The sequence below is a fragment of the Christensenellaceae bacterium genome, assembly GCA_031260975.1.
Taxonomy (GTDB): domain Bacteria; phylum Bacillota; class Clostridia; order Christensenellales; family UBA1242; genus JAISKJ01.
Window position 1 is genome coordinate 403701 of sequence record JAISKJ010000003.1, and the last position, 424324, is coordinate 828024.

The window sequence follows — 424324 nt, forward strand, 5'->3', positions numbered from 1 at the left end:
AATGCGCTCAGACATTTTGCGTGGGCAGCTGCGGGCGATGTGAGACAGGCGCTTAATGCGCTGGAGCTGGCGGTTAATACAACCAACATAAATAAACAAAAAAATATTGTAATAACCCGCGAAATTGCCGAGCAAAGCATACAAAAAAAGGCATTATCTCTGGATGAAACAGGATATTTTGATATTTTGAGCGCTTTTTGCAAAAGTATCAGAGGCAGTGACACTGAAGCAGCTCTATATTATAGTCAGCGGCTAATTAAAGCCGGCTGTGACGAACGTATAATTGCAAGGCGGTTGATTGCTCATTGCAGCGAGGATATAGGAATGGCTGACAGTAACGCGCTGCTTTTAGCGTGTGCAGCTCTTCAATCTTGTGAAAAATTGGGGCAGCCGGAGTGCTTGCTAAATCTTAGTCATGCAATAATTTATGCGTGCGAGGCCGAAAAATCCAATTCGGTTTATCTTGCTATGCACGCAGCGGCTGATGACGCTGTAAATGTCAAAGATGACAGCGTTTTAAATAACCTCAAAAATCATCCTTCAACCAACGATGACGGCACTGATTTTGTAAAATGGCCACCGAGCGACAAGACGAGCGCTGACAGAGGTAAGAGTTATAAATATCCGCACGACTTTGGCGGATATGTCAAACAGCAATATATGCCCAACAGCTTGAAAGACAGAGTATATTATAAGCCCAGCAACAACGGTAAAGAAAAGGGACTTGTCAGAAAGAAAGAAAGGAATAAATAATATTTTTTATCTTTTAACAAAAACACTATTCAAACGATAGTGTTTTTTATTTAATTTTTAAATAGTGTAAGTTTTCCAAACCCTTTTTAATAGATTTTTAAATAGTCTATTGACAAAGCGGCAGGAGTTATATAAAATGGGCTGTGAGGTGGCTATGAATAAACTTATATTGGTGCGGCACGGACAGACTGCATGGAATGTGCTCGGTAAAAAGCAGGGGCAATCGGATATAGAATTGAATGCAGTAGGTGAAGAACAGGCAAAGGAACTTGGTATAAAGCTTCAAAACGCAAAATTTGATTTAGTTTATACAAGTCCTCTTAAGCGTACCAAGCGAACTGCGGAAATAATTTTGCAGTATAACGGTTTTGGAGGATGCGTGACGGAAGATGTACGTATTATTGAGCGGGACTTTGGTGAATTTGAGGGGCTTACGGATGGAGAATTTGACTTTGGTGCCTTTTATGATATAAACGCACTGCAAAAATTTGAGCGAGCGGAAAGTGCTTTTGAGGTTGAGGACAGAGTTTTTGAATTTTTGGATGAACTGAAGCTAAATCAACACAATAAAATCATCTTAATTGTAGGGCATGGTGCTGCAAACTGTGCTGTATGTGCTTACTTTTGGGGCAGACCCAAAAGCGGCAAATATATTGATTATATGCAGGATAACGCCGGCATACTTGAATTTGAATTGTGAAAAACGATAAAAATTAACAGTCCTTCACAGAGTGTGTGAGGGATTTTTTATTGTTAAACATTTTGAAAAAACACATGAATATGTTATTATATCGATAAGACAACGGGGGCATCCCGTTGCGCCGTTAAAATGGCTTTGCAAAAAGGAGAAACTAAAATGGCAAAGGAATTAAAAGGAACACAGACAGAAAAGAATTTGATGACTGCTTTTGCAGGTGAAAGTGAGGCCCGCAATAAGTATACTTATTTTGCAAGCGTGGCAAAAAAGCAGGGGTATGAGCAGATTGCGGGATATTTTCAGGAGACTGCCGACAACGAAAAAGAGCACGCTGAGCTTTGGTTTAAGCTTTTGGGCGGCATTGGCGACACTGCGACAAACCTAAGAGCTGCAGCCGATGGCGAAAACTATGAATGGACAGATATGTATGCAAAGTTTGCAAAAATTGCGCGTGAAGAGGGTTTTGAAGATATTGCCAAAACCTTTGAAGGAGTGGGAACAATTGAAAAACGTCATCAGGAGCGTTTTGAAGCATTGCTCAAAAATCTTAAGGACGGAACGGTATTTAAACGTCCTCAAGAAACTTTGTGGCAGTGCCGCAACTGCGGACACGTTCTTGAGGGAACTGAAGCTCCGGATGTTTGTCCGGTTTGCGCTCATGCAAAGAGTTATTTTCAGCTTTATGTCAAAAATTATTAATTAGGTTTGTAACATAGAAATATAATGAACAGGATATCTTAAATATAGGAGGAATTTATGACAAAAGCGGCGGTTTTTAAAAGCGGCGTAGTTATGATTTTACTTGTAATGTTTGCAGGAGTCCTGCTGTCGGGTTGTATTTTCGACGCCCCTAAAAAGGTTGTGGAGGTAGATTTTGGTTCGGTCACAAAAATTACTATAAAAACAGGAGCCGAAGCTAGTGAGACCACCGAATATACATTAACTAACGAGCAAAAAGCGGATTTTTTAGATAACTATGGAATCCTCGGAATGGAGCAGGAAACAGGAGTGAACAATTTGTTTGGGAATTGGGTCACAGCATATACTTTTACGGTGTATTATAATGATAAAATTCTTTGGTTATTTAATCGCGGCGAAAGCTTTACTATAACTGTGGGCGGATATCCCACTAACAGCGGAAATACTGTTTGGTGGCTTAAACGCCAAAATGGGTTTAAGACAAGCAGAGTTCAAATTGAGGCCGCGGATAAAGCTAAATTCACTGCTTGGTTTGACGGGCATTTTGCCGAAGGTGAGCCGTCAGGAGGAATTGAAGGATAAAAATTAAAAACAACCCGAACATAATCGGGTTGTTTTTTAATAAATTTTAATCTGAATTAGATGTGTGGGTTGAAGCCTTCAAATATAATGTTATCACAAAACTTCACTTTTTTCATATATTCCTGCTGATTTTTTATGCCTAATGCCAATGTCGGAAGAACCCGATTTTTTCTTACAGCTCTGTTTGGCAGATGCTGCGCCTCATATATAATAAAGTTGGGCTCGGATATTTTATTAAATTTCAGTTTCTTTAACATTCTTCGCTTGCGCCTTTTCATGGTCTGCAGCAGCTCATCTTGCTTTAGCTTTCCTCCTATTTGACCCCTTAAAATTTCTGGAACATGGTTTTTGAACCATTCAAGAGAGTAGGGATTAAGCGAGCTTATGGCAAGGTCGCCTTTATATTCCTTTATGATTTTAAGCAATTCCTCTTCAAAACTGCCTATCTTATTAAAATGCTTTATATTTAAAATTACCGGAACTTTTCCATTGGCGGCCTTCAAGACTTGCTCGAGGGGCGTTATTGTTTCGTCACTGCCTTGCAGTTTATATTGTTTCAGCGCGTCTTTGCTTTCAATATTGTTGACGTAGCCATCCTTGCCTGTGGCATGTTTTAAGGTTTCATTTTCAAACACAATAATAGTGCCGTCTGCAATTTGATGCAGAGGTAGAAATATCCCGAATTCTTCCTTTACGGCATTTTTTATGGCACCAAGCGAACAACCGACGCTTTCTTTGCTGGTTTTTCCCTGATTGGCTATATATTTATTTATTAAAAATTCCATGATCCTATCCAACTTTTTGATAGTTTATTTGTTTTTATTTTCGAAAAACTTTGTTACCTAGTAGGATATTATAGCATAAATTGTTAAGTTTTTCCAGCAATTTTGTGGGATTTTTAGTTTTTTTAAATTTGCTGTATTGTTTTGAGGAGGTTTCTGTGTGAATTTAATTAAATCGGCAATTTTCGCTTTGAAAACTGAGGGGTTTTAGTGTAATATATTGATATGACAGAACTAAATAAGATACGAAATTTTTGTATAATAGCGCATATCGACCACGGCAAAAGTACGCTTGCTGACAGGCTTATTGAAAAAACCGGTACGCTGAGTAGCCGGGACTTAACCGAGCAGGTTCTTGACAGCATGGATTTGGAGCGTGAGCGGGGAATTACCATAAAGCTTACTCCCACGCGCATGGTTCACAATGAAAACGGAGAGGAATATATACTTAATCTGATAGACACCCCCGGACATGTGGATTTTACTTATGAGGTCAGCCGTTCGCTTGCTGCCTGTGAGGGTGCTATTTTGGTGGTGGATGCTACTCAAGGCGTTGAAGCCCAGACTGTGGCCAATGTTTATCTTGCACTTGAAAACGACCTTGAGATAATTCCTGTAATTAATAAAGTGGATTTGCCCAGTGCCAACATAGAAGAAACTAGGCGCCAGATAGAGGAGATAATCGGTATCTCCGCTTTTGATGCGCCTCTCATCAGTGCCAAAGAAGGCTTAAATATTGACAAGGTTTTGAGTGCCGTAATAAAGAAGATTCCTCCGCCAAAGGGGAAGTGTGATGCTCCCCTTAAAGCACTTATATTTGATAGCTATTATGACAACTTTAAGGGTGCTATAAGCATGGTGCGCATTTTTGAAGGAAGCGTGAAGACCGGCACAAAAATAAAGATGATGAAAACCGGCAAGATTTTTGATGTGACTGAAGTGGGCTATTTTTGCCCCGCCCCAAAGGTTGTGAGCAAGCTCGAAGCGGGCTCGGTGGGATATATTGCTGCCAGCATCAAAAATGTGGGCGACACAAAAGTGGGAGATACTATAACTGATGCCGAAAACGGTGCAAAAGAGGCGTTGCCTGGTTATAAAGACGTGAAATCAGTGGTTTTTTGCGGGATTTTTCCTGTTGACGGCTCAAAATATAATGATTTGAAGGATGCCTTAGAAAAACTTAAACTGAATGATGCTGCTATTCAATATGCGCCCGAAGTGAGCCAAGCTCTGGGTTTTGGATTTAGGTGTGGCTTTTTAGGGCTTTTGCATATGGAGATTATCACCGAGCGCATTGAGCGCGAATTTAATATAGATATCATAACAACGGCACCTGGCGTAAGCTATAAAGTAATGAAGCTTAGCGGCGACGAAATTGAAGTGAGCAATCCCGCTAATCTTCCGTTGCCTGCAGAAATTAAGGAATTTAAGGAGCCGATTGCGTCCGTGAGTGTATATACTCCCCCCAACTATGTAGGTGCTATTATGGAATTGTGTCAGAACAAGCGCGGAGTATATATTGACCTTCAATATCTTGACAAAAACAGGGTTGTGCTCAAGTATGATATTCCTCTAAATGAAATTATCTATGACTTTTTTGACGGATTAAAGTCGCGCACTAAAGGATATGCCAGCCTTGATTATGAGCTTAAGGGGTATGAAATTAGCAATCTTGTAAAGATGGATATCTTGCTTAACGGCGAAAAGTGTGACGCGCTCAGTCTTATTGTTCACGCCGAAAAAGCTTATGCCCGCGGCAAGATTATTGCCGAAAAGCTCAAAGAAATAATTCCCAGACAGATGTTTGAAATTCCCATTCAGGCCAGTATTGGTGGCAAGATTATTGCTCGCGAAACCGTTAAGGCTATGAGAAAGGATGTGCTTGCAAAATGTTACGGCGGTGACATAAGCCGAAAACGTAAGCTTTTGGAGAAGCAAAAAGAAGGCAAAAAACGTATGAGGCAGGTGGGCTCGGTGGAGCTTCCGAGCGAAGCGTTTATGAGTATTTTGAAAATTGATTGAAGGAAGCAACAACGAAGTTTTAAAATTGTTTGTTTGAAAAATTTGCCAGCGTCTTGTAAGCTTACATAAGTGTAGAATGTAAATCAAAGTGGTACTTGTCCAATAGTTCTTCAGTTATTTGTTATAATCTAACTAATGTCAAAATTTTCTGCATTCACAATTTTATAACTTCATTGTTGCTGTGGAGATGGAGTTCTTTGGTATTTTAATTGGGTACTAAAAATGAAAAAATTATCGTTGTATATTCATATTCCGTTTTGTTGCAGTAAATGTAAGTATTGCGATTTTGTGTCGTTTGTATGTCCCGAAAAAATGGAGGGGTTTGTAGACGCTCTTATAAAGGAAATAGAAATTTATAGTGAGCGCGCAAAAGGATATAAAATAAAAACCATATATATAGGCGGCGGCACGCCGTCTGTTTTGCCGTGCGGTTTTATAAGTAAAGTAATGGACGCCGTCAGAACCAATTTTGCGCTTGATGAGGATTGTGAAATAAGCATTGAAATAAATCCTAATTCTATAGCTGAAGATAAACTAATGGAGTATAGGATGTGCGGCATCAACAGGATAAGCATTGGGGCTCAGAGTATGAATGACAAACTGCTGAAGCTTGTGGGCAGGGCGCACACAACCCAACAGTTTAAACAGGCGCTTGAACTTACTCAGAAGTATTTTGATAACATAAATGTCGATATGATGATAGGGCTTCCCGGTCAAACTAAGAAAGACATAGGTGATATGCTGGATTATTTATTTTCAAAAAATATGGGTCATATTTCTATGTATAGTTTGATTTTGGAAGAAGGTACGTCGTTGTTTGAAATGGTTAAAGCGGGCAGTGTGAAACTGCCGTCCGAAAATTTTGTGGTGTCGCAGTATGATTTTGGTGTGTCGCGGATAGTCAAAAACGGGTTTTTGCGATATGAAGTGTCAAACTTTTCAAAACCGGGGTTGGAATGCAGGCACAATCTCAGGTATTGGAATATGGGTGAATACCTAGGGTTTGGGCCTTCAGCACATTCATTTTTTGAAGGCGTGAGGTTTTATAATACTTCAAACTTAGATGAATATTTAGAAAGCCTCACTGAAATTTCAAAGCGCGCCCTTTGTCATTCTAAAGTAAAATATAACGAAATGATAAAATCTTTTCTTCATAAACTGCCTATCATTTCAAGTGAAAAGCTAACAGCCCGGCAACGCAAGGAAGAAACTCTGATGCTAGGCCTTCGAACAAGTAGGGGGATTGATATATCAAAATTCAATAAAGAATTTGCTTGTGATTTATTGAAAGAAAAAGAGGAGATAACCAACCGGCTTTTAAAACAAAATCTTGTTGAAATTAAAGACGGCAGGCTTGCCCTTAGTGACAATGCTTTATATATTATGGATAGCATCGTTTTAAAGCTTATTTAAAATTGTTTTTGTGTTATTTTTTATTAACGCTCGGCTAAAGTTGTGTTTTGCTTCTGTTCTGAACAAATAATCATGCTTGCATGAAATATTTGTGAGCGAAGTTAAGTTTCAACACAAAGTGTTGTGATATATCAACACTTTGTGTTATAATTGCCTTATGGAAAAGAGATTTTTTGCAGATAACATTGATGGCGATATTATAGTGCTTAAAGGTGAGGAATTTGAACATCTGTCGCGTGTGCTGAGACTTAAGGCTGGTGATACGGCGGAGTGTTTTTGTGACGACAGTGATATATATGCTTGTAAAATCGGTGAAGTCACCAAAAACGCAGTTTTTTTGCATATTGAAAATAAATATCCTTGTGACTGTAACCCCAAAACGAGGGTGGCGGTTTTTCAGGCATTGCCCAAAGGAGATAAGCTGGAACTCATCACTCAAAAGCTAAGTGAGCTTGGGGTGAGCGAGCTTGTTTTGTTCCGGTCGCGTTTTACAAATCTTAAGCCTAATATAGTGAGGACTGACAGGCTTCATAAAATAGCCGTGGGTGCTGCCAAACAATGCGGCCGAACCTCTATTATGAAAATCAGCGGTCCGCTTAAGTTTGAGCAGGTGATATCGCAGCTTAAAAATTACGATACCGTCATTTTTGCCAACGAAACTGAAAAAAACACGCAAAAAATGCAGTTAAAAGGCAATATTGCCATTGTTATTGGCAGCGAAGGCGGTTTTGAGGCAAGTGAAATTAAAGGTATTGTTGAAGCAGGCGGGGTGTCAACCAGTTTGGGTAAACGGATTTTGAGAACGGAAACCGCAGCTATTGCGCTCACTGCCATTGTGATGCACGAGGTGGACGAGCTATGAAAATTTGTGTGCTTAACCTTGGCTGCAAGGTAAATCAATATGAAATCGATGCCATTTCAGCAGCTCTAGACGGGGAACATGAAGTTGTGGGTGAACTGACGAGTGCTGATATTTATATCCTTAACACCTGCGCTGTTACCGCTGAGGCTGAAAAAAAGAGCAGGCAGCATATTGCCAAAATAAATAAAATGAATCCAAATGCAAAAATTGTTGTGTGCGGTTGTGCTAGTGAACATAACCCAGAGCAATTTATTGATAAGCCTAATGTTGCAACGGTCATCGGCACTGCCGGCAAGGGTGGGATTAAAGAGATTATAAGGCACATATCTTTTCAAACCAATTGTCATTTGGGAGAGAGCTCCCTTTCTGTCATTCCTGAGAGAGCGCAGCGGCTTGACGCGGTTACTTGTTGGGTGACAGAATCTCCGCAATCTGTCTTGAAAGAAATTCCGTGTATATATGAGGATGATTTGTTTAGTAAACAGACACGCACAAGAGGGTATCTTAAAGTTCAGGACGGCTGTGACAGCTTTTGCAGCTATTGTCTTATACCTTATATACGTGGCCGCAGCCGTAGCCGGCCGCTTGAAAGCATCAAAAAAGAGGCGGAGTTTTTAAGTAAATCCTGCCTTGAAATTGTCATCACCGGAATTAACCTTAGTGATTATAAAGTAGACCAAAAACCGGCACTTGCCGAGCTTATGATGTCGTTGGGGGGTCTAAATTGCCGTTTGCGCCTCAGTTCTCTTGAAAACGGGATTATTACAGATAAGTTTTTGAGCGTATTGCAGGCTTTAAAAAATTTTTGCCCGCACTTTCATTTATCTCTTCAAAGCGGCAGCAATAATGTGCTTAAAGGTATGAATCGAAAATATACCCGCGAGCAGTTTCTTGACAAGGTCCGTCTTATATATAAATATTTCCCTGATGCGGCAGTCACCACCGATATTATCGTGGGATATCCTACCGAAACCGAGGAGGACTTTAATCAATCGCTTGATTTGGTGCGTGAAGCCGGATTCAGCGCCGTTCACTTCTTTGCTTATTCAAACCGCGAGGGAACCGCTGCAGCAGGGCTCCCTCAAATTAATGGCACTATTATAAAGCAGCGCGAAAATGTTTTGCGCGAGGTTGTCAGAGAATTTGAACAGAAATATAACGCCGGATTTATCGGTAAGCCCCTTGGAGTTTTAATTGAAGAAAAGGTTGGTGGCTATTTTGTGGGTTATTCACAAAACTACATCAGGTGTTTTATAAAAGTTGACGATGCTATTATGTCATTGCAAGAAGCACAGCAACGAAGCAATCCCATGGATATTTTGAATACAATAGTGAAAGCAGCAGGGGTGGAATTGTTTAAAGATGGATTACTGTGCAAGGTTTAAAATTGTTACTTAAAGCCTATAAAATCAGCGTGTAAATGTATTTATAGAGTGGTAACCAAAAATTTACAAACTTCCTGTTGACAAATGCTGTCTTTTTATTATATAATAAGCGCACGCACTTGAAATGAGCATTTTTTTGTTTTTTCAAAGTTAAGAGAATTTTTACTTTTGTCAAAAAATGTTCTTAGTCAAAAACGGCAGTGAAGGGAGGTGAAACTATGAGTACCGTTAAGGTTGGTGACAACGAAAGTCTTGAAAGCGCAATGAAGAGATTTAAACGCAAATGTCAAAAAGACGGCATTATAGGCGACCTCCGCAAACGTGAAGCATATGAAAAACCCAGCGTAAAGCGTAAGAAGAAGGCAGAAGCTGCGCGTAAAAGACGTAATAAGTAAAAAACTATATTACACCACCACAGAGAAAGGTAAATATGTTTTAAGAAACGGCATAAACATGCCGTTTTTTGTTGCAATTTTGCTTAATTTTATGATAAAATTAGTATACTAAAGTTATTATGTTCTGACATTTGTTTTGGCTTAGACAAAGGAGGGTGTTATATGAAAGTTTTGAGGAGCAGTTTAGGGCTTTTTATTGGCATTCTGGCGGCTGTGACCATGCTTGTTGTGGGCGCCGGCTTTTTGTGGCAAAATACCGCTGCAAAAACTGTTGCCGCAGACCCTGGCCAAGAGGAAATGAATATCAACGAAGAAATTGTGATAGACCTTGGTGAAGATATTTCCGGTGAGGATAATGTGTTTATGGCTATAAGCGGAACGGGTTATTCGGGAAGTGTCAGTGCATCTGCTAACTTTCCTGGTGGTAGCGAAGTTCCTTTTACTGTAACTTGGAGTGTTACGGTAACATACACTGCCGGTTATTCCGGTACTATAACGGTAAGTGTTTCGGGAGAGGCTTATTATGGCAGTACTGGATGGCCGTGGGAGCAAAGATCGAAGACAGTAACTTCTTCTGTTTCGTTTACAGGTTCTGCAACAAAAACTACATCAGCAAGTAGTTCATTGGGTAGTAGTTCATTATATGGAACCAGCCCCTCATCTGGCGTAAGAAATGTTACGGGCAACAGCAGCGGTACGCTTACTATTGCAACTTACACCATTACATGGAGCTATAAAAACTCTTCAGGTGGAAATGCTTCTACCACTACAACCGTATCCCATGGCACAACTCCATCGGCACCTACGGTGTCGCCCAGTTCATATTCCACTTCTTCTACTACTTACTATAATGCCACTAGCAATAAAACAACAACAACTACTTATACCGCATCAGGATGGTCTCCCGCAATAACCGCAGCGACAGGTCCTACAACATATACCAGAACGTACACAAACAGTTCATCAACAACATATCCAACCAAATATTATAGCATAGCGCTTTATGCGAATACGGCTACTGCGTCTAATGGAGGAACAGTCACTCGAACGATATCCTCATTACAATACAATGCTTCTCTAACAACTGACATATCGTCAAATCCCAGCACCACACTTAGCGGGTGGAATTTTGATGGATACTTTACATCATATAACGGAACGGGAACGCAATATGTGGGTTCAAATAAGCAATGGCTTGTTTCAGTTGTTTCGGGCCTGGGGTGGACCTCAACTCAGCTTAACAGTGAAACTGCATCCACCTATGCCTTATACGCTTCATATAAAGTTAATATAACATTGAATGTTAATGGCGGCACGGGCGGATCCGGCAGTGTAGATTTTTATCGCAAAAAAACATCGGCTAATCAAACTCAGATTACCTCTCTGCCCACACGGTTTGGATATGATTTTGATGGATATTTTAGTGCAACTTCGGGCGGTATCAAATATTATAATTCAGATGGAACTCTTGCTGTTATCAATAATACATCACATTATTACAAAACAACTACAGCCATCTCAACAGATGCCCCGGCAACCACGCTTTATGCTCAGTGGACACCAAAGGCTAATCTAAATCTCACGTTTGACCCGCTGGGCGGGGAGTTTAACCCATCAACTTTCAGCACCAAAACCATAACATATTATAACTCAACAATAGGCACGTTGCCCGCAGAAACGGGTGCAGCGCCTACGGTTAGCAAAAGTGCATTCTTGCTTTTGGGATGGTTTAGCAAAAACGGAACCGGCACAAATGATTGGGGCACTCAGATAACAAGCGCTACGCTTTATAACGAAACCAATCTTGTTCTTGACAGCAATGTAAACGGCACGATATATGCAAAGTGGGAAAGCATCATAAAAACGCTTTATCTAAACCTTAACTTTGGGGCGTCGCCGGCTAATCTTGGAACTACATATCAGGCTATGAGCGGGTATACATATGCTTCTCAAAACGACAACTTGTCGGCTTTTGTTACACCTGAAACCGGCTTGCCTGCCGGTACTTTTGCTCGTTCGGGTTATAAATTTATTGGTTGGTTTATGGATACTGCCGGAACAGGCAGCGAAATTACTCCGGAAAGTTCGCACCCTTTAGGGAACCAAGACCGCACACTCTATGCTAAATGGCAGGAAAAACTCACCGACACCATTGGTGTAACAATGGGGAATTATGAATATCTTGGAGCGGTGCCCTCGCCGCAGTTTACGGCTTTGCTGAGGCCAACGAATTCAATTACATATAGTTTTGCCAGCAGCGGCATTGACAGCCTGGGGCAGAACTATAGCAGCGGAAATATTTCGCAAAACGGAAATACACCGCAAAATGCAGGAAATTATATTATAACAGCCTACTTTCCCGAAACCATTGATTACAAGGCTCAAACTACAACGGGCACATTTACGGTAAGTCCGACTACACCTTCGGTGTTAGTGAGCATCTCAAACTATATATATGGAGGAACAGCCGGCCCTAAACTTACTAAGACTTCAGGTTGGTCTCAGCAGAGATTTGATGGGTTGACTTCAGAGCTAAACAGCCGCGCCAGCGGTGCTTATGTCGGCTCAAGCTTTAACGGCGGCGCCGGATTTAGTATCGAAAGTGTTGTATATTATTACTCGGGCACTGCAAACAATGGCACAGTAATCACAAACAGCACAAGTGCTCCGCTTTTGGCCGGAAACTACACTGTTTATGCAGTGTTGCCGCAGACTCCTAACTTTAATTTATATAGCACTTCTTCGGCTCCTACTTCATTTACGGTCACGAGGCAGGACCTTGGAAACACCGGTCAGCTTAGCGTAACTACGCCGCAGAGTGATGCTTTGGTGATAATTTATGGAAACACTGTGGGCACGCTTGACATAAACTCCATAATGGATGTAGCCGGCACCTTATATGAATGGGATGAGCCAACGGTTATTCCGGATGTTTTAAAAAGCGTAGGAGTTGTCGTAAGACAGTCGTTTAGAGTTAAGTTAACTGATGCAAACACTGTTCAGTATAAGTATGCAAGTGTTTTGGTCAACCCCGCTCAAGCAGTTTGGGTAGGGTATTCCGGTAACTTTATTCCGGTAAATTGGGGATATGCATATTTTGACAAACATAATTTCAGCACATATAACGGTGTATATGATATGCCTCTTAGCAGCCTCAATCTTAACACCGCCATCACCATAATAAGCGGCAACCCCGGCACTGTTGTAGGCGGAATAACTGTCAGCACCAACCGCGGAGCCATTAACGCCACAAAATGGTGGGGCTGGACTGATGTTACTATAAACGATGTAGGAACGGTTTCGATAAACGCTGAATATAATCCCGACAAGTATTATAACAACGGCTGGAACTATTTGCCGGCCTCAGGCACAATAACTATTGCGGTAGACCAGGCTTATAGATTTGAATTGCCTTCAACCATAACGGGTACATATATTGACGGCATGACGCTTGCTGATTTGAGTGTGCCCAGCGCAAAATATACATGGGGTGCTAATTCGGTTGAAGCTATTGACTATTCAACCGTCAATGCTTATATATTCTATGACCATGACGAGTTTGGTGATGACTTCTATTATCAAACCGAGGGTCAGGTGAGTGTTTCAGTGGCAAAAGCAACGCTTGCTTCCTTTCCGCCGCATCCTGCAATAACCAATATTGTATACGGAACACTACTTAGTTCTGTGCCACTTACTTCAGGATATCAGTGGGTGACCCCGACCGATGCCGCAGGAAATGTGGGCATCAATATGCATTGGGCAAGTTACACCAAAGACAGCAACTATAACTCCATAAACGGCGAAATTTCAGTATCGGTTATTCCGGCAAACACGGGTGCGTTTGTGCCCTATGGCGATGAGTTTAGTGCGCCTTATAACAGTACGCTCAGCAGCATCATATCAGCCATAAACGCACAGGGATATTATTTGGTTAACTCCGGCGATTTGACTATAGTGTTTAACAACGCTCTCGGAACGCTGGTAGATATTGATGTGGTATATTATACCAACAATGACACCCTAAATTACAATCCTTCTGCCGCCGGCACCGTTGGTGTCAGAGTAGTTATAGCAGACGGTATCTGGGTTTCTCCCGGAGCGCTTACTGCTACATACGGTGACACTCTTGCTAGTGTTTTGGCAGGCGGGGCGTCACTTCCTGTTACGTACACCTGGGTGACAAGCTTGGTGGATGACACTCCGGTGTTGTTAAGCACTTTGGTAGGAAACGCCGGAACACAAACGAAATTTCTTAAATATAGCATATACGGTTACACCGACGTTACCAGTCAGGTGAGTGTAGCTGTAGCCAAAAAGCAATCGGTTTGGGCGGCTCCCAACAGCGGCAATCCATATGGCATAGAAAGCGGCGCAAAACTCAGCACCGTCAGTCTTGACACGGGTTATAGCTGGATGGCTCCCAACACCGACGGACCTATTGGGGCAATCGGCACAACTCAGAGCTATGCTGCGACATATTATGAGGGAGGCGACACATCGAATTATCTTGCCGCAAATGGTAATATTACCGTTGAAATAACTTCTTATCCTAACACTGCAGCTTTTGCTGAAGTGGGCCCCTATAACACTCCGTATGACTTGACCAATGCAGTTACACTTGCTAACCTTGTCAGCGGCGGACTTGCAGGCTGGAACACAAGCTTATATGAATTTGTTACTCCGTCAACTTTGGTTAATGACTTGTGCGGAACAATGGGCTCTGTCAGAGTGGGAACTTTTGATGTTCCGGCTCAATATAGAGAAACGATATATCACAATTGGAAGCAGGGTACGGTCAGCATAACCGTTACACCTCTTACGGGCAGCTGGACAAGTCCCGGAACGCTTACTGCTGTTTATTTAGACACACTTGCTGAGGTTTTGGCAAATGGGTCAGCGCTTTCGTCAGCATACACATGGGTAACCGACATCACAGGTGCCGCTGAGCTTTCTTTGAGCACATTGGTTGGCGGTGCCGGAACGCAAAACTTCTATCTTAAATATAGTGTACCCAACTATACTGACTTTGTGCAGCAGGTTGGTATAACTGTTGACAAAAAGATGAGTGAATGGCCCGGATATTCCGAAATATACTTGCCTGATGTTTATACTCTTGACTCAATCACCCTAAATTTTGAAAACCAACTCAGTGCATGGACATGGGTTTGGTCGGGTGACGACGGAGTAGGAGATGGCACACCGGCGCTTGTCGGAAACCCGTCGGTGCTTTATGGTGCCGAGGGTATATATATCGCCGTTGTTTCATACCTTGAAAACAATGACGGTAGCAACTATTATGTAAACTATGGAAATATTACTGTTTATGTGGTGCAATTGCCGGAAGCAACGCCCACATGGCCTGACGGTGACAATTCAAGTGTTACTTATACTATTGCCTACAGCGCAACTGCGACCTTGGCGGATGTGTTTACTAATGGTGAAATACAAAACAGTCAGTCAGACCCGGGACTGTGGTATTGGGTTGACCCTTCGACCAGACTTATTTCAAGCTTTGGAAATGTGGGTACGCACTCTGTTCAGATTTGGTATGCCCCCGACGGTTTTGGTCCATTCACTACTGGTGATGAACTTCCCGTAAAAATTACGGTGAGCCTTGTTGTAACCAAGGGTTCGAGCACATTTGTGGGACAGACAACATTTAACGCAACCTATCTTGACACGCTGCTGGATGTTCTGTCAGCTTATGGAATGTCAACCTATAACTATACGTGGTATGACACCGATACACTGCAGGATGTTTCAGGCCCGTCACTTGTTGAGCTTAACTTTACGGGCAGCACAAACCGATATAGCCTAAAATATAGAATTAGCTCAAACTATAACTATTCAGCGATTGAACCGACTTCAATAACCATTGCAAACGGAACACTGAATGACACCGACCCGATTGTGACTGCTGAAATAAGCGCACTTGACCCTATGAGCGTAGATTATATGACCAAAGTTAGGGATATTCCGTTTGAGGTTGGCGGTGTTGCCGCAACTGAATGGGCATGGCACGCAAGCATAGGCTCACAGCAATTGGTAGGTGACGTAGGAAACCGTCAGTTTAAGGCAGTGCTGACACTGCCCAATTATGACCCTGTTGATGTTCTTCTTACTGTGACGGTAAACCAAATCAATGCGCCGACAAACAATCTTACTTATGACAAAAACGAAGAGGACGAAGATAGAATTATATATTCGTCAACTCTTACGCTTGCTGACCTGAATGATATTCTGGGTACAAATTACGCATGGGCAGTCATCGATACAACTCCTGTTGGGAATGTGGTGTTTGACATTTTGGGAGAAGTGGACTACAAAACCTTTGCCGGAACTTATAACCCCGAGGGCATCGGTTCGGGCAACTTTATAGCGTCAAATGTAACAATTAAGTTTAAGGTTTATAAGGCGGCAGGTGTTTGGTCTGCTCCAAGTCTCATACCTGACAATCAGCTTACATATGACCCCAATGCCAAGGTTGAGGATATCGAAAACAGGCTGCCTCAATATTACTCCTTTGTTTATCCCGAGGATTATATCGGGGGCTCCACTTTGTCACTTTTGCTTGAAGTGCTTTATGACCCCGACACCAACCACTATCCAATCAGCAATATGGTTGAATTTGTAGTTAACAAAGCCGATGTTGCGTGGATACCTTATGTCGGTCAGTTTGTGGCCTATTATGGTGCACTGCTCAAAGACATAAATCTTGTGGGCAACTATTATTGGGACTTCTGGGGCTATGCTGATGCTTTGGGCCCAACTGTGACTTATGAACAGGCCAGACTTGTTACAACCGTGGGCGGCGTAGGCGAAAATTGGCTTTATGCGGTATATAACCCAGACCCAGCCAACTACAACAACAGTTTGGCCGGTCAAATTAAAATAACAGTAAGCAAAGCGAGCTATAACGAATTGGATGCTAGCAAGGATGTTCCTAATGGTCTTGAATTTACTATAGATTACGGCAAACAGCTGTCAACATTGTATGTGGGTGCGGAGTTTGCAGTTCTCCCCGGAGGTGCTGCTGAATATAGATTTGAATCCAACTACACTGCAGGTGTGACAGGAGTTGACTCAGGTAGCGGCGGAATCGGAACATACTCTTATATATTATATAGAAACAACCCAATCGACGATGTAAATCCGCAAGAACCTGCAGGAAGTGTTTATAATTCGTCATGGGCATTTGTGACTGTTTATGTTGTTCCGGCAACGGCCGTCTTTGTTACGCCCAGCGGAAACTTCAGCGTGCCATATGGTTCAACCTTAGGGGACATCAGAATTTCACCCAATGCAAAAAGATATTGGTGGGCATATATAGAAGATAACGGCACAGTTATTCAAAACGGTGCACTTCAGTCAGTAGGACCTGTTACCAGCGGCGCTGTGGGGCCAAAGACCTTTGTAATACTTTATAACCCGGGCGGCTTTGATGAATATGGTGTGGGAAGCGCCAACTATAATTCAACTCAAGGCACCGTTATGGTAGAAGTAGTAAAGGCTAATCCTGCGTTTGTGGGGCTTGGAACTTTTGGTGCACAGTATGGACAAAAGCTTGAGCAGGTTGAGTTGCCGGCAAACTATTATTGGGTCAATGAAGATGATGTTGTAGGAAGTGTTGGCACAAACCGCAAGATAGTAAGATATAGTCCCGATCCCACAAGCTATAATTGGGTTTACGGAGAGGTTGAGATAGTGGTGTCAAAAGTTGATATCAGTTTCTCAAATCCTTTGTGGGAATTTGTAACGACTTATGAATACGGAAAAACAATAGGAGATGTAGGATTTATACTTCCTTACGGCTATAGCTGGGCATTCGGTGCGCTTGATGAGTTTTTGGGTGACGTAGCATATCAGTTGGATGGACTTGAGACCGTATACGACTCAAACGGCAACATAATGGTGGTTGCAAAGCGTTTTGATAATGCATTGATTTATAACCCCAACTCCGAAAACTACAACGACATATTAGGCCCGATTTATATCATGATATTGCAGCAGACTGCTCCGTTTGAAGCATATATCGGTTCGCTGCAGGCAGGTTATGGTCAGATTTTGGCTGACATTGAGCTTATGCCAACGCTTGATGGTCGATATAGATGGGTGGATTCAGGGGCTTCAGCTGGTTTTGTAGGAACCCATCAGGTTGAAGTATGGTATATTCCGTCTTCATACAACTTTCTTCCCAGCCGCGGCACAGTTACTGTGATAGTAAACCAATCTGAAGCAAGTGTTCCGGGCAGTGTGCCAAGCTACACCAGAGTTTATGGCACTTTAGTTAAGAATATAGTACTTCCGCTAAACTTCATATGGGATTGGGAGTATTATGCAAGCGAAAGAGGCCTGACGGTGGAGCAGGTAAAGGAAGTGCTGACAGTAGGTAATGTGTTTGACAACGGCACAATTCTTAATAAAATCAGAGCACTGTATAACCCTGACCCCTATAACCAGCTTGACACAGTGGCACTTATTGACATAACCGTGACCAAGGCAATAGTTCAGTGGATTTCCCCCAGCAAACTGCTTGAAGCAATATACGGTCAGACACTTGCCATGATAGAAAGCCTTCCCGGCGCATACCGATGGATTGACGGCACACAAAGTGTAGGAAGTGCCGGATTAAGATCTTTCCAAGCAAGATATAACCCTTATCTTGGCACAGCTCTTGAGGGCAACTATGATGATGCATTATATATTATCCCTGTGTATGTAAACAAAGCAATGGGAAGTGCCGCTGTTGACATAAACAGATGGGTTAGCGGAAATAGACAGCAAAACCCTGAAATTGAAACCTTTACCCACAGAAACAGTGAAGTAACATACCGATATGTGGGAATAAAGGGCACAGATTATGACAGTAACTTTATTCCGACAATGGCAGGTGATTATACGGTATATATTACGATTGCCGAAAACGAAAACTACAACACGCTCACTCTCAACTATGACTTCACTTTGCTTGATGCACCTGTGAGGGGCGGCAGTGCTTGGATGTGGATAGTATTCCCTCTCATAATACTTGTAATTATTGCTTTGATTGTTCTGGGTGAATATTACCGCAGAAAGGCAAGACAAAAGCAAGCAGGATATGTTGCTGACAAATAATTTTATATAACATTGATATTGAATTAGTATAAAAAAGACACGCATAAGTCGTGTCTTTTTTGCGCAGGCTTTTTTATAATGTTTTTAAGAAGGCGGGTCACTTTTATAAACATTGTTTAAACAATTGACATGGGGGGGGGGGGTATATGCTATATTATATGTAAGGAGGGTTTAAAAAAATGAAAAAATCATTATCATTAACACTTAGAACATTTTTGATTGTAGCTCTTATGATAGTTCCTTGTGTGTTTATGCTTGCTGCTTGTGGGGCGCCGCCAACCACGGCAAACAATGGTACATATAAACTTCAGAGCTTTACAATCGACGGAAAAACGATAGTTATAACTGACGAAATGAAAGCAATAACTGCCATTTCCAACACACCTGCTTCCGGGACTATGCCGGCGATTACAGTTACAAAGCCTACCACTACGGTGAAGATGCCTACGTTATTAAAGCCTGCAGGATATCCATCACTTACTGAACCTGCAGCGGGAGCATCGGCAGAGGCTATAGCAGATTATGCTGCACAGCAGTCATGGATTGCTTATGAAGAAAATGTGGATGATTGGGCAAATTACAACGCTGAAGTATATGCTCAAGACGAGTGGAAAGCAGAACAAAAGGCATATGAAAACTATGTAATGCTTATGAACACACTGATTGATGCAGGTTTCACTCCTGATATTGCACCAGTTGTGCTTGATGTGATGTCGATTCTTCAGATAGTCAATTCTATTCAAATTATGATTGACGAAAACAAGGCAACAATATTGATGCCGCCGGTGAAACTTATTACAGTGGAATATTTCCTTGTAGGTGAAAATGTTATGCTTGACTTAGTTCCTGCAATACAGGACCTGTTGGGAGAACAGCTTGGTGGTGAGTTTTTGATGGACATGATGGGCGGAATGTTGGGTTCTATGCCTATTGAAATCAAATATATCAGCGGAAAATTGGTGATTGGTACCGTTAAAGGGTTACTGCCCATTACCATGTCATTTACGTTTGCAAAATAATATAAAAAGTTTTAATAAAAAAGCCTGCAAATCTGCAGGTTTTTTTGTGGCGGTGCAACTGAAACTAGGAATGTTTTTGTGATTAATTGGTATGTAATATTAAAAAATATATCATTAAAAATTGAAACCCAACAATATGCAGCCGGCAATGATTAGCAAAGAAAGGCACTAACTCTTCTTTTTAATTATTTTGAGTTCCGCCTTGCTCCATTCCGAATTCTGTGTCAATGGGTGCGGCATCATATCAGCCCCTTCTGATGCACTCGTGTGCACATTATTGATTATTATTATATGATAATGTTTCTTCGCCAAAAATGGAAATAAGCCATTCCTTTTTGGCTTGTTCCAGGTTTGGTTCGGCAATCTCAACCAGCATATCCGGTCTATAAAGTTTTATGGGAAGGGCATACTCCTGAACAAAATGACCATCGTCCGGATGCCCGAAGCAATAGGCACCCACGCCTTCGTGTGCTTTTAGCAGTGCATTATCGATGAGGAATTTCCCTATAAATAATTCTTCATTAATGTTATCTTGCTTCTGCGCCAGATATTTTTCAGCATGCAGTCGTTCAGCAAAAAAGTGAATATAAATTTCACCTTCATTATATTGAAAGTCGTTAAGTTTTTTTGGATCCTCATTTTTTCTTTTGCGGTACTTCGAAAATTTAACTAAAGAATTGCAGATTGTCTCTGCATTTGCATAACTTTCTAAGTCGCTTTGTGTGGCAACGCGATATACCATACTTTTGTTTAATTCCATATTTTAATAATATCATATAGCTTATATAATTTCAATATTTAATTTTAAAATTAAAATGGCAATAGGCACCTGAGGGTGTGTTTTTTTGTTTAAAAAAAATTAAAAGAATCTGTCATATTTAGTTGACAGCGGGATATAATATGAATATAATATGGTTAGCACTTGTGACATGAGAGCGCTAACAATCATATAATAAAAGTGCCAGACAAGGTTAGAATAATGACAAAAGGGGGCGGATATTATCGAGAACGAAATAGTAATCTTGGGTGAGCGCAAAAAGCAGATATTGTTTGGCGCAATAGACAATTATATAAAGCAGGCGAGCCCCATAACGAGCTTGCTTGTTCACAGAACCGATATGATTGACTTGAGCACTGCTACACTCAGAAACGAGCTGAGTGCGCTTGAAGCGATGGGGTATCTAAAACAACTGCATACCTCAAGCGGCCGGGTGCCTACAACCAAAGGATACAGATTTTTTGTAAACGAAATAGTGCACAACTTGGATTATTCAATGAGAGACCTCAAAAAGGTTAAGGAAGAATTATTTTTAAAAACAGGAAACCTTATGGAGATTGTGCAATCCATAACCGAAGCTGTGAGCAAGAGCACAAAATATCCTGCCGTTGTAGTGTTGGATGGGTTCAAAAATTTAAAGGTTCAGAGCATAAAGGTTATGTATCTGCTGAGCCATCAAGTGCTGGTGCTTATTGAAACCAACGCAGGAGTGATTACAAACACGCTTTCAGCAAGCGATAAGGTTACTATGCACGACTGTGAAAACGCTTCGGCGATATTTACTGACATATTTGAGGGCAAAAAACTCGGGTATCTTATGCAGCATGTATCTTCTTTCAATGAGCAGATTAAAAAAGCTATGAAAGAATATGAGGAAATATTCAAGCTTGTGCTATGCGTTCTTGAAAATTATAACAGCAAAGACAAGGTATCAAGCGGAGGAATGCTTAAGCTTCTTGATAGTCCTGAATATAGTGACAGCAAAAAGGCCAGAGAGATATTGAATATTCTTGATGACAAACAGCAGCTTAAAGACATTTTTGATACTACTGACAGCGAAGGGATAAGTATCAAAATAGGCAGCGAAAATCAGAATAGTGCACTTGACGAGTGCGCCGTAATTAAAGCTCCTATTGTCATAGACGGAAATAAGATAGCCTCGGTGGGCATAATAGGCCCGCAGAGAATAGACTATGCAAGCGTGGCATCAGTGTTGAAGTTTATTGCAGATCAGATAAAAGACGGACGAACAGGAAAAAAGGATTAGGAGGAAAAAAGTGAGCGAAAAAAATAGAGAAAAAGAAGAAATAAAGCAGGGAATAAAACAAGAAGCTGAAACTGCCAAAAGAGCCAAAAAAAGAGAAGAACCTGAGGAGTTAGTAACTCTTGAGCAGTATAACAGACTGAAAGAACAAACAGCTATGTGTATAAACCTGACACGCGAGCTTCAGGCGGACTTTGAAAATTATAAGCGTCGCACAAAGGACACCTGGCAGGAAGGCATAGATGAGGGCATAAAACAGACATGCAGTGTATTGCTTCCGGCATTGGATGCTTTTAAAAAAGCCAAGAAACTGACTTTGGATAATTCAACGCTTAACGGCATACTTATGATAGAAACAAACCTGATTAATTCACTTGAAAAGCTGGGGGTGACAAAAATTTCAACTTCCGGAATGTTTAACCCTGAATTACACAATGCGGTTATGGTTACAGTTGACCCCAACCGTGAGAGCGGTGAAATTATAGATGAGCTTCAGGCTGGCTTCAAATTTAAAGACATTATACTCAGAATTCCGGATGTTGTGGTAGCTAAGTAAAATGTAACTGCATAAGGACCTATCATTATGGTTTCGACTGCTTGCATGTGAGTTTTGAAATTGTTAGTTGCAGCCTGTGTAATGCCTGTAGAAACATTCAAATATATCCTTATGCAGTAGATGAAAAGAGGGCGATTAATATAAAAAAGTAAAATAAAAATATCCCGCGGGAAAACCCGCAAAAAATAAAAAGGAGAAAATTTTTAAAATGGGTAAAGTAATAGGAATAGACTTGGGAACAACAAATTCATGTGTGGCAGTTATGGAAGGTAAGGAGCCTGTGGTTATTGCCAACAAAGAGGGTAAACGCACAACCCCTTCGGTTGTTGCATTTGCAAAAGACGGAGAAAGGCTTGTGGGGGACGTGGCCAAGAGACAGGCAATCGTAAACCCTGAACGCACAGTTCTTTCAATCAAAAGAGAGATGGGTAGTGATTTTAAGGTTAAGGTTGACGACAAAACATATTCGCCGCAGGAGATTTCGGCAATGATTTTAGGAAAGCTTAAGGCAGACGCTGAAAGTTATTTGGGCCAGAAGGTTACGCAGGCCGTTATAACTGTGCCGGCATATTTCACTGACAGCCAGAGACAGGCCACAAAAGATGCAGGAAAGATTGCAGGACTTGAGGTTTTGCGAATTATCAACGAACCGACAGCGGCGTCTCTTGCTTACGGACTTGACAAAAGTGAGCAAAAAACACACAAAATTTTGGTATACGACCTAGGCGGCGGAACGTTTGACGTTTCAATACTCGAAATCGGTGACGGCGTATTTGAGGTTATTGCCACTGCCGGAAACAACCGTCTTGGCGGAGATGACTTTGACCAGCGCATAATTGACTTGCTTGTTTCAGACTTTAAGCAAAAAGAAAACATTGATATTTCAAAAGACAAGCTTGCTATGCAGAGGCTTAAAGAAGCTGCCGAAAAGGCTAAGATTGACCTGTCGGCAGTAACAAAAACTACAATCAACCTTCCATTTATAACAGCGGATGCAACCGGCCCCAAACATCTGGAGATTGAACTAACACGAGCAAAGTTTAACAGTATAATTGATGATTATATCAATCAGACCATAGACCTTGTAAACAAAGCCATAAAAGACGCCAAACTAAAGTTTGACGACATAAGCCGTGTTGTGCTGGTTGGAGGCTCCACCAGAATTCCGGCTGTTGTGGATGCAGTTAAGTCGCTCACCGGCAAAGACCCCTTTAAGGGTATCAACCCTGATGAATGTGTGGCATTAGGTGCTGCAATTCAGGGCGGAGTTTTGGCCGGAGACGTAAAAGACGTGCTTTTGTTGGACGTAACTCCGCTGTCGCTTGGAATTGAAACCTTAGGTGGGATATTTACCAAGCTTATTGAGCGAAACTCCACCATACCTATCAAAAAATCACAGATATTTTCAACCGCTGCTGACAATCAGCCGGGTGTTGACATTCATGTGCTGCAGGGTGAACGTGAGTTTGCTGCTTCAAACAAAACTCTTGGTAGATTTAGTTTGGTAGACATTCCGCCGGCCCCTCGTGGAATTCCGCAGATTGAAGTTACCTTTGACATAGATGCCAACGGCATTGTGCATGTTTTGGCAAAGGATTTAGGTACCAACAAGGAGCAGAACATTACAATAACCGCTTCAACCAACCTTAGTGAAAAGGATATAAACTCGGCCATCAAGGATGCCGAAAAGTACGCTGAGGAGGACAAAAAGAGAAAAGAGCTGATTGAAGCTAAAAATAATGCTGAAAATATGATACATTCGCTTGAAAAGACGCTAAAAGAAAACGGTGACAAAATAGGCGAGGATGACAAGAAAAATCTTGAAACAGCGCTTGAAAAAGCAAAGAGAGATATTGAAGCTGAAGACATTGACAAAATTAATAAGGCACTTGAAGAGCTTTCTAAGTCCAGCAGCTCGGTTATTACCAAGCTTTATGCCGAGGCTCAGAAAAACACATCAGGCACAGACACCAAAAAAGACGGCGACGACGAAGTAGTAGTAGAAGACAAAGACAACAAAGATAAATAAAAGGAATAAGGAAACCAGACTATTCTAAAATGAACCAATGTCATTGCGAGAAACCGCCCTGAGATTCCACGCCCTTTGGGCTCTGAATGACAGCGGGGGCGGTTAAGAAGCAATCTCATATTTTGGGATAGTTTGGTGTTTCTTTAAGGGAAGACATGGCAAACAAAGATTATTACGAAATTTTAGGAGTGTCCAAGGATGCCAGCGCTGACGAAATAAAGTCAAGTTATCGCAAAAAAGCCAAACAGTATCATCCCGATATAAACAAAAACCCCGAGGCGGTGCAGAAGTTTAAGGATATTAATGAGGCCTATGAGGTGCTGGGAGATGAGACAAAACGCAGCAACTATGATCAGTTTGGCCGAGCAGAAGGTAATCCTAATGACTTTTTTGGCGGAGGCGGCGGAGGCTTTGGCGGGGCGAATTTTGGAAACGGTACCTTCAGCGGCTTTGAAGATATCTTTAATATATTTTCTTCGTTTGGCAGAAGCGGGCGTGAGCAAGTTATTCCGGGTGAGGATATTGTTTCGCATATTACACTTTCGTTTAGCGAGGCGGTTTTTGGCTGCGAAAAAATTATAAAGATAAACCGCACCGGCATGTGTGAAAGTTGCCACGGAGTTGGAGCCAAAAACGGTACTGCATATGACACCTGCGGTGAGTGTAACGGCACAGGTAAGGTGAGGTATATGCAGGATACGTTATTTGGCAGGGCCGTCAATATCGGACCTTGCAAAAGGTGTAACGGCAAAGGCAGGATTATAAAAGAAAAATGCGGCAGTTGCGGAGGCACAGGATATATTAACAGAACTGAGGAGATAAAAATAAAAGTGCCTGCGGGCATTGATGACAATCAGGTTATAACTATGCGCGGCAAAGGTAACGCCTCACGAACAGGAGGGCCCAGCGGTGACCTGCTGATTGAAGTAACAGTACATCCGCATGAGGTTTTGCAGCGCAATAAATTTGATTTATTTATGGATTTGCCTATTCCGTTTACCGTGGCATATCTCGGGGGCAAAGTAAGTGTGCCTACAACAAAGGGAAGCTACGAGCTTGCAATTCCGCCGCTTACACAGCCAAACACAGTGTTTAAGCTTAAAGGAAAGGGTGTAAAATATCTCAATCGTGAAGCCTATGGCGATATTCTTGTCACTATAAGGGTAGAGATGCCCAAGCAAGCCGGCAAACAAGAAAAAGAACTTATGGAAAAACTTCAGAGTATGGGCAGTGACAACAACTATCAAAAAACCAGAGTTTATAAAGATAAATTAAGTAAAATTAAAAATTAAGAGGCAGCGGCCTCTTTTTTGTTGTATAAATTTTTCCCTGCGGTTATTAATTGTTATTTAGAGCCGACTTAGGTCAGCGTGAAATCTGCCCTCAAAGCTTTAAAATTGGGTATTGACATGGGGGGGGGGGTGCTGTGTTATAATTCTAGCAGAAGTAAATTGTTAAATATAGATTTACTGCATATGGGGGTAAAAAGAAAATGATATCACAAGAAGAACTAAAAAGATTAGAAGAAGGACTTGATAATTTGAGGTATAGAGCAAATATTGCCGGTGCTGATTTAAGTATGTTAAATATGTATGAAAATTACATAAAAGAAGTATTTCAAAGTAAAATGGACCAAAGGCTTGCGGAAGAGGTTTTGGCTGCATGTCAAAAAGAGCGCGAACGTGTTTTATTGCAAATTGAAGAAGTAAAAGAAGCAAAAGCACCGCAAGAAAAAGCAATAGAAGAAAGCGTAACAAAAGCTAAAGATAAAGTTAATAAAATAAATAACTTTACTCCCCAAAAATCGGCAATAGCAGGGGCTTTTATTGGAGCGCTTGGCAGCATTGGCAGTTTTGCAAATTTAATGGTAAGAGACGCCAGAATAAGCAAAAATACCACTAGTGAATATATTGAGACATGGCATGATGTACTCAGTGAATATTTTGATGAGCGCACTGCGGCAAATAACTTGGTATATAGCGGACAGGATACATATGAAGACAAAATGGAGGTTGCATATCATTTCGCCGAGTGGGGCAATCCTGAATATATAAATATAGATGACCGTTTGTTTAAGGAAGAATGGCTTATACGCGGAGATACTCCATATACCAACCTGGCATATGAAGTAATTATGGCGGATACACGTGTTGCCGAGAACATGGACGGGTATGTGAATGGCGTAGTGAATGCATCTCATGAATTCAGTGCCGACAATTGGGAGTTGTTTGCGCTGCCCATCGGAACAGTTGCGGCAATTTCTGCGCTTGGCATGAAGTATTGTTTGGGTAAGCGTCAGGCTAAAAAGATTGGTAAATATATCTCTAACCAAGAAGATAAGCTGAAACAACTAATAGACGATCCGGAGCTTTATGATGCAAAAATGCGTACCGACAAAGATGTTGTTATCGCTGAACAACACTTAAAGCAAAGCCAAATTCATGTTGCAGATGCTTTTCAATATTACAATACATACGGAAAATCAATTTTAAATGATATAGAAAACAGTGTTAATCCTCAAAATAAAAATATGAGACATAGACATTTAGCTAAAGAGAATGCAGAAAATAGGGGAGCAGGGCATAACGATTTGATTGATAGATATGCGGATGCTGCTCAAAGATACTACAAAAACGCTATAGAAATTCCAGGAGCGGTAGCTGAAATTGGGGCAAGAACTTTTGGCAGTTAAGCTTATTGAATCAACAAAATCCGCTATGGCGAATTTTTGTTTATTATTTGGTGGATGTATATTTTTGCAGGGCTTATTTTGGATATAATTGTCGTAGTCTTTTAAATTTGATATAAATAGTGACAAATACAAGTTTTTCGACGTTTTTTCTGCCATTTTAGAGTTTGAGATTTAATGACTTTCTTTGTATAATAACTACCATCAAAAGGAGAGAGTTATGGAAACGAAGAATAGTTTTGTTGAAAAGAAACAAAGCCAAATGACCCATAGAGACATGGGCCTAATTAAGCAGATTGCAAAGGAAGCAAAAGCCAGACTAAAGAATAATAATTATGAAGAATGTAAGTGTCCGTTGGGCCCAAAATCCCAAAGTTTGTCATTTATGGTAAATCAAACAATGCCAAAACATAAGGCTGTTGTCAACTGTTATGACGAGGTTTTGTATAAGCGTGTGTGTGAAATTTTGGACAGCAATTGTTCGATTAATCCCGTGGGTGAGTTGATTGACCGCAGGATTTTTAACGGGCTTGACAGTGAGAGCAAACAAAAGTATATTAATAATCTGAATAATAAATTCAGAGAGCTCAAGGCCCGCTATTTTAAAGAGCATATTTACGAAATAAGCGCCTTCTGATTTAAAAAGTAATATGCTGTCCGTATACACCGACTATAATTTTTTTTTCGTGCTGAAATAAAATTATCGGTTTAAAAAAACACTCTGTTGAGTGCTTTTTTAACTAACTTAAATGTCATAATCGTCTATTGCGTCAAATGTCGTGTCGTTGTTAGTTGGGTTTGATTGTATGTTGTTTATGCTGGCTTTGTCGGATGACGGTTTTTCAGCAGTAATTGTGCTGCCTATTGTTTCGTTGACAACTATTGCGCCGTCATTGATAGTATAGGGAATTGTTTCGTCATTGCTTATATCGGTCTGCGCGGTTAATGTCGGTTTTGTAATTGGCTCAGACGCAATTTGTTCCGGTATCTGTTCGACTGTTTGCTCACCGGCAACTGTTCCGATTTGTTTTTTCCCCTTCTGTTTCTTTTGATCTTTTTCTTGTTCTTTGGGCTGCAGATATTTGTAATATATCTCATTTGTAATTCGTTTTACAAATTCAGCCACTTGCTTGTCGTCAAAACCTTGTTCAAGCAGTTGATTTACAAAAATGGGTTCTCCGATAATCATGGTATTTACTTTTTTGCTATAACATATCGGATATACGGGCAAATCCTTTTGTGTTTTGGAAAAATACAACTTGCTAAGCGAAGCAAAACCTGCGTTATACTTGATTAGGGGGGTGTGATATCCCGTTGATGAATCTTCGGGAAAAATCAATATGCTTTTTCCTTCATTAAGCTTGTTTATGCTTATTTCCATTGTGCGTTTAAGTCTGATATCCGAATAGGTTGGAATAACTTCGGTCGCTCTGTATAGCATTTTTGATATCGGCGAAAACACAGTGGCAATCAGCCATGACCTAAACTTGCTGTAGTGAAGAGATTTTCTGTAGAATTTATGATACAAATAGTTCCACCTGTTTCTGATGCCTTCACACATTTCATGTGTGCCCCAAAAGCAAAAAAAGCGGTCGAGAAACATTTCAAAAGTAAATGGACCTGCCGCTCCGCTGTGATTGCTGACCATAATATATGGGTGTATCATGGGTTCTTTATATAATTCTATTATTTTAGGTCTGCGCTTAAAAGGTCTTATAAGCATTTTCAAGCACTTGAATTTCTTTGACCTTTGCCAGCCCTGTGTTGGGTGGTATTTTGCCATAAATTTATATTAGCATATTATAACAAATTTTTCAACCGTTTTGGCTGGTATACAAAATATATTACTACGCACTCTATATTTATGTGGGAATATTGGGTGAGTGCCGATGAAAGTAAATATGAAAATCTTAGAAGTGTGCAGAAAAATATTGCCGCTGAAATTAAAAAAGCAGGCGGCAAAATTGCGCTTGTTTCGGGCGGAGGAATTGCCAGATTATGGCTGAGAACCCCTGATACACACAAAAAAGAAATAAAGAAAAAAATTACAGGGCTCATTGCTGATATGATTTTGCAGGTCTATAAGTCGGAGTATCTGACAAGCAACTTTAAGTTTAGAACGACTAATGATATTAATATGCAGGCGTTTGTCAAGGCGCTTGTGGTTTTTGATTGGGATATTGACAAGCAGATAATTGTGAGAATGCTTATGGATATGGACAGTGTGGTTTTAGACGCTTTTGTCAGCTTCAGGCTGGGAGTGCTCAAAACCAAATGGAATGACTTGGTGAGCCTAGCTAATGATAATATAGCCTATCTTATGAGCACTGACACCTTTATTGAACTGCTGAAGTATCTGATAAGCAATCTTGATTTCAGAACAAACGAAGTAAATGTTTTTTGTTTTAACCGCACTTATATTCTTAAAGACAGCAAAGGGGCACCAATAAAAGAAGGGCACGGTGACATAAAGGACTGCAATGATGCTTTTTTGATAACCTCGCTGATTGCGTTAAGTCCTCAAAAAATAAGGTTGCACATAGACAATTTTGACGGAAATGTTATAAATTTGCTGTTTAATTTATTCAATGACAGGATTGTAATCTGTTGACGCGCCAATGCCGGCGCAGGCGGTAGGGAATTTTTCTGTTTACAATTAGTTTATAAGTTTAAAATACAAAAGTTTTTGTAGTATATAATCTGTTGACAATCTTAAGTTTTCGTGATATATTACTTATAATTTAATATCGCAGAATGAAAAAAGACAAGTAGGCGGCAACAAAGTTTTTTAGAGAGTGTTTCCATAGGCTGAAAGAAACATAAACCAAATTGCAAACCCGAAACCACTTTTGACTGTGAAAACCGTTTAATGAAGGGGTAAATTTTTACCCGAATTAAGGTGGAACCACGAACACAATTCGTCCTTAAACTTAAGGCGGATTTTTTTATTTAAGGGAGTAAAAGAAATGGAAAAAGAAGAAAAGCAAGACATTATGCGTCACAGCATGAGCCACGTTTTGGCAAAGGCGGTAGGTTTGCTATTTAAGGATGTCAAATATTCAATTGGGCCTGCTATCTCTGACGGGTTTTATTATGACTTTGATATTTCCGTCAGCATCACGCCCGAGGACTTTGACAAAATTGACCAAAAGATGCGTGAAATCATAAACGCAAATCAGGATTTTGTCCGCAAAGAAATTTCAAGAGCAGAAGCAATAAAGCTGTTCAACGACCAGCCCTATAAGCTTGAGCTTATCAAAGAGCTGCCCGAGGATGAAGTCATCACCATTTATTATCTTGGCGATGATTGGTTTGACCTATGCCGCGGACCTCACATTGAAAACACAAAAATGTTGAGGGGTTTTGCATTTAAGCTAAACAGAGTGAGCGGAGCATACTTTAAGGGTGACGAAAAAAACAAGATGCTTCAGCGCGTTTATGTATACGGCTTTGACGACAAACAAAAACTGAAAGGCCATCTTTTTATGATTGAAGAAGCAAAAAAGAGGGATCATAGAAAAATAGGGCCCGAACTTGACTTGTTTATGTTGCATGAAACCGCTCCCGGTATGCCGTATTGGCTACCTAACGGACTTAAAGTATTTAATATTCTTGTTGATTTTTGGCGGCAGGAACACAAAAAGAGGGGATATGAGGAGTTTTCGGCGCCTCAATTGAATTCAAGCGAGCTTTGGAAAACTTCGGGGCACTGGGAACATTACAAAGAAGATATGTTTATTGTTAAAGAGCTTGACGGCACTGAATATGCATTAAAGCCAATGAGTTGTCCGAGTGCAATTAATATCTACCAAAGAAAGTTGCGCAGTTATAAGGAATTGCCCTTAAGATTTAGTGATATTGATGTGCTTCATCGCAACGAAAAGTCAGGGCAGCTGAATGGCTTATTCCGTGTAAGGATGTTCAGGCAGGATGACTCTCATAATTTTATTGCAGAAAATCAAATCAAAAGCGAAATAAAGGACATTTTGGAAATTACTGAACGCTTTTATAGTATTTTTGGTTTGGAGTATACACTTACTCTTTCAACAAGACCTGAAAGTTTTCTGGGAGAAATTGAAGTTTGGAACAAGGCAGAAGATGAACTTAAACATGTGCTCGATGAAGTTTGCGGTAAGGGTAAATATAATATAAACGAGGGTGATGGTGCTTTTTATGGACCCAAAATTGACATTCATATGAAAGACTGTTTGGGGCGTCGGTGGCAGATGGGAACAATTCAGTTGGACTTCCAGTTGCCGCTTAGGTTTGATTTAACTTATACCGATAATGAAAGTAATAAAAAAGTTCCTATTATTGTTCATAGGGTTGTTTATGGCTCTCTTGAACGATTTATCGGAATATTGATTGAACACTTTGCGGGAGAATTTCCATTCTGGCTTTCTCCCGTTCAGGTTGGTATAGTTCCCGTTATGGAAAATCACAATAAGTACGCTAAAAAGGTTTGTGACGAGCTTGAAAAGAGCGGCATAAGATGTGAGATTAATACAAAAGACACAGGTATGGGCAAAAAGGTAAACGAGTTTCGTACGCAGAAGATGCCGTATACGTTGATATTGGGAGATAAAGAGGCGGCGGAAAAATCTGTCAGCATCAAAATCAGAGGCGGCAAGCAGATAAACGACATAAAACTGAAGGACTTCATCAAAGCCTGCAAACAAATGAATGACAAAAAATCACTGCAGCTTTGCGAACAATTTTAGTTAGTCTGTCGTTTGCAAGTTGTTTTTCGAATCACTCTGTGCGAAGCAATCTCAATGTTAAAATACGGAAGATTGCCATGTTGCTTAGACTAACAAAGTAATCTCTAATTTGGAATATACAAATAGTATCATCCTAAAAAACAGTTGACAAGCATATTAATATATGATATATTGATGTCATCAAAGAAGAAATATCCGTTTCTCACCCTGCGGGATTCCCAGCAGTGGTTAACAAATTGAATATAGACGTATTTTTACGTTTGTGTTTTTTGCGGATGTTTCTTTAAGAAACTTCCGCATTTTTTTGCGGTCAAACAAAAATGGAGGTATAAAACCATAAAAGACCAGTTAATCAATGAGGATATCAGGTTTCCGCAGGTTCGTCTTGTGGGCGAAAACGGAGAACAGCTGGGGATTGTATCAAGTAACGAGGCCAATCGTATTGCCGAGGAGCGAAGCTTGGATTTGGTGCTAATTTCACCTAATGCCGAGCCGCCTGTGTGCAAGGTTATGGATTACGGCAAATTCAAGTTTGAGCAGAACAAAAGGATTAGGGAGCAGCGCAAGGCTCAAAAGGTTGTTGAAGTAAAGGAAGTTCAGCTTTCGATGACCATTGAGATGCACGACATGCAGACCAAGGCCCGCCATGCAAACAAGTTTTTGCAGGAGGGTGACAAGGTTAAGGTTACCATCCGCATGCGAGGACGTCAGCAAGCAAGACCGGAGATGGGTATCGGTGTTATGCGGCAGTTTTTTGAGCTCATCAATGCAAACGGCACCATTGACAAAGAACCTGAAATTTTGGGCAGAACCATCACTATGATAGTTGTCCCGAGCATCAAGAAATAAGCTTAATTGCTTTGTGACATGTGTCGAGAACTAACCAAAAATTGCCGGCGGTGTTATCACCGCAAAAACAGCCCGCGGGGGCATACCCGTAAATAAATTAAGGAGAAAATAAAATGCCAAAACAAAAAACTAATCATTCAGTAAAAAAGCGTTTTAAAGCCACCGCTTCGGGGAAAATTAAACGCAGCCAGCAGGGCAGACGCCACATCTTGGGCAAAAAGTCGACTTCAGTTAAGAGAGACTTGCGTAAAGGCGAATATGTAGACAAGACGCAGGAAAAAACCATTAGGACCTTAATCGGCGCATAAGGAGAGAGATATGAGAATAAAAAGAGCAGTTAATAAAAACAAAAATAAAACAAAGGTTCTGAAAGCCGCCAAGGGTTTTTGGGGAGCCAGAAGCAAACAATACAGATATGCCATCGAAGCTGTTATGAAGGCTCAGAAATACGCCTATATCGGAAGAAAACTTCGCAAAAGAGACATGCGTACTTTGTGGATAACCAGAATTTCGGCAGAAGCGAAAAACAATGGACTTTCATACAATCAGTTTATACATGGTCTTAAGGTAGCCGAGATTAATCTTAACCGCAAAATTTTGGCTGAAATGGCCGTAAATAACAAGTCAGAATTTGCGTCTCTTGCAGCAACAGCAAAAAAGCAGCTTGTAAAGGCGTAACAACTTATGTTGGTAATTACCTCAACGAGTAATCAAATAATAAAAGATACAGCCGCTCATAAGAGCGGCAAGTCTTGTTTTGCGCTACTTGAAGGTGAAAACCTTGTTAATGAAGCCATAAAACGTAAAATTAATATTGACAAGCTTTTTGTTTTAAAGGACTGTGCTGATGAGTATGGTGTTATTTTGGAGCGAGTACAGAGAGACAAAATCTCCGTTTATTTTGTCAGCGAAAATGTTTTTAAGGCTCTCAGTGACACCAAAACTCCGCAGGGCATTTTGGCGCTTGTTGAGCTTCCGCAAAAGCCCATAAGTGGCCCTAAAGGCAACTTTTTGGTGCTTGACAATATTCAAGACCCGGGCAACATGGGGGCAATCCTCAGAAGTGCTTTAGGTGCAGGTTTTTTTGATGTGTATTTATTAAACTGTGTCAGTCTTACAAATCCTAAGGTAGTTAGGGCCAGCATGGGCACTGTGCTTGCGCTGGATTTATATCAAACGGCAGCAGAACAGCTTAGGAATATGCTCAACCAAACCAAACTGCCGCTTTTTGTAAGCGATATGAAAGGTAAGGATATATTTAGCTTTAGGCCGCCGCCACAGTTTGGGCTCGTTGTGGGCAATGAAGGCAGCGGCGTATCAGATGAGATAAAAAAGCTTTGCCATGAGGCTTTGACAATCCCTATGAGGGGGGGACTTGAATCTCTCAATGCTGCTGTTGCGGCAGGGATTATTATGTTTACGCTTAATTCAAAAAAATAAAAAATAGCCGGCGGGGCACCCCCGCAAGGAGGACAAAATGTCAGGACACAGCAAGTGGGCCACAATTAAGCGGGCCAAAGGAAAAACAGATGCCGAGCGCGGCAAAGTGTTTACAAAACTTGGCAAAGAAATCGCCGTAGCAGTAAAAATGGGCGGTGCCGATCCAAACGCCAACCCAAGGCTGAGGGACGCAGTAACGAAAGCAAAACAGAATAATATGCCAAACGACAACATAACCCGAAGCATCAAAAAGGCCAGCGGGGAGCTCAGCACCATTAATTATGAAGATATGACCTATGAGGGCTATGGAATTGGTGGCAGTGCTGTGATTGTTGAGTGTTTGACCGATAATAAAAATCGTACTGTAGGAGACATTAGGCACTATTTTGACAAATACGGCGGCAGTCTGGGCTCCACCGGCTGTGTGTCATATATGTTCAATAAAAAAGGCGTTCTTACTCTTGAAAAAACCGATAAAACCGATGAGGATACTGTCACTATGCTGGCGCTTGAAGCAAACGCTGAGGATGTGGTGGATGACGATGAGGCCTATCAGATTATAACAGAGCCTTCTAAATTTGGTGAAATAAAAGAAATACTCGAAAGTAAAGGACTTGTATTTGTTGATGCCGCTGTTCAATATGTTCCGCAGAACTATGTGGACTTAAACCCTGAGCAGCTGACGACTTTTGTCAGGATGCTGGATATGCTTGAGGACCTTGATGACGTTCAGGAAGTGTGGCACAACGTGAATCTGCCTCTGACGGAGGAAGAATAGCCTGATTTTTGAGGGTTTAAAAACGTTTCTGGAAATATTATAAAAATCAATAAATTCCTGCAAAATATTTGTGATTTTGGTCAAAGTTTGTTATAATGCTATATATGATAGTTTTAGGGATAGACCCGGGTTTGGCGACAGTGGGCTATGGGGTTGTTGACAAACGGCCCGACGGCAGTATTATGGCCGTAGATTATGGGGTTATTGAGACTCCGCCAAACGAAACCATTGCCACACGACTTGCTATGATTTATGAAGGAGTAAAGCAGCTTATGCTTCACTTTAAGCCCGAAGAAATCGCACTTGAACAAATTTTTTATTTCAAAAACCAAAAGACAATAATCCCTGTAGCCGAAGCCCGTGGAGTTGCGATATTGGCACTTGTGCAGACTACCGGCAAGCTGTTTGAATACACTCCACTTCAGGTCAAGTCTGTAATGACAGGAAACGGCAGGGCGGACAAAAAACAGGTGCAGAATATGGTTAAACTTTTGCTTAATCTTGACAACATTCCAAAGCCTGATGATGCGGCAGATGCATTGGCGGTGGCAATTACACACTGCAAAACAAACAATATCAGCAAAAATCAAATATAAGTCAGAAAAGGAGAGAAGAGATGTATTCATTCATAAGAGGAGTTGTGGCAGATAAAAGTGAAAACAGCTTTGTGTTGGATAACGGAGGTATAGGCTATGAAATTCATGCCTCAAAAGCAGGTATAGACCGCGTAGATGTAGGGGATGAAATTACTGTTCATATCCACGAGCAGGTGACCGAATCAGGGATAAATCTGGTTGGGTTTATTGATATGAAAGAAAAAGAACTCTTTAATAAGCTGATTGGCATAAACGGTGTGGGCGTTAAGGCCATACTTACTATGTTTTCAAATGTTGATATTGACACAATAAACAGTATTATTGCAAAGGGTGACGCAAAGGAACTCAGCAAAATTAAGGGTGTGGGCCCCAAGACTGCCGAACGTATTGTTTTGGAGCTTAAGGGCAAGGTTACAGCTTCTGCTACTCCTGAACAAAAAACAGCTGTCAAAAAAGACAACATTATCGGCGGCGACGGCCGAGAGATTGGCACGGACGTAATTGATGAAGTTGTGTCACTTCTAGAAGGCTTAGGAGTTGCCAAGGGTGAGGCACTCAGGCTTGCTAAACAGCAATATGAATTTGGGCTGACCGCCACTGATGTATTAGTCAGATGTCTAAGACACGTATAAAGGAAACTTATGGAAGCACCTAACAAGTTTTTTGCAAGCACAAAAGACGGACATGAAACAAGGCATACCGCCACTACAAACACAAAAACAGCGACGGACAAGGAAATAGAAAATAAGCTCAGGCCTCAGTTTCTTGTTGATTATGTGGGGCAGACCAAAATAAAGAGCAATATAGAAATATATATAACCGCTGCTAAAAAGCGGGGCGAGCCTCTTGATCATGTGTTGCTTTATGGGCCGGCGGGGCTTGGAAAAACAACTCTTTCAAATATAATAGCAAACGAAATGGGGTCCAAGATAAAAATAACGGCGGGCCCTGTTTTAAGCCGTGCTGCCGACCTTGCGGGTATACTGACTAATCTCAGTGCCGGCGATGTTTTGTTTATAGATGAAATTCATAGGCTCCCAGCCACTGTCGAAGAGGTTCTGTATGGCGCTATGGAGGACTTCACTATAGACTTTGTGGCAGGCAAGGGGGCAGGAGCAAACAACATAAGGCTTCCGCTGAAGCCTTTTACATTGATTGGTGCCACAACCAAAGCGGGCAGCGTGTCATCACCACTAAGAGACAGATTTGGAGTGCTGTCAAGGCTGGAGCTTTATAGCATAGAAGAGCTTTCGCAAATAATCACCAGAAGTGCTAAAATTCTGGGAGCTGAAATAACCAAAGAGGCTGTTTTTGAAACTGCAAAATGCAGCAGGGGCACGCCAAGAATAGCCAACAGACTTCTTAAAAGGGTACGTGATTATGCCGAAGTTGAAAATGCAAAAGCAATAGACTTACAAATTGCCGTGAAGGCAATGAAGCAAATGGATATAGACGTATTAGGTCTTGACCCTATGGATAGGCGTATTTTGGGCTGTATGATAGAGCATTTTGGCGGCGGTCCTGTGGGGCTTGAAAATATTGCAAGCGTTGTGGGCGAAGATAGCGGCACCATAGAAGAGGTCTATGAGCCTTATTTGATTAGGCTCGGTTTTATTACAAGGACGCCTAAAGGTCGGGTTGCGCTTAGCGGAGCTTATAAGCATTTGGGCATAAAGCTTGACAAAACCAAGCAAGAACTGTTAAATGAATATGAAACAAAATAAAAAAAGCATTGTAGGTTTGCATAATACTATGCAACTTTTTGTCGAATTTTTGATAACTTATAAAAAATGATTGTAAAATAAATTAAAATGGTGTATCATAATATCATTAGTGTATAACACAAACAAGGAGCGTTGATATGACAAATTTGTTGTTAGCAGATTTTAGTTGGGCCACTGCATGGCCGGTAATGTTGTTGGGAGTATTGCTTGTAGGCATGATTGTTTTTCAGTTTGTAAGCCGCAAAAAATACTCAAAGCAGGAAGCTCAGATGCGCGAGCAGCTTAAAGTAGGTGACAAAATTGTGACCAACGCCGGAGTATACGGTGAAATTATAGAGTTTTCAGACACCAATTTTGGCAAGGTGGCTCTTATCAAAACCGGTGAGGGTGACAAAGTGAGTTACCTCAGTATTAATGCCAGCGTTATTTTAGGTATTGACGTAAAAGAGCCTGTTGTTTTGGATGCCGAAGGCAATCCTATTTTGCCTGCCGCTGAAAAAGTAGTAGCTGAGCCCAGCAGCAACCCAAGTACTGATGAAACACCCAAAAAATCTAAGAAAAAGAAAGAAGAATAAATAAACAAAAACAACTCATTGCGGGTTGTTTTTTTCTGAGTTACCTCCGTGCGGTTATTGGGAACATAAAAATCGAAATATCGTTTGAGAAATTATAGGTCGTGCAGTCCTGTTTTAAACTTCTCATAAAATATGACAATGCCTCATAGGTTATAGCAAGAGGTATTTTATGGAAAAGATAATGAACAAAGATTTTGCGCTGTCAGTGCTCAAAGGTGTGCTTGTCAGTTTGTGCATTACGCTGGTGCTTATATTGCTTTTTGCGGTAATTTTGAGGTTTGTTGATATGAATGATACCCTTGTCAGCACCGTAAATCAAATTATAAAGGTCGTAAGTGTATTTCTGGGTGTGATGGCGTCGCTTAAAAAGAATTCTGTAAAAGGGCTTTATAAAGGAATGATGATAGGAATTCTTTACACATTTTTGGCCTTTTTGGTATTTTCGCTGCTTGATGGAAGCTTTGCGTTTGGAGTAACTCTCATATTTGACTTGCTGTTTGCCTTGATTATCGGTGCGGTATGCGGACTTATCTGCGTCAACTTTAAGAAGAAAGAGAGAATATAATTAGAGGTTGTTATTTTATATTTATCATTTAAAAGCCCCTTATAATGGGTCTTTTTTAAATTCAAGAATAAATTGTGAGATAAGTGAGCAATTTTCTTATGGTACAAATGCGTTTGTGAGGGGCTTTTTATTATGCCTTTTGAATCTTAAAAACTGCTTTTGGGGTATTTACAAGTGTGCTCTATAATGTTATAATAAATAAGATAACTAATGCCCAAGAAGGGGGCTACCGCGCCGAAATGTTTTTTGTAAACGGATTGGGCGGATTTACTTATGTTGTAAATAATGAGCAGTACCGTTCTTTTAAATGTCTGCCTTTTGAGGACCTGCGCGATCACCTGACAAATAATAATACTATTAAAGATGGCGAAGTAATTTATAAGCTGATGAAATACTTCAGAGCAGACCCTGAAAATGAGCTTATTGTGGGCTTTGACAACGTAAACGAATGTGACTGAAGCGTCAGGATATTTGTTCAGCTTTCCCGCCTCGGCCAGAATGATTATGCGTTTGGAGCAAAACCTGCACAAAAAGTTTTTTATTGTGACGACAGCTTCAAAAAGCTGGGGGAAAATTACAGTCAAATAGAAACAAATATTTTTAACAGTATATATGACTGCTTTAAGATGCAAGAACAGCAGATAGGAGGGCAATGATATGTATGATAGTGATGAAAGCGTCCCCGAAAATAGAATATCAAAGAAAAAAGAAGTGCAGGCAGACGCTTCAAAGAGACGCATGGGAAGACCATCCAATGCTTACAAAATTATGCAGGAACTCAAAGCACAAGGCGTGGATGTTGATGTTATATTTGGAATTTATCTTATTAACCCTAGGTCTAACTACATACCTAAAAGGCTGAGAGAGGAACTGTCGCCGGAAGCATTGGTGCAATCGGTTGAAATTATTGCTTCTGAAGAAGCTGATAAACCTACAGTCATTAAACATGGCCTCAAATGGCCTGCTAAGATTGACAAAGAAATTGATGCAAAAAAAGAGATATCTATTAAAGAAGACCTAGCATCCATAGCTGTCAGGATTGACCCTTATAAGTTTGGCTGGCCTAAGAGGGGTAGCGGCAGGTTGCTTTATGCCGAAAAGGAACGCAGGATTGCGCAGTTCTTTACAAGTCCCGATGGAGAAGCTTTGCTTAAAGAGCGGGGAATTGAGGGGGAGTTTGTAACGTTTAGTGTTGTGCCCTATGATGTTAATGTCAAAAAAGAAAGATTGTCAGCACCCAAAGGCGGACCGCTTGGTAGCCCCAATAAAGTAATGAGCGCAAAAAGGCTTGAAAAAATAAAAGAAAAAGAGGAAATATTTATGAAGCTTCCGCCTACGCTGCATGTTAAACAGAAAGATGAAATCGCTATACAAGTTAAACCTTTTGAAGAGACAGAAGGAGCACCGGAAGTGCCTGAAAATTTTGCCAACTGTATGAAAAACCTAAACGGTAAGCGTTGTTCTGTTGGCAGAGCTGTTGCAGACTCGCTGCATGCAGTTACGAACACACAGTGGTTTAGGTCGCAGTGTGTTGACACTATATCACTTAGAATAACCAGAAATAAAATAGGCATGTTTATGGCTGAGGTAGTGTTTAGGGATTATAATCAAAGGATGGTAAAGCAGCAGGAAATATTGCCTATAGGAGAAAGCCTAACAGCACTGACACCTGACACTAAGCATCACCCCATGCTTGAAGCTTTAAGCAGGCAGGTGACACCTGACAGAATACTTAATCTTAATTTTGAAAACTTGCACATAAACTATGAAACTACGCTTAACATAAGGCTTATTGGCATACAGCCAAGCAAAACAACGGAGCTTTGCAGAATAGAACGTTCACTTGAGATGTCGGCGAGAAAGATTGCCGACCAGGATGAGGTTTTAGCTGAAGCCCACGAAGAAAGTGCACTTGACGAACCTATATTCAAGGCACTTAATGCTTTTGAGAAAAGTGCAAAAGAGAAATTTGGACGAAAGTATGCCATTTCAAGATATGACGAGATTTTAAGAGGCGGTATGCAATAATAAGAACAAAGCTGCACATCCGTGCAGTTTTTGTTTGACTTGATGGCTTTTTGTCAAAAATCTTTTATTGATTTTAGGCCTGCTTAAAAGAGTTTAGAAGGTTAAACAGACTTGTATAATGATGCAGGGCCAATCAACACATTTTTTGTTAAAAATCTTGTTGACTTATCAGGCCGAATTTTGTATAATCAGATATTACGGATTTTTAGGAGACAGTTTTTTAATGACCAAAAAGAGGAGCATAATAAGATTTACAATCCTAACCCTGGCCGCCGTGCTTGGGATTTTATTGTGTTTTGTAAGTTTTAAAATCCCGTTTACCGACAAGCAGTTTAACGGCTTTGCAAACTCAATTTCTATGGGGCTTGATGTTAAGGGCGGTGTGCTTGCAGTATATGAAGCATCGGTTGAAGGGGAATATGAAAATGAATTTGAAACCCGCTTTAACGCGACCATACGAAGATTAAGCGACCTGCTTACGGGCAAAGGATATACCGAAGCTACGGTAACCGCGCAAGGGACAAATAAAATAAGGGTAGAAGTGCCGGATGTTGATAATCCCGACACACTTTTTGATCTTATTGGCAGCCCTGCAGAGCTTGAAATAAGAGAAACCTCAGACGGTGCCGCGGTGCTTACGGGAAAGAATATTAAAAATGCATATGCTGCTTATCAGAACAACGAATACGGTGTTGTTGTTCAGTTTGACGATGAAGGGTCTCGGATTTTTGCTGACCTGACCTCCCGCCTCGTTGGTTCACCGATTTATATTGTTATTGACGGCAGTGTTTTTTCAAATCCTACTATAAATGAAACAATCAGCGGCGGAAGCACCTTTATCAATGGTATGGGCAGTCAGACCGGTGCCGAAAACTATGCCATGAAAATACTTAGCGGAACGTTTTCAGTTAAGCTGGAGTTGCAGTCAAACTCGGTGGTTAGCGCTACGCTTGGTGCGGATGCATTGAGATATGGGCTTATTGCCGGAGCTATCGGTATTGCGCTTATTATAATATTTTTGATTTGTTATTATGGAATATTCGGGTTGCTTGCAAGCTTCGCTCTTACTTTATATGGCATATTGTTTGTGTTTTTTCTTCAGGCAATCCCCGGCATACAGTTGACGCTTCCGGGTATTGCAGGTATATTCCTGAGCTTGGGTATGGCCGTGGACGGAAATATAATTATCTTTGAGCGTATAAAAGAAGAATATCGGTCAGGCAAGAAAATTCCCGCATCCATCAAGTCGGGCTTTAAGAATGCCTTGTCTGCTATATTAGACAGTAACATCACCACAATTATTGCGGCCTTTGTGCTGTTCCTTTTGGGCAGCGGCTCAATAAAGGGTTTTGCTATAGTGCTTTTGATAGGAAACGTAATATCAGTGTTCACCTCTGTTATTGTTACACGTGCACTTATCAAGATGTATTTGCCGTTTAACAGCACCAGGCCTAAGCCTCTGCGACTTAAAAGGGAGGTGACTTTGCATGCAAAATAAGAAAAATACTCCTGACAAGTCATTTAACTATGAAATGAGGTTGCTAAATTCTAAATATGACTTTGTAAAGCAAAGCAAATGGTTTTGGATAGCACCTTGCGCACTTATATTTGTGTCACTAATAATAATTGCAATTTTCGGACTTAATCTTGGTCTTGACTTCACGGGAGGAACAGTTATTTCAGTAAAGACCGGAAATGCAGACTATAATCAGTCGCTGACCAAAATTACTGAGGTTTTAAACGATAACAATCTAAGAGTGGCCTCAGCACAGCTTGAAGGCAGCGGAGCCGATGCCAAAATTGCGATTAAATATCAGGACATTGACGGCACCGATATGGATAATCTTACTCAAAAAGTAAGGCGTGAGATTAATGAGAAATTTGCAACAGGCTCAACCGTGCTGGGAGACAGCAAAGACATAACAACGGCAACTGAACGAATTTCGGCAACAGCCCGCGGAGACCTAATATTCAATGCCTTTGTAACAGTTATATTTGCGATAGCGCTTATGCTTTTGTATATTGTAATAAGATTTGAGGCCATGAGCGGACTTGCCACAATTCTTGGACTTGTACACGACGTTATTTTGACGATAGCATTCCTTTCTATATTCCGCATCCCTGTCAACAGCACTGTGGTTGCGGCGGTAATTACTATTATCGGATATTCTATCAACAACAGTATCATAGTATTTGACCGTATCAGAGAAAATCTCAAAAAGCCGGCACTGACATACAATACCAACCATGAAATAGCAAACCTTTCTATAAAACAAACATTGGTGCGAAGTGTCAACACCACAGTTACTACCATTGTAGCGGTGCTTATGCTTGCAATTATAGGTGTTCCTTCTGTGCGTGAGTTTGTGCTTATTATAGTTGTGGGACTTGTTGCGGGTGTATATTCGTCAATCTTCCTCGTTCCGGAGTTCTGGGCGCTGGTTAACCATAAGCGAAAGCTTGTCAAGCCCGAAATCGCCAAAGAAGTGGCCGAGCTTGAAGCAGCCAACAACAGAGACAGCGGTGCTCCTGTAGTTGAAGTAAGTGATTAAACTAAAAAGACAACCTTTTGGTTGTCTTTTTTTTTGCCGGCCAAACACTTGTTTTTTAAGTATTTTGTTAGTATAAGTTTATGGATATAACGATTAAGCAGAAATTATTTTTGTAATGTGTAAATTAAAAACGTGCCGGCGGTTTTCTTTTTTGTTTGTTTAACTTGTTTATATTTGGCTTAGATGCTATAATTAAACTAGAAGAGTGTGATTAAATGAAAGATTTAACCCAAGAAATATCCAAAACTTATAACCTAAACGACATAGTGACACAACTGCTTGTTTTGAGGGGTGTTGACACCAAAGAGAAGGTAGAAAAGTTCCTCAACCCGAGCTTTGATGATTTTCACGACCCGTTTAGACTTAGGGGTATGAAAGAAGCCGTATCGCGCGTAGAAGACGCTATAAAGAGGAACCAAAAAGTGCTTATTTTTGGTGACTATGATGTTGATGGTGTTTCGGCCACGGCGATTTTAATGCGCTATTTTAAGGATATAAATTTTGCTGTTGACTTTTATTTGCCTAATAGATATATAGATGGCTATGGGCTGACCTGTGCAGTTTTGGATAAAATTAAACAGCACTTTTGTCCCGACCTTATTATTACTGTGGATTGCGGAATATCGTGCCACAAAGAAGTGGAGCATGCAAAAACGCTTGGGATTGAAATAATTATCACTGACCATCATGAAATCCCCGAAACAATCCCTAAAACAATTGTTATAGACCCAAAACTCCCGGGGCAGGAATATCCCTTTGACGGACTTTGCGGTGCAGGAGTAGCACTTAAGTTTGTGCAGGCTTTAAGCCGTCTTGAGCAGTCCAAGAAATATTTGGCTATTTGTGCTGTTGCAACGATTGCTGATATTGTGCCGCTTTTGGGTGAAAACAGAGCTATTACCGCTATTGGGCTTAAGATGCTTAAAACCTTGCCGACCGGAGTAAAAATGCTAATGCAGCGCAGTAAAATGGATATGAATGCCGGGGCTTCAGATGTTGCTTTTAAGCTGGCGCCAAAGATAAATGCTGCGGGGCGTATGGGGGATGCGTCGGTTGCGCTTAATTTATATCTAAATGAAGATAAAAAGAAGCTTGAGCAGCTGGTTCAGAAATTAATCAATCTTAATACTGAGCGGCAGGGGCTGTGCAACGCGGTTTATGAAGAGGCTCAGAAGCGGCTGAATGATGTTAATCTGACAAAAATGCGCTCTATTGTGTTATATTCAAAAGATTGGGACAGCGGCATTGTGGGGATTGTTGCGGCACGCCTTGCTGAGGAGTATAACAAGCCCACAGTTTTGATGGGGGAAGCCCATGGATTTTTAAAGGGCAGTGCCCGAAGTATAAATGATATTGACATTTGTTCAATTATTTCTAATATAAAAGAAACCGTAGAAACTTTTGGCGGGCATAAAATGGCGGCAGGGCTCACTGTAAAAAAAGAAAATATTGACAAATTTATCAAAAGCCTTAACAGTGCTCTTGAAAAGGAATATACTGCAGAGGACTATTTGCCAAAGCCAGATTATGATATGACACTAAATTTGGGGGATATTAATGAAAAATTGATATCTGACTTAAATGTTCTGGAGCCTTGCGGCTGCGGAAATCCTAAGCCTGCATTTTCGGTTGTGCTTAGCAAGTTTACTGTCGGCCCTATGCCTAATAATCCCAGCCATATTACCATGATGGCAATGGGCTTTAACGTAGTAGCTTTTGGCGCAAGTGATTATGTTCCTGTTCTTAAAAACACCAATCATGCTGATTTGAGCCTTGAGCTTCAAAGCCATGTTTACAACGGACGCACATATATTAAGGGCGTAGCGAATAGTATTCGTATAGGCCGGCTAACTCCGCTTAAAAGCGAAGATTTTGCTCACGGAGTATATTTGAAGCAATTTGTGAACCAAAATGCGCCCCATTCAGACTGTGAGGAGTATGACAAAGCAGAGCTTGATGAAATCATTAAGCAAGCCGAGAAAAACAAGTTCGGAACACTTTTTGTCGTGTCGAGAAATCAGACTTATAATGATTTTGCAGGTTTTGAGGGGCTTAGGACTTATATGCTTGAAGTTGTCGACAAAAGCGGGCTGAATGCAGTGGTTCTGTCATGGACCGGCACTAAAAACCTCAACTGTTTTGACACGGTTGTGTGTCTGGACCCTGTGCTAAGTCAAAATTATATAAACACATTGGGCAAATATGGCGCAAGGATTTATATCCCTAAAACCAAGTTTGATTTTGATAAGGAAGTATTCACAGGGCTTGAGTTTGGCCGTGAAATATTTTTGGATTATTTTAAAATGCTTAAAAGCTTTGCGGCGCAACGGGTGCCGGTTTTAAGTGAGGTATATTTATACAAGAGACTAAAAGCACTTAATCCGCACAAAAAGCTGAGCTTTAAGCAGTTTATATATTGTCTCTATTCATTTTTGGAGCTGGAAATATTTGAGCCCCAGGCTTGTGATGGCGGATTTTTATTAAAAGAAAAGAAGAGCAGTACCGCGCTTGAAAAGTCAGAGTTTTATAATACAATCAAATTGATTATAATGTCAATTTAACTTGCTTCATTGTAACGAGGCAAATAAGTTTAGGATAATTTTTCTAAGGCGGATTCTATCGCTTTGTTCCAGAATGACAAATTATATTATACAAAGAAGTTTAACTGTCATTCTGGAAGGAGCATAGAGAATGATAGAATCTCTGCCACATTAAATAATTATCTAAATTATATTATTTATATTGACTGAGGCGTCCGCCGTTGCAACAAAACACTTGCCAAAAATGTTTTTTTGTGATAGAATACATCCATACCTAAGTCAAGGGGGTACGACACTCCGACGGCCTGCTTTGATTTTGGTGAATATAGGGAAAACCCTAAAAAGGAGAAAATATGGAAAAAGAAAAGAAGCAGGCTGTTATGAACAAGTTTGCAAGGGACGCTAAGGATACCGGTTCGACTGAAGTGCAGATTGCACTCTTAACCGAACGTATCAACCATCTTACCGAACACCTTAAAGTAAACAACAATGACAACCATTCACGCCGAGGTTTGCTTATGATGGTAGGAAAGCGTAAAGCGCTTTTGGACTATTTGGCAGGTCAGGACATTGAGAAGTTCAGAGAAATCAAAAAAGAATTAAAAATCAGATAAAAAACAGGCGGGGGAACGATATGCGGTCGCATTTTGCCCCTGCTTTTTTGAGTTAAGGAGAGAAAAATAATGAAACATATGAATGCAGACAAAAAGGGTACATCCTTTGAAACTTCTATCGGCGGCAAAAAGGTAACAGTTCTCACCGGAAAGTATGCCGAGCAGTCAAACGGTTCGTGCATGATCAGCTGCGGTGAAACTGTTTTGCTGGCCAACGTTTGTATGGCGAACAAACCGCGCGACGGCATAGACTTTTTCCCGCTGAGCGTGGACTATGAAGAAAAAATGTATGCCGTTGGCAAAATCCCCGGAGGGTTTAAAAAGCGTGAAGGGCGGGCCAGCGACAAGGCAATATTGACCTCAAGGCTTTGTGACAGGCCGCTGAGACCTTTATTTCCAAAGGGGTTTTATAATGATGTTACAATTGTGATAACTGCGCTTTCTGTAGACCCCGCTTATGCCCCCGAGCCGCTTGCTATGCTGGCCTCATCCGTTGCTCTTACCATCTCGGATATCCCGTTTATGGGGCCTACAGGTGCTGTTTCGGTAGGGCTTATTGACGGTAAGTATATTGCCAACCCGACTTCTGAGCAGCGTGAAAAAAGTGTTATGCATGTATATGTCAGCGGAACCAAGGAAGCCATTTTGATGGTGGAGGCGGCTGCTAATGAAGTCAGCGAAAAAGAAATGCTGGGCGCAATTATGTTTGCTCACGAAGAAATTAAGAATCTGGTTGACTTTCAGCAAAAAATTCAAAAGAAGGTCGGAGTTAAGAAAGCAACCGATTATCCGATAATTTTGCCGGCAAGTGAAGTTTTTGATGCGGTGAGAGATTATGCCGACAAAAGGCTTGATAAAGCTCTTGACAATTTTGAACGTGAAGAAAGACAGAAAAAGCAGAGTGAAGTTGAAGAGGACGTTAAAGAGCACTTTAAAGATAAGTTTGACGAGCGTTCACTTGATGAAGTGCTTTATAAAATAGTCAAAAGCAAGGTGCGTGAAAAAATATTGTCAAAGGGCGTTCGTCCGGATGGGCGTAAGTCCACTGAAATCAGACCCATTTGGTGTGACGTTGGGATGCTTCCAAGAGTTCACGGAAGTGCTGTGTTCACCCGAGGTCAGACTCAGGTTTTAACCGCGCTTACTCTTGGCATGATGAACGAAGTTCAGCGGCTTGAAGGGCTTGACGATGAAGAAGAAAAAAGATATGTTCACCATTATAACATGCCTGCTTATGCCACGGGAGAGGCAAGATCGCTTAAGCTTCCGGGAAGGCGTGAGATTGGTCATGGGGCTTTGGCTGAGCGTGCACTTGAACCGGTAATACCCAGCGAAGAAGAATTCCCATACGCATTGCGTTTGGTGAGTGAAGTTCTCAGCTCAAACGGCTCATCATCAATGGCCAGCACCTGCGGATCTACGCTTGCGCTTCTGGATGCAGGCGTGCCTATCAAATCGCCTGTAGCGGGCATTGCGATGGGGCTGATAAAAGATCCTAAAACAAATAAAGTGGCGATTTTGAGCGATATACAGGGCTTAGAGGACTTTTTGGGCGACATGGACTTCAAAGTTACGGGCACAACAAAGGGTATTACGGCTATTCAGATGGATATCAAAATTGCCGGAATTGACGAAAAGATTTTGCAGACTGCGCTTGAACAGGCAAGAGTAGGCAGAATTGAAATTCTGGGTGAGATGCTCAAGGTCATAAAAGTGCCAAACAAGAACCTGAACAAATATGCACCCAAGATTATTACTTTCAACATTGACCCTGATAAAATCAGAGATGTTATCGGCAGCGGCGGAAAGGTTATTAACAAGATTATTGAAGAGACGGGCGTTAAGATAAACATTGAAGACGACGGAAAGGTGGATATCGCCAGCAGCGATGAAGTGCAGCTTAAGCGGGCTAAGGAGATAGTCATGGGCATCGTTGAGGATTTGGAAGTCGGCAAGGAATATGATGGCAAGGTTATGCGTATTATGCAGTTTGGTGCATTCGTTGAAGTTTTACCTACCAAAGAAGGAATGATACATATTTCCAAGCTCAGCGAAGAACATGTTGCCAAAGTAACAGATGTTGTAAACATTGGTGACAAGGTGAGAGTAAAGGCTATTAAGGTTGACGAAAAAGGCAGAGTAGATTTTAGGCTCGTAAAAAAACTTTAAATTAATGTCAAGTGAGTATATGTATCTCTAGGCTTCGGCATCTTTGATGCCTGCAGAAGCGTTCAGAGATATATATACTCACTTTTCAATAATATAGTTTTTTGTTCATCCTGCAGTAAACTGCTGTTTGGGAAGAAAGAAGGCAAAAAAGAAGAGCAATGTACCCCCTCTTTATCAAGCATTTCTTTTTGCGGCCTTGCATATAAATTATCATGAAGATTTTAGGTTTTTGGTCGGGTAACGAGAAAGGTTTTGTACATGTTATATCCAATTTTGTGATACTTGGCGTTATTTTGGGTGTTGGGTTCATCAGTCTTTTTGTGCCGATTGTTTCCGCGTCAAATTTTGAGGAAGGCTTTCCGATTTATTCGGGCAATCCAAACCGTAAGAATATTACGCTTATGATAAATGTTTATTGGGGCACTGAGTTCATTGAACCAATGCTGGATATTTTTGACGCGCAAAATGTTAAAACCACCTTTTTTGTGGGAGGTATGTGGGTAACTCAGGAAGAGGAACTGCTCAAGGAAATAAGCGGCAGAGGCCATGAAATAGCTAATCACGGTTATAGTCACAAGGACCATAAAAAGCTGAACTTAACTCAAAATCAGGATGAGATATACAACACTCATCAGAAGGTTGTGGAGGTATTGGGTTTGGGCATGAAACTTTTTGCGCCTCCCAGTGGCAGTTTTGGCGATATCACGCTTCAGGTGGCAAAAAACTTGGGCTATAAGACCATTATGTGGAGCAAAGACACCGTGGATTGGCGCGATCAAAACAAGCAGCTGATTTTTAGCAGGGCTACAACCAACCTTAAAAACGGTGATCTGATTTTGATGCATCCCACCTCAAAAACGCTGGAGGCTCTAAATGATATAATCATCAGTATCAAAACACAGGGCTTCAGTTTGGTTACGGTCAGTGAAAATATTGCGTAAAAAGTTGTGGACGATGTAGTAAAGAGCCCCTCGCTAGGGCTTTGGCATCTGCGATGCTTGCATAAACGTTTAGGATTATTGCCTAGAGCGAAAAAGGATGGATTATGTAATGAAATTGTGGTATAATAATAAAGTCACAGGAGAAAATAATGAAAACAAAAACAAAGGTATATAACAGTGGCCTTAGGCTTATTGTGAGTACTACCGACACCAAAGCGGTAAGCATGTTTATCGGTGTTGACACGGGTAGCGTAAATGAAGATAAAACCAACAACGGAATTTCACACTTTATTGAGCATATGGTATTTAAGGGCACAAAGAACAGAACCTCAGAACAAATAAACCGAGACTTTGAAAGTCTGGGCGCCGTTACAAATGCATTTACTTCGCCTTATGTTACGGCTTTTCACAGTCAGTGTATTGACGAAAATGCTGATAAGTGCTTTGAAATTTTGAGCGACCTTATTTTAAATCCTACCTTTGACGAGACCGAATTTAAGAAAGAGCGCAAGGTTATTTTTGAAGAAATTGACATGTATGAGGATGACCCGGGCTCAGTAGCCTACGACAACTTTATCTGTAAGTTTTTTGAAGGCACAAAAATGGGCAAACTGCTTATCGGCACAAAAAAGATACTTAACAAACTCACACCGCAGCATCTGAGAGACTATATGGCAAAGTTTTATGTTCCGCCTAATATTGTGGTGTCGGTTGCTGGGGGTGTAGACTTTGAAACGGCTGAAAAGTTTGTGAATAAACATTTTGCCTGCCGTTTTAAAACTAAAGGGCATCCGCATGTTTATAATCAGGACAAAAAGGTGTTTATGGCACCGAAATCAATATTTTTGGGGCTGAAAAAAGATATTAATCAAACAAATATTATATTTGGGCTGCCCATTTGCGGAGTATTTAGCGATGACCGTCTGGCTTATGGTGTGGCGAGCTTTATTTTTGGCGGCAGTATGAGCTCACGTTTAAGTGAGCGCATCAGAAATAAGCTGGCATTTGTTTATTCTATTCACGCACTACCGGATTTTTATGATATAGGCGGTGTTTTGAATGTCAGTTTTGCCACCAACAAAGAGCATCAGGAAGAGGCTATTTTAGCTATCAAACAGGAAATGGACGATCTTATGAACAATGGTGTGAGTGACGAAGAATTTAACCGCGCCAAAACATTTTATAAAAGCACGATAATTTTGTCGGAAGAAAATTCAATAAATATCGCAAGGCATAATCTTACAAATGTTTTGACATTTAATGAATATAAGAGCATAGAAGACAGAATTGCCGGTATCAACAGAGTGACAAAAGAACAAGTTAACCGAATTTTTAAATGTATGTTTCAAACCAAAAACGTTTGCGGCGTTGTTGTAAGCAGTGAGCCGAATACCAAAATTTTTGCCCCGCTTGTTGACTAAGCTGCGGTTTTATGATATAATAAATTATATTCGCAAAAACTTTAACAGGCAGTCGTTTTTGTGCAAATTTAACACAGCAGGAGGTATTTGTGGCAGAAGAAACAACTCAAATTGAACCATTTAGTGAGGGTGCCTCAAGTGTGGTTTTGTATGGAGAGGCGCCGCCAAGTTTATTGGATGAAACAGGTCATATTCCGTCAAAAATGGAGGACGAAAGCAGTTTTGATGGGACGAGCAGTTATGAAATAGATATTTTGTTTGGCACTGATTTAGGCGGCCTTAAGCACGACATGGATATCAGGGGCAGGGCGGGTGAAATTAATGAAGATATAAGTGATATAAGAGATTTATATTAAAATTCCCTTTGCGGGGATTTTTTTTATGTCGCTCTTTATTGTCTTTTAAGACTAAAAAAATATTGGGCACTTTGACAATTTTTTGATTGTATTTAATAGGCTAAATATGCTATAATTAAAGGGTAGTGAGAAATATTTAAAGGGGTGCTTTAACTTGGCTATTTATACAACTTCTTCAAAAAAACCTAATACCAATAAACACCGAATTGTGGGGATATCGCTGATATCTCTTTCGTTGTTGCTTCTTGTTTTTACAACAACAAATTGGCTTTGGTTTATAAAAAGTTTCTTTCTCGGGGTTTTTGGTGTGGCGTTTTATCCCATACTGCTGCTGATGATATTAATAGGAATCGGCGTGCTCACGCAGCGCCGTTTTGTGCATCAAAAAAAGTACCCAATTTATTTGGGCCTTGCGTTTTTTTGCATAATTGCCATGATACATGTGGCTGTGACAGGTGCTCTTAACAACGGGAATTTCTTTTCTTATCTTAGTGACTGTTATGGTGCCAAATATACCGCAGGTGGGTTGCTTGTAGGTATCTTTACCTTTCCGTTTATGAGTTTTCTAAACCCGGTTGCAGCGTATGTGTTCTTTTCAATCGTGCTGGTTGTATTGATATCCCTGATAATAGAATACCTTTATGCCGTACGTCAGTTTGCGGTTTTAAGCCATAACAACACAAGGGTGGAAAAGGAAGAGCCTAATATAGATGTTATTGTGCCATATTTTGAGGGCACTCAAACAAAAAGTGCTCCGCCGCCTGAAGAGGAAGAGCCTGCGCCCGCCGAAACATTTAAGCAAGGGTCAAGAGCTAGGGATATTCTGGGGCTTAATAAGACCGAGCAGGCAGAGTCTGCGGCGCAGCCCCGTCAGCGGCTTTATGATAGTGAGCCCAAACCTAATCCTGTGGCTTCCATTCCTCAGCCGAGTGAACAGTGGATGAACCGTAGCATGGGCAAGAATCCAACCGAAACTGCGGATATTCGTCCTCCCAAGTATGTGCATGACCCCAACAATGTAATAGGCAGACCTGAGAGTATTATGGATATAAGAAACCGTGAATATCTTCAGAGTATTCACAAGGTTGTGCCTGAAAATGTTGTTCCCATCATCAATGCCGAGACAGTTGGCAGCAGAATTGAACCGCTTCAAAATAGAAACATAAATGTCGTGCCGCAGCCGATTACACCGATACCGCCGATATCTCAGTCAATACAGCAGTCTTCCACGGTGCCTATAGAGCCGCAGCCGATTATACCTAATCCGATAATCAGCAATGTAGACAATCTGGCTCCTAAATTGTCGCCGCTTAATCCAAATAACTTTAAAACCGGTGACGACAAGAGTAGTTTTGACGAGGGTAAATCAATAATAAGCTCGGTTGAAGATTTCAGTCAGCCAAAAGAAAATGTTGCTGAAAAGTTTAATATTCCTCAGGGTATGAAGCGTCAGCAGGAAATGAGTGTACAGATAAGTATTCCGGGCACTGAACGCGAAAAGACCGCCAAAGCGCAGCCTGCGCCAAAATATAAGAGAGTTTCAAGATATAACAGGCCCCCTGTGGAGATGCTTAATGTTATTACGCATGATATATCAGGATATGAACACCAGCAGCAACAAAATATTGAAAAGCTTGAGGAAGTGCTTAACAAGTTTGGTATTGCCGCCAAGGTTATTGCAGTGCGAAGAGGCCCTGCAGTTACGCGTTATGAGGTGTCTATACCCATGGGCGTGGGTGTAAAGAAGCTGATAAATCACAATTTGGATATATCAATGGCTCTTGCTGCCCGCGGTGAAATAAGAATAGAAGCACCTATACCCGGCAAGAGTGCTGTGGGAATTGAGGTGCCCAACAACGGCATTGATGCAGTAGGTTTGCGTGACATTGTCGACACTGAAAAATTCAGGTCGGCACATTCGCCGCTCAGCTTTGCAGTGGGCAAAGACATTGACGGCACCGTTTATGTGGGTGATATCGCAAAGATGCCGCACTTGCTTGTTGCAGGTGCTACCGGCTCAGGAAAGAGCGTTGCACTAAACAGTATGCTTATAAGCTTACTATACAAAGCCTCACCTGAGGATTTGAAGCTGATTATTGTTGACCCCAAAAGGGTGGAGTTTACGTTATTCAACGGCTTACCTCACATGCTTATACCAAACTCCATAACTGACACCAACAAGGCTATCAATGCCCTGAATTGGCTTATTAATGAGATGGAACGCAGATATGAGCTTTTTCAAAATTGTTATGTTAAAAACATTCACGAATATAACAGTCAGTCTCAGGTAGTGAGCGGACAGAGCGATAAGCTGCCGTTTATTGTGCTTATAGTTGACGAGTTTGGTGACCTTATGGCTGGGCCACATCGAAGAGACTTTGAGGACCAAATAATCAAGCTTACCCAAAAAGCAAGGGCGGCGGGTATTCATATAATTCTGGCTACTCAGCGTCCGTCGGTGGATGTTATTACCGGAACCATCAAGATTAACCTGCCTTCGCGTATGGCATTTGCCGTCAACACCTTTGAAGACTCCCGAACTATTCTGGGCTGCGGCGGTGCTGACAAGTTGCTGGGCCGGGGAGACATGCTCTATATGGCTTCCAGCAGTCCGGCTCCCATAAGGCTTCAAGGTGCGTTTGTAGATACTCCCGAAATTGCGGCAATTATAAAATATGTCAAAGAACATAATGAAACACATTTTGATGAGGAGCTTGAAGTTCAGATTACCAGCAATCCTGATACGGGCGACAAAGGTGAGGCTTCTGCTGGCGGCGGCAATACGGGCGGCGTGGACGCTCTTATGCAAGACGCTCTGAAGCTTGTAATTGACAGTGGAAATGCTTCGGTGTCAATGCTTCAGCGAAGGTTTTCAATAGGCTTCAACCGTGCAGCACGTATCGTTGACCAGATGGAAGAGGCGGGCTTTGTTGGCCCTCAGGACGGCAGTAAATCGCGAAAGGTGTATATTACCATGGAGCATTTTAATGAGCTGTTCGGCTCAAAAGAATAAGTCTTAATGGTCATTGTGAGCTTTGCTCCGGCGGCTTATTTATGAAGCAATCCATTAATATATTATTTAATTATGGGAATGCTTAGTCAGCAGCTGAAGTGAAGTTCATAGTGACGTAAAGAAAATATAACGGAGAGAGATTTTGACTGAAGAAAAACTAAACAAAACAGTTGGATTTGTGTCGCTTGGGTGTGACAAAAACAGGGTGGATACCGAAAGCATAATAACCACTCTTTATGCTAATGGTTTTAAAACAACAGGAAACATAAATGATGCTCAGATAATAATAATAAACACCTGTGCTTTTTTAAAGTCTGCTCGTGATGAGGCTCTTGCCACTATGCTTGAAATGCTGGATTATAAAAAGACAAGTGCCGAAAAAATAATCGTGGCAGGCTGTCTTTGTCAAATGGATGATAAGCTCAAAGAAAAGTATCCTGAGATTGACGCTTTTATTACGCCCAAGGATTATGGCGATATTGCAAAGATAATATACGGCCTTTATGGAAAGCCTTATAAAAACTCCAACGGTGTTCCGGATTATCGCAAAATTACAACGCCCGGGCATTTTGCATATCTTAAGATTGCCGAAGGCTGTGACAATTCCTGTAGCTATTGCACAATTCCAAAAATTAAAGGACCCTATGTCAGCGAACCTATTGAAAGTCTTGTAAAAACGGCGACGATACTTGCTGAGCAGGGAGTGAAGGAGCTCATTTTGGTGGCGCAGGATACCACAAGGTATGGGCTTGACTTATATAAAAAACAGACTATTGCTGAGCTTTTAAAAAAGCTTAGTGAAATTAATGGTATTGAATGGATACGCTTGCATTATTGTTATCCTGAGATGCTGACGCCGGCAATAATAAACGAAATTGCGACTAACCCCAAGGTTGTAAAGTATCTGGATATTCCGTTTCAGCATGTAAGCACAAAGGTACTTAAGTCCATGAACAGAGCAGGCAACGAGCAATCTGTAAAATTGATTGTTGAAATGCTGCGCTCTAAAATTCCGGAGATAGTGCTCAGGTCCACTTTTATTGTAGGCTTTCCGGGGGAAACTAATGAGGACTTTAAACTTCTTTTGAAGTTTTTGAAGGAATATAAATTGGATGCCGTCGGCTTCTTTGCATATTCAAATGAAGAGGGAACTCCATCTTTTGAATTTGATGGGCAACTTAGTCAAAAAGAAAAGCAAAAGAGGCTGGAGGCCGCTCAGAAGATTCAAAGCAAAATTGCCTTTGAGCTAAATCAAAAGTTTATAGGCGCCACCCAAAAGGTGTTGTGCGACGGATTTGATCAGGCGAATGGCCTATATTATGGGCGTAACTATGGTAGCTCACCGGACGTTGATTTTGTTGTGTATATAAATGGGAAATGCAGTATAGGTGATTTTGTATCAGTAAAAATTACTGATGCAACAGACGAGTATTTGATAGGGGAAATTGCATAGTATTATGCAATAGTTTGCATAATACTATGCAAACTTTAGTCACACAAAGGAGAGATATAATGAATATAAGTATACTTACAGTCAGCAACAGCGAAGTTATATCAACGGCACCAAACAGCGCCCTTTGTTTGGTTGCTTCTACGCTTCACAAAAGCGGTTTTAACATAGCTGAAAACAATCATTTGTCGGTGGATGCCGCTGTAACTCTTAGTAATCTTACGCAGGCTTATGAACACAGTGACTGTGTAATTTTGGCTGTTCAAGATCAGATAGATTATGCTTATGTTTTGAAAAAGACTGTTGCCAAATATTTTGAGGACGAGGTTGTGCCAAATATCTACGCCAAAAACGCGCTTTCAAATTATTATAAGGCGCAAAATGTGCCGCTTCCTAAGGATGCGCTGTCACACGCGCAGATGCCAAAGAGCGCACGGGCAATTTTAAACGATCTTGGCCCCATGCAGGGATTTTTGATGGAAAAGCAAGGCAAGCTGCTGTTTTTTATGCCATATACCGAAATTGAACTGAAGGATATGTTCATAAAATCCGTTTTGCCATATCTTATCGAAAACACCAAGGAGCGCAGCAAGACCATAATTTTTAAGCTTTTTGGGCTGACGCAAAATGAGATTTTATCAATTTTGAAGGACCTTCGGAAAAACAAGCAGAAGATAAACATTATTTGCAGCGAAACGCTTTTGGATTGTGAACTTATTATCGACTTTTCTGAAAAGACCGAGCAGATTGTGATTGACGGGCTTGTTTCCACAATATATAAGAGGCTTGGAAATTACATTTATGCTGACAGCGACATAAGCCTGCCTGAGTGCTTGCTGGGTTTGCTGAATGTCAAAAATAATTCACTTGTTTGTGCCGAGGACGCTACTTGTGGTGCTGTGAGTGCGGGGCTTCTGGCAGCCGGACCCAAGGCCGCCGAGAGACTTGTTGAAAGCTTTATAGTTCCTAATAAAAACAGCAAAATCAAGAATTTGGGCGTTGATGCCGATTTGTTCAGAGGCGCAAATGTTGATGCAAACGAAGTGGTTTATCAGATGGCGGTGGGAGCACTTGAAAATTCATCCGCAAATTTTGTTGTAGCAACCTTTTCAAAAGGTGACACGCTATATCTTGGCATAGGAACTACTGACGGCATACATGTTTACACTCAAAACTTTAAAGGCTTGCTAAAGGAGCGCATTTCAAAGTTCAGTTCGGCCGCCTATTTTAATTTAATTAAGAAAATTAAGAAAAACGATTTTAATTTGCCGCAAAATGTAGTACAATGAAATCACAAAGGTTAAGGAGAGAGAATTATGGAAACCAAAAAACAGGAGCTGCTGGATCAGGCGATTTTGCAGATAGAAAAACAGTTTGGCAAAGGTGCTATTATGAAGCTGGGAGAAGCTCCCCTTCAAAACATTGAAGTTATTTCAACGGGATGTTTGACGCTTGACAACGCCCTTGGCATCGGAGGTGTTCCAAGAGGAAGGATTGTGGAAATTTATGGACCTGAGTCTTCGGGCAAAACCACGGTTGCGCTTCATATTGTGGCTGAGGCCCAAAAAAGTGGCGGAACGGCAGCGTTTATTGACGCTGAGCACGCTCTTGACCCAATTTATGCCGGAAAGCTTGGCGTAAATATTGAGGATTTATATGTTTCGCAGCCTGACACGGGCGAGCAGGCGCTGGATATCTGTGACACATTGGTTCGAAGCGGCGTATTTGATATTGTGGTTATAGATTCAGTGGCGGCTCTTACTCCAAAGGCTGAAATTGAAGGCGAGATGGGTGACAGTTTTATGGGGCTTCAGGCAAGACTGATGAGTCAGGCACTGAGAAAGTTGACCGGAATTACCAACAAAAGCAAGACCTGTATTGTGTTTATCAACCAGCTGAGAGACAAAATCGGTGTTATGTTCGGTTCGCCTGAAACTACCACCGGCGGAAAAGCTCTCAAATTTTATGCAAGCATCAGGATGGATGTGCGCAAAATTGACCAGGTTAAAGACGGAAATGAGCTTTCGGGAAATCGCGTGAGAGTAAAGGTTGTAAAAAACAAGCTTGCGCCGCCTTTCAGGCAGGCCGAGTTTGACATTATTTTTGGCAAGGGTATTTCAAATGAGGGCTGTATTGTTGATTTGGCCACCGAGTTTGAAATTTTGCAAAAGAGCGGCTCGTGGTATTCATATAAGGATGAAAAGATAGCGCAAGGTAAAGAAAATATAAAAACATATCTGGAAAAGAATCCTGAGATATCAAAAGAAATAGTAGAGCAGATAAAAGCAAAGATTGCCGAGAAAAACCAGCAAAAGGACTGATTGACAGCATTTTGCTTAGAAAATTGTAGTTTTAATGTTATTATTAATCAATAAAAACCTGCGACCGGACGGTCTGACGCTCCGACTGCGGGTTTTTTAATTTTTGGATGGGGCGGCAAATATACTTTTACTATGTTGCTCAGCTCCGTTTTGTCTAAAAGCGTTGCTTTACAGTAATATTCATATAAATTGCCGCGCTCAATTGTGTTTTGTTTAGTATAAAATCCGCTGCTGCCTATGACAGTTTCAATCAAGATTTCGCTGTCTTCTTGTTTTTTGAATAACTCATATTTGATATACGGTTTTGTGTGGGTGCTGAGTGTGACAGTGTTGTCTTTGACCGATGCTGTCAGTGTGACTTGTTCAAGTGTTTCAAATTTTGAACTTTGTTTAGGCATATAACGTTTGCTTAAGTAGACAGATTTTTTATACCGTTCACTCATTTCAGGGGGGCTCAGTCTCACTGTATGGTCATCCAAATCAAGGGTGCTGATTTCTATTTTTTCAACGCTATTTGGAATAGGAAAATTTTCCCCGTCAGGCAGTGCGGTATAGATATTTTTCATAACACGTATGGGTGTTCCTGAGCCGGTTTGAGTGGACTTAAGGTTTTCGTCGGGTTCACCGGTATTTCCAAACCACACATACACCGTGTTTTTGGTGGTGTAAGATATTGCACCTATATCGGTATTGGTTTTATCGGCTGCCCCCGCAGTGCCGGTTTTGGCGGCTATGTCAAACCCAAGCCCGCCAAGCCCTTTGGCTGTGCCTGTTTTTGCTGTTTCTTTCAGCATATCCGTAATTAGATATGCCGTGTCATCCCCCATAACTTGAGTGCCTCTCTCATCTTTTTGATAGATTGTTCGTCCGTATTTGTTGACAATCTTTTTGACTGTGCCGATTTTTACAAAATTTCCGCTTCTTGAAAAAGGCAGATAGCTGTTTGCTATTTGAATATGACTAAGCCCTTGTGTTAGGCCCCCGAGTGCCATTGAAAGCCCGGTGTCGTCCTTGTCAAACGTAAGGCCTAAACGTGTGGCAAATGCCTTGGCTTTTTCCACACTCACAAAACTTAAAATTTTTACTGCAGGCACATTCAGTGACTTTGAAAGTGCGGTTTTGGTGTCAGTCCAGCCCGAAAATTTACCGTTATAATTTGAAGGCGAATAATTGCCAAAGTCAGCGGGCTCGTCAAGAATAGGTGTTACAGGCGTAATTTTTCCTGTTTCAAGTGCGGGGGCGTATACTAAAACGGGTTTGATAAGGGAAGCAGGGTTACGCTTTATTTCAAAGAGGCTATATTTGGATGTACCCAGATATCCGCTTATCCCACCGGTTTTGTTGTTTATAACCATAGCAAGACTATCGGTCTGAGGCAAATATTTATCCTTCAAACTTTTTTTGATTGTTTTTTGAATAGACACATCCAGATAAGTATAAATCTTATATTGCTCGCGGACCAGGTCTCTTTCTGTAATATTTAGAATTTTACATGCTTCAGATATGGCAAATGCTTCATAACTGTTTGCAAGATAGGAATTTTTGTTGATGTCAAGATTTAGAGCTTCTTTTTTGGCTGTGTCATATTGCAGTTTTGTTATTTTTCCGTCGTTTAGCATTTCAGAAAGCACCAGATTGCGCCGCTCAAGCGATGCCTTGGGTTCCAGAATGGGAGAGTATAGCTTTGGAGATTTTATAACCCCGGCCAGCAGTGCGCTTTCGGCAAGATTAAGCTGGGAGGCGGGCTTGTTGAAATATCGGTGACTTGCTTCGTTTATTCCAAAGGTGTTGCTGCCAAAATATATTACGTTGAGATAAGCTTCAAGAATTTGGTTTTTATTAAAGTTTTTTTCAAGTCGCTGGGTCAGCAGAATTTCATTAAACTTACGCCCCAAAGTTTTTTCGGAGCTGAGATGAGTGTTTTTTATAAGCTGCTGACTGATAGTGGAGGCTCCTTCGCTAAAACCCAGCTGCTTTATATTTACAAGCGCGGCTTTTGCAATCCGCCCCCAGTTAATGCCGTGATGCTTATAAAAGTCTTTATCCTCTATGCTGATAAAGGCATCAATGGTGTGCCGGTTGAGATTTTTTAGTGCTATAGTTTTGGTGGGTGTGCTTACTTGGTGATTGTCACCGTCAAAAATAGTGGGATGAGAATTTATATATTGCAGGGCATTTTCGTCGAATCTAACCGAAGCAAGCGGATAAAGTGCGCCAAAATAGAGCAGCGTGAAAAAAAGTATGCTAAGAGAAGCTGCAACTGACAGTGAAATCAGAGTAAATTTAAGAACTTTTTTCATAGGATTAGGTTATGTAAAAGATTTATTTTGTTGCAAAATACTTCAAAAAAAGGTATAATTTGTATACTATGGAAAAATGTTACCACATACACACCTACGGCTGCCAGATGAATGTTCACGAATCCGAGAAGCTGGCGGGCGTACTTAATAAATTGGGATATACTGAGACGCCTGATGAGAAACAGGCGTCTGTTATAGTTTTTAACACTTGCTGCATTAGAGAGAGTGCCGAGCAGCACGTATACGGCAATATTGGAGCGTTGAAGCAGCATAAAAAACAAAACCCAGAGCTTATTATTGCGGTTTGTGGCTGTATGAGTCAACAAAAAGCAACTGCCGATAACATAAAGGCAAAGTATCCTTTTGTAAACATAGTTTTTGGAACGCATAACATTCATATGTTTGAAGAATATCTCAAAGAGGCTGAGAAAGAAAAGCATGTGTTTGCTTTGTGGGAAAAAGAACAAGAGATTGTTGAAAACACATCGGTATACAGAACCAGCGACAACAATGCGTGGGTTAACATAACTTATGGTTGCAACAACTTTTGCACTTATTGCATTGTTCCGTTTGTGCGAGGGAGAGAACGTAGCCGTAAAGCGGCCGATATCATAAACGAAGTCAAGGGATTGATAGGAAAGTATAAAACCATAACGCTTCTTGGGCAAAACGTAAATTCATATGGAAAAGACTTTGGTGATGGCACAGATTTTGCGGGGCTGCTTGAGGATTTAGCTAAGCTCGAGGGAGATTTCAGAATAAAGTTTTTGACTTCGCACCCAAAAGATTTGAGCCAAAAAGTTATTAATGTGATTGCAAAAAACAATAAAATGAGTAAAACAATTCATTTGCCTGTGCAGTCTGGCAGCAACAAGATTTTGAAGCTTATGAACCGAAGTTACACCAGAGAGCACTATATTTCATTGATTGACAGCATAAAAAAGGCTATGCCTGATGCTGTGATTACGACTGATATTATAGTTGGATTTCCAGGGGAAACCGATAGCGATTTTGAAGAAACTATGGATTTGTTAAGGTATTGTAACTTTGCCGGAATTTTTGCTTTTATGTATTCAAAAAGACGTGGTACACCTGCTGAAATAATGGATGGACAGGTTTCGATTGAAACAAAGCGAAAGCGTGTGAATGCCGCTCTTGACCTTCAGCGCAAAATTAGCGCTGAGGTTATGCAGAGCTTTTTGGGTAAAACCTTAGAGGTTTTGACAGAAATGTTTAACGGTAAGGTTGTGGGACGAACGGAATTCGGAAAGCTTGTTGACCTTGATAAAGAGGCCGAACAAGGCAGTTTTTATGAGGTAGAAATTACTAAGATACTCAGCAAGAAGTTTGCAGGCAAGATTTTGAACAAAAGGGTATTGTAAGAAACCAAACGGGGCATTTTGTCACAAAAAGCAGCAGGCTTTTTGTGACGGCACAAACACAGTTTGTGCCGTGGGCGCCCAAATATGGGCGCGCAAAATGCCCATACCTAAAAGGAGAAATGATATGGCACTTTCACCAATGATGCAACAGTATATGGAGATAAAACAAAACTATAAGGATTGCTTGGTATTTTGTAGGCTCGGAGATTTTTATGAGCTGTTTTTTGACGATGCTTTGATAGCCTCAAAAGAGTTGGAGCTGACTCTCACGGGGCGAAACTGCGGCCTTGAAGAAAAGGCTCCCATGTGCGGTGTTCCTTATCACGCTGCCGAAGGGTATATAGCCAAACTTATTGAAAAGGGCCATAAAGTAGCAATTCTTGAGCAGCTCAGCGAGCCCGCTCCAGGCAGGCTTGTTGACAGACAGGTGGTAAGGGTGATTACTGCAGGCACGGTGACCGATGCCGGCATGCTTGATGACAAAAAGAATAATTATATTGCGAGTATATATTTAGGTGACAAGGGCGCGGGAATTGCTTATGCCGATGTTGCAACGGGTGAATTTTGCGTAAATTCCTATCAGGAAGAATTTTTGACAAACCTCAATGACACTCTTACGCGCATAAGACCTGCTGAAATAATATGCTCAAAACGGGTGCTTGAACAAATTGCCGAGATTCCTTGCGTGAAGGCTAACATAATGCCTCGGTTTGAAGAATATCCCGAAGTTTTTTTTGACTACAAAAACGCAACCGAAATAATAAAGCGCCAGCTTAAGATTGCTACGCTCACAGGTTTTGATTTTGCCAAGCTTGAATATGCAATTTGCGCCAGCGGAGCGCTTATAAATTATATATTAGAAACTCAAAAACGAGACCTTAATCACATAAACCGCATTATATGCGAAAAGAATGATTCTTATCTATATCTCGATCCGGCTACAACTCGCAATCTTGAACTTGTTGAAACAATCAGGGAGCAAAAGAAAAAGGGCTCATTGCTGGGGCTTTTGGATAATACCAAAACCAATATGGGAGCAAGGCTTCTGCGCACATGGATACTTCAGCCTTTGCGTGACCCAGAGCAAATCAATCGCAGACTTGAGGCTGAGGAAGAACTTATTGGCGAGCATATTTTGTTTAATGACATAACGGCGAGTCTTTCAAAAGTTTCGGATATCAGCAGGATTGCTGGCAAAATATCCTTTAATACCGTTATGCCGCGCGATTTGATTTTGCTCAAAAATTCGATTAAAGAAGCAATGGAGCTTAGTGTACTTGTAAAAAATCTTAAGAGTGAGACTTTAAATGGGCTTATTTCGGATTTTTATAAACTTAAAGAAGTTTTTGAAGAGATTGAAAAGGCTATTGATGAGGAACCACCTTTGGTGCTTACCAACGGAGGTTATATAAAGAAGGGATTTAGCGGTGACCTTGACAATCTTCGTGCCACAACAACTGACGCTCAGCAATGGCTTGCGGCACTTGAGGCAACCGAGCGTGAGCAAACGGGTATCAAAAACATTAAGGTTGGATATACGCGTGTGTTTGGATATTACTTAGAGGTTCCCAAGTCTCAGCAGGATCAGGTGCCGTATAGATATCAACGCAAGCAAACGGTGGTAGGAGCTGAGCGATATGTCACCGAAGAACTCAAACAGATTGAAGAAAAAATAATGAACAGCGAAGAGCTTTCACTCAAGCTTGAACAGCAGTTATACAGCGAGCTTAAAGAGTTTTTAAAAACCGCTGTAACAGCTCTTCAAAAAACGGCAGGAGACATTGCTATGCTTGACTGTATATGTGCACTTGCTGAAACTGCAAAGACACGCGGCTTTATAAAGCCCGTTATAAACGGCGGCATAAAGGCAATCAATATAACAGATGGCAGGCATCCCGTGGTTGAAGCGTTGCTTAAAGATGAGCAGTTTGTTCCTAATGACTGCTATCTTGACTGTGATAAAAACAGAACTATGATAATTACCGGTCCTAATATGGCCGGCAAAAGTACCTATATGAGGCAGGTGGCACTCATTGTTCTGCTTGCTCACATGGGCAGTTTTGTTCCGGCAAAATCTGCTGAGATTAGCCTTACTGACCGAATTTTTACTAGGATTGGCGCCAGCGATGATCTGGCATATGGGCAGAGTACGTTTATGGTGGAGATGGTTGAGGTTTCAAACATTTTAAACAATGCAACCAAAAACAGTCTGCTTGTTTTGGATGAGGTTGGCCGAGGTACTTCCACTTTTGACGGGCTCAGTATTGCGTGGGCGGTAATTGAACATGTAACCAAAAACATAAAAGCCAAAACACTTTTTGCCACGCACTATCACGAGCTTACTGAACTTGAAGGGCAGCTGGAGGGAACGAATAATTACCGCGTGGCTATTCAGGAGTTTAACAACAGCATAATTTTCCTTCACAAAATTGTAAGAGGAGGCACCAGCCGAAGCTTTGGAATTGAAGTGGCGTCCCTTGCCGGCATAGGTTCAAATATAATAGGGCGGGCTAAGCAGATTTTGCATACCCTTGAGCAAAATGACCTTGAGGGTAGCAGTAAGCTTGTAACACTTGAAAAATCCAAAGAACCAAAGGGGGAACTAACAGGCAAGCTGAAAAACCTTGATATGAATACTGTTACTCCTTTGGTGGCGTTTGACATTTTAAAGGAACTAAGCGATAAAGCTAAAAGGAGTGACTAATGAAAATAAACATATTAGACAGTAGCATATACAATCGAATTGCAGCGGGTGAAGTTGTTGAACGTCCTCATTCGATTGTCAAGGAGCTTGTTGAAAATAGCGTTGATTCGGGGGCTGACAGTATAATAATAGAAGTTGTGGGCGGCGGTATGCGCTCTGTGAAAGTGACTGACAACGGCAGTGGAATTGACTTTGATGACCTGACGGCCGCATTTTTGCCGCATGCAACCAGCAAAATCAAAACAACCGACGACCTGAATTCAATCGCTACGCTGGGTTTTAGAGGTGAAGCACTTGCCAGCATCGGCTCGGTAAGTGAAATTATGTTGAGCTCCAAAACTAAAGGAGCCACTACCGGCGGTGAGGTTGAAGTAAGAGGCGGAACCATTTCTAAACCCCATCCTAAGGGGTGCCCCGAAGGGACGCATGTTGTGGTGAATAACTTATTTTTTAATACTCCGGCCCGAGCCAAGTTTTTAAAGTCAGCCAAAACTGAAGAAAGTTATATCACCAATCTGGTTGAGCGCACAATCTTAGCCCATCCGAATATCAGTTTTAAGTATATTGTCGACGGCAAAATTGTATATCAGACAACGGGCAAAGGCCTTGAAGAGGCGATTTATGTGATTTATGGCAAGGAAACAACGGGAAACTTAATCAGTGTAGAATATAAAAATTCTAGCCTAACCATATCCGGTTTTGTGGGCCGACCGACTTATACTAAGCCTAATCGTACTTATCAGACGCTGGTCATAAACGGCAGGTATGTTGTTGACAGTCTTGTTTCAACGTCGGTTTTCAATGCTTTTTCGAACTATATGATGAAGGGCAGGTTCCCGTTTTTTGTTCTTTTTATAAATATGCCCTATGAGGATGTTGATGTAAATGTTCATCCAAACAAGCTGGCTGTAAGATTTGTAAACTCCAATGGTGTGTATGTTGCGGTAAGCAATGCTGTCAGCGGCGCGTTGCTTAACGCCAACAATATTGTTGACGCTGTGACAACTGCTGAAAACGAGCCGATTGTGCCGATGCCAAAGGTGACGGGCAGGAGTTTTGGGGAGAGTTTGCATAATACTATGCAAACCTTGGATGAAAAATTGCATAATACTATGCAAACAATTGACACAAAGCCCGCAGTTTCAAGTCCGATACTGCCAAATATTCCTATTACGCCTGTGGCAACGCTAAAGGATGATGGTGGAATATATTATCAGACACTTCAGAATTATGTCAAGGCAGCTGCTCAGCCTGAAGTTTCACTTGCCGAAGGAGTTGAGGATTTTAAGATAATCGGCACAGTATTTACCACCTACATAATTGTGGAGCACAAAGGTGAAGCATATTTTATTGACCAGCACGCAGCGCACGAGCGGCTTTTGTTTGACAAATTTTCGGCCGAATTTGAAAAGAAACAGGTTAATATCCAACAGCTGTTTGTGCCGTATGTGTTGCGGATTAATAGTGTTGAGGATGTATTTTTAAAGGAACACCTTAATGATTTTGGTGAGCTGGGCTTTGAGGTTTCGGAGTTTGGCAATCTTTCATACAAGGTTTCAAGTGTGCCGCTTAGCCTCAGTCAAATAGACCTGAGTGCATATTTTGATGACAGTCTTAAAAACCTTAACAAGCTTGGCAGCAGCGTTGAAGTCAGGCACTTTTTGGCCACAAAGGCATGCAAGGCAGCGGTCAAAGCCGGGCATGATTTAAATGGCACTGAAATTGCAACGCTGCTTAAAGAAATCAGCAAATCGGGAACAACCTTGCTTTGTCCGCACGGTAGGCCTGTTTGCGTAAGGCTTAAAAAAACCGACGTTGACAAATGGTTTAAGAGGATTGTATGAAAAAGCCTAAAATTTTAGTGATAACCGGGCCTACGGGCAGCGGAAAGACGGATATAGCCATTGAGTGCGCTAAGCAATTTAACGGCGAAATTGTCTCTGCCGATTCGATGCAGATTTATAAGGATATGGATATCGGAACGGGTAAAGTAGCCGAAAAACAAGGTGTGCCGCATTATATGCTTGACATAATAAACCCTGACCAAGGCTTTAGTGTCAAGCAATATAAGTATATGGCCCAAAGCTTTATAGACGATATTTTGGCAAGGAATAAGGTTCCTATAATTGTGGGCGGCACCGGTTTTTATATTTCGGCGTTGATTTTTAATATGAGTTTTGGTAACACAGGAGGCCCGACTGAAGTTCGTGGAAAATATAGAAAACTTTATGAGGAACACGGCAGCGAGTATTTATATGATATGTTGAAGCGTGTTGACAGTAAGTCGGCCGAAGCAATTGATAAGAACAATATCAAAAAAATAATCCGCGCACTTGAAATTTTTGAGGTGACGGGAAAGCCCAAGAGTGAAATCAACGACCCCGAGCCTCAGTATGATTTTGCGCTGGCGGTGCTAAATCCGCCCAGAGAAAAGTTGTATCAAAATATCAACCGCAGATTTGATGATATGATAAGGCTTGGCCTTTTTGAAGAAATAAAGCGGGTAGTCAAACAGTATAATCTGACCCAGGATTGTCAAAGTATGCAGGCTATAGGCTACAGGGAATTTTTGCCTTATCTAAACGACCAAGATGCGCTGGAACAACAAGTCAGTTTGGCTGCCCAACACAGCAGAAATTTTGCAAAACGGCAAATAACCTATTTTAAAGGCTTTAAAACGGCTGTATGGATTGACCCAATACTTGAAAAAAACAAAATATTTGACTATTTCAAAGACTTTTTATCTAAAAAATAAGGAGAAAGATAATGAATATAAAACCGATTATTACAAAAGCTGAACAGAAAATACAGCCTAGGTTTAAGGCTTTAGAGGATACAGCACTTTTTAATCAACACAAGGTTTTGAGTGCGCTTAAAAACAACAGGGTAGCTCTGAGGCATTTTGCGGGCACTACCGGTTATGGTTATGATGATGCGGGCAGAGATAATTTGTTTAAGGTGTATTCCGAGGTGTTCGGGGCCGAGGCTGCAATTGTGTCATATAATATCACTTGCGGCTCACATGCACTGAAAGTTGCTCTCTATGGAATTCTGCGCCCGGGCGACACTATGTTGGCTATAACCGGCAAGCCTTATGACACCATGGACATAACAATATTCGGTGATGGTGACAAAGATAATGGCAGTTTGAAGGATTTTGGTGTTATGTATAAACAGATTGACCTTAAAGACGGTAAGTTTGATGAAAAGGCAATTTTAGAAGAAGTAGCAAAAAATCCCAAAATAATATTTTTGCAGCGTTCAAAGGGATATAGTTTGAGGGATGCTTTGAGTATAGAGCAAATTGAGGACATAATAAAAAAGATACGTACTGTTAATAAAACCGGATTTATTTTTGTGGACAACTGTTATTGTGAATTTGTAGATATGCGTGAACCATGTGAGGTCGGTGCCGACATTGCGGTTGGGTCGCTTATAAAAAATCCCGGCGGAGGAATTGTTCCCACCGGCGGATATATTGTCGGCACTCAGCGGGCGATTGCTCTTATTGCCACCTCACACACGTCTCCGTCACTAGGTCTTGAAGTGGGTTCTAATGAGCAAGGCTACAGGCTTCTTTATCAGGGGCTTTTTATGGCACCTCATATTGTTTTACAATCGCTCAAAGGTGGACTTTTAATTGCTCAGACCATGGAGGATTTGGGCTTTGAGGTTTTTCCTAAAGCCCAAGAGCCTATGTATGATATTGTCAGGGATATAAAATTTAAGACTAAACAAGAGCTTGTCAATTTTTGTGTGGGTATTCAGCATGCATCTCCTGTGGATAGTTTTGTTGACCCTGAACCTTGGGATATGCCGGGGTATATTGATCAGGTTATTATGGCGGCAGGTACATTTGTTCAGGGAGCGTCAATTGAGTTGTCGTGCGACGCGCCTATTAGGGAACCATATATTTTATATTTACAGGGCGGGCTTACGTATGAGCATGTTAAGCTTGCACTGAATGAGGCTATAGGGAATTTAAGGAAATAGATACGGGCTTTTGTTACAAAAATCGTATAATACCCACAACCCGTCCCAAAATTTTGACATCAAAAAAATATTGCGGAGCATATTTGTTGTTGTAGGCTTTTAACATTATATTTCCGTCCTGCCTGAAAAACCGTCTAAAAATCGGTTCATTGTTTATTACACATAAAATAATATCGCCGTTGTCGGCGTAAGTTTGTTTTTTTATTATAGCCAAGTCCCCCTTAATAATTCCGATACCTGTCATGCTGTCGCTGTCAACGCTGATTGCAAACAAATCTCCGTTAAAAAGATTGGCCGATACCTTAAAGCTTTGATTATAATAATCAAGAGACAGAGGCTTTTTAATGGTTATTTTATGGATAGTGCAAAATTGTTCGTTCAGGCTTTGTGAATAGTCCGGTATAATTTCTATGGCACGGTTTTTATTGGTGCCTTTTCTGATTTTACCTCTTTCTTCAAGTTTTGTCAGGTAATAGAATATAGTGGAAGTTGATTTAACATTCATTTCTTGCATAAGCTCGCGCACGGTAGGAGGATATCCATGCTCGCTAAGATGAATTTTAAGAATACGAAGGAGTTTATTTAGGGTTTCTTCTATTTTTAGCATAGATTTTCTCCTAATTATCCCGCAGTTTCACCTTATTTGCAGCGGATTTTCGGATATCCTCACTTATGGCGGCGTAATGTTTTCGTGTGGTGTTTACGTCTTTATGCCCCAAAACATCGGCCACCATATAAATATCGCCTGTTTCACGATATAAATTTGTGCCGTATGTACTTCTTAGCTTGTGGGGTGTAATTTTTTTGAGAGGAGTGGATACCGAACTATATTTTTTTACTAATTTTTCAACAGCTCTAACGCCGATTCTTTCGTTTCGAAGCGATAGAAATAGTGCATTGTCGTCGGTTTTTTTGTTAAGCTTGCGTTTTTCAAAATATTCTCTTAAGGCATCAGCCACTTCATCCGAAAAGTATAATATTGCCTGATTTCCGCCTTTTCGCATAATTCTGAAACTATTTGCATTAAAGTCGATATCATCCAAATTTAAACCCACAAGCTCGCTTATACGAATACCTGTTCCTAAAAAAAGCGTTAAAATTGCTAAATCTCGTGTTCTGGTATGCTTATTAAATTCAAGTTGCATATGGCTGAATTTGATAGGGGCTTCGGTTTGGTCCAAAAGCTTTACCACCTCGTCAACCTCAAGGCGGATAATTTCTTTAGTGTGAATTTTTGGCATTTCTATTTTTGTTGCAACATTGGCGTCCAGCTTATCTTTGTTAAAAAAATATTTAAAAAGACTGCGCACTGCTGCCAACTTGCGTGCCTTTGCCTTGTCGTTATTCTGAATTTTTTTGCCGTTATGCTCATAAAAACTCAGATATGATAAAAACTTTTCAATATTTGAAGAGGTGACTGCATTTAGGTGCTTAAGTTCGAGCTCGGTAATCCGAAAGTTGTCGAATTTGGGAAGTTTTTTTACTAAAAAGTCAAAAAAAATGCCCAGATCCCTCGCATAGTTTATTCGAGTAAGAGGGGTGGTCCGGCTTTCAATACCTATGAAAAAGTCTTCGCAAAATTCGGGAAGCTCACCCATGATGTTGTCTAGAGCTTGCGTATTTTTTTCGTTGCGTTCGACAAAATAATTACTCACAAATACATTTTATCAAATTTCGCACAGGTTGTAAAGGAATTAGTACCTGCATATAAGTTTCTTGGATTTTAGCCGTAATGCATATGCGTCAAAGTAGATATGTATTTATTTTGCCTTATGTCAAAAAGTTTAAGCGAATATATTTAGTTACTTGGAGTTAAGAGAAAAAGGCGGGCATTCATTTGACATTTTTGGCAGGGAATATTATAATATAAATTGCATAATGCTGTGCAAACTTTTGGAGGAAAAATGATAGACATAGAGCTTATAAGAAACAATCCTGAAATGGTCAAAAAAAATATAAAAAAGAAGTTTCAGGACAAAAAACTGCCGCTTGTTGATGAGGTGAAAACTCTCGACATAAGAAGCCGCAGTCTTAAGCAGGAAATTGACAGTCTCAGAAGCAGCCGCAACAAGTTGAGCCAAGAAATTGGCGAGTTTATGAAGCAAAAGAAAAGCAGTCAGGCTGAAACGCTGAAAAAACAGGTTGTGGATATAAACACTAAGGTTGCTGAGCTTGAGACGGAATATAATGAGGTAGGCACAAAAATCAACCAAATTATGATGACAATTCCAAATATCATAGCTGATGATGTGCCGGTTGGCCGCAGCGACGCCGAAAATGTTGAGCGTGAAGTGTTTGGCAAGCCAAAGAAGCCGGATTTTGAAATTCCATATCATGCCGATATTATGGAGAATTTGTGTGGGCTTGACAAAGATAGTGCCGGAAAAACCTCAGGTAATGGATTTTATTTTTTGATGGGTGATGTGGCAAGGCTTCATTCAGCCATTTTGTCGTATGCCCGTGATTTTATGATAGACAAGGGTTTTAATTATTGTATTCCTCCGTTTTTGATACACGCAGACGTGGTCAGAGGCGTTATGAGCTTTGCTGAAATGGACGCTATGATGTATAAAATTGAAGGCGAGGACCTTTATATGATAGGCACCAGCGAGCACTCAATGATAGGAAAATATAAAGATGCCGTTTTAAAGGAAGAAGATCTTCCGATTTGTCTTACGTCATATTCGCCGTGCTTCCGTAAAGAAGTTGGTGCACACGGCATTGAGGAACGCGGCATATACAGAGTTCATCAGTTTGAAAAGCAGGAAATGATAGTAATTTGCAAAAAAGAAGAAGCTAGAATGTGGTATGATAAAATGTCGCATTTTGCGGTTGATTTTTTTAAAAGTCTTGAACTGCCGGTGCGTATTTTAGAATCATGTAGCGGGGATTTGGCCGATTTAAAGGTTAAGGGTTGCGATATTGAGGGATTTAGTCTGAGGCAGCAAAAGTATTTGGAGCTTGGAAGCTGTTCGGATATGGGAGACGCTCAGGCACGAAGGCTGGGTATGCGATATAAGACGGCAAGTGGTACAGTTTTTGCGAACACTTTAAACAACACCGTTGTGGCTACACCCAGGGTGTTGACTGTGTTTTTTGAAAATCATCTGCAAAAAGATGGTTCGGTAAATATACCAAAAGCTCTTCAGCCTTATATGGGAGGCAAAACTAAGCTGGAACCAAAAAAGAAATGAAAGAGGTCGGGCTTTGGCGCAAACAGGAGTTTGCGCGGCGCAACTACTTGTTGCGCCGGCGTGAGCCTTCTGGCTCACGCCGCAAAGCCCGCTTCATAAAATTACTCGTGGGACGCCCCCGAAAAGGAGCCGAAATTGAAAAAACAAAGAATTGAACAATTTGCAACAGAAGTTAATGGCGATACTGCCAAAGAAAATTATAAAATTGCACTTAATGTAATCATAGAGGCGCTTGAGGGGCTAACCGGTAAGGTGTCTACACTGACGCCCGAGGAAGTGCGTGTTTTTCCGATGGGTGAGCTCACCAACGGCACCTTTGTTGACACAAACGATGAAATTGAAATAGCTCTTGTCACCAGCAATCCTCAAATGGCGTTTACAAATTCCGCCTACATAAGACTTATGTCTGAGATTAAAAAACAGAAAGACCGCGACGCAGTCAGTTCAGACAACACTACACATCAAATCATACAGCTTTTGTTTGATGAATTTATTAAATTGTTTTCGGCTGACACTACAATCATTATAACTCAACAAGGAATAAAAATATTATCTAACAAGGAGCTTGGCTTTAAAATTATGTTACGCCTCGGCACGTATAATGCCTATGACACAAATTTTGTGCTGTCACTGTGGAATCCTGTGCGAAAAACAACTGAAAATCTTGATATTTTCGGCTATGCTGAAGCTATGAAAAAGAAAGACGATGATACAGACGGCAACTTTAACAAAATTGTAAGAATTTTTAAAAACTTCCGTAAAGCTGTTGTGGCCAATAAATGGTTCGGCAGTTCATTTGCAAACAAATATCTGGTTGAGATGGTAGTATACAACATACCAAACTCATTGCTTAAAGGCAGTGATGTATATAAGGTTTATGTCAAAAGTATAAATTATTTACTGAATTGTCCGCTGAGTAGTTTTAAATCTTTTAACGGCGGGCAGCTTAGTAGTTTTCCGATAGCAGGCGCAGATCAATATCACATAAAAACTTTCCTGAGCAGCTGCAGCAGATTGCTGGCGCTCAAGGATGTATAAAGCGAGCCCTTAACAATACAAAAAAATAAAAGCAAAGTTTTTGAAGTTCTTTAATAACATATTAGGCAGAATAAAAATAAAAAAACAAATATAAACACACAAATTCGTTTTTTGCATAGCACCACTGTTTTCAGGCAAAAATACCCATATCTATTCGCAAAAGCTGTCTTTTGCGAATAGATTATGTAGGCCCCATTTTGGCCCTTCTTTTAACCTCTTTTCTAAAAAAACAACCTTTTTTAACAAAAATATTCGACAAAAAAGCGGTGTCTTTCACCGCCCTTTTGTCGAATATTTAACGTAACATTCTTTTTGGCAGGCAAAGTTCAGCCCCGTTTCAATCGTGTGGACACTACGGGCTTTTAAGAAAATGAAATCTCAGTCACCTATAAATCCCAAGCAGAAAGTTGTTGCGTTTGAGTGTGAGACGTGCCTGCTTCCAGCCTGGCATGAGGCGCTCAAGCACTGCATAAAACTTTTGCGAATGGTTCATCTCATATGTGTGGCTAAGCTCATGCAGAATTACATAATCAATGACATTGTGCGGCAGCATTACAAGCCGCCAATTTAATTTGATATTCTTATTTGTATCACAACTACCCCATTTTGCTTTAAAGTCGCCGATTTTCAGGCTTTTATAACCTATCCCGTGCGTCTTCCCAAGCGTCTCAAGCCGTTTGGTAAGTATTTCCGCCCCTAGTGCCCTTTGCCATTTCAATAAGTGTTTTATGTATGAGCCTTCTATATAATATTTATTTGGCACGATTACCTGATTTTTTTCAATTGTTATTGTCTTTGTGTCGCCGGCGGTGATGTCATAAAGCGTTCCGCACACTGAAATTTGTTTAAAGTTGATTATGGTTTGATGGTCAATATTCACCTGTGCTATCTGCTGCATCTTTTTTTCAATCCATTTGGCTTTTTGATTTATGATTTCACCAAGCCGTTGAGTATTCATTTTTATGGGTGCAAAAACCACCAGCTTTCCGTGGGTGTCTATGGTTATCTTAACGCTTCTGCGACGCTCACGCAGAATGTCGGCGATATCTATTAAGTTTTGCATAGTATTATTCAAACTTTGCATAGTATTATTCAAAAGCCTCTACTTAGTCCATTATAGCATAAATTCAGACAAAAAGCATATTTTGCATAGTATTTTATTGACTTTTTTGCCTTTTTTTTGTATAATTTTTTAAGAGGGATTATTATGGCAGAAGAAACAAAGGCAAACCGCGGCACCATTATACAAATAGTGCTGAACAGCCTACTTGACGGTGATAAATATGGATATGAAATCTGCAAAGATATTGAGCAGAAAAGCGGCGGTAAGCTTGTGCTGAAGCAGCCCAGCCTTTATAGTAGCCTCAGGCGTATGAGCGAAAAAGGCGTGATATCTTCTTATTGGGATGAGAGCGATCAGGGCGGCAGAAGGCATTATTACAGCATTACTGAGGGCGGACGCGAGCAATATGAACGCAATAAAAGCAATTGGGCGAATTATAACGCTCTTGTTTCGTCGCTTAACACCGAAGAACTTAAGGCGTTGAGCGCTGAGCCGCAAAAAACTCAGGAAGAACAAAAAAGCGACAGTATAAAAGTGGTTAAGCAGGAAAATCTGTTTGCCTTCACAAAGCCAATTCCAAAAGTAGATGCAGAAGAATCTGCACCGGCTTCTTTTGTGCAATATGATTTATTTAATGTTGCTTCTAAGTTTGTAGCCAGCGATGCGGCTGAGATAAAGACTGAAACAAATTTATATCAAAACAAGTTCAGCGACAGTGCTGACCCCAAAAGCACCATCCAGCCGCTCTCTCCTATTTTTAAGTCTTATGAAAGTGTAAATACACGCGACCTTGAAAACCTGCAGAAGAATTATAATTCATATGCCAACAGTGAAGACACAGAGGATGTTGATATTTCAGGTTTGTCTTTGAGTGATTTTGGTCTGGATGATACACCGGCAAATGATGAGCCTGAACAGGACGCAGAACTAAAAGAAATCACTCATCACGAGGTTAAGGAAATTGAGTTTCATGAGCATATGGAGCCTGAAGCTCAGGAAAAAGACCCCTATGCTCCGGGAGATCTCAGCAAGTTTAGTGAGGTTTTAAGCGACGAACAAAGAGTTGAAACCGGTTTTAGCGAACAATATTCTTCAAGATATGAATATAATCCGGCTACATATACGGTTAAGCCCAAAGAGCGCGTTAGAAGCGAAGAGCCTGATATAGATTACAAAAATATATTAGGCGGGCTTTATGCCGGTGGGGGCCGCGGTGATCCCTATGAAAAAAAACGCTTTGATGAGCAGCAATATCTCAAACAGTATGAGGGTGAAAGCGAGAACGCAGTGCAGCCTATACCTGAAGAGGCTCCCCTTCCTGCATCCGAAACTCCGCAGCTTGTCAATATCAGCCCGCAGTATGACGATTATAATGTCAGCGCAAACAGTTTTGAAATGTTTAAGAGCGACCTTGCTATGGATGGCATAAGGGTCAAAAAGTATGTTAAGCACAAAAATATAATCCGTACGGGCGACAATTTTATCAAATACAGCAAGCTCAAGTTGGTTCAGGGCTGGCTGTTGTGGCTCATTATGGCGGCGGAGATTGTGGCTGCTTACTTTATTATGAAATCGGTAAACCTGCTGCCGGCAGCTCAAGAAAACCTTTACTTTATAGCCATTGGCGTGATATTTGCCTACCCACTCTTTTATAGTCTGGCTTATATGATAAATCCCGATAGAAAAATCGCTTCAACATTTAGGGTGAACATAAGCTTGTTTAACAGGCTGCTTGCTGTGATGATTACCGTAGTGTTTGTATTTTCAATAAGTTTATTTATGGGTATGACTGCCCTCAACCAGCTGGATTTTCTTAATTATTGGCTGCTTCCCATAATTCTTAGCACAAACTATATTGTGGCAGGGCTTCTGTATTACATTTTACTTCGAAGCAAAAGATATAATGTATGACATTTTCTTGTCATATCGGTATTTACATAATAAAACGCGTGTGATATAATATCATAAAATGGGGTGCCTATGAAAGTTAATTTAGAGGTAAAGAACCTTACCAAAACATTTGGATCCAGGACTGCCGTGAATAATGTCTCCTTTGAGGTTTTTGAAGGAGAGATTTTCGGTTTTCTTGGCCCGAATGGCGCCGGAAAAACTACCGTTCTTCGCATGGTTTGCGGCCTTGCCGCTCCCACCTCGGGCGATGCTATAATTTGCGGACACTCCATCAAAAAAGAATTTGAAAAAGCCATCATAAATGTTGGCGGAATTATTGAAAACCCTGAAATGTATAAAAATTTTTCAGGACTTGAAAATTTAAAGTATTATGCCAGCCTATATAAAGACATTGACAAAGACCGTATAAATCAGGTTGTTGAGCTTGTGGGTCTTAAAGACAGAATGAAAGATAAAATAAAGACCTACTCTCTCGGAATGAAGCAGCGCATAGGCATTGCTCAGGCGCTTTTGCACAGGCCTAAACTGTTGATACTTGACGAGCCCACCAATGGTCTTGACCCCAGCGGTGTTATTGATATGCGAAAATTCCTCACCAAGCTTGCCAAAGCCGAAGGCATATCAATCCTTATCTCAAGCCACGGTCTTGCTGAAATGGAGCTTATTTGCGACACAATCGGCATCATCGACCGGGGCGTGTTGGTTAGCATCCGCAGCGTTGCCGACATGACCAAAGGGGGTGCTCCGAGAATTCAGATAACGGTTAACTTCCCCAACTACGCAGGAAAGCTGCTGTTTGAAAAATATGAAACGCTTGACAGCATAACTCTTGAAGATAATACCCTGACAGTTGGGCTTCCTATTGAAGAAGTGCCCGAGATAACAAACTATCTGGTAAAAAAAGGACTGCGGATTTATTCAATTACTTCAACGGTAAAGACCTTGGAAGAGGCTTTTTTAGAAACCATTGAAAATGAGCGGCTTTCTTTTGGAAATCAGGACAGACTTACCTATCAGACAACCACAACTACAACGACCACAACGGGAACGACAAGATAGAAAACAAAAAACTGAACAATTCTGCAGTAAATACTTAATGGGACATTACTGCCACAATAAATAAGGAGAAAAGTATGTTTAAATTATTTAGAGGAGAGCTTCGAAAAATAATATTGCGGCCCGGCATATATATTATGACAGCTCTTTTGGTGCTGGTGCTGATACTTGCTCCTATGATTTTTAAGCCCTCTGCGCGAACAGATGCGCTTCCTGTAATTGACGGCACAACAGTGTCGGCTCACAACAGTTATTTTAGCGTAAACATAAAACCAGAGCGCGACCAAAGTCTGACGGACAGGGTTATTATTGCCGAAGATATTTTGAGCAACCCCGCCCGAAATGTGGTCTATGACAACATTCTGTCATATTTTGTACGCCCTGTTGTTGACACTATAAACCCTGTTACGCTAAAAGATTTTTACGGCAAGTTTGAAGGAATTATGGGCACCTTGCCTTTGGATATCACTTCGGTGAGAACTGAGCTTGAAAGTGCGGTTTTGGGCATGAAAAACAGTGCTAACACGCTTTCAAACAAATATTCCGAAACTGTCACCAGCATAACTCCCCTCGTTTTGGTGTCAAAGGAAACCAACGAGCAAATAAGAAGTGTGCTTGAAGGGCTTATTCAAAGACTTAATGTTTTTAGTGCTGGTGTGCAGGACCGTATAGACTATATCAACCTGCGGGCAAACCTTATTGACTTTGGGTATATCCGTGACCTTGACACACACTTTGTAAACGTAAAAAATATAGAATACGATAACCAGATGCTGCAGCAGATTTATGAGGACTATTATGTCGGCGTGCCTGCTCATTTGACTGATTTAAACAATGAAATATTGGCACTTGCTCTAGGTGTTCCTAGTGACCCAGCGGCTCAGGCTCAGGGTAAAATAGATATAGACGAAAAAATTTGGGCTTATGCTGCCCTTTCAAAAAACACAACCAGAATTTTGGATAATGCTATTATGCTGAGTGCCGCCGCAGGCAAAAGTGACGCTGAAATGAGCGGATATATCGGCTTTGAAAACTTTAATAATTATCAACGAACAGAAGAACTGACCAAATACAAATTTCTTTTTGACAACGATAAGGCCGAATATGACTATGCAAATGTGTTTGCGTTTGGCAGGAACAGTGATTTTTATACCAACGCATATGACTTTATATATTTTGTGCTTGAAATTTTTGCTTTTGTAATAATTGCTTATGGTGTGGTGCTTGGTGCCGGAATGATTGCAGGTGAGCAAAGCAGCGGTACAATCAAACTGCTTGCCATAAGGCCATATAATCGCGGCAAAATAATGTGCTCCAAAATGATGGCTGCTTTCTTCTTTGTGACATTGTTTACTGTGCTGTCAACCATCATAGCTATTATAGCCTCACTGTTTATATACGGAACAGGCGCGCTGGCTTCACTTCCGGTGCTTGTAATATTCAATGCAACTCTGCCCTTTACGCTAAACGCCTGGGTGCTGCTGCTTATATATCTTGCTGCTTTGATTATAAAGGCGTGGATATTTGTGCTGCTGGCTTTTGCGATTTCTACGTTGTTTAAGTCTCATGTGGGTGCCGTAATTATCTCAGTTCTTCTATATTTGATAAGTATGGTAATAACCTTTGTGGCGGCGGGTGCAAATTGGCTTAAGTATGTGATATTCAGCAACCTTGACTTCTTTAAGTATTTCGGAGGCTCGTTTATAAATCAGTATCGGTCGGGCGAAACCTTTACTAACCTGTTTATAAATCCCGTGTTTGCCGACACTACCATAATCTATACTTCAGTTGTTGTCGTAGGCTTGCTGCTGCTTCTAAATATTATAACCTTTGCAACATTTAAGCACAGGGATATAACATAATGATTGACAAAAACAAAACCTTTGAGGTATAATAAAATCATGAAAATAGAATTCTATACACTACTATCATAAATGGGCATGTCACAAGGCATGCGCTTTTTGGTGGTGCTATAGGTTAACCGACAGCACATACTGTCGGATTTTTTTATAAATACTAGTTTTTATAAAAATATCACAAGCAGATTAAGGCTAACGTCCGCGGGTGTACACACAAGGAGAGAAAATATGAGAGAATATAAATATCGTGAAATTGAACAAAAATGGCAAAAGATTTGGGAGAAAGACAACGCCTTTAAGGCCGTTGATGAGGATTGCCGTTCCAAACAATATTTGCTGTTTGAATTTCCTTACCCTAGCGGTGCCGGTATGCACGTAGGTCACGTGCGGGCTTATTCTGCCGTTGAAGCACTTGCCCGCAAGCGCAGACTTCAGGGCTACAATGTTTTGTGCCCCGTTGGCTATGACGCGTTTGGTTTACCTGCCGAAAATTACGCCATAAAAACCGGTAAGCACCCGGGCGAACTGACTAAGGCCACTATCGCCAATTTTTCCGCTCAAATTAAGCGTTTGGGTTTTGGTGTGGATTGGTCACGCCAAATTGCCACATGTGAGCCAGAATTTTATAAATGGACACAGTGGATATTTTTGCAGATGTTTAAACGCGGACTTGCCTATAGGGCTGTCAGCAAAGTAAACTTTTGTGAGAAATGCAAATGTGTGCTTGCCAATGAGGATTGTGAAGGCGGCAAATGTGACCGCTGCCATACCAAGGTTGTTCAAAAAGAGCGTATGGTGTGGTTTTTGAAGATACGCGACTATGCCGAAAGGCTGCTGGAAGGCTTAGACCGAACAGAATTTTTGGAATCTGTCAAGCAGGGTCAGCGTCATTGGATTGGCAAAAGCGAGGGCCTTGAGATTGACTTTTTAACCACAAACGGAGAAAAAATTACAGTATACACCACTCGTGCCGACACGGTTTTTGGTATAACTTTTTTGGTTATTGCCCCTGAACACAAGCTTTTGAAGAGTAAAGACATTAGAAATGCGACGCAAGTTTCAAAATATGTTGAACAAAGCAAGTTTAAAAAGGAATTTGACCGCAAGCTTAACAAACAAAAAACAGGCGTAAAGCTTGACGGAATAAATGCGGTTAATCCTTTTACCGGCAAAGAGATTCCCATTTTTGTAGCGGATTATGTTTTGGGCGGTCACGGAACGGGTGCCATTATTGCCGTTCCTGCTCATGATCAGCGCGACTATGAGTTTGCAAAAAAGTATAAACTTAACATCTTGCAGATTATTGAGGGAGATATCACTCAAAAGGCTTATGAGGGTGATGGTAAGCATATAAATTCAGATTTTATCAACGGCATGAATATAGCCGACGCCACTAAGTCCGTGAGTGATTATTGTATTAAAAACAAAATAGGCCGCACGCATGTGGACTATGCCATCACTGATTGGGCCTTTAACCGACAGCGTTATTGGGGCGAGCCTATACCCATTGTTTATTGCAAAAAATGCGGAACTGTGCCCGTGCCCGAAAGTGAGCTGCCATTAACACTTCCTTTTGTAGACGATTATAAGCCTGATGAAGAAGGCAACAGTCCGCTGTCACGAGCACAAGACTTTGTAAATTGTAAGTGTCCCAAATGTAATGGACCTGCTCAGCGTGAAACTGACACTATGCCGCAGTGGGCGGGGTCAAGTGCTTATTGGCTGAGATTTATGGACCCGCACAACAATAAAGAGTTTGTAAGTAAAGACAAAATGAAGTATTGGAATCAGGTTGACCTGTATTCCGGTGGTCAGGAGCATGTAACAAGACATTTGATTTACGCCAGATTTTGGCACAAGTTTTTGTTTGACCTCGGCGTTGTTGATTTTGATGAGCCTTTTAAGAGACGTGTGCAGCAGGGGCTGATATTATCTTCCAATGGCTCAAAAATGAGCAAGTCTGCAGGTAATGTCGTGGGGCCCATTGAGTATACCGACAGACACGGTGCCGATGTGTTTAGAGTGCACCTTTACTTTTTGGGAGACTTCTCTGCCGCGGCTCCATGGAATGATGACGCATTGTTTGGCTGTGAAAGATTTATTAGAAGAGTTTGGAACCTGCCCGATATTGTAAAAGGTGACGAAATAAGTGAAAAGCATATATACAAAATAAATCAGCTTATAAAAAAAGTTGATGATGACAGCGAAAATCTTAAGTTTAACGGAGCTATTGCATCACTTATGGAATTTTTGAATGTGGTGACAAACGACGGATATATCACCAAAGATGAATTGTATATCTTTTTGCAGCTGCTCTACCCGTTCGCTCCGCACACAACTGAGGAACTGAGTGAAATTATAGGCAAGCCGCCGATATATAAGTCCGTTTGGCCAAAGGCAGATGAAAAATATTTGCTTGACAAAACCTTTAATATGCCTGTGCAAATAAACGGCAAGCTTAAGGGTGTGGTTGTGGTAAATCAGGACGACAGCCAAGAGCAAGTCTTGGAAAAAATCAAAGCTACCACTAATATTGATGTTAGTGCAGCCAAAAAGATTGTGTTTGTAAAGAATAAAATAATAAGCATCATAAAATAAAAAAGAGATTAAATCTCTTTTTTGTTTTTATGTCAGTTTTGTCAAATCGCTTTTAAATTTCTCACTTTCTTTTACGGCGATTTTATCGCACTTGTTGTTATACTCATTGTCAGCGTGGCCCTTAACTTTCACAAATCTTACAGTGTGTTTCCTTGTTAAATTTAAAAGTTCTTCCCACAAATCCTGATTGAGCACGGGCTTTTTGTTTGCGCTTCTCCATCCGTTTAAAACCCAGCCGGATATCCAATCTTGCAAAAACGCATTGCACACATAAGCTGAGTCTGTATATAATTTTACCGCACAAGGTTCTTTCAGCGCGCTCAACCCTTCAATGGCTCCCTTTAGCTCCATGCGGTTGTTGGTGGTGGCACGCTCCCCTCCTGACAAAACCTTTTCTTTTTTTCCATATAACAAAATTGCACACCAGCCACCGGGGCCGGGGTTTCCGCTACACGCTCCGTCTGTATAAATTTCTACTTGCTTCATGTTCTAATTATAATCCAATAAGACAAGCATTGTCAATCAAACTTGTTTGTAAAGTCATGCATTTTGAAAGTTGGGCAGAATCAGGAAAAATATAATTATAATCATGAAGCTTATTTTTTGTCATTTGAGCTGTCAACACAATCAACTTGCAAATTTCATAAACTACTTTAATTAAAATGAGGAGAAAAAATTATGAAATTTTGTGACAGTCACAGTGATTGCCTGACTTTTTATAGCATTGAAAATGCCGCTCAATATCTTAAAAGTTATAAAACAAAAAACATAAAAACACTTTGCTGTGCCGTGTTTACAAGTGAGCTGAAAGAAGACCCGCTTTTATATATTGAAGCCGCGGCAGCCCAAATAAAGGCGTTAAATTCAGGACATAAATTTATTATTTACGGTGAAGACTGCAGTTTTTTGACAAAAAGCAACCTAAAAACTTTGATAGATTTGCGTCCTGTTTCATGCGGGCTCACATGGCATTTTGACAATAGTCTTGCCGGAGGCGACGAGGGACACGGAGATATCACTCCGTTTGGAACTGAAGTCATAAAAACTCTGGAGCAAAATAACATTTTTATAGATACTGCTCATCTCAACCGTAAATCTTTTTATCAGGTTTGCGGGCTTTCAAAAAAACCTATTTACAACTCTCACTGCGGCGTATATAAGTTTTGCCGCAACAAACGGAACTTGACCGACCAACAGATTAAATATATTTTTGATACAAACGGTTTTATGGGTATTTATCTTGTTTCATATTTGTTGAGCAAAAAGCATTGTTCCGTTAGGACTGTTGCTGAGCATTTTGATTATGTAATAAGAAAATTCGGATATAAAAATGTAGGCTTAGGCACGGATTTTTTTGGCACAAAAAACCTGCCCGCACGTGCGACGGGCTATGATGATTTGCATTTGATTTTAAAAGAACTGAAAGACATGGGACATTCGCGCAAAATAATAAAACATATTGCTCATAAAAACTATACTGATTTTTTAAAACGCAGCGGATTATTGTGAGCTATCTTTATATTTATATAGGATGGCGGGTCTGAACCCTCCGGTTTTATATATGCCCAATGACTGAGCCTTGTTTTTTATCTTTCGCTGAAAATTGGCCTTACTGAGTTTTTTGTCTAGTATAGCTTCATACACTTGTTTTAGTTCAGCCATAGTAAATTGTTTTTCCAGCATACTGAAAGCAATATCAGTATATTCCAGCTTATTTCTTATTCTGTTGAGGCCATAGAAGATTACTTTGGCGTGGTCAAATGCAAGATTCTTGGCTTCTGTCATAATTATGCTGCCGTTGTCTGTTTTTATTTTTGCTTTGATAACTACTCCGTTTTCACCCTCAAGCGTCATTTCACACACGCCGTCAGAAGCTGTCGGTGAGGTTTTTAATGTAAACCATGAAGTTTTATTGCTGTCATCATTGAGACTTGTTCTTTTTTTGTTTATCAGCCCCACATAAGAAATTGACAATACTCTGGTTCGGGGGTCTCTGTCAACATCTCCAAAGGTGTAAAGTTGCTCAAGATACATATCCTTTATTTTAGTTTTGTTTTTCAGGCATCTGATTGAAGCGTCTTCAAGTGCTTCATTCAGCCTGACAAATGTGCCGGGTAAACTCCATAGGTCAATATATGGGTGCTCATCTCTTTTGACAAGCAAAACCTGAAGTTTTTTTTCACCGAGTTTTCGGATATTATTATTTTCCGTTTCATCAATAGCAAACAATAAATTGTCAACCGCCACCGACGGTCTTTCAAAATCGGTTATTTTATATTGTTTTAAAAACTCTGCTTCGGTTAATCCGTTTTTATCTTTTTTCATATAATTTAATTATAATATCCCTAGTCTTAAAAGTCAAATAAAACCGCTGCTAGGTTTTCGGCGGTTTTATTTTGTTAAAATTGCATTGTCTGGTCTGAGCCATCAAATATCGGAACAGATGCAAGCTTGTGTGTTGACATGGCAATTCGGTTTTTTATTATTTGGTCAGCTTCAGTGCTTCCTGAGGTGCCGTATAGAATGAAATTATCTATTTCTTCATAGGTTGCTCCTAGCTCCCCCTCATCGGTCTGACCCTCATAAAGTCCTGCCGAAGGCGGCTTGTTTATTATTGACTGCGGCACCTCAAGGTGACGTGCCAAGACTCTGACCTCGCCTTTGGTCAACATTCCCAAAGGATTTAAATCATGAGCTCCGTCGCCCCATTTGGTGAAGTATCCCAGCAGCCGCTCATCAAGATTTCCCGTTCCTATCACAAATGCGCTGTTGTTTTGTGCAAGCGCATAAAGAACAGACATTCGAACTCTGGGCGGAATATTCATTCTGCTCAAGGTTCTAAGCGGCTCATCAATTGCGTTTTCAAATTGGTTACAAATATCTTTAATATCTATTATTCTATAATTAAAGCCGAATTCGTTTACCATTTCCATAGCATCTTCAATGTTTTTGATATTCGTTACAGTGTTTTCATCGTCCGGAAGCATTACCAATTCTACATTTATGCCTGCTTTTTGGCATAGCCTTGCCACAACGGCACTGTCTATGCCGCCGCTCATGCCAAGCACCACACCGCTTCGTCCTGCGCGCTCAACGCTTTTTCTTATAAAATCTGCAATGCAACTGATATATTGCTCAGCATTTTTTTCAGTTATTACAAAATTCTTGTTTATCATTAAAATCTCCTTTCATCATATTGATTGTTTTGTGGGTTTATGTTCTGCCATCCATACACTCTGGTTGATTCACTCGCTACCCGTGCTCTTATATCTTCAAAGTTGTTAGGCTTTACCAGCTCACCGTTTACATAAAAATTTTCAAGCAGGTTAATGTCGGCGAGCGCTGCTTCCTGTTCGGGAGTAAGTCCGTCTATCAAAGCCAAATCACCGTCTCTTTCCACTGCCGCAACCATGCCTTTGCCTGATTTTTTAAAGCTGTCCTTATCAGTTGCCGGCCTTTTTTGAATCATCTTAAACTCACCGTCCTGAATTTCGGCCGTAGACTTCAGGGCAAACCCAAAGGTGTCACGTGTGTTATATTGATAAGTATAAGACCCGATACCCAAATTTACGTTAGTTGTGGCAAAGCCTTTGTCCATTAACCGCTCACATATTTTTTGTGTGCGCTCGGGCGTTATGGCGTCGGCATACACCGCGCCTATTTTAGGACTTAGCTCGATATAACCCTTTTCATTGATAGTGCCGCCAAATATCTCATATAATCTTTCAATAAGACCTTTCCTTACGGTTTCGTCTTCGCTCAGCGGGTCGCCGCATATAATGTCAACGGGGTCTCCGCTGTCGGGTCTGACAACCACCTTGCCATCCCTGCGCAGCATTTCTTCTCTAAACAGCGGCAACACATTGTCAATCACGTTCCAAAAGTCATAGGTGTCAGAAACTATTGATATTGTACCGCTGCGATGAACGTTTTGTGTTAAAAACTTATATGCATTATATTCGTCCTCACCGTGACAGCACATAACCGAGTGCTCAGTAGACAGTGTTCCGTTCAGCGTATCCGGTTTGGCATCATAATATCTCATAAGATAATCCTTTGCCTGAACTGTGGATGAAGCGCCGAAAGACAATAAGTGTCCTCCGGAGGTTCGCATAGCTGCCTCCGGAGAAGCCATACCTCTTAGCGAAAAGTCGCTTGCCTGAGTCATCAGCTTGGTTCTGTCGCCCGTAAGGTCTGCGTAACTTAGCAGCGTTTGCTTAACCTTGTCAGCTATTGTGGCCGCTGTCATCGGAGCCCATATATAAGAGGACAGCTGACTTTCAAGAAAGCTTGGCAGCCAGAAAAATTCGGGCAAAGTATTTTCGACAGTAAACATTGGCACACCTATCGGTGTGAAAGTACCTTCTTTAAGTGCCTTTATTTTAAGGGGTAAATATCCCAGATTGTGCAGGTTTCTTATATGTGCTGTGTCAATATTATTTGCAAATTCGGGATTTGTTCTGCCAAACACGTCTGCTGCAGTCTCTTTATATTCTGCTATAATCTCTTCTATGTCCCGGCCGAAAAAGTATTGCTCAAAATTTTCGGTTATTTCTTGTATTGCGCCTTGCAATCCATAAAATACAACGTGATTGATGCCTTCCATTCTGGATTTTCTAGGTGTCCAAGTCAAATATAATTTCTCAATTCCCGGAGGATATTGTTTTATGTGCCCCATCTTGTTTGCGTCAATGCATTTTATAGGGTTTAATACTCGTTCTCTGGATACTTTAGGGTTGCATATCGTTCGTTTCTGTTCCATATTGTTCTGCCTCCAATGACAATTTTTTAATTTTTGGGTGCTCTTTTTTCAGCATCGAATCGCTGGTATAAATTATATCTATCGGTGAATCATCCTGCAGCAGCCTTCCTTCAAAAATTGTATTTTCACAATGAGCTACTAGCAGGCTTACCTTTTTAGCGCCAAGCGCCTTTAAAGTATTTCCCACACTTAAAAATGTTCCGCCTTTTGAACATAAATCATCAATAATAATGCAATGGCTGTTTAAATTAACTGTGCCTTCTTCAAGCTCTATGTCCTCAATGTTTCCTGTTATGGGGTTTCTTTTTTTGTTAAAAATAAGAGGGTTTAAAATGTCCATATCGCAATATCGCTGCGCAGCTCCCATATCGGGAAACACAATGTGGTCTTGTGTGCCAAAACTTGTTTTTTCCATAATCTGATAAAGCCATTCTTTTGTGGGATAAACAGTTTTTATATTGATGCCGTTTTCACTAAACAAAGCTTCTGTTTGATATGAATGGGGTTCCATCACAGTAATTTCATTAAAATTTAACCCGCTTAAAAAACCACATGCATATTTCAGAGTAAATAAATCGCCCGGAATTTCCCTGTCCATCCTGCTATAAGGCATATACCATATAAATAAATCGGTTTTCTTACCCATTTCGTCAAGCCGTTTTTTTGCAAACATCAAGCTTATAAGGTCACGGTCCGATTCATATTTTAATTCCAATAAACACTCATCCGTGTCCAATGCTTCCATAAAGTCCTTCACTTTGGTTTCGTTGTTGGGATACTTTTCAGTGTTTATTTTTTTGCCATTAATCAGAAGCATAGTACTTCCTCCGTTTTTAGTGTTTCAACTACTTCTACGCCCGCCTGTGTCATTTCGGCAAAAGCCTTTTCGTTCCATTCATTTCGCTTGTGTGTGCCGGTAATATTAAAAGTGTCAACTGCGTCTTTTGGAACAATTACTTTTACGTCTTTGTTTTTTTGATTTAAATAATTTTTCAGATTAAAAAAAATAAGTTTTTTGTCTCTCTAAGTCTGTCAGTTTTGTTACTATTAATAAAAAAGACACTTAAAAGTGTCTTTATGGTGATGCCCTTGCATACTTCTTTTCATGGGTTATGTTTTGGTTTCTTCTTTAAATAAATGTTGATTTACCACCAGATAATTTATGCCTGAATATATCGTAAGCAGCACAGCTATGCCCAAGAGTACGTGACAGAATATTTCATAGGCAAACAAAAAGGTAGTGCCGCCAAGCCATCCGGCCATGTTAATTCCGGCCAGAAGCATATATGCACCCACCGAAATGTCTTGGAAGACTGCTTTAATTTTACCCCATTTATCAGCGCTGAGACTAATACCTTGAAGCGCAGCCACCTGACGCAAGGCAGTTATAACAATTTCACGCCCGATAATAATGACTGCTGCAATGACACCGTATGGCGCCGGGATTGTTCCGTCGACAACAACAAGCAAAAGCGCGGCTGTAATCAAAAGCTTATCGGCAAGTGTATCCAACAGAGAACCAAGCTTTGTTACAAGCCCCAATTTTCGTGCAAAATGCCCATCTAACAGGTCGGTAATTCCTGCAATTATATAAAGCCCGAGCGCAATAAATATCCCATACGGAACAAATGTGGCCAGATACATGAATACAATAATCGGTATAAACAGTATCCGGCTCAGTGATAATTTATTTGGTAAATTCATGGAGATTCCCCCTGATTAATCTTTTCTTAATGGCACGGACTGTATGGCTTAGAACCTACACATATCCATGTCTTTCTTAGTCTAGCACATACAATTTTAAAAGGCAAGAAAAACACATAATAATTATGTGTTTAAGATAGAAAAGTAGATTAATATGCTATAACAAGGCCCTTATCGCATGCGTAAAAACTTGCAAGTCCTCGCATTAAATATGTTTTAATATTTGTTAAACCGAATTTAGATTCTAAAAGTTTTTTTAGAAGAGAGGCATCTTCTTCGTTATGACAATGTGATATTACAAGGGGAATGTCTTTTCCTTGTTCCTTTATTTTTTCTGCAGGATAATCGCTTAAAGTCATAAGAGCTTTTTTTGTGCCCAATATTTTTGCATACATTTTTATTTCGCCCTCGCCGTTGTCTCCGCATATTGGTTTAATTGCAAATATCGAAGCAATTAATCCTGCTAATTTCCCAATTCGTCCGGTTTTTATAAGATTGGTATAATCATGAATTAAAAATCTTGTTTTCATTGATTTTCTAAAAGATAAAATATGTTTTATAATTTCATCAAAAGTATATTTGCCGGTTTCAATAAGTTCTTTTAACTTATTTAATATAAGTGCCATTCCGGCAGTAGCGGTTAAACTGTCAAGCACAAAAATTTTTTTATGCGGACTTTCTTCAAGAACTGTTTCGGCGGCAAGCCGAGCACTGTTATAAGTTCCGCTAAGTTTAGAACTTAATGTAACACAAACAATATTGTCTCCCTTTCTCATAACTTCGGCAAAAGCTTCGGGCGGAGGACAAGCGGTTTTAGGTGCATCTTTATTGGCTTTCATATTTAAAACTAATTCTTTTGTATCTAAATTTTCTTCATCGAGATAGTGATTATCCCCTATTGTGATTGTGAGCGGAACTGCTGAAAAATCAATTTTATCCGAAACGAAGTTAGTTGATTTCAAGTCACATCCACTGTCTGCTATTATTGTAAATTTCATTTTACTTCTCCTTTTTACATATAATATTATAATGATTAAGTTCTAAAAACAATTCTATTTCTTATTTAAAAGACTGAATTGTTTGAATTATAGAAATAGAGAGACGAAAATCAACTCTACCAACAGTGGAATGGGTTTTTATTAACAAAAATATATAAAAATTGCAAATTAAATGTGGCAGGGAGTGTAGGACTTGAACCCACCTCATAGGTTTTGGAGACCTAGGCACAACCTCTATACCAACTCCCTTCGTTTCGTCGTAGCTCATCAACACTGTTCATTTTGCTTACGCAAATAACCGAGCATATTTGTATTATATAACAAACAGTTCAAACTGTCAACAAAAAAGCAACCGGCATGGCTGCTTTTATTTGGTTTATACATTCTTATTTTGCGGTTTCAATACTTCGGGTTTCTCTGATTACATTTACTCTGATTTGACCGGGATATTCCATTTCTTCCTCAATTTTCTTGGCAATATCCTTAGCCAAGAATACTGCTCCGGCGTCGTCAATTTCTTCGGGTTTAACCATTATCCTAATCTCTCTGCCCGCCTGAATAGCAAATGATTTTTCAACACCCTTAAAGCTGTTGGCTATACCTTCAAGCTTTTCAAGTCTCTTAATATAAGTATCCAACGACTCTCTTCGCGCTCCGGGTCTGCTGCTTGAAATAGCATCCGCCACCTGCACCAAAATTGCTTCAATTGTCTTAAATTCCACATCGCCATGGTGCGCTTCAATACAATGGATTACAGCCGGACTTTCTTTATATTTTTTGGCAATGTCGACACCCAGCTGAACATGAGTGCCCTCCATTTCAAAGTCAAGAGCTTTGCCCAGATCATGAAGCAGACCGCCGCGCTTGGCAATTTGAATGTCTGCACCCACTTCAGCGGCAAGAAGCCCCGCCAGATGACATACTTCAAGGCTGTGAACCAGACAGTTCTGGCAATAACTTGTTCGGTATTTAAGCTTTCCGAGCACTCGTGCAATTTCAGGGTGAACTCCAAGTAGCCCTGATTCATATACTGCGTTATCCCCTGCTTCTTTAATGGAGTTCTCAACATCTTTCTGCGCTTTTTCAACAATCTCTTCAATTCGCGCCGGATGAATTCTGCCATCCATGATAAGTTTTTCAAGCGACATTCGGGCAATCTCACGCCTTATGGGGTCAAAGCCTGACAGCACCACTGCTTCGGGAGTGTCATCTATAATAAGGTCTATACCTGTTGCGTTTTCAATGGCTCTGATGTTTCGGCCTTCTCGCCCAATTATTCTGCCCTTCATTTCGTCGTTTGGCAGAGGCACCACCGTTACAGTGATTTCGGAGGTGTGATCGGTTGCACATTTCTGAATGGCAAGGCTCACAATCTCCTTAGCTTTTTTGCTTGCTTCATCCTTGGCGGTCTGTTCAATGTTTCGTACAATTGTTGCCGCCTCTTTTTTGGCCTCATCGGTATATTTTTCTATAAGTGTCTTTTTGGCCTGATCCTTTGTCATGCCTGCCACTTTCTGAAGCTGCTCATCAACCTTGCTTGTAGCTTCTTCGGCTTCTTTTTTGATTTGTTCCAACTGTTGCTCTTTTGTGTTTAGCTTTTTTGTTGTTTCTTCAACATGTTGGAGTTTGCTGTCATATTCGGTTTCTTTTAGTTTCAATGTTTCTTCTTTTTGCAAAAGCTTATTTTCGTTTCTCATAAGCTCGCCCCGTTTTTCACTAACTTCTTCGTCAAACTTTTCTTTCAGGGTTTGTATTTCTTCTTTTGCTTCTAATATTGCTTCTTTCTTTGCGGTTTTTGCTTCCGCGTATGCGTTTTCAAGTACTTTTGCTGCGGTGTTTTTAGACTTCTTTGAACCGGAAATAAAGATAAGCAATGTTACCCCAAAACCAATTCCAAGACCCAAAACCGCCAAAAGCACGCCTAACCATATTGGCATTTTTGTTCCCTTCCTTTATTATTTAATTTGCATATATCTTTAGCGCTTCAGCGCTGTTAATTATATATACTATCTATATTCTATCGTATATGGCTATACTTGTCAAATCTTTTGGGCAAGTGTATGAATCAACGTTTTTAGTTACATCCATTTTGAATAAAAAAACAGGCTTCAGCCCGCTTTTAAATACTGAAATTAAAGCCCTATTCCGCCTTCAAATTTTTCTTTATATAATTTGATTGCAGTTTCAATAACCTTGATAGCAGCCTCTCTTCCTTCGATTTTATCAACTTGCACAGGCTTGTTTTCCAGCTGCTTATACACTGTGAAGAAATGCTGCAGCTCAGCTGCTATATGTTTAGGAAGCTCTGAAACATCGCTGTAATCATTATAAGTAGAATCTTTAAGAGCTACTGCAACAATCTTTTCGTCAAGCTCACCCTGATCATGCATCCTGAGCACGCCTATAGGCTTGCAACGCACCAGACTTGCCTTTTCAATCGCTTGGCTGCAAAGCACGCATACGTCAAGTGGGTCTTTATCCTCACAAAATGTTCGGGGGATAAATCCGTAATTCATCGGATAGTGTGTTGAGGTAGAAAGCACGCGGTCAAGTATAATAAGACCGGTCTCCTTGTCAAGCTCATATTTGTTTTTACAGCCCTTTTCGATTTCAATAAAGGCAATAAAATCATTGGCTTTTATTCTTTCTGGATTAATATCTTTCCATACATTATACATAAATTTAGTTTTCTCCTTAAATTTGCTTTAGAGCCGATAAAATCGGCGAAAATTTCGTCTCTTTTTTTGAGCGATAGGTATATCATACAATAAATTTAGTTTTAAAGTCAATTAAAATTCGACAAAAATTGCATAATCTTTGCATAGTATTATGCAAAAGTTTGCACAGTACTATGCAATCTAATGCCCATCTTCGATTATCATGCTCTCAGCTCCAGCTATAGCTTCGTCTATGAGTGCTTCTATATCCAAAAATTTTTCGTTCAATTCTATGCGTGTTGTCTTTGGTTTAGTTACCGGTGACTTTGGCAAAAATACGCTGCAGCAGTCCTCATAAGGCAAAATTGAGGTTTCATAGGTTCCGATATTTTTTGAAATTGCGATGATATCCGTTTTGTCAAAGCCTATTAGCGGGCGCAGAACGGGCAATGTTTCAACAACCCCATTGCTGGCTGTCAAACCCTCAATCGTCTGACTTGCCACTTGACCCAGGCTTTCACCTGTGATGATTGCACTGCAATGATTTTGTTTGCCCAGCCGTTCGGCAATTCTAAACATAAAGCGCCGCGTAAAGGTCACCATATATTCACTGTCGCAGTTTTTATGGATTTCCTCCTGAATTTTAGTAAACGGCACTATAATTAGCTTAATAGAACCGGTATACGGTGTCATAAGTTTTGACAGCGTTATTACCTTTTGTTTAGCCTGTTCGCTTGTGTAGGGGTAACTGTGAAAATGTATAGCCATAATATTAAGGCCGCGTTTTGCCATCATAAAACCTGCCACAGGACTGTCTATTCCGCCGCTCAGCATAAGCATACCTTGTCCCGCCGTGCCCACAGGCATACCGCCATAGCATGGGAGCTTTTGGTGATAAACAAAGGTTGTGCCGTTCTCTCTTATGTCTATATGCACAGTGCTCTTTGGGTTGTGAACATCCACCTTGGCATGGGGGTTATTTTCAAGAATTATGTCCCCCATTTTGGCCGAAAATTCATATGATTTTATAGGGAAGTTTTTGTCGGCCCGCCGTGTTTCGACCTTAAAGGTTTGAGTAGTAATCTTTATTGTTTTTATTATATCAATTATTGCCGACTCTGCTGTCTTTATACTAAGAGCAACGCTAAGGCTTACAATTCCGAATATCTTTTTAATACGCTCTATCAAATGCTCACGAAGTGAGGGGTCAAATCTTTCAACAATAATTCTGGCTCCTCCGCGGCTTACGGCGGCCCCATATGGTTTTACTGCCCGCTTTATGTTGTTTAGAAGAGTGCGTTCAAAAAAATTGAAGTTTTTACCCTTCAAAAAAATCTCCCCATATCGCAGTAGTAATACCTCTTGCATAGTGTTCTCCTTAAATATTCAAAAGCTTGTTTATGCCGCTCACCAGAATCCGGCTGGCTTGGCTTATTTCGTCAAGTGTGTTAAGGTGACTGAAACTTATTCTGACGCTTCCAACAATATCGGTTTTGCTGCGCCCCATCGAAGCAAGCGCCCGATTTTCGATGTGCTTTGCGTTACACGCCGATCCCGTTGTAATCAATATGTCGTGCTCTTTTAAAACATTTACCAAAGTCTGTCCCATAATCCCCTTAATTGAGAGGCTAAGCACATGCGGAAGCCCATTTCCGTTAATTATTATCTTGTCTTTAACGGGTCCAAGACCTTTTATAAACTCTTCTTTCAAGTGGGTTATGTGCTTGTTAAACTCGTCAAAGTTTTCAAACATATAGTCAACTGCTCTGCCAAATCCCATAATTCCCGAGGTATTTTGTGTTCCGGGTCTGAGACTTCCTTCGTGCTCACCACCCATACTTATGGCTTTTAGCATAAGCTTTGGCGCAACATAAAGTGCCCCGATTCCTTTGGGTCCATGAATTTTGTGAGCGCAGATTGTGCAAAGGCTTATACCCAGCTTTTTGCATGAAAATTTCATCTTACAAAACCCTTGAACGGCATCTACATGCAGGCGGGCCTTTGGGCATTTTGTTTTTATAAGTCTGCTTACTTCGGCAATGTTATTGACTGCACCCGTTTCGTTGCTGGCGAGCATCACCGACACAAAACCAACGCTCTCATCAAGTGCCTCTTCAAGCTTTGTGAGGTTTATGGTGCCATCATCGCTAAGAGGCACCAACCTTGTTTCAATACCCTGCTGTTTTAGATGCATGGCCACGCTGTGCACCGAAGCGTGTTCGCCTTCGGCAAATACAAAAGCTTTCTTTTTGTCTATTAGGCTGCCCAAAATAGCCAGGTTGTTTGATTCAGTAGCGCCCGACGTAAATATAATTCTGCCACTCGAGTCTCCGTCAAGCTTTTTTATGAAGTTTTGTTTAACATTGTCAATCTCTACGTTCAGGTCGTTTGTATAAGGAGAAGCTGAATTAAAATAGATTTCTTCGTTATACTTTTTTATAATTTCTCCGACGTAAGGCACAACCTTGGTGGTTGCTGCATTATCAAGATATATCATACTCTCAATTCCGCCTTATTGTCCCGCTGCTCGGCCTCTATAATCTTGTTCATAACGGCATTAATCTCACTATCAGTTAGAGTATTTTCATTTTGTTTAATAAAGAATTTTATAGCTATGCTCTTTTTGTTTGCCGGCACCTGTGAACCCTCATAAACGTCAAAGACAAACACATCGGAAATCTCATTTCTGGCACATTTTTTGGCACTTGACAAAATGTTGCCGGCAGGAATGTCTTTGCCCACAACAAACGCCAAATCGCGTTCAATCAGCGGTAGCTTATCGGGAGCCTTTCCTGTTTTTGCGTCAGTGTTTTTGACAAGAACCTGACTGAGGTCAATTTCTGCTACATATACCTTTTTGCTTATTTCAAAGTTCTCTGAAACTTTGGGGTGCAATTCACCTATTAAACCTATCTTTTTGTTGTAAAGATAAACCTCGGCGGCAATTCCGGGATGTAAAAAATCAATTTGAGCCTGTTTATATTCAAATGTAAGCCCAAGACTCTGTCCTATTTTATCTACGCTTTGTTTAAGACTGAAAAAGTCTTCACCGTCGGCATTCAAAACAAGTGCCAGATTATCGTGCTCATTGGGCAGTTCTGTCATCGGCAGCTGTTTTGGTTCATAAATTCTTCCAAGCTCAAACAAATATAAATTCTTGTTGCCTTGATTAATGTTAAAAGACAAAGTATTAATAAGCCCGTTCAAAAGGCTTTTTCGCATTATGCTATATTCCTGGCCTATAGGGTTAGCAAGCTTTATATGCGTGTTTTCATCCTGCCCAAAATTCCCAATCCATTTGGGCGAAACAAACTGATAGTTTACTGCCTCCACAAATCCTTCGGCCGCAGCGGTGAGCCTTAAGGTGTTAATATTTTGCTGTTGCAGAGTAATATTTCCGTAAAAAATAGTTTTTGTGGGTGTAATTCCTTCGGTCAAATTGTCATAGCCCACACTTCGCCCGATTTCTTCAATAATGTCACACTCCAGGCTGATATCAGTGCGATATTCGGGGATTTGTGTGCTGAGTGTTTTTCCGCTAATGGTTGTTATTAGTCCTAAATTGTTTAAATATTGTGCCATTTGCTCACCGTTCAAGCCGAGACCCAGAGTTTGGTTAATGTTTGTAATATTGCTTTTGACCGCTATAGGTTTGGTCTTGCCGAAATTCTCATCCTCTATCACGCTGCTGATAATTCCTACTCCCAAGCTGTCAACAAGGTTAAGCGCACGCCGCATTCCAAGTTCGGCACATTCGTTATATACGCCTTTAGAGTATCTGACACCCGCATCGCTCACAATGCCCAGAGCATTTTTTGTGTGTCTGATGTTGGCGCCGTCAAAAATTGCGCTTTCTAAAAATACGTCTTTGGTTGTAGTATATGTTCCGCTGTCAACCCCTCCCAAAACTCCTGCCACAACCAAAGCCTTTTCGGCGTCGGCAATCACAAGGTTGTTTGGATTAAGCGTATAGGTATTTCCGTCAAGCGTTTGCAACTTTTCACCCTTTTTTGCGTCGCGCACAATGATTTTACCTTTGATTTTGCTCAGGTCAAAAGCATGCATGGGCTGCCCTATTTCGGTCAGCACATAGTTTGTGATATCCACAAACAGGCTGTGCGGCGTGTGTTCGGTCAATATCAGTCTTTTTCTGATAAACTCAGGTGAAGGGCCATTTTTGATATTTTCAACCACAACACCCATATAACGGGTACAGTGTTTTTTGTTCTGCACTTCTACCTTTATGTTTTTTGTGCTGTTATGAGTTTTAAAAGTCAACTTTGGCATGGTGAATTTTAATCCGAATGCTGCCGCAACTTCACGGGCTATGCCTATCACACTGTTGCAGTCGGGGCGGTTTGGCAAAATCTTTACGTCAAGCACAACCTCATCAAGCCCCAAAACCTTTGCCATGGGCTCTCCAATTTTTGTGTCGGGCCCAAGTATAAGCAATCCATCGTTTTCAGCGTTTGGGTATATGTTGTTGTTAATATTTAGCTCGTCGCCTCCGCAAAACATACCCTGAGACTTTTCGCCTCTTATCTCACCGGTTCTGATTTTTTTTCCGCACGGAAGATTAGCTCCGTCCTGTGCCAGTGCCACGATGTCGCCCTCTTTCATATTTTTGGCGCCCGTAACAATTTGAACGGTGTCGCTTCCGATATCGGCCTTACACACAACCAACTTGTCGGCATTGGGATGCTGAGTTATTTTGGTGATTTTTGCGCTTATCACCTTTTCAAGCCCTTTAGATTTGTTGATTATCTCATCTATCTCAAAACCAACCCCCGTGAGTTTTTTCACAAGAGTTTCAAGTGGGATATTATCTATTTTCACAAAATCGTTTAACCACGATAATAGTATTTTCATATTTTTCTTCCCTTTTCCCAATTTTATCTGAATTGCTTTAAAAACCTTATGTCGTTTTCATACATAAGCCGGCTGTAGGGTATTTTATAATGATTTTTAACCACTCTGTCAAAACCAAATCCAAATGCAAAGCCGCTGTATTTTTTGCTGTCAATGCCGTTCATTTCCAAAACTTTTGGATGAATCATGCCGGCACCAAACAACTCAAAGCCTCCGGTATTTTTGCAGGCAGAACACCCTTTTCCCATGCAAACGGAACATACAATATCGCCCTCAACGCTGGGTTCGGTAAAAGGAAAGTATGAACCGCGGAGTTTTATTTTCACATCTTCACCCATTATTTGACGTGCTACTGCGTCAAGTGTGGCTTTAAGGTCGACCATACTGACTTTTTCGTCAATATATATGCCCTCAAATTGAAAAAAGCTGGGTGTATGTGTGGCGTCGTATTCATCTCTTCTGAAGCATCTGCCCGGACAAAAAGCCTTGAATGGCAGTTTTATATTCTGCATTGCTCTGGGCTGCGCGTTTGAAGTCTGAGTGCGAAGAAGTATATTTTCAGTTATATAAAAGGTGTCCTGCATATCCCTTGCCGGATGATCTTTTGGCAGGTTCACCAGCTCAAAGTTAAATTTGTCAAGGTCAATTTCCGGCCCGTCAATCTGACTGAATCCAAGCCCTTTCATAACATTGCATAGTTTAATAAGGTCAAGTGACAGCGGATGCAAGTTCCCCCGTTCGCGGCCTCTTTTGCTTAGTGTTACGTCCACCTTTTCGCTCATAAGCTTAACTTGAGTTTCTTGTTTTTTAAGTGAAGTTTCTTTTTCGGTTATCCACTCTTCAGCCTGAGTTTTTGCGGTGTTTATAAGAGAGCCCAAAACGGGTCTCTCGGCAGAAGGTACGTCTTTCAGGTTCTTTAAAATTTCGGTAAGACTGCCGGATTTGCCTAGCACCTTAACTTTTAGATTTTGACATTCTGCGCTTGTAGCAACTTTTGATAAGCTTGCTTTAAGCTCATTTAAAATGTGCTCTAAATTCTGCTTCATGATTTTCTCCTAATGCTGAAATTGTGTATCTTAAAACATATCATAAATTGGCCTAAAAGTCAAATGAAAAGAGAGAAAGAGCCCGTTTTGCAAGCGCCCTAAAAAAGGGCGCTTTGGCAAGCCCTTTGGGGCTTGCTGCCAAAAAACTTTGTTTTTTGGCGCAAAACGGGCGTGTTTTTTGTAGGAAACAATACTTACTCTGCAAAGCTCTAGGTTTTAATATTATTTTATGGAATAAGCGGGAGCATATTTTCAAGCGAGGAATTAAGATATACATCAGGCACCTTGCCTACGATAATGCTCTCAGCTATAAGTATCTGAGTTTTGGTGCTGATTTGTTTGTTGTCAATAGGCAAAACTACGTTGATTGTGGAGGAAATATTTACATATATTTTATGATTTGTCTGATTGACGCCGGCTCCGATAAACTGCGAAGAAAAGGAGCATGTTATAGAACCTATGGGATAAAGCTTAAAGCGGATATCAGGTCCTTGCCCCATAAAAATGGGTATGCCCGTAAGTGAACCTAACGGCACGCCCACGCCTTGTTCTCCGATAAGGTCAAGTCTGGTTTGGCTTACTGATGCAATTTCTTTTGCAAGCCTATTTATTTCCATGGCATTGGCTTCTATCAAAGCTACATCGCCGTTATTGTCAAAAATAATGCTGATAAGAGAGCCGTAACTATATCCGCTTGTGATAACTTCATTTACAGCGGCATTAATTGACCTTGTTGCAAGCGATTTTATTTTGGCTTCTCCCACAGATAGTATTATAGGATTTACTACCTTTATTATATATAAAAGAATAAAAAAAACAATTAACGCCAAAGAACTCAGACTTATGAGTAGCCGTTTTTTGTGCCGAAACTTAGATTTTCTTTGATAAATTTGACTTTTCACATAGCATATATATGAAAAACTCTCCTTCGATTATGCAATAAAGTATAAAAAACATCTAAGGTGTGGTTCCTTATTTTATGACCTCTTACTTTTTGCCCTAAACAATATTCCAAACAAATATGCAAAGCCTACAGCCGCGGCAAGTCCGGTAGCTGTAGCTGTGAGGCCTCCCAGAAAGATTCCGAGTATGCCGTCTTTTGCCACGGCCTCAATCGCACCTTTGGCAAGAGCCGCTCCAAAGCCTATAATAGGCACTGATATTCCTGACTTGGCAAATTCAGCAATAGGTTCATATACACCAACCGCCTGCAAAAGCACGCCTATCAACAAAAACAACACCAGGATACGTGCGCTGGTCATTTGCGTTCGTATAATTAATATTTGTCCAATAAGACATATGCCGCCGCCTATCAAAAAAACATACAGATATGACAGTGCCATTACTTACCCCCTTCATCAGCTTCGACTATCACCGCATGAGCAATTGCCGGTATTGTTTCGCCCTGCTGAACAGAAGTCGGGCTCATAAGCGCACCGGTTGACATAAGTATAACTTTTTTATAGCTTCTGTCAGTGAGCTTGTTATAAACATACGAGTTATATACCGACGCACTGCAGCCGCAGCCACTGCCACCCATAAACACCCTTTGAGTATTTGAAAAAATTGCCTGACCGCAGTCGGCGTAGTTTGCTCCTATTTTATACCCTTTGATTTCTAAAAGGTCTATCAAGAGCTCGCTGCCCAGCTTTCCCAAATCACCCGAAATTATCAAATCATAATCCTGCGGAGTTGTTTTGGTGTCCTCAAATACTTTTTGCAGGGTGTCGGCCGCCGCCGGCGCCATTGCCGCTCCCATGTTGTTTATATCATTTACGCCAAAGTCAATCACCTTTCCAATAGTTGCATGTGTAATTTTATGCCCTGTTCCGCCTTTTTTAATTATGCTGCATCCCGCCGCCGTAACTGTCCACTGCGAAGTTGGAGGTCTGGGGCTGCCCAACTCCAGCGGAAACCTGAACTGCCGCTCAGCTGATGAAAAGTGACTGCTGGTGGCGCATGCAGCTGTGTTTATAAAACCTCCGTCAACAAGAGCCGCTCCTACAATCAGGCTTTCGGTCATATTGGAGCATGCTCCAAACAAACCCAAAAAGCCCGATTGCAGCTGTCTGGCACTGAAGCTTGAGGTTATAATTTGATTAAGCAGGTCGCCGCTTATCAAAAGGTCTATGTCTGTTGACAGTAGTCCGGCTTTGGTTGCAGCTCCCGTTATGGCGTGTTCCAGCATTTTTCTTTCGGCCTTTTCATAAGTCTTTTCGCTGAAGCTGTCGCTTTTGAGTATATAATCGAAATATTTTGACATGGGCCCTCCGCTTTCTTTGGGTCCCACAATGCTATACCCCGCCGCCCATCTGGGAGGATTATCAAACTTTATTGTTTGTTTGCTCAGTTGTTTATTTAGTTGCTTGCTCATACAACCCCCATTATATAATAGACAATTCCTACAAGTATGCTTGCGGCAACTCCGTTTACGATAACCGGCCCCGCAACAGTAAACATTTTGACCGACAGTCCGAAGATAATGCCTTCATTCTTAAATTCCATCGCCGGACTTGCAATAGAATTTGAAAAGCCCGTGATAGGAATAATACTTCCCGCTCCGGCAAAGGTTCCTATCTGGTCATAAACTCCGAGCCCCGTAAGCAAAGAGGCCAAGAATATAAGTATTATCAGAGAATATCTCTGAGCGGTTTCTTTGTCAAAATCAAACAGCGCTGTGCCTGCATCAAATATCCCCTGACCTATCACACATATTATTCCGCCAACCAAAAACGCCCATAACAAAGACGGAAACCATTTGGTTTTTGGCAGTCTCTTATTTACATAATCAAGATACTTTTTATTCCTTAGCTGATTATCCATACTTCCTCCGCTAATTGATATTTTTGTGCTTATTTGATTATATCCATAAAAAAACCGCTAATACCATCAACTTAAGCCACAAAATTTTGTGTATAAATCAATACGTGCTTACGCACACTAACACCACGAAATTAATTTTCATTAGGAGGAAAATATGAAAAAAATATTATGTTCAATGTCACTGATGCTACTTGCTATTGTATTGGTGGGCTGTTCGGGCAGCACACAGGCGCAGGCAGGCGCACGCCTAAATATGACGCTTGACAACCTGACTAAAGCAACTACTCGGGTTGTAACTATTAGCAATGCCGACCTTCAGATTAATGAACTCAACCGCAACATGGGTATGAACGGCGACATTAACAGTGCTTCAAGAAGTAATGTAAACAATGCTTCAAATGGCACAGGGACCTCTTTTGGGCTCAATTCTGACTATCAAAACAGCGGAACGCAATATAATCAGCGTGTAATCAACAACCAGTCTCATAATAACGCAGACACCCAAAACTATGGCGCAACAGGCATTAGCACCCAAAATTACAACCATACGGGTGCGGGTAGCTACAGTACAAACGCTTATAACCACAACAACACTTCGGATAACACCGGAGCATACAATGGCGTTCGTTCAAGCGACAATAGCGGAGCGTATAACAACTCAGTATATAACAGCACACGCAATGTTTCAGGTCAAAGTGGCAGGATTGACGCTTTTGACAGCCAGCGAAACATTAACAGGTCTATGACTACAGGCGGCGGGCAGGGAGTTTACGGCAGCGGAACTCAAACCTCAGGCACAAATAATAATTCGGCATTTATAACCGACACCGGAAGTCCTACCGAACGTACTTCAACGGCTAGATATACCCCGAGGTATGTAAGAGGAGCTACAGTTCAGACTTCAGACGGACTTAATAACTATATTGAGCGTATAGAGGACCTCTATATGATATCTCTTGACAGCGTTGCGGCCAATGACCAGCTTAATGAGGTTAAAAGTGAGCTTGTTAACTGCTGCAACAACTGTAAGAAGCTTGTTGACCAAATCAGAACGGGTCAGGTTACGCTGACACCCAGCCAAGTAAGCACACTTAACCAATATAACTCTACTTTAATAAACAGTCTTAACAATATTAACCGAACCAACCTTGCTTCAAGGGATGTTCAGACTATAATTGACTTGAAAGGAAACTTCTCTCAAAATATCGACTCACTTACTGCAAAATATCTTAGGGTGCTCAACAATATGGACATTTGCATCAGCAGTTGCAGTGCGGCTAAAGCTACGGTAATTGAGCTTAACAATTTTGTCAATTCAATTATAAACAATAATGCTTCAAACAACACTGACAACGGAAATAATGCAGTAAATAACAACACAAATAACAATAATAATTCAACCAACCGCAACATGGGCACTAACAATAATTATAATACCAACCATGGTAAACAAAATTCAGGCGTGGTTAATAACAACTTTAACGCCAACAATGGAGTTAATCAAAACAGCGGCGTAAACAGTCATTTAAATCCTAATTTCGGCATTAATCACGCCACCAACAGGCCCAACAACCTTCAAAACCGGAATACCGGTTTTAACACTCCTGTTCAAAGTGGCATCACTTCAAACACCGGTAGTATGACACAGAACAATGCTGTATCAAACCAGAACAACATGACAAACAATACGGCAGTCAATAAACACGGTTCATTAAATCAGAACGGAATGACAAGCAACACTACTGTTTCAAACATGGGCAACCAAAACAACAGTACAGTTCCGAATATCACTATGCCGAATGTAGGAGTTAATCAAAATATTCCGTCACCAAGCACACGACCGGCTCAGAATATTGCACGCAATATCTCAAACGGCGTGAGCAGCGGCGTTGACAACATTTCAAACACTTTGTCTAATGCTACCAACAATGCTGTGGACGGACTTGCAAATACCACTCAAAACAAAGTAGACAACATAGCTAACGGTGCCAACAACCTGATAAACCGAGGTAGCGTAAATGCTCAGAATACTACCGCCACCCAAAACAACACAACTAACGGCACTGCATTAAATCAAACGGGAACGGGTGTAAATAATGTAACTGCCAATCAAAGCGGAACAACTGCAAATCAGAACATTAGCCGAACAGGCGTGAGCGGTAGCGGTGTTAATACAGCAACAAATCAGAATAATGTAAACACAATACACAGGGGCACAACTGCACAGAATACAGCCGGTCAAACAAACATGAATAACACTTCAACTATACAAAATAACGTAAACACTTCAGCCGGTGCACAAAATGCAGGAACTCAAAATAATAATCAGAATTATATGGGTATAACTACCCTGCCCGCCAGATTTGACGGAACCCTTACAACCACTGCTTCTGCAGTTCCGGGTCCGATTTCGAAAAAGGTAAGAGCGTAAAAAAAACTAAAGAAATGAAGGCTATGCCCTCATTTTTTCTTCTTAAGGTGACGTATAATTATCACTGAACAATTCTGCAGACGCCAACGGCGTCGAAGCCTTAGTGAGTGGCTATCATTTTATTATCACAATTTATTTTAGTTTCATTTTCATTTTTTCAAGTATTTTATTTTCAAGGCGACTCACCTGAACCTGCGACACATTCAAAATCTTTGCCACTTCGCTCTGGGTTTTGTCTCTGAAATATCTCAGTATGATAATTTTTCGGTCTTTTGGTCCGAGACTTTCAATGATATCTTTTAGAATCAAACGATTGAGGACCTGTTCACTATTTTCGTCCTGCACAATTTTATCCATCACCGTCTGCCCGCTAGCTCCATCTTTGCCGTTCAGTTCACCATATAAGGATATCGGCATACGGGCCGCCTCCAGCGTAAAAATCACATCCTGCTCGTCCATCTTAAAGTGCTCGCCAAGCTGTTGAATGCTTGGAGGCTCACCTCCTGCGAGTTTGACGCTGTCAATATATTTTTGCATTTGATAATATTGCCCTTTGATGGCTCTGGACACTTTTATACTGCCATCGTCTCTCAAAAAGCGTTTTATTTCACCTGCTATCATAGGCACGGCATAAGTGGAAAATTTGACATTAAAACTCTCATCAAAGTTGTTTATCGCCTTTAAAAAGCCCATGCAGCCAAGTTGATATAAATCGTCATAATCTACACCCTTATAGAGATAGTGTTTCAGGACGCTTTTAATAAGCGGCGAATTTTCGGTTATCAGCGTTGTTTTGGCCGTCTCGTTTCCTTGTTTTGCCTGCCTGATGAATTCAAGAGTTTGAGTATGCTCAAGCAAAATAATGCCTCCTTTTTTGTAAGATTGTAGTATTATGAGGAGTGTGCGGGCTTTTTGAGCAAACTTATGTTTGCGCTGTGCGCTGTAAAACAGCGCACATGCAGCAAAAATTTTATATTTTTGCCGCAAAAGTCCGCCTCTATTTTTTAGACTGATGCAACCTGTGTTTTTGGCGCAGCCTCCCCAATATTTTTTATCATAATCACACTGACACCCGCCCCCTTGTTTCTTATCAGACTTACTTCGTCCATAAAGCTTTCCATGACTGTAAATCCCATACCGCTTCGTTCTCCCGTGGTTACCGTAGTAAAAAACGGCTCTCTTGCTTTGTCTAGGTCAGCAATACCGACGCCGCTGTCGCTCACTGTTATTATTGCCTTTTTATCACTGAGAACAATTTTGAGTGAAATTTCACCCACATCGTTTGGGTAAGCATGCACAACACAATTTGTAACCGCCTCCGACACAGCCGTTTTAATGTCTGTTATTTCGTCAATAGTTGGGTTGAGCTGCAAACAAAACGCCGCGGCGCAGGTTCTGGCGAACCCTTCATTTTGCGAATATGCCCCAAACTTCAATTCCATTTGATTTATAGCTTCTTTCATATAAATTCCCCTTTTATGATATTTTGGGCATGATTTCATATAGCCCCGTGAGTTTAAATATTTTTTCAGCATGATGAGACGGGTTTGTTATAAACGTTCCCGCGCCCCGCTGCTTCAGTTTTTTATATCTCCCTATCAGCACCCCCACTCCTGTGCTGTCCATAAACGATAGCGCCGACAAGTCTATTATCACCTGCTTAAACTCTAGCGTTTCAAAAAGTGAGTCCAGCGCTGTGGCAGTATATTTTGCGGTGTGTTCATCAAGCTCTCCGTTTAAGCTAACATATAAAATTCCGTTGTAAACTCTTTGTTTAATTTGCATATCTCCCTCCTGTCTGACCAAATAATATCATAGTAAAGAGAGCGAAAAACAAAAAAGAAGGGCTAACTTTCCCTTCTTTTGTCAATTAATACCTTAATTATAAGTGGCAAGACCAATAAGTCTTGCAAATATAATCTCTATTCTTTATAGTCTATTTTATCAATTTTTGGCTTTGCAGCATCATAAATTTTATATTCTGCCCTAAAGCAAGGAAATAACTCCTCCTGCTCGCCCACAATCAACTTCTTTTGAGACAAACTGTTTTTGTTGATTTGTGTTATAAGTATTTTTTTATTATCCTCATCAATCAAAATAGTTCCGCTCAAAACCTTTTCAAGGTTCTTGTCGTCTTGTCTTATGTATATTGCGTGTTCGTTTTCACTTCCTTCAAAAACCTTAATCCTAACATCCAGCCCTGCAATATCATATGTTTTAAGAGTTTCTTTAAGTATTGTGTTTTTGTCTCTGTTGTGTCTATAGTTTTGGTTTATCTCGTTGCTTTTTTGAGCTAGTTTATTGCCCACTTTCTTAAAAAACTCCTCCACCTCTTCGGCTGCCTCATTAAGCTCATCTAAAATGCCGGATTTCTTTTCTTTATCGTTTATTTCTATTGTGTCATTGTCATCATTATTTTTCATTTTCTATCCCTCCGATAATATTATTCTATCACCTAAACATTTATAATCAAAACAAAATACAAGACTTTTGCATTTTTTCTTATTATCATTTTCAAATAATCAACTGTTTTGGGCATGTTAAATCTGCACCATATTTAAATTGTAACATAAATCTTCTCTTTAAAACAATAAAAAAGCCCACAAAGGAGGGCTTTCATTTTTATTGGAGCTGGCGAAAGGAATCGAACCTTCAACCTGCTGATTACAAGTCAGCTGCTCTACCGTTGAGCCACGCCAGCATAAAGAAAATGGTGCCTTGGGGCGGAATCGAACCACCGACACATGGATTTTCAGTCCATTGCTCTACCGACTGAGCTACCAAGGCGCGTCACACCTGCGCTTTTGGCAATTTGACTGCGCAAATTTGCCCTTTACGTTTGGTGTTTCCTCTTTCACAAAAAGTTTCTATAGTTACTTTTTGGGAGCCCTAATTTTTTGTGTTTTTTAATTAGGGCTTTGTGTTTGCATAAGTAAGCATGGCGACCCGGAAGGGACTCGAACCCTCGACCTCCGCCGTGACAGGGCGGCACTCTAACCAGCTGAGCTACCGGGCCAAAAATAAATGATTTATTTGAATAAGTTTTATTGTGTTTTAAAACACATGGTGGGCCTTCAGGGACTTGAACCCCGGACCATCCGGTTATGAGCCGGGTGCTCTAACCAACTGAGCTAAAGGCCCTCATAATGAGATTTTGATTATAGTTTTGGTCGGAGTGGGGAGATTTGAACTCCCGGCCCCATGATCCCAAATCATGTACGCTACCCCTGCGCCACACCCCGGTGAAACTTAGACAGCTGTTGTCACTTTTCACATTTTGTCATTGCCCCACATGTTGTTAAAATTCCAAATACGATGGCATAGTGATAGGATAATGATACAATAACTTTGCATTATTGTCAACAGGTTTTTGTTAAATTCTTTGCAATTTCAATTCTCACCTGTTTTGTGTTGCTTTCAATATTTTATGATTTAAAAAATAAAAAAGCCTTAGCTAAAAACCAAGACTTAATTTTGGTGGGAGGAGATGGATTCGAACCATCGAAGGCGGAGCCGACGATTTTACAGACCGTTGCATTTGGCCACTCTGCAATCCTCCCGTGTGGATAGGTCTAATGTATCATAAAATTATCGATTAGTCAATAAGAAAAGCGTAATTTTTTTGTATCACAAACAATTTTTATCGGTGCTTTTCTTGAAATCGTCGTCATTATCTTTCACAAATCCGCAAGCGGTTTGAGGCGATAATTCCTAGATTATAAAAAATCCCATTTTATTGCAGCTGCTGGCGGATTGTTTTTTTATGCTAAAAACTTTATGTGGTATATCCGCAGCAGTGCTCTCATACCTTATAACATGAGAAAAATGACTAAATTTACAAAAAAATGGGTTATCGGGGCTGTAGTTTTGGCAGTGATAGTTTGTGCGGTGACACTCCCCTTTTTGCATCTTGGTCAGCAGCAAGGAGACAGCAACAGCGGCGAGGTCAGGCAGGATGGCGTGATTTATAGACCGAGATACGGCGGTATGTTTGTGGCCGGTGCTACAAAGGAGACTGTTATGGTGCAGTCCGTCATAAATAATACGCCTGTTTGTGGGGTTTTGACACAGGCTCTAAAGAATAATACTATTACCCACACCGTGCAGTTTTTGGGTGAATATGAACAGTTTCTTTTTGGTGTCGGGGCATTTGAGAATTCACAGGTTACAAAACTGCTTAATATACCGGCAGTATCACTGTTTGATACGGGGGCACTTAGGCTTATGCCCAGGCTTGACGAGCTTTCGGCGCAGCAAAGCGATAATGTTTTTGTTTTAAACGGCATTTTATATCAAAAAAACAGCACTGTTACTACGCTAGTAAAGGTGCCTGTTAATATGACAGTGTTGCCGGCAAACTACGCCAAAAATGTTTCGGTGGTTGCAAGCGGAGCTTTTGATTATTCAAAAGTTTCAGTGGTTGACCTGCCAAGCACAATGATGCGCCTTGAAAGCGAAGTATTTACAAACAGTAATGTTGTCAGAATAATTTTGCGGCACAAATCAACAATAATGCCTGTGGATGTAATAGCGCCTATCACCAAAGAGCTGGAGGTATTGGTTGACGCCAAAGACCAGATTGGTTTCAGAGATTATTACAATGGCGGTGCAGCATTTTTGCGGCAATATGGGCTTTATATGCATCCGCTTTCCGAAGGTTATAACACCGGCAGTCGGGTACACTGCGTTGGCAGTCACATAAGTATTGCCGGTTATACCTACACCATCAACCGCGACGGCAAAACAATAACAGTTGACCTTGGAGGGGGAACGAAGTTAACCAACGTAGACGCATGGTACATCTTGTAAACCCCTCTTTGAGCGATAAAACGGCTGCGTGCATGAAGTTTGTTCGGTTGTGTATTTTCTCTATACAAGCCCTCACAAACATTCATGCCTGTTGCCGTTTTCTCATATCAAATATGGGTTTACAAGACTATAATATAAAATCCATCTTTTTGAAAGAAGTAAAAGTTTTGTTTTTTAAAACATGCCTCCGTCAATTGCAACTATTTCCCCGTTAATATACTCTGCCTCATTGCTTATCAAAAAGGCCACTAAACCTGCTACGTCCTCGGGCTTACCTATTCTGCTTTTTGATATGCGTTTTTTTTCCATCTCCCAAAATTCAGGAGGAAATCCGCTGTTCATATCGGTATCTATCCAGCCGGGAGCAATTGCGTTAACGTTGACAAAAGGAGCAAACTCTCTTGCCATGTTTTTGGTCAGAATATTTAGCCCTGCCTTGCTGCAGTCATAATCTACGCTGACAGGGTCATTAAACCCACATGCATTATTTGAAGAAATATTAATTATTTTTCCGTACTTATTTTTTAACATATACGGCGCTGCATATTTTGTGACTAAAAACGCCCCCACCAGATTAGTCTGGAGTGTTTTGTTAAAATCCTCTGCAGTATGCTCTAAAAATGGCTTATCGATAGCGATTGCGGCATTATTGACCAGCACGTCAATTTTACCGAATTCCAAAATTGCTTCCCCTATCATAGTTTTAATTTGCGCCTCATCCTTAATGTCTGCACACAAAATTTGAGCCTTTACCTTAAAGTTGCTCTCAATATACTTCTGAAGGTCCTCAGCAGGCTTTTTGCTGGTGTAAAAGTTTATAATTACATCATAACCCAGGCTTGCAAGCTTAAGTGTTATGGCCTTGCCTATACCCTTTGCTCCGCCTGTAATAAGTGCTACTTTGTTGGTTTGTGTCATAAAATTCTCCTCTCAAAAGCTTTCCTCATCGTCATATCTGGGCTGCGTTTGTCAAGTCGGCTCAGTCGTGTAGGTCTATATACACTCTTTTCGCCGACATTGTCACCTGCTGCCTATCTTTGACGCGATGAAACCTTTTTATTATTAATATAGTTTACCACAAATGCAAAAAAACAAAAAACATTTTGAAGTAAATACCCCAAAATGTTTAGCTTCTAACCTTATAGTTTTGATTTGTTTTAATTTTGTTCAAGTTGAGCATAGAAATCTTTTGCGAAATCATGAGCATCATTAATGGTCTCTGTTAAATCGGAATAATGCTCTATAGGCTGACCTAAATGCTCCAAAACATTCACCGCTACCTCGGCAAATATGCTTGCTCTGCTTCGCGTTTCACCTTCTTCATCAAGTGTGTCTACTTTTGTGGCTCCCAGACTTTCTGCGAGTATTTTATAGGTGCGCTCAACAAATAATTGATAGTTTTTGTTGGCTTCGTGAACGTCTACCTTTTCACCGCGCTCTTTTACACGCTTCATCGCGTCATCGTGCGGACGGTATAAAAATATAGTTTTATTTGGCTCGGGTATTGAAAGCTTGTTATATTCAAGGTCTGCAATCCATGAAGCATGCTTTTTCATAATGTCATCAGCCCATTCAAGGTCTTCGGTTGTGCTGAGTTGAGTTCCGCGTGTTTGTGCTTTAAGATAATGTTTTGCCGATTGATATGCCATGTTGCTGAAAGTGTATCTGTCACAAATGATTACCTGTGCCGGGCAGTCTAAAATCTTTCCGATATTGGCCGCACGTTCATCCGCATAAATTTTTGCGGCAGTTTTCCAATATTCTTCCAAGAAGCTTTCGGGCAGTCTTGGATATTCTTGACCCCATTCATTTAAGTTTTGAGCGTTTTTTATTTTATTCTCAGCATAAGCATCAATATCGGTTTTGCCAAGCAAAACCGCAATTTCGTGCCCTTCAGGTGTGTCATACATCGGAAATGAAAACCGCTTGGCACTTATGCCGATGTGATTAAGATAAGCCTCAAGCCCTCTTGACACCGTCTCTTTGCCGGCACCGTCAGAACCGTCTATAACAATAATCTGTTTACTTTTAAGAAACATATAAACCTCCAAAATCGTCTCTTAATGATATCATACCTTAATATGCTTGTCAATATGCAATAACATTCTCTGTCATTGTGAGCCCACAACTCCGGTAGCAGTATTGCAAAATAATTATTTTTGTCATTGCGAGGAACGACGTGACGCGGCAATCCCATAGTTTAAGAAATACAACAAAAAAACAGGCTTGCGCCTGAGGTTTTTGCAGCATTAAAAATTATGCCCTTACAATGTCTTTGTTTTTCAGGCATTTTGTGCAAATATGCTTTTTTATGGGGGCGCCGTTTTCAACAACACTCACCTTTTGCACATTGGATTTTTGAAAAGTCAGCGTTCTCTTTGTTAGCTGCGAGCTTCTGTAACTAAGCTGACTTGCTCTGTGGTGATTTTTGCCACAAACTTCACATTTAGCCATTGGTATTTCTCCTTAAATTTCTACAGTTAAAGTACACTAATTATACACAAAAAAGCCCGTTTGTCAAGCAAATTTTTGGTGTTTGTGTTTTGACATAGGTTTATCATATTGCTCAATGGATTGCTTAGTTATTGCAACAATATAGAAAATCGTCTTACGAGGAGTATATTAGAACAACGCAACAGTCCCATGATAGGCTTATTTCCCTTTTGTGTCAATAGGCTTTATCGTTTTTTTCCAAACTTCACGAGTAAGGCCAAAGCTTTCAAAACTCGGGCTATGATATATAAACCATATATCTTCCAGGCTTGTAATTCCCTCTTTCAAATATTTCTGTATAGTTTTGTCAGCAAGCATTTCGGCGCTGCCGTGACTTAAATTTACCTGCCCTGCGTCTGCATATTTTTTAAATTCCAAAACATTTTCAAATTTGTCACATGCCTTGGCAAATTTGGCTTCTAGTGTGTTTCCGCAGTTAAAATCATCAATCATTTTTTGATAATACTCTTTGTTTGTGAGCTTGCTTAAGAGATTTGATACAAACTCAGCGCCCCTCTGTGTCTTTTGTTCTTTTGTTATATTTTTCCCTGTAAAGTATGTCAAGTCCCCGATTTTCAACTCTTCAAGCTCATGTATAGTCAGCATTTCTAAAACATAACCCAAATCAATGTTAATATTAAGATTGTTTTTTAGTGCAATTGCTAGAATTTGTGTGCCAAAAATATGGTCCGCCACATCTTCAAGACGCTTGCGCTTAACCTTCCACTGCACAGCTCCCTGCCTTAGCAGTTCCTTAAGCCCTGTTGCGGCATAATAAAATTCAATAGCATTTTTGATATCTTTCATGGTTTTGTTTCCCAACCTTTAAAGTTTTTAATCCTTTTGTCTTTTATGATATTTATCATTTTATACTCTTTTTATATTCTATCAGTTTGAATATGTCGTAGAGTGCAGTTGTGTTCCGCACATACAACAGCAGCGGATATAGCCTTGCAACAGGTGATGCGTTTGCAAGGGTTTGCTTTATACTGTCTGCAATCTTTAGGTTCTGAACTCCGCCTCGGGTTTTTTTGTTAAAATAAAATGTTATTTTAAAGTATCCGCCCTCCCAAATCGACAGCCAGAATATGGTTTTGTTTTTATAAAGCCCTTTTGACAACCAATATTTGCCGTCGTTATAATACCTCCATTCGGGTTCAATATTAAGCTGCGGCAATCTGTCGGTGAATTCGATATAAGCATCAAAACTTGTGCCGAGTGTCTGTGCCAGAACCTCATTTGTCGGGTAAATATCAGGATTATTCAATATTGGTTTTTCGTCTTTCATATCCGCCTCCCGTCATTATAAAGTTTTTAGGTTATATTTTGTTGTTCCAAGTCTTATGCTCTCAGCATAGTTTAGTGTTTTCCGCCTCGCTTCAAACATTTTTTTGTTTTCTTTATCAAATAAGTCAAGTATCGCTGTATCTATTGCAACGGGGTCGGTTGAAACCAAAACTCCTATGTCTTTTGTTATCTTTAAATATTTTTGTTGTTCGGTTGCTGTTTTTGATCCATTTCTCTTGTGAGAATGTCTATAAACTGCGGAATAAGTTTGTGCTCCTCAGCCAGCACCCGCTGCTGCAAGGTTTCCGGAGTATCTGTTGACAGTACCGGCACCTTGGGCGTTTGCATCAAAATTTTTCCGTCGTCATATATTTCGTTTACGCTGTGAATGGTAGCACCCGTAAATTTTTCACCTGCAGCAATAACAGCCGTGTGCACGTTTAGCCCATACATTCCTTTTCCGCCGAAGCGCTTAAGGTCAATTGCTGGATGAATGTTGTAAACCGGCACAGCATCCAAAATTGCCGGACTTATCTTTTTTAAATATCCGGCCAAAAAAACAAACTGTGCATCGGTTTGCTTCAGAATTTTTAAAATTTCGGCGTCGGTGTTTTCTTGCGAAATTGTATGGTCAACATAAAAGGCAGAAATATCTGCCTTTCGAGCTCGCTCAAGCACTCCTGCGTCAGCTTTGTTTGAAATAAGAGCCGCAATCTGGCCGTGAGATATAATTCCTGCAGCTTTTGCATCAATAATACTCTGAAAGTCTGTTCCCCCGCCAGAAGCGAATACTGCAAATTTTATCATGTATTTCTCCTTTGCGGGGATGCCCCCGCTGGCTAGTTTTATAAGTCAAAGCTCCCATCATGTATATAAAATCTCAACATAAAGCTTTTTACTTTCTTTTTTTATATTAATATTCGTTACGGCTTTGCCTTGGTTTTCAAGAGCTACCTGAATGTGTCGCATAACAATTCCCATGTCGATTTTGCCCATTCTTTTTTTGATGATAGCTTTCATAATTCCTCTGCCAAAATATTCAACCGTGATTTTTCCGCTTTCAAAATTTAGCTTATATGGCTGAGTGTTCATGGCAGAAGGCGCAAGTCTGGCTGCTTCAGCAACCGCGTTGTTTTCGTTGCTAATTTCACTTACCTTAAGCCGTTTAAAATCCCCTGCACCCTTTCGCGGAGGTACATTTGTTTTTCCAAAAGCCAGCATAATGCAATAATCCTCACGCTTACCCGTATCTTTGGGCTTTGCCATACCAAGCCACACGCTGCCAAGACCCTTGGATTGCAAATATAAATCAACATTTTGCAGCGTGTATCCCACATTTATATACTCCGCCGCTTCGTTTTTGCAATAAGCCAAAATATAATGCGGAGCTTTCCCGTTCCCTACAGTGCCGCTTTCAACAAACTCAAAGCACGCCTCACAGCCGCCGATTTGTTTGGTGTTGTTAAGAAAGTTTTTTATATCAGCCAAGGTTTTTTCGTCCAATGCCGTTTGATTATATTTGCGCACTGACCGCCTTATAAAAATCGCTTCGTATAGGTCCTGCGTCTCTGAAAGTCCGTCAGTCTTGTTACTACGTAATAAGTCCCTCGTCCCTGTGTGTTTGTCAGTTTCGTTATTTTGTAATAAATTCATATTTACCTCCACCTTTCTTCTTCTTTTATTCGTTCGCTGATTTTATCGGTCACTTTATATGTATCTTCCACAAAGGTTTGCTTATATAAGCTGGTTTTTGTGCGGATAATTATATTTCCTGATGCATTTGTTCTGCCCAATGTTCTGTGCGATGTAACCTCCAGAATTTCTCTGAACGGAAGTTCTTTTTTGTTTAGATACAGGTTATGGCTGTCCATTTTAATTAAATCGTTTGGCAAACACAACACTCGCAGTCCCAGAAAAATACCTATCAAACCTGCAATAATTAAAGGCATTCCTCCTCCTAAAGGTGCAATCCATATCATGTCTTCTTGAAACAAAAAATCACTCCCCAATATAAACAAAAGGATTAAAAATGGCAGTATTCCAAAAAATATTAAAATTATACCGCCTCCCAAAAACCAACCTATCAATTTTTTGCTTTTCTTTCCGATGACCTCCGACATTTCTAATTCTCCTTTTTTTTGTACTTATTATACCACAAAAAACCAAAACTGTCTAAAAAAGAGAACAAAAAAACAGCGTCTGAGCGGTCGGGCGTCACGACCCTGTGTTCAGTCTGTTTTTCTGGCTATAAACATATCAAAAATTTTTACGGCACCGTCAAAGTCATCAAAAAATATTCTGTTTCCGGGCTTGCCTTTTTTAGGAAAGAATATACAACAGTCATTGTTGTTATATTTGCCCAGCGCAAAGCAATCAAGGTCATTATAAGATATATAAGAAGTTTTTGGTTTTATAAACAACACTTTGGGGTTTCTCATCCATACGCCCTTTTCGGTCAAAACATACTTATATGAATATTTTAGATATGGCTTGTAATATAAATTGGACGCAACCATTATGCCTTCCTTCAGAATCTTTTCGCCTGCCGCTTCGGGAATAACCATATCAATCAGGTTTTCTTTTGCCATACTTTACTCCTCCTATACTTTCCACTCTGTTGTCAATGATATCTCTTTTTCGTATCATTTTAATTTACAGCAACATAAGGCCGTGCCTGCAAAATGTAAAGCTTTTCATTCTCATATGCCCATTCTATGTCAGCAGAGTTATAACCGATTTTCTTTTCTATATTAAGGCAAGCATTTACAAGCCACATTAGTTCATCGTTAGACAGTTTTTGAGCGTTTGCTAAAAAAGCTGGGACACGCTCTGTACCCTTTGATGTAATCATTGTTTTTTGATAGCCGATTATTTTATTTTTTAATTCAAGAGTACTGCGTTTTACAATAAACGTATCCGGCGTTATGACGCCGCTCACAAGACTCTCACCCAACCCCCAGCATGCTTCAACAATCAAGTCTTCGTTTGTATCCTTCGTAAAACAAACACCCGAAACGCGGCTTTGCACCATTTTTTGAATAACGACGCGCATTTTTATTGATGTATAATCTATATTATTTAATTTACAATACTCTTTTACTCGCGCGCTGTTCACTGATTGAAAGATTTTTTCAGTTGCACTCAAAAGACTTTCTCGGTTGATATTTAATTCCGTTTCAAACATTCCGGCAAAGCTTGCGATATTACTATCCTCAACTGTTGCCGAACTGCGGACTGAAACCAACTCGCAGTTCAAAGCGTCAAATTTTGCAAGTATTTGCTCTTTAGTTTCAGTGCCGTCTATTACAAAAAATGGAGGCACATCACATATTTTTGAAAGCATTGATAATTGATAACCCTTTCCGCCTAACTGTTCAACATTCATTTTATTACCTCTATTGTTCCGTCTGTAAAGTTAATTTTAATTTTTTGTCCGGTTTGTAAAACATTTGATGCATAATTTGTGCCGATTACACATGGCTTCTTTAATTCCCTTGAAATAATTGCGGCATGACTTGTTTGTCCGCCCCAATCTACGATAATTGCGGTTGCCTTGTTCATTGCATTGAGGTAGTCCGGCGTAGTATGTGCTGCTACTAAAATTTCTCCCGCACTCAGTGTTTCTTTTTTGGGATTTTTAATTACACATGCAATACCGATAATTTCATTCTCTTTTTTATATGCGACAATACCTTGCAGCTTATTATCTGTCTCATTGTCGTCCAAAAATATATTTAGTTTGGCATTTAATTGCTGCAGTGCTTTTTCAGCAACTTCACCCTCTGCCATAAAAGCTTCTTCCATTGGCATAATTTTGTCTGTTCTTTCTATAATCTCATCAAGAATAGGAAACTTAGATTGAAAAGTAAGAAACATTTTTCGCCTTTCAGAAAAACGCTCCTTATATGTATTTAAGTGCTCCGTAAAATATCTTAATTCTTGTGCTGTAAGTAGTCGAATATCAGCCATTGGCGTATTTGTATGTTCTGCAACAATTCCGAGTAGCTTGTCAAAAGCAGCACAGCAATATTGCATAACTGTCTTTCGCTCGTCAATAAGCTTTACTCCGATTTCTGTTGCAATTTTTACAATGTTTTGATAGTAATTTGACAAAGTAGGTAAAATTTCGTCTTTTTGTTTTAAGAGCTTTTGCTTTTGGTCTGTTGATGTTTTAATTAAATTATCATAATAACTTAAAGTATGTTTTTTAATTTCATTTTCTATGTCACCTGCTGTTAGGCATTTCGTTTCAAGATAATTATTTTCACACCAAAAATATTTTTTTGCGTGCTGCTCCGGTGTGATTTTTCCCGCTTTGCAATCACGCAGGCTTTTTAAAATGTCTATGATATATGCGTTTTGTTCAGGGGGGGGGGTAAGTAAAGCGGCAAGCTTATTTGGGTCTTTAACATAGTTTGTTAAAAGATGCTCAGCTTGCATACCAACCGCTTCTGAAAAGCATCCGAATTTAAAATATGATACATAAACCTCTGAAAACTTTTCAAAAGTTTGAATTGCATCTTCAAATGAGTATTTATTTTCTAATATTTCGCTTGCCATATTCATTGCTTTTTTTTGGTTTTTTCCCATGTCAGTGTTATATGCAAGTGCATATTGCGGGCACATTAGCATATCAATCATTCTTTGGCCAATGGCACGCATTTCATCTTGTCTTACCATAAAATTTGCAGTTGTATTTTCAACCACAAAAAGCATTACCGAGTATGATTCACCAAGATATTCCTGCAAAGGAATAAACGATGAATTATTTGCTAAGGTTGCGAGCATGGGGCAAGCAAGGTATTCCTGCGAAATCCATACTGAATTATTGATTTTATTATTCATGACTTAAGTATATTCTAAAAGCATTTAAAAAGTCAAGTTTATTTCTCTTTTAAGTTTTTTAGGCACACACAAAACAATCTGCAACGTATGTTGCATATTTGGTCTGTTTTTTGTTTCCATTTAGACTTGCGTATCTAAAGGTTTTTTGAATATAAATTTTGATTTTGCGTATTGTATTAGATTGATATCTGACTTACAACAAGAATTAAACTTGAAGAATGTCAAAATGTTTACCTAAAAAAGATTTAAGAGTTTAAGTTATTTGGAGCTGCTGGGCGGAATCGAACCGCCGACCTACTGATTACGAATCAGTTGCTCTACCGACTGAGCCACAGCAGCATATTGGGTTTTATCCCAATAATGACAAATAAATTAATCAGCACTGCCATCAGTAAGCGGAGTAATTTTTTCAGCTGAGCCGGGGCCTGAATTATCGTCTGTATCAATATCGTTATTGATTTTTGTGTTGGTCTCAACACCTGCACCTGCGTTTTGAAACTTGAGCACTTCGGGTTCTTCCTGAAGAGCTTTGAGGCTGAGGCCAATCTTAAAAGTTTCGGGTTCAATCGAAATAATTTTTAGCGTCAGGGTTTGACCTACCTTTGCTACCTCATAAACATTTTTTACATAATAGTGCGAGGCTTCTTTGACATGTAGCAGGCCTTCGAGGCCTTCACCAAAGCTGATGACTGCGCCAAACGGCAAAATGCGTTCAACCTTGCCTTCTACAACATCCCCTACCTTAACTTTCTTTATTTTGGCTTCCATAGGATTGGGCTCAAGAGCTTTGATGCTTAGTGAAACCTTTTTTCCGACTCTGTCAACTTTAATTACTCTAAATTGATATTCCTTACTCAGCTCCAGCACATCACTTGCCTTCTTGCTGTGGTCATAAGACGCTTCGCTGTTGTGAACCAGACAGTCTACGCCGTCAACGTCAATAAAGGCACCGAATTCAGCAAATCTCACAACCTTGCCTGAAACTACCTTATTTTCAAAGATAGCGTTCCAGAAGGCTGTTTCCTTGGTCTGAAGCTCTTTTTCTTCTATTGCTTTTATTGAAGCAATAATACTGTTATTTGCCATATCAATTTCAAGGATTGCGGCATCCACTTGTTTGTTGATATAATTTTTGAGGCTGTCAATGCGTCTGTTGCTTATCTGGCTGTATGGTATGAACACCCTAAAACTTCCCAGAGCACTAATAAGCCCATTTTTAGTTTCATCGGTTATAATAAATTTTGTTGTGTCCCCCACCTTAAGTTCACCCAAAAGAGCGTTGCCTGTAACAATAGCGTCAGCCTTGGCTTTTGACACAATAATCATTCCGCTTTCGTCTTTGGTTGAAATTATTACAACCTGAAAGCTGTCCCCCGCCTTTGTTTTTTCAAGAGCTTTGTTTTCAAGCTCTGAGTTTTTAATAAACCCGTCTTTTTTTCCGCCGATATTAACAACCGCTCCGTCGCCCAAGAACGAAACCAGCGTGGCATCAATCATCTGCCCGCTTTTATAACTCATAAAAGTCTGATTTATACTTTCTACATCAAATTTATCTAGACTCACCATTATTTAACAACTCCTTTATTCTTTCCTTGCACTCATAAAGCGTATCTCTGTGCTCCTTAAAATTCAGGTCTTTGGTTGAGCGGATACAATAGGCCATGTTCTCGCGTTTATATACACTTATGACAAGATTTTCAACATAATATTCACCTTTACGGTATACCTCATTATTTGACATAGCAGCCTCCTTTAGTAATGATTATTGTGAAATTATATCACAAAAAGAAAAAAAGAAAAAACAATTTTTCGTGAATACCTTAAAATTGTTTTTTTCCTCTTATTAAGATTTGTTATTTATATTACTTTTTGTTTTTCTTTTCATAAATAAGGGCTTTATATTCTTCTCTCACCTGAGTTATGCTCCTGCCTATCTGCTCTCCTGCTTTGTCTAATATTTCGGCACTGAGTTTTTGGTCATAAAACTCACTGAGCTCATAAGGATTTCCTACAATAAACTTTGTGGGTCTGAAAGGCTTTAGGCGGTTTAAAAAGCAACAAGGAACCATAGGCGTCTTTGTTTTTATGGCAAACATTCCTGCTCCGTTTTTGATTTCAAGCTGATCTTCAACATTCATGCGGTTTCGCGTGCCTTCAGGGAATATCACAAGCGACTCACCGCGCTTTAGGGCTTCCAAAACTTTTTTGGTAGCAGAAATGTCGGCCTGACCGCGGTTTATGCTGATGATACCTAAGCCGTTCATGAGAGCGGCTCCAAATTTAGTTTTAAATAATTCTTTTTTTGCAAGCGGACGTGCCCGAATACCAAACAGGATGACCATCATAAAAGGGTCCATCGCATGCAGATGATTTGAAATATAAATTTTCCTGCCTTTAAACTTGCCTTTTTTTCGCCCTACAATTTTTACCGGAAAAATTATGCGAAGCGGAAGATAAAGAATAATAAACATAAACCAATAAAAAAGTTTCTTCATGAATTTTTCCTTATAAAATCTACAATTTCGTTTGCTACTTCTATCTGTGTTTTTAAAGTGGTGTCAATTACCTTGGCGTCTTTGTTTATTTCAACGCCGGAGGCCTCGCCGTTAAACATATACTTGTCGCTGTTGATAATCTCATCCAGCATCTGGTCATAGGATATATTATAAATTCCGCGGCCATGAAGCTCATCAAGCTTACGGCGCGCTCTGGTGGTTGAGTCGCTTGTCAGAAAAAACTTGAAATTAGCGTTTGTAAACAGTTTTGTTGCGTTCATGCTTGCTATAATAATTGTTTTCATACGGCTTAGCTCTGTTTCGGTTGCTAGTATATATTCTTCAACGCATTTGAGCTTTGAGATATTATATTGGTTTGCCGCTACCAGCTTGTTTTTGAGCTGTTCAGGCTGAATGGTCTCACCGTTAAGCGACACCGATATACTGTTTTGATGATTTAACAGCAACTCAAACTTATTGCGCTTTATCATATCTTTTATGCCCTTCTCGTCGGTTGGATTAACGCCCTTTTTGAGGCTGCATACAGCAATGGCGGTTTTGAGTATATCAGAGTCAAAAAATAACACTCCTAAAATCTCGGACACCTTTCTGGCTATTGTAGTCTTTCCGCTGCCGCTGGGTCCGTCTATAACAATTTGATACATATTTTTCCCCTCCAATTAACCGTCAGGCAAAAATCAAATAAATTCAAAAAACCGCTATTCTGTCGGCTAACTTAGTTACATTATACAACAAATAGAGCTTTTATTACAAATAAAAAAGAGGAGTTTTCTTTATTTTATCAATAAAATATCCGCCCCTTCTTTTTTTTCCATAATGTTGCTTAACGCTTCTGCAGATTACATAATTTATCTTTTTTCTTACGGTAGCACTAAAATATCACTGAACGATTCTGCAGGCGACAAAGTCGCCGAAACTCTGGTAAAGTGATATGTTGCAGTGTTGTTAATAATCATTAGTGAAGCAGCATCTCCACTTCCCATGGTTTAAGGGCCCTATATTCACCGCGGCTGATGCCGCCGAGCTTTAGCTTTCCTATTTGCACGCGGTTGAGCAGCACTACTGTCTTTCCGATAGCTTCCATCATACGCCTGATTTCACGGTTTTTACCTTCATGCAAAACCATTTCGAGCTTGGTGAGATTATTTTTAACTTTCGTCACCTTTGCCCGGCACCTTGAAAATTTCTCTCCGTCAATTACAACACCTGCTCTCAAGACTGCCATTTCACTTTCTGAAATCGTGCCCTCAATCTTGACCATATATTTCTTTTCAACCTCGTTGCTGGGGTGTGTGAGCTTATATGTCAGTTCTCCGTCATTGGTGAGAATCAGCATGCCTTCGCTGTCATAGTCCAGCCTGCCCACAGGGAATACACGCGTCTTTATTTTTATAAGGTCCATAACAGTCTTTCTGCCGTGCTCATCGGCTACAGTGCAGACATAGCCCTTGGGCTTGTTGAGCATATAATATTCAAACTGCTCAGGCAACTTCAAAATCTCGCCGTTCAAACTGACCGTGTCTTTTGTTTCGTCAACAATAGTGGCAAGGTCTGTTATAACCTTGCCGTTAAGAGTTACTTTGCCAAGTTTTATAAATTCTTCGGCTTTTCGTCTGGAGGACACTCCGCACGAAGCCAGAAATTTGTTAATTCTCATTTGTTCAGTTCCATTTTTCTATTATATTTTTTAGTTTGTCGGTAATATCGAGATTATCTACCTCCTCCATAATATACAACTTTGAGCAAAATTGCAAGTCTTTGTTCACAAAAACTTTATATTCTCCAACAATCTGATCTTTTTTTATGGGTGCCTCAAGAGTTTTTTCAAAATCATACTCTACGTTAATGTTTTCGGCATCCTCTTTTTTTAAAACTGCTCCGAAGCCTTCTTTGTTATAAACCTTGGCGGCGGATTTTTCTCCGTTTTCAACCATAACCTCACCCACAATGGTGTGATCATCCAAAATGTTTACGTAAGTATATTCTTCAAAGCTCTGACCCAGCAGCGTAGCACTTTCTTCAAACATAGGTCCGCAGTTAAGAACCACGCACACCACCGTCATATCACCTCGCTTGCAAGCCGAAACAAGACATCTGCCCGCCTTTGAAGTAAACCCCGTTTTAACACCTACGCAGCCTTCAAGGCTGTTTAATAGCTTATTTTTGTTGCCAAGATAGCGTTCGTTGTTGTGTTCGGTCTTTTCTATCTTATATTTTTTTGTTGAAACGATTTCGGCAAAATCCTTGTTCTTCAAAGCCTGAGCCGTGATTTTTCCCAGGTCCAGCGCTGTTGTATAATGGTCTTTGTGGTCCAGCCCGTGAGGGTTGACAAAATGTGTATTTTCGGCCCCTGCCCGCTTTGCCATATCATTCATAAGAGAAGCAAAGCCTTCAACGCTACCGCCTACAGATATAGCAAGTGCAACAGCAGCATCGTTGCCCGACTGCAGCATAAGTCCATAAAGCAGCTGCCTTATGCTAAGCTTTTCGGTTTCTTTAAGATATATTGAAGTGCCTTCGGTTAGCGTAGCTTCTTTGGGCGTATCCACGAGCTTGTCAAGGTTGTCACAGTTTTCAATGACCGTAATGCAGGTGGCAATTTTTGTAGTGCTTGCCATGGCCAGTTTTTCATTTTCGTTTTTGCTATAAAGCATTTTTCCGTCGTCCGCGCTCAAAACCACCATAGATTTGGCGCTTGACCATGCGGTCGGAGTCTCCGACCACCCAGCCGCAGTGTTATTAAAACCTAAATTTAGGCCCAAAACACCTAAAAACAGTGCCAAAGTTAAAATGCTGAACAGTATAAGCTTTTTTGTCATGTTACACCCCTCACTTTTTTAGATTGCTGAGGAATTTGGCGGCTACATCCAAAAATTTATTAATAGTATTGTCGGCGTTGGTATTTATAAAGGTGACACCTGTTTTTGACACCACCAAAAAGCCTACAGGGTCAACCGTGCAGCCCGCGCCTGTTCCTCCCGCAAACGGATAGCCTGTGTTTCGCTTGTTGCGCAGGCTCTTTTTTACACCGTATTCACCTCCGCCGTGCACAAAGGCCACCGTCATTTTACAGATGGGCACAATGGTGTCGCCGTATTCATTTTTTATGGCGCTTCCTACGGTATAGTTTACGTCTACCATACTCTGAAGTCTGCTGAGTGTAGTCTGAAGTACCTCGTCTAAATTTTGTTCTCGCTCCATTTTGTTCTCCTTTTAAAAGTTTTGAGTAATGCTACAGCTGCGCCTAGCAGTATATCAAACAGAGTTATGTGCAGCTTAAAGTGCAAAGCGAATTTTAAGGTGTTGGCACAGAAATCGGGGTAAACTACACTTAAAATGCGTGCTGATGGTTTATAGTTTATAATCTGGCTGGTTATGATGCCCATCGGGATATTCAAACAGCTGCAAAGCATAACAGTTTTTGCGGCGTCCTTTAGGCCGACATTGGCATAAAAATCCAGCCTGTGAAGTTTGAGCACCCTCAGTATTTTTATTATGAAAATATCCACAAACCCGTTTGCACCAAAGTTCTTAAATTTTTGTGACAGTTTCTTTTTGTGGGTTTTAATGTTAATACCGCTAAGGGTTAGCCCGAGCTCAGCGCTGAAGATTTTTAGGCCCCAGATATAGAGCATGATATATCCGCAGTTGCCCAAAATATCATAACCCGAAATGGCTTTTATTCTAAACGGTAAAAACAAAATTGTAACAACAACGGCCACTATGATGAGGGTTATAATTATGCTTTGGTTGGCATGAAGAAAATGTCTGAAATTTTCCATACCCTTAGTTTTTGCAAGTGCATAAAAAAAATACCACAAACATTGCTGCGGTATTTTGGCAGCCGGCAGTTCCTGCCGGCAGTGATTGGATAGATGTCATAAAAATTTATATCAATGTATCAAAATATGCAAGGTTTTTTATTTCAATATCATTAGGCATTGGAGATTTTTCCAAAAACCAATTGTCTGCGTCAAGTGCATCCTGACTTATTTTGTCAGCATTCATTTTTATATAAGTTGCGGTGCCTGCGGCCAGAATGTTACCTTCAATGTCCTCAATAAAGCCCGCCCCTTCAAAGGTACGGCTGCTGTCTTTGGTGATTTTACCTACGATTTTAAGGGGTTCACTTAGTGGCACGGGCTTTTTAAATCTTATATTAAGCTCACCCGTAACTCCCCACAGGTCAGGAGCACCTATCTGAACTGCCCTGCCGATGGTTTCATCTAAAAGTGCCGATATTATTCCGCCATGCATCCTGCCCGGGTAGCTTTGATGCTCATTGAGCCCTTGAGTGACCCCTACCAGAACTTTATTATCAATTTCATAAAACTTTGTTCTTAGTGAAAATTGATTTTTTAGACCGCACACAAGACAGTGTGCCGAATTATTTTGTTTGTTTTTGATTTTATATTTCATAACTTCCTCCTTAAAATAATCCTTTTATGTTAGCATTTTCGTCGATTGTCATGTTTATTGCAGCCGGTGTTTTTGACAGCCCGGGCATAAGCATAATACTTCCCGCAATCGCCACCAGAAAGCCCGCTCCTGCTCTGATTTCGATATCTCTTATAGTAATTTCAAAATTTTTTGGAGCCCCCAGCAACTTTGGATTGTCGCTTAGGCTATACTGCGTTTTTGCAATAATCACAGGCAGCTTATCAAAACCGAGCTTGTTTATAGTTTTTACGGCTTCTTTTGCTTTTTGTTCAAATATCACGCCTTTGGCACCATATACTTTTTGGGCGATACTTTCAATTTTTTGTTCTATGGTTTGATTAAGGTCATAGGCAAATTCAAAGCTGCCACCCTTTTCACAAAGACTTAATACTTCTTTTGCAAGCAGTTTTCCGCCCCTGCCACCAAGCTTAAATACATCGTTTACAGCGCACGGCACGCCAAGCTTGGTCACAGCACGCTTAATGGTGTTTACTTCACTGTTTGTGTCGGTTTCGTATTTATTTATTGTCACAACAAGCGGCAGCTTAAATACTTCTTTGATTGTTTTTATATGAGCCGTCAAATTGCTTAGCCCCAACTTTACTGCCCGCACATTTTCTTTTGTTAGCTCGCTCTCAACAACTCCGCCATGAAGTTTTAGGGCTCTTACTGTGCAAACCAGCACCACCGCATCTGGTCTAAGCTTTCCCACGCGGCATTTCAGGTCAAAAAATTTCTCCGCCCCCAAATCTGCCCCAAAGCCTGCTTCGGTTATGACAAAGTCACCAAGACTCAGCCCCAGCTTTGTGGCGGTTATGCTGTTACAACCGTGAGCGATGTTGGCAAACGGGCCGCAATGCACCAGCGCAGGAGTTCCCTCAAGAGTTTGAACAAGGTTTGGATAAATCGCGTCCTTCAAAAGTATTGCCATAGCATTTTCGGAATTTAAGTCTCTTGCGAAAACGGGCTTGCCGTCACGGGTTAGCGCTACAATAATACTGCTAAGCCTTTCTTTAAGTTCAGTGAGATTTTCGCTGAGGCACATTATGGCCATAATTTCGCTGGCAGCAGTAATACTAAAACTGTCAGGCCGTGCATTTTCGTCGCCGTTTGAACAAATTATTCGTCGCAGCGCTCTGTCGTTTAAGTCAAGGCAGCGGTGAAACAATATTTTGTTTGGGTCAATATTGAGCTGATTTCCCTGAAAGATATGATTGTCAATAAGACTGCAAAGCAAGTTATTTGCACAAGTAAAAGCATGAAAGTCGCCGTTAAAGTGCAGGTTTATATCTTCCATAGGAACAATTTGAGCGTATCCTCCGCCCGTAGCGCCGCCCTTAATGCCAAATACCGGGCCCAACGAAGGCTCCCTCAGCGCAAGAACGGTTTTATGTTTCATGCGGTTTAGAGCGTCCGCAAGGCCTATTGACACCGTTGTTTTTCCAATGCCGGCGCTGGTGGGGTTTATGGCAGTGACCAAAACCAGCTTTCCGCGTAGCGCCCCGGGTTTAGTTATTACTTTGGCTTTATATTCACCATATTTTATGAGCTCCCCCTGAGCGATTCCAAGCTTTTTTGCGATTTTTTCTATTCTTATTTTTTCAATACTATTTGCAATTTCAATATCGGTTTTATCCATTTTCTCTCCTTAGGCTTTTTAATATAAGTTCTTTTAGTCTAACTTTTTTTTATTATAAAGTCAAGTCAAGACAGTAACTTAGTTATTTTGTCAGTTTTTAAAAGTATTGAAAACCCTCAAAAAAATGTTGACTTATCTGCGGATTTTTGATATATTAATATCATCCCTATGGGAGCATAGCTCAGTTGGGAGAGCATCTGCCTTACAAGCAGAGGGTCATAGGTTCGAGCCCTATTGTTCCCACCATTTGGAAATGCTTAAGCGTTTTCAAACTTACAGAAGAAAAGTTAAAATTCCCTCCCTAACTTTTCTTAAACGCAAAAGATTGGGGGTGCCCCCCACCCCCAAATATGCGGAAGTGGCTCAGTGGTAGAGCATCGCCTTGCCAAGGCGAGGGTCGCGAGTTCGAGTCTCGTCTTCCGCTCCATCAGAAAAAAACACCGATTGCCGGTGTTTTTTTTTGCTTTAGGTTAGTTAGTTTTTGATAAGTAGTTTTGTATAAGCCTTCCCATTTAGATTTCATCTTCTGTCAGCATGTCCAAAACATCTCGGAATGTTCTCAATTGCTCGAATGTAAATTTACTTCGCCATCTTTCAAATTCGGCACGATATTTATCTAGCCTTTCCGAAAAAATTTTATTGCCTTTGGGCGTTAGGTTAATTTTGTAGTTTCGTTCGTTACTATCAGACTTTTTGTCACGTTCAACTATTTCCTTTGTTTCCAAATCTGAAATTGCCCTCGAAACGAGTGCTTTATCTACACCTGCAATTTCGGTGAGTTCAGACATTGAGTACCCTTTACCATTTTTGATTATCGGAAATATTATGCGCGCTTGGGCTGATGTTATTTGGCAGTCATCCATGTCTGCCTGTTTTTGTTCGATTTTTCTAATCAGTTTTTTTAGTTTGATTACAATTTCTTCGTATGATTCGTCTTTGTTCATAGTTTTACTCCTATAATGGTAAATCCTTTTTAAGGAACTTCAAAATGCCCACGGCATAAAGTGCGACCCCTATCACGAAGAGTGCAACAAATTGTATAATAAACCCAGAACCGGAAATTACTGCCGATGTATCAAACAGTGTGTTTATTGAAATGTATTTAAGGAATTCCAAATTTGGTATTTCTTTAAACATATTGCAAAGCCAAAATGCAACGGGCAATCCTGCTCCAACCATTAGTGAGTGGCTACTTTTATTGAACCAACAGCTTGCTGCAAAACAAATCCCGCTTATTGCAAAGGTGAGCAAGAATAAACCAAGCGCCAAAGTCCAAAGTTTTCCGTAGTCCATATCAGCTCCCACAACCGAACAAATTATAGTTCCAAAAACTCCCATAAGTACTATTATTGCTAGTATTGACACTATGTAGAATAATGCCTTTGAAAAAATCAGCTGTTTGCGTGTTGGTGGGGTGTTTAGTATAAAACTCATTGTGCCTCTGTCAATTTCACTTGCCACCAATTTATTTCCTATGATTACCGAATAAAGAAGCATTATCAAAACGCCCTGCATGCCAAACAGCATCATACCATACACTGAAAGTATTGACCCCATCGGGTTGTTTGGGTTGATTGGTGCGTTTCCGGCGGATGACTGCACCGCTATTGTTAGAACGGTTATGAAAAAGCATAGTACGGCTGCAATGACAAGCCACAGCTTCCAATTATTCCTTACACTTTGTTTTAAAATATTTTTAGACAGCAGTTTCATTTTTATTGTCCTCCCCTTGGTAGTATTTCATGAAATATTTTTCAAGCGTAAATTTGATTTCACTCAGATATTCAAGCTTGTATTTATTGGCCTCTGTTAGAAATTCGTTAATCTGCTCATCATTCACAACAACTTTTACTCGGTTCTTTGACATGTTCTTTTCCGTAAATTTATAATCTAGCTTTGAAAAAGCTTCAGCATCTTTTTTATCTTTAAATCGTACTTCATATTCTTTGTCTTTTTTATGTTCTATATCTTTCATTTTCACTTCTGCGATTATTTTTCCTTGCTTAATAATTGCCACTCGGTCGCAGGTTTTTTCAACTTCCTCAAACATATGACTGCTCATCAAAATAGTTTTACCTCTTGCCTTCTCTTTAGAAATAAGGTTACAAAACCGAGATTGCATAAGCGGGTCAAGTCCGCTTGTCGGTTCATCAAGGATTATTATCTCGGCATCATGCATGAAGGCAATGACAAGTGCTATTTTTTGTTTCATGCCCTTACTCATACGTTTTAGTTCGCCGTGTGGTTTTAACTGAAAATAATCACAAAGTTCCTCTGCCTTTTTTAGGTCTACTTTTCGCATCTCTGCAATTTGTTTAATGAACTTCCATCCGGTTAGGTTTTCGGGATAAGCAATTTCACCGGCCAAATAGCCAAGCTTTTCTTGCACTAGGCTTGGTTGTTTCCAGCAATCCAATCCTGCAATTTCGGTACTGCCGCTTTGTGGTTTTGAAAACCCAAGCAAATGACGAATGGTCGTTGTTTTACCTGCACCGTTCGGACCCAGAAATCCAAAAACTTCACCTTTAAAAACTTCAAACGAAATGTCAAAAACACCTCGTCCTTGACCGTAATCTTTTGTTAAATTCTTTACTTTGATTACACTTTCCATCTTATTGCTCCTTTTTATCATTAAGCTGACAATGTCAGCTTGTTCACAATTATATTAAATTAAGTTGACATTGTCAACTTAATTTTAAATGATTTTTATTAAATAAAAAGCCTTCTTCAAAAAGAAGACTTTATGTTTAATATTGCAAAGTAAATGGTGCTGGTGGCCGGAGTCGAACCGGCACGGGCGTTTAACTTCCCGAGGGATTTTAAGTCCCTTGTGTCTACCATTTCACCACACCAGCATAAAATTATTATTTTTTTCGCTTTTGTACCTTATTCCTCCTTAACGAATGATATTTTTGCTAATGCTCAAATGATATTGAAACATTGTTTCAATGATATTAAGTAAAAGACTTTTTACTTAATTCACATGGTGGAGATAATCGGGCTCGAACCGACGACCTTTTGAATGCCATTCAAACGCGCTACCAACTGCGCCATATCCCCAAAACATGAAATGAGCTTCCTTTTTGTTTTTTGGCTTCTCACTTGTTTGATTATTTTAGCATAAAAATTCAAAAGATTCAATCCTTTTTTGAGTTTTTTCTTAGGTTTTACCGCAAACCCTGCGTTCGGGGCATCAGACTGTTGGGTCGCGGCTCTTTTTACTATTTTTTGCTGACCAAAATGGTGAAAATTTGTAATTTTAAATCAAGATTCATCTTAATTTTAACCTTAGAAAGTATTGTCACATATAATGTCTAAAAAGGGTATTTACTGCCGATTTTATATACTGTCTACATAGCTTCTTCCGGTTCATTCGGGTTTTCCTGTTTATGCTTGGATGGTTATGTAAAGGAGTTATAAAATGTATAATGAACATGAAAGAGACAGACACGGCGGTGGCAATGGCGGCAGCGGTGGGCCCAACCATAACAGAGACAGAATATTTAACAGGGCTTTTATAGACTTTAATATGTGCGGAAGAATGAGGGTTTTTGAAAGCAACATCGTTGAAACCACCAGAATTGACATTGCTGTTGAAAAATCGCAGTCTAACCCACTTATATTTGACGGTGATGAGCATGAATATACTGTTAAAGTTATAAACAAGAGTATGCTGGATATTGACAATGTTCACTTTAAGGACTTTCTTGATGACGGTCTTGAGTATGTAGCAGGCAGTTTTAAGGTTGATGGACAGAGTGAGGATCCCAAAATGGTCGGCCATGAACTTTCGTATGATATCAAAAAGCTGCACGCAAGAAAAGAAGCAATTCTAGCCTTCAGAGTAAAAATGCACCACTAAAAATAAAGTCCGCCTGAAAAGCGGATTTTTTTATTTGTGCTTATGAAGATTTGGAGGCGCCACCCGGATTTGAACCGGGGAATGAAGCTTTTGCAGAGCTTTGCCTTACCACTTGGCTATGGCGCCGTAATATAATATATGCAACATTTAAGTGTATTTCTATTATACCTTTTATTCCTTTTTTGTCAAGAAAAAAGCCCGAAATAGATTGAAGATTTTGGCATAGTGCAAAATATTATGTCGCGAGGGCGTTCCCCACACCGGCAACGGCGCCACTGCCATACAAAAAATGAGCCATAAAGCTCATTTTTTGTATGAGGGTTAACGACCTCCCTTTGAAGAAGTGTGCTTAGTGCCCTTTTTGTCACATGCTTTGGTGCTACTCATCGTTTTGCCTGAATAAGCTTTTGTGCTTGAGCTTGACGAAGCTTTAGTCATAAAATCGTTCCTCCTTTTGTTTTCGTAATCAAAAGAATTTATTATTGATATTCTTTCGACTTACACGATTAGCAGGGTTTCCTGCTGATATTAGTTTTTGCCGATAAGCCCCTGTTATACCCCCAAAACCATGGTATTTTTTGCCAACTATATAGAGTCCTTTAAGGCAATTGTTTTGTAATATAAAGGCTTAAGCACCCTTAGAAAAACAAAAGACTGCATTTATGCAGTCTTTCCTATTTTCTTTTCCTTTGCCCAACAATTTATTCAACAGATATTATATAATAGTATACAGGTTGTCCGCCCATCAACACCGACACTTCGCATTGAGGATACTTTGCTGCCAGCGTTTCTTTCAGCGCTTCGGCGTCCTCTTCTTTTATGTCGTTTCCGTAGAACAATGAGATATTCACGGTGTTTTTGTCAACAAGCTTACCTACAAGCGCTTCGGTTGTGGGTGTAACCTGCGCGCCTTTTGTGACAATCGAGCTCTTGTCGAGCCCAATAATTTCGCCTGTTGACAGGTCAAAGCCATCAACATGAGTGTCTCTTACGGCATAGGTTACCGAACCGGTCTTGACATGTGATATTGATTGCATCATTGCATCGGTGTTGTCTTCAATATTACTTTCTTCATTAAAGGCAAGGCAGGCTGATATGCCTTCAGGTACGCTCTTTGTAGGAATTACGATTACATTTTTATTGGTTAGAGCCTTACATTGTTCAGCAGCCAGAATGATATTCTTATTGTTGGGAAAGATAAATACATTTTGGGCGTTTACACGATCTATTGCATCTGCAATGTCGTTGGCACTTGGATTCATGGTTTGTCCGCCTTCAATGATATGGTCGACCATAAGGTCCTTAAACAGTGCTGCCAACCCTTCACCCGCGGCAACTGATACCATTCCGTACTGTTTCATAGGCTCACTTGCCTGACTTGCATTTTTAAGTGCCCTTACCTGCTCCAGCATGTTTTCGATTTTCATGTTGGTAAGCTCACCAAGCTCCAGCGCAAAACCCAGTGCGCGGTTAGGTTCGTTGGTATGCACATGAATTTTTATAAGCTTGAGATCACCCATACAAATAACCTCGTCCCCGATGCTCATCAAACGTTCTTTCAGCTTGTCGATATCACTTTCAGTGGTGCGTTTGTGCAGATTTACAATCATAAACTCGGTGCAGTAAGCAAATTCAATCGAGCTAAGGTCGGCCAGATTGGCGTGGAACTTTTTGATACGCTCAAAAGCGTCAACCGGATCGTTAAAATCCAGCTTAACCGAGTCGTCATTGATAATAACTTTATAAAATCCGGTAAGAAGTATTAAAAGTCCGCGTCCGCCCGCATCAACAACGCCCGCTTTTTTCAAAACCGGCAGCATATCGGGGGTCTGAGCCAAAATCTCCTCACCCTTTTCAAGAATAACCTTGAAGAATTCTTCAAAGTCGCCTATTTTTTTACAGGCCTCAAGCGAAAACTCCGCAACCACACGGATAACCGTTAGCATTGTGCCTTCTTTGGGCACAGTAACGGCTTTATAGGCGATATCTGAGCCCTCTTTAAGCGCTTTTGCAAAGGTTTTTGTGTTGAGCGTGTCGTGCTGCATCATAACAGAGGCGATACCCTTTAGTATCTGCGACAAAATAACACCTGAGTTGCCTCGCGCACCGCGCAACGCCCCCTTTTGAAGGGCTTCACCCAGAGCGTCTAGGTTGTTGTTAGTACATTCATTTATATATTTCATGGCTGACTTAAACGTCAAATTCATGTTGGTTCCTGTGTCACCGTCCGGCACCGGATATACGTTTAGAGCGTCCACATAATCTTTATTATTTTCAAGCAGATTTCCTGCTGCCAATATCATTTTTCGAAAAATAGCACCATTTATTGTTTTTTGCACTTTTATCTCTCCTAATAACCGAAAATCAAACCCTAACGCCAACTACTTTGACATTTACGGTCTCTACTATCATTCCTGTAAACTTTTCTACGTTATACTTTACAGTGTTACGGATACTTTCAGCAGTAGCGTTTATCGCTACGCCGTATTTGAGTATAACATAAAGTTCGATGGTGATTCGGTTTCCATTTGTTACAATTTTTACCCCTCTGTTGAGAGGAACTTTTTTAAATACTTCGGGAAAAGTGTCGCTTGCCTTGCTATTTACCAAGTCTACAACGCCGTAACATTCAAGCACGGTAAAACCAGCCACAACAGAAATGGCTTCGTCGCTGATTGTAATGTCGCCGTATGCATTGGAAGTTTTTAAAGACATAAGGACACCCTTTTTTTGGTTTTTTTAAGTAAATGTGTTACACGAAGGTAACACATTATATATTACTATATTTAAAAAATTAGCGCAACAAAAATAAGGGGGAAAATGCCATTTTCTTTTTTTTTCAGGCGGTATATAAGTATTATTGAGTATTTTTGTGGCCTCATCTGACTGTGTAGTGTGTGAGGAGGCCGCGAAGCGGCCGAAGCCTTAGTGATAATTATTCACATCACTGCCCTATAAAAAGCGATACTTAATGCACCGCCGGTGCCCTTTATTCGGAGGTTTTTATGTAAGACCTTCGGAATATGATTTTGAGCAGGAACGATAAGCATTTGGGGGACTTGAAACAGTATATTCTCATATTGTTCTCCTTTTGTGTGTCTTTAATCTGTTACTATCATATGAAGGATTTTTTATGGAAGTGCGGTTTTGCCTGCCGCGCCGGCGCGGCAGTGCGCAAGCCAAAGCTTGCGCTGCAGAAACCTGTAGGGTTTCTGTGCAAAACCGCACAAAAAAGGAACCTGATGTTCCCTTTTTTCATTTATAATTTATCATGCAAAGTTCTCTTGTCATTGCAGGAGTGCGCCCGACGCAGAAATTTTATGATTATGCTTCAATGAGATTGCTTCGTCACTTCGTTTCTCGCAATGACAAAGTCCTCACTTCTTAAGCTTTTTAATCGCCTCACCCCTATCAACTGCTGAATATAGGTAATTACCTACCACCACAATATCAGCGCCTGTTTTCTTTATATCAGCTATATTTTTGTTATTTACTCCGCCGTCAACCTCAACAAGAACATCGTCAAGGCCAAGTTCACCAAGCTTCTTTTTAATTTGTGCTATCCTGTCAAGTGTCCCCGCAATAAACTCCTGTCCGCTTTTTCCTGGCTCCACGCTCATAACAAGCACCATACCGACATAGCCTAAAATCGGCCAGAGTTTTTCAAGCGGAGTATTCGGCTTTATTGAAGCCGACGGAATTGCCCCGAGTTTAGCAATTTTCAGAAGCGTTTTAATTACCTGTTTTATATCCTCAAAAGCTTCCAGATGGATTGTTACAATGCTTGCCCCTGCCCTAATATATTGTTTTACGTCCTTAGGCTTTTTGACCATAAGGTGCACATTCAGCGGAATTTTAGTTACTTCGGCAATTTTCTTTGTTATGTCTGCCCCAAATGTAGTGGCAGTAACAAACTTGCCGTCCATGATGTCACAATGGATATAATCCACATCCAAAGCATTTAGCTCCTTTATATATTCAAGCATATCCTCAGGCTTTGGAGGGTTTGTAGAAGGTGCAATCTTTATATTCATATCTTTCCCCCTTTTGTATTATCATTTAGAGCGCGAAGTTCGCGGAAGTCCCCTCTTTTTCAGTTCTTGAAAGATTTTTATGTATCTTTCATACCTATCCTTATTTATTTTCCCTGTTTTCACTGCCTGTTTTACGGCACAAATGCCCTCATCCTCATTTATATGCATGCATCCTCTATACTTGCAGTTAAAAGCTTCAAATTCGCTATAATAATACCGTAGCTCGGTTTCATCCACTTTCAGGTCTATTAGGCTGAATCCCGGAGTGTCGGCAATTCTTATGTTGCCGTGCAAAAATATCTCTGTATGCCTTGTGGTATGCTTTCCGCGGTCTACCTTAGCACTCAGCCCGTCGGTTTTTATGTTTGTGCCGAGTAAGGCGTTAAGAAGCGTACTTTTTCCCACTGCTGATTGGCCCGCAAGCGCTGTAATTTGATTTTTAATAATAGAGGTAAGCTGCTCCAGATTTTTGCGGTTTTGTGATGATAAACAAACAATGTCATCTACCACATTCTTATATCCGCTTATAATTTGCTCTATTTCCTGTTCAGTCATCGTGTCAGTCTTACTTATGCACAAAATAGGTTTTATATTATGTATCATACAGTTTATAATCAGCTTATCAACCAGCACAAAGTCAGGGGACGGGCTTTTTGTGACCATAATGACAAGGCAGTCTATATTACTTATAGGCGGGCGGATAAGCACATTTTTACGAGGATAAACCTTTGTAATATTGGCGTTGCAGACAGTAATGGCTTCGCCGCCGTCAGCAAGTTTGTCAAACTCTACATGGTCCCCAACCAAAACCTTGCCGCAATAGCCGGAGATATTTTCGCGGGGGCCTTGTTTGTCGCTTTGCTTAAGCTTGCCTTGAGCCGATGCCAAAAAACTCACACCCTCACCGCCTGCGTCCTCGCAAAATACCGTATATAAATTTGCAATATTTTTTATAACTAACCCTTTTATACTGTTTCCCTCCAATGTTTTTCACTTACTATTTTTATGTATTCTTTTTTGCTTTTATTTTCTAATCCTTTTTATTTTTCATATCTTTTTTGGCAGCCTTTCTTTTTTTGAATAAAGAAACTAACCAACTCACAAAGCCGGCAACAAGCATTATTCCAACGATTACCACTATTATAAACCAATCGTTTCCGTTACCGGGAATAGAAACCCATAATCCTAATGTTCTAATTATTAATGTCCTCCTTAATATAATAAACCAAACCTTGTTCGCAGTTTCATTTATAAGTTATTTGTCGCGTATGCCGATTTTGGTTGTTTTAACCATTGTATATTGTAGTTATTTGTCTTTTTTATCCCTGACATATCGTAGTCGCAGTTGTTTCCGTATGTTAAACTGATACCCATTTTGCAAAAACAGTAACTGTATACAAGCCCAAGGTGTTTGTATCAAGTGGTTGTGTAAACGATGTGTCATAGAACCACCCTGCAAAGGTGTATCCTAAACGTGTTGGTGTTGGTGCAACAAAGGTTTGACCAACCGGTCCTGTCACACTTTGTGAACCAAAGCTTGCATCGCCGCACATTGTGTTGAATACAAAGCCTTGATAACCGCTCCAACCCGCCGTTAAATAAGCTCCGCTGGCAGTTAATACAAGCGGATGAGTGTCATCCACAAGTTGCCCGTTATAAAACCATCCAATAAAGTTCATGTTGTTCATTGTAGGAATTGGCAGGGTCTCTCTTGTGATTGTTGTTCCAACCGGCAATGTGGTTGAAGTAATGTTAGAACCGCCGTTTGTGCCAAATTGGATTGTTGCAATCTGGTTTGTGAAGATTGCATAAAGAGTTAAATCGGCTTGTAAAGAGTATATTGTTGTTGATAAATAAGCTATGCCATTGCCATCTGCTTGTGTATTCCAACCAACAAAGTATAGACTTCCGTTTGTAGCAGTTGGAAGTGTATACAACGGAGAGCCATAAATAACTGATAATGTTGTTTTCGAAACGGTTCCTCCATTAGCGTTAAAAGTTATTGTTTGAATTGTTGCTTGCCAATCTGCATAAAGCGTAATATCACTTGAACCGAATGTGGTGGCTGTAAATTGCTGCAGATTTCCATTACTTAAATGTTGATACCAACCAGTTAAGATATAACCCGTACGTGTTGGCGTCGGAAGCACAAGGGCATCGCCAACCGCACCGGAAATTGGAGCTGGTGTTGCACTTGCATTGGTGTCAGTTGTATTTAAATCGAAAGTGATTGTTGCATTCTGTTGCCAAACCGCTTTTAAATTTGCACCATTTGCAGGCATAGTTGTGTAATTAACAATATTGTTTGAAGTGCCATCTGTTGACCACCCCAAGAATGAATAACCTACCATTGTGGTTGTTGGAAGTGTGACGCTGGCACCATAAGGTGCTGTCACATTGCTTACTGCAACTCCTCCATTAGAATTAAGGGCAATTATATAAGTGTTTGCAGACCAACCGGCATAGAGAGTTATATCTGCCAAAAATGTTGTGCCTGTGAAAGCTTGCGAACACATGCTATCTGCATACCAACCAATAAATGTATAGTAGTTGCGATTAGTTGGTGTTGGCAATGCTCCGATTGCTGTGCCGGCCTTTCCGTTCAAATTTGTAGGAGATACAGTTATAGATTCTCCGTGTGCATTTACATTAAATATTATAATTGGGTTTTTTATCCAGCTTGCAAAAAGAGTAATGTCTTCATCTAACATATATATTGTGCTTGCAGAATATTCACTGATGCCACCATATATCCAAGCATCAAAAGTGTAGCCATTTCTTGTTGGAATTTCTAATGTGCCAATTACTGTTCCGAAGGTTACATTAATTGTATTCTGAACTAATGCATCTCCGCCATTTACATTCAGTATAATAACATGTGTATTTGGAGTCCACTTTGCATAAACAGTTTCATCTGCAACAAAATTACTTGGGATATATTCATTTCCATCTGTACATGCCGCATTTTGATACCAACCGCCAAAAACATAGCCCATGCGTGTTGGGTTAGAAGGTAGAATTATTGGTGTACCCGTCTCACCTGTTACATAGTTTTGAGCTATTGTTGCTGAATTGTCTGTTACATTTAAATTAAGTTCAACAATGGGATTTTCTTCGAAATAAGCATATAGCTCTATATCAACACTCCATGTGTAGGTTGTTGTAACAGAAACTGCGATGCCATCAGAGGTAAACCATCCAACAAATTTGTTCCCGGCTTTTTGTGCATCAGGTAAAGCACCGATTGCAGTGTTAAATGTTATGCTGTCTATTTCTGTTATACCGCCATCTATGGAATCTCCGCCATTTATATAAAGCGTAATTTGATATGTTTTAGCCCCCCACTTTGCATATAAGTTATATCCTGAAAGAGCGGTATAATTTGTGGCATCCATAGGAATTAAGCAATCCTTATCTAAATACCAACCTAAAAATCCATAACCGGTTCTCGTTACGTTTGCTGCATTTGGAAGAATAATTGTCCAAGAATCAGCACCCTCTAATATAGATGCACCAACAACAACTTCTCCGGTTAATGAATGGATATCGGTTAATAAAGCACTTGTGTCATCCGTGTTAACATTCAATGTAATTTGTTGCCAAGGTGTCCATGATGCAACAAGTGAAATGTTTTCTGCCGGCATTGTAGTTATATTAAAAGCCTGACCATTTGAATAAGTCCATCCGGCAAAGTTAAAGTAAAAATCTCCGAATGGCAGTTGATCAGCAGTTGGAACTTCTGGAGTTGGCAATTCTCCAATTGTCTCACCAAACGGAATGGTTAAAGTTGCTATTGTTGAAACAGTACTTCCATCCAATTTCCAATTGTAAGAGCCCAAGTTGAAGGTAATGTTATAAGTTTTGGCTTTCCAAATTACTTTAAAGTTCATACCATTTAAGGGGGCGGTTGGATTTGGTGTTGTTGTGTAATATTGATTTCCCGTTGCTAAATCCAAAAAGTAATCGAATACATACCCTGTTGGTGCTGTTAATAAAGATGCAACCGTGGTTAAAGCAACCGTGGAACCATAAGTAGAGGTCAGAGATGATATAACACAGTCTCCACCATTAAAATCAAAATCAATCTCGCATTGAATTTTAGACCAGCTGCCGTAGAAAGTCATATCTGTTGTCCATTCATAAAGTCTGCTTGCAGAAACTGAATGAACTGATGTTTTTCCATCAAACCACTGGTTAAAATGCCAACCAATAACTGTTCCGTCATTTAAATCTGGCAAAACTCCAACAGGTTGACCATACTTCACTGTTATTGGCAGTGGCACGGTGTTATATCCGGCTCTGTCAGGATCAAATGTTACATTATATGTATTTGCTTCCCATTGTGCATATAGTGTTATGTTTTCAAGCCCAAAAGTTGTTGGTGCAAACTGTGTGCCTTCTGTATCCATTGTCCAACCTATAAAAGTATAACCCATACAAGATGGATTTTGTAAATTTCCAATTAATGTTTCAACCGCACCGGAAATTGGTGAAGGCATAGTTGTAACAATCATAGGTAAGGTTGTGTCTATACTTGTTGTGTTCGCATCAAATGAAATCTCTTGCCATGGTAGCCAAACAGGTGTTAGGATTAAATCTTGTGCAGGAACAACAAATTGATATGTGCTGCTTTGAGCATCAAAATATACAATATCTGCCACAGACGAGCCCCAACCCACAAGGTTAAATCCGTCTTGTGAAATATTTGGAAGCACAAAAACACTCCTAAAATCTTCTTGTGTTTGGATGCCGTCTACATCCACTTCATATTGGTTTGTTATCCAGCTTGCATATAAAATTATGTCTGTGGCGCCAAATGTTGTGTCAGAAAATATATTAGCGTCATCATAGCTTATTGAACCATCAATGTTGTAAGTAACAGCGGTATACCACTTGTCAAAAGTGTAACCTAGGCAATCCGGAATAGGAAATGCAGTTGGGAATGGAGCATTTTCGACACCTTCAAAATTTATATAATCATTTGGATTTTGAATTGAAGCCCCTTCTTTTACCAAATTGAATGATATTTGTTGAAGGGTTGACCATTCCGCAGTTAATGTTATATCACAATCCGGCATTAAACCCTGTGTTTTAAGTTCCGGTTTCCATAAATTGTTTATATCAGCCCAATCTCTGAATTTGTTATTTATTTTTGTTGGAATCGGCAGGCCTATAATTGTGCCCGCTTGTGCAACAAGAGGAGTCAATGTGTTTCCTCCATTAGTATTGAACATTATTTTGCTAAGGTGCTCTTTCCATCCTGCATAAAGTTTTATTGTGCCTTCACTGATGAAAGTTGTTTGCACAAATTGAATTGTGCAGTCAGCATCTAAAAACCAGCCTTCAAAATCGTAGCCTAACCGTGTTACTATCGGAATTAAATTTTGGTCAATTGCAGTACTTAATTCTCCGGTAATTGAAGAAACACCCACAAGAACAGCATTATCGGCATTTAAATCGAAAGTATATGTTTGATATTTTGGATCATCAACCCATTTTGCTTTTAATGAAATATTATGTGCCGGCATTGTAAAATAAGTAACCTCTGCTCCGGTTTCTAAATCAATCCAACCTCCAAAATAGGAATTTGGATCTTGATGGCTTGTGGCAGGATAATCTATGTGCTCGCCATATGAGTATATTACACTTGCAACAGCATCACCGCCATCAGTGTCAAAAGATATGGTAAAGCTTTCTAAATTCCAATTAGCGTATAATTTCGTATCTTTGTTAATGTTGAACGGAAACGTAACTGCATTAGATAAAGCATCGTCATAAAACCAAGTGTCAAAAGTATAACCTTCTTTTGTTGTGATTTCATTTATCCCATCAATTTTGGAACCTTTTTTAAGTTCCTTTGTTTCAATTGTTGTTCCTCCGTTTGTTTCAAACGAAAGTTTTACAGTGCTTGCACAAGAATGAAGCAAAATGGGAATTAGAATAGCTATAATAATTAAAACAGCAATTGCAGAAATTAAAATAATTCTCCTATTTTTTTTGTCATTTGTGTCAGTATTATAATGTACATTTTGTGTTTTTGTCATATAAACCTACCTTTTTGACTTAAATTTGTCAAATTTATGCTTTAGTGAAATTAACTTTAACTCACAGTGCTCACAGCGGGCTCATTTTTTCACACCTTCGGTAAGCATAACACTTTAAACAAAAAAAACAAAATAAAAACATATATTTTTACATAATTAACACAAAAACTTTGCATGTAATTGTTTTCATAGGTAGTCTTTGGATATGCACGATTGTGTTGTTTTTCCGTGGTGGAAACACAATAAATTAACTTATGTTATTTTTTATGTTAATTTTCCTTTTTATCACTATATGGAGATATTATTCATTTTATAATCTCCACCAACTTATCATGGATTTTTCCGTTTGTGCAAAGCATAGTGTCGGTTCTTTGACGAGGTTCTCCCTTAATATTGGTGACCTTGCCGCCTGCCTCGGTAATAAACAATTTGCCCGCTGCACTGGACAGCCCCATGCTCGGTCTGATGTTTATCACGGCATCAAGTTTTCCAATGGCAAGACTCCTCACCCAAAAAATTATGTTCTGGATAGAACTTTTTTAGCCCGCCAACAATCTGCTCTTCCATAAACTTATCCACGGCAGAAACAATGTCGTTTCCCTCTTTCATCTCCACTGCAATGCTTTGTTTGAGAGTAAGCGACTTCTCATAAGCCGCTTTCACAATTTCCACCACACGGGTGCGCATTTGTTCTAAATTTTCTTCCATTTTTACTCCTTTCTATCTCCGACATATCGCAGTCGCAGTTGCCCGCATGCGCCGCTGATGTCGTCGCCCATGGTCCGCCTCATTGTGGCGCTGCTTCCATTTTCCACGAGCCTTTTCACAAACGCTACTCCATTTCTGCTCTTTTCAAACGGCTTTTCTGCTACTGCGTTATAATTTATCACATTAATGTGACAAGGCAGGCCCTTTGTCAGCCGGCTGAGTTCATCGGCATCCTTAAGGCTGTCGTTTATGTCTTTTAACAATATATATTCAATTATAATTCGACGTTTGGTCTTTTCAAAATAGTACCGCAGACTTTTCATAAGCTTGTCAAGGTCATGGGCGCGGCTTATCGGCATTATTTCATTCCGTATTTTGTCATTTGGTGCATGCAGACTGAGGCTAAGATTTAGACCAAAACCTTCGGCGGCAAGGCTCTTTATTTTGTCACTCAAGCCGCAGGTACTGAGCGAAATATTACGTGTGCTGATATTTATGCCGTCTTTGTAGTTGACGAGCCTAATAAATTTAACCACATTATCATAATTGTCCAACGGCTCGCCGCTGCCCATAAGCACAATATTGGTAATTTTACGTTCTTTCGGATTGCCGCCAAGATGTGCATTTACCATGATTACCTGCGACAAAATTTCGCCGGCACTGAGGTTTCTTATAAGTCCGTCAAGTCCCGAAGCGCAAAAAGCGCAGCCCATGCGGCACCCAACTTGAGTGGAAACGCACAGAGTGCTGCCGTGCTTATATTGCATGAGCACGCCCTCAATAATATTGCTGTCAAAAAGTTTATAGATATATTTCACCGTGCCGTCAGGGGAACAGTGCTCTTTGATTATCTCAACCCGCATGTCAGAAAAAGTATTGTTTAAATATTCCTTTAAGTCCTTTGAGATATTGCTGATTTCATTTATCTTTTTGCCGCTGTGAAGAGCGCCAAAAATCTGACCTGCCCTATATTTGGGCTGGTTTATTGTTAAAAGTATTTCTTCTAGCTCCTGCGGACTTAAACTTAATATATCCATAAAACCCCTTAATAATCATAGAGAAAAATGCATGTGAGATTGCTTCGTAAGCACATCGCCGGTATTGACATGCAATGACGCTTTGCCAGATATTTTTATAATACATTAGGTGCGCAAGATTGGCCTATTAAATACTACATATAGTGTAATTTTGCATAATACTATGCCAAAATATTGTGTATTATTCAAACTTGACTGAACTTAGCCTGTTGCCTCTCAAATAGTCTTTTGCGTTCATTTTTTTGCTGTTTGGTGCTTGAATGATATCAAGGCTTACTGCTCCGCCGGAGCATTTAACTACCAAACCATTTTTGTCGTCAGCGCTGATTATTGTGCCGTTTGGTTGTTTATCATTGCACTTTGCCGCTGCACCATTATATATTTTTATTCGTGTTTCACCATCCAAAACAAAGGCTGCAGGCCACGGATTGAGGCCGCGTATAAGATTTATAATTTCATCCGCAGTCTTATTAAAGTCAATCTTTCCCATGTCTTTGTTCAGCATCGGAAAGTAAGTCATCTGTGAGTGGTCTTGCGGAACATATTTTGCTGTTCCCTTTTCTATGTTATCCAAAGTTTCTATCAAGGCATCTGCCCCGATATGACTGAGACGCTCTAAAAGCTCATCTGCATTTTCATCAGGTAGGATATCAGTCTGCTTGGTCAAAATCATATCGCCCGTGTCAATTCCCGCCTCTGTTTTCATTATGGTAACACCTGTTTTAGTTTCGCCGTGTAAAATCGACCACGGAACAGGACAGCTGCCGCGGTATTTGGGCAAAAGCGATGCGTGCACATTGATTACGCCATATGGGCACATCTCAAGCACATTTGACCTCAAAATCTGGCCAAATGCTGCAGTTATAACGATATCTGCGTTATATTCCTTGAGGATATCCCCTTCTTTTGTGATGCTCTTAAATTGATGAATTGGGATATTATTTGACAACGCCAGCGGTTTTATTGGAGGCATTTCAACTTTGTGCCCGCGCCCGCACGGTTTGTCAGGCTGTGTTACCACTGCCAGAACCTTATGTTGGGTTTTAATGAGTTTTGCTAAAATATTTACCGCAAACTGCGGAGTTCCTAAAAAGATTATTTTCATGCTCCCCCCTGATTTTGCTGTTCTTTAGGTAGAGTTTCGGGCCGGTCAGTTAGCAATATTCCGTCAAGATGGTCAAGCTCATGCTGAAAAAGATGGGCCATCCATTCGCGGCTTTCAATGCTGAACTTGTTGCCCTCCCTGTCAAAATATTGCACTGTAACCTTACGCGGACGTGCAATCCTTCGCCTCACCCCGGGCACACTTGCACACGATTCACGGCAAGGATACATTTTGTCGCTCTTTGCGATAATTTCGGGGTTGACAAGCTCAATATAAAAATTGTTTACGTTTATAACAATAACGCGTTTAAGCACCCCAACTTGAGGTGCCGCAAGTCCGCCCAGGATATCATCATTAAGCATAGTGTCATGCATATCATCCAGCAGCTTGTGCAGTTTTGTGTCAAACTTTTCAACAGGCTTGCACACTTTACGCAAAATTCCGTCAACATCGTCATTAACTTTTATTACATTAAGTATTGCCATAGTTTCCTCCTTTAGATTTTATTTTAAATTGAATACCTATTCAATTATAGAATAATATTGATTTTGTTACAAGCATTTTTGATTAGATATGCGGTTTTGCCTGCAGGCCTTGGCCCGCAGCGCATGCCAGCACAAATGCTGGCATGCTGCAAAAACCCTTTGGGTTTTTGCGCAAAACCGCTCCATGAAATTTTTATTAGCTCAAATTCTGCGGATTAAGCTCCACAAATAAGCTCACATCACGAAACTTAGTGTCGTCCACAATTTTATGAATATCAGTGACAATCTCCTTTTCGCTCTTTAAAAAAAATCTCATCAAAATCTGATATCTAAACTTGTTTTTTATGCGTCCTCTGGGGCTTTTCATTGCCTGAAAGTATATAAAATCACTGTTATACTTACTCTTAAGCGCACTGATTTTTATGTTTATTTCTCGCGTAACATCAATTGCTTTTTGTTCATTTTCAGAAGATATTAAAATTCTAAGTATTTTTGCAAACGGCGGAAATTTTGTTACTTCACGCAGATTTATATCTTTTTTATAAAACGCCATATAGTCATAGTTGTGGGCAAACCTATAAACAAAATGCTTAGGGAAGTATGTCTGTAAAATGACCTTTCCCGAATGCCGGCTGCGCCCAGCTCTGCCTGAAACCTGAGTAATAAGCTGAAAAGTGCGCTCTGTGGCACGGAAATCACTAAAATGCAGACTTAAATCGGCATCTATAATTCCTACCAGCGTTACATTATTAAAGTCATGCCCCTTTGCTATCATTTGCGTACCCACCAAAATTGCGGGGCTTAGGCTGTTAAACTGTTCTAAAATCTTGCCATAACTATCCTTGCCCGTTACAGTATCGTTATCTAAACGCAGAATTGGCACATCCTTAAAGATTTTGCCAAGCTCTTCAGTTACACGCTGTGTTCCTACTGCCCCCTGTCTTATATATTCGCTTTTGCAAGCAGGACACCCTGTCAGCGCCCTGAAGCGTTTTCCGCAATAGTGGCACTTAAGCATATCCTCTTCCTTGTGATAAACCAGCGATACATCGCAGTCTGTGCATTTTGCAACATATCCGCATTCTTTACACATCATAAACGAAGCATATCCCCTGCGATTAATAAAAATCATGGCTTGTTTCTCATTTTTGATACAATTCTCAAGCTCTTTTAGGAAAACAGTCGAAAATATTCCCGTGTTGCCGTTTCTGATTTCGCTGAGCATGTCTGTAATTATAATTTGCGGCAGCTCCGCTCCGCCGGCGCGATTCGGAAGCGTTAAAAGCTTGTAGATATGCTGTTGCGCCTTAAAAAAGCTTTCTACGTTGGGCGTAGCGCTTCCTAAAACCAAATTACAGCCGTGTATATGAGCCAGCATCCGCGCCACTTCATGAGTATAATATCTAGGGTTATTTTCACTGAAATAACTGCTGTCGTGCTCCTCATCAATTACAATAAGCCCTACGTCATCAAGGGGCGCAAAAATACAGCTGCGAGCCCCGATTGCAATTTTCGCTTGTCCGGTTTTGAGGCGATAAAATTCGTCATAACGCTCTCCGGCGCTGAGGCTGCTGTGAAGCAGTGCCACTGTGTCGCCGAAAGCATTTGTAAACCTTGACAGCATCTGAGGTGTAAGAGAAATTTCAGGCACCAAAAATATGGCGGATTTACCCTTTGCAAGTACGTTTTTAATTGCGCTTATATACACCTCGGTTTTGCCGCTGCCTGTCACTCCGTGCAGCAAAAACGCAGTGTTCTTTGCCTTGTTTATTAAGTCCACGCACTCTTGCTGCTGCGGGGTTAAAGTAATGTCTTTATGCTCAACCGTCAGTGTTTTTATAGGGCGTCTCAACACATTTTGCGGAGTGATTTTTACAAAACCCAGCTCACTGAGCTTTTTTAGGGCAGCTGAGCTGAATTTATTATTTATATTGGCTGTGCTATCGCTGCCTGCTTCTTTTAGGTGAAGAATTATTCCGAGCTGCGCTTTGGCGTTTGATTTGATTTTGGATATATCACATTTATCAGTGAGTGTCACTATGTTTACAGTTTTATGCCCAAGATCACTTCTTATTTGCGGCGGCAAAAACAATCGTATAGTGTCGGCAAGACGCAAAAAAAACCTGTCTTTCATAAAAAAACACAGCTCTATCATTTTTGGGGTCAAAACCGGAGTCTCATCCAGAGGCTTTATAATATCTTTCAGCTTATCTTTTTCAAGTGTGCTTGATGCTTTAAGTTTTATAATATATCCTTGGGTATTGCGGCCTCCAAACGGCACCAGCACCCTATGCCCAACTTCTAGGACCTCGCGGCAATTATAATCGAATATCTTGTCAACATTACTGTTTAAAATATCTACAATAACTTCTGCTATCATCTTTATTCATCATCATTTGCGCCGGAGCTTGCCACAATTTTGCCGCTTTCAATTTCACGGGCAGCAAGAGATATGGCCTTTTCGGGCGAGTGTTCTATAATATCCGGAATATTCTTTTCAAGCTGCTTAGCTCTTTTGCCTACAATGCTCGCAAGAGCATAAGGATTTCCTACTTTCTGGGCTAATTTTTCTACTTCAGGATATAACATCATATTTTTTCACCACCATCTTTTTTATTTGATAAGTATATCATAAATTCTAAAAAAACTCAAGTGTTTTGAGTGTCGTTTTATATAGATGCGGTTTTGCCTGCCGTGCATGCACGGCAGCGCATGAAGCCAAAGGCTTCATGCTGCAAAAAACCTTCGGTTTTTTGCGCAAAACCGCTACCTAATCATCTTCAAAAACTCTTCTTCATAAATAACAGCAACGCCGAGTTCCTTCGCCTTTTCAAGCTTACTTCCGGGGCTGTATCCTGCCAATACAAAATCAGTATTCTTCGACACACTTCCCGAAACCATTCCGCCGTTCATCTCAATCAACTTTTCCGCCTGCTTTCGGTCATACGTACTCAGTGTTCCCGTCAGCACAAACCTTTTACCTTTAAGCTTGTCACCACCCTCTGCTGCTGCTTCAAGTTCAATGTATTGCAGCAACTTTTGAACAAGTTGCATGTTGGTTTTATCCTTAAAGAAAGCTAGTATATTATTTGCTACTATTTCTCCAATATCAGGAATAATAATCAAGTCCTCAAATTTTGCTTGCATCAGATTGTCAAAAGTCTTAAAGTTCCGGGCCAAATCCTTGGCAGTTTTTTCGCCCACACCGTTTATACCAAGGGCATCCAGAAATCTGTTCAGTGTTACCTTCCTGCTTTTTTCAATAGAAAAAAGGATATTTTCTATTCTTTTATCGCCAAAGCCTTCAAGACCTTTCAGGTCGTCAGCTTTCAAGGTATATAAATCTGCAGGGCTTCGCATGCGGCATTTTTCATATAACACTTCACAAATTTTGTCGCTTATGCCTTCAATGTTCATACAGTTGCGGCGGCACCAGTGCGTCAGCTTTCCAATTATTTGTTCTTTACATTCCGGATTTTTGCAAAAAAGGTTTGGTCCTACTTGAACAAGCTGTGAGCCACAACACGGGCAGCGTTCTATTTTTTCAATCGGCTTTGAACTTTCATAATCCTGCGCCAGCCCCAGCACTTCAGGTATTACCTCATTACTCCTTCTTACGAAAACCGAACTGCCCAGCTTCACCTTTTTGCGGAGTATTTCCTGATAATTATTAAGCGTCGCCCGAGTAACGGTGGCTCCGGCAAGCTCTACAGGGCTAAGTTTTCCGATAGGCGTAATTTTGCCTGTCCTTCCTACCTGCCAGATTACGTCCTCCAAAACACTCGTTATTTCAACCGCTTCAAATTTATAAGCAATCGCCCACTTAGGAAAGCGCGAAGTGTACCCTACCTCTTCCCTTATCCTCAAATCATCAAGTTTTATGACCATGCCGTCAATCATTATGTCAAACTTATCTTTTGTTTTATCGGTTTTCTCTATCTTATTTATTATTTCTTCCGAAGAATTTGACACAAAAAACATTTCACCGGTGAGAAATTTTTGCTTTTTTAAAAATTCATGCATCTGCTTCTGTGTGCCAAAACTTATACCCTCAGCTTTAAGAATATCATAGCAAAACACATCCAGATTTCGCTGCTTAGTGACCATAGGGTCAAGATTACGAATAGCACCTGCTGCAGCATTGCGCGGGTTTTTTAGAGGCTCCTCAGCCGTTTCATTATACTTTTCAAAGTTTTTTAAGGTTATCATACCCTCACCGCAAACAGTCAACTCGCCCTTAAAATCAATTTCGTTCGGCACCGATTTTATGGTTTTTACTTGCAGTGTAACATCCTCGCCGATAGTTCCGTTGCCTCGTGTAGCAGCAGTTGTCAGCTTTCCGTTTTTATATTTGAGTATCAATCTAAGCCCGTCAAATTTATACTCCAGACTAAACTTGGCACCATCCCATTCTTTTTGAATATCCTCCATGAATGTTTTAAGCTCTTCATACGAATTACATTTGTCAAGGCTATAAAGCCTGAATTCATGCGTAACTTTTTTAAATTCTGCCGACACCGTTCCGGCAGGCCTTGTCGTGGGCGAGTTTTTCAAAATTATCCCCGTTTCTTTTTCAAGGGCGACCAGCTCGTCATAAAGCTTGTCATATTCAGCGTCAGAAATTGTGGGATTGTCAAGCACATAATAGTTATAAATCGCTTCGTTAACAAGCGTTATCAATTCTTTCATACGCGGTTCATAACTCATATCCTTTTTCTCTCCTCCTTTCCTACTATAAAATTAAACTATTGTGGTGCTGCCAATATCTTCACAACAGCTTAATCGGTGCATAATCTATCGATAGTGACTTCATCCCGATACCTTTAAAATCTACGGTAATGCATCTGTCGTTGCTTAATGTATCCGTCGTCACAATAATGCCTATACCATATTTTGTGTGAAGCACCTGTTTACCGGGTGTAAATCCATTAGCATCCACCTTTTTGGGTGTATTTATGGCGGAGACGGAAAAACTCATCTTGTTTGCAGTAAAGTTTGTAAGGTTATATGCATCCATCGCTTGAACTGTCTTTTTATCAACACCGCTCAGTTCATCCAAAAACTGTGATTTATTGGTATATCTTCGTTCATTATAAAGTGCACGGCTCATAGCATGTGTCAAATACAGCCGTTCTTTGGCACGGGTTATCGCTACATACATCAGCCTGCGCTCTTCTTCAAGGTCACCTCCGCTCTGCCGTATAATCGGAAATACCCCCTGTTCAAGTCCCACAACAAACACTACCTTAAATTCAAGACCCTTAACAGCGTGTACGGTAGCTAAAGCCACTGCATTATTTTTGTCGTCATAGGTGTCAATGTCGCTGATGAGAGATATACTTTGCAGATAGTCCCCCATTGTGTTGCCGGGGTTAGTTTCAAAATAGCTATAGGTGTGTGTCAAAAACTCATCTATATTGGCTATCCTGCTTATATCCTCTTCGCTTTTGGTGTTATACATGTTTTTTATGCCCGTTTTTTTAACAATGTGCTCAATGGCATCATAAGGCTGAGAATCTTTATAAGCACTTTCAATATCTTTATAAAGGCTTTTAAATACGTTTAGCTTCATAGTTATGGTGTCGCTTAACATATATTCATCGCTGTTTATAATGATTTCAAGAGGGCTGACATTTTGAGCTTCGGCGGCCGTTTTTAGCGCTTCAACCGTTGTGTCACCGATATTTCGTTTGGGATAGTTAATAATTCGCATCAGTGCAGCACTGTCTTGAGGGTTAACCAAAATACGCAGATAAGCTATCAAATTTTTTATCTCCAGCCTGTCAAAAAACTTTTGACCTCCAAGCACAATATGAGGAATGTTATAATTCAAAAACTTTTCTTCAAAGCTATGTGTCAGAGCATTGAGGCGCATTAAAACTGCTATGTCACCATACTTATATTTCCCCGAATTTACCAGATTATAAACATTGGCCGCAACAAATTCAGCTTCTTTATATTCATCCGCTGCGGCATACTGCTCTATCTGTGCCCCGTCATCGTTCTCTGTCCACAAAACCTTTTCAATACGGCTCTGGTTATTTTTAATTAGGTTGTTGGCCACCTTCAAAATCTGTTTGCTGCTACGGTAGTTGCGCTCAAGCTTAAAGACCTTACAGCCGTCAAAGTCCCGCATAAAACTGCCGATATTACTGATATTAGCACCTCTCCAACCATAAATACATTGGTCCTCGTCTCCCACCACAAAAACGTTTCTGTGCTTAGCTCCCAGAAGCTTTACTATCTGATATTGCACAGTGTTGGTATCCTGAAATTCATCCACATGGATATAAAGAAACCGGTTTTGATAGTGGTTCAAAATATCCGGACATGAAACAAATAACTCATAAGTTTTGGTAAGTAAATCATCAAAATCAAGTGCATTGTTATTTTTAAGCTGCACCTGATAAGCGGTATATATCTTGGTATAAATTTCAATGTCAGCCGCTTCCTGATTGTTCTTAAGATACTCCCACGGCGTCTGGTTGTTGTTTTTAGCATTACTTATGTGCCACGAGGCCAGCCTTATTTGTTTATCCTCATTAAAGTTAAACTTAGCGCATACTTCTTTGAGAACCTTATTACTGTCAGTGTCAGTATAAATTGAAAAGTTATTATCAAACCCCTTTTCGTTGTTGTCCTTGCTTTTTAGATTTATGATGTGACTTCGCAGAATTTTGGAGCACATTGCATGAAAAGTTGATATCCATATTCCATGTGTGCCATCAAGCATTTTATTAAGACGCTCACTCATTTCATTTGCGGCTTTGTTAGTAAAGGTTATTGCCAAAATATTTCGGGGTTCAACGTTCATATGCTCTATAAGATAAGCTATGCGATAAATCAAAAGACGGGTCTTTCCGCTGCCGGCACCCGCCGTCACCAAAACAGGGCCCAACGTTTCAAAAAGCGCGGCCTGCTGCTCACTGTTAAGTTCGTTTACATCTACTTTACTCATTGGCATAGTATATCAAATTCGGCATCCTCAGGCAACTAAAAACTAATATCTGCCCATACTCCGATTGTTTCCCGCAAAGATTGGTGATGGGCGGCAAGTTATATAGCTGGCGGGGGCACCCCGCAAAAAGGCAGTCCTTTAAGAGGACTGCCCTGTTGTTTAAATATTTTTATGCATAATAAAATCTTTCAAAAAATTCAGCCAAAGTTATTCCGTAAACATTCATAAGAATAAACATACCTATTATCGCAATAACCGCAAACACCATACCCACAACGGATATAATAATTCCGGCAAGAGCCAATCCTCCGCCCTGATAGCCTTTTTCCTTACATTCTTTCTTTCCTAATATCGACAAAATCAGCGAGATAATTCCGCACATAGTAAGAGATAAAACAAAACCCACTATAGACAAAACCGACCATTTAGCATTTGTTCCGCTCATAGCCTGACTGCCGCCGACAGCCTGCTGATTAACTCTGTCCCAATTCATCTCACAGCCGCAATGCTTGCAATATTTGGCTCCATAACGCACCTCAGCACTGCATTTCGGACAATTAAACATTTCAAATTTCCCCCCTTGTGTTGTTGATTTGATAATATCATATTTATGCTAAAATTGCAATAAATTTGACATTTTTTGTCATGTTTTTATTTAGTGTGAGTTCTCCTCCGGCTGACATTGGTATGTTACATCAAAAGAGGCAATTACGCTGCAGTTTTATATGCGACCAGAAAGTCGAACATTCCGACCGGGTATTTTGGCACAGAAACACATAAAAACAGCCCTAAAACATTTCATTAATCATTAGGATTTATATCTTTAAAGGACGCACTGCTTTTATATAAAATGACTTTTTCGGTTTAATTGGTATAAGCTCGGCCAAAAACCCGGCTTCTTTGGCAGCACTCAATAACTCTTCTTCACTATATTTTGCAAAGCCGTATTGAGTGAAGCTTGTTTTTTCAAGCCACTGTTTGGTATAACATATGTTCAAAAATTCTCCGCCGGGTTCCAGCTTGCTATATACTTCCTGAAACCCCGCTTTTAGGTCCTCCCAAAAATAAACGGTATTAATGGTATATATCTGACCAAAGCTTTGTTTAAACGGGATAGCCTCAACACTTGCCTCAGCCAAATGCAGCCGTCCCCTTTCTATGGATTTTTTATTTTTCCTGCACGCAAGCTTTTGCATATCAGCCGAAATATCAATGCCATAAAAAACTGAATTGCTGAGTTTCAGCAATTGTTTTAGTGCGTATCCGTTTCCAAACCCTATGTCCAAAATAGTACTGTTTTGCTTTACCGAGCGCTCTATAACCTTATACATGGGTCCATTGATTACGTTCATCAAAAAGGTTGAGATTTTGCCGCCAAAACCTGTCGGCTTTCTAAATTGTTGCGCCCAAAACTTTTTCATATTTTTTACCTTTTAATAAAACAGCAGAACTAAGCACTTCCGCATCAATCTGCGGTAATTGTTTCTAATTCTTCTTCACCCAAAAGATGCTCAGGTAGCTCCTCCTCGTCGGGGATGTCAAATTCATTATAAAGCGCGTCTGTTTTGTCGGCATGAATAAGTCTTATGCGCTCAAGCAGGTCCTCATAATCCGGAAGGTCAGCCACAGACTGCAACTGAAAGCGTTTTAAGAATTCGTCAGTAGTGCCAAACAACAAGGGCTTGCCTACCGCATCCTTGCGACCTATTACTTCAATCAGCTTAAAGTCAAGCAAAATCTGCACAGCATAGTCACAGTTAACTCCTCTCACCTGCTCAATCTCCGTTCGGGTTATGGGCTGTTTATAGGCTATGACTGCCATAGTTTCAAGGGCAGCTTTAGTGAGCTGCTTTTCTTTGATAGGATTAAGCACCGCCGCAATATCGTCGGAATATTTGGGGTTTGAGCACATTTGCGCCTTGCCCTTATATGTAATTATATTTATACCATTCTGAGCGTGCTTTGTTTTAAGATTTTCAATGGCTGTCTCAACCGTTTTTTCTTTAATTTCAAGCTTTTCGGCTATTTCCTCAACTTCCACTCCTTGGCCTGCAATATATAAAATCGCCTCAATAACCTGTTCTAGTTCTTTATTGTTACTCTGCATTCTCGTTCTCCCTAATAATAATCTCTATGTCCCCGCCAAAGTCTACCTGCTTAGCCGTTATCCTTTGCATCTTCAAAAGCTCTAACAGAGCTAAAAATACATTAATAACCTCGCTTCTGCTATATCCTGTGTCAAATAGCTGACTAAAGCGTATAACCTTGTTTTCTTCTAGTGCAAATTCTATCTCGGCAATCTTTTCAGCAACCGTCCACCTGTCCCGCTCAATCTTTCGCACCACTTCCTGCCGCTCTTCAACCCTTATTCTCACCAGCATATTCGAAAGTGCGTTCAAAAGTCCGTCAAGCTGCATGTCTTTTAGCACAAACCGATAATCATTAACCTTCTCGTCGGGTTCTTTATAAAATCTGTCTATATTTTCATGCGGCCTCATCCGCTCGCTCGCTTTTTTAAAGAGCTCCAATTCCTTAAGTTGACGTATCAATTCAATTTCACTGTCAAAGGCTTCGCCTGTATCCTCTTCGGGTCTGGGCAGCAGATATTTTGACTTAATTTCAATAAGGGTTGCTGCCATATCAATAAAGTCGCTGGCCTTGTCCATGTCAAGTTCTTCAAGACTGCTGAGGTAGCCCAAATATTGTTCGGTAATATCAGCGAGTTTGATTTCGCTTATTTCCATTTTGCTTTCTTTAACCAAATGATAAAGCAGGTCCAGAGGACCTTCAAAGTTGTTTAATTTAAATTTGTATCCCGCATCAAAAGCCCCCAACTGTTGCAAGACTTCTGTGCTGCTCTTTTTGTCCACTGCATTCTCCTTTCTTTACAAGGTGATGTATACGTTTCTGCAGACCACATAGTGGCTGAAGCCTTAGAAGCGATACTATACACCTAACTTCATTTAAAAGAATAATAACCAGAATTGTTGGAAGGGCCAGATAATTTGATTAGCCAGCCACAGAATAACTGAAACTCCGGTAACTGAACGTATAATTTCGGTTAAAATCAAGAATGCTATCAAAATCATCGGCCCGTATTTGCGCATAAAAAGCACAAACTTGTTTTCATATCGCAGATAGGCCGCAATTGCATTAAAGCCGTCAAGCGGATAGATTGGCAAAAGGTTGAAAACCGCGAATATCGCATTGATAAATGCCGAGTATAAAAACAGATTATATAAAAACATAAACCCGAGATTAGAAAGGTCGCCAAAGTTTGCCACAAGCAAAAAGAAAGGGATAGAAACAAAGACCAGAATGATATTGCTGATTACGCCCGCCACACTCACCCAAAAGGTATCACGCTTAAAGTTTTTAAAGTTCATAGGGTTGATGGGCACCAGCTTTGCCCAGCCAAAACCAAAAAGCATCATGCACAAAAATCCATAAACATCCAAATGCTTTATGGGGTTTATCGTAAGTCTGCCCCGCTCCTTGGCTGTGTTGTCGCCGCATTTGTATGCAGCATATGCATGCGAAAATTCATGCACACAAAGTGCAACTATTATCGCAATCAGAATTGCCAAAAAAATCAACAGTTTTTCTGCAAATGTTAAATCCTGACAAAGTAACGAAATAATCATGCACTAAGTATACTAGATTTGAAGCTTTCGTGCAACACTTTTTTAATCCTATTTAAATAATACATGTTAGGAAGCATAGCCCGCAAAAAGGCTGATAGTGACGCGGCAAATCCCATAGCGCATGTATTAACTTACCTAAAATACATGTTGCTAAAATGCATTTTAAGCCCTATTTTTCATCATTTTTGTGCCACGACTGCACAGTCGGGCCAAAAGAACGTGTGGTCGCAGCAAAAAAGCCTGTCCAAATTATAATTTGGACGGGCTTTTTTATATTATGATGCAATTTGCCATTTTTCTATAATTTTCATAATGTTGTCGCTTATCTTAGTGTGCTTAACGGTATCCTTGGCTAATATGTCACTCTCACCTACAACAATACCACCTTTTATCATGTATACTACCCCAACCTTGTCGCCTTTGATTACAGGTGCTTTGAGGCTGCCGGTTATGTCGATTTTGGTTGAAATACTTTCGTCATCTCCTTTTTGCCCTAAAACCGTTATATCATCTTTGCTGATGGCCTCAAGCGGCGTTTTTCCGCCTTTTATTTCAAGGGTCTGCAAAATTTCTCCGCTTTCAATCAGCTTTTTGTTTTCAAAGTTAGAAAAGCCAAAGTTAAGAAGTCCGCTTGCCGCAACAAATCTGGTTGTGCTGTTTTTTGCACCCAAAACCACTCCTATAAGCCTCATATCTCCCCGCTTTGCAGTGGCAGCCAGACAATATCCGGCCTCATTAGTAGAGCCCGTTTTGCCTCCGTCGCAGCCCTCAAAATATCGGATAAGTTTATTGGTGTTTACAAGCTCGGTATCCCGTCCGCCCTTGTGAGTGAGCTTATCCATCCATATTGTACTGTATTTGTGATACAGCTCATGCCCTGTCACAGCTTTGAGCAGCTTTGCAATATCCCTTGCGCACGAATGCTGACTTGCAGGAAGTCCGGTGCTATTAGCAAAAACTGTTCCGTTAAGATTAAGCTCACCTGCTCGCTTATTCATCATTTCAACAAACTTACTTTCGCTTCCGGCAATAGTTTCAGCCAAAACCACACTTGCGTCGTTTGCTGAGGACACAATAACACTTTTTAACATTTCATCAACAGTATAACTTCCGCCTGCTTCAATAAACACCTGACTTCCGCCCATTCCGGCTGCGTTGTGCGAGGCCACCACCTGATCATTCAGGCCAAGCTTACCATCCTCAATCTGCTCTATGGTTATCAAAATCGTCATAAGTTTCACTATGCTGGCAACAGGCACAGATGCATCGGCATTTTTTTCAAGCAAAACCTGATCTGAATTATATTCCATCAAACATATAGCCTTGGCATCAAATTCGGGATTATCCTGGGCAAAAACCGCCTTTGTTGGAGCATTCAGTGACACAAAACAAGCTAGTGCCCCGCAAAACAAAACAAAAAACGCTAAAACTATTTTCTTCATTTCAGTCTCCTTTCTGATAGTTTTAGCATTTATATTTAGTTTATGCAAAAGTCTTTAAGTCCTCGCACGGTGATTGAAGATGTCAAAGCATTGGTGAAACAATATCTGATACCGCCTTTATATTCTTTCAATAAGCTTTATGAACAATTGTGAATTATATTCCTCTGCAGTTTCACGATTGTGGTCAATAGTATTTCGTCCAATTTTCGCTTGAGTAAAGGCACTTGCATAGTTTGTTATAAGCGTACCCACAAAAACATCCATTCCTGCGTATCTTGCCGCAATTACTTCCTTCACAACATGAAACCCCAGCACGCTGCCCCCAAGATGTTTTGACATTTTTACTTCAGCCGCCGTCTCACTTGTGGGGCCTGGGAATTCCACCAAAACGCCGCTTTTTACTTTTATGCCAAGTTCTTTTCCGCATTGCTTAGCCAGAGTTATGAGCCTTGGACTATAGGCATTATTGAGGTCAACAAAACGCTCTCCGTATGGACTGAACTGCGTGCCATAAAGCGGATTTTTGCCTGACAAATTTATGTGGTCAGCGGCTACGACAATATCTCCAACCTTTATGCTGTGTTTAATTGCTCCGCCGGCACAACTGAGTATCAGTGTTTTACAGCCAAGCTTTTCAAATGCATAAACCGGCAATACCGGATATTGCACTTCATAACCGTTATAAGAATGAAGCCTTCCGTATGCAATAATAATATTTTTGCCGCCAAGACGACCTGCAAAAAATGAGCCATTGTCTTCCCCTAAAAGCTTCAGACCGGCTTCGTCAAAGCTTATGGCTACCCTGTCCTCCAGCTTATCAATCAATCCGCCAAGACCTCCCCCTGCGATTACAGCGATATCCGGCTTTTGATGGATATGCGTTTTCAAGGTTTCAACGATCTTTTTAAGTTCTGTTTCCATAGGCTTATTTTATCATAAAAGTTAAAAAAATCAAAGAATAATAACGAGGTCGTAGGATGCCTTTTTGCGCCAAAAAAAAGTTTTTTTTGGCAAAGCCCCCGTTGGGGGCTTTAAAAGTGCCTTGGGGCACTTTTGCAAAACGGCCCTCAAAATAAAATGCCGATTAATATCCCCTGAATAATCGCTATCCCAAAAAGCACACCAAGGAATATAAGGAATATTTTTAAAAAGCTGTCGCAACAATATTTTCCGAAGCGCGCTATGTCGTGTGCCTGTCTCAATATTAAAGACGAAAGTATCACAAACAGAAATAAGTAGGCAATTTGGCATATAAAGATTGCAAAAATTATGCCGAGGGTACCACTTATGCCAAAGATTAGACTGATCATCGTTAGGTCAAACCCAAAACAAAAGGCAATAACGCACAGAATAGGATAAATCAAAAAGCCCAGAATTCTGTGCCTCAAAATGCAAATCAGAAACAGAAGACCTCCGAACATAAGTGCCCTACAAAGAAAGAACCCTAAAAAGCTGAATTCGTTTTTGCACAGCCGCAGCAGCGCAAAGTCTATAATATTTTGTGAGGGCTCTTGTTTAAGAGCACTGAACACCCCTGTCAAACACGCCGCTAACACCAAAATACCCGAGCACAGAATATAAACCTTGTGCACGGTCCAGAACATTCTGATAGTTGAAGATATCCCGTATCCCCTTTTTATCATGCCGACTTTCATGATATATTCTATGGCACAATTTGTTGCTTTATGTTAAAGATTGAAGTTTGTAGCTACAAGTCCGACGAAAATACCTTTCGCAAAAAAAAAACACCTCACGATGTTTTTTAAAAAGAATTAGTTAGGATTAAATTTTATTTCAACTGAAGACATCTGTGCACATTCTTCATACTCTGCTATATTATGAACATAACGGTGCTTGTGCAAAAAGTCCAATGTTTCATTATACTCTTCAGGGTAATTTTCAAGCAGGTGCCCCAACAGCACGCCGATTGCCTCTTTTGACACCATCAGAAATCCGTAATTTCTTGAGCTATGTGAATTGTCATAGCTGTTATATGTAGGTTCTCTGTCCACTTCAAACAACTCGCATACCAAATTACTAACAGCCACTTCGGGTGGCATTAACGCATCCGGATTATCATTCGTACAACTATGAGCAGCTTTTATATAATTTTTCATTATCTCAACCTGCGTATCTCTTGACAAATATTGCAAAAGATCACAACGCTCATAAACAATATCAGGGTCGGAAGTTGTTTTAAATATCTCCCCCAACGATACTTTAAGTTCACTCAGTTCAAAAGGAATATTAAAAATTAGTTTACATTGCTCTATAGCCTCTGCGTCAGCCTCCAAAACTTGTTCAAATCGGTCGTCCCAGAACGGGTCCTCAAAAATACTTATGGGTTCATTTGGGTTTCTGTTGTTTTTATTTATAGCCGGTCTATAAACCCGATAAAATAAATTTCTTCGCAAATACGGGAAGTCTCCCTGTATAACATTTTCGAGCACAACGTAATTGCTGTATTTTTCCTGATTAAGATATTTTTCAAAAAATTCATCAAAAAGCTTAAAATCTGCGCTGTCTTTATTACATTCAGGGTACGGCAGCTTATCAAAAGTGTTTTTCAATTTTTCAAGTCTGTTTATATTACTCATTTTTGCCTCTCATTCTATAAATTCAAACGCTTCAAGCGGTTTAACATTCGGCGGAGGAACCATCTTTACAAAATCCTCTATGTGCCCCTCACCGTTATAATACCAATGGTTAAGCATACCAACAACTTCTCTATACATACCAAATTCTTTTCCGTGAATAAAATCATTTCGTTTCAGATGCCCCAGAAGCGCTCCGATGGCTATGTCGGATGCAATCGGAGTATATTTGCCTTCTTCATTTTTATCAAACAAATTTAATATAAAGTCTTTAATAAAGTGCTCAGGGCTTGGCATTTTATAATCACATAAGTCTTTATACAGCTCGCATGCGCCGCTCACATAATTTTGCATTATGTCAATCTGTGTCTGCTCGGGCAGATACCTTAAAAGGTCTTTGTGAGTCTCTATAACCTGAGGATTGTCAGAGGTTTTTAGCATATTTCCAACAGCCCTGCCAAAATTATTCAGCTCTAAGACAACATTAAGGTCTATGCTTTGGGCATTCGCTATGTCACCCTGCAAAACATGCTCAAACCGTTCATCCAGACCGTCATCCTGAAAGGCTTTAAACTTTATTTCAAAAAGCTCAGCCAAATCATAATAAATTTCACGCTGAAAATATCTTTCGGCAGCAAAACTGCAAACACTGTCAAGCAGCTTTTTTCGCAGACACGGGTAACCTCCGTTTATAATTTCTTCTGTAATAAAGCATCCGTTTTTCATTTCATTCAAAAGGTGCCCACCATGATAAAAATGGTTAAAGAGATTAAAATCAGGATTATCCTTATCTTCATATTCAGGATACGGCATATTTTCAAGTTCTTCTTGTAGTTTTCCGAGTTTTCTTTTAAATCTCTCCGCAACTTGTGCCATAAACATACCTCACTTCTGACATATGATACCATATTTCGACACAAAAAACAAGGGCCTTTTCTGCCCTCTATTTCCCTTTGTTACCAAGAACCATATTTTGGTGTTTAAAAACTAAGTCAATCCCTTTTGTCATTGCAGCCCGTGCCTCAACAGCAAACTTACAAAACAATCCCCCATAAATAATAAAATTATGAGATTGCCGCGTCTATTGAACGCTTATTAAATGACAATAAAGTTTAGTCAGCTGTTTTTATATCTATGTGTTCCTTAACCTTAGCGGAATACTTATACAAAATAATCTTACGTCCGACAACACCTGCCACATCCGCTTTAAGCTTTTTTGCAATTTCATCAGCCAACTCCTGAGGCTCGGTGCTCAAATTTTGATTTATTGAAACCTTTATTACCTCGCGGGCACTAAGAGCCGCCAAAATACTTTCAAGCACCGCATCGGTAAGGCCTTCTTTGCCTATGGTGCAAACGGTCTCCTGAGTGTTTGCATAGCTTCTTATTTTGGCCCTTTGTTTTGAATTTAACATATCTTTCTCCTTCTCTAATCCAGCATTTCAAATTCTATATCTGAAATACGTATTGTGTCTCCATTTGTTGCTCCCTTAACTTTCAGCATTTCAAGGATGCCGTCATCCTTAAGACGCCGCTGAAAGTATGCATTTGAGGCATAATCGCTGAGAACTATGCTTCTGATGAGGTTGTCAACATAGCCGCCCGAAACCTCAAAATAACCTTCTTTCTTTTTGAGTATATTTATGGAGGTTGTGTCGCGCTTGTCAATTTCCATAACCTCTGTCGGCATTGCTTCCGGCTGCGGAATATCTTTCAGCATCTTATAAATCTCGGTCACCATCTCCTCTATGTTGGTTCGTATAAGAGCTGAGACCTCAATAACCTTATATTTCTTACCTACTTTCTTTTTAAATTCGGTAATTTGCTCAGGTGTGGCAATATCCACTTTGTTCAAAACCACCAGCTGCGGGAGTTTGGTGAGTTTTTTATTGAATGTTTTAAGCTCGTCGTTTATCACTAAAAAGTCGTTATATGGGTCACGTCCGTCGACTGAAGAAATATCTATAACATGCACAAGCATACGGGTGCGCTCAATGTGCCGCAAAAAGTCATGCCCCAGCCCGAGACCGCCCGAGGCGCCTTCAATAAGACCTGGGATATCCGCCACTACAAAGCTGTGCTCAAAATATTGAACAACACCAAGGTTGGGGAAAAGCGTAGTGAAATGATAATTAGCTATTTTGGGCTTGGCGTTGCTGATTGTTGAAAGCAGAGTGCTTTTTCCTACATTCGGAAAACCTATTATGCCGACATCGGCAATGGTTTTCAGCTCCAAAACCAAATTGAATTCTTTGGTCTGTTCACCCTCTTCACTAAAGTGTGGGGCTTGTCTGGTGGGAGTTGCAAAAAAGGCGTTCCCCCTTCCTCCTCTGCCGCCTTTCAAAATTATGTAATCCTTATCTTCCTCAAAAATGTCGGCAATAATGCGGCCCGTTTCAAATTCTCTGACAACTGTTCCACGCGGCACCGGAATAATCAGGTTTCTACCCTGTTTACCGTTGCAATTTTTACGCCCACCCCCTTCGCCGTTTTCAGCTTTAAAGTGCTTTTCATATCTAAAATTAATGAGCGTATTAAGGTCGCGGCTGACCTTAAAGATTATGTCGCCGCCGCGCCCACCGTTTCCTCCGTCAGGGCCGCCGTTGGCTACATATTTTTCTTTTCTGAAACTCACCGCACCCTTACCGCCGTTGCCGGCCTTAACAAATATGGTAACTTTATCTAAAAACATTTATTTCTCCTTTTTACATTCTTTATATCATCATCAATCGGTGCAGTTTTGCGCAAAGATCCCTGCGGATTTTTGCACAAAACTGCACATTCAATCAATATTACTTCTTCACGGTTTTCATACATATATCACAAAAACTGCACCCCTCGCAATCGGGTTTTATAGCGCGACATTTATATCTGCCAAAAAGTAGCATTCGTATATGCATCTGCGACCAAAGCTCTTCAGGAAAGAGCTTCATAAGGTCCTGTTCACACTGCTCTGGAGTTTTAGCACTGCTGAGCCCCAGTCTACGGCTCACCCTAAAAACATGCGTATCTACGGCAATAGCATTTTTATTAAATCCCTCTGCCATAATCACATTGGCAACCTTTCTGCCAACTCCTGGCAATGTCATAAGCCGTTCACGCGTGCTAGGCACAATTCCGTCAAACTCTTCTTCAATAATTTTGGCGCAAGCTATTAGATTTTTTGCTTTGTTGCGATAAAACCCGCATGAATGAATAAGCCCTTCCAACGTCTGTTGACTAAGACTTACAAAATCGGCAGGAGTTTTATACTTCTTAAACAACTCCTCAGTTACCATATTCACTCGCTTGTCAGTGCACTGCGCCGACAAAATAACAGCCACCAAAAGCTGAAAAATGTTGTCATATTTCAGCTCGGTTTTGGCATAAGCAAATTCACTGCCCAAAGTCTCCATTATTCTCTTTATATCAGCCATGCCCCATTATATCACAACTATAAGGTTTTTCATAATATTTTTGTTCGGTATTAATTTATACAACCCTTCGCACAGTCATACTTGTGCCAAATCCCGACACCATAAAAAACCCGGCAAATGTATCAAACTTCCGCCTATTCAACACTTCTTTTGCTTGTACTAAATAAGTGTAATCAAACCTAACTGATATTCCGCATGATACCATAACCGCCCCTGGAGTATTTATCAGGACGGTCTTTACTCCGTATGAAGACAAAATATTTGCAAATAAAAGAGTTTGATTTCTCGACCTGAATGCTGCTATTATATACATAATTTTCTCCGTCTTTTGTACAAACGCAAGGGCCTTGCATATAATACAATATTACTACATTATAGTAGCTTAACGCTAAAAAGGTGCAAATTTTAAATATCCAAAATTTCATAAAAGAGTATTCTCTATTTTGACAAAAGCTTGATGAGTATATAACATATTGGCATAAGATTGGCCTGTATAATACCACAATATCTTGGCATAGTATTATGCAAAAACACACTATATGTAGTATTTAATATATGTTAAATAAGCCAATCTTGCATAACCGTGTATTATGCAAAAATATAGTATATGTTGTAGTGCCATTTAGGCAAGGAGTTGATATGATATATTTTGACAACGCCGCAACAAGCGGCAAAAAACCGTTTGGGGTAATTATAAAAACTACCCTTTCAATGCTTCGGTGCGCAAATCCCGGCCGCAGCGGACACACCCGCAGTCTGAAGGCGGCCAATCAGGTGTTTGAAGTGCGCGCAAAACTCAAGTCTTTTTTCAACGTTCCTTCTGAGGAGAATGTTATATTCACCCAAAACTGCACTCATGCTCTCAACCTTGGCATTGCAGGGTGTCAAAAAAGAGGCGGGCATATAATCTGCAGCTGCTTTGAACATAATTCAGTGCTACGGTGCCTAAACAAGCTCATGTGCGACGGCAAAATAACTTACAGCGTAGCTACTCCACAAGATAAAGAAATTGTCACTCCCGGCGACATTGAGTCTCTTATCAAGCCTGACACCTATATGGTGTGTCTAATTCATACGACTAACACAACCGGAGTGACACATGATATAGAGGCAGTGGGAAAGCTATGTAAAGAGCGCGGTCTCATCTTTTTGGTAGATGCCGCCCAAAGCGCCGGACACATAAAAATTGATATGCAAAAAGCCAATATAAACCTCCTTGCTTTTGCAGGTCACAAGGGGCTGCTTGCCCCTCAAAGCATAGGCGGACTTTGTATAAATAACATAAATCCAAATCCTATAATCTTTGGCGGCACAGGAACCAATTCAATAGACTTAAATCAGCCGAACGAACCCCCTGAAAAATATGAGAGCGGCACAGTTTCAACCCCTCTTATTTTAGGGCTTGGCAAGGGCATCCATTATGTCAGCAAAAATTTTGATAAACACCGCATAAAGGTTGAAGCATTGACAAAATATCTTTTGCAAAAGCTTGTGCAAGTCAAAGGCATGGTGTTATACTCCCCCGCATCCGTCAACTCGGGGGTTGTGCTTTTTAATATAAAAAATTATACCTCAAGTGAGGTTGGAGATTTTTTAAATGACTGCGGTATTGCTGTTCGAAGCGGCTTACATTGTGCACCTCTCACCCACAAGTTTTTGGGCACCGTCAAAACGGGAGCTGTGCGCGTTAGCCTCAATCACTTCAATAAAAAGCGGGAAATTGACAAACTTATCGCAGCCCTTAATAAGCTAAAATAAATAAATAAATAATAAACTTTGCATAGTACTACATATTGGCATAGTATTATGCAAAATTATACTATATATAGTATTGACTATATTAAACAGAGCACTTTTATCTATCTGAAAATAATAGGTAAAAAATCGTCACGGCGGCACTACTGTGACACATCATCTAAAAAGTAAATCCGCATCAAACAGTCCGAAACCCTCGTGGTTTCGGTTTTGTGTAATCCCACGGCAACTGCGCACCAATCTTATCTTTAGCTGATCAGGCGTAATATCGGGGTTTTTATCCATAATAAGGCAGGCAATTCCCGCAATCATGGGCGTTGCCACTGAAGTACCGCTCATCTTCTGATAACTTCCGCTCTTTGACACACCCGTTATATTGGTGGCAGGGGCTACAAGGTCCGGCTTAAAATAATACCCTGCCGGCCCTCTGGAAGAAAATTCTGCCACTTCAAAATTATTCGGGCTAACTTCGTCTCTCTCATTCCTGTTGTCGTTAAGCCCGCCCACTGTTATTATTTTGTTGGCTGTCCCCGGAGATTTTATGCTGCCCTCATCCGGTCCGCTGTTTCCGGCTGCGGCCACCACCACAATACCTGCGTTCCACAAGGCTTCCGCTCCCAAAAGAAGCGGATCCTGTTCGCCAAGGGAATTACTTCCAAAACTCATACAAACTACACGAATATTATATTTTCGCCTGTTGTCGTATACCCACTGCATTGCTTCCAATATTTTAAAGGCTCCGGCCTCTCCGTTTTTTTCAAGAGCTTTTATCGAAATAATATTAGCTTGCGTGGCAATGCCTGCAAACTTTCCACCGCTGCTTATTCCGTTTCCACAGGCAATACTCGCCACAAACGAACCGTGTCCGTTGTCGTCATAAGGCTCTGCCCTATTGTTTATCAAATCGACAAACTTGACAATACGCTGTCTAGGCACGCAAAAATCTAAATGAGGGCAGATACCCGTATCAATTATAGCAATAGTTGAGTTGTTTCCGAAAATACCGACATCATAAAAATGGTGTATGTGCATAATCTTTTTGGCAACTCCGATTTGTGCAAATACCCTACTTCCGCTTGAAATATATTTAACATTATTATTTTTGGCAATCATCAAAATTTGGCTGTCACTCAAACACATACCCATAGCTTTAATAAACGGATATTCAAAAAACTCACCCACTCCCGACTTTTTAATGGTTTGTCTGAAGGATACAAAGCTTGTTACATAAACTACACAGCTGTGTTTTTCGTTACAACAAAGCCTGACCTTTCTCAAAAGTTCATTATCTATCTTATTTAAAATTTTATCAAAACTCATATTTTTCTACCTTTTTCCTACTTATTTCATTACAGCAAAATATGTGTCATTAAAATAATTTTACAGACCCCATAATCTGCCTCTTTCATCATTCCTCTAATTTATTTACGGTATCCATCAAAAATTTTCTTTGATTATCATTTAAAAAAGGGCCTAGCTTATCTATAATCTGGCTTATTTTATTTTTATCAAGATTCCCTTGTTGCTGCTGCTTTTTTAATTCCTCAAACAGGTCCTGTTCACTAAAATTTTTATATTTCTGATGCAGCTGTTGTATATTTTCCTTAGTTTTTTCATCGAGTTTTTCAGTTTTTTCAGCTATTTTTTCTTCTATATCTTTGTCCCCGAAATCAAACAAATTCCTGCCCATATTTCACCCCTTTCACTTATTATTATATGCGCTCATATAATATTGGTGTAAAGAGTTGGACAAATATAAAAGGAAGGATTTAGTTTCATGGACATATCAAGGTTTTATCCCGGTGCGCTTTTGGATGAACCGCAAAAGCCTGCCGAGAAGCCTCCTGCCGAACCTCAAATGCAAACGCAAGGTTCTAACGGACTTAATCAGAATATGCTCACGTCCATTCTTCCTATGCTTATGGGAGGAGGGGGTGATATTTCAAGCATTTTAGGAAGTTTAGGAGGTGTCGGGGGCGCAAACAACGATAACCCTATGATAAGCGCACTTACTACTATGTTAAAAAACAAGCCTCAGACAGAGCGTTGTGAAATAAAACAAAAACCGCCTCAGCAATATCAAGAGGCGGATGATTACATATTTGATTAAAATTTTTGTCCTTATTCTAACACAAATGAAAGAGTGATATTTTTAAACTTCTCACCGTCCAGCTTTCGATATTTCACGCCGCACTCATCAAACATTTTTCTGGCGGCAATGTCACCCTCGGTGTCCTTATATTTATCGCTTAGAAAAACTACTTCCTTGATGCCCGATTGAATAATAATTTTGGCACATTCGTTGCATGGAAAGAGTGCTACATAGAGCTTTGCCTTTTCAAATTCCCTGTGATTTCCTCTGTAATTTAAAACAGCATTCATTTCAGCATGGCATACATAAGGATATTTTGTATTAAGTCTGCTACCTTCCCTGCTCCAAGGGAAGTTTTCGTCCTTAAACCCGTTTGGTGCACCGTTATAACCTACGGCCAAAATTCTGTTGTCATCACTTACAATACATGCCCCTACCTGCGTGCTGGGGTCCTTACTTCTCATACCGCTAAGCTGAGCCAGCGCCATAAAATATTCATCCCAGCTTATATAATCTTTTCTGTGTTCCATATTGTTTCTCCTAAAGCTACTCTAATATACTCTATCTCTTATAACCAGCAAATTTTTTATGGCCATGGCATGGTCAAAGTTGCGCACATCCAGCCCAATCAACGTCTTTATCTTTTGAATTCTATAAAGCATGGTGTTGCGGTGAATATACGCCTGATTGCTGACTGTACTTATTTTGTTAAATCCACGCTCAAACAGAATTTTGATTGTCTGCATCAAATCTTCGTCATGAAGCAGTGTTTTAACCCTCGGGTCGTCAAAAATCTTCTGATACTCGTCAACATGCTCATCACTAAAACAATTCAGCAGATTTTCGGTGCTGAACATAGACAGGATTTTTTCATCCAGAGTTTTGTTATCATCAAACCTTATCTGACACATTTCAAACTTCTTTCTTCCCACTTAAGCACCCTCTTTTAGCTTACGCAAAGCGAAGCTTTATTCAAGACTTCCGTTGTTTAACTTTATTATCCTGCCGCCAAACATTTTGGCCACAACTTCATCAGATGTGGCAAAAACAATCGTTTTATTTGTTTTAATAAACTGCTCTTTCAAAAGTGATATAATGGTCTTTTTATCATTTTCATCCAAATCCTTAAAAATATCGTCAATCAAAACCATGTCAAGCTCCCTTATGCTAAGACGGGCAACCGACACCAAATACTTTTGATATAAACCAAGCTCAACAGCTTTGGTATTCAAAATCGCCTCGAGTTTAAAATCTATAACAATTTTGTTGATTATACTTTCCTGCTCTGCCTTATTTTTGGTCCTTAGTTTCACCACATACTTAAGGTTTTCATATACTGTCTTTTTCTCAAAAAAAGCACCCTTATAAGGGATATAGCCCACATTTATGTCGTTTATGAAGTCTACCTTTTTTATTGGAATGTTTTTTATATACACCTCGCCCTTGGTGGGCTTTTCAAGGCCGCATAAAACGCGCAAAACACACGATTTGCCGCTACCGCTTGGGCCCAATAGGCAAACCATCTCCCCTTTTTTTATCATAAAGTTGATATCATACAGCGCAAAAAACTCTTTCGTATACTTTAGAAAAACACCCGAAAATTCTATCATACGGTCATTATACAACATTTTTGACAAATATCAAAACCTTTTTTTTACTTTTGATGCTCTTAAATAATGTAATGTCTTTATGTGATTTAAGGAGCGGACGCAACAATCTTCATTAGTGTATAAGGCGAATTTTGCTTTATAAAGTTAATAAAAAAGGCTGAAAAGATTGACAAGCAAACATAATGGTGCTATACTTTTTATGAAAAATATGGCTCTTATAAAAGCCGTATCTAGGAGAAGATTATGGATTTATTTCAAAAATGTAAGGATTACACCGTTGCACGCGAAGCGATGGCAGCGGGTTTTTATCCTTATTTTCATGCACTCAACACCAAACAAGACACCGAAGTGGTTATGGACGGCGTAAAAGTTATTATGCTGGGTTCAAACAATTATCTGGGGCTGACTGTTCACCCTGACGTAATAAAAGCGGGAGTGGATGCTCTTAACACCTTTGGTTCAGGCTGCTCGGGGTCAAGGTTTTTAAACGGTACTCTAAAACAGCACATAAACATTGAAAAAGATTTTGCCGAGTTCCTAAATAAAGAAGCGGCACTCACCTTCTCAACCGGTTTCACGGCAAACCTTGCTATAATCAGTTGTATTGCCGGCAGAAATGACTATATAGTCATAGACAAAGAAAGCCACGCCAGCATTTATGACGGGGCCAAGCTTAGTTTTGCAAAAATGCTCAGATATGAACACAACAACATGAAAGACCTTGAAGAGCAGCTTAAAAGCGTTCCTGAAGGCAAAGGTATCTTTATAGTTACCGACGGTGTGTTTAGCATGGAGGGAGATCTTTGCAGACTTCCAGAAATTGTAGCACTTAAAAAGAAGTATAATGCTCGCCTTATGGTGGATGATGCTCACGGCTTTGGAATTCTGGGCAACCACGGCAGAGGCACAGCTGACCATTTCGGACTAACCGATGAAGTTGATATAATTATGGGTACCTTTTCAAAAAGTTTGGCCTCTCTCGGCGGATTTATGGCAGCAAGTGCCGAAGTGTGCCACTATGTTCAGCACAATTCCCGTCCGTTTATATTCTGCGCTTCTCTGCCCCCTTCAAACGTGGCGTGTGCTCAGGCAGCTCTTGATATAATCAAAAAAGATGACAGCCGTACCAAACGCATATTGGAGCTGGCTGATTATACCCGCAAAAAATTTAAGGAAAATCATATCCCTTATGTTAACAGTGACGCTCCTATAATACCCATTGTAATCGGCGGCGACATTGAAACCTTTCATGTGTGCATGGAGTTGTTTGAAGAGGGTGTATATGTAAACCCTGTTATTGCTCCCGCTGCTCCTGCCGGAGGCGCCATGATAAGAACAAGTCTTATGGCAACCCTTACAAACGAGCAGATTGACCGTGCAGTTATAATTATAGCCAAAGTAATTGGCAAGCATGGCCTGCTCACCAATCAAAAGGAGCCGCAGAAATAAAGCTCGCGCCTTTGTAAATTTATTTAAACTTAACTTTTCGTAATAATTTAATAAAAAAACACCGCAAAGGTGTTTTTTATTATATTTTTTTATCGTACATTCAGTGTATCGCTTCAATAAGTCCAAAGTTACCGTCAAGTCTGCGATAAAGCACATTCACATTTTTTGTTTCTTTGTTTAGGAACACATAAAAGGTGTTGCCAAGATTGTCAAGTGTCTGCATTGCTTCATCAACGCTGATTGGCGTCAACTCATAGGTTTTGTGCTTTACGATACGCTCATCCTCAAAGGTAGGAATTTCTTTAAAAAACAGTAAGTCCTGCGGAGCAAGTGTAAGCCGTTTAATTTTGCTCTCACTCTTGTCAGAATACTTTATAACCTGCCGCTCAATTCTTGTCAGTGCCTCATCTAAATTAGATGACATGTCATCACTCACAGCTTCTGCCCTAAAAAATACACCTGTGCCCTTTATTGTAACTTCAAATTTGCTGAGCTTGCCTTCTTGCTTGCAGTGTATAGTAGCATTTGCTGTGTCGTCAAAATATTTTGAAAGCTTTTGTACCTTTTTTTCAATTAGCTCCTTCAAATCTTTGTGTAAATTATATCCCTTAGTCAAAATTTCTAATTTCATATTAAACCTCCTATGGCTTCTCATTTAAAACATTAACTTATTACAGTTTACTAAAAATCCTATTTTTTAGCAAATGTTTTATTGGTCTTACAAAATCATTTTTAACTCTTCCTGCAATTCAGAGTGGGCAAAGCCCGTATGGAATCGCCGCTTATTATGCCGTTGCACTGCTAAACGACAGCTTTCCGTCCGTAGCATCCACATAAATCATAGTGTTGCTAAGCGTGCCGCTCAGCAATCCGTCAGCGATTTTGTCCTCTATCTCCTGCTGAATAAGGCGTTTAAGCGGTCTTGCGCCATACTCATAGCTGGTGCCCTTTTCAACCAGATACTTAAGAGCATTCTCAGTAAGTCTCAGTATTATGCCGCTGCTCTCCAGCCGTTTGTTAAGATTGTTTATCATAATTGTAGCAATATGTGCAAGCTGCTCCCCATTAAGTGGTTGAAATACTGTTATTACATCAATTCTGTTTAAAAACTCGGGCTTGAATTTACGCTTAACAGCGCTCATAATAACTTCTCTGGCTTTTTCATAGTCATATGACGGAATTTCAACCTCGCTGCCAAATCCAAGCGTATTGCTTATAGTATTGAGTTCGGATATTCCGCAGTTTGAAGTGAGAATTATAACAGTATTTTTAAAGTTGACCGTTCGGCCCTGACTGTCTGTGAGCCGCCCGTCATCCAAAACTTGAAGTAATATATTAAATACCTCGAGGTGAGCTTTTTCTATCTCGTCAAACAGCACTACCGAATAGGGTTTGCGCCTCACCTGCTCAGTGAGCTGCCCGCCCTCGTCAAAGCCAACATATCCGGGTGGTGCTCCGATAAGCTTTGCCACCGAGTGGCTTTCCATATATTCACTCATATCAAGCCTGATTATATTATTTTCGTTGTCAAACATAGCCTCGGCCAAAGCCTTGCAAAGTTCAGTCTTACCCACACCGGTTTGCCCCAAAAATAGGAATGACCCAATAGGCCGCTTGCTCTCGCCAAGACCCACTCTGCTTCGTCTGATGGCCTTAGAAACAGCTGTAACAGCTTCATCCTGACCGATAACACGCTTATGCAAAATCTCTTCAAGCTTCATAAGGCGCTCTTTCTCACTTTCTGTAATTTTGCTCACCGGCACGCCCGTCCACTTGGCCACCACCTCGGCAATTTCATTTTCACCAATAGCAGGTTCTGCCTTAGGCTGCTCAAGATTATAGCGTTTCTTTTCTTCTTCAATTTCCTTAACCAGCACCATCATTTCACGGTTCAGCCGTTCAGTTATTTCATAGTTGTGCTGAATTGATGCCTCCTGATATTTTTTGTGCATATCATTAAACTTATTGAGCTTATTATTTATGCTGTCGGGCATAATAGTTCCGCTCACCCGAGCACGGCTGCTGGCCTCATCAATGAGGTCAATCGCTTTGTCAGGCAGGTTTCTGTCCATAATATACCTGTCACTCAGCTTAGCGGCAGCTATAATAGCTTCATCTGTTATCTTAACTTTGTGAAAGGCCTCGTAGCTATCCTTAAGCCCCCGCAAAATTAGTATGGTTTCATCAACCGAAGGAGGATTTACCATAATTGGCTGAAACCTTCGCTCAAGAGCCTTGTCTTTTTCAATAAACTTTCTATATTCATCAGTTGTGGTAGCTCCGATTGTCTGAAGCTCACCTCTCGCGAGATACGGCTTTAGCATATCCGCCGGATTAATGTCTCCCTTTTCAGAGCCCGCTTGCGCCAGCGTATGAATTTCATCAATAAAAACTATAATGTTTTTGTTTTCGATAATAGTTTCAATAGCATCTTTAAGGCGTTTTTCCATTTCACCTCTATATTTTGTGCCGGCCATAAGTCCGCCGATATCAAGTGAATAGATTATCTTATCCCTCAAAACCTGCGGCACACGCCCCTTTGCTACAGCAAGAGCCAACCCATCAACCACTGCAGATTTACCTACACCCGCTTCACCGATAAGAATTGGATTATTCTTGGTCTTGCGGCACAGAATTTCTATAATCCTCTCGGTTTCTTTATCACGCCCGATTATCGGGTCTATCTTGCCGGCCCTTGCCTTTTGAGTAATATCATAGCCCATTTCAAGCAGATTTTCAGGCAGAGTTTTTTCGGATGCTGCAGTCTCAGGCCTTCCGTAACTGTTGCTAAACTCCTCAATATTCGCCCCCTGCAGCTCTTCTTGCAAATTGCGGCGCATGCTATCTATATCCACATTAAAATAATCACTTAGAAGTATTACAGCATAAGTGTCAACGTTATAAAGAATTGAAAGTAAAAGATGCTCGGCGCACACAAACGGATGGCCGACATTGCCGGCAATATTGGAGGCTACCAACAAAATATTTTTGCTCACAGGGCTAAGCTCGGGCCCAAATCCCATTCTGGCTTGCCCTACGCCGCCGTTAGCACTAAACCACGCCAAAAGCTTTTCTTTTGTAACGCCGTCCTCTTTAAGCATACGGCAGGCAAGAGATTGCACAGCTGTTATGCCATACAAAATATGTTCACTGCCAACCTGCCCTTTTCCTGTTTTTGAGGCTATCTCACATGCCGCCTTAAATGTCTTTGCGGCACTTTCAGTAAATTTAACTTCCATATATATCTCCTTTATTTATAAAACTTAAGTCACTCTATCATTGTAAATATAACTTTTTGACACATCAATCCTGCGATACGTCATTGCAAGCCCAAAAGGCACGGCAATCTCTTGGCATCAGATTAAGCATTGAGATTGCTTCGTCATTTCATTCCTCGCAATGACATGGTCTAACTGTCATTAGTAACCAAATCGCCGCTGTTTCGTAATTTATTTACCAATATGTTTTTGAGTATCTGCGCCCTAAGCTTGTTTTCCATATCAATGTGAAGCCCCAGCGCTTTGGGTGCAATAGCGGCATCTATCACCTCGGCCTGCGGCAGTGTCAACACTCCGTGAACAAGCAACTCTTGCAACATATATCCGGCGTCCTTATAACTTATTTCTCCTTCAAGCAATTGTATAAGTCTGTTAATAAACTCATCCTTGGTGTTTTGTATCTTTATAAGCCTTATATATCCCCCGCCCCCGCGCTGGCTCTCAGTCACAAATCCGCGGTTAAAGTTGAACCTTGTTGTTAAAACATAATTTATCTGGCTGGGCGCGCAGTTAAAATATTGCGCCAAATAATTGCGCGACAAACTGAGTTCATTGTCCTGACCCAGCGTAGATATAATAAACTGCTCTATTATGTCGGAAATATTTGCCATATTTCTCCTTTCTTTCAGGAGTTACTCACTCCGCTGCCCCACATTCATCCAAAAGCTAGTCAAGAAAAATATATGTAAAATTCCACTCACTTTGACTTTCTTTGACTTTCATATTATATCACCCTGTAATTTTGTTGTCAAATATTTTTTATATATTTTTTTAAAAAATCGCCAACAAAAAAATCCAAAACAAATGTTTTGGATTTCTCAAGTTTTTATCTATGTTTTGCTCTAAAAACCAGTCCTACCGTTCCCGGGCCGCAGTGGGTGCCGATTATGGCACCAATCGGAATTATCCATACATTGGCGTCACGCCCTACAATTTTATATACCTCTTCCTGCAAAGTTTTGGCATCGGTTTCGTTGCTTGCATGTGCTACAATTATTGGAAAGTCAGCTACACCGTCACCGGTTTCCTGCATGAGACTGACAAGCTTGGATATAATCCCCCTCCAACCTTTTGTGGTTGAATACTTAACAATCTTACCCTCAGCGTCACACTTACAAATAGGTTTTATTCCAAGCATAGTGCCGCCGATGGCAGCCATTGCCGAGATTCTGCCGCCGCGTTTGAGATAGAACAAATCGTCCATTCCAAAATAACACGCAATGTGTTGTTTCAGGTCCTCTAAAAATAAAACAATCTCTTCAAAAGACTTACCTGATTTATACATTTTTGCGGCAGTATACACCATAACTCCGGACTGCATCGTAACACCCAAGGTGTCTACAAAAAGCAATTTACGTTCAGGGTATTTTGCAAGCAACTTATCCCTAACATTCGGTAAAACCTTATAAGAACCGGTAAGTGAGCCCGAGAAGTGTATGAACAAAACATCCTCTCCCTTAGCAAGATATTTTTCAAAGGTTTCTTCAAAAGTAAATTCATTTATAAGAGCAGTCTTTGACACTATTCCCTTTTTTAGAGATGCATAAAATTCGTCTAATTTATTAAGCGGCAAAGATGTCTCAAGATCAACCCCGTCAAGAGCAATAGGAATATGTATAACCTCAAGGTTAAATTCCTTAACATGATTTTCCCACATATCACAAGCGGTATCGCAAATAATCACACCCATATAAGTCTCCTTCTTTGGTAGATTTATAACCTTTAAAAAAGTATATCAAATTGTTCTGTTTTTTCAAAACAAAAAACACCTGTTTAGGGCAAAACCTTTCAAAATTTTACCTAAGATTATATTGGCACAAAAAACAAACAAATCACGGCTAAAACTTGTTCTTATAAACCTCTTCGCCTGCCTTAATTTTTTCAATGTAGCGTCTGGTTTCTTCATAGGGTATATGCTTTAGGGTTATTCCGTCGTCACTTAGGCTCAAATCTTTGAGCCATTTTCTTACAGTCCCCTCACCCGCGTTATATGCGGCAAGCGCAGTATACGGGTCAGAAAACCTATCAAACAAATATCTCATATAGCAGCACCCAAACTCAATATTTGTACCTGCTTCCCAGAGCATATCCTGACTGAACTGCTCATTTTTGACAGCTGCTATATATTCGCCCGTTGAGGGTAAAATCTGCATAAGCCCGATGGCGCCGGCACGCGAATATGCATCCTTGTTATATCCGCTTTCAGCATTGATGACCGAGGCCACAATTTCGGGTCTGATGTGATATTGAGCGGCGCTGGCTAAAATATCTTCCTTATAATTAAATGGATAGACTCTGGAATAATAAACCACGAGCACCAGCACCAGAACAAGTACTGCACTCATGGTTATTGAACCTATTATAAAGATTAATCTTTTTGTATCCTTCACAATTTTATATTATGCAGCAGAAGAATATTTTATTGATTTTCTTGGCAATTTTTTAAATTAAAGTATTGCATTAACAAAATCTTCAGCGCTAAATTCATCTAAATCGTCTATTTTTTCACCAACACCTATAAAGCTTACGGGCACATCAAGCTCTTTTATAATGCTGAACACCACTCCGCCTTTGCTGGTGCCGTCAAGCTTGGTGAGGATTATCCCGTCAATTCCGATAGCATCCTTAAAGGCATTGACTTGTGCAATCGAATTCTGCCCGATTGTAGCGTCAAGAACTATCAAATTTTTTATGTTAGCATCAGGACTTTCCCGCTTTGTTACTCTGCCGATTTTCTTAAGTTCCTCCATGAGATTAACCTTTGTGTGAAGCCGCCCTGCTGTATCTATTATCAAAACATCGGTATTCTTTGCTTTTGCGCTTGCAATACCGTCAAAAACCACCGCCGCGGCATCAGCACCCTCGGCGTGCTTAATTATTTTTACGTTACTCCTGTTTGCCCACTCGTTCAATTGCTCGCTGGCAGCAGCCCTAAAGGTGTCACCGGCAACCAATGTTACTGACTTTTTTTTGTCGCTGAAGTATCTAGCCAGCTTGCCTATAGTAGTGGTCTTACCAACTCCGTTTACACCCACAATCATAAGTACACAAGGATAAGATAAATCCAGCTTTTGAGGTTTTTCCAAAATATTTGTCAAAACCTTTCGCAAAGCTTCCTTAGCATCCTCGGCTTTTTTAATTTTGCCTTTTTTTACTTCTGTTTTCAGATTGTTTAAAATCTCTTCAGCAGCAGCAGTGCCAACATCTGAGCTTATTAAAACAAGCTCCAGCTCTTCATAAAATTCGTCGTTTATTTCGCCCTTAAAAAGTGCCGTCCACTTCGCCGCCAAATTATCTTTTGTCTTTTTAAGTCCTCCCAAAAGTCTTTTAAAAAATCCCATTTCCTCTCTCCCTTCCTTATCCTATCGGGTGTTTATAATGCGATGAAATAAACAAATCAAAGCGATGTTACAATCATTCACAATAAATGTTTATGTATACCTCTAAACAAATTAATACTTAATTGCCCCGTGTCAGCAATATCTAATCGGACTTTTTGTTGTGAGGCAAAATATTTTTGGCTGCTTCGGCGCTTTTGCCAAACAGCAAAAATCCGAGGAGATATTGCTGGTATAGACGACTTGAACAATTTTAAAATTTATATACAAGCAATATTATTTTACTTTGCGTTTGCAACAGCATCGGAAAGATTTACTGCCACCACCTTAGAAACACCCTTCTCCTCCATTGTCACACCATAAAGCCTGTCGCCAAGCTCCATAGTTGGCTTACGGTGAGTAATTACAATAAATTGAGTATCTTCAGCAAAACGTTTTAGATATTTTGCAAACCGCTCAACGTTAGAATCATCAAGTGCCGCCTCAATTTCATCAAGCAAACAGAACGGCATAGGACGCAGTCTTAAAATTGCAAACAATATCGCAATTGCCGTAAGAGCTTTTTCGCCTCCGCTGAGAAGCGTTATGCTCTGAAGCTTTTTGCCCGGAGGCTCAGCTATAATATCAACACCGGCGTCAAGCGGGTCGCCCGATTCACTTTCAACCAACTGAAGCCTTGCGTTTCCTCCGCCAAACAGCTCCCTGAATATCTTGCTGAAGTTGACCTGAATTTTGCTGAACTCACTGTCAAATCTGGCAGTCATCTCCTGCGAAAGTTCGGTGATAATTGTTATAAGGTCCTGCTTGGCCTTAATCAAATCGTCGGCCTGATTAGACATCTCGAAGAACCTTTCGCCCACAAGCTTACATTCTTCAATGGCGTTTACGTTTACATAGCCAAGCTTGGCTATCTCTTTTTTAAGTATGCTTGTCTGAACCAGCCCGTTGTGCAGGTCATAACCATCTTCCTTATATTCAAGGCAGGTTGAATAAGTAAGCTCATACTCTTCAAATATGCGCTCCTGCATAGCCTCGATATCTGTGTCTACCTTTGCAAGTGCCATATCTTCTTGATACCTCTTTCCGGTTGCTCTGTTCATGTCTGCTGTAAGGTTATTTCGGTCCTCGTCTATAATCTTAAGTTCCACCTGAAGCTTCTGCTTGTGCTCATCAAGGCTTCCAAGCTCCGCTTTAACCCTGTCAAGTTTGTCCATGTTTTCTTTATATGATTTTTCATCCTGACTAAGCGAAACTGCCCCATTATTTGAGCTAAGGTTATCTTCTGTTTTTGCTATTTGGTCACTCAGACGCAAAATCTCGCCCTCAGCGGCGGCTTCAATGTTCTTAAGCCTCTGAATTTCGGTGTCTAAAACTCCGATTTCGCTCTCAAGCGCTGCCACCTTAATTCGCAGTTCCGTCATGCGTTCATGGGTCTTGTCACGCCTGATTTTGATTGCATCCAGCATCTTCTGTTTTGCATCAATACCAGTGTTGGCAACAACACCTCCTTTGCCGTCGTCAATCTTTGAAATCGCGCTGTCAATGGCCATGATGTTATTTTGTATACCCATTCTTTCAGTATCAAGCAAAATTCTCTCTTTGTCGTGTTCTTCAAGATATATCCTGCACTGTTCAAGGGTTTGATTTTCAGCAGCCAAAGAAAGCTGAGCCTTTACAACATCATCACTCAGTTTATCTGTTTCATCTGTCAGTTTTTCAATCGTTTTTTGAAGCGATATTTTTGCGCTCATAAGCTCTTTTGCATTCGCCTCAAGCTTGGCTATTTGTCCTTTAAGGTCATCTATCTCAACCTCACGCGACAGCAGGTTTGCAGTGATAGCCTTTGCGCTTCCCCCCGACATAGACCCCTGAGGATAAATTGTATCTCCGTCAAGGGTAACTATTTTAAATGCAAAATTAGATTTTTTTGCAAGCTCTACCGCATCATCAATGGTGCCCACAACAACTGTTCTGCCCAGCAAACTTTCAAACACAGGAGTGAGTTTCTGGTCAAACTTTATGATTCTGCTGGCAACACCATAACAGTTTTTGACCTTCAAAAATTCTTCTTCGTCACGGCCGAGCGTTTTGGGTTTCATTGTTGCAATCGGTAAAAAAGTCGCCCTGCCCAGGTCGTTCCGTTTAAGATAATTTATAAGGTCCTTGCTGTCTTTTTCGTTTCTGGTAATAATATTTTGAACAGCACTGCCCAAAGCCACCTCTATAGCTGTTTCAAATCCCTGAGGTATTGTAATTGACCCCGACACCAAACCTACAATCTTTTGTTTCAGGTCGGCATTGTTTTTACTGTCTTGCATCAGGCGCTTTATGCTATAAGCATACCCTTCATACGCCAACTGCATATCCTCCAAAACCTTCTTGCGGTTTTGCATGATTGCCACATTCGAAACACTTTTCATAACAGCCTCATTGTTTTCAGCGAGCTGCTTCTGCAACCCTTCAAGCTGTTCTGTTTTTTGTTCAAGGCTTGTTTTTAGGCCGGTATATTTCTCTTCCGCCTTTTGAGACTTGTCCTGACTGTTAGTCAGTTGCTTCTGACGCTCGCCAATCTTTTGACTAAGCCCCGCGATTTTCTTTTCAAGGTCTTTAATGTTGCTGCTATAAGCCTCTTTTTGAGCTTTTAAGGCACTAAGATTTGATTTTATATCACTGAACTTAGAAAGTGCCTCAATCACACCCCTCTGTTCCTCTTCGCTTTTGTGAGCCTCATCAACAATGGAAAGATATTCTTTTTGTGTTTGTTCACTCTGTTGTTTGAGGGTATCTAATTCCTTTTGTTTTTCACTTCTTTTGTTTAGCGTCTTTTCTATGTGAGTTCTGGCGAGTTTAGCAGTCTCTTTCTGCTCAGTTAACTCTTCTTCAAGCTTTTTCTTTTCTTCGCTGAGAAACTTTATCCTCTCTTTTATAACATTGGCTTCCCCTGTACGCTTTTCTATACCGACAGTCAGCTCCAGAATTTTGTTGTGCAGGCCTTCCATAGTTTTGTCAATGCCGCTAATCTCATCCATATTTTTGTTATACTTTTCATTGGCGCTGTCAAGCATCTGTTGTTTAAGTGCAATTTCTTCACTTAACGCGTCTATCTTTTCCTGAATTTTGGCCTTGTTGTCGCTGGCGCTTTCAAATTGATAAACATAGGTATTTATTTCAAAATGTTTTAGCTGGTCCCTAAACTCCAAATACTTCCTTGCATTTTCAGCCTGCTTTTTAAGCGGCCCCAGCTGCCTGTCAACCTCACTTAAAATATCCTGAACACGTGTCAGGTTTTCGTCAGTCCTCAAAAGCTTTCTTTCAGCCTCAATCTTGCGCTGCTTAAACTTGGATATGCCCGCAGCCTCTTCAAAAATAGCTCTTCGGTTTTCGGGCTTGGCGTTTATAATTTCATCTACCTTCCCTTGACCTATAATAGAATAGCCGTCCCTGCCTATTCCGCTGTCGTGCAAAGCGTCAACAATATCCTTTAACCTGCAGGGTGTGCGGTTAATAAGGTATTCACTTTCGCCCGAGCGGTAAAGCTTTCGGGTTATGACCATCTCGTCAAAATTTAGATTAAAAATTCGGGCGGTGTTGTCAAAAACAAGTGAAACCTCACAAAAACTGAGGCTTTTTCTTCTTTCGGTTCCGTTAAAAATAACGTCCTGCATGCTGGTTCCGCGCAAAAGCTTTGAACTCTGCTCACCCAAAACCCATCTCACAGCATCGGCAACATTACTCTTGCCACAACCATTGGGTCCCACAATACAAGTAACACCGTTTTCAAATTTAATTTCCAGCCGGTCAGCAAAGGATTTAAATCCCGCCAACTCAATTTGTTTAAAATTTACCATTGGTCTACCCTTTTAAGTTCATAATTTTGTATTATAATTCAGCACTTTTCCTTATCATTTTATTATTTCCATTATTGTTTCTTAATTAAATTGTCTCGTCACTTCCTTGTCTTGTTGACAGCTCGGCCTGCTTCTGATATGACAGAAAAAGTCTCAGTCCTTTGTTATTTTGTTAAGTGCCTGCTCGGCTGCACTCATCTGGGAATGTTTCTTGCTGTTACCGCTGCCAACACCGCATAGCTGTCCGCCAATAAATACCTTAGAATAATATTTACCATCTTCCTGCGGTTTTTCAGGCGTATCATACTTTGGAAGCTCGCCGCCATCCTTCTGTGTAATCTGCTGAAGACGGGTTTTGAAGTCATTGTCTTGAGCTATAAGCTTTTCAAAGTCAAAGTGAGTTTTTAAAAATTTCAGGCAGTCACCCAAATCCCTGCTGTCCTGCCAAATAGCACCTATAATAGCTTCAACCAAATCAGCCTTTGCTTTTATGTCCTCAATGTCACCCTTACCGTCAAAGCTCCTGCCAAGCCGAATGTTTTCAAAAAACTTTTCTCCAACCTTTGACAGAACTTCGTTTTTGTTAATCCTTGAGCGATTTTGCGTAAGCTCCCCTGCTGTTGCAATCTTATGGTTATTAAATAAATAATCACTGATAAGCATATTAAGCACACTGTCACCAAGATATTCAAGACGTTCGTTGCTGAGCTCATTATATTCATTGGCATAAGAAGCATGCGTAAATGCCTGTTTCAAAAGCCCGGGGTCTTTAAATTCATAACCAATACTTACTTTTTTCATCATTCCCCCGAATATTGAAGCGCAGAAAGTTTATCTATCAAACCGGCTTTGTGCATCTTGACAATCTGCTCAATTGAAGCCAAAAAGGTTCGGTCAAGGCTTGAGCCGTGGGTTTTTACTACCAGCTTCTTAACCCCAAGCAATGGTGAGCCGGGATAGTTGGTATAATCCAGCTTCTTTTTTAGCTGCTTAAATGTAGGCTTCAAAAGAAGTCCGCCCATTTTGCCAAGAGCTGTGGATTTAATCTGCTTTTTTATCAAATTAAGACTGAACGCCATTGTTCCTTCAGTAGATTTAATAAGCACATTGCCGGCAAAACCATCAGCTACAACAACGTCATAGTTTCCGCTCAAAAAGTCTCTGGCTTCCATGCTGCCTGCATAGTTAATGTCTTTTAGTTTTTTAAGCTCTTCATGAGCCTGCTTGACAAGCTCGTTTCCCTTGTGTTCTTCCGTTCCGACATTAAGAAGGCCCACTCTGGGGTTTTCAATGCCAAAAATATTTTTCATATATATGCTGCCCATCATGGCAAAGTGCACCAGATTTATGGGCTTGCAATCCATATTTGCGCCAACATCAATCGGCATAACCCACTCGCCTTTGATTGTAGGAAAAAGCGGCGCCAAACTTGGACGTGATATTCCGGCAATTCTTCCTATCTTCAAAAATCCTCCGGTAAGTATGGCTCCCGTGCTGCCGGCCGACACCAAACCTACAACATCATCCTGCTTGAGAATGTCAAACGCCCGCACCAATGAAGAGTCGGTTTTTGCTTTAATTGCTTCAACAGGTGGCTCATTGTTTCCTATCACCTGAGTGGTATGCACAATCGATATTTTGTCACCGGTATAGTTTATATCCTTCAAAACTTGTTTGAGCTGAGTTTCGTCTCCTGTAATTATAATTTCAAGTTCGGGGTTGTTTGTGACTGCCGTCACTGCCCCTTTAACTGCCTCCAGCGGAGCGTTATCTCCGCCAAAACCATCAAGTACTATTTTCATTTATTCTCTCCTTGGGGCGCTCCCCACTGCGGGTGTCTTCACCCGCCGGCCCGCACAAAAGCACGGGCCACCCCGCCCTTGCGGGCGGGGCGTGGGGAGCGCCATTATTCATACTTTTATTTTACTATAAAACACGCCATTTTACAAGCATTTTATAGACAAAAAATTAAACCTCTTTCCCCCGAACGACTCTGCAGGCGATGAAGTCACCGAAGCCTTAGTGAAGTGATAGGTGGCCACATCTTCCCCAACAAAAAACTACCACAATTGTGATAGTCTTTTAATTCTTACTTCTTTGCTTCTTCTTTTTGCTTTACCACTTCTTTGCCGTTATAATATCCGCATTTTGAGCAAACAACATGCGGTAAAATCTGCTCTTTACAATGCGGACAAACCACCAAAGTAACCTGAGCGGCCTTGGAGTTTGCCGAATTACGTCTTCTGGTTCTTGCCTTGGAAGTCTTCTTCTTAGGAACTGCCATTAAAATTTCCTCCTAGTTTTAAGTTCATTTAGTCTAGTGATTATACCTGCTTTTGCTTGGTTTGTCAACTCTTTTTTATGGGAAAATACAATTGTTTAATAGCAGTTTTCACTATACATCATTACAAGTAAGTTTTACTGACTAAGCAATCTTAAAGTTAAAGTACTTATACCATGAGATTGCCGCGTTCACTATGCTTCTGCAATAACAGTAAATCCCTCAATTTAAAAAAATTCTGCATTTTTATTTGGCTTAAAACCTCGGTTGTTGTATAATTACATTATAAACGAGAAAAAACCTATGAAACAGACAAAAATTTGTGCCATTATATGTGAATATAACCCTCTTCACAACGGGCACGCCCTACAACTTAATAAGGCAAGGGAGCTCAGCGGCTGCGACCATGTTTTGTGTATAATGAGCGGAAATTTTACGCAGCGGGGTGACGCTGCGGTGTTATCCAAGCACAAACGCGCCTATATCGCCCTGCACGCCGAAGCTGACGCCGTAGTGCATTTACCTACCGCTTTTTCATGTTGCAGCGCAGAAGTTTTTGCTTTGGCTGCATGTGTTATAGCAAACAGCTTTAAAAATGTAACTCACCTATGCTTTGGCAGCGAATGCGGCGACATCTGGCCGCTTCTTGACGCAGCCGAATTTTTCCGTGATGAGCCAAAAGCCTATTCACAAAAATTGAAGGCATTTCTGCTTGAAGGTCAAAGCTATAACTCTGCTAGGCTAAAAGCTCTTGAGTCCACCGAAAACACCAATATTATGCAAACGGTATCAAGTCCAAATAATATTCTTGGAGTAGAATATATCAAAGCCCTCAAAATATTGAAGTCAGCCATTACGCCAATAACAGTCAGACGTCAAACAGAAACCGTCAGCGAAAACAAGGTGACCACCTTTGCTTCCTCCACAACCATACGAAATGAGCTATATAAATCAAACAACCCCAAAAGCACTGCCGCAGCCATGCCCAAACCGATATTCAAACTGTTTAAGCAGGAAATTGAAAAACAAGGTATTCTCAACATTAAGCTATTTGACCAGCTCAAGCTAAATAGCTTACGCCTAATCAAACCCGAACAGCTCCAGCAAGTTTTTGATGTAAATGAAGGCTTAGAAAACAGACTTATAACTCTTAGCAGAACCAGCCCCGACTTCATGTCGTTTATGAAAAGCACTTTGACAAAGCGTTATTCCGAGCGCAAAATAAACCGCATTGCAATCGGCAGCATGACAGGTATAAATAAGGATATAATAAAAGAGTTATACCGAACACTGAAACTCCCTTATATCAAACTGCTTGCTGCTAAAAAAAGCGTACTGCCATACCTTGAGTGCTCTGTGCCGTTCATAACCCGCTCCAGCGAAACCAAAGACCTAAGCTGCGCCATATCCGAAATTGAAGAGCGGGCTGATGCACTTTATACGCAGCTAAATAATCTCAAAACCGTAAATGTACCCTATTTAATGCAGCAGCCGGTTATAATTTAAGAACTCAATTATCTTTTTATAAAAAAGCCGGCGGAAAGACCGTCGCCAAAAGGTTTTTATTGTGTTATACACAAACCGAGCTGAATAACACATGCAACCCGCATATGACGATGAGAAAAATCTTTTGAAAGGAGGAATTTATGAAAAAAGTCATGTCTAAAGCCGATCAGGACAAGTGGAACAAGCGTTATATGGAGCTTGCAGAATTTATAAGTAATTGGAGCACCTGCATCAGAGACAAGCGTCAGGTGGGGGCTGTTATTGTCAAAAATAACCGCCTTATGACATTGGGATATAACGGAGCTCCCTCAAATATTCAAAACTGCCGTGAGCGCGGGTATTGCATAAGAGAGCGCGACAATATCGCAAGCGGCACCTGCATGGAACACTGCTACTCCATCTGCGCCGAGCAAAACGCTATAATTCAGGCAGCAAAGCTGGGGCTTAGTGTTGAAGGTGCTGTTATGTATAGCACACTTAGCCCCTGTCCCAACTGCGCACGGGCAATAATTACCAGCGGAATTGAAAAAGTATATTATAAACATGACTATACTAATGACTTCTCACGCTCATTATTCAAAGAAGCCGGTGTAGAGCTTATACAAATAAAAACCTAGCTATCACCTAGAAAATACCGCACAGTGCGGTATTTTTTATTCTTCTTCTAAACCCTCTGCAAAATATAGCGCGTCACATTCACTTATGTTAATCGGAGTTTCCTTAATCTCAGCCTTCTTTGGTTTTTTGCCGGTGGTAACCAGCTTTTTTATATCATCCATAACAGCAGCCGCGGCAGCTCTCCCATACTCAAGCGATTTTTGCATCTCACTCTTTCTAAAAAATGCCGGCGACACATCGGGCTGATAGACAGATATAAACACATCGCCCCGGTCCTTTTGAATGTCCACCTGATTTTTAAGCATAAGGTGCACCGAACTCATTGAAACCTCAAATACGTTTTTAAGCCGCCCAAAAGGCTTATATGTTCCGCATAAGTCCACAGCAATAACAACGTCAGCTCCAAGCGCGCGTAAAACATCCACAGGCAGGTTGTTGACTACCCCGCCGTCAATCAATATCATATTCTCTTTTTTCACCGGAGAAAATGCCAGCGGAACAGATATGCTGGCACGTACTGCTTCCGCCAAATCTCCGCTGTCAAATATAACCTCCCTTCCGGTTTTCAAGTCACAGGCAACGCATCTAAACGGTATCTTAAGGTCGTCAAAAGTTTTTCCGCCAACCATATCATTAAGATATTTTTCTACATGCCTCCCACGCATAACTCCGTCAGGATACAGCGGATTGAGATTTAAGTCCACAATTTTATGGCGCTTGAAACTATCTACCAAATCAAGCATCTTGTCAATCTCAACACCCGAAGCAAAGGCCCCGCCCACAAGCGAACCGATTGAAGTGCCCGTAATCATATCTATTTTTATGTTGTTTTTGACAAGCTCCTCTAAAACTCCCACATGAGCAATGCCAAGAGCCGCTCCGCCTCCCAAACATAAACCCACTTTTAAGTCTTTCATATATCCTCCTCGGCATATACATAAAATGTATACATGCTATTTGTCTAGTATAACAGATTTTTAAGCTGAGACCAAAACAATTTGAGGAGGTTTTATGAAAGCACTTACAAAGAAGATAGACAGCGACGCTGTCTTGATTATCCTGCTCCTTTTTTTGATTGCAATAATAGCAATAAATCCTCACAAATATGCAGCCTCCAGCTTAAGCGGGCTCACAGTTTGGGCCACAGCCGTACTTCCGGGGCTTCTGCCCTTTTGTTTCATAACCAAAATACTCTCATCTATTCCCAAAATTCAAAATCTCACAAAACCTCTTGGTGCCGTCACCAAAAAGCTTTATAATACCGGCGGAATTTCGGGCTACATATTTTTTATGAGCATTATGTCAGGCTATCCGTTGGGAAGCAAACTCACGGCGGAGCTTTTTAAAAATAATATGCTCACCCGCGGAGAGGCACACCGCATAACAGCGTTTTCGTCCACCTCAGGGCCGGCCTTTGTGCTGGGCACCGTATCGGTTTTGATAGGAAGCGGTATCGGTGTGATTATATTTATCTCCCACATAATCGGCGCTGTTTTAAACGGACTGCTTTACCGAAAAGTTCAGTTTGACAAAACTGAGGAGCGCACCTATACTTCACAAAAGCCACTGAACCTGCTCAACGACAGCATGTATAATACTGTTATATCCTGCCTTGTAGTAGGCGGATTTATAACCGTCTCATTTGTGTTTATTGATATTCTGCTTGCTACAAATATTTTGTCTCCTGTCATAACTGTTGTCAATATGATAATACCAGGCCTTGGTCTGCCCGTAGGCTGCGGGCTTGTGGAACTTACCCGCGGCGTTATTGAGGCCTCAAGACTTTCAATACCCTCCATCACACTCACTGCATTGTGTTCGGGGCTTATATCCTTTGGAGGATTGTCAATCCACCTTCAAAGCATGGTGTTTTTAAAGGAATGTAACATCTCCTACCGCTATTTTGCACTCACAAAATTCACCCATGCAATCCTTTCGGTGGGAGTATGTCTGCTTATAAATTTGATAATTTAAAAAGTGCATAAAAAAGTAAAAATTTCATTATTTTTGCTCACTCTGGCTATTGACATTAAGTTGTTTGTATGCTATGATGCAAATATAACAAGGGGGATAAAAATATGCTTTATGGCAATATGGACAAAAATGACAAAACAATTAACAGCACCGAAATTTTAGAGGGTCTAAAAAACGAACAAATAATGAAATTCGCCAAAAAAGCATTCCCATGGCTAAGCAAAGAAGAGGATTTAGGAGTAAACAGGATTGGAGGAGAAATACTTATTTCTTGGAGAACAAACGGTGAAGCTGCTTATGGCTATGCAACACCAGCCTATTATTGGATTACCCTGCATGATTATTATTATCTTATTTCTCCTCAGCACAGCGAAAACCGTTTTGACATATTCGGTGAAGAAAATCTTTATTATATCGAAACTCTTATGAGCTGCCTTAATGAAGACACACTTATTAAATATAAACAGCGTACCCAAGAAATGCTTAAAACTCTGGCAAACAAAGAAAGAACCTCGCTGGAAGAAAATGTGGATAGAGCCGAAGAGATACATGACGCCGCTTGGCAGGGAGTTATTGATGCAAGAACCGCTTTGAGCGAGTTTGAAGAAGGTTCTTTTATGAAAAATTGCTTTGGCGGACTGTTTGAAAAATTGATTGACCAAAATCAAAATATAAGCAGACAATAAGAGCACCGCATTTCTTAGACCCATCAGTCTTACTGTCTTAAAACAACAAAAAAACAGCCCTTAAACGGCTGTTTTTTATCACTCTACTCCTGCATGCTGTGCAGTATAAATTCGTAGTAACATTCACAAATTTTATTGATGCCATATTTGAGATATTTCTCTTTTGCAGCAATTTCGTTAAGCGCACTTACAAGGGCGCTGAGGATAGTTATATCCTCAAAATCACATGTGCGCATTATAGCATTTACTATCAGCTTTATGTTTTCTCTCCTGCTCTCTTTTTTGACAAGAACAAGCTTGTCGGCGATATAGTTTGTGTGCGTCTTAACTTCTTCAAAAAAAGCTTTAAAGGTACTATCCTCAGCAGCCTTTTTTTCAGGTCCCTCAACTGTAAAGGGCTTTAGGTCCGCAATAGTATCGGTAGGTTCTTCTTTTTCATAAAGCTTGGGCTTTTTCGAGGCTGTTGCTTCTTCGGGCGAAGGGTCATTCATGTCCATACTAAAAAGCTCTATAATGGCGTCTCTAAAAGGCACAACTACCGTGTGGCCAAAAGCCATATATTGTTCATTTTGATTATTAAAGTTAAAGTGCCGGTTCAGAAAATCTTTAAATTCAATCTTTTTGCTGTCTAAGCTCACCAGCAAATTAAAAACAAGCGGAATAAGCTTATAATATTCCACCGGAAGTATGAATGAGCCTGCACCATTTGTTCCCTTAAAAAAACTGCGGTTCAGCTCCTCTTCAAAGTTAAAGTTTATCATACACTCAGCAAGAAGGTTGTAAATCTGCTCGCTGTCGGCAATAGTCTTTAGCATCTTTGAAATTTTAATGTCCGACAAAATAAACTTACTGCCCAAAAAATCGTTGCAAGCAGCCACAAAATTTTTTATCTTTGTTTTCTGTTGATTGTCAAGTTCCATAAGCCACCTTTTAAAAAGGCTTTAAATGCCTAACTTATTTTAAATAATATCATAAATGCCAAATATTGTAAAGCAAAACTAAAAAATCCTCTTTCCTTCTTTCCTTAATAATTGCTAAAATTAATTGTATAACTAACCAACTGTTTTCAGAGCAGAACTTTAATTTGAGAACACACCAAAATTTGTACGTTAAAGCGCAACAGTTCAGCAAAATTTTGGAAGCGAATAAATTAAATGTTCTGCTCTGAAACTTTACACCGACAAATAATTTTAGCAACTTCCGCACATTTTTATTGAAAAACTTGTCAAATTATGATATACTAAATTTGTAAAGGTGTCGTCTTTAAATTTTTGGTGAGGTAGCATATGGATTTTGTGCCTGATTCTACAGTGAACAAACTGATATTGTTGTTCGTTTTAGATAAAATGGAAATTCCTCTTACGGAAAACTCCATTATTGATATTTGCACCAGCAGAAACGGCTGGCTTAATTATATGGACTGCAAAGAGCTACTCTGGCAGCTTATGGACGCAAAATTTATTTATAAACTTGACAATGAAGGCGGCGAATCAAGATATAACATAACCTACGAAGGCCGTAACTGTCTATCACACTTCTTCAGCCGCGTACCTCAAAGCATGCGCGAAGAAATTTCCGAATTTTCAAAACAAAACCGTATGATATTCAAGCGCAGTCAGGAATACGTAGGTGACTACTTCAAAAACCCCGACGGCTCACACACCGTGGTGCTCCGCATCAAAGAGCCGCTAATCAACCAACCCATGTTTGAGATTCGCATAAAAACCGCCTCAAGAGCTGCAGCAATCAATGCCTGCAAAAAATGGAAAGAAAAAGCTCCGACAATATACGAAAACATCTATGAAACCATTATAAATGATTAAAAAACGTTTCAAACAAAAAAAGGGCATGTTACGCGCTCTTTTTTGTTTAACTTTTCTGCTTTATAACATAAAATAATCGCCAGCGGCCTCATAGCCGTTTTTTTTATGTGCGAATAAGCGGTCGTATACTCCGACCTTATATTTCGAAAGCGTAGGTGCCCCCGCTGACGAATCGTTCTGTGAGGCAGAAATCAAATTATCATTCAGAATCCGACTTTGGCATAAAAATACGGGTTTTAATACCTAAATCAAAGACTATTCAGCGTTTCTTCCAACACTTTTCTATGCGTTTTATTTTTTTCAAGCTTTTCTTTTTCGGCTTTTATCAGAACTTCAGGAGCTTTGGCCACAAAGCCTTGATTGCCGAGCATTTTTTCACTTCGTTCAATTTCAAAAATTATATCTTCAATTTCTTTTTTAAGCTTAGCTTCCTGCTCGGTTTTGTCAGTGAAACCGCTCAGCGGCAAAAATATCTTCACTCTTTCAAAAACAAGAGTTATGCAGTCAGCAGGCGGCTCTTTTACAAATTCAAGCTCATTTAAAAGTGCCAGCTTTGTGATATACTTTGCCCCTTCTTCAAACACTTCCTTGTCTTTAATAGGCAAAATTGCCGCCTTTATTTTTTTGTTGTCGGGTATCTGCTTTTCGGCCCTAACATTTCTTATGGCCTTGATTATCTCAATAATCTCATCCATGTCTCTTGCTTTTTTAAAGATATCCTTGGTCAGCGAATTTTTATCAGACTTATCTAAATCTGCAACCGGCCACTCACTTGTCACGATACTCTGATTTTTTTCATAGTCTTTGTCACCCATCTTTGCAAGTGTCGGGTCTTTATCACCAAACTTCAGCAGATTTTGATAAATCTCTTCGGTTATAAACGGCACGTATGGGTGAAGCAGCGAAAGAAGCTGCCTAAAGGTTTTATACAGCACAAAATTAAACTGCTTGTTTTCGCACTTGTTAAACTCAATATAATAATCGCAAAAGATATTTCTAAAAAAGTCATAAAGCTCAACCGAAGCAAGGCCTATGTCAAACTTCTCAAATTTTTGGTCAACCAACCCAATAAGCTCATTTAGCTTTACCGTAATCCACTTGTCGGCAAAATCCTGTCCGTCATAAATATCTGCAATTCCATCCAGAATTGGAGCCTTTTCCAGCTTGCTTAAAACAAATTGACCTGCGTTCCATATCTTGTTCATAAAGTTGCGGGTTATCTCTACCCTCTTGTTTGAAAATCTGAAATTTGAGCCCACCGACATTCCGCTGAACATCGAAAATCTGAGCGTATCCGCCCCAAACTCATCTATGACATCAATTGGGTCTACACCGTTTCCGAGGGTCTTGCTCATCTTAATACCGTTCTCGTCAAGGCCTAGGCCATTGATTAAAACATTTCTGAACGGCACCTGCCCCCTAAACTGAAGTCCATCAAAAATCATACGCGCAACCCACAAATTGATTATTTCTTTTCCGGTAACCATTACGTCGGTCGGATAAAAATACTTTAAATCCTCTGTTTCATCCGGAAAACCCAACGTTGAGAGCGGCCACAAGGCTGAACTGAACCATGTATCAAGCGTATCCTCATCCTGAGTCAGTTTAACGCTGCCGCATTTAGGGCAGGCTTTGGGGTCAGCATATTCAACTATAATCTCACCGCATTTGCTGCATCTGAAAATCGGTATGCGATGGCCATTCCAAATCTGTCTTGAAATACACCAATCCTGAAGGTTTTCCATCCAATTTAGATAAGTCTTTTTATGCTGTTCTTCGCTGAACCTAACCTCACCATCTTTTACAACATCAATGGCGGGCTTGGCGAGATCCTTCATCTTTACAAACCATTGGTCTGAAGCCAGCGGTTCTATGGGGACCTTACATCGTTCACAATGCCCTACGCTGTGAATGTGCTCCTCGATTTTAACAAGTGTACCTTCATTTTTTAAGTCTTTAACAATTTGCGCTCTGGCTTCTTCACGGCTAAGCCCCTTATATTTTCCGCCGTTTTCGTTTATCCTGCCGTCAGCAGTCAAAATATTGATAATTTCAAGGTTGTGCCTCTTGCCCGCTTCAAAGTCGTTGGGGTCATGAGCAGGCGTAATTTTTACCACACCTGTCCCAAATTCCTTGTCAACAAAGCTGTCTGAAATTATAGGAATTACTCGGCCCACCAGCGGCAGAACAACAGATTTTCCAACCAAGTTTTTATAACGTTTGTCAGTGGGATTCACTGCCACGGCAGTGTCACCAAGCATAGTTTCAGGGCGGGTTGTGGCCACAACCACAAAATCGTCGCTGCCTTTTAGTTTATATTTGAGATGATAAAAGTGCCCTTTTATTTCCTTAAAATCCACCTCAGCGTCAGAAATAGAGCTTTTGCAGCCCACGCACCAATTGATGATGCGCTGCCCACGATATATCCAACCCTTTCTATAAAGGTCTACAAAAACCTTTCTCACTGCCCTGTTGTTACGCTCATCCATGGTGAAAGTAAACCTGTCGAAGTCGCAGCTAAAGCCCATTTTTTTGAATTGGTTTGTTATAAGCCCCATATACTTTTTATACCAATCTTCAGTAATTTGCTTAAACTTTTCGCGCCCTAAACCCTCTTTGGTCTGACCATTTTCTTTCAGCATCTTTACTATCATGCTCTCGGTCGAAAGTGCCGCGTGGTCAGCTCCGGGCACCCACAATGCGCTGTAGCCCTGTTTGCGTTTACGTCTGATTAAAATATCCTGTATAGTTTCCTGAAAGGCATGCCCTATATGAAGCTTGTTTGTAACGTTGGGCGGCGGCATTATTATACAAAACGGCTTTTTTGTTTTATCCGGTTTTGCGCCGAAATAACCTTTTTTAAGCCATTCGTTATATAAATTTTGTTCAAATTCCTTTGGGTTATATGTTTTATTCATAGTTTTCTCCTAACAAATTATACTTTAACAATATTACAAAAAAAAGTCAAATCTTTAGGCCTCATCCATACTTTCGTGCTTGTCAAGGCAGTATATGAAAAGGTTTAAAAGCTATTTTTTTCATGCAATTTTCCTATTCCTTTTAAAAAGGCAAAGCTTACACATACTGCAGGCAACAGTGCCGGCAAATGCAAAGGAGTGTATATACAAGCAATACTGTGCAAACGCAGCCGAAAGCATGCCGCATACGGACACAAAAAAAATGCGGCCGTCAAAATAAAATGACAACCACATTCTTAAGGTGTTTAGGTTTTTAGATAACTTCCAGACACGATAGAATTATAAGAGTACATCCTGCAATTATACATAAAAATCCCAAAACTCTGTGAATAATCAACGCTCTGCTGTCGTTGGGAACATCCTTATAATCAGCGTATGACGAATTTGCTGCAAGGCGTCTGGATAACACTACCCAAGCCACTCCGACTGTGGTAATGATAAGTCCGACCCATATAGGCATTCTTGACAAAAATGTAGGCAAATCAACTAATAAAAGATTTAACATAGTCTCAATCTCCTTTATAACTTCTTATTGACAACCCTATTATAACAGATATCTTAAACAATTTCAATACCTTTTTCAAAAATTTTTTTTGTATTCCAAAACTCCTCTTCTTTTATCATAAAATGCCGGCTCAGCTTCTTGGGTGTAACACCTGTTTTCTCACATACTCCATAAGCCAACACCGCAGCCATTGCATATTTGTTTGGTCTGATTTTTTGTGCCAAATATCTTTCTACATCAGCTTTCTCAATCTTAAGCGAAACATCTCCGCCCATCTCCTGCTGAACTATATACATTTGAGCCAAAATCACAGCTTCCTTAAATTCTTCATCCAAGAGCTTTTGATACTCACGCACAACCTTTAAGTCAAAACAATTATATATGCTGTTTATGGTTATGCCAAATTTATGCGGCCGCAGCAGATTCATACGTGAACGTAGCAGCATATATTTGGTGCTTGCAGGAATTTCAAGGTCCAGCAAAATTCCGTCCAAAAATATATCCATTTCTCTGGTATTAATATCGGTGCATGCCTTTAGCAAAAACGCTCCTCTGCCCCGTATGTCATCATGTCTCACAACATAATCCAGAAATTCCATGTTGACTTGCTTTTTCATCTCAGCGGCCGATTTTGTCATAAGGTCAGATATGCATTTGGTTATTTTACTCCGCTCTTCAGCCTGCACATCAATCACATATTCAAGGTCATGTTTCATTCCGAAGTGTGCCACATTCAAATAGTAATTATACACATACGAATTGGCCATATCCAGCGTTTGAGCTTTTAGCAGCATTTCCTTTGCTCTTTCTTTTTCGCAGCAATTAAGGCAAGCTATGGCGTAAAACAGCAATATCTCAGGGTCACAATCAACATATTTCAGATATGTACCCAAATACTTCATAACAAGGTCGTTGCGTTTAATCTGAGCAAAGGTAATTCCAAGCTTCAGATATTCCTCACACGTCATGTTATGTTTGAGTGCCAGCTCATCAATAACCCGTTGCTGGCTCTTAAAGTCAAGAAGAGAATCATAAAAAATAATCAGATTACATTGGTCAAAAACACTAAGCTTTCTGGCACTGTTGGTGACATCAATAGCCTTTTTTACATCCCCCATAAAAAAGTGACAAAGCGCCAGGCTGGAGCTGGCTCCGAAAGTATTTTTATCATTGAGCTCGGTCAGCTTCTGAAGAGCTTCTTCGTTTTGACCCGCAGCAAGCAGCAGATTGGCTTTTCTTAGGTCATCATCCTGCACTTCTTCCTTAAATTCTGTGCCTCCGACCACCTTATATCTGTGCCCGCAAGCAATATCAATCCGCTCCATACACTCCATTGCACTGTCAGTTATTTCACGGTTAGGCGAACTGTTAAGGCAGTTATTAAGATAATACCTCGCCGCTGTCATATCTCCAAATCCCAAAAAACTTGCCCCCAAAACGAAATGGGCAAACGGAACGGCTTCTTCGGTGCAGTTCTTCAAAAGTCTCAAGCCGCAGTTGACCGACATTTCAAACATATGCAAATCCGCATAAAGCCTTGACATAACATAATAGCAGTTATTGCGCTCTTCGCATGTTTTTACCATGGCAAGCAGTCTTTTTATAAACCCCAATGCCCCCAGCAAATCACCGCTGTCCATGCTTCTGCGGGTCAATATTATCAGCGTGCTGACATCGTTTATGCTAGATACTTTTTTAAATTTGGTTTTTATATTATTAAAAAGACCGAAAAATTCATCCATAAAATATATTATTCCTCTAAATGACATTCTAGCATATTTTCAAAAATAACAAAACATTTTTGACAAAAGTCGCCGAAATACGACGAATATTTACACAACTAATACACAATCTAGATATATGAAAAACACGAGTATAATAATAATGCTGATAGTATTTGGCCTAAGCACTCTGGGTGCATGTCTGCTTCCCACTGTTTTTGGAGCTACAAATTTTGCAAGCGCGGGACAAAATGGAAATTCTCCTTCAATCTCGCAACAGGAACCGGAACCGGCACCTGAGCCCGAACCGCAACAGCCCTCACCAACGCCTGCTCCAACCCCAGAACCCCAAAAACCTAAGGTTGAGCTTTATCTGGATAATTGGTTTGACTTTGTAAACGAGTATTGGACAAAATATAATCAAAACGCTCTGGTCATTGATGTAGCCACTCTCAAAACCTACACTGTTTTGCGTGTGGGCGGATATAATCACGCCGATGTAGAACCCATCAACAAAACCGAAACCGCCACTATACTAAGCCTTTATAACGGCACCTGGCAGTGGACAAGGCGCCCTGTGTGGGTAAAAATAAAAGACCGATATATCGCAGCTTCAATAAACGGCATGCCGCACTCATATGATTATGTGGCAAATAATAATATGACGGGCCACACCTGCATTCACTTTTATATGAGCCGAACTCATGGCACCAACAATTGGGATCCCGCTCACCGCGCAGCCGTTGACACAGCCTTTAACAGTAAAGAAAAATTCGAATATTATATAAAAAATTATACGTAATTTTTTGAAATCATCGTCATTATCACCCACAAATCCGCAAGCGGTTTGCGGGCGATAATTTCCTATATTATAAAAAATTATACGTAATTTACCTATTTAGTGTCCAAAGGGGCAAAGCCCCTTGCAAGGAGATTTAAAAAGGGGGCATGCGCTCCCCTTTATACTTATTTATTTTAGAAAAACCAGCTTGCCGCACTGCTCACACTCAAGATATCCTGATGCCTTAAGTTTGTTTACAAATGCAGATGACACATCAGTGCGGCAGCCTCCGCACTTATCATTTAAAAGAGGTACAAACACAGGGAAAATATTATCCTCCCTAAGCTTCTTATACTTGCCGAGCAGCCCCTTGTCAATTGTTTTTTCAAGGTCAGAAAGCTGAGTTTCAATTACCTTCTTTTTGGGCTCTATAGTGGCATTAAGCGCATTTAACTGCTCCTTTGCCTTGCTACCTACAACCTTAGCATCGTTTATTTTCTTTTTTATTTCATCAAACTCACGCGAAATATTGTCAGCATCCTTGTTGTTTACGCTAAGGGCGCGCATAAAACCTTCAATTATGCTCCCCAGCTCATTTACCTTTTCCACAAGCTTGTTAAGAGCAGCATCATCCAGCTTTTTTGTGTCGCTTTTCAAAAGCTCAGCAACCTCTTTTGAATATTTATCATACTTTTTAAGATTGCTTTCATAATCCTTCTGCACAAACTCAGACTTTGCTATAATCTGCCGAAGCTTGCCCTGCTCGTCTTTGACTATTGCCGAGGCCCTGCTCACCTGTTTTTTTGCATTGCAGTTATTTATTTCGTTATCAAGCTCCATCAACTGCCTCTCAAGCTCTTGATATTTCAAAATATTATCAAACATCTTTTTCTCCCTTTTCTTTCCAACAGTCACAGTAAAGTTTTAAATCTGTGAGTGCATGAAAATTTGACACTATAAAAGCTTACACAACGCTGTCAAATTTTTAAAACGAATAATTTAAAACTTTACTGTGACCATCCTTTAATCAGCTCTTCTAACATTGTAACATATTTAAGAACTTTTGTGTCGCTAATTTTTGTGTTTTTAACAATTTTTTCAAATTTTTCATATTCTCTCAGCACAAATTTTTCAAAATCAGGATTATCTCTTTTTAGGTTATCCCGCCCAAAAATAAGCTCTTTATCAGACAGCTTATCCTGCCCAAACTCCGCAAATATTATGCTGTAAAAGATTCCGCGCTCCAACACCATGATGTCAGTCACTATTCTGTAGGCGCCTTCAACCAAAAATTCGCGCAGCTCTATCACATTGTGATGCGGACACAAAACCAACTGCTTTGGGTGACTTGAAGACAAAATTTTAATTATTTCCTCGCCTCCCATGCCGGCAATCACCACCAAAGCATCAGTAAAGTCTATGCCCTCAAGCCCGTCGGTGCACATAAATGTGCCGTCTAACTTAAGGCTTTCAAACAGTCTTTCGGCTTTACCCAAGCTTTTGATGCTGATATCTGTGAGAATTGTCTTGATGCCTTTTCCTGCGCATTTTGCCCCCAGCTTGCCATGGTCACACCCTATGTCAACCACCATTTTGGGGTCAACACTCAAAACCACCTCATAGACACGGTTCAAGCGTTTATCAAGCCTAATCACAAAAACCCTTTAGCTTCTTGCAGCGGTTGGGGTGCCTCAGCTTTCTTAAAGCTTTTGCCTCAATCTGTCTGATACGTTCCCTTGTTACATTAAACTCCTTTCCCACCTCTTCAAGGGTACGCGGATGTGAATCATCAAGGCCGTATCTAAGTCTTATTACCTTTTGCTCACGCGGAGTAAGTGTGTCTATGGCTGCCAGCAGCTGTTCCTTTAATATCAACTGAGCGGCTGATTCAACAGGAGACTTTACGCTTTCGTCCTCAACAAAGTCACCTATCTTGCTGTCCTCTTCTTCACCAACAGGGTTTTCAAGAGAAACAGGGTCCTGAGCAATTTTTTGAATTTCACACACGCGGTCCTCGGTTATACCCATCTTTTCGGCAATTTCACCGGCGGTTGGATCTCTTCCCAAAACCTGCAAAAGCTGACGGCTCACCCTTATCAGTTTATTTATTGTTTCCACCATATGCACAGGTATTCTTATTGTTCGCGCCTGATCGGCAATAGCACGGGTTATTGACTGCCTTATCCACCATGTGGCGTAGGTGCTGAACCTAAACCCTTTGGTATAGTCAAATTTTTCAACAGCTTTCAAAAGACCCATATTCCCTTCCTGAATAAGGTCCAAAAACTGCATGCTTGTCCTGCCTACATAACGTTTAGCTATGCTCACAACCAGACGAAGGTTGGCTTCCGAAAGCTTGGCCTTGGCATAATCATCCCCCTTGGCCATACGCTTAGCCAGTTCAACTTCTTCTTCGCCCGACAAAAGCGGCACCTTGCCTATATCCTTTAAATACATTTTGACGGGGTCATCAACGCTGGCAGTGCTTATAATACTGCTAAGATCCTCCATCGAATGAGTATCTTCCTGCTGATAGTTTATCTTAAACCCCTGAGTCTGCAAAAACTCCAGCACCTTTTTAGTCTCATCCGCCGTGGCGTCATATTTGAGGAGCTTTAAAATTACATCCTCTTCATTAATGCACTCTTTTCCTTTATTGTTTTCAATCAGTTTGCTGACTTCATTTGCAAATTTTTCGTTATACATAAATTTCTCCATTAAACAATTTTTATGTTTTTAAGTTCTTTTGTAATTAAACTCAGTTCCGCCGCAATCTTTCGGCGCTCTTCAATATCTTTTTCCTGCTTAAATTTGATTGTAAGACTGTCAATATGTTCTTGAAGCGAGTTCCTGTACATTTTGTTCAAACTTTGCTTAAAATATAATTCCGGGTTTGCTACTTCTTCAAAATTATAATCAATAAGCGATTTTATATCATCGTTTTCATCCACATCAAAAAGGTCGAAGATACTGCTTATAGTATAAGATTTATTATCCTTAATGCAATCTAAAATATAATCATAAAGCTTTTGAAAAACAGGATTGCTGAAATTTATTTTATATTCACGGTCAAGGTTGGCATAATCTTTTTTGTGAAGAAAGCTTGCAAGAACATACTTGACAGCCTTTTGATCGCCCTGCTCTCTAAAACTTTCAGCTGCTTCTGAAGTCTCAGGCTTAACTTCTACGCCAACCCTGTCAAAATCACGCCTCAGTACGTCTGTTGCAATGCCGGTAAGAGAACTTAAAAGTTTTATATAAATCTCTTTGGCTCCAGCTCCTTCAATGCCGTCTATTATAGGCTTTGCTTCTTTTAAAAACTTTGTCTTGCCAAGATTGTCGCTTATATTATTTAAAACGGCAATTCGTCTTATCTTATACTCAATCCCGTCACAAGCCTTGTTAATCAATTTTGCCATTTCTTCACAGCCATATTTTTTTATAAATTCATCAGGGTCAAGGTTTTCGGGTAGCATAACCGCCTTTACTTCAAGGCCTTCTTCCATAAAAATATCTATTGCCCTAAAGGTTGCCTTCTGCCCTGCCTCATCACCGTCCAAACACAAAATTACCCGCGGCACAAACCTTTTTATTTCTTTTGCGTGATATTGCGTGGTCGCAGTACCCAAACAAGCTACGGTATTTTCAAAGCCATTTTTCACCATAGCAATGACGTCAGTAGTACCCTCACAAATCATAACCTCATCAATATTGCGCTCTTTTTTGATTTTCTTTATGTTATAAATATTATAAATTGCCCGGCTCTTGTCAAAGATGAGCGTTTGTGCGCTGTTTCGATATTTGGCGTATTGACTGTCCTTTTCAAGCACACGCGCCGTAAAGCCGATACAGTCGCCATAAGCATTGATTATAGGAAACATTAACCTGTTTGCCATAACATCATAAGCCTTGCTGCCTTCCTTAATTTCAATCAGCCCTGCGTTTTTCATGGTGTCCATATCTATGCCTTTTTGCTTCATAAAATCAATGATGCTTGTCCATCCATTACTGAAACCTAAACTAAATTTCTCGCACGTATCCGGTGAAATACCCCTGTTTTTTATGTATTCTTGAGCCAAATGTGCAGTTGGCAGCTTGAGATTGTTTTTATAATGCTCCATGGCGAGGTTGCAGGCGTGATATAGCTTTTCTTTGTCTTTAGCAAGCTTTATCTGACTGTTGTCGCCCTTAAAACTCGGAACCTCAAGCCCCACATTGTGCGCCAGCTTTTCAACTGCTTCAACAAACGAAAGAGAGTCCATCTTCTGAACAAACTTTATTACGTCCCCGCTTTCTCCGCAACCAAAACAATGATAATACTGTTCGGTTTCATTAACGGCAAAAGAGGGCGCCTTCTCATAATGAAACGGACAGCATGCCCAATAGGTTTTGCCTTTTTTGTCAAGGCTTACATATTTAGATATAACAGAAACAACATCATTCTTACTCTTCAGCTGCTCCATAAAAGCAGCCGGATATCCTTTGTCCAAAAACCCTTAAAACTCCCTAAAAAAGATGATTATGCTAGAATATACGCGGGTAAACGCGCTTTTCCTTTTTTCTTTTTATAATTTTACTCTTTCCACCCATTAAAGGCTATGCATATTTGTCACCTTACTAAAACTTCTACCACTTTATGGTCTTCAAAATAGTTTAGTGACACATATGCATAGCCGACAAAAAAAACCATCATAATTGATGGTTTTTTTTATCCTCCCCACATAGCATCTTTTTCACTTCGGTCACCAGGGTCATAATATAGCCCTGAACCACCCGACACCGAACTCGTTGAGACGGGAATTTTTTCTTTTTCCTGCTTTTGTAACTGTATTAGTTTTTCTTGGAGCAACTGTTGTTCTTCTGTTTCTATAAAATTAAACAACTCCTCTCCAAAGTTAAGGTCCTCTTTCTTTCCAACTTCATCAGCTCCTACACCGCCCTGTCTTTCTTTATACATAAACCAATTATCCAATTTTAACTGTGTTCCCATATATAAAACCCCCTTATATATTTTTCGACATTTAATATTCTATTATACCATTCATAACAATTTGTGTCAAACTTCAAATTCTAACAAGTTTTTAAATATTATTTATTTTAATATACCACATGTAGCATTTTGTGTCAACCCTGCTACTGACAGCAAAGAGCTTGCTTACCGTCGATTTACTTCAAGTACATAATCCTTTTTTCTCACTACATATCATACTGCATAGGAAATTTCCCCGTCATTGTTATTTCAACCTCAGGTAATATCTGTAACTTTTGTGTCAATACATCTCCTTCGGCATCCCCTTCGGCAAAAGCATTATTTAACATATCATTTGAGAACATACATATATCTTCCTCCATCGGAGCATCATTTTTCATATCTATTACAGCCGACACATCAATCCTATTCTCTTGCAGTGATGCCCAAAAATCATCAATAGTCAGAGGTTTATCATCTGACGATATACTTACCCTAATTTCCTCAGGTTCAAACGGCGACCATTTTACTTCTGATGCTTCCTTCTCATTATATTTAAATTGTTTATTATCCGGTTTAGGTCTTATCGCACCATTTCTTTTTTGGTTAGTACGTACCAACGACCTTTCTCTATCCAAAATTTTATTTAATTCTTTAATTATTAAGTCAGCGTCCCTTGGATTTCGTCCCTCCTGATTATGATACGCAGTTACTAAACTTTCAATTTTTGATATAGCATCCTTAACAGAACTTGCATGATTTATTTCTGAAAAATAAAGCATTATATTTTTTTTGCAATTACTCTTTTGTTCCTCTAAGGTCTTAAGCAAATCACCATCTAACTTTTCTTGTTTTAAAAACTCTTTCACAAATCTTTCAACTTCATTATCTCCGCCAATAACATACCTGCTCAATAAAATTGTTTGTACTATTCCCTTGCCCAAACCATCAGAAATTCCACCTGAATGTCCTTCAACAACTTGCACTTTAAGCAGTCTATTTTCCCAGAACCATTTATGATGAGTACCCCCATTATTCTTCTTATCCGGCACAAAATCTGCTTCTCTCAAAAGGCTATGCAATTCCCTTAAATGATATTTCCCGTCAATTTTCATGTGCCTTCCCCCTCCTGTTACACCAAGATTTTATCATAGACCCATATCACTGTCAATAAAGATTTTTTTATCTAATTAAAAAACAAGCCTTATAAAACTGCAAGGCTTGTCGTTATAAAATATTATTTTACGCTAAGCGCGGCTTGTGCTGCTGCCAAAATTGCCACAGGCACGCGGAAGGGTGAACATGAAACATAATGAAGCCCTATTGTATGACAGAATTTTATGCTGGCAGGGTCTCCGCCGTGCTCGCCGCAAATCCCGAGCTCAATATTAGGTCTTACTTTTTTGCCGCGCTCACAGGCCCTTGTCATCAGTTGGCCCACGCCTTCAAAGTCAATCTTTGCAAATGGGTCAAAGTCAAGAATGTTGTTTGAATAATAATCCCCGATAAACTTGCCTATATCATCTCGACTGAAACCGAATGTCATCTGTGTAAGGTCATTTGTGCCGAATGAGAAGAACTCAGCCTCTTTTGCAATTTCATCGGCAAGCAGGGCCGCTCTAGGCACCTCTATCATGGTGCCTACGGTGTATTCTATATTAACGTTGTTTCTGCCGAGAACTTCATCAGCGGTTTTCTTTATTATATCGTGCACAAACCTGAATTCTTTTCGCTCCATAACAAGCGGCACCATAATTTCGGGATGCACAGCTATTCCTGCTTTAAAAGCAGCGACTGCCGCCTCGATTATCGCCTGAGTCTGCATAACCGCAATTTCGGGAAAGGTTACAATAAGTCTGCAGCCTCTGTGACCCATCATGGGGTTAAATTCATGCAGCGACTGCACAGTCTGTTTAAGCGACTTATAAGTCAGCTTCATTTCTTTGGCTAATTCCTTAATTTCCATGTCTTCATGCGGCACAAATTCATGAAGCGGAGGGTCAATAAGCCTGATTGTTACGGGCTTGCCGTTCATCACTCTAAAAATCTGCTCAAAATCCTCCCGCTGATATGGAAGTATCTTATCTAAAGCTGCCTTACGCTGCTGCTCAGTAGAACTCACAATCATCTCACGTATAGCCATGATACGCTCTTTCTTAAAGAACATATGCTCGGTTCTGGTGAGCCCTATGCCCTCTGCTCCAAACCTGAGAGCTGTCTCAGCATCTGCTTTCGTGTCGGCATTTGCCCTCACCTTAAGCTTGCGATACTTGTTTGCCCAGCCCAAAACAATTGCAAAGTCACCGCTAACCTCAGCCTCAACCGTCGGAAGCGCTGCACCATAAACATGCCCTGTGCTGCCGTCAATCGAAATGTCGTCGCCCTCACGATAAACCTTTCCACCTGCTTCAAACTGCTTGTTTTCTTCATCAAGCCTGAGGTCCGAGCATCCCACAACACACGCTCTGCCCATACCTCTCGCAACAACCGCCGCGTGCGAGGTCATGCCGCCTCTTACTGTCAAAATCCCTTCGGAGGCATTCATACCCTCAATGTCCTCAGGCGAGGTTTCAAGGCGCACCAAAATACTCTTGATTTTTTGAGCCTTCATCTGCTTACATTTTTCAACGTCAAAACAAATTTTGCCGCAGGCTGCTCCTGGCGATGCCGGAAGTCCGGAAGCAATAGGAGTGTATTTTGAAAGCGCTTTCTTTTCAAACTGCGGATGCAAAACACTGTCAAGCTGCTTGGGGTCAATGCCAAGAAGTGCCTCTTTTTCGGTTTTAAGACCTTCCTCAACCATATCCACAGCAATTTTAAGCGCAGCAGCACCCGTACGTTTGCCGTTTCGTGTCTGCAGCATATACAACTTACCACGCTCAATAGTAAACTCCATATCCTGCATGTCTTTATATCTGGTTTCAAGCAGCCTGGCATAAGACATAAGCTCCTCAAAAAGCTTTGGAGATTGCTCTTTCAAAACCTCGATAGGATTAGGTGTTCGTATACCCGCCACAACGTCCTCACCCTGAGCATTTAAAAGATATTCACCATACAGTTTGTTTTCACCGCTGCTGGGGTTTCGGCTGAACGCTACGCCCGTGCCGCAGGTCTGGTCAATATTTCCAAACACCATAGCCTGAATACTCACGGCCGTCCCCCACGACGACGGAATATCATGCAGTCTTCTATAAACAACTGCTCTGGGGTTTTGCCAACTTTTAAACACAGCCGAAACCGCACGCATCAGCTGCTCTCTGGGGTTTTGAGGAAACTCTTCCTTTGCCATGGTTTTATAAAGCGCCTTATATTTGGTCAAAATATCCTTTAAGTCATCCGCATTCAGTTCACTGTCATATATGATATTATTTTTGGCCTTAATTTCATCTATAATCTTTTCAAACTTACTTCTGTCAAGACCCATAACAACATTTGCAAACATTTGAATAAAACGCCTATAGCTGTCATAAGCAAATCTGGGGTTAATTTTGGCAAGACTTTCACAGCTGCCATCACACATACCGAGGTTCAAAACCGTGTCCATCATGCCGGGCATCGAAGCCCTTGAGCCCGAGCGCACCGACACCAAAAGCGGAAGCTCACCCTCACCAAACTTTTTGCCCATAGTCTTTTCAATCACGGCAAGAGCCTTAAAAATCTGCTCCTGGGTTTGTTCCCTTACCTTTTGCCCAAACTTATAAAAGTCAGCACAAGCCTCGGTTGAAACAATAAATCCGTCGGGCACAGGAAGCCCGAGTAATTTCATTTCACACAAATTAGCACCCTTGCCGCCAAGCAAGCTCTTTTTGTCAGCACTCCCTTCACTAAATAAATAAACAAATTTTTTCATAATTAAAACTCCTTAGCATTTCATATATTCTAATAAATTCCGCGCCTAAAATCAAACAAAATTAATACATTGCCCTTCGGGCCCCACACTTTATAGTGTTTTATGTATTAAAATTGCATAGTATTATGCAATATTTCCCTCATTTTTGCATAGTATTATGCAACTTTTACGCTATATATATCATAATAATTCTCCAATTTTCTCCCTCACCTATAATCCATTATATTCTCTGCCCACACATGCGGTTCTTTTAACAACTTACCTCTTGCAATCCTTAAAAAGCTGTGGTATAATTTTTATACAAAGGGAGAGATGTTTATGCAAAAATATTATGTAACACATAACTCCAAACTTAATCAGATGCTTCTTTTCAAGCAAACGCTTGAAAAAGCCTCAAGTGCCGTTGACCCATCAATCGGCAAATATAATTACGAGACCTACAGTATAAAAGTCTTTAAACCTCCTGAAGCATCTGCCCCCCCCCCGACGAAATTTGAGCAAATTGGTTTGATGGATTACACTCTCTATCTGGGCAACAAAGAAATGGACACAGGCGGATATTTTTATAGGGTCAATATCAAACCCGAATATCAGAAAAACGGTATTTTTACACAACTTTTCGGGCTTGCGCAAAATCATATGATAGAATCAAATGCAGTGTCATTTAATTTCTTTATAGGCAGCGGAAACGAGTGCTTGACAGATGAACAGCTTAACGCAGGAACTGACATAGAATGTCTGCCGCAGGACACTCTCAGCAAAATTTATTCAAAGTTTGGCGTTCGTAAATCCAGAGACAATAACAGGGAAAGATATAAATTTCTGACACCCGAGGATTATTTGCCGCTTGAAGAGCTTGGCATTAAGGTCATAGAATCGGCAACATCCTTATCAATTATACCCTATGCACAAGAAAACGCTGTAATATCATGCAAACATCAACCTCACTAAACATCTGCAATAAAAGGAGAAATATATGACAACAGAAAAAATTACAGAATTGTGTATGCAGCGCGGATATATTTCTAATGAAGAATTACTTAAAGATTCTTCTAAAGATGTAACAAGGTGTTATATCACACATAATGCCAAATTGTCTAGAAATCTCCTTATCCTGCACACCATCACGCCCAAAGAGAAATACCCGTTTTCAAAACAGCCATGTTTTCGGCAAGAATGCACTATAGAGATTGTTGAACCTTCGCAATTATATCCATCAACAATTAACCCACAAGATATGGGCCATTTAAACTATGAAATGAATTTCGAAAATCGCAGAGCATATGTCCTAGATTTATCTGTCGACCCTCAATTCCAAAGGAACGGGCTTGGCAGTCAAATGTTTAAAATTATGGAAAACCACCTGGTAGACCAAAGAGTCATGGACCTCAATTTGTTTAGGGATGCCGATACAAATTGTTTAATTGACAAAGAATTAGAAAATTTTTATAGAGGCCTTGGAATGGAGATTGATGAACCGTTTCTTCATCCTTACAATATGTATAAAGACCTAAAACCCGAAGATGGGGTACCTCTAGAAGAATTGGGACTTACAAAGATACACCGGTCCCGCGAATTTTGACGGTTAGAGAGCTGTAATCAGTCTTTCCAAATCCACAACTACCTCTTTCAAAAATGCTTTTGAAAGAGGATTTTTTATGCCCTCATATTTGCTGTTGCAAAGCCTGCCCAGCTCATCGCTGCTGTCGTAACTAAATTCGTCACCTGCACAAACGCTATACTGCACTCCATCATCGCTCACACTTATGCTGTTTTTAATATTGCTCTTGAGTATTTCCTGCTTTATACTCTCCTCCAACTCACCCACTGCCTGACTAAGCTTGCTTTTTTTTGCAAACAAAAGCAGCTCCCGCACCAAAAAAGCAAATCTGGTGTCTATAAAAGCACTACGCTCAGACCCGTTTACATATAAAATATAATTGTTGGTCACAGCCAAAGCCTTGTCATCCCACAAAATGTTGGCAACAAAAAACTTATCCTGGGTTTTAGTCAAATAGGCTGTATACTGTTCATAACTAATTTTGCTCATAACTCCTCCTCGTATGCATGCCTCACCGGCTGTTTTTGTTTTACAACTGTCATTTAAGGTATAAATTCTCATATTTTTGTGCCAAAACGGCAAAGGTGCCCACTCTAAAACTGCTTAAGTTTTACGCCAAACTTATGATTGAAGTTGGATGTCATAAAACCAAGAGCGTCGTTTAAAATGCTTTCTTTTATTTTGATTGTTTTAAGTGCTTCAAATTGTGTGTTGCCAAGTATCCTCATACTCGACTGAACTGCCGGCGGAATTGGTATAAAATAAGGCTTTTTACAGGCTGTGCAAACCACTTCGCCATCATCAGGATTAAGGTATGCTCCGTTTAAAAAAGCCTGATTACAAGCAGCGCATTTTAAAAGGTTAAGCCTAAACCCCTCCATAGCCATTACGTCACACAAAAACTTCAAAAGCACAAGCTTTGGCGACAAGCCTTCATAACACAAAACTCTGAGTGCTTTTAAAACAGTTAAAAATAACAGGCCCGACCCAGCACCTTCACGGCTTAAAGTTCTGGCTACCTCAAGCACCTCAAACCCTCCCGTAAGCTTATCCATATCAAGCGTCAGGTCAAAAAAACTATCGATTGGGTTGGCTCCGGTCAAAACATACATTCCGCCCTTTGACGCAACCTCAAAATCGGCAAAACAAAAAGACTGAGCATAGGGCTTAAGCTTGCTTTTTTGAAGTTTAACACTTCTTGCCACAGCCGTCAAGAGCCCCTGCTCAGCAGTTAATATACTCAATAATTTATCATTTTCCTTATAATCCCTGCTAGAAATTACAATTCCTCTAAAAGTTGTTTCTTTCAATTGATTTTCCTTTCTATCACTCAAGCTTGAAGAGTAGGAGTATCGTTTTGGAGGGCTAGTGCTTTGGCATAATCATCACGCTCTTGTTTGGTAAGCAAATAATCCTGATATGCAACCGGCAATTCTTTGCCTGTCGGCACACTCAATACTCTTTCCATGTCGCTCCAAACCTCACTATCAAGTTCCTTTAAACGTGGGTCTATAATGCTCATAATCTTCTCCCCCTTTGTCTTAATATTATATGCAATAAACCAGATTTAAAACCGCGTTTTTACTCCTTTCATTTTTTGCTTTAATAAATAACACTATTTTTAGCCCATTTTTTACATAATTTTCGTGCCAAATTCATATTTCTTTTTCGTTATAGCCAATTTCGGCAAGAAATGCAGGATCGTTTCTCCAGCCCTCTTTTACTTTGACAAACAGGTGAAGGTCAACCTTGCTTCTGACAACCTTCTGAATACTTACGCGGCTCGCGTGCCCTATTTTTTTAAGCATACTGCCGTGTCTGCCTATAATAATACCCTTATGACTGTCCTTTTCGCAAATTATAGCAGCATCAATCGTAGTAAGTTTCTCTCCCTCTTCATACTTTTCAATTGCTACTGCAATACCATGCGGAATTTCTTTATCCAAAAAGTAAAGTGATTTTTCTCTGACAATCTCACCAACAATAAATCTGAGGGATTTGTCGGTATATAAATCATCGTCAAAGTATCTGTCTTTTTCGTCAATTTCAGGAACATATTTAAGCAGCTGCTCAATCAACTTGTCAAGATTCTGATTTTTTAAGCTCGAAACAGGTATAATATCTCTCACCTTTTCAAGATTGTTAAGCTCACTGAGTTTAATAAACAAGTCTGCTTTTTTAACCAAGTCTATTTTTGTTATAGCCAAAATAAGAGGAGCATCTTTTGCGTATCTGTCAACCATCTCACGGTCCTCATCTGTCCATTTTTTAGTGCCGTCAACGGCAAGGATAATTACATCAACGCCGGCAACTGCTCCTTTTATTCCTTTTTGCATAAAACTGTCGAGCTTGGTCTTGGCGGTGTTGCTGCCTGGAGTATCTACAAAAACAAGCTGATGCCCTGTGCCGTTTAAAATCCCCAGAACATTGTTGCGGGTGGTTTGCTGTTTAGGCGAAACAATAGACACCTTTTCTTTAACCAAGGCGTTGACTAAAGTACTTTTGCCCGCATTGGGCTTGCCCACAATTGCAATAAAACCACTCCTAATCTTCATCACTCTCCCTCTTTATTCGGAATTTTTTTAATACTTCTTCTTCAAGGCCCCGCATAATAAGCTGTTCCTCAGGCCTTATGTGGTCAAAACCAAGCAAGTGTAAAAATCCATGAACAATCAAATAACAAAGCTCTCTGTGCTCGCTGTGTCCGTTTTCTTGGGCCTGTTTTTTTACAACCGTTTTACATACGGCAATGTCCCCCAGATGCAAATGTTTTGTCTCCTGATTTATGTCACTGAGATGCTCTTTTTTATTTATCCTGGTGCCGGACACAAGCTTTAGCGCAGGAAAACTCAAAACATCAGTAACCTCATCTTTATTTCTGTGTTTTTTGTTAAGTTTTTTTATTTCAGCCTCATCCACAAAATTAATGTCTACGCTTATTTTTTTATATTTTGCACCCGAATATTTTATAGCAATCTTAAATAACCCCTTCCACAGCTTATATTCAGTTTCTGTTACAGGTTCATTACAAGTTATTATCATATTAAACTCCGTTTATTTTTTCTTTTATGTTAACTATCAAACTTCCGCCCCAAATTATCACCGAACACATACTCAGGTCAAACTGACTGATAAGCAGCCGCTCAACCTCGTTGTGGTCTATATCAGTTTTTAGACTATACTTCTTAATATTTTGTGCATCAAGAAATTCTATGATTTGTGCCGAAGTTACGTTTTGTGTTCCATATACTTTTACAGAAAACACAAACAGGTTTGAAACAATTAGCAAAAGCATAACGCAAACAAGCCCCAAGCTCACGCCGATTTTGCGTTTTAGAAATAACCCTAAACCGCAAAGCCCTGATGTTTTCTGCACGGTTATAGTATAACACATTTGTGAACTTTGGGCAAACAGTTTGTGCTTATCAGTTATGGGTGTGCTCAACAAAATGCGGTTATACTCCGGTCGCACCAGATTTTTTATTGTTATATTTTGCTTCATGAGCTGCGCTATAAACTTTTCAAGATTAAGGCCTTTAATTTCTACTCTCACATACCCCAAAATAAAGTCAAGCATCAATTTACCTCCGAACTCAGAATATTTCCTGTTATAAGAGCTGAACCATGCATAAGCTCTTTTATTACAAGCTTCTCCCCCGCAATTTTGATGGCACCCTTTTTAAGCTTCATCATAATCTGAGTTTGACTAAACGATAAAATACTTTGCATACCTTCTACATACATAGCCTTAGAGTTAAAGTTAACAATCCTATAGCCATCACTTAGCAGGCTCATATCCAGCCCCGTGAGTTTAGTTATCTCTTCTAAAAATGCTTTCACTTTACACCTCAATTATATATATTTATTTTCTGCCGGCATCATTACTATAAACAATAAAAAGAATCTAATCACATGATAATTTATAAACTCTTATGACCGAAAAAAATCCACAAGCGCAATTCAAAGGACTCTTTGTATGGATGAAAAAAGAAGGCACGCGGCCTTCATTTTATAATAACTAAAATCTGTCGTTTACGTCCTTGTTAGTTTTGCTGTCAAGCACATTTCCCACAAGAAGTCTCTTCATTTCCGGTGATAAATTTCTTAAATCATCCGCTATTTCGGTGCCGGTGCCCATAGGTGTACGACGCCCGAATCTATTGGCATCAAAACTGCTGTTATAGGCCGTATCATCACTTGGGTCATCATAATTTCGGTCATCATAAATCGTTGTTCGTGACTGCATCGGTCTCAACGGTGCCGCCATACTCTGTCTTACAGTTGACGCCATACCGCTGGTTTCCTTTCTGGTCTGCTCTTTCAGTGTTTCAAACTCCTGCTTCTGATTTTGGGACGTAAGCAGCACAGGCCGCTGAAGCCTATCACTTTTCTTTTTTATAGGCTCTTCTGCCGGACTGTCTTTGACAGGTGAATATTTGGGACCTTTGGTTTTAAATTTACCCTTCAGCTTTGGCACAATAACTATAATAAGGCACAGCACAAATACGCTGCAAAAAACTATTAACGCTATTTCTAAACCGCCCATAACCGCCTCCCTCCTTTCTTACTTTAATGCAAAGCAGACTTTTCGTAAGATGTGATGTGAACTTTAAAATTGTGAAAGATATATTATGTACACTGCATATCTCTTTAACCTCTGGGTGGGAACCCGCTTGTTGTAGTCGTCTTTTTATCGGTGCTCGAAAGCGACTTTCTCATGTCGGTGTCAGCTTCAAGGTTACGCATACGATAATAATCAAAAAGTCCCAACTGTCCGTTTTTAAATGCTTCTGCTATGGCCTTCGGAAGCTCAGCTTCAGCCGCAACCTTCAGCGCTGTCATTTTCTGAGTTTCCGCCTTCATTTCTTGCTCGGCGGCCACACCCATACTTCTTCGTTTTTCAGCCTCGGCCTGCGCTATACGCTTGTCAGCCTCAGCTCTTTCAATCTGAAGCCCCGCACCAATGTTTCTGCCAACGTCAATGTCAGCTACGTCAAGCGACAGCACTTCAAAGGCTGTTCCTGTGTCAAGACCCTTGGCAAACACGGTTTTTGATATAAGGTCGGGGTTCTGCAAAACCTCTTCATGGTTCTCTGCACTACCCACAGTAGTTACAATACCCTCACCAATACGGGCAATAACAGTTTCTTCTCCCGCACCACCAACCAACTTTGCAATGTTACTCTTAAGAGTTATACGCATCCTAACAACCAGCTCAATACCGTTTCGGGCAACCGCACTTACAGGAGGCGATTCAACAACTCTTGGGCTTACACTCATCTTAACAGCTTCAAGCACATCACGCCCGGCCAAGTCAATAGCCTTGGCTGTATCAATGCTAAGCGCAATTCGCGCGCTGTGGGCCGCAATCAAGGCGTTTACAACCTTGTTCACGTCTCCGCCCGCCATAAAGTGTGTTTCAAGCTCATTTACGTCAAGCGTAAGACCTGCCTTTTTTGAGGTTATATACGCTTCAACAATCATCTTTACATTAACCTTTCGCAACTTCATACCCACAAGCCTGAGCATGGACATATGTGCCCCTGACACCAGAGCTCTGAACCAAATTTTGATTGGAACCATTATGATGAAAACAATGAATACTATCAACAGTACTCCTATTATCACCCATAGCCACCATAGGTCCGCAGCAGTTGCCGCCAGCATACTAGTTTTCATATTATCTTCCTCTATCTCCTTTTCTTTTATCTAGTTGATTCATACGTAAGGTTGTGTGTATGTCTCTGAATTATTCTGCAGCTGTTATATGCGCTGCTATTTAGGCTTTAAAATTGTAAGAACACAAAAATTTTATACCTTTTCTGTGTGACCCCTACCCTTACGCCTTTGTCACAAAAATTTTGTCTGTATTAACTTCTACAACAACAACATCGGTACCCTTAACCAAAAGACCTTCTCTTGCCCAAACCTCAATTTCGCCTCTTCCTTCAAGCATAACCTTTCCAATCGGTCTTGCCGAAGTAACCAGAGTTCCTTTTTTGCCAAGTAACTCCGCTTCTTCTGCTTTCATGTCCGCATAGTCTGTCGGCACAGCCGTGCCCTTTTGTATGATAGGCGTTTTTGATATAAATCCTTTTTTAGAAGAAGATATCATAATCGCAAACCCAATTGCACAAACTGCTAAAATCAATGCCACCATAATAGTAATTTGAGGAAATGACCCGCCATATACTGCTCTAAGCACTACGCTTGCCGTAAGACTAACCAACCCCAAGATGCCGCATACTCCAAAACCCGGAATAAAGAACTCAACCATAAGCAAAACAAACCCTAAAACTAAAGTAATCCACGAAGCCGGCGGCATCTCACTGAACAGTGTTGCAAATTCGCCAAGCAGCAATGTTTGATTCATATTAGCCCCCCCCTTTACTCTCAGATTTTAAAGCACAAGTATAACACAACCCTTTATTAGCGACAATTAAAACAAACAGTATTTGGTTGTGTTGAAATCTGCCTTCGCTCGACCATTATTCGTGCAAGCACCACACTCGTCTCACTCAGCCAAATTATAACACATATTAAATCAAAAAGGAATAGGTTTTTAAAAATTCTTTTCAAAAAAATAAATCTTTTTTCATGTTCAGACAATAGAGTAAATCACTTTTTACTCCTTATTCTATGATTCTTTTCCGTCGGCTATCTGAATGTACTCCATGAACCGCCCCGAAACCAGCGTTCTTATCGCCGCATGAAAAGACCTCTTTCTATCCTCAAAAAATATTTCCTTTTTTATCAGGTTAAAGCTTGCCAAGTGCTTGACCATCAACATTTCCTCTTCCAACACAACTCCCTTACCACGTCTTCACCGTCGTCCTCTGCATAGATTTGTTTAAACAATTCTATTTCCTCGTCTACCAACTCCTTCAGAGCGGATATTATTATTGTGTCTATATAGTCAATAACCGTTCCTTTCAAATATTTGGCGGCTATCAATCCAAGAATAACCCGGCACTTAGTGGATTTTGAAAACATAACGCTGTTTATTATTTCACCCAGAAAAATGTCATTCTGTTTATTTTGAAACTTTTCATGGTTTTATCTCTTTCCTTTTTGTCGGCCTCGGCAAGGGTACTGTCCATTCCGTTCAAAAACTCATCAAAGCTGACTTTCCTAATGTCTGTCCAAATCTAACTTTAGGTTTTGCACACTATAAAAAATATACTGCTGCGCAACGCCTGCGTATTTATGATTAAAAATTACGTCGGCTTTAATTTTTCCCATGCTCTCTATAGCCCTTTTGATGTGCACATCAACCGGTGCAGTATCAAGACGATGAAAAGCAAACAGCATTATACAGTTTGCCACTTTGGGCCCAACTCCCATAATCTGCAAAATACGCTCACGCGCAGGAGTTTTGACTAAAATATCGTTATATTCACCGGCAAGTTGTCTTGTTGCTTCATACAAATATTTCGCCCTATACCCAGCTCCGATTTTTTCAAAAAACGATATATCAGCTTTAAGCAATTGTTCAAGCGTAGGAAAGGCATAAAAGCCTTCCATTTTTGTGCCCAAGCCGCTGCACATGCGTTCAATTATTCCTTGAATGCGCTTTATGTTATTGTTTGCCGAAATAATAAAGCTGATAATCACTTCAAACAAATCCTGCCTCAAAATTCTAATGCCGCTGCCGCATTCTATAACTGCGCTCATATATTCATAACCCGACATTTCAGGTTCATTTTGCGCCATTTCTGTGCCAAGCCCCGTTATTTGGCTGTCATAATCTATGCCCAGAAGTTGACGTTTGATTTCGTCATAATCTGTATCCAAGTCAAAATAATTATAAAAATAATCGGTGTTAGAACTTATAATTTCTACCCTGTCGGAGTAGGTAAAAATCTCCGCTTTGTAATTTTTTGAAAACACTGTCCAGCGGTCGCCGAGATTTTTAAATCTGAACACCTGCCCGCACTCCAAAATCTGTTTAATGTCAAAATCAGCAGTGTCCGATATGATTATTTTATCCTTTGTTTTTGTTATGTTCATATGCCCATTATACAACAAATTTCGACTGTTGTAAACATGAATACAGTACCATAATTATAATATTTCTAATCATTATTAACGGCTTATTTGAAACAAAAAAAACGGCACCAGACCGTTTTTTGAAGAACACAAAAAAATGTAAAACAATTTTTTTAGGCATACAAAAACAAATTGTTTTATAATTTTTCTTTAGGAACGCAAGAACAAATTATTTTACAATTTGTTCTTATAACACTTCTAAATTCTTTCCATAAACCCGCCTAAAGTCCAAACCCACTTTAAGCGCTTCTCTTACCTCTATTGAGGCATCGCCCGTAACTATGGTTTTCATAATTACACTGTCGCCCAAAACGTCACAGCTAATATCCTGCACAAGGCTGCGGTGAGTTTTGTCAAGAGCCTCGGCAATACGCACAACTATAGCAAGTTTCTTTACCGCTGCCAAATCCTCGTTTTCAATAAACAAACTTTGATACTTTACCCATTCAGTTACACTAAAGTCGCCAACGTCCTGACTTGATGCCACAAAGGCTGCAAGCACAATTTCACGCTGACTTGCCCCCTGAATATCAGAATTAAGGATAATATTAAAGCTGTTTTTTTCGTGGTTTTTAAAACGTATACGTTCGCCGCAGTCATACATGATGGAGGCAATTCTCAAAACTTTCAGATAACCTCTTGGGAGCTTGTGCAAAACCTTAAGCTGTCTGAAGAGTATCAGTGCCAACTCTCCCACCTGCTTTGCGTTATTTTCTTTTTTGCCATAAAACCCGTTTATGGTGTCAAGACTAAAGCCCAGCAAGTCCGAAATCGGTTTTTCGTTGGTAACAGGCACAGCCTTGTTAAAGAGTATGCCCTCCTTAAATTCTTTTTCGGATATAGTGATATTTTCAAGCTTTACAAAATCGGCAACAGCTCTGGCGATGCATACGCCGCTGGCCAAAACATCCGCCCTGTCGCCGCTGATACCCTTAATCTTTTTAGTTTTGTCAAGATCAAGCGGCGCTATCAAATCATAGACATCTTTTATATCTTCCTTGCTCAAAACATAGTTATGTTCAAGGTCAAGCGGATAGCGTTTAAGCTTACGGCTAAGCTTTCCGATATTTAAAAAAGCCTGACCGGCGCCCACAAAAGCATATTCGGGGTCGAGATTTTCAAGCCACGGAATACTCTTAAGCTCATTTTTAAAATACTCCACCATGCGCTTACACACTTCATGAGGTTCTTCTTTGGCTGAGCCAAACATTTGCGTAAGACTGTATGCTCCCACCGGAATTGTAGCCTGATTCAAAACATTTCTTCGGTTGTAGTATACAAAATTAGTGGCACTTCCCGTTATGTTAATGACAAGCCCTTTAGGTATGTCTAAAGTGTTTATAACGCCGGTATATACTGCCATTACTTCTTCTTCGGCAGTCAGAATTTTGAACTTAAATCCGCAAGCAGTATAAACTTCCTCAAAAAAACTGCGTTGGTTTTTCATATTTCTCACGCTGTGAGCAGCCACCGCAATAACATCGGTGACCTTGTTTACGTCACAGATGGTCTTATACATTTTGAGAATTGTCAAAGCATCGTTTATTTTTGCCGGCTTTATAAAGTTATCGCTTGTATCCTCAAAAAACTTTATGGTTTCACTCATCTGGTCAAAAACCGAATAATTGCCGCTTGGCAACACATCGGTAAGTGTCATGTCTATGCTTGTCGTTCCCAAATCTATTATAGCAATCTTCTCCAAATCATTATCTCCTTAAAACAATGCCAAAGTATATCACAAAAAAATAAGTTTGTACATACCCTTTTATTTGGGGTAGTTACTCCTTGTCTTCAATTGCTTCAACCGGACAGACACCTATGCAGGAGTGGCAGCCAATACATTTTTCGGGGTCAATCTTAGCCCTGCCGTTTTCCATAGTTATAGCTCCTACAGGACAAATACCCATGCAGCCGCCGCAGCCGATGCATTTCGTTTTATCTACTTTCATTCTTTTCCTCCGTATGATGGACTTCTCAAAGTTATCCTATTCTAGCATAATTTAAAAACGTTGTCTACAAAACTGAACAAAAAACAAATAAAGAGACCGCCCTTGCACAAAAAGTCTCTGCCTTTTTGTGTGCCCTGCCATCAGGCAGGGCACCGGCTTGCCCGAAGGCAAGCCGCAAGGGCGCTCTCAGTGTTTTATTCTCCCCTGCTTTTCCTCAATATAACCCTTTATGATTGTTACTATCTCAAGAGCGGCAATACAAATCAAAAAAATTCCAAATAAAGTTTTTAAAATTCCCCCGTCAATTTTTTGCACCAGCAGCGCCATAAATATGGCCGAAACCACACCCGTGGAGGTCAGCAAAACACCTTCCTTAAACGAAACCAGCCCATTTTTGACATGTATAAAAATGGCAAAGCCCGCCATACATACAAAGGTAACAAGACTGATTGTCTGCGCCTCTTTTTGATAAATCCCTAAAAATAGTGTCAAAAGCGGGATGAGCAGCGTCCCTCCACCCATGCCCATACCACCAAGTATCCCACCCAAAAAACCTATAATTAACCCTATAAGCATAATTAAACCTCCGCTTCTCCCACTTATTTATGTAATTGTGCGTATATGTCTCTAAGCGTTTTAAGCAGCTCTCAAAGGCGGCAGGAGTGTTAAATTTGTGCGTTGAAGCAAAGCAGTTTAGCAAAATTTTGCAAGTGAACAAATTTAATATTCCTGCCGCTATAAATTTAACGGAAGAGACATCTATGCACAACCTTACACACACACCATCCTTATTCCTGCCGCCAGCATAAGAACGGCAAATATAATACCTACAACGTTATTATTCATTTTATTCAGCAGCTTTGCCCCTACAATTCCGCCCAGAATAACACCTGTTATTATAAATATGTTGGCACCAAAGTTAAATCCTCCGCGTGTTATATATATAATCATGCTGGCTATACTTATGGGGAGTATCACAAACATGGCAGTTGCCTGCGCCTTTTTTTGCTCAAGCCCAAATCTTTTGAGAATTGGCACACAAATCATGCCCCCTCCGCTGCCAAAAAGCCCGTTGAGCAGCCCCACAACAAGACCCGCCAAAAGCATAATAAAATATTTTAGTTTATCTTTAAGCTTTCCTTTCTGCTGCATACATCTTCTCCGCTTTTACCTCTCAAGGAGTAATACATAGCCTCACTGAACGATTCTGCAGGCCACATAGTGGCCAAAGCCCTAGTGAAGTGAAGTCTATGCATTACTCCGATCCGAATTATTATAAGTAAACCTACCGATTTTATTTGCAATTTCGGCGGTTTTGTGCTAAACTAATTAAACATTTTAGTTAGCGAAAAAAGGATTAGATATATATGAGCATTGGAATAAATAAAAGACTTATAGCATGTGTGGTGGCTGTTATCACCTTTATTGCCATGCAGCTGGGGGCCCTGTTTTATGGGCTGAGTTCCCCCATTCTCACGGCTGACGCATATAGCAAAACAATCTCCATTTCAAACGGAGATTTTAAAAATTATACGGGTTCAGTGCCTTATACTCCTTCATCCTGGAGCTCCGCTAAAGACGGCAGCAGTTCCGAAGGACTTAAAATCGGCGTTATTGACATAAACAACGTAAGTGACCTCGGCAATTTAAGCAACGCCTCCTTTGCTCGTGACACCCGTCCTGACCCCTATGTACTTATGATACAGTCACAAAATGGTGATTCTTCCTATGGCTACAAAAACTCTTCATCTGTGCAGCTTAGCGCCAACAGCTATTTCAAGGTTTCGGTTGATGTCAAAACTATCACAGGCAACAACGGCGCATCAATTTATCTCAGCGGTGTTACACCTGAAGAAAATATCAACAGCAATCAATACAGTTTCATAAATGTGGTTTCAAAAACCTCGGTTTATCCCGAAGGTATTTACAACGAATGGGACACATTTACTTTTTGGGTAGAGACTGCCACCACTAAAGCTTCAAGCATGACGCTGGAGCTGTGGCTGGGCAGCAGAAACAACATAATAACCTCTCACGGTTCAGTGTTGTTTGACAGCGTTTCTGTTGTTGAAATCGGACAGTCTGACTTTTATAACTATGTAAACAATGAGTTTGACCCCGACAACACTATTATGGCCAAGCACAACCGTATAATCCAACTGAAAGAAGGGCTCCTGACCGGCGCTCTTAACAACGGCGACTTTGAACAAGGACTTGTCGGCTGGCAACTTGACCAATACGGAGACATCGCCAACGTACGTCACGGCGTTGCAAACATAAATTCAGGCAGCGAAACGCGCAACATTTTAGGCCTTGAATCAACCGACACCATTCCCGGCAACACCGGAACCTACGGCAACCAAAAGGCAATGTATATCAGCAACCTTGAACCGTCATTTTTATCATATATCACAACTGACACCAACAGCATAACCATTGAACAATTTAGTTTTTATAGAATAGGAATATGGGCAAAGGCGGGTAAGCTTGACGGCGGAAACGCTTGGGCAAAGCTTACTGAAATTATACCGGGCGACGACCCAAATCCCGAACGTACTCCCCTGTCACATATTATATCCGATATAAATTCAAATTCGGGCGCTGAAAGCAAAAACGGCTATCAGGAATATGTTTTCTACGTTCAGGGCAGTCCGTTTAAAAACATTGAAGTATCGCTCACACTAGGTCTTGGAAACGCAGGTTCACTTGTTTCGGGATATGTTATCTTTGATGATATCACAGTTGAGCAGATAAGCGGCGAAACCTTCTCGCAAATAAACAGCGGAAACGAGCTTAACTTTAACACTTCAACAGATACAACAGATATTCTAAACGGCAAATTCGACTTTGTAAACAGCAAAACAATTCAGACAGTATATCCGCTGGCTCCGAGTAATTGGACAAGCGACCAAAACAACGCAAACAGCGGTATCGTAAATCTTAACAGCACTCATTGGGCCAACAACGCTGCCGTGCCCGGTCACGGCTACGGAACAGTGACTTATCCCGGGACTATTGGCTACTACGGAACTGAAAGCAATCCGGCCAAAACACAAAATAATGTGCTTATGCTGCGAAATACCGAAACAACCTCACTGCAGTTTAAAAGTAGCACTTTCAGCGTAACCGCTTCATATCAGGGCTCAACCAGCTACACTGCAGTTGAACTATACATGCAAACCCAATATGTGACCGAAGGTGTTGACCTAGAAATTACGACTGACGAAGGCTTTGCGCTTTGCGCCATATATGACATAGTCACAAACAATCAATGGACAAAATATACCCTTCTAATCAAAAACACAAGTAAAGACTTCAGCGCAAATCTTCACATTACTCTAAACGGAACAGGTTATGCCTTTGTTGACTATATAAAAGTAACTCGCACCGACGGCACAATGCTGAGAGACTCTCTAAGCTCATTCCTCAACCCTCCAATACTTAATGAAACTCTGTTTGCTCAATTTAAACAAAGCTCATCACAAAATGTTATGGCAAGTGACTTGGATGTTGACAGCTTCTCATATTTCGGAAGAAACATATCAAGCGGACTGTATAACTCACAAACCTTCAGTGCTGAACCTCAAAGCGGTGTAATAGCCGGAGTGGTTGACCTTACAGCCATGGGAATTCCTCAAAAAGAAAATGAAAACCCCTACGCCCTAATGATACAAAACAACTTCCCCACTCACTTTAACTATACCTCAAACATTACCTACTATCTGAATGCCGGAAGTTTTTATAAATTCTCAGTTTGGGTATATACCCAAAATATAATCGGCGAGGTTATACCGCATGAAGAAGAAGTTGAAGGTGATTTTGGAGTTTATATCAGCATCAGCGGAATAGACCAACAGTTTAAGGGTATTAAAACCAAAAACAGTGCTGAAGAGGGATATAACAGCGACAAAAACGGTTGGGAGAACTATCTTTTCTATGTAAAAGCAACCTCCTCAATTTCAGCGACACTGACACTTTCTCTCGGAAACGAATACTTCCCCACTCAGGGCTACGCATTCTTTGACGATGCTACAATGCAGCTTTCTGATGAGGCCACCTACAAAAGTTTTATCGTCGACCCCGACGCTGCTGAAGAGGACATAACCTTTAAAACCACCGATAGCAGCGGCGCTCACCTCATGTTTGGACAGTCAGTTTCAACAGCCCCACCAGATGAAGGCGGCCCAACCGACGAAAGCGGCGATACAGAAGGCGACACTCCTCCTTCAAACGGCGACAACTTGTTTATTATAATCCCTTCAATCTTAATAGTAGTAGCAATTATTATAGCACTTGTTGGATATGTGTTGCGAAGAGTAAATTTGAAGATGCCCATACGAAAGAAAAAAGCTGCATCCTATAACCGTAAAGGCACTCTCGAAGAAGAGCTTATTCGAAAAGAACTTGCAGCAGTGCGTGCCGAAAAGGTTAAGAACATTGACAGCCAGCTGAAAGCTCTTGAAAGCGTAGTTGAAGAAAATAAAGCAGCCTATGAAACAGCAGTTGCAAGCGAAACCAACAAAGCAAAGGCCGAAAAAATGTTTAACAAATATGCAAAAGAGCGAAATGCCCTTCAGCGTCAAATTGACAACCTTGTTGCCGCAAAGACTTATATAACCGACGAGGCCAACATAAAACTTGAAGAAAACAAAGAAATGCACCGAAGGTCAGCCGAGCTTGAAGCCAAAAATAAACAAATTCAAAAAGAAGCTGAAAAAGAAGCGGCTAAAAAGAAAAAGTAATATAAAAAGAGGCGTTAAGCCTCTTTTTTCATAATCTACCCTTTTTCTCTAATTCAAGCCACACTTACGTTATTTTTTTAGTGTAACATCTGCGCCTCTTATGTTGGATATACTCAAATTCGCCCCACTGCGCTTGCACCTTACTGTTATCCTCAAGATTAAGGTTGGTTTCACAATACTCTAAGTTAAACTTAATCATTGTTTCAAACAAAAAATTCATCATAACGGCATTAAGTCCTTTATTTTGATATTCGGGCACAACTGCAATAAGCCCCAAGTCCGCCTTTTTGGGATGCTTAATGTCTTTAAGAATTCTGAATATTCCAAACGGAAAGAGTTTTCCTTTACTTTTATTTACCGAATCTGACATGTTTGGAAGCGCAAAGCCGATGGCAACAATTTTTTCGTTCTCATCAACCAAAATAATAATAAAATTCGGATTTAATACCATTTTAAACTGATTGATTATAGCTTTTTTAACTTTGCCTTCGATGGGAACAACTCCGTGAAGAGGCGCATACGCCCGATTGATACATTCAAAAAAGCCATCGCTATATTGTTTGACAAACTTATTTAAGTTGGTTGGAGTAAGCGCTCTCAGTTTATATCTTTTTATAACCGCCTCAGCAAGCATCTTCATTCTGAGATTTCTTTCTTTAGGTTTAAATAATCTGTATTCAAGCCAATCAGTTTCTTTTTTGAAGCCATAGCTTTCAACAAGCTTTGGATAATAATCATAATTATACTGCTCTTCAAATGTGCAGAGCTGGTCAAAACCTTTAATAAGCATACCCTCTCTGTCAAGGTCATTAAAACCGAGCGGACCGTGTATTTCTTCCATGCCCTCAGTTTTTGCCCAAGCCTCAACCGCCCAAAAAAGACTGTGTGCCACTTCTCGGTCGTCTATACTGTCAAATCTGCTAAATCTCACCCGCTTAGCGCCGGATTTTTGGTTGTGCGCCTGCTGAATTATGCCGGCAATGCGCCCTACAATTTTTCCGTCTCTGAACGCAATAAAACACTTGTGTTTACAGCTATCTGAAAATTCATTCTCTTTTTTGCCGAATTTGTGAATTTCGTCAACGGCAAGGTCGGGCACAAAATATTCCACACCCTTATATAATTTTATAGGAAAACTAATAAAGCGGTTTAAATCTAATCTATTTTTTACTTCTCTTATCTCTAACATGCCTTAATTATACAAAAAAAATAAAATTTTAGCAACTGATTAGCAATCGTTGACCTACAAAAATCTGAGTTATGCTATTTATTTCCTTTAGTCTTTCAATACTCATGTTATACTTATTTGATATGTCCTCAAGGCGCTCGGCGGGCTTAACTATATGATATTGTTTGACCTTTAGGTCAATTATAATTTTGTCACCGCACAGAAGGTCATCACTTCCTAAAGTATTTATATTTTGTATGCTTACGCCAAATTTTTTAGCAATGCTTTCCTTCGTCTCATTTGTTTTGACTGAATATATCAGCGGGTCTTTTAAACTTTCTAAAATTTCCACAAAGTTATTTCCTCCACTCTCTCTATATATACTTCCGCTCTTCTAAAAAAATACCCTGCCGCTCAAAAAACACACACCCGGCCCCAAAACCAAGCATTATTTAAGACAAGCCTTAATAGATTATTATAATGAAGAAACTTTTTAAGGCAGTGGCCATAATCACCGTATTTGCGGGGCTCACCCGACTTGCGGGGTTTTTGTTCAGAATATACTTATCGCGTACAATCGGGGCCGAAGGGCTGGGCATATACCAAATTGCCTTTTCGGTATTTTTAGTTTTAGAAACTTTTGTTTCCAGCGGATTACCTCTTGTCGTATCAAAACTTACCTCAAAGTATCAGGTTGAAAATAACCGGCCGGCTCAGGCTTCGGCGGTATGTGCTGCGCTTATAACCGGACTTATCACTTCAATAACGCTGGTGCTGGTGCTCTTTGCCGCACAAAGTCTGGTGGGCAGGCTGTTTACGGATATACGCTGTCTGAATATATTGCTTACACTTCTTCCCGCCATCGTATTTTCAAGCGTATATGCCGTGTTGCGTGGTTATCTATGGGGACAAAAAAAGTTTTTTTTGGTCAGCATCACCGAGTTTTTTGAACAAACTGTACGCATCATGGCCTGTGTAATATTAATTGCTCTTATATACAGCACCTTTGACGGAGCCGTTGCCGCCAGCGTATCGCTTGTAATCTCTTGCGCATTTTCAGCAGCACTAGTTGTAATATTATTCTTTAAAACCGGCGGGCGCCTCAAAAGCCCCAAAGGCCAAACCAAAACCGTGCTTAAAAGCGCCATACCCATAACCGCGGTGAGGATAGCCTCCAGCCTGCTTATGCCCATAATCGCCATAATAATGCCCATAAAGCTCCTTCAAAGCGGCCTAAGCCCTGAACAAGCGCTTTCTCAATATGGTATAGCTCTGGGCATGACCTTTCCGCTGCTATACCTCCCCTCCACACTCACAGGGTCGCTTGCCATGGCGCTTATACCCGACATATCCTCCGACCTTGCCTCCAAAAATTATAATCATATCGCAAAAAAAATAGAAAGCTCGTTAAAGTTTTCTATCTTTGTAGCATTTTTAGTAATTCCGCTATATATAGGTCTGGGCGAGCCAATAGGAGTTTTCCTGTTTAACAACGCATCAGCCGGATATTATCTTGCATATGCCGCGTGGATAATGCTGCCCATCAGCATAAATAATATCGCAGCATCGGTGCTCAATGCTCTTGGTCTGGAGGTCAAAGGTTTTATCAACTATATTTTTGGAGCAGTTGTATTAATACTTTGCATAGTGTTCCTGCCAAAATATATAGGCATTTTGTCACTTGTGTGGGGAATGGGACTTTGCATGACACTTGCCGCAATTTTAAACATAAGAATGATAAGAAAACGAATAACCGTAAAAATAAACATTATAAAGCCTATTGTTTTAATGGGTTTGATTACCGTACCCTGTGCGCTGCTGTCAAAATGGACCTTCGTAAGCTTTAGCAAAATCTTTCCTATGGCGCTGAATCTTATAGTTGCAGGCGTGCTTTGCATAATAATGTTTGCGCTGTTGTGTATGGTTTTCGGGGTGGTCGATATGTCAAGCTTCAAAATCGGCAAACATAAAAAGCACGCCTCAAAACTCCCCGTTTAAAAACCTGCAAAATATACATAATTAAGTATGTTTATTTTAATTGCACGCGCTATTTTAATATATATAGTTGTTCTTATAGTCATACGTCTTATGGGCAAGCGTCAGCTTGGTGAAATGCAGCCGTTTGAGCTTGTAATCACCCTCATAATAGCCGACCTTGCGTGCATCCCCATGGCCGAGGCAACTGTGCCGCTACTTCACGGTATAGTTCCTCTTCTCACGCTTGTGGTGCTACACTTTTTAATGTCAGTGCTCAGCCGCAAAAGCATACGCCTGCGTAACTTTTTCAACGGCAATCCTGTCGTCGTTATGGACCCAAACGGTATAAGGTATAAAGCACTTAAGGCCCTTAACATAACTCTTGACGATTTGAGCGAAGGTCTGCGCAACAGCGAATATTTTAGTTTTGATGAAATTGCCTACGCCATAATCGAAACCAATGGCAAGCTTAGCATTCTTCCCAAAAGTCAAATGGCCCCACCAAAAGCACAAGATATGAAAGTCAAAACCGATGAAGCTCACCCCAGCATGATATTAATCAACGACGGCAAGCTGATTGACAACAATATACAAACTCTAGGAGTACAAAAAGCATTTATCGAAGAATTGCTGAATAAAAACGATATGAAAAGCATAAAAGACGTGCTGGTGCTCACTCTCAACAACTTGGGAGTTGCATATCTTCAGGGCAAAAGCGGTCCTTCAAAAACCTTAAATACTTCTTTTAAGGGGGATTGATATATGGCCAGAATAATATCCATGATTGCAATTACTGTTTTGCTTATAGGCTGCGGTATTTGCGAAGAACTGTTTGTAAGAAACACTGTTAGCGAATTAAATACCTATGCCAAAACTCTTGATACTTTCATAGAAAACAATGAAGAAAACCTAAATATTCCCGTCATAAACGAAGAATTTGACAAGCTAAAGTCTTTCTGGGAAAATACTGAACATATGCTGACTTATATTGTCAACTTTGAAAAGATACGTGCCATAGGTGAAGCAATCATTAAGCTTGAAGGCGCCATTACTCAAAGTGATTTTTCGGTTGCGGTCGAAAACATAAAGCTTATAATAAATTACAGCGAAAATCTCAATTACGTAATGGGCGGTGATATTTCAAATATTCTCTAGAGGCCCGCTTGCCTTTTTTGTCGAATTTTGTTATTATGTATATATGGAAAATTTCTATAAAATACTTGGAGTGCAGCAGGATGCAAGCACCGAACAAATAAAGGATGCCTATGTGACGCTGGTCACAAAATATCACCCCGACATATATAACGGCGACAAAGCTTATGCCGAAAAATATACCGCCGTCTTGGGAGAAGCATACAACACCCTGAAAGACGAAAAAAAGCGTCTGGAATATGACAAATGGACACTGAAAACCTTTCCTCATCAAAATGTGCATCCCAATCCTCAGCAGCAGGCAGTAAAACAATTTGTAAACACCAAACGAAAAACCACAAAGCTTGTTAGAATACTCACCTCCCCCTTCCTCTACGTTCCTATAATCCTTATGTTTGGAGCATTAATTGTAATTGTGCTATCAAGTTATTTTATATAAACATCAATTTGTTCAATATTAAATAACAATTTCCAACACATAAAAAGTCCTAAGTAAGCTACACAAAAAAACACCTTATCGGTGCTTTTTTTTATTTCAGATACGTTTTTAAAAACATACCTGTAAAGCTTTCTTTATTTTGTGCTACTTCTTCAGGTGTGCCCTTACACACAATCTTGCCGCCGTTATCACCGCCCTCAGGACCCAAGTCAATAATATAATCAGCTACCTTAATAACATCCATATTATGTTCAATCACCACAACCGTGTTGCCCAGCTCAACCAGCTTTTGCAAAATCATTATCAGCTTGTCAACGTCATAGGAGTGCAATCCCGTTGTAGGCTCGTCCAAAATATATATCGTTCTTCCAGTGCTGCGACGGCTAAGTTCCGACGCCAGCTTTACCCGCTGGGCCTCGCCTCCGCTGAGCGTTGTTGAGCTTTGCCCCAGCTTAATATATCCAAGACCAACATCAAAAAGCGTTTGTATCTTATTTTTAATCTGAGGAATATTAGCAAAAAACTGCAGTGCTTCCTCAACCGTCATATCCAAAACATCGCTTATACTTTTGCCTTTATACTTCACTTGAAGCGTCTCACGGTTATACCTTTTGCCCCGACACACACTGCAAGGAATATAAACATCCGGCAAAAAATACATTTCTATCTTTTTGGTTCCGTCACCGTCACATTCTTCACACCGTCCGCCTTTCACATTAAAGCTGAACCTGCCGCTATTATATCCTCTCTCTTTGGCTTCGGGCGTAGCCGCAAAAAGCTCTCTTATCAAAGTGAACAATCCCACATATGTGGCAGGGTTGCTTCGCGGAGTTTTTCCTATGGGCGATTGGTCTATATTAATGACCTTATCCAAACTTTCAAACCCCAAAAGCTCCTTATATTTACCCTCAATTTCACTGCCTCCGTTAAGCCTGTTAAACAGCGCCGGATAGACAATTTCATTAATCAGACTGCTCTTACCGCTGCCGCTGACGCCCGTAATTGCCGTTAAAACGCCCAAAGGTAGGTTTACACGGTTTATTATGAGGTTATTTTGACGAGCATCTGTGACACTGAGCCACCCCTTTTGCGGCTTCCTTCTTTCTGCCGGCACATCAATCCTGCGCTGTCCGCTGAGATACTTTCCTGTGATAGAATTTGGGCTATTTTTTATGTCGTCAATGCTGCCTGCAGCCACCACTTCACCGCCGTGAATTCCCGAACGCGGACCGATATCCACAATATAATCAGCAGCCCTCATAGTGTCCTCGTCATGCTCAACCACAATCAAAGTATTGCCCAAATCTCTGAGGCGCTGAAGTGCGTCCAGAAGCTTTGCATTATCGCGCTGATGCAGACCTATGCTGGGCTCATCCAAAATATAGAGCACTCCAACAAGTCCACTGCCTATCTGCGTGGCAAGCCTTATACGCTGCGCTTCGCCCCCGCTAAGAGAACCCGCCATACGGTTAAGCGTAAGATAATGAAGCCCCACCGCCGTCAAGAAATCTAAACGCGCGTTTATTTCTTTTAAAATCGGCGAAGCAATTTCCATTTGGGTTGCGTTAAGCTGAAGCTTAGAAAGATACTCTTTTATATGCACAATACTTAGCGCTGTCAGCTCCGCTATGTTAAGCCTGCCCACCCTCACCGACAGTGCTGCATCGCTCAGCCTCTGCCCATGACAAACCTCACACGCATGCTCCTTCATATATTTTCCTATCGTTAGCTTTATCATTTCGCTGCTGCTTTCTTTATACCGTCTCATAAGATTGTTAATCACACCCTCAAAGCTTCCGACATACGACCCCTGAAAATTCTTACTGTCATAATGAAGCGAAAGCTGTTTGCCGTCATTTCCATAAAGTAAAATCTGCATAATATTTTTCGGCAAATCTTTTATTGGCGTATCAAGACTGAATTTATACTCCTTTGCAAGCGCTCTGAAATACATACTCGAAATTCCACCGATATCCATGTTCCAGCCTGAAACCTTAAGTGCTCCTTCATTCAGACTCTTATTTTTGTCTCCTATCACCATATCAACATCCAACTCAGTTACAAATCCCAGCCCAGAGCAGTGCGGGCAAGCCCCAAAAGGGCTGTTGAAACTAAACAGCCTGGGGCTTATTTCTTCATAAGCAAACCCGCAAGTGTCGCAGGCAAACTTATTGCTGAACAAATGTTTCTCACTGTTAACCTCAACCACAACCAGACCGTCGCTTAGCTTAAGAGCGGTTTCAATACTTTCGGTCAGGCGCTTTGACAAATCCTCCTTCAAAACAAGCCGGTCAATCACCACGCTTATGTTATGCTTTTTATTTTTATCCAAAACTATCTCTTCGTCAAGCGTGCGCGTATCACCGTCAACGCTTACTCTTGCATATCCGCCCTTTCGCAGCTCGTCAAACAGCTTAGCAAAAGTTCCCTTTTCCCCACGCACAACGGGCGACATAATTATAATCTTGCTTCCTGCGGCATGAGAGGCCACCTTGTCAACAATACTGTCAACCGACTGCTTTGCTATCACCTTGTTGCAGCGCGGACAATAAGGCACGCCGATTCTTGCGTACAATAGTCTTAGATAATCATAAATTTCCGTAACCGTTCCCACGGTTGAGCGCGGATTGTTTGAAGTGGTTTTTTGGTCTATTGCAATGGCCGGCGAAAGCCCTTCTATGCTTTCAACATCCGGCTTTTGTGCCTGACCCAAAAACTGCCTTGCATATGACGACAGACTTTCCATATACCTGCGCTGGCCCTCGGCAAAAATAGTATCAAAAGCAAGCGTGCTCTTGCCGCTTCCGCTCACCCCAGTAAACACCACCATCTTACCCCGCGGGATTTCCAGGTCAATATTTTTCAGGTTATTCTCTCTGGCGCCTCTTATAACAATCTTCTCTTCCATTTTTAAACCACCTTTAATTATTCAGCTGCAATTTCAGCTGATTTATCCTATCCCTCAGCTTTATCGCGCTTTCAAAGTCAAGCGTCTTAACCGACATATCCATAAATCGCTTCAACCTCTCAATTTCCTGCATAATTTCCTTCCTGCCAAACTTTTCCCTACCCTCAATTTCGCCCGAAATCTCCAGAGTATTTCCCACGCCCTTGATGATGGTCTTTGGCACGATTTCGTGGTCTTTATTATACTTATCCTGCAACTTTCTACGTTCGGCAGTTATGTCCATAGCCCGCTTCATTGAGCCCGTAATCTTGTCGGCATATAAAATAACCTTGGCCTCAGCGTTCCTTGAAGCGCGCCCGATTGTCTGAATAAGCGATTGTTCGCTTCGCAAAAAACCTTCTTTATCTGCGTCCAAAATAGCCACCAGCATAACCTCAGGAATGTCCAGACCTTCTCTTAAAAGATTTATACCTACAATAACATCAAACTCACCGCGCCTAAGCCCATTAACTATCTTTATGCGCTCAAGTGTGTCTATGTCAGAGTGCATATACCGGACCTTTATACCAAAATCCGTGAGATATCCTGTGAGGCTCTCGGCCATCTTTTTGGTCAGCGTCGTTACCAAAATTTTTCCACCCTTACCCACTACATCATGTATATTCTCTATCAAATCATCAATCTGATTTTCAGTTTTGTGCACCTCAACCACAGGGTCCAAAAGCCCCGTAGGACGTATAATCTGTTTGGCCACATTGTCAGCAAGACCAAGCTCATATACGGCAGGCGTTGCCGACACATAAATTACCTGATTAATACGCGCATTAAACTCCTCAAAATTAAGCGGACGATTGTCATACGCCGAGTTTAGCCTAAAGCCATACTCCACTAATGCATCTTTACGTGCTCTGTCGCCGTTATACATGCCCCTGATTTGCGGAATTGTTATATGGCTTTCATCAATAAACAGCAAGAAGTCTTTCTTAAAATAATCCAAAAGCGTAAAAGGAGCCTCACAAGGGCTTCTGCCATCAAAATAGCGCGAATAATTTTCAATCCCGCTGCAGTATCCCAGCTCGCGCATCATCTCAATGTCATAACTCGTGCGCTCACTCAGCCGCTGCGCCTGCAACAGCTTTCCGGCGTCTTCAAAAGCTTTAACCTGCGTTTCTTTATCTTTTTCAATACGCTTCAGCGCTTCTTCAAGCTTAGTCGTGCCCACAGCATAGTGCGTCGCCGGAAAAATCGCCACATGTTTAAGTGTTCCGACAAGCTTTCCTGACACCACATCAAACTCGCAAATGCGTTCAATTTCATCGTCAAAAAACTCCACCCTTATGGCTTTGTCAGTGTAATATACCGGAAAGATATCCAGCGTGTCGCCCTTGGCCCTGAATGACCCGCGCTTAAAATCAATCTCGTTTCGCTCATAGCGTATTTCAATAAGGCGTTTTATAATTTTGCTGCGCTCAAGCTTGTCACCGGCTCTCAAACTTATATGCAAGTCATAATACTCCTGAGGCGCACCCAAGCCGTAAATACACGAAACCGAGGCCACCACAATCACATCATCGCGCTCCAAAAGACTGCTGGTGGTTGAGTGACGCAGTCTGTCAATTTCTTCGTTGATACTCATATCTTTTTCAATATAAGTGTCACTCTTTACAATATACGCCTCCGGCTGATAATAATCATAATAACTCACAAAAAATTCTACCCTATTCTCAGGGAAAAACTCCCTAAACTCGTTGCAGAGCTGGGCCGCTAAGGTTTTGTTATGCGCCAAAACAAGAGCGGGCCTGCCCGCCTGCTTTATAATATTTGCCATGCTAAAGGTCTTTCCGCTGCCCGTCACACCCAAAAGTACCTGGCTTTTAAGCCCGTCACTTAAGCCTTCAACTATGCTTCTCACAGCCTCGGGCTGGTCACCGGCAAGGTTATATTTACTGTGCAGTTTGAAAATATCCATAACATAAATATTATACCATTTTCCCTCAAATATACAAAACAAAAAAACAGCTCACAAAAGTACTCTGCCTGCAGAAAAAATAGACTTGTTCAGTCAAAATTTATCGAAATTAAGTGATTTTAGCTATTGAATTTTATAATAATTTCTGCTATAATAACCAAGCTATAAGGCTTAAAAGGAAACAAAAATGCAAACTGTTGAAACGCAAAAAATAATAGATTATCTAAAAGACCCTTCAATTTTAAGTGAAATTATTAACTACGAACAAGCCCGTCTACAAAAGAACTTCAGAAGTACTCACATGAATAAAAAGTTTTTTGATTTTTTGGTGTTTTATAATCCAAAGCTTTTAAGGCCAATGCTTATTTGCAAAATGGACTTTGGCAAAACGGTAGAACTTGTTGTATACGATGTGCTAAATCCCGAACTGCCAAACAAAGTTGAATATCAGGATATAGGCATGCTTAGAATGAATACAGAGATATATAACAGTTCGATGAAAATAGACCTGCTCAGCATGGAACATAACCTTTTAAATGAAGCGGACTATAAATTTATGGGCATCGGCGGAACCATGATTAAGCTAAGCCAACACATAATGGCAAACAAAGAAATTGATACCCTAGAAATTCAGGCAGGCGCCATAGGAAGTCTTTCTTGTGAGGAAGTTGAAAGAATATATACCCGATGGGGCTTTAAGTCTAATATCATCAACCCCGGTATGCATAAGGCATGGAACCAAACTGATATTCAGGCACTAAAAAACACACCCATAAGCACATTCGACATTCTGCCGCTTGAAAGTCTCACCCCCGAAACACTTGAAGAGCTTAGCGATAAAGCAAAATTTAAATACTTTACCAAGCATCCGTCCCCAATTTATAATCCTTATATCCCCGAACAAGAAACACCTTTTAAAAAATAAATGAACATCAAAAACCGGCATAAGAGTGCACTTGTCTGTCCTCAGAACGCCTTATGAGATAGTACACGCATAACAAAAAACACGGATTATCCGTGTTTTTTATTCTAATTACTTAATTTCAGGCCCGTTCTCTTCAACGTCAGCGTCTGCCTTAGCTTCTTTTGTCTTGGCAACTGTAGTCTTTTTGGCACCGGTACCGCTGGAAGTTACTCCTGCTTTTGCCGGCTGTCCTTTAACCTTTCCGCCTCTGATGAAGTATATAATTACGCCAGCCAAAATCAAGAGAGAAATAACAATAAGAATGGTTCCCAGAACTTCATTTGAAATTCCGCTGGTGCTGCCCTCCACCAAAACGGTGATAGAACGGCTGAATGTTGCGGTGTTTCCTGCCATGTCAGTGCTGGTTACAGTAAGAGTATATCTTCCTGCCTTGTTAAGCGTCCAAGTATATATCTCGCTGTTGTCACCCGTTTGAGTAGCCTCCACTCTCACGCCGCTTTCATCTGTCAGAGCAATAGTGTTAACCTTAAGCTTGGGGTCCGGGTTGGTGTCATCATCATCATTTGAAGCCCTGTCAATGTTGTCGGTAATCAAAAAGTCTGCAAGTGTGTTTATCGAGATAGTTCCGCCGATGGTTATGGTTTCTTTAACTTCCTTTCCTTCAACAAATTCAATTACCGGAGGAATAGTGTCACCCACGGTGATTTGTATAGTCTTGGAGTCTGCAGAGTTGCCGTTGAGGTCTTTTGCAGTATATGTTACCGTATAAGCGCCTCTTCTCGTGGGAGTAAACCAATACTCATTAGCAGTAGTGTCATTTGTATCAAAAATAAGGTTGGTCTTTGAAAGAGCTATCAGTTCAGAACCGCTCATCGTGCTGCCGTCAACTTCTTTAAGACTATAAGTTCTGTCAGGTCCTACAACCTTAGCCTCACCCGTACTTCTAAGTCCGTCCAACTCATAAGGAAGGTCGCTCTGGTCATAAGTGATAAACAACGGAACAGAAATTCTTCCATAAAGTGAAGCATCACTTACGTTGGCAAAGAAAATCTGAATAGCGTCAGTCATAGCGTCACGACCGTCTGTTCTAAGCTCCAAAATAGGCTTACGTGTGTCAACAACTCTTATACTAGCATCCTTAGTGGTCTCATAACCTGCATCATCTATAACTGAATATCTTATAGTATAAGTTCCTATGTTTTCGGGAGTAAATATAGTCCCGCTTACAAGGCTTGCATTTTCAACGCAAGTAATTTGTATTCTGTCTGAAATATCTCCGGGACTTCCACCCACATCATTGTCATGAGCAGTAACATTTCCAAGGTCTTTTCTTGTTCCAAGCTCCATTTCAACCACAGTGCTTGACACTCCGCTGAGTGTCGGGGGCTCGGTGTCGGTCAACTGCTTGATTTGATAAGTGATTGAACTGAAGTTGTTGCCTACGTCAACCGCGGTATAAGTTACAGTATATTTTTCGGCAAAGTTAGGTGTAAAACTAATACCGGGGTGCTGATATTGATATTTGCGTCCGTTGACGTCTGCTGCAACCTCTGTTCTTACGATTTGACCAAGGGTTTGATACCCTGTTACAACATTCCCTCTTTCATCTCTCACAGTCACAGCTATTCTCAGTGATGGGTCGTTGTCAAAGAATGTCACACCGCTTACATAAAGAGGTGCACCTTGTTCATAGGTGTTGGCGGCTCCCGGTCCGGTTACCCCATCAAAAGCCGAGTCATTTCCGTTGGCTACTGTTACAACAGGCCTTACTATGTCATTAGTGTTTTTAACAGATATATTTTTCTTTTGTTCAGTAACATTTCCATAGTCATCGGTAGCTTTGGTCACAATAGTAATCATATCACCGTTGCCCGGAAGCGTCGCAAGTTCATATATAGTGTTTATGCTGTCAAGTGATAGGTCGTCGCTTTTGAAACTAAGCATAGCGCTGTTATCTTCATCTTCACCGATAAAGTATATAGCGTCGCCAATGTTACCACTGCCGTTCAGAGTGATATAATATTGAGTTCTGATATTGGTGTCATAGTTGTCGGTTACGGTAGGTTTTGTAAATCTATATGTCTTTCCGTCTTCAATAAGTGTAGGAAGGTCAACCGGATATGTTACGGTCGGACCAACACTGTCAACCAAAACATCCTTAATGCTGAAAGTGAATGTCCAGCTTGCGCTGTAACCGTTTCCGTCACTTACTCTATATGTTACGGTATAGTCACCCGCAACGGTTATTTTTCCGCCCGGTCCTATAGTAATTGTAGCTAATTCAGCTGCTCTCTTCTGAGCAGTGTCAGCTCCCGCACTGTGATATATTGCGTCCTGCAGGTCTATTTCAGTAAATCCGGCAACAGTTGAGGTAATTCTTCGGGTAAACGTCAGATTTTCAAAAGGTACAACAGTGTCTTCACCATAGATTGCCGGAAAAGATATCTGTATCATGTTAAGCCCATAAGTTGTCGGAACCATCCACTTAGCGTCAGCTCTGTTGATAGTGTCAGCGATTGTAGTGGGATCAGCCGTAAGCTCGGCAGAATAATCCTCAACCACAAAGAGCTTTGGCGCCATGGTGTCTCTTACATTTTCAATGCTGAAAGGCTCTACTTCGGCTTCGTTTCCATAGAAGTCTCTAACCTTATAAGTTATTTTGTATTCACCGTTTTGTTCAGGTATGAAGTAATAACCGTCGTCATCTTTCAAAATCGGAAGAGGTGCACTCAAAGTACTTGCATCAACACGATGCTGAACTGTTATCAAAGTGTGTACGTTAATAGTTGCGTTTGCATCGTTTTTATTGAAAGCCGAAGCCAACGGAAGTCTTACTTTCTCTTTCAGGCTGGCGCTTGTTGCAAGACCGCTTACAGTAAAACCAATGTCAAATGTCTTTTTATAAACAGTGCTTCCTACAACAGTCTTGTTAAGGGTAGAAATAACTGCACCATTAAACAGCACTGCGTATCTTATAATGTTTGTTCCGGCATCAGGCGTAAACTTGTAGTTTCCGCTGCCGTTGTCAGGAAGCTGCACACCGCTGCTGTTGTCAGAAGAAAGTCTCTGGGTGTTAATAACTTCAATCCTAAGCCCATATCCCTGAGCATTGGGATTTGTTGAAAAGTCTATAACATCTCCATTTGCGTCTTTTACAATAGGATTTGGTATAACCACATCTACAACGCCGCTGACCGATCCGCCCAACACATTGATGGGAAGAATGATATTGTCATTAGTATCGCCGGGGTTGTTGCCGGGAATCTCAATCGTAACCTCTTCGCCCACAACATTTATAATAAAAGTCTGGCTGGTGGTTGAATATTCGTTGGCACCGGGCGTAACATAACCAAAGCCTTCGTTGAGGTCATAAGAATATACAACAGTATATCTGTCAGCAGATGTTGGAGTAAACTTAAATCCGTTGCTGGTGTCACTGTCATAAGGTATAACTCTGCCGCTGCTGTCTTTTATGGTAGGCTTAACATTGGGATTAACGACAAAAACATTAGGCACCACACCGGCATCGGCCAGCGTACCTTTTGGCAACGTAATAATATGCCCTACCTTGCTCTGAGTAGGAATAGGATCCATAGAAGTATCAACTGATATGATTGCACCCGTCGCTGTCTTATCTCCTACACCGGGAGCTGTAAAAACTGAATAGCTCCTTGTCTGATAGAACTGCTCTGTTAAACCGCCGATAGGTGGGGCTACTAACGCTCCTCCCATGACGAGTACTAAACTTGATGCAGCCACAATTCTATGAAATTTTTTCATAATATCTCCTTAAAAGCCATTGATTATCAAATAATCAGTATAGATACGGTTATATTACAACAACCACGCAAAAAAGTCAACAAAATATCACCAGATTTTTATAAAACCCTCCGTTTTACTTCTTTAGTGCTGTCTCTAAAAATCGCATCCCAACAGCACCAAAGGCCCGTAGTTTCTTAATTTTTGACAAAACAAATCTATATTAAACAAAAAGAGAACATTTGCAACTGTCCCATAATATCATGATAGTGATATGATTTTTTATAAAAAACATAAAAGTCATATCAACACAAAAGAAGGCAGTCTTTGGGCTGTTGGGTTCTTACAAAAGATAAAAAAACCGATATGCATTGGTGCACAAATGCACTGGGACAAAACTTTGTTGGAGGAAGTACATATGGGCTTTTTTGAAGAAAAAGGCGACTGCGGATGCAACCACGGTTGCGGATTTGGCGGATTTGGCGGAAACAGCTGCTGGCTAATCTTCTTGCTGCTTATTTGCGGCGGTGGATGTGGCGGCGGATGTGGTCACGACAGAAACATGGGCTGCATAGACGTATGTGAACTGTTGTTCATCATATTCCTGCTTGGCATATGCGGTCGCGGCTGTCACAAGAACTGCTAATAAAAGCCGCTTAGTCGGATTTTAAGCAGCCTTGCACAACCAAAACTTAATAAAAACTATCCCCGCATAATGCCGGGGATAGTTTTTTTGACTTTGTTATTCAATAATAAATCTTAAAATAAAATTTTTCCGATTTTTTGCTTCAACTCTTCAATGCCCATATTCTTTTTTGCGGATATCACAATGCCGTCCTTAGGGGGCTTAATATCCCCCATCTTATCACTTTTGTTATAAGCAATGATTTGCGGTATTTTGTCAGCTCCCAAGTCTTTTAAAACCTTGTTTACAACCTCCATCTGGTGTTTATACTCAGGGTTAGTTATATCCACCACAACAATCAACAAGTCGGCTGATGCTGCCTCTTCAAGCGTAGCTGCAAACGCTTCAATAAAAGCATGCGGCAGCTTGTCAATAAATCCAACAGTATCAGTCAGCAGTACCTCTTTGCCATTATCGAGCCACAAGCTGCGGGTAGTTGTTTCAAGTGTGGCAAACAGCTTGTCGTCGGCATAAATTCCCGCTTTAGTGATTAGATTCATAAGCGTACTTTTTCCGGCATTGGTATACCCAACAATAGCCACGCTTTTGGCTCTGTTTACCTTGCGGTTTTGCTGCCGCAGGTGGCGCTGCTCTTTTATTTCTGCTATCTTGCGCTCAAGCTTATAAATATTTTCCTTAATCACACGCTTGTCAAGCTCCAGCTTGGTTTCCCCGGGCCCTCTCATACCAACACCCACGCTGCCGTATCTTCCGCTGGTGCCGCTAATGCCCGCTATTCTGGGAAGCGTATACTTAAGCTGTGCCAACTGCACCTGAAGCCTTCCTTCGTTGGTAGTGGCACGGCCGGCAAAAATATCCAATATCAAAATGGATCTGTCTATTACCTTAGCACCCACGGCCTCACTTATATTGTTTATCTGCGAGCCCGTAAGTTCACAGTCTAAAATCACAACATTTGCCTGAGTTTCCTCCACAAGTATTGCTATTTCTTCCACCTTGCCGCTTCCTATAAGCGTAGCGGGAGTTTCTTCTTTTATGTTCTGAAAACAAAGACCCACCACCTCAAGGCAGGCGGTGTCAGCAAGACTTTTTAGCTCACTTAAAGCAGCTTCTATATCGGTTACCGTCTTATTAAACGAAACACCTACCAGAACCACTTTCTCTTTTGGTTTGGTAGTTTCTTGTATTTTTGTCATATTAATTCTCCCTTGCGGGGATGTCCCCACTGACAGTACTTGCTTTGCCTCAAAATACAATTTGTAATTCAGAGCCCAAGGGCCGATAGTCCTGCCATAATAATATATTAACTGATAAGTGTATTAAATATAACACTAAAGCTGTCTCTTTTTGCCTCTATTTGGGCCTTTGCCACAAAACCCAGAGCATCTATATAATCATAAACAACCACAAGAAACTGCGCCGCTTCATATGCCTTGCGGCTCATTTTTGCCCGCTCAAAGTCGGTCACAGCAGCGTTATAACTTTGTTCAAATGCATCAAGCCGCAAATATATACTGTCATAATTATCCGCTTCAAGTGTATTCTCGCCAACAAACTCCACAAGGCTTGAAATAACAAAATTATCGGGGTCACTCAGGTCAGTCACGGCAAATCTAAAGGCCTCGTCAAGCATATTTATGCTCACCAAAGCCCTGACATAGCGGCTCTTAAGTCTGTTGTCCTCGTTTGAAAGCATAACTTTTTGAAGCATTGTGCCTTCTTTTGTGCTGTTTTCGTTCAAAAAGTCCATGAACTCGTCATATCTTGGCTCTCTCAGCAATATGGGAAAGCATTCCACAATGCTCAGGTCGTTTTTGAATTGAATTGATTTGTTTACTACCAAATAGAGGTCATTTATATTTTTTGTTTTTTCATAGTTGCTTTTATAAAAATAAAGGCTGATATTTCCGTTTACACCATCAAAAATTTTGGCCATAGTGATAGGGCTGAAAATTCCCAGAAGCAACGCTAACAAGCCCACAAAACCAATAAGTGAGCCTAAGGTTATAAAAACACTTCTGACAATAGTTCTTTGCATATAATAATTCTATCACAAAACAAAAAAAACCGCAAAGGGTTTTTCAATTTTCTACATCCCCCATTAACGATAAAATGGTATGTTGCTGTAAAATATTTTTTAAACAAATAATTTTATAACTCACGTATAAACAGCTGTTCTATTAAATATACCTGCATATCTTATTCACTATTTTTTCGTCGTTCAATATCCGCCCATAATTCACTCATCCCTTGACCTGTTTCAGATGAGGTAATTATAATTTCACTTTTGGTTATGCCTAAAGCACTTATGATGGCAGTCACTCGGTTATTTTGCTGTGAGCGGGATACTTTATCTGCCTTTGTAACAACAAAAACAAAAGGGATATTATAAAAATAAAGGAACTTTATCATTTGAATATCTTTTTCAGAAGGCTCTCTGCGTATATCCAAAAGTATATATACACACTTAAGGTTTGCTCCGGTTTTTAGATATTCTTCCATGAGTATTCCCCATTTTTTCTGTTCTTTTTTTGGAGCCTCGGCATATCCATAGCCCGGAAGGTCAACCAGCAAAAATTCCTTGTTTATCAAAAAGTAATTTATAAGCCGCGTTCTGCCGGGAGTATTTGAAGTTTTGGCCAATTTCTTTTGTGTAAGCGCGTTAATAAGACTGCTCTTTCCGGCATTACTGCGGCCGGCAAAAGCAACCTCTTTAAAGCTGCTCTTATAAAAATTTCGGTCAGCCACACTCGTGACAAATTCAGCGCTTCTAATCTGCATCTGCTACTCCTTTAAAGAAATTTAACATATTTTGTTCTGTTATGTCAACAAAATGCAGGTGGTGCCCCGCAGTGAGTACGGTTTTGCACAAAAAACCTTTGGTTTTTTGCAGCACGAAGCAGTAGCTTCGTGCACTGCTGCGCTGGCGCAGCAGGCAAAACCGCACCTTCAGCCTACCACCACATTAACAAAAAAAACCGAGGTTTTCCCCGATTTTTTTAATTCTCTTACGCGCTTGCAACTTCCTTTTCTTTTTTACGTTTTATTTCAGCATCACTTCCTTTGGTTTCAATAAAATCCTTATGAATTATTATGCTGTCAATAGTTTTGTCTTCAGGAGCGATATACATAAGTCCAAGCATACTCTCTTCAAGGATTGTTCTGAGTCCTCTGGCTCCTGTCTTAAGCTTAATTGCTTTTTTAGCAACAGCTCTCACAGCTTCCTCATCAAACACAAGATTGATTCCGTCCATATCAAACATTTTCTTATACTGCTTGGTTATGGCGTTTTTGGGCTCGGTCAAAATCTCTACCAAAGCATCTTCGTCAAGGTCATGTAGCCCTACAATAATCGGCAGCCTGCCCACAAATTCGGGTATAAGCCCAAATTTGGTGAGATCCTGCGGCTGAATATCTTTAATATAGTTATACTTATCTTTCTCACTCCTTCCCCTAAAACCGCTGCCAAAACCAAGAGTAGAATCACTTGTGCGTTTTTCAACAATCTTATCAAGCCCCATAAACGCTCCGCCGCAAACAAACAGCACATTGGTAGTGTCAATAGGTATCATCTCCTGATTGGGGTGCTTTCTTCCGCCCTGAGGAGGAACATTGGCTACAGTACTCTCAATAATCTTTAAAAGTGCTTGCTGCACACCCTCGCCGCTGACATCTCTCGTGATTGAACGGTTCTCACCGCTCCTTGCAATCTTGTCTATCTCATCAATATACACAATGCCGCGCTCGGCCTTGGATATATCATAGTTGGCGTTTTGAATAAGCTTTAGTAAAACATTCTCTACGTCCTCACCCACATAGCCTGCCTCGGTCAAAGTTGTTGCATCACTTGAAGCAAACGGAACCTTCAAAATCTTGGCAAGCGTTTTGGCTATAAGTGTCTTTCCGCAACCCGTGGGTCCAATCATAAGCACATTACTTTTTTCAAGCTCCAAATCATTTTTATCAGCAACATTTTTTGTGTCAAATAAATAATTTATACGTTTATAATGATTATATACCGCAACACTCAAAACCTTCTTTGCTTCTTCCTGCCCAACGATAAACTCGTCCAACGCCTTTTTTATCTGCGTGGGCTTAGGGAGTTCTATTTTGCCGGGATTTCCGCCGCCATGCTTGGTTTCTCTTACAATTTCCTTACAAATGCCCACACACTCGTCACAAATGTGTACGTCGCCGTTAGGGTTTGATATAAGTTTTTTTACCTGCGCTCCGGTTTTTCCGCAAAACGAACACTTCATGTCCTCGTTATTTTCTTTCTCGCTCAAATTAAGCTCCTTCTTATTATTCTTTACTTTCTTTTATAAAATATGTCATCTACAATTCCATATTCCTTGGCTTCTTCGGCGCTCAGCCAAAAGTCGCGCTCACAATCTTTTTCAATCTTCTTAATCGGCTGACCCGTTCTTTCATGAATAAGCTCATAAAGCTTCTTCTTAAGCTTGGTTATCTTTTCGGCATAAATCGAAACGTCCGTCGCCTGCTGATATCCGCTGCCGCCGCCCTGCAAAGGCTGATGAAGCATAATCTCACTGTTGGGCAAAGCATACCTTTTGCCTTTTGTGCCGCCAAGCAGAAGCCATGCTCCGGCCGAGCATGCACGCCCCACCACTATAGTGCTTACGTCACACTTAACATAATCCATGGTGTCAAGCATAGCAAACATAGCAGCAACATCTCCGCCCGGACTATTTATATAAAATGATATATCCTTATTTGGATTTTTAGCCTCAAGATACAAAAGCTGAGCAATAACAGTGTTTGCGGTCTGGTCATTAACTTCCCCTGTCAAAAATACTATTCTGTCCTCCAAAAGCCTTGAATAGATATCATAGCTTCTCTCACCTGTATTTGTCTGGTCCACTACCATAGGTACTAACATAATTTTTCCTCCTTGTTAATTATAACATAAATGTTGAAATTTAACTTCGTTCATAAACGTTTGTGCAAGCACAACAGTTGTCTCACTTCAGTTAAATTATAGCATACTTTGTCTGTCGTATTTTATATATTATTGTTGTTTTTTAAGAGTTTTACTATAAGCATATTTACAAATTATTATTACTTTTTAAAAGTTTTATTACCTTGCCCATCAAAACATTATTTTCAAAATAAGCAAGCTGTTCATCACTGATTGTTTTTTTGATTTCGTCAATCTTTTTGGGATTATCCTTGTTAAATTCATTAAATTTGTCTTCAATGTCTTTATCAGTTACAGTAATTTTTTCTATCCTTATTATTTCTTCAAGCACAAGTCTCAGCTTAACCGTCTTTTTAGCGTCTTCCTTGCGGCTGTCTCTCAGCTGCTCAATACTAAGCCCTGTATAATCAAGATATCCCTGAAGATTGAGACCCTGCATCTTTAGTCTATATTCAAAGTCGGCAATATAATCGTCAACCTGACGCTCCACCAAAATGTCGGGAACTTCAACCTTAGCACCCGCTGCCACTTTATCCAAAAGCTCAAACTCCTGTTTGTGCTCGGCCTCGTGCTTGGCGTGATCCTCTATTTTCTTTTTAAGGTCAGCTTCAAACTCTTTTAGAGTGCCAAACTCACTTATATCACTAATAAAGCTGTCATCAAGCGTAGGCAGAACCTTTTCTTTAACTTCCTTCAATGTCACCGCAAAAACCGCGGGCTTAGCCTTTAAAGTGTCAACCTGATAGTCTTTGGGGAAGTTTACCTTAATGTCTTTCTTGTCCCCCGGCTTCATGCCCACAATCTGGTCTTCAAAGGTGTCAATAAAACTGTGAGACCCGAGCTCCAGCTCATAATTTTCTGCCTGCCCACCTTCAAATTTCTTGCCGTCCACCGTGCCCACAAAGTTAATTGTGGCAAAGTCACCGAGTTTTGCAACCCTTGTTACCTTTTCAAATCTGGCTCTGTTCTGCCGCACCTTTTCAAGTTCATCTTTAACCATCTTATCGGTTATCTTAACCTCAGACTTAGGCACAGTCAATCCCTTATATGCCCCGAGTATGACTTCAGGCTTGGTGTCGATGGCAGCGACAATAACAATTTTATTCTCACTCACCTCTGTTATATTCAAATTTGGCGCATCAATAGGCTCCAGATTTTTTTCTTTTGAAAGTATCTCAAAATAGTACTTAAAAAAGCATCCGTCAAGCGCTGCGTCATAAAAAGTAGTTTCTCCGTAATACTTTTCAATAAGCTTCCTCGGTGCCTTGCCCTTAGAAAAGCCCTGAACCTCATATTTATTTTTAGTTTTTTTATAAGCCTCTTCAATGGCATCAGTCCACTCTTTTCCTTCTAAAGTTATGGTGATTTCGGCCTGCTGTTTTTTTGTTTTTACTGTATACTTCATTTTTCTCTCCTTAAATCTTACCGTCACGGCAGTTTTGCCGTATTAATTATTTTAGCACAAAAAACTCACATTTGTAAACTAAATGTGACGCCTTGCGCTACAAAAAGGAACACTCAGCCCCCTCTTAAACAAATAATCCCGCTATAAGCACTACCAAATAAACCGCAAACAATGCAGCAAGAATTCCAAACAGCACCACCGGTCCCATAGCATCCAGCTTTGACAGCTTACGCTTTTTTATCAGCTTTTTTTTATAAGGAATACTATACACATCCTCATCAAAATCTATTTTGGTGGCATCGAACACACCTTCGTTTTCGGGCTCGTAATCCTTGTTGGCTTCATATCTTTTGTGAAAAGCAAAACACAGCATAGCGCTTGCTACAATAAAAAACAGCACGCCCAAAATCAAAAATATAGGACCTAAAACTCCAAGGCATGCAAATATAATGCCCAAAACCACCAATACCAAAACGGATATATTAAATTTTGACTTAAAAAACTTTTTTATATTCTCTTTCATTTTTGCCCCCTCTCAGCAGGATTTGACCATGTTTTTACTCTTTTTAAGGCTGTAATTCTATTGGTATTACATAACATTTCAATGAACGCTTACTCAAACATATTCTGTGAAAGTGTATATGTGTGTCTATGAACGATTATTAAGACACCGCAGGTGTCGAAGCCCTATTTAAGAGATACACATTTACACTTTCACACTTACATTATACTCATTTTTTAAAACAGCGGAATAATCCTGAACGCTATAATTATGGCAATTGCCATAAGATATAACAGCATCCAGATTATATTACGCTTGCTTCGGGCATACATAAACCCGCCCGCCGCAACAACAAGCATCATACTGATAAAGGCAATCCACTCGCACACCTGACCGGCATAAGTATCGCTGCCCACAAAATACATAATCATTATCGAAACAGCAGTGCAGAACAGCGCCACAAATGCAACAAAATGTATAAGTCTTTTCTGTCTCATATTTTCCTTCCCTCTACCTTATATTTTAACCCTATTTACCTTATAAATCAAGTGTTTTCTTAAGTTTATTAAGCACCTCTTCAAAATATTCGGGCAGGGGTGCAACAAAACTCATAGCCTTTTTTGTTGTAGGATGCACAAATTCCAGCTTATAAGCATGCAGCAACTGCCCCATAAGACCAAACTTGGTGTCTTTTGTACCATAAAGCATATCCCCCAAAACAGGGTGCCCGATGTGAGCCGCGTGCACCCTTATCTGATGTGTACGTCCCGTTTTCAGTTCAAATTCCATATAAGTGAAACCCGCAAACCTCTCAAGCACCTTATATCTTGTTATGGCAAGCCTGCCCTTTCCTTCGGGCACCACAAAAATCTTTTTGCGCTGGTCTGTGCCTCGGTTAAGATATGTTGTCACTTCGCCCTCATCTTTAATAATTTTACCTAAAACCACAGCCCTATAAAACCTCTTGCACACCTTTGTCTCAAGCTGGTGCGACAAGTTTAAGTGTGTCCTGTCGTTTTTGGCTATTACAATCAATCCCGAAGTATCTTTATCCAGCCTATGCACAATCCCAGGCCTTATTTCACCATTTACACCGCTCAGGTCCTTTATGTGATGCAAAAGTGCGTTTACCAAAGTGCCCTCATAGTGCCCGTCCGCAGGATGAACTACCATACCCTGCGGCTTATTGACAACAGCAAGGTCATCATCCTCAAAAACAATGTCAAGCGCTATATCCTGAGGCACAATGTCAGTCACTTTATATTCTATTCTGGCACTTATCTTATCATCAGTTTTAATTTTATACCCCGCCTTAACTCCCGACCCATTAACCAAAACCTTGCCTGCATCAATTGCGTTTTTTATCTGACTGCGGGTAGTACCTTCAAGTTTTTCTAAAACAAAATTGTCAAGACGCTTATCTTTGTCACAGCTGACCGCCAAAATTTCAACTGCTTTCATTTTTCGCCTCCGCCGGATGCCTTTTGAGTACCATTCTTAGTCTCGCCTTGGTTATGCCCATTATCCTGTGCTTTAGTTGCGCCTTCCTTTACTTCGCCGGCCCCAACACCAGCAATGGCCTCGCGACCCTTTGGTTTATATAAAAATAATAAATACACCGCAATCAAAATACATCCGACTGTCAGACTGACATCGGCAAAATTGAATGTAGGAAAAGTCGGCCAGAACTCAAGAAACAAAAAATCACGCACTCCGCCAAGAGCAATTCTGTCAATCAGGTTTCCGATTGTTCCGCCCAGCAAAAAGCCTATCCCAAGCGAATATACCATATTCTTTTTAGTCTTAAACTTAACATCAAAAAATATGACTGCAGCAATAAAAACAAATGCCAGCAAACAGAACAGCCAAATATGCCCGCTTAAAAAGCTCCACGCCGCACCGGTGTTTAAAGGCGCATATCTGATGCCTATCAGATATGGCAAAAACGCCGAAGCCGTATCATACAAAAATATTTTGGTAAGCAAATCAATTAAAATTACTCCCGCCAAAACCGATAAAAAAATAATGTAATGCTTTTTCATGTTTTTATTATAGCATGATAATATATATTTTCAAAGCAAACACAATAACAAAACGACAAAAGCTGCCACTTTGCTGTCACGACAATATCAAATTTGCTTTATAATTGCAATATAAATAAAACCTCTCTCAGCATAAAACCCCAACGCTTATAAACCGCCTTTTTTTCCTTCCCCAATGATGTTGGTCGGCATATGTATATTACTGAACGCTTCTGCAGACCATGGCAGTAATGCACAAATTAAATTTCTTTACTGTCAGAAACCCCTGTGAAGTGACACTTATAAGCCACAAAACAATAAATTTTTGTATACAAATTTGCTGTTTTGTGATAGAATATGTCAAAGTAACACAAATAGGAGAACATTCTATGGGATTATTTGATTTTATTATGAAAGGCGTAGGTTTTGAAGGCGAAGAAGCTCCTAAAAAATCAAAGCACAAAAAAGCAGCCGCAGAACCCACAAGCCTTGACAAATACCAAAACTTTGACAGCGGCCTCGGCAGCACTTTTTCTGCCACTCCGCTTGATGATATGCCCAACATAACAAACATGCCGGGCGGAAAAAACATGGTGATTTATGCCCCTAAAAACAACAAAGACATTCAGCTTTTGGTCGACTTTATGAGACGCCACGAGGCCTGTATTATAAATCTCGGCCTGCTTTCTCCACAAGAAGCAAGCCGCATCCTCGACTTTCTGGCCGGAGCTGCTTACGCCCTTCGCGGTAGCCTAAAAAGACTTCAGGGCGACCTATTCCTGCTCACCCCCGAAGGCGTAAATATAATGACACAGAAATGATAAAAAACTGTCGGTAAATCCGACAGTTTTTTTGTCATTGTGAGGAGTGCACAGGCACGACACGGCAATCTCAAAGTAACATTTCTAAATATGAGATTGCTTCGTCACTTCGTTTCTCGCAATGACATAAAAAGCACTGTTTTATACCCTTATAATCTCCGCATCATAATCAATAAATAACCCGCTTTCAATGACACCTGTAATACACTTTATTTGTTTTTCAAGAGTTTTGTCAATCTTGTCAAACTTTGCGTCAACTATAAGGTTTCCGTTTTCCGTTATCATAGGGCCATCTTTTGATTTGCCCGCAAGACGCAAAGATACACTCTTTGCCCCAAGCATAAGCAATTTTTCTTTCACGCTCATTAAACTTTGCGGCACACATTCAACAGGAACAGCAAATTTTGTGCCGAGAGTTTTTACAAGCTTAGAACTGTCAACAACAATAAACCTTTTTGAAGCGTTTATCATAACCAGCTTTTCATTAAACATAGCACCGCCGCGGCCTTTAATAAGCCAACCATTGGGGTCTACTTCATCAGCACCGTCAAAACACCATTTGGGCTTTTGGGCATTTATATTAGAAGTAGGAATATTAAGCGCCTCACACAAATGCAAAATCTCAAATGAAGTAGGAATAGCGGTAATTTTAAGTCCCCCCGCCACCCGCTTACCAAGCTCCAAAACCGCCAAATAACATGTCGAACCCGAGCCGAAACCGATTACTTCGCCGTCTTGAGCCAAGCCGGCAATCTTTTTGGCTGCAGCAAGCTTACTGTCATAATTTGAAATTTCCTGCGGCCATTCAGTTTCAAACAAATCCTTTTTCCAATCCATATCAAACCTCTATACGACGTATTATACCAAACTCCCGGAGTTTTTACAAACAAATTAAAAGAAAACTAAACCTTAGTTCAGTTTTCTTAATCAAACTCATATTTGTTTGTGCAACTATTTTAAATTTCGACAAGTGAAATTACATTTCCCTTCCCATATCTTGTTGCGGAACGGTTTCAAACTTCATTTTTTCAAGCTCTTCATTGCTTAGCTCAATAACCTTGCCGCCAATGGGCGAAAAATTAGCCTGACCGCCAAACACCAGCCACATAACACCGTCTGCTTTGGTTTTTTGTTTATGGCTTGACCTGCCGTCCAGCTGCCCGTCAGTAAACACTATCTTATTTGTGCGGCACTTTGGGTTTGGAGTAAATGCCGTGGCTGCTGCTTCAAAGTTGGTGCCGTCATCATCCCTTGTTGCACGAAATTCCTCAACCTGCTTTTTTGAGGTTAATTCCTGAAATCCGTGAAAATTTCCGCCGAAACACCCCACTTTTATGTCAGTTTCCTTAAACATAGGCACAAGCTGCAACAAAAAGCCGCGCAGCAATGTGTCACTGATGCTGCCGCTGGTGTCAAGCACTACCTCAGTTGTTGCTCTTCCTTCAACTTCAACATCGTCTACACGCACATTCGGATTATACTTTGACGAACGCCTGTAGACCCATCGCTCTTCCTGCTCTTCAACAGCCTTTACCAAAAGCCGCTTCCATGAAAGCACGGGCTTCACATATTTGGGGTCTTTTATTCCGGCGGTTTCAAAAATGCCGGCAAACGCTGCCTTTGTTCTGACTTTTGTTTCTTCATCGCGCTGAATTTCATTTCGCTCAAACTCGCGGGCTTCGTCAACAGGCCTAGTTATTTCCTTCTTTTCCTGACGCTGCTCAGATTTACTCTCGTCCAGATTTTTTTCATTGGGCTTTCTGTTTTTCATTATTCTGTTAAGCAGGTCTTTTATGCCCTCGGCTTTCCCGCTGTCCTTCTGCTCTTTTTCAGGCTCATTCCAAATATCATGGTCGTCAAAGCCCTCATAATTTTCAAGGTCTATATCATCAAGTCCGCCGCCGATTTTTTCATCGTCTTGTTCAGACTTTTCCGGCTGACCTTCTTGCTTATCCTGATTTTGCGGTTGACTTTTGTCCTGCGGCTGATTTTGCTGTTGATTTTGAGTTTTTTGGTCCTGCCCTTGCTCGCCGGTTTGTGGACTGCCCTCTTTGTTTTGCTGACACTGTTTTTCTTCCTGCTGTTTTTGTTGCTTTTTTACAAGCTTGTCATAAATCGCTTCGGCGTTTCGATATAACCCGTCAGCAATATCCACATGTCCGCTCATAAGCGGCTTGCCATCGTCGCCCATCACAGGATTACCATTTCTGTCAAGCACAGGTTTGGGCTTGGGAGGTTCCAATCCGTCTCTTTTTAAAAAGGCGTTAATGCAGGCATCGGTCGCTATATTCCAAAGCTTCTGATGCTCCTTATCATTGCCTCGCTGAACATGGTTAAAAGCGATATGACATATCTCATGAGCAAAAACGAAGTCCTTTTCGTCATCCGAAAGCTCAGCAAAAAAATCTGGATTATAAACTATCTCCTTGCCGTTTGTGCCTGCGGTTTTAATGTCCTTGCTTGCAATGACATTAACATCAAAAATTTTAGCACCAAACGAGGGATATTTCTCCAGCACCCTTTCTTTTATCTCTTCAATTTCATTTCTTTGTTTTGTCGGCACTTTTTACCTCACTAAATTTTTATGTAAGTCAAAAATCTGCTCAGCTTTGGGTTTATTTTTCTGCCCGTGCTGCTGCTTGTCAAAATAATGCAACAGTTGTCGGGCAGTTTGGCGTTTGAAATTGTGCGATACTTTACAATTTCTAAAAATCTCTCCTGCTCCTCTTCGCTAAGCCTGTCAATATCCTCAAAAACCAGCAGATTAACTTGTTCATTCTTTTTTTCTAAAACTGCATTGTACCAACTTGGAAAAACCGCCCCATTCCTTCCCATAAACACGGCAAACTCGGTTTTGGGGGCGTTAGCCTCAACTACAACTGAATTTTTAAACTGCTTTGAATCAAAGCCCTCGAGCCACAAAGGCGTAAGGTTATCTTTTATATACTCTTTTACCGTTTTAAACTTATCCATTACTGTTCAACCCCCTTATTAAGGTCTAAGGTTTTATCAGTTTGAGTGCCCATCCTTCCGTATTCAATCGAATTATATACCGCATACATCTCTTCGCCGAGCTCATCCTTAATAAACTTCTTCACTATGTTCTTATCATCTTTGGAGGTGTTTAGAAGCGAACCTAAAACAAACATTTGGTCAGAAATGTTTTCCATGGGTATATGCTCATAATCCTTTTTCTTAATATCCTCAACGGTTATTTGCGGGCGCGAAACAAACTCACAAAGGCTGGAAGCAACATCCTTGCCCACCATGTCGGATATTCTGTCCTGACTGATTTTGCCGCGCTTTTCGGCCTTATACAAAACCTCCGAAACCTTTTCCCACTTTCGCGGGTCCAGCGTAGGCTTATGGTCACCTGCCTCGTCATCATATCCACTATAAAGCACTTCAGTGTTGCCCATCACAAATGCCGAAACCAGCGGATGAATTTTTGTCTGTCCGCTGCCGTCAGACTTCATCTCATATCCCCACTCTATCCACGAATGTGTGTCCAGCGGAATTTCTATATGCGAATCAAACCTTCTAAACAGCGGTGCCGGCATGTTATAGGCCGCTGTAGACTCTTCCTTGCTGTTTCCGGCAGCAATCACCACGGCATTGTCGGGGAGCTCCCAAAGGTTTGGACGCACAGTGCGATTAAGCACAATATCATAAACCATGCTCTGGGTTGTTTCTTTGACATTGGTCAGCTCATCAATAAACAAAGCCTGCTTTCTGTTAGGTTCTTTTTTACACTTTTCACAAAGCAGCGTATACCAATAAGGCGGATAAATCATTCCGGGGTCGCCGTTTGGCTCCTTGCCTCCCACTACCTCCTCGGGCATCATGCCGTTTCTGAGCACAATGCTGGTATAGGTGGGGTCAAGCTCATAAACCCTTCGTGATTTTCCCACGCCCGACAGACCATGCAGCATCATGCTGCACCCGTCCTCAAAGTTTTCCAGCATCCTCTCTTTTATGCTTGCCGAGCGCGTGATTTCAAAAGCCCCCTTTCGTTTGGAGTCCCGAGTCGCTCCGTTTTGAGGTGCAGCAGTGTTTTGAACAGCGCTTTTTTGAGGGGTTATATCCTTTGCAAAATGGTTGTTTAAATATGCTCCTCCGTCAGACTTATCCAAGTTTCCGTCATAGGTGCCGCTGTTGTTCATCTGAATACCCGCATACATAGCGTTTTCGGCCACAGCCCATTCCTTGTTGGTTTTTTTGTCTTTCAGAATTAAAAAAGTTACCGGTTCCACTTTTACCCAGTATTCTTTGCCTTCTTCAAATTTTGCTCCGCCGGCCAGCTTATTTTGGTCGCCGCTGTCATATGTCAAAGCCTTGACTTTCACATACTTCTGACCGTCCAGAATATATTCCTCCAGCTCTCTCGGGCTGAATTTTTGTTTATAATATTTTTCTTCGTATTTTGTCGGTACTGAATCTACCGTATACTTCTTACCCGTCTTATTTTTGCCGCCCCCCAACACACTGTTGAGCCTTTTTTCAAGGTCAGAGCCGGGCTCAACCGCTGTCTGCGGATATTCAAGGTTTGATTTATAAGTAGGAACCCCTTCTGCGTTTTTCCCCCTCACTCCGTTCGGGGAGATTGTCAGGATGTCAGAGAACAGCGAAGCTGGACGTGCCGCGGGTCTCCTACTGTATGAGTAATACCAATTTCTAGTTGCGTCGGTGTAGACGGTAATGACATAATCATTATTATGCTTAGAGGCAGACCACCAAACGGAACGACCGTTTGCGGAACTTATATATACACCCAAAAGTTTGGCAAAGTCAGAGGCTCTGCAAGCTGCCCATTTGCTGGCCGGAGGGTCAAAATCCTCCCAGATTTGAGCCTCAGTGGGAAAGGTCCATTTAACAGTTGCAGCCATAACAGTCTCCTCCGTTTCAGTTTTTCTTTTTTAGAAAAACCCATTTTTTTTTATATTTTTATTTTATCACATTTTTTTGTTATTGTAAATACCAAAACATTACTTTTTTGTTTTTTCTGTTTCTACAGCACGTTTCAGCCTCACGCTTTCGTTGCTGTGCTTGAGATGAGCGCTAAAGGCGTTTTTTCGCACTTCAATATAATCATCATCCACAATGTTTTTGGCTCTCAGCTTTAAAAGTGTTTGCAAGTGACGCTTAAGCCTTACCCTTGCCGAACCGCGCAATTTTATTATAACCTTGCCCGTTTGGGTCAGATAATGCCTGAACCCCAAAAAGTCTATGCCGTTTTGAACTCTGCCTATCTGCGTTTTGCGGTTTAAAAAAAGCTTTAGGCTTTGTTCACAAACCTCCTTTATCCGCTTCAAGCAATAATGCAGATATTTTTTGTCACGGTGAATAAGGATAAAGTCATCCATATATCGCACGTACCCCTTAATATGAAGCTCCTCCTTAACAAGCCTGTCGATGGGGTCAAGATATAACAGTGCAAACCATTGGCTGGTTTGGTTCCCCAGAGGCAAACCTACTCCGGTGTAGTTTGGCTGCTCTTTAATCAGCTTTTGAATAAACCACATTTCGTCTGCGCCAAAGCCGCATTTCTTAAGCTTTTCTAAAAGTATATCATGATTGATGCTCTGAAAATATTTTGAAATGTCACACTTAAGATAATAAATCTTATTATCCCCTCCCCGAAAAAACTCCTGCTTCAAAAATTGTTTGAGCCGCTGCATACCAAAATGCGTGCCCTTGTTTTTGCGGCAGGCAGCGTTGTCGTATATCAATCTTTTTTCAAGTCTTGAAAGCAGCGAATTTAAACAAAAACACATCATAACTACCCTGTCTTTATAACTAGGCGCCTCAATCAGTCTTTCTTTGGGGTCATATATCTTAAACTCTTTATAGCCTCCAAAGCCAAACTTTTTGCTGACTAATTCCTTTTCTAATGCGGCCAAAGTTATGCCGAGCGTGGTTTCAAAACGCACAACCTCTCCTTTGTGTTGCTTGGCTCTTCGGCACCGCTTGTGAGCCTCATACAAATTTTCAAAACAAAAAATTTCATTTAAGTTCATTTTATCCCTCACGCTTTGACTGCATTAAAAGAACGCCCCCTTAAACTTATAAAGCACAGGCCGGGCCCGGCATTATTTGTGTGGGCGCTCAATTTCTTCCACCGACACTCGGCGTTTTAGAGTTAATCCAAAAACCATTAGCGGTCAGAAAAGAGAAAAATTCCTTCGCTTTAAGGCACGGATGTATTTTGCTTAAAATACACTTATCTGGCCTGTTTTCTAAATCCGCTCAAAACGGTTTCTTCAAAAGCGAATCTGGACGTGCCGCGGGTTTCCTATTGTTTGATTAATTCCAATTTCTATTTGCGTCGGTGTTGACGGTTCTGACATTATCATTATTATTCTTAGAGGCAGACCACCAAACGGAACGAAACCCAACCATACAATCTTTCCCTTAATTAAAAGCCTTTCGGCCTAAAATCCATTTCTATTTTTCTTCCATCTCTGGTCGTCACTTCTCTTCCATGCCGCAATCAAGTTGATAGCCTCCCCTGTCTGGACAGAAATCTGTTTATACTGCTTTGGCAAAATGCAGCCTGCGCTCTCAGCCACCATGGCAACATACCCAAGCATTTTAAGCCTGATGATTGCTTCTTTTTGCAAGTTCTCACGCTCTTTCTTGTTCTCCCCACTGTCCATCCTCAAAAAGTTTGCCCGCAACAAGTCTTGTAAGGCTTCAAGCACAAAATTCTGCATCCGGTTCACAAACACTCCGCGGAATTTTGCAGGAGACCTTTGAGTAACCAAAATTATATAAGCTCCAAGCTTTTTAATGACAGTTATCACAATAAGGTCACTGCTCTCAGCAGGGATTTTACAAACGCTTTCCCATTCACGGTCGCGCCAAGAGGCATCTTTTTGCGCCTGAGTTTTGTCAAATCTTTGGCCCCTGGCCATAGCCGCAGCATGACCTATTGACACTTCATCTTGAATGCTGTTGATTTTGCCCTCAGCGTCATCAACAGTTTTCGGTATCCTTAAACTCTTATCGCGGTCATGCATTAAATCCCTCTCTTTTGTCACGGCCTATTCTATCACACCTCATTCATTCTTTCAATAGGCAAATATAGAGGCATTTTTTATAACACTCCCTAAAAAACTCCGCAGCATCTGCTTATAAACAAAAAATAAAAGACTGATATTCAGTCTCAATTTTGGTGTACAAAACATACCCGAGGGCATGTTTTGCTACGCTCCGTTCAAATCCCTATAAGCTACAGTCATATAATTATAAATATAAAAAAGAGCATATTTTATACTCTCTGGTGTACCAAGAGGGATTCGAACCCCCGACCCCCGCCTTAGAAGGGCGATGCTCTATCCGGCTGAGCTATTGGTACAGGTGCAATTAATATATCACAAAGCCCGCCTAAAAGCAAGTTTTTTTAATAAATTCTAATCAATATTATATCATCAGTTGCAAAAATAAAGCAAACAAAACCAATGAAGCAAAAGCCAAATAACTAAAATCCTTAAATATAACAAAAAATTATCTGCTTTGCTGATTGATTTTTTATAAAACATATGATATAATACTCTCACCTTAATGCCGCTGTGGCGAAATGGCAGACGCGATGGACTCAAAATCCATTGAGGGCAACTTCATGTCGGTTCGACTCCGACCAGCGGCACCAAACTTGGTTTATGCCAAGTGACAAACACAAAACATAAAACGTAAAATAACATGAAGCACTAAGGATTTCTGCATGTTTTATGTTTTAAGCCTAACACACATGGTGGGTGTAGCTCAGTTGGCAGAGCGCCAGGTTGTGGCCCTGGAGGTCGTGGGTTCGAACCCCATCGCTCACCCCATAACAACACATACATAAGACGGATATAAAAACCGACAAATGTATGTGTTTTTTATTGCAAAAAAATAATTTTTATGCTAAACTGAATTTTGTTAGACAGCTTCTGTAAGCGTATAATTTCTAACCTAAAACATAGGAGGAAATTATGAACGAACAGAACGATTTTTTTTTAAAACTTCCGCATAATAAATTGGAATTTGCAATTTTTGTTACTATTGTTTCTATTATTTCAGTAAACCTGATTGCACCCACAATAGCCTGTTTTGAGCTTGGGTTTGATATTTCTGTTTATTTAGAAACATTAAAAATCTTACCCTTTATTTGGGCAGCAGTAGTAATAATGGTGCTTATAACCTATCCGCTATGTGAATTTCTAACAAAGAAAATAGTGAGGCAAGGAGACAGCTTCCGTACGGTAATAACCATTAATACTCTTGTAACTGTTTTAGTGCTGTCTATATTATTAACAATAGTCTGCACATGGATTGGAGCAAGAAATATTTCTATTGAGCCGTTAATTAACTTTCATTATAAATGGCCAAGAAATTTTACCATAGCTTTGATTATAGAACTTCTAATCGCTCAGCCATTCGCACGATTTATATTATCTGCAATCCACAAAAAACAGGCCAAATCAAAATCATAAAAACTGTGTTATTGGTGTAAATATTTTTACCATTACCTATGCCTTTGCACAACCGAAAGATTGCTGTCATAAAATATTAACAGTCTAAAATCTTCAAAAAATTAACAAATTTCTTGAAAAAATAATGTAAAAAATTGTTGTTTTATTCGTTATTATATGCTACAATATAGCATACAATAAAATTATAAGGGAGGAGTAAAATTATGGCTAAATCCGCATCAACCTATCTTGGAACCGGCTGGATTGTTTCGCTTATCCTATCAATTTTTTTTGGTTGGATCTTTGCGTTCATCCACAGACTTTTGACAGGACACATCATTTCTGCAATTCTGGCTCTGCCATTCCTGTTTGGTTTCATCTTCTGGATTGTTGACTTGGTTTCGCTGATTGCAACCAAAAAGATTTCTTGGCTTTTGTTCTAATAAAACAAATAAAAAACATCGGCTTCTGCCGGTGTTTTTATTTTTACTTCATAATTAAGAGATATTGACAAAAGTATTTCCATGGTGTATCATGTTTATAATCAAATTACAACTACAACCATATTTACAATTTATTTTTTAGGGATTATAAAAGGAAAGAGAAAAATGGGAAACAAAAAAGTTGAAAATGGCTTTGAAAAATTACAAAGACAAATTGAAAAAAAGAACTCGCGTGTGGTGCTTGGAATAGATCCAACGGATGAAGAGTGGGATAAAGCATACAACTCTCCGTTTACAATAGATTATTTCAAAAAACTTATAAACGAAGCTGCACCTTATGTGGTCGGCATCAAACCCAATCTTGCTTTCTTTGAACGCAGTGAATATAGACGCGGCATTATGGCGCAAATTATGAAATATGCAGGTGAAAAAGGATTGGTTAAAATAATGGACGCAAAGCGCGGCGACATTACGGATACACAAACACAAATGTCAGAAGCGGATATGATAAACTTTAATCCGGATATTGTCACATTACATTCATATTCCGGAAGTGACGCAGTAAAACCGTATTTAGATGTTAATCCAAATCTTTGCATATATATCATGGCTGCAATGTCAAATCCAAGCGCACAAATACAAAATCTTACAGCAAACGGCCTGAAAGTAGCTCAGCATGTTGCCGTTGACGCAGGCAGGTGGGGTCAGGGCCGTGTTGGTTTGGTTGTAGGAGCCACACAAGGTGAAGCACTAAAGCATATCCGTATGGCAGAAAAAGAATATGGGCTGAATCCTGCACCTGTGCTGGCGCCGGGCCTCGGCAAACAAGGCGGAACACCCTTTGCAGACAGAAATTCAGTCTTCCCTATTTCATCAGGACTGACAAAAGAAAAATATCTTAATGGTATGACCACAGGTGAAGCTGCAAAATATTGGCGTGACGTAATAAACACAGAAATTAAAAAGGCACAAGAACCGCAAAGCCTGAGAGAATATGCAGTAAATAGTCTAATCGAAGGCGGCTTTGTTAAAACAGCAAAATCTCCCGACCTTATTAAAGACGGTTTCTTTTTAAAGAAAGGCAAAACAAAACTTACCACCGCAGGAATTGTTCTGACAGGCAGCCCAGACGAAAAAGTTGAACAGCTTCGCTCTCTTGTTGGTAACGGCACTCTTTCTCAAGACGATTTTGCCGCTTTGTTTGTAAATCTGCGTGACATTATGGGTATGACAAATATAGAAGCTCGGGACACCATCGGTCACCTTTACACCAAATTAGTTAAGGACAGCGGTGTTAAACCGGAGCTCGTAGGCGGCGTTCCTTATGGTGCAATATTTCCCGCTATGCAAGTTGCACAAAATCTTAAGGTTCCTTTTATAACTGAGCGAAAGGAAGCTGACATGGTGCATGACAGAATTGTAGGCGGAAAACATGACGGAAAACAAGGCATAATTGTTGAAGATGTCCTTACATCCGGCGGCTCATCCATCGAATTTGCAAAAAGTCTGCGTGCAAACGGAATTGAAGTAAACGATGTATATGCTTTCTTAGACAGGCAGCAAGGCGCAGAAGAAAATCTTGAAAAAGCAGACCTTACACTACATGCAGTTACAGATATGGACTCTCTAAAAAAGACGATGAAGAAAAATCCAAATGTTGCAAGCAGTGTAATTGATTTAATATAAATAAAAAAACACCGGAAATCCGGTGCTTTTTTAATGCAATACCGCCCATATTCTTCCATCTTTGAGGTTGTGTTATATTATCCCCCACCTCTGCATTTTTTTATTACCAGCTCTTTAAAACCCGTATCCTTATCAAAAGCTCTGTCAAATTCAAAGCTTTCAAGCTCGATTATTACAACCTCAGCTGTGGTATTTATTGTGCAACCTTCTTTAAGATGTCCGCCAAAAATATTTAGTGCTATGTCCGACACCGAGATATGTAAATGACACCCGTTTTTTGAAACAGTGCCATTAAGCGAAATAATCTCAAGCGGCTCGGTTTTTTTAATTACCGTTTTGCCGTCAGCCGACCTGATTGTGCAGACACTCAGGCACCCAACCGAACAAACAACAATACCCGCTTCAATCTCATGAGACCCTGCATACTCTTCAATTTTAATTTTAAGGTCATCTCCCCTTGCAAGCCTGAATACATGCTCTTTCATTAATCTATCCCCTTTTCAAGCTGCAATAGTTTTTCCTTAATTTTGAGGCCGCCCGCATATCCGGTAAGTGACCCGTCAGAACCGATTACGCGATGGCAAGGTATAATAATTGAAATTGGATTTTTATTATTCGCGCCTCCCACAGCACGCACAGCTTTAGGGCTTCCTATCGCTGAGGCAATCTGACTGTATGTCATTGTCTTTCCATACGGAATTTTTTGAAGCTCTGTCCATACCCTTTTTTGAAACGAAGTACCTTCGAGACTTATGGGCAAGTCAAAGTCTTTGCGTTTTCCGTCCAAATACTCTTCAATTTGTATAGCGGCCTTATCAATAAGCGAAGTACGTTTTAACTCACCCTCTTTACTTAATCCAAAATAAAGAGCTGTAATGGCACCTTTACATTCTGATATAGTAATTTTGCCAAGTACAGTTTCATATGTATAACTGTTCTTCATTTATACCTCACAAAAATTTAAATTTTTAAAACCTCGTTCTGATTTTAAAAATATTAACCTTTTTTACACCCTCTCAAACAAGGGCGAAATAAGCTGTTTTATCTGCTCAAGCTCTTTTTCATCAAAAATGCTTTTTGAAAGCTTTCGAAAACGGGGCTTACCCCAAATTCCTACGCATCTGGGACCAACAAGCCTGTTTTCAGGCACAGGCTTTAGCGCTGCCGTGGTTACACTAAGAGAGCCGGTCTCCGCGCTGTGCAAAAACAGTTTTGACATCTTTTTTGAAAAATCGCTGACTTTACCGTTAATATCACTTGCTACACAGCCGGGATGGGCGATTGCATACTCAACATTTGGATAAGCCGGCAAAAAGTCCTTTTTCAGCGTAACTATAGCTAGGCTCAACAGCTTCTTTGAGTTGGCATAGGCCTTTAATTTTTTCTCCACCTTAGCGCTCTCAGCGTCGGTCCAATCAATTTTACTAAATCTATATGAAAACGAGCTCTGAAAAGCTACCTTAGAACCCTGATTTTTGTTGAGCAACGGAGTAAGCTTAATGGTTAAATAAACCGTACCCCAAAAATTGACCTGATAGGCCCGCTTGCCAATAACTCCGGCGTTGTTTATTAAAAAGTTTATGTTCTTATCTTTAATCTCCTCGGCAAACTTATCTATCGAAGCGGTGTCGCACAAATCAATTGGATATACACTAATCCTGCTCCCGTCAAATTTAGAGGATAACTCCTCTTTCAAGGCCTCACCCTCTCCGGGCAGCGCCGGCAAAATAACCTCAGCCCCCATCAGCAAAAAGTTTGTAACAATATGCTTTCCGATGGCACCTGACGCCCCGGTAATCACAGCTGTTTTTCCTTTAAGGCTACCAAACCTCAAAAGATATTTCTGATTTTTAAATTTCATGTTTACTCCTTTGTTTTAAAAAAACTCTTCATTAGTATGTACGTTTTATGCTTAATATTGTAATATGTTTATTATTGTTCTCTGCTTATTTTCCCAAATCCATGCAAAATAAATTTGTTTATAAACTTATAATAACATAAAGCAAAGGAATAGTTAAGCAAAACACTTATCTTTTTTGCTCAATAAAAAATCCGACGGATAAATACCACCGGAAAATTGGAGCACAACCTTGTAACAAAATTGGACGGGTAGTCGTTACAAAATCTTGGTGTGGTATTATTGCAGCATTTTAATTTGGCTTTGCAAATAAAAAAACAGCGAGTTAATCGTTGGACTTTTGTTATCTATTGATTTTTGACATACTTATTATTTCGTATATCAAAGGCTTCTTTGCCACCTTCCAATATACCACACGCTTGTTGCTGGATACCAGTTTGATTTAATGTTCCTTTAATTGTTGTTCGTTTATCGTCGTATCGTGGTTCGTTATTTTCAATCGCACCAGAGCGATATTCAAATGTTTTTAGATTATTAGGTGCGTCTACACCTTGATGATTTGCAATTATTATTTCTTCCGCATCGCAACCAATAGATATATTTGCATTATGAGTGATGAGAATAATTTGCCGTTGTTTTTTCTTATCTTTTATGAATTGAACCAAGTCATTGAATATTGACTTATTGTCAAGGTCATCTTCGGGTTGGTCTATCAAAATAGGGTTTGTGCTATCATCTAATTCAATAAGCAATTTTAATAATAACAATGCTTTTTTACCTGGCGACATTTGATTTATTAAATCAGTATCACCAAGTGTTGCCCCATATGATATGTTAAAATAATCATCTAATACAACTTTCAAACCGTCTTCAACAGTATGCCCCGATTTTAAGGCTTTGTTACTTTTCAATAATGCAATAATAAATTCTTTCTTATTGCCGTCATCAAAGTCAAAATTGGGGTTTAAAGAGTCATTTCTTATTATCTCTTCATCAATATTTTGTTGTTTTAGAAATGCTTTAATAAAAATTTCGCCAAATTTTATACAAAACTGTTCTGTTTTGTAGAAAACATTTGCATAAAACGACTTATTCGTATCTGTAAATATCTTCCCAAGTTTTGAAGCATATGTTTCGTTTTCAATCTTATATGCCCCCGACGATGAAATGAGTTTGTCAATCAACATATTCTTTTCATCATTTACAGTCTTCTGTTGTTTTAGTAATTCCTTAACTTTATTTAGTTTTTTTGTTTCGGTGTCTATTTGTTCAGTTAATTTCTTAATGGTTTCAGTAATTTCAATTTTAGGTGCTAATTCAGTTACACTCGTGCTTAATTTAGTTTTTTCACTTAATTTTGTTTGAATATTAGTATTTATCTCGCTTAATATTTCTTGCTTTTTTATTTCCCATTTTTTGTCAACTTCTTTAATTTCAGCATTTGCTTCATCGTCCATTGAAGTCTTATATTTTGTTAGAAGATTTGATGGCAAGTATCCCTTTTGTAATAATGATTTAATACTTTCAATAGCGGTTTTATTATTATTTAATTCGTTCAATTCGTTTTCAAGAGTTAGCAACTTACTCTTATTCTCGGCAAAGTTTTTTATATCATCAACGGAGCAATTATTCTTTTGTGCAATCTCATCTCTTTGCGTCGTTAGTTTTTTAATTTGCTTTGTAATGGCATCTTCGTTCCCCAACTCTTCAATTTGTTGTTGTAAATCAGTAACAGTTTCTTCTTTGGATATTAAATCAGCAATATATCTATTTAGATTGTTTTTAATTTCACGCAACTTTTCTTTCAAATTGTCGCTTAGCCTTTTTATGTTTTCATCACGCAAAATAATATTTTCAATAAGGTCATCAATTTCAGTTTTATTTTCTTGGTCATCTGTAAGCCTATTTAGATAAGTTTGCGGAATATATGTTATTTTTCGTTGTTTGTTCGGGATGTTATCATCTTTCCAATAGACAGAAAGTCCTTGAATTATATATGGTTTTGCTTTTGAAATTGTTTCATTTTTTTCATCAATCTGTTTAGCGTCAATGTTGCGAGCAATGGCTCTTAAAAGGATTGACTTCCCAGAAGCACGACCACCAATAATGCAAGTTAAATTTTGATTAAAAACTATTTCTTCTTGTTGAAAATCGGGGTTATTGATAATTACTTTATCTATAAGTTGATAATCATTCTTTTGTTCAGGACGGTTTTCGCAAATACGCACTCTATCTTTTGGCTCATACATAACTTGTTTTAAGCCATTAAAAGTTGGGTCGGCTTTTATCCAACAATATCTCTTGGTATGGTTGCCCGTGCTGTCAAGTGGTTCAAATATCGCATTATTGCTGTGTGCGTCGCAACCGTGCAAACAAGGTTTAAGAGAACCGCATTCGGTTAGGACGGTTTCTTTACTTACTTTTTCTTTTTCGCCTAAATAGTATTTGATAGAGCCGTCATCACTTGCCAATATAATATCAGCAAATTTTTTAAGTTCAACAGAAAGCGTAATAAGACGAGAAGCACTATTTTGTTTACTTCCATTTCCTATGGTTGAAATGCCAGCATTTGTTCCATTATCAATAGCAATAAGCGTGTTTTCTCGCAGTTCCTTATCTTTAAATAATTCAATTAGCGCCTCTGGCGTGATGATAAAATTTTCTATTCCTTTAACATATGCTTGATTATCAGTCAAACTTTTATCACTTTCTTTACCAAGAGAAATTAAATCTGCTTTACTACAAGATAGATTTCCTTTACCATTCGTGCGTGTCCAAATAAGTTTTGCAAAAAATTTGTTTTCTATTTTGTTAGCAAAAGCAGGATTAAATAAGCAATGAATGTTTATTGGTTCTTTACCTGTTGGGAACATTCTTAGTTCAATATTTGGAAATATAAATGGTATTTTATCATTCAATCTTGCGTCCCTTATAACTTTGTTATAGTTATCAATAGAAAAGTAATCAGTTATGCCTAATCCTGCTATTGCTTTTTGTGGGTCTTTTCCGTCACCAATATAGGTTAAAATATCACTATAAAATTTATCCCATTTTTCGATGGGGCTTTGTCCTTCAAAATTATCATTCATTTTGGTTTCAGGCGTGTGAATGTGAATATCCCAACGACGCCATTCACTTCCTCTTGTGTATTCCATAGTTTTTTCCTTTATTTTTTAACTTTCCAATAGCCATTTTTATCACTGCCAATTCTTTCTACTTCGCCGTTGTCTTTTAATGTTTTCAAATATCGTTTAACAGTTCGCAAGCCCATTGACAGCGTTGTTGCTATTATGCCAGCCGTAATGTTCGCATTGCCACGAATAACGGCTTTTATCTTTTCTTCGGCAGTCAGTTTTACAGTGCCATTTACAGTGCCAACTGTATCATTTACAGTGCCAATTAGTAAATCTTTATTATGCAGTTCGTTTTTGCCGTCAAACAATAAATTATCAAAAAATCTATTTAGATATTCTTGTGTTGCATAAACATTTTTCACAAAGTTTGTGTAATTTGCACGCACAAGGGCGTTCCTAAAATACCAAGAATTATTTGCAAAACTATCATTATCTACATTAAAGCCAAAAGTTCGTAAATATTTAATTGTAAATACCGCCGTTGTTCGTGTATTGCCCTCGCCAAAAGGGTGGATTTGCCAAACACCTGAAACAAACTTGATTATGTGTTCAACTTTTTCTTTTAAGGATAGGGGTTTATAATCAAACTTTTTCTCTTCGTTAAAATCATATTCAAGTGCTGTTTTAATCATATTGAAAGAAACATACGAAACTGTGTCATCATCAAGCACCCATTCTTTTTTTGTAATATTATAATCTCTAATTTTGCCAGCAAGTTTTGGCAAAACTACGTCAAACAATCGCCTATGAATTTCTTGCAATTCAAGTGGCGAAAAGTGAAAAGTCTTTTCACTCAAAATCTCCGTTATTCGTGCAGAAACTTTATCTGCCTCTTCCGTTCGTTCGGCATTTTTAACGGGCATTTCTTCATAATAACTTTCAAGTCGTCTTTTTACCTCGTCAATGGTAATATTGCCCTCAATATTCGCCTTTGCTGTTTCAATCAAATATTTAGACGGTTTTAAGCCGTCAACTTCTTGCAAGCCAATTGCGGTTTGCCAAATAATACTTCTTTCTTTTTCTTCGGGTTCACCTTGTTTTATATATTGTTCAAATTCGTCCATTACTTTGCTCCTTTTAATTTGTCAGAAATTGGTTGCATATATTTACATTGTTTCTCTTTATTGTAATAATTGGTGCAAGCATAAAAATAATCATTTTTCTTTTCACTATAACTTACTACGCAATATCCGTCAGTGCATTGCGGACATTTAAACAAATCGGCAAGACAGTTTTTATTGTTTGTCATAAAATCACAAATTTCAGGGTCATTTGTGCAAACATAAAGGGGTAGCCCATAGTTTTTATTATTTTCATATTTTAAACGGTTACCACAAATTGGGCAACGCAAAGTGTCAATATCATGGATTGTTTCTGATATGCTTTCATCATGTGGAAGATTATAATCTTTAATAAGTTCTAATTAATTTCTTTATAATTTGGTGTGTTTTTATTATCTATTTTATTTTCTTGCACACCCAAAAAGTGTACCTTTGGGCAACCACAGTGAATGCAACATTCTGCTTTGTCTGAAATTTTATTTTCACATTCTGGGCAAGTAATGATTACCATTCATTTTCTCCTTTCGTATGTAATATAACAATTTAAGTATACCATAAACCCCATTTGTAAGCAATTATTAATAGATTGTTTTGTTAATAAGGTTATTGTCTACAAATATAAAATCATAATCGTGTTCAATATTAAGGGGCGAGATAACAAAAAACTCACTACCCAAAAAATAGTGAGTGAATTTGACGAACTTTCACAGTTCTATTTTGAACCTAATGGAGCGGATGAAGGGAATCGGACCCTCACCTCAAGCTTGGGAAGCTCGCGTTCTGCCACTGAACTACACCCGCATATATAATTTATCATTCAAATGCCACTACCCTGTCTTTTTGAGGAAAAAACAACCCAACGCTGTCATATAACAAACTGACTACTTCCGCTATTTTAGTGAGTATAGATTAGCACATTTCACAGTTTTTTTCAAGTATTTTTGTTAAGTTATTGACTTTAGCGCGCCTTTGTGCTAAATTATATAACACATTGGGGTGTAGCCAAGCGGTAAGGTCCGGGTCTCTGACTCCCGTATGCCTAGGTTCGAATCCTAGCACCCCAGCCAAATCAAAAAAATTCCGCAGGTACTTTTTGGGAACCCTAACAAATTTTAGGTTTCCTTTTTTATTTCAATGCCCTCTGCCTGAGTCTCTGTTTTTTCTGCGCTGCTCTCTTCCTTGCAGACTTCTTCAAGCTTTTTTACTTTGTTTGAAAGTATGTCAATCTTGTCATAGAAGGCCACCGAGGCTGCAGCCACACCGCACAAAATTGCTTCAAAGGTCATGCCGAGGAAGGACCCTATAAATCCGCAATAAACTATACCCATTGCTCGGGTTATGATACCCAAAATTCGGTAGACCTTGATATTCTTTTGATAAACAGAAAACGAATAAATAAGCGTCATCACAACAAACAGCAGGCTGAGCACACCGTCGTAGGCAAATACCGATACAATGACAGAAACCGCAATCACAAGGCCCAACACTATATGGTCAAAAAGCGCCAGCTTTCCGCTTTTGCCCCAATATTTCTCGTGTATCAAAAATGCAATGTTTCTAATCAGCGCTATCAGCACCATAAAAAAGCCCGTCCAAGCCGACAGAAACAAAAAAGCAAGAGCATTAAAAACGCAATTAATGCTACTGAAAATGAGCAGCATATTTCGATTTTTGGTGGCAAAAGATAAAGCAAAAAAACCGTAGGCAACTACGGTAAAAATCTGCGACAGAATAAAAAATAATGTTAAATCCCATGTAATTGATATTACCATGCCACAAGTTTAACATATTACGCCCAAAAAGGCAACATTAAATTGCCTTTATATCTCAAACTCTTCCTGCTTAAAAGCGTGATAATATTTTATCTTTTGAGCTCTAAATTTTATAACCGCATAATCAGGGTCGTTTACGCCCTCTTTATAATACATTGTGTCACCAAATTTCCAAATCTCTTTTCGGCTCTCTTGGTCGGTGCAAACCTCAGCCACACCCAGCAGCATCACACCGTGATACATAAATTTTTTGTCAAAAAAATACACGCAGGCTTTGCTATTTTTGCCTATCTGTTTCACCTTGTTTGATGAGGTATTGGTCGTAAACCAAAACTCTTTCTTACTCACAATTTTGCGCGGTGTCAGCATAGCTCTCACATTAGGAAAGCCCTGCTCGTCAACGGTAGCCAGAAAAGATGTCTTTGACTTCTTTATCACATCCATAATCTGTTTCTCTGTTTTCTGTTCCATATTTTTCCCCTTCTAATATGATGTTGTAAAATTTTTAAAACAAACGCTTTGTAACGACAAACAGTTTGAGTTTTGCTTTAACCTCCCACCTTTCCTTTTGGTTTTAGGTAAATGTTTTAAATTGTGAGAGCATAAAAATTTTACACTTTTACCGCTTGCACGACGCTGTAAAATTTTTAAAATGAACAATTTAAAACATTTACCGTATTTTTTTTATTTTCTCCCACGCAAATTCGTCTCTGCCAAAGTGCCCAAAGCAAGCCGTTTGCTTATACTGCGGCTTTAACAGGTTCAACTCTTTTATTATATCACCCGGTCTAAAACTGAAATTTCTTTTTACAAACTCCTCAATTTCACCAATAGACTTGTGATTGGTGCCAAAGGTTTCAATATTGATTGAAATGGGCTCGGCCATACCGATGCCGTATGACACCTGAATTTCACACTTGTCAGCAAGCCCACGCGCTACAATGTTTTTGGCAACAAAACGCGCATAATATGTTCCGCTACGGTCAACCTTGGTAGCATTTTTGCTACTGAAGCATCCCCCGCCAACGCGGCCTATGCCGCCGTAGGTGTCAACTACAATCTTGCGCCCCACACAGCCGCTGTCACTAAAGCTTCCCCAAACAGTAAACTTTCCGCTAGGGTTGATAATAAATTTAACATGTTTATCAACAAGAGTTTTATATTCCTTCAAAACAGGTGTAATTACGCCGCTGATTATGCTTTCCTGCACCTGTGACAAGCTAAGAATATCACTGTGGCTAACTGACACCAAAACAGTGTGAATACGTCGCGGTCTGTCGCTGTCGTCATACTCCACGCTTACCTGACTTTTAGCATCCGCAAAAAAGTCCGCGCGTTTTCTTCGGAACTGTTCATATCTTTTCATCAGCTTGTGAGCAAGAATAATGGGTAGCGGCATATACTCTTTTGTCTCGTTTGTAGCATAACCGTACATAATTCCCTGATCCCCAGCACAAAGCTCTTTTTTTACCACCGCCTGATTGATGTCAGGGCTCTGCCGGCTTATCTGTTTAATTATGCGGAACTCATTTTTATAACCGATTTCCCGAAGAACTGCAGCCGCAATCTTGTCATAATCAATATCGGCTGTTGTGGTGGCCTCCCCATAAATCATGAGCAAATCGTCCTTTATGGCACACTCCACCGCCATCTGAGCATTGGGGTCCTGACGTAAGGCCTCGTCCAAAAAACTGTCTGCAATAGTGTCGCAGGTTTTGTCGGGATGCCCGATATTCACGCTTTCGCTTGTCAAGATTTTCATATCATTCTCCTTTGTATCCTCAAAAAAGCCCGTCACAACGACGAGCTTTTGATTTTCACTATCAAATACTACCCATCGTTAAGCCTTTACCACCTTTCCATGCATCAGACAAACAAAATACATCCTTTAGGTTGGTGCGTGGTCGCAGGGGCTTATCCCTCACACGCTCGTTATGGATAATATTATTATATTAAATTTAAAAGCTTTTGTCAAATAAATAGAAAGCACAAAACCTTATTCTCTTTCACAAAAAGCAAAGCGGCAAAAAAGAAAAGCAGGGCCATTTACCCTGCTTCAATTATATTGCCTTCAATATCTATCAGACACGCCGCACTGTCACCCTCTTTGGGCACGAAATACACATAATAATATATCGTATCAAGCTGCATAGTGTTGTCACCTACAAACTTAATGAAAATTTCACCTTCAAGCACTCCGCTCTTTATATGCGGCTCAATATAGGTCTGCATAGCATGAATTGCCACATTAAACGCCTGCTTATAATCTATCCCAAAATCCTTTGAAACACAGCTCAGAGCCATATCATAGTCCTCCCCTCCTGCGTGAAGTCTCAAACTTATGTCTATGTCATCGCTAAACTCTTTTTCGATATCTGCAACATATGTGCCGTCAAATGGGTTAAAATCCAGCTGCCCGTTATACTGAAAGCTGTCGATATAAAGCGTGAAACTTGGATTAACTCCCACAAATGGTTCATGGAATTTTACTGTAAGCACACCAAATTCCACTAATTCCTTACACTTTCCATCATATTTATAGGGGTTCTCGCGCTTGCCGCTCACAAAAGACACGCCCAAATCATCGTTTATAGCCACAAACAAGTTTTTGCGATACTCGCTGATTCCCCGCTCGGCAATAGTGCCAAAGCTCGAGCTGCATGCTGCCATAAGCACTACAATAAATCCCACAATGGTCAACACACCCGCAACACCAAAAATCTTTTTCATGTTATATGTCTATGCCGGCAGTGTTTATCTTATGAGTTATTATTTTTATATTTTCATTGACTTTTGACCATATTTTTGATATGCTACTGATACTGTCAAAAACAAAAAGGTTCCTGCAATCATGAAATGATTGTGGGAAAAAGTAACCGCCAAACGTAAACAGCAAAATTGCATCAGCAATTTGCTATAAGTGCAGGTGGAGACGCGCTGTTATGGCTCAGTTGGTAGAGCACCGCCTTGGTAAGGCGGAGGTCCCGGGTTCGAATCCCGGTAACAGCTCCAAAATAACACATACATTAAGACGGGCATAAAAAAGGAGTAACACTATGAAAAGAAAATTATTTGTTGCATCACTTTCCGTTATCATGGTTGCATTTTTAATGCTATCACTTTCTGCATGTAAACAAAGCCCAACCTACACATCCCCTTACATTGAAAACAAGAGTATCCAATATTTTGAAAAACATGCTGTCGTAACCGTTGTTGTTAAAAACCCCACCGCTGACAAATATGAAACAACGGCTACTGCACGCCTATCCTATAATCATTTCCCCGACAATACTGCTTTCACGGATTTAGGCTATGCGACAGCTCAAATACTTGAACCAAATGGAACCTGCACTCTATCTATCACTATCCAATTTGGCGATGGCGGCGGAATACATAAAAATACAAAATGGGAAATAATTAATTTTTCTGCTGTCAAAATTGAGGAATAGTATTTTTAGATTTATTTGATTTTACAAAAGAAAAATACCGCGTTGGCGGCATTTTTTTATTTTATTAGTCTATTCGTTAGTCTTTGTTTGCCATTTGACTTACTGCAGCAGCACCCCTGTCGCATTTATTGCCCCACATATCAATCAACTGTTTATTTTTAAACACGCATACAATTTCACAGTTGTTTGGGCAGCTTTCACATTCAACACCCTTCGTTTCAAACAAAACATCCGCAATATTAAAATCAAATACAATTAACCGCGCTTGCGGTTTTTTGTTATTTCTTTCTGTTTTCATAATCTGCCATAATTTCTTCCTGCCAGCTTTCTTTAATCTTTCCTTCTTCTGCATAACACCTGATTGCTTTCGACATTGCTTTATAGCTGGTTTTGAGCCCTTGGCTGTCGCACTCATAACACACTGCACAGTTTTCGTCTATGCCATAAGTTTTTGCTGTAGCAACAGCATCAATGTTTGCACCAAGAAACATAAACTCCCAATTTCCGCATTTCTTTTGAGCTTCAATAAGTTCTTTCACTTTTATTATATTATACTCACGGCTGGCGTTTTCAAATCCGTCTGTAATAATAACAAACAACACTTTTTTCGGTTTTGTTTCTGCTAGGTCAACGGCAGTACGCTTATCAACAATAGTTCTGCCTACAGCATCAAGAAGAGCTGTGCTCCCTCGGGCAAAATACTCCTTTTTTGTTATCGGTTTAACACTATTAATACTTTCACTTTGGTGCAGAAGCTCATACTTATCATCAAACAACACAGTTGTAACCTTAACCTCGCCGCTACCTGAACGCTGCTCTTTCAACAGGTTATTATAACCGCCTATCGTATCAGTTTCAAGTCCCGCCATCGAACCGCTTCTGTCCAGAATAAATACCAACTCTGTGTACCCTGCCTTGTTTTTTGCAGACACCCTTTTTTCTTTTTCCGTTTCAATTTTAATTTTTCTTTGCATAATAGTATCCTCCTTTTGAATACACAAAAGAATACCATTTCTAAGAAAATAAAAGGTCGCCTATAAGGCGACATTTAAAAACTTAAAACAGGCTCACCAAATTCGTGCAAGGCTTCATTTATCTGAAAAATATCAAACATCTTATGCTCAATAAAATATTTAATAATAAGGTCAAACTTACTGCTGCTGCTCAAGGCAAAGCCTGCCGACTTCAACAAATCCAACGTATCATCAAGTCCAAGCTTTAAACCTAAGGCAAGTGCAATGGCTGTGCTTTTGCTGGGTTTATAATCCTTATTGCTGCGTATCTTAGAAAACAGCTTGCGGTCAATACCTGCACGTTTATAAACATCAGGGTCAGAAAGCCCTGCTTTATCAATAAGGCTAAGCAGCTTTTGACTGAAAGTATCTTCAAGCACAATCGGGATTCTTTCATAGTCATAAACTTCTTTAGCGCATGCTCTTTTAAAAGATATGCTTTTTTCCTCTTGTTTGCTGTATAAAGGCTTATATTCATCTTCTGCACAACTGTAACACTTAGCCATTTCAAACAAAATCGCTTGGCTTTCAAAATTAGTATCTATATAACTGTTAATTTTTGAAAATAGCAGCTTATCCATAATTTTCTCCTATCCATATAATATCATTTCCTTCAACTAAAGTCAAAAAATCCCCAATGCTTTGCATTAGGGATAATCCGCTTGGCTCCCCGAGTAGGACTCGAACCTACAACCTACCGGTTAACAGCCGGGTGCTCTACCATTGAGCTATCGAGGAATATATGGAAGTATGGTCATGATACCAAATTGCAGGGCGTTTGTCAATAATTTTTTACAAATTTTTATCTCTTAAACAACTATTAATTTATATAAAGAAGAGCCTGAGCACAGTGTCAGGCTCTTTTTTAATAAATCAAATAAGAGGGAGGTTGAGGCTTACTTTCCAAACACCTTCTGGTAGTCAACCTTAAATTTCTCTATGCCTATGTCAGTTAGCGGATGCTTTGTGCATTGTTCCAAAACAGAATACGGAATAGTTGCGATATGAGAACCTGCCAAAGCGCAGTCTGTTATGTGAATAGGATTTCGGATGCTGGCAGAAATTATCTCACAGTCAAGGTCATGTACTTGAAATATCTCAGCAATTGTTCTGATAAGCTCTATGCCGGGCGTAGAAATATCATCGAGTCTGCCTAAAAACGGCGAAACATAGGTGGCCCCTGCACGTGCCGCAAGCAGTGCCTGATTGGCCGAAAAAATCAGCGTAACATTTGTTTTAATACCTTCTTTCGAAAGCACCTTCACCGCCTTAAGCCCTTCTACCGTCATAGGGATTTTTACCACCATGTTTGGGTGGATTTTGGCAATAACGCAGGCTTCTTTTATCATATCTTCGGCCGCAACAGTAGTAGCCTTAACCTCTCCGCTTATAGGGCCGTCTACTATGCTTGCAATTTCTTTTACTACTTGCACAAAATCCCTGCCCTCTTTAGCTATAAGCGACGGATTGGTTGTAACACCGCATATCACGCCCATGTCGTTTGCCTTCTTAACCTCTTCAACGTTGGCTGAATCAATAAAAAATTTCATAATCTTTTTCTCCTAATATATAATATTGTCTAAAACACCTCTAGTTTAAAACTTTTTTAATAATTTGTCCATTGTTTTTACAGTTTTTACCTTACACTTCTCACAGCGTCGCAAAATTCTTTAAGGCGTTTATAATCCATTCTGCCGTTTTTTCCTTTGCAGCCGGAGTTTGTATCCACTCCATAAGGCTTTACCAGTTTTATAATCTCTGCTACATTCTTTGAGTTAAGCCCGCCCGCAATTATCAGCGGCTTGATTATAGTTTCTCTTATTTTCTTATCCTGCTCAAAATCATGCACAAGTCCCGTTCCTCCGACCTGACCTGTTTCAGTGTTGATGCTATCCGTAAAATATGCATCAGCCAGCTTCATCTGTGAGTAATCAGTATACCCCCCCCCCTGCACATGTATGAGTCTTATAATCTTTGTATTTGGCAAGGTCTTACGTATTTTTTGAACCTCGCTTTCCTTAATATAACTGTGCAGCTGCACACAGCCGACACCGATAAACCTAACCAGATTAACAATTTCGTCTGCCTTTTCAACATGAGTTATAAGTGTTGAAACTTGATAGGGCGGCAGGGCCGTTACTATATCACGAGCGGTTTGCTTGGAGATAAAATCCTTGCTTGTGTGCGACTGCCCCACCAAAAGGCCTATAGAATCAACCCCGTTTTTGACACACTCCATCGCATCCTCAAGCGTTCTGATGCCGGCAATCTGAATTCTGACATTCATATCTTTTTCTCCCATTCAAATTATATCACTTTCCAACTATAATAACCAACGATTTAAAAGAAAAATCGGATTTGCTTTTACCTCAAATCCGATTAGTTTTCCTTTACTTCATCAATGGGAATAATACAGTATCGCGAATACTTTCCTGGTCATAAACCACCTGAACAAAGCGGTCAATACCTATGCCAAGGCCGCTTATAGGGGGCATACCGTGTTCCATAGCAAGCAAAAAGTCCTCGTCAAGGTCCTGCGCCTCATCATCACCCTCTGCCCTATGCTTTGCCTGGTCTTCAAGCTTCTCGCGCTGCAAAACAGGGTCTACAAGCTCGCTATAAGCCTTGCAGAGTTCAATTCCGTCAACCAGAAACTGAAACATTTCAATACGTCTGTGGTCTTCATCGTTTTCACGCGCCAGCGGCACAAGACAGGTAGGATAGTTATACAAAAACGCCGGCTGAAAGATTGACGGTCTGATTTTACGCTTGTAAACAAGGTCAATAACTCCGCCCATTGTTTTAATAGGAACAAACTCAGACTTATCCAGAACCTTGTTTGCTATGAGCTTCTTAACCAATTCGTCGCGGGAACTGACTTCTAATACATCAAATCCGCAAGTTTTGTTTACTTCGGCGGTATAGTCTATTTTTCTGATTTTTTTACCGCTGAAATCCAAAATCTGCCCATGATAAGGTATCTTAAGATCACCAAACTCTTCTTTAATAAAGCCCTGAACAAATCTTGTAAACAGTTCAATGTTGTCTTCAAAATTGAAGTAAGCCGCGTACCACTCACACATAGTAAATTCCTGCAGGTGCTGAGTGTCCATACCCTCGTTTCTGAACACCTTTGCTACCTCAAACACGCGGTTAAAGCCGCCCGCAATTACTTGCTTTAAATATACCTCAGGCGCGATACGGAGATTGCAAACCTTGTCAAGAGCGTTATGCTTAGTATAAAACGGCTTTGCAGCAGCGCCACAAACAGCACTTTGTAAAATTGGAGTCTCCACCTCAATAAAGTTTTCATCTGTCAAAAATCTTCGAAGATAAGACAAAAATCTGGTGCGCCCTAGCAGCACCTTACGTGTGTTTTCGTTGCTTATAAGGTCAAGATATCTTTGACGGTAACGTATGTCAGAATCGGTCAGCCCATGGAATTTTTCAGGCAAAGGCCGCATAGCCTTTGAAAGCAACTGAAATTTCAGTGCACGTACTGTCTTTTCACCGGTGTGAGTGGTATAAACTTCACCTTCAATGCCGATATGGTCACCAATGTCTATCATTTTTTTATAGAAATCAAAATCCTGCTCGCTGATTTCATTTCTGCCCACGCTTATCTGAACTTTTGCAAAAACATCCTGAATTTGCATAAAGCTGAGCTTACCCATAATTCTGCGCGAAACAATACGTCCGGCTACTTTCACTTTTTTGCCGTCCTCACTCTCACGTGCTTCTTTTATTGACACAGTCGGTTCAAACTTTGGGGCATAAGGGTTTATGCCCTGCTCCTTGAGTTCCTTTATTTTTGTCGTTCTTACTTCAATCTCACTGCCTACATTAACTTGGTTTTCCATTATTTTTCTCCTAGTCTTAGGATTATATAATTTTGCAGCGGTTTTGTCAATAGAAACGGCAGATTTGCAGCAAAACGCCTGACGCTTTTGCCAAACAACTAAATTTCGAAAAAAATCTATGGACATCTTCCTTTATTCTACCGTAACCGACTTAGCCAAATTACGGGGTTTGTCGGGATTAATCCCCTTGCTCACCGACACAAAGTATGACAACAACTGAAGAGGTGCAATACTCAAAAGCGGATAAAATATTTGGTTTACGGGCTGAAGTTTTATAAATACGTCCCCAACTCCACAAATCTGACGTATATCCTCAAAATGGCTTATTACAACAACCTTAGCACCCCGCGCCTTAAGCTCATATATCGCATTGATACTTTTTTGCTTAGTCTCTTTTTGAGTGATTATATTAAAAACCACCGAATTACTGTCAACCAGCGCAAGCGTACCATGTTTAAGTTCGCCGCTGCTTATGCCCCAGCAATTTATGTAACTTATCTCCTTAAGCTTAAGAGCGCCTTCCAATGCCGTTACAAAGTCAAGGCCTCTCCCCACAAAAAATATTGTGCCCGCCTTGTTTATTGTCTTAACCAGCGTTTTTAATTCTAAAATATTTATATTCTGAAGCTGAATGGCAAGCTTAGATACCTGTGGCATAGTTATACTCTTTCCGCCCGCAAGCAAACTGAGTATCATCAACGCCATACATTGGCAGCTATATGCCTTGGTTGAGGCTACCGCAATTTCCGCTCCCGCCAGAACCGGCCAAACATAATCACACAGATAGGCCAAATGACTGTTGAGATTGTTTGTAAGCGCCACACAAACACCGCCGCGCTGCTGACATACACCCTGCACCGCTATAGTGTCTGCCGTCTCACCGCTCTGGCTGATAAATATGCAAACATCACCCTTATTTATCTTAGTGTTACTATAAACAAACTCGCTCGCCACAGCAGTATAGATATTTTTATCAGTATATTTTTTAAAGTACTGTTCGGCCATTAAGCCCGCGTGATAGGCCGTTCCGCACCCAATAAGAAAAATATTCTGAGCCTTTTCAAAAAGATTCTTAAAGTCATATATCAGTTCCTTGTTGCTCAAATAAAATCTTGCCACAACCTTAAGTAAATGCGGAACCTCAAAAATCTCTTTTATCATAAAGTGTGAATATTTATCTTTATCGGCACTCTTGTCTATGACTTCAAGCGGCTTAATTTCCTTAAAGATTATTTTGCCGTTCCGGTTATAAAAAGTGATATTTTCACCCCTAACATGAGCAAACTCACCGTTATGCATGTGATAAAAGCCCGTAGTTTTACCCATAAACGGAGTTGTGTCGCTGCTGACTAAAATATCACCGCCGCACACAGCCACAAACAGCGGGCTGTTAAGCTTGGCTAAAAATAGCTCATCCGGATGTTCTTTATTTATGCACGCAAGCGCATATGACCCCTTAAGTTTGGTGCAAACCTCTATAAGAGTCCCTATACTAACCTCTTTTTTCAGCTGTAAAAGATTTGGAATAACCTCACTGTCAGTGTTTGAATTAAGAGTTATGCCCTGCTTTTTCAAGTGTTTTTTTAGCTCCTGATAGTTCTCAATAATTCCATTATGCACAACCGCCCAGCTTTTGTCACAAGACAAATGCGGATGACAATTGCGCACACTAGGAGCTCCGTGCGTAGCCCATCTTGTGTGACCTATCCCACAGCCCGAACAAACAAAGTCCTTAATAGAGCCTTCAAGCTTATCTATGGTACCTATATGTTTATTTACAACAATTCTGCCCCCGCTCAGCACTGCTATACCTGCAGAGTCATATCCGCGGTAATCAAGCAGCCGCAGACCCTTAAGTATCTTTTTCTGAACGCCCTCCTGTGACAGAACGCCTATTATACCGCACATATCTCACCCCTTTTTCAAACTCAAAAAACTGCTTCGTAATTAAGATATGCTCAAAGTTTGGTTTAGGTTAAGGTTTTGGCACCTTGGGGCTTTACAGAACTTAAAATTTGTGCTAAAATTAACTATTCACAAAAGGAGGGCGAGAAAATGTACACTATGTATAAATACAGCGACATTCTGCACATGGAAAGTACTTTTGCTAAGCATTTTGCAGAACTAAGCCCCAGCAAAAAAATAATTATATGCCCGCCTGTGCTAAAAAAACACGGCATAGGTTACGTTCTTGCCTACCTCGTCATACCCGAACCATTAGAAATTTCAAACCGCTCTAGTATAAGAAGACCTATCGGTGCGATTTATCGAAATAAAAAAAATAAGCGTATAATAAAAATAATCTCTTGCAAAAACCACGAATTTACATATGATCACGACAGTTTTGAGCATGAATATTATGATCTTCAAAATTATCCCGACTTTTGGCCCAACCGTAACCGCGAAAATGAAGAACAGTTTAAGCTGGCGCTTGAACAGCTTTATAGAGTGGTGTCAGAAATGAAACCGTTTGGCGGATATAACAAAGAGCGCTATACCCTTTATAAAAACCGGATAAAGCACCTCTTTCCCATGGGTTACTTATATTTCTTTACTGCTCTTGAGAAAAACGAATTCAGACCTGTTACAAACGAGCTGGCGCGTGTGCGTGAGCAGGCGCGGCAGGCACATCAAAATGAAGAGGTTCACCGCAATCAAGTTCTGACACAAGAAACCGAAACACAGCGAATATTGTTTATCAAAGCAATAAGCGAAAACATACAGCTGTTTGTGCGAAAAGAAATTCTTCCCTCTCTCAAAAAGAAAACACCCTACACCCGGCTTGATTTTTATGAATATCTTGGAAAAACAATTAAAAAATTGTATATAAACACTCAGGAATATCAAAACTGCTATAGTCCTACACTCAGCATAAAACAGCGGCAAAAAAACGAAAGCATCTTGCAGGAAACTATCAAAGTTAACCTGATAAAAACCTACGCCAAAGCCTGCGTAAAACCGCTTATAAACGACTCAAATGCAAACAATGTTGCTACAATATTCCTAAAGATGCTGCATATTATGGCACTGCAAGAAAAAACCGGTAAAGACAACGACAAAATCAGAGAAGACATGTCACTTCTTATGCAAGACTTTAAGGAAGAACTGAAATATACCGAAACAGCCTCTGCCAAAAACGAGTTTAACAGCTACTTTAATATGCTTTATAAGGACTATTATGAATCAGAAAAACCGGAAGAATTTTCAGAGCTGTATTTAGGCTATACCGTTGCAAATCTTTTATAAATTTGAGCAAGTCTTTTTGCTCTTTTTTTATATACTGCCCGCCATGAGATTTCCGCATCAAGCTGTCACTCCTTTAATGACAAAAAAAATCATCATTACAAGTATTCTTACAGCATCAAAAAAACAAGACCTTTATGTCTTGTTTTTTAATGATTTATTACTTTTTCTTTTTGCCTTTGGTGGTATCCTCATCATAAAAGTCAAAGGCTCTCATAATTTCTTCAAGGTCATCTTTGGGGTTAACCGCTTCTTTAAGGTCAAACCCGCTTTCATTTGGCGTAGGATATGTAAGCTTTGCGCCTATTACCGAGTTCTTCACTTTTTGGTCTGACTTTTTAAACATAATGCTTTCAAAGTTAGTGCCGCTAACCTTGTCATCTTCAAGAAGGCTTCCCAGCTTCCTTATGGTTTCCTGCTCGGTTTTAACGGTTTTTTTCGTTGTGCTTTCAGTAGGTTCTGTCACTATCGTAGTAGTATTTATAAGAGGTTTTATAGTACTGTGGCTCACAGCACTGTGTGCACCGCTCTTTTTGTCATAGTGCGCGCTGCGCGATTCTATCTCAACCGGACCGTCGTTAACCTTTGTGGCAACAGTTTTGTCAACAGAAATCTCTTTGGGGGTTTCTGACAGCGACAGGCTGGATGAGCTACTGAAGGTATTTGTTTCAACGGTGGTTTTGGGTTTATATCCAACACTCATGCCGTCAACATCAGCTGACGCTCTGCCATAAGTAGTAACCATTTTAGTGCTGTCTATGTGCTGCTCATCGTCATGAAGTGACTTTCGGTAGGTTTCAACAGTTGTGTCAACCACAACCTCGTCTTTATTTTCAGCATTTTTGACAACAGTTGCACTCATTTTTTCAGAAACAACGGCACTCCCTACCTCAACGCCCTTAAGCCTTTCTCTTATAACTCCGGTTTTGGTGATGATAATGTCTTTGTTCTCCTGCGTGCCTTGCTGAGTTTTTACACTTTCCTGCTTTAAAGCTTCCTGTTTTCGGTCTTTAATTTCAAGGCCGCTCTGTTTTATATCTTCTTTGTACACTCTGGCAGAAGTTTGTGTCTGCTGGCTGCTTGTTTGTTTGGTTTCTTCTTTCCTTGTGCTCTTTTGAGTATTTGATTTTTCTTTGTTTTCTTCAACCTGACGCCTCATAGCAGCAGAGGCGGTGTTTTCTACTATGGTCGATGTTAAACGCTCCTTTTTGGCTGCCCCAGCGGTTGTCGGCACAAATTCACGAAGTTTTACGTTTGTACTTGACATTTTTGAAAGCAGACGCTGAACGGGGTCAACATGCTCCATGTCAGACACTGCTTTTTTCTGTATGGTTATATTTTCATTCAAAACTTCTTTAAACTCATTTATCAAAGCTGTCAGTCTGCGCTTTATTTCACGGCAGTCCTGATTGGTAGTTATCTCTTCAACCACGCTCTCCATCTTTGAATAAAAGAGTTGAAGCCTCTTGGTTTCAAGTTCATATATATTTTGGCTACTTATCTCTATCTGTCGCGCTCTTTCAACGCTTTTTAAAAGCTGCGCCATAAGCTCACCCTCGCTAGATTGGCTTAGCTGTTCAATAATACGCTTCTGGTCAAAAATCCTATCTTTTTGCTCCTGTAATTGATTTTCATAGCTCGCCTTAAGCTTAACTAAATAGTTGTCAACTTGGACAACATCATATCCATTTTTAGAAATAGTAAAATCAATCATCATTTTTCTCCTTCTCAGATGGGGGTTTTCGACTGGTTTTTCCGGTTTTAAGTTTTTGTTCTGTATTTGTTGTTTGTGCAACCTTCTCTGTTTTTGCTTTTGTTTCTTTTTTGGGGTTGTCTACCTTTATGTTGGGTTTTGATGCTTCATTTGCAGCTCTTTCAATTTTAGCTTCTTCAAGTTCTGCTTCAACTGTTTGTATTATACCGGCTGCAACTGCTGCATTTTTAGGCTTTTTTAAAAGCGTACTTATTGGCTGCAATATTCCCTTCTTTTTACGGTCAAAGTACTTATAAAGCTGCCATCCTATAATTCCAAGCCCTATAACAATTATGATTATGCTTAGCACCTGCGAAACCCTTATGGTATCGCCTATCATAAGCGGGTCGGCCCTAAAGCCTTCAAGTATTGACCGGACTATTCCGTAAAGCACCAAATATGCCCCTGTCACAATGCCTCTGATATTTACAAATCTGGTGAGAAGTATGAGCCCCACAAATATCACAAAACTACACATGCTTTCATAGAAGAATGTTGCCATAAACCACGCACCGTCGGGGGTTGCCCCACCAAACAAGCCTAAGTTATTTTGCACTTCCTGCCATGCTATGTCGGTGAAATTTGTCCGCTCAATATATACTCCAAACGGAAAATACCATTGATCGGGGTTGGTTATGAGCGAGCCGTAGGCTTCTTGGTTCATATAGTTTCCCCAACGCCCTATAGCCTGACCCAAAATAAGAGGCGGAGCCACAAGGTCGCACACTTCCAGAATTGAAAACTTTCTTATGAGGCAATACACAATGATGCCAATAAGTCCGCCTATTACGCCTCCATAAATTGCCATGCCGCCGTTCCAAATTTCAAAAACCTCAGCAAAACTGCCCACGCCATAGAAAGCAACATAATACAGTCTTGCACCTACGATTGCACATGGCAGAATAACCAGAGCCAAATCAAGCACAAGGTTGTCTCTATAGTTTTTCTTTTTAGCGGTAATAAGCGCGGTTATAATTCCTGCAAGCATTCCGCAAGCAATAATAACGCCATACCATTTAATTTCCCACAGGCCGAAAAAACTAAAGCCCGGATTAAGCAACTTACTCATGTTTCTATTTTACAACGAAAGCGGAGTTTAGTCAAATGGTTACGCTTAATTGCTCTGACCAAATTATATCACTAATAAATCTTACTGTCAATATTTGTCTTTAAACGAAAAGAGGCCTCAGGCCTCCGCCTTTTCCTTCCCTTTCTTTTGGACGGTGATGTATATTATCTGCAAATAGTTTAATACTTTACTTCAATCACCTGCAAATTCGAAGCCTTAGCGAAACGATACATATGCATCACCGCCAATTCCCAAACTAATTAGCATCGCCCTCTCAACCTGTGCCATTTTGTATTCGCTAAGCTCCCCTATTCTGCGGGCCAGCCTGCGCTTGTCAAGCGTGCGGATTTGCTCCAAAAGTATCACCGAATCTTGTTCAAGTCCATATTCCCTGCTGCTCAACTCAATGTGTGTCGGAAGCTTAGCCTTATCAAGCTTGCTGGTTATTGCAGCCGCAATCACCGTTGGGCTGTATTTATTTCCTATATCATTCTGCACAATCAAAATCGGGCGCATGCCACCCTGCTCACTGCCCACCACAGGGCTTAAATCAGCATAATATAGTTCTCCTCTTTTTATCATAACTCCTCATAACTTGGCGAGCCATTCTTCATATTCAAACAAGGCATAGTTGTCAATCTGCTCAAACTCGCCGTTTATACCCAAAATCATCTCTTTGTAAAGCGGGTCATTCAACTGCTCCGCTTTATTCATATTATGTAGCTGCCCACCACAAGTGTGAGATATAAGATTTCCTTTCATATTATTACCTCTCCAAAAACTTTTACACGCATTTTTGTTCCCATACGGCAGGAACATAGCTTTAAGTATTTCTTATGTGTACTACCCTCTTCTCTCCTTGCATAGCAAAAAAAGAGCTGACGCTCTTAGTTTTTGTTGATTTTGCTGTTTTATTCCAATTTACCTTTAAATTAAATTTCCGTCTCCTTAAATTTAATCCTCTTTTCCGCCAACCAGCTCAAACAATTTTTGTTTACAGCCAAATTGTTTGAGCAGGGCCTTAACACTTTCAAAACTTCGTTTTTTGTTTTTGTTAAGGGTTGCCCGTATCATCAAATTCTTGGGCGAGTGACTGAAATCTACAAACTCAATCACATCCACCATGTAGCCTTCCTGACGCAGAATTTCACACCGTATAGCGTCTGTTAAAAGAGAGGAAAATCTTTCTTTTATTAGACCGTCACCCAACAAAAGTTTTAACTCACCTGATGATTTTATCTGTGAATTTATTTCATGCTGACAGCAAGGAACAGAAAAAATATACTTTACATTATTATTAATAGCATTATACAGCGCATAATCAGTCGCTATATCGCAGGCGTGAAGCGTTATAATCATATCAACCTTATAATCTATTTTATCCTGTGCTGCAATATCCGCCCTAAAAAAACACAAATCAGAGTATCCGTATTTTTTTGCTATTTTATTACACTCATCAACTACATCCTGCTTCAAATCATATCCCAATACACGAATTTTAATTTTTTTGATATATTTGAAATAATAATAAACTAAAAACGTAAGGTATGATTTGCCGCAGCCAAAATCCATAATAGTTATTTGCTCTTGGTCAAATGCTTTGAATTCATCATTAACAATTTCAATAAACCTGTTTATTTGCTTAAACTTGTCAAATTTAGCCTTAATAATACGATTATCCTGTGAAAAAACTCCCAAATCTCTCAACGGAGCAATATCCTCACCCTCTGAAAAAATGTAGCTTTTTGATTTATTGTGACCCAAATCTTGACTTCTCTCTTGCGTCTGTGACACTCTAACAGTAACCTTTCCTTTTTTTGAAACCAAAATTTGTATGGCAGAATTTTTATTGACGATATTTATTTGTTTATAATTGTTAATTATATTTTGTTTTATTTCAGACAAAAGCTGGCTTAAAGATAAATTAGTGTGAAAGACTTTATCCGAAAGATGCCTCTCAACCTGCCATTTAACTTCGCCTTTTATTTCAACCGGCTTTACAATTATTTTTTTATATTCGGCATGCGCCGCACTAAAAATTACTTTGACCGTCGCATTTTTGTCAAAGTATTGTTGAAAATAGGAAAACACTTCTAAATTCATATTGCCTCCAAAAACATTTCTTTTAATCACCATATGATGCAAATAGCCGTGGCATCAGTCTTGCTGTGAGAGATGCTTATTTCAATCCCGCCAAAGCATTGCTCCTCAAAAAACCGTTTGGCGCCGCCCTTTAAATTCACATAAGGCACCTTGTTTTTATGGACAATTTCTATGTCTAAAGGGGTTATCTGCCCGTTAAAACCCGTTTTAAAGGCTTTAGCGACGGCCTCCTTAGCCGCAAAGCATCCTGCAATATGCACACCCCGGTCTTTATACCCATCAAAATATGCTATCTCCTTTTCACCAAAAAGAGTGCTCATACGTACGCTGTTTGATGCTATATTTTCAAATCTTTTCACTTCTATCAAATCAATCCCAACTCTCATCTTTTTCCACCTCTTCCTTTATGTCTTTAATCTGTTCCTTAATAATTCTGTTTATATCTCCCGAGATAAACCCGCGATAAGCCAAAAAAGCATATAACTTTTGAGCTGTTTTTTGGTCGCGCGGCTTATTCTTAAGATATTTTTCAGCAAGCGTGCCGGCCACTTCATATTCACCTGTTATATCTTCCGTTTTTTCTTTTGCAAGTTTCTCATCCACGCCCTTTTGTTTTAGCTCCATCTCAATGCGCCGTTTGCCTAAGGTTTTTGATTTAACTCTCACAAAACTTTCACTAAAGTTTTCGTCATTCAAAAAATCATATTCAATAAGCTTCTCTAAAACATACTTGACAACACCCTCAACATAGCCCTTGCTTTTAAGATATTCCCTCATCTGTTTTTGTGTTTTAAGGCGGCTGCCCAAATAATTTACGGCCTTGTTCAGCGCCGTTTGTCTTTCGCTTAAAAACTGCAGCTTGTCTATATGCTCTTTTGAAACCTCACTGCCGATTTTAAGCTGCTCTTTTACAATCATTTCGGCCGTAAGCGCACAATAAAACCTGCCGTCTAAAAACACATTAAATCGCTCATCACTCTTTTTCTGTTTTGTCAAATCTGTTATTTCCAACATTTCCTCCATTTGTCCACACAAGGTGTTGTATATGTGTAATCGAATGAACAAAATAAATATTTTCATCGCTAAAAGCCCTAGTTAAATGACACACATACAACACTTAAATATACCTTTCGCCTACAAATTCTAATTTAGTTGTTATTGTATCTTTTATGTTTTTAAGATGCTCCGTTGATTTTTCTTTCTCAATAAACAAACACAGTTGCACCTCCGTTAAAAACTCGGCATCATCCACCCTGAGTTCGTGCTGCTCGGCATATTTCTGAAGTGCGTTATAGCCCGAATAAGTGCACCGCAATATGAACCCGTCGCATAGTGTCAGAATGACATAATTATCCTCTAAAACGCCTTGTGCCGCTTCAGCGTAAGCCTTAAATAAACCCGCTGTGCCAAGTTTTGTACCTCCAAAGTATCGCACAACTACAACCAAAACATTGTTTATACCGCTATTTTCAATTGACTGTAAAATCGGCTGACCGGCAGTGCCCGAAGGCTCACCATCGTCAAAATAGCTTTTAAGCACCCCAAAACTTGTCATCGGTGTCAGAAATGTATCAAAATCGGCGTTTTCAAAGCACTTATAAGCATAACAGATGTGCGCTGCTCCTGTATGCTTACGTTTTAACTTGGTTAAAATTGCACTGAGCTGCCCTTTGTTTTTGAAATGAAACGAAAAAGCAATAAACTTGCTCTTTTGCTTTTCCGTCTGAAAACTTATTTCCTTAAACAACAACTTTACCGTATCCATAATTTTATTATATCAAAAAACTGTCTTAAGCGCAAATGAACTTTAGAACGTGCGGTTTTGCGCAAAAAAACAAAGTTTTTTTGCAGGCCGCGGCCTCAAGGCTGCGGTCACGGTGTGCAAAGCACACCGGCAAAACCGCCACCCCTGACAATATCTCAAAATCATTTTTAAAAACCATCAATTTATGCTAAAATATCAAAGTAAAGGAGATTTTTTATGGAAATCAGTCACGAGATTTGTGAAATGTGCACGCTGCAAAATTGCGTATGCCACGGTCCGTCGCCTATTCCTCAAGAAGGTAAATGGACGCAAGCAAAAGAAATAAAAGACATTTCGGGCCTCAGCCACGGGGTCGGCACTTGTGCGCCTCACCAAGGGGCCTGCAAGCTTACACTCAATGTTAAAGACGGAATTATCGAAGAAGCGCTGGTCGAAACAATCGGCTGCAGCGGAATGACCCACTCGGCCGCAATTGCAACCGAAGTTTTGCCCGGAAAAACTATTTTGGAGGCTCTCAACACCGACCTTGTGTGTGACGCCATAAATGTAGCTATGCGCGAGATTTTTTCTCAGCTTGTTTACGGGCGCACCCAAACAGCTTTCAGCGATGGCGGACTGCCAATAGGTGCTGGTCTTGAAGATTTGGGAAAATTCAGAATGAGTCAATACTCCACCACTTATGCCACCAAACAAAAAGGCACCCGATATCTAAATCTGACCGAAGGCTATATCACCAAACTTGCGCTGGACGAAAATAAGCAGATTATAGGATACGAATATGTGAATATCGGCAAAATGATGTCGCTGATTGAAGATGGTATAGCCGACACTGACGCAAGAGCTCAATGCACTAAAACTTATGGAAGGTTTAGCGACGCCAAAAGCGTCATAAACCCAAGGAGGCAGTAATATGCAATTTAGCGGATATTCAATCAAAAAAGCGGGCATTGAAAAATGCCTCAAACAATATGGTATAAAAAGCATGGACGAAGCCCTTGAAATTTGCAAGTCCGTCGGCATTGACCCGCACGAAACAGTAAAAGAAATTCAGCCCATAGCCTTTGACAACGCACTTTGGGCATATACCCTGGGCTCAGCAATTGCCATAAAACAAAACCTCAAAAATGCCGAAGAAATTGCCAAAACCATCGGCATCGGCCTTCAGGCATTCTGCACTCCTGGGTCAGTGGCAGCAAATCGTGAGGTTGGAATTGGGCATGGAAATCTTGCTGCGATGCTTCTTAACGAAAACACCAAATGCTTCTGCTTTCTTGCAGGACACGAAAGCTTTGCTGCAGCAGAGGGCGCAATCGGAATAGCAAAATACGCCAATATGGCAAGAAAGTCGCCGCTAAGAGTTATTTTAAACGGCCTTGGCAAGGACGCAGCCTTCATAATCTCACGTATGAACGGATTTACTTATGTTAAAACTCACTTTGACTTTTTAAAAAATCAACTCGTAACAGAGAGCGAACAAAAGTTTTCCGACACAAAAGGTAGCATAAAATGCTACGGCTGCTTTGATGTAAACGAAGGCGTTGCAATAATGAAAAAAGAAAGCGTAGATGTATCCATAACCGGCAACTCCACCAACCCCGTGAGGTTTACTCATCCGGTGGCGGGGATTTATAAAAAATACTGCACCGAAAATAATAAAAAATACTTTTCAGTGGCCTCAGGCGGCGGAACGGGAAGAACCCTGCACCCCGACAATGTGGCAGCAGGACCGGCAAGCTATGGCCTGACTGACACCATGGGCCGCATGCACGGCGACGCCCAGTTTGCAGGAAGTTCGTCAGTGCCCGCTCATGTTGATATGATGGGTTTTGTTGGGATGGGCAATAACCCTATGGTGGGAGCAACCGTAGCCCTTGCCGTAAAAATCAGCAAACGGAAATAATTCTTACACTTTTAAAACAAAAAACAAATCGTGAACAGTTCACGATTTGTTTTTATATTTTCGGAAAGCCGTCAATTTTTTCGGTGGCTTTGCGTTTTGCTTCTGCTTCTTCCACAAGTTTTTGGGCTGCTTCCTCTTCTCTCGCTATGCGTTTTGACTGCAGCTTGCTGACGCGGGCATCCTGATTTTTGGCCGCAATCAAAAGACGCTGCCTTAGCACTTCATCCCTCTTAATCAGCTTATCTTCCTTTTTAAAAACCCACAAAAGCGCAATACCTGTCATAAAGGCAACCAAAAGTATCGCACCAAGAAGATACCATACAAAAGTTTTAACGTGAACAATAATGGTTCTGGGCCCTGTTATGTTTTGGGTTTCGTCATTGTTATAACTCAGATACTGCCCAAACACCAAGCCGCCCGGAGGTGCTGTTATTTCAACCGTGCCGTCATAAGTCACCAGCTTTTTAAGCTGCTTGTTGTTGTCATATATAATGGTCACCCAATACTGATTATAAAAATACCGCGTATCTACCCTGACTTCGCCGCCGCTAATAAGCTCACTTGATATAATCGTACTGCTGTCAAACGGTCTGTCTCCGACATACCATTTTGGAGGAGTATGCTCATAATCCTGCCCTTCAACAAGCCCCGCCTCAGGCCCCGTTCCCGGTACATATTCTGTTATGAAACTCGCAATATCAGGAATAATAATTCCCTGATTACCCAACGTTGTGCCTACCGAAACATTGAGTACCACGGGCAAAAGTTCTCCCCTGTCAAAAAACTTTATTGTCACAGTGGAGGGGTCATCGGCATAGACAGTCTTTGCATCGGAAAAACCTAACCCTAAAACAAGAGTTAGCGCTGTAACAAAAATAAATGCTCCTATACTGATTTTTTTTATCATATATTGATATTATACCAAAAAACACTTAAATTCAGCAATCGTTTTTGCCAGATTTTAAAAATTTTACAATATACTCACATAATTTGTCATCCAATCTTCTTATTTATGTAAATGATTTACTACATTTATATCCCTATCAGACGCCAGACAGCTATCAAAATAAGTATTATCCCGCCTATCCACGACAAATCGGCAATACTTTTTTTGTGCAGCCTCATTCCCAGAGTGCTGCCCACAACCAGCGATATGCCCAAAAGAACACACATTATGACAAGAGCTATGAGGCTGTAAGTCAAACCAAATCCATAAGCAAACCCCGACATCAAAGCGTCCATGCCCAACACGACTGCAAGAAGAACCGTTTCTTTAAGCGACAATATCTTGTTTTTATCTTTGTCGGCATTAGTTACATCCACAAAAATACTTGTCTTGTCATCCTCCTTCACTTTCCATTTTATAATACTCATGGTTATGTTATAAACACCGAGAGCAATCAAAACTACAGCGCCCACAATTGTCATAATTTTTTCGGCAACCACGCTATAAAGAAGTCCTCCCACCAAAAGGGAAATGGCAAGCATGGTACAGTCTATAACAATTATAGTCAAAATATTAGAAGCAGATAATCTAATGCCTTTCATTCCATAAGCAAAGGCTGCAAACAGAACATCCAAATTGATAGCAACACAAAATAAAATAAGAACCCACATATACCATATTATGTGGGTTTGAGTCTATTGGGCACTTTTTAAATTATCACTTCCTCTATAATTCCGCCACCCAGACAATATTTTTCATCATAAAACACCACATACTGCCCTTCGGTCACTGCCCTCTGAGGAGTATGAAACATTACTCTGACGCCATTTCCAACTTGAGTAACCTGCGCCTTTTGAAGAGGCTGACGATGCCTAAGCCTCACAAAACACTCAAAGGTTTTTTCAGAAGGCTTTTGGGGTATCCAATTTATGTCATATGACACAAGCCCGTGGCTCATCAGCACACTCTCGTCGCCCTGAGACACATACAAGATATTGTTTTTTACATCCTTTTTATAAACAAACCACCGTCCGCTACCGCCGGCACGGCCTCCGATATTAAGCCCCCGCCGCTGCCCCAAAGTATAAAACATTACACCATCATGTGTGCCTACTTCCTCACCATTAGTGTCAAAAATCCTCCCGGACTTTGCAGGAAGAAATTCCAGCAAAAACTTTTTAAAGTTGCGCTCCCCAATAAAACATATGCCCGTGCTGTCTTTTTTGCGGGCAGTTATAAGATTATGCTTTTGGGCTAACTCCCTTAAGTCTTTTTTGTTCATTTCCCCCACGGGAAACATTGCATATTTCAGCTGCTTTTGCGTCAGCTGATTTAAAAAGTATGTCTGGTCTTTATTTTCGTCACTAGCCCTTCCAAGATAATACAGTCCATCCTTCTCTTCAACTCTGGCGTAATGCCCTGTGGCAAGCTTGTCGCCACCCAACAAAAGAGCCTTGTCAAGAAGCGGTCCAAATTTTATTTCACGGTTACACAAAACATCGGGGTTGGGGGTTCTTCCTTTTTTATACTCCTGCAAAAAATACTTAAAAACATTATCCATATACTCTTTTTCAAAGTTCACCGCATAATAAGGAATATCAAGAGCTGCACAAACACGCTTCACATCCTCAAAATCTTCAGTTGCCGTACACACGCCGTTTTCGTCGCACTCCTCCCAATTTTTCATAAAAAGACCGACAACATTATAACCCTGCTGTTTCAAAAGCAAGGCCGTAACCGAACTATCCACACCTCCGCTCATACCAACGACAACGGTTTTCATTTCCTACCCTTTTTATGTTTTTTCTTTTTACTTTTGCTGCCCTTGTTGATTGTACGCTGGTCAAACACAACCACCTTTTTCTGAGGCTCTTCTTCCTCCGATTGGGGTTCAGCCTGAGTCTCTTCTAAGGAAGAAATTTCATTGCTGCGCTCCAAGACTTGATTTTTAAGGTCCTTGGTTTGAGTATCATTCAGGGCTTCTTTCCGCGCCTGTTCTCTTATTTTCTTGCGCTTGTTTATGTCAACCGAATTGTCTATATCCCTCACCAAGTCCAATACACCGCCATACTCACCGTCAACAGCAAAATCCTCCGGAATTGACACCGGCACCTTAAACTTTTTAAACAGTATACTGAAAATATCCATCACCCAAAACAGCGCATTAAACGCTATGGGCATGGTCATAAAATAGGCAAGATTATATAGTGTCTCAGCCTGCAACGTAAAAATCAGGCTGGCAATAAACACTGCCAAAAACGAAAATAGAAAAAAGAAGCCTGACTTTATTTTGCCCACATAAAACCTGTGTATTCCAACATATCCAAAAAAAATACAATATAAGAACAACCGCAGCCAATTTATGTCAGGCGGCAAAACAGCATAGTTAATGACCTTGTGCTTATGACCTCTTTTAAGCGCAAGCTTTGCCGACTTGTTTGTTGTCAGTCTCAAGCGCTCATAAATAAGCCCGCAGTGCGGGCACTTTTCCTGAGCAATTGGCACTTTCACCCCGCATCTGGGGCATCGTTTAGTTTCTTTGGGCTTTCTCATAATTAATTAATTATAACAGAATATAAAAAATTATGCAACTAAGCTGCCGTCATTGCGAGAAGTGCATAAGCACCCTCAAACAAATTAGACATTGACACACCCCCCCCCATCGTGTTATAATATAATATATAAAAAGCAAAATAAAGACTAAGGCCTGCATCTTCTCTGGCTCGCTTAATATTGTTGTTATACAAAAAACCTATTGGGAGGAAAATATGGTATCATCCACTCAAAAAAAAATTAACATAAAAGAGAATATATCAAAGCTTGCAAAAGGCGGCAAAATCAACGATATAATAAAACTTTGTAAGGAATTTAAAGGCTTTTCTAAAACCTGTGTAGAAGCTCTTTATGAAGAAGTTAAAGAAAGCCCCAAGCTTCTAAAACAAGTTATAGGCGGACTTTTAAATAACGAGGTGTCCGCTGAAATTGTAGGAGACTTAAGCAAGCACATAAGACAAAATGCTCTTTTGGAAGAAATACAAAAAGGCAATTTAAACATTCTCAAAACTCTTGAAAAAGAAGATTCACCTATTTTAGAAAATCGCGAATTTATGGAAAGAGCAATAAAGTGTAATCCCGAGGTTCTAGAAATAGCGTCAGCTAATCTAAAAACAGACCCGAGTTTCATGACAAACTGTATAGCCGAAAATATAGAGTGTTATAAGCATATGGACACCTTCCTCAAAGAAAACGCGACCTTCACCATGGCTATGATGGTGGAGCTAAACCAAAAACACGGTTTTGAATGTGAAGCACTCAGAAAGTTAGCTTCCGAAATGGCTAATGACCCTGAGTTTATCAAAAACTACGGAAAAGTAGAAGGTAATTTTGAAGACCTGTGCCGCACTGTTGCCGACAAAAAAGACCTTGACAATGTGTCAAATCCGGCAGTATGCGACTTTCTTGCAAATGCCACAAACAGCGAGGTCCCCCTTCACACACAGGAAGATAAAGCCTTTGGCATGTTATATGGTGACCCGATGGACGAAATGGCCCAGCCTATGGTCCAGCTCCAGCCGGAAGACTTAATGGACACAACCTTTAAAGCGTTTAAGGGCGTAGTAAAGCCTATGATTGCTGAATTTGCCAATCCAAATATGGGAATGCTGTCAAATCCAACGCTCGGGCAAAGAGTCTCATCCAGCTTGACAGCAGGAATTTCAGGCGCAGCACAAACTTTTATTCCTTCCATCTTTTGACATATATCGCCTATCACCTTTGTTTATGGCATACAGACCGCTGATTAAGTATTGTGATTTTTGTATATATATCACTGAATGATTCTGCGGACACCATAAGTGCCGAAGCCTTAGTGAAGTGATAAGATAAAAAGAAGGGCTATGTGCCCTTCTTCTTTTATTTACCGTCTACTGAGGCCATATATTCAATAAATTTTACAACCATAGTGCTGTAACCCCATTCATTGTCATACCACGCAACAAGCTTTACGAATGTGTCATTTAACATAATGCCGGCTCCTGCGTCAAATATGCTACCGCTCGGGTCTCCGACAAAGTCACTTGAAACAACATCCTCTTCGGTATAGCTCATAATACCTTTCATGTCACCCTCAGCGTGTTTTTTAATCACTTCCTTAATTTTGTCATAAGTAGTAGGTTTAGAAAGCTTACAGGTCAGGTCTACAACGCTCACGTCAAGCGAAGGCACTCTAAATGCCATACCTGTGAGCTTGCCCTTCAGCACCGGAATAACCTCTGTTACTGCCTTGGCCGCCCCCGTTGAAGCCGGAATAATATTGTGAGCTGCTGCTCTTCCTCCCCTCCAATCCTTTCGGCTTGGTCCGTCAACCACCAGCTGTGTAGCAGTCATAGAGTGAACGGTAGTCATAAGCCCTTCAGCAATTCCGAACTCGTCGTTAATTACCTTGGCAAGAGGAGCAAGACAATTTGTAGTGCAGCTTGCGTTGCTCACCACTTTCATGTCTTTTTTATATTCTTTGTGGTTTACGCCCATAACAAACATAGGCACACCGTCTTTGGCAGGAGCAGTTATAATAACCTTTTGGGCACCGGCTTTAAGGTGAAGCTCAGCAAGGTCCTTTTTAGTAAAGGCTCCGCTGGCCTCAACGATATAGTCAGCCCCAACCGTTCCCCATGGAATATTTTCGGGTTCCTTTACACCAAACATAGCGATTGCTTTTCCGCCAACAACAAGCTTGCCGTCTTTGACATCCACTGCGCCTTCAAATCTGCCGTGAACAGTGTCGTGAATAAACATATACTTTGCATACTCTAAATCAATAAACGGGTCGTTTATTGCAACCACCTCAAATTTAGGGTTGTTTGCCGCAATTCTCAAAACAAGTCTTCCTATTCTTCCGAATCCGTTAATACCAAGTTTTATTTTACTCATAATCATTTACTTCCTTTTTATTTTTTTTACGGGGTGTCCCTGCTGTTTTTGTTTTTTACTCTATCTATTTTTTTTGTTTGATTTTATCATTAACTTTATTGCCCGACTTTTTTGTTGTAGTTTTTGCTTTGGTTGTTTTTACAGCACTCTTACGCCTAGGCTTTGCCACCTTAATATCAGGCTCAGGCCTCTCTTTTTCGGTGTTTATGGTGCTGACCATTCGCGTATCAAAACATATTTTGTCGCACCGCACATCCAAAACGTGCTTGCTAAGTGATATAAATATTGACAAAAAGCTTATAATCAATACCAGCGACAATGCAATATTTAAAAATACAGGAGGCACCCACAAAGCATTTATTAAAATCAATGCAAGCAAACACAGCAATGTTACCCCACTCAGCGCACAGGCTGCCACAAGTCCCCCCGTTTTTAAATTGAACTTATTTTTATAAACAGGCACCTTGTCAATATAAAGTGTACGCATTTCTACGCCTTCAAGATAATAGGCATTACGTAAAAAATTAGCTTTATAAGGAAGTTCCTTAAATATATCTATCACCACTCCGTCAATGAGGCCAAGCGACGGAACATTTAAAATGTCCTTATTTTCGCTGAACATTTTTACAAAAAAATTATATACTCCGCCGGCGCAACGTGTCACAAATCCGCCAAAACCGCTCTGCTTAATCTTTACCTGAACAACTTCCGCTCCGCTTTCGTATTCTTTAAGCATTTCCTCAAATATTTCACCGTTGTTTTCTATTCCCACATCGCCCAGAAGCACAACGCCGCCGGTTACAAAAGGAAGTACCTCCCTAAAGGCTCTGTTATATGCAAAGTCCTTATTCATTACAATTATCTTAATATTCCCGTCTTTTTTTGTGGCCTCTGACAGCTCGTTTATACTGTTATTATCCGTCTTGCTCACCACAAAAATGGTCTCATATTCACCAACCTGTCCAAAAAAACGGGACCTTTTAAATTCTTCCCAAAAACTCAAGATATTCTCTTTGTTTATCACCGGAAAAACAAAACTCAATTTCATACTTGTTTAGTATAATACAAAATATAAAAAAATAAAAATGTTTTGGGGCATTTTATGCTTTTTTGTTTAAAATATAAAAATAATTTCGAAGAGCGTTAGTAACTGACAAAATTATACTCTAAAGCTATAATTTCGCTTAACTATTTTCACTATTTTTGATATACTAACTAGGTAATCAAGGAGAAATATATGAAAACACTCGATATGTTAAAAAAGGCTATGAACGGTGGCTACGGTATACTTGCACTCAATTTCAGCACCCTTGAAGTGCTTAAAGGTCTGGTTAAAGCGGCCGAAGAAACCAATGCTCCGCTAATGCTGGCAATCAGCCGTGACGCCATGAGTTTTATAGGGCCTGAATACCTAAAAGGCATGATTGCAGCCACCCGAGCCACCACAGCGGCTCAGATAAGCTTTCACCTCGACCACGGCAGAAGTTTTGAGGATATTGTTCAGGCAATCGACATAGGCTGCGACTCGGTTATGATAGACGCTTCTTCGAAGCCCTATGAAGAAAATATTAAGCTCACAAAAAAAGTGGTAGATTATGCACACGCACGCGGTATTCAGGTTGAAGCGGAGCTCGGTAAGCTTGTAGGTATTGAAGATCACGTAAATGTAGCTGCCGGTGAAGGTGCTTATACCGACCCTGATCAGGCACTTGATTTTGTAATGAGAACAGGAATTGACAGCCTTGCTGTTGCCGTAGGCACAAGCCACGGTGCATATAAGTTTGAAGGACCCCCGAAGCTCAGATTTGATATCCTTCAAAAAATTCAAGACAAGCTCCCCGATACTCCCCTTGTTTTGCACGGAGCCAGCACCGTAAATCCCAAATACATAAACCGTTTTGAAGCGTTGGGCGGCAACCTTGAGGGCGCTCAGGGAGTCTTTCCAGAGATTATAAAACAAGCGGTAAAGGAATATAATGTCAGCAAAATCAATAGTGATACCGACCTGCGGCTTATATATACTATGTCAATGCTTGAGCACATTACCAAAAACCCCAACAACATTGACCCACGAAAATCTCTGGCTTATGCCACCGAACAGATAGAAAAATGTGCCAAAGAAAAGATTTTGTCGTTGTATGGAAAAAATAAGGCATTATAAGCTCCGCTAAATATTATCATTCAGAACACAAAAGCCGTGCGCATGAAAAATACGGACAATTGTCCGTATTTTTCATTAACTTTTTTAACCTGCAAATTCTCTGCTTATTACTCGGGGAATCAAACGGCTCTCATTTAGAACCTTAATTATAGGACTGTCAACATCCAAGTTTTCGCTTTCTTCAAGCAGCTCTGCAGGCACGCCAAACTCCATATCACAGCACAGCACTTTCCGTATGGATTCATCACAATGGTCACTGATTTCCCGCATTTCAGTAAAACATTCAAAGCTTATCCCAACTCTATTGCACATTTCCTTCAAGAGCGTACATTTCTTTTTGTTCATAACTTCACTTTCGACTTCATCTCTTTTGGTGACAAACACAGTTCCGCCTGCCTGACTGCCATCTGCAACCACATAGTTGGACACCAAAAAGCTTCCGTCCACCAAATCAAAATTATCTGCATAAGTATACACTCTAATTTCTTTCTTATCCCTTACAGTTTCCATATCATTTTCTTTATATACCCTCTCGGTCTCCCGCAAAAGCACCAGCATTGTCGACAGTGCCAAACGTTCGGCCTTCAGCGTTTCTGCTGTCTGAATGGCTACCCCATATTCAACCGACAGCTCAGTGTGCTGCATTTCCAAATTTTTAAGTTCCATTTAAAAAACTCCTTTAAACGGTTTAAGTATATCACAAATACTTCAACTGTCAAGCATGAATTAGAAATGGCATCTAAAATACAGAAAAACGGGCTAAAAACCCGTTTTATAACATATTACACCTCAAACTGCCCCCTCTCTTTATTTTAATGATATCCTCACACTTATTAATTTTTTTCTTTCTTCCACTATTTTTCATAATAGGAATATTATATCATTTCTATTTTTCTTCAACCATAACTGTAACTCTTTTATAGCTAAATTGCTCACAAATAATTATCCCAATAAATCATACTATATTTACAAAAACAACTATTTTAAATAATTACGATATTCATTTTTTACGAGATTTAGAAACATTAAAATTCTTGCTCTTAAACTTTGTTTGCCTTTTGTCTTTACCCCATTTATTTTGTGTGTCACGTGACCTGACTTTTGGCAATTTTTCTTTTTTGATACCATACTCTGTTTTTGATTTTGAAACTTTATTTTCATAAATACTTTGTTCAACCGAAACAGAATTAAGCTTGTCTATTTTAACATTCAATTTTTTTTCAAGCATCATAATACTCTGCATTTGTGCTGTGTTATTCACTATTGTAATACTTACTCCGTTTTTACCGGCGCGGGCCGTTCTTCCGATTCTGTGCACGTAATATTCCATCTTTTGCGGCAAATCAAAGTTGAATACATAATCAATATCATTAACATCAATACCCCTTGCAGCAACATCGGTAGCAATAAGCAAAGCCTCTTTTCCGCTTTTGTAAGCCTGCATTGTTTTAGTTCTTTCACTTTGGCGCATATCTCCATTTAACACATAAGCCATTATGTTGTTCTTTTCAAAACAATTTTTAAGCTTGTTGCTTCCTACAATGGTGTTTACAAAAATTAAACCAAGTTTTGGCTTGAACTCCTTAACAAGTTCTAAAATAACTTTTTCTTTCGACAACTCTTTATTATATATATAATACTGTTTTATTTTGCTTACCGTTGTTTCATCCTTTGCTATTTCAATCATTTCAGGATTTTTTTGGTATTCCTTTGTGATTTTTAAAATTTCCGGCGGCATTGTTGCAGAAAACAGCAAGGTCTGAATTTCTTTAGGACAACTTTTTAATATTGTGTCAATGTCTTCTTTAAATCCCATATTGAGCATTTCGTCAGCCTCGTCAAGAACTATGGTTTTCAAGTTTCCAAGCTTAAGTGTCTTGCGTCTTAAATGATCCATAATCCTACCCGGTGTTCCCACAACAAATTGACAGCCTTTTTTCAGAGCAAATATTTGTCTTTCAATTGACTGACCGCCAAAAATAGCAAGTGATTTAACACCCTCCGAATCTTTTAAAATATTCCTTAATTGTTCAACTGTTTGATTTGCCAATTCTCTTGTCGGACAAACAACCAAAACTTCCGTGTCGTTATTTGGCTCAAGTCTTTGCAAAAGCGGCAACAAAAAAGCCACAGTCTTGCCTGTGCCCGTTTGGCTTTTTCCAATAATATCACGTCCGGAAAAAATCGGTTCAAAACACTTCTGCTGAATGTGTGTAGGCTCAGTATAACCTACTTTTTGAATAGCCTGCAAAAGCCGCGGCTTTAAATTAAAATCTATAAAATTCATAATTACTCCTATTATTATTGTTTTTATCACAGAAAATAATAAGAATAATCGTGAAAAATCAACTTTGTTATTATAACATATATTTATAAAAAGCACAACAAGAAATATCTAAAAGCCTTATATTTGTTAAAATAAAAAGAACGGTTCACCAAAGCCGCTCTTTTTGTTTTGTTTATATTGTTTTTATTTTACTTTAAATAGCAGAATTTATTTTTGTGAATGTTATTTCGCCCCAACCAGAATGTGACATGTCAAGCACAAAAGTATTTTCTGTGAATTCGAGTATATCACCTCCAAAACCGCTGAAGGCAATGTTTTCTATCTCTGTTTCAGAAAAATCAACTGTTAAAATCTCGTTATCATAGTACCAAACGAATTCAGCTGTTCCTTGTGGACCAGAGTCAAGATAATCAAATATGATACTTCCTTCGGTTGCACTTATAAACTCCATTGTTACATCTGCAAATCCTGCGACTGTTCCTGTCCATCCCGTTGATGCGTCACCAATAAGCAGTTCCTCAAATGTTGGTTCTTGATATTCTGTAACGGTGATTGTTTTTTCCTCAGAAGTTATACCTCCAGCCGTTGCTGTGATTATAACTGTGCCCGTTGTTGTCGCCGTAAGCACACCTGCACTTGTTATTGTTGCTATTGCAGTCCCGCCTATCACCGCCCAAGTAACTGTCTTATCGGTTGCATTGCTTGGATTAACTGTGGCTGTGTATGTCGTTGCAGTATCAACATAAATTGCACTTTCTCCGCTGATTGTTACACTTGTTACAGCTACTGTTTTGCCGCAAGCTGCCAAGCCAAAGCATAAGCAAACGGCCAAAACTGACACGCTCAAAATTTGTGTTAATTTTTTCATTAATTTTCTCCTTTTGTTTATTGGTTAGTATGAGCAACAAACATTGCTATTATAACATATTTAAATAAATTGTAAAAATGATTTAACTTACTTATTTGCCAAAAGGGCGGCCCAAACGACAAGACATTCCAACGCCGATTTAACGATACAAAAAACGCTACTTAAAGCGTTTTAGGGTGTTCAAATTTAACACGATTGGGTCTAACTGACGATAATTCGCGTTTTTGATTATTTTTGAAAATCAAAAAATTTATACGATAACAACAGCTGTCCCAAAGGTTTTACAAAAGATTATGCAGGTTCCCTCATTTGACAATATTTCAACATCAATGTTTAGTCCAACTATTGCATTTGCTCCAAGTGCTTTTGCCTCCTGTGTAATCTCTTCAAGTGCTATTTTTCTTACTTCTACAATGGATTGCTCTTGCCCCGATGAACGACCTCCTGTCATAGTTTTCCAACCTGCCCCAATTCCCCTTATCAGACCCATTCCACGTGTTGCTTGTGAGAAAACAGGTCCTTTATACTCTTGAATCTTTCTGCCTTCTACCATCGGTGTTGTTGTTATTAACATTTTCCCTCCTTAGCCAATATCCAAGCAGATTAAGACTTATACACCATAGTTCTGGTGCGGATGAGAGGACTTGAACCCCCACTCTTTCGAACCAGATCCTAAGTCTGGCGCGTCTGCCTGTTCCGCCACATCCGCATATATGCCGCTGTTCATATTTATCGCCTGGCACAAGCCAAGTTTGGTGGCCCACCCGGGATTCGAACCCGGGACCCCTTGATTAAAAGTCAAGTGCTCTACCGACTGAGCTAGTGGACCATGTTTATATTTATTGATAACAATGGATTACAAATTTTGATAAGTATTTGTTACGGTAGAGCCACTGCGTGCTCTTCCCGGTCGCTCGAGACACTCGCTCCCCGCTTTAGCTACAAACATACCAAAAGGGTATGTTTGCTTAACGCGTCGCGCCAACTGAGCTAGTGGACCATATAAATACTTGATTTGTATATATGGATATACCAAAAAACAAGTAAATAGTGTTCCTATTATACGTGAAAAACTCTCCAAAGTCAATAACTTTTTGTGAGTTTTAAGGAGTATTTGTTCTATTCTAATATTTCTTGTTCGTTATAATATAAAAACCTGCCTGCGGTAGAGCCTTACCTACCCAAAAAGACGGGCTATCCGTCTTTTTTATTGCTTTGGCAAGTTGAATATGTCTATTTCCCCCGGTTTCAAACCTATTGCCGCCATTATTTCGGCATCTCTTTTGTTTCTTGCCTCTATTTTAGCTGCTTTGTCCATGTCAATAATTCTTACATATGATTGATAATCACTAAGACTTTTAAACCTGCCAAACGGCATAGCCCCAAAAGTTTTATTTTCAACCTCTAAGGTCTCACCCTCATATTGCATGCGGCCGGTGAAATTCCCAAAATATTCCTGTAGAATTTCTGCGGTATCATCCATGCTTTTATTCTTAAGTTCTTTATCTCTTTTGTTGGCCCAATCAAGCCACGCCACAAATTCTTTTCTATCATCAAAACTTTCTGTTTTACCATTTGACAGCTCCTTTTTCAGTTTGCTGTATGGCTGTATGTATCCGTCTATTGCCGACATAACCTTGCTCAGCCTCGGTGAACAAAACGCTTCCAAGGTCATAAAGCTAAACCCATACTCTTTGCCCAGCTCCACAAAAAAACCAAGGTCGTCTCTCTGCGCTTCGTTTTGTTTCTCGTCAAGTGCCCAAAGCTTATCTCTGCCTGCGTCCTTTCCGTCAGTCTTCCATGGTCCCCCGTTTTCTGAAATCATAATATATCCCCCCTAAAAAATCTTCCTTGCACAAATATTATACAACAGACTTTGCCCATTTGTCAATAAACCAAATATATGCTATTATTTACACATGAATAATCTTGGCATGTTCAATCAAATATATGAAGTGGTAAAGTCTATCCCCAAAGGCTGCGTTATGAGCTATGGCACAGTGGCTTCTATTATCGGCCGTCCCCGCAGCAGCCGCTTTGTAGGGTTTGCCCTGCATCAAAACCCCAAGCAGCAAGAGATACCCTGCCACAGGGTTGTGTTTAAAGACGGCTCACTCAGCCCGGCATTTGCATTTGGCGGGATTAACGCTCAAAAAGACCTGCTAACTGCCGAAGGCATAACCTTTGCGGACGGCAAAGTAAATATGAAAAAACACGCCGTTAAATTAAATTGACAGTTATATTTAGGACTTTCTGAAAGTCACAATCGAATAATATTAAAGAAATAAAAAAGGAGGCCAATGGCCTCCTTTAATTATTTCTTTTTAGCAGCGGGCTTCGCAGCCGGTTTTGCTGCAGGTTTTTTAGTAGCACAAGCCATGATTTTTCCCCTCCCCTTATTTAGTTTCGGTGCAACTTTTTTCATAAGCTTAAACAAAAAGTTGTCGACACACACCTAGAGAATAAACTGCATCGCCCGCACAGCCACCATACTCACAACCCAACACAGCATAGCGACTTAACTTTATTTTCATGCACAGTATATACACAAAAAAATATAAAGTCAAATGAATTTATGCATTATTTTTTTAATCTTTTTTGTCGTTTTCTTCCCTATATTTTTATAGCCTAAAAACACAAAAAATATACCAAAAAAACAAAATAAAAAAGAGAAATCTTTCATCCTCTTTTCCGTTTATGGGTGCCACTCTTTTATGTTGGGCTCCTCCCACTCACAATCCTTTGAAATTATCTGATAAGGCTCTTCTTTACGCAGCTTCCATCGGTCATCCAACGCAATCATAATATTCTTTTCGGCTCTGTCCATTTGCAAAATGCCGTTTAAGTGGTCATATTCGTGACAAAAAATGGTGGCGGCAAGGCCGGTGAGCGTTTCATGTACCTCCCCACCTGCCATATTTTGATATTCAATTTCAATCTCATAAGGTCTTGTTACAAGGCTGCCATAACGTATACCGTTTTCGTCAACACAACTTACACATATCTCCCAATATTTAGTCTTGCCTCGTTTTGATAAAATTATGGGATTTATATACAGCCTTTCCTCATCTTTTTCATTAAGCTGGTTTGTGGTAGTAGAGCTTGTGGTCTTTATATATATCATCCTTTTAGGTATCCCAAGCTGTATTGCCGAAATTGAATATAATTCAAAACTTCCGCAAAAATCCTTGAGCGTCTTAATATCCTCTTTGAGCTGTTCATCAAAAACACAGGGGCTTGAAACACTTCTCAGCAGACTTTCCCCATTGCATGTTGTTGTTACACTAAACATCCTTCTCTCCTCACCTTTCAAGCACTTCCTCCCATTCACAGTCTTTAGAAATAATTGTATAAGGCTCCCTCTTTCTCAGCTCCCATCTATCTTCCGGCCTCATTGAAATATTCTTTTCGGCATTGTCCATCTGCAAAATCCCATTAAGATGGTCATATTCATGGCAGAATATGGTAGCAGCAAGCCCCGTCAAAGTTTCAGTTACAACTTCCTGTGAAGCGTTTTGATACATAATCTCAATCTCATAGGGCCGTGTATTAAGGCTGGCAAAATCCAGACCGTCTTTGTCAACACAACTTACACATAGCTCCCAATACTTAGTTTTGCCTCGTTTCGATAAAATTACGGGATTTATATACAGCCTTTCCTCATCTTTTTCATCAAGCTGATTTGTTGTAGCGGCGCTGGTAGTTTTGATATATATAAGCCGCTTAAGAATTCCCAGCTGCACCCCCGATATTGAATATACATCCTCACTGTTACAAAAATCCTTAAGCGTTTTAATATCTTTTTTAAGTTGCTCATCAAACACACAAGGCGCTGATACTTTTCTCAAAACTGTTTCATCTCTGCATACCATAGCTACACTATTCATTTTCACCCTCTCCGTTACGCTCTCCTAAAACCTTCAGCCTCTCTTCACTTGGCAAGTCTTCATAGTCACGCTTTAGCTCTTCATATGATTTAGGCATAATTTCCGGCGGCTTATACTCACCCTTTTTTGAAAAAATCATATATTGACTTAAGGCTTCTCTCCTTTGCCCCCTCAACCCCCTAAGCTCGCTTCGTTTCATAAAGACAATTTCTTCGGCTTTGTCGGTGTGCAACACTCCGTCAAGGTGATCATATTCATGACTGAACATAACAGCCGCAAAATCCTTCATGGTGCGCGTTTTAACTTTGCCAAATTCATCCTGATATTTTATTTTTATCTGATAAGGCCTTCTCACCTTTCCGGCAAAAAGATCGCCGTCCTTATTCCAAAGGCTGGCGCACGCCTCCCAATAAGTTACTTCACCCTTACGCTCAACAATTTGAGGATTTATATACACATCATTTCTGTTGTCACGCGGAGGTTTTTCAATAGTTCCCTCCTCTTCGTGCATAACAAATATCAGCCGCTTTGGTATGCCCAGCTGAACTGCCGCCATAGCAAAAACACCGACACCGCCGTTATAGCAATAGTCCTTCAAAATTTCTATTTCGCCTTTAAGATCCTTATCCGGAAATACCACTTCTTTTGAGCGTTGCCTCAAAAACGGTTCGTTTTCCCAGATTGTTATTTGTTTCATTTATGTTTTCCTTTCAAAAAAGCTACTCCGAGCGGCCCTAACGCCATCATATAGAAATAATTTTAGCATAAATTACAACAATTATCAATATTTTTTTAGAAATAATTGTCAAAATCAAAGCTGTTTACAAACTTGATGTAATCCCACACTTAAAATTGTTGCTTGACAGCAAGACACGCAAATATGTCAATATACCGACTTCGCTACTTCAAAATAAGACAATCTCTTTTATTTAATTGACTTTAATCTGTCTAAACGATATAATTTTTAGCAATAATAAGGTAGGTGAAAATATGATTATGCAAAAAACAATGAAAGCCCTTGTTTATCACGGGCCAGGTAAAATCAGTCTTGATGACGTTCCGACCCCACAAATTATTGACCCCCATGACGCAATTGTCAGACCCACACTTTCCACAATTTGCGGAACGGATATTCATATTCAGCACGGAGGAGTGCCCACTGTCAAACCCGGAACAATACTCGGGCATGAGTTTTGCGGCGAAATTGTAGCTTTGGGAGATGCTGTAAAAACTCTGAAGGTCGGCGACAAAGTTGCTGCAAGTTGCATAACCCAATGCGGCGAATGTTTTTATTGTTTAAGAGGCTTGTTTTCACAGTGTGAACGCGGAGGCAGCTGGCTTTTTGGGAACTTAATCAACGGCTGTCAGGCCGAATACGTGAGAGTCCCCTATGCATATACAGGCCTACATCTTATACCCGAAGGTCTTAAAGAAGAAGATTTGCTCTTTATCGGTGACATTCTTTCAACAGGATATTTCGGCGCCGAAAACGGAAACATTCAACCGGGCGACACGGTTGCAGTATTTGGTTGCGGACCTGTAGGAATGTGCGCAATGGCCACGGCAAGACTTTGGGGACCGGCTCAGATTATTGCCATTGATACAAACGAATCCAGACTAAACGTAGCCAAAAAGCAAGGAATTGCCGATATTTGTATTAACCCTTCAAAAGAAAATATTGTAGAAAAAATTCGCGCACTTACAAAAGGGCGTGGAGCTGACGTAACAATTGAAGCTGTTGGGGCAAGCATACCTTATGATGCCTGCATTGAAGCGGTAAGACCCGGCGGAACAGTTTCGATAATAGGAGTATTTGAACAGCCTCAGACACTTAAGCTCAACGAACTGTGGAGCAAAAACATCACCATCAAAATGGGCCTTGTAAACTCCAATCACCTGCCACGCCTCATAGACCTGATAAAAGCAGGAAAAATTAACATGAAATTTTTGCAAACTCACAAAGCTCCGCTTAATGAAATTCTAAAAGGCTACGATATATTCGGAAACAAAAAAGACAATTGCATTAAGTGGCTGGTAACTCCGATTAAACATTAAATTTTATTGAAACAAAAAAACAGGCATAAGCCTGTTCTTTTTTTATATTTCCGCCATTTTAAATCTCCAAACAAAACCGTGCCAGACGTTTTTTGTCTATATCGCTTGCGTATTCTATTCCAATTCTTTTTGAGCATATGATTTGTGAAGCTTCGGGGCAGAACCCATCATCCTCAAGCCAGATTTCATCATTGTCTATTATATCTTTGCCACTAAGTGAGCGGCAAATTTCAAACAGCCGCCCTACTCTGCCGGGGCCGGCAGACCCTTCAACTCCGCGTATAAGCACACCCTGCGGGTCATTTTCGCTGCCGCTTATAATATTTAAGAGGTTAAAAATTCCGTAACACAAAAAAACATAAAGCGTGCCGCCCGAACCAAACAAAGGTGCGTTGCGTGCTGTTTTGCCCTTGTATGCATGACACGCCGTGTCAGGAGTATCAAAACCACCGTAAGCCTCCGTCTCAGTTATGCGCCGTCGTAACACTGAGCCGTCTTTAAACTTGCGGCACAAAAACTTTCCAAGCAATCTCATGCTAAGCTGCTCAGCCGGCACCTCAAAAAAAATTCTGTCAACAATTTTCAACTATCTTCACCACTCAAAATTGATATTTTCTATAACTTATTTATTATTGATTTCTTTTGACGTACTGTCTTGGTCTGTTGAATTTTTAATAAGCTGCGCAACTTTTGTTTTAATACCATTTTCTTTCAAAAATTCATCAAACGCCGAGCTTAAAACAACAAACCCGTCAGGCACATTGATACCGGCATTAAACATTTTGGCAAGAGAAAATTCCTTGCCGCCAGATTCTTTCAGTGTTTTTATATTATTAAAACTTTTTATCAGCATAAAAAATCTCCCATAAACATTATAAAGGAAATCTCTAATTTTTCAAATCATATACTTATAATTTCAAAAATTGGTGCGGCTAAGAGGATTTGAACCTCCACCGGGGAACCCCGACTAGACCCTGAATCTAGCGCGTCTGCCGTTTCGCCATAGCCGCATAATAAAGGCTTAGTCATTATATACTTTTAGACCGCCATTGTCAAGAAAAAACACAACTCGAAAGTTGTGTTTTTTTCTTTAATTTACACTTACTTTTTTGCAACCTGTTTTTTAACTTCAGCATTTTTTGCGGGCTCTTTTGCAACAGCCTCTTTTTTAGCAACAGGTTTTGCAGCCGGCTTTTCAGCTTTTGCAACTTCTTTTTTTGCCGCAGGTTTTTCAGCCTTAGCAGAAGCTTTAATAGCTTTATCAGCAGGCTTTGCGGCTTCTTTCTTGACGGCAGGCTTTTCAGTCTTAGGTGCTGATTTCACTGCTTCCTTTTTGGCAGGAGCTGCAACTGTTTTGACAGCAGGCTTCTCAGCTTTAGCAGGTGCCTTTTTAATGTCCTCTTTCTTTGCCGCAGGTTTAGCTTCTGCTTTCACTTCAGCTTTAGCAACGGGTTTAGCCGCAGTTTTAACCTCGGCCTTGGGAGCCGCTTTTAAAGCTGCAGGAACTGATGCCTTTTTCACAGGCTTCTTTGCAGCCTTCTTTTCAACAACTTTCAACTCACCGTGCTTTGCTTTGTGGAGCAATAAATTAAGCCTAGATACTTTTCGGCTTGCAGTTTTCTTAGGGATTACTCCTTTGCTGGCAGCACTATAAATGTATGCCACAATTTCGGGCAGTGATTTTTCGGCTTCGGCGAACTTGCCCGACACAACAAGTGCCCTAAATTTTTTGATATAGGTTGACAGAGTTGACCTTACATATCTGTTTTCCTGTTTTCTTCTTGCAATAACCGATATACGTTTTTTTGCTGATTTAATATTTGCCACCTTGATGGTCTCCTTTTTTCTGTTCGAGCAAACTCGACTATAGTATTGCATATTCTAGCATACTCCGTTTTTTTTTGCAAGCAAAAGTTGTGTTTTACTAAAAAAATTTTAAGAAAAACTGCAATTATCTTTACAAGTACGCAAAGTGCGGCACTTTCATAGTTGTATCATAAATAATCGTGCGATTATCTTGTCGCACTTTGAGCTCCCAACAATAATACAAAAAGAACATTATTACAATAAGCGACGCAGCAATCTCACGGTATAAACAACATATACTACTAGATGAACAATTACATACTTTTTATCGACAGCGGAATAGGCGGCACTCACCTTTTGAGGCTCACCCAAAGCATGCTGCCTCACGAAAATTTTTTGTATCTTGCCGACACCAAAAATCTTCCATACGGCAATAAATCCAAACGCAAAGTAACCAAACTCGTGACAAAGGCAATCCGGAAGATAATGCGTGACTACCCTCTCAAAATGATTGTTCTCGCGTGTAACACTGCAACAGCAACAAGCATAATGAGCTTGCGCGAGCGGTTTAACATTCCCATTGTAGGTATTGAACCTGCTATCAAAAAAGCGCTTGACTTCGGGCACAAAAATATTTTGGTAATTGCCACAGCAGCCACCATAAAGCACAGCAAAATAATAAAAAAATACCGGCACTATCCTTATGTATCAGGCAAGTACCTAAAACCCAATCTTAAAGCTTTTGGCACAAAATTCAAGCAAAACTATACTAATTTTGAGCCTTATAACACAAGATATCCTGCTGTCAAACTAACAATAAAAAAAGACATACATCTTGCTACACTCATTGAAACCAAGTCCTCTCACCTTGTCAGATATATTAACAAATACCAAAAATACAGTCTCTGCGACGCAATAGTTCTGGGGTGCACACACTATATCTTTGCTCAAACTGAACTCAGACAAATATTTAAAAACGCCAAATTTTATGAAAGCAGCCCCTTTGTAGCCCGCCGCATAAAACAGGTGCTAATGCTAAACGGCACCCTCAAAAACAAAGGGCGGGGAAAGACGATATTTTTGTAAACACATATCATTAAATCGTCACTCTATTTTTACATTATTGTAAGGAGAACTTCTCAATACGAAGCAATCCCTTGTATATATAAGCATGTCATTGCTTTGTTTCCTCTCGGACGCCTCACAATGAAATCAACAACCCATCAATCTGGTATAGTTTTATTTAATTTTTGTGCCAAACCTATTATTTAATAAGAATATTTGCAATCAAGTATTTCAATGCATTAGTGGGTTGCATGCCGCCGCTTTTGATTAAGTATTCCACTTCAAGGCACAAGTTATATATGTTCATAAGAGCAACCTTAGAAAAAAGCTTACCCTGCTCTCTTGCCTTTTTTATGGCGTATTCCTTGACCGACAGCATACGGCTTAGTTCCATGTCGTTATATCCCGACACAGCACTGTAAAACAGCCTGCGCATGTGATTTGTGATGATACTTATTATTCGGGTCTCACTCTCTTTGTTTTCAAGAAGTTTATCAACCGCCTTATATACCGTTTCGCCGTCTTTTTTGCTAAGTGCCTCGGTTATGGCAAAAATCTCATATTCTATGTCTGGCGCCGTCAGTATTAAAACATCACTCTGAACGATTTCCTGCCTCTCTCCGGCGTATGCCGAAAGCTTGTTTATCTCTCCTTCAATTTTTCCAAGAGCTCCATTGCAAAACTCTATCAAGGTAATCAAGGCCTCTTTGCTGATGGTCTTATCATTCTGTTTGAGAGTACCCATTATCCACTTTTCAAGCATAGCGTTTGGCAGACGGTTACACTCCACCACTTCGGTTTTATCAAGCAGGCTCACATAAAACTTATTATGCCCAACCGCAGTGTCCCGACCGTAGCCCGTCGATTTAAAAGCTGCTGTGCTTTCAAAAAATACCAAACAGGTTGTAGGGGTCGGGTTGCTCAAATAACCCGATAGCAGCTTTTTGTCGCCGTTAAGGTCCTTACTTTGATAGTCCTTGACCACCACAAGCCTGAAATTGTCGCCCATAGGCAAAACCTCACACGCCGCCACAAAGTCCTTGGCGTTAAACCCTTCGCCGCTGAAAATAACCTTATTAAAGTCAGGCATACTGAGACTGAGGGCCTTTTCAACGAGCTCCAGCGCCTTATAAACCAAAAAGCTATCCTCGCCTGTTATATAATAACTAGGCTTTAGGCCGGCTGTCAAATTTTGTTTCAGATTTTCAAATTTCATATGACACATACCTTCTTTTTATCAATATCACTTAATATATTTTCAGCTCCAATAGGCGGCGCATTAGCACCTAATCCCAAAAAATATAAATAATCAATATCAAAACTCAAAACACTTATCAAAGTATTTGTCTGAGACGAAGAAAGATTTTTGTTCACCACAACAATAGTACTTCCGCTTGTTTTCAGTTCCAAAGCCAGAACCGTTGAATTCAACTTAAAGTTTCTATACTCAATATTGCCAAACCTTTGATTAGTATTATCTATAACCTGCACCTTAAATCCGCTGAGTACCAAATTATTTAATGCTGCATTATCACTGTCAACAAATATAGTTGGGTTTCCAAACTTCTGAACAAAATCTGTCATTCTGTTGGGTTCAAAATTATTATTTGAACTAAATATTATACCGTTTAGACGGCTTACTTTTACGTCCTTGAGGTTATAGCCAACTTCCCTGAGCGAGCGCACATCAGGGTCAACAATATAATACTCACCTCCTGAAGCCACAAGCATAGCAAATCCTGCGGTTGCTTGATTGTGAAATTCGAGTGTAGGAGTTTTTGCATAGGCGGGAATATTATTTATCACCACCATAATAACACAAAAAGCAGTCAGAGCGCAACAGCAAAGTGCTTTAATTTTGGCTTTAAGCATAACAAAACGGCTCGTCATAAATGCAAGCATAAAAAATATTATGGAGCCCAACAACCCAAATCCTACAGTCTTAATAAGAGCAAGCGGCAGAGACACCAAAAGCGAGTTAAGCCAGAAAATCACCTCAAACAGTGCTTGGGGCACAACCAACAAAAACGACATAAATTCAAGAGGTACTGCAATAAGACAAAACACGCAAAGGAATATATGCGCAAGCGTAAATATCGGAATTATAGCAATATTAGCAATTATTGTATACAGTGGAAAAACTCCAAAGTACCCCGTTATAATGGGCAACGTCACAAACGAAGTAAAGATTGTAATTATGCTTATATCCATAACCGATTTCAGAAATTTGTTTTTAATAGATAGATGCTTTAGGAGCATTGAACAAAATATAATTCCCAAAACCGCCATGAAACTTAGCTGAAAACCCACATCAAACAAATATAGCGGCTTAAAGAGTAAAATCAGAATACATGCAATACCGATTGAACTTAGAGCGTCGTTTTTGCGCCCAAGCAGAGGGGCTATCATAAGCACCAGAGCCATTATCCCAGACCGCACAACCGACGGAATAAACCCACACATATAACAGTATCCCAAAATAACTGCTGCCATTATGCCAAATCTCACCCATTTGTTCATTTTGAAAAGCGATAAAAAGAAGTATATAATACCGATTACAATAACAACGTGCATGCCGCTAACAGCCAACAGATGCACTGTTCCGCTTTCTTTAAACGATTGATAAATATTATCATCCACAACGCTGCGGTCACCAAAAAGTATCGCATAGGCAATCCCGCCGGTTGTTGCACCCATGGTTTGAAGCAGCCGCTCTTTGGTGGCGTTCTTTATTATCTCATCAAGATGCATAGAACCGTCAACTACCGTCACACTCGCTCCGCTTACGCCGGCGGTATATCTTATATCATTAGAATAATCAAATCCTGCGCTACGCTTCAGCAACCTAAACGCACTCATTTCAACGTAACTGACCTTGCCGCTGAAAACTACCTTGTCACCCAACTTAACGTCAAGCCCGCCATAGGCCATAAAACGGGTGCTGCCGCTGAGTTTTTTCGTGCCGCTATGTTCATCAATGAGCCGGACATCACCCAGCATAATAGCACTGCCGCCATAACTCTCACTAATCTCATTCACTCTGCCCGTAATTACATATTCTGTGTCACCCAAACTGCTGTCGCTATAAAAAGAAATACTTATTAAAGTCACTGCAAATCCCAAGAAATAAATGATACTTAGCGCAATCAGTCGGCGAAACTGCTTTGCCACAATACACAGAACGACGACAGCCGCATAAATTATGCATGCCAAAATCAAGAACCGAATGTCAAACAAAACCAACACCGAGCACAAAATAGCCAGACACAGCAAAACCGCGCCTACAAACATAGGCCTGAAATTTATTATTCTTTGCAGTGTCCCCTTGGGTCTTGCACCTTCTGTCTCTTTATTTATATTCTTTTGTGCCATTGCGCTAATTTTAACACAAATCAATAAAAAAACAAAAAACTATTGCCAAAAACAATTTTTTTTGTTATTATAAGTCTACAATTCTTAATTGCTACATAATAAAAACAAATTTCTCACCCAACTCGAAAATTGTTCTTGCGTAAAATAACTGACACAAAGAGTTTGGGAAAGAGGAGCAACAGTGCACAAGAGTGAGCTTTTTGTCAGAAAAGTCGCAAAATGCACGAGTTACGACGAGGCGCTATAGTATAGTGGTTAGTACGCTGGCCTCTCACGCCGGTAACCCGGGTTCGAACCCCGGTAGCGTCACCATACTGCAACCTAAAATTAATGTCTTTAGGTCTGCAGCAATACAGCAGAAAAAACCAAAACGGTTTTTTTATTTGACATAAAATATTAATATATTGTATATTCTGTAGAAAGGAGGGCAAAAAAATGAAAAAATTGATGTTAGTATCAGCAATCGTATTGGGAGTGGGTTTAACACTTGTATTAGTAGCAGGTATACTTGCTTCAATCACTAGCTGGGGTGGCGGGTTTAACCCAACGGCAGGCACACCAAGCTTGGTAAGCGTATTCAGCAATATTGGTTATCTCGCTGCAGTACTTGCCGGTGTTACATTTGTATCTACCGCAATTGCAACAGCAATTCGCGGCGAAGACAAAGACAAAGAAAACAAAAAATAATTGTTTAATTTAAAAAAGACAGGTTAACGCCTGTCTTTTTTATGAACAAAATTACTCACAACCAGCTTGATTTGATTGTGCGGCACAAAAAATAAATAGATTAAAATAAAACAGACAAAAAAAATTGTCTGTTTTTATTATTTTCACTTCGTCTCATTCATGACAAACTGCAATATTTTGCCATATTTAATAATTCCTATCTCAGTGGGGTTGATTAAAAAATTATCCATAGTTATTTTCACTTGTTGGGTTTTGTTTTTAGCATCTATTTTTATGGCGGATATACTTCCACTCTCTTTCTTTAAAAGCTCCAGCGCTTCTTTTGCACTAACCTTCATGATGCCCAAAACCTCACCGTCACTAAATAAAAATTTGGGCAGGCTGTTCCCAATTTTGCTTGCATAAACATTGGCGTAGGCCCTGTCTTTGACAACATTGCCGTCTTTCTTTTGCATATCCATTTTCCACACCGTCATTTCAACAAGCTGACAAGCGTTTATATCAACATCAATGCCAATCTCTTCCTTCACTTCCCTCGCAAACGCCTGCCGGAGGGTTTCTCCAGCAGCCACATGCCCTGAAGCCGTGGTATACATTTTGTTTGTGTTGTCTTTCATATCTTTTCGCAACTGAAAATAAACGTTTCCCAAACCGTCATAAAGCCAGCAGTGAACAGTCTTGTGCCACAGCCCTTTTGTGTGAATAACCTCTCGGGTTTCCTTGCCCAAAAGTTTTCCGTTTTCGTCATAATAATCCAAAAATTCCATGCATTTATTATATCATAAGACAGTCAAACCAACAAAACTTTTATGTGGTATTTGTTAAGATTACATCAGCTCTGAATGACAAGAAGTAGCATGCTGCCCAAAATCCTCAAATTGCTTAAAAACTAAACGCTAAAAAAAATTAAAAAAGCTATTGACATGCCCCCCCCCCCCCGCCATGCTATAATACAGCAAATCAAAAAAAGAAATTTTGATTTTTCAGAAAGGAGAAAATATTATGAAAAAAATCAGCACTTTAAGTGTAGCCGCATGCTTGCTTGTTGCAGTATTTATGTTCAGTGCCTGCGGCGTAGCAAGTCAGGCAAAAATCACACAAACTTTCAAAGATAATGGGTATACCGTTGTCAGTGCCGAAAATTTCAACGAATTTGAAATAAAAGTGCAACAAAGCAGTCAAAGCCCCGATGACCTAATTTTCGACTACAGCAAAGTGTACCCGGAGATGAAAGAAAACTATAACCATAAAATAGACGGTGTATTTATCGCAATAAAAATAAAAGATTATGTAACCTCTACTTTAGGCTTTGACTCCCGTAATCTTGGTGTAGACTTTGACATTTTACATGCAGTGTTCTTTAAAACCGAAGATTATGCCCTGCAATTTCTTAACGACTATATCAAACCGGGGGCAATTCTTGATGCAGACCACAAAATATATCTCGGAGACGAAAGAAATTTAATCGTGTGCGTAAAAGGCAAAATCCTTTATCAAGCAAGCGAAAAAGCCGCAAGCATAATTGACAAACTTATCTAAATAAAAAAAACCGCCCAAGAGCGGTTCTTTTTTTTTGCTTCAACCAATTAGTTCTTTACAAGCAGTTTGTTCAGTCCGTATATAATCGGAGCTGCGCCAAACACAATAGCTTCAGAAATTCCGGTGAAGATAGTGCCGTAATATGCGGCCTTAGCCGGAGAACTTACGCTTGTAAGAGGAACATCTATTGCAGCTTTAAGCTGGTCAAGATACGGTCCTGCTACGCTAAGAGCTACGATAAGAAGAACTACTGCAACAATACCGGCACCAACAAGTATGAAAGAGCCAATTTTGCTCATGCCCAAAATATCAAGCAGCAAATAAACCGCTATGCCCAGAACTGCAATTGCGAGTGCCAGGTTTTGAAACAATGCAGAATTCATTTGCGCTTTTGCAATATCTCCTGCTGCGTCTCCTGCTCCCTTGCCGTATTGAATAACATTAATAATGAAAAATACTGCAGCAGCAACAAGCACAGCGAGTAATACAAACTTTAAAATTTTTCCTACAGATGCTTTAGTCATATTGTCCTTTTCCCTCCTTTTTCAAAAAATTTTTGTGCAACAAAAACTTGAGGGATTTCACCAAAAACTAGTGTTGCATTAGCAGTTTACTACTTCTCATTGACTAAGTCAACTGAATTACAGCGGGTTTTTAAAATAAAATTCATCTTTGTACATTTGCACAATTAAGCATATAAACTACCATTGCCATCCGGAACGTATTTGCGACTTTATTCCTGCTTCACAAACACTAAATGACACGAAAGAATGCTCTGCAATTATATCCGGCCTTCTTGTCACAAAATAAGTGTAAACATAAATTCTTCTTGCATTTTGTTACAATATTTAGTATAATATCTTAATAATATTTATTAGGGAGGTAAAATATGAATAACGAATTTGAAAATCAAGAAGATAAAGTCGTAGAAGCTCAGGCACAGCCCCAGAAACAGTCAACAGGTCAAAAGTTTGGCAACCCCATCATTTTGCTGTCGACTATCGCAGCGTTTGCACTGATGTTTCTAAACGGTTTCTTGATGCGGGTTGTTCAAAGCGCTGACGCCATAAGAACACTCGGAACAATCTTCTATGTGCTCATCTTTGGCTGTATTGCTGTTGCATTCACGTTCATTCTGCTAAACTTCAGAAAGACCGGCAAGTCAATCTTCAGCCTTGAGACAATTCTTGCGCTTATTGCTCTGATTGTATTCTTTATATAAGTCAAACAAAAAAGATTATAATAAAACATAGTCATACCGCAGACAGGTTCTGCGGTTTTTTGTTCAATAAGCAAAAAACGTATGATAAAATAAGCCGTAATTCACTCTTAACAACTAGGTATTATATATGTTTTAATTAAATATACTGAAAACGCAGGCCTTTGTTTCAAAGCAATAACAATAGATTTATAAATATGAAGAGCTTAGTCATATAATTCGACACAACCCGCCGTTTTCCCTCTATCTTTATATATTACAATACCCTTCTCAAAAAAAACATCTTGCTTTTTGACATAAGATGTGTTAAAATATAGTGAACAAAAATGCAGGGTAAAAAAGAGCCCTCAGGAGGTACTTAAATGGCAACTAAGAAAAAAATAAAAACTCAAGAAGAAGCGATGGAAATTGCATTAGGAAAACTCATTCCGCTGTTTTTAGAAAGAGACGCACTTGAGAGTGGAAAGATTTTCTTTAAGGCTATTGGCCGTCTGCCGTTCTTTCCTGAATATTCCGATGAACTCGACCAAAAGGTAATCAAAAGCCTGAAAATCGGTGATTTTTCTCCTATTAAAGGAGACCACAACAAACTATTCAGAGAATATGGAAACGCAAGACAGGAGCTTACTCGCAGAGAAGACGGTTCGTGGGATTTGGAACTGTTTAGCTGGGGAAATCTGGAGCCGGACCCTGCAAAGGACAAAAATATGGGCTGGGCAGAAAGCGACATCAAATTTAATATCGGATTATTTGAGCCGCTGAATGGTGAATGTTACACTCAAAACGACTTTTATCAGGATGCACAGTCAAACCGAGGTATCAGAATACTTAAACACGGAACACAAACACCTGCGTTTCAAAATGCAAAAATACCCTTACCCGAAGGAATAATGATAGACGAAATCAACGATTATATTCCGCCCAAGCGACGCATAGACACAGACAAAAACGGAAACCAAATAATAGTTGTAGAAGAAGTTGAAATACTCCCTCTTAAGGTCAATGAAGCAGATCCAAAAAAGAAAGATGATAGATATAGACCTATAAAAGCCGATTCAACTGTGCTTAATAAAGTTTATGCAATAGATAATTACGCAGACTATAACGAGGAAGAGATAGAAGAAGAGATAGAAGAAGAGATAGAAGAAGAGATAGAAGAAGAAACGCTTGAAGGAGCTGGCGATACAGAAGGAGACGATGAAAGAGGAGGAAAGCCTATGGCAAGATCAAGAGCTGAAAAAGAGGCAAGAGAACTAGAAAGATATAGAGCAGCTGAAAAGGCCAAGAAAGACGCTGAAGATTTGGCAAGATACAGAGCCGAAGCAAGAGTTATGGAACGAAAAAAAGAAGCTGACAAGGCTGCAAAAAGAGATGCTGACTTACTGAGAAAAGGCATGCCTGACACCGGCGCGCTTGACGCAGCAATAAAAGCTGTAAACCTAGAAGACCGCAGTGTTGTCGATCACTTCTTTGCAAAAATATTGCTGATGACCCCCGAAGAAAGAAAAGAAAGACTACTCCACCTTAGCAATGCTCCGTTTGCATTAGCTTTAAGCCCTGAAGAAGGCATGGACCCTGAGTATGAAACATTCACACGAAACCTGCCGCGTGGTGCCGTTGCCTCAAACAGCGAAGAGCGACGAATTGCTTTCAGAAACCTTGAATTGCAATACATAAAACTGCTTGAAAGCTCAGCAAACGCAACACCGCGAAAAAACCCGGACGCAGAAGAAGACATCAAATCATTTTTTGAAGGCATTGGTGATAGACCGGATAGTAGTAAAGAGAAAGAAGTCAAAGAGCACGAAAAAGACGAAGATGAGGAATTCGATGAAGATAAAATTGATGATAAGACCGATGATGATACTGATGAAAAAATAGACGAAAAGAAAAGTAAACCCTCTCCCTTCACCTTCCCCGAAGCTTTCACTGATATTGCCAAGAGAGAAAAGTTCATGAAGGAAGCCGAAAGAATGTATCCGAAGAACAAAGACGGAAGGATTATCGGCAGAAACAACTCACGAAAGCGCTATAAAGCATATGCAAAAAAAGTGCATGACGCATATATGACCGGCGACCTTAACTGCAATGATTGGCACCTTTCAATTGAACAGACCAAAAGATTGAATAAACAAATGTCAAAAGAACATGGATACAATCTTGTAAATCTTATGCTCAAAAAAGAAATGTGTCACCTTGTGGTTGATCATGACAATCCCCGCAGAAACGAGCCTGTAGGAATAAGCACTTCTGCTTACAAGTTTGACTTTAACAAAAATGATGCCAAAAGCGTAAACGACCTGAAAAATTTGGTTAATTTCTGGAACGACTTCCACAGCAGAGAAATGGTTGATTGCAAGCCTGTTGCAAAAGAAATGGGACTGAAATATAGACCCAAGGCATGGCTTAACAGAAACCCCACCTCCAAAAAAGTTATACTTGCTGTGGGTATACTTGGAGCAGCGGCAGTTGCAGGTGAAATAGTACCTGAAATCATTTATGCCACAACCGGCGCAAAAGTGCTTTGCACCACCGACATTGTGCAGAACATTCCGATAGTAGGAGACATATGGGACAAAATCTTTGGAGGACTCTCGCATCATGCAACGGTACCCCTGCCACCAATTCCTCCTGTAGAACCTCCTATACCCCCACATATAACACCCGGTGGTGATGTTACCCCTATAACTCCAGATCAGGTTGTAGATGGGGTAATAAAGCCTGAAACACCCTCTCTGGATGGCAACTCTCCCATAGATGGTGGCATCAGAGGAAAAGATTATTCCAGCCTATTTTAAGCCCAACAAAAGAACACGCAATGCGTGTTCTTTTTTATAAAAACATCTAAGAGATTGCTTAACACTTATACCTAAAGATTACAGCACCCTGCGGGCTTGCAATGATAAGTGAAAATTACTTTGTTGTCCCTCGTATAACATTGACGGCACCGACCCGAAGGGGTGAGAAGTCCTAATTAACATAACTTAAAAAAATAAAAAGGCTTTCAAACGAAAGCTTTTTTAATTGACTTTTGGTGGACCCTCGGGGATTCGAACCCCGGACCCACTGATTAAGAGTCAGTTGCTCTGCCAACTGAGCTAAGGGTCCATAAAATATTTAATTTTGCCAGAGTGGGAATGCTTAAATATTATACAACGGCAAATGCCAAAAGTCAACTGTTTTGTTTGCAAAAACAGGTATCAAAAATGCACTGATTTTCAAAAATCTCCTCTTGAAAAAATCGACAAACTGTGATAAAATAGAAGCATAGATTGGAGGTAATATGCAGTTATACAACAAATACTCCTACGCGGGAAATTCAGGAGAGGTAAATTATTCAAGGGCTCAAAAAAAAAGTAATTTTAGAAAGGAGACCAAACAGACAGAAACCTGGGATGACCCTTTTAAAAATGTGGATCACAGAAAAGACGGCGCCCAGATAATCGGAGAGCCGATAATAATTAACAGCCGCAATCTCTATACTCCCACCAGCCTCAAAATAAGAGACCTGCCCCACCCCATCAACTCCAAAAGCATACAGCGCACAAACTTTGCTGCAACCCAAGAGGACCTGGAATACATGCAAAATGTGCCAAAATTTATAATCTCTTTTAAAAAAGAAAGATTTGATTCTACCTTTTCTGACAAAAACATAGGAAGCACAACAAAATGCTATGCTCGAACAGTTTATTATCTAATAAGACCTGATACTCCTTCTCATCTGCCGCTTACATACAGAATGTCAGTGTCGCAAAACATAAACAACCCTGAGGATTGGAGCATTTGCTTTTATGCCATGGCAGGAGGAAAAGAAAAAGGTCTTATGTTTTTAAAGCGCCTCGACCACGACCCCGGCAGCTGTCACAAAGAAGGAACTGCGTATATCCCCACTCCGCATATGCACAGTGCAGCACCATGTGACGAAAAGGTATCCCGCCCTGAGCGCCCGTCACCCGAATTCATTTATGAGCACGCGGACATGGACCTTGAGCAAGGAATAAATTATATTCTGCACACCTGCAATATCCTTCCTTATAATGTGGCCCAAAGCTCAGATGATGATATCCGAACCATTGCAAAACAGCTGAAGAGAAAAGAAATAGAAATTGACAGACCTGTTGATATGCTCAAAGACCTAAGCGAAGCAGTTGAAATCACAGCCGAATATTATCAGCATCTCTTCCCAAACATAAAAAAGGTTACTCCTATCTCCTTTATATCTGAGCAACTGCCTGACATTTATGCCATTACCGCAACAACTGCCTCACAAATGCCAAATATCTATCTTTCTGAATATGTGTCAGACCCCCCCCCCGAACTCTCTGAAGCAGCTTTTAATTCGGATATTCCCGCTTTCTTCCAGCATATGTAATTTTTCAAAAATGAGCTCTTTGGGGCTCTTTTTTATTTGTCATTTCATAAAAAGACTTTTGGCCTTGCGCTACGTTAAAATTCCAAATCTTTGTTGGCATATTAACCTTCTTTCTGCACAAGAAATTCTAAGTAATAATTGACAATTGTGCCTTTTAATGCTATACTTGCAAAAGCAATATCGGGGTGTGGCGCAGTGGTAGCGCACTAGTCTGGGGGGCTAGGGGCCGCGAGTTCAAGTCTCGCCACTCCGACCAAGAAACAATGCCTGCGCATTGTTTTTTATTAAACTCACAAATTATGTGACAAATGAAGCTACACGTGCTATACTTAAAATATAAGGAAGGTGTCTTATGAAAAAATGTATTGCGTGCGGCATGCCGCTAAACGGGCCCGATGATTATGCCTTGGGAGATACAAAAAAGAATTACTGTAAATACTGCTCCCGCAAAGACGGAACTATGAAAAGCTATGAAGAAACCTTAGAAGGGACAATTCCATGGGCAATGAAGGAATATGGTATCACCGAAGAACAAGCCCGCAAACAAATTCCGGAATATTTAAAAACGCTGCCAGCCTGGAAAGATAAAATATGAAAAAACCTGCTCATGCAGGTTTTTCTATTTGTATTTAATATAATCAGCTATCAATCGTATTTTTTGTCAACTCTCTTTTTCGTCGTTGTCATCAACCACAATTGTAGGTTGATTTTCAACCGCTGTGGGCTGACCTGTAAACCCGTCACCGTCATAAACTTCGGTGGGCCCAGCCATGTCGCCCCTCTCAACCGCTGTGGGCTGAACATTCTCGCCTATCAGTCCTGCACTTTCAGCAATTTCGTCAAAGAAAACTATTTCCGCAGCTCTAATATACGGCTCAATCCAAAAGAACAAAATTCCAAGTGTAAGTATGCCCAGCAATATCCAGCCTATAAAACTAAAATGCAAACAAAACAATCTCCACTTATTGCCATTCATAAGCTCACGGCTAAAAGTTATCGCTTCATTCGGGTCAGTCCTGATTTTGTTAATCACCAAATATTCACTCATAGCATATGAATAGGTCTTAATAATTCCGGGTATTATAAGCAGTAGACTCCAAAGGACTATGAATACATACTTAAGCCAATAAACGCCCATTGACATCCAATAGCCATCTTTGAAATAGCCGAATAAATCGTTAATCTGAGGATTTTTGCGCCTGACAAGGTTAATCATAAAAAGCGTATATCCCAAAAATATTGGCGGAACCAGAAATAGCGTAACAGCAAGTGATATAAAACCAAGCATTGGAACGGCGGAAAGAGCCGATGCAGCCCATGCAATCAAATTATATATAATGCATACGCCAATTGCAAGCCACCATTTGCCGGTGACATTTTGCCGGGCTAACTCTCTTGTTTGTGCTGCTGTTCTCATACTTCCCCCTCCCGAATTTTGCATTATTATGTTAACATTAACCCGCGTTTATGTCAAGTTTTTTGTTATGCACTAAACAACATTAACAAGATTATTATGTGTGTAATATCCTAACTATATGAACAAATTCATACTAGATATCCGGGCACTGCGAGATAATATACTTAGAATAAAGCAGCGTCTGAGACCCGATGCTCTCTTCTGTGCCATGGTCAAGGCCAATGCCTATGGTCATGGCCTTAAGCACATTTCGAGGCATATAGAGCATATTGTAGACTATTTTGGCGTGGCATGTGTCAGCGAAGGACTAAAACTGCGGCAGTTAAACATATCAAAACCGATTTTGGTAGTGGGCAGTTTTGATGAAATTATGGCTAAAAAAGCCATGCTTAATTATCTTACTCTTACTGTGTTTTCGTGTGAACAAATTGAGCATATGACAAAAATATGCAAGCAACTTAATATCTGTGCATCTGTGCATATTAAGGTCAACACCGGCATGAACAGGCTTGGCGTAAATGATAAAACCGAATTTATAAGTATGCTGAATATGCTTGAAAACAATGAATACATAAAACTCAAGGGCGTGTTTTCGCATCTGGCGCGCGAGGACGAAAAATATATAAAAAGACAGAACAAAATATTTAAACAATACATTAAACTATGCAAAGCTTTTAAAGGGTTAATCTTTCATCTAAGCAGCAGTTTTGCTGCAATAAATTATCAAAAATATAATTACAATATGGTACGCATCGGCCTTGCCATGTATGGCTATGCCCATTCGGAGCATATAAGTCTGAAACCCGTCATAACCATTATCAGCAATATCCGTTCTATTTTAAAGGTAAAAAAAGGAAGTTTTGTAGGTTATGGCGGAGCCTTACGCTGTCAAAGAAACATGACCCTAGCGGTAGTACCGCTTGGATACGCAGACGGAATTAACCTAAAGCTCAGCAATACTGCCAGCGTCTATATGGTCGGTCAGCCCGCCCCGATAGTCGGCAGAGTTTGCATGGATATGCTCATATGCAATATCACAGATTTAGGTGTAAAATTAGATGATGAAGTTGTTATCTTTGACAATATAAACAACGCAACTGTGTGGAGCAAAATCTGCGGCAATCATGAGTATGAAATTCTCACAAGCTTCAAAATCAACCGGATGAAGGTGGTAATTAGAAAATAGGCGCCCATGCGGGGGCAAGCAAAGCTTTCCCCCAAGCGCCCGCCTACGGCGGCGCCACGCAAAAAGTTTAACTTTTTGCGTGCATGGGCGCCCCTTAAAACGAATCTTGATTTTATTGTAGTTTTTCAAGGTTGTGTTATAATCAAGAGAGTGAGACAAAGTCATGTTTACGTGAATAAAGTCGAGCGAACGCAAATTTCAACACAGCTGTGCCGGTATTCGGATTTTACTATAGTTATGAAAAACTGTGTTATAATTCAACGAAGTGAAACAAATAATCATGCTTGTATGAAATATTTGTGAGCAAAGTTAAGTTTAAACACAAAGTGTTGTGATATATCAACACTTTGTGTTATAATAACTCTATGAGAATAATAAGCGGAAAATATCGCGGACGAAAGCTCTCCCATCCCACCTGCGAGGGCGTTTTGCCCACAATTGACAGAATAAAAGAAAGTATATTCAACATAATTGCAAACAAAATACCCAACAGCCGCTGTCTGGATCTTTTTGGCGGCACAGGAAATCTCGGCATTGAGTGTATTAGCCGTGGAGCCAAAAAAGTAATTATATCCGATCACAACCCCGTTTGTATAAAAAATATAAAACAAAATCTGAGAGAAGACCCCGGCGTCCAAATTATCTGCGCCGATTTTTTAGATACCCTCACTCAGCTAAAATCAGAGCAATTTGATATTGTTTTTCTTGACCCTCCTTATCGGAGTGATTTTGCATTAAAGGCCATTCAAAAAATTAGAGAATATAACCTGCTGAGCAAGGACGGAATAATAATATGGGAGCACCCCAAGGGCACTCCCGTTCAGAATAATTATTTTTGCGTTTACGACACACGTAACTACGGTTCGGTTTCAGTGTCTTTTCTTAGTGTTTCCGAGGTTTCAGAGTAACTAAAGTGTTAATCTCCACATAATCCTCAAGCTGCTGAAGCGTAATTGCATGATTAAACTGTTTCATGTTCTTTTTTATGGTCATGCCAAAATCAGATAATATAACAGTGCCATCAGGCTCTTCGCTATATGACTGATAAGTAATCTTATCCACTGAGTTCATACTCACGAAAACCGTATACAAAACATAGTTAGTGCCTGTTGTTTCTTTTAGAGACAGTATAAATTCCCCACCGACATAATTTAGCGTGAGTTCTCTTTTTGTGCCGCTGTTTTGGTTATTAAACTCCTCAATAGCCTTTTTTGCCGGATTTAAAACCTCGGGCTTTACAAGTTCAACTAAACATTCCTTGGCATAAAACAGGTTATACCTTAGGTCATTAACCGGATCCAAATCATCAGTCTGTGTCGGCACATGAAGCCCTGCAAAGTTTCTGTCAACCCTCATCTTGGTGTTTGGTATGCTCTCATCGGCATACTCCACCAAATACCAAAAGTCCTCCAAATACCTAACCACTCTTGTGTTATATTGATTCTTTAAAACTTCTGAGCTCTGTCCGCTTATATCCTCATGCAACTGCCGTTTTAAAAAATCCACCTCACGATATCCGCTGACAGTATCCCAATCCTCAGTTTGGTCATATAAAACAATATCTCGGCTGCCATCAGTATAGGTAGTTGTGATTTGTGCCTCAAACTGATAACCACGCTGCTGCCCCTGTTTTTCAAGTGCAACTTTAACTGCGGCATAGGTTTCGTCATCTCCCGTGTTTGAATTTACCATAAACGCACCTATTATCACCGCAGCCAAAAACACTGCCGCAAAAACTGAAAAGAATATCGTCCTAAACTTTACTTCACTTTTTTTCATTCTGTTTTCCTCTATTTTTAATTTTATCATAAAAACCTTAAGCACACAACCAAAAACGCAAAAAGTTCCGCCGCAAGGCCAAATCCTGAAACAAACTGCCCGCGTGGACTTCTCATATCAGCTTACAGCAAAAAGATAAACCATGATTAGAAATAGATGTGCGCACAAAAAAGATGAGAATAATCTCATCTTTTTATAAACCCATTCCCATTTCTTTGTCTGCGTCGCTAAGTATAGTTTTTACCGGGTCCTTTGGAATAGCCGCATTCTGTTCAGCCTGTTCCTTCGGTTCTTCTTCAGCAACTTCTTTATCAACCTCAGCTTTTGTTACTATTACAGCTTCTTCGGTTTCTTTTTTTACCGCATTTTCTGCTTTTTTACGGGCGTCAAACTCTTCTTTGGTTTCTGTTTTGGGTCTCTTGCTATTATTTGTCTCAACTTCTTCTTGCACCGTTGATTGGTTGGGATTTGGTCCTATATTCTGTTGGTTGCTGATGCTAGACTGTGAACTGCCCTGCTGGTGACTTAGCCCACTAGCCTGTGTTACAGCAGCAGACCCATAAACCGCAAAGTTTTGTGCTGCATATCCGCTCATTTGGGTCGTCATTTTACCAAAAGTTTCTTCCTTGACATCTTCCGGAAGCACAGCAAACTTTCGCACCTTTCGGGCAAGCAAAGCCTCTTCAATGTCAAGCCCTTTCTTTTTACAATCTTTTGTAATCAGTTTTACTTCCTGATCACTAAGCTCCATCTTTTCTACATCTTTTTTAAGCTCAGGGTGACAATCGAGAAATTCTACACATGAATTATTTGATTTTGCCATCCTTGCATTAGGTCCGTCCTTCGGCGTAAATTTATTCTTTTGGGTCCATAAACCGCCATTTTTAGCAATAGATTCAAGTCCGGTCCTCGCCGCTGAAACCTTTTTGGCATTGGCTTCAAGCTCTCTTATTTCTTCACCTATTTGTCTGCCATAAATCTCACCAAGCGGGCCGCCCTTTTCAGCACTAGCCGCCCTGTCTGGTTCAATGTCTTTTATAATTTCCCACGCAATTTTATTGCTCTCGGCAGCATTAACAAAAGTACCCTTTTCAACCATAATGTCCATCTGCGTTCTAAGCTCTTCATTATACTTTAGATAAGCCTGATATTTAACGTCTCCCTGAGGGTCTCTCTGCCTCTCTGCAGGATCACCAAATTTAGCATAAACTTCAAGCCCTGTAAGCGTCTGAATAAACTGAAACATTTCGTTGGGAGTTTGACTTATAGGCTTTCCGGTAATTTTTTCTATCCTGTCTATCATAGCCGGATCGGCAATCTTGGCAGCAACCTTTGTCCTAATATCATTGCGGACAGCATTAAATCCCGATGGAGGCGGTGTCTGCACCTGCCCCTGAGCAAACTCACCTTCCAATATGGCCTTATATTCAGTCACCGCATCAAGGTTTCTGGTATAATGGCTGTTTACCTGTTCAAGCTCTACGCCCGAATTGCCGTGTGTGGGTTTCCCCACTTGTGTAATTTCGCTGATTTCATCAAGAGTACGCTTAAAATTTGTATACTCTCTTTTAAATTGCAAATAAGCATTCCCCGTAAGGTGGCCGGCCTCTGCCCATGCTTCTATGTCTTCAGGTGTAATATCGTTAAAGTCAATCGCAACAGGAGCTGCTCCTGCTGTAAGCGACATACTCTGCGAAAGGACTGCAATTTCTTTTTTAAACTTTGTAATATTTTCATAGCTCAGTCTCATCTTTGCCTTATATAGCTCACCGGCGGGCGAAGGAACTGCTCCTGCCCTCAATTGAGCAAAACTCAGCTGCGGATTAGAAGCTTCAGCAATCGCTTCTTCAAGAGTTTTTGAATAATTCTCAAATTCCTCTCCGGTCATATTTCCCGCAACTTTTGGTCTGCCAGTAACGGGGTCTATAGGAAACTCAAGTTGAGCCGCAAAACCAGCTGCCAACTGAGCAAAACTCACTCCTTGCGACAGCGCTGCCGCCAATTCCTGATTGTTTCTTAAATTTCTTATATTGTCTGCCGTAGAAGCATGTGCCGCCCGCTGCTCTTCTATTTTTTCAAGCCGCCATTGAATAGTATCATACATAGCATTGCTCAGGTTTGCAAAACATTTTTCTGTTCCACTTATATACCCCATGCTGTCCTTTCCGTGCAGCTCAATATCACTCCTACGCAGCAAAGTATTAAAAACTCTATATCTGGAAGCTTTCCTTGCTTCATATGCAAAATCCTTAATGGCGTGTCCGGCAGCATCAATCTTTTGAAAGGCTGTTCGATCAGTCTGATAGTCTCCGTTATGTTTCAGTAAATCCGTAGTGTTTTTAGTGCAAGACTCCAAAATTTCATTAATAGTCTTGTCTTTATAACCCGGCAGTTCCTTTATTGCATCCTTCAGCCCACCAGCTTGCAATGCATTGATAAAAGCGTCCGGTAGCACAGGTTCTCCTGGTTGTCGGTTTGCGTTTCTGAACACTTCAGGCAAACCCTCGACAAGCTCGGGCTTCAGGTTTACACTAAGTAAAAGATATGCATTTGCAGCTTTCTCAATCTCAGCAGCATAATATTGCATCCTTAAAGAATCCATCTGTTCGTCAAGCTTTTCCTGAATGGTGTTAATCAAAGGTGTGTGGGATAAAAATCCGTACCAGCCATCCATAATGGCAGCCCCGGCTCTTCTTGTTATAGGGTTTTCTTCAGGGTTTAGATAATACTTTAAAAAACCCATCTTAGGGTTTGTAAGTTTATTAATAAGCAAATCATTTTCAATATACCGCAGAGCCAGCCCAAACTTCTTCTGAGCTCCTCTGGCATATCCCCACTTTGCCCAAAACTCATGATTAGTTTCTTCTTCTTTAGCAGTTCTCAAAAAACCTTTAAACTGCTCTTCGCTTGATTTGCCAAGTATCTTATATAATGCTTCAAGTGCAACTACATTACCCAACTTAGTTGGGTCAATTTTCTTTTTACCCGTAATGGGGTCTCTATCAACATTCCCGGTAACAGGATCTTTTGAGGCTTCCAACTGCGCTTCAAAATATGCCATATAAGCCGGAAAAAACGATCCGCTCCAACAGTCTTTACGATTAGCTTTATATCTATCCTTATTAAAGTCACCGGGACGCAATATAGTTTTTGCCATATCCTTTCCTCCTTTAAATTGCCCATACTTTCTTACAGAGTTATTATACCACAAAAGCCGACAGATTTCAATATAATTTTTGAAACAAATATGCACATATATTCATATTTTTGATTGTAAATTAAAGTCTGAGTAACAATTTAATTATCACCATCATTGCAGAAGCAGGCCAAGCCGTCAAACCCAAAAGGTTTTTTTAAATAACAATAAAAAGAAACCCTTAGGGCTCCTCTTTTCATTATTTATTATGAGAACAAATTTCTAACCGTTTCGCTCGCTTCAATCTTAACTGAAGTTCTACTGAGCGCGCTTGTAATTATAAATGCCTGACCCACGCTTGCCGTAACAATAGCATCCTGCTCTTCTTTGTTAATTTCACCCGCGTTTCGATAAAGGTTTACAAGGTCGTTTATGTCGTTTGGCGCAAGCGAGAATATAAACGAATATTGACTTGCGTTGATTACGGCTGAACTTTGCCGCTCAATTTCAGGAGAGCCAACAAAGTCTTTTATGTTCTGCGTTATAATTATCTGCATACCGCCATATTTTCTTATACGCTTTGCCATCTGCGCCATAAAGTCAAGCGCTATGGGGCGTTTGGGGTTTATAAATACGTGGGCCTCGTCAACTGCCACAATAATCTTACGCCACTTATCAAGCGGCTCACCGCGGTGATATTTGTCGTTAAAGTCTTTGTTTTTAATAATCTCGTTGTCAAGATACTTAAACACCAACAACATTTGTGCGTTTGCGATTATTTCGTTACGGTTGGCAAGCAGACTTCTGAAGTTAAACGTTACAAAGTTTTCTTTGGTTACAATCGACATCGGCCCATTCCATAGGTTGCTGTTACGCCCGCCGGTCGCAAACTTAGAAATATATGTTTCCACCGTCTGCAGATTGCGTCTGTGATAATCGTCCTTTTCTTCCTTTATTTTTTGCAAAATAACCTTATAAAGGTCATCAAATATCGGATAATCTTCAGGTTTCAGACCTTTAAGCTTGGTGGTGCTGTCAATACCCTTTTCGCGGTATACCTCAATAATAAGGTTGTTCAGTTTTTCAAAAGCGTCTGGGGCAATACCCGGCAGGATTGTTGCAAAAAATTGCTCCAAAAACTGAAGGTGGGTTGAATAGTCATCAGCGGTTCCACCCTCGTCAGAGTCAAGCGTTGTGATTATATGAAATGGATTAAGCCTGCCGCTGATTGACGAACCTACGTCCAAAACCTTCCCCTTAAGATTGTATGAAAGCGGCGTGTACTCATCTTCAGGGTCAAGAATAAATACCTTGGTGTTGTCACAGGCAAGGTTAGCAAGAAGCGTCTTTGTAGCATACGACTTTCCTGAACCCGATTTTCCTATTATCATCATGTTACTGTTTACGCGTGCTGCGTTTCGCACAAAAAAGTCTACAAACACAGGGTATTCATTATATCCTATATAAATCCCCTTCTCGTCCTGAAGCGCACTTGAAATAAACGGGAACAGAGCCGCCAGCGTGCTTGTCGGCATATCCCTCAGATATTGAGTTACCGTGTCAAGGCGAGATATGCTGCGGCTAATGAAAGCATCCACCTGACGTCCGAACATTTCGGCATATTTATAGCCGTATTGTTTAAGCACCGCTCTTACTTCTTTACGTGCATTTTCCTCACACGTAATGTGCATATTAACTTCATAAAGCTGCTCACCGTCATTCTTAAGCTGAGCCAGAAGTTCCTTAAGCGTTCTTAAGTGAGTATTGTTTTCAAGCTGCTTACTGCTCTTTGCCATCATCCCGAGCTTGCCTTCAAGCTCAACAATAGCCTTGTCTATTCGCTTCTCGGCCAAATGCCTCTGAACGGGCGTAATGTTTACCACCACATTGGTTCGGTCCAAAAGAAAGAACCCTGCGCCCCATGCGTTTCCTACAGTCAGCGGATAGTCAGTTATAACAAAGCTTCGATAACCCTGTTTATTTATAATCGTTCGGGTGGTTTTGAACTTAATCTGATTGGGCGTTGCCCAATTTATGTGCTTGTCTAAAGTTATGGTTTCAAGGTCACGCTCATCAAAGTCTTTGCCGTAGTTGGAGCGCAAAAACACTATAAGGTCACGCCCTATAAGCTTGCGGGTAGCCATGGGCACAACGCTGTTGGCCATGGTACTCATCATTCCGTCAACGGTGTTGTCAAGCGATTCACGGTCTTTGTCATAGACTACCAAATAGAAATAGTCTTTATAAATTTTTTCTTCGCGGTTCATAAGCTCAATCGTGCTTACACGTGCCTCAAACACCCCGCTTCGCGCCTCAACCTCAGACTCGGTCATTTCGCCCTCATACTGCAGTTCCATAAGGCTGTCAAACTTGCGGTCCTCGTTTTGAACATAATTATCAAAAATTATCGCCTTGTTAAGCTTTACTACACTTGCGTTTTGCCCGTTTCCAAGACGCTTTAAGGCGTTTGCAAAGGTTCTTATTAACATATCCTGTTTATAAGCGTTAAGAAGCCCAAACTCAATAGGACTTACTTCAATAACCTCGGCATAATAATCCTTAAAGTCAATAAACCTTTCTTTATGCAGCCCTTCAAACGGCATCAGCTGCCTTATGCTGGGATTGCCGTGCTTGTCCACATCTTCCTGTGAATACTTCTTCTTAAATGCAATAAATCTTACCAACAGCCCCATTGCGCTATAAAGCCTTACACCCTCGTCAACGGGGAAGTACATGGTTATAAATATCGCCAGCCACGCAACAGCCAGATACCAGTTATACCCGCCAAGGCCTTGAGAGGCAATAAACAGCACGGCGCCCGCCACACCGATTACGCCCACAATAATATCACTAAGGGTGACACCCTTAACGAACTCCATTTTTACCTTGGTTTTTCGTGGAATATATCTTATCGCCATATTATACTCCTCTTTCCTTCCTTTTCTTCTACTCTCAGGCATTGCCTAAGAATTTACACGAACACTCACATAGGCGCCAACAGCGCCGAGTCCTCGCCTTTTCCTTCTCTTCTCCACTAAGGGCGTTATATAAATGTTTCTGAACGATCCTGCAGACACCACAGGTGTCGAAGCCTTAGTGAAGAGACATTATATACAATGCCCTTACAAATTTATTATACACCAAATGATATAAAAAAACAAATAAAGAAACAATATAATTTGTTTTCCGCTCACCAAAAAACAACCCGCAGGTTGTTTTTTGTTTAGCGTTTTAGCTATGATCTTCTTTAGCTTTTGTTATCAGCCTCTGAAAGTGCCTCTATTATCAGGACCGCTGGTCGGGTTTCCGTCCTGATCTATTTTTCCGCTGGCAAACAAACTCATCACAGTTGTCTGGAACTCCTTAAAGTCTCTGGATATCTCAGACCACATCTTGTGCTCTTCCATCTTGTTCCTGTCTTTTCCTGAATAAGTCTTGGCTTTAGGAACATTGCTGTTTATCTTTTTTACAATCTCTTCAAGCCTTCTTGACTGACTATCCATAAGAGTTTTAAGTCTCTGCATAAATTCATTAATAAACTGCTGCAGGTTACTGATGTCTACCTTAGTAGGCGTAGACGGTAGCGGAGCCATCATCCTGTTAATCATCGAGTTTTGCTTAATATTGCTGCCTGTTCCTGACCCCACACTTCTTCCCGTTGCATTACTCAAAGCTGACATGCCTCTTGCTATGTTATCGCTTGCGGCATTATCCTCAGCAGCCCTCTGCTCATCAGACAAGCTTCTGCGTCTATCTCTTTCTGCCCTTCTGATTGCTTTTCTGTCTGCAGCACTCGGTATTGCTGGGCTAGAACCTCCATCGCCTCCGCTGCCGGTATCCCCGCCTCCCGTAGTAAACGAAGATGTATCTCCGCCTCCGCTGACGGTAGAAGTAGTAAACCCTGTGTCAGAGAAGGTGAATGATGTCGGTCCCTCAACCTCTATTTCAGCGCCTCCGCTGGTATTGCTCACCTGAGGTGTTGCAGTTGGTGTCGGTGCCGGTGCCGATGGGGGCGAATTTCTCACATTATCAGGTATTGAACCGCCTTTCTTATTTGCATTTTTCATATCCTTGTTCATGTGCTGGCCATACCACATCCTTGCGTTATGATCACGAGCATCCTTCCATTCCTTAGGCTCATCAAACTTAACAGCTTTACTCATTCCGTCAAGCTTAGCTCCCTGACCCATCATGTCCTTTGCAAGCGCGCTGTGATCTCCAAGCACCTCTGCAAGCACACCTTTGCCCTTCCACATATCCGCAATGTCAAGTCCGCTTTCATGCAGGTTGTCAAAAGCACGCTGCTTCTTTCCAAGATAGCTAGCAGGGTCGTCTTTCTCGCTGCCAATGTCGCGTTTTTTGCCATCAGCACCTATCCTTTGTCCACTGCCATCACTCGCTTCTACTCCTTTGCCTGCCATATAAGCTCTGCGGTCTCTGCCTCTTTCAAAAATATTTTTATCTGCATTGCTCAACGCCATCATTTCTTTGATTTGTTTGTCACCCGATTCAGTGTTTACTATGTTCTGCATAGTGTATTCTCTTCTTTCTTCGTCACTCATACCCCTATAGCCTTGCGAGTAGTCATTATTTTGATCATAATCACCTCTGTCTTGGGCTGACCGAATTGCTGCCTTAGTATAATGCTGCATAGCCTCAGATGGACCTACTATATTACCATCTGTATCCTGTTCTTCACTCATAGCATCATCCAATCTCTTTTCTCTATTCATACCATAATCAATGGCTTCATTCTTTTTGCCCTTGGCCATCAAACTACCCGCAGCACCCCCACCCAGCTTCATGCCGGTTTTCATCATCTTGTCGGGGTCAGCAAAGCCCTGCATAGTTTTGTTAATTCCGCCCACGGCATCTTTCATCATGTCATCCATACCAAGTATAGACGCCAGAAGAGAGCCCGCACTTTCAATAACCTGAAGTCCGCAAATTGCAAACAGGAAATAGAAGAACATATTAACTACACCGTCTGTAACGCCCGAAGCCCCGCCGTTGGCAGCAAGCATACTTGAACCTACAGCGGCCGCTGCAACAGTGTCTGAATTATAACCCATCGAAGCGGCAACAGATGCCTCAGACCCGAGGGCCGACACGGCCATAACTTGGTCACCTTGCACCATCGTGGTGCCGTCATAGTCAATAACAAACTCAGTTGTGCCCACCGACACCGCCACAGGGGTTTGGTCTACAGAATAATTTACGCTGAGAGTGTTGGCAAAGTCAACATCTTCTAGGGCGTTCATCATAACAAAATACATATTGATTGCAAATATTGGGCCCAAAATCATAATTACACGTCTTATAAAGTTCTGCTGCCACTGCTTAGCAGCGTTTCCGTTGTCAAGAGGAGCTATCGAGTGCATAGGAGCCGCCAAAAGCATTAAAAGGACGATTTCAAAAATACGCTTAATAAGCTGACTGCAAAGCTTAAACATTATGTATAGCATAAACAAACCGCTCAAAAAGCCCATTATATAGTTCATTCCCGTATAACTATAATAATATGAAACTATACCTATATCCCAAAAACTATACTGCGTACCGCGTGTTGGGTGTATAAGAAGATTGTCCCGCTCAAGATTAGGACTTCCGGCCGAACCTGACAGTCCAAGAAGCTTCCACCTATTGCCGTTCATGTCGGTATTTTTTCTAAAAGCATCATCAATTTGTGTGGAAAGCTCAGCTTGAATCACATCTATATCGTTACTATTGACCTTAAAACCGCCGCCGTTGTTATTATAATAAGTATTATCACTTGCCCACGGGGCATTGTGAATTTCCCCGTTTATGTATTTGGCAAAATTCTCATTATTTTTGGCCTTATTTGCGTTGGAGGCTGTCAAATAAAGCACTTGCTCGGCAATTCCCGTGTCTTCGGCGTTAAACATTCTCCACACAGCCTGACCCAAAACACAGGTCATGATAAGACCAAAATATGCCACCACCGGCACAATAACAAACATCGCAAGTGACTTTAGCGCCCGGGCTATTATCGGCCCCTTGGCGCTATTTTTAACATCCATAGTAAACTCTGAACGTATGATTGCAATAAATGTGAATATGAACAGTAATAAAACCGACAAAGCCAAAAGTGAAATAAATACATTTCTCACAGGCTCGCTAAACAAAAACTGACTTATAAGGTCATTAAACAGCGGCTCACCGTTGGTCGGGTCACCCGGATTTGCAAAGTTGGTGTCTATTCCCAGGAGTTTTTTGAATATAACTTCGGCAATCTTAATAAACTGAGCTATGGCCCAGATAATAAGATAAAACATACATGTTATCACAGCCAGCAAGCTTTGGAAAATACAATCAAACAAACCTATAATCCAATTGACCAAACCGTCAAAAAGTCCACCTAACAATGATTTAGAAACCATATTCTATCTCCCTCTACTTTTTAGTTTGTCCAACACGAAATTTTTATTCCTTGTTTTTGCTGACTACCAAATGTTTCGCAATCTTAAATGTTAGTCTTCCTTCAATTCAACATTATAACAAAAAAACCTCTTTTTGTAAACAAATTAGTTTACATTTCTATATTTTTTTCAAAATTAAACGAGGTTTCCGCATATTTGAGTTATCATAATCTGCAAGCCATACATAAAATCATAGGGCCGCCCGTTAAGCTCTGCCGAAAAAGCAATTTCAAAGTATGAAAATCCGGTATAGTTTGACACATATCCGGGACGCGTGCCCGTGCTGTATTTACTTTCTTCAAAAAAATCATCAAATACTTCGGTTCCTATGCTTTGTCTGCCAAAACCGATATTTTCGGTATAAAGGTCATAACCTCCTTCACCGTTCATTCCGGGGCCGGCGAATTGGTCCAGCGTTACAGTAAAGTTATTGTTGTCCAAAAGCTGTCCGTCAGGGCTCAAAAACTGAAGCGTGGTTATGTCAAACTCAACATCCCATATGTCGCCCGGGCTAATCCCCCACTCATCAATGGTCACAAACATATTTACAACAGGCGCCAAACATTCATAAACCGTCATGGTGCCGGCCAAGGGGTCCCATTGGTGATATCTGAATATAGTATTGATTTTTAGTTTATCCAGATTGGGATATACACTGACATCTCCGGTTATCATATACTCATCATTGTGCTGAGCGGGCTCAAGATAGCTGTATTGCGGCTGCGGATAAGTAAGCGGCTTTGTTGTTGGCATAATTCCGAGGCCAACATAAGACAAATCAAAAGCAGTGTTGGGCATAATAATAATTGACTGCATTCTACCGGTTATATACGGGTCAGGAGTAATATCAAACTCGCCAAAACCCCAATCGCCTTCTTCATCCGTTTCAAGGTCAATTTCCTCTTCTCCTCCAAACATCTCAGGACCGTTGATATAATAAGTACCCACATCAAGATACTCCAAAATTCCGCGTGACATAAATCTTTCCTGCTGTTTAATCTGGTGCATTACGGCATAAACCGTAGTACGATAGTTTTTAAACTCGGGCATACTCTTGTCATATTTACCGTTATAAGCCAAGGGCGTGTCCCCCAAACCTGGGTAATAATCCGTTGACACAGCTGCAAACTTAATCTTGCTGAACACATCATTATAACCGCCGTCCTCAAGACCTGCTCTTAGGTCAATAGGGCTATATCCCTCTATCAATTCTCTATACTTAACGATTGTATTTCCGTTAAAAACCGCTTCGTTGGTGTTGTAGGTTACAGTTCCTGCATCAGTTGTACCGTTTGGCAAAATCTTAGCGTCATCCGCCGCTATAAGACTGTCGCCTATCACTTCACTCATAATATATTCAGCCAGAGCATCAGCCTCACCAACTGACAATCCCCAATGGTCAAGATAAATCGACGCAAAATTTAGGAACCTGTCCATTGCAACTGTCGCCAAGGGATTTAAAACCATCTGACTGCTTATAGGGTTCCAGATCATTCCGCCATAAGTTATGATTGTATTATAATCCTGCAACGGATTAAAGGTAAGCTCCTGATATTCATTCCACCACCAAAATGGCATCTCTCTGAGTCTCACCACAATCTCACCGCTAGGAATAGGCTGATCGCCAAATACCATAATTCTGAGTATTTCTACCTTAAGTTTTTCTTTATAGGTCATAATAAGCGCCTGTAAAAACAGTTCGTCTTCAGCTCCAACAACACTGCCGGCACTTGACATGAGGCTTGAAAGCGCAGATAAATCATTCCATAGCCAGCCGGTGCCGTTGTCAGTCCTTATGGCATCAGAATGGGTGTCAATTGCAAAACCCGTGTATCCCACTATGACATAATCAACATAAGTGTGTAAAATTCCGTGATATTCTATCCTATAAGCCCCGGGCGGCGGAGAAGTTATCGTAGCGGTATCCGTGCCCAGCAATGACTCTGAAATTAAACTCGAAAAGTCGTCGCCCGTATTCAGGTTTACTATATAGTCAATATCATAACCGCCCTTATATTCAAATTCTATAGTTCCGGCAGTGGTTATGGTGATAGTAGTATCCTGATAATCATCTATTGACCTGCGGCTTTGCATTATATAATAATCTACACCCGCTTCTTGCATATGTACAATTGTTGTAGGGTTAATTGCCAGCATTTCACTATCATATTGCTGAATTTCAGACTGCGTTGCAGCCATCCCTCCCAGCGTAAAGCCCAACCCTGCATAGTTCATTGAAACAAACGGATTAGTGTTGGTATACCTCCAGCCCAAAATCTCCAAATTGTCAATTGCGCCCTGACTGAGCTCTTTTACGCTTGGGCCATACTCCGCAACCAGACCCTTCAAAATCTCCTCGGCAAGTGCGTCTATATCCTCGGTCAGTTTTTCTTTTATATACGCCATATCCTCAACAGTGCGGGCATCTTTTTTGAGTATCATACGTATGCCGTCCATATATTCATCCATATCCTGATAATTGCTACCAAAACCCCTGCTGTCGTTGGGGTCAGGATCAATTTCAACAACTGCCGGCGGCCGTGGGCCGCTTGGAGGTGTAGGGTCGTCGTTATTATTATTGTTGCCGATACTGTTGGTGCCGCCGCCGCTTTCACAGCCGGCAAAAATAAACATCACACCAATCAATATGCAAATCACAAACTTATTCAGCATTTTTGCTAAGCGTTGCTTGTTTCCTTTCATATTTCCCCTCTCTCAAAATTTCCGCCGCTTTTATCTTTCTTGCGGTAGTGTGTGCGCATTTGACAGTGTGTATGTGTATCATTGAACATTTCTGTAAATTCACATAAGTTTTAATCCCCAGGCCGCTTGCAAATAGTCAAATTCCGTCCTTCTAATCTTTACAGGTAGTGCATATGTCATTAAACGCTCCTACAGATATAAACTTTTTGTAATAAAGTACTTATTTAATACCTCTGCCGCCTGCAAATGGTCAAAGCCTCAGTGAGGTGATATATATACACCACCTTTTTCTATAATTATATCTAAAACCGCATTAAAAAGCAAGTTATTACAAAGAATAAAATTCAGTTGCTTAAAAATATTTGTTAAGTTATAATATTTTTCGTGAAGGAGAATGAAAATTTTATGAAAAATCAAATTGAAAGCCTGCTTAACCCTAAATCTGTGGCAATCGTAGGAGCATCTTTGACAGAGAGCTCGGTTGGCTTTGTAGTACTCAAAAATATCAAAGAATCAAGCTTTGAAGGGGAAATCTACCCTATCAATCCAAAATATGTTAACGGAATGGGCCTTAAATTTTATCCAAGCATTTTAGATACCCCAGAAATACCCGACTTAGCAGTGATAGTAATTAACTCAAAGCTGGTGCTTGACGCCATAGAAGAGTGTCACAAAAGGGGCATAAGAGGTGTGTATATCATAAGTGCAGGCTTTAAAGAAGCCGGCCATGACGGAGCCGAGCTTGAAAAGCAACTGAGCAATAAGCTTAAAGAATACGGCATCAGAGCCATCGGGCCAAACGGAATAGGAATACTAAATAACTGCCCCGAAAACAAGATAAACGCCTCTTTTGCTGACAATAATACCACATTCGGAAAAACCGCCTATATCAGCCAGAGCGGTGCGCTCGGGTGCGGAGTTCTCAACATGCTGAGCGACATGGGTCTGGGTCTTGCGTATATGGTATCTCTTGGAAATCAGTGCGATATCACTACCACCGAACTTATTGAATACTTTGGGGATAACAAAAATGTTGACCAGATTTTGCTCTATATCGAAACCATCAAAGATGCCGACAAGTTTAAAGAAGCTTGTCAAAAAGTAAGCAAAACTAAGCCCATAATCTGCGTAAAATCAGGCAGAAGCGACAAGGGAGCCGTGGCCACAACCTCTCACACGGGCTCGCTTGCAGGCTCCGAAATTGTTACTGAAGCCTTTTTGAAACAATGCGGAGTACTACGCCAAATTTCGCTTAGTGATATGCTCACAACCAGCTTTGCAGTTTCAAAAACCTGCGTGCCGGCAGGAAATAAAACTGTCATTATGACCAACGGCGCGGGCCCTGCAATCCTGGCCGTTGACAAGCTTGTTGACCTCGGAATCGAGCCCATCAAAATTCCCGATAACCTCATAGAGACACTCAAAACTTTTAACTCCCCTCTTGCTTCCTACAACAACCCAATTGACATGATAGCCTCCGCAACACCGGAAGTTTATCAAAAAACTCTGGATGAGTGCCTGAAGCACAGTGAGGTTGATATTGTTTTACTAATCCATCTTGAGCTTCTGGGCTACAAAAGTGAGGATATAGCAAAATCCACCATGACCGTTGCCAAAAAATATCCTAAAAAGACGGTGCTGAGCGTATATATCACACCTGAGCAAAACTTTGACAGAATTATAAAATCAAACCCCACTATGCCTGTATATAAAACTGTTGACGAAGCAGCGCACGCCATAAAACAACTGCTACGCTATAAAAACTGCCGTGAAGCCGATATAAAACCTCTATCCGGCATCAAACTAGACAAAGCAAAAATCAAAGCCATTCTGGACGGCGCCAAAAAAGAAAATCGAACGCTTTTGACCACCCACGAATCACTTGAAATATTCAAAGCATGCGGGCTTAATGTATGTAAGTCTATGCTTGCAACAACCGAAGCCGAGGCCATTAAGCTAGCCAATGAAATCGGCTACCCCGTTGTTTTAAAAGCCTCGTCAAAAGTTATGACCCACAAAAGCGATGTCGGAGCGGTTAAGGTAAACATTAAAAACGACGACGAGCTTAAGAAAAATTACAGCCAAATCATAAAATCTCTATCCGAGCACGGATACAGCGAGGGCCTCGAAGGCATTTTGGTGCAGCAGATGATAAAGCACGACAAAGCCTTTGTGGTTGGCCTTAGCACCGACCCGCTCTATGGCAAGGTTTCAATGTTTGGCTTCGGCGGTGTATACGTTGAAGTTTTCAAAGATGTTTGCTTCAAAACCTTGCCGCTCACAACTGAGGACCTTCATGAGCAGCTTTATACCCCAAAATCAAGCAAGCTACTGATGGGGGCCCGCGGTGGCGTAAAAGCCAAAATGGAGCAAATCGAAAAAGCTCTTGCTGCTGTCAGCGAGCTGTCACAAGCCTTCCCGAGCATTCAGGAGTCGGATATTAACCCGCTCGTAATCGAAGAAGCCACCGGCAATGCAGTTGTAGTTGACGCCAGATTCGTAAATAGTTAAAGATGGAAATTGCTTTGTTATTTCATTCCTCGCAATGACATAAAACACGTCATTGCGAGGGGTGCATCGTCACGACGCGACAATCCCAAATTCTATCCTTACATTGCATAAAATCACAACTCGGCACAAAAAATAACCACTTTAACACTAAAATATAGCATTATTTAATAAGCGACCATACGGTCAGCCAAACCGACCGAGCAGTCTGACACAAAAAAAGACCCTTTGGGGGTCTTTTTTTTAAAAGTCACTCATTCGAGAGAGAATTTTTCTGTTTCTCTCAATTATGCTATATGACACTCTGGCCTCGTCAAGCGCACGGCTGGGAACATATCCCTGAACAGTTTGGCTTGTGTCAAACATAGGCGTTGCCCAAGCGTAGGTGCTTTTGCATTTGATAGGAAATTCATTTAGAATTTTTACAATTATAGTACCCGTCTTATCTCTGGCACCTTCAAGGTGACCCAGCTCATCCGGATAAATAAGCGGACGGGATACCATGCTGACATTGGTGGTCTTAGAAGTATCTTCTTTCTGTTTGGTTTTGCTTTCGGTTTCCATCTTGATTGAAATGTCACCGCAGAGCTTGCTGAACTCTTCACAGGTCGGATGGTCGTCGGTACCTACGAATATTTTAATCGGACAGTTGCCCTTCAGCACCGCAGCTACATCATCGCCGTATTTAGCGTTGAGCTGACTGAATGACTGAAGCACAAGAGCAAAGAATATGTTTCGGCTTCGCGCTACCGTTATCATGCCGGCAATCTTTTCAATCTTTGGCAGGTTTGCAAATTCATCCATCATAAAATATGTGATTCTCGGCAACTTTTGTTCAGGATATTTGTTGGCAAGATCCACAAGCTTGTTATAAAGCTGAGATATCATCATAGTTGCAATACCGTGACGGCTTTCTTTTTCATCGGGTATGATTATGAACAATGCTGTAGGTTTGTCGGCATAACTGTCAAAATTCATCTCATTTTTGCTTGTTGCAAAACACATACCTGTGTCATTAAACAATCCAATCTTTGCCCCCACTATACCCATATATGACCTTGTGGTGGTCGGAGCATTGTTTATGGCTGTGGTAATAAGCTGACCGACCTTGCTGAACTTGTCTCTGCCCAAAAAGTATTGCCGCAACGTTTTATAAGGGTTTTCAGGGTCAGCGTCTTTATAGTTACATATTTTAGATAGGTTGTAAAAATTAAAGCGCTCTCTGGTCATTCCAAGGTCGGGGTTCATACTGTCCTCAAGCATAGCAAGCATAGTTCCGTAAATAAACTCCTGTGCTCCCCTCTCCCAGCTACTGTCCTGCTTGCTTTCAATCGGACACAAAACACCCGCAATTTCTCTCAACTCATTTTCGGCCAAGTCAATAAGCTCAGCTTTCTTAGCTTCAATGTCCCCCAGCACGCTCTCTTTGTTTGGATAGGCCACGCCTCTAAACTCATACCATTCATAGTTATATTCACGGGCAATAATCTTAAGCCCCAGGTCAGCCGGATTTACGTTTGTATGTACCTTAACTTCTTTCTGAAGCTCGTGCGCCTCGTGATACATCATATATGAATTGTCAAGCGGGTTCCAGCAAACCGATGCGTAAGGCTGCCTCAGGTTAAATACCTTCACGTCATAGCCGCATTTTTGCAGGTGGTTGTTGTTTTTTGCATACAGCTCACCCTTAGGGTCGGTTATAACAAAGCTGGGTTTACTTTTGGTTTTGGCCAAAATTTGTATCTGCGGAATGATAAATCTCTCGGTTTTACCGGTTCCGGTGGTACCGATTACCATAGTGTGGATAGCTTTATACATATTTATATGAAGGTTGTTGCCTTCAAGCTGGCTTCGCAGAAGCATTCCGTCTTTACTTTGGCTGATGGTGCTCCATGTGCAATACATAAACTGTTTTTCGGTCCGTAGCTCCTTTTCGGTTATCCATCGGCTGTCAAAATATTGTTCCAGATTGTCGCCCTTTTTGGTCTGGGTCTTAATTCCGCCTTTACCAGAGCCGCTGCTACCCAACTTATCAGATTTTTTGACAATCCAAATCAAAAGGAAAATTGCAACTGTTGCCCCCACAACCCCCAAGAACATTCCGTTACTAAATACAGCCCCGGGGCTTAAGTCTCCATTATTAAAAAGAAACCCCGTTACTACATAGGCAATAATAACAATGATAATAAGAAAGAACAATCCATAAAGTAAATTGCCTCCAACCTTTTTCTTGCCGCTATCATCCGCCATAAAGCACCCCCCTCAATATAACTTATATTAATGCATGTACATTTATCATTAAATGTATATCATTGCATCAATTTAGTGTGTTATAGCAATTATAATATATAATCAGCCTATTGACAAGTCTTTTATATGATTTTGTATAGATTCGTTACTCAAAGCCGATATATAATAATGACGAGGATTTTGTCATTTTGAAAAATGACCGAATTAGATTGTTTGATAGATAGCATAGCGACCGATAAAAACTCCTCCTTATGTCACTTTTTTCTTCTTTTCATCAAAATTTTCAAAAAAAAATTAAAAAATGCAAAAAACTTTGTAAAACGTTTTGATTTCTTGTATTTTTATGTTATATTATTCTCATAATAAATCTTGGTAAGGAGGAAAGTTTCATGGCATTTCTTACTCAATTGGCAAGTTTGATAATAAACAAGTCTTTTTTGACCGGTATTTTCTTTAATCCGGACAATTGGCCTACGGGTGAAAAATGGGGCTGGCTCGGAGGAGTTGTAGAATTTATTGACAGCGCGTTTGTTCCTATTTTGATTATCCTTGGTGCAGTGGGCGGAGTTTGGTGTATATTCCTTGGTGTAAATTTGGCCCGTGCAGAGACCGCCGACAAAGCTGATGAAGCAAAAAAGAGACTTATTAACGTAATTATTGCCGTTATTGCAAGTGCCCTATTGATATTCTTGCTGGCACTGTTTGTTGCAAACATACCGAACATCTTCGGAGAATAACTACAACAAAAACCAGCACCTTCATTAAACCCGACTATGTCGGGTTTTTGCTTTTGCGGGGCAGGATGTCAATTAAAAGGCGATTCTATCGATACGCTCCGGAATGACATTTGTTTTACCCATTAAGGCATATTAAACATGCCTTTTTTGTTTGCTGTTTTGTGCCTTAATATGATATATTATATATAATTATATATTATATACAAATACTAACCATGATGGGGACCAAAACAGAGGAGTATTTTATGAAAACAATAAAAAAAGTCTGGGTTTCAACAATTTTTGTGGGTGTGATAATGGCGCTATGTTCAGCGCTATTTGTTGACATTAATGTTCAAAGGAACCCATCCGCTACGGCTGGATACGGAACATCAGAGGCTGTGACCAGCGAAGCAGCGGCATGGCAATATATAAACTACGGCACTGCGCAGAACCCTATAAATCTGCCTTATGCGTTTTATTTGCATAACGCAAACTACGATCAGGGCCCTCCTGCCAATCCAAACGGATATTATGTGCAGCCAAACAACTATAACGCCACGACCAACACCGTCTCGGACCCCGTACATATACCTCTGGCAACCGAACCTACCGACGAAACCAATCCCGAACTTAATCCTCATGGCCCTCTTGATCCTTATAACTCAAATGTTAGCATAAGGTTTGGAAGCGATGATGCAAACTATTCTGTCAAGGTAACTCAACTGACCGTTACCGGATTTGTGGGTAGCACAGAGCTTGACCTCAGCACCGCTGTCACCACCGGCTATACAACCACCAGCCAAGGTGCTACTATTCCTTATCAATATTTTGAATATGACATTTCTTTGCATGAAATAGGCAGTATTATCAGCCCGTCTGGCACTTTCGATACCGGAACAGATATGCTTAAAAAGACACAATTTGGGTCAGATCCGCTTTTGCCGCACGAGCGTATAGGAACATATACCTTTAACTTCTCATATGCTTATTCCTATCCAAACGGTGTATCGGGCACAACAAATTATAAATTTCAGTTTAACATAATCAATGAAGACATTTACACCGCCTTTTCTCCCCAAGTTTATGGGGCCGACAAAGTAGGGAGTTCAAACTATTACGTTTACAACTTTAATCAAGATACCACCCCCACCATGGGCTTTGACGCAACCAAGTTTGCGCCAAGTTTTACGCTTTCTAAGAAGTCCAGCAACAGCATAACCTCAAGCACAGATTACACTTTTTCTCAGTTTATCAAAACCAATTCCAACCCTTCGGGCGTTGCTGCCACTCAACCAAGAACTTCAGCGACACCCACCGGTGAAATTCAGCTGAGCGGAAACCAGAAGATTTATACATACAAACGCTACTTCCCTATCATTCCTGCTGACGGAGGCACCCCCATAGACAAAAACAACCCGTCAACATATATCATTACTGACGACTACTCTACTATTGACTTAGGTGACCCGCTAACTTATATAGTTGTGGATTATTACGCAGAGTTTAACCCACAAAGTTTCGGTGATTATACACTTAATATACAGTATTTAATTGAAGGCTCTTCAAACAATTATATTATAGCAGAAATCTCAGAATCAATAACAAGTCTAAAGACCAGATACCTTAGTATCTTTGGTTTTGTTGCCGATTACTATAACCAAGGTGTTAATCCAAAGGCCTACACCGAGCTTAAAAATAATTACACACAGGCCAACGCTTATGCCGTAAATATGCAGACAAGCAATATCTATTCATACTTTTCTGGTGCCGCAGGCGACAACCATATTTTTGCTTCAACCCCCACAATCAACACCGCCAGAGATATTCCTGTTACAAATCAGGCTCCGATAAGGTTTGAGTTTTACGGCACGCTAGGCTCGGGCTCTCAATTCTGGACATACACCGACAATTCCACCTACACCGCCAAAGAACAGGCGCTCATGGCGCTGAACAACCCCTCTGCTCTTTTGGGCGGACAGACATACTACTCGGGCGCAACATTTACGCAAGAAGGCATTTATCTTGTTCAAATAAACTATACTCTAAGCTCTTCACTTAACATAGCGGCAGTTCCACCCTTGGGTGTAAGCGGCACGCAGTTTTTTGTGTTTGAAATCAACAACACCCCGCCTCAGATTTTGGTGCAGGCAATAAGCGACGGCCCAAGCAGCACCAGAGTTGCGACTACAATGACAACAAAATATACCAACCAAGACCTTAGAATTCTGTTGCCTACCTACACCTATACTTTCTTTGCGCCTGTATCTGTGCAGGGGCAAATTTATAACGCCTTTAACCTAAATACCAACCCCAACAGCCAAACTCTTTATAAAAAGACCGAAACCAGCGGCATTGACACCACAGTAAATATAGGCGGCACAGATTACAATTATTATGTCCGAAATCAGGGCAGCGTACTCGATTACACCTACTCTAAAGATACCTATGGCTTTGTATACGTAAACATTACATACGGCGCAAGCAGAACAACCTATACCGTGCGCTATATAGTTGACAATTCAAACTTCAGCGCGGTAGAACTAAAGACTGTGCAATACAACGACACCAACTACGTAAAAGAAAACACCTTTGACCCTTTGTGGGTTTCGCAGTTGACAAGCGGACGCGCCGTTGATTTGCAAGCCTTAATAAACTCCGCCTTCTCTCTTGATTGGAACGAAAAGCTATGGGCACAGTATGAACCAGACGGCCTTTCTTCAAACGTTACGGCCTACAGACTGCCATTTGAAAACTTCGGAGCTACACCTGAGGCGTTGCTTGCTTCCAACGGCACTGATTATATGGTGGCAAACGGATATCAGACTACCTCTATAGAACCGGTAGCATACAAAAATAGCAAAGGCAGCAATATCGTAAACAGTGACAATTTTGTGTCGGCAAACGGCGTATACCTCTTTTATGTAGAGGACTATGCCGGAAACAATTTCTGGCGCATGGTCATGCTTGACAAAACCCGAGCTATGGTTATTCAAAAAGATAACAGCGATACTGTATACGTTCCTTCAACAGGTATGCCCAACTTTGTAAATGAAGAAACCAAGCTTATATTCGGAACACATAAAGTCATTGAAATAACGAGCACTGCCCCTTCCAGCATGGAATATACTATAAACGGCATAACCTATAACCTGCTGGGTCTCAGCGGTGCAAACAGCGTAGGAAAGCTTCAGAATACAAGCTTTTTTAAGCCTGACACTGCTTTTGACAGCGCAACCTCCTCATATTTGTCGGTTGCTATCAACAAAATTGAATATCAATCCACCGACACTAGTGAGAGCAGCACAGATGTCGGCAGCGAAGGTCAAATAAAAACTTTGCCGGTCGGAAATTCTATGATAACCATTTATCCGCCGCCGCCGCAAACCGGAACTGAATTTTATGGCGAATACCGATATAACTTCAAAATATTTCCTAACAACAACAAAATCATTTCGCTTGGCCGCGACATAACCAGTAACTATGAAGTTCAGATGAATATGGATCAGGCTCAAGGCCAATATTGGGCATATTCAAACGAAGACAACCTAACAAACAACAAATATATTCCGACCAAAACAGGTACCAACCTTAATCTGCTAAAATTCCTGTTTAAGCAGCCCGCTCCGGGTGCAGCAACTCACATTGAACAAGTCTCTTATGACTACTACCCCTTTGACTACAACGCTGCATCAAGCTACCCCTTTTCTTCGGTGGCGCTTGAAAGCAGAACCGATGTACTTGACTATGCTATACCCAACGACCCCACTCAAATTCCTGCACCAACTGCTCAAAACTTTTTAGTATATTATGTTGACAACGGAAATAATCCGTCTGTGGCGCAGACATTGCCCGGAAAATATGTGTTTAGCAGAACCTACGCATATAGCCCCAGCGGCTACGGACTTGATATCCAAACCAGGACTTACACCGTTTATGTTGACCAAAACGGAATAATATCATCAACATACAACGGCAACTTGCGTGAAGTGGGCGACAATATTTCAATTATTCTGGGGGCAGAAACCTCCAATCCTTATACCTTTAAAAACTTCTTCCGAACAACAGGCGAGGTCGACCGTCAGGGCAACCCCATTATTTTGTCGACAAACAAAATGCCCGTGCAGCTTATGATTCCTGCATTTAAATACTACAACTCTCCGCGTATATCATCGGCATACGCGTTCAGCCGTCTGGACGTAAATATTTTGTATACCAGCCCCAACGCATCTGCTATGAGTCAGGAAACACTGTTTAACCGAAACTCCTCGCTCTATAACATCCTAAACTTTGCTGAAAACAACGTATACTACTCTGCCCCGGGCAACGCCTCGGCGCTTCCCACATTCAGTGAAGAAGGACTTTATACCATCACCATAACCGACAACACCGGTTACACCGACCGTATAAACAATGGCTGGGAAACTATCACAAACGTAAATCCCAAAAAGATTGTGTTTGCATTCAGGATTGTTCATTCAAGGCCCACAGCTACCTTTGAGGTAGCTCCAAACAGCGGTTCAAAATATACGCTTACCGAGAGCTTAGACAACGACGGTCATACCTTTGCCACCAACGCAAAGCACGGTGAAGCAGCAGTAACCATGAGCTGGCAGGATCCGGCTGACCCGTATACTGCCAAAGTAGCTCAGGTAAACGTAAGCAGCAACAAAAGCGCTGTAACTGAAACCTTTAACCTTTCGGATATCAATATTGAAGCCCTATTGGCTACACGGCCAAACGGTGAACTTTTGGGATATAACGGAATTATATCACCGTCATATCTGGTGTCATTTAAAATAGCCCGAATAGCAACCAATACCTTCTATGACACCAAAAATGGCACAATATATTATCAATATAGCTATACAATGCAGTTTAACATTGAATATGAGTGTATATATACAATTGAGCTGCGATATGCAAAATTGGGCGAACTCAACCATGGCTTCGGCAACTTTGTAAACAACACTTATACCCTTCAGATAGACCGAACCAAACCCACTAACAATATAAGCAACCTACTTTCGACAGATTCTTATTTGGTGAGCTCAGGCTATTATGGCAGCAGCGACACTACCTATCTGCTGTCAACCTTTGCAAATGAAAACCAACTGCCGGGGCTTGACCAAACTCAGGGGCAAGCAGGACGTCCGATTATATATGATTACTCCTTCGGAATTCAAAATTCATACGCAATGAATTACAACGCATCCGATGCCCTCAAAACCTTCTATGTAAGAAAGTATAACAAATATGACGCAAACTCCGGAGCCAGCGCAAACGCATCTTTGACGCCCGACAACCCTCTCTATACTTCCGGACTAAACTATCTGCAGTTTAACCCCTACACCTACCTCAGCGACGGATATATCGCGGTTATGCGTGACGGCAGCAGATTTGTAAACATGAACGACAATCTCGGGTTTGCCGTAAACGGAACAACCTTCAGAGCAGCAGTTATGGCAGCGCTTAAATATACCTCTACCGCCACTGCAGTCGAAATAAGCGGCTTCTATGAAATAATCGAGCGCGACCTTGCCGGAAACTACAGAGCCTACACTATATATATAGGCGACGGAGCACAAAACTTTAACCTTTTTGAGCTGGTGGCGTCTGACGGCACCAATCCGCCGCAGCCATTTAATAATGCAATAGCCGACCCGACAATCTATAGAACCCTGAATGTCACCGACTATAAGGCGAAGCTTGGCTGGGCTCATGTGTCACTTCAAAATATGAACACCGAAACCATACTCATAAATAATGTCGCAATTACACCATATGACCCCAAAAACCAAAACAGTGAAAGCATAAAATATCTAAATCAATTTAACAATGCTTTCATGGCAATTGCTTCAAACAGCAAGTTCATGCTCTCTTCAAGCACAACAGGTTTTGTTGCAACTCAAAAGACAATAAATATTATTGTGCAATATGCTAAGTTGCCGCCACCCGAAGTTCTGAGTATTACAAGCTCCTCAATGAAGCGGCTGATATTTCCTAAAAAAGACTCTTCCGACCCGAATATAACCACCTACCCCATGACAATCGCTATATATGGTTACAACTCAGTGTCGGGCACATATAGCAATCTCATCAAATACTTTGACAGCATACCCGATGACGGCGACCCCTCAACCGAAGAATTTGAGGACATTCCAAACGGCCTTGCTGCCACCTTTGATGTAGATGTGGGCACATACCGAATTGTTTATACCGACAACTTCACCTCTACTCCTTATGAATATATCATAAACCCCGGCATTGACGACGTAGACAACAACAGCAGATATATTCCCGTTGCAGGCAGCAGAGTAAGTGAAGGCGGAAATTGGTTTATGGGCCACCCTGTTACAGTAAACTATCAGCCGCTGATTTTCAGCAGTATAATAGTTCAGCGAAACGGCATAGACTTTTTTACCAGCAGCAATGGTGACGCAATCTCAACCATCAACAGTGCGTATAAGAGCTTTGTGTTGCCGGCTACCCCGATTAACACAGGCTACTATCTCGCTGACGAGACAATCGGCGGAAAGGAAATTTATACCATAAAATATTATGACAAAGGCGGAAATCTAGTTGAAAGCTTGTCTACAACCATTACCATTTACAACGAGCTTCCGGCAATCAACCTGCGCGACCGCGACCTGCTTACGCTGCTTACCGAAAACAAACCCGCAGGCAGCACCATAACAACCTCTACTCCTGTGCGCATTGAGCTACCTGAATTTAGTGCAAACGGAAAGTATTCTCCTGTTTTGGAGCTTGAACAATGGACTTTGGCCGGTGACAAAATAGGAGCGCCGGTACCGGCTTACAACGGATATGTCGTAACCCTTCCCGGAATATACACCGTAACCCTTATTAATGACACATTCGGAAACTCACGTCAGATCAGATTTATAATCAGAGAAGGAGACAGTGCTTTCTATAGTGTAACTAAGACTGATGGTAGCGAAGTTGAGCTTATGCCCTCACCCGTAAAGCTTGACCTGACAAGACCTATATCAGGAGGAGGCAGCAACTCGATTGTAACCGAAATCAAAACCCGACTTCAGTCAGGCAACACACAATATACGGATCTCACTCTTCGAGGCACTCTCATAAACAAGTTCAACTCAGCAAACACCATAATTGACCAATACTTTGTGCTGAGAGGCAGCAGCTTCAATACAAGGGCTGCCGAAGTCAAGCTGGATGCCTCCAAAAACCTAGAGATAGCAGAATTTAGATTCTTCAACGATGCTTTTGACGAAGGAATGATAAACCCCGTAAACAGCACATATATCACATACATTTATCTGATTTATGGAACGGATGACCCAATATACTCAAAAGTTATCGCAGTAACCGAGGTCCCGGCAACCGAAAACTTGGTTACCAGCTTTGGATACTTTGAACCCAACTCATCATTTAGTTCACTTGGAAATGCCTATGAAAAGATACTTTATAAAAACAACGTAAACGAAGACAGCTCTACTACCATCAGGTGGAACACCTCGGCCGGAAGCAGCAACGTATGGTATAGAGCCGGCAATATAGTGAACCTAAAATATACTTTTGGCACAAGCAGCAGCACCGGCTCGGGCACCATGCCAATCAACGCCAATGGCACGCTTCAAACCCCTGCTCCAACCAATTATAGCACTAGCAAAATTCAGGGCACGGGACGGCATATAATCAACTTTGTGGATATGGCAGGTAACTCACAGGTATTCAAAAACGCAAGCGCTATTCCAAACTCTTTCTTCAGTCTGGTGATTTTAGACAGAGTAATATTCAACGTAGATTATAAAGATATAGACGGCGAAACAATGGTTAATCAAACACCTATAAGCTACATGACCTTTAACAGTACAGTAACGCTTAAACTCGACCCGACCTTCCAAAACTACTACACCACTCCAGAGGTTATAGTGCTCCTCAACGGTCAGCCCATTCAGGTGACCAAAGACAACACTGTAAACGGTTATGTGTTTGAACAGAGCGGAAGATATCAGGTAAGCATAAACGCCGACTCAAAACAATCAACAGGAACACCCGAAGAAAAGAGGCTGCGAACAGCAGTATACAACTTCACCATCCTCGAAAAAACTTCGGCAAGGCTGGCGTATGAGTTTAATGAAATGACAGGCTTTGAGATTGTGCGTATTGTAAAAGACGGCGTAGATATCACCAACCAAATCAAAAAAGAACAAATAGGCAACCCCGGGGCAACTCTTACGCAGCTTGACGCCTATATAATCAAAAATTGGTTTGTATCAGCTGACATCGGAACTTTTACCAACGGACAATACAGAGTTATGGCATCAGTAAAATATAACGACCTGCTTGCTCCAAAACTCTATGAGTTTGGATTCTTCATAAGTAATGCTGTTCCGATTATAACCACCGATCCCCAAAGCGGAGAAGCAACAAAAGGCACGATTACAATTTCATACAACTCTGCTGCAATCTATAACCAAATCGGAAAGGCGTATATAAAGATTTTGACCTATGACAGCAACAACAAAACATTTAACGAATTTAGAATTGAAGAAATCAACGAAGAAACCCTGACAAACATCATAACCACTATATCCATCAACCGTACGGGCGAATATTATGTTCAGTTGGTAAGTGACAGCGGAAACATACTTTCAAGCTTTAAGGTAACCAGACTTGAACCTCTTAACACAATTGCAATAATCGTAATCGTATTAGGGTGTCTGGCGGCAGTGGCACTGACAATAGTCATCATCAAGCTACGAACCCGCATGAAAGTAAGATAATCTCTTCAACAAAAAACATATCACAAATGTGATATGTTTTTTTATTGCAAAAATATTGACTTAACATTTTTTATGAGTATAATATTTGTAGAGTGTTTGGAGATATGTAGAATTAAGTTTCTATGTCCCGTAATCACAACCAGCGCAATATGCCCGTGTCGTGCCACTCTTTTTTTTTGTTCTCACATATTTTTAATTGATAGTGACGGTATTACTTACCATTGTCTCAAGTCCCTCTTTTATAGCAGTCAAAAACTCATTATTTTCTTTTTGCAAGCAAAGCGCCAGCACTGTAACACTGCCCCCTTCAAGCTGACGTGCTACTGCCAGCAGTTTTTTGCTGATGCTGAATGAACCTATATCATATATATGTCTGCCTGCTTCCAAATTCTGACTTCGAACAACTCTGTCTATTCCATTAACAACAAGCAAAACATCTTTATTTTCACATGCAAGGCTCTTTGCTCTGCTTATTACAAAATCAATCAATCTCAGATGTTCACTTGGATTTTGCTCAGCAGTAGTATAAAAACATTCGGTATTTTCAAAAGCCTTACACATAACAATTTCTTCGGGAAAGCAGTCTATGCCAATAAATATTTTAACAAATTCACTTTTTCTGTCAATCTCTTGCATAAATTGAACAAACGTATCATCCACTTTTTGATAAAAACCTATCGCTCTCGTCCCTATTTTGGCAACAAGCTTTGACAGCTGCAAAGGCTTTGACAATGGCTTTATCTCCAACTCATCAAAAGTGTTGGGATTATGTTCAGTTGGAGCCTTTCCGTTTATTTCCTCAACCTTAATCACAATCGGCATATCAGCCATCGGGCTTGACTTTGCCATGCCGCGTATGAAGTCTCCTAAGCCCAGACCGTGACGCAAAAGCTGCTCATTTGATATCCGGCAAATTTGTTTGAGATTATAAAAATTTCCGCCGCCGCCCCGCACATAAGCCTCTTCACCTCTGTTGTCAACAAATCCCATAACTTCAACATCACTGCCTGAGTCAATATTGTCAAGGCTCACCCTGCTCTCTCTCAACATGCTTACACCAATTATTTCGGTGCTGTATACGTTTTCTTTATAATTGCTCTTAGGCGGTCTGCCTCGCTTGCTCAGCGGAGTATAAGGATCGGCCTCGCCCCTTATGATACGCAGCATTTCCTCTATCATAACTTCTTTAGTCAGCGTCGTGGGTGAGCGTACACCAAGGTCGCGCGCCATATTTCTCAGCTCAAAAATTCCGAGCCTCAGCAGCTTATTTCTCTGTATATCTTGTTGTGTCATATCTCCTCCAATGCATTTTCTTATATGCTGTTTCAAAAACAAAAGAAAATACTTATTTTAAATAATAACATATCACACGTCTTATGTAAAGTCCAAACTCGAAGAATATCGTATTTTTGTAAAATATTATGCAAAATGACATATTTCGCCGCCATTTGTTACTGCAAAAATGGCTTTGCTCGACTACCATTATTAGCCGTCATTGCAAGGGAAGCTTAAAAAGACGCGGCAATAAGACCTGTTGAATCACTTAACTATGGGATTGCTCTTAACCCATAGTTAGAGAAAAAAGGAGCTTTAAGCGCAAAAAAAGGGCCTATGCCCCTTTTTGCTTAATATGCTCATATGCCCATACTATAAAATAAGATTTCCCTGAGTGGTTTTAATTACCCTCATAATTCTTATCTGCTCGTTGGTGCCCGCATCAATATATACATAATATGTGTGTCCGTTTGCCTCAGCCTCAAATTCATAGGCCATTGTTTCGCCGCCAGACTCAAGCGGAATTACACACAGTCTGTCGTTCTTTATTTCAAGCTTGTCACTGACCTGGCTTTGGGCCTGCTCTTTGGTATTTTTGGGTTCGGGGAGCTTTCGGTTGGTGTGATTGTTAGCATAACTGCTGGCTTCATAACCCATAACATTGCCTGTTACCATGTCTACCTTAACCTTAATCAGGTCAGGATAAATTGTAATATCATCAATTACCGGTGCTAGATTGATATATGCTATGCCATCAGCCTCAGCCGACCACACACGCTGCATGTCCTTTATTCCAAGCTTTTCAACCATACCAAGCGCACGCTTCAAAGCTTCTTCGCTGTCAATTTTGGCAGCTCCGGTCTGAGCGTCCGCACTGACTGTAAGCAAGAATTTACCTTTCTTGGTTACTTGCACATAATAATCGTTTTGGTTGGTGTTTATCTTATAGTCATAGGTCTTAAAGTTTCCGTTGGTTTCACCTAAATATTCTATCTGCGAGTTTTTGCTGATGTCAAACACCTCTTTTACAAACTCTCTAGCATCCCCTTCAGATGTTTCGGTGTTGGGTATACCTCTAATTTCTTTTTTAAGCATACTTTCAGAAAAAGGACCGTCATAAATCATCGAAGGATATTCTATGCTGTCGCTGCTAATTCCGGCAAAGTTGAGCGAAAAACCGTCAACTTCGACCGAACCGTCAAGGTTATCCATTATTCTGTAACCGTTTGAAAGCTTGTAGGACACCTTGTTCAGCTCTCCCTGAACCTTGGTAATGCTGTCATAAATGTCATATATTACATCATACTGATCATCCGGTATGCCTCCCTGACGCTTTAAAAGCGATGTAAAATATCCGTTGAGCTGGTTTATAAACCCTTCGGTCTGATTTATCATATTGCTGCTAAACGGCAATCTGCTCAGGTTTGAGCTGGCATCAGCCGACTGCTGTTTTATTGTCAGCAGTGATTTGTGCTGACTGTCCTCATTTTTAGTGACCATAAGCTTGCTCACTTCGTTTTCAAGAGAGTTCACATTTTCAACTAGGTCATAAAATGACCGCTGATAAACCCCTTCAAGACTCATGCTCTGCTGAGTGAGCCCATTAGTAGTAAAATATAGCCCTATCCCCATGCCGATTACAGCAAGCCCCAATATACTGCTGACAATGGCAAGCGCAATTTTGGCACCCTTACCTGTCTTTTTTGTTTTTGTCTCTTCCATATTTCACCTCCTACTTTGCAAACACATGTTTGCCTATCCTAACTATAGTCTGTCTTGAATATATCCATTTGCTGGTGGCTGTCGCCGGGTTATAGTAATATATTGAGCCATATGATGGGTCCCAGCCGTTCATAGCGTCCCTTGCTGCGTTATAAGCAGTTTGATTAGGCTGAAAATTTATCTGTCCGTCGTTTACACAAGTAAATGCCCACGGCTGATAAATCACGCCCGAAATACTGTTTGGAAAGTTCGCATTTTTCACTCTGTTAAGAATTACCGCAGCTACAGCTACCTGACCCGTATAAGGCTCTCCGCGCGCTTCGGCGTATACACACTTAGCGAGAAGATTTAAATCCCCCGAATTCTGTGTCGGCGAACTTATTTTGAGCGCCGCTGCAGTTTTGCTGCCCACAATTCCGTCAACAACAAGACCATTGTCTTTTTGAAAGGCTTTTATTGCGGCAATTGACTTCGGACCTATAACCCCGTCTACGGCCGCTTTATAATACCCCAAATCTTTCAGCCTCTGCTGAATCTCCTTGTTTTGTGAGACCGTAGCCGTATAGACTATATTATCACTCTCTTTTGGCAAAATTAACGTAAAACTAAACCCAAGGCCCATCACCAACACCAGACTCACACATAAAATAGCAATGTATCTTTTCATTTTTCCCTCCTTAAAGTTAAGGTAGTAATGCGCAAAAAAAATATTGATTATTCATCTTCTTAAACAATTTGTCAGTTCCCGACCAAAACCCGCCAAACTACCAACTAAAAAAACAAAAACCTCCGTCTGAAAAACAGTTTTTCTGTAAATATTATCAATATGAAAAAATTCCTTATCCTTACTGTATTATTTATATTACTCGGCGTTGTAATCTATTTGGGATTTGGCAGCGGCGGAGATGCCGCCGGCAATATTTGTTTTACGTCAAAATCAAATTATTATTAAACAGTAAAGTAACCCAACACGATTTTTTCGGCAAAATTATAACACATCAAAAAACAGAAAAAACCCAAAGATTGGGTTTTTTTGTTTTAAGTTATTCACTTAAAAATCTGTTTTACGTTTATGATAGCACACTACCTTGTCGCCCACAGCAATCGGCAGTGTAAGCTCGGCATTCTGTTCAAGCAGTTCTTCGGTTGAAATGTTCAAATGCTTTGCAATATCCCAAATGGTCTGGTTTTCTCTTGCCACAAAAATTTCAAGTGCAAAGTTGCGCTCAGATTTGGCGTCTCCAAAGCTTATGTCGGTGGCAACAGCACTTAAAACTTGTCTGTCAAGGTTGTAGTTTACCTTTATATCAGCTATCACTTCAAGCTCGCGGCCCTTGCGGTTTTTGAGAGTTATCTCGCCCATCACAACCTGTGCCTGCACATTGTCACCTTCCTGAGCTTCAGGCACGCTAAGCAAAGCTGAAAAAGGCACATCAACCGTCATAGCATTTAAAACATTATTTCCGTCATCATCCTCGCTGAAGTATACAATATTAATACCCGCAATACCCTCCGTAACAACCTCGCCATTCTTAGTAAGTGCATTGGTAATATTTATCCCGCCGCCGGTTACTGACAATATCTTTTCTATCCTAGGCTTATCTTCGGGCACACTGAAGCTTGCCACAACACTCTCTTCGGCACTTTTGCCGGCAAACACCTGCGTCTGTTCAAACGAGGAAGTGGTCAAATTAACTTCTTTGTCAACCGAATAAGCATCCACAATACACTCTCTGCGGCTCTGGTCATATATATCCGCCGTCAAAGCATACGGCACCTCAAAATATAGCACTCCGCCGCCCTCACCGTCAACATTATTTACATTTGCACTGCCGCTTGCAACCGTTCGCGTCTGAATGATATGCTCACGGCAAAGTCCCACCGCTTCAATCTCTTCGCTGAAGTCTACATTTTTTATAAAGCTCTTTAAAACGCCGTCCTCACACTCATAAACCGCGCTTACAACAACACCTCCGGTCACACTTAAATAATCATTATTTGGCACAGTGTTTTTTAGGTATACCTGATGGTTGGCAAAAAGCAACGCTTTAAACTTGCTGTCCTTCGGCTCTTCAAAGGATATGTTACCTTTGTGGGTTACAGTTTGTTTATAGCTGTTTATTTCAATATCGCTTTCTTTAGTATATATGTCGTCATCCACAACAATACTCTTAACGCTGATATCGGCATCTATCATATAGACCTCACTGTTTAAAACAGCGCCAAAAATCAGCTCGCTGTGAGAGACGGCGGCCGTTATATCTACAGCCTGCGTCAAAAAGCTTGCCGTCTGTCCGGGTCTGAGCATAGCATTTTCTATGCTGCACCTGATATTACTCTGCCCCTTAACACTCCCAAAACTACCGTCGGCAAAACATACCAAAGCCATAAAACTCACGCTCATGTCAGCCTTTGCCTCGGCATTTAAAACCTCTGTCGAAACAACATGAGGCTGGGCATTAACCCCCAGCACTTTGGCTATCTCCTTCTCTTGTGTGTCGCTTGTGGCCGACACCTTAATCTGATTGCTACCCACTCTCTTTTTCGTACATACCTTAAAACCTTCACCCGTCTGTGACATTTCAGAACCCCCTTAAAATCAACTTAATACATGATATTAAGCTAGGCCCCAAATTATTACAACAAACTAAATAAGAAGGGAAACTTCCCCTCTTCTCAAAAAAGCATACAATGCAAACTAAGCAGACTTATCTATAAGCCTTATTAGACCTGCGGCTCATTTATCTTTACATCTCCGCAAAGCACATCACTGTATGAATAAGTCGCCATATCCCCCATCACCCGCCCCGCAAGCTTGACAGTAAACACCGAGGGATAGATATTATCTATCACCCCGCTATAGTTTTCTATCTTCTTGCGACCTCTGTTCACCTGCATGTCAACATCTTTACCCTTGAGCATAGTTATCTGCTGTTTTATTTCCATTAGGGTTACACCTGTTTTTCGCATAATTACCTCCGTCTGATTATATCCACAAAACAGCCTCTCTAACCCACAAAAAAACCATCTGTATTTATGCAGATGATTTTTTGTATGCTTTTATTCTTCAACTTTTACATCGGTCTCGTCGAGCACTCCTATAAATTTTGAAAACAGTTCACTCTCTTCATTCTGCGCGCCTATCTTTATCATATGCAAGTAACTAAACAACTGATTAGAGTTTTCTACAGTATTAAAATAGAAGATATATTCGCCGTCGCAGTCAAAGTAGTTTTTGGAGTTGATTTGAAGACTTATAGAATTTATAACAACTTCTTTTGCCCCGCTGCCGTCAAACCTGATGCGAAAAACTTGTTCGCTGCCGCTTTGCTTGAAATAAACAAACTCACCCACAACTGTCAAAATTTCAGAAACACTGTTTTCTATAATATAATATTGGCTGGTGCTCACAAACCTCACAAGCTTGCTCTCATAGTTAGTAACTATTCCTCTGTTTACACCATTCTGGTCACCCAGCACAAAATACGGTGTAATTTTATCGGTTCCGCTGCTGGCATACTGATGACTTGTAACAAAATTAGTAGTTGAATAGAGCTTGCTGCCGAATTCATAATATATTCTGCTGTTTTTAACATTATTAAGAGTAAGATTGTCGGTAACAGATCTTATTACATCGTCTTTAACCGAGCCGTCAAACTTGGAACGCATTATCTGATATCCATCAAATCCGTTATCTGCTATTGTGGCAGTCTTGGTGTAATAAACATATTGTTCAAAAGAGCTTGTATTTTTGTCGCTTTGGCTAAACGCCACCGACACCACATCCTGAGCCAGAATACGGTTATAAACCTTGTCATTTTTAAGACCCACTTCAACTGACCGTACTTCGGTGCCGTTTCTTATTATAATATATACAAACTCACCCACCTGCTGATAGACTACCTGAAAGTTGCTTGAAACATTATCAGCAAAGTATAATGTCTTGTGCTCTGTTCCGTCAAGCTTAACCCGTTCAAAGCTATATAACCCTCTTTGAGCTACACCGGTTTTGTCGTTTAAAGTTTTTGGAGTACTATAATATATATAATCTCCAAAAATGTATATCCCGCCGTTTTCATAACCCGCTATCTGCGGAACCACAAGCTCCGCTCCAACAGGCATGCCATCATCGTCAGTTTCAACCAGACCGTTTGCGTTGAGTTTAGTTCGATAAATCCCGGAAAGCTTTTCGTCTCCGAATTTATTTCCGTTTACATTCACAGTTTCATAGCTCTTAAATGCATTAACAAAATAGAGCCATTCGCCCTTTCGTACTGCAAGCGAGCCATTGCCGTAAATCGGGTCATTTGCCCCCGGACCGCCGCTAAGTGCTATTCCACAGCCGGCAAATGCCATAACCACAGTCAAACACATTGCCGCCAAAAATACTAATTTCTTTTTCATATAAAGCCCTTTTTAATAAAGATTATTGCACTAAATATAACAAAAAATAGCACAAAAGTCAAATGAAATATCCCTATTGTCATTATGATTTGCCGGCAGCCTGTTACTTGGCTTTTAACAGTGCGACAAAAGCAACAAGAATACTCAAAGATTTTGCCTTACGATTAAAATCCAAGTAAAAAGAAAACCGTAAATGCGGCTTTTCTTTTTATAAACTAAGTATAACGAGGTTAAACATGATTTTCTCTTCAATGTTTAAATAATTCGCATTTTCCCCACTTCTTACAGCTATGCATATATGCCTCTGAATAATTCCGTAGACCACAAAGTGGTTGAAGCCCTGATGAAGAGAATATATGCCCAGCTTGTTTATACCACCTCTTCCATACTGATATTTTCGCCGCTCAAAGCATCCTGATAAACCACCCAATAACCCCGCCCTATCGGATCATCAGTAACGGGCAGCCACTGAGCATATTCGCGAAGGTCAGCAGGCGGAGTACTCTTGCTGTCACTTGAGAGGCCATAAGCAATATACTTAACCTCTTCGTTTTGAAAAATCAAACCCAGCACATAAAAACTGTCATCTTGCTCATAATTTACACGTATCCATTTTGACCCCTCAATCAGGGCTTCAAGCTCTTCATCCTTAGAATGTTTTTCAAACATATCGTCAATTTGCCCCTTTATTTGATCCAAAAAGCCCGCAGCCTCTTTTTCTTCCCTTGCCTCATCCTTTTTGATTATGCCCTTTAAAGGTTCGTTTGAGCACACTGCTGTGTCAAAAGTTTCAAAGCACCATGCCGTTTTTGCGTTAAAGCTTTCGAGGTTTTCCTCATCCTCCGCGTCCTTTCCTTGAAAATCTTTTTCAGACTCTTCTGCGGTTTGTGCACTTTGTGGCTCTTCATAAAATGCCTTTTTATATTTACATTCGGCACAGCTGTCGCAGCTCTGGTCATCATAAATTTCTCTGTCAATAAGCTTTTCAAGTTCCTCTTTGCTCTCGGTTTCATAAAGCTCTTCATTATTGACATTTTCTAAAAATGCAGCCTCAACAAAGCCATAGTCGCTCTGGGTTGTAATCCCGCCCAAAATCACTTCGGGATACCTTGAGTGCGTAAGATCAACCAGCGCGCATGTGAGCTTTTCATCGAGATTTACATACTTATTTGTTTTAAAACTGCAGACACCCCCCTTAAACTCAAGTGGTATCTTTATAACATCGTCTCGGTCATAAATACCTACGGCAAGCTTGCCAATGTCACCAAAGTTAAACAGCTTCACTTCTCCGCTGAGCACCTCTCCCCCATTTAAATTAAGCACCGCTTTTCTGGTATCGCCCTTTGTCAGTGAATTTAAAATTATAGTGCGTTTAAACATCTTTTTTCCCCTTTTAAAAATTATTAAATACCCAATTGAAATTATAACACCGCTTGCAAAAAACAAAAACCCTTCATCATGCCGGTTTATAAAAAATACCAACCAATTTTGTCGTAATATGCATTAAGGCGGTATTTCAAATCTTAATAAGGCATAGCTGTCATGAATATAAAATCCTGCCTTATATATATATGACAAAAAAACAAAAAAGATACTACTCTCCCGCAAGGCGGTCAATAACAAAAATAAAAAACAGATGTTTAAAATCACATCTGTTTTTTTGTTTTCAGATACTCAAACAGCCTCACAAACTGACCGGTATTCAGCTCTTCGCCTCTGACGCTATCTTTAAGGCTCATGTGTGCATAAGCGCATTTGACGCTGTCTTTGTCAAAACCTCCGTTGTGAGTGAGGTTGTTTATCAGGGTTTTACGCCGCATAGCAAGAGAACGCTGCACAAAAGCCGAAAATGCTTTGAAATCAACATTATACTTATCACGCTTAATATCAATTTTGACCATGCACGAGTCAACCTTGGGAACAGGTTTAAAATTTGTTTTAGAAATTTCCTTGGTAACTTTGGCGTTGCCTATACAATCAACCAGCACTGACGGAATTCCATATTCCTTCTCTCCCGCTTTGGCCGACAGCCTGTATCCAACCTCTTTTTGCACCATAATATACATAGTTTTCAGCTTTTTTGACTCCAAGAACTTGAATATAATGGGAGTAGTTATATAATACGGAAGGTTTGCCACCAGATTATACTCATCAAAATCCTTTTCGATTACGTTTAGAGGCACGTCTAAAATATCCTGATATTTTATAGTGAGGTTTTTAAGCCTGAGACCATCTAAAACAGGCTTCAGTTCGGCGTCAATCTCATATGCCACCACCTTAGGCGCTCTTTCGCACAACTCCTGTGTCATAGTTCCGGCACCGGCGCCGATTTCCAAAATAGGCAGACTATCATCAAGTCCGCCCTTATCAAGTATGCTTGCTATCAGGTTTTTGTCAAATATAAAATTCTGCCCAAACTTCTTTTTAAATTTAAACCCTTCTATCATTTCGCTCCTTTCATCTTAAAAAACACCGCCAGAACATTTTTGCCTGTCTGCTCTATCACTTCGCACGCAGCTATGTTTTTAATCCTAGCTATTGCTTCAGCAACAAGCCTGACGTTTTTAGGCTCATTTCGGTGCCCCCTATAAGGTTCGGGGCTAAGATATGGGCTGTCAGTTTCAAGCAAAATTCTATCAAGCGGCAGTGCTGCAATTACGTCATCTCGCTTAAAATTCTTAAACGTAACCGTTCCGTTGATGCCAATAAAAAGCCCCAGTGCCATAATCCTTTTAGCAGTCTCTATATCGTCACTAAAACTATGTACCACACCTCCGTTAGTCAGCAAGTGCCTATTCTCTTCTAATATCTTCAAAAAATCTTCCTTGGCGTCCCTCAAATGGAAAATCACCGGAAGCTCCGCCTCGTGAGCTATCTTAAGCTGCTTTTTAAGTACTTCCTTTTGAATGTCCCGCGGGCTGAGGTCATAATAATAATCCAGCCCAATCTCGCCGATTGCAACAACCTTTGGGTTTTTTGAGTTTGTCTTAAAAAACTCTGCGTATTCATCTTTAAAGTCTTTTGCATTGTGCGGATGAAACCCGATGGCAGCAAAAATCTCGTTATATGCACTTGCTATTTCAATTGCTTTTTCAGAAGTTTTTATATCCTCACTGTTGCAAATAATAAACCTCAGCCCATTTTCCTTCAGGCTACCGGCAACCGTATTATAATCCTCATCAAATTTTGGGTCATTCAAATGGCAATGACTGTCTATCAACATGCTTGTATTCTAACACAAATTTACTTTTTTTCAAACAACTTTAAATATCTCCGCATCTTTTTATCCACAGATTTTACCGGCGCAGTTATTAAAAATGTGAGAGCATAAAAATTTTACACCGCCTTTTTCTTTCAAAAGAATTGTTGCATATATGTTTGGGCCAATGAAGCGTATGAGCAGCAGGGTATTACAGCTGCCTTAAGTTTATAGACTTAAATGCAACACCCTCACATAACTTGTCCACACACTTGCATATATTTTAATATGAACAAAATCTGGTTTTTCCTTATGCTGGTCAGCTTCGTATGGCTGCTGTTTACAGGACCCGATAAATTGCTTCCGGCACTTCTTAGTGGCAGCGGCACGGCTGTGCAGCTGTGTCTTACGCTTATTTCGGTCTATGCCGTGTGGATGGGCTTGCTTCAGATTATGGAGGATAGCGGAATGACGACAAAGCTATCAAAGGTACTCTCCCCTATTTCTTTCAAGCTTTTTGGAAAGCTCGACTCCAAAACACAGGAATTTGTATGTATGAACATATCCGCAAATATGCTTGGTATGGGCGGCGCTGCAACACCTTTGGGAATAAAAGCCATGAAAGGTATGGATGACGGCAACGGGGTTGCCACAAAAGCTATGATAATGTTTTTTGTTCTAAATGCCACTTCTCTGCAGATTTTACCTACAACTGTAATGGGACTGCGGGCAGCCGCCGGTAGCGTGTCCCCCAGCGACATAATTCTGCCAAGCATAATAGCCACCGTAACTTCAACCGTTATCGGTGTTCTTTTAGTGATTATTTTTGCTAAAGGGAGGAAAAAATGAGCATTTATATCCTTCCCGTTCTGTTTATATTTATATTTATTTACGCCCGCATAAAAAAAGTAAATACCTATCAAAGCTTTATAAATGGCACCAAGGGTGCTATTCCGCTGGTAATAGATATCTTTCCCTATCTTGTGGCCATTATAATGATGGTGCAGATTATGCGTGTGAGCGGCCTGAGCGGACTTTTGTCAACCGGACTTGCTCCTATATTCGGTTTTATGGGTATACCCAAAGAGCTTGTGGAATTGGTACTTCTTAAACCCTTCAGCGGCAGCGGAGCTCTGGCACTTTTGAGCGATATCTACACTCAATACGGCACAGATAGTTTTGTAGGCAGGGCTGCCAGCGTAATAATCAGCAGTAGCGATACAGTCTTCTATATCTCCACGCTTTATTTTTCGGGCACTAGTATAAAAAAACTATCCTATGCTATCCCCGTGGCACTTCTTGCTTCCCTTGCAGCCGTAGTTGTAAGCTGTCTGATTTGCAGGGTGATGTGAGCCCGATAAAACTTCGGGCTTGACAAAATGCAAGCAAGTGATATAATTAGTCAAGAAACTAAATGGAGAAAACAAATGGAAGAAAAAATAAGAGAATTACAAAAAAAATTACAACCATTATTTTTGTCAGCATTTAAAAATGCACAAAAAAATGTTGACCAAAATGGTTATACGTGGCTGCCAAATGATGGTAATATATGGGTATCCCATCTTAATAACAGAACTAATACGGAAAACCTGAAAGTCGATGGTTATTTATACAAAGACATTGGGGAAAACCATCATGATTTTATTCAAATTGTTGACAATTGGGGAAGATGTTATTACTATTATAGCGACCAAAATGACTCTTTCATATTAGCTTTATTAAACGATGGCAGCAAAACATCTTGTGGCAATACTTTTGAAATATTTAAAAGTGATGAAGAAAAAAATATTCAGATGACAGAAGACGATGCTTTGCGTTTTATAATGAAAAGCACCGCACCCGAACTATTGCCGCAATTTGAAGGAATACTGATAGCACCGGAATTTAACTAAAAAACAAGAGGTAACTTCATGCCGACTATGTCGAGTTCTAAAGTGACATTTTAAAAAGCAGGGTTTATATTCCCTACTTTTTTCTTTATTCTTAAGGTTATGTATACATATCACTGAACCCTTCTGCAGACCACATAATGGTCGAAGCCTTGGTAAAAAGAGCATGTATGCCTTTTGTTACATTTCATCAATAACAATGGGGGCTCGCACCCTTACCCCAAATTTAGCGCCTTTGACGGCTTCAATCATAATAAGATGCGCTTCTTTATCTTTTTTGGGCTGCACAATCTGCAGCACCTTGGGATTAAGATTATATTTCATAAGCGTCACAAAAATTTCGTCTATCCTATCGGCTCTATGAATTAAATAAAACTTTCCGCCAAACTTCAAAAGCTTAGCGGTGCTTATCATTAGTTCTTCCAGACTCATTTTAACTTCATGACGCGCAGCGGCCACTTCGGCGCTTAAGTTTTGCTGATTATTTTTGTTATACGGAGGATTACAAATCACCGCAGCAAATTCTTTTTTAAAATAATTCGGTGCTTCTTGCAGACTTATATTTACAAAATCCACTTTTCCCACAAGGCCGTTAATCTCACTCGTTCGGTTTGCCATATCACAAAGTCGCTCTTCTATCTCAACGCCTACAATCTTCTTAGGGCCATTTTTAGCGTATGCTAAAACACTTATAACCCCGCTTCCCGAACACAACTCAATGGCTTCGTCGCTATACCCGAGCTTTACGAAGTTTGCAAGCAGCACACTGTCAGTGGTGAAAGCATAACCGAGCTTATCCTGAATTATTTTATACCCCTTACACCCCAAATCATAGATATGCTCACTCATGGTTGCCGCCCTTTTTAAATTTTATATCCGCAAGTGCATAGTCTTTATAACTATAAACTCCGTCACTGCTCTCAACACGAGCGGTGATTTTTTCTCTGAAGAGATCCAAAAAGCTTACTGTGCCTTTGCCGTCTGGAGTAATAACTTCGCTGTTAACCTTGGGCATTTTTGAGAGCATTTGCTGATAATAATCGTTTTCATAATCAAGACAGCACATAAGCCTTCCGCACATTCCACTTATTTTGGTGGGATTAAGCGACAGGTTTTGATTTTTTGCCATCTTAATAGATACCTTATCAAAGCTGTTTAAAAACTTTGAACAGCAGCACTCCAACCCACATATACCAATAGCCCCAACCGTGCGTGCCTGATCTCTTATGCCAATCTGGCGCAGCTCAATTCTGGTCTTTAACCTTATAGCAAGATCCTTTACCAAGTCCCTGAAGTCCACCCTGTTGTCTGACACAAAACTAATAACAACTTTGCTGCCGTCAAAAGCAAACTCAGCATCAACAAGCTTCATATCCAGCTTGTGCTTTATTATCAGTTCTCTGGCGGCCTTAAGTGCGTCCTCGGCCTTTTCAAGATTACTCTGATACTTCATTTCGTCTTCCGTTGTAGCCTTTCTCAAAACATTTTTAAGTGGTGACTTAATTTCCTTGTCAGTCAGCTTTATTATGTTTGTGGCAACAATTGCATACTCGTCACCATTGCTGGTGCCGACAACAACGCCATCACCTATTTTAAGGTCCAGCCTGTTAGGGTTAAAATTATATACCTTGCCGGCGTTTTTAAATCTTACGCCTATCACATCAAAATTCATGTATGTTCTACCTCCAAAATATACAGCAATAAATTATCTATCACGCCGGTTGGGCTGCAATTTAGCGACAACTGCCGCTTAATCAGATATAGTCTTCGAATTATCAGGTCAGCCATAGGTGCAGTTATCATTTTTGCTATTTCTTCTATGCGCGCATCGCGGCTTTGCATCAGCTCTTTTTTGTTAAGCCTAAGAAGTATTACTTCCCGTAAAACCGTCTCAAAGATTTCTATAATATTTTCTATCTGCTCTTTTTTTTCATTGAGCTTACTCGAGAGTAACAGCATTGTACCGCTGCTTTTTAGGCTACTTAAAGTATCCAGAACCAGATTATAGTTTTGCATGTAGCCTACGCTTATAAAATCAATAGCCCGCTGCAAGTTGCCTCCGCAAAACTTTGATATGGTGTCAATATCCTTAGCATTAGGGACAGTCTTATTCAGATACTTTTTTATATCCCCTTCTGAAAGTTGATTTAATCTTATTCTTTTACATCTCGAATGAATTGTAGGCAGCACCGTTCGCTCATTTGACACGCATAAAATAAATGTTACGCTGGGCAGCGGAGTTTCTAAAAGCTTAAGAAGCTTGTTTTGAACAGCAGTGCCTGCAGTGTCAAACTTATCAAGAATATATACCTTGTTTGCGCCCTCTAACGGAACCAAATTACTGTTATGGCTGAGCCACTCAACCGTAGACACCGAATATTTGTCTTCCTTAGGCAAAATACACAAATCAGGATGAGAGCCTAAATTATTCTTCTGACAGCTGACACACTTATCACATGGTGCACTGCTACCCTCACACATAACAAGCTTTGCAAACAGCTTTGCAAACTCACTCAAAAGCAGACTGTCATGACTCATCAGCATATATGCATGAGTAAGCTTTTGATTCTTTTTGAGCCCTTTCAGTTCGGCATATTGAGGCATATGACCTATAATATCAAAAATCTCTTCTTTCACAAATATATTGTAACATAAATTACAGTCTTTTACAAATGAAACGACATGTAAACAAATATTAAAAAATCCTATAAGTTCACCAAAAATTTATAAAAGCCGGAAGTCTTTGTCATACTATTATTGGGGTTTGCTTTACAAAACATACTTTATTATGTTATACTAAATTTATAAAATTACTGATACGTTACCAAACTACAAACAATCGCCTGCGGGGGCATCCCCGCTTAGGAGGCAGCTATGGCAATAGACATAAATCTTGAAAAACAGATTATACAGCTTATGCAGATGGGCCAGACCCGCAAAATGATAATGGAGCTGGGCATATTTTTCGCGCCCGGCGATTGGGCACGTATTGCCGAACGTCTTTCAATCTATATACTTCAAAATTCTTCTACGCAAGACAATAAAGCAACCGAAACCGTATGCCGGGCAATAACAGCCATACGTAAAGAAAACGTAACCCCCTCACTTATAGAAGAGCTCGGCGAAGTAGTCGCTGAAATTTATGACAACCAATAAAATTTCTTTTCTTTCACACAACAAAAAAAGCAGGGCTCATGCCCCGCTTTTTTAGTTTTACGCAAGAAAACTCTTTGAGTTTTCTTATGCACGTATACCTATAATTTTAAGTCTGATAGTAATATTATTTTCCGGTAACGTAACTTCAATAATATCGCCCTCTTTTTTGCCGAGCAATGCCTGCCCCACCGGACTTTCATTTGATATAAGTCCGCCGGCAGGGTCACTCTCGGTGCTGCCCACAATTCTGTATTCAAATGTGTCGTTATAATCTAAATCTTTAACCTTAACAAAACAACCTGCTGTTACCTTGTCGGTCTTAACATTTTTTTCGTTGATGACTTTTGCCACTCTGAGTTTTTCTTCAATTTCGGCAATCTCTGCCTCAATTTTTCCTTGAGCCTCCTTTGCTGCGTCATATTCACTATTTTCGCTCAAGTCTCCAAAGTCCCTGGCAATTCCTATTTGTTTTGCCACCTCTCCTCTTGCAGTGCCCTTCAGATACTCCAATCTTTCTTGCAGCTGCGTATAACCATCCTTGGTCAAATATACTTCTTTTGCCATCTCAAAGCCCTCCTTGTTTTGCTTTTAATAATGCCCTATAATTAAAGAAACCTCAAAGGCTCTCCTAAAAAAATAATGTGCGGTCTTGCTGACTACACATAATCAAGTCTCGGGAGATGCCACAAACTTTGTGCCCGTCTTTAATTATATGCAATATTATATACTTATTCTGCATCAATGTCAACTGTTTTTAAAAAGTTATCAAAGGTTATTTTTGGGCGTTTCTTTCAAAAAAATCTTTATTTCTCTGCATTTTTATAAGTAACACTAGTATATTCAGCAGACGGACAAAAATTACCTAATTTTTTAAACGGATAAAAATAAACTTAAAATCAAAATCGTTTTGGTTTTAGGCTTGTTTGTGCTATACTTCAAGAACAAAAAGGCGGTGACATATGCGCATCTGGGCAAAAATTATGCTCAATCAAAAGATAAAGAAAGATACTATGCTTGAAGTTGCAGGTGATTATGACCCTGACAAATTTCAGGCCTATCTTGAGGCTATTGCCTACAAACTGCATATCGGCACACCTATAATTTTGACCAAGCACCTCAATCATTTTCTGGAGTTTAACATCACAAGCTTTGGTCAGAGCGATTTTGCAGAGGTTATAGATTTTGACCAGCTTGTTATAGAAAGTGCTTCAAAATAAGTTCTGCGGCCTTGCTTTCATTCATAAAACCATTTAAAAAAACTTTATTACTTTTATTTTCACAAAAGGGTCGCAGGGTTTTTAATATTAACCCATTAGTTATAGACAATTAGAAACGGTGTAGGCGCATTATATGGGGTTAGCAGGCGACAAGCACACGAAGAGAGTGTATAAGAAATACATGACCAAGTGGAATTGACGCACGCAGACCCTATATGGCGATGCATACACCGTTTTTATGTGTTAAGTTTTTCAAACAACCGTAGCAACGCCTCATCAAAGTTGGTCTTGCTGTGGTTGGCTGTTTTCATATCAACATCAATAATTTTGTTGTCTTTTACGCCCACTGCCCTGTTAAACTCGCCCTTTTCAATGAGCTCCATCGCTCGCACAGCAAACTGCATGGCAAGCAGACGGTCTTTGGGAGAAGGTGATCCGCCCCGTTGAATGTATCCAAGAACATTGGCCTTAGTTTCTTTTTTGGTGTGAAATTCAATTTCGGCAGCAAGCTTAAAAATATCATAAAGGTGCTCACTCACAATCACCAGCGGGCTTGTAATTCCAAGAGATATGGCCTTTTTAACCCGTGCCACAATCTCCTCTTCACTGAGCGGATGCTCGTTGGTGGCAACAACCTCGCACGCGCAGGTGGAGGCCGAAAAAAGCGCAATTGAACCGCAAAATCTGCCCATAACCTCTACCACGCATGCCCTGTCAAGCGACGACATCGTTTGACTTATGCTTTCAATAGCATTCACCGCCACATTAACTGCGCTGTCAAACCCAAGAGCATTATCGGTATAATATAAGTCATTGTCAACCGTGGCAGGAATTGCCACCGTTTTAATTCCTTCATCATTAAGAGCGGTCAGTCCTCTAAACGACCCGTCGCCCCCTATCACAATCAGCACATCAATCTTGTGCTTTTTAATATTTTCAACTGAAGCCTTAAGACCTGCCACAGTGGTAAACTTACGGCTTCGTGACGACTTCAAAACCGTTCCTCCGACATGACTGACATTTCTGAATATCGCATAATCAATACGGCTGAACTCATCATCAATAAGTCCTTGAAATCCGTGGCTCACACCCCAAAACTCAATATTTTTATTAAAACTTGCTATTTTTGCAAGTACATTTATGCAGGTATTCATACCCTGACTGTCCCCACCGCTGGTCAAAACAGCTATTCTCATACTCACCTCTTTCTCTTCTATATTATAACCATAATTGCTTTTAATGTAAAATGTTTTGCATAATAACCTTGAAGTTTCCGCAATATGTTCAAATACTCCGCCTTCTTGCTTACCACAATAAAATTGATGTAAGCTTATGTACTTTACTCTAAACACTTTTAAATTAATAAATCATTTATGCATCAGGAGTTTTAAATTTGTGAACGCAGTAAAATTTATGCGTTAAAGCGTAGCAGTTTAACAAAATTTTACAAGTAAACAAATTTAAAACTCCTGACGCCATCTAAGCATTGAAAAGACAAATTACATCACTTTTATAAATTCCTCTTTAATTAACGCATTCAGCTCATTAAGCAAATAATTATCCACATTAACCTTGAGCCCTATCCTAAAGCTTTTGTCGGTTTGCCCGCATTTTATCAAAACGGGCACACTGCCAATGCTATTTTTCAAAATCGTCATAATCTTTTGATGCAACAGCTTGTCGGTAGTGTCATACTTTAAATAAAGCGTCTGCGAAGACTTTTCTTCTTCTTTGGGTTTTTCCGGCTCTTCTTCAGTTTCCGCCGCCCAAAAGCCCATCTTTTCAACAAGTATGGTGGGGGTATCCCCCGGCCTCAGCGAAAGTCTGCCGCTTACGCTTATCATAACATCCTCTTTAAGCTTGTCTTTATATCGGTCATAAATATTTGGAAACATCATCAAATCCATAGAACCATACAAATCTTCAAGCTTGAGCATGGCCATTTCACGGTTGCCCTGCTTAGTATACATTTTTCGTATCTCCGTCACAATTCCGCCTGTATTTACCTGCATATCGTTGACAATATCCTGTTCAATAAATTCCATTTCGTGCATTTCGTCGTTGGCATTTATATCCTCACTCACAACCAGCTTTGACGAATTAAAGTTAAAATTCTTCATCTTGTCAGCATAATTATCAAGCGGATGACCCGAAATATATACTCCCGTCACCTGCTTTTCAAACTTAAGCTTGGCGGCAAGGCTATATTCCTTTATATCAGGATAAACCACTATATTAAGCTGCACCGCCTCGTTTTCAAACAGACTGAACTGCCCTGTCGCCTGCGTCTTTTTTGTGGAATATGCCATATCAATTACCTGATCAAACACCTCTATCAGCTGCGAACGTGCTTTGCCGAAGGAGTCCAGCGCACCGCTGTAAATCAGGCTTTCCATATACCTTTTGTTGACAGTCCCCGCAAATCTGGATATAAGGTCATAGAGGTCAGCAAACGAACCGTTTTTAGTTCTCTCTTCAATAATGCTGTCAGTCATACCTATTCCAACATTTTTGAGGGCCGCAAGACCAAACCTTATTTTGCCGTTTTCAACGCTGAAGTATGTCTCACTCTTGTTGATGTCCGGAGGAAGAACCTCTATCTTAACTTCCTTTGCGTATATGAGATATCTTTTAATTTCATCAGCGTTTGTTATGCGGTTGTTTAAAACCGACACCAGAAACTCCACCGGATAATAACACTTAAGCCACGCTGTCTGATAAGTTAAAACTGCATAACCTGCCGAGTGCGACTTGTTAAACGCGTATTTTGCAAAGTTTTCCATTTCATGAAATACTTTTTCGGCTACTTCCGGTTTGACACCGAGTGCAACAGCACCCGGGATACTTTTTTGTCCCTTGGGGTCCTGCCAGCCGTTTATAAACTTCTTACGCTCTGCGTCCATCTGGTCCACTTTCTTTTTGCCCATAATACGCCGCACATTGTCGGCCTGCCCCAGCGTATAACCCGCCATGACCTGAACAATTTTCATAACCTGCTCTTGATATACAATTACGCCGTAGGTTTCTTTCAAAATAGGCTCCAGACACGGATGGTCATAGACTATATTTTTGGGGTTTTGCTTATTTTCCAAGAACCTAGGTATATAATCCATCGGCCCCGGCCGATACATCGAAATAGCAGCAATAATATCTTCAAGACAGTCAGGCTTAAGCTTTCGCATCAAATCCTGAAAACCTGAGCTTTCAATCTGAAATATGTTGGTTGTATCGCCTGAAGTAACCAACTTATAAACATTGGGGTCATCAACCCCCATGCTATCAAAATCAATGTCTTTATTAAAATTCTTTTTGATAAGCTTAACAGTTCTGTCAATATCCGTAAGCGTTCTAAGCCCCAAAAAGTCCATTTTCAGAAGTCCCAAATCCTCAAGCTCCACCATGCTGAATTGGGACGCTATTTCCTCGCCGTTTCGCAGCAGCGGCACAAAGTCGCTGACGGGTCTTGGTGTAATCAAAATTCCGCAGGCGTGTGTTGAGCTCTGTCTGGGCATGCCTTCAAGCTTTATGCCAAGGTCAATAACTTTTTTAAGACGCTCGTCGTTGTCATAATAAGCCCTCAGCTCGGGCAGAACATATTTCTGGTCCTCTTCTTTGCCCGTTGTTCCAAAATAATACTTCAAAACCGGCGGCTTTTTTATGCCGTCAGGCAGCTTGTTCGGGATAGACTTGGTTATCTTGTCAACCTCGGCATAAGGAATCCGCAACACCCTACCCACATCTTTTATGGCGTTTTTAGCGGCCATAGTGCCAAGTGTACCGATATACGACACATGATCCATGCCATATTTCTGTTTGACATACTCAATAATTTCCGACCTTCGGTCATAACAAAAGTCAATATCAAAGTCTGGCATACTCACACGTTCTTTGTGAATAAATCTCTCAAACAGCAGGTTGTATTGCAGAGGTTCTACATTGGTTATGCCCATGGCATAGGCCACAATACTGCCCGCTCCGCTACCTCTGCCGGGGCCCACAGGTATGCCTTGACTTTTGGCGTAGGCAACATAATCCCACACCACCAAAAAGTATTCTATAAACCCTCCGCTTTTAATAAGCTCCAGCTCGGTCTCGGCACGTTCTTCAAGTTCCTTGGTAATTTTACCATATCGTTTTTCAAGCCCATCGTATACAACCTTTTTCATATACTCATAGTTATTCATGCCGTCCGGAGCCTTAAAAACAGGAATAAACGCCTCGCTGGGCTTTAGAACAGAATCCTTAGGAATACCCAACGACGAATCTATCTCTGCGTGACTCTTGGCCTTAATTGATACCTGACACTTTTCAACTATCTCATAGGGAGTTTCAAGTGCTTCGGGATAAGCCCCCAAAACCTGCTGCATTTCCTCCATATTTTTGATATAAAATTCTTCGGTTTCAAACTTCATGCGGTTAGGCTCGTCCACAAATCTGCCCGTCTGAATACACAGCAAAATATCCTGCATTTCAGCATCAGATTTGTTGATATAGTGAGCATCATTTGTAGCAACAGTCTTTACACCAATCTTTTTAGCAAGGTTATAAAGCGGCTCCAAAACCTCTATCTGTTCAGGAAGACCGTGATTTTGAAGCTCTATATAATAGTCGCCTTCATCAAACAAAGACTTATATTTAAGCGCAAGCTTTTCAGCTTCGTCAAAGCGGCGCTCTAAAAGCAGTTGCGGAACATGCCCCGCTAAACACGCTGATAGACAAATGAGCCCCTCGCTGTGTTTTTTCAGCACCTCATAGTCAATTCGGGGCTTGTAATAAAACCCTTCTACATGGGCAATGGAATTAAGCTTTAACAGATTCTTATATCCCGTATTGTTTTTGGCAAGCAAAATTAAATGAAAAAGCTCGGGCTTACCCGATTTAACATGCCTGTTTTCGGCAATATAAAACTCGCACCCGATGATGGGCTTAATTCCTAATTTAAAACACTCGGCATAAAACTTGAGTGCGCCCATCATATTGCCATGATCGGTTATGGCAATGGCAGGCGCTCCCTGCTCTTTAACCTTTTCAACCAGCTTTTTGATGGTGCAGGCTCCGTCAAGCAAACTATATTCGGTATGCACATGCAAATGTATAAACGGTTTCATTTATCCCTCTTTTTAAATATGATTTCCAATGACTATTCCTTTATCATTGCGAGCCAAAAGCGTGGCAATCCCATAGTATAGGTCTTAACAAGGAGTTGCGGTCACCATATTCCTCGTAATGACAGCAAGCCTGCAGTTCGTCGAGCTTTTACTGCCATTTGATTTTTGCTCCCTCCATAATAAGAGAAGAATAGTGACCAAACATATCCAAGTCCTCAGGGCTCGTCAGTTGATGCCCTGCTCCATTTATGGTATAAATATGTGCTCCGCCGTCTAAAAGTTTTTGATAGTTTTTTATATCAACCATATCGTCATTTTCGCCGGCAATAATGTTTATCTTTGAATTTCTGCCTGTATCAAATGTTGTATTATTCGCATAATCCGAACACAGCTCAAGACTAAAGGGCTTATAGCTTTCCAAAGGTCCATCACCCGTAACCCATTCGTTAAGAAATATTCCTTGTTTTTCAATCTCAGTTTTAACAACTGATGCCAAGTCAATTGCAGGGGCACGCAAAATAAGCACACTATACTTATCAGGGTCTTTTGCAAAATATTGCAACATCAAAAATCCCCCAAAACTGCTTCCAAACAAGCTTATATCGGAATTGGGAAAATTCAGCCGCGCCCATTCTTCAATTGTTTCAAACTGTTTTATATAATCTTCAGTCTGAAAAAGTTCTGCACCGCGCCCCAGAAGGTTAAAGCTCACAACACCCACCCCTTGCTTTTTCATGACCTCTTTAAGTTTCGTTTGAGTTTTTCCGTCCTTACTGCTGCCCATGCCATGAGCAGACAAAATAATCTGTCTGCATTTTTTCATATCTTCCAAGTCGAAATTGGTATCAAATTCAATATCTTCCATCCTCATACGTTTTCTCCTTTGCTTGTTTTCACAGCTCTTCAGCGAGCTTCATAAGCTTTCTCAGCTGATGATTGACGCCGCTTTTAGTGACATTTCCCATAAGCCCCGCCAGCCCCTCAATTGACTCTTCGGGATGAGCAAGCCTCAGCTCACACAACCTAATGAGTCCGTCACTTAAGCTGCCGAGGCCTCTCTTATTTTTTATCCTCTCAATGGCCGCAATCTGTTTCATAGCAGCCGTCGCCGTTTTTTCCACGTTGGCACTAAAGCAGTTATTCTGCCTGTTTATATTATTTCGCACCTGCCTCACAGTTATTTCATTCTGAAGCTTTAAAACGCTCTTAAAGGCCCCCACCATAGCAAGAAGGTCGCTTAGCTGCTCGGCTTCTTTTATATACAGCACAAACAAGTGTTTGCGCTTACTCTTTTTGCTGCTGATACCTTGACTGAAAAGCAATGCCGAAAAATCATCGGCAAATTCCTCTTCTCTAAAAATAAATTCCAGATGATACCCGCTGAATTTACGGTCCTCATCGGGTCCGCCTTCAAATATCTTAATGCCTGCTGTGGAACTCGTTATAAAAACACCCTTGATATATGACAGAGCGCAGCAGGGGCTTTCGATAATATGTTCATCAATGCCCTTAATAAGTTCAAAATTGCCCTGCGGATTAATCCGAGCCAGCCCGCAGTCAAACAAAACCTCTTTGCTGCAGCTTGGCGGAACTGTTATAATATATCTTACCGATTTGTTTATGTTAAGGTCCTCGTCCAGCATTATCTCGGCAAAGTCGCCATACAGCCGCTTAAGCGTGTCGTTGATTATGCCGTAAACCTGCTGCATGTCCGTTTTTATAACAACACTCATCTGCCCGCCGTTTATGTTAAGCTCGCCGCATGAATGCACAATAGCCGAAAGCTCCGAGAGCTTGCAGCATTCGTTTTGACATAAACTATTTATCACTTCAATTCTGGCGTCTCTGGCAAACGACATAATATCCTCCTTTTAAAAAATTCAAAACTTATGACTTTTCTCACTCAAAACGCTCCGCAGACACCATGGGTGTCGAAGCCCTAGTGAAGAGACATATATACACAACTCCACCCCTGCACAATGCCGTAAAATTTTTGCAGTGAACAATTTTGACAGCTCCAACCTAGCTCCAAATTTAAGTGAGTTATTTTCTTTTATAATTTATAAACTCCGGCAGCTTATTAAGGTTTGATATATTTTCTTCAGGTATATTATAGTCCCTAATTACTTTCTCACCCGCCTCAAAATGCCCTATCCTCTCGGGTCTGTGCGAATCAGTGTCTACCACAAATTTTACACCCGTTTCAACCATCTTGTCAACCTCAGGTTTTGTCAGAAACATTGACTTACAATTAATTTCAATAAGCGTACCTCTTTGTTTGGCTACTTCTGCAACCCTAACAATATCCACCAGAAACGGCAGCGGCCTTGTGTTGGGGTGCACCAAAACATCTATTTTGTTTTTGTTGAGCATATCAATATAAATTTGTGTGTTTCTCTCTATCAGGCGCTTTGCCTGACCGATAATGGCAAAAACCAGCGTCTTAAAAAACAACCTAAACGTATGCTTAAGCCCTGTGGCCCTTGCCACTCTGTGAAAGCCGCAAATAACAAAGTCCAGAACTTCCATGTCAGAAGGATGAACATCAATATCGCCGTCAAGAGAAATCAGATTGGCCTCAACACCAATCAGAATGTTTATATTATATTTCTTACTAAGTTCCTTGGCTTCTTCTTTCAGGCGCTTTACTGTCTTTCTCCGCGTTCCAAAAAGTCCCTGATTAAATCCATGATCGGTTATACCGATTTCCTTAAGTCCCTGTTCAGCAGCAGCACGCACATTTTCCTCCAGCGTGCCCTTTGCATGTTTAACAGGAAACCACCATCTTTTGGCGTGTCGTGTGTGTGTGTGATAATCTCCAAAAAAATTCATAAGTGCTCCTTTGTTGTCATTCCTCCTTTGGCGGAATGATTATAACTTCTCTTGTTAGTATTATACCAAATTTTTTAGAAACTGTCTTTCTTATTTTAGTAATTAATTTAAAAACTTGTCTGAATTTTGCGCCGCCGTTATTGACTATAAATCCGCAGTGCTTTGGCGAAATCTGAGCAGCTCCTGCAGATTTTCCTTTAAGACCCGTCTCTTCAATAAAAACCGGAGCCGGAGTATCCCCAAACTTTTTAAACACACTGCCCGCACTAGGCATGGTATACGGCTGAGAAGCTATCCTCTTCTGAAGATACTCCTTGCATTTTTGCGTAACAGTTTTGGTATCGCTCTTTTGAATTTTAAATACAACTTTAAGGATAATCAAATCCTTACCGCAAAAACAACTCGTTCGATAACCAAACTCCAAATCTGCTACACGTTTTATAAATACTTTATTTCCATCGGTGTAATATACCTTAAAAATCCACTCACTCATCTGTCCGCCATAAGCTCCTGCATTCATAAAAACCGCACCGCCGACTGTGCCCGGAATTCCAAAGCTAAATTCCATTCCCCCAAAACCGTTTTGCATAAAAAAAGCGTTTAACTTAAACAACGGCACACCGGCACCGGCAACAACTCTATTGCTGCCCTGCGTTATCTTTTCAAAGCGGCCCGCAAGTTTAACAAACACATAGTTAAGCTTTTTATCATGCGCCAGAATATTGCTGCCCGCACCCAACACAAAATATGGCTTGTTATACCTCCTGCAGGTTTGAAAAACAGTTTTTAGCTGTTCAAAATTTTCAGCCAGCGCAAATACCCTTGCCCGCCCGCCTATTTTGACGGTGGTATAGTCTTTTAGCTCCGCTTTTATCGTTTTAATTCCGGCAGCTTTCAGAACCTTTTCTATCTTCAAAAAACTCATATATTATCCCCTTTTAAAACCTTTGGCATAAAAATCTTGCAAATATGACCTGAAAACAACAGTTATGGCTCATATGCACTTGCACCCACCTGAGCTATGCTGGCAGCTTTAGCCTGTTCTATTTCGGTTTTTGTCAAAAATACATTCACAGAAGTGAGCGGACCCGCCAAAACTTTTTCAAAAGCTTTCATATATCCCTCGGAGTATATATCGCCGTTGACGCTGAACATTCCGATGTTACTCAGCACACTTTGCGACTGCTTGCTGAGCACAAATTTTATAAATTCTTGAGCTATAGCACTTTCTTTCATAAGGCCCAGATACTGCACAAGGTCGCTAAAACCTCCAAGATATTCATACTCACACGAAACAAAGATTCCGTTATTTTCGCGGTTTTTTATTCTATATACATCCCGCTGCGTGCCCACTAAGTTAGTGAAATTTCCCTTTAAAAATCCCTCATAAACCTCATATGTAGTTCCGCTCATATATTGACCTATTCCGGTTATGCTTTTTGTTGTCAGCGCCTGCGCCGGATTTATAAACCCGTCCAGGCCCATTCCTACACCTAAAACCTGCCGTTTGCCCAAAACAAAACCTTGCTCAAAAATATTATCCTGCTGTGTTTTATTAAGATAATCGCTTCTGGATATTATTGCATACCCACCCAACATATAAGGCACTGCCAGCATTTCGCCTTCAATCTTACCGTATTGTAAAAGGTCATCACGCACATTAAAATTTAGCTCGGCAGGCAAAAGCCTGTCCTTTAAAATTTCCCCCGCCCCCACACTAAACGACACCATATCCGGCAGAAAATCAGCATTCAGCTCAAGCTGCTCTATTGTCATAGTTTTTACGTTTATAAACTTGCTGGGGTTTTGTTTGTTAAAGTCGCGAGCAATTTTTCTAAGATACTCTGCCCTGCTGCCGCTTCCTCCTTCAAAGCTTTCTATGTGCAAAAGCTCTAATATCTCAGGCTCCTGCGCTTCTGCCCTCAAAAAGCCTATTTCATAAAGCTCTTTATTCAGTCCTAAAATCCCAAACACCAACACAAAAATAAACAACAAAACAGCGGCCAGCACACGCCCAAAAAGTCTCCTCTTAAACTTGATTTTTCGCATATTCATATCTATGAAAAAAAAGAGAATTATATACCCTAACTCTCTTTTAACGCATCCTTTATACGCCTAACTAAACCGATATCAAAACCCTTTAGTTTGACAATCTCAGCCTCTTCGGTTTCCTTTATTTTCTTTATGGTCTTAAACTCGTCAAGAAGCCTCTGTTTTTTAACCTTACCCAACCCTTCAATTTTGTCAAGAACACTCTCTGTCTGTTTCTTGCTTCTGATGCTTCGGTGATAAGTTATAGCATACCTGTGCGCCTCATCTCTTATGGCCTGCAAAAGCTTTAGCGCAAAGCTGTTTCTTCCCAAAATTATAGGCTGAACATTGTCTTCCACAAAGACCTCTTCCTCCCTTTTGGCCAGCGAAATCACTTCAATATCGTGGTCATACCCCTTTATAAGGGCTCTAACGGCCCCAAGCTGCCCCTTTCCTCCGTCTATGACAACAAGGTCAGGACGAGACCCAAAGCTGATATCAGCACTGTTAAGGCGCTCAAGGCGCCGGCTTAAAGTCTCCGTCATACTGTCAAAATCATTGGGACCTTCCACCGTTTTTATCCTAAAGTGCCTGTAGTGATTTCGGGCGCTTTTGCCGTTTATAAATACCACCATACTCGACACCGAATTGGTACCCTGCGTATTTGATATATCATAGCACTCCATCCGCACCGGCAGATTTTTAAGCCCAAGTTTAGTTTTAAGTTCCTCCATAGCCCCAAAACTTTTTGCATATTCCTTCTTGTCCTGTTCTATGCTGTTTTCCAAAAAGTCCTCTGCATTGCTGAGTGCCTGTTTTATAAGCTGCTTTTTTATTCCTTTTTGGGGCACTTCAATTTCGGTGCTGCCAAGCGTATTCAAAAACTCCGTTAGTGCCCTCAGGCCTTCAACCCGCTCTTGCACCAAAATCTTCTTTGGCAATTTAGGGTTCTGTATATAATATTGCGTAATAAACGAGCTTATCACCTCATCAAAACCCAGACCCGTCGCATTATAATTCTTAGCCCCCATCATCTTTCCGCCGCGGATAATAAGTACGGTTACAGCACCACCCACTTCATTTGAAACAAATGCAAACACGTCTATATCCATATCCTTTGTCAGCGCCGCCAACGTTCTGTCTTTAAGCCTTCCAAGCATACTCAATCTGTCTCTTATTTCAAGCGCAAGCTCAAAGTTTTCGGTGGCTGCGGCGTTATTCATCTTTTCGTTTAAAATATTATACAAGGCGCTGTCTTTGCCGTTTAAAAAGCTTATTACCTTTTGCATAGTATTTCCATACTTAGCAGGGCTAACCTTGCCTATACACGGTGCGCTACATAGTCCCATTGAGTGATTAAGACATGCTCTGCCAAGCAACTTTCCGCCTCTAAGCTTTAGCGTACACGTTCTTATAGGGTAAGCCAAGTTTACGGCCTTCAAAATCTCTCCCGCCGAAATACCGCTGAAATATGGCCCGAAACAAAGTGCTTTGTCTTTTTTCAACTTTCTCACAATTTCAAGTCTGGGGAAGTCCTCTGTCATATCAATCCTTATATACGGAAAATTTTTGCTGTCTTTAAGAAGTATATTATATTTAGGCTGATATTTTTTTATTAAATTATTTTCAAGAAGGAGTGCGTCAAATTCGCTGTTGGTTATGATATAATCAAAGTCGGCTATCTTTTCAACCATAGCGGCAACCTTAAAATGAGGCTGCTTGTTTTTAAAATACTGCCCCACTCTGTTTTTCAAAATTCTCGCCTTACCCACATAAATTATGGTACCGGTTTTATCCTTCATCAGATATACACCGCTACTTTGCGGCAGGCTTTTCAACTTTTGCTCCAACATATCTATATTATACACCAAATCAAGACAAAATCAAGACAAATCAAACAATATTAGCTTCCAGATAATCCACACCGCTAAGCAACACATCATTAATTATATGGTTGGATAAATCATAAAAAATCACTTTGCCAAGACGCATATTTTTGACTATCCCCATACTTTTGAGCAGCTTAAGTTGATGGCTGACAGTAGTCTGATTTATGTCAAGTGCCATCGAAATATCATTCACACACATACGTCCCATAGAAAGCGCCGACAATATCTTGAGCCTCGTGCCGTCGCTAAACACTCCAAAAAAATCTGCAAGTTGTTGCAAAACCTGTTTTTGCGGCATATAATACTCCAGATTTTTTATCATTTCGTCGCTCAGATTCATAAATTTATTCATACCGCGCCCCTTTCAAAAATTATACTCCGCAAAACCAGCTTAGCCAAGCAAAACCACTTACGAATTTTGCAGGAAAACTGCCAAAACCCTCTTTGATTGTCAAAATAAATCCCCAAAACCAAAGGAGAACGCCATGAACCAAAATACCATCCTTTTAGTACTGCTTCTGTCAATTTTTACTGAGGCCGCCGATATAAACCTAAACACCAACGCAAACTTTTTGTTGCTTTTGCTTTTGGCGCTGGATGAAGGGAACAGGGACAGGGATAGAGACAGATGCAGATGCCGCTGTAATTGCAGCCGCAACCCAGACTTTGAAAACTTTGAACGTTTGCGTGCCGAAGCGACTGCAATAATATAAAAAAGTGAGGCAATCCCCTCACTTTTTTTATTCTATTCATCTGCTTTTTTGCGCCGTCTTTTTGGTTTCGCAGGCTCAGTTTTTTCTTCAATGTTCTCCTTAGTCTCAGGTTCTTGTATCTTTTTCTCAGCAACAGCCACATTTCCTACGGGAATAATATTACCCGCTACACCTTCCTGCGGCACTCCTCCCAAAGCAGGGATTTGCCTCAAACCCATACGCATTTCCTTAACCTTTATATTCTCCTGCCAGATTACCACAATCACTGCCGCAACAGGTGGAGCAAAGAACATTCCGAGCATTCCGAACATTGCTCCGCCTATGACAATTGACACCAGCACCAGCAGCATGCTCGACTTCATACGGTTGCCCGTAATAAAAGGTGAAATAAATGTACATATAAGTGAGAATGATGTTACGCTCAAAATTACCGCCCAAAGTGCCTGACTCAGCGTTCCGAACACAAAGGTCACCAAAACCACCGGCACAAGACCTATAATTATTCCAACATACGGAATTACATTAAACAGTGCCAAAATTATGGCCAATGCCCATGCATATGGCACTCCCAAAATCATAAATATAATACCCGCCACAACCGAAAGCATCACAAACTCGATAAACTTACTTAAGAAATAGCCGTACAAAATCTCTTCCGAACGCTTTTTAACCAGCATAATTTCACCGGCGCGCTCAGGTGAATGGTTTGCATAAATGTGTCTTGTTGCAAAGTTGACTATCTTTTCTTTGTCCTTCAAAATGAGGAAAGCCAAAAAGAAACTTAGAAGCGCCATTCCGAGCCCCAGCAGAATTGTTGTAGATATATCCACAATACTGTCTTGTATAGACACTATAGACAGTCTCACCCACTCAATAATTGTGTCAACAATATCAGTGGCAATATCTCCGCCTGCTCCCAAGCTTTCAAAAATAGTAATCAGCTGTGCCCGCACCTTGGCAACATTGCCCTCAGGGTCGCCCACAACCTCAGTTACAACATCCACAATTCTGGGAATTAGCAACCACATAAACAATGTCAGTAGCCCCAGCACAAAAACTGTAACAATCGTAAGACTTATGGCACGCTTAAACGGAGCCTTATATTTACTGTTTAAAAAGGCATTTTTTAACAATTTATTTTCAATAAAATTAACAAGCTTAGCCAGCAGAAAAGCAATCAACGCTCCTGCAATAATAGCAGCACTTCCGGCAAGGAAAGCAAAGAACACGGTATTAAACCAACCGCCCCAGCCCGCGACAAGCGCCAATATCAACACGATGACAATGCCCCAAGCCCAATTCCTATATCTGGGCGCACTGCCATTTGAATTTATTTCAAAATTTGTCGCCATAAAATCCTCTTAACTACAAATTAAGTATATACTAAATTACATTTTTTAGCAAATAAAACCAACCCCAAAATCGACAAAAACTGATCAAATCTCATGCTTCTTTATTTGTTTAACCTTCAAAAATCCTGCCCCATTCTAAGCTCTTCAGGAAACTCCTTAGCCAGAGAATTATTCTTAAATCTTTTATCCTCAGTAACTTCTTTTATTATGCTAAGATATAACGGGAAAATAATATCTTGATCCTCATGGCTCAGCTCAACCTCAAGTATTGCATTTTGAGAGCCCGGATAAATATCTACCTCAAGATATTGGTTTTCGTGAATAAGACAATATCTGGTTTTTCGCACGGGCTTAAGCTTTGGGTCAGCCTCCATCAAAAGCGTAAGATACTCCTGCTGGGTTATGCGCTCCTCCGTTTCAAAACGTGTCGCCCCCGAAAGCTGACGCTTGGTGGTTTTAGTATATTGATATTCTCCGTCTATACCGCGCTGCCTTACTCTAACCTCTTCATTTGGATGGTCAGATTTCAAATATGTCTGCAAAATCTCCACCTTAGTGCAATTGTCACATCTGTCAAGATAGGCCTGTGGATTTTCTATCAAAAACTTCCGTTCAATCTCAAAAGGCTGAGGCTCCCCTAAAAAGTGTGTGACCTCCTGCAGAAGCTTTAACATCTTTCCGTCAAAATTACTGCTGTTGTCTATCATCCTCAAATGCGGATGCCCTGTCCATGCCCTAAGCGTTTTAGTATCAGCCGTCCTTGCTTGTTCGGCAGTTTCACAACGTGCGGCGTTGGTGGCCAGAGTATAAAACTCTTCAGCTCCCTTAGCCGCCGTAACCAAATGAAACACAGCGTCATATCGTTTGTCTCTGAGCGCCACTTCACTGACGCTATCCCCTTTCAAAAGCTGTGACCACAAAAGCGCCGAGCAATATGCCTTGCTATCCATAATACCCCTGTCAAAAAGCAAAATTATCTTTTTGTCGTCACACTCCTCACAGTGTCTGGTCCAAATTTCTTCAAGTGCAATTTGCGCCTCAAAAACTCTTTTCTGAAACTCTCTGTTGTCATCAGGCTTTGGTCTGATGCCGCTGCCAATCAGCATAGTAGCAGCCTCTGGTACCACCACAACCTTATATCCAAGATTGCTGAGCGTCTGCTCAAGCTTGGCAAGAGCCGTAGTCTTTCCAGCACAAGGTCCTCCTGTCAGAACAATCCTCTGAATACTTTTGTTTTCCATTTCTTCCCCTATTTCTTGCAAATTTTCATCTTTAGAATCATTGTATAACACTCAAAAAACAAGCCCTGATTTAAGACTTGTTTTTCGTTTTTCTAATTATTATTCTATAATTGACGCAACTACACCCGAACCTACAGTTCTTCCGCCTTCACGAATAGCAAATCTCAAACCTTGTTCGATAGCTATTGGAGTAATAAGCGAAATTGTCATACTGATATTGTCGCCGGGCATAACCATTTCCACGCCCTTCGGAAGCTCGATTGAGCCGGTAACGTCGGTAGTTCTGAAGTAGAACTGAGGACGGTAGCCGTTGAAGAACGGAGTGTGTCTGCCGCCTTCTTCTTTTTTGAGAACATATACTTCGGCGGTAAATTTGGTGTGAGGTTTGATGCTGGCGGGTTTAGCCAGAACCTGTCCTCTTTCGATTTCGTTTCTCTGAATACCTCTAAGCAAAAGACCTACATTGTCGCCGGCCTGTGCCTGATCAAGAAGCTTTCTGAACATTTCAACACCGGTAATAACCGTGTTTTTGTTTGAACCCATACCAATAATTTCAACAGTGTCACCAACTTTAATAACACCTCTCTCAACTCTTCCTGTTGCAACAGTACCGCGCCCCGTGATGGTGAACACGTCCTCGACCGGCATAAGGAAAGCTTGGTCAATCGCTCTCTTGGGGTCGGGAATCCATGTGTCAACAGCGTTCAAAAGCTCTTCAATACATTTGCATGCAGGGTCATTTGCCTTGCCTGCCTGAGCGGCCTCCAAAGCCTTAAGAGCCGAGCCCTTAATAATTGGAGTGGTGTCTCCGGGGAAGCCGTATTCGTTAAGAATGTCTCTTACTTCCATTTCTACAAGGTCCAAAAGCTCAGCGTCGTCAACCTGGTCAACCTTGTTAAGGAACACAACGATATAAGGAACGCCTACCTGACGAGCAAGCAGAATGTGCTCTCTTGTCTGAGGCATTGGGCCGTCGGTTGCGGCAACAACCAAAATTGCGCCATCCATCTGAGCGGCTCCTGTTATCATGTTTTTAACATAGTCAGCGTGTCCCGGACAGTCTACGTGAGCGTAGTGTCTCTTTTCAGTCTGATATTCAACGTGAGCGGTATTAATAGTAATACCTCTCGCTTTCTCCTCAGGAGTGCTGTCAATATCTTCATATCTTTTCTTTTCTGCAAATCCTTTTGCAGCAGACCACATGGTGATTGCAGCGGTCAAAGTAGTTTTGCCGTGGTCAACGTGGCCTATAGTTCCCACATTCACATGCGGTTTATTTCTTTCAAATTTTGCTTTTGCCATTTTTAAATTAAATCCTCCTAAAATTTTTTTTGATTGTATGCTCATTATAACAAATATATTTTGTTTTGCAAAGCATTTTTAGTCACCTTTTTTGTGTTTGCCAATAAGCTCTTCAGCGATATTTCGCGGAACTTCGGCATAGTGAGACATCACCATCTGAAAGGTTCCCCAGCCTTGTGACATACTTCTCAGATCCGTCATGTATCCAAACATATTAGCTAGAGGTACATGCGCTCTGATAGTCTGACTGTCTCCCGTTGAGGTTGTGCCCAAAATCATACCGCGTCTGCCTGAAATGCTTCCGAGCACATTGCCCAAGAATTGGTCAGGAACTTCAATTTCAACTTCCATCACAGGTTCTAGAATTATGGGGTCAGCACGTCTCATAGCATCCTTAAAGGCCATTGAACCCGCTATCTTAAACGCCATTTCCGAAGAGTCAACCTCGTGATAGCTTCCGTCAAGCAAAGTAACTTTAATGTCCACAGTTGGAAATCCCGCCAGAACACCTGTTTTCATAGCTTCCTGAATACCCTTGTCAACGGCAGGAATGTATTCCCTAGGAATAGACCCACCCACAACCTTATCTTCAAACACATAACCTGTGCCGGGCTCCTGAGGCTCCATATCAATCACACAGTGACCATACTGACCCTTACCGCCCGATTGTTTAATATATTTTCCTTCAACGTTTTTGGCAACCTTTTTGATTGTCTCCCTAAAGGCTACCTGCGGCTCTCCAACGTTACATTCAACGCCGTATTCTCTTTTCATTCGATCAACTATAATTTCAAGGTGAAGCTCACCCTGTCCGCAGATTATAGTTTGCCCCGTTTCGGTGTTAGTAAACCTCTTAAACGACGGGTCTTCCTCAGCAAGCTTCATAAGCGCGTTGGCCATTTTTTCCTGGTCAGCCTTGGTCTTGGGCTCAACTGCCTGTTCAATAACCGGCTCGGGGAAGTCCATCGGATCAAGTATAATGGGGTTTTTGGGGTCACACAGAGTTTCGCCTGTGGTAGTGTCCTTAAGCCCTACTATAGCAATAATGTCGCCCGCATAAGCCTCTTTTTCTTCAATACGGTTGTTTGCATGCATACGCACAAGACGCCCTACTCTTTCAGTCTTTCCGTTAACGCTGTTTAGCACATATGAACCGGACTCAATCTTTCCGCTGTATATACGATAAAAAGTAAGTCTGCCATACTGGTCGGTAGCTACCTTAAAGGCAAGCCCTGCAAGCGGCACGCTGTCGCTGGCCTCTCTTGTATCGGGTGTAACCTTGTCAAGCTTTGTTCCCTTAACAGGCGGAATGTCCACCGGGCTCGGGAAGTAGTCAACAACTGCATCAATAAGACTCTGCACACCCTTGTTTCTAAGGGATGAACCACAACAGATAGGAGTAATTGCAAGACTGAGTGTACCCTTTCGTATAGCAACTTTAATCTCGTCTTTACTAAACTCAACACCCGCAAAAAACTTTTCCATAAGCGCGTCATCAGTTTCGGCAATAGCCTCAATTAATCCTGCTCGGTATTTTTGGGCAAGTTCTTTTAAGTCCACGGGAATTTCAATTATGTCGCGCTCTTTTCCTTCGTCGTCTTTATAAACTATGGCGTTCATTTCAACCAGGTCAATAATTCCTTTAAAGTTTTCAGCCTTGCCGATGGGCAACTGAATGGGAACAGGATTTGCCCCAAGCTTGGTTTTCATTTCGTCTATTACTCTAAAAAAGTCAGCGCCGGGGTTATCCATCTTGTTAATAAATGCAATTCTTGGAACATGATATTTGTCAGCTTGACGCCACACATTCTTGGATTGTGTCTGAACGCCGCTTTTGGCACAGAATAGCTCAATTGCGCCGTCCAAAACCTTCAGGCTTCGCTCAACTTCAATAGTAAAGTCCACGTGTCCGGGGGTGTCAATAATGTTGATTTTGTGACCCTTCCAATAGATGGTGGTGGCAGCCGAAGTGATGGTTATACCGCGCTCCTGCTCCTGTGCCATCCAGTCCATGGTGGCCGCACCCTCGTGCACCTCACCGATTTTGTGAATCTTTCCCGAATAATAAAGTATACGCTCGGTTGTGGTAGTTTTTCCGGCATCAATGTGTGCCATTATTCCGATATTGCGAATTTTTTTGATATCAATATCTCTCGGCATAATTATTTTTCCTTTCCTTTTATAAATTTCTAATCTCTTTATTCTAAATTATTAGTTTATGAATTTTTAGTGTTAAATGTAAATGGCGACTCCACGCCCTACGGGCTCTGAGTGACAGAAAGCAGGGCTCCGTATTTTAAGAACAAAACATAATCGCCAAATACTAATTAATTGATGTATTTTTCGTTCTAGTTTGCGCCAAATACAAAGTGTATGGGACGAAAAGTTACCATTTGTAGTGAGCGAATGCTTTGTTAGCCTCCGCCGTTCTGTGCATCTCTTCCTTACGCTTAATCGCACCGCCGGCGTTGTTATATGCATCAATGATTTCGGCTGCGAGCTTTCGATGCATCTCTTTTTCCCCGCTTCTCTTTCTTGCAAACAGCACAAGCCATCTGATGGCCAAGGTCTGCCTTCTATCGGGTCTTATTTCCATAGGCACCTGATAGGTAGCACCTCCCACTCTTCGAGGCTTTGTTTCCAAAAGCGGCTTTATGTTTTCGACTGTCTGATTAAACACGTCTAAGGCATCCATATTCAGCTTTTCTTTTACTACTTCAAAAGCATCATAAACAATGTTCTGCGCAATTCCGCGCTTTCCCTGCAGCATAATTTGATTAATAAGCTTGGTTACCACGGTTGAATTATAAATCGGATCGGGCAACACTTCTCTCTTATCAGCAGCATTTCTTCTTGACATATTATTTTCTCCTTTCTTAAAATTTAAAATGAAAAATTAATAGCAATCTTTGCTATATTAAAAATTTTTTAATTACTTGGGACGTTTAGCACCATATTTAGACCTGGCCTGCTTTCTCTTTGCCACACCGGCAGTATCAAGCGTTCCACGAATTATGTGGTATCTGACACCCGGAAGGTCTCTTACTCTGCCGCCACGCACCAGAACAACGCTGTGTTCCTGAAGGTTATGCCCCTCACCGGGAATATACATAGTTCCTTCGATGCCATTTGAAAGCTTTACTCTGGCTATTTTTCTGAGTGCTGAGTTAGGCTTTTTAGGCGTGGTAGTAGTAACCGACAAACAAACCCCTCTTTTCTGTGGGTTTTGCTTCAAAATCGGAGATTTACTTTTTTCCGTGGCCTTAGTCCTTCCGTGCCTTACTAATTGATTAATTGTAGGCATTTAGTTTTTCCTCCTTGCTTTGGGTTTTTTGCCCTCTTTTTAATGAAACTTCAAATTGTTTGTGCCGTGCAACCTCTTACAAGCACACAATTCATTCTTCATCAAATCTTGTGCGTTCTTAAACAAAATTTTGATGATATATACTTTTAAAGTAGCATTTACTGCGATTTTCATTCAGTTTTGAGCATGCTCAAAAGAACAAAATACACCCTCTTGGGGTATACTTTTGAAAGTATGCGTTAATTGTATCAAAAACTGCACCGTTTGTCAACAGGTTTTTGCAGTATTTTCAGTGGATTGCTTATAATCAAAAATGAACACCTCTGCTCATTTTAATTTATACTCGAAATATTTTTATTTTCTTTTTAAATTCAACTTGCGGCGGTTATATTTTCCTTCACCTCGGCTGAAATTAAAAGTACAATATTTCCTTTATGATGCTTAGCTGAATCCATATAGCTGCGGGGTTTCTCTTCTACTTCTCCGTTGATTTTTATTGACAGCTTTACAAAGTCAGTGAACATTTTTTTTGCCATAATAAAGGCTTCTTCAACCGTTTTGCCTGTGCAAAAAAGGTCAACATCGTCAAACGCAACAACAAAACCGTCGCCTTCAATGTCTTTATAAAAAACTGCCGGAAAAATATACTGTTTCATAACCCTCTCCATCTCTAATATTATGACCAAAATTTTTGTTTATGCTTCATTTTTTTGTATAGGTTTATGCAATTAAGGACCTCTGTTATTTGCGGATATCAGGAATGTCCTCTCCTGTAAGCTTGCTGAAGTCTCCGATAAATCCACCCACAGCACCTCTTCCCTGTCCTTTATACGAAGTATCCACTTTGGGCGGCTCATCCTCGTCGTCGCTATCATCCTTATTTTGGGTTTCAGCAACTTCCTCTGTTTTCTCTGCAGTTTCCTCTTCGGTCTCCTGTTCTTGTTCAACTTCTGCCTGATGCGGCTGCTCAGTTGTCGGCTCTTCCTCTATTTCCTCTTCTTCAGGTTCCTGTTCCTCTTCCTCAGGCTCAGGCTGAGCCATAGGCACAGGTGTTGGGGCCTGAGCGGGTGCAGGTGCCGGTTTTGGTGCAGCTTTTGCCACTTGTGCTGCCGGCACCGGTTTTGTTTCTTTAGGAGGAATATAATTTCCAAGAGCTTTTGCTTCCTTTATGCTCTCACGCTCAATAACATTTTTCATCCATGTAATTGCATTGTTGTCAAAACCTTTGGCCCTTATTATAATATCTTCTATATTACCGTTTTCAAGTTGATAAATCTTCCATGTTCTCTCTGGCAGTCCGCCTTCAATGGTTTCGGCCTCCACCACCTTTTTGTCGCCGGTGCTACTTTCAATATTTTTAACCTTAATAGACAAAAGCATCACCACATTTCCGGGGTGTTTCCTTGCACTCTCCAAATAATCCTGAGGTTGTTCTTTTACCTGACCGCCCACCTTAATAGAAAGCTTTACAAAATCCGAAAGCATCTCCTCAATCACCGAATAAGTTTCTTCAAGTGTTTTTCCGTCGCAAAAAAGCTCTATGCCGTCAAATGCGGCAACATATTTTTGAGTTTCAGTATCTTTATAAAAAACTACAGGAAATATATATTTTTTCATAAGAATCTCCAATCTAAATATATCACAAAAAAGTCACATTTGTAAAACAAATATGCCACTTTCTTAAAATTTTTGTTGGCAACAAAAAACCGCTCTTTGAGCGGTTTCTTTATTCTTTTATTATTGACCAAACGGAACTTTTGCAGGCTCTTCTGCATTAAAAGCCTTACTTGCAGACACATGGTTTCCCTTATGACCGGGAGCTTTATATGCTTTATCCAGAAGCTCAGCTTCCACCTTTTCTTCAAATGGTTCAGCTGCCGCCAATATTTCGTCATCATTTACAACTTTAGAAACAAATTTTACTCTCGCAGCCTCTTGCTCACTCATAAAATAATTGTGGTCTATAATTCCCCTAATATAGGCCATCTGTTCATTGGTCATACTTGTAATAGGTCCCCCGCCGAACTGTGCATTTATAAAGTCAACAAGTATTCGTGAATCTTTTACAGCACTACCCAACTCAACCGCCTTTTCATATATCGCATTCTGTCTTGCCGATCTTCCTTCATCTTCAGTCGGTAAGCTCGAGGCCAATTCCGTTACGACCTGCATAAGTCTTTTAGCGCCTCTCTCTGCAGCCTGCGAATCAAGATTTTTCAGTCTTAAAACAGCTGTTGCATAGTCTTTAAATACCTTAGGATCGTCCATAAGAATACCCTCTATTATAAGGTTGCCCTTTATATCTTCCAGAGTATCGACATCTTCTTGACCACGGATACCGGTCAAGTCTTTTGCAAAATCCTTATCCAGATCAACATCGTTACCATTTATTTTCATATATTCCTCTCCTCTCTAATCACTTAATTTTTACAAAGCTTTTGGCTTCGTTTTTCTTTTGGATACCTAATGATAGCATACTTTTTCGGGTTTGTAAAGTGGTATTTTAAAAATATTTTATTCCCTCTATTTTAGCGGGATTGAGGGTATTTTTATACATATCTATTATATGTAATATCCCAAGCTTTTGACAATTTTATTTCTTATTAAAAAATCAAAATCCCCCGACCTTTTGCCTTTCTCTTAGGGCATGGCAGACTGCTTTTTATGCGTATCAAATAAGACGGAGACGGTGAAAGTATTTATCTTTGTGAGTGTACAGAAATTATTCACTTATCACATCAAACGCCGCTTATTGGTTTTGCAGAATTTTTAAAACGAACAAATTAAATATTTTTCGTGTGACTAGCTCCTCTCGTAAAATTAAATATCTTCACAGTCACCCGTTTTTAACTTCTCTACCCCCTATTGCGGGCGGTGCATACGTATCACTGAACGGTTCTGCAGGCACCATAAGTGCCGAAGCCTTAGTGAAGTGATATGTATGCACCGCCCAATTACATAAAAAACAGGGCTGTGTGCCCCGCTTTTCTTACTCTTCTTCAAAAAGTTTATTCTGACCTGATGCAACACTCATGTCGATAGTCTGTTCATAGATATTATTGTCTTTTTTGTTTTCAACCGGGAACAAGTCACGATATCTCTTCATACCTGTTCCGGCAGGAATAATCTTTCCTATAATTACGTTTTCCTTAAGCCCCATAAGCGGGTCAACCTTGCCCTTTATGGCAGCTTCAGTTAGCACGCTTGAGGTTTCCTGGAAGCTAGCTGCCGACAGGAAGCTTTCAGTTGAAAGCGAAGCTTTGGTAATTCCAAGCAACACCCTCTTGGCTGTAGCAGGCATTCCGCCCTTTGAAAGAGCTTTGGTGTTGGCATCTTCATAAGCGTATATATCAATCATATCACCGGCGAGAAGCTCTGTGCTGCCCGGGTCCTCAATTTTAACCTTTCTGAGCATCTGCTTGATTATAATCTCAACGTGCTTGGTGTTAATCTGAACGTCCTGCAAACGATAAACAAGTAATACTTCTTTCAAAATGTATTCCTGCACGCCCTTAAGACCTCGTATTCTCAAAATATCTGACGGAAACAGCGAGCCTTGGGTCAAAACCTGACCGATTTCAACATTGTCGCCGGTTTTAACGGCAATTACTACCTTGTTTTTGGGCGGTGTCATATATTCAATGTCGCCGTCAGCCCCGCGGACAGTAATCTTAAAGCGCTCGCCAGACTCCTCTACCTTAACCTTTCCGCTTACTTCAGAGATGATACCCTCACCCTTAGGCCTGCGGGCTTCAAAAATTTCTTCAACACGCGGCAGACCTTTGGTTATGTCGCTGGTTGCAGCAACACCACCTGTGTGGAAAGTTCTCATAGTAAGCTGTGTTCCGGGTTCACCTATACTTTGGGCAGCAATTATACCCACCGCTTCACCCACATTAACCATCTGGTTGTTGGCCATGTTGCGCCCATAACACTTAGCACACACACCATGCTTGCTCTTGCAGGTGAGGGCCGTTCGGATATTAACTTCCTTAATTCCGCTATTTACAATTTCTTTAGCTACTTTCGGCAAAATCATATTACCTGCCGCCACCAAAAGTTCTTTGGTTTTGGCGTGATAGATGTTGTCAACAGCAACTCTACCCGAAATTCTGTCCTCAAGCTTTTCAATGACAGTTCCGTCCTCCATAAGGTCAGTAACCATCATACCCTTGGGCTTTTCACCCAAAGCTGCAAAACAATCGTCCTGGTTTATAACCACGTCCTGAGCTACATCCACCAAACGTCGGGTTAAGTATCCCGAGTCAGCAGTCTTAAGCGCTGTGTCAGCCATACCTTTACGTCCACCACGGCTAGACAAAAAGTAGTCAAGCGGAGTAAGCCCCGATCTGAAGCACGCCTTAACCGGCACATCAATCTTCTGCCCTGAAGTGCTGGCCATAATACCACGCATACCGCTCAGCTGATTAATCTGGCTGGGGTTTCCACGCGCGCCGGAAATTGCCATCATCTTAATCGGGTTAAGACTGTCAAGTCCTCTTACCACCGCGTCTTTAAGGGCATTTGTGGTTTCATTCCATATAGCTATGTTTTTGTTTACTTTTTCATCATAAGCAATAAGTCCGCGCCTATATGCCGCTTCATTTGCCGCAACTTTAGCATCAGCCTCAGCAATCAGTTGTGCCTTTTCAACGGGCTCTTTCATGTCAAATACATTGATGGTTACCGCACCGATTGTAGAATATCTGAAACCAAGCTCCTTAATTTTGTCAAGCATAACAACTGTAGGCGTTGCGCCAAATTTGTCGTATACAAGCGAAACAATGTTGCTTAGTTCTTTTTTGCCAACGGTGCCTTCAATTTCATATTTCAAAACATTTTCTTTCTTGCTTCTGTCAATAATACCGGTGTCCTGAGGAATACATCTGTTAAACAAAATTCTGCCTACACTCGTCTCAACTCTGCCGGTTACAGTTTTCTTGTTAAATTCAGCACTCTTGCGCACAAAGATTTTGCTCTGAAGCTCAACATTACGTGTGTCATAAGCCATAACAGCCTCATCCTCGCTGCTAAACACACTGCCTTCACCCTTAGCCCCCTCTTTGTTGATAGTCATATAATATACACCGATAACGATATCCTGCTGCGGCGTCATAATGGGCTTGCCGTCAGCGGGTTTCAAAACATTGTTGCTGGCGAGCATTATCATACGCGCCTCGGTCCTTGCTTCAAGTGACAGCGGCACATGAACAGGCATCTGGTCCCCGTCAAAGTCCGCATTAAAACCGGCACAAACCAGCGGGTGAAGCTTTATGGCCCTACCCTCAACCAAAACAGGCTCAAACGCCTGAATACCCAGCCTGTGAAGTGTCGGCGCACGGTTTAAAAGCACAGGATGGTCTTTGATTACTTCGTCCAGAACGTCCCACACAACAGGTTTTTCGCGCTCAATTATACGCTTAGCAGTTTTAATGTTAAAGGATTGGTTCTGTTCAACAAGTTTTTTCATAATAAAGGGTTTAAACAGTTCAAGCGCCATTTCTTTAGGAAGTCCGCATTGGAAAATCTTAAGCTCAGGCCCCACTACAATAACCGAACGGCCGGAATAGTCCACACGCTTTCCGAGCAGGTTCTGTCTGAAACGGCCCTGCTTTCCTCTAAGCATAGCTGTTAAACTCTTTAAGTCTCTTGACTTTGGTCCCTGAATAGCCTTTCCGCGCTTTCCGTTTTCAATCAAAGCGTCAACAGCTTCTTGCAACATTCTTTTTTCGTTTCTGATAATAACTTCAGGAGCTCCGAGCTCCACCAATTTTTTAAGACGGTTGTTACGGTTAATTACTCTTCGATATAGGTCATTAAGGTCACTTGTGGCAAACCTTCCTCCGTCAAGCTGCACCATGGGCCTTAAATCCGGCGGAAGCACAGGAAGTGCATCCATAACCATCCATTCAGGCTTGTTGCCGCTTTTTACAAAAGCTTCAACAATCTCAAGTCTTTTTATTGTCTTAAGCTTCTTCTGCCCTTTGGCAGTCTTAAGAGTAGCCTTCAGATGCTTGCTTTCTTCTTCAAGGTTAATTTGTTTGAGCAGTGTTTTGATAGCTTCAGCGCCCATTCCGGCTTCAAAAGCCTTGGGTCCCAGCTGCTCAACAGCGTCACGGTATTCCCTGTCGCTTATAACCTGCTTATAATTAAACCCGCTTTCTTTGGGGTTGATTACAATATAGTTTACATAATAAAGCACTTGCTCCAGCGCTTTTGGAGTAATATCCAAAATGCTTCCTATTCGTGAGGGTACTCCCCTGAAAAACCATATATGGCTTACGGGAGCAGCGAGCTCAATATGACCCATACGTTCGCGGCGCACTTTGCTGTGAGTGACTTCTACACCGCATTTGTCGCACACAACGCCCTTATATCTGATACGTTTATACTTTCCGCAGTGACATTCCCAATTTTTGCGCGGTCCGAATATACGCTCGCAAAAAAGACCATCGCGCTCAGGCTTCTGAGTACGGTAGTTTATGGTTTCGGGCTTTGTTACCTCGCCATAACTCCATTCCCTGATTTTCTCGGGACTGGCTATGCTTATGCGCATCGAATCAAAATTGTTTAGTTCAAACATAAGTTTTACTCCTTAGGGCAAAATGCCTTTCAAGTTTTTTGTGGGCGGGATGTCACCGCGGGCGGGATTTGTTTTGTAGTTGTAAACTGTATTAAAGCCTGTAAACGGTATAGGCACATAATAGGTGACTAGCAGGTATAAATAACTGAACCACTGTGCCGAGATATTTCAGTAAACAGTGCATGTGCAACTTAGGCAGTCAGCAGGTGGCAAATCGACGAAAGGCGTGTATAATGAAATAGACAACTTAGCCAACTTTGACACACGCAGGCCACATATGGTGATGACTGTGCCGGTTACTCGTCAAAATCGTCAAACAAGCTATTATCATCTGAATTGTCAAATATACTTTCTTCAACACTTTCAGCAGGAACAATGTCAGCTTCCTCTGTGTTAATGCCAAGTCCGAGATCAACGTCAGTAACTTCATCTTTAGGTTTATTGATAAGCGGAGTTTCAAGGTCCTCACCGCTGAGCTCATTAAGCTCAATTTCCTGCTTTTCGGCGTTCAAAATTCTTATATCAAGCCCAAGACTCTGGAACTCTTTCACCAGCACCTTAAACGCTTCTGGAATTCCGGGTTCGGCTATGGTATAGCCCTTTACAATCGCTTCATAGGTTTTGTTTCTGCCGATTACGTCGTCGGACTTAACCGTCAAAATTTCTTGCAGAAGCTTTGACACACCATACGCTTCAAGTGCCCAGATTTCCATTTCACCAAATCGCTGGCCTCCAAACATGGCCTTTCCGCCAAGCGGCTGCTGAGTTACAAGTGAATATGGCCCTGTGCTTCGGGCGTGCATCTTGCTGTCAACCATGTGGTCAAGCTTTATCATATACATAACGCCCACAGTAACGCGGTTTTCAAACGCCTCGCCGGTTCTTCCGTCATAAAGCATCATCTTTCCGTCGCCGTCTATTTCAAGTCCGCTGTCGCCATAAGTCTTTATGAGCTCGCTTTTGCTGTCAATTAAAAGTTTTTGAATATCATTCTCATTTGCACTGTCAAACACCGGAACTGCCACTTTCCAATCAAGAGCTCTGGCTACCTTTCCGAGCAACACCTCAAGCACCTGCCCCACGTTCATACGGCTGGGGATACCCAGAGGGTTAAGCACAATGTCAACAGGCTGACCGTTTGCCATAAAAGGCATGTCAGATTCAGGGAGAATACGGCTTACAACACCCTTGTTTCCGTGGCGTCCTGCCATTTTATCACCCACTGAAAGCTTACGCTTTTGGGCAACATAAACTTTAACCATCATATTGACGCCGGGTTCAAGCTCATCTTTATTCTTTCGCGTAAATATTTGAACGTCTACAACCACGCCGCCGCGTCCGTGCTGAACTCTGAGTGATGTATCGCGAACTTCTCTTGCTTTTTCGCCAAAGATTGCTCGCAGCAGTCTTTCCTCAGGCGTAAGCTCAGTCTCACCCTTGGGTGTAACCTTTCCGACAAGTATGTCGCCAGCTCGAACTTCAGCGCCGATGCGCACAATTCCGTCTTCATCAAGGTTTTTAAGAGCATCTTCGCTGAGGTTTGGAATATCTCTTGTGATTTCTTCGTCCCCCAGCTTGGTAGACCTAGCTTTAATGTCCTCTACTTTCAGCGTAATTGAAGTAAATATATCTTCTTTAACTATCCTCTCACTTATAAGGATAGCATCCTCATAGTTATAGCCTTCCCAATTCATATATGCTATCAGCATATTTTTTCCAAGAGCCAACTCTCCGTTTTTGGTTGAGAACCCGTCAGCCAGCACATCGCCCGCTTCCACCCTCTGGTTCTTGAGCACATTGGGTTTTTGGTTAATGCAGGTGTCCTGATTGGTCTTGGTGAATTTGGTGAGGCAATATGTGTCAATCTTGCCCTCATCCGTCTTAACTTTTATTTCGGTTGATGAAACATAACTAACAAACCCCGAAGCTTTGCAAAGTATCATTGCTCCGCTGTCAACAGCAATCTTATGTTCGATGCCTGTTCCTACAAGAGGAGTTTCGGTCTTGATAAGCGGCACTGCCTGCCTCTGCATGTTTGAACCCATAAGTGCACGCGCCGTGTCGTCATTGGCTAAAAATGGTATAAGACAGGTAGCGGCGGATATAAATTGACGCGGACTTACATCCACATAATCTACGTCAGCCGGAGCCACCTCAACAACGGTATCTTTTTTGCGGCATACAACTCTGGCGTTCTTAAACTTTCCGCTCTCGTCAAGCGGTTCAATCGCCTGAGCAATACAACAGTTTTCTTCTTCGTCGGCCATGAGATACACTACCTTGTCGCTCACAACACCTTTCTTTTTGTCAACAGGCTTATAAGGAGACAGCAAAAAGCCGTATTCGTTTATCTTGCTGAAGGTTGCAAGCGAGTTAATAAGACCGATACCCTGACCTTCAGGGGTTTCAATGGCACAAATTCGGCCATAGTGAGAATAATGAATATCACGCACATCCGCTGTAGCACGCTCTTTTTTAACTCCACCCGGTCCAACTGCCGAAATCTTACGTTTTTGAGTAAGCTCACTTATTGGGTTAACCTGATCCATAAGCTGACTGAGCTGAGAGCTCGCCAAAAAGTCTTTAAGCGCTTTGTTTACAGGTCTTGCGTTTATAATAGACGAAGGATTAACGGTCGTCAAATCCTGTGCCTGAAGTGTTTCTCTTATTACGCCGGCAAGCTTATTTATGCCCGACCTGAAAGCACCTGTCATCAGCTCACCCACCGAAGCCACTCTTCGATTGGCAAGGTGGTCAACATTATCAATACCGCCGATGCCCTCATTTAAATCAAGGTGATAGCTTATTGTGGCAATAATATCGTCCATAGTCAATTGATAGCCATTGAGTTTCTTTGCGTTTTCTTTTATTGCAGCAAGACGTTCTTCTTTGGTTTTGTTTTCTTTAAAGAGCTGCATAAGAGTTGGATAATGCACCATCTCCAGAATTCCGAGTTCCTTTTCATCACAAGCGATTTGTGAAGAAAGTCTGACTCTGCTGTTTCCCACAATTTTGTGCGGCACAAAACCGCCTTTAGAGTCAACCTTAAAAGCGCCTTTATATGTTTTTGCTCTTACAGTTACAACGTTCACGCCGCTGTCCTGAATTTTCTCAGCAACCTCGCGGCCGATTGTTTCACCTGCTACAACCATTATCTTGCCAATAGTAATATCTTCAAACGCTGTCTGACCCGTGATACGGTTAGCCAGCCCCAGCTTTTTGTTAAGCTTATATCTTCCCACCCTTGCCAAGTTATAATATTGCGGAGTAAAAAACAACTGATTTATATAGTTGTGAGTAGCTTCAGCACTCGGAATTTCGCTCGGTCTCATCTTTTTGCTAAGCTCAATAAGCGCTTCCTCCTGAGTCTGCTGGGTTTCTTTGTCAAGTGTGTTTAAAACCAATGGGTTTCTTCCAAACAGATCAATAATTTGCGCTGAACTAAACCCAAAACACTTAAGGAATATGCCAAGCGTAACCTTACTGCTGCGGTCAACCACAATTTTAACAATATCGCTTGCGTTCTGCTCCACTTCAACCCATGTGCCGCGAGTGGGAATAATAGTTCCGTGATGAAGCCATTTTCCGGTTTTGTCCTGCTCCTCGTCAAAATAAACAGAGGGCGAACGCACAATTTGACTTACCACAACCCTCTCAATTCCGTTAAAAATAAAAGAGCCCTCTTCTGTCATAAGCGGAACATCGCCCAAGAACACATCCTGTTCTATAACTTCCCCGTCTTCTTTCCTGACAAGTCTAACACGGGATTTAAGCGCCACCGAATAGGTTGTTCCCTTTCGTTTACACTCCTCCCTGCTATACTTGCTGCTCGGGTCCAAAGTATAGTTTACAAAATAAATCTCAGCCTTTCCGCTATAATCGGTTATAGGAGAAAACTCTTCCAAGACTTCTGCAATACCTGTTTCTAAAAAGTATTTATAAGCAGATTTTTGAATATCAAGTAGATACGGCATTTCAATAGGTTCATTAATTTTAGAAAAACTAAATCTTTCTACTTTTCCGCATTTCACTTTCTTTATTCCGGTTTTAACCATAAAAAGGCTCCTTAAATTTTATTCACTTTTTGTCGGTCCCTCTGGCTTAGCGGGTTTCACAAGTTTCACAGAAATGTGGACCCCTTAAAACAACAGGACCAAAATTACCTCAAACTCTGCATTAAAGAGCATAAAAAAGAGTGGAAACTAACAAATTAGTTATCTTTTTATTTCTAAAGACGCAGAATGCGGCAACTTACCAGCTTAACGATAATAAATACTATATCACAAGTAAATTACGGTGTCAACAGGTTTTTTAATTATTTTTCAAAAACCTACATTTTTTTGAAATTTTATATACCCTTTCATTAAAAAGGCTGAAAGAATTAGACTGTGAGATTGCTTTGTCACTGCTCTCCTCGCAATGACAGCACTCAGCTAAAAAGACACCCTTTAGATTTCTTTTTAAAAACTTCTATGTATTTTCTCACTTTCTACCTCTATACTATTAGTCGGATTAATACTATAATTAAACCGAGCTGCCCTTATCATTTCTCTTCCGTCTATACTCATAATTTTTTCTGATATTTCATCGCTTTTGCCGTTAAATTCTTCTTTTCTTATTATAAGTGCGGGGTTTAACTTAAACAATAAATTTAAAAAGTCTTCCTCCAAAATATTTCCGCTGGCCATTTTGTCGCCCGCCTCATAACTGTTGCAGCCCACATTAGTAACAAGCCCGTCACACGTAATAGTCAGCAACGGTGCTACTTTATAAACATCAAAACCATCCCTTTCCTCTAAGGCCAAAACCAACCCCTCTTTTACAGGCTCTATCTTATAAACATTAGTCAAATCTTTTGCTCTGCCGCTGTTAATCAAAACCTGAACATTTTCTTCATATTTTGCATAATTGCTTACATCTAATACGGCAAAATCCTCCAACAATAGTCTGAAGTTTTCTTCTCTTTTATCATTTTCCATGCCATACATCCGGTCCACACTTTCATTATGATACTTATCTTCACTTATGGCAAGAGCTATCGGCGGAAACTTTTTATCTTTGTCTATCCACATTTTTTGTTCTAAATTATACACACGATTATTATTAACATTTATTATGTTGCCACTGCCTACATAATCTTCTCTCTTTAAATCCATCAGAGTTACAATATAGTCTTCATAATCCTTTATGACTTCAATAAACTCTTTAGTATTACTTACAGCGTTGGTTGTAACCTGCAATCCACCGATAAATACATTATTTTCTTTTATTGACTTTAGTATATACTTTAACTTATCTACAGCAAGACTGCTCTCACCGCCGCCAAACACAAGCTCATCCACAAATTTAACTTTATTAAAAACTTGGTCTACCACTTCGTCTTTAATATCCTGATTTTGCGGCTCCCCCAAACAGCAATGCAAACAAGTCAGATTACACCTTCGCGTAACCTCCAACCTTAGCTGATGAACATGAAACAATTCTTTTTTCATAATTTATATTTTACCACTCAATATATCAAGTGTCAATACAAGAAATTAAAACCCTCCCTTTTCTCTTAATGGCATGCAGACTGTTTTTTATTGCAATATAAAAAAGCAGGGCTATTGCCCCGCCTTTTATCCGCGATATACAATCTCATAATCATAATATCCCGTAACTTCTATCATTAATGCACTCCCGCTTCCGCCAAGCGACAGACTGCTGCCGCTCACGGTTACGTTTATAATATTAATGCTATTTACCTGTACGCCGTTAAGATATAAGTCCCCGATATTGCCGGCCATCTCAGAAGTAAGTACAAAGTATATATACTGCCCTTGCAAGATTACTCCGCCTGCACTATACGGCAAAACCGAAATGCCATAAGGGTCACCCACAAATATACTCACACCTGCAAAATTGTTTATGCTTATACTTCTGTTTATGCTAAGGCTAAGTGTTTGAGTGTCAACCACCTGCCACTCAGCCGGATCAAATCCCCAAACAGTTTCAAGGTCATATTGCGCAAATGAATTTGTAGCATAAATGTGTATGCTGTTTTCGCCGATTGTGTCAGCGGTAACACCAAGACAATATCCAAAGCCCTTCTGGAAGGTTGTCAGATCGATGCTATCCTTCCAATATACATGCGAAACATCGGTTTCCTTTATCCCGTTATTGTCTTTGTCATACCTAGCAGTTTCAAGAGTATTGCCTCTCGATGGGTCTGCCCATGCATAACCGAATATTCCGCCGCTTGATCTCTTGCTTAGCGTAACTGAATCGCTGTCGACGCCGGTTCGTGCAGTGTTTACCGTAAAGCCCATAATGCTGTCCCGTGCACAGGCCACAATTCCGCCGATATACGATGAGTTAATATTTGAAAGCGACAAGCTTCCTTCAATATACCCGCCGTCTTTATATGCATTGTTAAGCAAGGTGTTAACCATATATCCAATAATACCGCCGGCATATTCTTCGTCAATGATATTGGCAAAGGTTTTTATGCTACCCAAAGCTTTCACATTACTTATCACCTGAGCTGTAGAATATCCTACAACACCGCCGGCATACATATCAAAGCTTACGTTAGACAGCAGGTTCTGGTTCATGCCCAAAATATTTATGTCGGTCTCAATGTTTCTGATGCCCGCAACAATTTCATTGCTCTTAAACGCACTTGAATCCGGATAATTTCTTATAATCCAGCCCACAAGCCCGCCCGCATAAGCACCTCCGCCGGTGCTTACAGCCGCAAGTCCTATATTGTCATAGTCAACTGTGCCGTCTTTATTATAATCTGCTGTGCCGTATTCACTGAGCCTACCCTCTGTAATCGTATCAAGCCTCAGCCCTTCGCTGCGTCCTGTGACTGTCACTCCGTTAATAATCTGGTTATAGTCATATCTGAGTGAACCGGCCATGCCTCCTGCATAAACCTCTGTAGTGCCGCCGGTAATAGCATAGATGTTGGTGGTGATGTCAATATTTCTGATTGTTACGTTCACGCCTCTGGCCACCAATGCTCCCGCATAAATCGCCCGCTCAGCACTGTTGTTGTTAAGCTTTACAAAAGCATTTTCCAGCCTGCCGTTTTTAATTTCGGTTTTTGCAATGCCGTCGTTACCGTTTCGGGAATTACCCAAAACATATCCGAACAGTCCGCCATAAACCATTTCTGAGGAGTCTATTATCATATTGTTTATCGTATTGCCGTTAAAGTCAAATTCACCTCTAAACGGATAACCCAACGTTCCTATAGGAGTAAAGTAACGCCCCGCAAGGTCAATGCTTGTTGTCAGCTTAAACACAAATCCTGATGAGCTCAGCGTTCCGTTATTAATGCCGCTTGCCACCCACGCCAGCTCTTCGGCCGAACTTATCTCATACACGTTAAATACATTTTCGCTGATACTTGCTTCTGACCTAACCTGTCCCAGCCTGTTCTTCAGTTCCATGGGTTCGCTTTCGGTGTTCACCCAATGTTCACCAAGACCGCGCAGTGACGGGAACCGGCTCACTTCATTCAAGCTATATTCTCCGCTCCAAATGTCAACAAAGTTAAAGCCAAAATCGTCTGACAGACCGTCTATTACATCATAGAAGTTTGCCTCAAGCAGAGCAGTTGGATTGTTATGGATATAAACCATAACCATTCCGCTTTGCACAGCATCAATAACCTTAAGCAGTGCCGGAATTACACCCGTATTATCAGCAAAGTCCGCCACATTATAGTTGTTTTGTATAATAATTTTACTTAGAGTGTTTGTCGGATTGTCTGTCGGGTTATTGACTGTGTCATATCTTATCTGCCCTATAACTGCCATAATATCAACCGCATTAACTGTAAAGTCTGTATCAGTCACACCAATGTTGTTAAGAAAGGCATTGGTTACTTTTCCGCTTACGCTGTTATAAGTATTTCTAAGTGCAGCTGTAACACTTGGGTCAGCGCTGTTTCTCTCAAGCACGCCCACAACACCTCCGGCAACAGCCTGCCTCTGCAAAGCACCATTAAACACATCATAATAACCTACATTAGTCGGCTCAGATATGGTGACAGGAACATTGTTATAACTGTTTTCAACCGTGCTGTTTATTGCTCTTCCAACAATACCTGCAGCCACCAAGCCGGTCTTTGCGTTGGGTGAAGTATATACCGCACCGGCAACAATTTCTCCCCATCGCTGTCCTACATAATCAGGCTTATACTGTTCGGTATACACAAACTGTATGGTGCTGTTTACCGCTTCAAACACAATACCCGCTGCATATTCAACATTAAATATAGTGGGTCCTAAAAGCGATACATTTTTAATATCGGCACCCCTTACAAACCCGAACAAGGCTCCGTATCTGTGTCCATCCTGAGTTATTGCTCCGGTAATGTCAGATTTTTCTCCGTCAACCGTCAAACTGCTTATTTGATATTTATTTCCGTCAAAGGTCCCCTTAAACGGGTTGCTCTGCGTTCCTATCGGCGCAAAGTATTTGTTTGACAAATCAATATTGCTCATAAGCTTGAACGTCAGCCCGGCAGTATCAATCCTGCCTGTGTTTACCATATAACTGAGTTGTGCCAGCTGCTCTGCATTATAGATATAATACACATTGGCTTCATACGCCACAAACGCTTCGCGGTAATCCTGATGATAGAGCTCAGTATCATTGCTTATTAAGGTTGGATACCAAGTCGGAACCTTTTTGCCCCAGATGTTATTTCCGGAGCCGTTATCCTCAAACAATTCATTCTTAATTACTGTCAGCTTCAGCCCTTCCGAGGTTTTTGCATCTGCAAATAACGGGTCTACTATTTCTCTTATCACACTACTACCACCCGGATTCATTATCCTATAAGCTCCGGCATCCCCATACGAACTGGTCAGATAAAAGTTGGTAGGCTCATATATACCCGGACTGACCTCCGCTTGAATATATTCTATATTACTGTCATAGCCCACAAGCCCACCAAGTATATTTCGAGCAGCCTGAGCGTCAACACTCACCTCGCCCGCGTTATAGGTGTTTCTAAGCTGCAGTATAAAATGCTCGGGCTGCTCACTAAGATCAACATCCTTTCCGTATGCAAAGTTACCCGCACTTCCCAACGCACTCTCAAAATCTTTGGTCTCGTCTCCTATATTATATAAGATTGCATCTCTGTTAATGGATTTTGTTATTTCATAAATAACCGAACCCGTGACACCGCCCATAAATACTACCGCTTTGTTGTCAGAAGATACCTTTCCGGTGTTATAACTGTTTTCTATCAGGGCAGGGTCTGAGCTGTATGGCTGTCTGCCGCCAAGACCAATATCTCCGCCCATAACCAAGCCAACAACACCGCCCACTCCCATAGTTGTAGCCTGCGTAGCAGCTCTGGCTCCGACCGTGTTGGTGTTAAACAAAGTACTGATAGTGCTTCCGGGATACATTTTGCCTACAACACCGCCCACCCCGCCGATTGCATAGTTGCTAAACACATCGCTTACATCAATCTTTGAGAAATTGCCTGACAAACTAATCGCAGCATCAAACAATCGGCCCGCAATTCCGCCCACAGCAAAGTCACTCACCCAATTCGTTTGATAAGAAAGCGTATATGAGCCGGGCAGCCCGTCATTTGGTGTAACCTGAGCATTTTGATAAGCCACCGTAACACTGCCAAGGTTTTGAGACATTGTGGCCGAACTTCCCTCCAGCTCTCCAAAGATTCCGCCTACACTTAAAATATGCGCATTGCTAGCAACACTAACGGAACCATAATTAATACGATAATCTCCATAATTACTACTCATCCCCTCTGCAAATCCTGCAAGACCTCCAACGTAAAGGCTTGCTCTTATGTGATTGATATTCTCTGTGCCGTTTATGTTTGGCACGCTGAATATATAGTTGGTCAGGGTGTCTAAGACCGCCACTCTGCCCCAATTTCTGCTGGCACCCTTACCGGGCTCTTGTGCGCTGTCAATCGAAGCAATTTTTCCGGCAAGTCCGCCCGCATAAAGCTTTACTACGCCAATATAATAGTCGTTGGCATTAGTAGGCTCATTGGGCACTCTATATTCCTGCACCGATATAAACTCATCAGTCAAATCCGCAGGCAATACGCCGGCAAGCTTATTATATATCACAGCATTGTTAAAGTCACCCGAGCCAAGACTTTGGTTGTCAAGCCTCACCTCACCGTAGTTTCTTACGCTATTTATTGCCGAGCTGTTTGTTGTTCGGTCCGGTGAATACCCTACAACACCGCCCGCAGCAAATACACCCACAACCGTTGAACGGTTTTCACAGTTTATTACTTCAACACTATAGCTGGCATATCCTACAACACCGCCTGCAATATAACCCCTTATAATTCCGCCCTGAACGGTCAAATTCTTAATAATTCCGCTGTTGGGCACAACTATACCGGCATCAACACCGCTGTTGGTTACAAACCCGAATACACCCGCAATAGGCATAGTCTCAGTGCTGGGCATGCCCGCAACCGACAAGCTATTGTTGTCAACCGTAGCATACTGAACAGAATATCCGTTTCCGTCAAACACTCCCTTAAAGGCATGAGCGCTGTCCTTTCCGATAGGCACCCAATATCTGCCCGACAAATCTATGCTGTTCATCAATTTGATAGTAATTCCGCTAAAGCTGTTTGCTCCGCTGTTTACCTGCTGTGCTACCCATGCAAGCTGCTCGGCCGTTTTGATTTCATATACACCTGCATTAATCGTAGGTACAGCAGTAAATTCCGTCCAGACCGAAATCTGAGAATTTGGAATAACCTTTGGCAGCACCATAAATGAAGTAGTGCCGACATAATATAACATTTGCGACTTATTCCAGATATTAGCTGCAAAGTTGTTATAAGCGCCAAATTCATACGGAGCGGCTATTAGTATACCGTTTCTCGTACCCATCTTAAAGCTGGTGGACAAACTCTTAATAGTGTTGCCGGCAAGCTGCTTATCTGTTTGCAGCGTAATACTTACGTCATATCTTATGACGGCACCGGTTCCGCCGCCGGTTCTGACTTCAACAACACTACTGGTCCAATGACTTACTGCCACCGAATTACCCGGATTGTCTGTAGCCTGACCGTTTTCAAACAAACTGTCCATCAAATCCTTATAGCTGTTGGCGGCAAGCCTGGCGTTTTCAGTGTTTATGTCATCGCCGTTTGTCATAAACTGTTTAACAAACCCATAATCAAATTCGTCGTATATAGTGTCAGAGTTAGTATCTCTTCTGTCGGTATATGTCCCCGTAGCCTCCGAATAAACCGTTTCATTTCCTCTTCGCAGTTCAAAGTGACTGCGCCCTATGTTATTTGCTCCTACAATATTAACATATGTGCCCGTACCTGTGTCATAACCCTCTATTGTTGTCCACTCGCTTGGCACAATCATCTGATTGGGATAAGTTCTGGCAGCGTCGCCCGTGGCCTGCCCCATGCTTGGCACATCAAGATATGAGCTTTGATATCCCAAATATACTATTCTGTCTGCAGCCGACGACGCAGACGGCGCAATTACATTATAAAGTGAATTTACATAGTAGTTGCCTGTTATTTCATCTGTCTTTACAACGTCGTCCTCAGCACTGCCGGCACCTGCGTCAAGCCCTAGTGTTGTAATTGTTCCAAACAAGCCGCCCGTAACTCTCGCCACATCATATGAAAGTCTGAGTGTATTAAAGTCCCCGTTTAAGAAATTTGTGGCAACAACACAATCGCGTATTATTGGCGAAAGCTTATTAATATTTGTCAAAATTCTAAATTGTGAGGCTTGTGACTGATCAAACACACCTATTGTATCAATTACCGCACGATAATACGACACAATGTTGCCTACAAGTCCGCCGATTACAGCGCCTGCAAGCACCGAACCCGAGGTTGTAACACGCTCAATTTGTCCGCTCATCATACGGCCTACAGCACCGCCCGCAACAGAAGCAAAGCTGTTGCGCACATCCAGGCTTGAGGCACAGTCCAAAATAATTCCGTCGTTATTAAACCCTACAAGTCCGCCGATGGCAGTCACAGAAACCGAACCGTTTGCAAAGAATTGTCTGTTGCCGGTAGTTCCGCCCACAGGGTTGGTTTGAGCCACAGCACTATCTATCTGCATCTGAACATTGTCAGGATATCTTATCGAAGAATTAGTCATCTTACCTCTGTTTTCGCCCACAAGCCCGCCGCCATAGTTGTTTGCGTGAACATACTGAACAGAGCCCGTTTCAAGAACATAATTTATGTCGCGAATATACGTAGCGCTTCCAACAAGCCCAAATACACCGCCGGCCGTACGCCCTGCCACTCTGGTCTGACCCGACACAGTGATATTTCTGGCATTAGCAACCGTTCCGAAGCCGTCGCCGCCAACATTTATGGCATTGGTATCCAAAACACCCACCACTGCTCCGGCATATGACACCTCAATGGTCTTGCTGATGATTTTGCCACTGCCGTTATAAGTGAGAGGCTCATAAACATACTTGGAGTTTGTTCCGCCCAAAATATAGGTTGAACTTACATTGATTGCGGCATTTATGTTTTCTATCCTAAAATTGTCAACCGCATAACCCACAACACCGCCCACAAGGTTACGCCCCAGCACCAGATATGGAGTAAGCACATTACTGCCTGAGTTGCCACCCGTGTAGGTTTCAACTCTCACATTGTTTATATAGGTTTTACCGCTGGCAAACCCTACCAAGCCCCCCACAAAATAGTGTGAGGAACTCTTAATTTCTATGATGCTAAGATTAAGGTCACTTGCTAAAACATTATTAAATTCAGAGAAAAGTCCGAAGGCTTTGTTTGTCACCGTTTGTGATGTGTATGTAAGCACAATGTTGCTGATCCACATGTTGTTGCCTTCAATAACAGTATTTTGCACGCCATTCTGCGCCAGCGCCGTTACAGCGGATTTTGGAGCCATGTTAAAGTCTGTGTCAGCAATAAATCTCACGTATTGACGCGTTCCGCTGCTGTTCATAACCTTATTAAACTCATAGTTATAGCTTTCAACATTATAAACAACTCTCGGGTTTTCTTTATCGCCGTATTTCGGCGTACCTGTTTTTTCAATGTAGTGATATTCAACATACTCAGGAACATTATACTGAATAAGTCTAACCGCAGTTGCAGGAGTAGCACTGCTAGGGTCCACCCAAATATAAATGTCATAATTATTGTTTATATCAAGGTCAATATTAATATTTTTTGTCTGATTAATTCCGGTTCCATAGCTTGCGCTTACAATTTTAAGCGCAACAAAGCCGCTACCATTTGCCGGAATATTTTCCAGCACAGGAATATTATTGATGTCCAGAACCGGAGACCCGTCCGGGTTTTTCACTACCCTTTGTGCCCGCTCAAATCTATACTGAACCTCTACAAAGTCTGAAACAGGGCCCGCGCTGGCGCTATATATACCGGCAGTAGTAGCATTACTCACACTAATACCGCTGTCCCATATTTTTTCCTGGCTGGGTTTGGGTTCGCGGTTTTTATAAATCCATTCGCTTGTTGTAGGACTGAGCATAAACACCAGCTGCGGCTTGCCTGCAGTCATATACCATGTATAACCCTCTGTATAGCCGTAACCCGTGTCGCCATCCATGTTTTGCGCTATATTAAAGCCCGGGAAACTGCTCATAGCCGAAAATTCCGAAGTGCCAAGCTTAACGGCCCGCTCATTCACAAAGCTGGTAAATTCCGTTCCGGGGTCAAGATAGAAACAGTTTGTTATTGTACCCTGATTAAGGACTGTTCCGCCGCTGACACCCGTAAAGGCCGATGCGTCATTGGCTTGACCCGGACCTGCGGTGTTAAGAGCCGCAGTAGGCGTAGAATAACAGTTATTAATTACACCGCCGTTTTGGTTGTTAAACACAAATCCGGCAAGACTTGAGTTGTGGCTCAAAATAATATTCGCATAACTGTCGTTGATCGTGCCGCTGTTAAGATATACAAATCCGCTGTTGCTTATAGCCGACTGAATTCCTCCGCCGGAGTTTCTTATACCGTTGTCTTCACTAAGCCTACTACCCTGAGCAAAGCTCTTGTTAATAACACCTGTAGCGGTGTTTTGATATACAAAGCCGGCCGTAAATCCGCTCTGCGAATTGTTTTCAAGCCTTATACCATCAGAATAAGTTGAGCTTATTCTTGCATTATTGATACCCACAACGCCACCCAAGCTACCGCCGTTTGCCACTATATCAAAGTTTTTAACCTTGCTGTTTGTGATATATCCGTCGTTGACCGCAACAAGACCGCCGCTGGTGAGAATGTTGGTGCCGGCAGGAGTAAATATCCTGACCTTACCGCACACCTCGGCGTTGGTAATAATACCCTGATTTCTCGCTGCAATTCCGCCAAATCTGCCGCCGGTAAGAGCATTAAATGTCAGGTCAAGCGAAGTGTTAATCGGCTGATAGGTTGTAACTCTATAATAGCTGTTGCGCGAAATATCGTTTTCATAATCTTCTACTGTGGCAGGGCTGTTATCGTCCAAACTATAATAACTCGTCACCCCTCTCGGGTTTACAACGCCGCTGCAATACTGCACATTTAAATTCATCAAAAGCGTATTTGCCGGAACAATTCCAAACAACCCCAAAGCAAGGTCGCCCGGTGTATCGGGACCCATAGCAAAGCCTGTTATATAAATAGTTTTTCCGTTTCCGTCAAGGCTGGCCACCTCGGTGTTTATCGGTGTGTGAGCCGGAAGATAGATATCATTAATAAGCCTGTAGTCCTTACCCGCTTCCATAGTATACAGCTCTTCGGCATTATTAATAGGTATAGCGTTTCGTAGCTGTGTCTGATAGCCAAACTCAAGCACAAACTCAAAGCTCAGCTCTCTTGACCTTATGCCGCTGTTAAGAGGCTGATTTGCCTTTACAAATGCCGGTCTGCCGCCGTTGTAGTTAAGCTTTACATTCAGTTCGATTGTAGTCGGAATTTCAACCTTCTCACCATAAACAGACTTACTGTTGTTGTCAGCTGACGGCATAAAATTAAACACACCATTATAAAGCTCACCTGTGTGGTTGTCATAAAGCGGCTGTATTGCGCCGGTGTTGTCATAATACCACCATACTCCGTCATTTACACTGCCGCCGGCAGCAGGATCGCCAGCCCCCGCTTTGTTGATTGCATCAGTCAGGTCTTGTATGTTTGCTTCAACAGTCTTGCCGTTGGCACATATCATGTTTGTGTCGCTTGCAACAACGCCAACCTCAATATTAAGCTTTGTTCTTTCACGAATAACAAGGTTAAGTTTTTGTCTGTCAGCAACCGTCTCAGTGTTTGAAATCTTTATGCCTGTAATAGTATATTCGGTCACATAAACATCCAAAATTTGTTCCCTTTTCAGGTTTTGTTCCTTTGTTGCAACGGCCTTATACCTTATTGTAGTCCCTGCCAAAGATTTGCCGTCTGACGTCACAGTGCCTGCAGGAATAGTAATGTAATACTTCCCGTCCTCATATTTGGGCATAATCAAAGCAAGAACCTGAGGATTGAGCGTTGAAAGGTTAATAATATCAAACTCATTGCCTTCCCAGAATATCTTTTCTATGCTGAACTCAGGCACACCGTCAAAGTTTCTGATATTTACTGTCATCTCTTGTTTGGTGCCAACCGGAACATTCCTGTTAAGAGCTCTGTTTGCAATATCCAGCGTCACAATCGGCTCAGAAATATTAACAAAGCTATATGTCACATCTCTTGGGTCAACAATAACTCCGTCTTTATAGAATGTTACTCTCACATTAAAGTTGCTAAAATCCGGAACCTGTTTGGTGTTTGCCACAAGCAGACTGAAGTAATATATCTTGCTGTATGAATACAGTCCGGGAAGCGGGCTTATTGGGCTGTCCGCTCCCGATTGTTTGCTTATTTTAAGCCCATTTTGAATTGCAACAGAACTGTAGTCAGAATGCGGCGAGAATGTATTGGACAGCTTGTCATAAGCCATCTGCGCAATAGTCATAGCATTGCTGCCGGCATCACTTGTATATGTTATGGTGAAACTGTCATAAAAACTAAAGTTGGGATAAACATCCAGCTTCATAATTGCAGGCACTTCGTTATATACAATTGAGGCCTTTCCGTCCTCTTCAATATAAGTCTTTGCTGTTTGGGTTTCTTTATCATGCATTTCAGTATACAAGCTCATATCAGCGCTTATAATCGGCTGAGGCTTAACAGCCAGGTTAAGACTTATCTTTACCTCAGGATTAATACTGCTTGCAAAATCAAGCACATAATAACGGTTCATTTCTATCAGTGTTGTCTTATTTACAAAAGTTATAGTATAAATTCTTTTCTTTCCTATAAGCTGCAAGCTGCCATCCCTTATTTCCTCAACCGCAGATCTCTCAATCTTTAAATCGCTGAATGTAACATTGCTGGCTTGACCAGTCAAAACAGCAACCGCATCAGTAAATTCATCCTCATCGGCATCGGTATCCATCGTCACTGCCAGAATATAAGTGTCAAGCTGGGTCATGGTGACAGATGATATACTGGCGCCAAACCTTATGGCGGTGGCACCGTTATAAATATTAAGTTCAAACTCAGCACTGAGGTCAATCAAGACAGTTTTGTTTCCGCCGCTTATGTTTTGAGTGATATACGGCTTAGCATATACCCGAATACCGTTGATAGCAGTGTCTAAAACTGCTTCGGTCTTATGCAAAGCATATATTGTGCTGGTGCTGCTAAAGCTTAAGTCAACGTACCAGTAATTTTTTCCCGAACTAATTTCAGTATCAACCTGCCACGGAAGATTATTGATTCTGAATATATCGGCAATCCCTATTCCTCCGTTTTGTGTACCGGTTTCAAGCAACACATCATCATCAGTATACACATAATATCTTACACCCACCTCTTTGGTGCTGACAAGGTTATAGATTGTGCCTTCTATGTTCTTCTTAAATTCAGTGTCGCTATAAAGCGTCTGAGTAGTATTGGTGAGCATACTCAGCGTTTTTACCTGCAAAGAGCTGTCACTGCTGAGCTTGTCAGCCTCTGTTCTGTTGGCATTCTTATAAAGCGCAAAGCCGTTGATACCGTGTTTGACGCTTATCTCAAGCTGCACGCTGAAAGATGCGTTAAGACGTGACGAAATCGTCAGCACAATATCTCCCACACCGTTTAGCTGCAGCGTTCCGTTCTGATTAACCGATATTACAGCCGAGTTACTGCTTGTTACTTCTACCCTGCTGCTTCTTATAGTCAAAGGAACAACGCTGACATCGGCAAAGCTGCCAACGTCAATGTTGTTTTCACGGTTAAGCTGTTTTTCACTAATCTCGGTTGATGCTGAAAAAAACAATATCAGTGAACGAGTATCAGTTTTAGTGAATATTCCGTTGTTTGCGCCAAGCATACCCCAAACAATCGCATCAACGCTCAGCGGATTGGTTGCAAACAGCGGCAAAATTCCGCTTCTGCTCTTAAGATACGGAAGTCCGTCATTAACCAAAGCATTTATGCCCCAATTTGCAGTATCCGCTTCAACAGCATTGATATCTGCATAAGTATATGTTACAACCGCGCCGCCGTTTAGTTCATGATAGCCATATGTCGGGCTCAGGGCTCCGCTACCCGTAAGCTGAGTGGGTCCATAAGCTTTAACCATAAGGTAATTTACGGCAGTGCCGCCTAAGTGACTGCCCACAAAGCCGCCTCGGGTACTTCCGCTTACGTTTGCAAACACAGCAACATGGCTGAAGGTTCCACCCTGCATTTCACCTGCAAATCCGCCTGCATAACCCGCAGCATTATTCAAAATGTCAAACGACGCATTGTCGTCAAAATATGATACAACATAGCTGTATGATATGTCGGCACTTTCTGCTCTGCCCGCAAGACCTCCCACATAATTGTTTCCTGTCACAAAAGCACGATTTGCATTAGTTCGTCCAAAGCTTTTATAGTTTTCGGCACTGCTGCCATAAATATAGGTGGAATTTGCATTTCCTACAAGACCGCCCACATAGTAGTCACCAGAAATTATGCTCGAACTAAAGCTGTTTTTAATTACGTTATCCATTGCAGTGGGCACACCAAAGATTTCTGTATCCGTAATAGTTATACCGTCATTTATACTCTGACCGGCTACGCCGCCCACAAAGTTGAAATTTGAAGTTATTTTACCATTTGAAGCCACACCATTAAGCAGCCCCGTGTTTTTGCCCGCAATGCCTCCAAGGCCCATGTTTAAAGCCGACAATCCTCCGGTAGCTGTCGCCACAATATTTAAGTTTGAAGTATACCCTGCGTTTCCAAAGTTAATCTGAATATTACTTTCATCAACATCAGAATATACACCGATGATATTGCCCGCGTTAAGACCTGCAACACCTCCGATATAGTTTATTGGGTCTCCCGTCTGTGCAGTAATCTTTCCGACTACTCCCACCTTAGTCTGATCGTCAAGTGTTACCACTCCGCGGTTTTCACCAACAAGTCCGCCAAACGTAAACGGCGTGCCCGCAGTTGTAATAAAGTTTACGGCAAAGCCTGTTGCGCCTTCGGCCGGATACTCAACCACAACGTTTCTGAGAGTTCCGCTTTCATTTATTGCAGCCGTGCCTCCAAAAACAAGCTGTGTTCCGTTGAAAGTCGCCTGAATGTGCTGGTATCCTATTGTCAAATCATAGACCACACCCCTCTCTGAAGAGCCCGTGCCGCTATATTCATAGAAGGACGATTGTTCATTGGTGACCGTCTGAGGAATACCGCTGTCTTCAAGACGATAGAACAGCCCCAGATATTCAACATTTGAGGTCACAGTAGAAAATACTATAGATTTAATTGAATTATAATTGGTGTAATACTGCTCACCGCGGGTGCGGGTATATTTTCCGCTAAGTCCGCCTGTGAATGCTGTATTTATGCTCAGACCAATGGGTTCCAGCGCACCGAAAGCAATGTCTCTTGTCAGCACATAATATTTATTCATGGTGTCACTTGAAAGTCCTATATCCTTAAGCTCCTGAAGGCTGCTCACATAATAGGGGTGGTCAATGCTGCCGTCGGTAACATCAACAAAGATATCCAGAACTTTATTCCAATCATAGTCAAAATTGGCGTTCTTTATTTTGTCTTTGGGCACAACCACCAGCCTTGCCTGTCCTGCCTTAATCGGAGTAATAGTAAGACCGCTTACTGCAAATACACGACTGCCAGGGTTAATATTTTCGTCCACCCTCACCCAAACAGGGTTTTGTATGGTGCCGGTGTTGACAAACTGCAAAAGCTCAACGCCGCGGTTAAATGCATCAAGCGGCAAAACTGTAATATCCAGCGTAAACGGCGAAGATATCCCCATCTTGAATATAATTTCACTGTCAATTACATTTTCGGCAGCAATACCCGTAACTACTATAGGGTTCTTAACAAGTATACCGATGTTCCCGTATCTTGGCACGCCAAACTCTTCAACCTTGGCCACGATATACGCCATACGGTCGCTGCTGATAGTATACCCCATATTTACACTGAACTCAAACCTGTTAAGCCCGAGGTCAGTCCAACTGAGCATGCTTGAGTTCGCGGAGCTTCCGCCCTCGTGAACAACAAATGCATCAAAGCCGCTTGGGTCAAACTTAAAGGTAGCGTTGCTCGGAAGTACTGTTAACTCAAGCACTGTTGAGTGCTTGCCAAGTGTTATGTCCTCATACCCCAAAAATTCGGGGTTATAGATTATGTTAGTCGTTGCGGTTATGTTTATCCTCTCAATCGGAACATAACCTCTTATGAAAAATTCCTGAACGGTTGGATTGTTTGCATAGTCAAAGAATGTAACCAAAACTTTATATACATAAGGCGTGGCATCTACTGACCATGTTGAAGGTGTGATATAAAATCCTCGTGTTGCCGGGTCAAACTCAAATACTGTAACATTTGGTATGTTCTGAACAGTTTCCTTAAAAGAATACTTACCGTCTGAACCCAAACTAAGCAGCACTCCGCTTGCAGGATTAATACTGTCATTTGCAAACTTAGTATACTTATACACCTCATACTGAATATTCTTAATCTCAGCCTTGGCAGGATCTGTATAATACTCAAGCCTTACGGTCTTGTTGACCTTAATTGTTACTTCTTCAAGCGTATTTTGCCCGCCAATGTTTTGATAAACAACATTTCCTACATTACTTGTGTCATAACCCGAAAGCCCGACAAACACATTGTCAATCGGCTTAAACACATTTATTGCTATTGTTTTATACTCGCTTGCAAGCATTGTGGTGCTTGACACATAAATAATCGCACTGCCTACATTATATGGGTGCAGAATCAAAACAGCATTTGTTCCGCTATAGTCTACCTCAACATCCACAATATTAGCTACACTGCTATACGCCTGAATTGTTCTGTTTCTGGCGTCATAGGGCCCCACAAAAATTTCTATTTCGTGCTGACCCACAAGATCCATGTTGACATTAATTCCTGCACTGTTTAGTGCTCCCGTCCCCATTCCTGTCTGCCACGACCATGTCCCGTCTCCTATGGAGTCGGGTGAAGTATATTCAAAGCCATCGATTGAAGTTATGCCCTTAAACATATTAAGTTTTACTTGAGTATAAGCTCTCAGTTGTCCAACACTCATGCTGTCGCTGTATTTGTTGTTATAATAATCAATCAGGTCCTGATACTTCTCTTCAGCGGCAGGCCTCTCAGCCACAATCTTTATCATATAGTTGTCTGTAATTGTAATGCTCGGATGCTTTACCCTCACTCTGAGGTCCGCCCCGCTGCTGCTGCTTATTGCGTCCACTCCCGTACCGTTGCTCACACCCAAAATTCCGTTCTGATGACTAAGCTGAGTATTTCTCATCCAGAAATCAAACATATCGGTGGGATTGGGCACCAGCTCATAGATGCTGCCGTTATACTTATACAGCTCCATAAAGAACCTATTGTTGGCAGTGGGAATATCAGCAGGGTCAGCAACCTTGAGCCTGAAAGTTGTGCCGTTGTTGTCGCCGATATAAACATCTATGTCATGAAAATATTGTGGCTCTTGAGTCTTAATTACATTATTAACAGAAAAGTCGCGGATAAGGCTGTCGCATGTCACATTTACCGCTGTTCCATAATTTTTAAACCTGCCCACATAGTTGCTCAGCTCAACCTTAAAGTTCAAAAGATAGCTGCCGGAATATCTGATTGCCGAAATATCAAACACATAAACTCTGTTTGCGCCGCTGTTATAATCAGTCACACTAATCAAATTTACGTCAACCGGCTCGGTTGATGAGGTGGGATAATTTACCGTTACGGCCTGTCCGTGAGTTTCAATATCAAGCTTAACACGTATAGTGTTGAGTGTCTGCATATTCTTGACAAGCATAATATCTCCGGACGCACTGCCCTCACTTATCAGCTTATCGGTTGAGCCAGCGATAAAAAGCTTTGAATTCATGGCTCTCACAATGTCAATGCGTCCTATAGCAGATACTTCGTTGGTTCCATTCATAACAGGATTGCCGTTTTCCATAACAGTAGCCTTAACATCAACAAAGCTCGCACTGACAGAGCCTGTTATCTCCAGTGTTCCGTCAGCGTTCAGACTCACGCCGCTGACAGGCGTAGGTATTGTGAAAGAAATATCGCGCTGATTGCTGTTTTGCGGCATAATAGTAAGATTATCAATTCCAAGCTTTATGATTGAGCCTAACCCATTTTCAATGGCAGCCACATTACTTTGATTCTTAAACGAAATACTCTCCGCCCGCTTAATTACTCTTATGTTAAGGCTCGCGCGCTTGTCACCCTCGCTTGTAATAAAACTTACAATTGTTTTTCCGGGCTCAAGAGCCACTATCTTTTTTGTTACAACATTGCCGCTTATGCGGGTGTCCTCTTCAACGCTGACTATTGGGTTGGTCATGCTGATGAGAGGCACAAAATTAAATCCTCCCGGTGCATTTTTAACGGTAATATTCACTTCTTGCGGCTCGTCGCCCACATACATAACCAGCACGCCCTCAGAGTTCAGCTCAGCAACCGACCTTACTTCAATAGACAAATTGGCGTATTTGTCGCCGCAGCCATAAAGCAGCAGCCCCGATACACCAACAAGCATTACCACCAAAATAGTGAGGAGTTTTTTCATATGCTCTTCTCCCAAATAACCCGACAACTCTGCAAGTCTATTGTAAGCGAAACTTAGGTTTTGGGCAAGCTTGTTTGTCCGTGACCTAATTAAGCGCACAACAAAGGGTATTTACACCCTTTATTTTAAACTATTTTGTGTAAAAAAGTCAAATAAATGAGAGATATAATATATTATATATACTATATTAAAGCACTTCACAGCAATACCTAAAACAACGGGCCATTTTTTACAAAAAATCGCCCATCCTTTCTCCCTCAATGCATTTAAACAACTGCCGCTGAACAATCCTGCAAACCGCCTTAATTCCTTTTCCTAATTACGTCAGTAAGTGGTCCCGAACGTTTATGCTATATCATTGCCAGCCTTCCCCCTTGACTTTCTGTGTGATATATGCTACAATTCAGGCGAGGTGAAACATGGGAATTTCCAATAAAGAAGCACAGAAGAAGCCTGACAAAGAAGCAGAGTGGCAAGAAGTTTCAGACGAAGAATTTGCTTTGACTCTCGCTGAAATAGATGCTGAAAAAGAGCAATTTGTCAAAGACATAAAATCCGGCAAAAAACAGTGGAGCAAAAAAGAGCTCACACAAGAGTTGCTAAATCACCAGCTCAGTGCCGACGAGCTTAAACTCGTGCTAAACAAATACGGCGACTCAGCGCTTACTATGGCACTGCAAGAAAACCCTAACCTCATTGACCAAACAATGAAAGATCTCCCCACTCTCAGCCGTGAGCAGGTTGCAGAAATGGAACGCGGCATGATCCAATACAATTTCCTCTGCACAGTTCTGACTGAAAAGAAGAAGTTTCTGGGCCCGCATATGCCCTACAACAAAAAACTAGCTCCGGGCGGCCACACAACCGAAGAAGTTATTGACCATCTGGCAGGTGAATATGTCTATCTTGACGAGCAAATATCTTTCACCACAAAAAATACCGATGAAAACATTGACCAAATGATAAAAGCTCAAATAGAAAGCACCAAAAAACTGAAAGAAACAGCTGCAAAAAAAGGACTTGTTGAAAAATTTGCAATGGGGCTGGATTATGAAACCGTATGCGCTGACTTTAACGACGCCAGAGACTTTATTGAGGCAAACAAAAAACATAGTCGCAAAAATAAAAAATCTCCTGCAACAGAAACCGAGTTACTTGAAAAGCAGCTTAAATACGAAATTACCCGAGCAGCATTTTATCAAACTCTTTTGCAAGTTGACCAAATTGGAAAGTTTGAAATAGAAGGAACAAATCTGACAAATGAAAATTATAACATCTGGGCCATTGATGACAGACCTATGAAAGACAGACCGGTCGGAGTCTCCAACATTGCGCACAAAATGTCATCAATGACACGCATGCCGGCAAACTACAACTTCCATGGAACATACCTGCAATATGCCGCAGAAATGGCAATAGCAAACGAATTGATGGCAATGACACAAACCTTTCCGCCAAAGGAACAAGGATAATAGTCTTCCGCAAGTGTTTGCGGCAGAAATCAGCAAAAAAAAATAGTATTGACAAACTTAGTAAAATATATTATAATACAGTCAAGTTGGAGCGGGCACAAAAGTCTGCGCCAAAAGGGGGAACTTAATATGGCTAAAAACAAAGGAACACCGAGCCCGAATGAATTTCTTACTACTGCATCGTTTTTTCCTACAGTAAATAAAAAGGGAGAGGTAGTAAATCAGGGCGGCGGAATACTAAAAAATACAGAAGAAACTGTTAAAAAGCCGACCAATTGGGGGCTTATAGCAGCCATTGGAGCTGCTGCAGTTTTGTTGGTGGCGGGAGTCGGTTATGTGTTGGTGTCTCAAGGTGACCACAGCGGCCAAGGCGGCGGCGGAAACAATAACCAAAATGACATCGGTGGCGGTTGGGGCGATGTTTTACCGCACGATATTGATGGTGACGGCAAAATAAGCAACACAGACTTAGCATTGCAAAAAATCCATGAATATATGGGCGGACAATATACCATTGATCAGGCAAGCGATTTTATATCTAAAGCACTTGATCCTGCACACCCAACTGCTTCCACTGCAATAATTATGCAACAGTTGCTTGGAGATGGACCAGGAGCAGCCACAATTAACAAAGCACTTTCTCTTTTAAATAAATATCACGCTGATCACGGCAACCCTTTCACAGAACCGGGTTTGGTTGATTGGCTAGAATTGTCAGTAGGTTGGTTTGCAACTGTTTATGACAAAGAGTATCAGGAGTATTTACTCTCTAATCCAAATCTATCTGACCAATTTATGACCTTTAATGACGGAACGTCCGTTCCAATTGAAAGTATGCAGAAGTTCTTACTGCTTGAAAGACAAATATGGGGTGCAAATTTTAAAGAAGAAGTTAAAGCAGTCGGAATTACTGCTACAAAAAATCATCCTGAATATAAAGCTGTTATGATTGACAAAGTAGGAGGAATAACCCAAGGCTCGAATAACCCTAACTCAGGCTTCACACAACAAGAAGATCCTACATTATGGAATTAAACACATCTTTACCCTCAGTCATATCACTGTTAATTAAAAAATCTCTGACACTTTGTCAGAGATTTTTTATGTATGTCACTTGCATTAAATTATTTCATTATTTGGTCTTATAAAACTTGTCCATGAATATGTGTGATCCGCATACGATGCGGTATCCCCGTGCGAAGCTCCATTAGCCTCTGTAGGAGTATAAGTCCCGCCATCTACACGACTCTCCATAAGTTGTTTAGCATCGTCAGCAGTTCCCGCATCTTGGGCAATTCCAACCGCTACTATAAAACTAAATCCACCATAAGAATCCGTAGCTATTGAGTATTTCCCAAAATATCTAGTTACAGAATTATAGTTAATAGAATTATTGCAATATCCAATAAAATAACCCTGTAAATGTATTGCATAACCATTTGTAATATAAATTTTGTCGGTCGTCCACCAATAAGTATTTTCGTAATAATCCCAAGTCGTCCCACGATACCATGCGTAACCTGAGCCTTTGCTTACTTGTATGGTACCACTATTTGTGCCGCTAATCGTTACATTACTTTTCAGTTCACCTATTATCCCACCGGCAGCAGCATAACCGCGGTCCATTAGCTCAGTCAGAGATATATACGTTGGCGTTCCACTTTTATAAAGTACACACGTTGCTGTAACCGCATTTGTATTCTTAAACCCGCTTAGCCCGTTTGTTCCACTATATCTTCCTGCAAAACCGCCTGCCAGAGCTATGTTGCTTGCACCGGAGCCATTTGCATTAACTGTAACCTGCCCACTGTTGGTGTGTGTGCCGCTGTTCATTGACACAGCGGTGGCGTCACCCACAAAGCCGCCGGCCATCTTTTCACCAGAGCCATCAGCAGTTCGTGAAATATTGCCATTGTTGGTGTTTGTGCCCGAGAATGTGACTGTGGATGTAGTTTTTGCCACAAAGCCGCCTACTGCGCCAACCGCACTTCTGATTGAAATGTTGTTTGTGCAGTTGCTTATAGTGATGGCTGAGCCAAACTTGCCCACAATTCCGCCCTTGTATTCAATGTTAAGCTCAAAGGGGCTGCCCCCTTCCGAACTATCACAGTTGCTCACGGTTCCGCCTGACTCAAAGTTTCCTACAATGCCGCCAAATGTCTTAGCAGTAGTTGTGCTAAAGACGTTAATCTGAAGTCCTTTCAGGTTGTTTATTGTGCCTGAAGCTTTAACGTTGCCCACATATCCGCCCACATTGCCTGTCAAACCGTTGGCAAAAGTAATCATTCCGCTAAGCGAACCGTCGGCGCTCATTCCCCCCGACTCAAGATGTCCTACATATCCGCCGATGCTGGTCTTGCCGTTTAGAGTAACTTTGCCGACCTTCAAGTGACTGAGAAGCCCGCCGCTGATGCCCTGAGCCCACCCTATCGCACCTCCCACGTTGCCACTGTTTGAGTCTCCGATAGTTCCGTCACTTTTGCATATTTCAATATCAGCATTCATTGTGTGAGAAGCGTTATTTCTGCCCGCAAATCCGCCGGCATTGCCGCCCGTTATGGTGCCGCTTACCTCAATAATGCTGCCCGTTATGGTGTTACCATTTGCAACAAAGCTGTTGCCCACTGCAATTGTATAATTGGTCGAACGTGCCGGTGTTTGAGTATTTCCTATCACACCGCCGGCGTTGCTGCCCGACACCAAGCCCGAACTGCCTCCGCGTGCTATATTAACGCCCGAGCCATCCGGAGCACCAAGTATACCCCCGGCATTTGTAGCACCAACAACCGAGCCCGAACCGCCGTTAATGCCGTCAATGTTGGTATTCATAGCCATTCCGACAATTCCGCCGGCCGTAGGCGATGTAACCTGCCCATAGTTGTTGGAGTTATAAATATTTATAGGAGTACTTCCTCCCTGAGCAAAGCCCACAATTCCGCCGGCAGCAGCATGCTCATTAACACTTCCGATGCTTTCAACACTGGTGCCGCTTCCGTTAGTTCCGCTTATGTTTATTGTAGCACTTGGTTTGCCGTTGGCCTCAACATATCCCACAACACCGCCCGCATAAAGATAAGCCTCAACATATTGTCCTACAAATTGGAAGTTGGTTATGTTAATAACGCGCCCCTGATCTGCCGGTTCTATTTTGCCTACAATACCGCCCGAGCTCCTTGGCCCGTTGCTTGCAAGACTGCCGACATTTCCATAAACATTAATAGTGCCTGAGCCCGCAATCTCACCACTGGCAAGCAGTCCTACAATTCCGCCCGAGCTGCCGCCGTTGCCACCTCTTATTTCGACACCCGCTACGTTGACAGTGCCTGAAGTGACTTCAATGCGCACATTTCTTATATATCCTGCAATACCTCCGGAATTACCGCCTATTATGTTACCCTTATTTATGGGGTTTCTTATTATTATGCTATAAACATCTCCGCTATAAATTCCTTGGGCATATCCGACAATACCTCCCGCACTGCCGCCGGATGAATCTACAGTAACCGAGCCTTCGTTGGTAATGCTTTCTATAAGCATACTTCTTTCGAGCTTGCCGATAAATCCTCCGGCACTCTCGCTGCCCTGCACCGTGCCGCGGGTAATAACCGGCTGACCGCTTGTACCGCGTTCAATCGTTACCTCTCCGGCGCTTGATGCAATCCAACCTACGACACCACCGGCATTTCCGTTGCCGCTGACAATGCTGGCACTATCATTGATTACATTGCTCCTCAAATCGATGTTTACCGAACCGCCATTGATTATCTTACCTATAATGCCGCCGGCATTCTCCTGCCCGCTCACGATATTATTTTTGTTGTCGGCATTAAATATATTAAGCTTGCCGTTTATAAACTGCCCTATAATACCGCCTGCAGTCATCGTGTTAGTATTGCCGTTGACATTTCCGATATCTCCGGTATTTGAACCTGTCAGATCAATTATGCCTACTCCCGAACCGATTATACCGCCCGCAATATTACCTATTACAGCATTCTCGTTGTTACTTCGGCTCACAACAATCTTTACCTCAGACTCCAAGCCTGTAGTTCTACCCCAAATGTAACCCGCTATACCACCCGCATAAGCAGTAGTTGTAGCACTGTGCTTTACATCGCCCATGTTTTTGCAGTCCAAAATATTATAAGCCGCATCCTGATATACATACCCTATAATACCGCCCGCATAAGCATCAGCCCCGGGATTTGGCAACATAGAAGTTATATTACCGCTGTTGTTAAGATATCCTATATCTACATTAAGCCGTATTCCGCCTACAACACCACCCATGCAAATTATATTTCCTTCAAAGTCTCCGGCATTTTCGGCATATTTAATGTGAGTAGGCGACTCAACACCTCCATAGCCTTCCGGAACTGTTGCATATCCTACAATTCCGCCGCCATAGTTTGCATATTTAATTTGAGAATAGTTTTTAATCTGCACACCAGTGCTTTGGCCCAAAATGCTGCCTTTCATAATTTGTCCCACAACACCGCCAACCGATCCGGCAGGACCTCCATAACCATCACGACCTCCAAGTTCGGCAGCAGCACCTCCCACAGTTTCAAAATTAGAACTGCTTATAATTATAGAGCCGTCAACCATCATTCCGACAACTCCGCCGACAAACAATTTTTGACTTGTATTTGATCGTGCTACAAGCCAACCGTTATTGCGAACATCTTTGATTTCACCATACGGCATATAGCCCACAATACCGCCATAATATACCGCTGAAACCTGTTTACTCGTGTCCGGCTGACCGTTTGTCATTACAATTATAACACTTTCCTGTTCTACACTTGAATTATTTGTTACATTACTTATCTTAAGTCTTACCGGCTTACTTGGTTCTAAGTCAATTTCCTGCGTTGTAAGTGCCGGAGCAAGAGAGTTTCCTATAACACCGCCCGAATAAGCAACCCTTGTTGCAATATTGTTTTCAACAGTTGTACCAAAAGTCACATTCACAACCGAGTTGCCAGCTTGCGACGTAGGATTTGCTGTCTTACCTTTAATGTTTATAAGCGTATTGGTGTGAAGCGTAGGTGTATCCTTTTCATTGTCTTTGTCAGAAACCTCACCAATCAAACCACCCTGAGCTATGGTGTTAAGCCCCAGCCCCTTGTTAAGGTTTAGTCCCAGCTCTTCTTTGGTATGATCTGCAAAGCCCGCAACAGTAATGTTGCTGTCTAAATCAAAGCCTTTCATAAAATCTGAAACAGCCGTAATATCCAATACAAAATTAGTAGTCATTGTATCATATTGATATCTCAAAGCGTTGTTATACCATCCGTTTGCATTAAAACCTCCCGGCATTACACTATTACTTACGCCAAAGTTTTTAAGGCTTTGAGTCACATAAGCCTTGACATATGTGCCGCCTTCATCAGCACCTGCACCAATGGCAAACTTGTTGGCTTGACCCGCAATACCGCCCGCCGTATGGGCAATGACCGTTACATCCCCTGTGACAAACGTTCCGTTTTGAAGTGAAATTATAGGAGCATAGTCATCTTGTCTTATTACAATTCTGCCCACAAAACCGCCGGCATAATCACGTGCTCTCACCGTCATACCAAAAGTAGAAATATCACAGTCAACAATACTTCCGCCTGTCATATAACCCACAAATGCGCCCGCCGTATATCCAATAGTGACAGCTGATGTGCCGATGCCAAGCTGAGGCTCAGCCGCAAGGCCGCCATTTACTCGTGGTCCGTAAATCTGAGAGACACCGCTAAGGGTATAGTTGTCACTCTGAGAAACGCCATTCTGATCAACATATATTATGCTACCGTTTATAACACCACAGTCCTCAAGCCTAACATTTATTATTTCGGCACCTTTGCCCATATATCCCGCCACCATACCTGTTTTTGAAACAGAGTCTTTAATAATAAGGTCATATATGATGGGATTGTTGCTATAGAACTTATTTCTTGAGAAATCACTTACATTTGCTGAAACTATAATTCGGAATAAACCGAACTGTGACTGCAGATTAAGCACTTTTTTGTTGTTTCCGTTAAAGTCTCCATAGAAAGCCGCAGGGTTGCTGCTGTTTCCGGAGGTTGAATTTCCGAATACGTCCACTTCACCGTTAAAGACAGGTGACCACTCGTCATAAGCAAGTGCGCTTATATCGTTTTTCAAAATATACCAACTCTTTTTTGAAACTCCGTCCTTTGTGTCGCGCGACATAAACAGTTCAAACACACCGATATTGGTTATCTGATAAGGCCCATCCTCAAAGTGGTTGGTCTCTCTTAAAACTCCTCCGTTCCACGGGTCGGTTTCGCTCATCGCTTTGGGTTCGTTTCCGTTTCCGGTATAAATCATCTGAAGCAGTTTTACTTTTGCTTCCTGCGAATACATAAGCCTAAACATATCAATCATGCCATAGCCTGAGTTAAACCAGCTGTCGTCAACATAAATTACATCCTCAGTGTTGCTTCCGCTCTCGGTTGACTTATATGCTCCCGAAGTTTGGTTGGTTGCATCATATGTGTATTCATACATTTTGTATGCATAATTTGGAACTGTAAACCCGCCAGTCAAAATCTTGTTTGCATCCGTAAAGTTTGCCGTAAGCTGAGGAATGGTGGTAATATATTCGTTTGTGGCATAACTGTTACGTGTCCATGTGCCATTTTCGCCGCCAACCATATAACTAGACACAACTCCTGTAATAAGCATATTACCGTCAGGCTTTCGCTCCAGAATATTTCCTACAAATGCATTTCTGTCATATGCTGAGTTAAAGATTGCGCCGTCTGCCCAATTTGCTATTGCATAGGTATTGGCGCCGCTCATATCGCCCTCGTTTATCATGTTGGAATCAGTATAACAGTTTGAAATCATACCGGTACCGACATTGTTAAGAGCAATACCTGCAAACTTAACCGAACCATTGCTTGTGTGCATTGTGCTGGTACTGAAGCTTGCAATAATCTCACCTGAGTTGCTCACCGCAATACCCGAAGCACTTACACCGGAGCTCATCATATTCACTCTTGAAAAGCTTGACAATATACGTCCGTTATTGGTTTCAACTAAGCCTGCCGTGTTGCTGCCGCTCACATCCCCTGTTACGCCGCACTTAAACAGCGTGCCGTTGTTGGTTATGGCAAGCGGAGCATTACCTGTGGTGATATTTACATTATCAAGCAAGAGGCCTACAATCGTAGCTCCTGCCGGAATTGCGTTAAACACCGGCTGAGTGTTTCTGCCGTCAATATCCTGTGCCACTTTTATGGTATAGGTATTTGCGTTAAGATACCATCCGCCGGGACTGATGCTTAGAGTTGAGGATGCAATTATATCTCTTGTCAAAATATAATATTTTCCGCTTTGCATTGAGCTAAGCATTGTCAAACACTCAGTGTCATTTCCGGTTATCTTAATCGGCATAAACTTGCCGCCTGAATAGAAGTTAAGCAATGCCGGGAAGTTGTTTGGATTATATCGTGAACCGTCTTGCTGCCCGTCAAAATTGGTATAAGACAAGCCGCCTGACTTCAAAACACCGTTAAAGCTTTCAAAAAGCTTGGTGTAATGTGTAGTATTAGTTCCATTGTTGCCTGCAAATATTTCGCTTAGCATATTTCTCAGCACACTCGGCACATATGGCATGCTTGTGGTGTTCATAGTGTCGATATCAAGCAGTATGTTTGATATAAGATATCCCAAAGCATATTGAGGAATACTGCTATTCGTAGCACTCACACCAAAAGCTGTGCTTATGATTATAGCATCCTCTTTAGGTCCACCCTGTTTGCCGCTATATTTTATATCAGTTATTGCGTTCCCGTAATCATTACTATATATATTGGTTACTTCGTCAGCAAAATACAGGTCGCATTTTATGTCAGTAAGAATTTTTTCAAGATTTTCCTTTGTATCACTCTGGTCGTGTATCTTGCCCACAGCGCCGCCAACATTTAGTCGTGTCCATGGCAGCTCATATTTTGTGCCGCCCGAAGTCACAGTCGTAGCCTGCGCCTGAACAGTAGTAAGACCTGCGTATGTTATTTTTGCCGCGCTTACACTGCCCTTGTCCTTTGTTTTCTGAAGAGCCGCTATATTATTCTTTCCTTGAGCGTAGGTACGATATTCCTGAGTTATTACTCCAATCAACCCGCCGATAGTAACTTCACTCGTTTTTCCGTCATTCACAACATTCAAACCGCTGCCGGCAAAAGCCTCATATGTCAAAAGGGTTCCAACATATATGTCGCCAAGGTTTAAAGCGTTTGCCATCTGAAGCGTTACTGCCCATCCTATTACGCCGCCAACCACAACATTACGCTGCTTCTGATATTCACTCAACACATTGGTATCAGCATCCTTTGCCACATTTATGTCATATGCCGAAACGGCGTTATACATTGAAATCTGTGAGCTTGCAGTAGTGTAACCCAAAATTCCGCCAGCGAAAACTGCTGAAAGGTCTGTAGTTCCGCCACAGTTGATGGCTATTTCTTGTCCGTGAGCTATAACATTGTTAATTGTAATGGTGCTGGCCTGACCCACAATACCACCCGCATATACACGATTGTCACGTGTCACACCGCTGTTCTCATTAAGGTCCCTAACTTCTATTCTGGCTGAAGTATTAACTCCCTCAATTCGGCCGCTGCTTCTTCCGGCAACACCGCCGATATAAACAACATTGGTAGTAGGCCGCGGGTCCGAAATATTACCGTTCCAAACAAATCCGGCACTTCTGATGCCTGCTATAACTGATTGATATGGCAAAGCCTGAACAAAGCTCGTGCTGCTCAGATGGATGCCGTTGATGCCTACAATACCGCCAAGTGACAAGTCACCCTGCAAACTTTGTCCGTTCTGGTTTGTTGCAGCAAAGTTTACATAAGCCTCAATATTTCCGCCGTTTGACACATCAATACTCGAGTCAGATACGCTAAAGTCGCTGACAATCGAGTTTTTGGGTATTTCGGTGGAGCCTATTAGTCCGCCCACTGCCACATAAAACTCATTCTTGCTGTTCTCAGCTCCCGCTCCTTTGTTGCGATATAGCACGCCCGTAGTTTCATTTCCTACCTTTATGCCGTTCAAGCGTGACTTATAACTAAGACCGCTTGCTCTTCCGTTAAACTTTCCAAACACGCCACCCACATCAAGCTCTCGTATGTCACCCATATTGCCGGGTCTTGCAGCGCCGCCAGCCTGATTGTTTTCTAGGTTCCTAGCGCTAAATGTTATATCTCCTCTAAAAGATGTTTCAAAGGTTACTTCTGTGCCGTTCACTTCTTTTATAAACGGTTTTACAGTGCCCGAAACATTTCCGCCAAGACCACCTATCATAACAGCTTGGTCAGCTTCCACCTGATTGCTCGTCAATTCAACTCTTATCTCATTAAAAGTTGCGCTACAGCCGTTTATGGTTACATTAAATCCGTTTGCAACAAGTGCGCCGAAAGACTTGGCACCTGTTTTCAAAATGCCTTTGTCAGTCCAACTGCCCGGAATTATATTACCGTTTCCGTCTCTACTGTATGTAGCAAGAGCATACCCCACCTTGGTGTCGGAGCCATTCCACGTTCCGGTATTGGCTGTTATGTTTCCTGTGTTCACATCAACATCAACCACAGCACCGTTTTTGATTACATTAACCTCTCTATACTTGCTCTCGCCGATTTTTTCCTGATCAAGAGGTGTGCCCGAAGCAACATCGGCCGAAGTAAACACAGGATCATTCGTAGTTACAACAAAATAATGTTCATTTCTTGTGCTGCCCGTCATGGTGTATGTGTGCAAATAGTTTTTAGTCACATCTGTTGTTAACTTACCATAAATATTAATATTGCTGAATGTTGTATTGGTGGCAATAGCCGCCACTACAGCACTTGTTGTGGCCAGCGGAGGAATTTGTCCTCCGCGCGTAATCGGGAAATCATCATAATATTCGCGCACTACAAAATCCAAGTTTCTGAACACCGCGTTTGTAGCCCTCTGGAACAATGCATGGTTAGCTACGGGCGTATTATTTAGCACAAGGTTAAACAATATCGGATTTCTGCCAAGCAGCTTGTTATTCTTTTGGATATATTGCGTTACACCTATAATCTGACCGCGGAAGTTTGAATCAATAATATATCTTGTGTCACTCAGCACGCTAAAGTCAAGGTCGGCCATAACATAATATATCTTTTTTGCAGAAGGAGTTTTAAACACTCGCTGGAAGTCCTCAGGAGTATAAATATATTCCACTGCCGGCATGTAACCATACTTAAGATATGGAAGAGCATATTCACTGTCATATTTCCAGATTCTCTCGCTCCATGTGCCCTTGGGGAAGATATCTTCCTTTTCTTTGGGCTCCAACCCACTGTCGCTTATGTCAAACAAGTTTATCATATCCTGTGTGCTGATTATGTTTACATTCTTTTTATTTGTGCCCGTTCCGCTCTGGCTGCCGCCGTGACCGGCGTCAATGCCCATAAAAAGTCTTATTCTGTTTGCAACAACATTGTCTTTATACTTATTATATATATACATGCTGCTGAAGTTAAATTCACCATCGCTCACGCACACATCAATATCTTTTTGATAGTGTGTGCTGAGCCCAAACAGCGCACCGATTCTGGCAAGACTTCGGCCCGACGGGTTTTCACTCAGTGAATCACGATATCCGTGTCCGTCATACAAATCATAAATTGTACGCTCTGATCTGGTCTGAGTTTCACTCAAGGCTACGTTTACGGCAATACTGTTTGTGCCCGGGTTGGTGGGATGGCTATAGTCACCATAATCCACATATCCGCCGTGGTTCTGAATAGTTGACACATTTTGAGTAAAGGTACGCAGCGCAGCAAAATCCTCAATAAGATAGAAGTTCATAGCCACCGCAGCGGCAAAAGTAACCTCGCGCTTTTCAGCAGTTATAGACACAATATATGGATTGTTGTTGTCTGCCTGCAAAATTTCGCCCACAATTCCGCCGATAGTAGCACTTGGCAGACTAACATTGGCAAGCAGTCCTCCGGTTGTATAAACATTTACAAATCTTCCGCCGTATGTGGCTCCGGCAATACCTCCAACCGACAATGCGCTCTGGTTTCGCACATCCGCACGGCTGAGGGAGTCTGTTATGCTGCCCGAACCCAAGAAAGTTTCGCCCACAATATTTATACCTGTAATTCCGCCCAGCCTCAGGTTAATACCACTGCCGTTAGAACTCCAGAACAACTCTTTATTAAACGTATTAGACGTCCCTAGGCTCGTAAGCGCCTTTGTATTGGCGTCAAGACTTTTGAGCTCGGATTTGTCGGGCGAAACATATACCTGATCAAGCAGACCGTAGTTTATTCCCGCAATTCCGCCTCCGGCGGTCGCCACTCTTATTCTGCTGTCGGTCTTAATCTGGAAGAACCCATCCTGCAGATAAGTTTCCTCACCCACAAAGCCTGCAACACCGCCTGCATACTCACCTACAATTATTGCTGATTGGTTGGGTCTGAAGTTGTTTGCTCCAAAGCCTATCCTCACATCTCCCACATGCAATGCCTTTGCGTTCACTTCACTAAGCGATAGGCTTATGTCGTTTTCTTCCTGCTGCTCACGTGTTTCTGGGTCAATATATTGCTTGAGGTCAATCACACCCACAATACCGCCCGCATAAGACACATCCGGCAGGTCTCTTAAGTTAAGGTTACTGTTGGTTACACCGTTTATTACCTGAGGTCTGATAATTTCCCAAATGTTGCCTGTTTTAATTACACTGTTCTGAGACGAAGTTATACGGCTGGCGTTTACCGCCACATTTGAGTTTATATTCTTCATATAATACCCGCCGGTATTGTTGCTTGACACAACAATCCCCGCCAAGCTTCCCGCAAAGTTATAACCCGTTATGCCAACAGGGTCGCCCGACCCGCCGCTAGGAAGTTCAGTTGCCGCAACAAGATTTATGTTGCTCACATAACTATCCACAACAATACCCGCAAGTCCGCCTACCGTTCGCGAGTTAGACGCCGTTACACGGTCAATTGAAATAGTAAGGTTTTTCACACCAACACCATTGAGAGCGCCAAACAACCCTACCGACGGAGGAACGTTGGTCATGTTGATATTTGTTGAGTTTATTGTAACATTTCTGATGGGCATATTGTTTCCGTCAAACACTGAGCGGTCTTGAAGACGTGAAACATATTCAAACAGCCTGCTTGAAGGCTGAGCATCCAAACCTGCAAAATCGATTTCTCCTGCCAGCCTTACGTTGCCCACAAACTTGGCCATTACTTCGTCCTGAACAGTCGGGCTGGTCTGATAAATTATATCAAACAGCCTATTATACTGCTGTGCACTATAAATTAAGTAAGGGTTATTGGCCGAACCTGTTTCAAAGCCCTGAACATACAGATAGCTATAGTTTCCGCCACTAAGATTATTACGTTCAATTCTTACAGATGTAGCGATATAGTTGGCCGAAACAAGCTCGGGATATCCTGTATCTCCCAAACCTATCTTAAACATACTCCACACGCCGCTGAGGTTAATACCTCCGCCGGATACGGTCGAGTCGTCGGTGTTATATTCCTGAACATCAAAACTGAACCCTGCAAAACTGTCAGGCAGAATAAACTCGTTTGTTCCGATATTTTCAACTTCTTCGGCAACGGCGGCATCAATCTCCACCCCTTCCTGCTTGTTAACTTTGTCAGCCGGTTCGTTGTCATCATAATAATTGTCGTTTACGCCGTTGAGATAATAACACTTTTCAATGGTTCCGTAGTTTTGAACGTCACCTATACCCGAAACACCCGTAAACGCACCGTGAGTTGTGATATTGTGCTTGAGGTTGCTCAGTGAATAACTGGTTGTAATATATGCCCCCTGCAACCCAGACGAAGGTGTACCGTTAATGTATACAAATCCGCCCGCAATAATATTCCCGTATTCCATAAGCTGCGTGCTCTGCAAAATGTCAAACCTAATAAGAGCAAAGGTAGTATCTCCACTCAGGTTAATGTTAGAATAGCTGTCCCCTATATGTCCGGTGTTCTGATATACAAAGCCCGCAACGTTACCGTTGCTGAATATTCCGCCGCCCAACTTGCGGTCCTCATTAAATTCATTTCGTAGATTATTTGTATTTGAACCTACGTTGTCAAACATAAATTTACCGCTTCCGTCAAGATAGTCCTCTTCCTCAAAGCCTGCGGCATAGCTTCCGTATACAGCCCCGTTGTTAATACCCGCAAAACCGGCAGAAGCAATTCTGATATCTTCCGTTCCATAGCTTATACTGCTATAACTTATGTTTATAATCTGTCCGTTTTTAAAATAACTGCTGCTTATCACACCGTCGTTGCGGCCCACAAAGCCTCCAACAACGCCCGTGCCTTCAAGCTTGAGTACCGTTGCAGGAACAACACTAGCGAGCTTTGTCATGCTATACTCGGTTCCGATTGCATCGTTCACCATTACAATGCCCACTTCATCCCGACCCACACGGCTGTTGGTTATAATACCTGTGGTGTCATTCAGCCCAACAAGTCCGCCAAGCAACGCTCTTGTCCACGAATTGTTAATCTGAACCGAAGTATGAACATTCAGCGAATAATCCGTTCCGCTATAAAATTCCGGATTCTCGTCGCCGTTCTGAAGATATCTGTCAGTTTCCGAAATCGTTATAACATCACAGTTGTTTATAATACCCTGATTTATGCCGGCAATACCGCCTATCTTAATGTCATCATGGTCATCCAGCACCATAGAGTTGCGTTTGTCATTAGGAAGTGCCACTATAATATTTTTAAGCACTGTAACACTTTGAACCGTTCCAAAAAGCCCAAGCTGAACATTGCTTGCCGGAAGTCCGTTTAGGTTAAAGTTTTTAATGGTTATTATTTTGTTATTTCCGTCAAGGCTAAAAATTGCGACATTAAGCGGAGTGTGACTTTCAATCACAATGTTATTCATCAAAATATAACTTCCGCCCGACTGCATGCTTCTTAGGTCCTGCTCGGTGAAAATTGGCTGCGGAGCATCCTCGTCAGTGCTGATTATAACATTTACCGTAAAATCCCTTGTAATTTGTAGTATGTTTTCAACGGTGCCAGTTATTTCAATGGGAGTGTCTCCTTGCATCTTTTGCGCTGTTACATTATACTTTCCGCTAATAGGGTCATATTGGGCAATAGCTCCGTTAAAGTCTCCGCCCGCATCAATTATCTGATAACTTCCGCTTCCTCTGTCAATAAGCAGCACTATAGAGCCGTTTATGTATCCGTAACTAAACTGAAGCCTCAGCGCGTTGCTGCCCACATTGGAGCCAATTAAACTCACTACAGCCATAGAATTATCCTGCGTGGTATATCTGACATTGACCTCAAACGGAAGCGTCTGCATAATCTGGTTATCGTTCAGCGTCACATAGTTTCCGCTGGTGTCGTTGCGTTTAGCGAGCCAAGATGAAGTGGCACCATTGTCTATAGTCCTTGAAACCGCCAGCGAGAACTTATCAATAGCGGCAATAGAGCCAAATATATTGGGTTTGCGGCTGTCATCAACACGCTCTTCAAACATGGCACGCAGCTGCATAGAGCTGTCAACCGACAGTGTAAGCGCTCCGTCAACCCCTATGCCGTCAACAGATACATATTGACCGTTGCTCTGTTTAACAATTACTACATCAACTACATTTATTGAAATTGATTTTTCACGTGAATATTCTTGTCCGTTTTCAATCACCACAGCTGAAACCGTTATAGTAATTTTTGCGCCGCGGTTAACTATCTTAAGTGGATTATCAGATTGCAAAGCGTCATATCTGCTGTCACTATAGTTATAGAACACATTGTTACCGTTTATGTCCAACATATGTTCAAGAACAATCTGACCGCCGCTTTTATAAACTCTAAGGTTTCTCAAAATCCAATCGCTGTTGTTGCCCGAAATAAATTTATTAAAGTTAAGGTCGGCAACCTCTGTCGGAGTAAGGCCGGAGTCGTTAATCATACTAAGCCCTTCTACTTTGACACCTGCAATTGACACATCACTTGGGCTTAACTGACCTGCTGTCACAATGTTTATGTCAACCCTATCATTTCCGCCCTCACTGAGCACAGTGGGGCCGGCCGCCACAAGGTCAACAAGAGCTATGTTGCGCACAACAATGTGGTGAACATACACTCTCGGAGCTGCTTCGCCATAAATATATACGTTTATATAGACATCAAACTCCATACCGTTGTTAAGCAATGATGAAGTTATAGTCTGAACATACAGTCTTCCGTCAAATATCTTTAAAGCATTGGCTACGTCCCATGTAGTATAATTCGTTCCTATCGGGTCTGCAAGATAACTGCTTCGATAAAGCTCTATTCCAACTCTTCCGCTGGCTACAGAACCCACGGCACCTTTATTTGGCATATAT

General features: G+C 40.8%; 343 protein-coding genes, 26 tRNA genes, 1 pseudogene and 1 other annotated feature (1 of these 371 running past the window's edge). Of the genes and pseudogenes, 117 read left to right on the forward strand and 253 right to left on the reverse strand.

The window, feature by feature from the left end; translation table 11 throughout:
• The 4 genes from LBN07_02530 to LBN07_02545 all read left to right on the forward strand — a co-directional run.
• On the forward strand, positions 1 to 753 hold the 3' portion of the coding sequence (locus LBN07_02530; protein ID MDR0850342.1) for a replication-associated recombination protein A. It extends 576 nt beyond the left edge of the window; only the last 753 of its 1329 coding nucleotides appear in the window; its start codon lies beyond the left edge, outside the window; the stop codon is at positions 751 to 753.
• A gap of 154 nt (positions 754 to 907) precedes the next feature.
• On the forward strand, positions 908 to 1453 hold the full coding sequence (locus tag LBN07_02535) for a histidine phosphatase family protein (GenBank protein MDR0850343.1): 546 nt from the start codon (positions 908 to 910) through the stop codon (positions 1451 to 1453).
• A 156-nt stretch (positions 1454 to 1609) separates the two neighbouring features.
• Entirely contained in the window at positions 1610 to 2149 is a 540-nt protein-coding gene (locus LBN07_02540; protein ID MDR0850344.1) for a rubrerythrin family protein, read from the forward strand.
• Positions 2150 to 2206: 57 nt separating this feature from the next.
• The gene (locus tag LBN07_02545) at positions 2207 to 2731 is read left to right on the forward strand and encodes a hypothetical protein (GenBank protein MDR0850345.1); all 525 of its coding nucleotides are present in this window, start codon (positions 2207 to 2209) and stop codon (positions 2729 to 2731) included.
• 56 nt (positions 2732 to 2787) lie between these two features.
• On the opposite strand, the gene LBN07_02550 is transcribed toward LBN07_02545, so the two are convergent.
• A complete protein-coding gene (locus LBN07_02550; GenBank protein MDR0850346.1) occupies positions 2788 to 3516 on the reverse strand; it encodes a hypothetical protein in 729 nt (242 codons plus the stop codon).
• 222 nt (positions 3517 to 3738) lie between these two features.
• On the opposite strand from LBN07_02550, the gene lepA reads away from it, so the two are divergent.
• The 7 genes from lepA (at position 3739) to LBN07_02585 (ending at position 19723) form a co-directional block, all read left to right on the forward strand.
• On the forward strand, positions 3739 to 5535 hold the full coding sequence (gene lepA, locus LBN07_02555) for a translation elongation factor 4 (protein MDR0850347.1): 1797 nt from the start codon (positions 3739 to 3741) through the stop codon (positions 5533 to 5535).
• A 222-nt stretch (positions 5536 to 5757) separates the two neighbouring features.
• On the forward strand, positions 5758 to 6948 hold the full coding sequence (hemW, locus tag LBN07_02560; GenBank protein MDR0850348.1) for a radical SAM family heme chaperone HemW: 1191 nt from the start codon (positions 5758 to 5760) through the stop codon (positions 6946 to 6948).
• Between the two features lie 157 nt (positions 6949 to 7105).
• A complete protein-coding gene (locus LBN07_02565) occupies positions 7106 to 7810 on the forward strand; it encodes a 16S rRNA (uracil(1498)-N(3))-methyltransferase (GenBank protein ID MDR0850349.1) in 705 nt (234 codons plus the stop codon).
• Positions 7807 to 9195: a tRNA (N(6)-L-threonylcarbamoyladenosine(37)-C(2))-methylthiotransferase MtaB gene (gene mtaB / locus LBN07_02570; protein ID MDR0850350.1), complete on the forward strand. Its 1389-nt coding sequence runs from the start codon at positions 7807 to 7809 to the stop codon at positions 9193 to 9195. Before LBN07_02565 ends, mtaB begins: the two co-directional genes overlap by 4 nt.
• Positions 9196 to 9413: 218 nt before the next feature.
• Positions 9414 to 9590 carry a 30S ribosomal protein S21 gene (gene rpsU, locus LBN07_02575; protein ID MDR0850351.1) on the forward strand — a complete coding sequence of 59 codons (177 nt, stop codon included), beginning with the start codon at positions 9414 to 9416 and terminating at the stop codon, positions 9588 to 9590.
• A 162-nt stretch (positions 9591 to 9752) separates the two neighbouring features.
• Complete coding sequence (locus LBN07_02580) at positions 9753 to 18704, forward strand: hypothetical protein (protein ID MDR0850352.1); 8952 nt, start codon at positions 9753 to 9755, stop codon at positions 18702 to 18704.
• A gap of 179 nt (positions 18705 to 18883) precedes the next feature.
• Complete coding sequence (locus tag LBN07_02585) at positions 18884 to 19723, forward strand: hypothetical protein (protein MDR0850353.1); 840 nt, start codon at positions 18884 to 18886, stop codon at positions 19721 to 19723.
• A gap of 274 nt (positions 19724 to 19997) precedes the next feature.
• On the opposite strand, the gene LBN07_02590 is transcribed toward LBN07_02585, so the two are convergent.
• A complete protein-coding gene (locus tag LBN07_02590) occupies positions 19998 to 20483 on the reverse strand; it encodes a hypothetical protein (protein ID MDR0850354.1) in 486 nt (161 codons plus the stop codon).
• 262 nt (positions 20484 to 20745) lie between these two features.
• On the opposite strand from LBN07_02590, the gene hrcA reads away from it, so the two are divergent.
• The 6 genes from hrcA to LBN07_02620 all read left to right on the forward strand — a co-directional run bounded on the left by hrcA (position 20746) and on the right by LBN07_02620 (position 27676).
• Positions 20746 to 21768, forward strand: a complete 1023-nt coding sequence (gene hrcA, locus LBN07_02595) for a heat-inducible transcriptional repressor HrcA (protein MDR0850355.1) — start codon at positions 20746 to 20748, stop codon at positions 21766 to 21768.
• 10 nt (positions 21769 to 21778) lie between these two features.
• Positions 21779 to 22321: a nucleotide exchange factor GrpE gene (locus tag LBN07_02600; GenBank protein MDR0850356.1), complete on the forward strand. Its 543-nt coding sequence runs from the start codon at positions 21779 to 21781 to the stop codon at positions 22319 to 22321.
• 208 nt (positions 22322 to 22529) lie between these two features.
• Positions 22530 to 24350, forward strand: a complete 1821-nt coding sequence (gene dnaK, locus LBN07_02605) for a molecular chaperone DnaK (GenBank protein MDR0850357.1) — start codon at positions 22530 to 22532, stop codon at positions 24348 to 24350.
• Between the two features lie 155 nt (positions 24351 to 24505).
• Complete coding sequence (gene dnaJ / locus LBN07_02610) at positions 24506 to 25642, forward strand: molecular chaperone DnaJ (protein ID MDR0850358.1); 1137 nt, start codon at positions 24506 to 24508, stop codon at positions 25640 to 25642.
• Between the two features lie 200 nt (positions 25643 to 25842).
• Positions 25843 to 27042 (forward strand): hypothetical protein, encoded by a 1200-nt coding sequence (locus LBN07_02615; GenBank protein MDR0850359.1) that lies wholly within the window; start codon positions 25843 to 25845, stop codon positions 27040 to 27042.
• A gap of 217 nt (positions 27043 to 27259) precedes the next feature.
• Positions 27260 to 27676 carry a hypothetical protein gene (locus tag LBN07_02620; GenBank protein ID MDR0850360.1) on the forward strand — a complete coding sequence of 139 codons (417 nt, stop codon included), beginning with the start codon at positions 27260 to 27262 and terminating at the stop codon, positions 27674 to 27676.
• Positions 27677 to 27784: 108 nt separating this feature from the next.
• Here LBN07_02620 and LBN07_02625 read toward each other — a convergent pair whose 3' ends face one another.
• Positions 27785 to 28822, reverse strand: coding sequence for a 1-acyl-sn-glycerol-3-phosphate acyltransferase (locus LBN07_02625; protein ID MDR0850361.1), 1038 nt, complete (start codon positions 28820 to 28822; stop codon positions 27785 to 27787).
• Between the two features lie 81 nt (positions 28823 to 28903).
• On the opposite strand from LBN07_02625, the gene LBN07_02630 reads away from it, so the two are divergent.
• From LBN07_02630 to recA, 26 genes are all read left to right on the forward strand, one after another.
• Positions 28904 to 29650 (forward strand): putative sporulation protein YtxC, encoded by a 747-nt coding sequence (locus LBN07_02630; protein ID MDR0850362.1) that lies wholly within the window; start codon positions 28904 to 28906, stop codon positions 29648 to 29650.
• 355 nt (positions 29651 to 30005) lie between these two features.
• Positions 30006 to 31760: a threonine--tRNA ligase gene (gene thrS / locus LBN07_02635; protein MDR0850363.1), complete on the forward strand. Its 1755-nt coding sequence runs from the start codon at positions 30006 to 30008 to the stop codon at positions 31758 to 31760.
• 177 nt (positions 31761 to 31937) lie between these two features.
• Positions 31938 to 32072 (forward strand) — a sequence feature (ribosomal protein L20 leader region).
• A gap of 39 nt (positions 32073 to 32111) precedes the next feature.
• Positions 32112 to 32609, forward strand: a complete 498-nt coding sequence (infC, locus tag LBN07_02640) for a translation initiation factor IF-3 (protein ID MDR0850364.1) — start codon at positions 32112 to 32114, stop codon at positions 32607 to 32609.
• Between the two features lie 113 nt (positions 32610 to 32722).
• Positions 32723 to 32917, forward strand: a complete 195-nt coding sequence (gene rpmI, locus LBN07_02645; protein ID MDR0850365.1) for a 50S ribosomal protein L35 — start codon at positions 32723 to 32725, stop codon at positions 32915 to 32917.
• Positions 32918 to 32927: 10 nt separating this feature from the next.
• The gene (gene rplT, locus LBN07_02650; GenBank protein ID MDR0850366.1) at positions 32928 to 33287 is read left to right on the forward strand and encodes a 50S ribosomal protein L20; all 360 of its coding nucleotides are present in this window, start codon (positions 32928 to 32930) and stop codon (positions 33285 to 33287) included.
• Between the two features lie 6 nt (positions 33288 to 33293).
• The gene (locus LBN07_02655; GenBank protein MDR0850367.1) at positions 33294 to 34049 is read left to right on the forward strand and encodes an RNA methyltransferase; all 756 of its coding nucleotides are present in this window, start codon (positions 33294 to 33296) and stop codon (positions 34047 to 34049) included.
• Positions 34050 to 34086: 37 nt separating this feature from the next.
• On the forward strand, positions 34087 to 34827 hold the full coding sequence (locus LBN07_02660) for a YebC/PmpR family DNA-binding transcriptional regulator (GenBank protein ID MDR0850368.1): 741 nt from the start codon (positions 34087 to 34089) through the stop codon (positions 34825 to 34827).
• Between the two features lie 104 nt (positions 34828 to 34931).
• Entirely contained in the window at positions 34932 to 35423 is a 492-nt protein-coding gene (ruvC, locus tag LBN07_02665; protein ID MDR0850369.1) for a crossover junction endodeoxyribonuclease RuvC, read from the forward strand.
• Between the two features lie 20 nt (positions 35424 to 35443).
• The gene (locus tag LBN07_02670; GenBank protein ID MDR0850370.1) at positions 35444 to 36055 is read left to right on the forward strand and encodes a Holliday junction branch migration protein RuvA; all 612 of its coding nucleotides are present in this window, start codon (positions 35444 to 35446) and stop codon (positions 36053 to 36055) included.
• A 9-nt stretch (positions 36056 to 36064) separates the two neighbouring features.
• The gene (gene ruvB, locus LBN07_02675) at positions 36065 to 37147 is read left to right on the forward strand and encodes a Holliday junction branch migration DNA helicase RuvB (protein MDR0850371.1); all 1083 of its coding nucleotides are present in this window, start codon (positions 36065 to 36067) and stop codon (positions 37145 to 37147) included.
• Positions 37148 to 37284: 137 nt separating this feature from the next.
• A complete protein-coding gene (locus LBN07_02680) occupies positions 37285 to 37722 on the forward strand; it encodes a preprotein translocase subunit YajC (GenBank protein ID MDR0850372.1) in 438 nt (145 codons plus the stop codon).
• A gap of 169 nt (positions 37723 to 37891) precedes the next feature.
• A complete protein-coding gene (locus tag LBN07_02685; protein MDR0850373.1) occupies positions 37892 to 38287 on the forward strand; it encodes a TIGR04086 family membrane protein in 396 nt (131 codons plus the stop codon).
• Between the two features lie 176 nt (positions 38288 to 38463).
• Positions 38464 to 38745: a hypothetical protein gene (locus LBN07_02690; GenBank protein MDR0850374.1), complete on the forward strand. Its 282-nt coding sequence runs from the start codon at positions 38464 to 38466 to the stop codon at positions 38743 to 38745.
• Positions 38746 to 38944: 199 nt separating this feature from the next.
• Positions 38945 to 40315, forward strand: coding sequence for a hypothetical protein (locus LBN07_02695; GenBank protein ID MDR0850375.1), 1371 nt, complete (start codon positions 38945 to 38947; stop codon positions 40313 to 40315).
• Positions 40316 to 40538: 223 nt separating this feature from the next.
• Positions 40539 to 41813 carry a protein translocase subunit SecD gene (secD, locus tag LBN07_02700; protein ID MDR0850376.1) on the forward strand — a complete coding sequence of 425 codons (1275 nt, stop codon included), beginning with the start codon at positions 40539 to 40541 and terminating at the stop codon, positions 41811 to 41813.
• Positions 41803 to 42867, forward strand: a complete 1065-nt coding sequence (gene secF, locus LBN07_02705) for a protein translocase subunit SecF (GenBank protein ID MDR0850377.1) — start codon at positions 41803 to 41805, stop codon at positions 42865 to 42867. The genes secD and secF overlap by 11 nt, the downstream gene beginning before the upstream one ends.
• A gap of 215 nt (positions 42868 to 43082) precedes the next feature.
• Positions 43083 to 45428, forward strand: coding sequence for a single-stranded-DNA-specific exonuclease RecJ (gene recJ / locus LBN07_02710; protein ID MDR0850378.1), 2346 nt, complete (start codon positions 43083 to 43085; stop codon positions 45426 to 45428).
• 332 nt (positions 45429 to 45760) lie between these two features.
• Positions 45761 to 46021: a 30S ribosomal protein S15 gene (gene rpsO / locus LBN07_02715; GenBank protein ID MDR0850379.1), complete on the forward strand. Its 261-nt coding sequence runs from the start codon at positions 45761 to 45763 to the stop codon at positions 46019 to 46021.
• 69 nt (positions 46022 to 46090) lie between these two features.
• Positions 46091 to 48190 carry a polyribonucleotide nucleotidyltransferase gene (locus LBN07_02720; protein ID MDR0850380.1) on the forward strand — a complete coding sequence of 700 codons (2100 nt, stop codon included), beginning with the start codon at positions 46091 to 46093 and terminating at the stop codon, positions 48188 to 48190.
• 212 nt (positions 48191 to 48402) lie between these two features.
• Positions 48403 to 49131 (forward strand): polysaccharide deacetylase family protein, encoded by a 729-nt coding sequence (locus tag LBN07_02725; GenBank protein MDR0850381.1) that lies wholly within the window; start codon positions 48403 to 48405, stop codon positions 49129 to 49131.
• Positions 49132 to 49280: 149 nt separating this feature from the next.
• Positions 49281 to 50552, forward strand: coding sequence for an insulinase family protein (locus LBN07_02730; GenBank protein MDR0850382.1), 1272 nt, complete (start codon positions 49281 to 49283; stop codon positions 50550 to 50552).
• Positions 50553 to 50641: 89 nt separating this feature from the next.
• Positions 50642 to 50908: a hypothetical protein gene (locus tag LBN07_02735; protein MDR0850383.1), complete on the forward strand. Its 267-nt coding sequence runs from the start codon at positions 50642 to 50644 to the stop codon at positions 50906 to 50908.
• Between the two features lie 334 nt (positions 50909 to 51242).
• Positions 51243 to 53921 (forward strand): DNA translocase FtsK, encoded by a 2679-nt coding sequence (locus LBN07_02740; protein MDR0850384.1) that lies wholly within the window; start codon positions 51243 to 51245, stop codon positions 53919 to 53921.
• Between the two features lie 142 nt (positions 53922 to 54063).
• Positions 54064 to 55374, forward strand: coding sequence for a 30S ribosomal protein S12 methylthiotransferase RimO (gene rimO / locus LBN07_02745; protein MDR0850385.1), 1311 nt, complete (start codon positions 54064 to 54066; stop codon positions 55372 to 55374).
• A gap of 59 nt (positions 55375 to 55433) precedes the next feature.
• Positions 55434 to 56660 (forward strand): CinA family protein, encoded by a 1227-nt coding sequence (locus tag LBN07_02750; protein MDR0850386.1) that lies wholly within the window; start codon positions 55434 to 55436, stop codon positions 56658 to 56660.
• A 27-nt stretch (positions 56661 to 56687) separates the two neighbouring features.
• On the forward strand, positions 56688 to 57692 hold the full coding sequence (recA, locus tag LBN07_02755) for a recombinase RecA (protein ID MDR0850387.1): 1005 nt from the start codon (positions 56688 to 56690) through the stop codon (positions 57690 to 57692).
• Positions 57693 to 57739: 47 nt separating this feature from the next.
• Here the strand turns inward: recA and LBN07_02760 are convergent, their stop codons facing one another.
• The gene (locus LBN07_02760) at positions 57740 to 59992 is read right to left on the reverse strand and encodes a transglycosylase domain-containing protein (protein MDR0850388.1); all 2253 of its coding nucleotides are present in this window, start codon (positions 59990 to 59992) and stop codon (positions 57740 to 57742) included.
• 68 nt (positions 59993 to 60060) lie between these two features.
• Between LBN07_02760 and miaB the strand changes: the two genes are divergently transcribed.
• The 5 genes from miaB (at position 60061) to LBN07_02785 (ending at position 68071) form a co-directional block, all read left to right on the forward strand.
• The gene (gene miaB, locus LBN07_02765; protein ID MDR0850389.1) at positions 60061 to 61374 is read left to right on the forward strand and encodes a tRNA (N6-isopentenyl adenosine(37)-C2)-methylthiotransferase MiaB; all 1314 of its coding nucleotides are present in this window, start codon (positions 60061 to 60063) and stop codon (positions 61372 to 61374) included.
• Between the two features lie 124 nt (positions 61375 to 61498).
• Positions 61499 to 64078 (forward strand): DNA mismatch repair protein MutS, encoded by a 2580-nt coding sequence (gene mutS, locus LBN07_02770; protein MDR0850390.1) that lies wholly within the window; start codon positions 61499 to 61501, stop codon positions 64076 to 64078.
• Complete coding sequence (gene mutL / locus LBN07_02775; GenBank protein ID MDR0850391.1) at positions 64078 to 65922, forward strand: DNA mismatch repair endonuclease MutL; 1845 nt, start codon at positions 64078 to 64080, stop codon at positions 65920 to 65922. The genes mutS and mutL overlap by 1 nt, the downstream gene beginning before the upstream one ends.
• On the forward strand, positions 65919 to 66833 hold the full coding sequence (miaA, locus tag LBN07_02780) for a tRNA (adenosine(37)-N6)-dimethylallyltransferase MiaA (GenBank protein ID MDR0850392.1): 915 nt from the start codon (positions 65919 to 65921) through the stop codon (positions 66831 to 66833). The genes mutL and miaA overlap by 4 nt, the downstream gene beginning before the upstream one ends.
• Before the next feature lie 11 nt (positions 66834 to 66844).
• The gene (locus LBN07_02785; GenBank protein MDR0850393.1) at positions 66845 to 68071 is read left to right on the forward strand and encodes a methionine gamma-lyase family protein; all 1227 of its coding nucleotides are present in this window, start codon (positions 66845 to 66847) and stop codon (positions 68069 to 68071) included.
• Between the two features lie 13 nt (positions 68072 to 68084).
• Here LBN07_02785 and lexA read toward each other — a convergent pair whose 3' ends face one another.
• On the reverse strand, positions 68085 to 68678 hold the full coding sequence (gene lexA / locus LBN07_02790; protein ID MDR0850394.1) for a transcriptional repressor LexA: 594 nt from the start codon (positions 68676 to 68678) through the stop codon (positions 68085 to 68087).
• Between the two features lie 10 nt (positions 68679 to 68688).
• Positions 68689 to 69726 (reverse strand): tyrosine-type recombinase/integrase, encoded by a 1038-nt coding sequence (locus tag LBN07_02795; protein ID MDR0850395.1) that lies wholly within the window; start codon positions 69724 to 69726, stop codon positions 68689 to 68691.
• A gap of 249 nt (positions 69727 to 69975) precedes the next feature.
• Between LBN07_02795 and serS the strand changes: the two genes are divergently transcribed.
• Positions 69976 to 71265 (forward strand): serine--tRNA ligase, encoded by a 1290-nt coding sequence (serS, locus tag LBN07_02800; GenBank protein ID MDR0850396.1) that lies wholly within the window; start codon positions 69976 to 69978, stop codon positions 71263 to 71265.
• Positions 71266 to 71400: 135 nt separating this feature from the next.
• Positions 71401 to 72303, forward strand: a complete 903-nt coding sequence (locus LBN07_02805; protein ID MDR0850397.1) for a hypothetical protein — start codon at positions 71401 to 71403, stop codon at positions 72301 to 72303.
• Between the two features lie 382 nt (positions 72304 to 72685).
• On the opposite strand, the gene LBN07_02810 is transcribed toward LBN07_02805, so the two are convergent.
• Complete coding sequence (locus tag LBN07_02810; GenBank protein ID MDR0850398.1) at positions 72686 to 73366, reverse strand: M48 family metallopeptidase; 681 nt, start codon at positions 73364 to 73366, stop codon at positions 72686 to 72688.
• A gap of 144 nt (positions 73367 to 73510) precedes the next feature.
• Here LBN07_02810 and LBN07_02815 point away from each other — a divergent pair, with 144 nt between their 5' ends.
• The 4 genes from LBN07_02815 to leuS all read left to right on the forward strand — a co-directional run bounded on the left by LBN07_02815 (position 73511) and on the right by leuS (position 80790).
• Entirely contained in the window at positions 73511 to 75277 is a 1767-nt protein-coding gene (locus LBN07_02815) for a helix-turn-helix transcriptional regulator (protein MDR0850399.1), read from the forward strand.
• Positions 75278 to 75346: 69 nt separating this feature from the next.
• Positions 75347 to 76336 (forward strand): ABC transporter ATP-binding protein, encoded by a 990-nt coding sequence (locus tag LBN07_02820; protein MDR0850400.1) that lies wholly within the window; start codon positions 75347 to 75349, stop codon positions 76334 to 76336.
• Positions 76337 to 76410: 74 nt separating this feature from the next.
• Positions 76411 to 78195, forward strand: coding sequence for an ABC transporter permease (locus tag LBN07_02825; GenBank protein ID MDR0850401.1), 1785 nt, complete (start codon positions 76411 to 76413; stop codon positions 78193 to 78195).
• A 225-nt stretch (positions 78196 to 78420) separates the two neighbouring features.
• Entirely contained in the window at positions 78421 to 80790 is a 2370-nt protein-coding gene (gene leuS, locus LBN07_02830) for a leucine--tRNA ligase (protein ID MDR0850402.1), read from the forward strand.
• A 27-nt stretch (positions 80791 to 80817) separates the two neighbouring features.
• Here the strand turns inward: leuS and rnhA are convergent, their stop codons facing one another.
• Positions 80818 to 81276 carry a ribonuclease HI gene (gene rnhA / locus LBN07_02835; GenBank protein MDR0850403.1) on the reverse strand — a complete coding sequence of 153 codons (459 nt, stop codon included), beginning with the start codon at positions 81274 to 81276 and terminating at the stop codon, positions 80818 to 80820.
• A 192-nt stretch (positions 81277 to 81468) separates the two neighbouring features.
• Between rnhA and LBN07_02840 the strand changes: the two genes are divergently transcribed.
• The gene (locus LBN07_02840; GenBank protein MDR0850404.1) at positions 81469 to 82299 is read left to right on the forward strand and encodes a membrane dipeptidase; all 831 of its coding nucleotides are present in this window, start codon (positions 81469 to 81471) and stop codon (positions 82297 to 82299) included.
• Here the strand turns inward: LBN07_02840 and LBN07_02845 are convergent.
• The 17 genes from LBN07_02845 to spoVAC all read right to left on the reverse strand — a co-directional run bounded on the left by LBN07_02845 (position 82291) and on the right by spoVAC (position 99649).
• Complete coding sequence (locus tag LBN07_02845; GenBank protein MDR0850405.1) at positions 82291 to 83115, reverse strand: NUDIX hydrolase; 825 nt, start codon at positions 83113 to 83115, stop codon at positions 82291 to 82293. The two genes, LBN07_02840 and LBN07_02845, sit on opposite strands and share 9 nt — an antisense overlap.
• 74 nt (positions 83116 to 83189) lie before the next feature.
• Positions 83190 to 83966: an NAD(+) synthase gene (gene nadE / locus LBN07_02850; GenBank protein MDR0850406.1), complete on the reverse strand. Its 777-nt coding sequence runs from the start codon at positions 83964 to 83966 to the stop codon at positions 83190 to 83192.
• Complete coding sequence (locus tag LBN07_02855) at positions 83966 to 85552, reverse strand: nicotinate phosphoribosyltransferase (protein ID MDR0850407.1); 1587 nt, start codon at positions 85550 to 85552, stop codon at positions 83966 to 83968. Before LBN07_02855 ends, nadE begins: the two co-directional genes overlap by 1 nt.
• A complete protein-coding gene (locus LBN07_02860) occupies positions 85521 to 86369 on the reverse strand; it encodes a ribose-phosphate pyrophosphokinase (GenBank protein MDR0850408.1) in 849 nt (282 codons plus the stop codon). The genes LBN07_02855 and LBN07_02860 overlap by 32 nt, the downstream gene beginning before the upstream one ends.
• A 293-nt stretch (positions 86370 to 86662) precedes the next feature.
• Positions 86663 to 87256, reverse strand: coding sequence for a CDP-diacylglycerol--glycerol-3-phosphate 3-phosphatidyltransferase (gene pgsA / locus LBN07_02865; GenBank protein MDR0850409.1), 594 nt, complete (start codon positions 87254 to 87256; stop codon positions 86663 to 86665).
• Positions 87257 to 87405: 149 nt separating this feature from the next.
• Complete coding sequence (locus tag LBN07_02870; protein ID MDR0850410.1) at positions 87406 to 88254, reverse strand: DegV family protein; 849 nt, start codon at positions 88252 to 88254, stop codon at positions 87406 to 87408.
• A gap of 175 nt (positions 88255 to 88429) precedes the next feature.
• Positions 88430 to 88503 (reverse strand) — tRNA-Trp (locus tag LBN07_02875).
• 137 nt (positions 88504 to 88640) lie between these two features.
• Complete coding sequence (rny, locus tag LBN07_02880) at positions 88641 to 90191, reverse strand: ribonuclease Y (GenBank protein MDR0850411.1); 1551 nt, start codon at positions 90189 to 90191, stop codon at positions 88641 to 88643.
• 195 nt (positions 90192 to 90386) lie between these two features.
• Positions 90387 to 90932: an inorganic diphosphatase gene (locus LBN07_02885; GenBank protein MDR0850412.1), complete on the reverse strand. Its 546-nt coding sequence runs from the start codon at positions 90930 to 90932 to the stop codon at positions 90387 to 90389.
• 180 nt (positions 90933 to 91112) lie between these two features.
• Entirely contained in the window at positions 91113 to 92279 is a 1167-nt protein-coding gene (thiI, locus tag LBN07_02890; GenBank protein MDR0850413.1) for a tRNA 4-thiouridine(8) synthase ThiI, read from the reverse strand.
• A 10-nt stretch (positions 92280 to 92289) separates the two neighbouring features.
• Positions 92290 to 93408 carry a cysteine desulfurase gene (locus tag LBN07_02895; protein ID MDR0850414.1) on the reverse strand — a complete coding sequence of 373 codons (1119 nt, stop codon included), beginning with the start codon at positions 93406 to 93408 and terminating at the stop codon, positions 92290 to 92292.
• Positions 93405 to 95780: a phenylalanine--tRNA ligase subunit beta gene (gene pheT / locus LBN07_02900; GenBank protein ID MDR0850415.1), complete on the reverse strand. Its 2376-nt coding sequence runs from the start codon at positions 95778 to 95780 to the stop codon at positions 93405 to 93407. Before pheT ends, LBN07_02895 begins: the two co-directional genes overlap by 4 nt.
• 23 nt (positions 95781 to 95803) lie before the next feature.
• A complete protein-coding gene (gene pheS, locus LBN07_02905; protein MDR0850416.1) occupies positions 95804 to 96826 on the reverse strand; it encodes a phenylalanine--tRNA ligase subunit alpha in 1023 nt (340 codons plus the stop codon).
• A gap of 227 nt (positions 96827 to 97053) precedes the next feature.
• Positions 97054 to 97728 (reverse strand): sporulation protein YunB, encoded by a 675-nt coding sequence (yunB, locus tag LBN07_02910; protein ID MDR0850417.1) that lies wholly within the window; start codon positions 97726 to 97728, stop codon positions 97054 to 97056.
• Between the two features lie 75 nt (positions 97729 to 97803).
• A complete protein-coding gene (locus LBN07_02915) occupies positions 97804 to 98163 on the reverse strand; it encodes a SpoVA/SpoVAEb family sporulation membrane protein (protein ID MDR0850418.1) in 360 nt (119 codons plus the stop codon).
• A gap of 5 nt (positions 98164 to 98168) precedes the next feature.
• Positions 98169 to 99200, reverse strand: coding sequence for a stage V sporulation protein AD (gene spoVAD / locus LBN07_02920; protein MDR0850419.1), 1032 nt, complete (start codon positions 99198 to 99200; stop codon positions 98169 to 98171).
• Positions 99197 to 99649, reverse strand: coding sequence for a stage V sporulation protein AC (gene spoVAC, locus LBN07_02925; protein ID MDR0850420.1), 453 nt, complete (start codon positions 99647 to 99649; stop codon positions 99197 to 99199). Before spoVAC ends, spoVAD begins: the two co-directional genes overlap by 4 nt.
• Before the next feature lie 154 nt (positions 99650 to 99803).
• Between spoVAC and LBN07_02930 the strand changes: the two genes are divergently transcribed.
• Entirely contained in the window at positions 99804 to 102080 is a 2277-nt protein-coding gene (locus LBN07_02930; GenBank protein ID MDR0850421.1) for a hypothetical protein, read from the forward strand.
• Positions 102081 to 102212: 132 nt separating this feature from the next.
• Here the strand turns inward: LBN07_02930 and LBN07_02935 are convergent, their stop codons facing one another.
• From LBN07_02935 to LBN07_02980, 10 genes are all read right to left on the reverse strand, one after another.
• Complete coding sequence (locus LBN07_02935) at positions 102213 to 102938, reverse strand: sigma-70 family RNA polymerase sigma factor (protein ID MDR0850422.1); 726 nt, start codon at positions 102936 to 102938, stop codon at positions 102213 to 102215.
• A gap of 146 nt (positions 102939 to 103084) precedes the next feature.
• Complete coding sequence (spoIIAB, locus tag LBN07_02940; protein MDR0850423.1) at positions 103085 to 103543, reverse strand: anti-sigma F factor; 459 nt, start codon at positions 103541 to 103543, stop codon at positions 103085 to 103087.
• Positions 103544 to 103556: 13 nt separating this feature from the next.
• Positions 103557 to 103865, reverse strand: coding sequence for an STAS domain-containing protein (locus LBN07_02945; GenBank protein ID MDR0850424.1), 309 nt, complete (start codon positions 103863 to 103865; stop codon positions 103557 to 103559).
• Between the two features lie 137 nt (positions 103866 to 104002).
• A complete protein-coding gene (locus LBN07_02950) occupies positions 104003 to 104503 on the reverse strand; it encodes a hypothetical protein (protein ID MDR0850425.1) in 501 nt (166 codons plus the stop codon).
• A gap of 203 nt (positions 104504 to 104706) precedes the next feature.
• Positions 104707 to 104781: transfer RNA gene (locus LBN07_02955), tRNA-Thr, on the reverse strand.
• A gap of 10 nt (positions 104782 to 104791) precedes the next feature.
• Positions 104792 to 104867: transfer RNA gene (locus LBN07_02960), tRNA-Phe, on the reverse strand.
• Positions 104868 to 105019: 152 nt separating this feature from the next.
• Positions 105020 to 105096: transfer RNA gene (locus LBN07_02965), tRNA-Asp, on the reverse strand.
• A 48-nt stretch (positions 105097 to 105144) separates the two neighbouring features.
• Positions 105145 to 105221: transfer RNA gene (locus tag LBN07_02970), tRNA-Ile, on the reverse strand.
• A 26-nt stretch (positions 105222 to 105247) separates the two neighbouring features.
• Positions 105248 to 105322, reverse strand: a tRNA-Pro gene (locus LBN07_02975).
• Positions 105323 to 105555: 233 nt separating this feature from the next.
• Positions 105556 to 105640: transfer RNA gene (locus LBN07_02980), tRNA-Tyr, on the reverse strand.
• Between the two features lie 265 nt (positions 105641 to 105905).
• On the opposite strand from LBN07_02980, the gene LBN07_02985 reads away from it, so the two are divergent.
• Positions 105906 to 106889, forward strand: a complete 984-nt coding sequence (locus tag LBN07_02985) for a hypothetical protein (GenBank protein ID MDR0850426.1) — start codon at positions 105906 to 105908, stop codon at positions 106887 to 106889.
• 174 nt (positions 106890 to 107063) lie between these two features.
• Here the strand turns inward: LBN07_02985 and LBN07_02990 are convergent, their stop codons facing one another.
• From LBN07_02990 to LBN07_03090, 21 genes are all read right to left on the reverse strand, one after another.
• A complete protein-coding gene (locus tag LBN07_02990; protein ID MDR0850427.1) occupies positions 107064 to 107807 on the reverse strand; it encodes a 3-oxoacyl-ACP reductase FabG in 744 nt (247 codons plus the stop codon).
• 239 nt (positions 107808 to 108046) lie between these two features.
• Entirely contained in the window at positions 108047 to 108928 is an 882-nt protein-coding gene (locus tag LBN07_02995) for a hypothetical protein (protein ID MDR0850428.1), read from the reverse strand.
• Positions 108929 to 109145: 217 nt separating this feature from the next.
• Complete coding sequence (locus LBN07_03000; GenBank protein ID MDR0850429.1) at positions 109146 to 109343, reverse strand: 50S ribosomal protein L28; 198 nt, start codon at positions 109341 to 109343, stop codon at positions 109146 to 109148.
• 198 nt (positions 109344 to 109541) lie between these two features.
• Positions 109542 to 110189: an HD domain-containing protein gene (locus tag LBN07_03005; GenBank protein MDR0850430.1), complete on the reverse strand. Its 648-nt coding sequence runs from the start codon at positions 110187 to 110189 to the stop codon at positions 109542 to 109544.
• A 55-nt stretch (positions 110190 to 110244) separates the two neighbouring features.
• The gene (locus LBN07_03010; protein ID MDR0850431.1) at positions 110245 to 110670 is read right to left on the reverse strand and encodes a DUF3788 domain-containing protein; all 426 of its coding nucleotides are present in this window, start codon (positions 110668 to 110670) and stop codon (positions 110245 to 110247) included.
• Positions 110671 to 110685: 15 nt separating this feature from the next.
• Positions 110686 to 110838 (reverse strand): hypothetical protein, encoded by a 153-nt coding sequence (locus tag LBN07_03015; protein MDR0850432.1) that lies wholly within the window; start codon positions 110836 to 110838, stop codon positions 110686 to 110688.
• 23 nt (positions 110839 to 110861) lie between these two features.
• The gene (locus tag LBN07_03020; protein MDR0850433.1) at positions 110862 to 111476 is read right to left on the reverse strand and encodes a phosphoribosylglycinamide formyltransferase; all 615 of its coding nucleotides are present in this window, start codon (positions 111474 to 111476) and stop codon (positions 110862 to 110864) included.
• A gap of 57 nt (positions 111477 to 111533) precedes the next feature.
• Entirely contained in the window at positions 111534 to 112322 is a 789-nt protein-coding gene (locus LBN07_03025; GenBank protein MDR0850434.1) for a nitroreductase, read from the reverse strand.
• Between the two features lie 2 nt (positions 112323 to 112324).
• Complete coding sequence (locus LBN07_03030) at positions 112325 to 112789, reverse strand: hypothetical protein (GenBank protein ID MDR0850435.1); 465 nt, start codon at positions 112787 to 112789, stop codon at positions 112325 to 112327.
• 108 nt (positions 112790 to 112897) lie between these two features.
• Positions 112898 to 113257 (reverse strand): hypothetical protein, encoded by a 360-nt coding sequence (locus tag LBN07_03035; protein ID MDR0850436.1) that lies wholly within the window; start codon positions 113255 to 113257, stop codon positions 112898 to 112900.
• A 59-nt stretch (positions 113258 to 113316) separates the two neighbouring features.
• Positions 113317 to 114054, reverse strand: coding sequence for a PEP/pyruvate-binding domain-containing protein (locus tag LBN07_03040; protein MDR0850437.1), 738 nt, complete (start codon positions 114052 to 114054; stop codon positions 113317 to 113319).
• A complete protein-coding gene (locus tag LBN07_03045) occupies positions 114051 to 115514 on the reverse strand; it encodes a hypothetical protein (GenBank protein ID MDR0850438.1) in 1464 nt (487 codons plus the stop codon). The genes LBN07_03040 and LBN07_03045 overlap by 4 nt, the downstream gene beginning before the upstream one ends.
• Before the next feature lie 263 nt (positions 115515 to 115777).
• Positions 115778 to 115853: transfer RNA gene (locus LBN07_03050), tRNA-Thr, on the reverse strand.
• A gap of 33 nt (positions 115854 to 115886) precedes the next feature.
• Positions 115887 to 117080, reverse strand: coding sequence for a S1 RNA-binding domain-containing protein (locus LBN07_03055; GenBank protein MDR0850439.1), 1194 nt, complete (start codon positions 117078 to 117080; stop codon positions 115887 to 115889).
• Positions 117064 to 117255 (reverse strand): hypothetical protein, encoded by a 192-nt coding sequence (locus LBN07_03060; GenBank protein MDR0850440.1) that lies wholly within the window; start codon positions 117253 to 117255, stop codon positions 117064 to 117066. The genes LBN07_03055 and LBN07_03060 overlap by 17 nt, the downstream gene beginning before the upstream one ends.
• A gap of 121 nt (positions 117256 to 117376) precedes the next feature.
• On the reverse strand, positions 117377 to 118009 hold the full coding sequence (locus tag LBN07_03065; protein ID MDR0850441.1) for a 1-acyl-sn-glycerol-3-phosphate acyltransferase: 633 nt from the start codon (positions 118007 to 118009) through the stop codon (positions 117377 to 117379).
• Positions 118006 to 118674 (reverse strand): (d)CMP kinase, encoded by a 669-nt coding sequence (locus LBN07_03070; protein ID MDR0850442.1) that lies wholly within the window; start codon positions 118672 to 118674, stop codon positions 118006 to 118008. The genes LBN07_03065 and LBN07_03070 overlap by 4 nt, the downstream gene beginning before the upstream one ends.
• Before the next feature lie 311 nt (positions 118675 to 118985).
• Entirely contained in the window at positions 118986 to 119687 is a 702-nt protein-coding gene (locus tag LBN07_03075) for an rRNA pseudouridine synthase (GenBank protein ID MDR0850443.1), read from the reverse strand.
• 4 nt (positions 119688 to 119691) lie between these two features.
• The gene (locus LBN07_03080; GenBank protein MDR0850444.1) at positions 119692 to 120849 is read right to left on the reverse strand and encodes a D-alanyl-D-alanine carboxypeptidase; all 1158 of its coding nucleotides are present in this window, start codon (positions 120847 to 120849) and stop codon (positions 119692 to 119694) included.
• A gap of 10 nt (positions 120850 to 120859) precedes the next feature.
• Entirely contained in the window at positions 120860 to 121231 is a 372-nt protein-coding gene (locus LBN07_03085; GenBank protein ID MDR0850445.1) for a hypothetical protein, read from the reverse strand.
• Entirely contained in the window at positions 121210 to 121812 is a 603-nt protein-coding gene (locus LBN07_03090) for a hypothetical protein (protein MDR0850446.1), read from the reverse strand. Before LBN07_03090 ends, LBN07_03085 begins: the two co-directional genes overlap by 22 nt.
• Positions 121813 to 121829: 17 nt before the next feature.
• Here LBN07_03090 and LBN07_03095 point away from each other — a divergent pair, with 17 nt between their 5' ends.
• Positions 121830 to 122018 carry a DUF751 family protein gene (locus LBN07_03095; GenBank protein ID MDR0850447.1) on the forward strand — a complete coding sequence of 63 codons (189 nt, stop codon included), beginning with the start codon at positions 121830 to 121832 and terminating at the stop codon, positions 122016 to 122018.
• Between the two features lie 74 nt (positions 122019 to 122092).
• Here the strand turns inward: LBN07_03095 and LBN07_03100 are convergent.
• Positions 122093 to 122449: pseudogene (locus LBN07_03100) on the reverse strand (PaaI family thioesterase).
• Between the two features lie 10 nt (positions 122450 to 122459).
• Complete coding sequence (locus tag LBN07_03105; GenBank protein MDR0850448.1) at positions 122460 to 124109, reverse strand: formate--tetrahydrofolate ligase; 1650 nt, start codon at positions 124107 to 124109, stop codon at positions 122460 to 122462.
• Positions 124110 to 124279: 170 nt separating this feature from the next.
• Between LBN07_03105 and LBN07_03110 the strand changes: the two genes are divergently transcribed.
• A tRNA-Val gene (locus tag LBN07_03110) sits at positions 124280 to 124355 on the forward strand.
• Positions 124356 to 124461: 106 nt separating this feature from the next.
• Positions 124462 to 124536: transfer RNA gene (locus tag LBN07_03115), tRNA-Gly, on the forward strand.
• Positions 124537 to 124621: 85 nt separating this feature from the next.
• Here LBN07_03115 and LBN07_03120 read toward each other — a convergent pair.
• The 5 genes from LBN07_03120 to LBN07_03140 form a co-directional block, all read right to left on the reverse strand.
• Positions 124622 to 125053, reverse strand: a complete 432-nt coding sequence (locus LBN07_03120; protein ID MDR0850449.1) for a MarR family transcriptional regulator — start codon at positions 125051 to 125053, stop codon at positions 124622 to 124624.
• 10 nt (positions 125054 to 125063) lie between these two features.
• A complete protein-coding gene (locus tag LBN07_03125) occupies positions 125064 to 125822 on the reverse strand; it encodes an ABC transporter permease (protein MDR0850450.1) in 759 nt (252 codons plus the stop codon).
• A complete protein-coding gene (locus tag LBN07_03130) occupies positions 125806 to 126720 on the reverse strand; it encodes an ABC transporter ATP-binding protein (GenBank protein ID MDR0850451.1) in 915 nt (304 codons plus the stop codon). Before LBN07_03130 ends, LBN07_03125 begins: the two co-directional genes overlap by 17 nt.
• 154 nt (positions 126721 to 126874) lie before the next feature.
• Positions 126875 to 126964, reverse strand: a tRNA-Leu gene (locus LBN07_03135).
• A 129-nt stretch (positions 126965 to 127093) separates the two neighbouring features.
• Positions 127094 to 127169: transfer RNA gene (locus LBN07_03140), tRNA-Ala, on the reverse strand.
• A 361-nt stretch (positions 127170 to 127530) separates the two neighbouring features.
• Here LBN07_03140 and LBN07_03145 point away from each other — a divergent pair.
• A complete protein-coding gene (locus tag LBN07_03145) occupies positions 127531 to 127971 on the forward strand; it encodes a DUF11 domain-containing protein (protein ID MDR0850452.1) in 441 nt (146 codons plus the stop codon).
• A gap of 51 nt (positions 127972 to 128022) precedes the next feature.
• On the opposite strand, the gene LBN07_03150 is transcribed toward LBN07_03145, so the two are convergent.
• The 29 genes from LBN07_03150 to LBN07_03290 all read right to left on the reverse strand — a co-directional run bounded on the left by LBN07_03150 (position 128023) and on the right by LBN07_03290 (position 159751).
• Positions 128023 to 128097: transfer RNA gene (locus LBN07_03150), tRNA-Cys, on the reverse strand.
• Positions 128098 to 128672: 575 nt separating this feature from the next.
• Positions 128673 to 130310 carry a DAK2 domain-containing protein gene (locus LBN07_03155; protein MDR0850453.1) on the reverse strand — a complete coding sequence of 546 codons (1638 nt, stop codon included), beginning with the start codon at positions 130308 to 130310 and terminating at the stop codon, positions 128673 to 128675.
• A gap of 25 nt (positions 130311 to 130335) precedes the next feature.
• A complete protein-coding gene (locus LBN07_03160) occupies positions 130336 to 130686 on the reverse strand; it encodes an Asp23/Gls24 family envelope stress response protein (GenBank protein MDR0850454.1) in 351 nt (116 codons plus the stop codon).
• A gap of 662 nt (positions 130687 to 131348) precedes the next feature.
• The gene (locus tag LBN07_03165; GenBank protein MDR0850455.1) at positions 131349 to 132005 is read right to left on the reverse strand and encodes a ribulose-phosphate 3-epimerase; all 657 of its coding nucleotides are present in this window, start codon (positions 132003 to 132005) and stop codon (positions 131349 to 131351) included.
• A 21-nt stretch (positions 132006 to 132026) separates the two neighbouring features.
• A complete protein-coding gene (gene rsgA, locus LBN07_03170; protein MDR0850456.1) occupies positions 132027 to 132902 on the reverse strand; it encodes a ribosome small subunit-dependent GTPase A in 876 nt (291 codons plus the stop codon).
• Positions 132903 to 133363: 461 nt separating this feature from the next.
• Positions 133364 to 138049, reverse strand: a complete 4686-nt coding sequence (locus tag LBN07_03175; GenBank protein MDR0850457.1) for an InlB B-repeat-containing protein — start codon at positions 138047 to 138049, stop codon at positions 133364 to 133366.
• A 305-nt stretch (positions 138050 to 138354) separates the two neighbouring features.
• Positions 138355 to 138504 (reverse strand): hypothetical protein, encoded by a 150-nt coding sequence (locus LBN07_03180; protein MDR0850458.1) that lies wholly within the window; start codon positions 138502 to 138504, stop codon positions 138355 to 138357.
• 25 nt (positions 138505 to 138529) lie between these two features.
• Complete coding sequence (locus LBN07_03185) at positions 138530 to 138757, reverse strand: hypothetical protein (protein MDR0850459.1); 228 nt, start codon at positions 138755 to 138757, stop codon at positions 138530 to 138532.
• Positions 138758 to 138759: 2 nt separating this feature from the next.
• Positions 138760 to 139794 carry a 23S rRNA (adenine(2503)-C(2))-methyltransferase RlmN gene (gene rlmN, locus LBN07_03190; GenBank protein MDR0850460.1) on the reverse strand — a complete coding sequence of 345 codons (1035 nt, stop codon included), beginning with the start codon at positions 139792 to 139794 and terminating at the stop codon, positions 138760 to 138762.
• Positions 139795 to 139975: 181 nt separating this feature from the next.
• The gene (gene fmt, locus LBN07_03195) at positions 139976 to 140899 is read right to left on the reverse strand and encodes a methionyl-tRNA formyltransferase (GenBank protein MDR0850461.1); all 924 of its coding nucleotides are present in this window, start codon (positions 140897 to 140899) and stop codon (positions 139976 to 139978) included.
• Entirely contained in the window at positions 140896 to 141384 is a 489-nt protein-coding gene (gene def / locus LBN07_03200) for a peptide deformylase (protein MDR0850462.1), read from the reverse strand. The genes fmt and def overlap by 4 nt, the downstream gene beginning before the upstream one ends.
• Positions 141385 to 141580: 196 nt before the next feature.
• Positions 141581 to 143764: a primosomal protein N' gene (gene priA, locus LBN07_03205; protein ID MDR0850463.1), complete on the reverse strand. Its 2184-nt coding sequence runs from the start codon at positions 143762 to 143764 to the stop codon at positions 141581 to 141583.
• Positions 143765 to 143766: 2 nt separating this feature from the next.
• Positions 143767 to 143976, reverse strand: a complete 210-nt coding sequence (gene rpoZ / locus LBN07_03210) for a DNA-directed RNA polymerase subunit omega (protein ID MDR0850464.1) — start codon at positions 143974 to 143976, stop codon at positions 143767 to 143769.
• A 174-nt stretch (positions 143977 to 144150) separates the two neighbouring features.
• Positions 144151 to 146091, reverse strand: a complete 1941-nt coding sequence (gene ligA / locus LBN07_03215) for an NAD-dependent DNA ligase LigA (protein MDR0850465.1) — start codon at positions 146089 to 146091, stop codon at positions 144151 to 144153.
• A gap of 61 nt (positions 146092 to 146152) precedes the next feature.
• Positions 146153 to 148342, reverse strand: a complete 2190-nt coding sequence (locus tag LBN07_03220; GenBank protein ID MDR0850466.1) for a UvrD-helicase domain-containing protein — start codon at positions 148340 to 148342, stop codon at positions 146153 to 146155.
• Between the two features lie 169 nt (positions 148343 to 148511).
• Positions 148512 to 148907: a DUF4190 domain-containing protein gene (locus LBN07_03225; protein ID MDR0850467.1), complete on the reverse strand. Its 396-nt coding sequence runs from the start codon at positions 148905 to 148907 to the stop codon at positions 148512 to 148514.
• 250 nt (positions 148908 to 149157) lie between these two features.
• The gene (locus tag LBN07_03230; GenBank protein MDR0850468.1) at positions 149158 to 149763 is read right to left on the reverse strand and encodes a class I SAM-dependent methyltransferase; all 606 of its coding nucleotides are present in this window, start codon (positions 149761 to 149763) and stop codon (positions 149158 to 149160) included.
• Between the two features lie 44 nt (positions 149764 to 149807).
• Positions 149808 to 150449 carry an SMC-Scp complex subunit ScpB gene (gene scpB, locus LBN07_03235; GenBank protein MDR0850469.1) on the reverse strand — a complete coding sequence of 214 codons (642 nt, stop codon included), beginning with the start codon at positions 150447 to 150449 and terminating at the stop codon, positions 149808 to 149810.
• Positions 150439 to 151212, reverse strand: a complete 774-nt coding sequence (locus tag LBN07_03240; protein MDR0850470.1) for a segregation/condensation protein A — start codon at positions 151210 to 151212, stop codon at positions 150439 to 150441. The genes scpB and LBN07_03240 overlap by 11 nt, the downstream gene beginning before the upstream one ends.
• Before the next feature lie 93 nt (positions 151213 to 151305).
• Positions 151306 to 151986 carry a site-2 protease family protein gene (locus LBN07_03245; GenBank protein MDR0850471.1) on the reverse strand — a complete coding sequence of 227 codons (681 nt, stop codon included), beginning with the start codon at positions 151984 to 151986 and terminating at the stop codon, positions 151306 to 151308.
• Between the two features lie 275 nt (positions 151987 to 152261).
• Positions 152262 to 153428 (reverse strand): D-alanyl-D-alanine carboxypeptidase, encoded by a 1167-nt coding sequence (locus LBN07_03250; protein MDR0850472.1) that lies wholly within the window; start codon positions 153426 to 153428, stop codon positions 152262 to 152264.
• Between the two features lie 117 nt (positions 153429 to 153545).
• Positions 153546 to 154349, reverse strand: coding sequence for a purine-nucleoside phosphorylase (locus tag LBN07_03255; GenBank protein ID MDR0850473.1), 804 nt, complete (start codon positions 154347 to 154349; stop codon positions 153546 to 153548).
• 146 nt (positions 154350 to 154495) lie between these two features.
• Positions 154496 to 155083: a hypothetical protein gene (locus LBN07_03260; protein ID MDR0850474.1), complete on the reverse strand. Its 588-nt coding sequence runs from the start codon at positions 155081 to 155083 to the stop codon at positions 154496 to 154498.
• 117 nt (positions 155084 to 155200) lie between these two features.
• Positions 155201 to 156025: a hypothetical protein gene (locus LBN07_03265; protein ID MDR0850475.1), complete on the reverse strand. Its 825-nt coding sequence runs from the start codon at positions 156023 to 156025 to the stop codon at positions 155201 to 155203.
• Between the two features lie 9 nt (positions 156026 to 156034).
• A complete protein-coding gene (locus LBN07_03270; GenBank protein ID MDR0850476.1) occupies positions 156035 to 156898 on the reverse strand; it encodes a hypothetical protein in 864 nt (287 codons plus the stop codon).
• A 236-nt stretch (positions 156899 to 157134) separates the two neighbouring features.
• Complete coding sequence (locus LBN07_03275) at positions 157135 to 157437, reverse strand: YhbY family RNA-binding protein (GenBank protein ID MDR0850477.1); 303 nt, start codon at positions 157435 to 157437, stop codon at positions 157135 to 157137.
• Between the two features lie 14 nt (positions 157438 to 157451).
• Positions 157452 to 158714, reverse strand: a complete 1263-nt coding sequence (gene obgE, locus LBN07_03280) for a GTPase ObgE (protein MDR0850478.1) — start codon at positions 158712 to 158714, stop codon at positions 157452 to 157454.
• A 100-nt stretch (positions 158715 to 158814) separates the two neighbouring features.
• Positions 158815 to 159438 (reverse strand): endonuclease III, encoded by a 624-nt coding sequence (gene nth / locus LBN07_03285; GenBank protein MDR0850479.1) that lies wholly within the window; start codon positions 159436 to 159438, stop codon positions 158815 to 158817.
• Between the two features lie 55 nt (positions 159439 to 159493).
• Positions 159494 to 159751: a DUF3343 domain-containing protein gene (locus LBN07_03290; GenBank protein MDR0850480.1), complete on the reverse strand. Its 258-nt coding sequence runs from the start codon at positions 159749 to 159751 to the stop codon at positions 159494 to 159496.
• Between the two features lie 326 nt (positions 159752 to 160077).
• Between LBN07_03290 and LBN07_03295 the strand changes: the two genes are divergently transcribed.
• Positions 160078 to 161196 carry an aminotransferase class V-fold PLP-dependent enzyme gene (locus LBN07_03295; protein MDR0850481.1) on the forward strand — a complete coding sequence of 373 codons (1119 nt, stop codon included), beginning with the start codon at positions 160078 to 160080 and terminating at the stop codon, positions 161194 to 161196.
• A gap of 153 nt (positions 161197 to 161349) precedes the next feature.
• On the opposite strand, the gene LBN07_03300 is transcribed toward LBN07_03295, so the two are convergent.
• Positions 161350 to 162513, reverse strand: a complete 1164-nt coding sequence (locus tag LBN07_03300; GenBank protein MDR0850482.1) for a S8 family peptidase — start codon at positions 162511 to 162513, stop codon at positions 161350 to 161352.
• Positions 162514 to 162601: 88 nt separating this feature from the next.
• The gene (locus tag LBN07_03305; protein MDR0850483.1) at positions 162602 to 162883 is read right to left on the reverse strand and encodes a hypothetical protein; all 282 of its coding nucleotides are present in this window, start codon (positions 162881 to 162883) and stop codon (positions 162602 to 162604) included.
• 87 nt (positions 162884 to 162970) lie between these two features.
• Between LBN07_03305 and LBN07_03310 the strand changes: the two genes are divergently transcribed.
• Positions 162971 to 163303 (forward strand): hypothetical protein, encoded by a 333-nt coding sequence (locus LBN07_03310; protein ID MDR0850484.1) that lies wholly within the window; start codon positions 162971 to 162973, stop codon positions 163301 to 163303.
• Between the two features lie 11 nt (positions 163304 to 163314).
• Here the strand turns inward: LBN07_03310 and LBN07_03315 are convergent, their stop codons facing one another.
• The 3 genes from LBN07_03315 to LBN07_03325 are packed head-to-tail and all read right to left on the reverse strand — an operon-like array spanning position 163315 to position 164895.
• Entirely contained in the window at positions 163315 to 163815 is a 501-nt protein-coding gene (locus tag LBN07_03315; GenBank protein MDR0850485.1) for a dCMP deaminase family protein, read from the reverse strand.
• 21 nt (positions 163816 to 163836) lie between these two features.
• Positions 163837 to 164217, reverse strand: coding sequence for a helix-turn-helix domain-containing protein (locus tag LBN07_03320; protein MDR0850486.1), 381 nt, complete (start codon positions 164215 to 164217; stop codon positions 163837 to 163839).
• Positions 164218 to 164253: 36 nt separating this feature from the next.
• The gene (locus LBN07_03325) at positions 164254 to 164895 is read right to left on the reverse strand and encodes an ATP-binding cassette domain-containing protein (protein ID MDR0850487.1); all 642 of its coding nucleotides are present in this window, start codon (positions 164893 to 164895) and stop codon (positions 164254 to 164256) included.
• A gap of 243 nt (positions 164896 to 165138) precedes the next feature.
• On the opposite strand from LBN07_03325, the gene LBN07_03330 reads away from it, so the two are divergent.
• Positions 165139 to 166344 carry a pyridoxal phosphate-dependent aminotransferase family protein gene (locus LBN07_03330; protein MDR0850488.1) on the forward strand — a complete coding sequence of 402 codons (1206 nt, stop codon included), beginning with the start codon at positions 165139 to 165141 and terminating at the stop codon, positions 166342 to 166344.
• Between the two features lie 100 nt (positions 166345 to 166444).
• Here LBN07_03330 and raiA read toward each other — a convergent pair whose 3' ends face one another.
• From raiA to rpmF, 10 genes are all read right to left on the reverse strand, one after another.
• Positions 166445 to 166975 (reverse strand): ribosome-associated translation inhibitor RaiA, encoded by a 531-nt coding sequence (raiA, locus tag LBN07_03335; GenBank protein MDR0850489.1) that lies wholly within the window; start codon positions 166973 to 166975, stop codon positions 166445 to 166447.
• Between the two features lie 154 nt (positions 166976 to 167129).
• Positions 167130 to 169583 (reverse strand): ATP-dependent Clp protease ATP-binding subunit, encoded by a 2454-nt coding sequence (locus LBN07_03340; protein MDR0850490.1) that lies wholly within the window; start codon positions 169581 to 169583, stop codon positions 167130 to 167132.
• A 170-nt stretch (positions 169584 to 169753) separates the two neighbouring features.
• The gene (locus LBN07_03345) at positions 169754 to 170233 is read right to left on the reverse strand and encodes a CtsR family transcriptional regulator (protein MDR0850491.1); all 480 of its coding nucleotides are present in this window, start codon (positions 170231 to 170233) and stop codon (positions 169754 to 169756) included.
• Between the two features lie 215 nt (positions 170234 to 170448).
• Complete coding sequence (locus LBN07_03350) at positions 170449 to 171312, reverse strand: DegV family protein (GenBank protein ID MDR0850492.1); 864 nt, start codon at positions 171310 to 171312, stop codon at positions 170449 to 170451.
• A 148-nt stretch (positions 171313 to 171460) separates the two neighbouring features.
• Positions 171461 to 172012 carry a lytic transglycosylase domain-containing protein gene (locus LBN07_03355; protein MDR0850493.1) on the reverse strand — a complete coding sequence of 184 codons (552 nt, stop codon included), beginning with the start codon at positions 172010 to 172012 and terminating at the stop codon, positions 171461 to 171463.
• A gap of 57 nt (positions 172013 to 172069) precedes the next feature.
• Positions 172070 to 172963, reverse strand: coding sequence for a signal recognition particle-docking protein FtsY (gene ftsY / locus LBN07_03360; protein MDR0850494.1), 894 nt, complete (start codon positions 172961 to 172963; stop codon positions 172070 to 172072).
• Between the two features lie 278 nt (positions 172964 to 173241).
• Positions 173242 to 176808: a chromosome segregation protein SMC gene (gene smc / locus LBN07_03365; protein MDR0850495.1), complete on the reverse strand. Its 3567-nt coding sequence runs from the start codon at positions 176806 to 176808 to the stop codon at positions 173242 to 173244.
• 153 nt (positions 176809 to 176961) lie between these two features.
• Entirely contained in the window at positions 176962 to 177609 is a 648-nt protein-coding gene (gene rnc / locus LBN07_03370) for a ribonuclease III (GenBank protein ID MDR0850496.1), read from the reverse strand.
• The gene (plsX, locus tag LBN07_03375; protein ID MDR0850497.1) at positions 177609 to 178610 is read right to left on the reverse strand and encodes a phosphate acyltransferase PlsX; all 1002 of its coding nucleotides are present in this window, start codon (positions 178608 to 178610) and stop codon (positions 177609 to 177611) included. Before plsX ends, rnc begins: the two co-directional genes overlap by 1 nt.
• Positions 178611 to 178897: 287 nt before the next feature.
• Positions 178898 to 179092: a 50S ribosomal protein L32 gene (gene rpmF / locus LBN07_03380; GenBank protein ID MDR0850498.1), complete on the reverse strand. Its 195-nt coding sequence runs from the start codon at positions 179090 to 179092 to the stop codon at positions 178898 to 178900.
• 300 nt (positions 179093 to 179392) lie between these two features.
• On the opposite strand from rpmF, the gene LBN07_03385 reads away from it, so the two are divergent.
• Positions 179393 to 180595 (forward strand): nucleotidyltransferase family protein, encoded by a 1203-nt coding sequence (locus tag LBN07_03385; protein MDR0850499.1) that lies wholly within the window; start codon positions 179393 to 179395, stop codon positions 180593 to 180595.
• 140 nt (positions 180596 to 180735) lie between these two features.
• Positions 180736 to 181212, forward strand: coding sequence for a dCMP deaminase family protein (locus tag LBN07_03390; GenBank protein ID MDR0850500.1), 477 nt, complete (start codon positions 180736 to 180738; stop codon positions 181210 to 181212).
• A 36-nt stretch (positions 181213 to 181248) separates the two neighbouring features.
• On the opposite strand, the gene LBN07_03395 is transcribed toward LBN07_03390, so the two are convergent.
• A complete protein-coding gene (locus LBN07_03395) occupies positions 181249 to 182130 on the reverse strand; it encodes a patatin-like phospholipase family protein (protein ID MDR0850501.1) in 882 nt (293 codons plus the stop codon).
• A 94-nt stretch (positions 182131 to 182224) separates the two neighbouring features.
• Here LBN07_03395 and LBN07_03400 point away from each other — a divergent pair, with 94 nt between their 5' ends.
• Both LBN07_03400 and LBN07_03405 read left to right on the forward strand, forming a co-directional pair.
• Entirely contained in the window at positions 182225 to 183187 is a 963-nt protein-coding gene (locus tag LBN07_03400; GenBank protein MDR0850502.1) for a hypothetical protein, read from the forward strand.
• 104 nt (positions 183188 to 183291) lie between these two features.
• A complete protein-coding gene (locus LBN07_03405) occupies positions 183292 to 183873 on the forward strand; it encodes a hypothetical protein (protein ID MDR0850503.1) in 582 nt (193 codons plus the stop codon).
• Positions 183874 to 183956: 83 nt separating this feature from the next.
• On the opposite strand, the gene LBN07_03410 is transcribed toward LBN07_03405, so the two are convergent.
• Positions 183957 to 184793, reverse strand: a complete 837-nt coding sequence (locus tag LBN07_03410) for a hypothetical protein (GenBank protein MDR0850504.1) — start codon at positions 184791 to 184793, stop codon at positions 183957 to 183959.
• A 366-nt stretch (positions 184794 to 185159) separates the two neighbouring features.
• Here LBN07_03410 and LBN07_03415 point away from each other — a divergent pair, with 366 nt between their 5' ends.
• Positions 185160 to 185696 carry a DUF4364 family protein gene (locus LBN07_03415; GenBank protein ID MDR0850505.1) on the forward strand — a complete coding sequence of 179 codons (537 nt, stop codon included), beginning with the start codon at positions 185160 to 185162 and terminating at the stop codon, positions 185694 to 185696.
• 248 nt (positions 185697 to 185944) lie between these two features.
• Here the strand turns inward: LBN07_03415 and LBN07_03420 are convergent, their stop codons facing one another.
• From LBN07_03420 to LBN07_03430, 3 genes are all read right to left on the reverse strand, one after another.
• The gene (locus LBN07_03420) at positions 185945 to 188614 is read right to left on the reverse strand and encodes a valine--tRNA ligase (protein MDR0850506.1); all 2670 of its coding nucleotides are present in this window, start codon (positions 188612 to 188614) and stop codon (positions 185945 to 185947) included.
• A 313-nt stretch (positions 188615 to 188927) separates the two neighbouring features.
• Positions 188928 to 189179, reverse strand: a complete 252-nt coding sequence (locus LBN07_03425) for a hypothetical protein (GenBank protein MDR0850507.1) — start codon at positions 189177 to 189179, stop codon at positions 188928 to 188930.
• Between the two features lie 53 nt (positions 189180 to 189232).
• A complete protein-coding gene (locus tag LBN07_03430) occupies positions 189233 to 190921 on the reverse strand; it encodes a hypothetical protein (protein MDR0850508.1) in 1689 nt (562 codons plus the stop codon).
• 118 nt (positions 190922 to 191039) lie between these two features.
• Here LBN07_03430 and LBN07_03435 point away from each other — a divergent pair, with 118 nt between their 5' ends.
• Entirely contained in the window at positions 191040 to 191702 is a 663-nt protein-coding gene (locus LBN07_03435; protein ID MDR0850509.1) for a hypothetical protein, read from the forward strand.
• A 168-nt stretch (positions 191703 to 191870) separates the two neighbouring features.
• Here the strand turns inward: LBN07_03435 and LBN07_03440 are convergent, their stop codons facing one another.
• The 7 genes from LBN07_03440 to ppdK all read right to left on the reverse strand — a co-directional run bounded on the left by LBN07_03440 (position 191871) and on the right by ppdK (position 200500).
• Positions 191871 to 192566 carry a hypothetical protein gene (locus tag LBN07_03440; GenBank protein ID MDR0850510.1) on the reverse strand — a complete coding sequence of 232 codons (696 nt, stop codon included), beginning with the start codon at positions 192564 to 192566 and terminating at the stop codon, positions 191871 to 191873.
• 122 nt (positions 192567 to 192688) lie between these two features.
• On the reverse strand, positions 192689 to 193336 hold the full coding sequence (locus tag LBN07_03445; protein ID MDR0850511.1) for a class I SAM-dependent methyltransferase: 648 nt from the start codon (positions 193334 to 193336) through the stop codon (positions 192689 to 192691).
• Positions 193329 to 194387 (reverse strand): RNA polymerase sigma factor RpoD, encoded by a 1059-nt coding sequence (rpoD, locus tag LBN07_03450; protein MDR0850512.1) that lies wholly within the window; start codon positions 194385 to 194387, stop codon positions 193329 to 193331. The genes LBN07_03445 and rpoD overlap by 8 nt, the downstream gene beginning before the upstream one ends.
• Positions 194388 to 194398: 11 nt before the next feature.
• Positions 194399 to 196171 carry a DNA primase gene (dnaG, locus tag LBN07_03455; protein MDR0850513.1) on the reverse strand — a complete coding sequence of 591 codons (1773 nt, stop codon included), beginning with the start codon at positions 196169 to 196171 and terminating at the stop codon, positions 194399 to 194401.
• Positions 196172 to 196389: 218 nt separating this feature from the next.
• Entirely contained in the window at positions 196390 to 196671 is a 282-nt protein-coding gene (locus tag LBN07_03460; GenBank protein MDR0850514.1) for a hypothetical protein, read from the reverse strand.
• A gap of 206 nt (positions 196672 to 196877) precedes the next feature.
• Entirely contained in the window at positions 196878 to 197765 is an 888-nt protein-coding gene (locus tag LBN07_03465) for a hypothetical protein (GenBank protein ID MDR0850515.1), read from the reverse strand.
• 122 nt (positions 197766 to 197887) lie between these two features.
• Positions 197888 to 200500 (reverse strand): pyruvate, phosphate dikinase, encoded by a 2613-nt coding sequence (gene ppdK / locus LBN07_03470; protein ID MDR0850516.1) that lies wholly within the window; start codon positions 200498 to 200500, stop codon positions 197888 to 197890.
• 318 nt (positions 200501 to 200818) lie between these two features.
• Here ppdK and LBN07_03475 point away from each other — a divergent pair, with 318 nt between their 5' ends.
• Complete coding sequence (locus LBN07_03475; protein ID MDR0850517.1) at positions 200819 to 201451, forward strand: hypothetical protein; 633 nt, start codon at positions 200819 to 200821, stop codon at positions 201449 to 201451.
• 25 nt (positions 201452 to 201476) lie between these two features.
• Positions 201477 to 202082, forward strand: coding sequence for a GNAT family N-acetyltransferase (locus LBN07_03480; protein ID MDR0850518.1), 606 nt, complete (start codon positions 201477 to 201479; stop codon positions 202080 to 202082).
• Positions 202083 to 202085: 3 nt separating this feature from the next.
• Here the strand turns inward: LBN07_03480 and LBN07_03485 are convergent, their stop codons facing one another.
• The 17 genes from LBN07_03485 to LBN07_03565 all read right to left on the reverse strand — a co-directional run bounded on the left by LBN07_03485 (position 202086) and on the right by LBN07_03565 (position 213211).
• A complete protein-coding gene (locus LBN07_03485; GenBank protein MDR0850519.1) occupies positions 202086 to 202550 on the reverse strand; it encodes a hypothetical protein in 465 nt (154 codons plus the stop codon).
• Positions 202551 to 202654: 104 nt separating this feature from the next.
• The gene (gene recO, locus LBN07_03490) at positions 202655 to 203371 is read right to left on the reverse strand and encodes a DNA repair protein RecO (GenBank protein ID MDR0850520.1); all 717 of its coding nucleotides are present in this window, start codon (positions 203369 to 203371) and stop codon (positions 202655 to 202657) included.
• Between the two features lie 20 nt (positions 203372 to 203391).
• Positions 203392 to 203583, reverse strand: a complete 192-nt coding sequence (locus LBN07_03495; GenBank protein MDR0850521.1) for a hypothetical protein — start codon at positions 203581 to 203583, stop codon at positions 203392 to 203394.
• A 133-nt stretch (positions 203584 to 203716) separates the two neighbouring features.
• A complete protein-coding gene (gene era, locus LBN07_03500; protein MDR0850522.1) occupies positions 203717 to 204616 on the reverse strand; it encodes a GTPase Era in 900 nt (299 codons plus the stop codon).
• On the reverse strand, positions 204606 to 205103 hold the full coding sequence (ybeY, locus tag LBN07_03505; protein ID MDR0850523.1) for an rRNA maturation RNase YbeY: 498 nt from the start codon (positions 205101 to 205103) through the stop codon (positions 204606 to 204608). The genes era and ybeY overlap by 11 nt, the downstream gene beginning before the upstream one ends.
• Before the next feature lies 1 nt (position 205104).
• A complete protein-coding gene (locus LBN07_03510) occupies positions 205105 to 205638 on the reverse strand; it encodes a sporulation protein YqfD (GenBank protein ID MDR0850524.1) in 534 nt (177 codons plus the stop codon).
• Positions 205638 to 205901: a YabP/YqfC family sporulation protein gene (locus LBN07_03515; GenBank protein ID MDR0850525.1), complete on the reverse strand. Its 264-nt coding sequence runs from the start codon at positions 205899 to 205901 to the stop codon at positions 205638 to 205640. The genes LBN07_03510 and LBN07_03515 overlap by 1 nt, the downstream gene beginning before the upstream one ends.
• A gap of 178 nt (positions 205902 to 206079) precedes the next feature.
• Positions 206080 to 206607 (reverse strand): hypothetical protein, encoded by a 528-nt coding sequence (locus LBN07_03520; GenBank protein MDR0850526.1) that lies wholly within the window; start codon positions 206605 to 206607, stop codon positions 206080 to 206082.
• Between the two features lie 104 nt (positions 206608 to 206711).
• The gene (gene floA / locus LBN07_03525; protein MDR0850527.1) at positions 206712 to 207728 is read right to left on the reverse strand and encodes a flotillin-like protein FloA; all 1017 of its coding nucleotides are present in this window, start codon (positions 207726 to 207728) and stop codon (positions 206712 to 206714) included.
• Between the two features lie 172 nt (positions 207729 to 207900).
• Positions 207901 to 208434: a hypothetical protein gene (locus LBN07_03530; protein ID MDR0850528.1), complete on the reverse strand. Its 534-nt coding sequence runs from the start codon at positions 208432 to 208434 to the stop codon at positions 207901 to 207903.
• A gap of 264 nt (positions 208435 to 208698) precedes the next feature.
• Positions 208699 to 208845, reverse strand: coding sequence for a hypothetical protein (locus tag LBN07_03535; protein ID MDR0850529.1), 147 nt, complete (start codon positions 208843 to 208845; stop codon positions 208699 to 208701).
• Positions 208845 to 209054: a hypothetical protein gene (locus LBN07_03540; GenBank protein ID MDR0850530.1), complete on the reverse strand. Its 210-nt coding sequence runs from the start codon at positions 209052 to 209054 to the stop codon at positions 208845 to 208847. Before LBN07_03540 ends, LBN07_03535 begins: the two co-directional genes overlap by 1 nt.
• A gap of 138 nt (positions 209055 to 209192) precedes the next feature.
• Entirely contained in the window at positions 209193 to 210071 is an 879-nt protein-coding gene (locus LBN07_03545) for a hypothetical protein (protein ID MDR0850531.1), read from the reverse strand.
• A gap of 226 nt (positions 210072 to 210297) precedes the next feature.
• The gene (locus tag LBN07_03550) at positions 210298 to 211812 is read right to left on the reverse strand and encodes a hypothetical protein (protein ID MDR0850532.1); all 1515 of its coding nucleotides are present in this window, start codon (positions 211810 to 211812) and stop codon (positions 210298 to 210300) included.
• A 76-nt stretch (positions 211813 to 211888) separates the two neighbouring features.
• On the reverse strand, positions 211889 to 212059 hold the full coding sequence (locus tag LBN07_03555; protein MDR0850533.1) for a 4Fe-4S binding protein: 171 nt from the start codon (positions 212057 to 212059) through the stop codon (positions 211889 to 211891).
• Positions 212060 to 212245: 186 nt separating this feature from the next.
• Entirely contained in the window at positions 212246 to 212635 is a 390-nt protein-coding gene (locus LBN07_03560) for a sulfite exporter TauE/SafE family protein (protein ID MDR0850534.1), read from the reverse strand.
• 195 nt (positions 212636 to 212830) lie between these two features.
• Positions 212831 to 213211, reverse strand: coding sequence for a sulfite exporter TauE/SafE family protein (locus tag LBN07_03565; protein ID MDR0850535.1), 381 nt, complete (start codon positions 213209 to 213211; stop codon positions 212831 to 212833).
• 215 nt (positions 213212 to 213426) lie between these two features.
• Here LBN07_03565 and LBN07_03570 point away from each other — a divergent pair, with 215 nt between their 5' ends.
• Entirely contained in the window at positions 213427 to 216801 is a 3375-nt protein-coding gene (locus LBN07_03570; GenBank protein ID MDR0850536.1) for a hypothetical protein, read from the forward strand.
• A 64-nt stretch (positions 216802 to 216865) separates the two neighbouring features.
• Here LBN07_03570 and LBN07_03575 read toward each other — a convergent pair whose 3' ends face one another.
• Both LBN07_03575 and LBN07_03580 read right to left on the reverse strand, forming a co-directional pair.
• Positions 216866 to 217990: an N-acetyltransferase gene (locus LBN07_03575; protein ID MDR0850537.1), complete on the reverse strand. Its 1125-nt coding sequence runs from the start codon at positions 217988 to 217990 to the stop codon at positions 216866 to 216868.
• Between the two features lie 28 nt (positions 217991 to 218018).
• On the reverse strand, positions 218019 to 218321 hold the full coding sequence (locus LBN07_03580) for a LysM peptidoglycan-binding domain-containing protein (protein ID MDR0850538.1): 303 nt from the start codon (positions 218319 to 218321) through the stop codon (positions 218019 to 218021).
• A 128-nt stretch (positions 218322 to 218449) separates the two neighbouring features.
• Between LBN07_03580 and LBN07_03585 the strand changes: the two genes are divergently transcribed.
• Genes LBN07_03585 through LBN07_03600 form a run of 4 tightly spaced genes read left to right on the forward strand, consistent with a single transcriptional unit; the run spans position 218450 to position 221537 of the window.
• Positions 218450 to 219967: an oligosaccharide flippase family protein gene (locus tag LBN07_03585; protein ID MDR0850539.1), complete on the forward strand. Its 1518-nt coding sequence runs from the start codon at positions 218450 to 218452 to the stop codon at positions 219965 to 219967.
• A 27-nt stretch (positions 219968 to 219994) separates the two neighbouring features.
• Positions 219995 to 220705, forward strand: a complete 711-nt coding sequence (locus LBN07_03590) for a DUF421 domain-containing protein (GenBank protein ID MDR0850540.1) — start codon at positions 219995 to 219997, stop codon at positions 220703 to 220705.
• A gap of 3 nt (positions 220706 to 220708) precedes the next feature.
• Positions 220709 to 221101 carry a DUF4363 family protein gene (locus tag LBN07_03595; protein MDR0850541.1) on the forward strand — a complete coding sequence of 131 codons (393 nt, stop codon included), beginning with the start codon at positions 220709 to 220711 and terminating at the stop codon, positions 221099 to 221101.
• Positions 221102 to 221144: 43 nt separating this feature from the next.
• Entirely contained in the window at positions 221145 to 221537 is a 393-nt protein-coding gene (locus tag LBN07_03600) for a DnaJ domain-containing protein (GenBank protein ID MDR0850542.1), read from the forward strand.
• A 91-nt stretch (positions 221538 to 221628) separates the two neighbouring features.
• Here LBN07_03600 and uvrA read toward each other — a convergent pair whose 3' ends face one another.
• Together uvrA and uvrB are read right to left on the reverse strand one after the other, a co-directional pair.
• On the reverse strand, positions 221629 to 224445 hold the full coding sequence (gene uvrA / locus LBN07_03605; protein ID MDR0850543.1) for an excinuclease ABC subunit UvrA: 2817 nt from the start codon (positions 224443 to 224445) through the stop codon (positions 221629 to 221631).
• Positions 224446 to 224458: 13 nt separating this feature from the next.
• Entirely contained in the window at positions 224459 to 226414 is a 1956-nt protein-coding gene (uvrB, locus tag LBN07_03610; GenBank protein MDR0850544.1) for an excinuclease ABC subunit UvrB, read from the reverse strand.
• Positions 226415 to 226601: 187 nt separating this feature from the next.
• Between uvrB and LBN07_03615 the strand changes: the two genes are divergently transcribed.
• Entirely contained in the window at positions 226602 to 227339 is a 738-nt protein-coding gene (locus LBN07_03615) for a hypothetical protein (GenBank protein ID MDR0850545.1), read from the forward strand.
• Positions 227340 to 227447: 108 nt separating this feature from the next.
• Here LBN07_03615 and LBN07_03620 read toward each other — a convergent pair whose 3' ends face one another.
• Positions 227448 to 231119 (reverse strand): hypothetical protein, encoded by a 3672-nt coding sequence (locus LBN07_03620; protein ID MDR0850546.1) that lies wholly within the window; start codon positions 231117 to 231119, stop codon positions 227448 to 227450.
• 397 nt (positions 231120 to 231516) lie between these two features.
• On the opposite strand from LBN07_03620, the gene LBN07_03625 reads away from it, so the two are divergent.
• Positions 231517 to 231744, forward strand: coding sequence for a chorion class high-cysteine HCB protein 13 (locus LBN07_03625; GenBank protein ID MDR0850547.1), 228 nt, complete (start codon positions 231517 to 231519; stop codon positions 231742 to 231744).
• 113 nt (positions 231745 to 231857) lie between these two features.
• On the opposite strand, the gene hflX is transcribed toward LBN07_03625, so the two are convergent.
• The 10 genes from hflX to lspA all read right to left on the reverse strand — a co-directional run bounded on the left by hflX (position 231858) and on the right by lspA (position 240632).
• Positions 231858 to 232940: a GTPase HflX gene (gene hflX / locus LBN07_03630; GenBank protein MDR0850548.1), complete on the reverse strand. Its 1083-nt coding sequence runs from the start codon at positions 232938 to 232940 to the stop codon at positions 231858 to 231860.
• 107 nt (positions 232941 to 233047) lie between these two features.
• Complete coding sequence (locus tag LBN07_03635; protein ID MDR0850549.1) at positions 233048 to 233782, reverse strand: hypothetical protein; 735 nt, start codon at positions 233780 to 233782, stop codon at positions 233048 to 233050.
• 161 nt (positions 233783 to 233943) lie between these two features.
• Positions 233944 to 234525, reverse strand: coding sequence for a ribosome biogenesis GTP-binding protein YihA/YsxC (yihA, locus tag LBN07_03640; GenBank protein ID MDR0850550.1), 582 nt, complete (start codon positions 234523 to 234525; stop codon positions 233944 to 233946).
• A 227-nt stretch (positions 234526 to 234752) separates the two neighbouring features.
• Positions 234753 to 236030, reverse strand: a complete 1278-nt coding sequence (clpX, locus tag LBN07_03645; protein ID MDR0850551.1) for an ATP-dependent Clp protease ATP-binding subunit ClpX — start codon at positions 236028 to 236030, stop codon at positions 234753 to 234755.
• A gap of 23 nt (positions 236031 to 236053) precedes the next feature.
• Entirely contained in the window at positions 236054 to 236647 is a 594-nt protein-coding gene (locus tag LBN07_03650) for an ATP-dependent Clp protease proteolytic subunit (protein ID MDR0850552.1), read from the reverse strand.
• 163 nt (positions 236648 to 236810) lie between these two features.
• Entirely contained in the window at positions 236811 to 238088 is a 1278-nt protein-coding gene (tig, locus tag LBN07_03655) for a trigger factor (protein MDR0850553.1), read from the reverse strand.
• 124 nt (positions 238089 to 238212) lie between these two features.
• A complete protein-coding gene (locus LBN07_03660) occupies positions 238213 to 238611 on the reverse strand; it encodes a hypothetical protein (GenBank protein ID MDR0850554.1) in 399 nt (132 codons plus the stop codon).
• Positions 238612 to 238826: 215 nt separating this feature from the next.
• A complete protein-coding gene (locus tag LBN07_03665) occupies positions 238827 to 239087 on the reverse strand; it encodes a hypothetical protein (GenBank protein ID MDR0850555.1) in 261 nt (86 codons plus the stop codon).
• Positions 239088 to 239127: 40 nt separating this feature from the next.
• A complete protein-coding gene (locus LBN07_03670; GenBank protein MDR0850556.1) occupies positions 239128 to 240051 on the reverse strand; it encodes an RluA family pseudouridine synthase in 924 nt (307 codons plus the stop codon).
• Positions 240048 to 240632 carry a signal peptidase II gene (gene lspA / locus LBN07_03675; protein ID MDR0850557.1) on the reverse strand — a complete coding sequence of 195 codons (585 nt, stop codon included), beginning with the start codon at positions 240630 to 240632 and terminating at the stop codon, positions 240048 to 240050. Before lspA ends, LBN07_03670 begins: the two co-directional genes overlap by 4 nt.
• Before the next feature lie 368 nt (positions 240633 to 241000).
• Here lspA and LBN07_03680 point away from each other — a divergent pair, with 368 nt between their 5' ends.
• On the forward strand, positions 241001 to 241432 hold the full coding sequence (locus tag LBN07_03680) for a cell division protein SepF (GenBank protein ID MDR0850558.1): 432 nt from the start codon (positions 241001 to 241003) through the stop codon (positions 241430 to 241432).
• 141 nt (positions 241433 to 241573) lie between these two features.
• Here LBN07_03680 and rpiA read toward each other — a convergent pair whose 3' ends face one another.
• The 7 genes from rpiA to LBN07_03715 form a co-directional block, all read right to left on the reverse strand.
• Positions 241574 to 242269 (reverse strand): ribose 5-phosphate isomerase A, encoded by a 696-nt coding sequence (rpiA, locus tag LBN07_03685; GenBank protein ID MDR0850559.1) that lies wholly within the window; start codon positions 242267 to 242269, stop codon positions 241574 to 241576.
• A gap of 139 nt (positions 242270 to 242408) precedes the next feature.
• The gene (locus tag LBN07_03690) at positions 242409 to 243995 is read right to left on the reverse strand and encodes a M48 family metalloprotease (GenBank protein ID MDR0850560.1); all 1587 of its coding nucleotides are present in this window, start codon (positions 243993 to 243995) and stop codon (positions 242409 to 242411) included.
• Positions 243996 to 244006: 11 nt separating this feature from the next.
• Positions 244007 to 244405 (reverse strand): tail fiber assembly protein, encoded by a 399-nt coding sequence (locus tag LBN07_03695; GenBank protein MDR0850561.1) that lies wholly within the window; start codon positions 244403 to 244405, stop codon positions 244007 to 244009.
• On the reverse strand, positions 244405 to 246318 hold the full coding sequence (locus LBN07_03700; protein MDR0850562.1) for an ATP-binding protein: 1914 nt from the start codon (positions 246316 to 246318) through the stop codon (positions 244405 to 244407). Before LBN07_03700 ends, LBN07_03695 begins: the two co-directional genes overlap by 1 nt.
• Before the next feature lie 99 nt (positions 246319 to 246417).
• On the reverse strand, positions 246418 to 247449 hold the full coding sequence (locus LBN07_03705; protein MDR0850563.1) for an RNA-directed DNA polymerase: 1032 nt from the start codon (positions 247447 to 247449) through the stop codon (positions 246418 to 246420).
• Positions 247450 to 247863: 414 nt separating this feature from the next.
• Positions 247864 to 248472, reverse strand: a complete 609-nt coding sequence (locus tag LBN07_03710; GenBank protein ID MDR0850564.1) for a four helix bundle protein — start codon at positions 248470 to 248472, stop codon at positions 247864 to 247866.
• 240 nt (positions 248473 to 248712) lie between these two features.
• Positions 248713 to 248789: transfer RNA gene (locus LBN07_03715), tRNA-Arg, on the reverse strand.
• A gap of 208 nt (positions 248790 to 248997) precedes the next feature.
• Here LBN07_03715 and LBN07_03720 point away from each other — a divergent pair.
• The 5 genes from LBN07_03720 to pyrF all read left to right on the forward strand — a co-directional run bounded on the left by LBN07_03720 (position 248998) and on the right by pyrF (position 252014).
• Positions 248998 to 249083, forward strand: a tRNA-Leu gene (locus tag LBN07_03720).
• Between the two features lie 102 nt (positions 249084 to 249185).
• Positions 249186 to 249261, forward strand: a tRNA-His gene (locus LBN07_03725).
• Between the two features lie 144 nt (positions 249262 to 249405).
• On the forward strand, positions 249406 to 249906 hold the full coding sequence (locus tag LBN07_03730; GenBank protein MDR0850565.1) for a hypothetical protein: 501 nt from the start codon (positions 249406 to 249408) through the stop codon (positions 249904 to 249906).
• Between the two features lie 203 nt (positions 249907 to 250109).
• Entirely contained in the window at positions 250110 to 250328 is a 219-nt protein-coding gene (locus LBN07_03735; GenBank protein MDR0850566.1) for a hypothetical protein, read from the forward strand.
• Between the two features lie 165 nt (positions 250329 to 250493).
• Positions 250494 to 252014, forward strand: coding sequence for an orotidine-5'-phosphate decarboxylase (pyrF, locus tag LBN07_03740; protein MDR0850567.1), 1521 nt, complete (start codon positions 250494 to 250496; stop codon positions 252012 to 252014).
• Positions 252015 to 252091: 77 nt separating this feature from the next.
• Here pyrF and LBN07_03745 read toward each other — a convergent pair whose 3' ends face one another.
• From LBN07_03745 to LBN07_03775, 7 genes are all read right to left on the reverse strand, one after another.
• Positions 252092 to 252499 carry a DNA-binding protein gene (locus tag LBN07_03745; protein MDR0850568.1) on the reverse strand — a complete coding sequence of 136 codons (408 nt, stop codon included), beginning with the start codon at positions 252497 to 252499 and terminating at the stop codon, positions 252092 to 252094.
• Positions 252499 to 252957 (reverse strand): methylated-DNA--[protein]-cysteine S-methyltransferase, encoded by a 459-nt coding sequence (locus LBN07_03750; GenBank protein ID MDR0850569.1) that lies wholly within the window; start codon positions 252955 to 252957, stop codon positions 252499 to 252501. Before LBN07_03750 ends, LBN07_03745 begins: the two co-directional genes overlap by 1 nt.
• A gap of 63 nt (positions 252958 to 253020) precedes the next feature.
• Positions 253021 to 253875 carry an SDR family NAD(P)-dependent oxidoreductase gene (locus LBN07_03755; protein ID MDR0850570.1) on the reverse strand — a complete coding sequence of 285 codons (855 nt, stop codon included), beginning with the start codon at positions 253873 to 253875 and terminating at the stop codon, positions 253021 to 253023.
• Positions 253876 to 254219: 344 nt separating this feature from the next.
• A complete protein-coding gene (locus LBN07_03760) occupies positions 254220 to 257027 on the reverse strand; it encodes a hypothetical protein (protein ID MDR0850571.1) in 2808 nt (935 codons plus the stop codon).
• Positions 257028 to 257038: 11 nt separating this feature from the next.
• On the reverse strand, positions 257039 to 258070 hold the full coding sequence (locus LBN07_03765; protein MDR0850572.1) for a Fic family protein: 1032 nt from the start codon (positions 258068 to 258070) through the stop codon (positions 257039 to 257041).
• Between the two features lie 355 nt (positions 258071 to 258425).
• Complete coding sequence (locus LBN07_03770; GenBank protein MDR0850573.1) at positions 258426 to 258578, reverse strand: hypothetical protein; 153 nt, start codon at positions 258576 to 258578, stop codon at positions 258426 to 258428.
• Positions 258579 to 258794: 216 nt separating this feature from the next.
• Positions 258795 to 258868: transfer RNA gene (locus LBN07_03775), tRNA-Gly, on the reverse strand.
• 191 nt (positions 258869 to 259059) lie between these two features.
• Between LBN07_03775 and LBN07_03780 the strand changes: the two genes are divergently transcribed.
• Positions 259060 to 259134 (forward strand) — tRNA-Gln (locus LBN07_03780).
• Between the two features lie 45 nt (positions 259135 to 259179).
• Here the strand turns inward: LBN07_03780 and LBN07_03785 are convergent.
• The 4 genes from LBN07_03785 to LBN07_03800 form a co-directional block, all read right to left on the reverse strand.
• Positions 259180 to 259839, reverse strand: a complete 660-nt coding sequence (locus tag LBN07_03785; GenBank protein MDR0850574.1) for a YgjV family protein — start codon at positions 259837 to 259839, stop codon at positions 259180 to 259182.
• A 48-nt stretch (positions 259840 to 259887) separates the two neighbouring features.
• Positions 259888 to 260310, reverse strand: coding sequence for a pyridoxamine 5'-phosphate oxidase family protein (locus LBN07_03790; GenBank protein MDR0850575.1), 423 nt, complete (start codon positions 260308 to 260310; stop codon positions 259888 to 259890).
• A gap of 199 nt (positions 260311 to 260509) precedes the next feature.
• Entirely contained in the window at positions 260510 to 261601 is a 1092-nt protein-coding gene (metK, locus tag LBN07_03795; protein ID MDR0850576.1) for a methionine adenosyltransferase, read from the reverse strand.
• A 284-nt stretch (positions 261602 to 261885) separates the two neighbouring features.
• The gene (locus tag LBN07_03800) at positions 261886 to 262569 is read right to left on the reverse strand and encodes a hypothetical protein (GenBank protein ID MDR0850577.1); all 684 of its coding nucleotides are present in this window, start codon (positions 262567 to 262569) and stop codon (positions 261886 to 261888) included.
• A gap of 206 nt (positions 262570 to 262775) precedes the next feature.
• On the opposite strand from LBN07_03800, the gene LBN07_03805 reads away from it, so the two are divergent.
• Together LBN07_03805 and LBN07_03810 are read left to right on the forward strand one after the other, a co-directional pair.
• Positions 262776 to 262851, forward strand: a tRNA-Thr gene (locus LBN07_03805).
• Between the two features lie 44 nt (positions 262852 to 262895).
• Complete coding sequence (locus LBN07_03810; GenBank protein MDR0850578.1) at positions 262896 to 263288, forward strand: hypothetical protein; 393 nt, start codon at positions 262896 to 262898, stop codon at positions 263286 to 263288.
• A 76-nt stretch (positions 263289 to 263364) separates the two neighbouring features.
• On the opposite strand, the gene LBN07_03815 is transcribed toward LBN07_03810, so the two are convergent.
• The 8 genes from LBN07_03815 to glmS form a co-directional block, all read right to left on the reverse strand.
• Positions 263365 to 263586 (reverse strand): hypothetical protein, encoded by a 222-nt coding sequence (locus tag LBN07_03815; GenBank protein MDR0850579.1) that lies wholly within the window; start codon positions 263584 to 263586, stop codon positions 263365 to 263367.
• Positions 263567 to 264262 carry a VWA domain-containing protein gene (locus LBN07_03820; GenBank protein MDR0850580.1) on the reverse strand — a complete coding sequence of 232 codons (696 nt, stop codon included), beginning with the start codon at positions 264260 to 264262 and terminating at the stop codon, positions 263567 to 263569. The genes LBN07_03815 and LBN07_03820 overlap by 20 nt, the downstream gene beginning before the upstream one ends.
• Positions 264263 to 264336: 74 nt before the next feature.
• Entirely contained in the window at positions 264337 to 264882 is a 546-nt protein-coding gene (locus LBN07_03825; protein MDR0850581.1) for a hypothetical protein, read from the reverse strand.
• A gap of 82 nt (positions 264883 to 264964) precedes the next feature.
• Positions 264965 to 265039: transfer RNA gene (locus LBN07_03830), tRNA-Asn, on the reverse strand.
• A gap of 158 nt (positions 265040 to 265197) precedes the next feature.
• On the reverse strand, positions 265198 to 265851 hold the full coding sequence (gene fsa / locus LBN07_03835) for a fructose-6-phosphate aldolase (protein ID MDR0850582.1): 654 nt from the start codon (positions 265849 to 265851) through the stop codon (positions 265198 to 265200).
• 86 nt (positions 265852 to 265937) lie between these two features.
• Positions 265938 to 266588: a phosphoribosylanthranilate isomerase gene (locus LBN07_03840; GenBank protein MDR0850583.1), complete on the reverse strand. Its 651-nt coding sequence runs from the start codon at positions 266586 to 266588 to the stop codon at positions 265938 to 265940.
• Positions 266589 to 266691: 103 nt separating this feature from the next.
• A complete protein-coding gene (gene lysS / locus LBN07_03845) occupies positions 266692 to 268161 on the reverse strand; it encodes a lysine--tRNA ligase (protein ID MDR0850584.1) in 1470 nt (489 codons plus the stop codon).
• Between the two features lie 132 nt (positions 268162 to 268293).
• Complete coding sequence (glmS, locus tag LBN07_03850) at positions 268294 to 270069, reverse strand: glutamine--fructose-6-phosphate transaminase (isomerizing) (protein ID MDR0850585.1); 1776 nt, start codon at positions 270067 to 270069, stop codon at positions 268294 to 268296.
• Between the two features lie 147 nt (positions 270070 to 270216).
• Here glmS and LBN07_03855 point away from each other — a divergent pair, with 147 nt between their 5' ends.
• Positions 270217 to 271407: a hypothetical protein gene (locus LBN07_03855; protein MDR0850586.1), complete on the forward strand. Its 1191-nt coding sequence runs from the start codon at positions 270217 to 270219 to the stop codon at positions 271405 to 271407.
• A 157-nt stretch (positions 271408 to 271564) separates the two neighbouring features.
• Here the strand turns inward: LBN07_03855 and LBN07_03860 are convergent, their stop codons facing one another.
• The 8 genes from LBN07_03860 to LBN07_03895 form a co-directional block, all read right to left on the reverse strand.
• Positions 271565 to 273121, reverse strand: a complete 1557-nt coding sequence (locus LBN07_03860) for a hypothetical protein (GenBank protein ID MDR0850587.1) — start codon at positions 273119 to 273121, stop codon at positions 271565 to 271567.
• The gene (gene lgt / locus LBN07_03865; GenBank protein ID MDR0850588.1) at positions 273111 to 274226 is read right to left on the reverse strand and encodes a prolipoprotein diacylglyceryl transferase; all 1116 of its coding nucleotides are present in this window, start codon (positions 274224 to 274226) and stop codon (positions 273111 to 273113) included. The genes LBN07_03860 and lgt overlap by 11 nt, the downstream gene beginning before the upstream one ends.
• Positions 274227 to 274442: 216 nt before the next feature.
• The gene (locus LBN07_03870) at positions 274443 to 274808 is read right to left on the reverse strand and encodes a type II toxin-antitoxin system PemK/MazF family toxin (GenBank protein ID MDR0850589.1); all 366 of its coding nucleotides are present in this window, start codon (positions 274806 to 274808) and stop codon (positions 274443 to 274445) included.
• Positions 274809 to 274814: 6 nt separating this feature from the next.
• Positions 274815 to 274988: a hypothetical protein gene (locus LBN07_03875; GenBank protein MDR0850590.1), complete on the reverse strand. Its 174-nt coding sequence runs from the start codon at positions 274986 to 274988 to the stop codon at positions 274815 to 274817.
• A 192-nt stretch (positions 274989 to 275180) separates the two neighbouring features.
• Positions 275181 to 276329 carry an SAM-dependent methyltransferase gene (locus tag LBN07_03880; GenBank protein ID MDR0850591.1) on the reverse strand — a complete coding sequence of 383 codons (1149 nt, stop codon included), beginning with the start codon at positions 276327 to 276329 and terminating at the stop codon, positions 275181 to 275183.
• A 26-nt stretch (positions 276330 to 276355) separates the two neighbouring features.
• A complete protein-coding gene (locus tag LBN07_03885; GenBank protein MDR0850592.1) occupies positions 276356 to 276715 on the reverse strand; it encodes a holo-ACP synthase in 360 nt (119 codons plus the stop codon).
• A complete protein-coding gene (locus LBN07_03890) occupies positions 276699 to 277343 on the reverse strand; it encodes a RecX family transcriptional regulator (GenBank protein ID MDR0850593.1) in 645 nt (214 codons plus the stop codon). The genes LBN07_03885 and LBN07_03890 overlap by 17 nt, the downstream gene beginning before the upstream one ends.
• 103 nt (positions 277344 to 277446) lie before the next feature.
• Positions 277447 to 278094 carry a YigZ family protein gene (locus LBN07_03895; GenBank protein MDR0850594.1) on the reverse strand — a complete coding sequence of 216 codons (648 nt, stop codon included), beginning with the start codon at positions 278092 to 278094 and terminating at the stop codon, positions 277447 to 277449.
• A gap of 216 nt (positions 278095 to 278310) precedes the next feature.
• Here LBN07_03895 and LBN07_03900 point away from each other — a divergent pair, with 216 nt between their 5' ends.
• Positions 278311 to 279003, forward strand: coding sequence for an iron-sulfur cluster assembly scaffold protein (locus LBN07_03900; GenBank protein MDR0850595.1), 693 nt, complete (start codon positions 278311 to 278313; stop codon positions 279001 to 279003).
• A gap of 1 nt (position 279004) precedes the next feature.
• Positions 279005 to 279994 (forward strand): GGGtGRT protein, encoded by a 990-nt coding sequence (locus LBN07_03905; GenBank protein MDR0850596.1) that lies wholly within the window; start codon positions 279005 to 279007, stop codon positions 279992 to 279994.
• A 52-nt stretch (positions 279995 to 280046) separates the two neighbouring features.
• Here LBN07_03905 and LBN07_03910 read toward each other — a convergent pair whose 3' ends face one another.
• The 4 genes from LBN07_03910 to LBN07_03925 all read right to left on the reverse strand — a co-directional run bounded on the left by LBN07_03910 (position 280047) and on the right by LBN07_03925 (position 283493).
• A complete protein-coding gene (locus LBN07_03910) occupies positions 280047 to 280901 on the reverse strand; it encodes a hypothetical protein (protein ID MDR0850597.1) in 855 nt (284 codons plus the stop codon).
• 125 nt (positions 280902 to 281026) lie between these two features.
• A complete protein-coding gene (locus tag LBN07_03915) occupies positions 281027 to 281611 on the reverse strand; it encodes a manganese efflux pump (protein ID MDR0850598.1) in 585 nt (194 codons plus the stop codon).
• Between the two features lie 38 nt (positions 281612 to 281649).
• Positions 281650 to 282723, reverse strand: coding sequence for a tRNA 2-thiouridine(34) synthase MnmA (mnmA, locus tag LBN07_03920; protein MDR0850599.1), 1074 nt, complete (start codon positions 282721 to 282723; stop codon positions 281650 to 281652).
• Positions 282720 to 283493 carry an NINE protein gene (locus LBN07_03925; GenBank protein ID MDR0850600.1) on the reverse strand — a complete coding sequence of 258 codons (774 nt, stop codon included), beginning with the start codon at positions 283491 to 283493 and terminating at the stop codon, positions 282720 to 282722. The genes mnmA and LBN07_03925 overlap by 4 nt, the downstream gene beginning before the upstream one ends.
• A 215-nt stretch (positions 283494 to 283708) precedes the next feature.
• On the opposite strand from LBN07_03925, the gene LBN07_03930 reads away from it, so the two are divergent.
• Positions 283709 to 284695 (forward strand): DUF4116 domain-containing protein, encoded by a 987-nt coding sequence (locus tag LBN07_03930; protein MDR0850601.1) that lies wholly within the window; start codon positions 283709 to 283711, stop codon positions 284693 to 284695.
• A gap of 157 nt (positions 284696 to 284852) precedes the next feature.
• On the opposite strand, the gene gap is transcribed toward LBN07_03930, so the two are convergent.
• Positions 284853 to 285869 (reverse strand): type I glyceraldehyde-3-phosphate dehydrogenase, encoded by a 1017-nt coding sequence (gene gap / locus LBN07_03935; protein ID MDR0850602.1) that lies wholly within the window; start codon positions 285867 to 285869, stop codon positions 284853 to 284855.
• Between the two features lie 64 nt (positions 285870 to 285933).
• Positions 285934 to 286917, reverse strand: a complete 984-nt coding sequence (locus tag LBN07_03940; GenBank protein ID MDR0850603.1) for a hypothetical protein — start codon at positions 286915 to 286917, stop codon at positions 285934 to 285936.
• Between the two features lie 189 nt (positions 286918 to 287106).
• Here LBN07_03940 and LBN07_03945 point away from each other — a divergent pair, with 189 nt between their 5' ends.
• Entirely contained in the window at positions 287107 to 288030 is a 924-nt protein-coding gene (locus LBN07_03945) for a class II fructose-bisphosphate aldolase family protein (GenBank protein ID MDR0850604.1), read from the forward strand.
• Positions 288031 to 288114: 84 nt separating this feature from the next.
• On the opposite strand, the gene LBN07_03950 is transcribed toward LBN07_03945, so the two are convergent.
• From LBN07_03950 to LBN07_03980, 7 genes are all read right to left on the reverse strand, one after another.
• Positions 288115 to 288696 carry a hypothetical protein gene (locus LBN07_03950; protein MDR0850605.1) on the reverse strand — a complete coding sequence of 194 codons (582 nt, stop codon included), beginning with the start codon at positions 288694 to 288696 and terminating at the stop codon, positions 288115 to 288117.
• A gap of 334 nt (positions 288697 to 289030) precedes the next feature.
• Positions 289031 to 290317, reverse strand: coding sequence for a DEAD/DEAH box helicase (locus tag LBN07_03955; protein ID MDR0850606.1), 1287 nt, complete (start codon positions 290315 to 290317; stop codon positions 289031 to 289033).
• Positions 290318 to 290510: 193 nt separating this feature from the next.
• Entirely contained in the window at positions 290511 to 291185 is a 675-nt protein-coding gene (locus LBN07_03960; protein ID MDR0850607.1) for an Ig-like domain-containing protein, read from the reverse strand.
• 250 nt (positions 291186 to 291435) lie between these two features.
• Positions 291436 to 291759 (reverse strand): YbjQ family protein, encoded by a 324-nt coding sequence (locus LBN07_03965; protein MDR0850608.1) that lies wholly within the window; start codon positions 291757 to 291759, stop codon positions 291436 to 291438.
• Positions 291760 to 291811: 52 nt separating this feature from the next.
• Positions 291812 to 291894, reverse strand: a tRNA-Leu gene (locus tag LBN07_03970).
• Between the two features lie 44 nt (positions 291895 to 291938).
• Positions 291939 to 292014 (reverse strand) — tRNA-Lys (locus LBN07_03975).
• A 378-nt stretch (positions 292015 to 292392) separates the two neighbouring features.
• A complete protein-coding gene (locus LBN07_03980) occupies positions 292393 to 293010 on the reverse strand; it encodes a hypothetical protein (GenBank protein ID MDR0850609.1) in 618 nt (205 codons plus the stop codon).
• A gap of 94 nt (positions 293011 to 293104) precedes the next feature.
• On the opposite strand from LBN07_03980, the gene LBN07_03985 reads away from it, so the two are divergent.
• The gene (locus LBN07_03985; GenBank protein ID MDR0850610.1) at positions 293105 to 293419 is read left to right on the forward strand and encodes an MGMT family protein; all 315 of its coding nucleotides are present in this window, start codon (positions 293105 to 293107) and stop codon (positions 293417 to 293419) included.
• A 461-nt stretch (positions 293420 to 293880) separates the two neighbouring features.
• On the opposite strand, the gene LBN07_03990 is transcribed toward LBN07_03985, so the two are convergent.
• The 3 genes from LBN07_03990 to LBN07_04000 are packed head-to-tail and all read right to left on the reverse strand — an operon-like array spanning position 293881 to position 295769.
• Positions 293881 to 294498, reverse strand: coding sequence for a peptide deformylase (locus LBN07_03990; GenBank protein MDR0850611.1), 618 nt, complete (start codon positions 294496 to 294498; stop codon positions 293881 to 293883).
• Positions 294488 to 295072, reverse strand: a complete 585-nt coding sequence (locus LBN07_03995; protein MDR0850612.1) for a peptide deformylase — start codon at positions 295070 to 295072, stop codon at positions 294488 to 294490. The genes LBN07_03990 and LBN07_03995 overlap by 11 nt, the downstream gene beginning before the upstream one ends.
• Positions 295065 to 295769: a peptide deformylase gene (locus tag LBN07_04000; GenBank protein ID MDR0850613.1), complete on the reverse strand. Its 705-nt coding sequence runs from the start codon at positions 295767 to 295769 to the stop codon at positions 295065 to 295067. The genes LBN07_03995 and LBN07_04000 overlap by 8 nt, the downstream gene beginning before the upstream one ends.
• Before the next feature lie 299 nt (positions 295770 to 296068).
• On the opposite strand from LBN07_04000, the gene LBN07_04005 reads away from it, so the two are divergent.
• Positions 296069 to 297127, forward strand: a complete 1059-nt coding sequence (locus LBN07_04005; GenBank protein MDR0850614.1) for an alcohol dehydrogenase — start codon at positions 296069 to 296071, stop codon at positions 297125 to 297127.
• Between the two features lie 58 nt (positions 297128 to 297185).
• Here LBN07_04005 and LBN07_04010 read toward each other — a convergent pair whose 3' ends face one another.
• The 4 genes from LBN07_04010 to rpsT form a co-directional block, all read right to left on the reverse strand.
• Positions 297186 to 297713, reverse strand: coding sequence for a DNA-3-methyladenine glycosylase (locus tag LBN07_04010; GenBank protein ID MDR0850615.1), 528 nt, complete (start codon positions 297711 to 297713; stop codon positions 297186 to 297188).
• A 36-nt stretch (positions 297714 to 297749) separates the two neighbouring features.
• The gene (locus LBN07_04015) at positions 297750 to 297980 is read right to left on the reverse strand and encodes a PEP/pyruvate-binding domain-containing protein (protein MDR0850616.1); all 231 of its coding nucleotides are present in this window, start codon (positions 297978 to 297980) and stop codon (positions 297750 to 297752) included.
• A 71-nt stretch (positions 297981 to 298051) separates the two neighbouring features.
• Positions 298052 to 298137: transfer RNA gene (locus LBN07_04020), tRNA-Leu, on the reverse strand.
• Between the two features lie 91 nt (positions 298138 to 298228).
• Complete coding sequence (gene rpsT / locus LBN07_04025) at positions 298229 to 298954, reverse strand: 30S ribosomal protein S20 (GenBank protein ID MDR0850617.1); 726 nt, start codon at positions 298952 to 298954, stop codon at positions 298229 to 298231.
• Positions 298955 to 299239: 285 nt separating this feature from the next.
• Here rpsT and LBN07_04030 point away from each other — a divergent pair, with 285 nt between their 5' ends.
• Positions 299240 to 300019 carry an aspartate/glutamate racemase family protein gene (locus LBN07_04030; protein MDR0850618.1) on the forward strand — a complete coding sequence of 260 codons (780 nt, stop codon included), beginning with the start codon at positions 299240 to 299242 and terminating at the stop codon, positions 300017 to 300019.
• A gap of 178 nt (positions 300020 to 300197) precedes the next feature.
• Here LBN07_04030 and holA read toward each other — a convergent pair whose 3' ends face one another.
• Together holA and LBN07_04040 are read right to left on the reverse strand one after the other, a co-directional pair.
• Positions 300198 to 301214, reverse strand: a complete 1017-nt coding sequence (holA, locus tag LBN07_04035) for a DNA polymerase III subunit delta (protein MDR0850619.1) — start codon at positions 301212 to 301214, stop codon at positions 300198 to 300200.
• Positions 301211 to 303370, reverse strand: a complete 2160-nt coding sequence (locus LBN07_04040) for a ComEC/Rec2 family competence protein (protein ID MDR0850620.1) — start codon at positions 303368 to 303370, stop codon at positions 301211 to 301213. Before LBN07_04040 ends, holA begins: the two co-directional genes overlap by 4 nt.
• A gap of 237 nt (positions 303371 to 303607) precedes the next feature.
• Here LBN07_04040 and LBN07_04045 point away from each other — a divergent pair.
• Positions 303608 to 303682, forward strand: a tRNA-Glu gene (locus LBN07_04045).
• A 123-nt stretch (positions 303683 to 303805) separates the two neighbouring features.
• Positions 303806 to 304057: a hypothetical protein gene (locus LBN07_04050; protein MDR0850621.1), complete on the forward strand. Its 252-nt coding sequence runs from the start codon at positions 303806 to 303808 to the stop codon at positions 304055 to 304057.
• Positions 304058 to 304200: 143 nt separating this feature from the next.
• On the opposite strand, the gene LBN07_04055 is transcribed toward LBN07_04050, so the two are convergent.
• Positions 304201 to 304824: an NUDIX domain-containing protein gene (locus LBN07_04055; protein ID MDR0850622.1), complete on the reverse strand. Its 624-nt coding sequence runs from the start codon at positions 304822 to 304824 to the stop codon at positions 304201 to 304203.
• Positions 304825 to 305059: 235 nt separating this feature from the next.
• Here LBN07_04055 and LBN07_04060 point away from each other — a divergent pair, with 235 nt between their 5' ends.
• Entirely contained in the window at positions 305060 to 305596 is a 537-nt protein-coding gene (locus LBN07_04060) for a hypothetical protein (GenBank protein MDR0850623.1), read from the forward strand.
• A 47-nt stretch (positions 305597 to 305643) separates the two neighbouring features.
• On the opposite strand, the gene LBN07_04065 is transcribed toward LBN07_04060, so the two are convergent.
• Positions 305644 to 306120 (reverse strand): hypothetical protein, encoded by a 477-nt coding sequence (locus tag LBN07_04065; protein MDR0850624.1) that lies wholly within the window; start codon positions 306118 to 306120, stop codon positions 305644 to 305646.
• A 365-nt stretch (positions 306121 to 306485) separates the two neighbouring features.
• Between LBN07_04065 and LBN07_04070 the strand changes: the two genes are divergently transcribed.
• Both LBN07_04070 and LBN07_04075 read left to right on the forward strand, forming a co-directional pair.
• A complete protein-coding gene (locus LBN07_04070) occupies positions 306486 to 306818 on the forward strand; it encodes a hypothetical protein (GenBank protein ID MDR0850625.1) in 333 nt (110 codons plus the stop codon).
• Between the two features lie 359 nt (positions 306819 to 307177).
• Entirely contained in the window at positions 307178 to 309613 is a 2436-nt protein-coding gene (locus LBN07_04075) for a hypothetical protein (GenBank protein ID MDR0850626.1), read from the forward strand.
• Positions 309614 to 309847: 234 nt separating this feature from the next.
• Here the strand turns inward: LBN07_04075 and LBN07_04080 are convergent.
• Positions 309848 to 309923 (reverse strand) — tRNA-Lys (locus LBN07_04080).
• Positions 309924 to 310098: 175 nt separating this feature from the next.
• Here LBN07_04080 and LBN07_04085 point away from each other — a divergent pair.
• The 3 genes from LBN07_04085 to LBN07_04095 all read left to right on the forward strand — a co-directional run bounded on the left by LBN07_04085 (position 310099) and on the right by LBN07_04095 (position 311782).
• Positions 310099 to 311187, forward strand: coding sequence for a hypothetical protein (locus LBN07_04085; protein MDR0850627.1), 1089 nt, complete (start codon positions 310099 to 310101; stop codon positions 311185 to 311187).
• 181 nt (positions 311188 to 311368) lie between these two features.
• Positions 311369 to 311443, forward strand: a tRNA-Pro gene (locus tag LBN07_04090).
• 96 nt (positions 311444 to 311539) lie between these two features.
• On the forward strand, positions 311540 to 311782 hold the full coding sequence (locus LBN07_04095) for a zinc ribbon domain-containing protein (GenBank protein MDR0850628.1): 243 nt from the start codon (positions 311540 to 311542) through the stop codon (positions 311780 to 311782).
• 66 nt (positions 311783 to 311848) lie between these two features.
• Here the strand turns inward: LBN07_04095 and LBN07_04100 are convergent, their stop codons facing one another.
• Positions 311849 to 312604 carry a DUF975 family protein gene (locus LBN07_04100; GenBank protein MDR0850629.1) on the reverse strand — a complete coding sequence of 252 codons (756 nt, stop codon included), beginning with the start codon at positions 312602 to 312604 and terminating at the stop codon, positions 311849 to 311851.
• A 118-nt stretch (positions 312605 to 312722) separates the two neighbouring features.
• Between LBN07_04100 and alr the strand changes: the two genes are divergently transcribed.
• Positions 312723 to 313790, forward strand: coding sequence for an alanine racemase (gene alr, locus LBN07_04105; GenBank protein MDR0850630.1), 1068 nt, complete (start codon positions 312723 to 312725; stop codon positions 313788 to 313790).
• Between the two features lie 365 nt (positions 313791 to 314155).
• Complete coding sequence (rsmD, locus tag LBN07_04110; GenBank protein MDR0850631.1) at positions 314156 to 314698, forward strand: 16S rRNA (guanine(966)-N(2))-methyltransferase RsmD; 543 nt, start codon at positions 314156 to 314158, stop codon at positions 314696 to 314698.
• Here rsmD and LBN07_04115 read toward each other — a convergent pair.
• From LBN07_04115 to LBN07_04135, 5 genes are all read right to left on the reverse strand, one after another.
• Entirely contained in the window at positions 314673 to 315569 is an 897-nt protein-coding gene (locus tag LBN07_04115; GenBank protein MDR0850632.1) for a hypothetical protein, read from the reverse strand. The genes rsmD and LBN07_04115 overlap by 26 nt on opposite strands.
• 193 nt (positions 315570 to 315762) lie before the next feature.
• On the reverse strand, positions 315763 to 318726 hold the full coding sequence (locus tag LBN07_04120) for a hypothetical protein (GenBank protein ID MDR0850633.1): 2964 nt from the start codon (positions 318724 to 318726) through the stop codon (positions 315763 to 315765).
• Between the two features lie 245 nt (positions 318727 to 318971).
• Positions 318972 to 321623, reverse strand: coding sequence for a DUF87 domain-containing protein (locus tag LBN07_04125; GenBank protein ID MDR0850634.1), 2652 nt, complete (start codon positions 321621 to 321623; stop codon positions 318972 to 318974).
• Positions 321624 to 321965: 342 nt separating this feature from the next.
• Entirely contained in the window at positions 321966 to 325106 is a 3141-nt protein-coding gene (locus LBN07_04130) for a hypothetical protein (protein MDR0850635.1), read from the reverse strand.
• Between the two features lie 174 nt (positions 325107 to 325280).
• A complete protein-coding gene (locus LBN07_04135; GenBank protein ID MDR0850636.1) occupies positions 325281 to 327848 on the reverse strand; it encodes a hypothetical protein in 2568 nt (855 codons plus the stop codon).
• Positions 327849 to 328253: 405 nt separating this feature from the next.
• On the opposite strand from LBN07_04135, the gene LBN07_04140 reads away from it, so the two are divergent.
• Positions 328254 to 330359, forward strand: coding sequence for an acetate--CoA ligase family protein (locus tag LBN07_04140; GenBank protein ID MDR0850637.1), 2106 nt, complete (start codon positions 328254 to 328256; stop codon positions 330357 to 330359).
• Positions 330360 to 330599: 240 nt separating this feature from the next.
• Here the strand turns inward: LBN07_04140 and LBN07_04145 are convergent, their stop codons facing one another.
• Complete coding sequence (locus LBN07_04145; GenBank protein ID MDR0850638.1) at positions 330600 to 332606, reverse strand: type IV secretory system conjugative DNA transfer family protein; 2007 nt, start codon at positions 332604 to 332606, stop codon at positions 330600 to 330602.
• A gap of 389 nt (positions 332607 to 332995) precedes the next feature.
• Here LBN07_04145 and LBN07_04150 point away from each other — a divergent pair, with 389 nt between their 5' ends.
• Both LBN07_04150 and LBN07_04155 read left to right on the forward strand, forming a co-directional pair.
• Positions 332996 to 333343 (forward strand): hypothetical protein, encoded by a 348-nt coding sequence (locus LBN07_04150; GenBank protein MDR0850639.1) that lies wholly within the window; start codon positions 332996 to 332998, stop codon positions 333341 to 333343.
• Positions 333344 to 333588: 245 nt separating this feature from the next.
• A complete protein-coding gene (locus tag LBN07_04155; GenBank protein ID MDR0850640.1) occupies positions 333589 to 342096 on the forward strand; it encodes a hypothetical protein in 8508 nt (2835 codons plus the stop codon).
• Positions 342097 to 342288: 192 nt separating this feature from the next.
• Here the strand turns inward: LBN07_04155 and LBN07_04160 are convergent, their stop codons facing one another.
• The 9 genes from LBN07_04160 to LBN07_04200 all read right to left on the reverse strand — a co-directional run bounded on the left by LBN07_04160 (position 342289) and on the right by LBN07_04200 (position 352720).
• On the reverse strand, positions 342289 to 343389 hold the full coding sequence (locus tag LBN07_04160; GenBank protein MDR0850641.1) for a hypothetical protein: 1101 nt from the start codon (positions 343387 to 343389) through the stop codon (positions 342289 to 342291).
• A 354-nt stretch (positions 343390 to 343743) separates the two neighbouring features.
• On the reverse strand, positions 343744 to 345093 hold the full coding sequence (locus LBN07_04165) for a germination protein YpeB (GenBank protein ID MDR0850642.1): 1350 nt from the start codon (positions 345091 to 345093) through the stop codon (positions 343744 to 343746).
• A gap of 10 nt (positions 345094 to 345103) precedes the next feature.
• A complete protein-coding gene (sleB, locus tag LBN07_04170; GenBank protein MDR0850643.1) occupies positions 345104 to 345760 on the reverse strand; it encodes a spore cortex-lytic enzyme in 657 nt (218 codons plus the stop codon).
• A 384-nt stretch (positions 345761 to 346144) separates the two neighbouring features.
• Complete coding sequence (locus LBN07_04175) at positions 346145 to 347674, reverse strand: DUF3794 domain-containing protein (protein ID MDR0850644.1); 1530 nt, start codon at positions 347672 to 347674, stop codon at positions 346145 to 346147.
• A 143-nt stretch (positions 347675 to 347817) separates the two neighbouring features.
• Entirely contained in the window at positions 347818 to 348063 is a 246-nt protein-coding gene (locus LBN07_04180) for a Veg family protein (GenBank protein ID MDR0850645.1), read from the reverse strand.
• Positions 348064 to 348153: 90 nt separating this feature from the next.
• Positions 348154 to 349497, reverse strand: coding sequence for a DUF5050 domain-containing protein (locus LBN07_04185; protein ID MDR0850646.1), 1344 nt, complete (start codon positions 349495 to 349497; stop codon positions 348154 to 348156).
• A 369-nt stretch (positions 349498 to 349866) separates the two neighbouring features.
• A complete protein-coding gene (locus LBN07_04190; GenBank protein ID MDR0850647.1) occupies positions 349867 to 350877 on the reverse strand; it encodes a hypothetical protein in 1011 nt (336 codons plus the stop codon).
• Positions 350878 to 351143: 266 nt separating this feature from the next.
• The gene (gene rsmA / locus LBN07_04195; protein MDR0850648.1) at positions 351144 to 351944 is read right to left on the reverse strand and encodes a 16S rRNA (adenine(1518)-N(6)/adenine(1519)-N(6))-dimethyltransferase RsmA; all 801 of its coding nucleotides are present in this window, start codon (positions 351942 to 351944) and stop codon (positions 351144 to 351146) included.
• Positions 351941 to 352720 carry a TatD family hydrolase gene (locus tag LBN07_04200; GenBank protein MDR0850649.1) on the reverse strand — a complete coding sequence of 260 codons (780 nt, stop codon included), beginning with the start codon at positions 352718 to 352720 and terminating at the stop codon, positions 351941 to 351943. Before LBN07_04200 ends, rsmA begins: the two co-directional genes overlap by 4 nt.
• A 264-nt stretch (positions 352721 to 352984) precedes the next feature.
• On the opposite strand from LBN07_04200, the gene LBN07_04205 reads away from it, so the two are divergent.
• From LBN07_04205 to LBN07_04215, 3 genes are all read left to right on the forward strand, one after another.
• The gene (locus tag LBN07_04205; GenBank protein ID MDR0850650.1) at positions 352985 to 353545 is read left to right on the forward strand and encodes a spore maturation protein; all 561 of its coding nucleotides are present in this window, start codon (positions 352985 to 352987) and stop codon (positions 353543 to 353545) included.
• On the forward strand, positions 353542 to 354048 hold the full coding sequence (locus LBN07_04210) for a spore maturation protein (GenBank protein ID MDR0850651.1): 507 nt from the start codon (positions 353542 to 353544) through the stop codon (positions 354046 to 354048). The genes LBN07_04205 and LBN07_04210 overlap by 4 nt, the downstream gene beginning before the upstream one ends.
• Before the next feature lie 75 nt (positions 354049 to 354123).
• On the forward strand, positions 354124 to 354588 hold the full coding sequence (locus LBN07_04215) for a hypothetical protein (protein ID MDR0850652.1): 465 nt from the start codon (positions 354124 to 354126) through the stop codon (positions 354586 to 354588).
• 177 nt (positions 354589 to 354765) lie between these two features.
• On the opposite strand, the gene LBN07_04220 is transcribed toward LBN07_04215, so the two are convergent.
• Genes LBN07_04220 through LBN07_04230 form a run of 3 tightly spaced genes read right to left on the reverse strand, consistent with a single transcriptional unit; the run spans position 354766 to position 357222 of the window.
• Positions 354766 to 355434, reverse strand: coding sequence for a methyltransferase (locus LBN07_04220; protein MDR0850653.1), 669 nt, complete (start codon positions 355432 to 355434; stop codon positions 354766 to 354768).
• A complete protein-coding gene (locus LBN07_04225; GenBank protein MDR0850654.1) occupies positions 355427 to 356257 on the reverse strand; it encodes a stage 0 sporulation family protein in 831 nt (276 codons plus the stop codon). The genes LBN07_04220 and LBN07_04225 overlap by 8 nt, the downstream gene beginning before the upstream one ends.
• Positions 356254 to 357222, reverse strand: coding sequence for a hypothetical protein (locus LBN07_04230; protein ID MDR0850655.1), 969 nt, complete (start codon positions 357220 to 357222; stop codon positions 356254 to 356256). Before LBN07_04230 ends, LBN07_04225 begins: the two co-directional genes overlap by 4 nt.
• A gap of 237 nt (positions 357223 to 357459) precedes the next feature.
• Here LBN07_04230 and LBN07_04235 point away from each other — a divergent pair, with 237 nt between their 5' ends.
• On the forward strand, positions 357460 to 357741 hold the full coding sequence (locus tag LBN07_04235; protein ID MDR0850656.1) for a hypothetical protein: 282 nt from the start codon (positions 357460 to 357462) through the stop codon (positions 357739 to 357741).
• An 84-nt stretch (positions 357742 to 357825) separates the two neighbouring features.
• Here the strand turns inward: LBN07_04235 and greA are convergent, their stop codons facing one another.
• Positions 357826 to 358305: a transcription elongation factor GreA gene (gene greA / locus LBN07_04240; protein MDR0850657.1), complete on the reverse strand. Its 480-nt coding sequence runs from the start codon at positions 358303 to 358305 to the stop codon at positions 357826 to 357828.
• A 395-nt stretch (positions 358306 to 358700) separates the two neighbouring features.
• Here greA and LBN07_04245 point away from each other — a divergent pair, with 395 nt between their 5' ends.
• On the forward strand, positions 358701 to 358958 hold the full coding sequence (locus LBN07_04245; GenBank protein ID MDR0850658.1) for a hypothetical protein: 258 nt from the start codon (positions 358701 to 358703) through the stop codon (positions 358956 to 358958).
• Positions 358959 to 359194: 236 nt separating this feature from the next.
• On the opposite strand, the gene LBN07_04250 is transcribed toward LBN07_04245, so the two are convergent.
• The 9 genes from LBN07_04250 to LBN07_04290 all read right to left on the reverse strand — a co-directional run bounded on the left by LBN07_04250 (position 359195) and on the right by LBN07_04290 (position 371170).
• Positions 359195 to 360154 carry an ATP-dependent 6-phosphofructokinase gene (locus tag LBN07_04250; protein MDR0850659.1) on the reverse strand — a complete coding sequence of 320 codons (960 nt, stop codon included), beginning with the start codon at positions 360152 to 360154 and terminating at the stop codon, positions 359195 to 359197.
• A 303-nt stretch (positions 360155 to 360457) separates the two neighbouring features.
• Positions 360458 to 364066, reverse strand: a complete 3609-nt coding sequence (locus tag LBN07_04255; GenBank protein MDR0850660.1) for a DNA polymerase III subunit alpha — start codon at positions 364064 to 364066, stop codon at positions 360458 to 360460.
• A gap of 148 nt (positions 364067 to 364214) precedes the next feature.
• Entirely contained in the window at positions 364215 to 364937 is a 723-nt protein-coding gene (locus LBN07_04260; protein MDR0850661.1) for a S9 family peptidase, read from the reverse strand.
• A 22-nt stretch (positions 364938 to 364959) separates the two neighbouring features.
• Positions 364960 to 365925, reverse strand: coding sequence for a DNA-binding protein WhiA (gene whiA / locus LBN07_04265; GenBank protein ID MDR0850662.1), 966 nt, complete (start codon positions 365923 to 365925; stop codon positions 364960 to 364962).
• A gap of 184 nt (positions 365926 to 366109) precedes the next feature.
• On the reverse strand, positions 366110 to 366898 hold the full coding sequence (locus tag LBN07_04270) for a PHP domain-containing protein (GenBank protein ID MDR0850663.1): 789 nt from the start codon (positions 366896 to 366898) through the stop codon (positions 366110 to 366112).
• Between the two features lie 16 nt (positions 366899 to 366914).
• On the reverse strand, positions 366915 to 367823 hold the full coding sequence (gene murB, locus LBN07_04275) for a UDP-N-acetylmuramate dehydrogenase (protein MDR0850664.1): 909 nt from the start codon (positions 367821 to 367823) through the stop codon (positions 366915 to 366917).
• Positions 367824 to 367885: 62 nt separating this feature from the next.
• Positions 367886 to 368908: a hypothetical protein gene (locus tag LBN07_04280; GenBank protein ID MDR0850665.1), complete on the reverse strand. Its 1023-nt coding sequence runs from the start codon at positions 368906 to 368908 to the stop codon at positions 367886 to 367888.
• Positions 368909 to 368982: 74 nt separating this feature from the next.
• Positions 368983 to 370782: an excinuclease ABC subunit UvrC gene (gene uvrC / locus LBN07_04285; GenBank protein ID MDR0850666.1), complete on the reverse strand. Its 1800-nt coding sequence runs from the start codon at positions 370780 to 370782 to the stop codon at positions 368983 to 368985.
• A gap of 40 nt (positions 370783 to 370822) precedes the next feature.
• Positions 370823 to 371170 carry a metalloregulator ArsR/SmtB family transcription factor gene (locus LBN07_04290; GenBank protein ID MDR0850667.1) on the reverse strand — a complete coding sequence of 116 codons (348 nt, stop codon included), beginning with the start codon at positions 371168 to 371170 and terminating at the stop codon, positions 370823 to 370825.
• A 133-nt stretch (positions 371171 to 371303) separates the two neighbouring features.
• Here LBN07_04290 and LBN07_04295 point away from each other — a divergent pair, with 133 nt between their 5' ends.
• Positions 371304 to 371531, forward strand: coding sequence for a hypothetical protein (locus LBN07_04295; GenBank protein ID MDR0850668.1), 228 nt, complete (start codon positions 371304 to 371306; stop codon positions 371529 to 371531).
• A 32-nt stretch (positions 371532 to 371563) separates the two neighbouring features.
• Here the strand turns inward: LBN07_04295 and LBN07_04300 are convergent, their stop codons facing one another.
• The 13 genes from LBN07_04300 to LBN07_04360 all read right to left on the reverse strand — a co-directional run bounded on the left by LBN07_04300 (position 371564) and on the right by LBN07_04360 (position 407443).
• Complete coding sequence (locus LBN07_04300; GenBank protein ID MDR0850669.1) at positions 371564 to 372883, reverse strand: AI-2E family transporter; 1320 nt, start codon at positions 372881 to 372883, stop codon at positions 371564 to 371566.
• A 116-nt stretch (positions 372884 to 372999) separates the two neighbouring features.
• A complete protein-coding gene (locus LBN07_04305; GenBank protein ID MDR0850670.1) occupies positions 373000 to 374124 on the reverse strand; it encodes an AAA family ATPase in 1125 nt (374 codons plus the stop codon).
• A gap of 99 nt (positions 374125 to 374223) precedes the next feature.
• Positions 374224 to 375426 (reverse strand): elongation factor Tu, encoded by a 1203-nt coding sequence (tuf, locus tag LBN07_04310; protein MDR0850671.1) that lies wholly within the window; start codon positions 375424 to 375426, stop codon positions 374224 to 374226.
• Between the two features lie 78 nt (positions 375427 to 375504).
• Entirely contained in the window at positions 375505 to 377586 is a 2082-nt protein-coding gene (fusA, locus tag LBN07_04315) for an elongation factor G (protein ID MDR0850672.1), read from the reverse strand.
• A 226-nt stretch (positions 377587 to 377812) separates the two neighbouring features.
• On the reverse strand, positions 377813 to 378286 hold the full coding sequence (gene rpsG / locus LBN07_04320; protein ID MDR0850673.1) for a 30S ribosomal protein S7: 474 nt from the start codon (positions 378284 to 378286) through the stop codon (positions 377813 to 377815).
• Positions 378287 to 378358: 72 nt separating this feature from the next.
• Positions 378359 to 378730: a 30S ribosomal protein S12 gene (rpsL, locus tag LBN07_04325; protein MDR0850674.1), complete on the reverse strand. Its 372-nt coding sequence runs from the start codon at positions 378728 to 378730 to the stop codon at positions 378359 to 378361.
• 371 nt (positions 378731 to 379101) lie between these two features.
• A complete protein-coding gene (locus LBN07_04330; GenBank protein MDR0850675.1) occupies positions 379102 to 379386 on the reverse strand; it encodes a hypothetical protein in 285 nt (94 codons plus the stop codon).
• 85 nt (positions 379387 to 379471) lie between these two features.
• On the reverse strand, positions 379472 to 380347 hold the full coding sequence (locus LBN07_04335; GenBank protein ID MDR0850676.1) for a hypothetical protein: 876 nt from the start codon (positions 380345 to 380347) through the stop codon (positions 379472 to 379474).
• 120 nt (positions 380348 to 380467) lie between these two features.
• Positions 380468 to 381127, reverse strand: coding sequence for a hypothetical protein (locus tag LBN07_04340; protein MDR0850677.1), 660 nt, complete (start codon positions 381125 to 381127; stop codon positions 380468 to 380470).
• A gap of 592 nt (positions 381128 to 381719) precedes the next feature.
• Positions 381720 to 385313 (reverse strand): DNA-directed RNA polymerase subunit beta', encoded by a 3594-nt coding sequence (gene rpoC, locus LBN07_04345; protein MDR0850678.1) that lies wholly within the window; start codon positions 385311 to 385313, stop codon positions 381720 to 381722.
• 296 nt (positions 385314 to 385609) lie between these two features.
• Positions 385610 to 389368 carry a DNA-directed RNA polymerase subunit beta gene (locus LBN07_04350; protein MDR0850679.1) on the reverse strand — a complete coding sequence of 1253 codons (3759 nt, stop codon included), beginning with the start codon at positions 389366 to 389368 and terminating at the stop codon, positions 385610 to 385612.
• Positions 389369 to 389773: 405 nt separating this feature from the next.
• Complete coding sequence (locus LBN07_04355; GenBank protein ID MDR0850680.1) at positions 389774 to 390805, reverse strand: radical SAM protein; 1032 nt, start codon at positions 390803 to 390805, stop codon at positions 389774 to 389776.
• 126 nt (positions 390806 to 390931) lie between these two features.
• Positions 390932 to 407443 carry a hypothetical protein gene (locus LBN07_04360; protein ID MDR0850681.1) on the reverse strand — a complete coding sequence of 5504 codons (16512 nt, stop codon included), beginning with the start codon at positions 407441 to 407443 and terminating at the stop codon, positions 390932 to 390934.
• Between the two features lie 419 nt (positions 407444 to 407862).
• Between LBN07_04360 and LBN07_04365 the strand changes: the two genes are divergently transcribed.
• Positions 407863 to 408915, forward strand: coding sequence for a hypothetical protein (locus LBN07_04365; protein ID MDR0850682.1), 1053 nt, complete (start codon positions 407863 to 407865; stop codon positions 408913 to 408915).
• Positions 408916 to 409044: 129 nt separating this feature from the next.
• The gene (locus tag LBN07_04370; protein MDR0850683.1) at positions 409045 to 409950 is read left to right on the forward strand and encodes a hypothetical protein; all 906 of its coding nucleotides are present in this window, start codon (positions 409045 to 409047) and stop codon (positions 409948 to 409950) included.
• An 84-nt stretch (positions 409951 to 410034) separates the two neighbouring features.
• On the opposite strand, the gene LBN07_04375 is transcribed toward LBN07_04370, so the two are convergent.
• Entirely contained in the window at positions 410035 to 424302 is a 14268-nt protein-coding gene (locus tag LBN07_04375) for a hypothetical protein (protein ID MDR0850684.1), read from the reverse strand.
• Positions 424303 to 424324: the final 22 nt, after the last annotated feature.

Coding starts and splice junctions, on each gene's coding strand:
- LBN07_02535 (MDR0850343.1), top strand. CDS start 908: ATGAATAAACTTATATTGGTGCGGCACGGACAGACTGCATGGAATGTG.
- LBN07_02540 (MDR0850344.1), top strand. CDS start 1,610: ATGGCAAAGGAATTAAAAGGAACACAGACAGAAAAGAATTTGATGACT.
- LBN07_02545 (MDR0850345.1), top strand. CDS start 2,207: ATGACAAAAGCGGCGGTTTTTAAAAGCGGCGTAGTTATGATTTTACTT.
- LBN07_02550 (MDR0850346.1), bottom strand. CDS start 3,516: ATGGAATTTTTAATAAATAAATATATAGCCAATCAGGGAAAAACCAGC.
- lepA (MDR0850347.1), top strand. CDS start 3,739: ATGACAGAACTAAATAAGATACGAAATTTTTGTATAATAGCGCATATC.
- hemW (MDR0850348.1), top strand. CDS start 5,758: ATGAAAAAATTATCGTTGTATATTCATATTCCGTTTTGTTGCAGTAAA.
- LBN07_02565 (MDR0850349.1), top strand. CDS start 7,106: ATGGAAAAGAGATTTTTTGCAGATAACATTGATGGCGATATTATAGTG.
- mtaB (MDR0850350.1), top strand. CDS start 7,807: ATGAAAATTTGTGTGCTTAACCTTGGCTGCAAGGTAAATCAATATGAA.
- rpsU (MDR0850351.1), top strand. CDS start 9,414: ATGAGTACCGTTAAGGTTGGTGACAACGAAAGTCTTGAAAGCGCAATG.
- LBN07_02580 (MDR0850352.1), top strand. CDS start 9,753: ATGAAAGTTTTGAGGAGCAGTTTAGGGCTTTTTATTGGCATTCTGGCG.
- LBN07_02585 (MDR0850353.1), top strand. CDS start 18,884: ATGAAAAAATCATTATCATTAACACTTAGAACATTTTTGATTGTAGCT.
- LBN07_02590 (MDR0850354.1), bottom strand. CDS start 20,483: ATGGAATTAAACAAAAGTATGGTATATCGCGTTGCCACACAAAGCGAC.
- dnaK (MDR0850357.1), top strand. CDS start 22,530: ATGGGTAAAGTAATAGGAATAGACTTGGGAACAACAAATTCATGTGTG.
- dnaJ (MDR0850358.1), top strand. CDS start 24,506: ATGGCAAACAAAGATTATTACGAAATTTTAGGAGTGTCCAAGGATGCC.
- LBN07_02615 (MDR0850359.1), top strand. CDS start 25,843: ATGATATCACAAGAAGAACTAAAAAGATTAGAAGAAGGACTTGATAAT.
- LBN07_02620 (MDR0850360.1), top strand. CDS start 27,260: ATGGAAACGAAGAATAGTTTTGTTGAAAAGAAACAAAGCCAAATGACC.
- LBN07_02625 (MDR0850361.1), bottom strand. CDS start 28,822: ATGGCAAAATACCACCCAACACAGGGCTGGCAAAGGTCAAAGAAATTC.
- LBN07_02630 (MDR0850362.1), top strand. CDS start 28,904: ATGTGGGAATATTGGGTGAGTGCCGATGAAAGTAAATATGAAAATCTT.
- thrS (MDR0850363.1), top strand. CDS start 30,006: ATGGAAAAAGAAGAAAAGCAAGACATTATGCGTCACAGCATGAGCCAC.
- rpmI (MDR0850365.1), top strand. CDS start 32,723: ATGCCAAAACAAAAAACTAATCATTCAGTAAAAAAGCGTTTTAAAGCC.
- rplT (MDR0850366.1), top strand. CDS start 32,928: ATGAGAATAAAAAGAGCAGTTAATAAAAACAAAAATAAAACAAAGGTT.
- LBN07_02655 (MDR0850367.1), top strand. CDS start 33,294: ATGTTGGTAATTACCTCAACGAGTAATCAAATAATAAAAGATACAGCC.
- LBN07_02660 (MDR0850368.1), top strand. CDS start 34,087: ATGTCAGGACACAGCAAGTGGGCCACAATTAAGCGGGCCAAAGGAAAA.
- ruvC (MDR0850369.1), top strand. CDS start 34,932: ATGATAGTTTTAGGGATAGACCCGGGTTTGGCGACAGTGGGCTATGGG.
- LBN07_02670 (MDR0850370.1), top strand. CDS start 35,444: ATGTATTCATTCATAAGAGGAGTTGTGGCAGATAAAAGTGAAAACAGC.
- ruvB (MDR0850371.1), top strand. CDS start 36,065: ATGGAAGCACCTAACAAGTTTTTTGCAAGCACAAAAGACGGACATGAA.
- LBN07_02680 (MDR0850372.1), top strand. CDS start 37,285: ATGACAAATTTGTTGTTAGCAGATTTTAGTTGGGCCACTGCATGGCCG.
- LBN07_02685 (MDR0850373.1), top strand. CDS start 37,892: ATGGAAAAGATAATGAACAAAGATTTTGCGCTGTCAGTGCTCAAAGGT.
- LBN07_02695 (MDR0850375.1), top strand. CDS start 38,945: ATGTATGATAGTGATGAAAGCGTCCCCGAAAATAGAATATCAAAGAAA.
- secD (MDR0850376.1), top strand. CDS start 40,539: ATGACCAAAAAGAGGAGCATAATAAGATTTACAATCCTAACCCTGGCC.
- secF (MDR0850377.1), top strand. CDS start 41,803: ATGCAAAATAAGAAAAATACTCCTGACAAGTCATTTAACTATGAAATG.
- recJ (MDR0850378.1), top strand. CDS start 43,083: ATGAAAGATTTAACCCAAGAAATATCCAAAACTTATAACCTAAACGAC.
- rpsO (MDR0850379.1), top strand. CDS start 45,761: ATGGAAAAAGAAAAGAAGCAGGCTGTTATGAACAAGTTTGCAAGGGAC.
- LBN07_02720 (MDR0850380.1), top strand. CDS start 46,091: ATGAAACATATGAATGCAGACAAAAAGGGTACATCCTTTGAAACTTCT.
- LBN07_02725 (MDR0850381.1), top strand. CDS start 48,403: ATGAAGATTTTAGGTTTTTGGTCGGGTAACGAGAAAGGTTTTGTACAT.
- LBN07_02730 (MDR0850382.1), top strand. CDS start 49,281: ATGAAAACAAAAACAAAGGTATATAACAGTGGCCTTAGGCTTATTGTG.
- LBN07_02740 (MDR0850384.1), top strand. CDS start 51,243: ATGATATTAATAGGAATCGGCGTGCTCACGCAGCGCCGTTTTGTGCAT.
- LBN07_02750 (MDR0850386.1), top strand. CDS start 55,434: ATGAATATAAGTATACTTACAGTCAGCAACAGCGAAGTTATATCAACG.
- recA (MDR0850387.1), top strand. CDS start 56,688: ATGGAAACCAAAAAACAGGAGCTGCTGGATCAGGCGATTTTGCAGATA.
- LBN07_02760 (MDR0850388.1), bottom strand. CDS start 59,992: ATGAAAAAAGTTCTTAAATTTACTCTGATTTCACTGTCAGTTGCAGCT.
- miaB (MDR0850389.1), top strand. CDS start 60,061: ATGGAAAAATGTTACCACATACACACCTACGGCTGCCAGATGAATGTT.
- mutS (MDR0850390.1), top strand. CDS start 61,499: ATGGCACTTTCACCAATGATGCAACAGTATATGGAGATAAAACAAAAC.
- mutL (MDR0850391.1), top strand. CDS start 64,078: ATGAAAATAAACATATTAGACAGTAGCATATACAATCGAATTGCAGCG.
- miaA (MDR0850392.1), top strand. CDS start 65,919: ATGAAAAAGCCTAAAATTTTAGTGATAACCGGGCCTACGGGCAGCGGA.
- LBN07_02785 (MDR0850393.1), top strand. CDS start 66,845: ATGAATATAAAACCGATTATTACAAAAGCTGAACAGAAAATACAGCCT.
- lexA (MDR0850394.1), bottom strand. CDS start 68,678: ATGCTAAAAATAGAAGAAACCCTAAATAAACTCCTTCGTATTCTTAAA.
- serS (MDR0850396.1), top strand. CDS start 69,976: ATGATAGACATAGAGCTTATAAGAAACAATCCTGAAATGGTCAAAAAA.
- LBN07_02810 (MDR0850398.1), bottom strand. CDS start 73,366: ATGCAAAACTTAATAGATATCGCCGACATTCTGCGTGAGCGTCGCAGA.
- LBN07_02815 (MDR0850399.1), top strand. CDS start 73,511: ATGGCAGAAGAAACAAAGGCAAACCGCGGCACCATTATACAAATAGTG.
- LBN07_02820 (MDR0850400.1), top strand. CDS start 75,347: ATGAAAGTTAATTTAGAGGTAAAGAACCTTACCAAAACATTTGGATCC.
- LBN07_02825 (MDR0850401.1), top strand. CDS start 76,411: ATGTTTAAATTATTTAGAGGAGAGCTTCGAAAAATAATATTGCGGCCC.
- leuS (MDR0850402.1), top strand. CDS start 78,421: ATGAGAGAATATAAATATCGTGAAATTGAACAAAAATGGCAAAAGATT.
- rnhA (MDR0850403.1), bottom strand. CDS start 81,276: ATGAAGCAAGTAGAAATTTATACAGACGGAGCGTGTAGCGGAAACCCC.
- LBN07_02840 (MDR0850404.1), top strand. CDS start 81,469: ATGAAATTTTGTGACAGTCACAGTGATTGCCTGACTTTTTATAGCATT.
- LBN07_02845 (MDR0850405.1), bottom strand. CDS start 83,115: ATGAAAAAAGATAAAAACGGATTAACCGAAGCAGAGTTTTTAAAACAA.
- nadE (MDR0850406.1), bottom strand. CDS start 83,966: ATGATAAACAAGAATTTTGTAATAACTGAAAAAAATGCTGAGCAATAT.
- LBN07_02855 (MDR0850407.1), bottom strand. CDS start 85,552: ATGGAACAGAAACGAACGATATGCAACCCTAAAGTATCCAGAGAACGA.
- LBN07_02860 (MDR0850408.1), bottom strand. CDS start 86,369: ATGCTTCTGATTAATGGCAAAAAAATAAACACTGAAAAGTATCCCAAC.
- pgsA (MDR0850409.1), bottom strand. CDS start 87,256: ATGAATTTACCAAATAAATTATCACTGAGCCGGATACTGTTTATACCG.
- LBN07_02870 (MDR0850410.1), bottom strand. CDS start 88,254: ATGAAATTTACAATAATAGCAGACAGTGGATGTGACTTGAAATCAACT.
- rny (MDR0850411.1), bottom strand. CDS start 90,191: ATGCCAATATGGTTAGGCGTGCTTTTGGCGGTTTTGGGTCTTGGAATT.
- LBN07_02885 (MDR0850412.1), bottom strand. CDS start 90,932: ATGTATAATGTATGGAAAGATATTAATCCAGAAAGAATAAAAGCCAAT.
- thiI (MDR0850413.1), bottom strand. CDS start 92,279: ATGCAAGAGGTATTACTACTGCGATATGGGGAGATTTTTTTGAAGGGT.
- LBN07_02895 (MDR0850414.1), bottom strand. CDS start 93,408: ATGATATATCTTGATAATGCAGCAACCACCAAGGTTGTGCCTTACGTC.
- pheT (MDR0850415.1), bottom strand. CDS start 95,780: ATGAAAATACTATTATCGTGGTTAAACGATTTTGTGAAAATAGATAAT.
- pheS (MDR0850416.1), bottom strand. CDS start 96,826: ATGAAGCAGAATTTAGAGCACATTTTAAATGAGCTTAAAGCAAGCTTA.
- spoVAD (MDR0850419.1), bottom strand. CDS start 99,200: ATGAGCAAGCAACTAAATAAACAACTGAGCAAACAAACAATAAAGTTT.
- spoVAC (MDR0850420.1), bottom strand. CDS start 99,649: ATGGATAATCAGCTAAGGAATAAAAAGTATCTTGATTATGTAAATAAG.
- LBN07_02930 (MDR0850421.1), top strand. CDS start 99,804: ATGAAAAAAATATTATGTTCAATGTCACTGATGCTACTTGCTATTGTA.
- spoIIAB (MDR0850423.1), bottom strand. CDS start 103,543: ATGAAAGAAGCTATAAATCAAATGGAATTGAAGTTTGGGGCATATTCG.
- LBN07_02945 (MDR0850424.1), bottom strand. CDS start 103,865: ATGCAAATTAAACAAAGAGTTTACAACGGAATTTTATATGTTAGCTTA.
- LBN07_02950 (MDR0850425.1), bottom strand. CDS start 104,503: ATGAAAAATAATGATGACAATGACACAATAGAAATAAACGATAAAGAA.
- LBN07_02985 (MDR0850426.1), top strand. CDS start 105,906: ATGACTAAATTTACAAAAAAATGGGTTATCGGGGCTGTAGTTTTGGCA.
- LBN07_02990 (MDR0850427.1), bottom strand. CDS start 107,807: ATGACACAAACCAACAAAGTAGCACTTATTACAGGCGGAGCAAAGGGT.
- LBN07_02995 (MDR0850428.1), bottom strand. CDS start 108,928: ATGTTTCTTAAAAGTAAACAGATTATTGTTATAGACGGTTCTGACGGT.
- LBN07_03000 (MDR0850429.1), bottom strand. CDS start 109,343: ATGGCTAAATGTGAAGTTTGTGGCAAAAATCACCACAGAGCAAGTCAG.
- LBN07_03005 (MDR0850430.1), bottom strand. CDS start 110,189: ATGAAAGATATCAAAAATGCTATTGAATTTTATTATGCCGCAACAGGG.
- LBN07_03010 (MDR0850431.1), bottom strand. CDS start 110,670: ATGAAAGACGAAAAACCAATATTGAATAATCCTGATATTTACCCGACA.
- LBN07_03020 (MDR0850433.1), bottom strand. CDS start 111,476: ATGATAAAATTTGCAGTATTCGCTTCTGGCGGGGGAACAGACTTTCAG.
- LBN07_03025 (MDR0850434.1), bottom strand. CDS start 112,322: ATGAATTTATTACAAAATAACGAAACTGACAAACACACAGGGACGAGG.
- LBN07_03030 (MDR0850435.1), bottom strand. CDS start 112,789: ATGTCGGAGGTCATCGGAAAGAAAAGCAAAAAATTGATAGGTTGGTTT.
- LBN07_03035 (MDR0850436.1), bottom strand. CDS start 113,257: ATGGCAAAAGAAAACCTGATTGATATGGTTATTCCCGAAGCGGCAGGC.
- LBN07_03040 (MDR0850437.1), bottom strand. CDS start 114,054: ATGAATGTTGAACAGTTAGGCGGAAAGGGTTATCAATTATCAATGCTT.
- LBN07_03045 (MDR0850438.1), bottom strand. CDS start 115,514: ATGAATAATAAAATCAATAATTCAGTATGGATTTCGCAGGAATACCTT.
- LBN07_03055 (MDR0850439.1), bottom strand. CDS start 117,080: ATGGTGAGTCTAGATAAATTTGATGTAGAAAGTATAAATCAGACTTTT.
- LBN07_03060 (MDR0850440.1), bottom strand. CDS start 117,255: ATGTCAAATAATGAGGTATACCGTAAAGGTGAATATTATGTTGAAAAT.
- LBN07_03065 (MDR0850441.1), bottom strand. CDS start 118,009: ATGAAGAAACTTTTTTATTGGTTTATGTTTATTATTCTTTATCTTCCG.
- LBN07_03070 (MDR0850442.1), bottom strand. CDS start 118,674: ATGTATCAAATTGTTATAGACGGACCCAGCGGCAGCGGAAAGACTACA.
- LBN07_03075 (MDR0850443.1), bottom strand. CDS start 119,687: ATGAGAATTAACAAATTTCTGGCTTCGTGCGGAGTGTCCTCCAGACGA.
- LBN07_03080 (MDR0850444.1), bottom strand. CDS start 120,849: ATGACAAAAAAGCTTATACTGTTCAGCATTTTAACTTTGGCACTGTTT.
- LBN07_03085 (MDR0850445.1), bottom strand. CDS start 121,231: ATGGAGCGAGAACAAAATTTAGACGAGGTACTTCAGACTACACTCAGC.
- LBN07_03090 (MDR0850446.1), bottom strand. CDS start 121,812: ATGGAAAATTTCAGACATTTTCTTCATGCCAACCAAAGCATAATTATA.
- LBN07_03105 (MDR0850448.1), bottom strand. CDS start 124,109: ATGGATAAAACCGATATTGAAATTGCAAATAGTATTGAAAAAATAAGA.
- LBN07_03120 (MDR0850449.1), bottom strand. CDS start 125,053: ATGAACAAAGACGAATCATACGAAGAAATTGTAATCAAACTAAAAAAA.
- LBN07_03125 (MDR0850450.1), bottom strand. CDS start 125,822: ATGAAACTGCTGTCTAAAAATATTTTAAAACAAAGTGTAAGGAATAAT.
- LBN07_03130 (MDR0850451.1), bottom strand. CDS start 126,720: ATGGAAAGTGTAATCAAAGTAAAGAATTTAACAAAAGATTACGGTCAA.
- LBN07_03145 (MDR0850452.1), top strand. CDS start 127,531: ATGTATAATGAACATGAAAGAGACAGACACGGCGGTGGCAATGGCGGC.
- LBN07_03160 (MDR0850454.1), bottom strand. CDS start 130,686: ATGTCTTTAAAAACTTCCAATGCATACGGCGACATTACAATCAGCGAC.
- LBN07_03165 (MDR0850455.1), bottom strand. CDS start 132,005: ATGAATATAAAGATTGCACCTTCTACAAACCCTCCAAAGCCTGAGGAT.
- LBN07_03175 (MDR0850457.1), bottom strand. CDS start 138,049: ATGACAAAAACACAAAATGTACATTATAATACTGACACAAATGACAAA.
- LBN07_03180 (MDR0850458.1), bottom strand. CDS start 138,504: ATGGGGCTGTCCAGTGCAGCGGGCAAATTGTTTATTACCGAGGCAGGC.
- LBN07_03185 (MDR0850459.1), bottom strand. CDS start 138,757: ATGGAAGAAAATTTAGAACAAATGCGCACCCGTGTGGTGGAAATTGTG.
- rlmN (MDR0850460.1), bottom strand. CDS start 139,794: ATGGATATATTAAGTTTAAGTCCGCAGGAGCTAGAAGAAATACTTTTA.
- fmt (MDR0850461.1), bottom strand. CDS start 140,899: ATGAAAATAATCTTTTTAGGAACTCCGCAGTTTGCGGTAAATATTTTA.
- def (MDR0850462.1), bottom strand. CDS start 141,384: ATGGCAATACTTAATGTAATAAAAGTTAATGACGATGTTGACGGAATT.
- priA (MDR0850463.1), bottom strand. CDS start 143,764: ATGATAGCAGAAGTTATTGTAGATATTTTAAACAGTAATGTTGACAAG.
- rpoZ (MDR0850464.1), bottom strand. CDS start 143,976: ATGATGTTATATCCTGAAGTAGAAAAATTAGCCCAGAAAGTAGGAAAT.
- ligA (MDR0850465.1), bottom strand. CDS start 146,091: ATGAGTTATGAACCGCGTATGAAAGAATTGATAACGCTTGTTAACGAA.
- LBN07_03220 (MDR0850466.1), bottom strand. CDS start 148,342: ATGAGTAAAGTAGATGTAAACGAACTTAACAGTGAGCAGCAGGCCGCG.
- LBN07_03225 (MDR0850467.1), bottom strand. CDS start 148,907: ATGTTTAATTGTCCGAAATGCAGTGCTGAGGTGCGTTATGGAGCCAAA.
- LBN07_03230 (MDR0850468.1), bottom strand. CDS start 149,763: ATGAAAAAGTTTTGGGCGCAACAATTTAGAAAGCCGACAGGTTTTGGC.
- scpB (MDR0850469.1), bottom strand. CDS start 150,449: ATGCAGAGTAACAATAAAGAACTAGAACAGGTTATTGAGGCGATTTTA.
- LBN07_03245 (MDR0850471.1), bottom strand. CDS start 151,986: ATGATTATTTCGTTACTTTGTCAGGATTTAACATTTGCAGAAAAACTG.
- LBN07_03250 (MDR0850472.1), bottom strand. CDS start 153,428: ATGAAGAAAATAGTTTTAGCGTTTTTTGTTTTGTTTTGCGGGGCACTA.
- LBN07_03255 (MDR0850473.1), bottom strand. CDS start 154,349: ATGGAAACAGAACTTAAAAAGATCGTTGAAACCTTGAAAACGCATATC.
- LBN07_03260 (MDR0850474.1), bottom strand. CDS start 155,083: ATGAAAGTCGGCATGATAAAAAGGGGATACGGGATATCTTCAACTATC.
- LBN07_03265 (MDR0850475.1), bottom strand. CDS start 156,025: ATGAGTAATATAAACAGACTTGAAAAATTGAAAAACACTTTTGATAAG.
- LBN07_03270 (MDR0850476.1), bottom strand. CDS start 156,898: ATGGCACAAGTTGCGGAGAGATTTAAAAGAAAACTCGGAAAACTACAA.
- LBN07_03275 (MDR0850477.1), bottom strand. CDS start 157,437: ATGTTAAATTCAAAACAAAGGGCCAAAATAAGAAGCTATGCAAACACT.
- obgE (MDR0850478.1), bottom strand. CDS start 158,714: ATGTTTTTAGATAAAGTTACCATATTTGTTAAGGCCGGCAACGGCGGT.
- nth (MDR0850479.1), bottom strand. CDS start 159,438: ATGGCTGATATAAAGAGAATAATGGAGACTTTGGGCAGTGAATTTGCT.
- LBN07_03290 (MDR0850480.1), bottom strand. CDS start 159,751: ATGTATATAATAGCAGCATTCAGGTCGAGAAATCAAACTCTTTTATTT.
- LBN07_03295 (MDR0850481.1), top strand. CDS start 160,078: ATGATATATTTTGACAACGCCGCAACAAGCGGCAAAAAACCGTTTGGG.
- LBN07_03300 (MDR0850482.1), bottom strand. CDS start 162,513: ATGAGTTTTGATAAAATTTTAAATAAGATAGATAATGAACTTTTGAGA.
- LBN07_03305 (MDR0850483.1), bottom strand. CDS start 162,883: ATGGGCAGGAATTTGTTTGATTTCGGGGACAAAGATATAGAAGAAAAA.
- LBN07_03310 (MDR0850484.1), top strand. CDS start 162,971: ATGGACATATCAAGGTTTTATCCCGGTGCGCTTTTGGATGAACCGCAA.
- LBN07_03315 (MDR0850485.1), bottom strand. CDS start 163,815: ATGGAACACAGAAAAGATTATATAAGCTGGGATGAATATTTTATGGCG.
- LBN07_03325 (MDR0850487.1), bottom strand. CDS start 164,895: ATGATAGAATTTTCGGGTGTTTTTCTAAAGTATACGAAAGAGTTTTTT.
- LBN07_03330 (MDR0850488.1), top strand. CDS start 165,139: ATGGATTTATTTCAAAAATGTAAGGATTACACCGTTGCACGCGAAGCG.
- raiA (MDR0850489.1), bottom strand. CDS start 166,975: ATGAAATTAGAAATTTTGACTAAGGGATATAATTTACACAAAGATTTG.
- LBN07_03340 (MDR0850490.1), bottom strand. CDS start 169,583: ATGGAAGTTAAATTTACTGAAAGTGCCGCAAAGACATTTAAGGCGGCA.
- LBN07_03345 (MDR0850491.1), bottom strand. CDS start 170,233: ATGGCAAATATTTCCGACATAATAGAGCAGTTTATTATATCTACGCTG.
- LBN07_03350 (MDR0850492.1), bottom strand. CDS start 171,312: ATGGGTGTGATTATTTGCGATACCGCTTGTGATATGTGGGAAAATCAT.
- ftsY (MDR0850494.1), bottom strand. CDS start 172,963: ATGGGATTTTTTAAAAGACTTTTGGGAGGACTTAAAAAGACAAAAGAT.
- smc (MDR0850495.1), bottom strand. CDS start 176,808: ATGGTAAATTTTAAACAAATTGAGTTGGCGGGATTTAAATCCTTTGCT.
- rnc (MDR0850496.1), bottom strand. CDS start 177,609: ATGAAAAAAGTAAGTATTGGTTATGAATTTAAAGACCCCGGGCTTTTG.
- plsX (MDR0850497.1), bottom strand. CDS start 178,610: ATGAAAATAGTACTTGATGGTTTTGGCGGAGATAACGCTCCGCTGGAG.
- rpmF (MDR0850498.1), bottom strand. CDS start 179,092: ATGGCAGTTCCTAAGAAGAAGACTTCCAAGGCAAGAACCAGAAGACGT.
- LBN07_03385 (MDR0850499.1), top strand. CDS start 179,393: ATGAAACAGACAAAAATTTGTGCCATTATATGTGAATATAACCCTCTT.
- LBN07_03390 (MDR0850500.1), top strand. CDS start 180,736: ATGAAAAAAGTCATGTCTAAAGCCGATCAGGACAAGTGGAACAAGCGT.
- LBN07_03395 (MDR0850501.1), bottom strand. CDS start 182,130: ATGAAAGACTTAAAAGTGGGTTTATGTTTGGGAGGCGGAGCGGCTCTT.
- LBN07_03400 (MDR0850502.1), top strand. CDS start 182,225: ATGAAAGCACTTACAAAGAAGATAGACAGCGACGCTGTCTTGATTATC.
- LBN07_03405 (MDR0850503.1), top strand. CDS start 183,292: ATGCTTTATGGCAATATGGACAAAAATGACAAAACAATTAACAGCACC.
- LBN07_03410 (MDR0850504.1), bottom strand. CDS start 184,793: ATGGAACTTGACAATCAACAGAAAACAAAGATAAAAAATTTTGTGGCT.
- LBN07_03415 (MDR0850505.1), top strand. CDS start 185,160: ATGGATTTTGTGCCTGATTCTACAGTGAACAAACTGATATTGTTGTTC.
- LBN07_03420 (MDR0850506.1), bottom strand. CDS start 188,614: ATGAATAAAACATATAACCCAAAGGAATTTGAACAAAATTTATATAAC.
- LBN07_03425 (MDR0850507.1), bottom strand. CDS start 189,179: ATGTTAAATCTTTTATTAGTTGATTTGCCTACATTTTTGTCAAGAATG.
- LBN07_03430 (MDR0850508.1), bottom strand. CDS start 190,921: ATGGATGAATTTTTCGGTCTTTTTAATAATATAAAAACCAAATTTAAA.
- LBN07_03435 (MDR0850509.1), top strand. CDS start 191,040: ATGAAAAACACGAGTATAATAATAATGCTGATAGTATTTGGCCTAAGC.
- LBN07_03440 (MDR0850510.1), bottom strand. CDS start 192,566: ATGTTTGATAATATTTTGAAATATCAAGAGCTTGAGAGGCAGTTGATG.
- rpoD (MDR0850512.1), bottom strand. CDS start 194,387: ATGTATAACGAAAAATTTGCAAATGAAGTCAGCAAACTGATTGAAAAC.
- LBN07_03460 (MDR0850514.1), bottom strand. CDS start 196,671: ATGGGAACACAGTTAAAATTGGATAATTGGTTTATGTATAAAGAAAGA.
- LBN07_03465 (MDR0850515.1), bottom strand. CDS start 197,765: ATGAAAATTGACGGGAAATATCATTTAAGGGAATTGCATAGCCTTTTG.
- ppdK (MDR0850516.1), bottom strand. CDS start 200,500: ATGAAAAAATTTGTTTATTTATTTAGTGAAGGGAGTGCTGACAAAAAG.
- LBN07_03475 (MDR0850517.1), top strand. CDS start 200,819: ATGCAAAAATATTATGTAACACATAACTCCAAACTTAATCAGATGCTT.
- LBN07_03480 (MDR0850518.1), top strand. CDS start 201,477: ATGACAACAGAAAAAATTACAGAATTGTGTATGCAGCGCGGATATATT.
- LBN07_03485 (MDR0850519.1), bottom strand. CDS start 202,550: ATGAGCAAAATTAGTTATGAACAGTATACAGCCTATTTGACTAAAACC.
- LBN07_03495 (MDR0850521.1), bottom strand. CDS start 203,583: ATGAGCATTATAGACCCACGTTTAAAGGAACTTGATAGTGAGGTTTGG.
- era (MDR0850522.1), bottom strand. CDS start 204,616: ATGAAGATTAGGAGTGGTTTTATTGCAATTGTGGGCAAGCCCAATGCG.
- ybeY (MDR0850523.1), bottom strand. CDS start 205,103: ATGATAATAACTTGTAATGAACCTGTAACAGAAACTGAATATAAGCTG.
- LBN07_03510 (MDR0850524.1), bottom strand. CDS start 205,638: ATGCTTGACTTTATTTTGGGGTATGTGAGAGTAGAAATTAAAGGCCTT.
- LBN07_03520 (MDR0850526.1), bottom strand. CDS start 206,607: ATGGGCGGTTTAGAAATAGCGTTAATAGTTTTTTGCAGCGTATTTGTG.
- floA (MDR0850527.1), bottom strand. CDS start 207,728: ATGCTGGCGGCAACTGCTGCGGACCTATGGTGGCTATGGGTGATAATA.
- LBN07_03530 (MDR0850528.1), bottom strand. CDS start 208,434: ATGAATCAAACATTGCTGCTTGGCGAATTTGCAACACTGTTCAGTGAG.
- LBN07_03535 (MDR0850529.1), bottom strand. CDS start 208,845: ATGGTCAAGCACTTGGCAAGCTTTAACCTGATAAAAAAGGAAATATTT.
- LBN07_03540 (MDR0850530.1), bottom strand. CDS start 209,054: ATGTTTTCAAAATCCACTAAGTGCCGGGTTATTCTTGGATTGATAGCC.
- LBN07_03545 (MDR0850531.1), bottom strand. CDS start 210,071: ATGAACATAACAAAAACAAAGGATAAAATAATCATATCGGACACTGCT.
- LBN07_03555 (MDR0850533.1), bottom strand. CDS start 212,059: ATGAAAGTAGATAAAACGAAATGCATCGGCTGCGGCGGCTGCATGGGT.
- LBN07_03560 (MDR0850534.1), bottom strand. CDS start 212,635: ATGCTTATAGGGTTAATTATAGGTTTTTTGGGTGGGATACTTGGTGGT.
- LBN07_03565 (MDR0850535.1), bottom strand. CDS start 213,211: ATGCAGCAGAAAGGAAAGCTTAAAGATAAACTAAAATATTTTATTATG.
- LBN07_03570 (MDR0850536.1), top strand. CDS start 213,427: ATGAGCATTGGAATAAATAAAAGACTTATAGCATGTGTGGTGGCTGTT.
- LBN07_03575 (MDR0850537.1), bottom strand. CDS start 217,990: ATGTTAGAGATAAGAGAAGTAAAAAATAGATTAGATTTAAACCGCTTT.
- LBN07_03585 (MDR0850539.1), top strand. CDS start 218,450: ATGAAGAAACTTTTTAAGGCAGTGGCCATAATCACCGTATTTGCGGGG.
- LBN07_03590 (MDR0850540.1), top strand. CDS start 219,995: ATGTTTATTTTAATTGCACGCGCTATTTTAATATATATAGTTGTTCTT.
- LBN07_03595 (MDR0850541.1), top strand. CDS start 220,709: ATGGCCAGAATAATATCCATGATTGCAATTACTGTTTTGCTTATAGGC.
- LBN07_03600 (MDR0850542.1), top strand. CDS start 221,145: ATGGAAAATTTCTATAAAATACTTGGAGTGCAGCAGGATGCAAGCACC.
- uvrA (MDR0850543.1), bottom strand. CDS start 224,445: ATGGAAGAGAAGATTGTTATAAGAGGCGCCAGAGAGAATAACCTGAAA.
- uvrB (MDR0850544.1), bottom strand. CDS start 226,414: ATGGATATTTTCAAACTGCACAGTAAATATAACCTTGCCGGTGACCAG.
- LBN07_03615 (MDR0850545.1), top strand. CDS start 226,602: ATGCAAACTGTTGAAACGCAAAAAATAATAGATTATCTAAAAGACCCT.
- LBN07_03620 (MDR0850546.1), bottom strand. CDS start 231,119: ATGAAAAAATTTCATAGAATTGTGGCTGCATCAAGTTTAGTACTCGTC.
- LBN07_03625 (MDR0850547.1), top strand. CDS start 231,517: ATGGGCTTTTTTGAAGAAAAAGGCGACTGCGGATGCAACCACGGTTGC.
- hflX (MDR0850548.1), bottom strand. CDS start 232,940: ATGACAAAAATACAAGAAACTACCAAACCAAAAGAGAAAGTGGTTCTG.
- LBN07_03635 (MDR0850549.1), bottom strand. CDS start 233,782: ATGCAAAGAACTATTGTCAGAAGTGTTTTTATAACCTTAGGCTCACTT.
- yihA (MDR0850550.1), bottom strand. CDS start 234,525: ATGCAGATTAGAAGCGCTGAATTTGTCACGAGTGTGGCTGACCGAAAT.
- tig (MDR0850553.1), bottom strand. CDS start 238,088: ATGAAGTATACAGTAAAAACAAAAAAACAGCAGGCCGAAATCACCATA.
- LBN07_03660 (MDR0850554.1), bottom strand. CDS start 238,611: ATGAAAGAGAATATAAAAAAGTTTTTTAAGTCAAAATTTAATATATCC.
- LBN07_03665 (MDR0850555.1), bottom strand. CDS start 239,087: ATGAGACAGAAAAGACTTATACATTTTGTTGCATTTGTGGCGCTGTTC.
- LBN07_03670 (MDR0850556.1), bottom strand. CDS start 240,051: ATGAAAGCAGTTGAAATTTTGGCGGTCAGCTGTGACAAAGATAAGCGT.
- lspA (MDR0850557.1), bottom strand. CDS start 240,632: ATGAAAAAGCATTACATTATTTTTTTATCGGTTTTGGCGGGAGTAATT.
- LBN07_03680 (MDR0850558.1), top strand. CDS start 241,001: ATGGGATTATTTGATTTTATTATGAAAGGCGTAGGTTTTGAAGGCGAA.
- rpiA (MDR0850559.1), bottom strand. CDS start 242,269: ATGGATTGGAAAAAGGATTTGTTTGAAACTGAATGGCCGCAGGAAATT.
- LBN07_03695 (MDR0850561.1), bottom strand. CDS start 244,405: ATGGATAAGTTTAAAACGGTAAAAGAGTATATAAAAGATAACCTTACG.
- LBN07_03700 (MDR0850562.1), bottom strand. CDS start 246,318: ATGGCTGCAACTGTTAAATGGACCTTTCCCACTGAGGCTCAAATCTGG.
- LBN07_03705 (MDR0850563.1), bottom strand. CDS start 247,449: ATGAACTTAAATGAAATTTTTTGTTTTGAAAATTTGTATGAGGCTCAC.
- LBN07_03730 (MDR0850565.1), top strand. CDS start 249,406: ATGAACGAACAGAACGATTTTTTTTTAAAACTTCCGCATAATAAATTG.
- LBN07_03735 (MDR0850566.1), top strand. CDS start 250,110: ATGGCTAAATCCGCATCAACCTATCTTGGAACCGGCTGGATTGTTTCG.
- pyrF (MDR0850567.1), top strand. CDS start 250,494: ATGGGAAACAAAAAAGTTGAAAATGGCTTTGAAAAATTACAAAGACAA.
- LBN07_03745 (MDR0850568.1), bottom strand. CDS start 252,499: ATGAAAGAGCATGTATTCAGGCTTGCAAGGGGAGATGACCTTAAAATT.
- LBN07_03750 (MDR0850569.1), bottom strand. CDS start 252,957: ATGAAGAACAGTTATACATATGAAACTGTACTTGGCAAAATTACTATA.
- LBN07_03755 (MDR0850570.1), bottom strand. CDS start 253,875: ATGAAATTTAAAAATCAGAAATATCTTTTGAGGTTTGGTAGCCTTAAA.
- LBN07_03760 (MDR0850571.1), bottom strand. CDS start 257,027: ATGGAATACACAAGAGGAAGTGAATGGCGTCGTTGGGATATTCACATT.
- LBN07_03765 (MDR0850572.1), bottom strand. CDS start 258,070: ATGGACGAATTTGAACAATATATAAAACAAGGTGAACCCGAAGAAAAA.
- LBN07_03770 (MDR0850573.1), bottom strand. CDS start 258,578: ATGGTAATCATTACTTGCCCAGAATGTGAAAATAAAATTTCAGACAAA.
- LBN07_03785 (MDR0850574.1), bottom strand. CDS start 259,839: ATGGTAATATCAATTACATGGGATTTAACATTATTTTTTATTCTGTCG.
- LBN07_03790 (MDR0850575.1), bottom strand. CDS start 260,310: ATGGAACAGAAAACAGAGAAACAGATTATGGATGTGATAAAGAAGTCA.
- metK (MDR0850576.1), bottom strand. CDS start 261,601: ATGAAAATCTTGACAAGCGAAAGCGTGAATATCGGGCATCCCGACAAA.
- LBN07_03800 (MDR0850577.1), bottom strand. CDS start 262,569: ATGAAAAAGATTTTTGGTGTTGCGGGTGTGTTGACCATTGTGGGATTT.
- LBN07_03810 (MDR0850578.1), top strand. CDS start 262,896: ATGAAAAGAAAATTATTTGTTGCATCACTTTCCGTTATCATGGTTGCA.
- LBN07_03815 (MDR0850579.1), bottom strand. CDS start 263,586: ATGAAAACAGAAAGAAATAACAAAAAACCGCAAGCGCGGTTAATTGTA.
- LBN07_03820 (MDR0850580.1), bottom strand. CDS start 264,262: ATGCAAAGAAAAATTAAAATTGAAACGGAAAAAGAAAAAAGGGTGTCT.
- LBN07_03825 (MDR0850581.1), bottom strand. CDS start 264,882: ATGGATAAGCTGCTATTTTCAAAAATTAACAGTTATATAGATACTAAT.
- fsa (MDR0850582.1), bottom strand. CDS start 265,851: ATGAAATTTTTTATTGATTCAGCCAACGTTGAAGAGGTTAAGAAGGCA.
- LBN07_03840 (MDR0850583.1), bottom strand. CDS start 266,588: ATGAATGTCAGAATTCAGATTGCCGGCATCAGAACGCTTGAGGATGCG.
- lysS (MDR0850584.1), bottom strand. CDS start 268,161: ATGGAAAACCAAGTTAATGTAGGCAGTGAGATTGAAGTAAGAACGACA.
- glmS (MDR0850585.1), bottom strand. CDS start 270,069: ATGTGCGGTATAATAGGCGTTCTGTCACAGGAGGGCGTTCAGAAAAAG.
- LBN07_03855 (MDR0850586.1), top strand. CDS start 270,217: ATGTACACTATGTATAAATACAGCGACATTCTGCACATGGAAAGTACT.
- LBN07_03860 (MDR0850587.1), bottom strand. CDS start 273,121: ATGATGATTGATTTTACTATTTCTAAAAATGGATATGATGTTGTCCAA.
- lgt (MDR0850588.1), bottom strand. CDS start 274,226: ATGAGTAAGTTGCTTAATCCGGGCTTTAGTTTTTTCGGCCTGTGGGAA.
- LBN07_03870 (MDR0850589.1), bottom strand. CDS start 274,808: ATGATAAAAAGAGGAGAACTATATTATGCTGATTTAAGCCCTGTGGTG.
- LBN07_03875 (MDR0850590.1), bottom strand. CDS start 274,988: ATGAAAGGAAATCTTATATCTCACACTTGTGGTGGGCAGCTACATAAT.
- LBN07_03880 (MDR0850591.1), bottom strand. CDS start 276,329: ATGAATTTAGAAGTGTTTTCCTATTTTCAACAATACTTTGACAAAAAT.
- LBN07_03885 (MDR0850592.1), bottom strand. CDS start 276,715: ATGAGAGTTGGGATTGATTTGATAGAAGTGAAAAGATTTGAAAATATA.
- LBN07_03890 (MDR0850593.1), bottom strand. CDS start 277,343: ATGTTGGAAATAACAGATTTGACAAAACAGAAAAAGAGTGATGAGCGA.
- LBN07_03895 (MDR0850594.1), bottom strand. CDS start 278,094: ATGGATACGGTAAAGTTGTTGTTTAAGGAAATAAGTTTTCAGACGGAA.
- LBN07_03900 (MDR0850595.1), top strand. CDS start 278,311: ATGGAAATCAGTCACGAGATTTGTGAAATGTGCACGCTGCAAAATTGC.
- LBN07_03905 (MDR0850596.1), top strand. CDS start 279,005: ATGCAATTTAGCGGATATTCAATCAAAAAAGCGGGCATTGAAAAATGC.
- LBN07_03910 (MDR0850597.1), bottom strand. CDS start 280,901: ATGATAAAAAAAATCAGTATAGGAGCATTTATTTTTGTTACAGCGCTA.
- LBN07_03915 (MDR0850598.1), bottom strand. CDS start 281,611: ATGTGGGTTCTTATTTTATTTTGTGTTGCTATCAATTTGGATGTTCTG.
- mnmA (MDR0850599.1), bottom strand. CDS start 282,723: ATGAAAACCGTTGTCGTTGGTATGAGCGGAGGTGTGGATAGTTCGGTT.
- LBN07_03925 (MDR0850600.1), bottom strand. CDS start 283,493: ATGAGAAAGCCCAAAGAAACTAAACGATGCCCCAGATGCGGGGTGAAA.
- LBN07_03930 (MDR0850601.1), top strand. CDS start 283,709: ATGGTATCATCCACTCAAAAAAAAATTAACATAAAAGAGAATATATCA.
- gap (MDR0850602.1), bottom strand. CDS start 285,869: ATGAGTAAAATAAAACTTGGTATTAACGGATTCGGAAGAATAGGAAGA.
- LBN07_03940 (MDR0850603.1), bottom strand. CDS start 286,917: ATGAAATTGAGTTTTGTTTTTCCGGTGATAAACAAAGAGAATATCTTG.
- LBN07_03945 (MDR0850604.1), top strand. CDS start 287,107: ATGAAAACACTCGATATGTTAAAAAAGGCTATGAACGGTGGCTACGGT.
- LBN07_03950 (MDR0850605.1), bottom strand. CDS start 288,696: ATGGAACTTAAAAATTTGGAAATGCAGCACACTGAGCTGTCGGTTGAA.
- LBN07_03955 (MDR0850606.1), bottom strand. CDS start 290,317: ATGAATTTTATAGATTTTAATTTAAAGCCGCGGCTTTTGCAGGCTATT.
- LBN07_03960 (MDR0850607.1), bottom strand. CDS start 291,185: ATGAAAAAATTAACACAAATTTTGAGCGTGTCAGTTTTGGCCGTTTGC.
- LBN07_03965 (MDR0850608.1), bottom strand. CDS start 291,759: ATGTTAATAACAACAACACCGATGGTAGAAGGCAGAAAGATTCAAGAG.
- LBN07_03980 (MDR0850609.1), bottom strand. CDS start 293,010: ATGATTTCAGAAAACGGGGGACCATGGAAGACTGACGGAAAGGACGCA.
- LBN07_03985 (MDR0850610.1), top strand. CDS start 293,105: ATGAATAATCTTGGCATGTTCAATCAAATATATGAAGTGGTAAAGTCT.
- LBN07_03995 (MDR0850612.1), bottom strand. CDS start 295,072: ATGAATAGTGTAGCTATGGTATGCAGAGATGAAACAGTTTTGAGAAAA.
- LBN07_04000 (MDR0850613.1), bottom strand. CDS start 295,769: ATGAAACAAATAACAATCTGGGAAAACGAACCGTTTTTGAGGCAACGC.
- LBN07_04005 (MDR0850614.1), top strand. CDS start 296,069: ATGCAAAAAACAATGAAAGCCCTTGTTTATCACGGGCCAGGTAAAATC.
- LBN07_04015 (MDR0850616.1), bottom strand. CDS start 297,980: ATGCTGATAAAAAGTTTTAATAATATAAAAACACTGAAAGAATCTGGC.
- LBN07_04030 (MDR0850618.1), top strand. CDS start 299,240: ATGAACAATTACATACTTTTTATCGACAGCGGAATAGGCGGCACTCAC.
- holA (MDR0850619.1), bottom strand. CDS start 301,214: ATGAAATTTGAAAATCTGAAACAAAATTTGACAGCCGGCCTAAAGCCT.
- LBN07_04040 (MDR0850620.1), bottom strand. CDS start 303,370: ATGGCACAAAAGAATATAAATAAAGAGACAGAAGGTGCAAGACCCAAG.
- LBN07_04050 (MDR0850621.1), top strand. CDS start 303,806: ATGAAAAAATTGATGTTAGTATCAGCAATCGTATTGGGAGTGGGTTTA.
- LBN07_04055 (MDR0850622.1), bottom strand. CDS start 304,824: ATGGAATTTTTGGATTATTATGACGAAAACGGAAAACTTTTGGGCAAG.
- LBN07_04060 (MDR0850623.1), top strand. CDS start 305,060: ATGAAAAAAATCAGCACTTTAAGTGTAGCCGCATGCTTGCTTGTTGCA.
- LBN07_04065 (MDR0850624.1), bottom strand. CDS start 306,120: ATGACTAAAGCATCTGTAGGAAAAATTTTAAAGTTTGTATTACTCGCT.
- LBN07_04070 (MDR0850625.1), top strand. CDS start 306,486: ATGAATAACGAATTTGAAAATCAAGAAGATAAAGTCGTAGAAGCTCAG.
- LBN07_04075 (MDR0850626.1), top strand. CDS start 307,178: ATGGCAACTAAGAAAAAAATAAAAACTCAAGAAGAAGCGATGGAAATT.
- LBN07_04085 (MDR0850627.1), top strand. CDS start 310,099: ATGCAGTTATACAACAAATACTCCTACGCGGGAAATTCAGGAGAGGTA.
- LBN07_04095 (MDR0850628.1), top strand. CDS start 311,540: ATGAAAAAATGTATTGCGTGCGGCATGCCGCTAAACGGGCCCGATGAT.
- LBN07_04100 (MDR0850629.1), bottom strand. CDS start 312,604: ATGAGAACAGCAGCACAAACAAGAGAGTTAGCCCGGCAAAATGTCACC.
- alr (MDR0850630.1), top strand. CDS start 312,723: ATGAACAAATTCATACTAGATATCCGGGCACTGCGAGATAATATACTT.
- rsmD (MDR0850631.1), top strand. CDS start 314,156: ATGAGAATAATAAGCGGAAAATATCGCGGACGAAAGCTCTCCCATCCC.
- LBN07_04115 (MDR0850632.1), bottom strand. CDS start 315,569: ATGAAAAAAAGTGAAGTAAAGTTTAGGACGATATTCTTTTCAGTTTTT.
- LBN07_04120 (MDR0850633.1), bottom strand. CDS start 318,726: ATGGCAAAAACTATATTGCGTCCCGGTGACTTTAATAAGGATAGATAT.
- LBN07_04125 (MDR0850634.1), bottom strand. CDS start 321,623: ATGGCGATAAGATATATTCCACGAAAAACCAAGGTAAAAATGGAGTTC.
- LBN07_04130 (MDR0850635.1), bottom strand. CDS start 325,106: ATGGTTTCTAAATCATTGTTAGGTGGACTTTTTGACGGTTTGGTCAAT.
- LBN07_04135 (MDR0850636.1), bottom strand. CDS start 327,848: ATGAAAGGAAACAAGCAACGCTTAGCAAAAATGCTGAATAAGTTTGTG.
- LBN07_04140 (MDR0850637.1), top strand. CDS start 328,254: ATGAAAAATCAAATTGAAAGCCTGCTTAACCCTAAATCTGTGGCAATC.
- LBN07_04145 (MDR0850638.1), bottom strand. CDS start 332,606: ATGGCGGATGATAGCGGCAAGAAAAAGGTTGGAGGCAATTTACTTTAT.
- LBN07_04150 (MDR0850639.1), top strand. CDS start 332,996: ATGGCATTTCTTACTCAATTGGCAAGTTTGATAATAAACAAGTCTTTT.
- LBN07_04155 (MDR0850640.1), top strand. CDS start 333,589: ATGAAAACAATAAAAAAAGTCTGGGTTTCAACAATTTTTGTGGGTGTG.
- LBN07_04160 (MDR0850641.1), bottom strand. CDS start 343,389: ATGACACAACAAGATATACAGAGAAATAAGCTGCTGAGGCTCGGAATT.
- LBN07_04165 (MDR0850642.1), bottom strand. CDS start 345,093: ATGGAAGAGACAAAAACAAAAAAGACAGGTAAGGGTGCCAAAATTGCG.
- sleB (MDR0850643.1), bottom strand. CDS start 345,760: ATGAAAAGATACATTGCTATTTTATGTGTGAGTCTGGTGTTGGTGATG.
- LBN07_04175 (MDR0850644.1), bottom strand. CDS start 347,674: ATGTCACAGACGGGTGAAGGTTTTAAGGTATGTACGAAAAAGAGAGTG.
- LBN07_04180 (MDR0850645.1), bottom strand. CDS start 348,063: ATGCGAAAAACAGGTGTAACCCTAATGGAAATAAAACAGCAGATAACT.
- LBN07_04185 (MDR0850646.1), bottom strand. CDS start 349,497: ATGAAAAAGAAATTAGTATTTTTGGCGGCAATGTGTTTGACTGTGGTT.
- LBN07_04190 (MDR0850647.1), bottom strand. CDS start 350,877: ATGTTTAAACGCACTATAATTTTAAATTCACTGACAAAGGGCGATACC.
- rsmA (MDR0850648.1), bottom strand. CDS start 351,944: ATGATAGAAGGGTTTAAATTTAAAAAGAAGTTTGGGCAGAATTTTATA.
- LBN07_04200 (MDR0850649.1), bottom strand. CDS start 352,720: ATGTTGATAGACAGTCATTGCCATTTGAATGACCCAAAATTTGATGAG.
- LBN07_04205 (MDR0850650.1), top strand. CDS start 352,985: ATGAACAAAATCTGGTTTTTCCTTATGCTGGTCAGCTTCGTATGGCTG.
- LBN07_04210 (MDR0850651.1), top strand. CDS start 353,542: ATGAGCATTTATATCCTTCCCGTTCTGTTTATATTTATATTTATTTAC.
- LBN07_04215 (MDR0850652.1), top strand. CDS start 354,124: ATGGAAGAAAAAATAAGAGAATTACAAAAAAAATTACAACCATTATTT.
- LBN07_04220 (MDR0850653.1), bottom strand. CDS start 355,434: ATGAGTGAGCATATCTATGATTTGGGGTGTAAGGGGTATAAAATAATT.
- LBN07_04225 (MDR0850654.1), bottom strand. CDS start 356,257: ATGAATTTTGATGTGATAGGCGTAAGATTTAAAAACGCCGGCAAGGTA.
- LBN07_04235 (MDR0850656.1), top strand. CDS start 357,460: ATGGCAATAGACATAAATCTTGAAAAACAGATTATACAGCTTATGCAG.
- greA (MDR0850657.1), bottom strand. CDS start 358,305: ATGGCAAAAGAAGTATATTTGACCAAGGATGGTTATACGCAGCTGCAA.
- LBN07_04245 (MDR0850658.1), top strand. CDS start 358,701: ATGCGCATCTGGGCAAAAATTATGCTCAATCAAAAGATAAAGAAAGAT.
- LBN07_04250 (MDR0850659.1), bottom strand. CDS start 360,154: ATGAGAATAGCTGTTTTGACCAGCGGTGGGGACAGTCAGGGTATGAAT.
- LBN07_04255 (MDR0850660.1), bottom strand. CDS start 364,066: ATGAAACCGTTTATACATTTGCATGTGCATACCGAATATAGTTTGCTT.
- LBN07_04260 (MDR0850661.1), bottom strand. CDS start 364,937: ATGAGGATGGAAGATATTGAATTTGATACCAATTTCGACTTGGAAGAT.
- whiA (MDR0850662.1), bottom strand. CDS start 365,925: ATGTCGTTTGCCAGAGACGCCAGAATTGAAGTGATAAATAGTTTATGT.
- LBN07_04270 (MDR0850663.1), bottom strand. CDS start 366,898: ATGAATTTTTTTGGAGATTATCACACACACACACGACACGCCAAAAGA.
- murB (MDR0850664.1), bottom strand. CDS start 367,823: ATGAGTTTTTTGAAGATAGAAAAGGTTCTGAAAGCTGCCGGAATTAAA.
- uvrC (MDR0850666.1), bottom strand. CDS start 370,782: ATGTTGGAGCAAAAGTTGAAAAGCCTGCCGCAAAGTAGCGGTGTATAT.
- LBN07_04290 (MDR0850667.1), bottom strand. CDS start 371,170: ATGAATAAATTTATGAATCTGAGCGACGAAATGATAAAAAATCTGGAG.
- LBN07_04295 (MDR0850668.1), top strand. CDS start 371,304: ATGAACCAAAATACCATCCTTTTAGTACTGCTTCTGTCAATTTTTACT.
- LBN07_04300 (MDR0850669.1), bottom strand. CDS start 372,883: ATGGCGACAAATTTTGAAATAAATTCAAATGGCAGTGCGCCCAGATAT.
- LBN07_04305 (MDR0850670.1), bottom strand. CDS start 374,124: ATGGAAAACAAAAGTATTCAGAGGATTGTTCTGACAGGAGGACCTTGT.
- tuf (MDR0850671.1), bottom strand. CDS start 375,426: ATGGCAAAAGCAAAATTTGAAAGAAATAAACCGCATGTGAATGTGGGA.
- fusA (MDR0850672.1), bottom strand. CDS start 377,586: ATGCCGAGAGATATTGATATCAAAAAAATTCGCAATATCGGAATAATG.
- rpsG (MDR0850673.1), bottom strand. CDS start 378,286: ATGTCAAGAAGAAATGCTGCTGATAAGAGAGAAGTGTTGCCCGATCCG.
- rpsL (MDR0850674.1), bottom strand. CDS start 378,730: ATGCCTACAATTAATCAATTAGTAAGGCACGGAAGGACTAAGGCCACG.
- LBN07_04330 (MDR0850675.1), bottom strand. CDS start 379,386: ATGAAACAGTATATTTTTCCGGCAGTTTTTTATAAAGACATTGAAGGC.
- LBN07_04335 (MDR0850676.1), bottom strand. CDS start 380,347: ATGAAAAAATATATATTTCCTGTAGTTTTTTATAAAGATACTGAAACT.
- LBN07_04340 (MDR0850677.1), bottom strand. CDS start 381,127: ATGAAAATAAATGGTAACGATGTTGATCTGGATAAGGATTTTGCAAAA.
- rpoC (MDR0850678.1), bottom strand. CDS start 385,313: ATGTTTGAACTAAACAATTTTGATTCGATGCGCATAAGCATAGCCAGT.
- LBN07_04350 (MDR0850679.1), bottom strand. CDS start 389,368: ATGGTTAAAACCGGAATAAAGAAAGTGAAATGCGGAAAAGTAGAAAGA.
- LBN07_04355 (MDR0850680.1), bottom strand. CDS start 390,805: ATGAAAAAAGAATTGTTTCATGTTCATCAGCTAAGGTTGGAGGTTACG.
- LBN07_04360 (MDR0850681.1), bottom strand. CDS start 407,443: ATGAAAAAACTCCTCACTATTTTGGTGGTAATGCTTGTTGGTGTATCG.
- LBN07_04365 (MDR0850682.1), top strand. CDS start 407,863: ATGGGAATTTCCAATAAAGAAGCACAGAAGAAGCCTGACAAAGAAGCA.
- LBN07_04370 (MDR0850683.1), top strand. CDS start 409,045: ATGGCTAAAAACAAAGGAACACCGAGCCCGAATGAATTTCTTACTACT.